The organism is Micromonospora inositola (genome assembly GCF_900090285.1).
In the GTDB taxonomy this organism is placed as follows: domain Bacteria; phylum Actinomycetota; class Actinomycetes; order Mycobacteriales; family Micromonosporaceae; genus Micromonospora; species Micromonospora inositola.
The window spans coordinates 5,611,414-6,065,895 of sequence record NZ_LT607754.1 but is presented as its reverse complement, the minus strand read 5'-3'; the positions used below and the strand labels follow the sequence as shown (position 1 = coordinate 6,065,895).

The following is a 454,482-nucleotide window of genomic DNA, read 5'->3' as shown; positions in this document are numbered from 1 at the left end:
AAAGGTTCAACGGTCGGCGGAACTCGGACCCCGGGACCGTGACGCGGGACGCCGGTGGCGTCGCCGACGGTGCCGAACGGGCGACCGATAGCATCGCAGGAGCCGGTCACCGGCGCATCGGATCAGCATCGACGACAGGAGTCACCGTGTCCGCACCCCGTACCCCCGTCGTGGCCGACCCCGCCGTCGTCGCCGCCGGGACGACGGCGGCCGACGCGGTGGCCGCGGCCGGGCTGCCCACCACGGGCCCGAAGGCGATCGTCGTGGTCCGCGACCCGGAGGGCGTGCTGCGCGACCTGGACTGGAAGCCCGCCGAGGAGACCACCGTCGAGCCGGTGGGCATCGACTCGCCGGACGGGCTCAACGTGCTGCGCCACTCCACCGCGCACGTGCTCGCCCAGGCGGTGCAGGACGTCTTCCCGGAGGCGAAGCTCGGCATCGGCCCGCCGATCGAGAACGGCTTCTACTACGACTTCCAGGTCGACAAGCCGTTCCAGCCGGACGACCTGGCGAAGCTCGAGAAGCGGATGCAGGAGATCATCAAGTCCGGCCAGCGGTTCCGCCGGCGCCGCTTCAAGAACCTCGACGAGGCGAAGACCGAGCTGGCCGCCGAGCCGTTCAAGCTGGAACTGATCGACGTCAAGGGGGAGGGGCTGGACTCCTCCGAGGTGATGGAGGTGGGCGGCGGCGAGCTGACCATCTACGACAACCTCGCCGCGAACGAGGACAAGGTCTGCTGGTCGGACCTGTGCCGGGGCCCGCACCTGCCGAACACCCGGCTGATCGGCGCGTTCAAGCTGATGCGCTCGGCCGCCGCGTACTGGCGGGGGTCGGAGAAGAACCCGCAGCTCCAGCGGGTCTACGGCACCGCGTGGCCGACCCGGGACGAGCTGAAGGCGTACCTGAAGCTGCTGGAGGAGGCCGCGCGGCGCGACCACCGCAAGCTCGGCGCGGACCTCGACCTGTTCAGCTTCCCCGACGAGATCGGCTCCGGTCTGGTGGTCTTCCACCCCAAGGGCGGCATCATCCGGCGGGAGATGGAGAACTACTCCCGCCGCCGGCACGAGGCCGCCGGGTACGAGTTCGTCAACACCCCGCACATCACCAAGGCGCAGCTCTTCGAGACCTCGGGCCACCTGCCCTACTACGCCGACACGATGTTCCCGCCCATGCAGCTGGAGGGCGCGGACTACTACCTCAAGGCGATGAACTGCCCGATGCACAACCTGATCTTCAGGGCGCGCGGGCGGTCCTACCGGGAGCTGCCGCTGCGGCTGTTCGAGTTCGGCACGGTCTACCGGTACGAGAAGTCCGGGGTGGTGCACGGCCTGACCCGGGTCCGCGGCCTGACCCAGGACGACTCGCACATCTACTGCACCCGCGAGCAGATGCCGGGCGAGCTGTCCACGCTGCTCACCTTCGTGCTGGACCTGCTGCGCGACTACGGCCTGGACGACTTCTACCTGGAGCTCTCCACCCGGGACGACTCGCCGAAGTTCATCGGGTCCGACGAGGACTGGGCGGAGGCCACCCAGGCGCTGCGGACCGCGGCCGAGGCCTCCGGCCTGGACCTGGTGCCGGACCCGGGCGGCGCGGCCTTCTACGGCCCGAAGATCTCGGTGCAGGTGAAGGACGCCATCGGCCGGACCTGGCAGATGTCCACCATCCAGGTCGACTTCAACCAGCCCGAGCGGTTCGGCCTGGAGTACCAGGCGGCGGACGGCACCCGGCAGCGGCCGGTGATGATCCACCGGGCGCTGTTCGGCTCGATCGAGCGCTTCTTCGGCGTGCTCACCGAGCACTACGCGGGCGCGTTCCCGGCCTGGCTGGCCCCGGTGCAGGTGGTCGGCATCCCGATCCGCGAGGACCACACCGACTACCTGCACGGCTTCGTCGCGGCGCTGCGCGCCGAGGGGATCCGGGCCCAGGTGGACGCCGGTGACGACCGGATGCAGAAGAAGATCCGCACCGCCCAGCAGCAGAAGATCCCGTTCATGGTGATCGCCGGCGACGACGACGTGGCCGCCGGCACGGTCTCCTTCCGGTACCGGGACGGCTCGCAGCGCAACGGCGTGCCGATGGCCGAGGCGGTCACCCACGTCCTCGACGTGGTCAGCTCCCGGACCAACTCGGGGCCGTCCGCCGAGAGCTGACGCCCCCGCGCCCGCCGGCCGGTGCGGACGGGTGGGACCCGGTGCGGTGACCGTAGGATCGGCGATGTGACTGGGGCGGCGCGGCACTTCGACAACGGCACCGACGACGGTCTGGCGGACGGGCTGGAACGGCTCTGGACGCCGCACCGGATGACCTACATCTCCGGCGAGGACCGGCCCGAAGGCGGCTACGAGAAGCCCACCGGCTGCCCGTTCTGCCTGGCCCCGGGGCTGCCGCCGGACGAGAGCCTGATCGTCGCCCGGGGCGAGCACGTCTTCGCGGTGCTCAACCTGTACCCGTACAACCCGGGGCACCTGCTGGTCTGTCCGTACCGGCACGTGGCCGACTACACCGGGTTGGACGCGCCGGAGACCGCCGAGCTGGCGGTCTTCACCAAGGACGCCATGCGGGTGGTCCGTCGGGTCTCCAACGCGCACGGCTTCAACCTCGGGATGAACCAGGGCGGGGTGGCCGGGGCCGGCATCGCCGCGCACCTGCACCAGCATGTGGTGCCGCGCTGGGGCGGGGACGCCAACTTCATGCCGGTGATCGGCCGGACCAAGGTCCTGCCGCAGCTGCTCGCCGACACCCGCGACCTGCTCGCCAAGGCCTGGCCGGCCTGAACCCGCGCAGCGATCCCCGGCCGCGGCGGGGGACTAGCGCAGCGGGGTACGGAGACGGGCCATGCGGCGGCGGGCGGTGGTGGCGGTCCGTTCGGCGGCGGCGGCGCGGTCGCCGGCCAGCCGGGCGCGGACGGCGAGTTGCCGCAGCCGGCGCTCCACCATCCGGTCGCCGTGCCGGGCGATCCAGCCGCAGACCGCGGCGAGCGGCAGCTCGACCCGGCCGTATCTCGGTCGCCCGCTCGATCTGCCCCACCGCGCTGCTCATCCCGTCCTCCGGCAGCGCTATTGCCTCCCCGCCAAGGTCACCAAACCACTGTCGGCCCGCCTCGGTACGATGCGCCGCATGGCTCTGCTGCACCGGGCGGAACTGCGCCCCACCAAGCTCGAACTCCTGGCGGCGTGGCTGCCCGGCCGGCCCTGGTTCCACGGACCGGCGGGCGCGGACGTCGTACGGGTGGCGGGATTCCGCTTCGACGACCCGGCCGGCGAGGTCGGGATCGAGACGATGCTCGTCCGCGCCGGTGACGGGCCGGTCCACCAGGTGCCGCTGACCTACCGCGGGGCCCCGCTGGACGGCGCCGACGGTTGGTTGGTCGGCACCACCCACCACTCGGTGCTCGGCCCGCGCTGGGTCTACGACGCGTGCGGCGATCCGGTCTACGCCGCGGCGCTGGCCGCCGCCATCCTCGCCGGCACCGGCCAGGCGGAGGAATTCTTCGAGGTCGACGGCGAACGGCGGTACCGCGAGCCGAGCATGACCATCACCAGCAGCGCTGCCGGGGACGTCGAGCTCCCCGCCGCGGGCGCGCCTCGCCGGGTGGTGCACGGCGACCCGACGCTCATCGCGACCGACACCGTCGAGCTGGCCGTCGTCCGCCGGCCCGGTCCCGACGACGGGCGCGCCGGCGCCACGCTCGCCGGCACCTGGCCGGGCCAGCCCACCCCGCTGCCGCTGGCGTACGCCACGCCCCGCTGAACCCCGCGCCACCGGCGTGAGGTGACAGGATGCGTCGATGGCATTGACCACGCGGACGTTGGGCCGCAGCGGCATCGAGGTCAGCGCGCTCGGCATGGGGTGCTGGGCGATCGGCGGCCCGTGGGCCGAGGGCCTTCGCCCGCTCGGCTGGGGCGCGGTGGACGACGAGGAGTCGGTCCGGGCGGTCCGCCGCGCGCTGGACCTCGGGGTGACCCTCTTCGACACCGCCGACACGTACGGGGCGGGGCACGGCGAGCGGATCCTCGGCCGGGCCCTCGCCGGCCGCCGCGACGAGGCGGTGATCGCCACCAAGTGGGGCTACACCTTCGACGAGCCGGCCCGGCAGGCCACCGGGGAGGACGCCTCACCGGCGTACCTGCGGCGCGCGGTGACCGACTCGCTGCGTCGGCTGGACACCGACCGGATCGACCTCTATCAGCTGCACCTCGGCGACCTGCCGGTGCCCCGCGCCGAGGCGCTGATCGGCACGCTGGAGGACCTGGTCGCCGCCGGACTGGTCCGGGCGTACGGCTGGAGCACCGACCGGCCCGACCGGGCGGCGGCCTTCGTCCAGGTCGCCCGGGGCGCCACCGCCGTGCAGCACGGCCTGTCGGTGCTGCGGGACGCGCCGGCCATGCTGGCGGTCTGCGACAAGCACGACCTGGCCAGCGTGGCCCGCGGGCCGCTCGGCATGGGGCTGCTGACCGGCAAGTACACCACCGCCTCGACGCTGCCCCGCGACGACGTGCGGGGCACCGCCCCGAACTGGCTGGAGTGGTTCCGCAGCGGCCGGCCGGCGCCGGAGTGGCTGCGCCGGGTGGCCGCCGTCCGGGGCGCCCTGACCGCCGACGGCCGGACCCTCGCGCAGGGGGCGCTGGGCTGGATCTGGGCGCGCAGCGGCCGTACCGTGCCGATCCCCGGCGCGCGGACCGTCGCCCAGGTGGAGGAGAACGCCGCCGCCCTGCGCCGGGGCCCCCTCGACCCCGACCACTTCGCCGAGGTCGAACGCCAGCTCGCCGCGCTCCGTACGGCCGCGCTCCGTGACGCCGACCGCCCCCACTGGCCGATGCCCCCGGTCCCCGCCGCCCGTCCCTGACGCGGCGGTCATGGGGTTGGGCGTCCCGCGAAAGGGGTGCGGCGGACGAGGCGACCACCACATCTCGACGATCGGCGCGGGTGCGGGGCGGCTATCCGGCGAGTGCCTGGGTGCCGAGCACGGTGAGCAGGGCGAGCCGTTCGGCGTCCTCGGTGCCGGGCTCGGCCGTGTAGATCATCATGCGCAGGTCGCTGCCCGCCACGGTGAGCACGTCGCAGTCCAGCGTCAGCGGGCCGACCTGCGGATGGTCGATGGTCTTGCGCGCGGCCTCGTGACGGCCGACGGCGCCGGAATCCCACAGTTCGGCGAACCGCGCACTGTGCGCGCGCAGCTCCTCCACCAACCGCCGTAGCCGCTGGTCGGCCGGATAGCGGCCGGCGGCCGTGCGCAGGTCGGCGACCAGGGCAGCCTCGAACCCGCGCAGGGACTCCGGCGTGTGCCGGACCCGGGCCCCCAGGCCGTGGAAATGTCGCCACACGCCGTTGCGCTGGTCGCCACGCCATCCGGACGGATCCCCCATCAGTGCCGCGTACGGCGGGTTCGCCACCAGCAGCGTCCAGGACGCGTCGTAGACCGCGACGGGTGTCCCGGTCAGTCTGTCCAGCAGTCGTTGGACGCTCGGCGTGAGGTGCGCGGGTACCGTCTCCGGTCCCGGCGGCGCCAGCCCGGCCAGCCGGAACAGGTGTGCGCGCTCGGTTCCCGACAGCCGCAGGGCCCTGGCCAGGGCCTCGACGACCTGCGCCGACGGGTGGGCGGCGCGGCCCTGTTCGAGGCGGGTGACGTAGTCGACGGAGATCCCGGCCAGCAGGGCCAGCTCCTCACGGCGCAGTCCCGCCGCCCGCCGCCGCCCGCCGGCGGGCAGCCCGGCCGCCTCCGGCGATACCCGGTCCCGCCAGCGGTGCACCGCCCGTCCGAACTCCGCGCTCGCCATGCCTACCAGTCTGCGACGCCGGCCGCGGGCCTGACTGGTACCGGCAGTCCCAGGACGACGGGAACACCGGGTAACCACACCGCCCGGCCGTAGCGTCGAGGCATGACCACAGCACTGATCACCGGAGCGAACAAGGGACTCGGGTTCGAGACCGCCCGCCGGCTCATCGCCGCAGGTCACACCGTCTACGTCGGCAGCCGGGACGCTGAACGGGGGCGCCGGGCCGCCGAGCAGCTGGGCGCCCGGCTGGTTGTCATCGACGTCACCGACGACGCGTCCGTCGCGGCCGCGGCGAGGACCGTCGAGGCCGACGGTGGGCTGGACGTGCTGATCAACAACGCCGGCATCGAAGAGCGCGCGCCGGATGGCGCGGTGATCGGCCCGGCCGAGGTGACCGCCGACATGATGCGGCAGGTGTTCGAGACGAACGTCTTCGGCGTGGTACGCGTCACCAACGCGTTCCTGCCGCTGCTGCAGCGGTCCGCCGCCCCGGTCGTGGTGAACCTCAGCAGCGGCCTGGCCTCGATGGCCCGGGTCACCGCGGGCACGCCGACGCACGCGTACCCGGGCGTCGCCTATCCGGCGTCGAAGATCGCGGTCAACATGATCACCGTGCAGTACGCGAAGGCCTTCCCGAACATGCGGATCAACGCGGTGGAGCCCGGTTTCACCGCGACGGACCTGAACCGGCGCACGGGCACCCAGACCGTCGAGGAGGGCGCCGAGATCATCGTCCGGATGGCGCAGGTGGGCCCCGACGGCCCGACCGGCGGCTACTTCGACGCCGAAGGCACCCTCCCCTGGTAGCAGCGGAAGGCCCCTCCTCCCACGGCGGATTCCAGGGGAGGGGCCTTCGGCCGGACCGGACCCGGCCGGCAGGGGTGCGTCAGGGGTGGGTGCCGTGCTCCTTGCGGGCCTGGTCGGCCAGGTGTGCCGGCAACGGGTCGTAGCGGGCGAACTCGCGGCGGAAGGTGCCGATGCCGGCGGTCATCGAGCGCAGCTCGACGGCGTAGCGCAGCAGCTCCGCCGCGGGCACCTCGGCCCGGACCAGCGTGCGCCCCTCGGCGTCCGCGTCGGGCTCCGTGCCGAGCACCCGGCCGCGCCGGCCCGAGAGGTCACCCAGCACCGCGCCGACCGAGGAGTCGGGAACGCGGATGGTCACCTCGTCGACCGGCTCCAGCAACGCCGGCTGCCCCTTCTCGGCCGCGTCGCGCAGCGCGAGCGCGCCGGCGGTCTGGAACGCCGCGTCGGAGGAGTCGACGCTGTGCGCCTTGCCGTCGAAGAGGATCACCCGCAGGTCCACCACCGGGAAGCCGGCGACCAGGCCACGCTCCATCTGCGCCCGGACGCCCTTCTCCACCGACGGGATGTAGTTGTGCGGGACTGCCCCGCCGACCACCTTGTCGACGAACTCGAAGCCGGCGCCCCGGGGCAGCGGCTCCACCTCGATGTCGCAGACCGCGTACTGGCCGTGCCCGCCGGACTGCTTCACGTGCCGGCCGTGCCCCTTCGCGGCCACGCTCAGCGTCTCGCGCAGCGCCACCCGTACCGGCTCGGTCTCCAGCTCGACGCCGCCGGAGCGCAGCCGGTCCAGCACCACGTCGGCGTGCGCCTCGCCCATGCACCAGAGCACCAGCTGGTGGGTCTCGGCGTTGCGCTCCAGCCGCAGCGTCGGGTCGCCGGCGACCAGCCGGGACAGGTTGCGCGCCAGGGCGTCCTCGTCGGCCCGGCTCTTCGCCACGATCGCCACCGGCAGCAGGGGCTCCGGCATCTCCCACGGCGCGACGAGCAGCGGCTCGTCCTTGGCGGAGATGGTGTCGCCGGTCTCCGCGCTGCCCGACTTGGTCAGCGCGCACAGGTCGCCGGCCACGCAGGCGGTCACCTCGCGCAGCTGGGCGCCGAGCGGGCTGTAGATGTGCCCGACCCGCTCGTCGGCGTCGTGGTCGGGGTGCCCCCGCTCGGTCATCCCGTGCCCGGAGACGTGCACCACCTGGTCGGGGCGGAGCGTGCCGGAGAAGACCCGGACCAGGGAGACCCGCCCGACGTGCCGGTCGACGGTGGTCTTGACCACCTCGGCGACCAGCGGGCCGGCCGGGTCGCAGGCCAGCGGCGGCCGGGGCGAGCCGTCCACCCCGGTGACCGCCGGCAGGTCGTGCTCCAGCGGGGACGGAAACGCCGACACCAGCCCGTCGAGCAACGCGTCGAGGCCCACCCCGGTCTCCGCGCAGACCGGCACGACCGGGTAGAAGTGGCCCCGGGCGATCGCCTTCTCCAGGTCGGTGATGAGCACCTCGGTGTCGATCTCCTCGCCGCCGAGGTAGCGCTCCAGCAGGGTCTCGTCCTCGCTTTCGGCGATGATCCCCTCGATCAGCTCGTTGCGGGACTCCACGATCGCCGGCAGGTGCTCCGGGTCCGGCTCGCGCACCGCCGCCGGCAGCCCGGCCGAGTAGTCGAAGACCCGGCGGGTGATCAGCCCCATCAGGCCGACCACCGACTCCCCGTCGTCCCCGAGCATCGGCAGGTAGAGCGGGAGCACGTTGTCGCCGAAGACCCGCTGGCAGAGCGCCACCGCCTCGTCGAAGTCGGCGCGCGGGTGGTCCAGCCGGGTCACCGCGACGGCCCGCGGCATGTCCACCGCGGCGCACTCCTCCCACAGGGCGGCGGTGGCCGCGTCCATCCCGTCGACCGCGGAGACCACGAACAGCGCCGCGTCGGCGGCCCGCAGCCCGGCCCGCAGCTCGCCGACGAAGTCCCCGTAACCGGGGGTGTCCAGGAGGTTGACCTTGACGTCGTGGTGCAGCAGCGGGGCGCAGGCCAGGCTCACCGAGCGCTGCTGGCGTACCGCCGCGGGGTCGTGGTCGCACACGGTGGTGCCGTCGGTGACGGTGCCGGCCCGGCCGATCGTGCCGCTGGCCGCGAGCAGCGCCTCGACCAGGGTGGTCTTGCCGGCGCCGGAGTGCCCGACGAGCACCACGTTGCGAACCCTGCCGGGCTCGGTCACCACCGGCGCGCCGCCGGTGACCCCCTTCTCCTGATTTTTCTGCGCCATCGCGGCGCACCTCCCTCAGCCGGTGGTGGTGGCGACCGCCGCGCGCGACGGGGAAGCGGGCCCGGGCGGGTGCCGCGGCGATATCCTCCGGTGGTCTCCTGGACGACGGGTACTCGACAAGCGGGTCGGTGAGCTGGCTCACCTCCCGGTTCCGATCTCACACCCGTTGCCCACCCCGCACAAGCCTCCCTCCCGCGGGTCGGCCCGACCGGCCGTATCGCGGACCGCTGCCGGCCGTTATCGTGGGGACCGCCATGGCGAAGATCTTCCAAGTGACGGCCCGCGCGGGCATGACCCGCGTCGTGGAGCCGGTCGCGCGCGGCCTGCTCCGCGCCGGCGTGTCCCCCAACGCGGTCACCGTGACCGGCACCCTCGGCGTGCTCGTCGGCGCGCTCGGCCTCGGCGCCCGCGGGCACCTGGTCGCCGGGGCGCTGATCGTCACGGTCTTCGCGCTCACCGACCTGCTCGACGGGACGATGGCCCGGATGAGCGGCGGCTCCACCCGGTTCGGCGCGTTCCTCGATTCGAGCATGGACCGGATCGCCGACAGCGCCGTCTTCGGCGCGGTCGCGTACTGGCTGGCCACCCAGGGCGACCACGCCGGGACGGCCGCCGCGCTGATCTGCCTGGCCGCCGGCGGGCTGGTCTCCTACGTCAAGGCCCGCGCCGAGGGCCTCGGTATGACCGCCAACGTCGGCGTCGCCGAGCGCACCGAGCGGCTGCTGATCGTCGGGGTGGGCGGCCTGCTCACCGGCCTCGGCGTGCCGCTGGCCCTGGAGATCGCGCTCTGGCTGCTGGCCGCCGTCTCCATCTTCACGGTGGGGCAGCGGATGGCCCACGTGTACCGGCAGGCCCAGCTGGTCGGCCGGGAGTGAACCTCACCGAGCTCGGCTACGTCGCCGGCTGGCGCCTGGTCCGCGCGCTACCCCGGCCCGTGGTGGCCGCGGCCTTCCGGGCGGGCGCGGACCGCGCCCACCGTCGCAGCGGCGGCGGTACGGCCCGACTCCGCGCCAACCTGCGCCGGGTGGTCGGCCCCGACCTGCCCGAGGCGGAGCTGGACGCGCTGGTCCGGCGCGGTCTGCGGTCGTACGCCCGGTACTGGATGGAGGCCTTCCGGCTGCCCGCGCTGAGCCGCCGGCAGATCCTCGCCGGGTTCCGCCTCGACGGGCAGGAGAAGCTCGCCGCCGACGTGGCGGCCGGCCGCGGGGCGGTGGTGGCGCTGCCGCACGCCGGCAACTGGGACGCCGCCGGCGCCTGGGTCGCGGCCACCGGCTGGCCGATCACCACCGTCGCCGAGCGGCTCAGGCCGGAGGGCGTCTACGAGCGGTTCCTCGCCTTCCGGCAGGGCCTGGGCATGGAGATCCTGCCCACCCAGGGCGGCGACCGGCCGGCGTTCGACGTGCTGGTGGACCGGCTGCGGGCGGGGGCGGTGGTGCCGCTGCTGGCCGACCGGGACCTCTCCGCCCGGGGCATCGAGGTCGACTTCTTCGGCGGCCGGACCCGGATGCCGGCCGGACCGGCCCTGCTCGCGCTGCGCACCGGGGCGCCGCTCTACGTGGCTTCCCTGTGGTACGAGCCGGGCGCCGCGTGCGCCTCCCTCGAGGGGCCGCTGGAAGTGCCCGATCCGAACAGCGGGCCGCTGGACCAGCGGGTCCGGACGCTGACCCAACGGATTGCCGACGGTCTGGCGGCGGGCATCGCCCGGCATCCGGAAGACTGGCACATGTTGCAGCGGATGTGGCTGGACCAGGGCACGGCGACCGACGGCGGGACCGCGGCGCAGCCGTCGGCCGCCACCCGGACGAGCTGAGGGAGCGGGCGCAATGCGCATCGGCATCGTGTGCCCGTACTCCTTCGACGTCCCCGGCGGGGTGCAGAACCACGTCATGGACCTGGCCGAGGCGTTGATCGGGCTGGGGCACGAGGTGAGCGTCTTCGCCCCGGCCGACGAGGACTCGCCGCTGCCGCCGTACGTGGTGTCGGCGGGGCGGGCGGTGCCGCTGCCGTACAACGGGTCGGTGGCCCGGATCGCGTTCGGGCCGGTCTCCACCGCCCGGGTGCGGCGCTGGATCACCCGGGGCGACTTCGACGTGCTGCATGTGCACGAGCCGCTGACGCCCAGCCTGTCCATGCTCGCCGTGCTCTGCGCCCGCGGTCCGGTGGTGGCCACCTTCCACACCGCGATGACCCGGTCCCGGGTGCTCTCCGCCGCGCAGGGCGTGCTGCAGATCCTGCTGGAGCGGATCACCGCCCGGATCGCGGTCAGCGCCCTCGCCCGCAAGGTGCAGGTCGAGCACATGGACGGCGGCGCGGTGGAGATCCCGAACGGGGTGACGGTGGCCAAGTTCGCCGGGGTCGCGCCGCTGCCCGGCTGGCCGGGGGGGTGCGGGCCGGGCACCGGCGGCACGCTCGGCTTCCTGGGCCGGTTCACCGAGCCCCGCAAGGGCTTCCCGATCCTCCGGGACGCGTTCGTCGCGCTCGCGCCGCACCGGCCCGGGCTGCGGCTGCTGGTCGCCGGCCCCGGCGACCCGGACGACCTGTACGACCAGTTCCCCGCCGAACTGCGCGACCGGGTCACCTTCCTCGGCCTGGTCTCCGAGGCGGACAAGGCACGCATGCTGCGCAGCGTGCACCTGTACGTCGCACCGAACACCGGCGGGGAATCCTTCGGGATGATCCTCACCGAGGCACTCGCCGCCGGCACCACGGTGGTCGCCAGCGACCTGGACGCGTTCCGCCGGGTGCTCGATGGCGGGCGGGCCGGCCGGCTGTTTCCGACCGGTGACCCGGCCGCGCTGCGTGTCGGGCTCGCCGCGCTGCTCGACGACGCCGACCAGCGGGCGGCGCTGACCGCCTGCGGCGACCAGGTGGTGGCGAATTTCGACTGGCCGGTGGTTGCCCGCCGCGTTCTGGAGGTATACGCAGCGGCGATCGAAGCCACCGACGGTCGGGTCATCGACCAGGAATGGGTGGGGATGGGCTGAGCGGCGGGGCCGCTGGGGCCGATGTGACGAGCGCGTCGGCGGCAGCCGCGCCGAAACCGGGCGGGAACGGAGCAGCACTACGATGCCGGGCATGTGGTGGGTGGTGGGCGCGGTCCTGGCCGTCGGGCTCGTCGTGGCGTACCTGATCTGGACGGCCGGCCGGGTCGAGCGGCTGCAGGCACGCGCGGAGTCGGCGGCCCGGGCGCTCGACGCGCACCTGCTGCGCCGCGCGGCGGCCGCGGCGGTCCTGGCCGAGCGGCGGTACGGCGTGGAGCTGTACGCGGCGGCCCGGATCGCCCTGGACGCCCCGCCGGACGAGCGGGAGGCGGCCGAGAACGACCTCACCCGGCAGTTGCGCACGGTCGAGCTGGACCCCGCCGACCCGGCCTGCGAGGCGGTGATCGCGGCCAGTCGCCGGCTGGCGTTGGCCCGGCAGGTGCACACCGACCTGGTCCGGGACGCCCGGTCGGCCCGCGGCCGTCCGCTGGTTCGCCTGTTCCGGATGGGACGCCGGCACCAGTTGCCGCGCTACTTCGACGTCGACGACCCCACCCTCGCCGTCCCGGCGGACGTCACCACCGGCTGACCGGCTGACCGGCGGGCCGCCGGCCACGCTCAGCGGCGCTGGTCAGGGGTGATGGGGGCCACAGAGCAGGCCACCGTGGGTCTGATTGGCTGTCGGACCGGCGTTGGCCCCGTCGTAGCATTTTTTACAGCCACCCCCCGAGCACGCCCAAGGAGCGATGACCCGTGCCCGACTCCACCTCCCCGAACGCCAACGCCACGCCCGTCGTCGGCACCGCCCGCGTCAAGCGAGGCATGGCCGAGATGCTCAAGGGCGGCGTGATCATGGACGTGGTCACCGCCGAGCAGGCCAAGATCGCCGAGGACGCCGGCGCGGTCGCCGTCATGGCGCTGGAGCGCGTGCCCGCGGACATCCGCGCGCAGGGCGGCGTCTCCCGGATGAGCGACCCAGACATGATCGACGGCATCATCGAGGCCGTCTCGATCCCGGTGATGGCCAAGGTCCGCATCGGCCACTTCGTCGAGGCGCAGATCCTCCAGTCGCTCGGCGTCGACTACATCGACGAGTCCGAGGTGCTGACCCCGGCCGACTACGCCAACCACATCGACAAGTGGGCCTACACCGTCCCCTTCGTCTGCGGCGCGACCAACCTCGGCGAGGCGCTGCGCCGGATCACCGAGGGCGCGGCGATGATCCGCTCCAAGGGCGAGGCGGGCACCGGTGACGTCTCCAACGCCACCACCCACATGCGCAAGATCCGTCAGGAGATCCGCCGGCTGCAGTCGCTGCCCGCCGACGAGCTGTTCGTCGCCGCCAAGGAGCTGCAGGCGCCGTACGAGCTGGTCAAGGAGGTCGCCCAGACCGGCAAGCTGCCGGTGGTGCTGTTCACCGCGGGCGGCATCGCCACCCCGGCCGACGCCGCCATGATGATGCAGCTCGGCGCCGAGGGCGTCTTCGTCGGGTCCGGCATCTTCAAGTCGGGCAACCCGGCCCAGCGCGCCGCCGCGATCGTCAAGGCGACCACCTTCCACGACGACCCGGACGTGCTGGCCAAGGTCTCCCGCGGCCTGGGTGAGGCGATGGTCGGCATCAACGTCGACGAGATCCCGCAGCCGCACCGCCTGGCCGAGCGCGGTTGGTGAGCGCGAGGAGTGAGCCGGTCCTGCTAGCCCCGCAGTCGCGAACGAAAGAAGGGTTGGTGACGCCCATGGGTGACCAGCCGAAGATCGGTGTCCTCGCGCTGCAGGGGGACGTGCGCGAGCACGTCGCGGCCCTGGCCGGGTCCGGCGCCGACGCCCGCCCGGTGCGCCGTCCGGCGGAGCTGGACGCGGTCGACGGGCTGGTCATCCCCGGGGGCGAGTCCACCACCATCAGCAAGCTCGCGGACATCTTCGAGATGCGCGAGCCGATCGACAAGCGGATCTTCGGCGGCATGCCGGTCTACGGGTCCTGCGCCGGCATGATCATGCTGGCCGGCGAGGTCCTGGACGGCCGGCCCGACCAGCGCGGCTTCGCCGGGATCGAAATGACGGTACGGCGCAACGCGTTCGGCCGGCAGGTCGACTCGTTCGAAGCGCCGGTGGCGATCACCGGGGTCGAGGGCGAGCCGTTCCACGCCGTCTTCATCCGGGCCCCGTGGGTGGAACGGGTCGGCGAGGGCGTGGAGGTGCTGGGCCGGGTCACCGACGGGCCGGCCGCCGACCGGATCGTCGCGGTCCGGCAGGGCAACCTGGTGGCCACCTCGTTCCACCCGGAACTCACCGGTGACCTGCGGCTGCACCGCTGGTTCGTGGAGCTGGTCCGCGCCGCCTGAGCGATGCGCGGGGGGCCCTTCCGGATCGGAAGGGCCCCCCGCGCATGCCGCGCCGCCCCGGACGGGTGCCGGGTGTGACACGCCGGGGCAGCATCTCGGTAGGATTGCCGCGGTTCGGCAGGGCCCTCGCCCGCCGCAGCCGTCCACGCGGAGCCGACCGGCCGTCCTGTCGCCGGTTGCGGCGTGGAGTCGGCGCGGGCAGTCGACGCAGGCGTGGAATGACAGACGGAGGTACGAGATGTCCGGCCACTCAAAGTGGGCGACCACCAAGCACAAGAAGGCCGTCATCGACGCCAAGCGCGGCAAGGTGTTCGCCAAGCTGATCAAGAACGTCGAGGTCGCGGCCCGGACCGGCGGCGGCGATCCCGCCGGCAACCCGACGCTGTACGACGCCATCCAGAAGGCGAAGAAGAACTCGGTACCGAACGACAACATCGACCGCGCGGTCAAGCGCGGCTCCGGCCTGGAGGCCGGCGGCGCCGACTGGCAGACCATCATGTACGAGGGCTACGGCCCGAACGGCGTGGCGATGCTGATCGAGTGCCTCACCGACAACCGCAACCGCGCGGCCACCGAGGTGCGCACCGCGCTGACCCGCAACGGCGGCTCGCTCGCCGACGCCGGCTCGGTGTCGTACATGTTCTCCCGCAAGGGCGTGGTGATCGTGCCCAAGACCGGCACGACGGAGGACGACGTGATGATGGCGGTTCTCGACGCCGGCGCCGAGGAGGTCAACGACCTCGGTGAGGCGTACGAGGTGGTCTCCGAGCCGACCGACCTGATCGCGGTCCGCACCGCGCTGCAGGACGCCGGCATCGAGTACGAGTCGGCCGAGTCCTCCCTGATTCCCAGCGTCAACGTGCCGCTGGACGAGGACGGCGCGCGCAAGGTCTTCAAGCTGATCGACGTGCTGGAGGATTGCGACGACGTGCAGAACGTGTACGCGAACTTCGACGTCTCCGACGACGTGATGGCGGCCGTCGACGCCTGACCATCGGTGCCGGCGCGCCCCTGGTCGCGGTGGCGGGCCGGCTCCGGACATCCCGCTGCGACACTACGAAGCTGATGTCGTGAACGATTCACCGGTGCGGCGCTGACCCGTGTCGTCCGCACGGCCGGCCGCGACGCCCGGCCCGGCGTTCGGCCCGGCGTCCGGTGATTCATCCACGACATCAGCTTCGTAGCGTCCGGGACAGGTGGTCGCCGCGATCGGTCGACCTGCCCGAGGAATCGGCGCCCCTGCGCGGGGACGTCAAGGCCTCGGCGAAGCGGCGGGCCACCGCGTCGAAGGCCGCCCTGCGCCGCCGGCTGCCGTCGGGCCGAAACTGAACTGACCGGCCGTGACGCCCCGCCGTACGCTGCCGGGATGCTCCTGCCCGATCTCCCGCTCCGCACTGACCGCCTCGACCTGCGGCTCTTCACCGCCGACGACTTCGCCGCCCTGCACGGGTACCAGTCCCGCGCCGACGTGACCCGCTACCTCTACTTCGGTCCGAACGACGAGGCCGCCAGCCGGGAGGCGCTGGCCCGCAAGCGCGCCCGCGTGGCGCTGCGCGAGCCGGGCGACGTGCTGAACCTGGCCATCGTGGTCCGGGCGACCGGCGAGCTGGTCGGCGACGTGCTACTGATCTGGACCAGTGCCGAGCACCGGCAGGGCGAGATCGGATATTGCTGCACCCCGACCACAGCGGCCACGGGTACGCCACGGAGGCGGCCGGGGCGCTGCTGCGGCTCGGCTTCGACGGGCTCGGCCTGCACCGGATCGTCGGCCGGCTGGACGCCCGCAACGCCGCCTCGGCCCGGGTGCTGACCCGGCTCGGCATGCGCCACGAGGCCCACCTGGTGCAGAACGAGTTCGTCAAGGGGGAGTGGGTCGACGAGGCGGTGTACGCGCTGCTGGCCCAGGAGTGGCGGGCCGGCCGGACCGCCGGCTGACCGGCCGGCCCGGCCCGGCGCCCCGTGCGCGCCGGGTCGGACCGCGGCCCCGTCAGGCGTGGTGGCGCCGGGCCTTCACGATGCTGTCGGCGACGTCCCAGACCGTGATCGCGGCGACCACCACGACCGTGACCCGGGCGACGGTGTCGAGGTGTCCGTCCGTGCGCAGCCACTCGAACCGCCGCACCAGCTCCGGGTTGAGCAGCCGGTCGGTGAGCAGCAGGACGATGACCGGCACCGCGAACGCCAGGTCGAGGGCGGCGTTCACCGCTACGAGCGGCCAGGTCCACCGCCCGGCGCGGTACTTGGCGACCTCCAGCACCAGGCTGGCCACGAGCACGGCCGCGAGGAACGGCAGCCACGAGCTCCAGAGCGCCGGGTCGAGGAGCGGGATGCGGTCGCCGTCGGTGTCGGAAACCCAGGGCTGGAAGTGCTGCCAGGGCAGGAAGGCGAGGGTGAGCAGCAGCATCGCCACCGACGCGCAGGTGTCGGTGAGCCGGACGTCTCGCTCCGCCGGACCCTCCGGGAGTTGGTCGACGCTCCACTCGGGCAGGTTCAGCGAGGTGTCGGTCCGTTCCAGGACCGCGAAGCCCAAGGTGACCCAGAAGGCGATCTGCACCGCCGTCTGGAACGCACTGCTGATGCCCACGCCGACCGCCCTGCCGGGGTCGTCGCCGACGGTCGCCTCGAGCACGCCCACCACGACTCCGACGGTGCCGGGCACGGTAGCCAGCATCAGCCGCAGCAACCGCTGCCAGACCAGGTAGTAGGTGGGGCCGATGAGCTGGAGCCGACGGTCGGCGTACCGGGCGGCAAGCCGCTCCGGCTGGCCCAGCTCGGTGAGCACCTCGCGTTCGGCGGCCTCGGCGCCCTGCCCGGCGCCGGTCCGGTCGTCGATCATGTCCTCGATGGCGGCGCGCAGCTCGGAGGCGATCTCGGCGCGGCGGGGCGCCGGCACCGCCCGCAGGGTGGCGGCTAGGTAGCGGTCGGTCAGGGAACTCATCGGTCGTCTCCTTCGATCAGCCCGGCGACGGAGGTCTGCACGGCGGCGAGGTCGTCGAGGAGGCGGGCCAGCACCGTCTCACCCTCGTCACTGATGCGGTAGAACTTGCGCGGCCGGCTCTCCTCGGTGTTCCACTCGCTGGTCAGCAGCCCCTGCTCCTCCAGCCGCCGGAGCAGGGGATAGAGCGTGTTGGCGTCGACCGGGAAGCCGTGCGCCGCGAGGCGTTGCAGCAGCGCGTAGCCGTAGTCGGGGCGGCGCAGGGCGACCAGGCTCGCCACCACCGCCGTGCCGCGGCGCAACTCCTGGAGATGGGTCCGCAGGATCTCCTCGCTCACCATGACTCACACGATACTGTATGACACACACTAATGTCTAGCGCGACATCGTTGTGCCACTAGGCGACACTGTGGACGGTCGCGCGCGCGGCAGGCCCGCCGGGCGGCCCCCGCCGTCTACCGTCGAAGCGGGGACGGGGGTGAGGCGATGGACACTCCGGCGTGGATCGGCCCGTACCGCATCGAGCGGCTGCTCGGGGCGGGGTCCTTCGCGACCGTCTGGCTGGGCCACGACCCGGTCCTCGACTCCCGCGTGGCGATCAAGGTGCTGGCCGAGAACTGGAGTCACGACCTGCGGGTGCGGGAACGGTTCCTGGACGAGGCCCGGCTGCTGCGGCGACTCGACCACCACCGGCTGGTCCGCGTGCACGGTCTGGGGGAGCTGCCCGACGGCCGGCCGTACGCGGTGCTGGCCTGGGCGGACGGCGGAAGCCTGCGGGACCGGCTGGCGCGGGGCGCGATGCCGCTGGCACCGGCCCTGGACCTGCTGGTGGAGATCGCCGCCGGGGTCGCGGTCCTGCACCGCCACGGTGTCGTGCATCGCGACCTCACACCGGCCAACATCCTCTTCCGCTCGGGCCCGAACGGTGAGTGGGTACTGATCGCCGATCTGGGGCTGGCCAAGGCCGTCGCCGCCGCGTCCGGCCTCACCGCCAGGGCGGGCACCCCCGGCTACATGGCGCCGGAGCAGGACGATCCGTTCGCGGTGGTGGACACCCGTGCCGACGTGTTCGGGCTGGGTCGGCTCGGCCTCCGGCTCCTCGGCACCGAGGTGCCGGTTCCGAGCGCGGCGAGCCGGCTGCGGGAGGGGGTTCCGCCGCAGGTGGCGGCGGTGCTCCGGCGGGCCACCGCGCCGCGCCCGGCAGACCGCTACCCCGATGCGGCGGCCTTCGGATCGGCACTGCGGCGGGCGGTGACGCCCACGGGCGCGTCCGCCGGCGCGGGCCGGGCGTCCGGGTGGCAGCCCGGCCGCCGGCACCGGTTCGGCGTCGTTGCCGCGGCGGTCCTGGTGTTCGTCGGACTGGGCGGCACGGCCGGCGACGCCGCGGTCGTGCCGCGGTCGCGCGCCAGCTGGACGAGCGGGCCGCTCACCGTCGCACTGCCGGCAGGGTGGCGGGCGGCGGGCACCGGCTGGGCGGGTCAGTACGGCGACGACGGCCGGCTCGAACCGGCGCTGGTGATGTCGCCCGACCCGCAGCGGTGGGCGGCCGACACCACCCTGCCGGGCGCCTTCGTCGGTCTCTCCGCCAGCATCGCCGCGCGGACCAGCCCCGAGGGTTTTCTCACCGAACGCCCACACGGGAACTGTGCCGCCGCGCCGGTGCGCACGACCAGCCAGGCGGGAGTCGACTGGGTGGTGGCCCAGTTCAGCTGCGGGCGCGGCAGGCCGGTGGTCGTCGAGGCGGCCGGACTCGGACCGGGCCGCAGCGGCCTGATCTACGTGCAGATCGCACCACCGGCGGGCAGCGGAGCGGACTTCGTCGACACGCTGCTCGCCGGGGTACGGGTGCGGTAGGTCGTAGCGCACTAGCGCACCACCACCGTCACCGTGTACGTCCGCCCGCCGTGTGGGATCGTGACCGCGACCGTGCCGCGACGCAGGAAGCGGACGTTCACGACTCCGGCCTCGTAGCTGGTGGAAGCCAGGTCCTTCCGGTCCACGGTGACCTGACCGGGCCCGATCCCCTCGAGGCGCAGGACGCCGCCGGTGGCCAGGCAGAGCGACTTGAGCAGCGCCAGTTCCTGCTCGTCCAACTTGAGGTCGTAGCGGATCGCGCCGAGGCAGGCGGACGCCGGGGTCGGGGACGGCGTCGCGCGGGGGAGGCCCGTCGCGGTCGAGGAGGCGACCGGAGCGGGCCGCGAGGTCGTCGGCGTGCCGGCCGGTCCGGACGGAGTGACGGTGGTGGCCGCCGTGCTCGGCTGGACGGGCAGCGGCGAGACCGGTTCCTCGCCGCAGGCCCCGATCGCACCGATCAGGGCCACGGCGGCGGCCACGGCCGAGAGCCGGCGTCCAGGGATGCTGCTGCTCATCGCGATTCTCCTCGGGCGAGTTGCGTTCACCCTGTTTGTCGCCGCCGCGGCCAGTTCGGTTCGGGGTATCCCTGGCTCAGGTTCGGTCGGCTGTCAGCCGTTGGCGGAGCTGCTGGCGGGCCTGGTGGATGCGGGACTTCACGGTCCCCTCCGGCAGGTCGAGCAGGGTGGCGATCTCGCGGTAGCTCAGGCCGAGGATGTCGCGCAGGGTCACCGCCTCGGCGAGTTCGGGGCGGACCGAGTCGAGCGCGTCGAGCAGGTCGAGCCGGGTGCCGGCGACCACGCTGGTCCGCCGGGGGTCGGGCGGGTCGGGCAGCGGCACGCCACCGGCCTCGACCAACCAGCGCCGGCGCAGCACCCGGTAGGTCGAGCGGGCCCGGTTCGCGGTGAGCTGGTACAGCCAGGTGTGGAACGACGACCGTCCCTCGAACCGGGTGATCCCCCTGGCCAGCGCGAACAGCGCGTCCTGGCACGCCTCCTCGGCGTCCTCCCGGTTGGGCAGCAGGCGGGCGCAGAGCCGCAGCACCTCCGGGCGGACGGCCGCCAGCAGCACATCCAGGGCTCCGGGGTCGCCGCGCGCGGCCGACCTGGCCAGGTCGTCGATACCCTCCGCGAGGGGCATGACTGCCTCCCATGCTCGCCCGAGGTGCCGTGCCCTCCAGGCTACGGCCGGTCCGCGGCCTCGGCCCGGCCGAGTCCGGCAGCCGACTCACCGGCCGCGCAGGTCGGTGCGGGAGATCCACACCACCCTGACGGTGATCTGCCCGCGCGGCTGCTGGAGGTGCCTCTCGGGGCGGGGATAGGGTGGGCCGACCGACTTCTCACCACCCACGAAGCCGACCCGGGGGGCGCCACGCATGGGCGATTCGTTCGCGCATCTGCACGTGCACACTGAGTACTCGATGCTCGACGGGGCGGCCCGACTCAAGGACCTCTTCGCCGAGGCGAACCGGCTCGGCATGCCGGCGGTGGCGATCACCGACCACGGCAACATGCACGGCGCGAACGACTTCTACAAGCAGGCGATGGCCGCCGGGATCACCCCGATCCTGGGCGTCGAGGCGTACGTGGCGCCGGAGTCGCGCTATCACAAGGCGCGGGTCAAGTGGGGCCGGCCGGAGCAGAAGAGCGACGACATCTCCGGTAACGGCGCGATCACCCACAAGACGATGTGGGCGCGGAACGCCACGGGCCTGAAGAACCTGTTCACGCTGAACTCGCGCGCCTCCATGGAGGGCCACTACGTCAAGTGGCCCCGGATGGACATGGAGCTGATCGCCGAGCACGCCGAGGGCATCATGGCCACCACCGGCTGCCCCTCCGGCGCGGTGCAGACCCGGCTGCGGCTGGGCCAGTTCGACGAGGCGCTCAAGGTCGCCGCGAGCTACCAGGACATCTTCGGCAAGGAGAACTACTTCCTGGAGATCATGGACCACGGCCTCGACATCGAGCGCCGGGTCCGCGACGGGCTCACCGAGATCGCCCGCAAGCTCGACATCCCGCCGGTGGTCACCAACGACTCGCACTACACCCACGAGGCGCAGGCGACCGCGCACGACGTGCTGCTCTGCGTGCAGACGGGTAGCAACATCGACGACCCCAACCGGTTCCGCTTCGAGGGCGGCGGCTACTTCATCAAGTCCGCCGAGCAGATGCGCGCGGTCGACTCCTCGGAGCTGTGGCAGCAGGGCTGCCGCAACACCCTGCTGGTCGCGGAGAAGGTCGACCCGGCCGGGATGTTCGAGTTCCACAACCTGATGCCGCGCTTCCCGGTGCCGGAGGGGGAGACCGAGGAGTCCTGGTTCCGCAAGGAGACCCACCGGGGGCTGGCCCGCCGGTTCCCGAACGGGATCCCGGAGGGTCACGTCGTCCAGGCCGAGTACGAGCTGGGAATCATCATCCAGATGGGCTTCCCGTCGTACTTCCTCGTGGTCGCCGACTTCATCCAGTGGGCGAAGAGCCAGGGCATCGCCGTCGGTCCGGGTCGTGGCTCGGCCGCCGGCTCGCTCGTCGCGTACGCCCTCGGCATCACCGACCTGGACCCGATCCCGCACGGCCTGATCTTCGAGCGGTTCCTCAACCCCGAGCGTGTCTCGATGCCGGATGTCGACATCGACTTCGACGAGCGTCGGCGCGGTGAGGTGATCAAGTACGTCACCGACAAGTGGGGTGAGGACAAAGTCGCGCAGATCGCCACCTTCGGCACGATCAAGGCGAAGGCCGCGATCAAGGACTCGGCCCGGGTGCTCGGCTATCCCTACGCGGTGGGCGACCGGATCACGAAGGCGATGCCCCCGGCGGTGATGGGCAAGGACATCCCGCTCACCGGCATCTTCGACCCCAAGCACGCCCGGTACGCCGAGGCCGGTGAGATCCGCGGCCTCTACGAGTCCGACCCGGACGTCAAGAAGGTCATCGACACCGCGCGCGGCATCGAGGGGCTGATCCGGCAGACCGGCGTGCACGCCGCCGGCGTCATCATGTCCGCCGAGCCGATCATCGAGCACATCCCGCTGATGCGCCGGGACGCCGACGGGGCGATCATCACCCAGTTCGACTACCCGACCTGCGAGTCGCTCGGGTTGTTGAAGATGGACTTCCTCGGCCTGCGCAACCTGACGATCATCGACGACGCGCTGAAGAACATCGAGCTCAACCACGGGCGCAAGGTCGACCTGCTGACCCTGCCGCTGGACGACAAGCCGACGTACGAGCTGCTGGCCCGGGGCGACACCCTCGGCGTCTTCCAGCTCGACGGCGGCCCGATGCGCTCCCTGCTGCGGCTGATGAAGCCGGACAACTTCGAGGACATCTCCGCCGTCCTGGCGCTCTACCGGCCCGGCCCGATGGGCGCGAATTCGCACACCAACTACGCGCTGCGCAAGAACGGCCAGCAGGACATCACGCCGATCCACCCGGAGCTGGCCGAGCCCCTGGAGGAGATCCTCGGTCCCACCTACGGCCTGATCGTCTACCAGGAGCAGGTGCAGCGCGCCGCGCAGAAGCTCGCCGGCTACAGCCTGGGCCAGGCCGACCTGCTGCGCCGGGCGATGGGCAAGAAGAAGAAGGAGGTCCTCGACAAGGAGTTCATCCCGTTCCGCGACGGCATGCGGAACAACGGGTACTCCGACGAGGCCATCCAGACGCTCTGGGACATCCTGGTCCCGTTCGCCGACTACGCCTTCAACAAGGCGCACACCGCCGGCTACGGCCTGGTGTCGTACTGGACCGGCTACCTCAAGGCGAACTACCCGGCCGAGTACATGGCTGGACTGCTCACCTCGGTCGGCGACGACAAGGACAAGATGGCGCTCTACCTGTCGGAGTGCCGGCGGATGGGCATCCAGGTCCTGCCGCCTGACGTGAACACCTCGGCCGGCCCGTTCACCCCGGTCGGCAGGGACATCCGCTTCGGCCTGGCCGCGATCCGCAACGTCGGCGCGAACGTGGTCGCCTCGATCATGCGGTGCCGCGAGGAGAAGGGCGAGTACGCCGACTTCTACGACTTCCTGTCCAAGGTGGACGCGGTGGTCTGCAACAAGAAGACCATCGAATCGCTGATCAAGGCCGGCGCGTTCGACTCGATGGGGCACCCGCGCAAGGGCCTGCTCGCCGTGCACGCCGACGCCATCGACGCGTACGCCGACGTCAAGCGCAAGGAGGCGGTCGGCCAGTACGACCTCTTCGGCGCCGGCTTCGGCGAGGCGGACACCGGCGGCAGCACCACGGTCATGCCGACCATCGGCGAGGGTGAGTGGGACAAGCGGGACAAGCTGGCCTTCGAGCGGGAGATGCTCGGCCTGTACGTCTCCGACCACCCGCTCTTCGGCCTGGAGCACGTCCTCGGCGCGGCGGCGGACACCACGATCGCCGCGCTCGCCGAGGAGGGCGGGGTGCCGGACGGGGCGGTGGTCACGCTCGCCGGCATCCTCTCCGGCGTGCAGCGCCGGGTCACCAAGCAGGGCCGGGCCTGGGCCTCGGCCACCCTGGAGGACCTGGCCGGCGGGGTGGAGACGCTCTTCTTCCCGAACACCTACGAGGTGATCGGGCAGTACATCGCCGAGGACGCGATCGTGGTGGTCAAGGGGCGGGTCGATCGCCGCGACGACACGCCGCGGATCATGGCGATGGACATGTCCATGCCGGACATCAGCAGCAACCCGGCGAGCAAGCCGGTCACCCTCACCATCCCGGTGCACCGGTGCACGCCGCCGCTGGTGGAACGGCTCAAGGAGACCCTGGTGCTGCATCCCGGGGACACCGAGGTGCACGTCAAGCTGCTCAACGGGGGCAAGGTGACCACGCTGCGGCTGGGGCCGTTCCGGGTCGCGGCCACCACCGCGCTGATGGGTGACCTGAAGAGCGTCCTCGGCCCCACCAACGTGAGCTGACGCAACCGCCGCACACCCTGGGCCCGTAAACCGGGGCCCGGCCGACCGCACTGTCCCGGCCACGCTCGGTCCCGGGCCGGGCCCCGTTGACCAGGAAACATCACTCTCAGTAAACCTGCTCGTCATCTCGGATCCCTACGCTTCCCCGGCGGCGCGCCGCCAGTGCGCGCCGGAACAGGAAGACCGAGGAGAGAAACATGAGTCATGTTCTCGTCGCCGTCGCGATCAACGTCGTCAGCGCTGCGTTGATCGCGATCATCACCGCCGCCGTCCGCCGGTTTCTGGCGCCGGCCCTCTAGGCGTACGCCGCCCCGCGCTGTCGGGTGCAGCGACGGCGCCGCCAAGTTCCGGGTCGCGGCCACCACCGCGCTGATGGGTGACCTGAAGAGCGTCCTCGGCCCCACCAACGTCAGCTGACCCGGTGCGGACATGGTGAGTTGACGCTGTTCGCCCGTTATAGATTATTTGTCCGTTATTGTAAGTCGATGTCCCGTAGGCAGCTGCTGGCCGCCGTTCCGATCCTGCTCCTGTTGGCCGGGCCCGCGGCATGCACCAGCCGGGAGCCCGCCAAGGGAGCGCTGACCAGCCCGTCCACGGCCGCCCCGTCCGGTACGGCCTTCGGGCCGCTGGTCGCGGGCATGCCGACGTATCCGACGTATCCGACCGCCGGGAACGTCTACGCGGCAGCCGTCCCCGGCCGGCTCGCCGGGCCGGTACGCGGCGACCGGCCGATGGTCTACGTGCCGAACACCAAGAGCAACGACGTCTGGCTGATCGACCCCGCCACCTTCAAGGTTGTGGGGCAGTTCGCCGGCGGGCCGGAGCCGCAACACGTGGTGCCCTCCTACGACCTGCGCACGCTCTACGTGGCGTCCAGCCAGGTCCCCCAGGGCGGGCTGGTCCCGATCGACGCCCGGACCGGCAGGCCGGGCAGGTTCATCAAGCTGGGAGACGTCTACAACCTCTACTTCACCCCGGACGGCAAGCAGGCGATCGTGGTCGCCGAGGCCTACCAGCGCCTGGACTTCTACGACCCGACCACCTGGCGGCTGGTGAGATCGGCCCGGTTCCCCGAGTGCGGCGGCATCAACCACATGGACTACTCCGCGGACGGCAGGACGATGTTCTTCAGTTGCGAGTTCGCCAACCGGATGCTCGTACTGGACACCGCCAGCCTCCGCAAGCTGCGCGACTTCCAGCTCACCGAGGCGGCCGACGGCATGCCTCAGGACACCCGGCTGACTCCGGACGGCCAGCATTTCCTGGTCGCGGACATGCACGCCAACGGGGTGTACGTCTTCGACGGCCAGGCCAGCCGGCAGACCGGATTCATCCGGACCGGGCGGGGCGCACACGGCATCTACTTCAGCCGTGACGCCAGACTGGCCTACGTCACCAACCGCGACGAGGGCAGTGTGACCGTCCTCGACCTGGCCCGCCTGAAGCCCACCACCACCTGGCGGATCCCCGGCGGCAGCCCGGACATGGGCGGCCTCTCAGCCGACGGCAAGCAGCTCTGGCTCTCCGGGCGCTACAACGACGAGGTGTACGTGTTGAGCACGGAGACCGGCAAGCTGCTCGCCCGCATCCCCGTCGGCCGAGGCCCCCACGGCCTGGCCGTCTGGCCGCAACCCGGTCGCTATTCTCTCGGGCACACCGGGAACATCCGGTAGGGCAGGTCCCGTCCCGGCCGGTCCGTCCGTGGCGGCCGCGCCCCGCGACAGCGCGCCGTCACACCGGCCGATACTCGACCTCGGGCCGGCCAGGCGTGCCGTAGCGGGGGGTGCGTACCGCGCGTTCGACGGTCACCAGGTATTCCAGATAGCGGCGGGCGGTCACCCGCGAGATGCCGGTCTGCTGGCTCACCTCGGTCGCGGACCGGCCCGCCCCTGGGGAGAGGACGGCAAGCACCCGGTGCAGCGTCTGCTCGTCCAGTCCCTTGGGCAGGGTGTGCCGCGCGGCGCCGCGCAGGGTGGCGAACATCCGGTCCACCTCGTGCTGGGCGGCGACCTCGCCCTCGGCGAGCGCCTGGCGCCGGTAGTCGGCGTACCGCTCCAGCTTGTCGCGGAAGGCGGCGAAGGTGAACGGCTTGAGCAGGTAGTGCGTCACTCCGAGGGAGACGGCGGTGCGGACCACCGCCAGGTCCCGGGCCGAGGTCACCGCGAGCACGTCGACGCTGCTGCCCGCCGCCCGCAGGGCCCGGCAGACGTCCAGGCCGTGCAGGTCGGGCAGCCGGAAGTCGAGCAGTACCAGGTCCACGTCCTCGCCCGCCCGGTGCCGCAGCGCCGCCATCGCCTCCTGGGCGGTGTGTGCCACCCCGACCACCACGAAGCCCGGCACCCGCTCGGTGTACGCCTTGTGCGCCTCCGCCAGCAGCGGCTCGTCCTCCACCACCAGCACCCGGATGTCGGTCACGACCGGCCCTCCGGGATCGGCAGCCGGACCGTGAACACCGTCCCGCCGCCGTCGGCGGCGGCCACGTCGCAGCGGCCACCGTGCCGCCGGATCACCTGCCCGACCAGCGCCAGGCCCAGGCCGCGGCCGGCGCTCTTGGTCGACCAGCCGCGCCGGAACGCGTCTGCGACCCGGTCGGGGTCCAGGCCCGGTCCGTTGTCGCCGACCCGGACGACGATGTCGTCGCCGACGGCGCCGACGTAGACGCGTACCCGGCGCGGCGGGTCGGTGCCGGCCACCGCCTCCAGCGCGTTGTCGACCAGGTTGCCGACGACGGTGAGCAGGTCGGCGGCGGGCAGCGGGCTGTCGTCGAGCCGGCAGTCCGGTTCGATCACCAGGTCCACGCCGCGCTCGCCGGCTCGCGCTGACTTGCCGAGCAGCAGGGCGGCCAGCGCCGGCTCGGTCACCGCGCCGACCACCCGGTCCGTGAGCTGCTGGGCCAGCGCGAGGTCCCGGGTGGCGAGCTGCACGGCCTCGTCGGCGCGGCCCAGCTCCACCAGGGTCAGCACGGTGTGCAGCCGGTTGGCCGACTCGTGGGTCTGGGCCTGCAGGGCCTCGGTCAGCGCGCGTACCGAGTCCAGCTCGCTGGCCAGGTTGCGCAACTCGGTCTGGTCGCGCAGGGTCAGCACGGTACCGAGCGCGGCCCCCTCGAACCGGGTGGTCCGCTGGTTGGCCACCAGCACCCGGTCGCCGGCCAGCACCGGCTCGTCGTGCGCGTCCCGCCCGGAGGCCAGCAGCTCGGCCACGGCGGGTGGGAGGTCGATCCCGGCCACCGGCCGGTCGGTCACCGCCGTGTCCTCGTCGAGCCCGAGCAGCCGGCGGCCCTCGTCGTTGACCAGCGCCACCCGGCGGTCGGTGGTCAGCACCACCAGCCCCTCCCGTACCGAGTGCAGGACCGCGTCGTAGTACTCGTACATCCGGGTCATCTGGGCCGGGCCGAGGCCGTGCGTCTGCCGGCGGAGCCGGCGGCTGAGCAGCCAGGAGCCGGTGGCGGCGAGGGCGAGCGCGGGCACGGCGGCGCCGAGCAGCACCGGCAGCTGGGCAAGCAGCTTGCGGTTGATCGCCTGCGTGGTGATCCCGACCGAGACAAGGCCGATGATCCGACGATCGTCGTACACCGGGACCACCGCGCGCACCGATTCGCCGAGCGTGCCGACGTTGGTGATGGTGAACGCCTCACCGGCCAGGGCGGGGCCGATGTCGCCGATGAACGGCCGCCCGATCAGCGTCGCGTTGGGGTGCGAGTAACGGGTCCGGTCCGGGGCCATCACCACCACGAAGTCCGTTCCCGTCGCCACCCGGATCGACTCCGCGTACGGCTGGAGGGTGGCCGCCGGGTCGGGAGAGGCCAGGGCGGTGCGAACCTCGGGGGAGCGGGCGACGGTCTTCGCCACGGCCAGCACCTCGTCCTTCGCCGCCTGCTGGGAGTCGCTGCGGGCCAGCCAGACGGCGCCCGAGGCGCCGGCGAGCACTAGCAGCGTCACCACCACGGCCTGGAGGGCGAACAGCTGCCCCGCGATGCTCCACTGGCGTCGGGCCACGTCCACCTCCTCGTACCGCTCGGCTTCCGCCCGCAAGTGTGGCGCACCGGCTCGGACCCGATTTCCGCCGCGAGTCACTCGGATGAACAGAATGAACGCAAGGATGCCCTGTGTTGAGATGCGCTTCACATTGTGGGCATGGACACCACCACACCCACCCCCGTGGCCGCCCGGCCCGCCCGCCGGGACCGGACCCGGTACCTCTATCTGGCGGTCATCGTGGCCGTCGTCGCCGGCATCGTGGTCGGCCTCGCCGCCCCCGAGGTCGGCAAGGAGCTGAAGCCGCTCGGCACCGGCTTCGTCAACCTGATCAAGATGATGATCGGGCCGGTGATCTTCTGCACGATCGTCCTCGGCGTCGGATCCGTCCGCCAGGCGGCCAGGGTCGGCAAGGTCGGCGGCCTCGCCCTCGGCTACTTCCTGGTCATGTCCACCGTCGCGCTCGCCATCGGCCTGGTGGTCGGCAACCTCATCCACCCCGGCGCGGGCCTGAACCTCGGCGCGGACCTGGCTGGCGCCGGCAAGGCCGCCGCCGGTGACGAGAGCGGCGGGACCGTCGACTTCCTGCTCGGCATCATCCCGACCACGCTCTTCTCCGCGCTCACCGAGGGCGAGGTGCTCCAGGCGTTGGTGGTCGCCTTGCTGGTCGGCTTCGCCGTGCAGTCCATGGGTCGGCGCGGCGAGCCCGTGCTGCGGGCCGTGGAGGTGCTCCAGCGGCTCGTCTTCAAGGTGCTGGCGATGATCATGTGGGTCGCCCCGATCGGCGCGTTCGGGGCGATCGCCGCGCTGGTCGGCGCGACCGGCGTGGACGCGTTGAAGAGCCTGGCCCAGGTCATGTTCGGCTTCTACGCCACCTGCGTGGTCTTCGTCTTCGTCGTGCTCGGTGCGCTGCTCTGGCTGGTGGCCCGCATCTCGATCTTCAAGCTGCTGGCGTACCTGGGTCGGGAGTTCCTGCTGATCCTATCGACCTCGTCGTCGGAGTCGGCGCTGCCCCGGCTGATCGCCAAGATGCAGCACTTCGGGGTGAGCAAGCCGGTCGTCGGCATCACCGTCCCGACCGGGTACTCGTTCAACCTCGACGGCACCGCCATCTACCTGACCATGGCGTCGCTGTTCATCGCCGACGCGCTGGGCAAGCCGATGGCGATCGGCGAGCAGATCGGCCTGCTGGCGTTCATGGTGATCGCCTCGAAGGGCGCGGCCGGGGTCACCGGCGCCGGCCTGGCCACGCTGGCCGGCGGGCTGCAGTCGCACCGGCCGGACCTGGTGGACGGCGTGGGGCTGATCGTCGGCATCGACCGGTTCATGTCCGAGGCCCGGGCGCTGACCAACTTCGCCGGCAACGCCGTCGCCACCGTGCTGGTCGGCACCTGGACCGGCGAGTTCGACCGCGAGCAGGCGGAGGCGGTGCTCAGCGGCCGGCGCCCGTTCGACGAGGCGACCATGCTCGACGAGGAGGTGCCGGCCGAGGAGCGGCCCGCCGACGGGTCGGGGGCGCGGTCGTCCACGCTGGCCGGCGCGCCCGCCTGACCCGGCTGCTTCGGGAACGCCCCACCCTGGGTCGCGTCGGACGCTGCTCCGGCGCGCCCCGGGTGTGCGGGCGTCCGTATCCGGGCCGTGCCCCGCCGGGTACGGACGGCTCCGCCGGGCCGGTGAGCCGTCACAGCCGGTGCCCGCCCAGCACGTCCGCCGCGGCCTCCGCGGTCTCCAGCACCACCGTGTGGTAGCTCTCGATCCGGGAGAGGATCGCCTCCCGCGGCCCGGTCCGCCACGCCTCTCCGCCGTAGAACGCCTCCTCCCGCTCGTCGCGCTCGGCGAGCGAGGAGAAGGCCCTGATCAGGTACGCCTCCTCGTGGCCGTCCTCGCGGACCAGGGACGGCCCGGCGGCCACCACCCGGATGCCGGCGCTCGCCAGCAGCGGGGCCGCTTCCTCGCGCATCACCCGGACGAACTCGTCGATGGTGCCGGGCCTGAGACGGTAGGTGCGGATCTCGAGAATCATCGCCAACCTCCGGAGTGGATGTGCGGCCGACGCTAACCGGCATCCGCCACCACGCGGAGGATCACCCGCCGATGGTGTCCAGGTCCGTGCCCTCCGCCGAGCCCACCCGCAGGTTGACCACGTACAGGACGTCCAGGTCGAGGTGCCCGCACCGGCCGCCGGAGCGGCGGGCGCGGGCCGCGGGGTGTCGATTGGCCGTTCCGGCCGGCGACCGGCCTGGCTTAGCGTCGGCCCCATGGAGCTGGAAGAGGCGCAGAAGCTGTGGCAGCCGGAGCCCGGCTGGCTGAACACCGCCAGCTACGGGCTGCCGCCCGAGCCGGCCTGGACGGCACTGCAGGAGGCGTTGGCCGACTGGCGGGTGGGGCGGATCTCCTGGGAGGTGTGGGGCGAGTCGGTCGACCGGTCCCGGGCCGCCTTCGCCGCCCTGGTCAAGGTGGCGGCGGCGGATGTCACGATCGGCAGCACGGCGTCGCAGCTGCTCGCGCCGGTGGCGGCCGCCCTGCCGCCGGGGGCCACGGTGGTGGTCCCGGAGGTCGAGTTCACCTCGAACCTCTTCCCCTGGCTGGTGCAGGAGCGGCGGGGCGTCACAGTACGCACGGTCCCGCTGGCCGGCCTCGTCGACGCGGTCGACGCCGATACCGACCTGGTCGCGTTCAGCCTGGTGCAGTCGGCCGACGGTGCGGTCGCCCCGTACGACGAGATCGTCGCCGCGGCCCGGGCGCACGGCGCCCTCGTCGCGGTGGACGCCACCCAGGCCTGCGGCTGGCTGCCGTTCGACGCCGGCCGGGCCGACGTGGTGGCGGTCGCGGCGTACAAGTGGCTGATGGCGCCGCGCGGCGCCGCCTTCGCCTACCTGGCCCCGGCGCTGCGCGACCGGCTGCGTCCCGACGCCGCCGGCTGGTACGCGGGCGCCGACCCGCACGCCTCCTACTACGGCCCGCCGCTGCGGCTGGCCGACGACGCCCGGCGCTTCGACATCTCCCCGGCCTGGTTCTCCTATGTGGGCGCGGCGCCCGCGCTGGAGTTGCTCACCGAGATCGGATTGCCCGCGGTCCGTGACCACGACGTCGCGCTGGCCAACCGGTTCCTCGCCGGCCTGGGCCGACCGCCGGGCGAGACCGCGATCGTGACCGTCGAGGTGCCCGGGGCGGAGGAGAGGCTGGCGCGGGCGGGGGTGCGCGCGGCGGTCCGCGCCGGCCGGGTCCGGGCCGCGTTCCACCTCTACTCCACCCAGGAGGACGTCGACCTGGCGATCGACGCGCTGACGAGCTGAGTGGGTGCTCCCGCCCCGGGACCGGGCGGGAGCCGCCGCTCAGGCCAGGTGGCCGCCGATCTTCGTGTACCCGCGCAGCAGGTCGCGGGAGATGATCAGCCGCTGCATCTCGTCGGTGCCCTCGAAGATCCGGTAGAGCCGCACCTGCCGGTACCAGCGCTCGATCGGCAGCTCCCGGGTGTAGCCCATGCCGCCGTGGATCTGCAGCACCCGGTCCACCACCCGGTTGACCATGCCGGCGCCGTAGAGCTTGCCCATCGAGGAGGCGTGCCGCGGATCCATGCCCTGGTCCACCGTCCAGGCGGAGCGCAGCACCAGCCAGCGGGCCGCCTCCAGCTCGGTCTCCGAGTCGGCGATCATCCACTGGATGGCCTGGTTGGTGCCGATCTTCGCGCCGAAGGTCTCCCGGGTGTTGGCCTGGTCGATCGCCATCTGCAGGGCCCGCTCGGCGATGCCGATGGCGTGCGAGGGGATGGTGTAGCGCCCCTTGCCGATCCATTGCATGCCGAGCGTGAAGCCCTGCCCGACCTCGCCGAGGATGTTGCGGTGCGGCACCCGGACCCCGTCGAAGATCAGCGAGGCCGGCCCGCCCTCGCCCATGGTCTGGATGAACTCCGAGCGCCAGCCCATCGCCCGGTCCACCAGGAACGCGGTGGCGCCGCCGTTGCGGGCGCCCTTCTCCCGGTCGGTCACCGCCACCACGATGGCGAAGTCCGCGTCGTTGCCGTTGGTGATGAAGGTCTTCTCGCCGTCGAGGATCCAGTCGTCGCCGTCGCGGCGGGCCGACAACCGGATGTTGGCCGCGTCGGAGCCGGCGCCCGGCTCGGTGATCGCGAAGCAGGAGATCCGTTCCCCCTCGACGGTGGGGATGAGGAACTCCCGCTTCTGCTCCTCGGTGGCGTGGAACAGGATGTTGTCCGCCTCGCCGCCGAAGCGGAACGGCACGAAGGTCCGGCCCAGCTCGGTCCAGATCAGCGACTGCATGACCGCGGGCAGGTCCATCCCGCCGTACTCCTCCGGGGTGGCCAGCCCCCAGAAGCCGAACTTCTTCGCCTTGAGCTGAAGTTCCCGCAGCTCCGAGCGGTCGAGGCCGGGCTGGTGGGCGCGCTCGCGGCGGAGCACCTCCTGCTCCAGCGGCATCACCTCGCGGCTGATGAACGACCGGACGGTGTCCCGGACCGCCCGTTCCTCGTCGGTGAGTGAGAAGTCCACGGTGGTCCCCCTGCGTCGGTGCGGCGATGTCTCGCCCTTAAACTAGCGGTGTAAGTTTTCATCCGTCCAGACCCCACGTCCCACCCGGCGGGGGACGGCCCGCCCGGGGTGGCGCGGCTAGGGTGCACGGGGACCGCCGGCGAACCGGCGACGCCCACGAGGGAGAGACACGGTGCCCCGACCCCGACAGGCTCTGCTCACCCGGGACCGGATCGTGGCCACGGCGCTCGCGTTGATCGACGCCGACGGGCTCGCCGCCCTCTCCACCCGGCGGCTGGCCGCCGCGCTCGGCGTCCAGGGGCCGTCGCTCTACAACCATTTCGCGACCAAGGACGCCATCCTCGACGCGGTGGCCGACAGCGTCACCGCCACCGTGGACACCGGCTACTTCGCCCGGCTCGACTGGCGGGAGGCGCTGCGCCGGTGGGCCTGGTCGTACCGGGAGGCCCTGGCCGCGCATCCGAACGTCGTGCCGTACCTGGCCCAGGGGCCTGGCCGGCGACCCGCCGCGCTGGCCATGGCCGACGCGGTCTACGGCGGCCTGGTCCGGGCCGGCTGGCCGCCCGCCCGCGCCACCCACATCGGGGCGGCGCTGCGCTACTTCGTCGCCGGCTCGGCACTCGGCTCGTTCGCCCGCGGCTTCGTCGAGGATCCCGAGCTGTACGCCGCGCACTACCCGCACCTGACGCAGGCGCACCGGCTCGCCGGGCGCCAGCGCAGCGTCGACGAGGGCGCCTTCGCCCTCGGCCTCGACGCACTGCTGCACGGGCTGGCCGCCGAGTACGAGCGGACCGTGGGGCCGCGCGCCCCGCTGGAGCCGACCGGCCGTTCGGAGTAGCGTCCAAACTCCCAGCGCTAGTTTCCAGCCAGCCCCACGAAGGACGACATGGATCTCGCCGCCGCGCCGCCCGCCCTCCTGGTCCGTCGCCACCTGCACGTCGCCGGCGAGTGGGTCGACCCCACCGAGGGCGACGCCATCCCCGTCGAGAACCCGGCCACCGGCGACATCGTCGGGCAGGTCCCCGCCGGCACCCCGGACGACGTCGACCGGGCCGTGGCCGCCGCCCGGGCCGCCTTCCCCGGCTGGGCGGCCACCGCCCCCGCCGAGCGGGCCGCCCACCTGGACCGGCTGCACACCGCGCTCGCCGCCCGCGCCGACGAGATCGCCCGGACCGTCGCCTGGGAGCTCGGCACCCCGCTCAAGCTCGCCGCCCGGGTGCAGACCGGCCTGCCGCTGACCGTGCTGCGCAGCATGGTCGACCTCGCCGCCCGGCCGGCCGCCGAGGAGACCGTCGGGAACTCCCTGGTGGTCCGCGAACCGATCGGCGTGGTCGGCGCGATCACCCCGTGGAACTACCCGCTGCACCAGGTCGTCGCCAAGATCGCCCCCGCCCTGGCGGCCGGCTGCACGGTGGTGCTCAAACCCAGCGAGCTGACCCCGCTGACGGCGTACCTGCTCTTCGACGCGGTCACCGACGCCGGACTGCCGCCCGGGGTGGTCAACCTCGTCCCGGGCACCGGCCCGGTGGTGGGCGAGGCCCTCGCCGGCCACCCGGACGTGGACCTGGTCTCGTTCACCGGCTCCACGGCCACCGGCCGCCGGATCGCCCACCTCGCCGCCGACCGGATCGCCCGGGTCGCCCTGGAGCTCGGCGGCAAGTCGGCCAACCTGATCCTCGCCGACGCCGACCTGGCCACCGCCGTCAAGGTCGGGGTCGGCAACGCCTTCCTCAACTCCGGGCAGACCTGCACCGCGTGGACCCGGATGCTGGTCCACCGCGACCGCTACGACGAGGCGCTCGGCCTGCTCGCGGCGGCCGCCGGGGCGTACCGGCTGGGGGACCCGTTCGACCCGGCGACCCGGTTGGGCCCACTGGTCTCCGCCGCCCAGGCCGAGCGGGTCCGCGGGCACGTCGACCGGGCGCTGGCCGACGGGGCGCGGCTCGTCGCCGGCGGCCCGGACGCCCCGCTCCCGCCACGCGGCCACTTCGTCGCGCCGACCGTCCTCGCCGACGTGCACCCGGACAGCGCGCTCGCCCAGGAGGAGGTCTTCGGCCCGGTCCTCGCCGTCATCCCGTTCGCCGACACCGACGAGGCGGTGGCCATCGCCAACAACTCCCGGTACGGGCTGGCCGGCGCGGTCTGGTCGGCCGACGAGGAGGCCGCCCTCGCGGTCGCCCGGCGGCTGCGCACCGGTCAGGTCGACGTCAACGGCGCCTCGTTCAACCCGCTCGCGCCCTTCGGCGGCTACCGGCAGTCCGGCCTCGGCCGGGAGCTGGGCGCGTACGGCATCGACGAGTTCCGCGAGATCAAGGCGATCCAGCGATGAGGGCGCTGGTTGCCCGCGGCCCCGGCGCGCCGCTGCGCGTCGAGGAGGTACGCCTCCCCGCGCCCGGCCCCGGCGAGCTGCGCGTCCGGATCCGGGCCGCCGGCATCTGCCACTCCGACCTGTCCATGGTGAACGGCACCCTCGCGCCCGCGTACCCCTTGGTGCTCGGGCACGAGGCTGCCGGCGTGGTCGCCGAGGCCGGCCCCGGCACCCGGCTGCCGGTCGGCACCCCGGTGGTGCTCAACTGGGCGCCCGCCTGCCGGGACTGCTGGTTCTGCCGCCACGGGGAGCCATGGCTCTGCGCCGCCAACACCGCGCCCGCGGTGGCCCGCGGCGAGACCGCCGACGGCGACCCGCTGCACGTCACCCTCGGGCTCGGCGCCCTCGCCGAGGAGGTGGTGGTGCCCGAGCACGCCGCCGTCGCGGTCCCCGCCGGGCTCCCGCCCGAGCAGGCCGCGCTGCTCGGCTGCGCGGTGCTCACCGGCACCGGCGCGGTCCGCAACACCGCCCGGGTGGCCGCCGGCGAGTCGGTCGCGGTGATCGGCCTCGGCGGGGTCGGGCTCGCCGTGCTCACCGCCGCCCGGGCCGCCGGCGCGACGCCGATCCTCGCGGTCGACGTCGCCGAGGCCAAGCGCGAGCTGGCCCTGGCGGCCGGCGCCACCGACTTCCTCCACTCCGACGACCAACTGTCGAAGCAGGTGCGCGCACGCACCGACGGACGGGGCGTCGACCACGCCTTCGAGTGCGTCGGCCGGTCCGCCACCATCCGGGCGGCCTGGCGGATCACCCGGCGCGGGGGAGCGGTCACCGTGGTCGGCATGGGCGCCAAGGACGACCTGGTCAGCCTCGCCGCGCTGGACATCTTCCACTCCGCGCGGACGCTGCGCTCCTCGGTGTACGGCTCCTCCGACCCCGACCGCGAGGTGCCCGAGCTGGCCCGGTCGCTCGGCGACGGCACGCTGGACCTGCGCCCGCTGGTCAGCGGCACCGTCGGACTGGACGACGCGCCGGCCGCGTTCGACCGGCTGGCCCGGGGCGAGGGCGCCCGCTGGGTGGTCACCTTCCCGGACTGACAGCCGGCTCCGCGCCGGGCGGCCGAGGCTCGATGAGCGCGGCGTAACCGTCGAGGAGCCGGCGCAGGCCGAACTCGAAGACGCTGTCCAGGTCGAGCTCCACGTCGCCCTCGGCGGTCAGCGCGGCCATGGTGGAGTAGCCGCCACTGACGATGATCTGCTGGAACGTGGCCACCTGGCGGTCCACCCACTGTTCGTCGGTGAGCCCGGTGTCCTGCTCCGCCTGCGCCCGCATCTCCAGGTTCGTCGCGATCCCCCGCACGTACGCGATCAGGGTGATCGCGGCGTGCCAGCGCAGCTGCCGGTCCAGGCCCAGGCCGGCGGTGGCCCGCAACGCCCACTCGGTGTGCGCCATGCCCTGCGGCAACATCTGCGGGCGGGCGATCGAGATGACGTGCGGCAGCCAGCGGTGCCGCCGGTAGGTCGACCACTGCGCCCGGGCGAGCAGTTCCAGGCGGGCCCGCCACCCGGCCGGCTGCACCGCCGGCAGCGGCGCGTCGGCCAGCGCCACGTCGGCCATCGTGAGGATCAGCTCGTCCCGGCCGCGTACGTGCCGGTAGAGGGACATGGTGGCCACGTCCAGCTCGGCGGCGATCTGCCGCATGGAGACCGCCGGCAGGCCGCCCGCGTCGGCGAGGGCGATCGCGGTCCGGACCACCCGCTCCCGGCTCAGCTCCGGCTCCGGCCGCTCAGCGCCGCGCCGGGCCCGGGGCGGCGCCGCGGGGTCGGGGGCGACGACGGTGCCCGCGCCGGGTCGGGTCAGGACCAGCCCCTCCGCGCGGAGCAGGGCGAGGACCTTGGTGGCGGTGGCGATGGCGACCCCGTGCTCGCGGGTGATCCGCCGGGCCGAGGGCACCGCATCCCCGGGCCGCAGCTCCCCGAGGTCGATCCGGCGGCGGATCTCCGCGGCGATCCGCCGGTACGGCGGTTCCGACCCGGGCAGGGGCATCGCGACACCTCCGGCGGAGCGTACTAGTACGGGGGGCGGCGGACCCCTCCTGCCGGGCAGCGTACTAGTTCGCAGTGGGCGCGGACGGCACGGCGGAACCTACCGTTCAGCGCGCGGAGGAACCCCTCCGCCCGGGTCCGGCACCGCCGGACTGACGGTGTACGCACGACCGTTGGGAGCGCCGCGGTGAACGACAGGACCGTACTCATCTCCGGCGCCGGCATCGCCGGCCCCGCCCTCGCCTTCTGGCTGCGCCGGTACGGCTTCCACCCGACGGTGGTGGAGCGGGCCTCCGGTCCGCGCTCCGGCGGGCAGGCGGTCGACGTCCGGGGGACCGCCCGCGAGGTGGTCGACCGGATGGGGCTGACCGCGCGGATCCGCGCCGAGTGCGTCGCGGAGCGCGGGATGGCCTACGTGGACGCCCGCGGCGAGGTGACCTGCCGGATGCCGGTGCACGCCTTCGCCGGCGAGGGCATCGTCGCGGACATCGAGATCGAGCGGGGCGACCTGGCCCGGCTGCTGTACTCCGAGACCCGCGACGAGGTGGAGTACCTCTTCGACGACTCGATCGAGTCGCTGACCGAGACCGGTGACGGGGTGCGGGTCACCTTCGAACGCTCCGCCCCGCGCACCGTCGACCTGGTGGTGGGGGCCGACGGGGTGCACTCCCGGACCCGGGCGCTGGCGTTCGGGCCGGAGTCGGCGTACGTCCGGCCGCTCGGGGCGTACCTGGCGTATTTCGGCACGCCGTACCCGAACGCCGACGGCTGGTTCCTGATGCACAACGCCCCCGGCGGCCGGGTGGTGGGTACCCGCCCGACCCGGCACGGCCGGACCAGCGCCCTGTTCAGCTTCGTCTCCCCGCCGCTGGAGCTGGACCGGCGGGACGTCGCCGCCCAGCAGCGCCTCCTCGCCGAGCGCTTCGCCGACGTCGGCTGGCGTACCCGGGAGCTGCTGGCCGTCATGGCCGACGCGCCGGACTTCTACTTCGACCTGTACGGGCAGGTGCGGACGGACCGGTGGAGCCGGGGCCGGGTGGCCCTGCTCGGCGACGCGGCCTGGTGCCCGTCCCCGCTCACCGGGCAGGGCACCAGCCTCTCCCTGGTCGGCGCGTACGTGCTGGCCGGTGAGCTGGCCGCCGCCGACGGCGACCACACGGTCGCCTACGGCCGGTACGAGGAGACGCTGCGCTCGCACGTCGCCCGGGGTCAGGAGCTGCCCGGTGGTGGGATCTCCGGCTTCCTGCCGGCCAGCCGCGCGGCGATCCGGTTGCGGGACGCGTCGATGCGGGCGATGACCTCCCGCCCGCTGCGCCGGCTCACCACCCGGCTGTTCTTCTCCCAGGCCGACGGCCTGGCCCTGCCGGAGTACGCCGTGACCCGGTGATCCCCCGGGGCCGGCCGAGGAGGCCGGCCGACTCCGGTTCCGGTCCGGGTCAGGTGGCCGGGCCACATGGGAGCGGTCACGCGCGCCACCCGCTCAGCGCCGTCGATCCCGTCGTGCCGGCCGGCAGACGACGAACATGTCCGCCGGCCCCGCGTTCACCGGCCGGAAAGTGTGGGTGATCGACATGGCTCGACTCTGCCGGCGCACCGTAGGTTTCCTCCACGCGACGGCCCTGTGACCGCGGTCACCGACCCGGTCGTCGCCGGACACCTCGGAGGATGTGGCGATGGCCGGGCAAGCGCTCCTGTCGGCCCGCGGGCTGACCCGCGACTTCCGGGGCTTCCGGGCGGTCGACGGCGTCGACCTCGACGTGGCACCGGAGACCGTGCACGCCCTGGTGGGCCCGAACGGCGCCGGCAAGACCACGCTGTTCAACCTGCTCACCGGGTTCCTGCCGCCGACCGCCGGGCGGATCGAGCTGGCCGGCCGGGACGTCACCGGCCTGCCCCCGGAACGGGTCGCCCGGCTCGGCGTGGCCCGCTCGTTCCAGATCACCAGCCTCTTCCCGCAGCTCGGCGCCCGCGAGCACGTCGAGCTGGCGTTGCAGTCATCGAGCGGGCTGGGCTGGCGGTTCTGGCGCTCGGCGAAGCTGATGAACCGCTACCGGGAACGCGCCGACGAGCTGCTGGCCATGGTCGGCCTCGCCGAACTGGCCGAGGCCCCCGCCGAGGCCCTCGCCTACGGGCGCAAGCGGGCCCTGGAGCTGGCCATCGCCCTCGCCCTCGACCCGAAGGTGCTGCTGCTCGACGAGCCCACCGCCGGGATGGGGCTGGAGGACGTCGACCGCACCGTCGACCTGATCGCGAAGGTCCGGAAGGGCCGGACCGTGGTGATGGTCGAGCACAACATGAGCGTCGTCGGGCGGCTCGCCGACACCGTCACCGTGCTCCAGGCCGGCAAGGTCCTGGTCGAAGGGCCGTACGAGCAGGTCCGCGCCGACGAGCGGGTCATCACCGCCTACCTGGGAGCCGCTGATGCTGCGCATTGAGAACCTCTCCGCGTTCTACGGCGAGGCGCAGGTGCTGCGGGAGGTGAGCCTGGAGGTCGCCGCCGGCGAGGTGGTCACCCTGGTCGGCCGCAACGGCGCCGGCAAGTCCACCCTGCTGCGCTGCGTGATGGGCCTGCACCCCGGGCAGCGCGGCACCGTCAGCCTGGACGGCCGAGACCTGACGAAGCTGCCGGCGTACAAGCGGGCGCGGCTCGGGCTCGGCTGGGTCCCCGACGACCGCGGCGCGTACGCCACCCTCAGCGTCACCGAGAACCTGACGCTGCCGCCCCGGGTCGGCCCCGACCCGTGGCCCCTCGAACGGGTCTACGAGGCGTTCCCCGCCCTGTACGCCCGGCGCGACTCGGCGGCCACCATGCTCTCCGGCGGCGAGCAGCAGATGCTCGCCCTGGCCCGGGTGCTGCGGATGGGCGCCCGACTGCTGCTCTGCGACGAGCCCACCGAGGGGCTCTCCCCGCTGCTCGTGCAGCAGGTCGGCGACCTGCTGCGGGAGGCCAAGCAGCACGGGGTGACCGTGCTGCTGGTCGAGCAGAACCTGCACTTCGCCACCGGCGTCGCCGACCGGCACTACCTGCTGGCCGAGGGACGCATCGCGGAGGCGATGGACAACTCCGAGGTGCGCTCGCGGGAGCGCGAGCTGCTGGCGTACCTCGGGATCTGAATTTTCGACGGCTGACCCGCGCGGACCGCGCGGTACGAAAGGGATGGACATGCGTAGGAGCGTGGGTGTGGCCGCCGCCTCGGCGGCGGCGGTGGTGCTGGTCGCCGGCTGCGGCGGCGGTGGCCCGGCGTCGGGCGGCGATCAGAAGCTGACCGGCGACAAGATCGTGCTGGGGGTCCTCAACGACCAGTCCGGGGCCTACTCGGAGCTGTCCGGCAAGAACTCGGTCAAGGCCGTGGAGATGGCCATCGCCGACTTCAAGGCCAAGTACGGCGACAAGGCGGTCACCAAGGACATCACCGTGGAGACCGCCGACCACCAGAACAAGCCGGACGTGGCCAACAGCAAGGCCGCCGAGATGTACGACCGCAAGGGCGTCGACATCATCCTCGACGTGCCGACCTCCTCGGCTGCGCTCAAGGTCGCCGACGTGGCGAAGGAGAAGAAGAAGCTCTACTTCAACATCGGCGCGGCGACCACCGACCTGACCGGCAAGAGCTGCAACAAGTACACGTTCCACTACGCGTACGACACCTACATGCTGGCCCACGGCACCGGCACGACCACCACCGAGCAGGTGGGCAAGAACTGGTACATCCTCTACCCGAACTACGCCTTCGGTCAGGACATGGAGAAGAACTTCTCCGCCGCGATCGAGAAGGCCGGCGGCAAGGTGGTCGGCAAGGACGGCGCGCCGTTCCCGAACACCAGCGGCGACTACTCGACGTTCCTGCTCAAGGCGCCGACGCTGAACCCGAAGCCGCAGGTGCTCGGCACCATGCAGGCCGGCGCGGAACTGGTCAACGTGGTCAAGCAGTACAACGAGTTCAAGCTCCGCGACAAGGGCATCGGGCTGGCCGTGGGCCTGATGTTCATCACCGACATCCACTCGCTCACCCCGGCCGCGCTGGCCGGCACCACCTACACCGACGCCTGGTACTGGAACTTCGACCAGCAGAACCGGGAGTTCGCCGACCGGTTCAACAAGGAGACCGGCACCCGGCCGTCCTTCGCGCACGCGGCCAACTACTCCGCGGCCATGCAGTACCTGGAGGCCGTGCAGGCCGCCGGCACCGACGACGCGGACACCGTGGTCAAGGGCCTGGAGGGCAAGGAGGTCAACGACGTCTTCCTGCGCAACGGCAAGATCCGCGCCGAGGACCACCGGGTCATCCACGACGCGTACCTGGCCCAGGTGAAGCCGCAGGCCGAGGTGACCGAGCCCTGGGACTACGTCAAGGTCCTCAAGACCATCCCCGCCGCCGAGGCGTTCCGCGCCCCCTCGGCCGACTGCAAGATGTGACGAGCCGATGTCCGGCTTCGCACAGAACACGTTCAACGGGTTGGTGAGCGGGGCGTTCTACGCCCTGCTCGCCCTCGGGCTCGCGGTCATCTTCGGCATGCTCCGGGTGGTCAACTTCGCCCACGGCGCCTTCTACATGCTCGGCGCCTTCGGGGCGTACGTGCTGCTCACCGAGGCGGGGGTGCCCTTCTGGGCGGCCCTGGTGATCATGCCGCTGGCCCTCGGCCTGCTCGGCATGGTGCTCGAACGGGCGGTGATCCACCGGCTGACCCGGCTCGACCCGCTCTACAACTTCCTGCTCACCTTCGGTCTCACCCTGATCCTGCAGGACCTGGTGAAGACCCGGTACGGCGTGCAGTCCAGCCCCTACGCCACCCCGGCCGCGCTCAGCGGCTCGGTCGACTTCGGGCTCTTCGACTTCCCGACGTACCGGGTCTTCATCCTCGGCTTCACCGTGCTGCTCTGCGTCGCGGTGTGGTGGGTGCTGGGGCGGACCCGGATCGGCATGGTGGTCCGGGCGGCCACCGAGCGGCCGGAACTGACCCGCGCCTTCGGCATCGACGTGGGGCGGTGGGTCACCCCGGTCTTCGGCTTCGGCATCGGCCTGGCCGGCCTGGCCGGCGTGCTCGCCGCCCCGATGCGGGCGGTGAACCCGCTGATGGGCGCAGACCTGATCATCGTGGTCTTCGCGGTGGTGGTCATCGGCGGCCTCGGCTCGATCTTCGGCTCGGTCGCCGCCGGCTTCGGCATCGGCCTGGTCCAGGCCTGGGGCGAGGCGTACCTGTCGGACTTCCCGATCGTCTCCCAGACGGTCGTCTTCATCGTGATGGCCGTGGTGCTGCTCTGGCGCCCGGCGGGCCTGTTCGGCCGTGAGGAGGCACCGGCATGACCAGCGCCGTCGACACCCCCGCCGACGCGGCCCGCCCGGTGCCACCGTCCGGGCTGGTCACCGTCGCCCGGGCGCCCGGCTGGGTCCGGTACGCCCTGCTCGCCCTCGGCCTGCTGGTGGCGTTGTGGCTGCCCAACGGGCTCTACCCGGCTGTGGCGGTGGACATCCTCTGCTGGGCGCTCTTCGCCGTCTCGGTGGACCTGCTGCTCGGCTTCACCGGGCTGATGTCCTTCGGGCACGCCGCATTCTGGGGCACCTCCGCGTACGTCACGGGTCTGGTGGCGATCCACGCCGGCCTGCCCTTCCCGGCGGCCGTGCTGGCCGGCGCGCTCGCGGCGGCGCTGCTCGCGGTGCCGATCGGCTACCTGGCGGTCAAGCGCACCGGGATCTACTTCGCGATGGTCACCCTGGCCTTCGCGCAGCTGGTCTACTACGTGGCCAACGAGTGGCGCTCGGTCACCCGGGGCGAGAACGGCCTACAGGGCGTGCCCCGGGAGTTCTTCGGGACGGACCTGAGCGACGACTACTACTTCTACTACGCGATCCTGCCGATCGTGCTGCTCGGGCTGGCCGCCGCCTGGCGGATCGTGCACTCGCCGTTCGGTCGGGTGCTGGTCGGCATCCGGGACAACCCGGCCCGCGCCCGCGCGCTGGGCTACCCGGTGCACCGGTACAAGCTGACCGCGTTCGTCCTGTCCGGCTTCATCGCCGGGCTGGGCGGCGGGCTGTTCGCCGTCGGCCACCGCTTCGTCTCCCTCGACGTGCTGCACTGGACCACCTCCGGCAAGGCGGTGATCGTGGTGGTGCTCGGCGGGATCGGCACCCTCTGGGGCGGAGTGCTCGGCGCGGCGATCGTGGTCCGGCTGGAGGACTGGCTGTCCTTCTCCGGATTCGAGGCGATCGGCCTGGTCACCGGCGGCATCTTCGTCCTGGTCGTGCTGTTGTTCCGGCGGGGCATCTGGGGCACGGTGGCCGCCCTGGCCAGACGCTGGGGAGCCGCCCGCCGCGAATAGCTCGTCCGCCGGCGCATCCGGACACCGCCGCCCCGACGAACCCCCTGGTAGCGCACGTCTACCCGGGGGTACGTCTGGTGTTGACAGATCCTATGCGGCGGGGGTGGCACCGGCGGGCGGTCGAGGGTCGCCGCCGATCAGCGCGGCAGCAGGCCGCGGAGCAGCGCGGCGATCGCCGCTTCCGGGTCGAAGTCGTCCTCCGGGTAGGCGAGCTGGTTGCTGAACAGCCCGTCGATGAGGCTGAGCAGCATCCGGAAGTGGGCCGGCGGATCGGCGGAGCCGAGCCCGGCGACCAGCGGCACGCCCCACTCGGCCAGCCGCTCCCGCCCGGCGCCGATCTCCCGGCGCAGCTCGGGGTGGACGGCCGCCTCGATGAAGAGCGCGTGCCGGGCCAGCACGACCGCCCGCCCCTCGGTGGTGGGCTGCCGGATCAGCCCGCCGAGCACCGCGACGAACGCGTCCACGTCGCCCGGCGGGAGCTGCCCGGCGAGCCGGTCCCAGGCCGCCGTCTCGACCTCCACGAGGCGGCCGAAGACGCCCGCGACCAGCGCGCCACGGGTGCGGAACTGGTTGGACGTGGAGCCCTCCGGCAGCCCGGCCTCGGCGTCCACCGCCCGGTGGGTGAGCTGGCGCAGTCCCCGGGTGCCGAGCACCCGGATCGCCGCGTCGAGGAGCTGCTGTCGCCGTTCGGTCACCCTGCAAGACTACAGGCGTAGTCACGCGGACTACAGCTGTAGTAGGGTGCGGGCATGAGGATGCGCGCGGCGGTGGTGGGTGGCGGGATCGGCGGGCTGGCGACGGCGATCGGCCTGCACTCGGCCGGCTGGGAGGTGACCGTCCTCGAGCGGGCCGCCGGCCTGCCGGAGACCGGCACCGGGCTGGGCATCTGGCCGGCGGCGCTGCGGGCCCTCGACGCTCTCGGCGTGGGGGAGCAGGTGCGGCGGCGGGGGCGCCGGCAGAGCGACGGGGTGATCCGCCGCCCGGACGGCTCCCGGATCGCCACCATCGACGTCGGGCGGCTGGAACGCCGGCACGGCGAGCCCGTGCACCTGGTGACCCGCCCGGTGCTGCTCGCCGTCCTCGCCGGGGCGCTGCCGCCGGGGATCGTCCGGTTCGGCGCGCCGGTCTACGACCCGGCCGCCCTCGTCGAGGCGTACGACCTGGTGGTAGGGGCCGACGGGATCGGCAGCGTGGTCCGGGCCGGGCTGTACGGCGACCGGCACCCGCTGCGGTACGCCGGGACGGTGGCCTGGCGCGGGGTGGCCGACGTCGAGGTGGCGACCGGCGGCGAGACCTGGGGGCGTGGGCGCAAGTTCGGCCTCACCCCGGAGGGGCCGGGCCGGACCAACTGGTACGCGGCTGTCGCCCTCCCCGAGGGGCACCCGCCGCCCGCCGACGACCGGGCCGAGTTGCGCCGGCTCTTCGGCGACTGGCACGAGCCGATCCCGCGGCTGCTGGCCGCGCTCACCGCGGACGGCGTCCTCCGGCACGAGGTACGCGACCTGACGCCGCTGCCCTCGTACGTGGCCGGGCGGGTGGCGCTGCTCGGCGACGCCGCCCACGCGATGACCCCCGACCTGGGTCAGGGCGCCTGCCAGGCGCTGATCGACGCGGTGGCGCTGGCCGAGTGCCTGCGCACCACGGACGACGTGCCGGCCGCGCTCCGGGCGTACGACCGCCGGCGCCGCGGGCCCACCCGGCGGATCGCGGCGACGGCCCGGTGGGCGGGGCGGTTGTCGCAGACCCGGCGCCTGCTGCCGGCGCGGGACGCACTGCTGCGGCTGGCGCTGGCGGCCGGCCCGCCGGGGTGAGCTGGGACACAAACGATACGATCCGGTTCCGTATCGAAACTCCCTCACCTACGCTCGGCAGCGTTACGAGTCTGCCCCGTATCGTATTTCGACGCGGGGGAAGCCGGGGGGAGAACCGGACATGGAACCGCACGAGAACACCGGACATCCGAGGAGGTGGGCGATCCTGGGGGTGCTGGTGATCAGCCTCCTCGTGGTCGTCCTCGACAACACCATCCTCAACGTCGCGCTGCGCACCCTCGCCGACCCGGTGCACGGCCTCGGGGCCAGCCAGGGCGAGCTCGAATGGTCGATCAACTCCTACACCCTGGTCTTCGCCGGCCTGCTCTTCACCTTCGGGGTGCTCGGCGACCGCGCCGGCCGCAGGCGCTTCCTCGTGATCGGCCTGGTCATCTTCGGCCTCGCCTCACTGCTGTCGGCGTACGCGCAGAGCCCGGCGCAGCTGATCGGCGCCCGCGCCCTGATGGGGGTCGGCGGCGCGGCCATCATGCCGGTCACCCTCTCGATCATCTCCAACGTCTTCGACCCGCGCGAGCGTGGCCGGGCGATCGGCATCTGGGCCGGCGCGGTCGGCCTCGCCGTGGCGATCGGCCCGATCCTCGGCGGCGCCCTGCTCGAGCACTACTGGTGGGGCTCGGTCTTCCTGATCAACGTGCCGGTGGTGGCGATCGGCGTGGTGCTGGTCGCCGTCCTGGTGCCCGAGTCCCGTGACCCCAACCCGGGCCGCGTCGACCTGCTCGGCGTGCTGCTCTCGGTGGTCGGCCTGGTCGCGCTCACCTACGGCATCATCGACGGCGGCGAGCACGGCTTCGACCGGCCGCTGGTCTGGGCGTCGATCGTCGGCGGCCTGGCCGTGCTGGGCTGGTTCATCTCCCACGAGCTGCGCAGCGACCACCCGTCCCTGGACGTCCGGCTGTTCCGGGTGCCCCGCTTCGCCGCCCCGGTGGCGCTGGTCGGGCTGGTCTTCTTCGCCGCCATGGGCGTGATGTTCTTCAACGCGTTCTACCTGCAGCTGGTGCGGGGCTACAGCCCCCTGGAGACCGGTCTGCTCTTCCTGCCCTTCGCCGCCGCGCAGCTGTTCTTCGCGCCGCGCAGCGCGGCGATGGTCCGCCGCTTCGGCGGTCGGGCGGTCGCGGTGGTCGGCCTCGTGCTGACCGCGGTGGCGCTCGGCGCGTTCGTCTTCGTCGACGAGGTCACGCCGATCTGGGTGGTCCTGGTCCTGACCTTCGTCCAGGGCACCGGCATGGCGAACATCATGCCGCCGGCGACCGAATCGATCATGTCGGCGCTGCCTCGGGAGAAGGCCGGCGTCGGCTCGGCGGTCAGCAACACCGTCCGGCAGGTCGCCGGCGCGCTGGGGGTCGCGGTGCTCGGCTCGGTGCTCTCCGCGGTCTACCGGGAGGACATCGCCTCGGCGCTCGCCGGCCTGCCCGCCCCGGCCCGGGATGCCGCCGACGAGTCCATCTCCGGCGCGTACGCGGCGGCAGCCCAGCTCGGGCCGGCGGCGCCCAAGCTGATCGCGGCGGCCAACGACTCGTTCGTCGCGGCGATGCACTGGGCGGCCGGGCTCTCCGCGGTGGTGGCCGCGCTCGGCATCCTGATCGCGCTGCGCTGGATGCCGGGTCGCCCGGCGGCCGGCCCGACCGAGGCTCGACCGGCCGTCGAGCCGGAGTTGGCCGGGACCGCCTAGGTTGGGCGACAATGTCTGACATGACTTCCACCGCCGATGCTCCGCGGTCGCCCGGGCGACCGCGGAGCCTCCGCGCGGACGAAGCCATCATCGAGGCGACCCTCGACCTGCTCGCCGAGGGCAGCAGCATCGAGACGCTCTCCATCGAGGCGATCGCCGCCCGCGCCGGCGTCGGCAAGGCCACCATCTACCGCCGCTGGTCCGGCAAGGACGCCCTGCTGGTCGACGCGCTGCGCCGGCTCAAGGGCATCCTGCCGCAGCCCGCCGGCCACTCCGTCCGGGACGACCTGGTGCTGCTGGTCGGCGCGGTCGGGCACAACATCGACCCCCGGGCCGCCAAGATCATGCCCTGCCTGGTGCCCGAGGTGAACCGCAGCCCGGACCAGTTCCAGCTCTACCAGAACATCATCGAGCCCCGGCGGAAGCTGATGCGCGAGGTCCTGCGTCGGGGCGTCGCCAGCGGCGAATTGCAGGCCGACCTCGACATCGAGCTCACGATGGCGCTGCTCACCGGGCCGATGCTGATCCAGCGGGTGCTGCGCTGGCACCCCGAGCTCGACGACCGCATTCTGCCCGATCGGATCGTCGATGCCGTCCTCGACGGCATCCGCGCCCGCTGAACCCCGCCACTCCGCCGGCCGGCCGGCCGGTCGCGGCTCAGGCTCCGCTCCAGGTCGCCGATGTGGGGGTGTCGGAAGGATCCGGACGCCGCCAGGTCGGCGACCTGGCGGCCGGTCCGGCCTGCGACGCGGTTCGGGTCCCGGTCGCCGCGGGCCGGGGTCAACCGGTGGGCGTACGCAGGCGGTGCAGGCGCAGCGCCAGCTGCACCTCCAGCGCCCGCTCCGGCTTCTGCCAGTCCGCGCCGAGCAGCTGCCCCACCCGCTCCAACCGCTGGGTCACCGTGTTGACGTGCACGTGCAGCAGTTCCGCCGCGCGGGCCAGGCTGCCGCCCACCCCGAAGTACGCCTCGAGGGTCTTCACCAGCGCGGTGCCCCGCCGGGCGTCGTAGTCGACCACCGGCCCCACCGTGGTGGTGAGGAACCGGGCCACGTCCCGGTCGCCGGAGTCGCCGACCGCGCCGAGCAGCAGCCCGACGAAGCCCAGCTCGGCCGTGCTCGCGCCCTGCCCGGAGCGGCCCAGCGCGCCCAGCGCGGTGAGGCAGCGCTCCGCCTCGGCGAAGGTGGTGGCCAGCGACGCCGGACCGGCCGACGGGCCGCTGGCGCCGGCGGTCACCGGGCGGCCGGTCACCCGGGACAGGTCCCGGGCCACCGCCCGGGCGCTGCCGCCGGCGTCCCGCCCGGGCAGCATCAGCACCACCCGACCGTCGCGCGCCGCCGCCAGCCCACTGCGGGTCGAGGCGTACGTGGTGGCCCAGGAGAGCACCCGCTGCCGGGCCGAGCCGGTCGCGGCGATCGCGTCGTCGCCGACCGCCACCAGCACGTGCGGGGCGTCCAGGTCCACCCCGAGGCGGCGGGCCCGGCTGCGCAGCGCGTCGGCGTCGCGCAGCGGCCGGGCGATCAGGTCGTCGAGCAGCTCGCCCCGGACCCGCCCCTCCGCCTCGGCGACGGTCCGGCGGAACAGCAGCAACAGCGCGGTGACCAGCGCGGCGCGCTCCAGGATCCGCTGGTCCGCGTCGACCAGCTCGCCGTCCGGGCGCAGCACCAGCGCGCCCAGGTTCTCCGCGCCCGCCACCACCGCGGCGTACCAGAGCGGCCCCCGGCGCACGCTGCGTCCCTCGGTACGCGACGCGGCCACCGCCTCCACCATGTCCGCCCGGTCCGGCTCGTCGATCTCCCCGACCCGGGCGAGCTGGCGTCCCTCGGCGTCCAGCGCCAGCAGGGCCCCGCCCAGCACGTCCGTCACCGCGGCCGCCACGTCCTCCACCCCGCCGCCGCGCAGCACCAGCGCGGTCATCCGGTCGTGGGCCGCGGCCGCCCGCTCCACCGAGCTGCTGTGCGCCCGGATGGTGCCGTTCGCCCCGGACAGCTCCGCCAGCGCCGAGCGGGTCTCCGCGAGCAGCCGGGCGGTGTCGATCGCCACCGCCGCGTGCGCCGCGAGCGACACCAGCAGCGACACCTCCTCCCGGGCGAACGGCCGGGCCGACCGGTTGGCCGCGTACAGCACGCCGATCACGCTGGAGCCGAGCCGCAGCGGCACGCCGAGGATGGCGACCAGGCCCTCCTCGCCGACCCCGCCGTCGATCTCCCCGGTGTGCTTGAACCGCTCGTCCTCCTGGTAGTTGGAGGTGACGTACGGGGTGCCGGTCTGCGCCACCAGGCCGCCCAGGCCGTCGCCCATCTCCAGCCGCAGCCGCTGGAAGCGCGCCGAGATCGAGCCGTCGGTGACCCGCATGTACGTGTCGCCGCGCTCGTCGTCGTTGAGCGTCATGTAGGCCACGTCGGTGCCGAGCAGGATCCGCGCCCGGTGCACGATCGCGCGCAGCACGTCGTCCAGGTCGCGCAGCCCGGCCAGGTCGCTCGCCGTGTCGTACAGGCCGGAGAGCTCGATCTCCCGGCGGCGCCGGCGTTCCAGCAGCGCGCGGACGCGCAGCGCCACCACCTTCGCCTGCTCCAGCTCGGCGAGCCGCTCGGCCGGCAGGCCGGCGGCCCGGGCGGCCACCAGCGGCCCCTCGAACTCGACCGCGGCGGCCTCCCGGGCCAGCAGCTCCAGGAACTCGACCGGTGACGACATGAGCGACATTGTGCGCGAGGCCACTAGTTGGCCGTCCAGCCCCCGTCGAGGGCGATCGAGGCGCCGGTGATGAAGGCGGCCGGCGGGGAGCACAGGTACGCCACCAGTTCCGCCACCTCCTCGGGCTCGATCAGCCGCTTGATCGCCGCCCGGGCCAGCATGATCTTCTCGACCACCTCGTCCTCGCCGATGCCGTGGCTGGCGGCCTGGTCGGCGATCTGGCTCTCCACCAGCGCCGTCCGGACGTACGCCGGGTTGATGCAGTTGGCCGTCACCCCGTGCGCCGCGCCCTCCAGCGCGACCACCTTCGACAGCCCCTCCAGGGCGTGCTTGGCCGACACGTACGCCGCCTTGTACGGCGAGGCGCGCAGCCCGTGCACCGAGGAGATGTTGACGATCCGACCCCAGCCGTTGGCGTACATGTGCGGCAGCACCCGCCGGATGAGCAGGAACGGCGCCTCCACCATCACCCGGTGCAGGTACTCGAAGCGCTCCCTGGAGAAGTCCTGGACCGGCGCCACGTGCTGGAGGCCGGCGTTGTTCACCACGATGTCGATGGCGGTCTCGAGCCGATCCACGGCGACCGGGTCGGCCAGGTCGATCCCCTCGGCCCGGCCACCCGCCTCGGCGGCCACCGCCTTGGCCGCCTCCACGTTCCGGTCGACCACCAGCACGCTCGCGCCGGCCGCCGCCAGGCGCAGCGCGCAGGCCCGGCCGATGCCGCTGCCACCACCGGTCACCAGGGCGCTACGACCGGAGAGGTCGACGCGTACGACGTGGGGGACCGCCACGGGTTCTGCCGTCATGGCGCAAGAAGTTACGAGCTGTGTGGCCGGCGGCACATGGGGCGGCGACACATACTCCACCGTCGTTCTGTGTGGGAGCGGTGGGAGCAGTGCGGGGACGGACGGCCGGGGTGGGCGGCGACCGCGTCCGTGCCGGCGGTGGCGTCGCCCGACCGGTCGCCGGGCCGGGGTCGGCGTGTCCCGCCGGGTGCCGGCGCGGGCCGACCAGTATGGTGTCGAACACACGTACTGCTGACGGCTGGGGGAGGAGGCGGCGTGCGCGTGCTCGGCGTCGACCCGGGGCTGACCCGGTGCGGGGTCGGCGTGGTCGAGGGCGTGCCGGGGCGGCCCTGCACGCTGGTCGCCTACTACGTCGTCTACACCGACCCGGCCGACGATCTGCCGCTGCGCCTGCTGCACCTGGACCGCTCGCTGACCGACCTGGTGGCCGAGCATCGGCCGGACGCGGTCGCCGTCGAGCGGGTGTTCAGCCAGCACAACGTCCGCACCGTGATGGGCACCGCCCAGGCCAGTGGGATCGCCGTGCTCGCCGGGGCGCGCGCCGGGCTGCCCGTGCAGACGTACACCCCGAGCGAGGTCAAGGCGGCGGTGACCGGCTCCGGTCAGGCCGACAAGGCGCAGATGACGGCGATGGTGACCCGACTGCTGCGGCTGGCCGAGCCGCCGAAGCCGGCCGACGCCGCCGACGCCCTGGCCCTGGCCATCTGCCACGTGTGGCGGGGCGGGACCCGATCGAAGCTGGCCGCCGCGGCCGAGCGGGCACGACGAGGAGGAGCGTGATGATCGCCAGCGTGCGCGGCACGGTGACCGCGACCGGTCCCGACCATGCGGTGGTGGAGGTCGGCGGGATCGGCCTGGCGGTGCAGTGCGCCCCCGGCACCCTCGCCGAGCTGCGGGTCGGCCAGCCGGCCTGGCTGGCCACCAGCCTGGTCGTCCGGGAGGACTCGCTCACCCTGTACGGCTTCGCCGACGACGACGCCAAGCAGCTCTTCGAGCTGCTCCAGACCGCCAGCGGGGTCGGCCCGCGGCTGGCCCAGGCGGTGCTCGCCGTGCACACCCCGGACGCGGTCCGCAAGGCCATCGCCAACGCCGACACCGCCGCGCTGACCCGGGTGCCGGGCATCGGCAAGAAGGGCGCCGAGCGGCTGGTCCTCGAGCTGCGCGACCGGATCGGTCCGGTGCCGATCGGCGTCGACGGCGCGGCCGGGGTGACCGGCGGCGCCTGGCCCGAGCAGGTCCGCCAGGCGCTGGTCGGGCTCGGCTGGACCAGCGCCCAGGCCGAGCAGGCGGTGGCCGCGGTCGGGGAGACCGTCGACGGGGAGACCCCGCCGGTGCCGGTCCTGCTCAAGCAGGCCATCCGCCTCCTGGGCCGCACGCGATGACGGGGGAGAACCTGGTCTCGGCGTACGTCAGCGACGCCGAACTCGACGCTGAGGCCAGCGTCCGGCCGAAGCGCCTCTCCGAGTTCATCGCGCAGGACAGGGTCCGGGACCAGCTCGACCTGCTGCTGCAGGGCGCGATGCGGCGCGGCTCCCCGCCGGATCACATCCTGCTGTCCGGACCTCCTGGCCTCGGCAAGACCAGTCTGGCCAACATCGTCGCCGCGGAGCTGGGCGCCGGCATCCGGGTGACCAGCGGCCCGGCGATCGAGCGCTCCGGCGACCTGGCGGCCATCGTGACCAGCCTCGCCGAGGGCGACGTGCTCTTCATCGACGAGATCCACCGGATCGCCAAGCCGGCGGAGGAGCTGCTCTACAGCGCGATGGAGGACTTCCGGGTCGACGTGGTGGTCGGCAAGGGTCCGGGCGCCACCGCCATCCCGCTCGACGTCGAGCCGTTCACGCTGGTCGGCGCGACCACCCGGTCCGGTCTGCTCACCGGGCCGATGCGGGACCGCTTCGGCTTCGTGGCCCACCTCGACTTCTACGCCCCGGCCGACCTGGAGACGCTGCTGCGCCGCTCGGCGCGGATCCTCGGCGTGCCGATCACCGAGGAGGGCGCGGCCGAGATCGCCGGCCGGTCCCGGGGCACCCCGCGGATCGCCAACCGACTGCTGCGCCGGGTGCGGGACTTCGCCGAGGTCCGGGCCGACGGCGTGGTCACCCTGGAGACCGCCCGGGCCGCGCTGACCGTGTACGACGTCGACGCGCTGGGCCTGGACCGGCTGGACCGGGCGGTGCTGACCGCGCTGGTCGACTCGTTCCGGGGCGGCCCGGTCGGGCTCTCCACCCTCGCGGTGGCGGTGGGGGAGCAGCCGGACACCGTCGAGGAGGTCTGCGAGCCGTTCCTGGTCCGGGCGGGGCTGCTGGCGCGCACGCCGCGGGGCCGGGTCGCGACCGAGGCCGCCTGGCGCCATCTGGGGCGTACGCCGCCGAATGGTACATTTGGCACCGATGCCCCGTCCGTGCCCGATCTCTTCTCCGCACAGCCCGATCAGCCGTGATCCGAACGTGATCTGTGCCGCATTCGGTGTTCTCAGGTGCAGGGATTAGACTTCGCCGCGGTCTGTACAGGACGTGAGATTCCGCCTCCGCTCCGGCACCCCTCGTGCTGGTTGGAGGCCAATGGGAAGGTCGACAACCGTGCTTTACCTTGCAGCGGGTGGTGGAGGAGCCGGCGGCCTCACGCCGATCCTCATGATCGCCCTGCTCTTCGGCGTCATGTACTTCATGATGATCCGCCCCCAGCAGAAGCGCCGCCGTGAGGCCGAGCAGATGCAGTCCGAGCTCGGCCAGGGCGACGAGGTGGTGACCATCGGCGGCCTCTACGGCACGGTCACCGAGGTGGACGACGACACCGTTCTGCTCGAGGTCGCCCCCGGCGTCCAGACCCGGTACGCCCGGCCGGCCATCGCGCGGGTGACCACCCGGGCCGAGCGCCCGGAGGCGACCGAGCCGGTGGCCGAGGAAGCCGACGCCGTCAAGGAGTGACCGACCGCCCCGAAGGGGCAGCGGACTCTTCCCCACAAGTGGATAGTTGGGTCGGCGCCCGACGCCGACACGCGGAACTCCCCCCGACGCCGCCGCGTCGTGACCCGGAGGCGTGTCGGCCGGCGGCGTCGACCCGCCAGATCAGTCGGCCGGACACCCCCGGCCCGACTTTCGTCGCCGCTGCCTCAGCGGCGCGACCGTACAGGGAGACAGGACAGCCGTGGCACCACCTCAGGGACAGATGCGCCCCGGACGGCAGCTCGCCGTTCTCGGGTTCATCTTCGTCGTCCTCTATCTTTTGGTGTTCTTCTCGGGCGGCGCCAGCGGTGGCTGGAAGGACCGGCTGGAGCCGCGGCTCGGCCAGGACCTGATCGGCGGCACCCGGGTGGCGCTCGAGGCCACCAACAGCGTGGACGGCAAGCCTCCGACGGCCGCCAACCTCGAGGAGGCGCGCCAGATCATCGAGAACCGGGTCAACGGCTACGGCGTGGCCGAGGCCGAGGTGGTCACCGAGGGCAACCGGAACATCGTCATCTCCCTGCCCGGTGTGAACCGGGACCTGACCGACGTCGGCAGCGCCGCCGAGCTGCGGTTCCGCAAGGTGCTCAAGGCGACCGACGGCAGTGGCGCGGCCGCCGCCCCGGCGCCGACCGCCAGCGCGACCCCGGCCCCGTCCGGCAGCGCGACGCCGAACCCGTCGGGCAGCGCCTCCCCGAAGCCGTCGGCCAGCGCCCCGAAGGCCACCGCGTCGCCGAGCGCTGGCGGGCAGGGCGGGATGGCCCCGACGCCGAGTGCCAGCGCCGCCGCACCGACGCCGAGTGCCAGCGCCGCCGCACCGACGCCGAGTGCCAGCGCCGCCGCACCGACGCCGTCGGCGAGCGCCGCCGCGCCGTCGCCGAGCGCCAGCCCGGAGCCGGTGCCGCAGAGCGTCGAGCAGCAGCGCAAGGCCGTCGAGCAGAAGGTCGGCCCGGCCGCGTGGGCCGCCGGCACCGCCCTGAAGGCCCCGGCCGACGTCTCCGCCGACCCGTCGCTGGTCGAGAAGCTGAAGCCCTTCGGCGCGCTCTCCCCGCAGGAGATCGCGGTGCTGCCGGTGGACATGCAGTTCAACGTCCCGACCATCACCTGCGCTCAGCTCGACAAGCGGCCGCCGGCCTCGATCAAGGACGAGAAGCAGCGGGCCGTCGCCTGCGAGAGCGGCGCGAAGTACCTGCTGGACGTGGCGAAGGTGGTCGGCACCGACGTCAAGGACGCCTCCGCCCAGCTCGACCAGACCAGCTCCTGGGTGGTCAGCCTGAACTTCACCGGCAAGGGGCAGGAGCACTGGACCAACCTGACCCGCGAGGCGTTCAACAACGAGGGCCAGGCCTGCGACCAGACCGCCCTCGGGCAGGACGGCAAGTGCCGCGTCGCGGTGGTCCTGGACAACCAGATCGTCTCCTCGCCGGAGATCCAGGGCGTGCTGACCGGCGACTCGCAGATCACCGGCAACTTCGACAACAAGGCCGCCAACGCGCTGGCCAGCCAGCTGCGCTACGGCGCGCTGCCGGTGACCTTCGTGCAGCAGGAGAAGCAGAACGTGACGGCCACACTGGGCGAGAGCCAGCTGCGGGCCGGTCTGCTCGCCGCCGGCATCGGCATGCTGCTGGTCATCATCTACTCGTTCTTCTACTACCGGCTGCTCGGCTCGGTGATCTTCCTGAGCCTGGTGCTCTCCGCGCTGCTGGTCTTCGGCGCGCTGGTGGTGCTCGGCCGGTCGATCGGCTTCACCCTCACCCTCGCCGGCATCGCCGGCATGATCGTCTCGCTCGGTGTGGCGGCGGACTCGTTCGTCATCTACTTCGAGCGCCTCAAGGACGAGATCCGCGAGGGTCGCAGCCCGCGCAGCGCCGTGCCCCGTGCCTGGGTCCGGGCCCGCCGGACGATCATCTCGGCGAACTCCATCACCCTGATGTCCGCCGTGGTGCTGTACATCGTCTCGGTCGGCACGGTGAAGGGCTTCGCCTTCGCCCTCGGCCTGGCGACCGTGCTCGACCTGGTGGTCGTCTTCCTCTTCCGTCACCCGATCATGACGATGTTCGCCCGGAGCCGGGCGTTCCTGTCCCCGCGGGTCAGCGGCCTCGGTCGGGCCCTGCCGGCCCGGTCGGCCGAGCAGGCCACCGTCCGTAACCCGCGCGTCAAGGAGGCCTGAGATGGCTAAGAGTGGTCTGGCGTCCCGGCTCTACCGGGGCGAGGCCGATCTCAACATCGTCGGTCGGCGCAAGCTGTGGTTCGGTGTCGCCGCCGCGCTGGTGCTGATCGCCGTGCTGAGCTTCGCCGTGCGCGGCTTCAGCCTGGGCATCGAGTTCGCCGGCGGCACCTCGCTCCAGGTGCCGGCCAGCGTCGGCACCCTGGACGAGACCGAGCAGCAGGTGAACGACGTGCTGCGGACCAAGGGTGGCGGCGCCGAGGTGGCCACCGCGCAGAAGGTCGGCGGCACCAACGGCGACTCGTACGAGATGCGCACCTCGGAGCTGACGCCCCAGCAGTCGAACGAGGTGAAGACCGAGATCGCCCAGAAGTTCGGGCTCAAGTTCGAGCAGGTCGGCGCGAACCAGGTCAGTGCGTCGTTCGGTGGCCAGGTGACCGAACGTGCGCTGCTCGGCCTGGTCATCTTCCTCGTGGTGGTGGCGATCTACCTGATCCTGCGCTTCGAGTGGCGGATGGCCGTCGCCGCGATCAGCTCGCTGTTCATGAACCTGATCCTCACCGCCGGCATCTACTCGATGGTCGGCTTCGAGGTCACCCCGTCGACGATCATCGGCTTCCTCACCATCCTGGGCTTCGCGCTGTACGACGTGGTGGTGGTCTTCGACAAGGTTCAGGAGAACACCCGGGGCATCACCGCGAACAACAACCTGACCTACGGCGAGGCGTCCAACCTGGCTCTGAACCAGAGCCTGATGCGGTCCCTGAACACCTCGGTGGTCGCCCTGCTCCCGGTCGGCGGCCTGCTCTTCATCGGCGCCGGCCTGTTGGGCGCGGGCACGCTGAAGGACCTCGGTCTGGTGCTCTTCGTGGGTATGGCGGTGGCGTTCCTGACCTCCATCCTGCTGGCCACCCCGCTGCTGGTGCTGCTGAAGAACCAGGACCCGCGGATCAGCGCGCACAACAAGCGGGTGCTGGCCCGCCGCGGCGCGGTCGCCCGGGGCGAGGTGGCCCCGAAGGGCGCGCCGCGGGCCGCCGAGGCCGGCGAGGCGGCCATCGACCCGGAGGCGGCGGCGCTGGCCGGCTCGGCGCCGAAGGTGGGCGTCCGACCGGCCGGCAAGCGCCCGACCGGCGCCCGGGGCGGTCGTCCCGGCGGCGGGGGCAACCGGCCGGGCGGCGCCAAGCGCCGCTGACCGGTCCGCCGGACCCGGTAGCGATCGACCTGACGGCGTCCGCCATGCTGTGCGAGCAGCATGGCGGACGCCGTCGTCGTCGGAAGGGAAGCGGGACAACCGTGACGGAGACCCACAGCACCGGGGTACGGGGAGACAGCGGCCCGGAGGTCGCCCGGCTGGTGGCCAGCCGGGTGCTGGACGTGCCGGACTTCCCGAAGCCCGGCGTCAAGTTCAAGGACCTGATGCCGCTCTTCGCCGACGGTGACGTGTTCCGCGAGGTGATCGACGGGATCGTCACGTACCACGGGCGTGACTCGTTCGACGCGGTGGTCGGCATCGAGGCGCGCGGCTTCGTGATCGCCGCCGCCATCGCGTACGCCACCGGGGTCGGCGTGGTGCCGGTGCGCAAGGCCGGCAAGCTGCCCCGCCCCGCGTACTCGGTCTCCTACGACCTGGAGTACGGCGAGGCGACCCTGGAGGTGCACCAGGACGCCTTCACCGCCGGACACCGGGTGCTGGTCGTCGACGACGTGCTCGCCACCGGCGGCACCGCCGAGGCCACCCTCGACCTGGTGGAGCGGGCCGGCGGCACGGTCGCCGGTTTCACCGTGCTGCTGGAGCTGGCCTTCCTGAAGGGGCGGGAGCGGCTCGCCCCGCGTCCGGTCCATGCCTTGCTGACCGTTTGATGCAGCGCCCCTCGGGCGGAGCCCGCGCAGACCGTCCGGCGGAGCGGCGGGGCACCCTGCGTGCGGGTAGCATTGCCCTTTGCTGACCGGGCGGGCGACCGTCCGGCGGTGGGAAGACCGCCGGCCGCGGGTCGGCGCGGAACAACACCGGCCCCACAGCCGGTTGAACCGAACGTCGGCCGTACGGTCGGCGCACCCCGGCGAGCGGTGAGGAGGCCGGTGTCCCACGATGTCGTCCCTCCGGTGGAGGGCACGGTGCACCCGACAGGCGAGGCGGACGGCTCGGTGACCGAGCGGAGCGGCAACCCGCCGGCCCGGGTGACGGGCTCTGGCAGCGGCGTCGCCCCCGACGCCGGCCCGGACGGTGGCACGTCGCCCGGCGGGGCGGTCGTGGTGCCGTTCCCGACCGACGGCTCGGCCGATCCCTCGCCGAGCGGTGGTTTCGCGCTGTCCAACGCGCCGACCGGCCGGCGGGTTCGCGCCCGACTGGCCCGGTTCAACGCGCCCTGGCAGACCTCGCAGGTCAGCGAGGTGCTCGAACCGCTGATCGCCACCCACCGGGAGAACCACCCCAAGGCCGACGCCCGGCTGCTGCAGCGGGCGTTCGACACCGCGGCGCGCTGGCATTCCGGTCAGTACCGCAAGTCCGGTGACCCGTACATCACCCACCCGCTCGCGGTGGCGACGATCCTGGGCAACCTGGGCATGGACACCACCACCCTGGTCGCCGCGCTGCTGCACGACACCATCGAGGACACCGAGTACACCCTCGACCAGATGCGGGCGGACTTCGGCCCGGAGGTGACCCTCCTGGTCGACGGCGTGACGAAGCTCGACAAGGTCAAGCTGGGTGACGCGGCCAAGGCGGAGACGATCCGCAAGATGGTCGTGGCGATGGCCAAGGACCCGCGGGTGCTGGTGATCAAGCTGGCCGACCGGCTGCACAACATGCGTACCCTCACCTTCCTGCCCCGCCCGAAGCAGGAGCAGAAGGCGAAGGAAACGCTGGAGATCCTGGCGCCCCTCGCGCACCGGCTCGGTATGAACACCATCAAGTGGGAGCTGGAGGATCTCGCCTTCGGCACGCTCTTCCCGAAGCGGTACGAGGAGATCAACCGCCTGATCGGGGAGCACCAGCCGCAGCGGGAGGCGCTGCTGCGTCAGGTCACCCAGAAGGTGTCGACCGACCTGAAGGCCGCCAAGATCAAGGCGGAGACCACCGGCCGGCCGAAGCACCTCTACTCGATCTACCAGAAGATGATCGTGCGGGGCCGCGACTTCAACGACATCTACGACCTGGTCGGGGTGCGGATCCTGGTCGACACGGTGCGGGACTGCTATGCGGCGCTGGGCGTCATCCACGCCAACTGGCAGCCGGTGCCGGGCCGGTTCAAGGACTACATCGCGATGCCCAAGTTCAACATGTACCAGTCGTTGCACACGACGGTCATCGGGCCCACCGGCAAGCCGGTGGAGATGCAGATCCGCACGTACGCGATGCACCGCACCGCCGAGTTCGGTATCGCCGCACACTGGAAGTACAAGGAGCACAAGGGCACCCAGATCGTCGGCCCGCCGGCGCACATCGACGAGATGACCTGGCTGCGCCAGCTGCTGGACTGGCAGCGGGAGGCGGCCGACCCGAGCGAATTCCTCGACGCGCTCCGCTTCGACCTGTCCAGCCAGGAGGTGTACGTCTTCACCCCGAAGGGTGACGTCATCCCGCTGCCGACCGGGTCGACGCCGGTGGACTTCGCGTACGCGGTGCACACCGAGGTCGGGCACAAGTGCATCGGCGCCCGGGTCAACGGCAAGCTGGTGCCGCTGGAGTCGACGCTGTCCAACGGCGACGTGATCGAGATCTTCACCTCGAAGTCGGACACGGCGGGCCCGACGCAGGACTGGCTCGGCTTCGTCAAGAGCCCGCGCGCCCGCACCAAGATCCGCCAGTACTTCAACAAGGAGCGGCGCGAGGAGGCGATCGAGGCCGGCAAGGACTCGATCGTCAAGGCGATGCGCAAGCAGGGCATGCCGTTGCAGCGGATGCTCACCTCGGACGCGCTGATGGCGATCGCCCGGGACCTGCACCTGGCCGACGTCGCCTCGCTGTACGCGGCGGTCGGCGACAGCCAGGTCTCCGCCCAGTCGGTCGTGCAGAAGCTGATGGCCACCTACGGCGGCGAGGAGGGCGCGGCGGAGGACATCGCCGAGACCGCCGTCGCCACCCGGCCGCCGCACAGCCGGCAGAGCAGCAGCGACCCCGGTGTGGTGGTCCGCGGCGTCAGCGACGTCTGGATCAAGCTGGCCCGCTGCTGCACCCCGGTGCCGCCGGACGCGGTCTTCGGCTTCGTCACCCGCTCCGGCGGGGTGAGCGTGCACCGGGACGACTGCGCCAACGCCGAGGACCTGCGGGCGCAGAGCGAGCGGGTGGTCGAGGTGAGCTGGAAGCTCACCTCCGCCTCCACCTTCCTCGTCGCCATCCAGGTCGAGGCGCTGGACCGGCACAAGCTGCTGGCCGACGTGACCCGGGTGCTGTCGGAGGAGCGGGTGAACATCCTCTCCGCCACCGTCACCACCACGCGGGACCGGGTGGCGGTGAGCCGGTTCAGCTTCGAGATGGCCGACCCGAAGCACCTGGGCCACCTGCTGGCCGCGGTGCGGAAGGTCGACGGCGTCTTCGACGCGTACCGGGTCACCTCGGGCGCCTGAGGCAGGGACACGAAAGCGCCCGCCGGCTTCAGCCGGCGGGCGCTTTGTCGTCGTACGGGCGGGCTCAGCCCTGGATGTCGCTCATCGCCAGCTTGTTGATGACGATCTCCTTCTTGGGGTGGCCGCCGCCGGCCTGCTGCGCGAAGGCCTTGTCGTCACCGGCCGCCGCGACCTGCTTCACCATGTCCATGCCGCCGGTGATGGTGCCCAGCACCGTGTAGTTCGGGTCGAGCTGCGAGTCGCCGTACACGATGAAGAACTGACTGCCGGTGCTGCCCGGCTGGCCGGAGTTGGCCATCGCGATGACGCCCTCCGGGTACGGCGGGCGCTTGTCGGTCGGCAGGTTCTCCTCGGCCAGGTTGTAGCTCGGGCCTCCCGTGCCGTCGGTCTCCCGCCAGCCCGTGCCGGTCGCGCTCGGGTCACCGCACTGCAGCACCTTGATGCCCTCGGTGACCAGGCGGTGGCACTTGGTGTTGTCGAAGAAGCCTTTGCTGGCCAGGTGGGTGAAGCTGCCCGCGGTGCAGGGCACGGCCGCCCGGTCGATCTTCGCGGTGATCGGCCCCAGGTTGGTGTCGATCGTCATGGTCTGGGTGCCGGTGTTCTTCTGCTGGTTCGCCGGCAGCCCGACGTCCTTGATCTGCTTGGTGCGCCCCTCCTTGGGGACCTCGGTGTAGGCGCACTGGGCGGCACCCGCCGAGGTGGCGGTCTGCTGCTGCTTGTCGCCGTCGCCACCGAGCGTGGTGGCCAGCCAGACGGTGCCGGCGACCACGAGCAGCAGGACCGCACCGGCCCCGACGATCGCCTGCGTCTGCCGGCGCTTGCGGGCGCGGGCTGCGCGCTCGGCCATCTCCCGCTCGAGTCGGGCCCGCGCCGCCGCGCGCTGCCGCTCTCTCGTGGACGTCACGGTCACTCCTTACGAAACTTCTCGGGCGCGGACGTTGCCGCTGCGTTGGGTGGGCGGCCGGGTCAGCCGGCGCTGGGGCTGGCCGTGGGCGCGCTGGTGGCGGCCGGTGCGGTGGTCGCCTCGCCGACCGTCAGGCTCTGGATCACCACGTCGGTCTTCGGCTTGACCTTGGCCCCGCTCCCATTGTCCACGGTCGGCAGGGCGCCGATCTTCTCCACCACGTCGAGGCCGCCGGTGACCTTGCCGATGACCGGGTAGGCCGGCTTGGCCGGGTTGAAGTCCTTGAAGAAGACGAGGAACTGGCTGCCGTTGCTGCCCGGCGGGTTCGCGATCATGGCGACCGTGCCCTTCGGGTACGCGGGGGGCTGCCCGGCGGCGGGCTTGCCGGACGCGCTCGGCGCCGGGGTGGGGATGTTCTCGTCGTAGAACGAGTAGGCCGGGCCGCCGATGCCGGTGCCGCTCGGGTCGCCGCAGCGCAGCGCGCCCTCGGTGGTGATCTCGTGGCACTTGGTGTTGTCGTAGAACGACTTGCCGGCCAGGTGGGCGATGCTCGCCCCGGCGCACGGCGCGGCGGCCAGATCGAGCTGGGCGGTGATCGGGGCGCCCTGGTTCGTGGTGATCGTCATCGCCCGGGTGCCGGAGGTCGGCAGGCCGGTGGTGTCCGGGGTGCCGACGTCCTTGAGGCTGGTGTTGGCGCTGGCGTCCTGCGGCGTCCACACGCAGACGTCCTCGGCGGCCTTCTGCTCGGGCTTGGAGTCGAACGCGCCCAGCGCCCAGGCCGACGCGACCACGATCAGCGCGAGCACCACGGCGGCGCCGACGCCGGCCTGGATCTGCCGGCGGCGCTTCACGGCCGCGGCCCGCCGGGCGAGCTGCCGGTCGAGCTTGGCCCGCGCCAGTTTGCGCTGCCGGTCCCTGCTGGAAGCCACCCGTGCTCCCCTTCCTCTGCCTGGTCGTCGCTGGCGCTCGGGCGTCATCCGCCCGTGGGCGGCAGGTGCGCCACGCCACACGCCCGCCAGAGTGTACGGGTAGCCGCTGTGAATGTGGTGTACGAGGTCGGGCCTGGGTTTATCGGGGTATGTCACTGTTGCCTGGCGGGACAGCCGGGACCGCTGGGCCGGAAAAACGCGCTCGCTCGTCCGACTAGGCTGCTGGGTGGAGACGACGATTCGACGGAAGGGGAGCGGACGTGCTCGTGGCCGGCTTTCCCGCGGACGCCTTCGGCACCAACTGCTACGTGGTGGCGACCGGGCCGGGGGAGCAGTGCGTGGTGGTCGACCCCGGCATCGGGGTGCTCGACCGGCTCGACGCCCTGCTCGCCGAGCATCGCCTGCACCCGGCCGCCGTGCTGCTCACCCACGGCCACCTCGACCACACCTTCTCCGTGGCGCCGGTCTGCGGCGCGCGCGGCATCCCCGCGTACGTCCACCCGGACGACCGGGAGCTGCTGGCCGACCCTTCGAAGGCGCTGTCGATGGACCTCACCCAGCTCTTCGGCGGCCGACTGCCGTATGCCGAGCCGGACGACGTGGCCGAGCTGACCGACGGCGCGACCCTGGCCCTCGCCGGGTTGGAGATCACCGTCGACCACGCCCCGGGCCATACCGGCGGGTCGGTGCTGTTCCGGATGCCCGGCGCCGGCTCACCCTGGGAGGCCGAGCAGATCTGCCTCTCCGGTGACGTGCTGTTCGCCGGCTCGATCGGCCGCACCGACCTGCCGGGCGGCAGCATGCCCCGGATGCTGTCCAGCCTGCGGGAGAAGGTCCTCCCGCTGGCCGACGACACCGTCGTCCTGCCCGGCCACGGCCCCGCGACCACCATCGGCCGCGAGCGCGCGAGCAACCCCTACCTCCTCGAGGTGGCGGGTTCCGGCGGCGCGCGCCCGGCTGCGCCCACCCGCGGCCTGTAGCCGCACCCACGACCTCCCCGCGCGGTCAGCGCGGGACGCAAGGAGTACGCCATGAGCAAGCCGACGCCCATCTCGGGCTTCCCGGAGTGGACGCCCGCGCAGCGGATGATCGAGCAGTTCGTCCTCGACCGGATCCGCGCCACCTTCGAGCTGTACGGGTTCGCCCCCCTCGAAACCCGCTCGGTGGAGCCCCTCGACCAGCTGCTGCGCAAGGGGGAGACCTCGAAGGAGGTCTACGTGCTGCGCCGGCTCCAGGCCGACGCCGAGGGCCCGGCCGGGGACGACTCGCTGGGCCTGCACTTCGACCTGACCGTGCCGTTCGCCCGCTACGTCCTGGAGAACGCCGGGAAGCTGCAGTTCCCATTCCGCCGCTACCAGATCCAGAAGGTGTGGCGGGGTGAGCGCCCGCAGGAGGGGCGCTACCGGGAGTTCCTCCAGGCCGACATCGACATCGTCGACCGGGACACCCTGCCCGCGCACCACGAGGCGGAGATGCCGCTGGTGATCGGCGACGCGCTCCGGTCGCTGCCCATCCCGGCCGTGAAGATCCAGGTCAACAACCGCAAGATCTGCGAGGGCTTCTACCGGGGGGTCGGAATCGACGACCCGGAGGCGGCGCTGCGGGCGGTGGACAGGCTCGACAGAATCGGCCCGGCGAAGGTGGCCGAGCTGCTGGTCGAGACCGCCGGGGCGACGGAGGCCCAGGCCAAGGCGGCGCTGGCGTTGGCGGAGATCTCCGCGCCGGACGCCTCCTTCGCCGACGCGGTGCGCGCCCTCGGGGTGAGCGACCCGCTGCTCGACGAGGGCATCGGGGAGCTGTCCGCCGTGGTGGAGACCGCCGCCGCGCACTCGCCCGGACTCTGCGTCGCCGACCTGCGGATCGCCCGCGGCCTGGACTACTACACCGGCACCGTCTACGAGACGCAGATGGTGGGCTACGAGCGGTTCGGCTCGATCTGCTCCGGCGGCCGGTACGACAACCTGGCCAGCTCGGGCAACGTCCGCTTCCCGGGCGTGGGCATCTCCATCGGGGTGACCCGGCTGCTCGGCCTGCTCTTCGGCGCCGACGCGCTCTCGGTCTCCCGCAGCGTGCCGACCTGCGTGCTGGTCGCGGTCACCGCCGAGGACGACCGGCCGGCCAGCAACTCCATCGCCGAGGCGCTGCGCTCCCGGGGCATCCCCACCGAGGTGTCGCCGAGCGCGGCCAAGTTCGGCAAGCAGATCCGGTACGCCGAGCGGCGGGGCATCCCGTACGTCTGGTTCCCCGGCGCCGAGGGCGACGAGGTGAAGGACATCCGCTCAGGTGAGCAGATCGCCGCGGCGGCGGGGGAGTGGACGCCGCCCCGGGAGGACCTCAAGCCGCTGGTGAGCTGAGTTCCCGACTGGCGCGTACGGACGATCGGACCTACGGTAGCGTAAGTTACGCCACCGTAGGGAGATCGTCGTGACCGCACTCAGCCAGACCGCCCTGCTCCTCGAGCTCGAATCCGTGGTGGAGAAGAACCTCGACCGCCACCTGTCGATGGCGAAGGAGTGGTTCCCGCACGAGTACGTGCCGTGGAGCGAGGGGCGTACCTTCGACGGGCCGCTCGGCGGCGAGCCGTGGGCGGAGACGGACTCCACCGTTCCCGACGTCGCGCGTACCGCGCTGATCGTCAACCTGTTGACCGAGGACAACCTGCCCTCGTACCACCACGAGATCGCCACGCTCTTCGGTCGGGACGGGGCGTGGGGGACCTGGGTGCACCGGTGGACCGCCGAGGAGGGGCGGCACGGCACCGCCATCCGCGACTACCTGACGGTGACCCGGGCGGTCGACCCGGTGGCGCTGGAGCGGGCTCGGATGGTGCACATGTCCACCGGGTACGTCAACGTGCACAACGACGAGGTGCTGCACTCGCTGGCGTACGTGTCGTTCCAGGAGCTGGCGACCCGGATCTCGCACCGCAATACGGGCAAGGTGACCGGCGACCCGGCGTGCGACGCGCTGCTGACCCGGGTGGCCGCCGACGAGAACCTGCACATGGTCTTCTACCGGAACCTGCTCGCCGCCGCCTTCGAGCTGGCCCCGAGCCAGGCCATGCGGGCCGTGGCCGACGTGCTGGCCGACTTCCAGATGCCCGGCGTGGGCATCGACGGCTTCGCCCGCAAGTCCGTGGCGATCGCCCTGGCCGGCATCTACGACCTGCGCCAGCACCGCGACGAGGTGGTCGTCCCCGTGCTGCGCCAGTGGGACGTGTTCAACGTGACCGGCCTGGACGCCGACGGCGACGCCGCCCGCGACCAGATCGCCGCCCACCTCGACACCCTGGAGCAGCAGGCGGCCCGCTTCGAGGAGAAGCGCGCCGCCCGCGCCGCCCGCCTCGCCGCGGCGCGCTGATCCCGCCCCCGCCCCACCGCCGGCCCGTTGATGGCCGCTCCTGCTCGGAAGGAGTGGCCATTGCGCGTTCCATGACCACCCCCTCCGAGCGGGTGCGCGCTGGGGGTGGGGTGGCGGCGCAGCCGTCAGGCGGGTTGGTCGAGGGGGAAGAGGAGGCAGGACGAGGTGGCGTGGGCGATGAGGCGGCCCTGGGCGTCGGTGAGGCGGGCCTCGGCCAGGGCGGTGCGGCGGCCGCGTTGGAGGACGGTGCCCTCGCAGCGGAGGGTGCCGCTGGCGACCGTCACCGGGCGGAGGAACTTCACGTTCAGGTCCAGCGAGGTGTAGCCGACGCCGGCGGGCAGGGTGGTGTGCACCGAGCAGCCGGCGGCGGTGTCCAGCAGGGTGGAGATGACCCCGCCGTGGACGGTGCCGAGCGGGTTGTAGTGGAACTCCTGGGGCACCAGCTCCACCGCGACCCGGCCCTCGTCGGCCTCCAGCCGGGCCATGTCGATCAGGTGCATGATCGGCGGCGCGGCCAGCTCGCCGGCGATCATCGCGCGGAGCAGCTCCAGGCCGCTGCGCCGGCCGATGTGCGCCGCGCCGGCGACCGGGTCGGACCAGGAGAAGGTACGGCTGCGCGCCGATTCCTGCGTCTGTGTCATGGACTCAGCCTGGCAGCGCGTTGCTGAGTCTGTCAATCAGACCTAGCCTGGTCGGCATGAGACCCGCGGCACTGGACTGGTCGGTGGAGAACTGCACCCTCGCCCGGGCGATGGCGATCCTCGGCGAGCGGTGGACCCTGGTCGTGCTCCGCGAGGTCTTCAACGGCATCCGCCGCTTCGACGACCTGCGGGTGCGGACCGGCATCCCCCGACAGGTGCTCACCAACCGGCTCGCCACCCTGGTCGAGCAGGGGGTGCTGCGCCGGGAGCCGTACCGGGAGCCGGGCAGCCGGTTGCGCCACGAGTACCGGCTGACGGCCAAGGGCCTCGACCTCTGGCCGGTGCTGGTGGCCGTGCTCGGCTGGGGCGACCGCCACCTCGCCGACCCCGAGGGCTCGCCGCTGCGGGTGACCCACCGGGACTGCGGCGCCGAGGTGCACGTCGAGCTGCGCTGCGCCGAGGGGCACGAGGTGACCGACCCGCGCGAGGTGGTGCCCCGGCCGGGCCCCGGAGCGCGCCGCCGGGTCGACTGACCGGCGGCGTCATCTCGGGTACGCGGGCCGGCACGCGGACGGCGGGCCGCCCGCGCGCCGCGGGAGCGCCTACCAGCCGAAGCCGTTGGCGTACGAGATGCTCGCGAGCACCGCCTGGCCGCTCGTGTTGGGGTGGAAGTAGTCCCAGCCGGAGACCTGGCTGAGCACGAACGGGTAGTTGAACACCGCGTTGTCGTCGAAGTCGCAGTTCGGGCCGTACCCGGCACAGGCCTGGGCGAGCTGGGTGTTGTAGTCGATCACCCGCTGCCGGACCCGGGCCCGGCGGTCGACGTCGGCCTGGGCGGTGGAGGTGGGGTTGGCCAGCATCGACTGGCAGATGCCGAACGCCGACCAGGCGCTGCGGGCGCTGCCGCTGCCCTTGCCGATGGACCAGAGCCGCTGGATGTCCGGCACGCTGATCACCGCGACCCGGGCGTTGGGCAGACCGGCCCTGATCCGGTTGAGCGCGCTGTCGATGTTGGCCCGGAACGTGGTCACCGGGGTCATGGTGGCCTCCGAGCCGGTGCAGGCGTCGTTGGCGCCGATCAGCATCGTGACGTACTCGACGCCCTGGCTGACCGCGGTGCCGGCCTGGCCGTACATGTCGGCGGATCTGGCGCCGCTGCGCGCGTCGTTGTGGTTGCGGCCCTGGATGGCCGGGTTGACCGTGCGGATGCGCAGGTAGTGACTGTTCACGGTGGAGTAGTCGCCGGTGCTGAACGACCGCGAGGTGCAGTCGACGTACCAGCCGCAGGCGTTGAAGCCGCGGGTGATGGAGTCGCCGAGGCTGGCCATCGAGGCCGGCGGTGGGCTGGCGGCGGCGGTGGCCGGGCTGGCGGCGAGCAGGACGAGGGCGGTGAGGCTGGCCAGGGTGGCCAGCGCGCGTCGGGGGATGGTCATCGTGGCCTCCGGATCACGGGTGCCGGGAATGCGATGGTGACCGGATGGTATAGATGACAGTCAGTGTCCACAATGTTGCAAGGCAGTTACAGGTGGCCGACGGGTGAATTCGGGCAAACCAGGTCTTGCCTATGATCTTAAACATGTGAATACTTCACTCAGCCCGGCCAGTTCCCCCAGCTAGGCCGGGTTGGTCCAGGGCCCGCTCATGCGCCGGGCCCCCCATCCCCCATCCGGGAGGCTGTACATGCGACCCACGAGGTCATCGCTCCGTCGCGCCGTCACCGTCGCCGTCGCCGGAACCCTGGTAGCCGGCTCGCTGCTCGGCGCGCCCGCCCAGGCGGCACCCGCCTCGCCCGCTTCCCCCGACGCCGCGGCCAACCTGGCCACGCGGCTCGGCGATCGCGCCGCCGGCACCTACGCCGACGCCAGCGGCAAGATGGTCGTCGCGGTCACCGATGACGCCGCCGCCCGCCAGGTCCGCGCCGCCGGCGCCACCCCGAAGCTCGTAACCCGGGGCGCCGCCGTGCTGAACCGGGCCACCGCCGAGCTGGAGCGCTCCGCGAAGATCCCGGGCACCGCCTGGTGGATCGACCCGGCCACCAACCAGGTCGTGGTCTCCGTCGACAGCACCGTCACCGGCGCCAAGCTGGACAAGGTCAAGGCCGCGGCAGCCCGCACCGGAGGCGCCGTCCGGATCGAGGCCGAGGCCGGCGTGCTGAGCACCCGGATCAACGGCGGGCAGGCGATCTACGCCGGGGGCGGTGGCCGCTGCTCGCTCGGCTTCAACGTGCGCAACAGCGCCGGCACCTACTACTTCCTGACCGCCGGGCACTGCACCAACATCTCGGCGAGCTGGTACACCAACTCCAGCCAGACGACCTACATCGGCCCGCGCGCCGGCACCAGCTTCCCGGGCAACGACTACGGCATCGTCCGGTACAGCAACACCAGCCTGTCGCACCCCGGCACCGTCTACCTCTACAACGGCACCTCGCGTGACATCACCGGCGCCGGCAACGCCTTCGTCGGCCAGTCGGTGTCGCGCTCCGGCAGCACCACCGGCGTCCACGGCGGCTCCGTCACCGCGCTCAACGCCACCGTCAACTACGCCGAGGGCAGCGTCTCCGGCCTGATCCGCACCACCGTCTGCGCCGAGCCGGGTGACAGCGGCGGCTCGCTCTTCGCCGGCAACACCGCGCTCGGTCTGACCTCCGGTGGCAGCGGCAACTGCTCCTCCGGCGGCACCACCTACTTCCAGCCGGTGACCGAGGCGCTGAGCGTCTACGGCGTCAGCGTCTACTGATCGATCGGCCCCGGGCGGGTCGCCGGGTGACCGGCGGCCCGCTCCGTCGCGTCCGGAATGGTGCCGATCCGGTGCCGGGCCGCGGGAGCGGCCGGGGCCGTGCGCCCGTCCCGGGTACGCCGGGCGCCGGCGTCAACCGGGACCCGGCGGTCTACTGGCCGGAGCCGCACCTGACCTTGGAACCGCACCCGCGCACCGGACCGGTGCTGGTCACCGTCTCCCACACCGTGCCCCCGGAGCGGCAGGCCGCGTTCGTCGGGGCGATGCGCGCGGTCGGCCGGTCGCGGCGGCGGACCGGGGCGATGCGGTGGGGGCTGTTTCGGGCCGGGGAGCGGGCGCACGTATTCGTCGAGGTCGACCAGGTGCGGTCCTGGGGGGAGCACCTGCGCCAGCACGGCGGCCGGCTCACCGGGGCCGACCGGGCGGTCGAGGAGCAGGCCCGCGAGCTGGTCGACGGCGAGCCGGTGGTGCCGCACCTGCTGCCCGCCGACCCGGACTGACCGCCGCGGCGCCGCCGGCGAGCCAGCTCAGGTGTGCCCGCCGGGCGGAGAGCATCGCGAGCAGCGGCCACAGGGCGACCCCCAGCGCCGTCGCCCGCTCGGCCAGTCCGGTGCGGGAACCCGTGGTCACCTCGAACGCGAACCAACCGAACAGGCCGAGCAGCAGCGCGGTGACGGTCAGGGCCACCGGCCGCCGGAACGCCCACGGCTGCTCCGGCCGGGCCGGGTGCCCGGCGTCCGGGCCGCGGGGCAGCCGCAGCGCCGACCCCGCCGGCCAGAGCGCCAGGGCGAGGACGGCCACCGTCGCCACGGTTCCGTGGCCGACGGAACCGCCGACCCTCGGGCGCGGGAAGGCGACCAGCGCGATGGTGGCGACGCCGCCGACGGCGAGGAGGAACCGGCTGGGCAGCCCGGCCGCGTGCAGCACCGCGGCGGTCGCCAGGTAGCAGCAGCCGAGCAGCACGAGACAGCCCACCATGATCCAGGTGTCGTTGGCGCCCTGCCCCGCCAGTTCGCTGATCGTGTCCCGCACCGGGTCGTAGCTGACGGGCTGCCGGGCGCCGGCGACGGTCCAGCCGACCACCAGCACGACGGGCGCCGCCGCCGCGGTGGCCACGGCCCAGGTCGATACGGCACGCATCCGGCCACGGTAACCGGCCGACCGGTCCGCGGTCCGTCGATCGCCCACCCGCCCGGAACCGAATCGGCCGGCCTCCCGGGTGCCCCGGAGCCAGGCCGGTGGCCCCTGACAGAATGCCGGTGAGGACTGTTCCACGATGAGGAGTTGCCTGCCGTGATCCGTACCCACAATGCCGGAAGCCTGCGCGCCGCGGACGCTGGCTCGACGGTGACGCTCGCCGGGTGGGTGGCCCGCCGGCGCGACCACGGCGGCGTCATCTTCGTCGACCTGCGCGACGGCTCCGGCGTGGTCCAGGTGGTCTTCCGCGAGGAGGACGCGCACGCGCTCCGCAACGAGTTCTGCGTGCAGGTCACCGGCGAGGTGACCCGCCGTCCCGCGGGCAACGAGAACCCGGAGCTGCCCACCGGCGAGGTCGAGGTGACCGTCGCCGAGCTGGAGGTGCTCTCCGAGGCGGCCCCGCTGCCGCTGCCGGTCGACGACCAGGTCGAGGCCGGCGACGACATCCGGCTCAAGTACCGCTACCTGGACCTGCGCCGCAGCGGCCCGGCGAACGCGATGCGGCTGCGCTCGCGGGCCAACCAGCTGGCCCGGGGCGTGCTGCACGAGCGCGACTTCCTGGAGATCGAGACCCCGACGCTGACTCGCTCCACCCCCGAGGGCGCCCGCGACTTCCTGGTCCCGGTGCGCCTCCAGCCGGGCAGCTGGTACGCCCTGCCGCAGTCCCCGCAGCTGTTCAAGCAGCTGCTCATGGTCGGCGGCATGGAGCGGTACTACCAGATCGCCCGCTGCTACCGGGACGAGGACTTCCGGGCCGACCGGCAGCCCGAGTTCACCCAGCTCGACATCGAGATGTCCTTCGTCACCGAGGACGACGTGATCGATCTCGGCGAGGCGATCGTCTCGGCGCTCTGGAAGGACCTGGCCGGTCACGAGATCTCCCGGCCGATCCCGCGGATCACCTGGCACGACGCGATGGCCCGGTACGGCTCCGACAAGCCGGATCTGCGCTACGGCGTCGAGCTGACCGAGCTGACCGACTACCTGCGCGGCACCGAGTTCCGGGTCTTCGCCGGCGCGATCGACGCGGGTGGGTACGTCGGCGCGGTGGTCATGCCGGGCGGCGCCGGCCAGAGCCGCAAGGAGCTGGACGGCTGGCAGGACTGGGCCAAGGCGCGCGGCGCACGTGGCCTGGCGTACGTGGTGCTCGACGCGGAGACCGGCGAGGCGCGTGGCCCGGTGGCGAAGAACCTCTCCGCCGAGCACCTGGGCGGGCTCGCCGACGCGGTCGGCGCGAAGCCGGGCGACGCGGTCTTCTTCGCCGCCAGCACCAACACCCGGGAGGCGCAGGAGCTGCTCGGCGCGGCCCGGATCGAGATCGCCAAGCGGGCCGGCCTGATCGACGAGAGCGCCTGGGCGTTCTGCTGGGTGGTCGACGCGCCCATGTTCGAGAAGACCGACGAGGGCGGCTGGACGGCCGTGCACCACCCGTTCACCTCGCCGAACGCCGAGTGGGTCGACAAGTTCGAGGAGGCGCCCGACCGGGCCCTGGCGTACGCGTACGACATCGTCTGCAACGGCAACGAGATCGGCGGCGGCTCCATCCGTATCCACCGGGGCGACGTGCAGAAGCGGGTCTTCGACCTGCTCGGCATCACCCCGGCGGAGGCGCAGGACAAGTTCGGCTTCCTGCTGGAGGCGTTCAAGTACGGCGCCCCGCCGCACGGCGGCATCGCGTTCGGCTGGGACCGGGTCTGCATGCTGCTCGCCGGCGCCGACTCGATCCGCGAGGTCATCGCCTTCCCGAAGACCCGGGGCGGGTTCGACCCGCTGACCGGCGCGCCGACGCCGATCACCGCGCAGCAGCGCGCCGAGGCCGGCATCGACGCCAAGCCCAAGGCGGCGACCGGCCCGCACGCCGGCACCGCCGGCCCGGCCGCCCCGGTGGCCGACCCGGTCTGAGCCGCCCCCACCTGATCGAGCGGTCCGCGTCATGATGACGCGGACCGCTCGACCTTTTCGGGAATGGGGAACGCGATGACACTGCTCGTGGTGGGGGCCAGCGGCTTCCTCGGCGCCGAGATCTGCCGGCAGGCGGTGGCCGCGGGGCAGCGGGTGGTGGGGACGTACCACTCGGCCGCCGTCGCGGTGCCGGGTGTCGAGGCGCGCCGGCTCGACGTCACCGACCGGTCCGCCGTGCGCGCGCTGGTCACCGCGGTACGCCCCGAGGCCGTGATCGGCACCCCCTACCGGTACGACGACTGGGCGGTCACCGCCGACGGGGCGGCCCACGTCGCGTACGCGGCCGCCGAGGTGGGCGCCCGCCTCGTCCACCTGTCCAGCGACGCATTGCACGCCGGCCGGCCGACGCCCTATCCCGACGACGAGCCGCCCACCCCGATCTTCCCGTACGGGGCGGCGAAGGCGGCGGCGGAGACCGCGGTCCGGGCGGTCGACCCGGGGGCGGCGCTGGTGCGGACGTCGCTGATCGTGGGGGAGGGGAGCAAGCAGATCCAACTCTGCCGCGACGCCCTCGCCGGCCGGGCCGCCCTCTTCACCGACGAGCTCCGCTGCCCGGTCGATGTGGTCGACCTGGCCGCCGCCGTCCTCGAACTGGTGCCCGCCGACCACGCCGGCCCGCTCAACGTGGCCGGCCCGGACGCCGTCAGCCGCGCCGAGCTGGGTCTGCTGGTGGCCCGCCGGGAGGGGATCGACCCGGCCGGGATGAAGACCACCACCGGCGCCGCCTCCGGCCTGCTCCGCCCCACCGAGGTACGCCTCGACTCCACCCGCGCCGCCGGCCTGCTGCGCACCCGGCTGCGCGGCGTAACCGAGCTCCTCACCTCCTGACGCTCCCCGCCGGCACTGCCGAGCCGTGCACACTTTCTATGCACAACTCTTGTGCATAGAAAGTGTGCACAGATATTGTGCATCCATGGAGAACGACGAAGCGGCGCAGCCACCGGCGCCGCGCGCGGTCAGGTTGGACCATCGGCAGGTCCGGGTGCTGGCGCATCCGCTTCGGATGCGGCTGCTCGGCGCCCTGCGGGTGAAGGGTCCGGCCACCGCCACCACGCTCGCCGAGCTGCTCGGCACCAACACCGGGGCCACCAGCTACCACCTGCGCCAGCTCGCGGAGGTGGGACTGGTGGTCGAGGATCCGGACCTGGCCAGCGGCCGGCAACGCTGGTGGCGGTCCGCGCACGACGTCACCAACTGGGAGCCCACCGACTTCGACGACGACCCGGACGCCCGGGCGGCGATCGAGTGGATTCAGGGGGACCAGGTCCGCCTCCTGGTGGAGCACGCCGAGCAGTGGTTCGCCGTCCAGCACGAGTGGTCCTCCGCCTGGCGGGACGCCTTCGGCATGGGCGACATCTTCATGTCCATCCCGCCGAGCCGCCTGGAGGCGCTCAAGGCGGACCTGTGGCAGCTCCTCGAGCGCTACCGCAACGAATCAGATCCCGCCGAGCCGGACGCCGCGCCGGTGCAGGTCTTCCTCGCCGCCTACCCGCTGCTCCAGGAGATGCGATGAGCGCGCTGTCCGTACGCCAGGTCCGGTTCCGCTACCTCACCCTCTACGGCCTGCGCTGGCTGCCCAGCGGCCTGATGATCCCGGTGATGATCCTGCTGATGCAGGAACGCGGCCTGTCGCTCTCCCAGATCGGCCTGGTCGCCACCGCGCAGGGCCTGGTCGTCCTCGCGCTGGAGCTGCCGACCGGCGGGCTCGCTGACGCGCTCGGCCGCAAGCCGGTGCTGGCCACCGCCTGGGCGCTCAACCTGGTCTCGCTCGGACTCTTCGCGGTGGCCGACTCGTTCGCGCTCTTCTTCCTGGTCTGGGCGCTGCAGGGCGTGTACCGGGCCCTGGACAGCGGCCCGCTGGAGTCCTGGTACGTCGACGCCACCCTCGCCGCCGACCCGAAGGCGGAGTACGAGCCCGGCCTCGGCTTCGCCGGCACGGTCGCCGGCGTGGCGATCGCCGCCGGGGCCCTGCTCGGCGGCGGCCTGATCGCGCTCGGCCCGGTCGGACCGGTCAGCGCGCTCACCGTGCCGGTGCTGGTCGCCATCGCCCTGCAGGTGGTGGCCCTGGTCGCCCTGTTGGCGCTGCTGGTGGAGACCGGCCCGGGCAAGGGCTCCGGCGCGCTGCGCGCGTCGGTCGCCGACGCGCCGCGCATGGTCGGCCAGGCCTTCGGGCTGCTGCGCCGCTCCCGGGTGCTGCTCGCCCTGGTCGCCGTCGAGCTGTTCTGGGGCTTCGGCATGGTCACCTTCGAGTCGCTGCTGCCGGTCCGCCTCGCCGAGGTGGTCGGCAACGCCGACCAGGCGGCGGCGCTGCTCGGGCCGGCCAGTTCGGCGGCCTGGCTCGCCTCGGCGGCCGGCGCCGCGGCGACGCCGCTGCTGCTGCGCCGGCTGGGCGCCGCGCCGAGCGCTGCGCTGCTGCGGATCCTGCAGGGCGTGACGGTGGTCGGGATGGGCTTCTTCGCCGGCCCGGTCGGGGTGCTCATTGCCTACCTGGCCTGCTATACCGTGCACGGCGCGTCGAACCCGCTGCACATGGGCCTGCTGCACCGCCAGGTGGACGGGCCGTACCGGACCAGCGTGATCTCGCTGAACTCGATGATGGGGCAGCCGGGCTTCGCGCTCGGCGCGGTGCTGCTCACCGCGATCGCCGACGCCAGCAGCGTGACCACGGCGATGCTGGTGGGTGCGGTGGTGCTCGCCGTGGCCGCGCCGCTCTACCTGCCGGCCTGGCGCGCCGGCCGACGGGCCACCGTCGACGGGAGCGAAGCCCCGCCCGTCGGGCCGGCCGCGCCGTTCGCCGATCCGGACCGCGCCGGGTCGGCGGCCGACGCCGACCCCGCGTCAGCCACCGGCTCCACCGCGCCGGCCGTCGACGCGGCGGCGATCCGGTCGCGCTGACCGCGCCGGGCCGCGACCCGGCCCGCCGGCGCTAGCCCGGCGGAACCGGGTCACCGGCGGTCCGGGTGAGCGGTGCCGGCCCGCGCGGAGCCGTCAGCCGAGGTGGACGGAGCTGCGGGCCACGCCGCCGGTGAAGCCGAGCCGGCGGTAGAGCCGGATCGCCCCGACGTTGTCGGTGTAGACGCCGAGCGCGACGTGGTCGTACCGGGCGGCCAGGGCGCGGGTCATCCCGGCGGTCAGCGCCGCGCCGAGGCCCCGGCCCCGCCGGTCGGTCGCCACGGTCAGGCCGGCCAGGAAGCCGATGTCGCCCCGGCTGCGGTCCGCGCCGCAGGCGACCAGGCGGTCGCCGTCGCGGATGCCGTACCAGTCGACGATGCGGGGGTCGCCGGGTCGGGAGGTGGTGGTGGGGAAGGACTCCTCGATCAGCGCCGCCAGGGCCGGATGGTCGGCCTCGGTGAGGCGTACCACCCGCTCCTCCTCCGGCTGCGGCGGCGGGGGCGTGGTGGTCCAGAGGAAGTCCCACTCGTCGAGCCGGGCGACAGCCAGCCGCCCCGCCAACTCCTCGGGCGTGGTGCGGGGCAGGTGCAGCCATTGGCCCGGGCGCAGCACCCCGTCCGTCAGGAGACCGGCGAAGACGTCGACAGCCGGAGCGGCCGGCCCCAGCGCCCCGCCCGCCGGGCCCTGCTCCGGCGGGACGAGCCAGCCCACCGCCCCGTCCCGGCGCCAGCCGCGTGGCTGGTGGTCGCGCCAGAGCGCGTGCCGGACGTACGGGTGGTGTCCGGTGGCGGCGAGGAAGGCGTCCCGACCCACCAGGACCTGGTCGGCAGTGATCATGGTGCCAGCCTAGAACGCCGACCGGACGTGCCGGCGGGGTCCCGGGGCTACCCGCTCCACCGTGGAGATTGACGAACAGACCGATTGGGTACATCAGGCACCAACCTACTGGGACCCCCCCACCGGAGGAACGACATGCTCGCCATTCTCGCGGCCATCGTGTTCGGTTTCGCGCTGCTGCTCGACTTCCTGAACACGAACCTCGGCGCCCCCGACCTGTTCAACAACTGGACCCTGGCCCTGATCGGCTTCCTGCTGCTCTCGCTCTACCTGGCCGGAGTCGGCTCCGGCTCGCGCGGCGGTGGCGGCGGCCGCTGGTACCGGGGCCGGCGTCCGGGCCGTGGCTGACCGGAAAAGACCATCCCAGGCCCGGTCCGCGGCGCGATTCCAGCGTCGCCGACCGGGCCCGGTACTGTCGTCGTGATGGAATCCGACGCCCTCTTCACCCTCGGCGAACCCGCCGGAGCGCCCAGCGCCCCCGCGGGTTCCGGTGGCGTGGACGGGTTCACCGCTGCCGGTGAGGATTCGCCCCTGCCGGTGCGGATGCGGCCGGCCAGCATCGACGAACTGGTCGGGCAGGACCACCTGCTCGCCCCGGGGGCGCCCCTGCGGCAGCTGGTCGGCGGCGCGGCGCCCATGTCGGTGATCCTCTGGGGGCCGCCGGGCAGCGGCAAGACCACCATCGCCCACCTCGTCGCCCGGGCCACCGACCGCCGCTTCGTCGCCATGTCGGCCCTCTCCGCGGGGGTGAAGGACGTCCGGGCGGTGATCGAGACCGCCCATCGGCAGCGTCGGGCGGGTGGCCCGCAGACCGTGCTCTTCATCGACGAGGTGCACCGGTTCAGCAAGACCCAGCAGGACTCGCTGCTCGCCGCAGTGGAGGACCGGACGGTCACCCTGCTGGCGGCGACCACCGAGAACCCGTACTTCTCGGTCATCTCACCGCTGCTGTCGCGGTGCGTGCTGCTCACCCTCCAGCCGCTGGACGACGACGCCGTACGCGGCCTGCTGCGCCGCGCGGTCGCCGACGAGCGGGGCCTGCGCGGCACGCTCAGCCTGGAGACCGACGCCGAGGACCACCTCGTACGCCTCGCCGGCGGGGACGTCCGCAAGGCGCTGACCGCCCTGGAGGCGGCGGCCGCCACCGCGACGGCGCTCGGCTCCGGCCGGATCGACCTGGCCACCGCCGAGCAGGCGGTCGACGTCGCCGCCGTCCGCTACGACCGGGACGGCGACGCCCACTACGACGTGACCAGCGCGTTCATCAAGAGCATGCGCGGCTCGGACGTGGACGCGGCGCTGCACTGGCTGGCCCGGATGCTGGTCGCCGGCGAGGACGCCCGGTTCGTCGCCCGCCGTCTGGTGATCTTCGCCAGCGAGGACGTCGGGATGGCCGACCCGACCGCGCTGAGCGTCGCCACCGCCGCCGCGCACGCCGTGGAGTACGTGGGCCTGCCCGAGGCGCAGCTCAACCTCGCCCAGGCCGTGATCCACCTGGCCACCGCGCCGAAGTCGAACTCGGCCACCACCGCCATCGGCGCCGCCGTCGCCGACGTGCGGGCCGGTCGTGGCGGCGCGGTCCCGCGGGGGCTGCGCGACGCGCACTACTCCGGCGCGCGGGGCCTCGGGCACGGCGCCGGCTACCGCTACCCGCACGACGACCACCGTGGTGTGGTCACCCAGCAGTACGCTCCGGACGACCTCGTCGGGACCGACTACTACCAGCCCAGCGGGCACGGCGCCGAGCGGTCGGTGGCCACTCGGCTGCCGCTGCTGCGCCGGATCGTCCGCGGGCTGCCCGCACCGCCGGCGCGGGCGGAGCATCCCGCACCGGCCGCCGTGAACGGTCGCCAACCGGCGGGTCCGGAGCAGGTCAGCGGGGCGGATGAGGGCGGCAGCGACGCCGTCGGGGAGGGTCAGCAGTGATGGCGCGTGGTCCGGAGCGGCCGGAGGACGGCCCCGACGAGCGGCGGGACCCTCGTGCCAAGGGCCGCCGGTGGGGGCGGGGCAGGGCCGAGGCCGAGCCGGAGGAGGCGGTCGCCGGCGAGGAGTTCGGCTGGATCGACGACCTGCGTACGGCCAAGCAACAGCGTACGGAACTCGGACCGGAAGGTGGCGGCCCGGCGTCCCCGCCCGGTGCGGTGCCGCCGCGCGGCCCGGTGCCGCGCCCCGCGCCCCCGTCGCCCGAGCCGGGCCGGGCCACCCGGCCGGGGGCCGTGCCCCCGCCCGGCGCGGGTCGCCCCGGTCCCGACGGGCCGCCCGTGCGGCGCAACCCGGCCGAGGCCGGGCCGGCGGCACCCCCGGTCCGCCGCGGGCCCGATCCGGCCGCCGTCCGATCCCGCCCGGTCGCCGGGTCGCCCGAGCCGGCCGCGCCCGTCCGCCGCCCGACCGAGCCGTCCCGACCTCCGCGCCGCGACACGGACGGGTCCACCGCCGCGCACGGCGCGGCCCCGCCGGCCACCGGCGGCCCGCACGGTCCGGTCGGCACGCCGACCGGTCGGCTCAACCCCGGCCCGGCCGGCGGTCCCGCCCGGGGCGGGCAGCCACCCGCAACCGGCTGGCCGGGCCCGGGCGTGCCGGCGTCCGCCCCGCCCACCTCCGGGGCGGGCCGGCGCGCGGTGCCCGAGGGCTCCGAACCCGGTGTGCGTCCGGTCTCGGGCGCGGGTCGTCGCTCCGCCCCGGCGGCCGCCGAGCCCGGCCGCCATGGCGCACCGGTCGGCGGTCCGTCCCGCGAGTCGGCGACCCAGCCCGGCGTGCCCCACCCGACCGTCGACCCGGCCACGGGCGCGCCGCGCCCCGGCCCGGGCGCGCCCGAGGGGCGGCGCCGTCGCGGGCCGGCCCAGCCGGGGCCCGCGGACCGGGCGGCCGCCGGCGTGCCGCCCGTGGTGGACGGCCCGACCGGGCCCGGTGTGCCGCGCGCGGGCGGTCGTCGCCGCGCCGGTGAGCCCGACCAGCCGGTCGTGCCGAGGAGCGGCAACGCACCGCCCGTGCCGGGGGACGTCACCTCGCCCGGGACCGCCCGCTCCGCCCCCGGCACCGACCCCGGACGGGCGGCTGACCGTCGGCGCCCCCGACCGGAGGCGGCCGGCCCGGCCGCGCCCGGTCGTCGCGCCGCGCCCGACGCCCCGCCCACCGGTGGCCGCCCGGCCGCGCCCGGTCGTCGCGGCGCGCCCGACGCCCCGCCCACCGGTGGCCGCCCGGCCGCGCCGGAGGTCACCGGGCCGCGAAGCGAGCGCCCCGAGCGGCCGGCGGACTGGCTGCGCCAGGCCGGCCGCGGACACCACAGCGACCCGGCCATGCCGGTGGTCGACCGGACGGCGTCCGCCGGGCCCGCGGTCGAGGCGCCGCCCGCCGGACGCCGGGCCACCCCCGGCCGGGCCACCCCCGGCCGGGCCGCGACCGGCCGGGCCGGTGGCGCGGCCGTGCCGCCGGGCCCGGCGGCACCCTCCGATCAGCCCACCGACGCCCGTGGGGCGGCGCGCCCGAGCGGCGCCCCCGCCCCGACCGGCCGGCCGGGAGCGCCACCCGTCGGCGTCGACGGTGGCCGCCCCGGTCCGACCCCCGCCGGTCGTTCCGCTCCGTCCCCGGCCACCGGCGACACCCGCCCGGCCGGGCCGGCGCGCGGTGCGGCGCGGCCGGGCGTCGCGCCCGACGGTCCCGTCCCACCGCGGTCGCCCGCAGCCGACCGGCTCGGCACCCAGCCCGGCGGGATCGAGCCCGGCCCCCGCACGGCGGCCGGGCAGCCGGCGGTGGCCCGGGCGGCCGCCCCCGTGGCCCGGCCCGCCGGACCGGACCAACCGCCGGCCGGCCGGTCGACCCCACCGCAGCGGGAGCCGGGCCGCCCGGAACCGCGCGGCGCGGCGGCCGTACCTCCGCCCGGGCGTCCCGGGGACGTGCCCGCGGTGGCGCGGGCCGCCGCGGTCGTACCGCAGGCGGAGCCGGTCGGTCCGCGACCGCAACCGGCGGACCAGGCCGGACCCGCGCTGCGGCGGGCCGGGTCGGAGCTGGCGGAGGACGACCGGACGCCCGCCGGTGGCCTGCGCGGCGCCCGGTCCGAGCTGCGCCGGCAGATGCGCGAGCGGCGCCGCCTGCGGATGGGCATCCTCGCGCTGGTCAGCCTGTTGCTGCTCGGCGCGGTGCCGCTCTACTTCGGCCTCCGCACGCTCAGCCGCGACCCGGTCTTCGACTCCCTCGACGCGCTCGACGTGCCGAGCTGGGCGACGGTGAAGACCGTCGACAATGTCAGCGGCAGCCGTTGGTGCCTGCAGGACTGCCGGCTCCGGGAGCGCACGGTGGAGTCGCAGCGGGCGCCGAAGGAGACCGCCCAGGCGTACGAGCAGGCGCTGACCCGGGACGGCTGGCGGCGGTGGAAGGTCACCCGCTGCCCGGAGCAGCGGGCCCAGGGCAGCTACACCTGCTGGCGCCGGGACGAACTCACCCTCGACCTCTGGGTACGCGAGCCCACCTGTGCCCCGCCGCCGGTCAACGGGCAACCGGCGCCGCCTCCGGCGCCCACGCCCGCAGCGGGGAAGTGCGCCGGCTCGTTGGTGTCGGTGAAGGTGCGCAACGCGATCGACGACGAGCGGACCCGACCACAACCGAGCACTGACCCGTCACTCACCGGTGAGGATCCGTACCCCACCCTCACCGACGATCCACTGGGCGAACAGACACGCTCACCGTCCTGAGCCGGTTTCCATCACGGACGGTAGGGTCTGGGGCTGGCGGGCCCGACCGCGCCCGTCGACCGGTGCTGGGTCGCGGGGCGGGTGGGCAGGACGGTCGCGCGTTCCGGGACGTCGGTTTCCGGAACGCCAGCTTGAGGAGGACATGCGCGTGGATGGTGGACAGATCGCTGCGCTGATCGCGGCCGGCGCGTTCCTGATGCTGGTGCTCGTGCTGGCGGTGCCGATCCTGCGGCTGCGGCACACCGTGGACGCGACGACCCGCATGATCAACGACCTGAACGAGCGCACCACGCCGCTGCTCGGCGACGTCAACACCACCGTGAAGAACGTCAACGTCGCCCTGGAGCAGGTGCAGACCTCCCTCGACGGGGTCAACCTCCAGCTCGCCAAGGTGGACACCATGACCACCCACGCGCAGAACGTCACCGCCAACGTGGCGAACCTGGCCACCGTCGTCTCCGCCGCCGCCGCGAACCCCCTGGTTAAGGTGGCCGCGTTCGGCTACGGCGTGCGCCGGGCCGCCGCGGCCCGCCGGCACGCGGAGACCGAGCGCGAGGTACGCGACTCCATCAAGCAGCAGCGCCGGGCCGCCAAGCGCGGCAACCGCTGACCCGGCCGGCGGTGACCAGGAGGATGAGAGCATGAGGCGGTTGTTCTGGCTGGGCATCGGGCTGGCCGTGGGCGTGGTGGTGGTGCGCAAGGCGACCCGCGCCGCGCAGGCGTACACGCCGGCCGGCATCGCCAGCGGCCTGTCGGAATCCGCTGGCGGCCTCGTCGAGTCGCTGCGTAGCTTCGTGGAGGACGTCCGGGTCGGGATGGCCGAGCGCGAGCAGGAGATCCACGAGGCGTTCGCCCGCGGCGAGACGTTCGACGACCAGTTCGCCGAGCTGCGCGAGGACCCGCGCGTCGGCGACCGAGAGATTTTCCCGGAGGAGCACCAGCGATGAAGACGGCGGAGATCAAGCGGCGGTACCTCGCCCACTTTGAGGCGAACGGCCATGCCGTGGTGCCGTCCGCTCCGCTGCCCGCCATCAGCGACCCGAACCTGCTGTTCGTCAACGCCGGCATGGTGCAGTTCGTCCCCTACTTCCTGGGCCAGCAGGCCCCGCCGTACCGCCGCGCGGTCAGCGTCCAGAAGTGCATCCGGACGCCGGACATCGACGAGGTCGGCAAGACCAGCCGGCACGGCACGTTCTTCCAGATGAACGGCAACTTCTCCTTCGGCGACTACTTCAAGGACGGGGCGATCCCGCTCGCCTGGGACCTGGTCACCAAGCCGCAGGACCAGGGCGGCTTCGGGCTGGACCCGGAGCGGGTCTGGCCGACGGTCTACCTGGACGACGACGAGGCGTTCCAGATCTGGCGCTCGGTGGGCGTGCCCGCCGAGCGGATCGTCCGCCGGGGCAAGGCGGACAACTTCTGGTCGATGGGCATCCCCGGCCCCTGCGGCCCGTGCTCCGAGCTGTTCTACGACCGTGGCCCGGAGTACGGCCGCGAGGGCGGCCCGGCGGTCGACGAGGACCGCTACATGGAGTTCTGGAATCTCGTCTTCATGCAGTTCGAGCGGGGTCCGGGCACGGGCAAGGAGGACTACCCGATCCTGGGCGAGCTGCCGGCGAAGAACATCGACACCGGCATGGGCCTGGAGCGGATGGCCTCCATCCTCCAGGGCGTCGACAACCTCTACGAGATCGACGAGGTCCGGCCGATCCTGGACAGGGCCGCCGAGCTGACCGGCAAGCGGTACGGCGCGCACTCCGGCCACGTGGCCAGCGAGTCGCACCCGGACGACGTCCGGTTGCGGGTGATCGCCGACCACGTGCGCACCGCGCTGATGCTGATCGGCGACGGCGTGACCCCGTCGAACGAGGGCCGTGGCTACGTGCTGCGCCGGATCATGCGCCGGGCGATCCGCGCGGTCCGGCTGCTCGGCTACCAGGATCGGGCGCTGCCCGAGCTGCTGCCGGTGGCCCGGGACTGCATGTCGCCGTCGTACCCGGAGCTGTCCGCCGAGTTCGGCCGGATCTCGCAGTACGCGTACGCCGAGGAGGACGCGTTCCTCGCCACGCTGCGCGCGGGCACCACCATCCTGGACACCGCGATCGCGGAGACCAGGTCGGCGGGGCAGCCGGCGATCTCCGGGCAGAAGGCGTTCCAGCTGCACGACACGTACGGCTTCCCGATCGACCTGACCCTGGAGATCGCGGCCGAGCAGGGGCTCCAGGTCGACGCGGAGGGCTTCCGCCGGCTGATGGCCGACCAGCGGAGCCGGGCGAAGGCGGACGCGCAGGCGCGCAAGACCGGGCACACCGACGTGTCGGCGTACCGGTCGGTGCTCGACGGCGGCGGCCCGGTGGAGTTCACCGGCTACACCGAGCTGAACCGGGAGTCGCGGGTGCGGGCGCTGCTCGCCGGCGGCGCCGAGGTGGGCGCCGCGGTCGAGGGCGACACGGTCGAGCTGGTGCTCGACACCACCCCGTTCTACGCCGAGGGCGGCGGCCAGCAGCCCGACCAGGGTCTGATCACGGTCGGCGGCGGCCAGCTCGAGGTCTTCGACGTGCAGCAGCCGGTGCCGGGGCTGATCGTGCACCGGGCCCGGGTGGTCCGGGGTGAGGTGCGCGCCGGCGAGACCGGTTACGCCGAGATCGACGTGTCGCGGCGGCGGGCGATCTCGCGTTCGCACACCGCGACCCACCTGGTGCACCAGACCATGCGCAATTTCCTCGGCGAGTCGGCCACCCAGGCGGGTTCGCTGAACGCGCCGGGCCGGCTGCGGTTCGACTTCAACACCCCGACCGGGGTGGCGCCGAGCGTGCTGCACGACGTGGAGCAGCAGGTCAACGAGGTGCTCCTCGCCGACATGGAGGTGCACGCCTTCATCACCACGCAGGAGGAGGCGCGCCGGATCGGCGCGATGGCGCTGTTCGGCGAGAAGTACGGCGAGCGGGTCCGGGTGGTCGAGGTCGGCGACTACGCCCGGGAGCTGTGCGGTGGCACGCACGTGGCCCGGTCGGCGCAGCTCGGCCTCGTGAAGATCCTCTCCGAGGCCTCGGTCGGCTCCGGCGTGCGCCGGATCGAGGCCCTGGTCGGCATGGACGCGTTCGGCTTCCTGGCCCGCGAGCACCTGCTGGTCTCCCGGCTGGCCGAGCTGTTCCGGGTTCCCGGCGACCAGGTCGGCGACCGGGTGGAGCAGACCGTCACCCAGCTCCGCGACGCGGAGAAGGAGCTGGAGAAGCTCCGCGCCCAGCTGGTCCTCGGCGGCGCGGCGGCGCTCGCCGCGCAGGCGAAGGACGTGCGCGGGGTGGCGTACGTCGGCACGGAGGCGCCCGAGGGGGCGGCCGGCAACGACGTGCGGACCCTGGCCCAGGAGATCCGCGGCCGGATCGACCCGGCCCGGCCGGCGGTGGTCGCCGTGGCGGCCCGGGCGAACGGCAAGGCGTCCCTGGTGGTGGCGGTCAACCAGGCGGCCCGTGGTCGCGGCGTGACCGCGAAGGAGCTGGTCAAGGCGGCCTTCTCCGGTCGCGGTGGCGGCAGCGACGACCTGGCCCAGGGCGGTGGCCTGCCCGCGGCCGAGGCGCCGAACCTGCTGGCCACCGTGGAGAAGGCGATCGCCGACGCGTGATGGCGCACCGACTGCGGCCAGGGCGGACCATGCCGGTCCGTCCTGGGGCGTGGCGGGGGGTGTCCGATGATGGCTGAGCTGTCCCGTGGTGTCCGGCTCGGAGTGGACGTCGGACAGGTCCGGGTTGGTGTCTCCCGCTCTGACCCGCACGGCATCCTGGCCACCCCGCTGGTCACCCTCGCCCGGGACCTGACCGCCGCGGACGACGCGGTGCCCGCCGACATGGCGGCGCTGGTCGACCTCATCGCGGAACACGAGGCCGTCGAGGTGGTCGTGGGCCTTCCGGTCAATCTTGCCGGTAAACACGGTCCCGCGGCGGCGCACGTGTCGGCGTACGCTGCCCGTTTGGCCGATGTAATAGCGCCGGTTCCGGTGGCGCTGACGGACGAGAGGATGTCGACCGTGGTGGCGAGTCGTAGGCTGGCCGAACGTGGCGTCCGGGGAAAGCGCCAACGGGCGGTGGTCGACCAGGCCGCCGCGGTGGAGATTCTGCAGAGCTGGCTGGACGCGCAGCGGAGGCGGACGCAATGATCGACGATCTGGATCTGGGGTTCGACGAGGCGGAGAGGGGGGAGAAGGGCCGGCACCGACGCGGCGCCGTGGCAAAGCGCAACGGCAAGTCGGGCGGTCGGGGAAAGACGATCTTCGCCCTGCTGATGGCCCTCGTGCTGCTCGGTGGCATTGGCGGCGGCGCCTACGTCGGCTTCGACCGGATCCGCAACCACTTCGTCACCCCGGACTATGACGGCCCCGGCTCCGGTGAGGCCATGGTCCAGGTGAAGAACGGGGACACCCTCACCGACATCGGCAACTCCCTCTACGACGCCGGTGTCGTGAAGAGCACCAAGGCGTTCATCGAGGCCGCGGAGGCCAACTCCCGCAGCAAGAACATCCAGGTCGGCCGGTACAAGGTCAGGAAGCAGATGAAGGCCGCCGACGCGGTGACCCTGCTGCTCGACCCGAAGAGCCGGGTGGTGAACGGGGTGACCATCCCCGAGGGCACCATAAGCCTGGCGATCTACGACATTCTCTCCAAGCAGACCAAGATCCCGGTCGCCGACTTCAAGGCCGCCGCGAAGGATCCGGTCAAGCTGGGCGTGCCGGCTTACTGGTTCACACGTGGCGACGGCAAGAAGGGCCCGAAGAGCATCGAGGGCTTCCTCTTCCCGGCGACCTACGAGATCCCGCCGAAGGCCACCGCCGAGCAGATCCTGTCGATGATGGTGGACCAGTTCCTGACCGTCACGCAGGAGTTGAACTTCGTCGACAAGGCTCAGCAGGAGCGGAAGATCTCCCCGTACGAGGTGCTGATCACCGCCTCCATCGCGCAGGCCGAGTCGGTCAACCACGTGGACTTCCCGAAGGTGTCCCGGGTCATCTACAACCGGGTCTACGCCGGCAAGATCGGCTGCAGGTGCCTCGGGATCGACAGCGCCATCAACTACTGGCTCCGGCTGCAGGGCAAGGACCCGAAGGACTCGGACGTCCTGAAGAACAGCGAGATCCACGACCTGAAGAACCCGTACAACACGCACGACGTGGCCGGGCTGCCGGTCACGCCGATCAGCAACCCCGGCGAGGACGCGCTCAAGGGCGCGGTGAACCCGCCGGTGGGGGACTGGATCTACTTCATGACGGTGGACAAGAAGGGCACGATGGGCTACGGCTCAACCGATGCCGACTTCCGGAAGCTGCAGAAGCAGATGTGCGACAACGGCGTGCTGAGCGGGTCGAACTGCACGTGAGGGCCGCCGTCGTCGGCCGGCCGGTCGCCCACTCGCTCTCCCCGGTCATCCATGAGGCGGGGTACGCGGCGGCCGGGCTGACCGGGTGGTCGTACACCAGGATCGAGTGCGGGGCCGAGGAGCTGCCCGGGCTGGTCGCCACGCTGGGCCCGGAGTGGGCCGGGCTGTCGGTGACCATGCCGGGCAAGGAGGAGGCGCTCGCGCTGGCCGACGAGGCCTCGCCGGTCGCGGCCGCCGTCGGCGCCGCCAACACGCTGGTACGCCGACCCGACAGCACCTGGTACGCCGACAACACCGACGTCGCCGGCATGGTCGACGTGCTCACCGCCGCCGGGGTGGTGGCGGGGGCGACGGTCACCGTGCTCGGCGCCGGTGGCACCGCCCGGGCCGCCCTCGCCGCGGCGGCCCGGCTCGACGCGGCCGAGGTGACCGTGGTGGCCCGACGCGCGGAGGCGGTCCACGAGCTGCGCCCGGTGGCCCGCGCGGTCGGCGTGCCGCTCACCGGCGCGGCCTGGGACGGGGCACCCACCCACGCCCGCGCCGACGTGGTGATCTCCACGGTGCCGAAGGGCGTGGCCGACCCGCTCGCGGAGAACTTCGACTGGCGCCCCGGGACGGTCTTCTTCGACGCCCTTTACGATCCCTGGCCCACCCCCCTCGCCGCCGCCGCGCTCGCCGCGGGCTGCCGGGTGGTCTCCGGCCTGGACCTGCTGCTGGCCCAGGCGGTCGGCCAGTTCGAGCGATTCACCGGCGTCCCCGCGCCGATCGATGCGATGGCCGCCGCGCTGACGGCGGCCCGTCACTCCGGCTGACTCCGGGCCGGCCCGCCGCCCGGGTCGGGCGTCCCGGTCGCGCCCGGCACGGCGGCCGGGTCGCCACCCGGCGACGGGCACCCGGCCGGCGTCCGGACGGGCGCGTCCGCAGGACGGGACGCGGTGGGCACGCCGTCGCGGCGGCCACCGGGCGTGACAGACTGACCGCTGTGTTGCGCTGGCTGACTGCAGGTGAATCGCACGGACCCGCCCTCGTCGCGATGCTGGAGGGGGTGCCCGCCGGGATCGAGGTGACCACCGGGGAGATCGCCGGCGAGCTGGCCCGGCGTCGGCTCGGCTACGGCCGGGGCGCCCGGATGTCGTTCGAGCAGGACGAGGTCGAGATCATCGGCGGGCTGCGGCACGGCGTCACGATCGGCAGCCCGGTGGCGATCCGGGTGGGCAACTCGGAGTGGCCCAAGTGGCGGGCCGTGATGGCCGCGGACCCGGTCGATCCGGAGGAACTGGCCGGGCAGGCCCGCAACGCGCCGCTCACCCGGCCCCGGCCGGGTCACGCCGACCTGGCCGGCATGCAGAAGTACGGCCACACCGACGCACGGCCGATCCTGGAGCGGGCCAGCGCCCGGGAGACCGCCGCCCGGGTCGCCGTGGGCGCCGTCGCCAAGGCCCTGGTCAAGCAGGCGCTCGGCGTCGAGATCGTCTCGCACGTGGTGGAGCTGGGCCCGGTCGCCGCCAAGCCCGGGCTGCGCCCCACCCCTGAAGACGCCGCGCGGATCGACGCCGACCCGCTGCGCTGCCTCGACCCGGAGGCGAGCGCCCGGATGGTCGCCGAGGTCGACGCCGCGAAGAAGGCCGCCGACACCCTCGGTGGCGTGGTCGAGGTGCTGGCGTACGGGGTGCCGCCGGGCCTGGGCAGCCACGTGCAGTGGGACCGCAAGCTCGACGCCCGGCTGGCCACCGCGCTGATGTCGATCCAGGCGATCAAGGGCGTGGAGATCGGCGACGGCTGGCAGCAGGCCCGCTCCCGCGGCTCCGAGGCGCACGACGAGATCCTGCCGACCGCCACCGGGGTGCGCCGGGTCACCGACCGGGCCGGCGGCCTGGAGGGTGGCATCACCACCGGCGAGCCGCTGCGGGTGAAGGCGGCGATGAAGCCGATCTCGTCGCTGAACCGGCCGCTGGCCACCGTCGACGTCGCCACCGGTGAGCCGGCCACCGCCATCAACCAGCGTTCGGACGTCTGCGCGGTGCCTGCCGCGGCGGTGGTCGCCGAGGCGATGGTCGCCCTGGTGCTGGCCGAGGCGGCGGTGGAGAAGTTCGGCGGCGACTCGGTCGCCGAGATGCGCCGCAACCTCGCCGGTTACCTCGACGCCCTGGTGATCCGGTGAGCACCCGGCCGGTGTGCGTGCTGGTCGGGGCGCCCGGCTCCGGCAAGACCACCGTCGGTTCGGCGCTCGCCGCCGCGCTGGGCGTCGAGTTCCGCGACACCGACCTCGACATCGAGCAGCTCGCCGCCAAGCCGATCCCGGAGATCTTCGTCGACGAGGGGGAGGACCACTTCCGTACCCTCGAACGGGCGGCGGTGGCGGCGGCCCTGGCCTCGCACGGCGGGGTGCTCGCCCTCGGCGGCGGCGCGATCCTCGCCGAGGAGAATCGCGCCGCGCTGATCGGGCACACCGTGGTGCACCTGTCGGTGCAGCTGCCCGACGCGGTGAAGCGGGTCGGCCTCGGCGCCGGGCGACCGCTGCTGGCGATCAACCCGCGGGCCACCCTCAAGCACCTGATGGAGCAGCGCCGCCCGCTCTACGCCGAGGTCGCCACCGCGACCGTGGTGACCGACGGACGGACCCCGGAGGAGCTCGCCGCGGAGATCGCCGCCCTGCTCAAGCCCTGACGGACGTCGGTCGGGCGGCGGCGTCGAGCCGCCCGGCGCGGCCCGCCGGCCACGGAATGGACAGTCGGCACCCCGACGTCACCGGCTCGACTAGGCTGCCGGCGATGGACGAGGTGACCCGGATCCCGGTCGGCGGCGAGCGGCCGTACGACGTGCTGGTGGGACGCGACCTGCTCGACCCGCCGCCCAGACTGCTGCCCGGGGCGACCCGGGTCGCGGTGCTGCACGCACCCCCGCTCAAGGAGCTCGCCGAGACGCTAGGTGAGCGGGTCCGCGCGGTCGGGGTCGACCCGCTGCTGATCGAGGTGCCCGACGCCGAGGAGGGCAAGCGGATCGACGTCGCCGCCGCCTGCTGGGACCGGCTCGGTGAGGCCGGGTTCACCCGCACCGACGCCGTGGTGGGGGTGGGCGGCGGGGCGGTCACCGATCTGGCCGGCTTCGTGGCGGCCTGCTGGCTCCGCGGGGTGCGCTGGGTGCCGGTGGCGACCTCGCTGCTCGGCATGGTCGACGCGGCGGTGGGCGGCAAGACGGGCGTCAACACCGCCGCCGGCAAGAACCTGGTCGGCGCCTTCCACCCGCCGGCCGGGGTGATCTGCGACCTTGCCACCCTGGACAGCCTGCCCCCGGCCGACCTGGCCGCCGGGATGGCCGAGGTGGTCAAGTGCGGCTTCATCGCCGATCCGGTGATCCTCGACCTGGTCGAGCGGGACCCCGCCGCCGCGCTCGACCCGACCGGGCCGGTGACCCGCGAGTTGATCGAGCGGGCGATCCTCGTGAAGGCCGACGTGGTCTCCGGTGACCTGCGCGAGTCCGGGGTACGGGAGGTGCTGAACTACGGGCACACCCTGGCCCACGCGATCGAGAAGGTGGAGGGCTACCGGTGGCGGCACGGGCACGCCGTCTCCGTGGGCCTGGTCTACGCCGCCACGCTGGCCCGGCTCGCCGGTCGACTGGACGCGGCGACCGCAGCGCGGCACCGCACCGTGGTGGCCGCGCTCGGCCTGCCGACCAGCTATCCCGCCGACGCGTGGCCGCGGCTGCTCGCCGCGATGCGGGTCGACAAGAAGGCCCGGGGCAGCAAGCTGCGCTTCGTGGTGCTCGACGGTCTGGCCCGGCCGGCGATCCTGGAGGGCCCCGACGACGAGCTGCTGCACGCCGCGTACCGGGAGATCAGCCGGTGAGCGCGAGGAGTGGGCCGGGTTTTCGGGCCCCGCAGTCGCGAACGAAGGTGGCACGGTGAGGGTGTACGTGCTCAACGGCCCGAACCTGGGTCGGCTCGGCACGCGGCAGGTCGAGGTCTACGGGGTGACCAGCTACGCCGACCTGGTCACCATGTGTGTGGACGTCGGCCGGGAGCTGGGCCTGGACGTGGTGGTCCGGCAGACCGACGCCGAGCACGAGCTGCTCGGGTGGCTGCACGCGGCGGCCGACGAGGGCGCGCCCGTGGTGCTCAATCCCGCCGCCTGGTCGCACTACTCGATCGCCGTGCGGGACGCCTGCGCGATGCTGCGGGGTCCGCTGGTGGAGGTGCACATCTCCAACATCCACGCCCGCGAGGAGTTCCGGCACCACTCGGTGGTCTCCGCGGTGGCCACCGGGGTGATCTGCGGGCTGGGCGTGGACGGCTACCACCTCGCCCTGCGGCACGTCGCCGCCCGGCTGGCGGCCACCGACTGAACCCGGTCGCGGTGACCTTCCGTGGCGTCCCGGCTGGGCGCGCCGTGGGACCGGCGGGTGATCGACGCCGGCACCCGGGGTGACCCTCGGGTCGGGCGGGACAGCGGCGGCGCTGTCGGTTCGACACAGCTAGTAGACTTTCCAGGTCTGTCCGCCAATTGATGATCAAGGCAGGAAATGGCCACCACCAACGAGCTCAAGAACGGCCTCGTACTCAACCTCGACGGGGAACTCTGGGCCGTCGTCGAGTTCCAGCACGTCAAGCCCGGTAAGGGTGGTGCCTTCGTGCGCACCACGCTGAAGAACGTGCTGTCCGGCAAGGTCGTCGACAAGACCTTCAACGCGGGCACCAAGGTCGAGACCGCCACCGTCGACAAGCGCACCATGCAGTACCTGTACGCCGACGGCGAGGACTACGTCTTCATGGATCTGGAGACGTTCGACCAGATCACCGTCCCCGGCGGCACCGTCGGCGAGGCGGCCAACTACCTCCTGCCGGAGGCCGAGGCGACCGTCGCCACGCACGAGAGCGTCCCGCTCTACATCGAGCTGCCGACCTCCGTCGTGCTCGAGGTCACCTACACCGAGCCGGGTCTGCAGGGCGACCGGTCGACCGGCGGCAACAAGCCGGCCACCGTCGAGACCGGCGCGACCGTGCCGGTGCCGCTCTTCATCACCACCGGCGAGAAGATCAAGGTCGACACCCGCGACGGCCGTTACCTCGGCCGCGCCTGATGGCCGAGGGTCCCAAGCAGCAGATGCCGGCGCGCCGCAAGGCGCGCAAGCGGGCGCTGGACGTGCTCTTCGAGGCCGACCTGCGGGACCGGCCCCCGGTCGAGGTGCTCGCCGGCTACATCGAGCGGATCGAGAAGCCCCGCCCGGAGCACCTGGGCTACGCGGTCAGCCTGGTCGAGGGCGTCGCCGCGCACCTCGACCGGATCGACGAGCTGATCGCCAGCTACGCCGAGGGCTGGACGCTCGACCGGATGCCCGTGGTCGACCGCAACCTCGCCCGGATCGCCGTCTACGAGCTGCTCTACGTCGACGACATCGACGACGCGGTGGCGATCAGTGAGGCCGTCGAGCTGGCCCGGCAGATGTCGACCGACGACTCGCCGCGCTTCCTCAACGGGATGCTCGGCCGGATCGCCGAGTACGCCACCCGCTGAGCGGCGGCCGCCGCACCCGTACGACGAAAGGGCCCGTGCCGGGTGGCACGGGCCCTTTCTCCTACGAGAGCAGGTCAGGACGCGAAGAACGCCCGCGGGTCGGCGACCAGCACACCGTGCTCGGTGAGCCGCTCGATCAGGCCCGACGGCGAGGCGTCGTAGACGATGGCGAGAGCGCGCAGGTCGTCGGCGCGGATGGAGAGCACCCGGCCGTTGTAGTCACCGCGCTGCTGCTGGATGGCACGGGCGTACCGGGCGACGTAGGCGAGGTCCTCGGAGGCCTCGTCGTAGAGCCGCTCCAGGTCCAGGACGATCTTGCTGGTCGGCTCGTGGCGCACCCCGCTGCCGTCGGGCAGCAGCTCCGAGACGGGAACGCGGTAGAAGTCGGCCAGCTCCGCCAGGCGGGACACGGTGACGGCCCGGTCGCCGCGCTCGTACGAGCCGACCACCACGGCCTTCCACCGCCCGTTCGACTTCTCCTCCACACCCTGCAGGGACAGGCCCTGCTGCTGGCGGATGGAGCGCAGGCGGGCGCCCAGCGACTTGGCGTATTCAGAGGGCATTCGGACACTCCCAGTGCTGCTCGGGGTTCTCCCAGCTATCGCTACGGAGCGTGACGGTACGGGGCTTGCGACACCTGGTCAAGTGGTCGTGACATTACCGTTGGGGACCACGGGGGGAGTTATCCCCATTTCGCCACCCTGATCCTGCGGTCAGTACCGGCGGCGATCGGCCCGGTGACCGCTGGTAACGTGGCGTGAAGCCCCGGTCCGGGCCGTTCGCGGCCGGACCGGCAACCCAGACGTCCTTTAACGACCCGTCCCGTGAGGCGGGGAAGGAGGTCCGCCGTGGCCTACCCATCGGCTGCCCAGTCGTCGCCGCCGCGACAACCCTCGGTGAAGGTGATCCTCGCCGCCGCCGACGTGTCGCGGGTGGTCGACCGCATCGCCCACCAGATCCTCGAAAAGACCCAGGGCGCCGCCGACACCGTGCTGCTCGGCATCCCCACCCGGGGCGTGCCCCTCGCGAAGCGGCTCGCCGCCCGGATCAGCACCTTCGAGGACGTGGCCGTACCGGTCGGCGTGCTCGACATCACCCTCTACCGCGACGACCTGCGCCGGCACGCCACCCGCGCGGTCGGCCCGACCGAGCTGCCGACGGGCGGGATCGACGGCAAGCGGGTCATCCTCGTCGACGACGTGCTCTTCTCCGGCCGCACCGTGCGGGCCGCCCTGGACGCGCTCAGCGACGTCGGCCGCCCCGCCTCGGTGCAGCTCGCCGTCCTGGTCGACCGCGGGCACCGCGAGCTGCCGATCCGCGCCGACTACGTCGGCAAGAACATCCCGACCGCGCTCGCCGAGAGCGTGAAGGTCACCCTCGCCGAGACCGACGGCGCCGACGAGGTCAAGCTCTTCGGGGGTGCGCAGTGAGCGCGAGGAGTGCAGCGGAGCGGAGCCCCGCAGTCGCGAACGAAAGGCTGGCTCCTGTGAGCGCGAGGAGTGCAGCGGAGCGGAGCCCCGCAGTCGCGAACGAAAGGCGGCTCCGCTCATGATCCGCCACCTGCTGTCCGGGGCCGACCTGGACGCGGCCACCGCCACCCGGATCCTGGACACCGCCGCCGAGATGGCCACCGTCGCCGGCCGCGAGGTGAAGAAGCTTCCCGCGCTGCGCGGCCGGACCGTGGTGAACCTCTTCTACGAGGACTCCACCCGGACCCGGATCTCCTTCGAGGCGGCCGCCAAGCGGCTCAGCGCCGACGTGATCAACTTCTCGGCCAAGGGCTCCAGCGTCGCCAAGGGCGAGAGTCTCAAGGACACCGCGCTCACCCTCCAGGCGATGGGCGCCGACGCGGTGGTCGTCCGGCACCCCGCCTCCGGGGCCCCGCACCGGCTGGCCAACTGGGTGGACGGGTCGGTGGTCAACGCCGGCGACGGCACCCACGAGCACCCGACGCAGGCGTTGCTCGACGCGTACACGATGCGCTCCCGGCTGGGGCGGCTCGCCGGCCTGCACGTCGCGATCGTCGGCGACGTGCTGCACTCCCGGGTGGCCCGCTCCAACGTGCTGCTGCTCTCCACCCTCGGCGCCAAGGTCACCCTGGTCGGCCCGCCGACCCTGATCCCCGTCGACATCTCGGGGGCGCTCGCTCCCGGCACCGACGTCTCCTACGACCTCGACGCCGTGCTACCCGGGGCGGACGTGGTGATGATGCTGCGGGTGCAGCGCGAGCGGATGAACGACTCCTACTTCCCCTCCGCCCGCGAGTACGCCCGCCGCTACGGCCTGGACGGCCCGCGGATGCGCCGGCTGCCCGAGCACGCGATCGTCATGCACCCCGGCCCGATGAACCGGGGCATGGAGATCACGCCCGAGGTCGCCGACTCGCCCCGCTCCACCATCGTCGAACAGGTCGCCAACGGGGTCTCCGTGCGGATGGCCGTCCTCTACCTGCTGCTCGGAGGGAACAACCGGTGACCGCGTACCTGATCAAGAGCGTGAGCGTGGTCGGCGCCGCGCCGACCGACCTGCTGATCCGCGACGGCGTGGTGGCCGAGACCGGCGCGGGCCTGACCGCGCCGGACGCCACGGTGATCGACGGCACCGGGCTGGTCGCCCTGCCCGGCCTGGTCGACCTGCACACCCACCTGCGCGAGCCGGGCCGGGAGGACGCCGAGACCGTCGAGTCCGGCTCCCGCGCCGCGGCGCTCGGCGGCTACACCGCGGTCTGCGCGATGGCCAACACCTCCCCGGTCGCCGACACCGCCGGCGTGGTCGAGCAGGTCTGGCGGCTCGGCCGGGAGGCCGGGCTGGTCGACGTGCAGCCCATCGGCGCGGTCACCGTCGGCCTGGCCGGCGGGCAGCTCGCCGAGCTGGGCGCGATGGCCGACTCGGCGGCCCGGGTGCGGATCTTCTCCGACGACGGGCACTGCGTGGCCGACCCGAAGCTGATGCGCCGGGCCCTCGAATACGTCAAGGCGTTCGACGGGGTGATCGCCCAGCACGCCGAGGAGCCCCGGCTCACCGAGGGCGCGCAGATGCACGAGGGCGAGGTCTCCACCCGGCTCGGGCTGACCGGCTGGCCGGCGGTCGCCGAGGAGGCCATCATCGCCCGGGACGTGCTGCTGGCCGAGCACGTCGGCAGCCGCCTGCACATCTGCCACGTCTCCACCGCCGGCAGCGTCGAGGTGCTCCGGCACGCCAAGACGCGCGGGGTGAAGGTCACCGCCGAGGTGACCCCGCACCACCTGCTGCTCACCGACTCCAAGGCCGAGACGTACGACCCGGTCTACAAGGTGAACCCCCCGCTGCGCACCGCCACCGACGTCGCCGCGCTCCGTGCCGCCCTCGCCGAGGGCGTGATCGACATCGTCGCCACCGACCACGCCCCGCACGCCGTGGAGGACAAGGAGTGCGAGTGGGCGTACGCCCGGCCGGGCATGCTCGGCCTGGAGACGGCGCTCTCCATCGCCCTCGACGTGCTCGGCCCGCAGTGGGACCTGATCGCCGAGCGGATGTCCCGGGCCCCGGCCCGGATCGCCGGCCTGGACGGGCACGGCCTCGACCCCGCCCCCGGCGTGCCGGCCAACCTGACCCTGGTCGACCCGGCCACCCGCCGCACCATCGAACCGGCGGAGCTGGCCAGTCGCAGTCGCAACACCCCGTACGCCCGCATGACGCTGCCGGGTCGCATCGTGGCGACCTTCCTGCGCGGCGAGCCGACGGTCCTGGACGGAAAGGCAGTTCGGTGAGCGCGAGGAATGCAGCGAAGCGGAGTCCCGCAGTCGCGAACGAAAGGCCGGCACAGTGACCCGCAGACGATCGGCGATCCTCGTCCTCGAGGACGGGCGCACGTTCCACGGCGAGGCGTACGGCAGCGTCGGGGAGACCTTCGGCGAGGCGGTCTTCAACACCGGCATGACCGGCTACCAGGAGACCCTGACCGACCCGTCCTACCACCGCCAGGTGGTGGTGCAGACCGCCCCGCACATCGGCAACACGGGCGTCAACGGTGAGGACGACGAGTCCGGCCGGATCTGGGTCGCCGGGTACGTGGTCCGCGACCCGGCCCGGATCGGCTCCAACTGGCGGGCCACCGGCGGGCTGGAGGACCGGCTCGCCGCCGAGGGCGTGGTCGGCATCAGCGGCGTGGACACCCGGGCGCTGACCCGGCACCTGCGCGAGCGGGGCGCCATGCGGGTCGGCATCTCCAGCGTCGACGACGACCCGCGCGCCCTGCTGGCCCGGGTCCGCCAGTCGCCGCAGATGGTCGGCGCGGACCTCTCCGCCGAGGTGACCACCGAAAAGCCGTACGTGGTCCAGGCGCAGGGCGCGCACCGGTTCACGGTCGCCGCGCTGGACCTGGGCATCAAGCGCAACGTGCCGCGCCGGCTCGCCGCCCGTGGGGTCACCACCCACGTGCTGCCCGCCGGTTCGAGCATCGACGACCTGCTCGCCACCGGCGCGGACGCGGTCTTCTTCTCGCCCGGCCCGGGCGACCCGGCCACCGCCCACGGTCCGGTGGCCCTCGCCAGAGAGGTGCTGCGCCGGCAGGTGCCGCTCTTCGGCATCTGCTTCGGCAGTCAGATCCTCGGCCGGGCGCTCGGCTTCGGCACCTACAAGCTCGGCTACGGCCACCGCGGCATCAACCAGCCGGTGCTCGACCGGGCCACCGGCAAGGTCGAGGTGACCAGCCACAACCACGGCTTCGCCGTCCAGGTGCCGGGCGCCGGGCACGGCGCGGTCGTCCCCGACCAGGTGATCGAGACCGAGTTCGGGGGCGTCCAGGTGAGCCATGTCTGCCTCAATGACAACGTGGTCGAGGGGCTGCGGGCGAAGGACGTGCCCGCCTTCACCGTCCAGTACCACCCGGAGGCGGCGGCCGGCCCGCACGACGCGGACTACCTCTTCGACCGCTTCGCCGAGCTGATCGAGGGCCGCGGCCTCGACCAGCAGCACAGCGAAGGCCGGACCCACAGCGAGGGGCGCACGAATGCCTAAGCGGACCGATCTCAAGCACATCCTGGTGATCGGCTCGGGGCCGATCGTCATCGGACAGGCCTGCGAGTTCGACTACTCCGGCACCCAGGCCTGCCGGGTGCTGTGCAGCGAGGGAATCCGGGTCAGCCTGGTCAACTCCAACCCGGCCACGATCATGACCGACCCGGAGTTCGCCGACGCCACGTACGTCGAGCCGATCACCCCGGAGTTCGTCGAGCTGGTCATCGCCAAGGAGCGCCCCGACGCGCTGCTGCCCACCCTGGGCGGGCAGACCGCGCTGAACACCGCGGTCGCCCTGCACGAGGCGGGCGTGCTGGAGAAGTACGGCGTGGAGCTGATCGGCGCCAACATCGAGGCGATCAACCGCGGCGAGGACCGGCAGCTGTTCAAGGACATCGTCGCCAAGGCCGGCGTACGCCTCGGTCTGGACGACCCGACCGGCCTGGTGCCCCGGTCGCGGGTCTGCCACTCGATGGCCGAGGTGGAGGCCACCGTCGTCGAGCTGGGCCTGCCGGTGGTCATCCGGCCGTCGTTCACCATGGGCGGCCTGGGCTCCGGCATGGCGCACACGGCCGAGGACCTGGCCCGGATCGGCGGCGCCGGCCTGGCCGCCAGCCCGGTGCACGAGGTGCTCATCGAGGAGAGCGTGCTCGGCTGGAAGGAGTACGAGCTCGAACTGATGCGTGACCGCCACGACAACGTGGTGGTGGTCTGCTCGATCGAGAACGTCGACCCGATGGGCGTGCACACCGGCGACAGCGTCACCGTGGCCCCGGCGATGACGCTGACCGACCGGGAGTACCAGCGGCTGCGCGACCTCGGCATCGCGGTGCTGCGCGAGGTCGGGGTGGACACCGGCGGCTGCAACATCCAGTTCGCGGTCAACCCGGCCGACGGCCGGATCGTCGTGATCGAGATGAACCCGCGGGTGTCCCGCTCCTCGGCCCTCGCCTCGAAGGCGACCGGCTTCCCGATCGCCAAGATCGCCGCGAAGCTGGCCATCGGCTACACCCTGGACGAGATCCCCAACGACATCACCCTGAAGACCCCGGCGGCGTTCGAGCCGACCCTCGACTACGTGGTGGTGAAGATCCCCCGGTTCGCGTTCGAGAAGTTCCCCGGCGCGGACCCGGAGCTGACCACCACGATGAAGTCCGTCGGCGAGGCGATGAGCCTGGGCCGCAACTTCACCGAGGCGCTGAACAAGGCGATGCGCTCGATGGAGACGAAGGGCGGCGGGTTCTGGACGGTGCCGGACCCGGCCGGCGCCACGAAGGAGAACACCCTCGCCGCGCTGCGGATCCCGCACGACGGCCGGCTCTACACCGTGGAGCGGGCGCTGCGGCTCGGCGCGACCATCGCCGAGGTCGCCGCCGCCTCCGGCGGGATGGACCCCTGGTTCCTGGACCAGATCGCCGCGCTGGTCGAGCTGCGCGCGGAGATCGTGGATGCCCCGGTGCTCGACGCGGACCTGCTGCGGCGGGCCAAGCGGGCCGGCCTGTCCGACCGGCAGCTCGCCGCGCTCCGCCCCGAGCTGGCCGCCGAGGACGGCGTCCGCACCCTGCGGCACCGGCTCGACGTCCGCCCGGTCTACAAGACGGTGGACACCTGCGCCGCCGAGTTCGAGGCGACCACGCCGTACCACTACTCCACCTATGACCAGGAGACCGAGGTCGCGCCCTCGGACCGGCCCAAGGTGCTCATCCTGGGCTCCGGTCCGAACCGGATCGGGCAGGGCATCGAGTTCGACTACTCCTGCGTGCACGCCGTGATGGCCCTCCGGGAGGTGGGTTACGAGACGGTGATGGTCAACTGCAACCCGGAGACGGTCTCCACCGACTACGACACCGCCGACCGGCTCTACTTCGAGCCGCTGACCTTCGAGGACGTCCTGGAGGTCTGGCACGCGGAGGACTCCTCCGGCCGGGCGGCCGGCGGGCCGGGCGTGGTCGGGGTGATCGTGCAGCTCGGCGGGCAGACCCCGTTGGCTTTGGCCCAGCGGCTCAAGGACGCCGGGCTTCCCGTGGTCGGCACCTCCCCGGAGTCGATCCACCTGGCCGAGGAGCGGGGCGCGTTCGGCGCCGTGCTCGCCCGGGCCGGGCTGCGCGCCCCCGCGCACGGCATGGCCACCTCGTACGACGAGGCGAAGGCGATCGCCGACGAGATCGGGTACCCAGTGCTGGTCCGGCCGTCGTACGTGCTCGGTGGGCGGGGCATGGAGATCGTCTACGACGACGCCACGCTGCGCGACTACATCGGCCGGGCCACCGACATCTCCCCGGACCACCCGGTGCTGGTGGACCGTTTCCTCGACGACGCCATCGAGATCGACGTGGACGCGTTGGTCGACGCCGACGGCGAGGTCTACCTCGGCGGGGTGATGGAGCACATCGAGGAGGCCGGCATCCACTCCGGCGACTCGTCCTGCGCGCTGCCGCCGATCACCCTGGCCGGCTCCCACCTGGCCCAGGTGCGCCGGTACACCGAGGCGATCGCCCGCGGCGTGGGCGTGCGCGGCCTGCTCAACGTGCAGTACGCCCTCAAGGACGACATGCTCTACGTGCTGGAGGCGAACCCGCGCGCCTCGCGTACCGTGCCGTTCGTCTCGAAGGCCACGGCGGTGCCGCTGGCCAAGGCGGCGGCCCGGATCGCGCTCGGCGCCACCATCGCCGAGCTGCGCGCCGAGGGCCTGCTCCCGCCCAGCGGGGACGGCGGCGCGATGCCGGCGGACGCCCCGATCGCGGTGAAGGAGGCGGTGCTGCCGTTCAAGCGGTTCCGCACCCCGGCCGGCAAGGGGATCGACTCGCTGCTGGGCCCGGAGATGAAGTCCACCGGCGAGGTGATGGGCATCGACACCAATTTCGGGCACGCCTTCGCCAAGTCGCAGTCCGCCGCGTACGGCTCCCTGCCGACGGCCGGGAAGATCTTCGTCTCGGTGGCCAACCGGGACAAGCGCGGCATGATCTTCCCGATCAAGCGCCTGGCCGACCTGGGCTTCGAGATCGTCGCCACCACCGGCACCGCCGAGGTGCTGCGCCGGCACGGCATCGCCTGCGAGCAGATCCGCAAGCACTACGAGGCCGGTGCGGGCGAGGACGCGGTCTCGCTGATCCTCGGCGGCGACGTGGCCCTGGTGGTCAACACGCCGCAGGGCTCCGGCGCCAGCGCCCGCTCCGACGGCTACGAGATCCGCAGCGCCGCCGTGACCGCGGACATCCCCTGCATCACCACCGTCCCCGGCGCGGCGGCGGCGGTCATGGGCATCGAGGCCCGCATCCGCGGCGACATGCGCGTCCGCCCGCTCCAGGAGCTCCACGCCGCCCTGCGGGCCGCCCAGTGACCCCCCGGATCGCCGCGTCGATCATGAGGTTGTTGCCTCGACACGCCGAGGCGCGGGGCAACAACTTCATCATCGATCACTCCCGGGGAGGTCGGGCGTGATCTTTGAGAAGGTCATGCGGCCGGGGCTGTTCCGGCTGGGGGGTGGGGACGCCGAGGCGGCGCACGAGTGGACGCTGCGGCGGCTGGCCGCGGTGTCCCGGCGGCCGGCGGCGCTCGCCGCGCTGCGGGCCCGCTACTTCCGGCGGGCGCCGCGGACGGTGTTCGGGGTGGAGTTCCCGAACCCGGTCGGGTTGGCGGCGGGGATGGACAAGAACGGGCTGGCGCTGCCGGCCTGGCCGGCGCTCGGCTTCGGCTTCGTCGAGGTCGGCACGGTCACCGCGCACGCCCAGCCGGGCAACCCCCGGCCCCGGCTGTTCCGACTGCGGGACAGCGAGGCCGTGGTGAACCGGATGGGGTTCAACAACGGCGGCGCCGCGGCCCTGGCCGACCGGCTGGCGGCGTTGCCCCGCCCGATCGGGGTGCCGCTGGGCATCTCCCTCGGCAAGTCCAAGGTGACCCCGCTGGACGAGGCCGTCGAGGACTACCTGGCCTCCTACCGGGCGCTGACTGGGCACGGCGACTACTTCGCCGTCAACGTCTCCTCGCCGAACACCCCCGGGCTGCGGTCCCTTCAGGACAAGTCCCACCTGGACGCGCTGCTCGCGGCGCTGGTGGGGGAGAAGCCGGTGCTGGTGAAGATCGCCCCGGACCTCACCGAGCCGGCCATCGCCGAGCTGCTGGAGGTCTGCCTGAACCGGGGCGCGGCCGGGGTGATCGCCACCAACACGACGCTGGCCCGCGACGGGCTCGCCCCGGCCGATCGGGAGCGCGGCGCGGAGACCGGCGGCCTCTCCGGCCGTCCGCTCGCCGGACGCGCCCGCGAGGTGGTCGCCTTCGTGGACCGGGAGACCGGCGGCCGGCTGCCGGTGATCGGGGTCGGCGGCCTCCTGGACCCGGACGACGCGACCCGGATGTTCGACGCCGGAGCGAGCCTCGTCCAGCTCTACACCGGATTCATCTACCGTGGCCCCGCTCTGGTCCGCGCGGCCGCCCGCGCGGCGGCCGGGACAGCGGCGGTACCGGCCGGCCAGCGGTGAACCAGGGCCGGACGACGTCCCCGCGGCACCCCCCTTTGCTCTGCTGCCCCCGGCGCAACGGCCGCCGTCCGGTATCCGGACACCCGGTGTTGCCGTCGCTGCAGCAGAGCAAAGGGACCGCGGGAGCACCGTCCGGCCCCACCGGCGTGCGGCCCGGTCCGCCCGTGCCTGCCATCGGGGTGCGCAGCAGTCCCCGCGAGGACACGAAGGAGGGCCCGTGACGCCCGAGGAGATCCTGGCCGCCGACCGCCGGCACGTCTGGCACCCGTACGCGGCGCTGCCGCCGGCCAGCCCGCCCCACGTGGTGGCGAGCGCGCAGGGCGTACGGCTGCGGCTGGCCGACGGCCGGGAGCTCGTCGACGGGATGTCGTCGTGGTGGGCGGCGATCCACGGCTACCGCCACCCCGTGCTCGACGCGGCGGTCACCGACCAGCTCGGCCGGATGAGCCATGTGATGTTCGGCGGGCTCACCCACGAGCCCGCGGTGCGGCTGGCGCGCACCCTGGTCGAGCTGGCCCCCGACGGCCTGGAGCACGTCTTCCTCGCCGACTCCGGCTCGGTCAGCGTCGAGGTGGCGGTGAAGATGTGCCTGCAGTACCAGCGGGCCACCGGCCGGCCGGAACGCCGCCGGCTGGGCACCTGGCGGGGCGGTTACCACGGGGACACCTTCCACCCGATGAGCGTGTGCGACCCGGAGGGCGGTATGCACCACCTCTGGGGGGACGTGCTGCCCCGGCAGGTCTTCGCGCCGGTGCCGCCGGGCGGCTTCGACACCCCGCCGGACCCGGCGTACGAGCAGGCCCTGGTCGACGCGGTGGAACGGCACGCCGACGAGCTGGCGGCGGTGATCGTGGAGCCGGTGGTCCAGGGCGCCGGCGGGATGCGCTTCCACCACCCGCACTACCTGCGGGTGCTGCGCGAGGTGACCCGGGCGCACGGCATCCTGCTCATCTTCGACGAGATCGCCACGGGCTTCGGCCGTACCGGCACGATGTTCGCCGCCGAGCACGCCGGCGTCACCCCGGACGTGCTCTGCGTCGGCAAGGCCCTCACCGGCGGCTACCTGACCCTGGCCGCCGCGCTCTGCACGCCCGAGATCGCCCGCGGCATCTCGGCGGGCGGGGTGCTGGCGCACGGCCCCACGTTCATGGGCAACCCGCTCGCCTGCGCGGTCGCCAACGCCTCGCTGGACCTGCTGCGGGCCGGGGACTGGGCCGGGCAGGTGGCGAGGATCCAGGACGGGCTGCGGGCCGGGCTGGAGCCGCTGCGCGAGGCGCCCGGGGTGGCGGACGTGCGGGTGCTGGGCGCGATCGGCGTGGTCCAGCTCGACCACGAGGTGGACCTGACCCGGGCGACCGCGGCCGCGGTGGCGCAGGGCGTCTGGCTGCGCCCGTTCCGCGACCTGGTCTACACCATGCCGCCGTACGTCACCGACGACGCGGACGTGGCGCGGATCGTCAGCGGCGTCGAGGCGGCGGTCAAGTCCGGCTGAGGCGGCCCGGCGAGCGGGCCGACGTCCGATCCGCCGCCCGGCCGCGGGCCGCGGCCGGCAGGCGAGGAGCGGCGGCGTCCGCCGCCGTACGACCACCGCGGCGGGACGCCGCGCGAAGGAGAGGGAGAGTCGCGATGGAGAGCTTCGGCGCCCGCCTGCACCGGGCCGTGGCCGAACGGGGACCGCTCTGCGTGGGGATCGATCCCCATCCGGGTCTGCTGGCGCGCTGGGGCCTGTCCGACGACGTCGACGGGCTCGATCGGTTCGCCCGTACCGTGGTCGAGGCGCTCGGTGACCGGATTGCGGTGGTCAAGCCCCAGTCGGCCTTCTTCGAGCGGTTCGGCACCCGGGGTGTCGAAATTCTTGAGTCAACTATCCGACAGTTGCGGGATGCCGGCTCGCTCGTTCTGCTCGACGTCAAGCGCGGCGACATCGGCTCGACGGTCAGCGCGTACGCCTCGGCCTACCTCGATCCATCCAGCCCGCTGTATGTCGACGCGGTCACGGCCAGTCCCTATCTCGGGGTCGGATCCCTCGCGCCGATGTTCGAGCTGGCCGCCGCGCACGGGGGCGGCGTCTTCGTCCTGGCGCTCACCTCCAACCCGGAGGGCGCGGCGGTGCAGCGCGCCGTCACGGCCGACGGGCGGACCGTCGCGCAGACCGTCATCGACGAGATTTCCCAGCTCAACAGGGGTGCCGAGCCGCTCGGCAGCTTCGGTCTGGTGGTCGGCGCGACGGTCGGCGACACCGGCCACGACCTCTCCACGGTGAACGGTCCGCTGCTCGCGCCGGGGCTCGGCGCCCAGGGCGGCACGGCCGCGGATCTGCGCACCGTCTTCGGCTCCAGCCTGCCGTCGGTGCTGCCCTCGTACTCCCGTGAGGTCCTGCACGCGGGGCCGGACGTGGCCGCCCTGCGGGCCGCGGCGGACCGGGCCCTGGCCGACTGCCGGGCGGCGCTGGGTACGTCCTGACTGACTGACGGCTCCGTCACTATCCGTTCATCATCGCGCGCCCACGTTGCCGAAAACTCCGTTGACCGCTAGTTTTCCCCGCGCTGGGAACCAAGGACCCCTTTGGTTGCCAGCGACACCACGTTTCACAGATGCGGCGGTGCGCCCCGCCCGCCGCGATAGGGACCTGAGGAGAACTGGTGCCGCTCCCGTCACTGACCCCCGAGCAGCGCGCTGCCGCGCTGGAGAAGGCCGCGGAGATCCGCAAGGCCCGTGCGAAGCTGAAGGAGGACCTCAAGCAGGGCAAGACCAGCCTCGCCAACGTGCTTGAGCAGGCCGAGTCCGACGACGTCGTCGGCAAGCTCAAGGTCTCGGCCGTGCTGCAGGCGATGCCGGGCATCGGCAAGATCCGGGCCACCCAGATCATGGAGAAGCTCAAGATCGCTGACAGCCGCCGACTGCGTGGCCTGGGCGAGCAGCAGCGCAAGGCTCTGCTTGGAGAGTTCGCCGCCAACTGAATGCCGCAACGTGTAGAAACAAGCGGTGAGCACGGATGACGAGGCGCGCCCGGCGGCTCGGCTCACTGTCCTGGCCGGACCCTCCGGGGCCGGCACGGAGAGTGTCGTCGAGCTGGTCCGGGCGCGTCTCCCGTCCGCCTGGGTCCCCGTGGCGGCCACCACCCGGCCGCCCGGCGCGGGCGAGGTGGACGGGGTGGACCGCCTCTTCCTCGCCCCGGCCGAGTTCGAGCGGATGATCGCCGGGGACGAGCTGCTGGAGTGGAGCCGGATCGGGCCGTACCGGCGCGGCGTCCCGCGCGCGGGGATCCGCTCCCGGCTGGCCGCCGGCCGGCCGGTGCTGCTCCCGCTGGACCTGCCCGGCGCCCTCGCCGTCCGGGCCGTCGCGCCCGACGCCCAGCTGGTGCTCCTCGTCCCGCCCGGGTACCGGCCGGACCCGGCCGTGGCGGCGGCCTTCCCCCACGCCGTGACGCACGACCGTGCCGAGCGCGCGGCCGACGAGCTGGTAGGCTTGCTCGGTTCTTCTTTCCTGGCTCCGGCCCAACCGCGCCCGAGCGGTTGAGAGACCACCGCTTCCGGGCGGTGCTTAAGACGCAGAGGTTAATTCGTGGGATCCATCGCCAACCCCGAAGGCATCACCAACCCGCCGATCGACGAGCTCCTCGAGAAGACGACCTCGAAGTACGCGCTGGTGATCTTCGCCGCAAAGCGCGCGCGTCAGGTCAACGCCTACTACAGCCAGCTCGGTGAGGGCCTGCTGGAGTACGTCGGCCCGCTCGTGGAGACCACCCCGCAGGAGAAGCCGCTCTCGATCGCCATGCGCGAGATCAACGCGGGCCTGCTCACCGCCGAGCCGACCGACCAGCCGTAAGCCCGCCCGCGTCGATGTCCGCCGAGATCGTCCTCGGGGTCGGCGGTGGCATCGCCGCCTACAAGGCGTGTGAGCTGCTCCGGCTCTTCACCGAGTCGGGTCATCGCGTCCGGGTCGTGCCGACCGCGTCGGCGCTCCGCTTCATCGGGGCGCCGACCTGGGCCGCGCTCTCCGGCCGGCCGGTCGCCGACGACGTCTGGTCCGACGTGCACGAGGTGCCGCACGTCCGGCTCGGCCAGCACGCCGACCTGGTGGTGGTCGCGCCGGCCACGGCCGACCTGCTCGCCAAGGCCGCCCACGGGCTCGCCGACGACCTGCTCACCAACACCCTGCTGACCGCCCGCTGCCCGGTGGTGCTCGCCCCGGCGATGCACACCGAGATGTGGGAGCACCCCGCCACCGTCGCCAACGTCGCGACCCTGCGGTCCCGGGGCGTCCGGGTGATCGAGCCCGCCGTCGGCCGGCTCACCGGCGCCGACACCGGCAAGGGCCGGCTGCCCGACCCGGCGGAGATCTTCGCCGTCGCCCGCCGCGCCCTCGCCCGGGGGGTCACCGCCCCGGCCGACCTGGCCGGCCGGCACGTGGTGGTCACCGCCGGCGGCACCCGCGAGCCGCTCGACCCGGTCCGGTTCCTCGGTAACCGCTCCTCCGGCAAGCAGGGGTACGCCTTCGCCCGCGCGGCGGTGGCCCGCGGAGCCCGGGTCACCCTGGTGTCGGCCAACGTCTCGCTCGCCGACCCGGCCGGTGTCGACCTGGTCCGGGTGGGCACCACCGAGGAGCTGCGCAAGGCGACCCTGGAGGCCGCGGCCGGCGCGCACGCCGTGGTGATGGCCGCCGCTCCCGCCGATTTCCGCCCCGCGACCTACGCGCCTGGCAAAATCAAGAAGACGGACGACGGCAGCGCGCCGACGATCGAGCTGGTCACAAACCCGGACATCGCCGCCGAGCTGGGCCGACGCCGTCGACCGGAACAGGTGCTGGTGGTGTTCGCCGCCGAGACCGGCGACGCCGAGGCCAACGGCCGGGCCAAGCTGGCCCGCAAGCGGGCGGACCTCATCGTCATCAACGAGGTCGGCCCGGACAAGGTCTTCGGCGCCGAGACCAACGCGGCGACCGTCATCGGTGCGGACGGCTCGGTCGCCCGGCTGCCCGAGCGGTCCAAGGAGGACCTGGCCGACGACGTCTGGGATCTGGTGGTGTCCCGGCTGGCCGACAAGTCCTGAACACTGGTCACAACCGCATTGCCTGAGTCACCCTCGAGGCACGGTGACTAAACTGCCGCGGAGCGACCGTTCAAGAGTTTTCACATGCTTAGGAGTGCCGTGACACGTCTCTTCACGTCCGAATCGGTCACGGAAGGCCACCCGGACAAGATCGCCGACCAGATCAGTGACGGCATTCTGGACGCCCTGCTCACCCAGGACCCGCACAGCCGGGTCGCGGTCGAGACCATGATCACCACGGGCCAGGTGCACGTGGCGGGCGAGGTCACCACGAAGGCGTACGCCGACATCCCCACCATCGTTCGGGACACCATCCTGGAGATCGGCTACGACTCGTCGAAGAAGGGCTTCGACGGTGCCTCCTGCGGCGTCAGCGTCTCCATCGGCGCCCAGTCCGCGGACATCGCGCAGGGCGTCGACAACGCCTTCGAGCTGCGTACCGGCTCGTCGGAGAGCGCGCTGGACGCGCAGGGCGCCGGCGACCAGGGCATGATGTTCGGGTTCGCCTGCTCGGAGACGCCCGAGCTGATGCCGCTGCCGATCGCGCTCGCGCACCGGCTGGCCCGCCGGCTCGCCGCGGTCCGCAAGGACAGCACCATCCCGTACCTGCGGCCGGACGGCAAGACCCAGGTGACCATCGAGTACGACGGGCTGCGCCCCGTCCGGCTGGACACGGTGGTGGTCTCCAGCCAGCACGCCGCCGACATCTCGCTGGAGTCGCTGCTCACCCCCGACGTGCGCGAGCACGTCATCGCTCCGGAGCTGGAGAGCCTCGGGCTGGACACCGAGGGCTACCGGCTGCTGGTGAACCCGACCGGGCGGTTCGAGATCGGCGGCCCGATGGGCGACGCCGGCCTCACCGGCCGGAAGATCATCGTCGACACCTACGGCGGGTACGCCCGGCACGGTGGCGGCGCCTTCTCCGGCAAGGACCCGTCCAAGGTGGACCGCTCCGCCGCGTACGCGATGCGCTGGGTGGCCAAGAACGTGGTCGCCGCCGGCCTGGCCGAGCGCTGCGAGGCGCAGGTCGCGTACGCGATCGGCAAGGCCCACCCGGTCAGCCTCTTCATCGAGACCTTCGGCACCGAGACCGTGCCGGTCGCCTCGATCGAGAAGGCCGTCGCCGAGGTCTTCGACCTGCGCCCGGCCGCGATCATCCGGGACCTCAACCTGCTCCGCCCGATCTACCAGCAGACCGCCGCGTACGGCCACTTCGGCCGCGAGCTGCCGGACCTGACCTGGGAGAGCACCGACCGGGCCGCCGACCTCAAGTCGGCCGCGGGAGCCTGACCGGCACCAGGCGCAGCGACCGGCGACCCGCACCGGGGTCGCCGGTCGCTCGTGTCTGCGTGGACGTGCCCCTGGCCCACCTGGATCGCCCCTTCGACTACCTGGTCCCGGCCGAACTGGACGCCGAGGCGCTCCCCGGCGTCCGGGTCAAGGTGCGCTTCGCCGGCCAGCTGGTCGACGGCTGGCTGCTGGAGCGGGTCGAGCGGTCCGACCACCCCCGGCTGGCGTACCTGGAGAAGGTCGTCTCGCCGGTGCCGGTGCTCGCGCCGGAGATCGCCCAGCTGGCCCGGGCGGTCGCCGACCGGTACGCCGGCAGCCTCGCCGACGTGCTACGGCTCGCCGTGCCGCCCCGGCACGCCCGCGTCGAGAAGGAACTCGGCGGCACCGCGCCGCCCGCCGACACCGCCCCGACCGGAGCCGACGCGGTCCCGGTCGACCCGCGCGGGTGGCGGGACTACCCGGCCGGGCCCGCGTTCCTGCGCGCGCTCACCGGCGGGCGGGCGCCCCGCGCGGTCTGGTCGGCCCTGCCCGGGGAGGACTGGGCCGCCCGGTACGCCGACGCCGTCGCCGCGACGGTGGCCGGCGGTCGGGGCGCGCTGGTCGTGGTGGCCGACGCCCGGGACCTGGACCGGCTCGATGTCGCGCTGACCGGCACGCTCGGGCCCGACCGGCACGTCTGTCTCTCCGCCGCGCTCGGACCGGCCCGGCGCTACCGCGCCTTCCTCGCCGCCCGAAGGGGTGAGGCGCCCGTGGTGATCGGCACCCGAGCGGCGATGTTCGCCCCGGTGGGCCGGCTGGGCCTGGTGGCGATCTGGGACGACGGCGACGACCTGCACGCCGAGCCCCGGGCGCCGTACCCGCACGCCCGGGAGGTGCTGCTCACCAGGGCCCAGCTCGGCGGCGCGGCGGCCCTGGTCGGCGGGTACGCCCGGACCGCCGAGGCGCAGCTGCTGGTGGAGACCAGCTGGGCCCGGGAGGTGGTCGCCGACCGGGCGACCGTGCGGGCGCGTACCCCGGCGATCGTGCCGACCGGCGACGACCCGCAACTGGCCCGCGACCCCGGCGCGGCGACCGCCCGGCTGCCCAGCCTGGCCTGGACCACCGCCCGGGACACCCTGCGCGCCGACGCCCCGGTGCTGGTGCAGGTGCCCCGCCGCGGCTACCTGCCCTCGGTCGCCTGCGCCGACTGCCGGACCCCGGCCCGCTGCCCGCACTGCGCCGGCCCGCTCGCGCTGCCCTCCGCCGCCGGAACGCCCGCCTGTCGCTGGTGCGGCCGGGTCGCCGCCGCGTACGCCTGCCCGGAGTGCGGCGGGCGGCGGCTGCGCGCCTCCGTGACCGGCGCCCGGCGCACCGCCGAGGAGCTGGGCCGGGCCTTCCCCGGCGTGCCGGTCCGCACCTCGGGCCGGGAGGAGGTGCTGACCACCGTGCCCGCCGGGGCCGGCCTGGTGATCGCCACCCCCGGGGCTGAGCCGGTCGCCGAGGCTGGCTACGGGGCGGTGCTGCTGCTCGACTCGTGGGCGCTGCTCACCCGGGCCGACCTGCGGGCCGGCGAGGAGGCGCTGCGGCGCTGGCTGACCGCCGCGGCCCTGGCCCGCCCGGCCTCGGCCGGGGGCCGGGTGGTGGTGGTCGCCGACGGCGCGCTCGCGCCGGTGCAGGCGCTGTTGCGCTGGGACGCGGCCTGGTTCGCCGCCCGGGAGCTGGCCGAGCGGCGGGAGCTGGGCTTTCCGCCGGCGGTGAAGATGGCCAGCGTCACCGGCCCGGCCGAGGCGGTGGCCGACCTGCTCGCCGGGGCCCGGCTGCCCGACGACGCCGAGGTGCTCGGTCCGGTTCCCGCCGACGAGGGCCGTGAGCGGATGCTGGTGCGGGTGCCCCGGGCCCGGGCGGCCGCCCTGGCGGAGGCGCTGCACACGGCCGCCGGGCAGCGCACCGCCCGCAAGGCCGCCGACCCGGTCCGGCTCCAGGTCGACCCGCTGAGCCTCTTCTGATCCCTCGGCCCGCCGCGATCCCCGCCGCTCCCGGGATGGCGCGACCACCGTGTTCGCGCGTGATCCCGGGCACGACCTGGGCCATCCGGCGCGCTCCGGCGCCCCGCCGTCGCACACCGCGTACGGTGGGGCGCTGGGGGGCAAGTGATAGCATCGCCCGTCATGCCCGGGCGCACGGATGGCGCGACGAAGGCGGGAGCGCGTCGATCCGACGCCAAATCGATGATGTCAATCAGCCGGTGAGCAGGGGTGGACCAGTCGTGACCGTTCGTCAATCGATCGTCTTCAACGGTGACCTCGGCAGCGGCAAGAGCACCGTCTCCGTCGAGGTCGCCAAGCGGCTGGGGCTGCGCCGGGTCAGCGTCGGCGACCTCTATCGGCAGATGGCGCAGGATCGGCAGATGACCGCGCTCCAGCTCAATCTGCACGCGGAGCTGGACCAGGCGGTTGACGGCTACGTCGACCAGCTCCAGCGGGACATAGCCGCCTCCGGCGAGTCGCTGGTGATGGACTCCCGGCTGGCCTGGCACTTCTTCACCGACGCGCTCAAGGTGCACATGATCACCGAGCCGACCGAGGCGGCCCGCCGGGTGCTGGCCCGCCCGTCCGGCCCGGCCGAGAGCTACACCTGCCTGGAGGAGGCGAGGGCCAAGCTCCGGGAGCGCAGCGAGAGCGAGCGCAACCGCTTCATCGTCCGGTACGGCGTCGACAAGGCCCGGCTGCGCAACTACGACCTGATCTGCGACACCACCCGGGCCAACCCGGAGCAGGTGATCGCGCACATCATCGACGCGTACGAGGGCCGGCTCGGCGCGGACGTGCTGGCCGAAGCGCCCCCGCTGCTGCTGCTCGACCCGGCCCGGGTCTACCCGACCGAGGACATCGCCACCCTGCGCGGGCTCTGGGACTCCGAGTTCCTCGGCGAGGTGGCCGGGGCCGGCGACGAGGCCCTCGAACCGCTGCGGATCGGCTACACCGGCGAGTACTTCTTCGTCGTCGACGGGCATCGTCGGCTCAGCGCCGCCATCCAGAGCGGCTTCCCCCTCGTCCCGGCCCGGCTGGTCGCCGAGGTGGAAGAGCCGGTGGTCGGCGGGATGAGCGCGGTCGACTACTTCACCGCCCAGGTCCGCCCCAGCATGATCCACGACTGGGAGGCCGCCCACGGCATCCAGCTCCCGCTGCCGGAGCACGCCCTGCTCGGTGGCGACGCGGTGCTGGCCGGGGAGCCGGGCTCCGGCGCCTGACCGGCCGGATCAGGCGGACACCGGGCGTCGGGCCGTCGGCGAGCCCCGGCTGATGCATCGAGGTTGAGCTGCTCCGGCCGTCCCTGGTCGCCGGGGGATCGCCGGAATCGGGGGAACGGGCGCATGATGAAGGTCGCCGATCCCCCGGGAGGCTGACCGTGGATCCTGCCGACGCCCTGGCGCTGCTGATGTCCCCGCAGGGGCGGGTGAACCCCTATCCCACCTATGAGCGGTTGCGGGCGCACGGTCCGGTCGTCCAGGCCGGGCCGGTCTTCTACGCGGTCACCGGCTACGCCGAGGTCGACGAGATCCTCCGCGACCCGCGGTTCGGGGTGATGGACGACGAGCTGCGCGACCAGTTCCTGCCCGGCTGGCGGGAGAGCCCGGCCGTGGCGTCGATCTCCCGCTCGATGCTGCGCACCAACCCGCCGGACCACAGCCGGATGCGGCGGCTCGCCGCGGGAGCCTTCACCCCGCGCCGGATCGCCGCGATGCGGGACGTGGTGGTCGCCCAGGCCGCCGAACTGGTCGACGCCATGCTGGAGCGGGGCCGGGACGGGGAGCCGGTCGACTTCATGGCCGACTTCGCGTACCCGCTGCCGGTCGGGGTGATCTGCGCGCTGCTCGGCGTGCCGGCGGCGGACCGGCCGCAGTTCCGGCGCTGGGCGGCGGACCTGACCGGGGTGCTGGAGCCGGAGATCACCCCGGCGGAGCTGGCGGACGCCGACCGGGGCGCCGCCGAGCTGCGCGGCTACTTCACCGAGCTGGTGGCGGCCCGTCGCCGGGCGCCCGCCGACGACCTGACCACCGCGCTGGTGCAGGTGCACGACTCCGACGGCGAGCGACTGTCCGGGGACGAGCTGCTGTCCAACCTCGTGATCCTGCTGGTGGCCGGCTTCGAGACGACCACCAACCTGCTCGGCAACGGCCTCGTGGTGCTGCTCGGGCACCCCCGTGCCGCGGCGACGCTGGGCGGGCACCCGGAGTTCGCCCCCGGGTACGTCGACGAGCTGCTGCGGTACGACTCGCCGGTCCAGCTCACCACCCGGATGAGCACCGCCCCGGCGAGCTACGGGGGCCTCGACCTGCCCGCCGGCAGCTGGCTGATGCTGATGCTCGGTGCCGCGAACCGGGACCCCCGGCGGTACCCGGAGCCGGCGCGGTTCGACCCGTGGCGCCCGCAGATCCACCCGCTCTCCTTCGGCGCCGGGCCGCACTACTGCCTCGGCGCGGGACTGGCTCGGCTGGAGGCGCAGGTCGCCTTCCCGCTGCTGCTGCGCCGGCTGTCCGGCCTCGCCCTGGCCGGCGAGCCCGAGCGGCGGGTCCGGCTGACCCTGCGCGGCTACGCCACCCTGCCGGTGACCGTGGGTGACGCCGCCACCGGGCCGCGCACCGATCGCGGTACGCCGGCCGGGGCGGCTCCGGCCACTCCGTAGACTGGTACGGCAGAGTTCGTCCCGCCGTCGAAGGAGCCACCCCGCGTGACCGTTCAGCCCATCCGTCTGTTCGGGGATCCGGTGCTGCGCACGCCGGCCGATCCGGTGGTCGACTTCGACGCCGAGCTGCGCAAGCTCGTCGCCGACCTGACCGACACAATGCGCGAGCAGAGCGGCGCCGGACTGGCCGCGCCGCAGCTCGGGGTGGGCCTGCGGGTGTTCACCTTCGACGTCGACGACGTGCTCGGCCATCTGGTCAACCCGGTGCTGGAGTTCCCCGACGAGGAGGAACAGGACGGCCCGGAGGGCTGCCTGTCCATCCCCGGGCTCTACTTCGACACCAAGCGCCGGCAGAACGTGATCGCCAAGGGGTTCAGCGCCTTCGGTGACCCGATGCAGATCGTGGGCAGCGGCCTGATGGCCCGCTGCGTGCAGCACGAGACCGACCACCTCGACGGGGTGCTCTTCGTCGACCGGCTGGATCCCGACGGGCGCAAGGAGGCCATGAAGGCGATCCGCCAGGCCGAGTGGTACGACCAGGCCGCCCCGCCGGTGGTCAAGCTCAGCCCGCACCTGAGCAATCCGTTCGGTCTGGGCAGGTGAGCCGGTGCGTCTGATCTTCGCCGGCACCCCGGCCGTCGCCGTCCCCGCCCTGGCCGCCATCGCCGCGTCCGGCCACGAGCTGCTGGCCGTGGTCACCCGTCCCGACGCGCCGGCCGGTCGCGGGCGGGGGCTGGTCCGCTCGCCCGTCGGCGCCTGGGCCGACGCGCACGGCGTCGAGGTGCTCACCCCGGCCCGGCCCCGCGAGCCCGAGTTCCTGGACCGGCTCCGCGAGCTGGCCCCGGACTGCGTGCCGGTGGTCGCGTACGGTGCGCTGGTGCCGCCGGTCGCGTTGGAGATCCCCCGGCACGGCTGGATCAACCTGCACTTCTCGCTGCTGCCCGCCTGGCGGGGCGCGGCGCCGGTGCAGCACGCCGTGCTGCACGGCGACGAGCTGACCGGGGCCAGCGTCTTCCAGCTCGAGCAGGGGTTGGACACCGGCCCGGTGTACGGCACGCTCACCGACGAGATCCGCCCCGCCGACACCTCCGGCGACCTGCTGGAACGACTCGCCCACTCCGGCGCCGGCCTGCTGGTGGCGGTCCTCGACGCGATCGAGGCCGGCACCGCGCGGGCCGAGCCGCAGCCGGCCGACGGGGTGTCCCTCGCCCCGAAACTGACCGTCGAGGACGCCCGGGTGCGCTGGAACGATCCGGCCTTCGCCGTCGACCGGCGGATCCGCGCCTGCACCCCGGCCCCCGGCCCGTGGACGACCTTCCGCGGGGAGCGGATCAAGCTCGGCCCGGTCGCCCCGGTGGCGAACGGCCCCGAGCTGAAGCCCGGTGAGCTGCTGGTGGAGAAGGCCCGGGTGCTGGCCGGCTCGGCCACCGTCCCGGTCCAGCTCGGCGAGGTGCGGGCGGCCGGCAAGAAGGCCATGTCGGCGAGCGACTGGGCGCGCGGCGTCCGGGTAGCCGCCGGGGAGGTGTTCGCGTGACCGGGCCGTCCGAGTCCCGGGGTGAGCGCTTCTCCGAGGAGGGCCGCCGCGGCCCGTCGACGGGACGACCGTCGGGCGGCGAGCGTGGCGGGTCCGGCCGTGCCGAAGGCCCGCGCTCCGACGAGGGCGGCCGCGCGGACCGCTCCGGCGACCGGGGCCGGTCCTTCGGGGCCGAGCGCGGCGACCGGTACCCGCGCGGTGCGCGACCGGGCCAGGGCGGGGACCGTCCGCGCGGCGGCCAGTTCGGCGCGGACCGGCGGGGCGCCGGCGGGCGGCCGGTCCGGCCCGCCGTCGACCTGCCGCGCCAGGTCGCGTACCAGGCGATCGCGGCGGTGCACCGGGACGACGCGTACGCCAACCTGGTGCTGCCGGCGATGCTGCGGGAGGAGGGGCTGGTCGGTCGGGACGCCGCGTTCGCCACCGAACTGACCTACGGCACGCTGCGCCAGACCGGCACCCTCGACGCGATCATCACCGACGCCGCCGGGCGGGACGTGCAGCGGATCGACCCGCCGGTACGCGACGCGCTGCGGCTCGGGGCGTACCAGCTGCTGCACACCCGGGTGCCGGCGCACGCGGCGGTCTCCTCGACCGTCGACCTGGTGCGGTCGGTTGGTCCGGGCGCCACCGGCTTCGCCAACGCGGTGCTCCGCGAGATCGCCGGTCGGGACGTCGACGCCTGGGTGGCGAAGCTCGCCCCGGCGACGGAGACCGACCCGGTCGGGCACCTCGCGCTGGCCTACAGCCACCCGCAGTGGATCGTCCGAGCCTTCGCCGAGGCGCTCGGCGGCGACCTCGGCGAGACGGAACGGCTGCTGATCGAGGACAACGAACGACCACCGGTGCACCTGTGCGCCCGCCCGGGCCTGGCCGACCCGGTGGAGCTGGCCGACGAGGTGGGCGGCGCCCCGGGCGCCTTCTCGCCGTACGCCGTCTACCTGTCCGGCGGCGCCCCGGGCGAGCTGCGGGCGGTGGCCGAGGGCCGGGCGCACGTCCAGGACGAGGGCTCCCAGTTGGTGGCGAACGCCCTGGCGGTCGCGCCGCTCGACGGCCCGGACGGCCGCTGGCTCGACCTCTGCGCCGGTCCGGGCGGCAAGGCCGGCCTGCTCGGCGCCCTCGCCGCGCAGCGGGGCGCCCAGGTCACCGCGGTGGAGGTGGCCGAGCACCGGGCCCGGCTGGTCGAGCAGGCGACCCGGGGTCTGCCGGTTAGCGTGCTCGCCACCGACGGGCGGACGGTCGGCGCGGACCCGAAGCTGCCCGAGGGGCACTTCGACCGGGTGCTGGTCGACGCCCCCTGCACCGGTCTGGGCTCGTTGCGTCGGCGACCGGAGTCCCGCTGGCGCCGCCAGCCCTCGGACCTGCCGCCGCTGACCCGGTTGCAGCGGGAACTGCTCACCGCGGCGCTGCGCGCGGTGCGCCCGGGCGGTCTGGTCGCCTACGTCACCTGCTCACCGCACACGGTGGAGACGCACGTGACGGTGACCGAGGCCGCCCGCCGGTGCGGCCTGCCGGTCGACTTCGTCGACGCCCGGCCGCTGCTGCCGGCCGGCATGCCGGGGCTGGGCGACGGGCCGACGGTGCAACTCTGGCCGCACCGGCACGGCACCGACGCGATGTTCCTGGCGGTGCTGCGCCGGGGCTGAACTCCACCCGCGACGCCGATCCGGCGTGACACCACCCGACCCGGGGCGCGACTCGCGCCCCGGGTCGGCGCGTTCCGGTGTGACTCCGCGTTGACTATTCAATCGATACATGTAACTGTTCCGATCACATCACCCCGACTCGCTCCCCGCCGAGCCCCTACGAGGAGTCTCGATGAGACGTCGTACCCCGATCGCGGGCCTCGCGCTCGCCCTCTGCGCCGGCATGGCGGCGACGTCGGCCGCCACGACGGCCAGCGCGGCGCCCGCCGCCGCGCCCGTGACCGCGGCCGCCCCCGCCCTGGCCGCCGCCGCGCCGGACATCTCGGTGACCAACGTCCAGGCCCACCTCACCCAGCTCAACACGATCGCCACCAACAACGGCGGCACCCGCCGGGCCGGCTCCGCCGGCTACACCGCCTCGGTCAGCTACGTGAAGGGCAAGCTCCAGGCCGCCGGCTACACCGTCACCGAGCAGACCTGCACCACCTGCACCTACCCGGGCGACAACCTGATCGCCGAGTGGCCGCAGGGCCCGGCCGACCAGGTGGTCATGTTCGGCGCCCACCTGGACAGCGTCTCCGCCGGCCCGGGCATCAACGACAACGGCTCCGGCTCGGCCACCCTGCTGGAGAACGCGCTGGTGCTGGCCCAGCAGAACCAGACCATGACCAAGCGGGTCCGGTTCGCCTGGTGGAACGGCGAGGAGCAGGGCCTGCAGGGCTCGAGGTTCTACGTCAACTCGCTCAGCGCCACCCAGAAGGGCTACCTCAAGGGCTACTACAACTTCGACATGGTCGGCTCACCCAACGGCGGCTACTTCATCAACCGGGTCATCTCCACCACGGCGGCCCCGCTGAAGGCCTACTGGGACTCGTTCGGCCTCCAGCCGGAGGAGAACGTCGAGGGGCAGGGCCGCTCCGACGACTACTCGTTCTCCAACGCCGGCATCCCCACCTCCGGCTACGCCGCCGGGGCCAGCGCCACCAAGACCTCCGCCCAGGCCAGCAAGTGGGGCGGCACCGCGGGCGCGGCGTACGACGGCTGCTACCACCGCTCCTGCGACACCACCAGCAACATCAACGCGACCGTCCTCAACCGCAGCGCCGACGGCGTCGCGTTCGCGATCTGGCAGCTCGCGGTCGGCAGCGGCACCCCGACCAACGACTTCTCCGTCGTGGTGAGTCCCACCTCGGGCAGCGTGGCCCGGGGCGCCGTCACCACCGCGACCGTCAGCACCGCCACGACCAGCGGCAGCGCGCAGACGGTCAGCCTGTCGGCCGCCGGCGCGCCGAGCGGGGCCACGGTGTCGTTCAGCCCGTCGTCGGTGACCTCCGGCGGCTCCGCCACGATGACGGTCAGCGCCTCGTCGACCGCCACCACCGGCACCTTCACCATCACGGTCACCGGCACCGGCTCGGTCAGCCACAGCGCGACGTACAGCCTCACCGTGACCGGCACCGGCGGCTGCGCCGGCGGTCAGCTGATCGGCAACAGCAGCTTCGAGTCGGGCACCACGCCGTGGACCGCCAGCTCGGGCGTGATCACCAGCTCGACCAGCCAGGCGGCCCGGACCGGCTCCTACAAGGCCTGGCTGGACGGGTACGGCAGCACCCACACCGACACGCTGTCCCAGTCGGTGACCCTGCCGGCCGGCTGCGCCGGCTACACCCTGGCCTTCTGGCTGCACATCGACACCGCCGAGACCACCGCCTCGACGGCGTACGACAGGCTGACCGTCCAGGTCGGCACCACCACGCTGGCGATGTACTCGAACCTGAACGCCGCCACCGGCTACGTGCAGCGCACGTTCAACCTGGCCGGGTACGCCGGCCAGACCGTGACGCTGAAGTTCACCGGCGTCGAGGACTCGTCGTTGCAGACCAGCTTCGTCGTCGACGATGTGACGCTGCGGGCCGGCTAGGCGGGACCAGGGAGCGGGGCGGGCCGGCGCCCGCCGCGCTCACTGGATCGGCAGGCCCTTGGTCCCGGCGCCCTTCAGCGACCGGGTCAACGTGCGGTCGTCGACCCAGAGGAAGCACTGCACGCCGTGGTTGCCGTCCTGCCACTCCTGCTCGAAGGGGTGGTAGATGACCGTGCCGGCGCGGTACTGCATGTCGCTGTTGTTCGGCACCTTGACGTACCTGGCGATCAGCCCCCGGCACGCCTTGTGCGCCCGCAGCGAGGTGCGCCGGAACTCGGCGTAGCTGAGGTCCGGCGCCTGCCAGACGCCGACGAACTCGGCGTGGTGCTTGGCGGTGCAGGCGACCGGCCGCATCTGGTCGATGTCGTCCTTGACGAGCTTCGGGTTGAAGCAGCCGTAGGCGAGCGGGGAGCCCGGGGCCAGCGCGTTGCGCAACGAGGCGCCGCGCGGGGTGATGCTGCTGTCGTCGAGGCCGGCCACCTCGGCGACGTCGCAGCGGAACCAGCGGGCGCCGCCCGTCCAGGCCAGCGCCGACGGGAAGATGACGGAGACCAGCAGCCGCCCGGACCGCCAGTCGGCGCCGACCGCCTTGCTGACCTGCCTGTCGCACTCGGCGCGGGCCGTCCGCACGCCGGTCGAGCCGGCCTTCGGTGGAGCGCCCCGCTCGGCGTCCGGCCCGGTCAGCGTGCCGACGTGCAGGGTCTCCGCCCGGTGCGTGGCGGTGCACTCGACCGGGTTGTAGCCGCTGAGGTAGCCGACGTCCTGGACCGTGGGGTGGCAGGCCCCGTTCTCCGGCAGGAAGGCCTTCGCCGGCGCGAGGGCCTGCCAGTCGTCGGTCAGGTTCCGGTCCACCCCGGCGGGCGCGCCGCAACCGGCGAGCGCCAGCGCCGCCGCCCCGGTCACGACGACCGCCGTCCACCACCGCCGCATCCGCCGACCTCCCCGTCGTCCGATCGTCGCGCCGACCGGCTGGCACCGCCGGTACGCCACGGCGCAGCAGCATACGGCACCCGGGCTAGTGCCGTGTCCACAAACGTTGGCCGGGATGGTTCGGTTGGGTGAAAGTGTCGTAGGGGTGGTGTTGGCTTCGGTTCGTGCCTCGTCGTCGGGATCCCGCCGCACAGCGGGTCGTGCATCGCACCGCACGCGTCGGGTTGCGGCTCACGCCAGGCCAGCGGCGGCGGTGTTTCGGGCTGCTGCGCTCCGCCGGTGATGTGTGGGCGTGCGTGTTGGAGGTGAACGCGTGGCGGCGCCGCCGCCGGGACGTACCCCTGTCCGGTTATCAGGAGTTGTGTCGGGAGTTGGCGGCGTCGGGGCCGGGCACGTTCGCCGAACTGGACACCACGGGTGCCCGGTCGGTGTTGCGCCGGTTCTCCGATGCGTGGTTCGCGGCGGCGAAACGCCGCAGCGCCGGTGACCTGTCGGCCCGGTTCCCGCGTCGCCGGCGTGCGCTGCTGCCGGTGCGCTGGTATCACGGCACGTTCACCCTCGACGGGCACCGGGTCCGGATCCCCACCGCCAGAGGCACGTCGCCGTTGTGGATCCGTTTGGCGCGGGAGGTGCCGTACCCGGCCGAGCAGGTCCGGTCGGTCACCCTGCGGTGTGAGGGCGACCGGCTGTTCCTCGACGTGACCGCTGAGGTGCCGGTGGCGGTCTACCCGCCCGGCGAGGAACCGGACCCCGGCAGGCTGGCGGGGGTGGACCTGGGGATCATCCACCCCTACGCCGTGGCCGGCCCCGGCGGGGAGGGGCTGTTGGTGTCGGGGCGGGCGATCCGCGCCGAGCACCGCATGCACCTGGCCGACACCAAATCCCGCCGTCGTGCTGTGGCGCGTCGGGCGCCGAAGCCGGGCCAGAAGGGATCCCGGCGGTGGCGGCAGTACCGCCGTCGGGCCCGCCTGGTGGAAGGCCGGCACCGGCGGCGGGTGCGTCAGGCCCAGCATGAGGCCGCCCGCGCGGTCGTCTCGTGGGCGGTGCGGCAGCGGGTCGGTGTGCTGCACGTCGGCGACCCCCGCGGGGTGTTGGACCTGCCGGCGGGGCGGCGGCACAACCTGCGGTTGCGGCAGTGGCAGATCGGCCGGCTTCTGCAGGTCCTCACCGACAAGGCCACCCTGGCCGGCATCAGTGTTCGGCTGGTCGATGAGCGGGGCACGTCCTCCACCTGTCCCGCCTGCCACCGGCGGGTGCCGAAACCTCGTGGGCGGACGTTGTCCTGCCCGCACTGCGCGTTCTCCGGGCACCGCGACCTCGTTGCGGCTGCCAGCATCGCCACCCGTGTTCCGGGCGGCGGATCCACCACCCCGGCAGCGGTTGTGCTGCCGGAGGTGGTCACGCACCGTCGAGCCGGCCGGCACCTGCCCGGTGCCGGCCGGTCCCGACGTGACCCCCGCCGCCCACCCCGGGCGGCGCGAGGATCAGTTGGCCCGCGGAGGCCCGCCCCACCACCCAGTGGGGAGTCGCTCGCCCCCAAAGCGAGGATCCATGACACCCACCGAAAACCCGGTAAACGTTAGTGGACACCGCACTAGATGACGGGCAGTCCCTGCGGGCCGACGCCGCGCATCGAGCGGGTCAGCTTCCGGTCGTCGCTCCACAGGAAACAGCGCACCCCCCGGTCGCCCTCCTCCCACTCCCGCTGCGACGGCGGGTAGAAGATCGAGCCGGCCCGGTACGGCAGGTCGCTGTTGTTCGGCACGTTGGCGAACACCGCGATGAGCGCCATGCAGCGCCGGTGCACCTGCTGGCTCGACCGGGTGAACTCCGCCCAGCTCATGTCGCGTTCCAGGTGGACGCCGACGAACTCGGCCCGGTGCGGCTCGGTGCAGAGCACCGGCGCCATGTAGTTGAGGTTGTTGCCGATCAGCTTGGGGTCGAAGCAGCGGTGGACCAGCTGGTTGTCGCCGACCATCGCGCCGCGCAGGCTGCCCACCCGGTTGACCGGCCGGGTGTTGTCGATGCTGTCGGTCTCGGCCAGGTCGCACCGGTACCAGCGGGCGCCGGCGACCCAGGCGGTCACCGAGGGCAGCGCGATGTTCATGGTGAGCCGGGCGGAGTGCCAGTCCCCGCCGATCACCTCCCGGGCCCGCTGGTCGCATTCGGCCCGGGCGGTACGCAGCGCGGGGGAGCCCGGTTCGGGACGGGCGCCGGCCGCGGCCGGCCCGGTGAAGGTGCCGACGTGCACGGCCTCGGCCAGGTGGCTGCGCCCGCAGGCCACCGTCTCGTAGGTGCCGGCCTGCACCACTGCGGTGATCCGGGGCAGGCAGGCGTCCGTGGCGGGCATGAACAACCGGGGCGCCGGCAGGGCGGGCCAGTCGTCGATCAGGTCGCCGTCGGCCCGGTGCGGCTGGACGCAGCCGCCCAGGACCGCCGTCGCCGTGCCGGCCAGCGCCAGCGCCACGACCCACCGTCGCATCGTCCGCCCCTTCCGGGAGATGGCAGCCGGTCGCCGCGGCCCGTGCGGCGTTCCCGCCACCGGGCGTGCAGCATATGTGACCGTCCCCGGTGGAGTGTTGCGGTGTTTCCGTCGATCGGCCAGTGGCGGCTGGCTTTTCGTCCGGGATTTCTGGTCCGGGAGGGCCGATTCTGCACCACCGGTCACGGCTGGGTCACGGCGGGTCCGGGTGGGTGCCGTGCTGTGAGCGGCGGGTGACCGCCTTCGTACACTGGCCCGGTGACCGTACCGCCGCTGATCGTCGCGCCGAGCATCCTGGCCGCCGATTTCGCCCGCCTCGCCGACGAGGTCCGCGCCGTGGAGCATGCCGCCGACTGGTTGCACGTGGACGTCATGGACAACCACTTCGTGCCGAACCTGACCATCGGGCTGCCGGTGGTGCAGAGCCTGCGCGCCGCGACCGAGCTCCCCTTCGACGTGCACCTCATGATCACCGACCCGCGCCGCTGGGCGCCCGGGTACGCCGACGCCGGGGCGTACAACGTCACCTTCCACGCCGAGGCGTGTGACGACCCGGTGGCCCTGGCGAAGGACCTGCGTTCGGCCGGAGCGAAGGCGGGGCTGGCGATCGACCGGGACACCCCGATCGAGCCGTACCTCGACCTGCTGCCAAGCTTCGACACCCTGCTGATCATGACGATCAAGGCCGGGTTCGGCGGCCAGCGGTTCATCCCGCAGCTCCTCGACAAGGTGCGGGCCGCCCGCCGGCACGTCGACAGCGGCCATCTCGAGCTGCGCATCGAGGTCGACGGCGGGATCGGCGCCGACACCATCGAGCAGGCGGCGGCCGCCGGCGCGGACGCCTTCGTCGCCGGCACCGCCGTCTACGGCGCCGACGATCCGGCCGAGGCGGTACGCCGGCTGCGGGCCCTGGCGGAACGCGCGGCCGGCGGGGCCTGAGGTGGACCCGGCCGGCGAGCGACCCGACGTCATCCTGGTCGTCGACGACGACGAGGACATCGCACGCTTCGTCGAGTTCAACCTGCGGCTGCACGGCTTCGAGGTGGTCCACGCCGGCGACGGCCAGGAGGCGCTCGAGGTGATCGAGCGGCAACGGCCGGACCTGGCCGTGGTCGACCTGATGATGCCGCGCATCGACGGTCTGGAGCTGACCCGCCGGCTGCGCGCCGACCCGATGACCGCCGCCCTGCCGGTGATCATGCTGACCGCCAAGGGGATGACCGTGGACAAGGTGCACGGCCTCAGCGCCGGCGCCGACGACTACCTGGTCAAGCCCTTTGACACCGCCGAGCTGGTGGCCCGGGTCAGCTCCACCCTGCGCCGCAACAAGGAGTTCCGGGAGGTCTCGCCGCTGACCGGGCTGCCCGGCAACAGCCGGATCCGGCGGGAGATCAGCGACCGGGTCCGCAACGGCGTCGACTACGCCGTCGGGTACATCGACATCGACCGGTTCAAGAGCGTCAACGACCGGTACGGCTTCGTCCGCGGCGACGAGTTCATCTCCGCCCTGGCCCGCAGCCTGCACCGGGCGGTGGTCTCGATCGGGCTGCCACCGGCCTTCCTCGGCCACGTCGGCGGCGACGACTTCGTCATCGTCTGCACGCCGGGTCAGGTCCGGCCGCTGACCAGCCGGGCGGTGGTCGACTTCGAGAAGGCCGCGGACGCCCTCTACGACCCCACCGACCGGGAGCGCGGCTTCGTCGAGCTGAAGGACCGGCGGGGCAACATCCGGCGGGCCGCGCTGGTCACCCTCTCCATCGGCGTCTCCCTCTCCGACTCCGGCAAACGCTTCACCGACCCGCTGGAGGCGATCGCGGTGGCCTCGGAGATGAAGACGGTGGCGAAGAGCCAGCCCGGGTCGTACGTGGCGGTCGACCGGCGGCGCGGGGTCACCTGACCGTAACCGGACATCTGTGAGCTACCTCGCCTCGGTGGCGACGGGGGTGGTCCGGCGTGTAAGACTTCCGGTATACCCACCACGCGCTGGCGGGGCTCGGTGAAATTCCGAACCGGCGGTGATCCACGGTCCGACCGTGGTAAGCCCGCGACCCGGACGGCTTCGGCCGGACGGTGGACCTGGTGAGAATCCGGGGCCGACGGTGGGGAGCGGTCCGTCCGCCCCCCGACAGTCCGGATGGGAGACAGCGCGCGGGACGGGGAGGCCCCCTGCCGGCCGCTGGCACCCTCAGCGCCGCGTGGGCTCCCCGGGGTCGGCCGTGCCGTCCCCGGATCTCCGCCGCCGCCTGCCTGCGGCACGCCGTGCCGACACCTCCCGCCCTCGCCCGCGCGCGACCGGCGAGTGAGAGGGCAGGGACAGGCGATGGCGAGCGTCTCCATCGACGAGGCGATGCGTCGCGCGATCGCGCTGGCCGCCCGTGGGCTCGGCACCACCAGCCCCAACCCGGTCGTCGGCTGCGTGCTCCTCGACCCGGACGGCGAGGTCGTCGGCGAGGGCTTCCACGCGTACGCCGGAGGTCCGCACGCCGAGATCGTCGCGCTCGCCCAGGCCGGCCGACGGGCCCGCGGCGGCACCGCCGTGGTCACCCTGGAACCCTGCGACCACACCGGCCGCACCGGCCCCTGCAGTCACGCGCTGATCCGGGCCGGCGTGGCCCGGGTGGTGGTGGCCGTCGGAGACCCCAACCCGGTCGCCTCCGGCGGCGCCGCCACCCTGCGCGCCGCCGGAGTCCAGGTCGATTCCGGGGTACGCGCGCAGGAGGCCGAGGCCGGAAATGTCGCCTGGCTGACCTCGATGCGCCGCGGCTGGCCGTACGTCATCTGGAAGTACGCCGCCACGCTCGACGGGCGCTCCGCCGCAGCCGTCGGCACCAGCATGTGGATCACCTCCGAGGCGGCCCGGATGGACGTGCACGCGCTGCGCGGCACCGTGGACGCGGTGATCGCCGGGGTCGGCACCGTGCTCGCCGACGACCCCCGGCTCACCGCCCGCAACCTGCGCGACGGCACCCTCGCGATCCGGCAGCCGCTGCGCGTGGTGGTGGACAGTTCGGGGCGTACGCCCGGAGCGGCCCGCGTGCGCGACGGCGCCGCGCGGACCTGGATCGCCACCGCCGCGGAGGTCGGGGCGGGCCTGGACGGCCGGGTCGACCTGCCGGCGCTCCTGGCCGAGCTGCACCACCGCGGCGTGCGGGCGGCCCTGCTGGAGGGCGGCCCCCGGCTGGCCGGCGCGTTCCTGGCCGCCAGGCTGGTCGACAAGGTGGTCGGGTACGTCGCGCCGAAGCTGCTGGGCGCCGGCCCCACCGCGCTGCTCGACGCGGGTGTGGGCAGCATCGCCGACGCCATCGATCTGGAACTCACCGACGTTACGCAGGTCGGTCCCGACCTGCGGATCACCGCGCTGCCCCGGAAGAGGGAGGCCTGACATGTTCACCGGCATCGTCGAGGAGCTGGGCGAGGTCGTCCGGACCACGGAGACCGGGGGTGACTCCGCGCTGGTCGCCATCCGCGGCCCGCTGGTCACCTCGGACGCCCGCCACGGCGACTCCATCGCGGTCAACGGGGTCTGTCTGACCGTGGTCGACGTCGACGCCGGCGTCTTCACCGCCGACGTGATGGGAGAGACCCTGCGCCGCTCCGCGCTCGGCGCGCTCCGTGCGGGCGACCCGGTCAACCTGGAGCGGGCGGCCGCGCTCGGCAGCCGGCTCGGCGGTCACCTGGTCCAGGGCCACGTCGACGGGGTCGGCGAGCTGATCTCCCGCGAGCCGGCCGCGCAGTGGGAGACGGTCCGCTTCCGGCTCCCCGCCGCGCTGTCCCGGTACGTGGTGGAGAAGGGCTCGATCACCATCGACGGCGTCTCGCTGACCGTCGCCGAGGTCGGCGACGACTGGTTCGCCGTCGGGCTGATCCCGACCACCCTCAAGCTGACCACGCTCGGCGCCAAGGGCGTCGGCGACCCGGTCAACCTCGAGGTGGACGTGCTGGCGAAGTACGTCGAGCGGCTGCTCGGCGACCGGCTGCCGGGGGGTGGGCGCTGATGGGCCCGCTGGGTTGGCTGCTCGACGCCCAGGTGCACGTCGCCGGCTCGGGGGTGCTGGTCCGGGAGATCGTCGGCAACGTCTTCGGGCTGGCCTCGGCGCTGCTCGGGCTGCGCCGGCTGGTCTGGGCCTGGCCGGTCGGCATGATCGGCAACGCGCTGCTCTTCACCGTCTTCCTCGGCGGTGTCTTCGCCACCCCGCAGGCGCACGATCTCTACGGCCAGGCCGGCCGGCAGGTCTTCTTCTTCGCGGTCAGCGTCTACGGCTGGTGGCGCTGGACGCGCAACCGCCACTCCGGCACGGGGGAGCAGCCCGCGGTGACGCCCCGCTGGGCCACCGGCCGGGAACGCCTCGGCCTGCTCGCCGCGGCGGCGGTCGGCACCGCGGGCGGGTACCCGGTGCTGGCCGCGCTCGGCTCGTGGGGTCCGCTGCCGGACGCCTGGATCCTGGTCGGCAGCCTGCTCGCCACGTACGGCATGGCGCGCGGCTGGGTCGAGTTCTGGCTGATCTGGATCGCCGTCGACGCGGTCGGCGTGCCGCTGCTGCTGCGCGGAGGCTTCTACCCGTCCGCCGCCATGTACCTGGTCTACGGCGCGTTCTGCGTCTGGGGCATGGCCGCCTGGTGGCGCGCCTCGCGGGACACCCCGCCGGCGCCCACCTCGATCCCGCCCACCTATTCGGAGGCAGTGGCATGAGCGAGCGCAGCGAGCGAATCATCAGGTCCAGTCCCTTGGTGCCTCATGACGGCACGGAGCGAAGCGGAGTGCCGGCATGAGCGCCTTTGGCAGCATCGAGCAGGCGGTGGCGGACATCGCCGCCGGCCGGCCCGTCGTCGTGGTCGACGACGAGGACCGGGAGAACGAGGGCGACCTGATCTTCGCGGCCGAGCTGGCCACGCCCGAACTGGTCGCGTTCATGGTCCGCTACACCTCGGGCTACATCTGCGTGCCGCTGACCGAGAGCGAGTGCGACCGGCTGGACCTGCCGCCGATGCACCACACCAACCAGGACCGGCGGGGGACCGCGTACACGGTGACCGTGGACGCCCGGGAGGGGGTCAGCACCGGCATCTCCGCGGCCGACCGGTCGCACACCATCCGGCTGCTCGCCGACGCCGCCACCGACCCCACCGACCTGGCCCGCCCCGGGCACGTGGTGCCGCTGCGCGCCCGCGAGGGCGGCGTGCTGCGTCGGCCGGGGCACACCGAGGCGGCCGTCGACCTGACCCGGCTGGCCGGACTGCGCCCCGCCGGCGTGCTCTGCGAGCTGGTCAACGACGACGGCACCATGATGCGCCTGCCGGACCTGGAGAAGTTCTGCGCCGAGCACGGGCTGACCCTGATCACCATCGCCGACCTGATCGCGTACCGGCGGCGGACCGAGAAGCAGGTCGAGCAGGTCGCGGACGCGCGGATGCCCACCCCGTACGGGGTGTTCCGGGCGCTCGGCTACCGCAGCGACTACGACTCCGCCGAGCACGTCGCGCTGGTGATGGGCGACCTCGGCGACGGGCAGGATGTGCTGGTCCGGGTGCACTCCGAGTGCCTCACCGGGGACGTCTTCGGCTCGCTGCGCTGCGACTGCGGCCCTCAGCTGCAGGCCGCGCTGGCCCGGGTGGCGCAGGAGGGGCGCGGGGTGGTCCTCTACGTACGCGGGCACGAGGGGCGCGGGATCGGCCTGCTGCACAAGCTCCAGGCGTACCAGCTCCAGGACCAGGGCCGGGACACCGTGGACGCGAACCTCGACCTGGGGTTGCCCGCCGACGCCCGGGACTACGGCACCGGCGCGCAGATCCTCTACGACCTCGGCGTCCGCTCGATGCGGCTGCTCACCAACAACCCGGCCAAGCGGGCCGGCCTGGAGGGCTACGGCCTCACGGTGAGCGGCCGCGAGGGCCTGCCGATCCGGTCGAACCCGGAGAACGTGCGGTACCTGCGGACCAAGCGGGACCGGATGGGGCACCTGCTGGACGAGCTGGACGAGGTTACCGAGGCGCCGATGGGCCGCCCGGTCGACGGCGACGAGATCGGAGCGTAGACATGGCGGGTTTCGGCGAACCGGGCGTGACGACGGTGGACGCCGCCGGGCTGACCGTCGGCGTGGTCGCCGCGCGCTGGCACGGCGACCTGACCGACCACATGGTCGACCGGGCGGTCGCCGCCGCGCAGGCGTGCGGCGCCCGGGCGGTGGTGGCCCGGGTCGCCGGCTCGGTGGAACTGCCCGTGGTGGCCCAGGCGATGGCCCGCCGGTACGACGTGGTGGTCGCCCTCGGCGTGGTGGTCCGTGGCGCGACGGCGCACTTCGACTACGTCTGCCGTTCGGTCACCGACGGGCTGACCCGGGTGGCCCTGGACGAGGGCAAGCCGGTCGCGCACGGGGTGCTCACGGTGGAGACGATCGAGCAGGCCCGGGACCGGGCCGGGCTGCCCGGCTCGGCGGAGGACAAGGGCTGGGCGGCCACCGTGGCCGCGCTGGACGCCGCCCTGGCCATCCGCAACCTGGCCACCAACGGCCACCGCGTCGGCTTCGCCGGCTGACCCGCCCCGCCCCCTGCCCCGCGCCCGAGGCGGTGACCATGAAGTTGTTGCCGGTGTCAGCGGCGTGTCGAGGCAACAACTTCATGATCGCCGTCTGCCGCGGGGTGCCGATGGGCCGTGGGGAAGGTGGCGCGCCCGGACCCGGAGCGCGTCGCCGGTCCGGGTGACTGGAAGAATCGCATCCCGTGAAGACGTTCGAGGAGTTGTTCGCCGAGCTGCATGCCAAGGCCGCTGCCGGCACCCCGGGCTCCGGCACGGTCGCCGCGCTGGAGCAGGGGGTGCACTTCATCGGCAAGAAGGTCGTCGAGGAGGCGGCCGAGTCGTGGATGGCCGCCGAGCACGAGGGCCCGGAGCGGGCCGCCGAGGAGATCTCGCAGCTGCTCTACCAGGCCCAGGTGCTGATGCTCGCCACCGGTCTCGAGCTCAAGGACGTGTACCGACATCTGTGAGTGCCCCCACCCGTTGATCAATCCCGATCGAAGGAGCACTCCGTCATGCTGCGTGTCGCCGTTCCCAACAAGGGCACCCTGGCCGAGCCGGCCGCCGGGATGCTGCGCGAGGCCGGTTACCGGCAGCGCCGCGACCCCAAGGACCTGGTCTGCCGGGACGAGGCCAACGACGTCGAATTCCTCTACCTGCGTCCCCGGGACATCGCCACCTACGTCGGCTCCGGCGACCTGGACCTCGGCATCACCGGTCGGGACCTGCTGGTCGACTCCGGCGCCCCGGCCGAGGAGGTCGTCGACCTCGCCTTCGGCGGCGCGACCTTCCGCTTCGCCGCCGGCCCGGACACCATCGACTCGCCGAAGGAGCTGGGCGGGCACCGGATCGCCACGGCGTACCCGGGGGTGGTCCGCCGCTACCTCGACGACAACGGGCTGACCGCGGACGTCATCCGGCTCGACGGCGCGGTGGAGAACGCCGTCCGCCTCGGCGTGGCCGACGTGGTGGCCGACGTGGTCTCCACCGGCGCCACCCTGCGCCAGGCCGGGCTGCAGATCATCGGCGAGCCGCTGCTCGTCTCCTCGGCGGTGCTGGTCCGGCGTGTCGGCGCGCCCGGCTGCGCCCAGGCCGAGCAGCTGCTCCGCCGGCTGCACGGCGTGCTGGTCGCCCGGCGCTACGTGATGCTCGCCTACGACGTGCCGGCCGGTCTGCTCGACCGGGCCAGCTCGCTGACCCCCGGGATCGAGTCGCCGACCGTCTCCCCGCTGCACCGGGAGGGCTGGGTCGCCGTGCAGGCGATGGTGCAGCGCGACGACGTGCACCGGATCATGGACGAGCTCTACGAACTGGGCGCCCGGGCGATCCTGGTCACCAACATCCACGCGTGTCGGCTGTGAGGCCGCTCCCTTCGTCGGCCGCCCTCGCCCTGGTGGTGCTGGGCGGGGCGGCCTCGGCGGCCCAGGGCGTGGTCAACGCCGAGCTGGGCGAGCGCGCCGGCAACCCGGTGCTCGGCGCGGTGGTCAACAACCTCGGCGGCAGCCTGCTCGTCGCGGTGGGGCTGCTCGCCGTCCCGTCGATGCGCGCCGGGCTGGCCGCGTTGCGCCGGTCCGGGCTGCCCTGGTGGTCGTACCTGGGCGGGTTCGGGGGCGCGGCGATCGTGGTGATCGGCACGTACGTCGTCCCGGTGCTCGGGGTGGCGGTCTTCACCATCGCCCAGGTCGCCGGCGGCAGCGTCGGCGGGCTGGCCGTGGACCGGTCCGGCCTGGCTCCGGCGGGGCGCCTGCCGTTCACCGTGCCCCGGGTGGCCGGGGCGCTGCTCGGCGTCGGCGCGGTGACCCTGGCCCAGCTCGGCCGGCCGGTCGGCGACCTGGCGGTCGGGCTGGTGCTGCTCGCGGTGGCGGGCGGCCTGGCGGTCGCCCTCCAGTCGGCGCTGAACGGCCGGGTCTCCGCCGCCAGCACCACGGCCGCCGGGATCGCGGTCAACTTCGCCGTCGGCACCCCGGTGATCCTGGCGGTCGCGGCGCTGGTCGGCGCGTTCGCCGCCCGCCCCAGCTGGCCGGGGCAGTGGTGGTTGTACGGGGGCGGCCTGCTCGGCGTCGGCATCGTGCTCTCCCTGCTGGTCGGGGTACGCGCGGTCGGCGTGCTGCGGACCGGCCTGGCGCTGGTCGCCGGGCAGCTCGGCGGCGCGCTGCTGCTGGACGTCCTGCTGCCCGGGGGCGCCGGCGCGCGGCTGCCGGTGCTGGCCGGCGCGGCGCTCACCGTGGTCGCGGTCGTGGTGGCCGGTGGCCGGCGACGCGCCCCGGTCCGCGTGGCACCGGACCGGAGCCCGGAGCCGGATGGCAGACTGGTGGGGTGAGCGATTCCCTGGTGACCCTGCGGCCGCGGCGGATCCGGCTGGTCTGCTGGGCCTCGGCGGCGACCCTTCTGGTGGTCTTCAGCCTGGTGGCGACCTCGCTGACCGGCCGGACCGGTGACGGCTACGGCACCTTCCAGCGCGGCGACCAACTGGCCATGATCGGGCTGGGCGTCTTCGGCGCGCTCGGCATCCTGCTCTTCACCCGGCCCCGGGTGGTGGCCGACGCCAGGGGCGTCCGGGTCCGCAACGTGATCGGCTCGTACGAGCTGCCCTGGGAGGTCGTCCGCGGGGTCCGCTTCGACCGGGGCGCCCCGTGGGCCAGCCTGGAGCTGCACGACGACGACCTGCTGCCGATGGTCGCCCTGCAGGCGGCCGACAAGGAGCTGGCGGTCGAGGGCGTGCGCGCCCTGCGCCGTCTCCACCAGGCGCACCTGACCGCCCTCGCCGGCGACCCCGCCGCCCGCTGAGCCGGAAATCCGCAGGCCGGGGCGCAAGCGGACGGGCGGGGCGAGTTGGGGATGGCTGGGGCGAGGGTGTAGTCTTGCCAAGTCGACCAGACTGCCCCCGTTCCGACGTGCGGGCGGTCGTGAAGCGGAGCGCCTGCTCCCACCCGAGTTGCCCCTGACGGTGGCCGGGTCCGGTCACCGGTTCCGGGGACATCCCGGTCCCGGATGCGCGATCCTGTGATCGTGCCGACCGGTCGAGCGGGCCCTGGCATGCGCCGGGGCCTTCTGCTTTCCGGGTCGGCTCCCGTCCGGGAGCCCGCGGAGTCGGCACCGCAGGAGACTCGACTCGAGGAGGCCCCATCAGCGTCGAACCACGCGTGAACGAACAGATCCGGGCACGTGAGGTCCGACTGGTCGGCCCTGAGGGTGAGCAGGTGGGCATCGTCCCGCTGGAGCGCGCCCTGCAGCTGGCCGCGGACGTCGACCTGGACCTGGTCGAGGTTGCGCCGATGGCGCGCCCGCCGGTGTGCAAGCTCATGGACTTCGGCAAGTTCAAGTACGAGAGCGCACTGAAGGCGCGCGAAGCGCGGCGTAACCAGCAGCAGACCGTCATCAAGGAGATGAAGCTCCGGCCGAAGATCGACCCGCACGACTACGAGACCAAGAAGGGTCACGTGGTGCGGTTCCTCAAGGCCGGCGACAAGGTCAAGGTGACGATCATGTTCCGCGGTCGCGAGCAGAGCCGCCCGGAGCTGGGTTACCGGCTCCTGCGCCGGCTCGAGTCGGAGATCACGGACCTGGGATACGTCGAGGCCGCTCCGAAGCAGGACGGTCGAAACATGATCATGGTTCTCGCCCCGCACCGGGCCGTGAAGGCCTCCGCGGTCGCCGCCACGGCGTCCCGCGGTGGACCTCGGGAACGGGCCGCGGAGGAGGCCGGTGCTCCAGAGGCCGGCGAGACCCCGGAGGCCGGCGAGACCGCAGCAGCCGGCGAGACCGGCCCGACCGCTGACACCAGCGGCCAGTAACAGGGAGAAGACGTTCCACATGCCGAAGATGAAGAGCCACACGGGTACGGGCAAGCGGGTCAAGGTGACCGGCAGGGGCAAGATCGTTGCCCAGCAGGCCGGCCTCCGCCACAAGCTGGAGAAGAAGTCCTCCACCCACACCCGGCGGCTGACCGGCACGGTCGAGCTGGCCAAGGCCGACGTCAAGCGCATCAAGAAGCTGCTCGGCCGCTGACGCGCGCCACCTGAGCCGAAGAAGGAGTTGAGATGGCACGCGTCAAGCGGGCTGTGAACGCCCAGAAGAAGCGTCGTACCCTGCTGGAGACCGCGAGCGGTTACCGCGGTCAGCGCTCCCGCCTGTACCGCAAGGCCAAGGAGCAGGTGCTGCACTCGATGCAGTACGCCTACCGGGACCGTCGTGACCGCAAGGGCGACTTCCGGCAGCTCTGGATCCAGCGGATCAACGCTGGCGCCCGGGCCAACGGCATGACCTACAACCGGCTGATCCAGGGCCTGCGCCTGGCCGGCATCGAGGTCGACCGCAAGATCCTGGCCGACCTGGCCGTCAACGACGCCGCGGCGTTCGCCGCGATCGTCGAGCTGGCCCGCGCCGCCGTGGCGGCCGAGGGCACCGGTGGCGCCGCGGCCCAGGCCGCCTGATCCACCCGCAGCAGATCGAGGCGTCTCCCATGCAGTCACCATCGCGCGGGAGGCGCCTCGACGCTGTCTCCGGCCCGTTCACCCCGCGTACCCCCAGGGTGGTCGCCGCCCGCCGGCTCCAGCGCCGCCGGGACCGCGAGGCCACCGGCCGGTTCCTGGCCGAGGGCCCGCAGGCGGTCCGCGAGGCCCTGGCCCGCGCCGGGACGGTCACCGAGCTGTTCGGTACGCCGGCTGCCCTCGACCGGTACGCCGACCTGGCGGCCCAGGCCGCCCGCGCCGACGTGCCGGTCTCCGAGGTGACCGAGGAGGGGCTGGCCGCGCTCGCCGAGACCGTCGCCCCGCAGGGCCTGGTCGCCGTCTGCCGGCACCTCGATGTCCCCCTGGACACCGCCCTGTCCCGGAGCCCGCGCCTGGTCGCGGTGCTTGCCGAGATCCGCGACCCGGGCAACGCTGGCACCGTGCTCCGCACCGCCGACGCGGCCGGCGCCGGGGCGGTGGTCTTCGCCGGCGACGCCGTCGACCCGTACAACGGCAAGTGTGTGCGGTCCTCGGCCGGCAGCCTCTTCCACGTCGACGTGGTCCGCGCCCCCGACCCGCTCGCGGCGGTCGAAGCGCTACGCACCGCCGGGCTCTCGATTTTCGCCACCACCGGGTACGGCGACAGCGACCTGGACGACCTCATCGACTACGGGCGGCTCGCCGCCCCCACCGCCTGGCTGTTCGGCTCCGAGGCGCACGGGCTGCCCGAGGAGCTGACCGCCGCCGCCGACGCCCGGGTCCGGGTGCCGCTGCACGGGCGCGCCGAGAGCCTGAACCTGGCTGCGGCCGCCGCCGTCTGCCTGTACGCTTCAGCCAGAGCGCTGCGCTGACCGTCACCCGGTCGCGCGGCAACACAGCAGGGGAGTCGTCCGCATGGTGAACGCGCCACGGCGTTCGTTTAGCCAGCCCGCCGGTGTCGGCGGGCGGCGGGCCTGACCCTTCCTCCTGCGTAACTCCCACCGGCGGGCTGCGGCACAGCCGCGCGTCCGTAGACTCGCCTAGCCGCCCGTGAGGGTCGGCGCCGCCGTGAGGGAGTGCCCGTACGCCATGAGCTACCGCAACGATCCGTACGACCCGAAGCAGGTCGCCCTGCTCGACCCGGACGCCCTGGCCGCCGCCGTGGCCGACGCCGAGAAGGCGTTCGCCGCCGCCGCCGACCCGGACGCGTTGACCGCGCTGCGCCCCGCGCACCTCGGTGACCGGTCCCCGGTCTCCCTGGCGCGGCGGGAGATCGGCGCGCTGCCGCCGGCCGCCAAGTCGGACGCCGGCAAGCGGGTCAACGAGGCCCGCCGCGCCATCGAGGCCGCGTACGCCGCCCGGCAGGAGACCCTGGAGCGCGAGCAGGCCGAGCGGGTGCTGGTCGAGGAGCGGGTCGACGTCACGCTGCCGTACGACCGGCGTCCGCCCGGCGCCCGCCACCCGATCAGTCTGCTGATGGAGCAGATCAGCGACTTCTTCGTCGGGATGGGCTACGAGGTGGCCGAGGGGCCCGAGGTCGAGCTGGAGTGGACCAACTTCGACGCGCTCAACATCCCCGCCGACCATCCGGCCCGAGGCTTGATGGACACGTTCCACATCGCACCGCCGGAAGGGGCGGAGAGCTCCGGACTGGTGCTGCGCACCCACACCTCGCCGGTGCAGGCGCGCACGATGCTGACCCGCAAGCCGCCGATCTACGTGATCGTGCCCGGCCGGGCCTACCGCACCGACGAACTGGACGCCACCCACGCCCCCGTCTTCCACCAGGTGGAGGGGCTCGTGGTGGACAAGGGCATCACCATGGCGCACCTGCGTGGCACCCTGGACCACTTCGCCCGGGCGATGTTCGGGCCGGAGGCGAAGACCCGGTGGCGGCCGCACTACTTCCCGTTCACCGAGCCGTCGGCCGAGTTCGACGTCTGGTTCCCGGAGCACCGCAGGGGGCCGCAGTGGGTCGAGTGGGGCGGCTGCGGCATGGTCAACCCGCGGGTGCTGCGCGCCTGCGGCATCGACCCGGAGGTCTACTCCGGATTCGCCTTCGGCATGGGCATCGACCGGACGGTGATGGTCCGGCACGGGGTCGGCGACATGCGGGACATGGTCGAGGGGGACGTGCGGTTCACCCGCGCCTTCGGGGCCGGGGCGTAGGCGATGCGGGTACGGACAACGGAGACGGTGGTCTGAGTCATGCGAGTTTCTGTCAGTTGGCTGCGGGAGTACGTCGACCTCCCCGCCGACCTGCCCACCGGCGACCTGGAGCAGGCGCTGGTCGACCTCGGCATCGAGGTCGAGTCCATCGTCGACCTGCGGGAGACGGTCACCGGGCCGCTGGTGGTCGGTGAGGTACGCGAGATCGAGGAGCTGACCGGCTTCAAGAAGCCGATCCGGTTCTGCCTGGTCGACGTCGGTGACGCCAACGGCACCGGCGAGCCGCAGGAGATCGTCTGCGGGGCGACGAACTTCGCCCCGGGCGACAAGGTGGTGGTGATCCTCCCCGGCGGCGTGCTGCCCGGGAACTTCGTCATCGGCGCGCGCAAGACGTACGGGCGCAACTCCAACGGCATGATCTGCTCGGCCAAGGAGTTGGGCCTGGGCGACGACCACTCGGGCATCATCGTGCTGCCCGAGGACACCCCGGCCAAGCCCGGCGACGACGCCCGCCCGGTGGTCGGCCTCGACGACACCGTGGTCGAGATGGAGATCACCCCGGACCGCGGGTACGCGCTGAGCGTGCGCGGCATCGCCCGGGAGCTATCGCACGCTCTCGGCGTGCCGTTCCGCGACCCGGCCCTCGCCCCCGCGCCCGGTGCCAGCGAGCGTCCGGCGTACCCGGTCGAGGTGCGGGACCCGGTTGGCTGCGACCGGTTCGCCGCCCGGATGGTCCGCGGGATCGACCCGACCGCGGACACGCCGGGCTGGATGTCCCAGCGGCTCACCGTCGCCGGCATCCGCAGCATCTCGCTGCCGGTCGACATCACCAACTACCTGATGGTCGAACTCGGCCAGCCGATGCACGCGTTCGACGCCGACCGGATCACCGGTCCGCTGGTGGTCCGCCGCGCCGAGCCGGGGGAGAAGCTGACCACGCTCGACGGCGTCAGCCGCACCCTCGCCCCCGAGGACATGGTGATCTGCGACGCTGGGCTGCCCAGCCCCCTCGCGGGCGAGGGCGCCGGCGTCCCGATCTCGCTCGCCGCGGTGATGGGCGGCGAGACCAGCGAGGTGATCGCCTCCACGACCAATGTGCTCTTCGAGGCCGCGCACTGGGACCCGGCGATGGTCGGCCGGACCGCCCGCCGGCACAAGCTGTTCAGCGAGGCGGCGAAGCGCTGGGAGCGGGGCGTCGACCCGGCCATGGCGCTGGTCGCCCTGGAGCGGGCGGTACGGCTGCTCACTGAGCACGGCGGCGGCATGGTCGGCGAGGAGATCCTCGACATCAACCACGTCCGGCCGATGCGTCCGGTGACCATCCCGGCGGACCTGCCGTCCCGGCGGGTCGGGGTGGCGTACTCCCCGGAGCGGGTGGTTGCCCTGCTGGAGCAGGTCGGCTGCACGGTCGTCCGGGCCACCGACCGGCTGGCCGAGGACCCGGGCGAAGTCGGGGTGGCCGCGGGGAACGGCGACGTGCTCACTGTGACCCCGCCGACCTGGCGGCCCGACCTCACCGACCCGGCCGACCTGGTCGAGGAGGTGGTCCGTCTCGACGGGTACGACCGGGTGCCGTCGGTGCTGCCGACCGCGCCCGCCGGCCGCGGGCTGAGTTGGCAGCAGCGGCGGCGCCGGGCGGTGGCCCGGTCGCTCGCCGAGCGCGGGTACGTCGAGGTGCTGGCCCACCCGTTCGTCTCCGCCGAGCTGCCCGACCTGCTCGGCCTGCCCGCCGACGATCCCCGTCGGCAGGCGGTCCGGGTGGCGAACCCGCTGTCGGAGGAGGAGCCGCTGCTGCGCACCACGCTGCTCGGTCCGCTGCTCGGCATCCTCAAGCGGAACGTGGGTCGCGGCATGCGGGACGTCGCACTCTACGAGATCGGCGCGGTGTTCCACCCGCGTCCGGGCGCCGGCACCCCGCCCGCCATGGGCGTGGACCGTCGGCCGACCGACGCCGAGTTCGCCGCCGCCGACGCGGTGGTGCCGGACCAGCCGCGGCACGTCGCCGTGGTGCTCGCCGGCGACCTCGAGCCGGCCGGCTGGTGGGGCGCCGGTCGCGCGGCCGGCTGGGCGGACGCGGTGGAGGCCGGCCGCGCCGTGCTCGCCGCCGCCGACATCCCGGCCGACCGGATCACCGTCCGGGCCGCCGAGTACGCCCCCTGGCACCCCGGCCGCTGTGCCGAGCTGCTGGTCGACGGCACGGTGGTCGGGCACGCGGGCGAGCTGCACCCGGCGGTGGTGGCCGCGCTGGAGCTGCCGCGCCGGACCAGTGCCATGGAGCTGGACCTGGACGCGCTGCCCGCCGCGCCGTTGGTCACCGGGCCGGCGATCTCCACCTTCCCGCCCGCGCTGATCGACGTGGCGCTGGTGGTGGACGAGTCGGTCCCGGCCGCCGAGGTGCAGCGCGCGCTCACCGAGGGGGCCGGCGAGCTCCTGGAGGACGTCCGGCTCTTCGACGTGTACGCCTCCGAACAGCTCGGCGCCGGCCGCAAGTCGCTGGCGTACAAGCTGACGTTCCGGGCCCCGGACCGGACGCTCACCGTCGAGGAGGCGGTGGCCGCCCGCGACGCGGCGGTTGCCGAGGCAGCCTCCCGGTTCGGCGCGGTCCTCCGCGGCGCCTGACCGGTCGGGGAGGGTCTGCGCACTACCTGCGCAGGCCCTCCCATCAGGTTCCGGTGCCGCGCACACCGTCGCGGTCGACGCCGACGTCTGCGGACAGTTCGCGCTGTCTGGTCTCGCGAGACAGCAGGACCGCGATGATCGTGATGACCGCCGAGCCGGCAAGGTAGATCGAGATCGGCGTCGACGAGCCGTAACGGGCGAGGAGCGCGACGGCGATGATCGGGGCCAGGCTGCCCGCGAAGACGGACGCGAGCTGGTAACCGATCGAGGCACCGCTGTAGCGCACGGTGGTCCCGAACAGCTCGGCGAAGTAGGCGGCCTGGGGCCCGTACATCATGGCGTGCAGGACAAGGCCGGCGGTGACGGCGAGGGCGATCGCGACGAACGACCTGGTGTCGATCAGCGCGAAGAACGCGAACCCCCAGAGGCCGACGCCGATCGCGCCGGCCAGATAGAGCGGCCGCCGGCCGATACGGTCGGACAGCGCGCCCAGCAGCGGGATCGCGACGAGTTGGACGGCCGACGCGATGAGGACGGCGTTCAGCGCGGTGTCTCGTGTCAATCCCACCTCTCTGGTCACGTACGTCAGCACGAAGACGGTGAAGAGGTAGTACGAGACGTTCTCCGCGAGGACGAGCACGGCGCTCAGCAGGAACGGCACGCGCCAACCCCAGGCCTCGAACGCCGCGTCGTCCAGGGTGGCGGCGAAGAGGAAGAGCACGCCCACCGCCAGCAGGTTGCCGGCGGGCACTCCCGCCTGCGGCCAGCTCGACCAGAAGCCACGCCGCTTGGCACCGCCGTGTTCGGCGACGATGAGGATCGCGCCGCCCCACTCTCCGCCGACGGCGAACCCTTGCAACAGGCGGAAGATCACGAGCAGTATCGGCGCCGTGATGCCCACCGCCGAGTAGGTGGGCAGGAGGCCGATCGCAAAGGTCCCGGTTCCCATGATCAGGAGGCTGAGCACGAGCATCTTCTTGCGTCCGACCTTGTCGCCGAAGTGGCCGAACACCAGCCCGCCGAGCGGGCGTGCCGCGAATCCGACGGCGTAGGTGGCGAAGGCGAGCAGGGTGCCGACCAGCGGGTCGAAACCGGGGAAGAACAGCTTGTTGAACAGCAGCGCGGCGGCCGAGCCGTAGAGGAAGAAGTCGTACCACTCGATCGTGGTGCCGATCAGACTCGACGCCACCACCTTGATCAAGGATCCCGGGTCGGATGCGCTCCGGTTCGCGGTGGGCGGAGACGACATAGCGCTCCCAGGCTCGACAACGTGGGTCAGGGGTGCCTCGGACCGCCCGCAGGATGCCCAGGTGGCGCCCTTCCTGAACCTTTTGTCAGTTTAGGTCGCTCCACGTGCTTCTGCGGGCGTTCCGCGAGCCGCCGGCGCTGGCCGACTGCGAGCGTCGGCGGTCTCTCTATTTTCATGCAGCGGACGGCATGAACTTGCACCGGGATCTCGGCCCTGCTAGCCTACGTTGCATAGTCATGCGGAGGTGAGTATGGGTATCCGGGTTGCGGTCGCCGGGGCCAGCGGGTACGCCGGCGGCGAAGTGCTGCGCCTGGTCGCCGGGCACCCGGAGTTCGACCTGGTCGCGGCCACCGCGCACAGCCAGGCCGGCCAGCCCGCCACCGCCGTACACCCGCACCTCGCGGGCCTCGACCTGGTGCTCGGGGCGACCGACCCGACCGCCCTGGCCGACGCGGACCTGGTCTTCCTGGCCCTGCCGCACGGCGAGTCGGCCGCCCTGGCCGCCGCCCTGCCCGAGACGGTCAAGGTGGTCGACCTCGGCGCCGACCACCGGCTGCGCGACGCCGCCGGCTGGACCCGCTACTACGGCGGCGCCCACGCCGGCGCCTGGACCTACGGCCTGCCCGAGCTGCCCGACCAGCGGTCCGCGATCGCCGCCGCGACCCGGGTGGCCAACACCGGCTGCTACGCGGTGGCCACCACGCTCGCCCTGGCCCCGCTGATCGCGGCTGGCGCGGTGTCGCCCGCCGACGTGGTCGTGGTCGCCGCCTCCGGCACCTCCGGCGCCGGCCGGGCCGCCAAGGCCCACCTGCTCGGCAGTGAGGTGATGGGCGACCTGTCGCCCTACAAGGTCGGCGCCCACCAGCACGTCCCGGAGATCAAGCAGGCCACCGGCGCGACCAGCCTCACCTTCACCCCGGTGCTCGCCCCCATGCCGCGCGGCATCCTCGCCACCGTCACCGCCGTGCCCACCGGCGACACCGACCCGCGCGCGGTGCTCACCGCGGCGTACGCGGACACCCCCTTCGTGCACGTGCTGCCCGAGAGCGCCTGGCCGCGCACCGCGGCCACGGCCGGCTCCAACTCCTGCCACCTGCAGGCCACCGTCGACGTGGACTCCGGCCGGGTGATCGTGGTCAGCGCCATCGACAACCTGGGCAAGGGCGCCGCCGGCCAGGCCCTGCAGAACGCCAACCTCATGTTCGGCCTCCCCGAGACCGCCGGCCTCTCAGTCTTCGGAGTAGCGCCATGACAGTGACCACCCCCCGGGGCTTCCGGGCCGCCGGGGTCGCCGCCGGGCTCAAGAGCAGCGGCGGCGCCGACATCGCCCTCGTCGTCAACGACGGCCCCGACGCCGGGGTCGCCGGCGTCTTCACCGCCAACCGGGTCAAGGCCGCGCCGGTGCTGTGGAGCCAGCAGGTGGTCCGGGGCGGCGTGGTCCGCGCCGTGGTGCTGAACTCCGGCGGCGCGAACGCCTGCACCGGCCCGGCCGGCTTCCAGGACACCCACGCCACCGCCGAGCACACCGCCGCCGCGCTCACCGCCAGCAGCCCCCGGCTGATGCTCGGCGCCGGCGAGGTGGCGGTCTGCTCCACCGGCCTGATCGGCGAGCGGCTGCCGATGCAGAAGCTCCTCCCCGGGGTGCGCACCGCCATCCGCGGGCTCGCCCGTGACGGCGGCGCGGCGGCGGCCGAGGCGATCATGACCACCGACACCCGGCCGAAGACCACCGTCGCCAAGGGCAGCGGCTGGACCGTCGGCGGCATGGCCAAGGGCGCGGGGATGCTCGCCCCGGCCATGGCCACCATGCTCTGCGTCCTCACCACCGACGCGGTGGCCGGGCCGGAGACCCTGGACGCCGCGCTGCGCGCCGCCACCCGGGTCACCTTCGACCGGATCGACTCCGACGGCTGCATGTCCACCAACGACACGGTCCTGCTGCTGGCCAGCGGCGCGTCGGGCATCGAGCCGACCGAGGCAGAGCTGACCGCCGCGGTCACCGCCGCCTGCCACGACCTGGCCCAGCAGCTCATCGCCGATGCCGAGGGCGCCACCAAGCAGATCGCCATCGACGTGGTCGGCGCGGCGAGCGAGGACGACGCGGTCGAGGTCGGCCGCTCGGTGGCCCGGAACAACCTGGTCAAGACCGCGCTCTTCGGCAACGACCCGAACTGGGGCCGGATCCTCGCGGCCGTCGGCACCACCTCGGCCGCGTTCGAGCCGGACGGCGTGGACGTCGCGGTCAACGGCGTCTGGGTGTGCCGCTCGGGCGCCGCCGCCGAGGACCGGTCCAAGGTGGACCTGACCGGGCGGGACGTCACGATCCGGATCGACCTGCACGCCGGCGACGCGGCGGCGACGATCTGGACCAACGACCTGTCGCACGCGTACGTGCACGAGAACTCGGCGTACTCCACATGAGCCTCTCCGCGGACCTCACCCGGGCCCAGGCCAAAGCCGAGACGCTGATCGAGGCCCTGCCCTGGCTGGCGAACTTCTCCGGCGCGACCGTCGTGGTCAAGTACGGCGGCAACGCCATGGTCGACCCCGAGCTGCAGCGCGCCTTCGCCGCCGACATGGTCTTCCTCCGGTACGCGGGCCTCAAGCCGGTCGTCGTCCACGGCGGCGGGCCGCAGATCTCCGCCATGTTGCACCGGCTCGGCATCGCCAGCGAGTTCAGGGGCGGCCTGCGGGTCACCACCCCCGAGGCGATGGACGTCGTCCGGATGGTGCTGGTCGGTCAGGTCGGCCGGGAACTGGTCGGCCTGATCAACGCGCACGGCCCGTACGCCGTCGGCCTCTCCGGCGAGGACGCCGGGCTCTTCACCGCCGTCCGCCGCCCGGCGTACGTCGACGGGGAGCCGGTAGACGTCGGGCAGGTCGGCGACGTGGAGTCGGTGGACATCTCGGCGGTGACCGACCTGATCGCGGCCGGCCGGATCCCGGTGATCTCCACCGTCGCGCCGGACGCCGACGGGGTGTTGCACAACCTCAACGCCGACACCGCCGCCGCCGCCCTCGCGGTCGCCCTCGACGCCCGCAAGCTGGTCGTCCTCACCGACGTCCCCGGCCTGTACGCGGACTGGCCGGACACCGGCAGCCTGGTCAGCGAGATCGGCACCGACGACCTGGCGAAGCTGCTGCCGTCCCTGGAGTCGGGGATGGTCCCGAAGATGGAGGCCTGCCTGCGGGCGGTGCGCGGGGGAGTGCCCGCCGCGCACGTCGTCGACGGCCGGGTCGCCCACTCCACGCTGCTCGAGGTCTTCACCTCGGAAGGGTTCGGAACGATGGTGATCGCGTCATGAGCACGCTGGTGCAACGGTGGGGCCAGTCCCTGATGGACAACTACGGCACCCCGCCGCTGGCGCTGGTCTCCGGTTCCGGCGCGGTGGTGGCCGACGAGGCCGGTCGGGAGTACGTCGACCTGCTCGGCGGCATCGCGGTCAACGCCCTCGGTCACGCCCACCCGGCCGTGGTGGCCGCCGTCACCAAGCAGGTCGCCACCCTCGGCCACGTCTCCAACCTCTTCGTCGCCGAGCCGCCGGTGGCCCTGGCCGAACTGCTGCTGGCCCTGGCCGGCCGCCCCGGCAAGGTTTTCTTCGCCAACTCCGGCGCCGAGGCCAACGAGGCCGCGTTCAAGCTCTCCCGGCTCACCGGCCGCACCCACGTGGTCGCCGCGCGGGGCGGCTTCCACGGCCGCACCATGGGGGCGCTCGCGCTCACCGGCCAGCCGGCCAAGGCCGACCCGTTCCACCCGCTCCCCGGCGACGTCACCCACGTGGCGTACGGCGACGTGGCGGCGCTGGAGGCGGCCGTGACCGACGCGACCGCGATGGTGATCCTGGAGCCGATCCAGGGCGAGAACGGCATCGTGGTCCCGCCCGCCGGCTACCTCGCGGCGGCCCGGCGGATCACCGCCCGGCACGGCGCGCTGCTGGTGCTCGACGAGGTGCAGACCGGCGTCGGCCGGACCGGACACTGGTTCGCCCACCAGGCCGAGGGCGTCGAACCGGACCTCGTCACCCTGGCCAAGGGCCTCGGCGGCGGCCTGCCGATCGGCGCCTGCCTGGCCTTCGGCCGGGCCGCCGAGCTGCTCGGTCCCGGCTCGCACGGCACCACCTTCGGGGGCAACCCGGTCAGCTGCGCCGCCGCCCTCGCCGTGATCGCCACCATCGCCAACGAGGGGCTGCTCGACCACGTCAAGCGGGTCGGCGAGCGGCTGCGCCGGGGGATCGAGGCGCTCGGTCATTCGCTGGTCGCCGAGGTACGCGGGGCCGGACTGCTGCTCGGCGTCGTGCTGACCGAGCCGGTCTCCGGCGCGGCGGCGACCGCGCTGCGCGAGGCGGGCTTCCTGGTCAACCCGGTGCAGCCCGGCGTGGTCCGGCTCGCCCCGCCGCTGATCCTCACCGCCGAGCAGGCCGACGCCTTCCTCACCGCCCTCCCGGCGGCGCTCGACGCGGCGACCCCCGCCGCGCCGGTCCCGGCCGACCTCGCGGCGGCCGCCGCCGGCTCGACCACGACGGAGGTCAGCGCATGATCCGGCACTTCCTGCGGGACGACGACCTGACCCCGGCCGAGCAGGCGGCGGTGCTCGACCTGGCCGCCCGGATGAAGGCTGACCGGTTCGCCCACAAGCCGCTCGCCGGGCCGCGGTCGGTGGCGGTGCTCTTCGACAAGCAGAGCCTGCGCACCCGGATCTCCTTCGACGCCGGCATCGCCGAGCTGGGCGGCCACCCGCTCGTGGTGGACACCCAGGTCACCCACTTCGGCCGGGGTGAGACCCTGGCCGACGCCGGCCGGGTGCTCTCCCGGTACGTCGCCGCGATCGTGCTGCGCACCCACGGCGACGACCGGATCGCCGAGGTCGCCTCGCACGCCACCGTGCCGGTGGTCAACGCGCTCACCGACGACTACCACCCCTGCCAGCTGATCGCCGACCTGCTCACCGTCCGCGAACGGTTCGGCGCCGTCGCCGGGCGCATCCTGACGTACGTGGGGGACGCGGCGAACAACATGGCGCACTCGTACCTGCTGGCCGGGGCGACCGCCGGGATGCACATCCGGATCGCCGGCCCGGTCGGCTTCCAGCCCGCCCCTGAGATCCTGGCCCGGGCCGAGAAGATCGCCGCCGGCACCGGCGGCTCGGTGCGGGTGCTGACCGACCCGGTCGAGGCGGCACGCGGCGCCGACGTGCTGGCCACCGACACCTGGACCTCGATGGGCCAGGAGGACGACGGGCTGGACCGGATCACCCCGTTCCTGCCGTACCAGGTCAACGCCGCGTTGCTCGGCCACGCCGCGCCGGAAGCGATCGTGCTGCACTGCCTGCCCGCGCACCGGGGCGAGGAGATCACCGACGAGGTGCTCGACGGGCCGCGGAGCGCGGTCTTCGACCAGGCGGAGAATCGCCTGCACGCCCAGAAGGCGCTGCTGACGTTTCTCCTGGAGGCATCCACCTCATGACCGCCCCGCTGACCCGTACCGCCCGGCACGCCCGCATCGTCGAGCTGATCCGCGACCAGGCGATCCACTCGCAGACCGAGCTGGCCGACCTGCTCGCCGGCGACGGCATCCAGGTCACCCAGGCCACCCTCTCCCGGGACCTCAAGGAGCTGGGGGCGGTCACCGCGCGCGGCGGCGACGGCCGGGGCGTCTACCTGATCCCCGAGGACGGCCACCGGCCGCTGCGCGACGCCGAGGCCGCCCCGGCCCGGCTCGTCCGGCTGCTGCACGAGCTGCTCAACGGGGTCGACTCCAGCGGCAACATCGCCGTGCTGCGCACCCCGCCGGGCGCAGCCCACTACCTGGCCAGCGCGTTGGACCGAGCGGGCCTGCCCGAGGTCGTCGGCACCATCGCCGGCGACGACACCATCCTCGTCGTGGCCCGCGAGGCCCTCGGCGGGGCCGCGCTCGGCGACAGGCTCGCCGGCTGGGCCCGCCGGGAAGACAACGTTGAAGGGAGCAGCACCCCATGACCGAGCGGGTCGTCCTGGCGTACTCCGGGGGTCTCGACACCTCCGTCGCCATTCCCTACCTGGCCGAGCAGACCGGCGCCGAGGTGATCGCGGTCGCGGTCGACGTCGGGCAGGGCGGCGAGGACCTGAACGCCATCCGGCAGCGCGCCCTGGACTGCGGCGCCGTCGAGTCCGAGGTGGTCGACGCGCGCGACGAGTTCGCCGCCGACTACTGCCTGCCGGCGATCCGGGCCAACGCCCTCTACATGGACCGCTATCCGCTGGTCTCCGCGCTGTCCCGGCCGCTGATCGTCAAGCACCTGGTCGCCGCGGCCCGCAAGCACGGCGGCACCATCGTGTCGCACGGCTGCACCGGCAAGGGCAACGACCAGGTCCGCTTCGAGGTCGGCCTGGCGGCGCTCGCCCCCGACCTGAAGATCGTGGCCCCGGCCCGGGACTTCGCCTGGACCCGGGACAAGGCGATCGCCTTCGCCGAGGAGAAGGGGCTGCCGATCGACGTGTCGGCCAAGTCCCCGTACTCCATCGACCAGAACCTGTGGGGCCGCGCGGTGGAGACCGGCTTCCTGGAGGACATCTGGAACGGCCCCATCGAGGACCTGTACTCGTACACGTCCGACCCGGCCGAGCCGCGGGACGCCGACGAGGTCGTGATCACCTTCGACGCCGGCAACCCGGTGGCGATCGACGGCGAGACCGTCACCCCGTACCAGGCGATCCTGGAGCTGAACCGGCGCGCCGGCGCCCAGGGCATCGGCCGGCTCGACATGGTCGAGGACCGCCTCGTCGGCATCAAGAGCCGCGAGGTGTACGAGGCCCCCGGCGCGATCGCGCTGATCACCGCCCACCAGGAGCTGGAGGCGGTCACCGTCGAGCGGGACCTGGCCCGGTTCAAGCGTGGCGTCGACCAGCGCTGGGGCGAGCTGGTCTACGACGGCCTCTGGTTCTCGCCGCTGAAGAACTCCCTCGACGCGTTCATCGCCGACGCCCAGCAGCACGTCTCCGGCGAGGTGCGGCTCACCCTGCACGGCGGCCGGGCCACCGTCACCGGCCGGCGCTCCGAGGCCAGCCTGTACGACTTCGGCATGGCCACCTACGACACCGGCGACACCTTCGACCAGTCCCTGGCGAAGGGCTTCGTGCAGCTCTGGGGCCTGCCGAGCAAGATGGCCGCCGCGCGGGACGCCCGGTTGGGTGGCTCCTGACCGTGGGCACCACAATGGGCGGGGTGGACGACAAGAGCCTGACCGAGAACAGCGCCGCCACCAACCGGACGAGCCTGTGGGGCGGCCGCTTCGCCGGCGGCCCCGCCGAGGCCCTCGCGCGGCTGTCGGTGAGCGTCCAGTTCGACTGGCGCCTCGCCCCGTACGACATCGCCGGCTCGCGGGCGCACGCCCGGGTCCTCGCCGGCGCCGGCCTGCTCGACCCCGACGAGCTGGGCCGGATCCTGGCCGCGCTGGACGACCTGGAGGCGGCCTGCGCCTCCGGGCAGTTCCGCCCGACCGTCGACGACGAGGACGTGCACACCGCCCTGGAACGTGGCCTGCTGGAGCGGCTCGGCAGCCTCGGCGGCAAGCTGCGTGCCGGGCGGTCACGCAACGACCAGGTCGCCACCGACCTGCGGCTCTACCTGCGTGACCACGCCCGCGGCGTGGCTGCCCGCCTGGTGGAGCTGGCCGAGGCCCTCGTGGAGCAGGCCGGGCGGCACGTGGACACCGCCGCGCCCGGCATGACGCACCTGCAGCACGCCCAGCCGGTCACCTTCGGGCACTGGCTGCTCGCCCACGTGCAGCCGCTGCTGCGCGACCTGGAGCGGCTGCGCGACTGGGACCACCGGGCGGCGATCAGTCCGCTCGGCGCGGGCGCCCTCGCCGGCTCCGGCCTGCCGCTGGACCCGGTGGCCGTCTCCAAGGAGCTGGGCTTCCGCACGTCCTTCGCCAACTCCATGGACGCGGTCGCCGACCGGGACTTCGTCGCCGAGTTCCTCTTCGTCACCGCGATGATCGGCGTGCACCTGTCCCGCCTCGGCGAGGAGGTGGTGCTCTGGACGTCGCACGAGTTCGGCTGGGTCGAGCTGGACGACGCCTTCGCCACCGGCTCGTCGATCATGCCGCAGAAGAAGAACGCGGACATCGCCGAGCTGGCCCGGGGCAAGTCCGGCCGCCTGGTCGGCGGGTTGATGAGCGTGCTGACCATGCTCAAGGGCCTGCCGATGACGTACGACCGCGACATGCAGGAGGACAAGGAGCCGGCCTTCGACGCGGTCGACACGCTGGAGCTGCTGCTCCCGGCCCTCGCCGGGATGATCTCCACGATGACGGTCCGGGTCGACCGCCTCGTGGCCGCCGCGCCGGTCGGCTTCTCCCTGGCCACGGAGGTGGCCGACTGGCTGGTTCGCAAGGGCGTGCCGTTCCGCGACGCGCACGAGATCACCGGCAAGCTGGTGGCGCTCTGCGTGGCCCGGGACTGCGCCCTGGACGAGGTCTCCGACGCCGACCTGGCGACGGTGAGCGAGCACCTCGACCCGTCGGTGCGCGACGTGCTGTCGGTCCGCTCCGCCCTCGCCGCGCGCATCACGCCCGGTTCGACCGGCCCCGGCCCGGTCGCTGACCAGCTCGCCGCCGCCGCCGACAAGCTGGTCGGCTGGCGGGAGTGGGCCGCCGAGCGGGTCGTCCCCCGCTGAGGTCGTCGGATCGGCGCGGGTGGCCCCACCCGCGCCGATCCTCAGCCCGTCGGGCGCTCCCGCTTCGGCAGCTTCGCCACCACCACGTCGTACGACCCGTCGACGGCGTCGGTCAGCTCCTCGTCGCCGATCCCGCCGTCCAGGCGCAGCGTGTTCCAGCCGGACCGCCCGATGTACGGCGACGCCTTCGCGTCGTCTGGGAAGCGGTGCAGCCACTCGTCGGCGACGTCCCGGTTGGGGCCGCACTTCACCCCCACCCGCGCCTCGCCGTCCGGGGAGCCGAGGAACGCGAAGATCCGGCTCCCCACCTTCACCACCTCGTCGCCCTCCCACGGCTGGTCCAGCCAGGCGCCCGGCTTGGCCAGGCAGTACGCCAGCATCTTCTCGCGCGTCATCGCGTCCTCCCGTCGCCCGGTTGCGGGCTCAGTCTCGCGCATGCCTGCGACGCCGCCGCTCAGTCGCCGGTGCCGGTCCGGACGGTCAGCCGCTCGTAGCGCTGGCGGGCCGCCTGGGCGCTGCCCAGCCCGAGCCCGAAGGCGATCGCCTGCCAGGTCAGGCCGCGGCCGCGGGCCACCTGCAACAGCCCCGCCTCCAGGGCGTCGACCTCGGCGCGGACGTGCGGGATCAGGGTCAGCGCGGCCGTCAGGTCGGCCTGGTCGACCGGCTCCTCGCCGGGCTCCAGCTCGGCCCCGCCGGCGAGGGCCATCACCAACGTCGCCGCCTCGTAGGCGTCCGGCACGTCCGGGTGGGCGTACCGACGGCGGCGGGCGTCCGTGCCGGCGTGCCGCTCGGCGATCCGCAGCAGCGCCGCGTAGTTGCGGTGCGCGCGGGCCTGGGCAGCATCCGGAGCGGTGAACGGGTCGTTGTCCAGCGTGACCATGTGTTCCATCAGAACCGCTTGAATGCCTCTTTGTCAACAGGTTGTTGAAAGCAAGTCGTGCTCATCTCCGTGACGCCGGTTAGGGTCGACGCCATGACCACCGCTGACCCCGTCACCGCCGCCGGGCTGGCCGACCTGCTCGCCGGCCCGGTGGTGCCGGCCGCGCGCGGACTGCTCGGCTGCCGGCTCGCCGCGGGCGGGGTCACCGTCCGGATCACCGAGGTCGAGGCGTACGCCGGCACGGCCGGGGACGCGGCCTCGCACGCCTACCGGGGGCGCACCCCGCGCAACGCGGTGATGTTCGGGCCGGCCGGCCATGCCTACGTCTACTTCACCTACGGCATGCACTGGTGCGTGAACGTGGTGACCGGTCCGGACGGGGAGGCCTCGGCGGTGCTGCTGCGGGCCGGCGAGGTGGTCGACGGCCTCGACGCCGCCCGGGCCCGGCGCCCCGCCGTGCGCCGGGACGTGGACCTCGCCCGCGGGCCCGCCCGGCTCTGCGCGGCGCTCGGCATCGACCGCTCCGCCTACGGCCTGGACCTGCTCGGCGACGGCCCGTTGCGGCTGCGACCGCCCGTCGGGCCGGTGGCCGAGGCGGCGATCGAGGCCGGCCCGCGGGTCGGCGTCACCGGGGCGCACGACGTGCCGTGGCGGTTCTGGACCTCCGGCGATCCGACGGTGAGCGCCTACCGGCGGCACGTGCCCCGGGTACGACGCTGAGCCCCCGGCGTGGCCGGGCGGAATTCTGGGAGCCGCTGACCGTCGGGCTGCCCGAGAGGCCGTTCCACCCGTCCGTGCTGCGCGACGCGATGTGCGGGGACGACGCCGACCCGGCCGGCGTCTACTTCGGCACCCGCTCCGGCGAGGTCTACGCCAGCCGGGACGAGGGGAACTCCTGGTCCCTGGTCGCCGCCCACCTGCCCGACGTGCTCTGCGTCCGCGCCGCGGAGGTCTGAGTGGTGACCGTGCTGCTGCCCGGCCCGCTGCGCGGCGAGGCCGGCGGCGCGAGCCGGCTCACCGTGGCGGCCACCGGCACCCTGCGGGGGTCCTCGACGAGCTGGCTGGGGCGTGGCCCCGGCTCGCCCGCCGGATCCGCGACGAGCGGGGCGAGCTGCGCCGGTACGTCAACGTCTACGTCGACGGCGAGGACTGCCGGCACGTCGGCGGCCTGGACACCCCGGTCGGCGACGGCGCCGAGGTGCAGGTGCTCCCCTCGGTGGCCGGCGGCTGACGCCGTCGCCCACCCGGGCCCGTCGCCCACCTGGGGCCCGCCGCCCGGCCGGGGCGGCGCGGCCTCAGGGCAGCTCGTACTCCAGCACGTAGCGGTGGCCGCCGTCCGCGCCGGCGATGATCTGCCCGCCGCCGCGTAGCTCCCGCAGCTCGTCGGTGCCCGAGTCGGGCACGACGGTCCAGGACAGCGCCGATCCCGCGTCGGCGTGCGCGGACGCGCTGTGGTGCAGCACGAAACTACCCTTCCGGCCGGCCAGGGTGCCGGTGAACCGCTCGAACCCCGCGTACGCCGCGGAGGTCTCCACCTGCGCCCGGCACATCAGGATCCGGGTGGTGCTGGCGCCGGTGAGGTCGCCGGTGAAGGTCTTGGTGATCCGGGCCTCGGCCAGCACCGCCCCGTCGGCCTCGTCGTACGCTTCCTGGTCCCAGCTGTCGGGGGTGAAGGTGCCCTCCGCGCGTCCGTTCATGCACTTATCCTCCGCGCCGAGGCTGACATCCCCCGTCAGGTACGGCCGGCGTTTCCGGCCCGTTCCGGGCGTGAGGTGGGCCACCCGCGGGCAGGCCCGCCACGGAATAGTTGCTACGTCAAATATGTTGTGCGGGGTGATCCGGGCCACGGTGGTCCGGCGGCACGCGAGGAGCTGGTCATGCAGTTCGGAGTCTTCACCGTCGGCGACGTCACGGTCGACCCGACCACGGGACGGCTGCCGTCCGAGCATGAGCGGATCAAGGCCATGGTGGCCATCGCCCTCAAGGCCGAGGAGGTCGGGCTCGACGTCTTCGCCACCGGCGAGCACCACAACCCGCCGTTCGTGCCCTCGTCGCCGACCACCATGCTCGGCCACATCGCCGCCCGCACCGAGCGGCTGCTGCTCTCCACCTCGACCACGCTGATCACCACCAACGACCCGGTGAAGATCGCCGAGGACTACGCGATGCTCCAGCACCTGGCCGACGGCCGGGTCGACCTCATGATGGGGCGCGGCAACACCGGACCGGTCTACCCGTGGTTCGGCCAGGACATCCGCACCGGCATCCCCCTCGCCATCGAGAACTACGACCTGCTGCGCCGGCTCTGGCGCGAGGACGTGGTCGACTGGCAGGGCAAGTTCCGCACCCCGCTGCAGTCGTTCACCTCGACGCCCCGCCCGCTCGACGGCGTGCCGCCGTTCGTCTGGCACGGCTCCATCCGCAGCCCGGAGATCGCCGAGCAGGCCGCCTACTACGGTGACGGCTTCTTCGCCAACCACATCTTCTGGCCCAGGGAGCACACCCAGCGGATGGTCGGCCTCTACCGCCAGCGGTTCGCCCACTACGGCCACGGCACCCCGGAGCAGGCCATCGTCGGGCTCGGCGGGCAGGTGTTCATGCGGCGCAACTCCCAGGACGCGGTCCGTGAGTTCCGGCCGTACTTCGACAACGCCCCGGTCTACGGGCACGGGCCGTCGCTGGAGGAGTTCACCGCCCAGACCCCGCTCACCGTCGGCAGCCCGCAGCAGGTCATCGACCGTACGCTCGGCTTCCGCGAGTACGTCGGCGACTACCAGCGCCAGCTCTTCCTGATGGACCACGCCGGGCTGCCGCTGAAGACCGTGCTCGAACAGCTCGACCTGCTCGGCGAGGAGGTCGTTCCGGTGCTCCGCAAGGAGTTCGACGCGCTGCGTCCCGCCCACGTACCCGAGGCGCCCACCCACGCCTCGCTGGTCGCGGCCCGCGACGCGGTGGCGGACCTGACCGGCGCGGAGAACGGCCGATGACCCGGCGCACCCTGGCCGTGGTCTCGGCCGGCCTCGGCCGGCCCTCCTCGACCCGGCTGCTCGCCGACCAGCTCGCCGCGGCCACCCGCGACGAGCTGGACCGGCGCGGCGCCAACGTTGAGCTCCACCCGATCGAGCTGCGCGAACACGCCCACGACGTGGTGAACCACCTGCTCACCGGCTTTCCCTCGCCGGCACTGCGGCACGTGCTGGACGCGATGGCCGGCGCGGACGGGCTGATCGCCGTCACGCCGATCTTCAACGCCTCCTACAACGGGCTGTTCAAGTCCTTCTTCGACGTGGTGGACAAGGAGGCGCTGGCCGACCGGCCGGTGCTGATCGGCGCCACCGGCGGCACCGCCCGGCACTCGCTCGCCCTGGAACACGCGGTCCGGCCGATGTTCGCCTACCTGCGCGCGCAGGTCGTGCCGACGGCGGTCTTCGCCGCCCCCGAGGACTGGGCCGGCGAGGGAGCCGACGGGGCGCTGCGCGCCCGGATCCGGCGCGCCGCCGGCGAACTCGCCGACCAGGTCGACCGCCGTCCGGCCGCGGTCGGTCCCGCCGACCCGTTCGCCCTCACCACCAGCTTCGAGGACCTGCTCGCCGGCCGCGACCCGGCTTGAGCCGGTGCCCGCGCTCGCCCCAACAGGGCGGGCGCGGGCTCAGTCGACGGGCTCGTACGGGTGGGCGACCAGCACCGGGCAGTGGGCGTGCTGCACCAGCGCCTGGCTCACCGAGCCGAGCAGCAGCCCGGCGAAGCCGCCCCGACCCCGGGAGCCGACCACCACCAACTCGGCCTCCCCGCTCGCCTCGATCAGCGCCAGTTCCGGCTTGGCGGCCCGGACCGGGCGCTCGGTCACCGTCAGCCCGGGATGGTCGGCCCGCACCCGGCCGGCCACGCCGGCCAGCAGCTCGGCCGATCCGGCCTGCTCGGCCGCCCCCGACTCCGCCACCTCCTCGGGCAGACCCCCGGGCCGGCCGTCGGTTCGTACGTGCATCAGCACCAAGGCCCTGTCCCGGCGTGCCGCCTCGTCGGCGGCCTGCCGGACGGCGAGCGCCGCCGACTCGGAGCCGTCCACCCCGACGACAACCCGCCCGCCCACCGGGATCGGCTCGTCGGCCGGCCGGACCACCAGCACCGGGCAGTGCCCGTGCTGGGCGACCTGGCCGCTGACCGAGCCCAGCAGCAGGCCGGCGAACCCGCCGTGGCCGCGGCTGCCGACCACCACCAGCTCGGCCCGGCGCGACTCCTCCACCAGCGCGGCGCCCGGCCCGCCGGCCACCTGGCGCACCTCCACGCCCAGGCCCGGATGGCGCTCGGTGAGTTCCGCGGCCACCTCTTCCAGCATCTTCTGGGCCGCCTCGGTCGGCGCCGGCACCCCGAGGTCGTACGGGTTGAGCGGCACGCCGTAACCGAGCGGGTGCAGGTAGCCGTGCACCAGGTGCAGCGGCCGGGACCGCTGGACCGCGTTCCGCGCCGCGTGCTCCGCGGCGACCAAGCTGGACGATGATCCGTCGATGCCCACCACGACAGGTCGGTTCATCAGCTCCCCCAGAGGTCGATCAGGTCATTGTCGACGTACCCACCGCCGCCCGTCCGCATTTGCCCCGGCGCCGCCCCGGCCACGCCCCGACCGGACGGTCGTCCGCGCCGGCCGGGGGCGGCCGACGCGGACGGTGTGCGCGGGCGGGTCAGGCGGGGTCGCCGCCCGGGTGGTGCCGGACGATGGCCAGTGGGCTGCGCGCGTGGTGCAGCACCGCGTGGCTGACCGAGCCGAGCAGCAGCCCGAGGAAGGCGCCCCGGCCGTGCGCGCCGACCACGGTCAGCTGCGCGTCCGTCGACTCCTCCACCAGCGCCCGGGCCGGTGCGGCGGCGACCAGCCGCTGCCGTACCGGTACCTGCGGGTAGCGCTCGGACCAGCCGGCGAGGGACTCGGCGAGCACCCGCCCCTCCTCGGCGGCGAAGGCCTCCGGGTCGTACACCAGCGGCACGATGTCGCCGGGGCCGACCGGCGTAGGGTACAGCCAGGCGTGCACGGCCACCAGGGACGTGCCGCGCTGCGCGGCCTCGGCGAAGGCGAAACCGATCGCCTCGGTCGACAGCGGGGAACCGTCCACCCCGACCACGACCGGGCCGTCAGCGCGCGGCTCGCCGCGGACCACCAGCACCGGGCAGTCGGCCCGAGCGGACAGCTGCACGGCGGTCGACCCGACCAGCAGCTCGGCGAAGCCGCCGAGGCCGCGGTGGCCGAGCGCCAGCAGGGCCGCGTCCCGGCTCTCCCGCAGCAGCACCGGGGTCGCCGCGCCCTCCACCACCTCGCCGGTCACCTGCAGCTCGGCCGAGACCTTGCGGGCCTCGTCGACCGCCTCGGCGACCAGCTTCTCCGCCTCCTGCCGCAGGCCGCCGTCGAGCGGGGCTGCGGGAACCGGGCCGAGCGGGACGCCGTACAGCGGCCAAACGAAGGCGTGCACCACCCGCAGCGGCCGGTGCCGGGCCGCCGCTTCCCGGGCGGCCACCCGGACCGCGTCCAGGGCCGACGGGGAACCGTCCACGCCCACCACGACAGGGGCACCGGATCTGTTGGTCATCACGTCCTCCTTCGTCCTGCCTTCAGCCTGCTACCACGGAACCGCCGCCGTCAGGGGCACAGGACCCGGCCGCCGGGCCGTTGGTCCCGGGCCGTGGGGTGCAGGTGGCGCTCGACTTCCTGGTGCCGGGGCGCGGTGATGTGGGGATCGAGACGATCGGCGCGGGCGGGGTGCTCGGCGGGTCGTGGCTCTTCCCGCCGTACCGCTGGCAGTTCGGGGCGGTGGCCACCCAGCGCAGCACGGCCGTCGAGTTCACCGCCGACGGAGTACGTCGCCTGATGGACACCGACGACGCGCTCGGCCGCCAGCTCACCTCCCACCGTTCATGCGTGTGGTGGTGGATCGGCCGCAGGCGTCCCGGGTACGCCTGCTCGACCTCTACGGCTACCCGGCGGCGCTGCCGCCGACCGGCTGACCTGCCGAGTGCCGGTGGACGATCAGCTCGTCCACCTCCAGCCGGCCGATCCGCAGCTCGCGGATCACCGCTCGGCGCACGGCCAGCCGTCCGATCGCCAGCGTGCCCACCGCCACCGCCCCGAGCGCGGCAGCGGCGAGCGCCAGCGGGCCGGCCGCCGTGGGGCCCAGCGCCCGCGGGCCGGCCACCTTCGGGCCCGTGACCGAGGCACCGCGGACCCGCACCGGGATCGCCGGGCGGGGCCGGCGGTGACGCATCCTGTTCATGCGACGATCCTCCGCCGCTACCCGGGCGCGTCGCGCCGGTTCCCGGGCGCGGTCCACCAGCCAGGTGACCGCCGCCCGGCTGGTGCGCGGTCCGGCAGGGCGGGCCGCCGCCGGTCAGCGGGCCGGTGGTCCCGAGTGCGTCGGTGGGCCTGCGTATCCTCCGGCGGGTGACCTCAGACGTGCGCCTCCGCCCGGTACGCGACGCCGACCTGCCCGAGTTCTTCGCCCACCAGCAGGATCCGCAGGCCAACTGGATGGCCGCCTTCGGCCCCGCCGACCCGGCCGACCGGGCGGCGTTCGACGCGCACTGGGCGCGCATCCGCGCCGACCCGCGCATCGTCACCCGCACCGTGGTGGTCGACGGGGAGGTGGTCGGGCACGTGGCGGCCTTCCCGGTCGACGAGCGCACCGAGGTCAGCTACTGGATCGACCCGCGCCGGTGGGGCCGGGGCCACGCCACCGCCGCGGTGGCCGCGCTGCTGCGCGACCTGCCGCGACGCCCGGTGCACGCCCGCGTCGCCAAGGACAACCGCGCCTCCCTCGCCGTGCTGCGCAAGTGCGGCTTCGTCGTCGTCGGCGAGGACTCCGGGTACGCCAACGGCCGCGGCGCCGAGGTCGAGGAATGGGTGCTGGAGCTGCCCGCCGACGGCGCTGACCTGGGCGACCACTAGTCTCCCCGGGGTGAACTGGCTGGAACTCGTCGGCTGGGCCGGCTCCGCGCTGCTGGTCTGGTCCCTGCTGCAGACGCGCATCCTGCGGCTGCGCGCGCTGAACCTGCTCGGCTGCCTCATCCTGATCGGCTACAACGCGGCGGTGCACGTCTGGCCGATGGTCGGCCTCAACGTGGTGCTGGCCGTGATCAACGTCTGGTACCTGCGGAAGATGCTCGCCACCCGGCACGACGAGCAGACGTACCAGGTGGTCGAGGTGGGCACCGGCGACGCGTTCCTGGCCCACACGCTGCGGGTGCACGCCGCCGACATCGCCCGGTTCAACCCGGACTTCCAGTGGGACCCCGAGGACCGGCGACGCTCCGCCTTCCTGGTGGTCCGCGCCGACGAGGTGGTCGGCGTGGTGGTGTCGCACGCCGAGGCCGGCGGGGTCGCCCAGATCGACCTGGACTACGTCACCCCACCGTTCCGCGACTTCACCCCGGGCGAGTTCGTCTACCGGCGCAGCAGCCTCTTCACCGATCGCGGGTTCCGCCGGGTGGTCAGCCCGCCCGGCATGGTCGCCCCCTACTACCACCGGCTCGGCTTCCGTCCCGAGGGGGACGCGTACGTCCTCGACCTGCCCGGACCGGCCTGACCGCCCGCCGCCACCGGGAGGATTCAGCCACCCCGCCGCTGGGCACAGTGGGGCCTACGCCGACCGGGTCCCCGGCCGGCGGCGTCGGCCGGGGAGGCCGGCGCTGGTCGCGGTGAGGGAGAGAACCGGGCGTGCAGAGCTACTGGAGCCAACTGGCCCTGGTCGGAGTCCTGGTCATCGTCAACGCGGCCTTCGCAGGCAGCGAGATGGCGCTGGTCTCGCTGCGGGACAGCCAGCTCCAGCGGCTCGAGCGGACCAGCCGCGCCGGCCGGACCCTGGCCCGGCTGGCCAAGGATCCGAACCGGTTCCTGGCCACCATTCAGATCGGCATCACCCTCGCCGGTTTCCTCGCCTCGGCCGCCGCGGCGGTCTCCCTGGCCAAGCCGCTCGTACCGCTGCTCGGGGTGTTCGGCGACGCGGCCGAGACGGTCGCCATCGTGGCCGTCACCCTGGCCCTGACCTTCGTCACCCTGGTCTTCGGCGAGCTGGCCCCGAAGCGGATCGCCATGCAGTCCGCCGAGCGGTGGGCGCTGGTCGTGGCGAGGCCGCTCGACCTGCTGGCCACCTTCACCCGGCCGGCCGTCTGGGCCCTCGGCGCCACCAGCGACCTGGTGGTACGCCTCTTCGGGCTGAACCCCCGGCACCAGCCCGAGGAGATCGGCCCGGACGAGCTGCGCGACATCGTCGCCGGCAACCACGGCTTCACCAAGGAACAGCGGACGATCATCGCCGGCGCGGTGGAGATCGCCGACCGGCAGCTGCGGGCGGTGCTCGTACCCCGGCTCCAGGTCTTCACGCTCGACAGCGGGACCACCGCGGAGGCCGCCCGGCTGGTGCTGGCCGCGACCGGCCACTCCCGGGCCCCGGTGGTCCGGCACGGCGGCCTGGACGACGCGGTCGGCGTGATCCACCTGCGCGACCTGGTCGGCGTGCCGGACGACCGGCCGGTCGACGAGTGCGCCCGACCGCCGATGCTGCTGCCCGACTCGCTGCCGGTGGTCGACGCGCTGCGCCAGTTCAAGGCCGAACGGCAGCACATCGCCCTGGTGGTGGACGAGCGCGGCGCGGTCGACGGGATCGTCACCCTGGAGGACATCCTCGAGGAGATCGTCGGCGAGATCTACGACGAGACCGACCGCGACCTCAGCTCCGTCCGCACTGAGGACGACGGCACACTGGTGCTGCCCGGCACCTTCCCGGTGCACGACCTGGCCGACCTGGGCGTGGCGCTGCCCGGCCGGCCGCCCGGCGACTACACCACCATCGCCGGGCTGGTGCTGACCTGCCTCGGGCACATCCCCACCGTCTCGGGGGAGAGCGTCACCGTCGACGGCTGGGAGCTGGTGGTGGCCGACATCGACCACCGGGCCATCACCGAGGTCCGGGTCCGCCGCCACGCCGACGCGGCGACCGACGCCGACGCCCCGCTGCTGGACGAGGCCCGGAGCTGACCGTCGCGCCGGCCCGCACCGCCGGCCCGGGCCGACCGGTCAGTCCGTGCCGTCGGGCGGGCCGAACGGAAAGCCGGACACCGGCGGGGAGAGCCGCACCTGGTCGGCGGGGAACTGGTGGGTGCTCCGACCGAGCACCCGGGCGACCACCCGGAGCAGCCACGGCCCCGACGGGTGCAGCTCTGGGCCGATCAGGCGGCTGGTGACCCGCGTCCACCAGTGACCGGCGACGATCACGTCGGTCAGCCGTAGCCGGTCGGGTGGGAGGCCACCCCGGACCACCACGTCCACCACCCGCCCGAGCCGCCGCCCGTGCAGGTCGTACACGGTCCTCCCGAGCAGCTCACCCGCTCGCACGGTTCGCTCCCGGGATCCGGTCGATGACGTGCCGGCGCAACCAGCCCTCGACCGGTGGCGGTGGCAGGTCGGCCGCCCGGACGCGCAGCCGTACGGCGCTGTCCACCCGGTCGATCAGGGCGACCGGGATCCGTACCGGCCGCACCGGCGGATCGTCGACGAACCGGTCGGCGAACCCGACCAGGATCCGCCCGACCCGGCCGCCCATCCGCTGCCCGAGCGCCCCCTGCCCGGTGAGCAGGCAGTCCACGTACGTGAACCCCTCGTCGTCCACGGCGAACGCGATGTCGTCGACCCGGCCGAACAGCCGGCCGTCCCGGTCGACGATCTGCCGGTCGAGCAGTTGCTTGGCGAGCTGGACCCTCACTGTCCCATCCTCGTGATGATCGCCAACGGGATCGCCGCCACCGACGCGACGACGATGAGCAGCAGGAACAGCGCGCCGAGCAGATTGTTCCAGCGGCCGTTCACCCGGTCGCCCAGGTAGTTCCGGTCGTTCGCCACCACCAGGATCGGCAGGTACGTCAGCGGCAGCACCACCGCGCTGAGCACCAGCATGTACTCGGTGAGCCGGACCGGGTCGATCGTGGTCAGCAGCAGCAGCACCCCGAGCAGCACGCTGACCAGCAGCACGCTGTGGAACCGGGCCGCCTCGCGCGGGCTGACCCGCTTGCCCCACTGCCAGCCGAAGTACTGCGACGCCGCGTACGCGGCCGACAGGCCGGTCTCCAGCGCGGCGCCGAAGGTCACCGCGAAGAACGCCAGCACGGCCACCGCCAGCCCGATCCCGCCGAACGCCAGCACCACCGGGTGCGCCACCTGGTCGAGGGTGTCCAGCGACGCCCCGCCGGGGTGGTAGACCACCGCCGCGGTGGCGATCAGCGACAGGGCGAGGAACCCGCCGACCGGGAAGCCGATGAGCACGTTCGAGCGGGCGTGGGCCAGGTCGGCGGCGCTCCACCGCTCCTCCACCCCGCCCGAGGAGAAGAAGAAGACCTCGTACGGGCTGACGGTGGAGGCGAAGAGCGCCACCGCGATGAACCAGTAGGCGCTCGAGCCCTGCCCGGCGGCGCTGAGGTGCACCGCCTGGTGGCCGAGCCGCCCCCAGTCGGTGGGCAGGGCGAACAACGCCACCGCGAAGACCAGCAGGGCCATCCCGGCGAGCCCGAAGACCCGTTCCATCAGCTCGAAGCGCATCCGCCACAGCACCAGCCAGACGGCGAACGCGGCCACCGGCACCCACAGCAGGTAGCTGACCCCGGTGGCCAGCTGCACCGCCAGCGCCACCCCGCCGAGCTCCGCCGCCAGGGTGACCACCGTGACGAGGTAGGACGCGACCAGGTTGAGCAACGCCACCCGCGGCCCCAGCCGCTCCCGGACCAGGTCGAACACCGCCCGGCCGCTCACCGCCGCGATCCGTCCGGTCATTTCGGCGTACGCGCAGATGCCGAGCACTCCGACGAGCAGCACCCAGGCGTGCGCCATGCCGAAGCGGGCGCCGGCCTGGCTCGCCGCCACCAGGTCGCCGATGTCGACGAAGCCGCCGATGGCGGAGAGCACGCCGAGGGTGGCGGCGAGGAGCTTCCTCACTTCGGCGGGGTAGCGGGTGGTGTCATCGACGCGACGATATCCGCGCCAGCCGCTCATTTCAGGTCGAATCGGGCAGCGCGTCGGCCGGGCGGGAGCCGCCCCTGGTGGAGCGGACCGGCGGCGGTCAGCGGGCGGTGAGGTTCTGCAGGCGCACCTGGCCGCGGGACACCAGTCGCCCGTCGTCGTCGGTGATCTCCACCTGCCAGAGCTGCTGGCTGCGGCCTCGGTGCACCGGCGTGCCCACCGCCGTCAGCTCACCCTCGCGGACCGCCCGCAGGAAGTCGGTCTGGTTGGACACCCCGACCACCTGGCCCTTGTCGCCCAGCCAGAGCGAGCCGCCGATGCTGGCCGCCGTCTCGACCACCGAGCAGTAGACCCCGCCGTGCTGGATCCCGAACGGCTGGTGCAGCTCCGGGCGCACCTCCCAGCGGATGACCACCTTCTCGCCGCTGACCTCGTCGAACTTCAACCCCAGCAGGGCCACGAAGCCCCCGGTCAGGTCCGGCATCTCCACCGCAGCTCCTCCTCGCCTCGTAACCGAGCCGCCAGCCTAGTCGTCCCGCCGAGAGGCAAACCCGGTACGGCCCGAGGGATGTGATGGGGGAGAATCGGTGACCGTGACCGACAGCAACCTCCCGCACGGGCGGGACTCCCTGACCGAGGACCTGCGGTGGCGGGGCCTGATCCAGGATTCGACCGGCCTCGACGAGCTGCGCGAGCTGCTCGACGGCGGGAGCGCCACCTTCTATGTGGGCTTCGACCCGACGGCCCCGAGCCTGCATGTCGGCCACCTCATGCAGGTCATCACGGCCCGCCGGTTGCAGCTCGCCGGGCACCGGCCGCTGCTGCTGGTCGGCGGCGCCACCGGGCAGATCGGCGACCCGAAGGAGAGCGCCGAGCGGACCCTCAACCCGCCCGAGGTGGTCGAGGGCTGGGTGCGGCGGATCCACGACCAGCTCGCGCCGTTCGTCTCGTACACCGGGGAGAACGCCGCCCGGCTGGTCAACAACCTGGACTGGACCGGCGAGATGTCGGTGGTCGAGTTCCTGCGCGACGTGGGCAAGCACTTCCCGGTGAACAAGATGCTGGCCCGCGAGGTGGTCAAGGCGCGGCTGGAGACCGGCATCAGCTTCACCGAGTTCAGCTACCAGCTCCTGCAGGCCCACGACTTCTTCGAGCTGCATCGCCGGTACGGCTGCCAGCTCCAGTACGGCGGCTCCGACCAGTGGGGCAACATCACCGCCGGCGTCGACTACATCCGCCGCCGCGGCGCGGGACCGGTGCAGGCGTTCACCACGCCGCTGGTCACCAAGTCGGACGGCACCAAGTTCGGCAAGACCGAGGGCGGCGCCGTCTGGCTCGACCCGGAGATGACCAGCCCGTACGCCTTCTACCAGTTCTGGCTCAACGCCGACGACCGCGACGTCGTCCGCTACCTGCGCTACTTCAGCTTCCGCTCCAGGGAGGAGCTGGAGGAACTGGAGAAGGCGACGGCCGAGCGTCCCCAGGCCCGGCTTGCCCAGCGGGCCCTCGCCGAGGAGCTGACCACCCTGGTGCACGGCGAACGGGAGATGGCCCAGGCGGTCGCCGCCAGCCAGGCGCTCTTCGGACGGGGGGCGCTGGACCAGCTCTCCCCCGAGACGCTGCGGGCCGCGCTGACCGAGGCCGGCCTGGTGCACGTCACCGAGCTGCCGGACGTGGCCGGTCTACTCAAGGAGTCCGGGCTGGTGCCCAGCATGAAGGAGGCCCGGCGGGTGATCGCCGAGGGCGGCGCCTACGTCAACAACACCCGGATCTCCGAGGTGGACGCCACCGTCGCCTTGGCGGACCTGCTGCACGGTCGGTACCTGGTGCTGCGCCGCGGCAAGCGTTCCTTCGCCGGGGTTGAGCTGCGCAGATAGTCGTACGTCGAGAGTGTGACGCGGGACGCGCCCGGCGGATTTGACGATCAATCCGCTGGGCGCGTAGCTTTCTCTCTGCCAGCGCGGAACGGACGAAACAGGCGAAAGACCTGGAGGCCGGAGCGCGGGAATGACCCCCAGGGTCAGATGGTTGTCATCGGACCCTGGGCCGGGCGGTGCCCCGGATTCGCCGCGAGGCGGATTTGGTGAGGCGGAACCGACCGGGTAAGGTTATCGGCCGGCAGGGAAACGGGCGAGCTTGCGGGAGACCGCAGCGGCCGTCCTGTCGAAACCCACGAAGCGCCCGGCGCGAGCCGGTCGAATAGTGGTGCCCGGCAAAGGGGTTGGCGTTATGACAAACCGCGAAACACCGGTTTGACACGGCGAAAACCACCGGGTAACGTAGTAAAAGTGCCCGGCGCGGGAGCGGCGGGTGCGACGAACGAAATGCCCCGGGTTGGGGGCTCCACTGGGTGGGGTTTCCGGGCGGTGTGTGGTTGTTCTTTGAGAACTCAACAGGGTGCTTGATAAGCCAGTGCCAAATTGATTTATACCCCGGACTGGCAATCCTTCTTCGGGAGGGTTTGCTGGTTGGGATTCCTTTGGCAACACTTTTTGTTGTCGGGACAGTTTTTCAACAAGTTTTTGTTGGAGAGTTTGATCCTGGCTCAGGACGAACGCTGGCGGCGTGCTTAACACATGCAAGTCGAGCGGAAAGGCCCTTCGGGGTACTCGAGCGGCGAACGGGTGAGTAACACGTGAGCAACCTGCCCTAGGCTTTGGGATAACCCCGGGAAACCGGGGCTAATACCGAATAGAACCTGGCCTCGCATGAGGCTGGGTGGAAAGTTTTTCGGCCTGGGATGGGCTCGCGGCCTATCAGCTTGTTGGTGGGGTGATGGCCTACCAAGGCGACGACGGGTAGCCGGCCTGAGAGGGCGACCGGCCACACTGGGACTGAGACACGGCCCAGACTCCTACGGGAGGCAGCAGTGGGGAATATTGCACAATGGGCGGAAGCCTGATGCAGCGACGCCGCGTGAGGGATGACGGCCTTCGGGTTGTAAACCTCTTTCAGCAGGGACGAAGCGTAAGTGACGGTACCTGCAGAAGAAGCGCCGGCCAACTACGTGCCAGCAGCCGCGGTAAGACGTAGGGCGCGAGCGTTGTCCGGATTTATTGGGCGTAAAGAGCTCGTAGGCGGCTTGTCGCGTCGACTGTGAAAACCCGCAGCTCAACTGCGGGCCTGCAGTCGATACGGGCAGGCTAGAGTTCGGTAGGGGAGACTGGAATTCCTGGTGTAGCGGTGAAATGCGCAGATATCAGGAGGAACACCGGTGGCGAAGGCGGGTCTCTGGGCCGATACTGACGCTGAGGAGCGAAAGCGTGGGGAGCGAACAGGATTAGATACCCTGGTAGTCCACGCTGTAAACGTTGGGCGCTAGGTGTGGGGGGCCTCTCCGGTTCCCTGTGCCGCAGCTAACGCATTAAGCGCCCCGCCTGGGGAGTACGGCCGCAAGGCTAAAACTCAAAGGAATTGACGGGGGCCCGCACAAGCGGCGGAGCATGCGGATTAATTCGATGCAACGCGAAGAACCTTACCTGGGTTTGACATGGCCGCAAAACCGGCAGAGATGTCGGGTCCTTCGGGGGCGGTCACAGGTGGTGCATGGCTGTCGTCAGCTCGTGTCGTGAGATGTTGGGTTAAGTCCCGCAACGAGCGCAACCCTCGTTCGATGTTGCCAGCGCGTTATGGCGGGGACTCATCGAAGACTGCCGGGGTCAACTCGGAGGAAGGTGGGGATGACGTCAAGTCATCATGCCCCTTATGTCCAGGGCTTCACGCATGCTACAATGGCCGGTACAATGGGCTGCGATACCGTGAGGTGGAGCGAATCCCAAAAAGCCGGTCTCAGTTCGGATCGGGGTCTGCAACTCGACCCCGTGAAGTCGGAGTCGCTAGTAATCGCAGATCAGCAACGCTGCGGTGAATACGTTCCCGGGCCTTGTACACACCGCCCGTCACGTCACGAAAGTCGGCAACACCCGAAGCCGGTGGCCCAACCCCTTGTGGGAGGGAGCCGTCGAAGGTGGGGCTGGCGATTGGGACGAAGTCGTAACAAGGTAGCCGTACCGGAAGGTGCGGCTGGATCACCTCCTTTCTAAGGAGCACCTTCACCCGAAAGGGTGCAAGGAGCCCGCGCCATCCGAATGTGGTGGCGGGGTGCTCAATGGCGGAGACACTGGTTAGTCAGATGCCGGCAACGGTCTCGGATGTCTAGTACACGCCCTTCGGGGTGCAGGAACGGCGGAAGTGATGCGGCTGGGGTTTGGCGTAAAGCACCCTGTTGGGTCCTGAAAGAACAACCGGTGGTTGTTTCTTTCGGAGCCTTGAGCGGAGCGTGAGCTTCGCGGGCTGCCAGGCATGGCCTGGCCTCGCATACCGCCGGCGGATCGTCGGGTTTGGTGTGGGGCGGATCGGGTTGTGGGTTGGTCGTTTGTTGAGAATTGCACAGTGGACGCGAGCATCTTTGTGGTCAAGTTGTCAAGGGCGAACGGTGGATGCCTTGGCACCAGGAGCCGATGAAGGACGTGGGAGGCCGCGATAGGCCTGGGGGAGCTGTCAACCAAGCTGTGATCCCAGGGTGTCCGAATGGGGAAACCCGGCACCAGTCATGTGGTGTCACCTGCACCTGAACACATAGGGTGTATGGAGGGAACGCGGGGAAGTGAAACATCTCAGTACCCGCAGGAAGAGAAAACAAATAGTGATTCCGTGAGTAGTGGCGAGCGAAAGCGGATTGAGGCTAAACCGGCTGCGTGTGATACCTGTCAGGGGTTGCGTGGTCGGGGTTGTGGGACCCTGCTCAACAGGCTGACAACTGTTGGAGAAGTTACCAAGTCAGTGGCTAGTCGAACAGTCTGGAATGGCTGACCGTAGACGGTGAAAGTCCGGTAGGTGAAAGTTGCTGACCTTCTGTGGGTGTTCCCGAGTAGCGGCGGACCCCTGAAATCTGCCGTGAATCTGCCAGGACCACCTGGTAAGCCTAAATACTTCCTGGTGACCGATAGCGGACAAGTACCGTGAGGGAATGGTGAAAAGTACCCCGGGAGGGGAGTGAAATAGTACCTGAAACCGTTCGCCTACAATCCGTCGGAGCCTTGCGGGGTGACGGCGTGCCTTTTGAAGAATGAGCCTGCGAGTTAGTGGCACGTGGCGAGGTTAACCCGTGTGGGGGAGCCGTAGCGAAAGCGAGTCTGAATAGGGCGATTCAGTCGCGTGTCCTAGACCCGAAGCGGAGTGATCTAGCCATGGGCAGGCTGAAGCGCGGGTAAGACCGCGTGGAGGGCCGAACCCACCAACGTTGAAAAGTTGGGGGATGACCTGTGGTTAGGGGTGAAAGGCCAATCAAACTCCGTGATAGCTGGTTCTCCCCGAAATGCATTTAGGTGCAGCGTCGCGTGTTTCTTGCCGGAGGTAGAGCACTGGATGGTCTAGGGGGCCCACAAGCTTACCGAAATCAGCCAAACTCCGAATGCCGGTAAGTGAGAGCGCGGCAGTGAGACTGCGGGGGATAAGCTTCGTAGTCGAGAGGGAAACAGCCCAGATCACCAGCTAAGGCCCCTAAGCGTGTGCTAAGTGGAAAAGGATGTGGAGTCGCATAGACAACCAGGAGGTTGGCTTAGAAGCAGCCACCCTTTAAAGAGTGCGTAATAGCTCACTGGTCAAGTGGTTCCGCGCCGACAATGTAGCGGGGCTCAAGCACACCGCCGAAGCTGTGGCATTCACATTTCAACCTCGCTTGGACTTGATTCCTTGTGCAGGTGTGTGGATGGGTAGGGGAGCGTCGTGCCGGGGGTGAAGCAACGGGGTGACCCAGTTGTGGACGCGGCACGAGTGAGAATGCAGGCATGAGTAGCGAAAGAAGGGTGAGAAACCCTTCCGCCGGATGACCAAGGGTTCCAGGGCCAGGCTAATCCGCCCTGGGTGAGTCGGGACCTAAGGCGAGGCCGAGAGGCGTAGTCGATGGACAACGGGTTGATATTCCCGTACCCGCGAAAGAGCGACCCTGACGAACCTCGTTGTGCTAACCACCCGAGCTGTGGGCGGTCTTCGGACCAAACGCGGTGAGCGTGGGAACCTGACGGGTAGTAGTCAAGCGATGGGGTGACGCAGGAAGGTAGCTGAGCCCGGCCGGTGGTTGTGCCGGGGTAAGCGTGTAGGCCGCACCATAGGCAAATCCGTGGTGCACATAGGCTGAGACGTGATGCCGAGCCGATTCAGGTGAAGTCAGTGATCCTATGCTGCCGAGAAAAGCCTCTAGCGAGTTCTTAGCGGCCCGTACCCCAAACCGACACAGGTGGTCAGGTAGAGAATACCGAGGCGATCGGGCGAACTGTGGTTAAGGAACTCGGCAAATTGCCCCCGTAACTTAGGGAGAAGGGGGGCCGGACGCGTGAAGGGACTTGCTCCTGGAGCGTGGTATGGCCGCAGAGAGCAGGGGGAAGCGACTGTTTACTAAAAACACAGGTCCATGCGAAGAAGTAATTCGATGTATATGGACTGACGCCTGCCCGGTGCTGGAACGTTAAGGGGACCTGTTAGCTCTTCGGGGCGAAGCGGAGAACTTAAGCGCCAGTAAACGGCGGTGGTAACTATAACCATCCTAAGGTAGCGAAATTCCTTGTCGGGTAAGTTCCGACCTGCACGAATGGCGTAACGACTTCCCCACTGTCTCAACCACAGGCCCGGCGAAATTGCATTACGAGTAAAGATGCTCGTTACGCGCGGCAGGACGGAAAGACCCCGGGACCTTTACTATAGCTTGACATTGGTATCTGAATTAGCTTGTGTAGGATAGGTGGGAGCCGGTGAAGCTCATACGCCAGTATGGGTGGAGGCAATCTTGAAATACCACTCTGGTTGATTTGGGTATCTAACTTCGGACCGTTATCCGGTTCAGGGACAGTGTCTGGTGGGTAGTTTAACTGGGGCGGTTGCCTCCTAAAGGGTAACGGAGGCGCCCAAAGGTTCCCTCAGCCTGGTTGGCAATCAGGTGTTGAGTGCAAGTGCACAAGGGAGCTTGACTGTGAGACTGACAGGTCGAGCAGGGACGAAAGTCGGGACTAGTGATCCGGCACTGGCATGTGGAAGCGGTGTCGCTCAACGGATAAAAGGTACCCCGGGGATAACAGGCTGATCTTCCCCAAGAGTCCATATCGACGGGATGGTTTGGCACCTCGATGTCGGCTCGTCGCATCCTGGGGCTGTAGCAGGTCCCAAGGGTTGGGCTGTTCGCCCATTAAAGCGGTACGCGAGCTGGGTTTAGAACGTCGTGAGACAGTTCGGTCCCTATCCGCCGTGCGCGTAGGATACTTGAGAAGGGCTGTCCCTAGTACGAGAGGACCGGGACGGACGAACCTCTGGTGTGCCAGTTGTCCCGCCAGGGGCACGGCTGGTTAGCTACGTTCGGAAGGGATAACCGCTGAAAGCATCTAAGCGGGAAGCTCGCTTCAAGATGAGGTATCCCACCCACTTTGTGGGGTAAGGCCCCCAGCTAGACGACTGGGTTGATAGGCCGGAAATGTAAGCCCGGTAACGGGTTCAGTTGACCGGTACTAATAGGCCGAGGACTTGACTACCAAGCTGCTACGCGTCCACTGTGCAACTCCCGACAAACGAACAACACCCCAGCATCGCTGGTTGGTTGGTTGTTTGACATGTCGATAGAGTTACGGCGGTCATGGCGGAGGGGAAACGCCCGGTAACATTCCGAACCCGGAAGCTAAGCCCTCCAGCGCCGATGGTACTGCACTCGGGAGGGTGTGGGAGAGTAGGACACCGCCGGACAATCTTCCAGTCGAGGGCCGCCCCATCCGGGTCGGCCCTCGACTGCGTTAGCGTCCCTGGGGGACGCAATCAGGAAGGATGTACCTGTGAGTTCAGGACCGCAGGGCGGCGATCGCCCCCGTCGTTACGAGGACCGCGCCGACCGCGAGCAGGGGCGCGGTGACGCTCGCCGCGACGACCGTCCCCCGTACCGGGGTAACCGCGACGACCGCTCGGGCGGACCGCGCAGCGGTTCCGGTGGCGAGCGACGCGAGGGCGGATTCCGCGGTGGCGACAACCGCGAGGGTGGCTACCGTGGCGGCGCCCGCCGCGAGGGTGGCTTCAGTTCGGGGCCGCGCGAGGGCGGCTTCCGGCGGGACGGTGACGCGCCCCGCGAGGGCGGTTTCCGGGGCGGCGAGCGCCGCGAGGGCTTCCGGCGCGACGACCGCGAGGGCGGATTCCGTGGTGGCGACCGTCGGGGCGGTGGCTTCCGTTCCGGTTCCCGCGAGGGTGGCTTCGCCGGCGGCGACCGCCGCGAGGGCGGATTCCGCGGTGGCGACAACCGCGAGGGTGGCTACCGTGGCGGCGACCGCCGTGACGGTGGTTTCCGCGGCGGGGAGCGCCGCGAGGGCGGCTTCCGCCGGGACGGCGAGGCGCCGCGCGAGGGAGGCTTCCGCGGCGGCGACCGTCGTGAGGGCGGCGCGCCGCGCGAAGGCGGTTTCCGTGGCGGCGAGCGCCGTGAAGGCGGTTTCCGCGGCGGTGACCGTCGTGAAGGTGGCTTTGGCGGCGGCGAGCGCCGCGAGGGTGGCTTCCACGGTGGTGACCGTCGTGAAGGCGGTGCGCCCCGTGAGGGCGGCTTCCGTGGCGGCGAGCGCCGTGAAGGCGGTTTCCGCGGTGGCGAGCGCCGTGAGGGCGGCGCGCCGCGCGAAGGCGGCTTCCGCGGCGGCGAGCGCCGTGAGGGCGGTGCGCCGCGTGAGGGCGGCTTCCGTGGCGGCGAGCGCCGTGAGGGCGGCTTCCGTGGCGGTGACCGTCGTGAGGGCGGTTTCCGTGGCGGCGAGCGCCGTGAGGGCGGTGCGCCGCGTGAGGGCGGCTTCCGTGGCGGCGACCGTCGTGAAGGTGGCTTTGCCGGCGGCGAGCGTCGTGAGGGCGGTTTCCGCGGTGGCGAGCGCCGTGAGGGCGGTGCGCCGCGTGAGGGCGGCTTCCGTGGCGGCGACCGTCGTGAAGGTGGCTTTGCCGGCGGCGAGCGTCGCGAGGGCGGTTTCCGCGGTGGCGACCGTCGTGAAGGCGGTGCGCCGCGTGAGGGTTTCCGTGGCGGCGACCGTCGCGAGGGTGGTTTCCGTCGTGAGGGAGGTGCGCCGCGTGAGGGCGGCTTCCGTGGCGGCGAGCGCCGCGAGGGCGGCTTCCGCCGGGACGACCGCGAGGGCGGTTTCCGTGGTGGCGACCGTCGCGAGGGCGGGTTCGCCGGTGGAGAGCGCCGTGAGGGTGGTTTCCGTGGCGGTGACCGTCGTGAGGGCGGGGCGCCGCGCGAGGGCGGCTTCCGGGGCGGCGAGCGTCGCGAGGGCGGCTTCCGCCGGGACGACCGCGAGGGCGGTTACCGCGGCGGCCCGCGTACCGAGCGGGACGGCGAGCGGCGGGGCTACGGTGACCGGCCGGGCCGGGACGACCGGGCGCGGCAGGGCGGCTACGGCGCCGGCCCGCAGGACCGGCGGGACGACCGTCGGGACCGGGCCGAGGGCGGCGAGCGGGTCACCGGGCCGGCGCTGCCGGACGAGATCGTCGCGACCGACCTCGACTCGACCGTCCGGGCCGAGCTGCTGTCGCTGGCCAAGCCGGTGGCGGAGACCGTCGCACGGCACCTGGTCGCCACCGGCCAGCTGATCGACGAGGACTCTGCGGAGGCGCTGGCGCACGCCCTCGCCGCCCGTCGGCTCGCCTCGCGGATCTCCGCGGTGCGGGAGGCGGTCGGGCTGGCCGCGTACCACGCGGGGGAGTGGCAGACGGCCATCGCCGAGCTGCGCACGTACCACCGGATGACCGGTCTGCAGAGCCACCTGGCGGTGCTGGCCGACTGCGAGCGGGCCCTGGGGCGTCCGGAGCGGGCGATCGACCTGTTCCGGGGCGCCGACCGGGAGAAGCTCGACCAGGCCGTCGCGATCGAGCTGTTGATCGTCGCCGCCGGGGCGCGGGGCGACCTCGGCCAGAAGGACGCGGCCGTGGCGATGCTCCAGGTCCCCGAGCTGACCGCCGACTCGTCCGAGCCCTGGGCCGCGCGACTGCGCTACGCGTACGCCGACGCGCTGCTCGCGGTGGGCCGGCGCGAGGAGGCGCGGGAGTGGTTCTCCCGGGCCGCCGACCTGGACTCCGAGGGGGAGACCGACGCGGCGGAGCGGCTGCTCGAGCTCGACGGCGTGGTGATCGAGGGCGACGAGGAGGACGAGGAGTCCCCGGTCGAGGAGTTCGCCGCCGGCCCGGGCGCCCCGGGTGCCGTGCCGGCCCGTCCGAACGCCGACCTCACCGGCGGTGACAGCGAGCCGGACGAGGACACGGACGACGAGGACGACGACGAGGACGACGACGAGGACGACGACCTCGACGGCGACGCCCGCTACGACGACGAGGACGACGAGGACGACGACCTCGACGACGAGGGCGACGACCGGGACCGTGGCGGCGATGCCCGGTACGGCGAGGGCGACGACCTGGCCGAGGACGAGCTGACCGACGGCGAGGCGCGCGTGGTCGCCGACCAGGTCCGGTCCGGTGAGAGCGACCCGGCAGCCGGCGCGACCGGCGGCGAGCCGGCCCGCGGGTCGGAGCCGGACCAGCGATGACCGCGGACGCCGGGGAACGGCTGGTCGACGGGTACACCCTGGTCGTCTTCGACCTTGACGGGGTGATCTACCTGATCGACCGGCCGATCCCCGGTGCCGTCGAGGCGGTCGGCCGGCTGCACGCGGACGGCCGAGCGGTGGCGTACGCCACCAACAACGCCTCGCGCCGCTCGAGTGAGGTGGCCGACCTGCTCACCGGCATGGGCGTCCCGGCCCGGCCGGAGGAGGTGCTCACCTCGGCCGCCGCCACCGCCGAGCTGCTGCGCGACCGGCTTCCCGCCGGCGCGCCGGTGCTGGTGGTGGGCGCCGAGGCGCTGCGCGCCGAGATCCGTGCCGTCGGCCTGCGCCCGGTGTCCCTGGCGGAGGAAAAGCCGGCCGCCGTGGCCCAGGGTTACGGCCCGCAGGTCGGCTGGGTGGACCTGGCCGAGGCATCGCTGGCGGTCCGCGCCGGCGCCCCCTGGTACGCCACCAACACCGACCGCACGCTGCCCAGCGACCGGGGCCCGCTGCCCGGCAACGGGTCGCTGGTGGCCGTGCTGCGGACCGCCCTGGAGCGGGATCCGGACGTGGTGGTCGGCAAGCCGGAGCCGGCGCTGTTCGCCACCGCCGCCCGTCGGGCGGGCACCGGGCGGACCCTGGTCGTCGGCGACCGGCTGGACACCGACATCGAGGGCGCCCGTCGCGCCGGTCTGGACAGCCTGCTGGTGCTCACCGGCGTCAGCGGCGTACCCGAGCTGCTGGCCGCCCCCGAGGCGCGCCGGCCGACGTACGTCGCCATGGACCTGGCCGGGCTCTTCGACCCGGCGGCGGTGGTCCGGCTGCCCGGCGCGCCCGACGGCCGGGGCTGGTCGGTGACGGTGACCGATGGCGGCCTGGCGCTCGACGGCGCCGGCCGCCCGCTGGACGCCCTGGCCGCGCTCTGCGCGGTCGCGTGGGCGGCCCCGGCGGGCCCGGCGGTGCGGGCGCTGTCGCCGGAGGCGGCCGCGGCGCTGGCGGCGCTCGGCCCGTCGGCCTGACGCACCGGCCGGAGTCGGCCGAAGCCGACCGGGCTCAGAGCAGTTTGCGGAGCTTCATCAGGTCGAGCGGGTTGGCCTTGATGGACACCCGACGGGCGGCCAGCGCCTTGGTGATGTCGAGCTGCCCGTGCACGAGGGCGATCAGGTCGTCACTGCCGGCGCTCAGCGCGATCTTGGCCTTCGGGTCGTCGCCGTCGGAGAGGTCGACCAGTCGGCCGCCGGAGAGCCGGCCGTGGAACGCGGTGCCCAGGTCGGTGACCCGGCAGGCCAGCGTCCGGTCCAGGTCGATCTTGTCCTGCACGTCCGCGTGGCGGTCCAGGCGGTCGGCCAGCTCCTGCAACGCCTGCCGGCACTCGTCCACGCTGGCCACATCGCCTCCTCACACATGCCACGCCGTTCCCCGGCACCGTACCGCAACAGGCGGCCGCAGGGGCCCGGTAGCGTGACACCTGCACACCCCCGCCCCGCGGAAGGACTCAGGTATGCAGGACGCGTGGCGCGCCTACCTCGAGCTGGCCATGGGCCTGACGGAGGCGCCCCGGAAGAGGGCCCAGGACGCCGTTCGGCGCGTGGTCGGCCAGGGCGGCGTCACCGCCGGCCAGTTACAGGCGCTGGCCGAGGAACTCGTCTCAACCGGCCTGGCGAACCGGGAGGCGCTGACCAAGCTCGTGCGCTTCGAGGTGGACCGGGCGCTCGGCGCGGTCGGGCTGGCCACCGCCGACGAGGTGGCGGAGCTGACCCGCCGGGTGCGCGAGCTGGAACGGCAGCTGCGCGAGGCCAAGGCGGTCCCGGCGGACGCCTCCGCCGCCGCGCCGGTCTCCGCGCCGCCGGGCCGCCCCGCGCCCACCCCCACCAGCGCGGTCGCGAAAAAGGCGGTGGCGAAGAAGGCCGTGGCGAAGAAGGCGATCGCGAAGAAGCCGCCGGCCACCGTGTCGCGCAGGCCCGCCGACGAGTCGCCCGCCGCGCCCGTCCGGCCGGCGAAGAAGGCGCCGGACCCCGAGCAGGCGCCGGGTGGCGCGGCGTGAGCGCCCCCACCGGCCGCCGGTCCGCGCCGTGACCGGCCCGTACCGTCCGGGCCCGCCGCCCGGTCCGCGCCCCGGCCCGCCGGCTGGCGCGCGCCCCGGTCCGCCCCCCGGGATCCGCCCCGGCCCGGAGCCGTCGGTCGAGGACGTCGAGGACGCCCGGCACCCGGCGGTGGACGCCGCCGTGCAGGCCATGATCAACGCCGCGGTGCTCTCCCCGGCGGACCAGATCGCCCAGTACGAGGCGGCGTACGAGACGCTGCGCGAGACCCTGGCCAGCATCGACCAGGCCTGACCTCACCGGAGACGAACCCCCATGGCACGTCGCAACCGGCTGGATGCCGAACTCGTCCGCCGCGGCCTGGCCCGCTCCCGCGAGCAGGCCGCCGCGCTGGTGGAGGCCGGCCGGGTCCAGTTGCACGGGGTGCCCGCCCGCAAGCCGGCGGCGATGGTCGACCCCGCCGACCCGCTGCTGGTCACCGGCGAGGATCCCACCGCCGAGTACGTCTCGCGCGGCGGCCACAAGCTGGCCGGCGCCCTCGCGGCGTTCGCCCCGGGCGGGCTGACCGTGGCCGGGCGGCGGTGCCTGGACGCCGGGGCCTCCACCGGCGGCTTCACCGACGTGCTGCTGCGCGCCGGCGCGGCGGAGGTGGTGGCGGTCGACGTCGGGTACGGCCAGCTGGCCTGGCCGCTGCGCAACGACGAGCGGGTGCGGGTGTTCGAGCGCACCAACGTCCGTACGTTGACCCCGGAGGCCATCGACGGCGAGGTCGACCTGACCGTCGCCGACCTGTCGTTCATCTCGCTGCGGCTGGTGCTGCCCGCGCTGGCCGGCTGCACCCGGGCGGACGGCGACCTGGCGCTGATGGTCAAGCCGCAGTTCGAGGTCGGCAAGGAGCGGGTCGGCGCGGGCGGCGTGGTGCGCGACCCGGAGCTGCGGGCCGAGGCGGTGCTCGACGTGACCGCGGCGGCGGCGCAGCTCGGTCTGGGCCTCGCGGACGTGGCCGCCAGTCCGCTGCCGGGGCCGAGCGGCAACGTCGAGTTCTTCGTATGGTTACGCCGGGGCGCGCCCGCCGCGGACCCGGAGCGGGTCCGCGCGGTCGTGGCCGCCGGTCCCGAGGGCGTCCCGCCACCCGCGGATCCCACGATCGAGGAGGTCGCCCGGTGAGCCGGACCGCTCTGCTGGTGACGCACACCGGCCGCCGACGCAGCACCGAGCACGCCCGCGCGGTGGCGGCGGACCTGATCGCCGCCGGTTTCGAGGTACGGGTGGTGGCCGAGGAGGCCGACGACCTGGACCTGCCGGGCGTCGTCCCGGTCACCGGTCCGGAGGCCGCCGAGGGCGCGGAGATCGTCTTCGCGCTCGGCGGCGACGGCACCTTCCTGCGCGCCGCCGAGCTGGCCCGGCCGGCGAAGGCCCCGCTGCTCGGCATCAACCTCGGCAAGGTGGGCTTCCTCGCCGAGGCCGAGATCGACGACCTGGACTCCGCGGTTCGGGACGTGGTCGGGCGCAACTACACCGTCGACGAGCGGCTCACCCTCGACGTGACCGCCGAGTTCGAGGGCGGCCCGACCATCGAGTCGTGGGCGCTCAACGAGATCAGCGTCGAGAAGGGCGAGCGGGCCCAGATGCTGGAGCTGCTCGTCGACGTCGACGGCCGGCCGCTGTCCCGGTACGGGTGTGACGGGGTGGTCTGCGCGACCCCCACCGGCTCCACCGCGTACGCCTTCTCCGGCGGCGGGCCGGTGGTCTGGCCGGAGGTGGAGGCGTTGCTGCTGGTGCCGATCAGCGCGCACGCGCTGTTCAGCCGGCCGCTGGTGACCGCGCCGACGTCGACCTTCGTGATCACCGTCGACCCGTTCACCACCTTGGCGGTGCTGTGCTGCGACGGGCGACGGGTCTACGACCTGCCCCCGGGGGCTCGGGTGACGGTGCGCCGGGGCGCGCTGCCGGTGCGGATCGTCCGGCTCCGGGCCCGACCCTTCACCGACCGGCTGGTCGCCAAGTTCGACCTGCCGGTGCAGGGCTGGCGGGGCAGCCGCCGCTGACCCGGGCGTCCCGTCGCCGGTCGCCACCCGCGGCAACCCACCGGACCTCCCGCGGTCCGGCCCCGGTCGTCCGTTGTCCACCTGGCGACATGTCGCCCATGCGGCGGCCCGCGGCTAGTGACCATCGGCGATCTCCGTCGCAGACTCCGAGCGGTCGATCTCCTGGGACCGACCACTGGAGCAGAGGAGCACATCGCATGCAATGGCCCCCACGCTGGCTCACCGCCGGCGCGGTCGGCGCGCTGGTGGTCGGGCTCGCCGGACCGGCGTCCGCCGACCTGCCCGCCCGGCCCGCCGGCCCGATTCCGGCCGCGCCCGCCCCGGGCGCCGCGCCCGTCCGCCTCACCCTGATCACCGGCGACCAGGTCGACCTGGTCCAGGCCGCGCCCGGCCGGGTCGCCGCCACGGTCCACCCCGGCGCCGGTCGGGAGCGGGTCACCTTCCACACCGTGCAGGCCGACGGCGGGCTGCGGGTGCTGCCCAGCGACGTCGTGCCGTACGTCTCCGCCGGGGTGCTCGACCCCAATCTGTTCGACGTGCAGGAACTGGCCGCCGAGGGCTACGGCGACGCCGCGCAGGACGCGCTGCCGTTGATCGTGCGTTACCAGGCACCGGCCGCCGGCCGGGTCCGGCCGCTCGCCGGCGCCACGGCGGCCCGGCCGCTGGAGAGCATCAACGGCGCGGCACTGCGGGTCGGCAAGGGCAACCTCGACGAGCTGTGGACCATGCTGCGCGGCACGCCCGCCGCGCGTACCACCGCTGCCGGGCCGGTGCGGCTCGGCGCCGGCATCGCCCGCGTCTGGCTGGACGGGCGGGTCCACCCGGCGCTGGAGCACAGCGTGCCGCAGATCGGCGCCCCGGCGGCCTGGGCGGCCGGCCGGGACGGCAGCGGCGTCCGGGTGGCGGTGCTCGACACCGGCGTCGACGCCACCCACCCCGACCTCGCCGGCCGGATCGCCGAGGCACAGGACTTCTCCGGCAGCGGCAGCGCCCGGGACGGGCACGGCCACGGCACCCACGTGGCGGCCACCATCGCCGGCAGCGGCGCCGCGTCCGACGGACTGCGCAAGGGCGTCGCGCCCGGCGCGCAGCTGCTGATTGGCAAGGTGCTGGACGACGGCGGCAGCGGCTACGACTCGGGGATCATCGCGGGCATGGAGTGGGCCGTCCACTCCGGCGCGAAGGTGGTCAGCATGAGCCTCGGCGGCCCCCCGACCGACGGCACCGATCCGATGAGCCAGGCGGTCAACGACCTGACCGCCGAGACCGGCGCCCTCTTCGTGATCGCCGCCGGCAACTCGGGCGAGGCGGGTACCGTCGGGACGCCCGGCGCGGCCAGCGCGGCGCTCACGGTCGGCGCGGTGGACCGCGACGACAACCTGGCCGACTTCTCCAGCCGCGGCCCGCGCCTGGGCGACAACGGCCTGAAGCCCGAGATCACCGCGCCCGGTGTCGGCATCGTCGCCGCCCGCGCGGCCGGCACCACCATGGGTACGCCGGTCGACGACGCGTACACGAAGGCGTCCGGCACGTCGATGGCCACCCCGCACGTCGCCGGCGCGGCGGCGATCCTCGCCCAGGAACACCCGGACTGGACCGCCGGCAAGCTCAAGGACGCGCTGGTCAGCACCGCGAAGAACAACTCGGCGCTGACCGTCTTCGAGCAGGGCGCCGGCCGGGTCGACGTGGCCCGCGCGCTGAGCCAGCGGGTGTACGGCTCGGCGACCGCCGACTTCGGCCGGCTGAGCACCGGTGGTGCGGTGGCGGAGAAGACCGTGACCTACACCAACGGCACCGGCGCGGCGCAGACCCTGCGCCTGGCGCTGGAGCTGCGCAACCTGGACACCGGCGCGGCGGAGACCGACGGGGTGTCGGCCGGCGTCACCGAGGTGACCGTGCCGGCCGGCGGCAGCGTGGCCGTCCCGCTGCGCGCCGACCCGGCGAAGCTGGACCGCGGACCGCACGGCGGGTGGCTGGTGGCCACCGGCGCGGACGGCGTCGCGGTACGCACCGCCGTCGGGCTCACCCTCAGCGGCCCGATCCACACCGTCAGCCTGCGTGCCCTGGACATGGCCGGGCAGCCCGGCCTGGCGCCGGTGGCCACGCTCTTCGGCGAGCACTCCGAGTCGGACCACCTTCTCTGGCTTCCCCCCGGCGGGGCGGAGGTGCAGGTCGAGGAGGGCCCGTACCTGCTCGAGGGGCTGATCGAGCACGGCGCCCCGCTGGACGAGCAGATCACCCTGGTCACCGACCCCGAGCTGATGGTCGACCGGGACCTGACCGTGGTGCTCGACCCGCGCAAGGGCACCCCGGTGCGGATCGAGACGCCGAAGCCGACCGAGCAGCGGGCGGCGATCAGCTTCTACGAGCACCGGGTCTTCGGCAACGGGCGGCAGATCGACCACGGCGTGATGACGTTCAGCACGATCCAGCAGGTGAACGTCACGCCGACCCGGCCGGTGAGCCAGGGCGAGTTCGAGTTCGCCTCCCGCTGGCAGTTGGTCGCGCCCATGGTGGACGCCCGGATCAGCGGAGTGTCCGGTCCGCTGGACATCAACCTGCTGGGCCAGTCGCCGGCGCCCACCGGCCGGCGGAAGCTGCCGCTGGTCTGGGGCGGCACCGGCACCGCCGCCGAGCTGGCCGGAGCCCGGGGCGCCGCCGTGCTGGTCACCGGCAGCCTGGACCGCTCCGAGGACGAGCAGATCGCGGCGGCCACGGCCGCCGGCGCCGCGACGGTGCTCATCGTCCGGCCGGCGGACTGGAGCGCGTGGACGGTCTGGCGCCCGGACGGGGACCGGTTGCCGATTCCGTCGCTGGTGGTCGCGTACGACGACGGCCAGCGGCTGATCGCGGCGGCGCGGGCCGGCGGCGCGATGCTGGACCTGACGCTGACCGTGGACAGCCCCTACCTGTACGACGTGTGGCAGGTGTCGAAGGGCCGGGTGCCGGAGCGGATCGTGCACACGGTCACCGCGGATAACACCGCCGAGGTGACCGCCCGGTACGCCGACACCGGTGGGTTCGACTGGGCCAGCGAGCAGCGCTTCGGCTGGCGCCCCTGGCAGGAGTACTCCTGGAACGACGACCAGCGGATGGTGCGTACCGGCACCACCCGGCAGGAGTTCGTCAGCGCCGGGGACTCCTGGTGGCAGCAGCGGGTGCTGCACCAGCTCACCTGGTCCTGGGGGCAGCTGACCGGCGGGCTCACCCAGCAGCCCCGCCGGTACGACGCCGATGACCGGGTCACCGAGACCTGGCACTCACCGGTGGTTCGGCCGGCCGTGCCGGCCGGTTCCGGGGCGCCGGTGCCCACGCGTACCGGCGACAACCTGAACCTGTGGCTGGCCGAGTACGTCGACGCCGACGGCCATTACGCCCCGGCCGGCGGCAGCGAGGAGCAGGACACGGTGCAGGCCCGGCTCAGCCGGGACGGGCAGCAGATCGCCGACCTCTCCGGCGGCTGGGTACCCGTGCCGACCACCCCGGACCCGGCCCGCTACCGGCTGGACCTCACCACGCAGCGGTCCTCGGACGAGTGGCGGTGGGCCACGCGTACCGAGACGGCGTGGCAGTTCACCTCGGCCCGGCCGGCCGGGGACGCCGCCCGGCCGCTGCCGCTGCTGCAGGTGGACTACCAGGTCCCGGCCGACCTGCGGGGCGAGGTGCCCGGCGGCCGGCCGCACCAGCTCGGGCTGACCGTGCGCCAGCCGGCCGGACTGCCGGCGCCGACCGGCGTCGGGGTGCGGGTCGAGGTGTCGTTCGACGGCGGGCACAGCTGGACGACGGTGCCGGTGCACGGCTCCGGCATCGGGTTCAACGCCACGGTGCCGGCCGGACGCGGCACGGTGTCGCTGCGGGTGCACGCCGGTGACCGGGTCGGAAACACCGTCGACCAGACCGTGATCGACGCGTACGGCCTGCGCTGAGCGTCCCGTCGGGCCGCCGGGGTTCCCACCAGGGGGTGTTGGGAACCCCGGCGGCGCCGCGGCCGGCGGTCCGCCACGGAATCCGTCTCTCAGGTTGACGGGACCGTGGCGGTTCGCCCGGCCGGTGGTCGTGGGGTGTCGGACGGGTCAGAGCCAGCCCCGGCGGGCGGCCTGGTACGCCAGACCCGGTCGGGTATCGACCCCGGCCAGGGTCATCAGGTCGGCGAGCCGCCGCTGGATGGTGCGGCGGCTCAACCCGAGCTGAGAGGCGATGGACTTGTCCGGCACCCCCGCCACGAAGAGCGACAGCAGCAGCCGCTCGTCGGCGTCCGGGCCGCCGTCCGCGCGGGGGTCGACCCCCGACAGCAGCGGGGTGGCCGCGGTCCAGTGGCTGTCGAAGAGGGCCAGCAGCGCGTCGAGCAGCTGGCTGCGGCCGATCACCGCGGCGCTCGGCTCGCCGCTGGCCCGGTCGGGCACCAGCGGGCAGATCGCGGTGGTCCGGTCGGCGATGGCCAGTCGTACCGGGAGCAGGTCGGTGACCCGGGCCTGCTCACCGCTGCGGACCGCCTTCTCCACGTCGGCGAGGGCGCCCGGCTCGGCCAGCAGGTCGCGTTCGTAGATCGCCCGGTAGCTGACCCCGCGGGCCAGCGCGGCGAACTCCTCCACGTTCTCCGGGCCCGACATGGCCAGCGGGTTGGCCCGGCAGAACCAGAGCACCTCCACGCGGGCGTCGTCCTGTAGCCGGTGCAACCGGGCGCGCAGCGCGTCGCTGCCGGTGACGATCTCGACCAGGTGGTCCGCGTCGTGCCGCCGCACGCCGGCCCGGTACTCCTCGGTGAGCTGGGCGACCCGGCGGCGGGCGGAGTCGAGGGACTGCTGGTGGCGCAGCAGCTCGTCGCCGAGGGCCACGTCCGGTGGCAGCGGCCGCAGCGGCGGGTCGGGCTCGGCGCCGGCCGGCGCGACCAGCCCGCGCTCCCGCAGCCCGGCCAGCGCCCGAGCGACCCGGTCGGCCGGCAGCGGCACCTGCCGCGCCAGTTCCGCCCGCCCGGCGGCGGAGACCCGCAGCAGCGCGCGGTAGACCTGTTCCTGGTCCTCGTCCAGGCCGAGTATCCGCAGCACCTGCCGCCCACCGCTCGTGGAGTCCACGAGCGGTGATGCTACGGCCGGCCGCCGCGCCGCCCGCGCCGGCTGGTCAACTGTCGGTGGCCGCGTCTACTGTCGGGTGCTGTGCTGGAAGAGCTGCGCATCACCGGACTGGGCGTCATCGAGGACACCACGCTGCCGTTGACCGGCGGGATGAACGTCATCACCGGCGAGACCGGTGCGGGCAAGACCATGGTGGTGACCGGCCTCGGTCTGCTCTTCGGCGGCCGGGCCGACGCCGGGCGGGTGCGGGCGCAACCGGGCCGGGCGATGGTGGAGGGGCGGCTGCGCCTCGACGGCCGGGTGGCCGACACCGTGCACGCCCGGGTCACCGACGCCGGCGGCGAGCCCGACGAGGACGGCTCCCTGCTGCTGAGCCGCACGGTCACCGTGGAGGGCCGGTCCCGGGCGCACCTGGGCGGCCGGAGCATGCCGGTGTCGATGCTCGGCGAGGTCGGCGAGCAGGTGGTGGCCGTGCACGGCCAGTCCGACCAGCTGCGGCTGCTGCGCCCGGCCGAGCAGCGGGCGGCGCTGGACCGGTTCGCCGGCCCGGCGCACGAGAAGCTGCTCGACGCGTTGCGCGAGGCGTACACCGGGTGGCGGGTGGTGGTCGACGACCTGGCCGACCGACGGCGGAACGCACGCGAGCGCAACCAGGAGGCGGATCTGCTCCGGCTCGGCCTGGACGAGATCACCCGGGTCGATCCGCAGCCCGGCGAGGACGACGAGCTGAAGGCGGAGGCGCAGCGGCTCGAACACGCCGAAGGGCTGCGTACCGCCGCGCAGCTGGCCCAGCAGTGCGTCGCCGGCGGCGTGGAGGCGACCGACGAGACCCCGGACGCGACCGCGCTGCTCGGCACCGCCCGGCGCACCCTGGAGGCGCAGGCCGGCACCGACCCGGCGCTCGGCGAGCTGGCGGTCCGCCTAGAGGAGGCGGCCACCCTGGTGACCGACGTCTCCGCGGAGCTGTCGGCGTACCTGGCGGCGCTGGACGCGGACCCGGCCCGGTTGCAGGTCCTCCACGAGCGGCGGGCGGCGTTGCGCGCGCTGACCCGCAAGTACGCCGACGACGTCGACGGCGTGATCGCCTGGGCCGAGCGGGCCCGCACCAGACTGTCCGACCTGGACACCTCCGACGAACTCCTGGCCGAGCTGGACCGGGAGGCGTCCCGACTGGCCGGCGAGGTGGCCGAGCTGGCCGCGCGGGTCTCCACCTCCCGGCAGGAGGCGGCGGTCCGCTTCGCCGAGCAGGTCACGGTAGAGCTGGCCGGGCTGGCCATGCCGCACGCCCGGATCGAGGTGGCGGTGCTGCCCCGCCCGGCCGGTCGGGCCGAGCCGAGCCTGCCGGTCAACGGGGTCGAGGCCGGCGTCGGCCCGGACGGCGCGGACGAGGTGGAGCTGCGCCTGCTGGCCCACCCGGGCGCGCCGTCGCTGCCACTGCAGCGGGGTGCCTCCGGCGGTGAGTTGTCCCGGGTGATGCTCGCCATCGAGGTGGTCTTCGCCGGTTCCGGCGGCCCGCCCACCCTGGTCTTCGACGAGGTGGACGCGGGCGTCGGCGGGCAGGCGGCGGTGGAGATCGGCCGCCGGCTGGCCCGGCTGGCCCGCAGCCACCAGGTGCTGGTGGTCACCCACCTGCCGCAGGTGGCCGCGTTCGCCGACCGGCACCTGGTGGTGGCGAAGGACACCGGGGGAGCGGTGACCACCAGCGGGGTCCGTGTGGTGGAGGACACGGAGCGTGCCCGGGAGCTGGCCCGGATGCTCGCCGGTTTGCCGGATTCCGATCTGGGTATCGCGCATGCCGAGGAACTCCTGGCCGTGGCGGCCAAGGAAAGGCGACCGTGACGCCGGGTTTGTGAGCGCAAGCACACCGGCGTGCGCTCCGGTGTGCTTTTCTGGGTAGGCGGCCCTGCTCAGCATGTCGCGACAGCAGAACCTGCCTCACATGCCAGGATGGTCACGATGCGTCTACCCACGTTGCGCCGGACCCGAAACGCGGACCCGGGCTCAGTCCTCGGCACCGCGCGCCTCGACCGCCGTACGAAACGGCTGGTGGGCCGGCTCCGACCCGGCGACATCGCGGTCATCGACCACGTCGACCTGGACCGGGTGGCGGCGGATTCGCTGGTGGCCGTCGGCGTCGCCGCGGTGCTCAATGCCAAGCCCTCGGTCTCCGGGCGCTACCCCAACCTGGGGCCGGAGGTGCTGGTCGCCGCCGGCATCCCGCTCCTGGACGACCTGGGCGAGAGCGTCTTCGAGCAGATCCGCGAGGGCGACACCGTCCGGATCGAGGGCAACACGGTCTTCGTCGGCGACGAGCCGGTCGCGCTCGGCGCCCTGCAGGATGCCGAGACGGTGGCCAAGGCGATGGCCGACGCCCGGGAGGGGCTGTCGGTCCAGTTGGAGGCGTTCGCCGCCAACACCATGGACTACCTCAGGCAGGAACGCGACCTGCTGCTCGACGGGGTCGGCGTACCGGAGATCCAGACCCAGATCCAGGGCCGGCACTGCCTGATCGTGGTCCGCGGCTACGACTACAAGGCCGACCTGGACGTGCTGCGCCCGTACATCCGGGAGTTCAAGCCGGTGCTCATCGGCGTGGACGGCGGCGCGGACGCCCTGGTCGAGGCGGGCTACACCCCCGACATGATCATCGGTGACATGGACTCGGTCACCGACGACGTGCTGCGCTGCGGCGCCGAGGTGATCGTGCACGCCTACCCGGACGGCCGGGCGCCCGGCCTGGCCCGGGTCGAGGGCCTCGGCGTGCCGGCGATCACCTTCCCGGCCGCCGCCACCAGCGAGGACCTCGCCATGCTGCTGGCCGACGAGAAGGGCGCCTCGCTGCTGGTCGCCGTCGGCACCCACGCCACCCTGGTGGAGTTCCTCGACAAGGGCCGCGGCGGCATGGCCTCGACCTTCCTGACCCGGCTGAAGGTCGGCGGCAAGCTGGTCGACGCCAAGGGCGTGAGCCGGCTCTACCGGCAGAGCATCTCCGGCTCCTCGCTGCTGCTGCTGGTCCTCTCGGCGCTCGCCGCGATGGCCTCCGCGGTGGCGGTCTCCACCGTCGGGAAGGCGTATTTGGGCGTGGTCTCCGAATGGTGGGACAATTTTGTGTTCCAGCTCGGCCAGCTCTTCTAGCTCCCCGACGATCAAGAGGCTGCAAGCGTGATCAACTTCCGCTACCACGTGGTGTCCCTCACCGCGGTTTTCCTCGCGTTGGCGATCGGCCTGGTGGTCGGCACGGCCGCCCTCAACGGACCGGTCGCCGACTCGCTCAAGGAGAACGTCAACGCGCTGCGCAAGGACAACCAGCAGATGCGCCAGTCGGTCAACAGCCTCCAGAAGGAACTGGACATGGAGGAGGACTTCGCCGCCGAGATGGCGCAGACCGTCCTCCCCGGCAAGCTGACCGGCCGCCGGGTGCTGGTGCTCGACCTGCCCAGTGGCCGGGAGCACACCGACGGCGTGCGGAAGATGCTCGAACTCGCCGGCGCGAACGTCACCGGCCGGATCGACCTGCAGGACAAGTTCATCAACCCGGACAGCAACAACAACCTGCTGGAGCTGGCCGTCACCGCGGCCCGCCCGAACAGCGCCCCCACGTCGGGGCTGCCGGGCAACGGGCACGGCGTGGAGACCTCCAGCGCCCTGCTGGCCAGCGTCCTGCTCGACCGCGCCCAGGGCAACCCGCCGGTCTCCGACGCGGACCGCCGGGCCGTGCTGTCGGCGTACTCTAACGCCGGCTACCTCAGCACAGAGAACAAGGTCACCGGGGCGGCCGAGGCGGTGGTCCTGGTCACCGGCCAGCCGTACGTGGACAAGGACTCGGCGAAGAAGGACGAGTCGGTGGTGAAGGTCGGCGAGCAGTTCGACCGGACCGGCGCGATCGTGGTCGGCGGCAACGGCTCCGCCGGGGGCAACGTGGTCGCCGTCGTGCGCGGCGACCCGGTGCTCTCCCAGACCATCTCCACCGTCGACAACGCCAACACCGTCCAGGGTCAGCTGGTCACGGCGCTCGCCCTGGTGCAGCAGCTCACCGAGAAGAAGGCCGGCCAGTACGGTGTCGGCGACAACGCCGCGGCGCTGCTGCCTAAGCTGCCCCAGTGAGCGGCCGACCGCTGTCCGGTCTGCACCGCATCGCGCTGGGTATCTGGATCGGAGGGGTCGCGTGACACTGGGTCGGCTGCTGGCCGCGGGCGCGGGGGCGATCGTCGCCCGGTACGTGCTGCGGGAGGTGCGTACCGCCCCGGTGGGGCCGGCGCTGGAACGGACCAACTTCCGTGGCCGGACCGTCACCCTGGCGGCCGGCCCGGCGCTCGCGGTCGGCGCCGCCACGGCCGGCGCGCTCGGCGCGGGCAGCGCCCCCGCCGGTGGGGCCGCGCTGGTCGCGGGGCTCGGCGCGGGGGCGGTCGGACTCTACGACGACGTGGTCGGCGCGCGCCCCGAGCAGAAGACGGCCAAGGGCTTCGCCGGGCACCTCGCCGCACTCCGCGAGGGGCGGGTCACCGCCGGCCTGGTCAAGATCGTCGGGGTGGGCGCCGCCGGTCTCGGCGCGGCCGCGCTGCTCGCCGCCGACCCCCGGGTCGCCGCCCACCCCCGCCGGCAGCGCCACGGCACCCTCGGTCGCGGCGTCGACGTGTTGCTCGGCGCGGGCGTGGTCGCCGGCACCGCCAACCTGCTCAACCTGCTCGACCTGCGTCCCGGCCGGGCGCTGAAGTCCGGCATGCTGCTCGGCGCGCCGCTGGCCGGCGGGGCGCACGGCGGCATCGCCGTCGGCGCGGTCGGCGCCGCCGCCGGGCTGATCCGCGACGATCTGGACGAGCGGGTGATGCTCGGCGACAGCGGCGCCAACGCCCTCGGCGCGCTGCTCGGCGTCAGCCTGGCCGCCCGGACCGGACCGCTCGGCCGGGCCGGCGCGCTCGCCGTGCTCGCCGCGCTCACCGCCGCCAGCGAGAAGGTCAGCTTCACCCAGGTGATCCAGCGGACTCCGGGGCTGCGGGAGCTCGACGCGCTGGGCCGGCTCGACGACTGACGTGAAGAGCCCGGCACCCCTCGCCGGCGCCGGCCGCGTGGCCGGAGCGGCCGCCCTCATCGCCGTACTCACGGTGGTCAGCCGGCTGGCCGGCTTCGGTCGTACCGCCGTGTTCACCTGGACCCTCGCCCCGACCGACCTCGGCGGCGCGTACGTCGTGGCGAACAACCTGCCGAACTTCATCTTCGAGATCGTGGCCGGCGGCGCGCTGGCCAGCCTGGTCGTACCGCTGCTCGCGGGCGCGGTGCAGGCCGGCGACCGGCGGGGCGTGGCCGCCACCACCGGCGCCCTGCTGACCTGGACGGTCACCCTGCTGATCCCGCTCGCGGTGCTGGTGGCGCTGCTCGCCGACCCGCTGATCGGGCTGCTCGGCCCCGGCCTCAGCCCGGAGCAGCGGCAGGCCGGCGCGCGGATGCTGCTGGTCTTCGCGCCGCAGTTGCCGCTCTACGGCGTCGGCATCGTGCTCACCGGGGTGCTCCAGGCGCACCGACGGTTCGCCTGGCCGGTCATCGCGCCGTTGCTGTCCAGCGTCACCGTCATCGCCGTGTACCTCGCCTTCACCGCCGCCGAGGGACGGCTGGCGACCGTCGGTGGGGTGGGCCGCGGCGGCGAGCTGCTGCTCTCCGGCGGCACCACGCTCGGCGTCGTGGTGCTCTCGCTGTCCCTGCTGATCCCGCTGCGCCGGCTGGGGCTGCGGCTGCGCCCGGGCTACGGCTTCCCCGCCGACGCCCGCGCCCGGGTCGGCGCCCTCGCAGTCGCCGGGGTGGTGACCGTCACCGCCCAGCAGATCGCCCTGATGGTCAGCCTCAGCCGGGTCACCTACGGCGGGGCGGCCAACCCGGGCGTCTACAACATCGCGCAGAGCATCTACTTCCTGCCCTGGGCGGTGCTGGCCGTGCCGCTGGCCGTCGCCGCGTACCCCACCCTCGCGGCCGCCCGCGCGGCCGGTGACGAGCGGACCTACCGGGAGACCCTCGCCCCGGCGGTCCGTGGGGTGGTCCTGTTCAGCCTGCTGGGCGCCGCCGCGCTGGTCGGCACGGCGGTGCCGGTGGGGCAGTTCTTCTTCGACCGGCCGGTGGCCGGTACAGCGGCGGCGGCCATCGCCGGGTTCGCGCCCGGCCTGCTCGGCTACGGCCTGTTCGCCGTGCTCACCCGGGCCCTCTACGCCCGCGGCGAGACCCGGGCGGCGACCATCGCCACGGCGGCGGGCTGGCTGACCGTGCCGGCCCTGGCGGTGCTCCTCGGGCGCCTGCTGCCGCTGACCGACCGGGTCCTGGCGGTCACCCTGGCCACCTCGGGCGGCATGCTGGTCCTCGGTGGCCTGCTGATCGCCGCGGTGCTCCGCTCGGCCGGCCGCGACGCGCTGGCCGGGGTGGGCCGGGCCGGGGCCGCCGGTCTGCTCGCCGGCGTGGTCGCCGGGCTCGGCGGGGTCGCCACCTCCCGCTGGCTCGCCGGGCTGGGCGACGGGACCCCGACGACAGCGGAGGCGCTCGTTCAGGGCATGCTGTCCGGGGTCGTGGTCGGCGCCCTGTTCCTCGCCGTCGCCTGGCTGACGGACGAACGGGACGTGCGGCCGCTGCTCACCGCCGTGCTGCGCCGGCTGGGCCGGGGACGCCCGCCCGCCGCGGCCGGCGCGCAGGAGGACCAGATCCCCCCGGACCGGGGTGACGGGAAGGAGACGGTGTCCCGGTGAGCGCGAGGAGTGAGCCGGGTCTGCGAGCCCCGCAGTCGCGAACGGAAGGCAGGCTATGACCGACGCCACGTCGGCGCAGCGGTGGCCCGGCTCGGTGGCCCTGGTGCTCGCCTCCAGCACGGGTGGGGTGGGACAGCACGTCCGCTCGATCGCCCGCGGCCTGACCGCGGCCGGCGCCACCGTGCTCGTCTGCGGCCCGGCCGCCACCCAGGACCAGTTCGACTTCACCGGGGTCGGCGCCCGCTTCACGCCGGTGGAGATCCCGGCCAGCCCCACGCCGGCCGACGGGCGGGCCGTCGCGGCCCTGCGCCGGGCGCTGGCCGACACCCCCGTCCAGGTCGTGCACGCGCACGGGCTGCGGGCCGGCCTGGTCGCCGCCCTCGCCCGCCCGGCCGCCCCGCTGGTGGTCACCTGGCACAACGCGGTGCTGGCCGGCGGGCTGCGCGGTCGGCTCTCCCGGCTGGCCGAGCGGATTGTCGCGCGCTCCGCCCGGGTCGCGCTGGGCGCCTCCGCCGACCTGGTGGAGCGGGCCGCCGCGCAGGGCGCGACCGACGCCCGGCTGGCCCCGGTCGCCGCGCCCGCGCTGCCCGCGCCGCGCCGCCGCCGCGCCGCCGTCCGCGCCGAGTTCGGCGTCGCCGCCGACCGTCCGCTGATCCTGTCGGTGGGCCGGCTGCACCCACAGAAGCGGTACGACGTGCTGGTCGACGCCGCCGCCCGGTGGCGTACCCGGATCCCGGCGCCGGTGGTGGTCATCGCCGGCAGCGGCCCCGCGTACCTCCAGCTCGCCGCCCGGATCTCGACCGCCCGGGCGCCGGTGACCCTGCTCGGGCACCGCACCGACGTGGCCGACCTGCTCGCCGGCGCCGACCTGGCCGTGGTGACCAGCGACTGGGAGGCCCGCCAGCTGTTCGCCCAGGAGGCGCTGCGGGCCGGCGTGCCCCTGGTGGCGACCGCCGTGGGTGGCCTGCCGGAGCTGGTCGGCGACGCCGCGGTGCTGGTCCCGCCCGGCGACGTCGACGCGGTCGACGCGGCGGTGCGGGAGCTGCTGGATGACGGCGCCCGCCGGGCGGAACTGGCGCGCCGGGGCGCCGCCCGGGCTGCGACCTGGCCGACCGAGGCGGACACCGTGGCCAGCCTGGCCGACCTCTACGCCGAGCTCGCGCCGGCCGCGGCCGATCCGTCGACGGGACGCCGCTGATGCTGCGCAGACTGACCCCGGTCCTGCTGACCCTGGTCGTGGTGGCGCTCGGCATCACCGCGCTGGCCGATCGGCCGGACACCGGCCCGCCGGGGCGCGGCGCCGACTTCGTGGTGCTGGCCGGGGTGGCCGGGCTGCGCTGGGACGACGTGGACCCGCAGACCACCCCGACGCTGTGGCGGATGGCCGAACAGGGGTCGATCGGCTCCCTGTCGGTACGCTCCGCGCACCGGCCCACCTGCCCGGTGGACGGCTGGCTCACCCTCGGCGCGGGCAACTTCGCCGCCTGGAACGGCAGCCGTCCGCAGGGTGGCTGCCCGCCCGCCGGGGTGACCGTGGAGCAGCCGGACGGCATCGGCGCCAACCTCCCCGACCAGGAGGGTGTGGTCCGGTACAACCAGGACCGGCTGTCCTGGGGTACGACGCCGGGTGCGCTGCCGGAGTCCGTCCGCTGCTCGGTGGCGGTCGGGCCGGGGGCGGCGGTGGCCGCCGCCCGCCCGTTCGGCCGGGTCGACCGCTACGCGCCGGTACTCCCCGCCGACCCGGCCAAACTGCTGGGCTCCTGCGTGTTGAGCATCGTCGACCTCGGCAGCGTCGACGGCGAGGACCGGGCGTCCCGGGCGGCGCAGGCCCGGCAGGCGGACGCCCAGCTGGCCCGGGTGCTCGCCGCCCGCCCGCCCCGCTCGCTGGTGATCGTCGCCGGCGTCTCCGACACCGACCAGCCGTCCCGGCTGCACGTCGCCGTGGCCGACGGCCCGGGCTGGGAGCGGGGCTGGCTCACCTCCGCGAGCACCGCCCGGGAGGGCTACCTCCAGCTCGTGGACCTGGCGCCGACCGCCCTGGCGACGCTCGGCCGGCCCATGCCGGAACGGCTCTTCTTCGGCCGCCCCGCAGTCTCGGTCGGCGGCCGACCGGCGGACCTGCGGGCCGCCATCGACCAGCCGGCCGACGCCGACCGCGAGGCCGCCGCCCAGCGCCGGGTCGCCGGGTGGTTCTTCACCCTGCTCGCCGCCGCCCAGGTGGCGCTCGCGCTCGCGGTGCTGCCGCTGCTGCGCCGGGCCCGCCGGCACGCCGGCCCGCACGGACCCGAACCCGTCTCCCGACGGGTGGTGGCCGCGGTGGAGCTGCTGCTGGTCGCCGCCGCTCTGGCGGTGCCGGCGGCCCTGCTCGCCGACGCGGCCCCCTGGTGGCGGGGCCACCACGCCGGCTGGTGGTTCGCCGTGGTGACCGCACTGCTGATCGTGGGCGGCACGGCCGCGGTCCGGTTCACCCCCGGGCACGACCGCACCCTCGGCCCGCTCGGCGCGGTCGCCGGCCTGGCCACCCTGGTGGTCGGGGTGGACGTGGTCACCGGGTCGCGGTTGCAGCTCAACGGCGTGGTCGGCTACTCCGCGCTCGAAGGCGGCCGGTACGCCGGGCTCGGCACCGTCGGCCTGGGCGTCTTCATCGCCGGTTCGTTGCTCAGCGCGGGCTGGCTGGCCCAGCGGGTCCGCCGCGCCTGGCGACCGATGGTGATGGTGGCCGTGGGCGGCGCCGCCGTGGTCGTCGTCGGCAGCCCCTACCTCGGGGCGGACTCGATCGGCGCGATCGCGCTGACTGCCGGGGTGAGCGTCGCCGCGGCGATCAGCACCGGCGGCTGGCTGACCGTGAGCCGACTCGCCTGGGCCACCATGGCGGGGCTGGCGGTCACCATCGGCTTCGCCGTGGTGGACGTGCGCCGCCCGGCGACGGAGCGGGGCACCCTGGGCCGGTTCCTGGCCGCGCTCGGCGACGGCACCGGCGGCCTCACCGTGCACCGCGCCAGCACCGCCAACCTGGAGACCCTGGTCAACAGCCCGCTCACCGTCCTGGCGCTGGCCGGCGCGGCGCTGGTCTGGTTGGCGCTGCTGCAACCCTGGGGCGGCCTGATGCGGCTGTTCGGCATCTACCCGGCGGTCCGGGCCGCGATGGCGGGCACCGCCGTGGCCGCCGGCATCGGCGGGGTGCTCGGCGGTTCGGCGCTGGACGTGGCCGGGGCGGCGGCGGCGCTGGTGGTGCCGATGGCGGCGCTGGCCGCGCTGCGGGTGCTGGACCACTCCACCGACCGCACCCAACCCGGGGCGGGGCGACCCGGCGACGAGGGACCCGGTGGCACAGCGGGTGGCCCCATCGACGGCGGCGACCATCCCGCGGGCGGTCGTGCGTCGGGGGACGGGCGGGCCGTCGAACCCGTCGCCGGGCGGTCGGCCGCGCCGACGGATCGGCCCGACGAGCCCGCCGGGCCCGGTCGCCCCACCGGCCGCGGCGGGCCGGACGGGACGGCCGCCGGCGGCTCCGGGCCGGTGGGAGCCGCCGCCGACGCGCCGGAGTCCACGGGCGTACCGGCGCCGCCCGGGCCCGACGGGCGGCCGGTGACCGTGCCCGCCCAGCCCGGTCCGGCATCGACCGAGGTCGCCACCGGCTGACCCGGACGGGGCCCGACGTGCGCCGACGGCGGGTGCGACGCCTGCTGGGGCCGGGAAAGGTGTTACCGTGGAATCCCGTGGATCGCGTGATCACTTGGTTGATCGGCACGGCGGTTCGCACGACCGCTACGGACGACACGGGAGCAGGCCTTGGCCCCTTCAGCACGGACGACCAGGCACATTTTCGTCACCGGGGGCGTCGCCTCCTCGCTGGGTAAGGGCCTCACCGCCTCCAGCCTCGGCAACCTGCTGACCGCGCGCGGGCTGCGCGTGGTGATGCAGAAGCTCGACCCGTACCTCAACGTCGACCCGGGGACGATGAACCCGTTCCAGCACGGTGAGGTCTTCGTCACCGAGGACGGCGCCGAGACCGACCTCGACGTCGGCCACTACGAGCGGTTCCTCGACCGGGCGCTCTCCGGCAAGGCGAACGTCACCACCGGGCAGATCTACTCGGACGTGATCGCCAAGGAGCGGCGCGGCGAGTACCTGGGCGACACCGTCCAGGTCATCCCGCACATCACCAACGAGATCAAGTCGCGGATCCTCGGCATGGCCGAGCCGGACGCCGAGGGCCAGATCCCGGACGTTGTGATCACCGAGGTCGGCGGGACCGTCGGCGACATCGAGTCGCTTCCGTTCCTGGAGGCGATCCGCCAGGTCCGCCACGACCTGGGCCGGGACAACTGCTTCTACCTGCACGTCTCGCTGGTGCCGTACCTGGCGCCGTCGGGCGAGCTGAAGACCAAGCCGACCCAGCACTCGGTGGCGCAGCTGCGCAGCATCGGCATCCAGCCCGACGCCATCGTGCTGCGCTGCGACCGGGAGATCCCGGAGAAGCTCAAGGAGAAGCTCTCGCTCTACTGCGACGTGGACCGGGAGGCGGTCGTCGCCGCCCCGGACGCGCCGAGCATCTACGACATTCCCAAGGTGCTGCACCGGGAGGGCTTGGACGCGTACGTGGTGCGCCGGCTCGGCCTCTCCTTCCGGGACGTGGACTGGACCAGCTGGGACGACCTGCTGGACCGGGTGCACCAGCCGCGCCACACGGTCACCGTCGCCTTGGTCGGCAAGTACGTCGACCTGCCCGACGCGTACCTGTCGGTCAGCGAGGCGATCCGGGCCGCCGGGTTCGGCCACCGGGCCCGCGTGCAGCTGCGCTGGGTGCCCAGCGACGACTGCGTCACCCCGGCCGGCGCGGCGGCCGCCCTGGCCGGCGTGGACGGCATCGTGATCCCCGGCGGCTTCGGGGTGCGCGGCATCGAGGGCAAGATCGGCACCGCCCGGTACGCCCGGGAGAACGGTGTCCCGCTGCTCGGCCTCTGCCTCGGCCTGCAGTGCATGACCATCGAGGTGGCCCGCCACCTGGCCGGCCTGGACGGGGCGAACTCGCTGGAGTTCGACGAGGACGCCAAGCACCCGGTCATCGCCACCATGGCCGACCAGGAGGACATCGTGGCCGGCCGGGGCGACCTGGGCGGCACCATGCGGCTCGGGGCGTACCCGGCGACGCTGGCCGAGGGCTCGCTGGTCGCCGAGGCGTACGGCAGCACCGAGGTCAGCGAGCGGCACCGGCACCGGTACGAGGTGAACAACGCCTACCGGGACCAGCTCACCAGGGCCGGGCTGCACATCTCCGGCACCTCGCCGGACGGCCGGCTGGTCGAGTTCATCGAGCTGGACCGCGGGCTGCACCCGTTCTTCGTGGCCACCCAGGCGCACCCGGAGCTGAAGAGCCGGCCGACCCGGCCGCACCCGCTCTTCGCCGGCTTCGTCAAGGCCGCCATCGCGTACTCCGAGGCCGACCAGCTCCCGGTCGACCTCGACGCGGCCCCGGCGGCGAAGCGGGCCAGCCGCAATGGCACCGCCGCCGCGGCGAAGGCGGCGTCGGCGTCGTGAGCGCCGTCGAGCACCGCTACGAGGTGACCGACCACCGGGAGATCTGGTCCGGCCGGGTCTTCTCGGTGGTCAGCGACGAGGTCACCATGCCCGGCGGCGGCACCGCGGCGCGCGACTACGTGCGGCACGTCGGCGCGGTGGCCGTGGTGGCGCTGGACGAGGCCGGCCAGGTGGTGCTGATCCGCCAGTACCGGCACCCGGTCGGCCGGCACCTGTGGGAGCTGCCGGCCGGGCTGATGGACGTCAGCGGCGAGGACCTGGCCGCGGCGGCGGCGCGGGAACTGGCCGAGGAGGCCGACCTGACCGCCGGCAGCATCGACGTCCTGGTCGACCTGCACAGCTCGCCGGGCTTCTCCGACGAGGTGGTCCGGATCTTCCTGGGCCGCGACCTCGCCGACGTGCCGGCGGAGCAGCGGCACGACCGCCGCGACGAGGAGGCCGACCTCCAGGTCGTCCGGGTCGACCTCGACGAGGCGGTCGGGATGGTCCTCGCGGGGGAGATCACCAACGCCTCCTGTGTGGCCGGGCTGCTCGCCGCCGCCCGGGCCCGGGACGCCGGCTGGTCGATGCTGCGCCGGCCGGACGCGCCGCTGCCCCGCTGAGCCGGGTACGAAGAAGGGGCCGCGCGGTGACACCGCGCGGCCCCTGGCGTTTTCCCGGAATCAGTCCCGCAGCGGGCGGCCCTGCCCGTCGACGCCGCCGTTGAAGGCGACACCTTGGTGATCCATTGCCATCCTGTCCGCGCCGCCGCGCCAGCGGTGGGACGATGGGCGCGAACACTGTCCTGACGGCTGAGGTGGTCTCCACCGCCGGCCCGGTCGACGCCTGACACTTCGTCAGGACGACCCGGCACCGGATGTCACTGTGCTGGCTCCCGGAAAGAGCCCGCGGGCCTAGACTGCCGCCGGCGGGACCGGTGGACCCGCGCCGGCAATGGGGCCGTCGCGGCGCCGAGCAGTCGGGGGTGGGCAGCCCCGAAGGAAGGTGTCTGCATCGTGAAGGTCGGAATCCCACGCGAGGTCAAGAACCACGAGTACCGCGTGGCGATCACGCCCGCGGGCGTCAACGAGTTCACCCGCCACGGTCACGAGGTCTTCGTCGAGTCCGGCGCGGGCGTCGGTTCCAGCATCAGCGACGACGAGTTCGCCGCCGCCGGCGCCAAGATCCTGGGCACCGCCGACGAGGTGTGGGACGCCGCGGAGCTGGTGCTCAAGGTCAAGGAGCCGATCGCCGAGGAGTACCACCGGATGCGCGAAGGGCAGGTGCTCTTCACCTACCTGCACCTGGCCGCCTCGAAGGAGTGCACCGACGCGCTGATCGACCGCAAGGTCACCGGCATCGCGTACGAGACGGTCGAGCTGCCCGACCGCTCGCTGCCGCTGCTCGCCCCGATGTCCGAGGTGGCCGGCCGGCTCGCCCCGCAGGTGGGCGCCTTCTACATGATGCGCACCGGCGGCGGCCGGGGCGTGCTCCCGGGCGGCGTCTCCGGCGTGTACGCGGCGAAGACGGTGGTCATCGGCGCCGGCGTCTCCGGCATGAACGCCGCCGCGATCGCGCTGGGCCTGCAGTCCGAGGTGCTGCTGCTGGACAAGAACGTGGCCCGGCTGCGCCAGGCCGACGCGATCTACCGGGGCCACCTGCAGACGGTCGCCTCCAACGCGTACGAGATCGAGCGGGCCGTGCTCGACGCGGACCTGGTCATCGGCGCGGTGCTGGTGCCGGGCGCCAAGGCCCCGAAGCTCATCTCCAACGAGCTGGTCTCCCGGATGAAGCCGGGCAGCGTCCTCGTCGACATCGCCATCGACCAGGGCGGCTGCTTCGAGGACTCGCGCCCCACCACGCACGCCGACCCGGTCTACAAGGTGCACGAGTCGATCTTCTACTGCGTCGCGAACATGCCCGGCGCGGTGCCGAACACCAGCACCCACGCGCTGACCAACGTCACCCTGCCGTACGCCCTGGAGCTGGCCAACCACGGCTGGAGCGAGGCGCTGCGCCGCGACCCGGCCCTCGCCCTGGGCCTGAACACCCACGCCGGCCAGGTCGTCTACGGCCCGGTCGCCGAGGCGCACGGCATGGCCACCCTGCCGCTGGCGGACGTGCTGGCCTGAGGGGCGACGGGCTGACCGGAACACCGGCCGGGGCCGGCACGGGCGAGGAGCCCGCGCCGGCCCTGCGCCGTGCCGTGCGCGGCTACCTCGACCACCTCACCGTCGAGCGCGGGCTGTCGGCCAACACGCTCTCGTCGTACCGCCGGGACCTGGACCGCTACCTCGGCACCCTCGCCGCGGTCGGGGTGACCGACCTGGCCGCCGTCGGCGCGGCCCAGGTCGAGGCCCACCTGGCCCGGCTGCGCGCCGGCGACGACGACCACCCGCCCCTGGCGGTGTCGTCGGCGGCGCGGGCGGCCAGCGCGGTGCGCGGCCTGCACCGCTTCGCGCTGCGCGAGGGGATGGCCGGCGCCGACCCCAGCCGCGACGTCCGCCCGCCGACGCCGCCGCGCCGGCTGCCCCGGGCGCTGCCGGTCGACGACGTGGTCCGGCTGCTGGAGACCGCCGGCGCGGTCACCGCCACCGGCGACCAGGCGCCCCTCGCGCTGCGCGACCGGGCGCTGCTGGAGTTCCTGTACGGCACCGGCGCGCGCATCTCCGAGGCGATCGGCCTCGCGGTGGACGACCTGGACACCGACGACGGCGCGGTGGTGCTGCGCGGCAAGGGCGGCCGCACCCGCCTGGTCCCGATCGGCGGGTACGCGGTCGAGGCGCTGCGCGCCTGGCTGGTCCGGGGCCGCCCGCCGCTGGTCGCCGCCGGCCGGGGCACCCCGGCGGTCTTCGTCAACGCCCGCGGCGGCGCGCTGTCCCGACAGGGCGCCTGGACCATCCTGCGCCGCGCCGCCGAGCGGGCCGGCCTGCCGGTGGACGGTGCCGCGGCGGTCTCCCCGCACACCCTGCGCCACTCGTACGCCACCCACCTGCTCGACGGCGGCGCCGACGTGCGGGTCGTGCAGGAACTGCTCGGCCACGCGTCGGTGACCACCACCCAGGTGTACACGTTGGTCACTGTGGAGCGGCTGCGCGAGGTGTACGCCACCGCGCACCCGCGCGCCCGCGGCTGAGCCGGCCCCGACCGTCCTCACCGGCCGGTACCCGGCCGACACGCCGACCGGGTACCGAACGCGCTGCTGGTGCGTGGCGTACAGTCGGCATCGGCGCGGACCTCCTGGGGCGACGAACCGGGGTGCGCAGCGGCGCCGCGAAGGACGTCGGACGGCTCCGACGCCGGGTGGTCGTCGGGAGGGGGCAACGAGGACATGGCTGGCAACGGTGACCGTGCCGACGCCTGGACGTCGGAGCTCCGCGAGCAGCAGGCGTCGCTCGGCGCGGACCTGGGTCCGGCGGACCCGGCCGCGTACACGATGCGCAAGCCGATCCCGGAGCCCATGCCGACCGACCGGCACGGCCCGGCGCGGATCATCGCGATGGCCAACCAGAAGGGCGGCGTCGGAAAGACCACCACGACCATCAACCTGGGCGCCGCGCTCGCCGAGTACGGCCGCAAGGTGCTGCTGGTCGACTTCGACCCGCAGGGCGCCCTCTCGGTCGGCCTGGGGGTCAACCCGCACAACCTCGACCTGTCGGTCTACAACCTGCTCATGCAGGACGACGTCACCGCCGAGGACGTCCTGATCAAGACCGACGTGGCCGGCCTACACCTGCTGCCCGCCAACATCGACCTCTCCGCCGCCGAGATCCAGCTGGTCAACGAGGTCGCCCGCGAGATGGCGCTGGCCCGCGTGCTGCGCACCGTCCGCAAGGAGTACGACTTCATCCTGATCGACTGCCAGCCCTCGCTCGGCCTGCTGGCGATCAACGCGCTGACCGTCGCGCACGGCGTGCTCATCCCGCTCGAATGCGAGTTCTTCAGCCTGCGCGGGGTGGCGCTGCTGCTGGACACCATCGACAAGGTCCGCGAGCGGCTCAACTTCGACCTGGAGCTCGAGGGCATCCTCGCCACCATGTACGACAGCCGCACCACGCACTGCCGCCAGGTCCTCCAGCGGGTGGTGGAGGCCTTCGGCGACAAGGTCTACCAGACGGTGATCACCAAGACCGTCAAGTTCCCCGAGTCGACCGTCGCCGGCGCCCCAATCACCACGCTCGACCCGGCCTCCTCCGGCGCGCGCAACTACCGGCAGCTGGCCCGTGAGGTGATCGCCGCACAGGCGGACCGGTAGAACGGGGTGCACCAGGTCACCGGACCGTCCGGCCCGTCCACTACGGTCGTTGGGTGACCGCACCGCCCCTCGACCCACCCGCCGCGCCGCCCGGCGCCGCCGACCCGGCGGTCGCCGCCGAGCTGGCCGCGGAGGTCGACGGCGTCGTACCGGCCGATCCGACCGGCTCGGCCGCCGAGGAGACCAGCGGCTTCACCGTCCGGCTGGCGAACTTCACCGGCCCGTTCGACCTGCTGCTGCAGCTCATCAGCAAGCACAAGCTCGACGTCACCGAGGTGGCCCTGCACAAGGTCACCGACGAGTTCATCGCGTACATCCGGGCGATGGGCGACCAGTGGGACCTGGACGAGACGAGCGAGTTCCTGCTCATCGCGGCCACCCTGCTCGACCTCAAGGCGGCCCGGCTGCTGCCCGCGGCCGAGGTGGAGGACGAGGAGGACCTCGCCCTGCTGGAGGCGCGGGACCTGCTCTTCGCCCGGCTGTTGCAGTACAAGGCGTACAAGGAGGCCGCGGCGCACATCGCCGAGCTGGAGGCGGTCGGCGGCCGGCGCTACCCGCGGGCGGTCACCCTGGAGCCCCGGTACGCCGAGGCGCTGCCCGACCTGGTGCTCGGCATCGGTCCCGAGCGGCTGCTCAAGCTCGCCCTCAAGGCGATGACCCCGAAGCCGGTGCCCGAGGTCTCCATCGCCCACGTGCACATGGTCCGGGTCAGCGTCCGGGAGCACGCGGCCATCCTCACCGAGCGGCTGCGCCGGGCCGGCACCGCCACCTTCTCGCTGCTCTGCGCCGACTGCGGGATCACCCTGGAGGTGGTGGCCCGCTTCCTCGCCCTGCTGGAGCTGTACCGGGAGGGCCTGGTCGCCTTCGTCCAGGAGCAGGCCCTGGAGGAGCTGACCGTCCGCTGGACCGGCCCCGCCGACGGCGACACCGACCTGCGCATCGACGAGTACGCCGGCTCCCCGGAGCCGACGGAGGCACCGCCGGCGGCGGTGGGCCAGGGTGACGACACCGAAACGACGGAGGAGGGACCGCGATGAGCGACGAGGAGCGCCGGGACTCCCTGGCCGATCAGGCCGCCGCCTGGGTCCCCCCGTGGGAGCGTCCGGCATCCCCGGTTCCGAGGCCCGCCGTCGCGCCCGAGGAGCCGACGCCCGAGATCACCGCCGTGCGGCCGGAGCCGGCCGCGGAACTTCCCGCGGCGGAAGAGCCCGGTAGCGACGCTCCCGGGGAGCCGGCGGACGAGCCCACGGCCGGGTGGCAGGAGCCGACCGTTGCAGCCGAGGAGGAGCCGACCGCCGACGCCGACGTGACCGATGAGCGGTCCCGCCCTGAGGCCGGCGACAACGCCTCGCCGTCCCCGTCCGCCGGGCCGGCGGGGGAGAGCGCCGCCGCGGGCGTACCGGAGAAGCGGCCGGCGGGGCGACGGCGGGCGACGCCGCCGGAGCCGGCGCCCGAGCTGGACGACGCGGAGCTGCGCGGCGCGCTGGAGGCGATCCTGCTGGTGGTGGACGAGCCGGTCAGCGAGCTGACCCTCGCCGAGGTGCTCGAACAGCCGGCCGAGCGGGTCGGCCCGATGCTGGACGAGATCGCCGCCGGCTACACCGCGGCCGGGCACGGCTTCGAGCTGCGCCGGGCGGCGGGTGGCTGGCGTCTCTACACCCGCCCGGAATATGCGACCTACGTCGAGCGGTTCGTGCTGGACGGGCAGTCGGTACGACTGACCCAGGCCGCGCTGGAGACCCTGGCCGTGGTCGCCTACAAGCAGCCGGTCACCCGCTCGCGGATCGCCGCCATCCGGGGTGTGAACTGCGACGGGGTGATCCGTACGCTGGTCTCCCGAGGCCTGGTCGAGGAGTGCGGCACCGAACCGGACAGCGGGGCGTTCCTCTACCGGACGACCACCATGTTCCTGGAGAAGCTGGGGCTGAACTCGGTGGCCGACCTGCCTCCGCTTGCCCCGTTCCTTCCCGACGACGTAGAAGAGCTTGCCGATGCGACGCGATGACCGTGCCCCGAAACCCGACGCCCCTGTGTACGAGGGGACCGAGCGCCTGCAGAAGGTGCTCGCCGCCGCCGGCGTGGGCTCCCGACGCGCCTGCGAGGACCTGATCTTCCGGCGGCGGGTGACCGTGAACGGCCGGGTTGCCAAGCTCGGCGACAAGGTCGACCCCGCCACCGTCGTGATCCACGTCGACGGCGAGCGGCTTCAGGCTGACAACCGCCTGGTCTACCTGGCGATGAACAAGCCGCGCGGGGTGGTTACCACCATGGCGGACGAGAAGGGACGCACCGAGCTCGCCGACTTCATCGGCATCCGGGTGGAGCAGCGGGTCTACCACGTCGGGCGGCTCGACGCGGACAGCGAAGGCCTGCTGCTGCTCACCAACGACGGCACCCTCGCCCACCGGCTCATGCACCCGTCGTACGAGGTGCTGAAGACCTACCTCGCCGAGGTGGCCGGGCCGATCCCGCGCAACCTGGGCAGGCGGCTGATGGCCGGCGTGGAGCTGGAGGACGGGCCGGTCAAGGTCGACTCGTTCAAGGTGGTGGACACCCTGGGCAAGACCGCCCAGGTGGAGCTGAGCCTGCACGAGGGACGCAAGCACATCGTCCGGCGCCTGATGGCCGAGGTCGGGCACCCGGTGGCTCGGCTGGTGCGTACCTCGATCGGGCCGATCCGGCTGGGTGACCTGCGCACCGGGCGGCTCCGGCGGTTGACCAACGCCGAGGTCGCCGCCCTGTTCAAGGCCGTCGGCGACTGACCGGAGTCGTTCCGGGTACCGCTGCGGGTAGGCTTCCTCGCGGCCGAGGCGGACCGCGCGTGTCGCGGGTCGCGCCCGGCGACGTCGCGCGCGTGCCCGGAGGGGAACGCGGGCATCATTGACGATGAACATCCGCTCAACGGCGCCGGAGGAACCGGCGACCTGCGAGGTACGGGCTGAGGAGGAACACGGTGGGGGAGAACGAACGGACCGGGCGGTGCGTGGTCGCGGTGGACGGGCCATCCGGTTCGGGTAAGTCCACCGTCTCGCGGCGGCTCGCCGTCGGCCTGGGCGCCCGCTACCTCGACACCGGCGCGATGTACCGGGCGATCACCTGGGCGGTGCTGCGCTCCGGGGTCGACCTGACCGACGCCGAGTCGGTGGCCAAGGTCGCCGGCGAGGTGGACCTGCGCATCGGCACCGACCCCCAGGGGTACGGCGTGACCGCCGACGGCGTGAACGTCGACAGGGAGATCCGCGGCCCGGAGGTGACCGGCGCGGTCTCCGCGGTGGCCGCGGTGCCGGCGGTCCGGGAGATGCTCGTCGCCCGGCAGCGGGAGATCATCGCCAACGCCGGCCGGATCGTGATCGAGGGCCGCGACATCGGCGCGGTGGTGGCGCCCGACGCCGACCTGAAGGTCTACCTGACCGCCTCCGAGGCGGCCCGGGCCCAGCGGCGCAGCGCCGAGGACGCCGCCGACGTGGCGGCCACCGCGGCCGACCTGGCCCGCCGCGACAAGCTGGACTCGACCCGCAAGGTGAACCCGTTGCAGCAGGCCCCGGACGCGGTCGAGCTGGACACCACCGAGCTGGGCATCGACGAGGTCGTCGCCCGGCTGCACGAACTGCTCACCGAGCGGGGCGTGGCATGATCGAGGACAACACTGGTTGGGTGGAGCTGCGCGAACCGGACCTCGACACCGAGGAGCCGTCCGGCCCGCAGCCCGTGGTGGCCGTGGTCGGCCGCCCCAACGTGGGCAAGTCGACGTTGGTCAACCGGCTCATCGGCCGCCGGCAGGCGGTCGTCGAGGACGTCCCCGGCGTGACCCGGGACCGGGTGCCCTACGACGCGCAGTGGAACGGCCGCGCGTTCACTGTCGTGGACACCGGCGGTTGGGAGCCCGACGCCAAGGACCGGGCCGCGGCGATCGCCGCGCAGGCCGAGACGGCCGTCGCCACCGCCGACGTGGTGCTCTTCGTGGTCGACGCGATGGTCGGTTCGACCGATGTGGACGAGGCCGCGGTGAAGATGCTGCGGCGCAGCGCCAAGCCGGTGATCCTGGTGGCGAACAAGACCGACAACACCGCCATCGAGATGGAGGCGACCTCACTCTGGTCGCTCGGCCTCGGCGAGCCCTTCCCGGTCTCCGCCCTGCACGGCCGGGGCTCGGGCGACCTGCTCGACGCCATCCTGGAGGCGCTGCCCGAGGCGCCGAAGATCGTCGAGAACCGGCCGCGCGGTCCGCGCCGGGTGGCCCTCGTCGGCCGGCCCAACGTCGGCAAGTCCAGCCTGCTCAACCGCTTCTCCGGCGAGCTGCGCGCGGTCGTCGACTCGGTCGCCGGCACCACCGTCGACCCCGTCGACAGCCTGGCGGAGATCGGCGGCGAGACCTGGCAGCTGGTGGACACCGCCGGGCTGCGCAAGCGGGTCGGCAAGGCCAGTGGCACCGAGTACTACGCCAGCCTGCGGACCGCCGGGGCGATCGAGGCGGCCGAGGTCGCGGTGGTGCTGCTCGACGCCAGCGAGCCGATCAGCGAGCAGGACCAGCGGATCCTCTCCATGGTCACCGAAGCCGGCCGGGCCCTGGTCATCGCCTTCAACAAGTGGGACCTGGTCGACGCCGACCGCCGGTACTACCTGGACAAGGAGATCGAGCGGGAGCTGCGCCGGATCCCCTGGGCGATCCGGCTGAACCTCTCCGCCATGACCGGCCGGGCCGTGGACAAGCTCGCCCCGGCGCTGCGCAAGGCCCTGGCCAGCTGGGAGACCCGGGTGCCGACCGCGCAGCTCAACCAGTGGTTGACCGCGCTGGTCCAGGCCACCCCGCACCCGGTGCGCGGTGGTCGGGCCCCGAAGATCCTCTTCGCCACCCAGGCGGGGGTCGCGCCGCCGCGGTTCGTGCTCTTCACCACCGCGCCGCTGGACGCCGGCTACCAGCGCTTCGTCGAGCGCAAGCTCCGCGAGGAGTTCGGCTTCGAGGGCAGTCCGGTGGAGATCTCCGTACGCCCGCGCAAGAAGCTCGGCCCCGGCGGCCGCGGCAAGGCCCACGGCTGACCGTACGTCCGAACGCCGGGCGGCCCCCGCGCCGCCCGGCGTTTCCGCTACCCGCACCACCCTCCTAGGACGTTTAGGGGATGTGAGGGGTGGTCGGCGGCGCGGGAGGGGGCGTGCGTGCTTCCGGAAGATCCTGCGCTAAGCTGTACCGGCTGTCGCGGGGGAAACCGCGCGGGGGCATCGGGACGTGGCGCAGCTTGGTAGCGCACTTGACTGGGGGTCAAGGGGTCGTCGGTTCGAATCCGGCCGTCCCGACAGCGAGAGGGTTTCCGCAGGTCAGCGACTTGCGGGAGCCCTCTTTTCATTGCTTGGCATGGATGCCTGGTCTAGCACGCCGCTGTTGGACTCCTTGACTCGGGCAGGTTGCCATGCCACTACTGGATCTTCAAAAGCTCACCGCCGGACTGTCCCGGACCTGGGCCGGGTTCCTGCGGGACTGGGACCGGTCGCTGCGCGCCGGGAACTACCCGGAGACCACCCGCTACAACTACCTCCTCGCTGCCGCGCAGTTGGGCCGGTATCTGGGGGAGCACTCGCCGGATCCGGACGCCGATGACGCCGCCGACGATCCGTGCGCGGTGACGCGGGCGCACGTGGAGGCGTTCCAGGCCTGGATGATCGACACCAGGTCCGCGTCGACCGCCCTGAACAAGCACAAGGGGCTGCAGCAGTTCTTCAAGTGGCTGCTCGTCGACGAGCAGGCCATCGACCGCTCGCCGATGGAACGGGTTCGGCAGCCGAAGACACCCCGGAAGCTGATCCCGGTTCTGCGCGACGACGACACCAGCAAGCTCCTCGACGCGTGCAAGGGCAAGGGCTTCGCCAACCTGCGCGACGAGGCGCTCATTCGGTTGTACTGCAACACCGGTGCCCGGCTGTCCGAGGTTGGCAACCTCCGCGTGGCTGATGTCGACCTGAACACCGAGTCGGTGCACTTCCGCGGCAAGGGCGCGAAGGACCGACGGGTCCGGTTCGGGCCCAAGACCGCGCGGGCGCTGAGCCGCTATCTGAGGGCCCGGGACAAGCACAAGGGGGCCGCATTGCCTGAGCTGTGGCTGGCCGAGCGCGGCGCGGCCCCCTTGACCCCGAACGGCATCAAGACCCGGCTCAAGCGGCTCGGTCAGGCAGCCGGCGTGCCGGACCTGCACGCACACCGGTGGCGCCACACCTTCGCCCCGGCCATGGGCGTCGTCCCGCGTCACCGCTCGTCGATCATGACCTCGATGCTGTAGTCCTGAGCTCGGTAGCAGTGGTCGCCGTACTCCACCGGGTTGCCTGCCGAGTCGAACGCGCTGCGCGTCATGGTGAGCACGGGCTCGGACGGCTTCAGACCCAGGTGCCGCCGTTCGGCCGCGGTCGGCGTGCGTGCCCCGATCGTCTGGTGCGCGACGACCGGCCGCACGCCACGATCGCGTAGCAGGGCGTACAGGCCCTGCGCCTCGAGCTGCTCCCGGGTGATGTCGGCGCACGACGGTGGCAGCCAGTTGCGCAGGATGGCCAGCGGGCGGTTGTCGGAGAACCGCACGCGGACGATCGAGACCAGTTCGGCGTCGGCGGGCAGATCGAGCGCCACCGCCACGCGCTGGTCCCGCACAAGTTCATGCTGCAGAACAGTGGTCGTGGGTCGGCCCGCGTCGCGCTTGAGGTCGTCGTAGAGGCTGGTGAGTTCGGCGCGCCGGTGCACCTTGCGGTTGGCGACCGTGGTGCCGAGTCCGCGCCGGCGCAGCAGCAGGCCCTGGCTGACCAGTTCCTGGATGGCCCGTCGCACCGTCGGCCGTGACAGGTTGAGTCGCTCGGCAAGGGCGATCTCGTTTTCGAATGGATCGCCTGGCTGCAGCTGGCCACTCCGGATCGCGGTGCAGAGCTGCTCCGCGAGCTGGTGGTACAGGGGCACGGGGGAGGACCGGTCGATCGTCACGCCCACGCGGATGGCCATGGCCGGCACCCTACTCCCAAAAGCCAGATTGACGTTACGTGAAGATGTCAGAACAAACTCTTGACGAGACATTGATGTTACGGGCACGCTACACCCCACGGTCAGCGGCCGGAACCAGCCGCGGGAACCGCAGCCACCGACGCCGTGGATTGGATGATTCATATGCGCATCGGTCTCGCGGGTGTGGGAAGGATCGGCGCCTTCCATGCCCGGACCCTGGTAGGCCTCGACTTTGTCGACGAGCTCGTCGTGACCGACACCAACGTGGAGGCTGCCCGGGCCCTCGCCGAGGAGTTCGGTATGGAGGTCGCCGCGGATTCCGAGGCGCTGCTCGCCTCGGGCGTCGACGGTTTCGTGATCGCGACGGCCACCCCCGGGCATGCCCCGCTGCTGTGGCAGGGGATCGCCGCCGGGGTGCCGACCTTTTGCGAGAAGCCCGTCGCGGCCACCCTCGAAGAGACCATCGCGCTGACCGGCCTCGTCGCGGCCACCGGGGTGCCGGTGCACGTCGGCTTCCAGCGACGCTTCGACGCCGGCTACCAGCGCGCGCGGCGCGCGGTGGAGTCCGGCGAGCTGGGTTTCATCCACACCATCCGGGCCAACACCCACGACCAGTCCCCGCCGCACGCGTCCTACATCCCGACCTCGGGCGGGATCTTCCGCGACTGCAACGTGCACGACTTCGACATCCTCCGGTTCGTCACGGGGCAGGAGGTGGTTTCGGTCTACGCGACGGGTGCGAACAAGGGGGCAGCCTTCTTCTCCGAGGCCGGGGACGTGGACACCGGCGCTGCACTGCTGACCCTGGACGACGGCACCATCGTCGTCGTCTCTTCGACCCGGTACAACGGCGGCGGCCACGACGTGCGCATGGAGGTGTTCGGCGAGAAGGGCACGATCGCGGTCGGGCTGGACCACTCGCTGGCGATGGGGTCCGCCGAGGAGGGGGTCGACTTTCCCCGCGGCCCCCGGAAGTGGTCCTTCATGGAGCGCTTCCTTCCGGCGTACCAGGCCGAGCTCACCGCCTTCGCGGACGTCGCCCGCGGCGAGCGGCCCTCGCCCTGCACCGTCCGCGACGCACTCGAGGCCTTCCGCGTCGCCGAGGCCTGCGAGCTGTCCCGGACGGAGCGCCGGCCCGTCGTACTCTCCGAGATCAAGGGAGTCTGAGGCCATGACCGCTGTCAGCGCCGAACCCACCCCGCCAGCAGCCGGCCGCAGCCCGGTGTCCGACCGCATCGCCGGGGCGCCCATCTCGTGGGGCGTCTGCGAGGTCCCCGGGTGGGGCTACCAGCTGGAGCCGGGCGTCGTGCTGCGGCAGATGCGCGAACTCGGTCTGGCCGCCACCGAGTTCGGGCCGGAGGGCTTCCTTCCTGACGACCCCGCGGCCAAGGCCGCGACGCTGGCCGGGTACGGCCTGAAGGCGGTGGGGCAGTTCGTCCCCGTCGTCCTGCACGACCCGGGCCACGACCCGCTACCGGAGGTCGAACGCGCGATGGCCGGTCTGGTCGCGGCCGGCGCATCCACGGTGGTCATCGCCGCTGCGACGGGTCAGGAGGGCTACGACGAGCGTCCGGTCCTCGACGATCCCGGCTGGTCGACCCTCCTGGGCAACCTTGACCGCATCACCGAGGCCGCATCCGCCCGCGGACTCGTCACCACCCTGCACCCGCACGTCGGCACGATGGTCGAGAGCGGCGAGGAGACCGCTCGGGTGCTCGCCGGCAGCCGCATCGGCCTGTGCCTCGACACCGGGCACCTGCTCATCGGCGGCGGCGACCCGGTCGCGGTGGCGCAGCAGAACCCGAGGCGGATCGCGCACATCCATCTCAAGGACGTCCGGATCGGCTGGGCCCGGCGCGTGCAGTCCGGCGAGGTGACCTACACCGAAGCCGTGGCCGGTGGCATGTACGTCCCGCTCGGTCAGGGTGACGTCGATGTCAAGGCGATCGTGACGGCCCTTGAGGACAGCGCGTACGCGGGATGGTACGTCCTCGAGCAGGACTGCATCCTGGCCGGCGCGCCGGCCACCGGGTCCGCGGGACCGGACCCGGTGGCCGACGTACGGGCGAGCATCGAGCACCTGCTCGCCGTGGCCGGCGAACCGGCCGTGGCGGGACCGAGCGCGGCAGGGGCCTGACGATGGTGGCGGCGGCAGGCGACACGGCGGGGTACGACCTGGTGGCGATGGGTCGGTGCGGGGTGGACATCTACCCGCTCGACCACGGTGTGGGCCTCGAGGACGTCAAGCGCTTCGAGAAGTTTCTGGGCGGGAGTGCGACCAACGTAGCCGTGGCCGCGGCGCGGCACGGACGGCGGGCGGCGCTCATCACGCGTACCGGCCGCGATCCGTTCGGTCGCTACATCCACCGGTCGCTGCGTGAACTCGGCGTCGACGACGTGTTCGTCGCCGAGGTCGACGGCCCCCCGACGCCGGTCACCTTCTGTGAGATCTTCCCCCCGGACGACTTCCCGCTGTACTTCTACCGCTATCCGATGGCTCCTGACCTGATGATTCAGGCGGAGGAACTCCCGCTCGACGCGATCCGCGCGGCCCGGGTCTTCTGGGCCACCGTCACCGGCCTGTCCCAGGAGCCGTCGCGCTCAGCGCACTTCGCCGCGTGGCAGGCCCGCGGCCGGCGGTCGCACACCGTCCTCGACCTCGACTACCGGCCCATGTTCTGGCCGCACCAAGCCGAGGCGGGCGAACAGGTCGCCAAGGCCCTGGAGCACGTCACCGTCGCGGTCGGCAACCGCGAGGAGTGCGAGGTCGCCGTCGGCGAGACCGAACCTCAGCGCGCGGCGGACGCCCTGCTCGAGCGCGGGGTGGAGCTCGCCATCGTCAAGCAGGGCCCCAAGGGGGTGCTGGCCGTGACCGCCGACGAGCGCGTCGAAGTGCGGCCGTTCCCCGTGACGGTCGTCAACGGCCTCGGGGCGGGTGACGCCTTCGGCGGTGCGCTGGTCCACGGCCTGCTCAACGGGTGGGACCTGCGCCGCATCCTGCGGTTCGCCAACGTGGCCGGGGCCATCGTCGCTTCCAGGCTCGAGTGCTCCAGTGCCATGCCGACCACGGCCGAGGTCGAGGCCGTCCTCGCCGCCAAGCGACAGGAGGGGTGACGGTGACGACGACGACCCGTTCGACCATCGCCGATCTGACTGAGATCCGGGTCCGTGAGCCGCGGCGGATCACCGACGGCTGGGCCGCCCGCCGGCGCCGGCAGCTGGTCGGTGTGGACGGCAGGCTGCTCATCGTGGCCGCGGACCACCCGGCCCGCGGCGCGCTGGGCGTGCGTGACGACCGTCAGGCCATGGCCTCGCGCAGCGAGCTGCTGGAGCGTCTGGCCACAGCGCTGTCCCGCCCCGGCGTCGACGGCGTTCTCGGCACGCCCGACATCCTCGACGACCTGCTCCTGATGGGCGCGTTGGAGGACAAGGTCGCCGTCGGGTCGATGAACCGTGGGGGTCTGCAGGGCGCGGTTTTCGAGCTCGACGACCGGTTCACGGCGTACACGGCCGACGAGATCGCGGCCCGGGGTCTGGAGGGCGGCAAGATGCTGACCCGCATTTGCCTCGGCGATCCGGGTACGGCAGCGACGCTCCAGGCGAGCGCCCACGCGATCACGGAGCTCGCCGCCCACGGCGTCATGGCGATGGTGGAGCCGTTCTTCTCGGTTCGCGAGAACGGCCGGGTGCGTAACCTGCTCGACCCCGACTCGACCATCACGTCGATCCACATCGCTGCGGGTCTGGGGGCCACCAGCCAGCACACCTGGCTCAAACTGCCCGTGGTCGACGACCTGGAGCGCGTCATGGACGCCACCACCCTGCCGACGCTTCTGCTCGGCGGTGACCCGACACGCCACTCGGATGACACGTACGCCGCGTGGGGCAGGGCGCTCGACCTGCCCGCCGTGCGCGGCCTGGTGGTCGGGCGGGCGCTGCTCTTCCCGCCGGACGGTGACGTGGCCAGCGCCGTCGACATCGCTTCGGGACTCGTGCACCGGGGCCGGCGATGAGCGACAACGGACGCTGGGTGTATCCCTTCGGCAGCTCCGGCGACGGCGACTTCCAGGTGTCCATCACCGACGACCTCTGCGGGTGGCAGCACACCAGCCTACGGGTGGCCACGCTGGCACCGGCCGTTCAGGTGAGCCTCGACCTCGGCGACAGCGAGGTCATCGTCGTGCCCCTTCAGGGCAGCTTCGACGTCACGGCGGTCGACCACGTGGGAGAGCGCCACGAGGCCAGGCTCGCCGGACGGACGAGCGTCTTCGCCGGTGCGACCGACGTGGCGTACGTCCCGCGCGGCGCCAGCCTCACGGTGCGCAACGCCGGCGTTGGCCCGGCCAAGGTGGCGCTCTGCGGCGCGAAGGCGACGAAGCAGAGCATGCCGCTGCCGTTCCGTTACGTGGCTGCCGCCGATGTCCCCGTCGAGCTGCGTGGCGCCGGCATGGCCTCGCGCGAGGTGCGCAACTTCGGCGTCCCGCAGGTCCTGGATGCCGACTCGATCATCGCGTGTGAGGTCATCACGCCGGCCGGCAACTGGAGCTCCTATCCGCCGCACAAGCACGACGAGGAGCGCGACGGGGTGGAGACCGAGCTGGAGGAGGTCTACTACTTCGAGGTCCGGGCGGAGTCCCCGGCGGACGGGGCCGACCCCCTCGGCTACCAGCGCGTGTACGGCACCCGAGAGCGGCCGCTGGACGTCTTCGCCGAGGTCCGCTCGGGCGATGTCGTCCTGGTACCGCACGGCTGGCACGGCCCCGCGATGGCCCCGCCCGGCTACGACCTCTACTACCTGAACGTCATGGCCGGCCCCGGCGCGACCAGGGCCTGGCTCATCTGCGACGACCCAGCCCACACCTGGGTGCGGGACTCGTGGGCCAAGCAGGATGTCGACCCGAGACTGCCGATCGGAGGACCCCGATGACCGCCGGCGCCGACAACGTACGCCTGACCGTGGGGCAGACCGTCGTGCGCTTCCTGGCCAGCCAGTGGAGCGAGCGCGACGGCCAGCGCCAGAAGCTGTTCGCCGGGTGCTTCGGCATCTTCGGTCACGGCAATGTCGCGGGCGTCGGCCAGGCCCTGCTCCAGAACGAGCTGACCGAGAAGGAGGAGCGCCTGCCCTACGTGCTGGCCCGCAACGAGCAGGCCATGGTTCACACCGCGGTGGCCTACGCACGCCAGAAGGACCGCCTCCAGACGTGGGCGTGCACCGCGTCCGTCGGCCCCGGCTCGACGAACATGCTCACGGGAGCCGCCCTGGCCACCGTGAACCGTCTGCCGGTGCTGCTGCTGCCCTCCGGCACGTTCGCCACCCGGGTGTCCGGGCCGGTGCTGCAGGAGCTCGAGGCGCCGAACGCCGCGGACGTCACCGTCAACGACGCCTTCCGCCCGCTGTCGCGCTTCTTCGACCGGGTCAACCGGCCGGAGCAGCTGCCCTCGGCCCTGCTCGGCGCCATGCGGGTCCTCACCGACCCGGTGGAGACGGGGGCGGCGACCATCGCGCTACCGCAGGACGTGCAGGCGGAGGCGTTCGAGTGGCCGGTCGACCTTTTCGCGCCGCGGATCTGGCGGATCGCCCGGCCGGTTCCGGAGGCCGTCGACGTCGCGGACGCGGCCACGCTGATCTGCTCGGCGCGGCGGCCGCTCATCGTCGCCGGTGGCGGGGTGCACTACTCCGGCGCGGAGCAGGCGCTGCGCGTGTTCTGCGAGGCCACCGGCATCCCGGTCGGGGAGACTCAGGCCGGCAAGGGCGCGCTGCCGCACGGTCATCCGCAGGCAATGGGCGCGATCGGCTCGACGGGCACGACGGCCGCCAATGCGCTGGCCCGGGAGGCCGACGTCGTCATCGGCATCGGCACCCGCTACAGCGACTTCACCACCGCTTCGCGCACCGCCTTCCAGGATCCGGGCATCCGCTTTGTCAACATCAACATCTCCCGGTTCGACGCCGGCAAGCACGCGGGCCTGCCGGTCGTGGCGGACGCCCGCGAGGCCCTCACCGCCCTCACCGCGGCCCTCCAGGGGTATGCCGTGGACCCGGCGTACCGGGACCGGCAGGTGAGGCTGTTCCGCGACTGGGACGCGCGGGTGGAGGCCGCCTACCACCCGCCCGCCGAGGTTACCGACGCGCTCGCCGCCGGCGTCCTCACCCAGGGCACGGTGCTCGGCTGCGTCAACGAGCTGTCCGACCCGAGGGACGTCGTCGTCTGCGCCGCCGGCTCCATGCCCGGCGATCTGCACAAGCTGTGGCGGGTCCGGGACCGCAAGGCCTACCACGTCGAGTACGGCTACTCCTGCATGGGCTACGAGATCCCCGGCGGTATCGGGGTGCGGCTCGCCGACCCCGACCGGGACGTCTTCGTCATGGTGGGCGACGGCTCCTATCTGATGATGCCGACGGAGCTGGTCACGGCGGTACAGGAACGGGTCAAGGTGATCGTCGTCCTGGTCCAGAACCACGGTTTCCACTCCATCGGCTCACTGTCGGAGTCCCTCGGCTCACAGCGGTTCGGCACCAGGTACCGCTTCCGCAACGACGCCACGGGCCGGCTGGACGGCGGGAAGCTGCCGATCGACCTCGCCGCCAATGCCCGCAGCCTCGGCGCGACGGTCATGGAGGTGCGCAGTCGCGGGGAACTCGAGCAGGCGATCAAGGATGCCAAGGCCGCCCCGGCGAACGGCGGCCCCGTCGTCATCCATGTGGAGACCGAGCCCACCGTCCACGCCCCCGACAGCGGGTCGTGGTGGGATGTCCCGGTCAGCCAGGTCAGCGACCTCGACACCACCCAGCGCGCCCACGCCACGTACGCCGGGCACAAGGCCACGCAGCGCGCACTGCTGGCGCCGACCGAGAGGACGAACCTATGAGCGGCCCAGCCATGATCGGCAGCGCCCCCGACAGCTGGGGCGTGTGGTTCCCCGACGACCCCCGACAGACTCCCTGGGAGCGTTTTCTGGACGAGGTCGCCGCGGCCGGCTACAGCCGCATCGAGCTGGGGCCGTACGGCTACCTGCCTACCGACCCGTCCCGCCTGCGTGACGAGCTCGACAAGCGGGGGCTGACCGTGACGGCCGGCACCATCTTCGAGCACCTGCATCGCGCCGACTCGTGGGACACCACGTGGAAGGACGTCTCCGCGGCGGCCGCGCTGACCGCGGCCATGGGCGCCCGGCACCTTGTGGTCATCCCGGAGTTCTGGCGCGACCCGCAGACGGGGAAGGTTCTCGAGGACGCGCTACTGACCGACGAGCAGTGGGTGGCGTACGCCGCGCAGATGAACCGGCTCGCGCGGCGCATCCGCGAGGAGTTCGGCCTGCAGATCCAGTTCCACCCCCACGCGGACACCCACGTGGACACGCACGAGAACGTGGAGCGGTTCCTCCACGAGACGGACCCCGACCTGGTGAGCCTGTGCCTGGACACGGGGCACATCTCCTTCTGCGGCGGGGACAATCTCAAGCTCATCGGCGACCATCCCGAGCGGATCGGGTACGTGCACCTCAAGCAGGTCGATCCGGCTGTCATCGCCGCCGTGCATGAGCAGGGCATCGGCTTCGGCGAGGCCGTGCGGATGGGCGCCATGTGCGAGCCACCGACGGGCATCCCCGACATGCCTCCCATCCTCGACGCCCTGGCGAACCTCGACGCGGACATCTTCGCCATCGTCGAGCAGGACATGTACCCGTGCCCCGCCGACAGACCCCTGCCCATCGCGAGGCGGACCCTGACGTACCTGCAGTCCTGCGGCCCGCTGCGCTGACCGGCTCCCGCCCGGGAGCAGCTGATGACCCGACCGCCCTGTCAAGCCACCGATGATCCCCCAACAGGCGGTACCGCCGCCTGACCCGTCCCCCGACATCCGTCCCGACGACGTGGCGGATGAAGAAAGGCAGAAACGACATGATGCGTAGATCCCGCATATCCCTGATCGCGGCCGGCGCCGTGACCGCTCTCGCCCTGGCGGCGTGCAGCTCCAGCGGAGGCAAGCAGACCACCGAGGGTGACGCCGGCAAGGCCGGCACCGCCAGCACCCCGCGGATGACCGTCGCCTTCATCACCCACGCGGCCCCGGGCGATACCTTCTGGGACCTGGTCCGCAAGGGCGCCGAGGACGCGGCGAAGAAGGACAACGTCGACCTGCAGTACCAGTCCGACCCGGACGGCGCGAACCAGGCCAACCTCGTGCAGTCCGCGATCGACAAGAAGGTCGACGGCATCGCGGTGACCCTGGCAAAGCCGGATGCCATGAAGGCCAACGTGCAGAAGGCCGCTCAGGCCGGGGTCCCGGTCGTCGCCCTCAACGGCGGCATCGACGCGTGGAAGAGCATGGGCGTGCTGGGCTACTTCGGCCAGGACGAGAGGATCGCCGGTCAGGCGGCCGGCCAGCGGCTCACGAAGGACGGCGCCAAGAAGGCGCTCTGCGTCATCCAGGAGCAGGGCCACGTCGGCCTCGAGGCCCGGTGTGACGGGGCGAAGGCCGACTTCCCGAACACCGAGAAGATCTACGTCACCGGCACCGACATGCCGAGCGTCCAGGCGGCGATCACCTCGAAGCTCCAGCAGGACAAGAGCATCGACCGCGTGCTGACCCTCGGCGCGCCGTTCGCGCTGACCGCCGTCAAGTCGGTCAAGGACGCCAACAGCTCGGCCAAGGTCGTCACTTTCGACACCAACAAGGACCTCGTGGCCGCGATCAAGGGCGGCCAGGTCGAGTGGGCGGTCGACCAGCAGCCCTACCTGCAGGGCTACCTCGCGGTAGACAGCCTGTGGCTCTACAAGACCAACGGCAACACCATCGGCGGTGGCCAGGCGACCCTGACCGGTCCCGCGTTCATCGACAACACCAACGTCGCCGCTGTCGAGAAGTTCGCAAGCAACGGCACGAGGTGAGTTGACATGACTGCTACGGCCACGGAGCCGAGCAGGGGGTTGGCGACCCGGGACGACCGGGTCGCCACCCGCCCCCTGGCGGCACGGCTGCTGAGCCGCCCTGAGGTCGGGTCGCTCATCGCCGCGATCGTGATCTTCCTGCTGTTCATGGCGGTCGCGGAGCCCTTCCGCAACGTCGCCAACGTCGGAACGATCCTCTACGGTGCCTCGACCATCGGCATCATGGCCGTCCCCGTGGCGCTGCTCATGATCGGCGGGGAGTTCGACCTCTCCGCCGGCGTCGCGGTGACCACCTCCGGGCTCTCCGCGTCGCTGCTCGCCTGGAACTTCGGGCTCAACGTCTGGGTCGGCATCCTGCTGGCGCTGGTCGTCTCCGTGGCGGTCGGCGCGTTCAACGGGTGGCTGCTGCTCAAGACCGGACTGCCGAGCTTCCTGGTCACGCTGGGCACGTTCTTCATCCTGCAGGGCGTCAACCTCGGCGTCACGCGGCTACTCACCGGCAACGTCGCCAGCGCCGACATCAGCGACATGGACGGCTTTGGCAGCGCGCAGAAGATCTTCGGATCCGAGGTGACCCTCGGGCCGGTCAACCTGAAGATCACGGTCCTGTACTGGGTCGTGCTGACCGTCATCGCCGCCTACGTCCTGCTGCGCACGCAGGTGGGCAACTGGGTGTTCGCGGTGGGCGGTGACGCCGCCGCGGCGCGCGCCGTCGGCGTACCCGTCCGGGCGACGAAGATCGGCCTCTTCATGGCCGTCGGGTTCTGCGCCTGGCTCTCGGGCATGCACCTGCTGTTCCAGTTCAACACGGTGCAGTCCGGCGAGGGCGTCGGCAAGGAGTTCATCTTCATCATCGCCGCCGTCATCGGTGGCTGCCTGCTCACCGGCGGCTACGGCTCGGTGGTCGGCGCCTCGCTCGGGGCGCTTATCTTCGGCATGACCCAGCTCGGCATCAACTACGCCGGCTGGAACCCCGACTGGTTCAGGACCTTCCTCGGCGTGATGCTGCTGCTGGCGACGCTGGTGAACATGTACGTCAAGAAGAGGGCGGATCTGCGTTGACATCCTCCACCGCCCTAATGCGCGGGGATTCCCGCAGTCGCCTGCGAGAGTTCCTGCTTCACCGGGCCGTGCCGTCGCCGTTTACGCGGTTCGGGTCTTACCGGCTCTCCACAGGCGTTGCTGTCCGCCAGCCCGGCGGCCAGAATATTCAGGGCGGCGTTGATGTCTCTGTCGTGGCTCGTCCCGCAGGGACACGACCACTCCCGCACGTCCAGTGGCATCGACCCGGCCAGCCGCCCGCAGACCGAGCACAACTTCGACGACGGCAGCCAGCGGTCGACCACCACGAGGTTCCGGCCGTACCAGCGGGTCTTGTACTCCAGCATGGTGCGCAGCTGGGCCCAGGCCGCATCCGAAATGACGCGAGCCAGGCGGTGGTTGCGCATCATGGTATGTACGCTGAGGTCTTCGATCACGACCGTTTGGTTGTCACGGACGAGTCGGGTAGTCAGCTTGTGCAGCTGGTCGCGGCGCCTGTCGGCGATTCGGGCATGGATGCGGGCAATTTTCAGCCGCGCCTTGGCGCGGTTGGCCGAGCCCTTCTCCTTGCGACAGAGAGCCCGCTGGGCCTTGGCGAGCTTGCGCCGGTCGGTCCGCTCATGCCGTGGGTTGATGACCCTCTCCCCGGTGGACAGGGTGACCAGCGCGGCCAAGCCGACGTCCACGCCGACCACGGCGTGGGTGGGCGGCAGGGTTTCGATGGTCGTTTCGACCATGATGCTGATGTGCCAGCGTCCGGCAGCATCACGCGAAACCGTAACGGTGGAGGGTTCGGCGCCGTTGGGCAGCGGCCGGGACCACGCGATGGCCAGCGGTTCGGCCATCTTGGCCAGGGTGAGCTGCCCGTCGCGCCAGCGAAACGCCGAACGGGTGTACTCCGCCGACGCCCGCGATCGCTTCTTGGACTTGAACTTCGGATACTTGGCTCGTTTGTCGAAGAACGCGGTGAACGCAGCCTGCAGGTGACGCAGTGCCTGCTGCAACGGAACCGACGACACTTCGTTGAGAAATGCCAGGTCGGAGTCGCGCTTCCACTCGGTCAGCATCGCCGACGTCTGCCCGTAGGAGATACGCCGCTGCTGGGTGGCCCAGGCGCGGGTCCGCGCGTCGAGGGCTTTGTTGTACACCAGCCGCACACAGCCGAACGTGCACAACAGCTGCGCTGCCTGCGTGTCGGTCGGGTAGAAGCGATACCGGTACGCCCGTTTCACTACCCCGGTCATGCCCCGCATCCTGCCACCGGAGTACGTCAATTTTGTGAAGGGAGGGAGCGGCGTTCCCCACCCGCCTGTAAGGCGGGGGTATCCACGCCGCGATTCCGATGAGCACCGCGACGAGCGAGCGGCACGACGCCGCCGGCCACTCGACCACCCCCATCCTCGAACTCGAGAACGTCGGCAAGAGCTACGGCAACGTCCACGCCCTGCGCGGCGTCAGCCTCAACGTCCGCCAGGGCGAGGTCACCTGCGTTCTCGGCGACAACGGCGCCGGCAAGTCGACGCTGATCAAGATCATGTCCGGCCTGCACGACCACACCGACGGCACGATGAAGCTCGACGGCGTGCCGCGCCGGTTCGGCTCGCCGCGGGCCGCCCAGGCGAGCGGGATCGCGACCGTCTACCAGGACCTCGCGCTCGCGCCGCTCATGTCGGTGTGGCGGAACTTCTTCCTCGGCAACGAACTCCGCAAGGGGCCGTTGCGCACCTTGGACATCGCCCGGATGAAGCGCATCTGTGAGGATGAACTGGGCAAGATGGGGGTCGTCGTCCCCGATCTCGACCGGCCGGTCGCGGGCCTCTCGGGCGGCCAGCGCCAGTGCATCGCGATCGCCAGGGCCATCTACTTCGGGGCGAGGGTGATCATCCTCGACGAGCCGACGGCCGCGCTCGGTGTCAAGCAGTCCGGTGTCGCCCTGCGGTACATCGTCAAGGCTCGCGACGCCGGCCTGGGCGTCATCTTCATCACCCACAATCCGCACCACGCCTACCTCGTCGGCAACCATTTCATCATCCTCAAGCTCGGTCGGGTCGTGCTGGACGCGCACCGCGACGACCTGACCCTCGAACAGCTCACCACGGAGATGGCGGGCGGCCAGGAGCTCGCGGAGCTCAGCCACGAGCTTCGCGGGATCGACCCGGGCAAGGTCATCGAGCCCGGGGAGGTCGAGCACGGTCACGTCGAAGCCCCCGCTCTCAGCCGCGAGGAACTCAAGGCCGTGGAGCGCGAAGACGAGGAAGAGCCGAGGGCATGAGTGCATCGCCCCTGCGGGTCGGAATCATCGGTGTCGGCATGATGGGCGCCGACCACGCCGACCGGCTCGTCCACCGCATCGCCGGAGCGGAACTGGTCGCGGTCTCCGACCCGGACGCCGCCCGGGTCGCCGACCTGGCCGCGCGCTTCGCCGGCGTACGCACCGTCGGTGACCCGCTCGAACTCATCGCCGACAAGGGCGTCGACGCCGTGCTCATCGCCTCGCCCGGCTTCGTGCACGAGGAGCAGGTTCTCGCCTGCGTCGAGCACGGCAAGTACACCCTGTGCGAGAAGCCGTTGACGATGGACAGCGAGTCCTCGCTTCGCGTGGTCGAGGCCGAGCGGAACAAGGCCGGTCGGCCGCTGATCCAGGTCGGCTTCATGCGGCGTTTCGATCCCGAGTACGCCCGGATGAAGCGACTGCTCGACTCCGGTGACCTCGGGCGCATCCTGCTCGTGCACAACACACACCGCAACAAGACGGTCCCGGAAACGTTCCGCTCGGAGATGATCGTCAGCGACTCGCTGGTGCACGAGGTCGACGTGTGCCGCTGGCTCTTCGACGACGAGATCGCCACGATCACCGTCGTCGCGCCGAAGCCGACCGGCAGGGCCGCCGACGGGCTACTCGACCCCCAGGTGGCCATCTTCCAGATGGCCGGCGGCGGCATGGCCACGACCGAGGTCTTCGTCAACTGCCAGGTCGGCTACGAGGTCCGCTGCGAGGCGGTGGCCGAACTCGGCAACGTGACCGTCGGCCTGGGGCAGGACGTCTTCGTCCGCAGCGACAACCACTACGGTGGCCACATTCCCGACGACTTCCGCGATCGCTTCGCCCGCGCCTACGACCTGGAGGTCCAGGCCTGGGTCGACGCGTCACGCCGAGGCGAGGTCGTTGGGCCCACCACCTGGGACGGCTACGCCGCCACGGCGGTGTGCACGGCTGGCCTGCAGTCCCTCGCCACCGGCAGGCCGGTCCCGGTCGACCTGGCCGACCGCGCCGAGGTCCTCCGGGGCGCGGCGACGTGAAGCTCGCCCTTGACCCGTACATGTTCCGGCGGGTTCCCCTGTTGGAGCTGCCGGCTCTGGTGGCGGAGCTGGGCTACGAGTGGATCGAGCTGTCGCCGAAGGAGGACTTCACCTCCTGCGCTACATCGTCAACCCACCCGGCTCCCAGCTGACCGTCCACCAGCACCTCGACATCGGGCAGGGCGAGGTCGACTTTGACGGGTTCTTCTCGGGCCTGGAGTCGATCGGCTTCGACGGCATCGTCAACACCTGTGTCTTCGCCTGTGAGGAGCGGGCCCGGGAGTCCAGCGCCTTCATGCGCGACGCCGTCCGCGACCATCTCCGCTGGTCGGTCACACCGTCCACCTTCGAATCTCCCTAGACCATCCGGCACACGCCGCCCAGCCCGCACACGGAAGGACCGTGAGCACCGTGAGCACCGAACCCGCCCGCATCACCCATCTCATCGGGGGTCGCCTCTGGGACGGCACCTCAGAGCGCACCAGCGAGGTCTTCAACCCGGCGTCTGGAGACGTCACGGGCCGCCTCGACCTGGCATCCGCGGACCTCGTCGGCGAGGTCGTCGGCACGGCCCGAACCGCGTGGGATGCCTGGGCCAACACGTCGCTGGCCAAGCGCACACAGGTACTTTTCGCCTTCCGCGAGCTCCTCAACGTCCGAAAGCAGGAGATCGCCGCGCTGATCACCGCCGAGCACGGCAAGGTGCTCGACGACGCGCTCGGGGAGGTGACGCGGGGCTTGGAGGTCGCCGAGTTCGCCTGCGGGATCCCGCAGCTGCTGAAGGGTGGGTTCACCGAGAACGCCTCCACCAACGTGGACGTGTACTCGCTCCGGCAGCCGCTCGGCGTCGTCGCCGTGATCTCCCCGTTCAACTTTCCCGCCATGGTACCGCTGTGGTTCATCCCCATCGCCATCGCCTGCGGCAACGCGGTGGTCCTCAAACCCAGCGAGAAGGACCCGTCGGCGGCCGTGGCCGTGGCCCGCCTCTGGACCGAGGCCGGCCTTCCCGACGGCGTCATGAACGTGGTGCACGGCGACAAGGAAGCCGTCGATGCGCTGTTGACCCACCCTGACGTCAAGGCCGTCTCGTTCGTCGGCTCCACTCCCATTGCCCGGTACGTCTACGAGACCGCGACGGCGCACGGCAAGCGGGTCCAGGCCCTCGGCGGCGCCAAGAACCACATGCTGGTCCTGCCCGACGCGGACCTCGACCTGGCTGCGGACGCCGCGATCAACGCGGGCTTCGGTTCCGCCGGCGAGCGCTGCATGGCGATCTCGGCGCTCGTCGCGGTGGACAGCATCGCCGATGAGCTCGTAGAGAAGATCACGGACCGGATGCGCAAGCTGCGCACCGGCGACGGCACCCGCGGATGCGACATGGGGCCACTCGTCACGGTCGCGCACCGCGACAAGGTGGCCGGCTATGTGGAAGCGGGAGTCGGCGCGGGCGCGACCCTGGTCGTCGACGGGCGCAAGGACGAGTTCGACGGCGGCGACCAGGGGTTCTGGCTCGGCCCGACCCTCTTCGACAACGTCGCGCCGCAGATGTCCATCTACCAGGACGAGATCTTCGGCCCGGTGCTGTCCGTCGTTCGCGTGAAGTCCTACGAGGAGGGGCTGAACCTTATCAACGCCAACCCGTACGGCAACGGCACCGCCATCTTCACCAACGACGGCGGCGCGGCGCGGCGCTTCCAGAACCAGGTGGAGGTCGGCATGGTCGGCATCAACGTGCCGATCCCGGTGCCGGTGTCCTACTACTCGTTCGGTGGGTGGAAGGACAGCCTCTTCGGCGACACCCACGCCCACGGCATGGATGGCGTCCACTTCTACACCCGCGGCAAGGTCGTGACCTCGCGCTGGCTCGACCCGAGTCACGGTGGGCTCAACCTGGGCTTTCCGCGGAACGACTGAAGGCTGAACGCACGCCGTCGTCCCGTCTTCGTTTCCGGCCTTGTCGAGGGCTGGAAACGAAGACGGGGCAGCGGCGTGCGTTCAGCGAGGAGTCAGCGGAAGAGCGCATCCACGTCGGGGATGCGCTGCCGGTAGCCGTCGAGGAGCACGTGAGCGGTGGACACCGAGTCCACGAGGGGATGCAATGCGAACGCCTCGAGAGCCAGGCGCGCCGACCGCGTCCGCGCCGCCTGGATCGTGAGTTGCTCGACCGCCTTGACCTGCTGCGCGAGCCCGAGCTGGTGACCCACGAGCGGGCGCGTCGCCAACGGGTGGGGGCCGTCGGCGTCCACCATGCACGGCACTTCGACGACCGCTTCCGGAGGCAGCCCGGGCGCGGTGCAACCGTTGCGAACGTTGAGGATCATGGCGCTGCGCTCGTTGCGGGCGATGGCTGCCATGATGGCCAGCGCCACCCCCTCGTAGCCACCACCCTCGACGTCGGCCGCATCGCGCCGCTCGTCGTCGGAGTGCCGGCTCTCCCTCATGTACGTCGCGTCGCGCTCCCGGCGCACGCGCTGCCATTCCTGGTACGCGGACTGCGGGCTGCCGACGACGGCGTCGTAGAAGCGGCGCTGCTGGTTGAGCAGGAACTCCCCGCGCGTGGCCGCGCTGCCCTTGATCGATCTCACCGCGTCGCGGGTGAAGTAGTAGTAGTACAGGTACTCATTTGGGATCGCGCCGAGGGACTGGATCCACTCGGCGCCGAAGAGCCGCCCTTCCTCGATGGTCCCCAGCAGGGCGTCGTCGGCGATCAGTTGGGGCAGAACGTCGGCACCCTCGTGGCTCAGACCGCGGAGCCAGCCAAGGTGGTTCAGGCCGAGGTAGTCTGGCGACGTCCGCTGCGGGTCGTGTCCCAGAGCGCGAGCAGCCCTGCGGCCCAGCCCGATGGGGGAGTCGCAGATGCCCACGACCCGGTCGCCCAGCACCTGCTGCATGGCCTCGGTGATCATGCCGGCCGGGTTGGTGAAGTTGATGACCCATGCTCCCGGGCTCACCGCTGCCACACGTTCGGCGACGTGTACCGCGACCGGTACGGTGCGCATTCCGTAGGCCACGCCGCCCGGGCCGGTCGTCTCCTGCCCGAGCAGCCCCAGGTCGAGCGCTACCCGCTCGTCCGAGGTGCGCCCGGCGAGGCCGCCGACGCGGATGGCGGAGAACACGAAATCTGCGCCGTTCAGCGCCTCGTCCAGGTCCGTGGTGGTCGTGACTCGGGGAGCACCCGGGTGGCCTGCTGCCATCTGGCTCAGCACGAGCCCGATCGCCGAGAGCCTGTCCTGCGCGACGTCATGCAGCCACACGGACTCAATGCGCCGGTCACTCGTGTCGCGCAAGAGGGCACTGTAGACCAGCGGCACCCGGAACCCGCCGCCGCCGAGAATCGCCAGCTTCATGCGACCACCACCTCCACCCCGGACCGGGTACACAGCTCGAACATGTCGGTGTCGGCGCCCGCATTGGTGACGATGGCGTCCAGGTCGCCGACCCCGCACACCCGAAGGGTTCCCGTGCCCGGATACTTGTGCCGGTCCGTCAGGAGGACGGTGCGGCTGGAGGCGGCGATCAGACCGCGCTTCACAGGAACCTCCACCAGGGTCGTGTCGAGGACCGAGCCGTCGGACCGGACCCCACTGGCCCCGATGAAGGCGATGTCGGCGTGGAGCTGCCGGAGCGTGTCCTCGGTGATGACACCGACCAGGGAGTGATATGCGCGGCGCACCAGACCTCCGAGGAGGACGAGCTCGACCGCGTTGTCATCACGCAGGACGTCCAGAACCGCGAGGCTGGCGGTGACGATCGTGACCCGCCGGCCCCGCAGCTCCTGGGCCAGGAGCTGCGTTGTCGTTCCAATGTCGAGCAGGACCATGTCCCCGTCCCGCACCATGGCGGCCGCTGCCCGGGCAACCGCCCGCTTGTCCGCCGCGTCGACGGTGGCGACCAGGGCGAACGGCCGGTCGACGTCGGCGTCCTCGGTAACGAAGGACGGAAGGTGCGCGCCCCCGTGGACCCGGGTGAGCTTGCCCTCGGACTGCAGCCGTTGCAGGTCGCGGCGAACGGTCGCCGCGCTGACGCCCAGCGACGCGGCGAGCTCCTCGACCGAGATGGCGCCGTTGACCCGTAGCCGCCGCACAATCTCAAGCTGGCGTTGATGACGCACGGCGAGAACATTACCAGTCATCGAGGAGCAATATCGCGCATAGTCTGCGCGAGATTGCTCGTTATTGCTTGTGATTGGCCCAGGCGACTGGCAGGATGTGGCGCGTTGGTGAATTCTTTCCCGAAGGGCGCCCGCCGTGACGGATGTCGTCTACGACCCGCTCGCCGCTCAGCGGACCGCGGATGGCCCGGATTTTGACGTACTCCTGAGCGGCACGGTCTTCCTCGACATCATCTTCACCGGCCTGAAGACCATGCCGTCGGCTGGGACTGAGGTGTGGGCGGGCGGCATGGGCTCCTGCCCGGGCGGGATCGCCAACCTCGCCGTCGCGTCAAGTCGGCTGGGTCTGCGTACCTCCCTGGCAGCGGCCTTCGGCGACGACGACTACGCCGACTTCTGCTGGCGCACCCTCGCTGAGCAGGAAGGCGTCGATCTCAGTCGTTCGCGTCGTTTTGATGCCTGGCACTCCCCGGTCACCGTCTCCATGGCCGTCGATCGCGACCGCAGCATGGTCACTCATGGCCACCCGGCGCCCATATCCGGCAACGAGATGATCGGGGTGCCGCCGCGAGCGCGTGCGGTCATGGTCGACCTCGGCCACGACGTGGCCTGCGGGACGGACGAGCCCACGTGGGTCGAGGTCGCCCGCACTCAGGGCGCGCTCGTGTTCGGTGACGTCGGCTGGGACCCCACCGGCGAGTGGTCGCCCAGGCTCCTGGACCAGCTTGCCGGATGCGACGCGTTCCTCCCCAACGCCCCCGAAGCGATGGCCTACACCCGGACCGAGACCCCCAACGACGCGCTGTACGCCTTGGCGGACGTGGTTCCCCTGGCGGTGGTGACCAATGGCGCGCAGGGTGCGCTGGCGATCGACGGGACGACGGGCGAGGAGGCGCAGATGCCTGCGTTGCGGGTGCCGGCGCTCGACCCGACCGGAGCGGGCGACGTCTTCGCTGCCGGACTGGTCGTCGGCACGCTCGCCGGGTGGTCACTTCGCAACCGGTTGGCCTTCGCCATCATGTGTTCGGGCCTGGCGGTGCAGCAGTTCGGTGGCTCCCTTGCCGCGCCGGGCTGGGGCGACATCGCCGACTGGTGGCATGCGCTGCGCGACAGCCTCGGCGGCGGCTCGTACATGGCGTCGTTGCGCCGGCGCTACGAGTTCCTTGAGCAGATTGTGCCCACGGTGCCGCTCGGTGGGGTCCACCGCGCCGCAGCCACCATCGCGCGTCACGCGGACGTGGAGGGGCGCCAGCTCATGCCCCGGCCACGCCCAGATGCTGTGCAGGGCGTCCATCCACCCTCACCAAGGAGCAGGAGATGAAGTCGTTCAGGTCAAGGACCCTGATCGCGGTCAGTGCGATCGGTGTCCTCGCGGTCACCGCATGCGCCCCCGGGTCCTCGAGCCCTTCGCCGTCGGCGAAGCCCAACGCCGCGGTGACCACCGACGCGGCCAAGTTGGGCAACGTCACCCTGATCGTCTGGGACCAGGAGGTCCGCGGTGGACAGGCCGCGCAGATGGAGCAACTCAACAAGGACTTCCAGGCCAAGTACCCCAACATCAAGATCCAGCGCGTGTCCCGTTCCTTCGATGACCTGAAGACCACCCTCCGGCTGGCGCTCAGCGGCAACGAGGCCCCTGACGTCGTAGAGGCCAACAACGGGCGCTCTGACATGGGCGAGTTCGTCAAGGCCGGGCAGTTGCTTCCGCTCAACGCGTACGCCGCCGCCTACGGCTGGGACCGCAGATACCCCGAGTCGGTGCGCCAGTACTCGTCGTACAGCCCGGACGGCAGGACCTTCGGGGAGGGCAACCTCTACGGGCTACCCCAGGTGGGCGAGGTGGTCGGCATCTTCTACAACGCAAAGAAGCTCGCCGAGTTCGGCCTCCAGCCACCCAAGAGCTGGTCCGACCTCGAGAGCGCGATGGCTACCGCCAAGGCCAGAGGCCAGGTTCCGATGATGCTCGGCAACCTCGACAAGTGGCCGGCAATCCACGTGTTCGGCACGATCCAGGGCCGCTCCACCTCGCCCGACGACATCAAGACGCTGGCCTTCGGCCGCAAGGGCGCGTCGTGGAAGACTCCCGACAATCTCAAAGCGGCCCAGGAACTGGTCGACTGGGTCGACAAGGGCTACTTCGAGCCAGGCTTCAACGGAACGGGCTACGACCCCGCCTGGCAGGCGTTCAGCAAGGGCAAGGGCGTCTTCCTCATCGGAGGGACGTGGCTGCAGGCCGACCTCGCCAAGGCCATGGGTTCCGACGTGGCGTTCATGCTGCCGCCGGCGGTGAACGCCGGTGACAAGCCGGTGGCCACCGGTGGCACCGGGCTGCCGTTCGCCATCACCGCCAAGAGCAAGCACCCCGACGCGGCCGCCGCCTACATCAACTTCATCACCAGCGAGCAGGCCATGAAGGTGCTCACCAACACCGGCAATCTGCCAGTTGCCGACACATCGAGCCAGGCCGTTGGCGGCGGACTGCAGAAGGATGTCTTCACCGCCTTCGGAGACATCGTCAAGGCGGACGGGCTCGTGCCGTACCTGGACTACGCGACGCCGACGATGTATGACAGCGTCACCGCCTCGCTGCAGGATCTGCTGGCCAAGAAGAAGACGCCGGAGCAGTTCCTGGACTCGTTGCAGAAGGACTACGGCGACTTCTCCACATCCAACGGCTGACGGCCGGATGACCGCGACGACAACGGGGGCGGTCCGCGAGCGCAGCCTCGTCGGACCGCCCCGCCGGCCCCGCGGGACCGGATACCTGTACGTCCTGCCTGCCTTCCTCGTGTACGCGGCGTTCCTGCTGTACCCGCTGGCCCGATCGGTCCAGATCTCGTTCTACGACTGGGACGGGCTGACCCTCGGCCGGTGGATTGGCCTCGACAACTACGCCGACGTGCTCAGGAACGACGATCTACGGGACGCCTTCGGGCACGCATTGGTGCTCATGGTGTTCTACGCGCTCGTGCCGTTGTGCGTCGGCCTCGTCCTGGCCTCGATCCTCAACCGCGCAAAAGTCCGTGGACTGTCGTTCTTCCGCACCGTGGTGTTCCTGCCCCAGGTCATCGCGATGGTGGTCGTCGCCGTGGCCTGGCGGCGCATCTACGCTCCTGATGGACCGCTGAACTCGCTGCTGCACGCGGTCGGTCTCGGCTCGCTCACCCGTGCCTGGCTGGGCGACTACGGTGCGGCCCTTCCGGCCGTCGGCTTCATCGGCACATGGTTCGAAACCGGTCTGGTGACCGTGCTGCTGCTCGCCGGCATGAGCCGCATCTCCCCAGAGCTGTACGATGCGGTGCGCATCGACGGAGGCGGTCCGGTCCGGGAGTTCCTCACCGTCACCCTACCGTCGGTTCGTGGCGAGATCGCTGTGGCGCTGACCCTCACGGTGATTGCCGCACTGCGGACGTTCGACCTGGTGTACGTGACAACCCGCGGCGGCCCGGGCACGTCGACGTCGGTGCCGTCGTACGAGGTGTATCACCGTGCGTTCGAGCTGGGGAAGGTTGGCTCGGCAGCCGCCATCGGGGTCTGCCTGACCATCATCATCTTCGTGATCTCCTTCGTGATCACCCGCGTCGGCGACAGGGACTCCACGTCATGATCTCCCGTGCGGAGCGCTCCGCGAACTACGTCATCCTGGTCTTGTTCGCCGCCTTCGCGCTCGCCCCGATCGGGACCGTCCTGGCCGCTGCGTTGGCCCCGGACGACGCCCCCGGCAGCGGGTCCGGCAGTGCCGCCAGCATCGCCGGGTTGCACGTCGGCAACTTCGCAACGGCCTGGCAGGTCGGGCACTTCGGCACGTACCTGCGGATGAGTCTGCTGGTGTCGGTGTTCGTCGTCACGGTCAGCGTGATCCTGTCCATCCTCAGTGGATACGCGTTGGGAACGATGCGTTTCCGCGGCTCGACGATGCTGTTCTACGCCTTCCTTCTCGGCATCATGATGCCCAGCGAGGCCATCGTCGTGCCGTTGTACTTCGACCTGAGGACGCTGGGTCTCACCGACACGTTCTGGGCAGTGGCCCTGCCCCAGGTAGCCCAGTCGGTCGCGTTCGGCACGTTCTGGATGCGGGCGTACTTCCGTACCAGCAGTCGGGCACTGGTCGAGGCTGCGCGCATGGACGGAGCCTCGACTCGCACCATCCTGTGGCGGGTGCTCGTCCCAATCGCCTGGCCCGCCGTCATCACCCTGATCGTCCTGACGTTCATGTGGACCTGGAACGAGTTCCTCGTCCCCCTGGTCATGGTGACCGCCGAGTCGCTGCGCACCGCACCGCTCGGGCTGGCGTTCTTCCAGGGCCAGTACACCCAGGGGTTCACGCTGCTGGCAGCCGGCGCCGTGATCGTCGCGACGCCGGTCGCCCTGCTCTACCTCTTCCTGCAGCGCAAATTCATCGCGGGCATGCTCGAGGGCGCAGTCAGGGAGTAACGAGGCCCGCACCCAACCACAAGGAGGCAGCTCATGAAGATGTCGCGCAGAGTCTCTGCGCTGGTGACGGCCGCTCTTCTCACTGCGCTCAGCGTGGTCGCGGCAGGCCAGTCCGCGCATGCCGCCGAGACTCCACCTCAGGCATACCACGCGGACAGTTCGGTCAAGATCAACGTGATGGGTGAGTGGGCCCACCCCGACGACGACACGAGCATCATCGGGCCGTGTGGGGTATGGCACCAGCGCTACGGCATCAAGTGCGGGATCATCATGGTCACGCGCGGCGAGGGCGGCGGAAACGCCGTCGGCCAGGAACTCGGCCCCGACCTCGGGTTGCGACGTGAGAACGAGGACCGGGTGGCGCACTACCGCTCCGGCACGGTCGACATCTTCAACCTCGACCGGGTGGACTTCTTCTACAACCAGAGCGCCCCGCTCACTCAGAGCTTCTGGGGCCACGAGGAGACGCTGCGCCGGATCACCCGGATCATCCGGATGACCCAGCCCGACGTGTACATAGGCTTCACCCCGACCCTCGGCGCCGGTCACGGCAACCACCAGCAGGCGGGACGCTTCATCTGGGAAGGCGTCCTCGCGGCGGCGGACCCGCACATGTTCCCCGAGCAGCTCACCGGGCCGAACGCGTTGAGCACCTGGCAGGTCAAGAAGGTCTTCTCCGGCGGCAGCACAGCGGGGACCGGCGGAACGACGACCGCCGCCAACTGCACCACCGGCTTCGTCCCGACCCCCGGCACCAACCTCGACACCGTCGCCGGCGTGTGGACCGGCTTCGACTCGCCGTACCTGTGGCCGGCGGGCAACCTCCAGGGCAAGCCCGCGGGCACCCCGAAGATCTGGCAACAGGTCGCCGACGAAGGACGACTGGCCTACCCGACCCAGAGCAGGGTGATGTACCAAGGCAGCTCGAACCCCGCGTGCCCACGCTTCGGCATGACCGAGTCGTTCGTGCCGTTCCAGCCGAACCTGCGTCCTGACGGGTCGCCCAACCCCCCGGCCGGCAGCGACGACGCCCTCCTCAGCGGCGCGACCAGGCCCGACCCTGGCGGTCTGCCGCTGGGCACACTGGAGTATCTGACCTTCTCGCGCTTCTACAATGTGGCCTCGACGCCGTTCCAGGCGACCCTGCACCTGCAGTCGCCGCAGGGGAAGATGCCCGGCGGCCAGGTGGCGCTGACCGTGCCGAGCGGCTGGACAGTCGACGGTCCCAAGACCGTCGGGACCATCTCGGACAAGGCCGAGACCACCGTGACCTTCACCGTCACACCCGCGGCCGACGCCGGGGTCAACCAGAACCACAGGATCTCCGCGCTGTTCTCCAGCGGCACCAGGACGGGGTACACGGACAAGGTCGTGCGCATCGTCACCCCGGTCGAGGGCCGGTTCCAGCGGTGGGGCAACTGGGCGGAGTACGATCGGTGGCTCAGCGAGACGGCCCCGCAGGCCGCACGCCTTGGCCGGTCCGCCGCGATCCAACGTATCGGCGTCGGCGGCACCCAAGAGGTGCCGGTGGTCGTGCACAACTGGTCCGCCACGCCGCAGAGCGGGCAGGTCTCCCTGACGCTGCCCGCCAACCTGACCGCCGACGCGGCGTCCAAGGATTACGGTCCCCTCGGCCCCGGCGCGGAGACGACCGTGACGTTCACGCTCACCAACACCGACACGTCGCTGCCGGCGAACCAGCAGGTGTCCGTCCCCATCACGACCACGTACAGCTCGCCGGCCGGCGCAGGAAGCGAGGCCCTCGCCCTGAGCATCGCTCCCACCACCGCCATCCCGTCGGTCGCGACGGGACCTGTCGTGGACGGCGTCGCCTCCGGCGAGGAGTACCCGGGGCCGCGGCTGGACATCGGCCGGATCTGGCAGGGCGCCTCAGGCTGCACCGGAACTGCCGACTGCGGTGTCTCCGGCACCTCGGACCCCGACAGCAGCTATGCCACGGTGAGCCGCTCGGACGACGCGCTGTACTTCTTCATCCACGTCCGCGACGACTACCAGTCGTACGCGGTGACGCCCGCTGAGTGCGTCGGTCACTGGCAGGCGGACTCCGTCGAGATCCTCCTCGACCCGCGAGGGACCGCCTCCCAGGACCTGAAGGACACCGCCAACACGTTCAAACTGGGCGTGTTCCCGTTCACCAACGACCCGCAGAACACCAACGGCAACGGCGCCAACGCCCCCTGTTGGGAGCGCGATGCCGACAACCATCAGGGCTATTCGACCGGCCCCCTGGCCAACACGGTCAGCGACGCCCCCAACGCGCCCGGCGTCCAGGTGGCCTCCACCGCCCGTTGGGTCGGCTCGAACAGCACCACCGTCGACCACGCCTACACCGGCGGTGGGTACGACCTAGAGGTGAAGATTCCCATGGCGGACCTTCCCGCCGCAGTCGACCCGGCTCACCTGGGCCTCAACATCACCCCGTACGACAACGACAACACCGCCGCGGCCGGCACGACCACGCTTCGCCACATCGATATGAGCACCCGGCTCGGCTGGTCGGCGTTCGGCAGCGTCCAGTCCGACCCGTACCGCTGGGGGCAGGCGATCGTGCCGGGGTACACCCCACCCGCCGGACGACCGGTGACGGCGCCCCCGCCGAACGTCTCCAACCCCAACCTCAACGGCGCCACCTCACCGCAGACCATCTGGCAGTCAGCCCGCAACGGCGTCCCGATCTCCGGGCGGGTGCCGGCCCCCGCCGATCACCGGATCAGGATCAGCAGCCCTGCACTGACCTCGACCTCAGCGACCTTCGACATCACCGCGAGCGGGCCGGGGACAGCCCGGGTGTTCCTCTGGACCGCGGACGTCGGAGCGATCCCGGTGTACCAGACCAGCTGTCCGCTCGCGGCCGACCCCCCGCCGGACTACGGCCTGACCCCCTGCGCCGTGTCGGACGGTGGCATCCCGCCGTGGTCGCCGGACATGAGCGGTCACGTGGTCAAGCAGGTCAGCGTCGACGTCCACGCCGGACTCAAGCGGGTCAGCATCCCGCTGGACGCCGGGGCGCCCTTCCCCGAGCGGGCGCTCGTCTCTTTCGAGACGCCACGGGACGAGGTCCAGGCCTTTGACGTACCGCTGGGCCGGTGACCCCCGCCGGCCGGACAAGCTGACCGATACGCGACGGGGCGGCCCTGTGAGCACAGGATCGCCCCGTCGTCCGGGTCAGGAGCTCGGCCGGGGTCAGTGGTTCAGCTTGGTCACGGCATGCGCCGCGAGGCGCTCGACCAACTGCTGCGGCGACGTACCGGCGGCGAGCGCGTCCGCGACGAGCGTGGCCTGGCTCGGTGGCGCCATGCCCCCGATCGGCTGGTCGCGGTCGAGGCTGGTGGGGAAGGCGTAGCCCTCGGCGCTGGTGGCGAGGACGTTGGCCAGGGCCTGTCGCTCCCAGCCGGCGGCCTTGCGGGAGAGCAGGGCAGGGTAGACCGCGGTCACGGTCCTGTGGGGCTCGTAGATCAGGTACGGCTACGCTGCCTGCGAATACCCATTGATCAATCCACCCAGGATCGGGCGTCGTTTGATCCGAGCAGCGACCAAGTCCACGATGTGCGGTGGCGGATTGGGTGGCCGCTGTCCCAGCGAACGGTGCGGGCGGTGATCGTTGTAGTGCGACGTGTATCCGGCAAGTACGGTCGCCAGGTGGCGCTCGCCGACGGTGAGTATCCGGTCGGTGCATTCGCGGCGTACAGTGCCCACCCAGCGCTCGGCGAATGAGTTGGCTCTCGGTGCCTGGGGCGAAGTCTTGATCACGTCGATACCTTCCGCGGCGAACACCGCATCGAAGGCCGCGGTGAATTTCGTGTCGCGGTCGCGTAGCAGGAACCGCAAGCTGGTCACCCGCTGGTCGAAGTCCATCAGCAGGTTCCGCGCCTGCTGCGCGACCCAGGCGCCGGTCGGATGCGCCGTCACCCCCAACGGCGTGCACCTGCCGGGTGGCGATCTCCACAAAGAACAGCACGTAGATCCGCTTGAGGAACACCGTATCGACGGTGAAGAAATCGCAGGACAGCATCGTGTGCGCCTGGGCGGCCAGAAACTGCTTCCAGGTCGGCCCGGACCGCCGCGGCGCCGGGTCGACGCCGGCGTTGTGGAGGATCTTCCATACGGTGCTGGCCGCCACCCGGTAGCCCAAGCCGACCAGCTCACCGTGGATCCGGCGATGCCCCCACGAAGGGTCTTCGGCGGCCAGGCGCAGTATCAGGTCACGGATTGCTGTGTCGACCGGTGGCCGGCCGGCCGGGCCGCGCGTGCGGGTATGTCCAGTGCCGGGCGATCAGTTGCCGGTGCCACCGGAGCAGGGTCGCCGGGGTGACGAAGAACGCGGCCCACTTGCGGACGGGGGAGCAGCCGCGACAACGCCGCCAACGCCACCCGGTCGCCCGGTCGCCCGGTCGCCCGGTTCGAGATTGGGGCGCTTCACCCGGCGGCGGAGTACCGCCACCTGGTGCCGTAGTACCAGGATCTCGACATCCTTGGTTCCGCCGTCCCGGGCGAGTTGGGTTAACATCTGCAGCACCTGGCGCAGTAGCAGATACACCAACGAAGCGCTCATGGCCCGGATCGTCGCAGCTTCCGCAAGGCTGACCTCGCACAGAACACCACGTCAACGGGGCTGAACGTGATTTGCGAGCCCCACAGGTCCAAGGCATGCGCGGCGAGCGGTCCAAGGATGTCGAGATTGTCGTGCTACGTCATCAGGTCGCGGTCCTCCGCCGCCAGGTCGCACGTCCGGATCTGGAGCCCGTCGACCGGGTGGTGCTCTCAGCCTGTCGCGGCTGCTTGTGGGGCTCGTAAAGCCGATTCGGCTACGCTGCCTGCGAATACTCGTTGATCAATCCGCCTAGAATCGGCCGCCGTTGGATCCGGGCAGCGTTCAGGTCCACGACGTGCGGCGTAGGTTTCGGTGGCTGCTGGCCGAGCGATCGATGTGGGCGGTGGCCGTCGTAGTGGGTCGTGTACTCGGCGAGGACGGCCGCGAGGTGGCGCTCGCCGACGATGAGCGTCCTGTCGGTGCACTTCCGGCGTACGGTGCCAACCCATCGTTCGGCGAATGAGTTCGCCCGGGGTGCCTCCGGCGGAGTCCTGATCACCTCGATGCCCTCGGCGGCGAACACCGCGTCGAAGACGGCGGTGAACTTCGTATCCCCGTCGCGCAGCAGGAACGCAGCCCCGCCGCGCGCCGGTCGAGGTTCATCAGCAGGTTGCGTGCCTGCTGGGTCACCCAGGCGCCGGTCGGATGGGCGGTCACCCCGACGACGTGGACCTGGCGGGTGGCGATCTCCACGAAGAACAGCACGTAGATCCGCTTGAGGAACACGGTGTCGACCGTGAAGAAGTCACAGGCCAGGATCGTGTCTGCCTGGGCGGTCAGGAACTGCCGCCAGGTCGGCCCGGACCGCCGCGGCGCCGGGTCGACGCTGGCCTGGTTAAGGATCTTCCACACCGTGCTGGCCGCGACCGGGTAGCCCAGGCCGACCAGCTCACCCTGAATCCGGCGGTGCCCCCACGAAGGGTTCTCCGCCGCGAGTCGCAGCACCAGGTCACGGACCTGCCTGTCGACCGGTGGCCGGCCCGGTCGGGCATGCGGGTACGTGCAGCGTCGGGCGACCAGTTCAGGGTGCCACCGAAGCAGAGTGGCCGGGGTGACGAAGAACGCCGACCACCGCGGGCGGGGAAGCAGCCGCGACAGCACCGCCAGCACGACCCGGTCGGCCGGCTCGAGATTGGGGCGGTGCACCTGGCGGCGCAGCACCGCCAGCTGATGGCGGAGCACCAGGATCTCCACATCCTTGGCACCGCCGTCTCGGGCGAGCTGGGACAACATCTGCAGGACCTGGCGAAGCAGCAGGTACATCAACGACGCGCTCATGGCCACGAGCATGCCGGTCGCCCCGGGCTCAAGCTCGCACAGAACCGCACTTCAGACAGCCGAACCGGGTATTCGAGCCCCACAGGTTCGCAGTGAATTCACCGCCTCGAAGTGCGTCGGGCAGCGGCGCGTAGCAGGCGGCGGGCGAGGTCTGCGGGCTCGCTGGTTGCCAGCGGACCGGGCTGTGTCGGGATCAGGTACCCGCTGAGTGGGTGGGATTCGTCGGCATCCTCGAACAGCTCCGCGAGCAGCTCGTCCAGCGCACCCGGGTCATATGGTCCAGGAAGCGGCAGGGGTGCCGTGACCACATCGGAGGCCCTTGGTAGCGGCACGGCTCGTTGCCGGGTGGGGCGTTCCACCGCCACCGTGCCGTCGGGGTGTTCCCCGACGGGTGCGTAGCCGGCGTTGCGGAGAGCGGTCAGGGTTTCCGCGATGGGGGCGGTGCTGGCCACCACGGTCGGCGCGAGCAGCGCCAGGCCCAGTGTGCTCAGTGAGCGGGCGTGCAGGATCTCCTTCAGGAGCACCGGGTCGTCGCTGCGCAGGCAGCAGGCGACCGGCCGGACCAGGATCGCGCCGTGCCGCCGGGCCGTATCGCTGATGAGGTATTCGAGTGGCTGCGGTACCCGGGCACCGGCGGCTCGGTCCCGTAGGGCGGTGAGCAGCTCGGTCTCGCTGCTGCCCGCGTCCAGCGCTCGGCGTATCGAGGACGGGGTGAAGCGCCACGTCGACGCGCCACCGCGGGTCTCCCGGTCCGCCGCCGCGTCTAGCAGCACGGTGAGCGTCCGCGACGGGGTTCCCACGACCACCGCGGTCAGGTCGGCCTGCAGCAGGACGGTCTCTTCCGCCGGCGGTAGCAGCCGATCCAGCACGGTCGCCAACTGCTCAGGCTGGTCTGTGGCGAGCGCCCGGCCGAGATCAGTGACTGCTCCGTGGGCAACCGCTCCCACCAGCTGGGCCTCCCGCCACACGCCCTCGACCAGGCCGTTGGCATCGTCGAGATGGTCCAGGAGCATCGGGTTGCGCCACCGGGCGAGCGTGGTGACGGCCTGCGCGTCGGCGGCGGCAGCGCCGGGCGGCAGTCCCGCGGTCACCCTGAGCACCGCGGCTCGCAGCAGGGGCATCGCCGCGCCGTCCGCCGTGTGGACCAGGGCGGGCACCGGCTGCCCCGTACCGGCCGGCTGGTGCAGGGGAGCGCCCTCGCTGGACAGCCAGCCCGCCAGCAGCTCGGTCAGCTGCTCTGCGGGCTGCTGATCGCACCAGGTGTCGTACTCCTCGGTCGGTAGCAGGCCGGCCTCGGTCGGTGCCAGCAGTCCGGTGGCCATCGCGAGCTCCAGCCACAGCCGGATGTGGTCCGCGCTGTCGCCGATGGTCTTGGCGAGCCGGCGCAGCTCGCGTACGCCGACTCCGCCGGTCTTGAGAGGTGCGACGGGTGTCCGGCCGCACTCTTCCAGCAGGTTCACCATACCGGCGAGCGCAGTTGCCGCCGCCGAGGCGGATTCCCGCTCGACGGACTCCCCGTCGACCGGCCTGGTCGGTGCGGACGGCGGCGCGGGGTCGAATGGGAGCCGGTAGTCGGGTCCGCGCAGCGCCAGCGCGACCTCGCAGGGCATCTGTAGGGGTGCGCCCCAGTGGGCGGCGACGTGGATCAGTCCGTGCTCCACCGCCCACTGGGCCGGCCCTGTCCGGCGACCGTAGCGGTAGGTCGGCTCGTCGAGGTAGGGGCCCTCCCAGGCGAGTTGGTGGAGTAGCTCCTGAGTGTCCGCGGGGGCTGTGGTGCTGACCTTCCGGACGTTCGCACCGTCGGCCAGCCAGGCGGACAGGTTCCGTACCGTGACGGCTTTCTGCGTGCCCGCGGGTACCCCGAGCCTCCGGGCGATCCGGCGCAGGTCATCGGCGCGCTGCTCGGTGAGCAGCGCGGACAGCGGCGCCCCGAGACCCAGCGGGCACGGCCAGACGTGCCCCAGCGGTACGGTGCGCAGGCGGTCACCGTCCGGCCAGGCCACGGCGACCTCACCCAGCCGGACGAGCGCCGCGTCCAGGTCGGCGTCGTCGCTGGCCACGCCGAGGGCCGCCGCCAGCTCTGCGCGGTCGCATCCATCGCCCAGTGCCGCCAGCGCCTCGGCGATCTGCAGCTCCGGTCGGCTCAGTCCGAGCAGCGCGACGTCGATCAGCGGCGCAGCGTTTAGCCGCTCGGCCAACTCGGCCATCGTCGCGGGCTCCGGCGGTAGCAGCGCCTCCGGTCGTGCGGCGATCAGGTCACTGAGCTGCTCAGGCGTCAGAGCTGCCAGGTGGGTGATGAGACTCCGCACGCTCCAGGCTCCGTCTTCCGTCGGCTTGATAAAGCGACGCTACGGCATACCCTCAGTGACCCGGTGGCGGTCCCCCTCCCGCCGGCCGGAGAACGATCCGACTCCTGCTGCACGGGTGTGCGCAGTGTTGTTGACATCCGGAGCAGGCGCGGTTCACATCGTCTTCGCCCATGACGCCGTGGGGGTGTCGCGCCCACGGCCGCCGCGCCGCCGTATCCACCGAAGCGTGCTCGAACTGCGGCTTTGTGGCCTGCCCAAGACCGCCGGCGGATGGCCGCGCCGGTGACGCTGGGATGCGACGGTGCCGGCTGGCCTGTCACCAGGTATTCCTGAACGCCGATTGAGGACGCCGGCCGTTCGATCCAGGTCATCCAGGCAGGTATATGTGCGTATGGTTCAACTCGCTCCTCCGACATGAACTCCCACGACAGCCGGCGGGAAGTCACGCGCTGCTCGTCTGGCTGACGGCAGGGAAGTCGATGGTGGCGGGGGAGTGGTGCGACGATTCCTTTACTCGGCCGGTCTATGCTTCAGACGACCTGGGCAAACGTGCGTGAGCATGCCGCTGGGCCACCGGACTACTGGGGGGTCAAGGGGTCGTCGGTTCGAATCCGGCCGTCCCGACAGTACATAGAGAGGCCGCTAATCGGGGCGTATGCCCTGGTCAGCGGCCTCTGTTGGTTTCTGAAGTAGTCGGGAATCGGCAGCTAGACGGCGCGTAGCTGGGGACCAGCTGGGGACCGGCGAACCCTCAAGTGAGCGCTCAACGCCGTTCCCGCGTCCGTGATCGACTGGCGATCGGGGTGCAGATACCGCTGGGTCGTGGTGAGCGATCCGTGCCCGGCGATCTTTCGCAGGACGTGCACCGGTACGCCGGCATCTGCCATCCACGTCAGCCCGGTGTGGCGCAGATCGTGACGTCGCAGATGCTCGTAGCCCAAGGCAGTCACGACCTCGTCCCAGTGGGTCGCGTCCCGCAGTACTGCTGTGCTGATCCGACCGCCGCGCCATTGGCCGTGGGTGGTTCTGTCGCTCGTAGCCGTGCTGTGTACCGGGATCGTGGCGGTGCCGGTGCCGTGGGCTGTTCTGCGGCAGGTCGAGGCAGAGCGTGGTGAGGCGACACCGGATGCGGCGGTGAGCGTGTACGTGCTCCAGATGAGCAGTGGCGAGGAGATCGGTCTGTCGCGGGTACTGGCCGGCAGGCGTCATGACGAGCTGCTGCGGCAGTGGCGGCAGTACCGCGGCGAGATGGAACGCGGCAACGTGCCGTCGAAGCTTGAGACGGTCGGACCGATTGACGTCGAGGACCAGGGCGACGACCGCGCGACGGTGACCGCCCAGGTCCACGCGATCTGGTGGAACGAACAGGCCAACCTCAGCGGCGCAGCCCACCCGTGGCGGTTCGAGACGCGGCGAGACGCGGGCGGTTGGCGGGTGTGGGCAGCCGACCTGCCGCCGTGGTGCGGTGTGCACGTCCGGGCAGAAGCTTGCCGCTGAGCGCTACGGCCAGCGGCCAGCCGACTAAGGACGCGTCTCATTTGGTGAGGCGGCGGTAGCAGATCAGGGTGCTGGCGATCGTGGCAAAGGCTTCGAAGTGATCGCCCTTGCGGTCATAGCGGCGAACGAGGCGCCGGTAGCGCATCAGCCAGGACATGCAGGCTTCAACGACCCAGCGGTGCCGGCCCAGACGCGTGGAGGACTCGATGCCCTTACGGGCGATGCGTACCTTGATCCCCCGTCGCCGGACCTCGCGGCGCAGCTCGCGGGCGTCGTACGCCTTGTCGGCGTGCAACTTGTCTGGCCGCCACCGGCGGCGCCCGTTGGGTGTGCGGATCGCCGGGACGCTGTCGAGCATGGGCAGCAGCAGTTGGCTGTCGTGGACGTTCGCGGCGGTGACCAGCACGGCCAGGGGCAGCCCCTTCCGGTCGCAGATGACGTGGAGTTTGCTGCCTGGTTTGCCGCGGTCGACCGGGTTTGGGCCAGTCAGATCGCCCCTTTTTCCGCCCGCACACTGATCGAGTCGACCACCGCCCTCGACCAGTCGATCCGCCGGTCGGCGCCGAGCCGGTCCAGGGTCGCCTCGTGCAGCCGGAGCCAGAACCCGGCCGCGGTCCACTCGGTGAACCTGCGGTGCGCGGTGGCCCTGGTGACACCGAACGACGCCTCAGGCAGCTTCCACCAGGAACAACCCGCCTGGGTCACGTACACGATCGCGGCCAGCACCGCCCGGTCATCCACCCGCCGGCGACCACCACCCTGCCGACGAACCGGCGCGGGCGGGATCAACGGCGCCGCTATCTCCCAGAGATCATCCGGCGCCCAGGTGCGGATCATGGCCTCGTCCACGGGAGCAAATCATGCCCCCAGGCCAACGACCATCCAAATGAGACGCGCCCTAAGAGCGGGTGTCGATTGACCGTCTTGACACCGGCTGCCAACCTGATCGTGATGGGCAGATTGCCCCGCTGACCAACGAGGGAGCGTGCACCATGGCCACACCGCGCACCAGGCCGTCGGTGGGGTTCGAACCGCGGCGGATTCTCCCGATCACGGGGGCCGTCCTGGCCGGGGCGATCGTGCTGATCGTGGCCCTCACCGCTGTCATCGGCGGCTTTGACAAGACGGCCGGCGGCGAGGTCGGGGTGGTCCGCAACGGCGGCTGGTTCGACAACAACCGGGTGCGTCAGGTGATCCCGCCGGCCTCCGGTCTCACCTGGACAGGCACGTACTCCACCACCCACCGCTACCCCGCACAGCAGCGCTTCTACACGATCACGTCCGACACCAAGCGTGGCGACCGGACCGGCGTCGACGTGGTGAACACACCGTCGAGCGACGGCGTGGAAATGGGCATCGAGGGCACCATCTATTTCACCCTCAACCTCGACCCCGACACCCTGAAGGCGTTCGACACGAGGTTCGGCACCCGGCAGTTCCGCGGCGTCGACAGCCAGCTGCGCTACGCCTACGACGGAGACGAGGGCTGGAGCAGCTTCCTCGACGTGATCGTCCGCCCCGTGATCGACAACGACCTGCGCATCCAGATCAACAGCTTCCGTTGCGCGGAGCTGGTCTCCAGTTGCGCACTGGTCCAGAACGGCGCGCAGCGCACCGGAACACCGGCACCCGCCAATCCGGACACCGGAGGTCAGACCAACAACACGAACATCGCCAAGGTGCAGGAAGCCGTGAACAGCAGCCTCCCCAAGGACCTGACCGAGATGCTGGGCGGGAACTTCTTCGAGGGCATCAAGTTCAACCTGGCCCGAGTCACCCTGCCAGAGACGGTGCAGGACGCGGTGAACCAGGCCCAGGCGGCGTACGCGCAGGTCAGCGAGGCCCAGGCGCGGGTGGCGCAGGCCAAGGCGGAGGCGGAGGCCAACAAAACCCGGCAGCAGGGGTACGACGCCTGCTCCGCGTGCGCCCAGATCGACATCATCAAGGCTCTACCCCCAGGAGTGACGACGTACGCTCCCGGAGCCGGCGCCACCGTACCCCTCAAGTAAGGCGGAGGTCGCCGTGCGGGCCCTCACCCTGCTGCTCGCCATCGGCGTCACGTTGGTCGTCGCCGTCAGCTGCTACCTCCTGCTGGCGGCCCTCGCCGGGCGGCGCAGCCGACGGGCGACCCGCGCGGCGCGCTGGCAGGTCCTGCACTACGGGCGCGATGGGCAGACGGTGGTCGCGGTCGGGCTCGTACCGCCGGATGGACGAGTCCTCGACGAACACGTGGTCGATCGCATCGCCGATGGTGACCCCGAGTGGAACGACCGATTTCTGCGGGCACGCGAGAGCGCGGAGGAGCGGGCGTACCACCTCAACGGCGGTGGCACCCACCTCCCCGGCTAGCGAGCATGCCGGCGGTTGGACTCCTGCCGGACCGCCTCCGTGAGGTCCCGCGAACGAGCATCATCCGGTCGACCATCGATCGGGCGGATGCTTCGTCCGGGAAGTCGTAGGTGACCTGCTGGCCTCCATTGCCTCCGAGGCGGCCACGCACCCGCCAGAGCCGACCGTCCGAGAGCAGCCAGATGTCCCGCCGGGCCATGCGGCCCCACGATCCGTTCCACCACCGACCACGTACCTCCACACCGGCACCCTAGTCGAACAGACGTTCGGTGCAGCCGGCTGTCGGCGATGCCTGGTCTCGCATGATGGTTGACGGGACGACGTCGCAGGAGTGGCCGCCTACACCACCAGCGGAGTCATCGGACGTCCATCGCTTGGTACGCGTGAAAGGGCAAGGCTGCGCTCGAGAGCTTCACCCAGTCCTTCGCAGAACACGTACGGGTACACGGCGTCTAGTGCGGTGTCCACTAACGTTCACCGGGTTTGCGGTGGGTGTTGTGGATCCTCGCCGTAGGGGCGAGCGACTCCCCACCGGGTGGTGGGGCGGGCCTTCGCGGGCCAACTGATCCTCGCGCCGCCCGGGGTGGGCGGCGGGGGTCACGTCGGGACCGTCCGGTACCGGGCAGGTGCCGGCCGGCTCGACGGTGCGTGACCACCTCCGGCAGCGCAACTGCTGTCGGGGTGGTGGGTCCGCCGCCCGGGGTGCGGGTGGCGATGCTGGCCGCCGCGACGAGGTCGCGGTGGCCGGAGAATCGGCAGTGCGGGCAGGACAGGGTTCGCCCGCGGGGTTTCGGCACCCGCCTTCTGCAGGTGGGGCAGGTGGAGGAGGTGCCGCGTTCGTCGACCAGCCGGACGACGATGCCGGCCAGGACAGCTTTGTCGGTGAGGACTTGGAGGAGCCGGCCGATCTGCCACTGCCGCAACCGCAGGTTGTGCCGCCGCCCCGCCGGCAGGTCCAACACCCCGCGAGGATCACCCACGTGCAGCACACCCACCCGCTGCTCCACCGCCCAGGACACGACGCTACGGGCGGCCTCGTGCTGGGCCTGACGAACCCTGCGCCGGTGCCGGCCCTCCACCAGGCGGGCCCGGCGACGGTACTGCCGCCACGGCCGCGACCCCTTCTCACCAGGTTTCGGCGCCCGCCGGGCCACGGCGCGGCGGCGGGCTTTCGTGTCGGCGAGGTGCATGCGGTGCTCGGCGCGGATCGCCCGCCCCGACACCAGCAACCCCTTCCCGTCCGGGCCGGCCACCGCGTACGGGTGGATGATCCCGAGATCCACCCCGGCCACCCTCGCCGGATCCGGTTGTTCACCCGGCGGGTAGACCGCCACCGGCACCTCAGCGGTCACGTCGAGGAACAGCCGACCGCCCTCACACAGCAGGGTGACCGACCGGACCTGCTCGACCGGATACGGCACCTCCCGCGCCAAGCGGACCCACAACGGCGCACTGCCTTTGGCCGTGGGTATCCGCAGCCGGCGCCCGTCGAGGGTGAACGTGCCGTGATACCAGCGCACCGGCACCAACCCCCGCCGACGACGAGGAAACCGCGCCAACATGTCACCGGCGCTGCGGCGCTTCGCCGCCGCGAACCACGCATCAGAAAACCGGCGCAACACCGACCGCGCACCCGTGGAGTCCAGTTCGGCGAACGTGCCCGGCCCCGACGCCGCCAACTCCCGACACAACTCCTGATAGCCGGACAGGGGTACGTCCCGCCGGCGGCGCCGCCACGCGTTGACCTCCAACACACACGCCCACACGTCACCGGCCGAGCGCAGCAGCCCGAAACACCGCCGCCGCTGCCCGAGCGTCACCCGCACCGCAACCCGGGCAGTGCGATGCACAACCCGCGGCAAGGCGGGATCCCGACGGCGAGGCACGAACCGAAGCCAACACCAGCCCTACGACATTTCCCCAACCCCCGACCAACCCGGCCAACGTTTGTGGTCAAAGCACTAGCTGCGCCACCTGTTCGCGCACGGCAGCGTCGAACTGCTCGTCCGCGTGGTACTGCGAGTGCCCCTCGATCGGGGGAGGGACGGTGTCGGATGGCTCCAGGGTCACGTCACGCGGGTCTCGCAGACGCCGGTCCACGCCGCCGGGTGGACCGTTGACCGCGGGTCGCTCGCCAAGACGATGGGGGGAGAAGATCCAGCCGCCGATGGGATCGGTGTCCCGCCACAGGTTCAGCCAACGCCAGCCCACCCGATCTCCCACCTCGCGCAGCGTGTCATCGCTGACATAGGCCGGGAAGAGCCGGGCGTAGACGGGGTGCAGCGGAGACCCGTAGGTCAGCAGGGCCACCCGGCGTAGCGTCTCCGGCGGCAGTTGCAGGATGGTGGCGGCCAGTAGCGCCGAGCCGTGACTGTGCCCGGACAGCAGGACCCCGCCCTGCTCGGCGAGGTAGCGGGTCCTGCGCACCAGGTCCGGAACCACACGTTCGGCGTAGCAGGGCGGCGCGAACGGGTGGGCCGCACGGGGCCAGAAGGTGGCCAGGTCCCACAGCACGCCGACGAGCCGCATGGCCGGGGACCGGTAGGCAAGCAGCCCGGCGACTGCGAGGCCGACGACGAACAACCCGACGAGGTACGCGCCGAGATCGGTGGCGAAGTCCACCACCGCCCTCGCCCGCTCGCCGCCGAGCCGGGCGGCGAGTTCGCCCGGTGCGATGCCGGCCAGCGCGAAGCCGGCCGAGCCGAGGCTAAACACTGCGACCAACGGGTAGGCGGCGCGCATCGGCCTCAGCCGCTCGGTGACTCGTGCCTTCGCGACCGCGTCGCGGACGTCCCGTAGGCGGGGCGTGGCCTGCGCGGGGGGATCCGGAAAGTCGCGCGCGACGACCTCTGCCGCCGCCCGGCGCCGGCGGGACAGCGTCAGCCGACTCCAGCACAGTTCCACGAGGATGGCCAGCAGCACCGCGGCGCCGAAGCCCAGCACCAACCACCGGTACGAGACCGGCGGCTGGAGCTGCGGGGCGTAGGCCGGCAACGGCCGGAGCGGGCTCGGGAGGGAGCCGCGGTCCAGGAAGTCGGCAACGCGGTAGACCAGTCCGGCGGTGAACTCCAGCGCCAGGCCGATCGCGACGGCGATCACCGCCGGGGCGCCCAGGTCGCCGAGCAACGTCGGGGCCGTGGGTCGACCCCGGCGCTGCCACAGCACGACCGCCCCGAGCGCGATCAGCAGGGCGGCCTGCCCGAGGAAGATCCACGCGACCATGGAGTCGTACCCGGGCAGGGACCCGGTTACCGGACGTTCGGCGGGCCGGGTCGCCGCGTACACGAGGCACAGCGCGGTCAGCACACCGGCTGCGGCGTGGATCGCGCGGGCGGTCGTCTCCACCCGTGCGCCTCGGCTGCCCTGATTGGTGGTTACCGGCACGCAGAGCAGCACCAGGCACGCCACCAGTAGCATCACCGCAGCCGCAACGAGGGCGTGGCCCGTCACCGCGCCGTCGATGGGCGCGAGGGCCGCGAGCAGGCTCGTGTCCACCGTTGCCAACGCGACCGCGATGTGGATCGACCGTAGCCGGCGGAGGAGCGGCATACCGGCCCAGTAGCCGGGCGCGTCGAGCCTGTTGCCCTCAGCGCGTACCGTCGCCTGAGTGAACGGTTCGGACGAGCGCCAGGAGCGCGAGCCGAGCTTCGCGGCGAGGCCGACCACGGCGATCGGCGCAAGGGCGAGGAGCGCGAGACGCTGTCCCGGAGGTATGCCGCCGAGCCAGGACAGGTATCGGCGGCCTTCGAGGCACCGGGGATACGACGCGCACTCCCAGGCGACGAGATCGAGCGAGACGCCGACGAACGAGAGCACATACATCGCGGTGATGGTGGCCGCGAGTAGGCGGCACAGGGCCTTCGCGGTTACGTCGGTTCGTGACTGGGGCGCGTTCGGCAGCATCCAGATCGCGAGGTTGCTGAGCATGAACGGCAGCAGCAGCAGCAACGACAGGGTCCGCACTGCTGTGCCGGCCGTCAGATTGCTCCAGTGGTACGCCTCCAGCGTCACGCCACCCGGCCCGGTGGTGGCCCCGTACCCCGGTCGGGGTCGGTAAAAGCCGGCGTTCCGATCGCCGGCGACGCGGAAGACGAGGGGCCGGTCGAGCATTGCATCGGCGTCGTCGCCGGACACGCCGTGCACCCGCAACTCCGTCACCCTGACCGACATCCGCCGCCCCGCCGGTGCCTAGCGACGGCACGCCCGATAGCGCCATTACCCGCACCCGGCGACCAGCGGAGAGCCCGTCCAGGTCGAACCACAGCCGCGGTCCGTCTCCCAGAATCCCCAGCCACCGGCTTCGGACGCCGAGCGGAACGATCGCTCCCGTGCACGTGACCCTTCCTCCCCCTACTATCTGCGGCGCAAACGGACGTGACGGCCCGCACCCGGAGATCCGCCACCGTACCCGGTTGCGCGACCACCCCGTCCGACCTGAAGCCGGCGCGGTATACCCCGCTACAGCAGGTGCTATGCCAGTTGGCGCGCTGTCGGCACTGACACCCGCCAGGCCGTGGTACGACTGCTTCAACGCTTGGCCGAGCCGACAGAACAGGCGAGTCGATGACCAGGAACAGGTCGACCGGGCTGCTGCGAAGCCCCGGGGATCCGCAGCAGCCGGCCTTCCTGGAGCTCTTCTTCGACCTGGCGTTCGTCTTCGCCCTCACGCAGCTTTCGCACGGGCTGATCGAGGACCTTAGCTGGAACGGCGCCTTCCAGACCCTGGTGTTGCTGCTGGCCGTGTGGTGGGTCTGGTCGCTGACCGCGACGATCATCGACCGGCTGAACCCGCAGCGGTCGGCGGTACAGCTCCTGGTCATCGCCACCATGGTCGGCAGCCTGGTGATGGCGGTCGCGGTGCCAGACGCGTTCGGCGACACCGGCCTGATCTTCGCGGGCGCCTACGTCGCCATCCAGGTCGGCCGCGGCGTCACCCTCCTGGTCATCCTGCGGGACGATGAGCTGCGCCGCGCCGCCGTGCGGATCCTGGTCTGGTCCCTCGTGTCCGCGGCGCCGTGGATCATCGGGGCGGTTGCCGAGGACGCCATGCGCGGAGCGCTCTGGGCGCTCGCGGTGGCCGTGGACTACACGGCGGGCCTACTGCGCTATCCCAGGCCAGGACTCGGCCCCTCACCCGAGTGGCAGGGGACGGTCGCAGGTGAGCACCTCGCCGAGCGCTACCGGCAGGTATTCATCATCGCGCTCGGCGAGGACATCCTGGTGACAGGGCTGGCGCTCAGCAGCCGCGGCTTCGCCGCCGACCGCACCATGGCGTTCCTGGTGTCGATCGCCACAACCGTGCTGGTGTGGCGGATCTACCTCCACCGAGCCGGAGCGTCCCTGGCCGAGGCCATCGCAGCAGCTCCCGCCCCGAGACGCCTCGCCCGGTCGGCGCTCATGGCTCACCTGCTGATGGTGGCCGGCATCATGGTCACCGCCGTTGGTGACGAACTCCTCGTCGCCCATCCCTTCGGACACACGCAACCATCCTCCATCGCCGTCATCCTCGGCGGGCCAGCGCTATTCGTGCTCGGACGTGCCACCTTCGAGTACGCGGTCTTCGGCCGCGTGTCCCGGGACCGGCCGATCGGGCTGCTCGTGCTGGCTGCCCTGGCGCCGGCGACGCTGCTCGGGCCGCCGTTGCTGGCCGCCCTCGCCAGCACCGCAGTCCTGGCCGGGATCGCGGTCACCGACGCGGTCCGCGACTGGGAGCGTCAACCAGCGCCGCCGCGGCGGTAAGCCTGAACGACGATGCTGACCCCGCCAACGCCTAGACCGTTGGTGGGCTAGTCAGTGCGGCGGCGGTTGGACTCCTGCCGGACCGCCTCCGTGAGGTCGCGCCAGGTACCGCCCCGTGAGGTGCGGGACCTCCCGTCCCAATGCTCGCAGCGCACCCGGCTGTCACGAGAGCGCGGGAGCTGCTCGACCGGGACAACACGCGCAAGTGGACTCTCGACGAACTGGCTCGCGACGTGGGCCTCGCCCGGGGTATCCCGCCCGCCACGCTCTTCGCACGGGAGATCGGCATGACCCCACACCGACATCTCAACGAGCGACGGCTGCACCAAGCCCGGCACCTGCTCACCACGACCGACCTGTCGGTCACCGCCATCGGGCTGGCCTGCGGCTACGGCTCGGGCCAGCATTTCGCCCGCGTGTTCCGGCAGCTCACCGGAACGACGCCACGTGAACACCGGCGGGCGGCGAGCCCGCCGCCCGCCGGTGACGCCGCTCAGGACCAGGCGGCTGAGTCCCGGAACGGGAAATGGCGTGCCGGGTCGAAGACCGGCACGGGCTGGTAGGAGTTGACACCGAGATCTCCGCGCAGCCACAGTGCACTCGGATACGGCTGCTCCTCGCCGAGGATTCGGGTAGAGGTGGGGATGTAGCGGAGAGTCAGCCCGCATCGGCGGTGCGGGCTGACGTTGGCGTTGCTTCCGTGGATGATGTTGGGGTGGTGCACCTCGACGTCGCCGGGGCGCAGCACGATGTCCACGGCGTCGGCCTCGTCCACGTCGCAGGCGATCTCGTGTCCGAGAACGTTGTCCACCTCGGTGTTCGGCCGCATCGCCGCGATCTCTCGGGTGTGGCTGCCGGGGACGACCCGGACGCAGCCGTTCTCGGGCGTCGAATGGTCGACCGCCAGCCACAGCGTCACGACCTCCATCGGCTCCAGCGGCCAGAAGGCGCTGTCCTGATGCCAGAGCACGGTCTGCCCGGTGAAGGGAGGCTTGCTGATGTAGTGCGAGGCGAACAGGGCGATGTTCGGGCCGATGAACATCTCGGCGATGTCGAGGAGCCGGTCATCGCTGATCAAGCGGATCCAGAACGGATCATCTCGAAGATAGATGTGGCCCAGCTGCTCGGTGCGCACGTCGGGATGACGCTTTGCGAGCCAGTCGACGTGTGCGCTCGCCTCGGCGATGAGATCGGCGTCGATGACATTCCGGAAGATGGAGTAGCCGTCGCGCTCGTACTGATCGAGCACTGACGCTCTGCCTACGCTGACGGTGGACATGGCGTTCCCTTCGGGCAAGGAGTTGTCCTGTGCGCACACCGTGCCACTCGCGGCCCCAGCCGGAATACGCTCTGTGCTCTCCAGAAGTTGTACTGTGTTGATGTGTCCTCAACGCAGCCGGAACGCGCGGAGCGGTTCGAAGACCACGCACTCGGGCGGCCATATCACGCCGCGCTCGTCGAGCTGAGGAGCCGCTCGCACCCGCACAGCCATCGTGATTATTACGAAATAATGGCCATCGTCGCCGGCGACGGCGAGCAACTCGTGTCACATGGTGGCGGCCCTCCGCGCCGGCAGCCGCTTCGTGGGGGCGACCTGCTGCTCGTCCGTCCGCGCGACCACCACACCATCATCGGTGGGCTGCACTTCTACAACATCGCATTCCCTGCGGCCGGCTGGAGGGCCTTCACCGGGCTCGCCGGAGCCGACCCCGCGGGCGGGTTCCTCCCGCCCCTGGTACACACCGGAGACGACCGCGGTGCCCAAACATGCGCCGCCGCTCTCGAACGGTTCCATGACGCGCCCCGGCAAACCGACCTCATCCGCTTCTGGTGCGAGGTCCTCGACCTGCTCACACACGGCGCCGATACGCCCGGACAGCCACTCGAGATCCCAGCGTGGCTCCTGACCGCAACTGCCGCCATGAGCCACGAAGAGCACCTGCGCGAGGGAGTCCCGCGATTGCGGGAACTGGCACACGTGAGCGACGGGCACCTGGCCCGCAGCATGCGCCGCTACTACGGGACCACACCGACCGAGTTCGTTGCCGACGCGCGCTTACGGCGCGCGGCCACGTTATTGGCCACGACGACACGCACGATTGCCGACATCGCCTACACCTGCGGCTTCACCAGCGCCAGCTACTTCACCCGGCGATTCCGTGATGCGCACGGCGCTTCGCCACGCCAGTTCCGCGTCGCGGCGCGAAACGCGTTCGTGCCCGCCTAGCCGGGCCTCACGAGGCCCGGCTAGGCCTTGCACTTGCCGAAACCTCGTCCGCGCAGGTCACGCAGCATGCTCGGACTCGTGGAGAACACCGCCGAGGCGATCGCGTCTTCGTATGTCGAGGCGGGTGATCTTGTCTGGGTCGGCGACCGGCGCGGGCAACGGGTGTAACGGTCGTGCGTTCCCGATGCCCTGGTGCGGGCGGTGCCCGTTGTAGAACTGCTCGTACTCGCGCAGGGCGTGGAGGAGATGCTGTTGGTTCCAGATCAGGCTGCGGTCAACAGTTCGCGTCGGCAGGTCTGTACCCAGCGCTCCATGATCGGGTTCATGCGCGACATCCGGACGCCGCTGAGCACGACGTCGATGCCCGCGTCTGCCAGGAAGGCGTCGAACAGGGCCCGGAACTTCCCGTCACGGTCCGGATCAGGAACCGGGACACCTGGTCTCACCATAGGCAGCACGCCGCCACCGCTGGCGTCACGCCCAGGTAAGCCGTTCGCAGCAGCACGGCGGACCATCATGCCGTGCCGATCACCGGTGTGCGAGAGCCCCAGCCCGCAATCGGGATCAGCACCCCGTCCACTCCGCGCACCGGCTCCAACCAGGGCGGATGGAGTTTTCGGCAGGGCAACCGTGGAGCGGCTCATGCGCAACGCAGGACTGCGCGGGGTCGTGCGCGGCAAGAAGATCCGCACCACGGTCGCCGGTCCCGGCCACGAACGCGCCGGCGCCTGGTCGCCCGGGATTTCACCGCGACCGTGCCCGACCGCGCCGTTTCCCGGCCGACCACAACCCCGCCCGGCGCCCATGCCGGCGCTGCCCGCACCTCGTCCGCCAGAACACGCCTTGCCGGGGAGCCCTTGCTCGGTATGGCTTGTGCGGACCGCTCTGGCTGGGTGACCGAACGCGGCTTAGGACGCGTCTCATTTGGTGAGGCGGCGGTAGCAGATCAGGGTGCTGGCGATCGTGGCAAAGGCTTCGAAGTGATCGCCCTTGCGGTCATAGCGGCGAACGAGGCGCCGGTAGCGCATCAGCCAGGACATGCAGGCTTCAACGACCCAGCGGTGCCGGCCCAGACGCGTGGAGGACTCGATGCCCTTACGGGCGATGCGTACCTTGATCCCCCGTCGCCGGACCTCGCGGCGCAGCTCGCGGGCGTCGTACGCCTTGTCGGCGTGCAACTTGTCTGGCCGCCACCGGCGGCGCCCGTTGGGTGTGCGGATCGCCGGGACGCTGTCGAGCATGGGCAGCAGCAGTTGGCTGTCGTGGACGTTCGCGGCGGTGACCAGCACAGCCAGGGGCAGCCCCTTCCGGTCGCAGATGACGTGGAGTTTGCTGCCTGGTTTGCCGCGGTCGACCGGGTTTGGGCCAGTCAGATCGCCCCTTTTTCCGCCCGCACACTGATCGAGTCGACCACCGCCCTCGACCAATCGATCCGCCGGTCGGCGCCGAGCCGGTCCAGGGTCGCCTCGTGCAGCCGGAGCCAGAACCCGGCCGCGGTCCACTCGGTGAACCTGCGGTGCGCGGTGGCCCTGGTGACACCGAACGACGCCTCAGGCAGCTTCCACCAGGAACAACCCGCCTGGGTCACGTACACGATCGCGGCCAACACCGCCCGGTCATCCACCCGCCGGCGACCACCACCCTGCCGACGAACCGGCGCGGGCGGGATCAACGGCGCCGCTATCTCCCACAGATCATCCGGCGCCCAGGTACGGATCATGGCCTCGTCCACGGAAGCAAATCATGCCCCCAGGCCAACGACCATCCAAATGAGACGCGCCCTTACTACGTGCGCTACGCTCGCCCCGGGCCACCCCATCGACATCCACCCGCATGACGGGATCCTGGTCATCGGTCCGCAAGGTGATAGGCCCACGTCGAGTCGATCAGCGGGCTGGGGTGCTACTACGCCTTGAGCGCACCGGAGAGCATGCCCCGGATGAACGCTCGCATCGTGATTGCCAGTACGACGACCAGCGGCAGGGCGGAGATCACGTAGCCGGCCATCAGCTGGGGGTAGTCCACGTTGTACCGATCGCCGGTGAGGAACGCGAGCGCCACAGGCACGGGACGCTGCTCCTCGGAGCTGATCGTCACCAGCGGCCACAGGAACTGGTTCCACGTCCACAGCACGTTGAGCGTGACGAGGGTGGCCAGTGTCGGAAGACTCAGCGGCAGCACAACGTGCCAGAGCACGCGCAGGTCGCCGGAGCCGTCGAGCTTCGCCGCCTCGACCAGCTCCTGGGGAACAGCGCGAAAGAACGCGCGCAGCAGAAAGACCGACAGACCAATGGTTCCCGCGGTGTACGGCAGCACCAGGGCCCACTGCGTGTCGATGAGCCCGAGATCGCGGACGAGCACGAACATCGGCACGAAGGTGAGCACGGCCGGCACCATCATCGTGCAGATGGCGACGGTGTAGATGAGCTGTTGGCCGCGGAAGCGACGCCAGGCAAACGCGTACGCCGCCGGCACGCCACAGGCCAGAACGAGCGCGACGGTGGCCGTGCTGACCAGCACCGAGTTCCAGACCGAGGGCAGCACCTCACCCGCCGCAGCACGGTAGTTGTCGAGGTGCACGTGACGATCGGGCAGGAAGTAGTTGGTGGCGAACGCCGACTTCGTCTTCAGAGAAGAAGTTACGACGAAGACGATCGGGTAGAGCGATGCCCCGAACAACACGACGAGGATGAGTGCCCGCACGGCGCTGCCGGCGCTCGACCGCCACCGCTTCGGACCCATGGCTCAGTGCTCCTTTCGCCAGGGCCGAGCCGGCCCGAGCACCGTGAGGACGAAGATGACCACGAAGAGCACGACACCGATCGCGGCGGCGTAGCCGTACTGCCCGTAACGGAAGGCGTTGTTGTAGAGCAGCAGGCCCGGTACCACGCTGGCGTCGGCCGGGCCGCCCTGAGTGAGCAGGAAAACGTTGTCGTAGTTCTGCAGGCCGAGGATGACCGAGAGGATGACGAGTAGCCGAGTCTGCCCGCGTAGCAGCGGCAGCTCAACGGACCAAAAGGTCCGCCAGCGGCCGGCGCCGTCCATGCGAGCCGCCTCGTAGAGGTCGTGCGGGATGGTCAGCAGGCCCGCCAGGTAGATCAGGGTGTTCGCGCCGTTGAGCCAGGGGAAGCCCACCAGGATCAGCGCGAATAGGACGACCTCTGTGTCGCCTAGCCAATTGTGGCCGAGCGAGTCGAGCCCGACCACGCCGAGAAGCCGGTTGACCAACCCGTCCGGCTGCAGGAACTGGCTCCACACCAGGAAACCGACGACCGTGGGTACGACCGCCGGGACGAGCAGCAGGATGCGCAGCCAGTACTGGACCCGGTCGCTGCGCAGGTGGTGGATCAGCCAGGCCGTGCCCAGCGGCACCAGCACCGACTGCGCGACGAACGTTACGGTGAGCAGCCCGCCGTTGCGGATGGATCGCCAGAACAGCGGGTCTTCGGTGAACATCGTCCGGTAGTTGGCCAGGCCGACGAACTCGTCGATGTTCGCGCCGTTCCACTCCGTGAACGAGCGGTAGATGGCCTGGCCGAACGGGTAGAGGACGAAGACGCCAAGCACGGCCACGAGAGGCAGGACCAGAACGTACGGCAGGAGCGCGTGCGTCAGGCGTGTCGTTGCCGACTCGCGGCGCGCGGCACGCGGCGGCGACGCCGTCGCCGCGGGCGCCCGCCCTTCAAGAACCTGAGTCATCCCGTCGCCCTTCCCCGCCTGACGGAAGCCGGGTCCCGGCGGAGACGATTGCCTCCGCCGGGACCCGATTCTTGCTATCCGAGTTCGCGCTTGATGAAGCCCTGGTCTACCTGGGCAGCGGACACCTTGAGGTTCCGCTCGAGGGCATCCAGGTTGGACTTGGACCGCTGCGACAAGAATTGGTCGATGCTCGCCTTGCCGCTCCACAGACTCTGCCACTGGGCAATGAACTCGTCGAAGTCCTTTGTGTCGAAGGTGGGTGGCATCCCGAATCCGTACAGCGGGATCTCCGCGAACTTCGCCGTCGTGTCGACCTTCGTGAACGAGTCGGGGTACTGCACGCCGACGATCTCGGCCGGGTCACCGGCGGTCGTCCCGCTGTCGCCCTTGGTCGCCCACATCCTGCTCGCCTGGTCCGGGCTCGTGATGAACTGCAGGAAGTCCACAGCGAGTGCGCTCTGCTTGGTGGCCGCCGGGATCATCCAACCGTTGCGCGTGCCGGCCAGCGGGTTGGTGCCACCTGCGGTGAGGCCGGGGAAGTCGGTCGGAGTGATCGAGGGGAAGTTGGTCGCCCCGATCTCGAACTGCTTGTCCGTCGCCAGCCCACCGATCTTCGTCAGGATGCCCGGAATCGCGAAGGTGCCGGTGAGGTCCTGCACGCTGGCGCCGGAGACGAACTTGTCCTCGACCTCCGCGCCCTTGGCGGCGAGCGCATTGGGGTTGAGGTGCGGCTTGAGCTGCAGCATCAGCTCCACCGCGCGGCGGTACTCCGCCGACTTGGCCGGGTCGATGACACCCTTGCGGAAGGCGACGTACAGCTCGTCCGGGGTGTACGACTCGCCCGCCACCGAGGCGGCTTTCGCATGGTCGTACTTCCACCCGTCGGCGTGCCGCAGGTTGATCTGCTCGCTCTTGGGCCGGTAGAGCGCCTGCAGCATGGTGGTCAGCAGCCACCACGTCTGGGCGTCGTCGTTCTTGATGGCGGTGTAGAGGGGCGCCTGGCCGCTCGCTTTGAGTTTGTCGTTCGCCGCGATCCAGTCCTGCCAGGTGGCCGGCGGCGTGGTGATGCCGGCCTTCTCGTATGCCTTCTTGTTGTAAGCGAGGCCGACCCAAACCGCGGACCACGGCACCATGACGGCCTTGCCACTATCCATCGTCGACTCCACCGAACCCGGGCGGAAGCCGTCACGCCAGGTGCCGGTGCCGCCGTACGAATTCGCCTTGCCGAGCGCACCGGTCAGGTCGGTCGCTAATCCGCGCCCGCCGAGCCCCTGCACCATCGGTGGCTCGACCAGGACGAGGTCGGCTGCGGTGCGGGAGACGAGCCGGGTCTCGAGGGCGTCCTTGTAACCGTCGTACGGCGCCATCTCGATCTTGATGTCGACGCCAGCGTGCTTGGCCTCGTAGTCCTTGGCCGCAGCCTCGAGCTGCGCCTTCCAGTTGGACGTGCCATCGAAGGCGAGCACCCGCAGGTCGCCGGAGAGATTGCCGGCCGCCTTGTCACCGTCGTCGCTGCCGCAGGCAGTCGTCAGCATGAAGAGGCTGGCAGCCATGCCTGCGGCCGCCAGTCGTCGGGTGTATCCGCGCAACCGTTCCTCCTCGAATGAAGGTCCGCCGAGCGGGCTTGCCCGGCACTCCTGTCGCTCGGCGGGCGCTGGGGCCTTGCTTGGTGAGGCCTCGCCGGTATGGGTGCGGCAAAGGCTAGGGCGGCGAAGATAACGTTGTCAATGGTGCGCCGAAACCTCGTCGTTACGGCGCCGAGACCCGGAGCCGGAAAGCTAGCGCCGGTGGTGGTTGCGAGCGGCCCCGCCGCTAGCCACCGGCACCGGAGCCCGAGCGGGCTCTCGTGCTGGCCCTTGTGGCGCGTGTGCGCGAGCCGGCGCCCGCGGCGGGTGCGCGCCGGCCGGCCGTCTCTGACCCGTAGCGCACGAGCGTCGTGGGGATGACGACCTGCTGCGGAGTGCGCCGGCCATCGAGGCGTTCGAGCAGCAGTTGGGCCGCCCGCCGGCCCGCCTCGGCGGCGTCGTACGAGACCAGCGCGAGCGGTTGCGCGAACAGGCCCGCCGTCTCGATGTCATCGAACCCCGAGACATCCGCCGCGCCGCCGCGACGCTGCAGCTCGGCGAGCACACCCACGGTCATTCGGTTGTTGCAGGCGAAGAATGCGGTCGGCGGGTCGCCACCGTCCAACAGCTGAGCTGTCGCGGCGGCGGCGTCCGCCGGAGTGAGCGGGCCGAGGCAGACCAGGTCCTCGGGGTACGGGACGCCCGCGCGTGCCAGCGCCGAACGGAAGCCGGCGAGGCGCTCGCGCATCGTCCAGACTTTCGCCTCGTGGCCTAGCACGGCGATCCTTTGGTGGCCGCGATCGAGCAGGTAGTCCGTGGCGGCGATGGCGCCGCCGCGGTTGTCCACCAACACGGTGTCCGCGATGAGGCCGGTCGCCGGTCGGTCGAGGAAGACGACTTGCAAGCCCATCTCGATCTCGGCCTGGAGGAAGCTGTGGTCAAGGGCCGTCGGCACGATGATCATGCCTTCGACTCGTCGTTGACACAGCTCGAGCACGAGCGCGCGCTCCCGCTCAGGATCCTCCTCGCTGCTGGCCGTCATGAGCACGAGATCCCGGTCGTGTGTCAGCTGCTCGACGCCGCGGGCGACCGAGCTGTAGAACGGGTTGCCAAGATCCTCGATGACAAGCCCCACGCTCGCAGTGGATCGACCCGCGCGCAGGTCACGAGCCATCGCGTTACGGCGGAAGCCCAGCTTGGCGACGGCGAGGAGGACTCGGTCGACCATCTCGGGACTTACACCCGATTCGCCGTTGACCACCCGCGAGACGGTCTTGAGACCGACGTCCGCCTCCCTGGCGACGTCCACCATCGTCGGCCGTCGACTCCTCATGCGCCGCCTCCATCGCATTCGTACGTTGTCACGCTAGCGCCCGCCCATGATCGCACGCAGCTGCGGACCGTCGCTGCTGTCGAACGTTCCGTTGTCGACACCGCAGCGGCCCGCGCAGGCTGTGTTCTCCGCGCCAGCACCGCGACCTTGGGCGGAGCGTCGACTAGACAACGTTGTCACTTTCCGCTCACTCTAGCTGACAGATCGCGATCTATATCACGACCCCGAAGATGCCGCGCCAGGACGAACGCTCCATTCGCTGCGTACGACTGGGGCGCCACGTGTGCGTGGTCCGTCCCCAATCGTGAAGGAGGAACGACATTGACGTCGCGGCTTCATCGATCGCCGCGCAGGTTGTGCGCGGTGATCGCCGCCGTGGTCCTCGCCACGGTCGGATACGCCGGCCAGGCAAGCGCTAGCGACAGCCCGTACCCTGCGACCATCTCCGCACTGTACGACCGGAATGAGGCGTTCCTGAAGGTCGACAAGCAGTGGGTAATGGGCGAACCGTTCAACATGCACTTCATCTCCACGGTCACTATCGGCGGACAGATCTGGGCGTACTACATCAAGAACAAGCCCGACGGCACGTTCGCAACCGCCCTCGCGACGTCCACCGACGGTGTCAACTGGACCGACCACGGCATCGTGCTCAACACCGGGCCGTCCGGCTCCTGGGACGACCGGATCGCGAGCTTCCCTGGCGTGGCGTACGTGAATGGCACGTTCTACCTCGTGTACGAGGGAGCTGGCTTCAACTCCGCCAACCCGGGTGACATCGGCCTGGCAACGTCGAGCGACGGGGTCACCTTCACGAAGGTCGGACGGATCCTCACGCACAACCCGTCTGGGTGGGAGTCGGCGAACATCGGTACGCCGAACCTGTGGTACGAGAACGGTACCTGGCACCTCTACTACCACGGGTACGACGGCACGGACGTGCGCGTCGGCTTCGCCAGCGGAACGAGCCTCACCTCGCTCTCGAAGAGTGGCAGCAACCCGGTGCTGAGCACTGGCCCGGGCGGTTCGTGGGACGCCGGCACGATCGGCAAACGGGACATAGTCAAGGAGGGCGCGTACTACTACATGGTCTACGAGGGCAGCACTGACGCCCCCTTTGAGACCGCGCAGTGGTCGAGCGGGCTCGCCCGGGCACCGAGCCCGTCCGGCCCTTGGGCGAAGTACCGGCAGAACCCGGTGCTCGCTCCAGAGAGCGGGTTCGGTAACGACGGGCCCGCATTCCTCAGCCTCGGCGGGGAGCGGTGGGTGTACTACCGCAGTATCGGCCAGTTCGGCAGCGTAACCCGTCGCGCCAAGGTCTCCAACGAGACCAACGGCGGGTGGGGGCTGATGTTCGAAACCGAGTCGATGCCGTACCACCAGGTGGGTCGCCCCGACGGGGACGGCTGGTCGGCGAACACGTCCGACGGGCTGGGGTTTCTCGCGTACGGGCCGTACAACAACAACGTGGTGCCCGACTGGAACACCGGCGTGGTCAAGCTCGCGATCGACAACGTCACGGCCGGCAACGACCTCGTGGCGACGATCGACGTATACGACGCGACGGCGGGCCAGATCATCGCCACGCGGCAGATCTTCCGGCACGACTTTCAACAGGCCAACCACTATGAGTTCATGATCGTGCCGTTCGCGTGGGAGGGCCGCGCGGGCCATACGTTCGAGATCCGGACGTTCACGCACGGCACCGCGTACCTGCGGCAGGACCGCCAAGGCACCGACTAGTTCCTCCGTGATCAGAGCGTCCGTCATGCCGTCCTGACGACACGGGGGACGCTCTGATCACGAGGCGGATCGGGTCTAGACAACGTTGTCGGAGCGGGTTACGGTGACCGCCCAAGAGCCAGCAGCGGACGGCAGGAGGCGCGGCGGTGAGACAGCTCGACGTCGTGGAACGGCGCGGGTGGGAGATCGTCCGGCTCGGCTCCGATCTGCTGTCCGCCGAGGTCCTGCCCGGCAAGGGGGGCGATGTCCTGTCACTGCAGTCGCTTGGCACGGCAACCGAGTTGCTGTGGCAGTCGCCATGGGGGCTGCGCGCTCGCGGCGCCGTCACCACGAGCGAGCACGACGTGGCCCGACTGATCGAGGCGTACCCGGGCGGCTGGCAAACCGTCTTCCCCAACGGCGGCGACGCGGTCACCGAACACGGCGTCGCCTGGGGCATGCACGGCGAGGCTTGGCTGACACCGTTCGACTGGACGCCCGTGGACGGCGCCGATGGCGGCTGCGGCGTCGAGCTGCGCGCCCGGCTCGTACGCAGTCCATTCGACATCGTCAAGCGGGTCGTCCTGGACGGCGCCCGGCTCAGCGTCACCGAAACCATCACGAACGTCGGCGGCGAACCCATTGAGGCGATGTGGAGCCAGCACCCTGCCTTCGGGGCGCCGCTGATCGGGCCGGACACGCTCATCGAGACGACCGCCGGCACGTTCGTTGTCGATGACCGGCGCGACACGCCGAGCGGCGACCTCGCGCTCGGCGTCCGCGCCACATGGCCGCACGTCCCCGGCCGGGGCGGCGGGAACGTTGACCTGACCCGCATCCCGGCACCCGACGCAGGCGTCGACCGGATGGGCTACCTCACCGACTTCACCTGCGGTCACGCGGCGATCCGCAACCCGGGCCTGGGCCTGGCCGTCGAGCTGGACTGGGACGCGGCGACCCTGCCGCACGCGTGGTACTGGCTGGAGGCGGGTGGCGGCGCGGGATTCCCGTGGTATCGCAGCGCCTACGTGTTGGCGATCGAGCCGGCAACGAGCTTCCCCGGCCAGGGCATCGCAGCCGTACGGGCCAACACGGGCACCCAGGTCGTCTTCGCTCCCGGTGAGACGCGGACCGCGTCCGTCACCGTCACCGTGCGGGAGCTGGCGTGAGTATTCGACTGTGGCAGATCGGCGACCCGGCTGCCGGCCCGCGTCAGTTCGCCGACCACTGGTACGCCGGCACCGACGCGCGGCCGTCGCCGTACTCGCCGGTGGACAGACCGGACCCGGTCGAGCGAGGTCCCATTTTCGAGATCGGCCGCAGCGACGCCTCGACGCACTGGCCGGCGGTCCAGCCGGGCCCACTTGACGCCGGGCACGGCTGGCGGCCCGCGGACGCGACGATCCGGTTCGACGCTCCGGCCGGCTCGGAGGAGCTCTGGCATGACCTGCACCTGCATGCGCTGGCCAGCCACGGCCCCTGTCCGGATCTCATCGTCACGGTCAACGGCCGGCGCGGTCTGGTGCTGCTCGACCCGGTACGCGACGACCGGGCCCACGCGCCGATGCCGCCGTCGCCGATTTCGGGGCCGATCGACCGGGTCGTCCCGCTGCGGCCTGGGCTCATCCGGGCCGGCCGGAACGAGATCATCCTGACCACGCACTGCCTGGAGGAGGTCGAGCCCGACCTCACGAAGACGCGGCCGCACCTGCCGCATCTGGGCGTGTGGTTCGGCAGCGCACTGTCCTGGCGGGGACTCTCGCTCGCCGCCGGCACCACACCTGCTGAACCGACGTTGCGGCTTTGCCCCACCTCGCTGTACGTCGAACGCGACGGCGACCTCTTCGAGCTGGTCGACCTGGACCTGACATCCCCGCACGGGTTCGCCGCGGGCACCGCCGCCCTGCGGGTCGGCTCCCACGAGCGGTCATCCCCTGTGGAGGGCGTCGACTTCGGCGACACCCGGATCAGGTTCGCGGTGCCCGCCCGCTCGGACACCGACACCCACACCGAGACCGAGATCGATGCCCACGCTACGCTCGACCTTGACGGCCGCCGGGTCGAGCTGCCCCGGGCGCCGTTCCGCCCCGCACGGCGCTGGACGCTGCATCTGATCCCTCACGTGCACCTGGACGTCGGCTACACCGACAACCAGGCGAAGGTCATCGAGCTGCACAACCGCAACATCGATCGGGTGACCGGCATCCTGCGCCGCACACCCGACTATGCGTTCACGGTCGACGGCAGCATGATCCTGGAGACCTTCCTGCGGTCCCGTACCGAGGCGCCCACAACCGCGGCACTCGAGGCGATCCGCGCAGGTCAGGTCGGCGTCAACGCGTTCTACGCCCTGTTCCTCGCCGGCGTGGCGAGCCTCGAGGAGTGTTACCGGGCGGCCTACCTCGCCGCCCAGCTCGGCCGTGACCTGGGCCTTCCGATACGCACGGCCAACCTCACCGACGTACCGTCGTACCCGCAGGCGATCCCGTCGATCGTCGCCGCACTGGGGCTGACCGGCTTTTTCGGCATCGCCAACCACACCCGCGGCGGGAACCCGGATAGCGACACCCTGCACCTGCTCTCGCCGGTTCGCTGGCGCGGCCCGGACGGCGCCGAGGTGGTCGCGTACTTCTCCGACTCGTACTCGCAACTGCGCTTCATGTGCGCGGACCCGCCGTCGCTCGCGGGCATGTCCGCGTCGCTCCCGCGCTACGCGGCCCGCTACGACCGACCCGACTATGCCCCGCACGACCTGCCGATCGTCGGCACGCACGCTGACAACGAGGACGTGGCCGACGGTTACGCCGATCTGGTCGGGCGATGGAATGCCCGGTACGCCTATCCCCGACTGCGCTTCAGCACCATCGCCGACTACCTCGATGCCATTCGCCCGCTCGCAGACCGGCTGCCGGTGCTCGAGGGCGACGGCGGCAGCTACTGGGAGGACGGCATCGGCACGCAGGCCGCTGCGATCGCCCGCTATCGCCGCGCGCAAGCCCTCATGCCTGCGGCCGAGGCAATGTCCGCGCTGGTCGCGGCGGCAGATCCGACGGTACGCCCAGACGTGTCCACCCTCGACGAGGGCTGGCGCCGGTTGCTGCTCGGCTGCGAGCACACCTGGACCGCGGCCCATGCGACCATCCGCCCGCACTCGCCCGACGTGATCGACCAGCGCGACTGGAAGATCGGCCAGATTGACGAAGGGCTGCGCATCGCGACCGACGAGGCCCGGCGAGCAATGTCCCAACTGGCCGAGCTCGTGCCGACGGAGGGCCCGGCGCTGGTGGTCGCGAACCCGGCCAGCTTCGCGCGGAACGTTGAGATCGAGGTGGAGTTGGCCGCCGACGAGCGCGTCGAGACGCTCGATGGCACCGCGCTACCCGCGATCCGGCTCGGCTCTGCGCCCGGGGTCGTCCGGGTGCGCACCGGCCCGCTGCCCGGCTTCGGTTATGCGACGTACGCCGTGCGTCGTCACACTGCGCCATCCCGTGAGGTTACGGCCCGCCCCGTGCCGTCCTCTCTGGATACACCGCGCTACCGGGTCGCATTCGACCCGGACACCGGCCGGCCGACCAGTCTGTGGCATCACCGACTAGACCGGGAGCTGCTCGACCCGACCCATGGCTGGGCGCTCGGCGACGTGCTACACGTGACCGGTGGCGGCACCGCCAGCGGGCGTGGGCTGGGCGACGAAGCTACCTCCCTCAACGACATCGACCCGGCACTGCCCCCACCACAGCTGACGGTCAACGCGGCGGCGATGCGGGCCGAGGGCGCCCGCCGTCTGCCCTGGGGCTGGGAGATCAGCGCGGTCGGCGCTGCACCGAGCCTGCCCGTGGTGCGTACGACGCTGCGACTGCACGACGACACCGACCGCATTGACCTCACCGTCACCCTGGTCAAGGAGGCCGAGCTGGCGAAGGAGTCGGTGTACGTCGCGTTCCCGTTCGCCGTGCCCGACCCGATCGTGCGGTACGACCGGCAGCAGGGCTGGGTCGACCCCGTCCGCGATCACCAGCCCGGCGCGTGCAATGAATGGTTCACGGCCCAGGACGCCGTCACCGTCGCCGGCCCAGACCTCTGCGTGGCCTGGGCAAGCGCCGACGCGCCGCTGTTCACCCTCGGCGACATCGTGCGCGGTCGCTGGCCACGCATTGCCACCCCGAGCGGCATGGTTCTGTCCTGGGTCATGAACAACTACTGGTGGACAAATACCCCGGCCAGCCAGGACGGCACAGTCATCCTGCGATACGCGTTCACCCCGCTGTCCACGTACGACCCGGTTGCCGCCTGGCGACTGGGCCGCGACCTGCGCGCGCCGGTGTTGACCAACCTGGTCACGTGGCTGGACAAGGGCGCTAGCACACCACGACGGCCCGCCGCCGGCACCCTTCTCGACGCCGCCCTGCCATCCAACGTGGACGCCTCGGTCTTCGCCGGCCGCCGGGCGAACGGCGTCGTGGTCCGGCTCCGCGAACTCGCCGGTACCGCCGCCACCGCGTCGGTCCGGCACCCGCACACCGGCCCGGGAGCCGTCGCGATGCGATGCACCGCGACCGAAGAACCGGTCGAGTCGCTGCCCGTCCGTGCGGACGGCACCGTAGTCGTCACCCTGCGCCCGTACGAAGTCGTCACCGTCGCGCTGAAGGAGCCGGCGTGAACTACCGCCTCAACCGCCTATTCAACCCCGCCTCTGGCCGCTGCCTGGACATTGCCGTTGACCACGGCTTCTTCGGCGGGCCATCGTTCCTCACCGGCATCGCGGACATGCCGGCCTGGTGGCCGCGCACGCGAAGACCGGCACACAGATACGGGTCGAGCCGGGTGAGTGTCGAAGCAGCGCACTCGCCCGCACGGTGACCGCCGACGGTAACGGACGTCACGACTGATTGAAATTGCCATGTCCGCCCACCGACTGGTCCGGTGACGACGTTCCAGGGCGGTCGGGCGTGGACGGGGATAACCGCCGAATGACGAGGAGGACGGTATGGGTGAACGGATGGAGGATGGCGACATGGTGCACGCCGGCGACCTTGCCGGCAAGGTAGCGGTCGTGGTGGGCGGGTCTACCGGCATCGGCGCCGCGACCGCGCTTCGGTTGGCGAGCGCCGGCGCGGCCGTGGTCATCGGCGGCCACGAGGCCGATGATGTGAAGGCTGTCGTGGACCGGCTGGGCGCCAAGGGGGCCGTGGTGGACGGCGACGTGGGCGACGTGCGCAGCGATGACGACATGGCCCGTTTGTGCGCTACCGCAGCGGACCGGTTCGGCGGGCTGGACGTGTTGGTGTACTGCGCGGGCATCCAGCGGTACGGCACCGTCGTAGACACCACCGCCTCCGGGTTCGACGAGGTCATCGCCGTGAACCTACGCGGCCTGTACCTCGCCGCGCACCACGCCGTACCCAGGATGCGGGAGCGGGGGGGCGGCGCCATCGTCGCCGTCGCCTCCGTGCAGGCCCACGCGACGCAGAAGGGGGTAGCGGCGTACTCCGCCAGCAAGGGCGGCATCGTCGCACTAGCCCGGGCGATGGCCATCGACCACGCGGCCGACTGCATCCGGGTGAATGTGGTGTCACCGGGTTCCGTCGACACGCCGATGCTTCGTCGTTCGGCCCGGCAGTTCGGCAACGGCCGCGCCGAAGATGACGTCCTGCGGGATTGGGGGGCCAGCCACCCGCTGGGCCGGGTCGCCCGCGCCGACGAGGTGGCCGAGGTCATCGCGTTCCTGGCCGGTCCGCGGGCCAGCTTCGTCACCGGCGCGGAGATCCGGGTCGACGGAGGACTGCTCGCCAACCTGGCCGTGGCGCTGCCCGAATGACGATGGGGCTGGAAGTGACAGTAGACGAGCCGGTGGCTGGGTCGAGCCGGACCTTCAACACCTTCGGACGGGAGTCATGACCACTGACGTACGGATCCATTTCGACGGTCTGTTCACCGAACCGCGGTTGGACCACGCGGAGGGTGTGGCAGTAGCCCCGGACGGGACGGTGTGGTGCGGCGGCGAGCAAGGCCAGATCTATCGCCTGGCAGACGGCCGGTTTGAGCAGGTCGCGTCGACAGGCGGGTTCTGTCTCGGCCTGGCGTTGGACGCCGCGGGACACGTCTTCGTGTGCGACGCGGCCCACGCGGCGGTGATGCGGTTGGACACGGTCACTGGCCAGGTCGACACGTTCGCTGACGGCGTGCCGGGCCACCGCTTCGTCAACCCCAACTATCCGGTGTTCGACACGGCCGGGCGACTGTACGTGTCCGACAGCGGCACGCCGCACGTACCCGGCCCCGGCATCGCCCGCCTCGAGCCGGACGGCGGTGACGTGCTGTGGCATCGCGGGCCGTTCGACTTCGCCAACGGGCTGGCCCTGTCCGCGGACGGCCGCACCCTGTACGTGGCCGAGACCTGGGGTCACCGCGTCACGGCGATCGACATCACCGCCGACGGTGCGCCCGGTGCGCGACGCGTCCTCGCGCGGCTGGGCGAGGCGCTGCCCGACGGGCTTGCGCTGGACACCGACGGCAACCTCTACGTCGCGTGCTACGAGCCCAGCCAGATCCTGGTCGTCGCCCCCGGCGGCGCCGTGTCGGTCCTGGCGCGGGACCCGGGCGCCCACGAGTTGTGCCACCCCACCAACGTGGCATTCCTCGGCAGCACCCTGATCGCGGCCAACCTCGGCCGCTGGCATCTGTCCGCCATTGAGACCGGGGCAACCGGGCTCCCACTGGGCCCGTTCCGCGACAAAGGGACACGGCCATGAGCATGCGCATCGCCCTCGGCCACATCGACACCTACGACGACCGCACCGCCGCGTTCGCCCGGCAGCTCGGCTTGACCAGCGTGCAGCTGCACGCCCCCAGCAACCTCCCAAGTGACGCCGGCTACTGGACCTACCCAGACCTGCGGGCGCTACAGGACCGCTGCGCACGCGACGGCCTGACCATCGAAGGGCTGGAGAACGTCCCGGCAGCCCACTTCGACAAGATCCAGCGCGGAGCCGCAGGGCGGGACGAGCAGATCGAAAACTACCAGCGCACGATCCGTAACATGGCCCGGGCTGGGATCTTCCTGCTCGGCTACCACTTCATCACGACCTACGTGTGGCGTACCGACATGCGGGCCGTCGGCCGGGGCGGCGCCCGCGTCACCGCGTTCGACCTCGCCGACGTTGGTGCCGGGAACGCCCTGGCAAGCTACAAGCTGACACCCAGCGAGCCGATCGAACCGCCGATCACCGCCGAGCAGATGTGGGCGAACTACCAGTACTTTCTCGATGCCGTGCTACCAGTCGCCGAAGAGGCCGGCGTGCGGCTCGCCCTGCACCCCGACGACCCGCCGGTCGACGCCCCGCTCGGTGGCGCCGCGCGCATCTTCACCACCCCGGCCGCCCTCAGGGAGGGCCACCGGCGGGCCAACGGCAGCCCGGCGTGGGGCCTCAACCTCTGCCTCGGCACGGTATCCGAGATGGACGGACACCGCAGCGTCGACGAGGTGATTGACTTCTTCGGTCGTGCGAACGCGATCAGCTACGTCCACTTTCGCGACGTGAACGGCACCGTGCCCGCATTCACGGAGTGTTTCCTCGGCGAGGGGAACCTCGACCCGGCCGCCGTGATGGCCCGACTCGCGTCGGTCGGCTTCGACGGCTTCATCATCGACGACCATACCCCGGCGATGACCGACGATCTCGACACGTGGGGCGATACCTCCTCCGCCGCCTATTGCAGCCGCGGGCGGGCTCACGCGATCGGCTACCTTCAGGGCATCCTCACCGCCTGCGGACGGATGCGCGCCGGACGGGAGAGCTGATGAAGCTGATGCGGGTGGGCCCGGCCGGCCACGAACGCCCGGTGCTCGTCGGTGAGGGCGGCCGGCACCATGACCTGACGCCGATTACGGCGGACCTGGACAGCAGGTTCTTCGCCACGGGCGGTGTGGCGCGGGTTCGCGCCGCCTACCAGTCGGGCCGGCTGCCGGAGGTGGACGTCTCCGGCCTGCGTGTCGGAGCCCCGGTGGCGCGGCCGGGCGTCGTGCTGTGCATCGGGATGAACTACGCCGCGCACGCGGCCGAGTCCGGCGCCGCCCCTCCAGCCGAACCGGTCATCTTCTACAAGGCACCCAACACCGTTGTGGGGCCGTACGACGACGTGGTGATCCCGCGCGGTTCGACGCGAACCGACTGGGAGGTGGAGCTGGCCGTTGTGATCGGCGCTCGCGCCCGCTACCTCGACACACCCGATGATGCGCTGACCTGCGTGGCCGGCTATGCCACATCGAACGACGTGTCCGAGCGGGAATTCCAGCTTGACCGCTCCGGCGGGCAATGGTCCAAGGGCAAGAGCTGCGAGACGTTCAACCCGCTCGGACCGTGGCTGGTCACCCCCGACGAGGTCGGCGACCCGCAGGACCTTCCGCTGCGCAGCTGGGCCAACGGCGAGCCGCGCCAGGATTCCTCCACCAAGGACATGGTGTTCGGGGTGGCGCACCTGGTGTGGCACCTGTCCCAGTTCACCGTGCTGGAGCCAGGCGATGTGATCAACACCGGGACGCCGCAGGGGGTGGCGCTGTCGGGCCGCTTCGGCTACTTACGCCCGGGTGATGTCGTCGAGGTCGAGGTGGCCGGCCTGGGCCGGCAACGCAACACCTGCCGGCAGGCGTGACCACGATGAGCTCGCCACGATCCACCTCGTCGCCTGCGTTTCCTGGCCCCCGCAGAGGTCGGCGGGTCGGACGCGAGGAACCCCGCCCCGGATGCTCACCCGCCGGGCGCCCGCCCGACCGGGGTTGGCCACTGGCGACCACATGGCCAGCCAGGTGATGGTCAAACCGCTACCGCACGCCGAGGTCAGCGACGTCGTGCAGATCGACGCCCGCCGGGTCGGCGGTGTAAACGAAGTCGCGGCAGCCTGCTGCTCGCCGCTGCCCGCAACGTATCGGTCCGCACACCTGCGGCGGGCGTCGGGCTGCGCAGGCGCATCGCGCGCCTGCGCGACCTTTCGTCGACGCGGTGGTGATGGCGACGGCCACTACGTCGCGCCGACCGCGCCCGAATGCTCCGCCGGGATCATCTCCGAGGCGCTCGACCGCTTCCGAGATCCATATGACGCCGCGTGGCGATGACCGACACCTCACCGAACCAACGATAGGAGGCCATTAGGTGGGCACAATGGATGGTCTGGTGGCGGTTGTCACCGGCGGCGCATCGGGCATCGGGGCCGCGTGCGTGCGCCGGTGCGTGGATGCCGGCGCGCGGGTAGCCGCGCTGGACCTGACCGCGGGCGACCGGACCGACGACCGAGTGCTGCCCGTGCACGCCGACGTGGCCGACGCCGCGTCTGTCGAGGCGGCGCTCGCCCAAGTCGACGCGGCGTTCGGCGGCGTGGACATCGTGGTCAACAACGCGGGCGTCAGCGCCGTCGGCGGTGTCGACGCCAACGACGACGCCGAATGGCATCGGGTGCTCGACATCAACGTCGTCGGGGTCGCCCGGGTGAGCCGGGCGGCCCTGCCGTACCTGCGCCGCAGCGCCCATGCGGCCATCGTGAACATTTCCTCGGTCGTCGCGCGGGCGGGCCTGCCCAACCGGGTCCTGTACTCGGCGACCAAGGGCGCCGTACACGCGATGACGCTGGCCATGGCCGCCGACCTGATCGTCGACGGCATCCGCGTCAACTGCGTGTGCCCCGGCACTGTCGACACCCCGTGGGTCGCCCGGCTGCTCGCCACGTCCGCGGACCCGGACGGGGAGCGGCGCCGGCTGGAGGCGCGGCAGCCGACGGGCCGGCTTGTCACGGCCGAGGAGGTGGCCGACGCGGTGCACTACCTGGCGTCGCCGGCGGCCGCTGCCACGACCGGCTCCGCGTTGGCCGTCGACGGCGGCATGCACGGGCTACGCCTCCCGAGGTGATGGACGAGGGCAGGGGTGTCTGCTCGCGAGCGGCGTTTAGCAAAGCGTGGGTTGGCGGTCTCGGCGGGCCGCGGTGATCCCGCGCTCGGCCGATCTGGCCTCGGTCGGGCCGGTGCGGGTCGTGCTGGAGGCGGTCCCGCTCGGCGAGGCGGCGGACCCGGCCAGGCCTACACCACTCATCCCTCGCGGCCGAGTAGGAACTCACTGGTCAGGACGAGCGGGCGTGGAGTTTCGGTTCGTGTCCCCCCTCCGACACGACGGCAGCCGGTGGGAGGTCACGTCCTGCTCGTCTGGCCAGGGAAGTCCATGGAGGCAGGGGAGTCGTGCGAAGACTCCTTTACTCGGCCGATCTATGCTCAGGCGACCTGGGCAAACGCGCGTGAGCATGCCGCTGGGCCACCGGACTACTGGGGGTCAAGGGGTCGTCGGTTCGAATCCGGCCGTCCCGACGCAGGTCAGAGGCCATTCGGTCTTCCGGATGGCCTCTTCTGGTCCTGTACAGCAGCGAAGTACAGCAACGGCTCATTGATCGAGGCTCTGGCCGAGCTTCCGGAGGGCTTCCCGGGTGGCCTTGGATGAGACCTGGCTGTAGATCTCCATCGTGATCGAGAAGTCCGCGTGTCGCAGGATCGCCATGGCGACCCGGGGATGCACGTCCAGGTCGACCAGCAGGGAACCGCAGGTGCGCCGGGCGTCGTGGACCGTGATCTTCGGGACGCCAGCGCGGACGATGCGACTGTCGTAGGACCGGTTGAAGTTCCGCGGCTCGACCGGCAGCCCGTAGCGGGTCGTGAAGATCATGCCGGTGTCGTGCCACGCCGCGCCCGCCTTGTCCCTGGCCGCCTCCTGCTGCCGGTAGCGGTGCCGCAGCGCGGTGACGCAGATGGCCGGCAGCGGGCGGGGAGCGTCGGACTCTTCGGTCTTGGTGGCCCGGTGCAGCAGCCGTCCGCGTACCCGTTGGAGTTGCTTGTCGATGACCAGGCTGATGTCGTGGTCGTCGCGGCAGTGCTCGCAGAAGTCCTCCCCGTGCGGGGTGCACGGCTTTTCCCAGCCGTCCCACTCGATGCGGTCCCAGGTGAGGCCGAGGACTTCGCCCTTGCGCAGGCCGAGCACGAGGACCAGGACGTATGCGGCGTAGAGGTAGTCGTCGCCGTCGCGCGACGATTCCAGGAAGGCGCGGGCTTCCTCGCTGCTCCACGCTTTTCCTTTGCGGGCGCGGATCGGCGGGAGCTTCACGAGAGCGGCGACGTTCTTGGCCACCAGCTCCTCCACGACGGCCTGGGAGAGCGCCGAGCGGAGAACCGCGCGGATTCCCTTGACCGTGCGTGCGGAGGGAAGGTCGCCATGATCCATGCGGCGCGAGAGGGATTCAGGGTTCGAGTCCCTGGCGGCCCACTCCATGACGTGATCTCGCTGCTGACTTGCGCTTCTGCGGTTCGCGTGACCGGAGGGCGCGTCCAGTAGGTGGCGGTGCGCGAACCACAGGGACGGCCGCATGCTGCGGTACGCCGCCGCTCGGTGGATACGGACCCGGCGAGGTTCCTCGCAATGTCTGCGCGTTACTTGCGGCTATCCGGCGCGGGCCGACGCGGCGGTATTTGCTGGCTGCGACGACGCGTTCGGGCGTGCCGGCTCAGGCTGATGGCGGGTCGGCAATGATGCGCGCGAGAGTGCGTCGGCCCATCCGACTCATGGTGGCGTTGGTCTGGTGGTAGTACCAAACCACCCCCATTGCCTGCTGGAAGGCCCACGCTTTGCCGCGCTCCCATTCGAGATCGTCGCAGCCGAGTTGCTGCCGAAATGCCTGACGTGGCTCGCGTTCCAGCAGGTGCCAGGCACTTACGAGGTCAAGGGCAGGGTCGGCAGGCCCCAGTCCGCCCACGTCGAGAACCCCGGCCAGCCGCCCGTCGGAGACGAGGACGTTTCCCGGAATGAGATCACCATGGTTCATCCTGTCCGGGGCCTCGCCCCGCGGCAGTTTCCTCATGACCTCCCAGATCCGGCGGAGCAGCGGGACGTCCAGCAGCGTCTCGCTGTGCCCGAAGCAGGTCTCCATCCACCCGTCGTGCGCTGGTAGCTCGCCACCGCGACCCTGGCCTGTGAACGTGCGTCCCCCTGCGTCGATGGCTCGCACGCCACTGACGAACTCGGCCAGATCGTGCGCGAACGCGAACGAGTCACCTGGGTCCTGGTCGGTGGCTACGACACCGGGTACCCACGTCTGTACCGACCATGGAAGCGGGTAGCCGACGCCGGGTTCACCGATGGCGACCGGCTCGGGGGTGGGAAATCGCGTACGACCCATCAGTTCTCGGGCCGCTTCCGCTTCACGTTCCAGCCAGCCCTGCGCCGCGTCGACCTCACGAGGCTGAAGGGGGAACCGGGCCGTGAACCGTTCCCCGATACGGAAGATGGCATTGACCGTTCCCTGCGAAGCGACGCGCCCGACAGGCAGGCTCCGCCACTCGGGGAACTGCGCGTGCACCAGCTCACGCACCGCGTTGAGTGAGACTGTGAGCTGGCCATCGTGCATCGGCACATCCGGAGACAGGGGTGCGCGGTGGGTAGAGGCTGGCACGACAATCATCCTTAGTCAGGTGTTCTGGGCGGCGACTGTGGCTCGAGGGTGGCCGGTGGCAGGGCTTGACGCCAGGTGGCGGGCAAGAGCGATCGCGGCGAGGAGCGCCAGGACCGCGCATACGCCCAGCCACCCGAAGTGGGCGTAGGCGCGGGCTCCGAGCCAGGAGCCGAGGCTGCCGCCGAGGTAGGCGCAGGTCATGTAGGCGGTGTTGAGTCTGCTCCGGGCTTCGGGCCGCAGGGCGTAGATGCGTACCTGGTTTGCGACCATGCCGGACTGCATTCCGACGTCGAGCAGCAACGTGCCGAGCGTCAGTGCCGCGAGGCCCCCCGCCCCGCCGAGACTGGCGAACGCGAGGACGGCGGCCGAGGCGATGATCCCGAGCAGGCAGGCCAGGTTCACCGCGTCGCTGCCCCGACGGTCCACCTGCCGTCCGGCGACCGGGGTGCACAGCATTGTCGCCGCGTTGACCAGTGCGAGCGTTCCGACCGCCGGTGCGCCCAAGTCGTATGTGGGGCCGGTGAGCAGCAGCGCGACGGCGGTCCAGACCGCGGAGAAACCGGCGAAGACCGTCGCCTGGTAGAAGCAGGAGCGGCGCAGGTCGGCCTCGGTGCGCAGCAGGCGCAGCGACTCGGCCAGCAGCGCCGGGTATCGGTGCCCGGACGGCGGTCGTGTTGTCGGCAGTACGCGGGCCATGACCACGGCGATGAACAGCACGGATGCCGCCGCCGTCAGGTAGGGGGCCCGCCATCCGAACCAGTCGCCGATGGTGCCCGCGACGGTGCGGGACAGCAGCATGCCAGCGATGGAGCCGCTCAGCAGGGTGCCGCTGACCACGCCGCGCTGGTCGTCGGCAACGAGGCCGGCTGCCATGGGGCCGATGATCGGCGCGACCACGGTCGTGACCCCGACGAGGGCGCTCGCGCCGACGAGCGGCGGCAGCGCGGGTGCGGCGCTCGTGGCGAGCAGCCCCAGCCCGGTGAGGCCGAGCAGGGTGACGATCAGCGGGCGGTGCGGGAGCCGGTCGCCGAGCGGCACCAACAGGAAGATCCCGGCGGCATAGCCGAACTGCACCGCGGTCACCACCAGGGCGGCCGAGTCAGCGCTGACGTGCAGGCTGGCGGCGACCAGCGAGCTGATCGTCTGGGGGAAGTAGATGTTTCCGACGGCGACCCCGCAGGTGAGGGCGAGGAGCACCAGCAGCCTGCGACTCATTTGCGAACCGCCTGTCCGAAAGCGTCGATCACGTCAGTCCACCGGCCCGCCGGCGACGTAGATGACCTGGCCGGAGACGAACCCGGCTTCGGGGCTGACCAGGTACGACGCGGTGTGCGCGATGTCCTCGGGCTGGCCGACCCGGCGCACCGGGATGGTCTGCGCCACGATCCGCTGGTGCTCGTCGAAGCTGCGGCCCCGCCGCTGGGCCGCGACCCTGGTCATGTCACTGACCACGAAGCCCGGCCCGATGGCGTTCGCCGTCACGCCGTGCTGCCCGAGCCGCAGCGCGAGCGACTTGGTGAAGCCGATCAGACCGGCCTTCGCGGCGGCGTAGTCGACGCGGCCGGAATCGCCGAGCGCGGAGATGCTCGACATGTTGACGATCCGTCCCCAGCCGGCCGCCATCATGTAGGGGGTCACGGCCCTAGTGAGGAAGAACGCCCCCCGCAGACTGACCCCGACGACCGCGTCCCACTGCTGGGTGCTGGTCTCCTCGACGCCGGCGTTGGGGCCGCCGATGCCGGCGTTGTTGATCAGCACCGTCGGTGGTCCCAACTCGGCGGCGATCCGAGCGACAGCGGCGGTCACGGCCGACTCGTCGTTGACGTCGGCGGCGAACGCCGCCGCTGTTCCGCCGTCGCGGGTGATGGCATCCACGGTGCCGGCGCAGTCTTCCTCGACCAGGTCGACCACGGCGACCGCGAGGCCATCGCGCGCCAAACGCCTGGCCACTCCGGCGCCGATGCCGCGTGCCGCGCCCGTGACGATCGCTGTGCGCCGAATGGCCTGGTCTGTCATGTTGATCTGTGTCATGCCGGAAAGTCCACGGCACCCTGGCGGCGATCGCCAAGCGATGTAGCATGCAGCTTAATGATCAGCTTCATGCTCGGCGTCGAAGACCTCGCGGACACCCGCTTCGCGATCTCGCCGATCCACGAGGCCGTGCTCAGCCTGCGAGTGTTACGCGAGCCTGGCCTGTACGCGCTGCATGTGCCCTGGCGCAGGTCGGTTCTCGGCAGACTCGACGCGCCCGGTGCCGACCTGCTGATGTCCCTGGTCGGGCCAGACCGCTGCGTTCCGGACTTCCTCACGCCCCGGCCGGCGAGCTTCGCCGCGACCTTCGAGGACGAACTGGCCGCCGTACGCCGAACACCTCCGGACGTCGTACGCCGCGACGTGCTGGCCGTGTACCCACGTGGCGGGCTACCGGCCGTCTTTCAGGAAATCACCGCGAACGAGGATGAGCCGGTGCTCGCACTCCGCGACGCCATCTGCGACCGCCTGCACCGCTATTGGCAAGCAGCGATCAAGCCGACTTGGCCGCAGATGCGACTCGTCCTGGAAGCGGACACGACCTACCGCGCCCGACAACTGGCCGTAGGAGGCGCACGCCTGCTCTTCGCCGACATGCACCCGAATCTGCGCTGGCAGGACGGCGTCCTGCACATCGACAAGATGATCGGCAGGCACCACGTCGCGGCAGCCGGCCGAGGACTGCTGCTGGTGCCATCCATCTTCTCCCACAGGCCCGCCCCGCCAGTCAGCCCGGACGAGCCACCACTGCTGGCATACCCCTGCCGTGGAGTAGCAACGCTCTGGGCGCCGACACCGACCGCCGACGCGACCGCCGTCACATCGCTCCTCGGCGCGCCCAGAGCGCGACTGCTCCACCTCCTTGCCGAACCGCTACCGACCGTGGAGATCGCCCGCCGGCTCACAGTCACACCCAGCGCCGTGTCACAGCACCTACAGGTCCTCCACGCGACAGGCCTGATCACTCGCGCCCGCGACGGACGGCACGTGCTGTACCGGCGCAGCCCTCTTGGCGATCAGGTGGTCGGCCAGTCGGCGGAGCAGTGATCCCAGTGGACCAAGGCGCTGCCCTTCGGTGATCCTGTCCACCAGTCACGTCAGACCACTCGCCTACGCACCACGGAAACCGTTACAACAGGCCCCTGAGCTGCGGGAACCCGGTTCGGGTTCTGCCACATTGAGTCCACTTCTACGCAGGTCAGCGACCCTGTCGAGGGCCGTTAGAGCTGCTGGCCGCCCCACCACACGGCCAGCAGCCCCACGAGCCCTACGACGAGGACGCAGCCGAGCCCGGCGCAAAGCTGAACCGGCTGCTTTACGAGGAAGGCCGGTTGGAGGATCTGCGGCAGCGAGCGCGTTCCGGAGATGGTGGAGCGGGGCACCTCCCCGACGGCCTGGCCCGAGATCGGGATGGTTCGGGTGCCGAGCAGGTGGGTGACTAGCTGGGTGACGACCGGGGCGGCCGACGCCGGACGTCCACGGACGGCGGTGGACCGTTCCGGCAGCTCAGCCCAGCTACTCGCCCAGCTCATCGACGGCTGATCATTCTTTCGGGACGAAGAGGTCGTGGGTTCAAATCCCACGCCAGTGAATCAAATCAGAAGGCCCGGAGGAACGCCTGCGGGCCTTCTGCATGCTGCTTCGGGAAGCGCCGGCACGGAGCATGGCTCAGCGAGGCGCGTACGCCACTCGCTCGAAGGGCCACTCGCGGGCCAGCCAGTCGCTGACGACGCGGTAGAGCTCGGTGTCGAGGGAAGCGTGGTCCGCGCGGACCCAGGAGCGGACGTCAGTGACACCGGACTCGTGACGTGAGCTGTATATGTAGACACAGCCGATGACGTCGTCTTCTGGGACTGAGAGGACGGTGTAGGTGAAGCCGACGCGCCGGTCGAAGTCCTCCGCGTGCTGGCGTAGGTCGTCGAGGTTGGCCTCCAGGGTCATGCCTCCTGGCGGCGGCCAGGAGCGGCCGGCGAAGTCGGGGTTGGCCCGAATGTGGGCGATGCTGGAGGTCCAAGCGGCGTGGTCGGCGGCATTGTGTTGAGGGCCGAGGGGCTCGAGGCGGAATCGGTCGGTGGCGGGCGGGTGCGGTACGGCGAAACAGGGGGCCACGAGGGGCTGGTCAGGTGAGGTCACCGCGGGAGGTTATCCCGGGCCCCTACCGATCTCTCGCAGATATTGGCAGACAGCACCGACAGCCGTCGTGAGGCCCGTGCCAGAACCGCCTGCACCGACAAGCCGCTGGGCTCCTTGACTCCACTAGATCGCGGACGAGAAGGAGAACGACAAGATCTTCGGGCACAAGCCGGGCACAACTGAGGCCGACAAGGGCTGTCAACCGTTGTAAGGCAACGAGAGACCTCGCCCAGGTCCGGACGCCGATCCGTCCGATCTGAGGTGATCCACAGCCGGCCGGAGGGGTTCAGGGTTCAAGCCTGGTACTCAATCCAATCGCCTACCGCGATGCCTCGGCTTGTCAACGAAGGTCGTGGGGATCCCGAGCAGCCAGTGCCTCAGCCTCCGACAGCCCAAGGCGGCTGGCGACCCGGCGCCGCATCCGAACTTGGGCGCTCGTTCGTGGCCGGAACTTCGGCTCCCGCGAACACCCGCAGGTCTCGAAACCCTCGTAGCGCAGCCCCGCCCCGAGAACTGCCGCAACCGCGGCCCAACCGGAGTCGTTCCGCCGGCGGGGCGCCGCAAAGTCGTGCCCAGCAAAGACCATCGGTTGTCGACACGACGTACATGGGTGCTTCGCGTCGTCCCAGGCGTACTTGTGACTACGACGGCACGGCACACACACGTAGTGGACCCTGTAGGTGGTCTCTGAGTACCGACACACGTCCGCATGTTAGCAATACCTCTCAGCGGCCAGCTGTGATAATGCCGATCTACGGCAGGCGGGCGACTAACGGACCTGACGTACAGCAGCGATGTACAGCAACCGACGGCACCAAGCGGAACCACGGTGGCCGCCATCGGACCGCCGACCAGCGGTGCGAGCCGAATGGGACCGCATTGCCGATCTCTGGGGGTCAAGGGGTCGTCGGTTCGAATCCGGCCGTCCCGACAAGGTGAAACAGCAGGTCAGGAGGCTGGCCCGAGATATCGCGTCAGCCTTTCCGGCTTTCTGGGGACCACGATCGGTCAAATTGACGGTCGTTGACGCTCCTTGACCGGTGGTCAGGCATGTGGCGGGCCCTGTTCCCTGCCGAGTTGTGCTCCTCGCTTCGTCAAGCGGCCCGCAAAGCGGGCCGCGCCGGCGCGGCCCCGGCCCGCTGGTGACCTCCTAGGCTTGACATAGCCCAGCCAGGGAGCTGGGCTATGAAGGAGCGGCACCACTCCCCGGCCATTTGCTCATGCTGTGCCGCCACTTGCATGCCCATGCAGGGTTAGCGACTCGTCGGCTGAGCGTCGGCGCTGCCAACGCACCAGGGCCAGGACGGCGAGCAGCAGCGGTACCGCGAGCGTGGCGTACAACCACGGTGGTGCGGCGAATGGGACGGACGCGGTTCCGGACCGCCGAATGCGGCCCGGTCCAGCAGGTCGCCGGGAACCTCAAGGTCGCTGACGCCGCCCGGGGCGGTCAGCAGCACCTGCTCCCCGCCGCGGACGGAGACCGCCGCGAGAGCGGCGTGCCGCTTCTCCTGATCCGCCTCCGGCGACTGCCGCTTCACTACCGGATCACCTTTTCGCCAGGCGACCAGCTCTACTGCCGAGCCGGGGACCGGGATGGCGTCGCCGACTGGGCGGCCGGTGGCCGCGTCAAGGAACTCGATCCGCCAGGAGCGCCGGAGCATCTCGGCGGTGTCGGCGCACCGAAGGGTGGCGCAGCCGTCGTATGCCAGCAGAGCGATCCGTTGCCCGTCGGGGCTCCAGGCCCTGGCCCGCTCCACGGAGTGTGGGTCGGCGGCCAGACGGGATGGCAGCAGCCAAGGCAGGGCGTTAGCTGTTGCTCTCTCGTCCATTGCGCAACCGGAAGCACTCAGATTCACCTGTATTGGAGACAGTCAATCAGCGACCTGACGGGGCAACCGCGACCACGTCACGGCGGAACTCCGGCGGGAATGCTTTCGGCATGGCCGACATCCTTCCAGCGACGAGCACATCCTCACAGGTCATGAGTCAATCAAACCGGGGGCAGTCCCACAACCCGGAACAACGCCTGGGTGGGCATAACCCGAGCCTACTCAACCTTCGTAACGAATCAACGACTCAGGACACTAGCGCCTATTCCCGTTCAGTACGGTGCGGCGACCATCTGGCTCAATTGGTTGGCCGCGCTCCGGACGGGCCTGCGCAGGCGTTCGGCGACGAAGGTGCTGGTGCGACCGCAGACGCCGATGGCGCCGACAAGCTTGCCCTGCCGGTCGTGTACGCCTGCCGCGATGCAGCTGTAACCGAGCGTCGTCTGTTCTTGCTCGATCGCAACCCCGCTGTCACGGACGAGTCCGACGGCATTGGCGACCTGGCCCCAGTTCGTGACCGTGTACGGGGTGAGTCTGGGTAGCGGCTGTGATCGCACGTCGTCGACCAGCTCCGGACGATGCGCCAGTACGAGGCGCCCGGCGGCGGTCGCCAGGAAATAGGCGCTGCGGATGACCGCCGGCCAGGGCCTGCGCATATCGTCGATGTGTTGGCTTCCGAATGCGCTCTCCACAAGCGTGTTGCTCGTGTCGGTGAACGCGGTCATCCAGGCGATTTCTCCGGTACGCGCGAAGAGGTCCTGGACGAAGGGCGCCGCGTCGCGGCGAACACCCTGCTGTCTTGCCGCTTCCGCCCCGAGGTGGAACAGGTGCGCACCGAGCCGGTAGCCGTCAACGTCGCGCTCGAGCATGCCCCGAATCACCAGGTCCGCGGCGATTCGCCGGACCGTGGGCTTTGGGATGCCGGTGATGCGCGTGAGCGCGGCCAGGGTCGCCCGACCGGAAAGATGCGCCACTGCATCGAGAACTGCCATGACTCTGCCGGTGACGGTGTGATCGTCCATGGCGAAATTATCGGCCCAGCGGTTCCGGACCACTTGTCGGATCTACGACCCGGGTCACTGAGTGACACGGCCTACTGGTGCGACATGTCGCGTCACGCAGACGATGAGGATCGTCGGCTCGCCGATAAACGGCGGCGGTCTGAAGTGGGGGCCATCATGGTCATCGCAATGCGACGTGGGATCGTCTTCGCGGCCCTCGGGGCGTTAGCCCTGCTGACCGGGGCCCCATCGGCGATTGCCGCGCAGTCGGCGACCGACGACCTCAATCCGCCCCCGCCGACTTTCCTCACCTGCACGATTGTCGGCGAGGGCACGATCTGCTCGGGGACCCGCGAGCGCGTCGAGGAACCCGTCGACACGGGGATCGTCTGCGGCGACGGCGCCGAGGCGTTCCACATCTTCGACCAGGGCGTGGAACACCAGCGCCTGACGATTTGGTACGACGGCGAAGGCAACATCGAGCGAGTCCTCAACCACGAGCGCTGGACGAGCGCCTCATGGAGCAACCCGCTCACCCGAGCCGCGGTGCCGTACACGCAATCGAACATCATCACGACAGATTTCGCCGTGGCGGGCGACTTCAACTCGGCCACCGAGACGACAGTGGGCGAGCTCATCTTTACCGACCCGCAGACGGGCCGGAAGGTGCTCCGTACCGTTGGGCGGTCCGTGCTCGACCCCGAAGACGGCAGGGTTCTCTTCCTCGCCGGCAAGCAGCCGTTCTTCAGTGGAGAGCCGTCCCTGTTCGAAGGGCTGTGCGCGGCGGTGGCCTCACAGCAAAACGATAAGCAGCGCAGACGCCAGCCACGCCGTCTGATGCAGTGACGCTGGTTGCGTTGTCGGTTAACCAAGATCCTTCATCCACAAGTATTGACAATTGCGCCATCGGAGGTGGACCCCATGTCAGAGCGTGAGTCCGAGCTGCTTGATGAGCTGGCCGAATTGAAGGAGCAGCGGGGCACCGACAGCGACGTACAACCCGAAGACGGGGACCAGAGTGCGGCAGCGGTTGACGTGCCCCCAGACAAGGAGGACGACGAGTCATGAGCTCAGCGGACAAGATCATTGCGATCGCGGATGGAGAGCGTGGCTATCACGAGGGCCCGAACAACCTCACCAAGTATGGCAAGTGGTACGCGTCCGGCTTCGAGAACGTGCGCTGGTGCGACATGTTCGTGTCGTGGTGCGCGGACCAGGCGGGCCTGTCCAAGATTGTGGGGCGCTTTGCCTTCACGCCCAGTCACGCCAACTGGTTCAAGGGAAAGAACCAGTGGGGGTCGCGGCCACGGCGCGGCGCAATCGCTTTCTTCCAGTTGCCGGGCGGACCTGATCGGATCAACCATGTCGGCATCGTGATCCGGACGTTGCCAGACGGCGGTATCGTCACGATCGAGGGCAACGTCAGCGACCGTGTGGACCGGGTGGTACGACGCTCACACATCGTCGGATATGGCTATCCCGCGTACCCGGGGGTGGGAAGAACTCCGTCGGAGGTGCCGCCGTTCCCCCTGCCGAAAGGCTGGTATTACGGACCTGCGACGGCCGGCCCGCACGCGGTGACTGGGCAGCAAGGGCCCAAGGCCTACCGCGACGGACTGCGGGCCTGGCAGCAGCGCATGCATGTGCGCGGCTGGCACATCGGCACCGATGGTCTTTACAACGACCGCACGGCCAAGGTGTGCAAGCAGTTCCAGGAGCAAAAGGGCCTGCTGGTTGACGGCAAGGCCGACGGCAAGATTGGCCAGGTAACCTGGAGCGCTGCGTGGACTACACCCGTTACCTCGGAGTGAGTGGCCACCGTTCGGGCCAACGACACGTGCCGGGGTTTGGGGCGGTCTGGAAGAGCATCGAGTTCCTCCACCGCTGCAGAATTCCGGCGCCTGGGGCTGATGCAGGCGCAGAAGGTCAATGGTCGAAGCTGCTCGGTCGCTGGTCATCAGCGGAGGGCACAGTGGCTGGTAACGGCAAAACCGTCCAACGGGGTGACAATGTGTAACCGGAGTTCCGGCGAAGGCCTGCAGGTGCTTGCTGCAGGCCGCCGCGGAGAGACCACGGCGTACGTCACCTTCCGGACGTCCATTGGCGGGCGGGCAGTCCACACCTAGTCTGCAAGAGGCCGACGGGCGGCCCGCAGCATCACCCCAGCGAGCCCGGGTACCGAGGGTCGGTTGGGTTGGCTCGTAGCCAACCGGTTGCGTAGCGCCCGGAGACCAGGTGGGGACCACACGGCGTGCGCGATGGGTGGCCGCATGCCGTCGACTACACGTCCTGATCTTGGGAATAGCGTGCGTGACGTGCGTGGACGTGTGGCGGATAGTTCTGGGGGTCAAGGGGTCGTCGGTTCGAATCCGGCCGTCCCGGCAGACAAAAGGCCCTGACCAGCATACACGCTGGTCAGGGCTTTGACTTTCTTCTATGTTTGCCGATCCGATGTCCCGTCTGGCCAACCGCCCGTCGCTGACGGAGGAACTGCAGAAGAAGTTCCTGGAGCACACCACCGAGCAGTGGATGGACATCCTCCTGCCACACGGCATTCCCGCCGGACCCGTGTACGACATCGGTCAGGTCTACTCCGACCCCCGGGTCCGGGCCAGGCGGATGCTCGTCGAGGTCGAACACCCCACGGCAGGGCCGGTCAAGCACATCGGAGTGCCCGTCAAGTTCTCCCACACTCCGGCAGCCATTCACCGTCCTGCCCCGCTGCTGGGCGAGCACACCACCAACGTACTGACCGAGGCGGGCTTCAGCCCGTCCGAGATCGAGGCCCTGCTGGCCGCCGGCGTGGCCAAGGAGGAGAAGTGAGCGCAGTCCAGCTGCGGCACCACACCCCGCACGTCGTGGTGATCACACTGAGCAACCCGCCCGTCAACACCCTCTCCTGGGAGAGCCGGGCGCACCTGAAGACGGCCATCGACCGGCTGGAGGACCAAGAGGTTCGTGCGGTCGTCCTCACCGGGGCCGCAGGTGTGTTCACCGCCGGCGCGGACCTGGTCCAGGACCAGCGGATGAGCCGGACCGAACTGCCGGACTTCGTGGCGGACTTCGAGCGGATCGTCGACGGCCTGGAGAGGTTCCGTGCTCCGGTGATCGCCGCGGTCAACGGGCCGGCCGTCGGCGGCGGGTTCGAGCTGGCCCTGGCCTGCGACATCCGCGTCGCGTCGAGCGAGGCGTCCTTCGTCGCGGCCGGGGTCAACGTGCGCCTCATGGCGAACTTCTGGCGCCTGGCCAGGATCGTGGGACTCGGGCCGGCCAAGGAGATCCTCCTCGCCGGCGAACGCTACGGAGCCGAGCGGGCCGCGGCGTGGGGACTGGTAACCGAGGTGTGCGCACCCGAGGCGCTCATGCACGTCGCGCTGGCGGAGGCGGAGCGGATCGCGACTTGCGCCCCCCTGTCGGTGGAGGCCACCAAGCGCTGCGTGAACGACGCCCTGGAGATGAGCCGGGACGAGGCGCACCGGCGGCAGGTCGACGAACTGTCCGAGTTGTTCCTGAAGGACGACCACAAGGAGGCACTGCGTGCCTTCTTCGCCAAGTCGGTCGGCGAATACCACCAGCACTGATCCCCAGGAGAAGATGTTGCACAGCTCTGTCTTGACCACTTGGTGTTGCCGTTCGCCCTGGCGGTCATCATGCTCGGCCTGGGACTGGCCCTCACCTTCGCGGACTTCGCCCGCGTGATGAGGGTGCCGCGTGCAGTGGGCACCGCACTGGCCTGCCAACTGGTGTTGATGCCCGCGCTCTGCCTGGCGCTGCTCGCGCTGACCGGCGCGGACACCGACACCGCGGTCGGGATGCTGCTCCTGGCCGCATCGCCCGGCGGAACGCTCGCGGCCGTCTACAGCCATTTCGCCCGCGGTGACATCGGGTTGAACATCACCCTCACCGCGGTCAACTCGCTGGTCGCCGTGGTCACGCTGCCGCTCGTCATGTGGGGCGTGACCCGCCACTACGTCGGTCACGCCCACAACATCGGACTGCAACCGCACGGTGTCGTCACGCTGATCGTCACCGTCGTGCTGCCGGTCGCCCTAGGCATCACGCTGCGGCGCCTTCGCCCGGGCCTTGCGCAGACTCTCAGGCGCGCCGTACGGATCGTCGCGCTTATCGTGTTGGCGGTGGTGACCGTCGGTGCGATCCTGCACAACGCCGACCAGCTGGGCCGCTCCTTCGGCTCCATCCTTCCGCTCACGGCGGCGTTCAGCGTCCTGAACCTGGTCATCGGCTACTGGGTGCCCCGCCTCGCCCGCGTCGAGCGACCCCAGGCCGTCGCCTCGTCGATGGAGATCGGCATCCACAACGGTGCTCTCGCCGTCGCTATCGCCCTCAGCCCGCGTTGCTGAATATGCCGGCCGCCGCAGTGGCACCCGCCATCTACATCCCGGTCTCCCTCCTCACCGCGGCGATGGCAGTCCTCCTGCTCGCCCGGCAGACCCGCCCACTGCCCGTGATGGAATCGGTGAGCAGCGCCTGACGGTCGCATGAGGGCCGTGGAGGTGTGGTCATGCCACCCCCACGGCCCGCTGCCACATCAAAGCGAGCCTTTCTACCAGTTCGATCTCCGCTGCACGGCCGCGCACGCGGAAGAGTTCGTAAGCTCGTGCTCGACCATCCAGAAGAGCGCCGAGGCTAGGCGGCGTGAGGTCGGCGGGCCGGCGGGGAGGTGTCCCACCGGACGCTGCCGTTCGATGAATTCCGCCGCGACGGTAATGTTCTCTTGCATCAGGGACCGCCACTTGTCTCCGAACTCAGTTGAGACCAGGGCGGTTTCGAGGAAGGCGCGTATCGCTGGGCCGCGCTCGCGCCAGGCGTTACTCCATCCGGGCGCGACCGTGGCGGGCGCGCGCCGCACGGGACCGGGGGCGCCCGAGCACCGCGGTGGCGGCGAACAGCACGAGGATGCTGGCGACGGCCCAGATGCCGAGCTTGGCAGCCGGCCACTTGGCCGCATCGGGCGGGAAGTAGATCACCGACTTGATCAGATCAGAGCCCAGTCCTGGGATGTCCCACAGGTGGATGTCCCGGAAGAAGTTCGGCAGGAACTCGGGCGGGTATATGCCCCCGGATCCGGGGTTGCCCAGCACCACCAGCAACAGGATGATCAGCCCGGTGCCGAGTCGCGCGAGCCAGCCCTGCACGGCGGCCGCGAACATTGCGGCGGCGAAGGCCAACAGCGCCCCGGCGCCGAAGAGGCTGACGAAGCGACCGTCCCAGATCCCCAGGCCGGGTCCGGTGATGAGGGCGCCGGCGAGCCCGAGCAGGGCGGCGTGCAGCGCGTGGGCGCCGATCCGGATGGCCTCCCGGGACACGTTGCGTGGCACCGTGCCCACCGCCGCGCCGAGCGCGATGGCGCCGAAGTAGCCGCCGATCACCAGGCCGACGGTCAGGTAGAACGGCGCCACGCCACGTGGGTCGTCGGCGTCGACGGGCACGGCGTCGGTCACGGTGAGCGGGACCTGCGCGCGTTGGGCCGCCACGGTCAGAGTGTGTGCGATCACCCCGGTGGCGGCGGGTGCGGCGGCGCTCGCGGTGGTCAGGGTCAGTCCGGGCGCGCCGGTCCCGCTGGCGAGCACCGCGTAGATGTCGCGCCGGTACAGTGCCGCGTCGGCGGCGGCGCGGTCGGCGTACCCGACGGGTTTGAGCTGCCGGCCCTGCGCCCGCACGGCGGTGAGGAGGGTCTGCGCGGGCTGATCGGCCCGGACCACGCCGACCGGTACGTCCTTCGGCTGCGGATCGTGCAGGGCGCCGATGTAGGCGGCAATGAACCCGGCCCCGATGATCAGGGCGACGAGGAGCGACACCGCGCCGCCGATGATCGCACGGCGCAACACCACCTGGCGCGGCTCGCGGCGCGGGCGGACAGCAGCCTCGATCAGTTCCCACTCGGCGCCGTGCCGCTCCGGCTCCGGTCCAGATCTGCCCACTTCGCTAGCGTATGAGAAAAATGACTCGATCGTCCGACCATTGGCTCACGCGCTTTCGCGGTGATTGGGACAAGGCCGCGCGGGCCTAGTTCTTGGTCACACTCTCGAAGTGCCCGCGCGGCCGTCCCTATGTCACGGCCAGCCCACGATCAGCTGTCGCCGACTGAGTCGTCATCCACGGTCGCGGTCTGGGGCCAGGAACGTGGTCAGTGCCGCCAGCATCTCCTCGGGCGCCTCCTCGGCGACCCAGTGGCCGCAGTCGGGGATGACCAGGCTCTGCACGTTGTGCGCGACAGTGTTCATCGTTTCCCCAACCCCCTCGCCGACGCTAGCCGCTCCGCCGATCGCCAGGATCGGCATGGTCAGCAGGCCGGCCTTCTGGCGTTCCACGTTCTGCGCGAGCGTGGTGTCGAGCGCGCGGTAGAAGTTGAAGCTGCCGCGCAGGGCGTCGCGGTGGGCGGCGAGGGTGCGGATGTAGTACCTGACGGCGTAGTCGGGCAGTTTCTTTAGGGCGTTGATGTCGAACTCGAAGCCGAAATAGATGTCTTCCCGCCCTCTGACGAGCTGCTCGTTCACCTCGGCGAGCCGGTTGAAGCCGATGTGCCACACCCTGTCGTTGAGCCACTCGGGGCCGAGCACGGGCGGCGAGGTGCTGATGCCCGGGAGGGGGCTTCGGCGACGACCAGGCGGTTGACCCGCTCCGGGTGGTCGGCGGCCAGGGCGTAGGCGATCGGCATTCCGGTGTCGTGGCCGACCACGGCGAATCGCTGGTGGCCGAGTGCGTCCATCAGGGCGACCAGGTCGTTGGCGAGGGTGGCGGTGTCGTACCCGTCCTGGGGCTTGTCGGTCAGACCGATGCCGCGCTGGTCGACTGCGATGACGGTGAAGTCCTTGGCCAGTGTGGGCATCAGCAGGCGCCAGGCGTACCAGGTCTCGGGCCAGCCGTGCACCAGCAGCAGGGCCGGCCCGTCGCCGCCGATGACCACGTGCTGGCGCAGGCCATTGGCGTGGACGAACCGGCTGGTGAACGTCTTGGTGAACCCCGGCGGCAGGTGCGGCGCCTGCGCAACGGAACCTTCGACACTCCCGCCCGCTGACCAACCGCGGGGAGTGACTGCTTCCGCAGCTATAGCCGACTGGGCAGGGAACAGACCGAGCGATCCAGCGGTCGCTGCGCCATCGCGGCGGCAGAGGTGGAAAGAAACCTCCGCCGTGAGTGGGGCGGGAACATTTCAGACATGGAACCTTCCTTGGGTCTTGTTTGCGGCTAGGTGACGGAAATGCCTACTTCTGCCCCGGTCGGGGCCGAGCTTCCCCATGCACGGCAGGCTAGCTGGGTGCTCTTTTGAAAGCTAGTACGCGCCGCGCTGTCCAGAACACCAGGCACGGCTGGCGATCCAGCCGGACGCCATCCCGCAGGCCCGGCCGGCGGACTCGGGGTCCGCGCGTACGGCTTCGCTGAGCGTCCGACCCAACCCTGGCTTGCGTTCTAAAAGCCAGCTGCTAACATTGGCGTCGCGAAGGTCGGACGACCTCCAGTACTGAACGGGAGAAGAAGCAATGCAGATCCACGGCAAGGCCGCGTTGGTGACGGGCGCCAACCGGGGCATCGGTCGGGCGTTCGCCCGTGAGCTTGTCGCGCACGGCGCCACGGTCTACGCCGCGGCACGCCGCCCCGAACTGATCACCGACCCCGAGGTCGTGCCAATCCAGCTGGACGTCACGGACCCGGCCACCATCGCCACGGCGGTCGAGACGATCGGCGAACTCTCGATCCTGGTCAACAACGCGGGAACCGCCTTCGCGGGGTCGGTGCTCACCGCGTCACTGGACGACGCCCGGCGCGAGATGGAGGTCAACTACTTCGGCACCTGGGCTGTCACCCAGGCGTTCGCGCCGACACTGGCGCGCAACGGTGGCGGAGCCGTCATCAACATGCTGTCGGCCGCATCCTGGCTTGCTTTGGAGCCCGCAGCTGGTTATGCGGCGAGCAAGGCAGCGCAGTGGTCGCTGTCCAACGCGATGCGGCTGGCTCTGCGCGGACAGGGAACCCACGTTCTGGGCGTACATGTCGGGTACGTCGACACCGACCTGTCCGCCGGCGTCGACCAGCCCAAGATTAGCCCTGAGGAGGTCGCCCGGGCCGCGATCAAGGGACTCCTCTCCGGCGAGGAGGAAGTGCTCGTCGACGAATTCAGCCGCCAGATCAAGTCCGCACTGCCAAACGACATCGCCGCGTTGTACGCGGCCCGATGAAGGGCACCAAGACTCATGAGCGACACCCGCTACACGCACTTCGCGATCGAGGTCCGGACACCCGGCTACTGGCGTGTGACGTTCCAGCATCCTCCGATCAACACCATCACCGCGACCACGGTCGAGGAACTCGCCGACCTGGTCGACAAGATCGAGAGCGATCCGGATCTGAAGGTCGTGGTGTTCGATAGTGCGAACCCCGACTTCTACCTGGCCCACTACGACACCGAGGGTGACCCCGCAAAGACTGTGTCCATGGGGCCGGGGCCGACCGGCATGCACCCCTGGCTCGACCTCACCGCCCGGCTCAGCCGGGCCCCCGTGGTCAGCATCGCCGCGATCCGCGGGCGAGCCCGGGGCGCGGGCAGCGAGTTCGTCCTCGCCTGCGACCTGCGGTTCGCTTCACGGGAAAACACCGTTCTCGGACAACCCGAAGTCGGTATGGGATTGATTCCCGGGGGCGGGCCGATGGCCCGACTGTCCAGGCTGATGGGCCGCGGCCGGGCCCTGGAGGTCGTCCTCCTCGGCGACGACTTCGACGGCCCACGGGCCGAACAGTACGGCTATGTCAACCGCCTGTTCTCCGACGCCCAGCTCGACGGCGAGGTCGACGCGATCGCACGGCGGCTGGCCAGCTTCGAGCGCTACGCCATCGCCGGCATCAAACGCTACGTCGACGACGCGACACTCCCGGCCGACAGCGATCTCCCGCCCGGCCTCGCGGACTTCTTCCAGACCGCCGGCCGCCCCGAAACCATCGCCCGGTTGACCAAGCTCGTGAGCCTCGGCCTCAGCACAGACGGTGACCTGGAACGCCGGCTCGGCCAGCGCGTGACCGAGTCGGCGCCAGACCAGGCGTAACCGATCCAGCCAGGCCACCAGCCGGCGAAGCACGATCCAGCCTCGGTGTGGCCGCCATGACGGTTGCCACACCGAGGCTGGGTTGCATAACGAAACGCAAGCTAGACTGTCGGTGATCCCGTGGGCCAGCGACGTGAAGGAGGGACCATGCCCAAAGCCGTGCATGACGAGCCGACCTGCTCAATCGAACGCAGCCTACAGGTGCTGGGAGAGCGCTGGACGCTGCTGATCATCCGCGAGATCTACACCGGAAAGCACCGCTTCGCCGAAATCCAGTCATCGCTGGGCATCGCGTCAAACCTGCTCAGCACCCGGCTGAAGACACTGGTCGAGGCGGGAGTCCTCCGCAAGCGGACGTACCAGGCGCCGGGAAGCCGGCACCGGGACAGCTACCACATGACCCCTGCCGGCCAGGATCTACAGGTGATCCTCGCCGCGCTCCAGCAATGGGGTGACTGCTACTGCCCACGCCCCTCGGGCCCCTCTGCGCTGCGACGCCAACGGTCCACCGGACAGCCGGTCCACGTCGGCTTCATCGCCGACGACGACACTCACGAAATCGCCGCCTCGGACGTCAGCTTGCTCTAGGGAGCCGGCCGGCGTCCGGGCTACGAGCGGGCGCGCCAGATGGGTCGACTGACCCCCTCTCGTCCTCGAGGCAAGAGCAGAAGGCAACCCGGCATGCCGCCGACCGCTTAGCTGACGCTCAAGCTGCACCAGAAGCCGAAACAGCCGGTTGATCTGCACAACCCGCCTTTAGGGTGATTAAGCCCCCGGAGTCTGGATGAGCTGAGTCATCCAGATCTTCTTAAGGAGAGACCATGACTGAGACCTACGACCCCGGCCGCACGGCAGTTCTGCTCGTTGACCCCTACAACGACTTCATCTCTGAGGGCGGCCAGACCTGGCCGAAAGTGGAGCCCATCGCGAAGGAGGTGGGTCTGCTGGACAACCTGCGCGCCGTGATCGCCGCCGCCCGCGAGGCCGGCATACGGGTGGTGTTCGTCCCGCACCACCGCTGGCAGCCAGGCGACTACGAGACCTGGGACCACCTCGCCTCCGGCCAGCGCTACCAGAAACAGCACCACAACTTCGCCCGGGACTCCTGGGGTGGGGATTTCCACCCCGACTTCCAGCCGCAAACGGGTGACGTCGTCGCTCAGGAACACTGGGGGCAGAGCGGATTCGCCAACACCGACCTGGACTTCCTGCTCAAGCAGCACGGCATCACCCACGTAGCGGTCGTTGGCCTGCTGGCCGACACGTGCATCGAATCCACTGGCCGCTACGCCATGGAGCTCGGCTACCACGTGACGCTAGTCCGGGACGCCACCGCCGCCCTTAACCCCGAAAGGATGCACGCCGCACACGAACTGAACGGCCCCACCTACGCTCACGCCATCGTCACCACCAAACATCTCGTCACCGCGTTCAAAAACGCACAACCCTGATCCCGACCTGGCAACTGCCGAGCAGCCAGATGGCCGGGTCGTAAACCCGGTTGAACTTCGCGCAGCAAGGCTCAGTGCACGCCTCGCCAAGCACCCGCATGTTCGCCCACCTTTGGATGAGGCGTCCCGGGCGTACTCGAAAATCGACATGTGTGAGGCAGGCGGTAGGTGGTGGGCTTCCCCCTGAGATGTGGACACCCTGAGACTGGACGTTGGTCCAGAGGAAGGGGTGTCCCCGTTGGGACGTCCATCGAAGTACACGGAAGAGTTCCGGCGTGACGCGGTCGATCTGGTCCGCTCGTCGGGGCGGCCGATCAACCAGGTAGCCCGTGAGCTTGGGATGAGTCACGAGACGCTGCGGAACTGGGTCCGCGCCGCCGAACGCCAAACCCGGACGGGTCCGGGGCCTCGGGTGGGGGCGGGCTGTCGGTGGCGGACAAGGACGCCGAGATCGCCCGCCTGCGCCGCGAAGTCGCGGAGTTGCGGCAGGAGAAGGAGATCCTGCGTAAGGCAGCCGCCTATTTCGCGAAGGAGATGGATCGGTGACCAGCCGCTTCCGGTTCATCTCCACCCACCGCGCCGCCTTCGGCGTCAAGCGGCTGTGCCGGGTCCTGGCGGTGTCCCGCTCCGGGTTCTACCGGTGGAGCGCCAGCGAGGCGGCCCGGCAGGCTCGCGCCGCCGACGAGGACGCCCTCGCCGAGCAGATCGCCAGGGTGCACGCCGACTCTGGTGGCGCCTATGGGTCGCCTCGCGTGACCGTGGAGCTGCGCTGCCAGGGTGTGCGGGTCAACCGCAAGCGGGTCGAGCGGATCATGCGGCAGCGGGATGTCGTGGGCCGGCACCTGCGCCGCCGCAAGCGCACCACGATCCCGGACCCGGCCGCCCCGCCGGCGCCGGACCTGATCAGGCGGGACTTCACTGCCACCGCACCGGACCAGCGGTGGTGCGGCGACATCACCTACCTGCGCGTCGGGGCCGGTTGGTTGTATCTGGCCACGGTCATCGACATCGCGACCCGCCGCCTGATCGGCTGGTCGATCAACACCCACATGCGCACCAGCCTGGTCATCGACGCTCTCGACGCGGCGGTCGCCGCCCGCGGCGGCCGGGTCGACGACGTGATCTTCCACTCGGACAGGGGCGCCCAATACAGCAGCGGTGACTTCGCCGACGCCTGCCGCCGCCACGGTGTCCGCCGCTCCATGGGGCGGATCGGCTCGTCGTATGACAACGCTCTGGCCGAGGCGTTCTTCGCCACCTGCAAGCGTGAACTCGACGTTGACCGGCGCCGGTGGGCCACCGAGGCCGACGCCCGCCGCGACGTGTTCCGGTGGATCGCCTTCTACAACCACCGGCGCCGCCACTCCGCACTGGGCTACCTGAGCCCCGCGGACTACGAACAGACCCTCACACCGACTACGCTGCACCAGATCGCGGCATAACCCGGTGTCCACATCCCGGGGGGAACCTCAGTGGTGTAGCAACGACGCGGCTTGTAATGTCACGAACGGGCCTCGCGACCCGGCATGCGGGTGGTGACCTCCTGCAGCGTCCAGCCGTTTCCGTCCGGGTCCTGGAATGAGGCGTACGAGTTGTAGCTCTTACGTTCGGGGTCGGGGCCGGGTTGGCGCGCCTCGGGCCAGAAAGGGCTGCCGGGGCCGTGGTAGACCTCGGTGATGTCGACGCCCCGCTGGGCCAACTCCTCCCGTGTGGCCACGATGTCGGAGGTCACCAGCTCCAGGTGCCGCATCGACCCCGGTGCAGCGGCTATCGGCAGGCCTTTGCCGAACGCGATGGAGGTATGGCCGTCACCAGTCGGGGTCAGTTGCACGGCGCGGACGTCGTCGCCGACCTTGATGTCTGCGTCCAGTCGCCAGCCCAGGCGATCCCGGTAGAACTCCAGCGCCCTGTCGACGTCCGACACCGGGATCGTGACCACCTCAAGATTGACGTGCATCGTACCCACTCCTTTTCCGTTCTGGCTGCGACATCAGTTAGGATGCGCGGATAAAAAAGTCTTTACGGCGGTTTGGCCTCGACGTCGGGCTCCGGCCGCCTCGAAAATCCAAAGGATCTTATCGCAAGTTACAACAAGTCGTTGGCAATACCTTTCCTGCGAACCGGGACCCCGGAGCAAAGATCGGGTTTCGGCGTGAAGTTGAGCAGGCAGTGGAGATCCTTCGCCAGGGCGGTGGCGCACGAGTCCTGCTGGATGGCGCAGTCCTGAATCCGGCCACCGGAGAACGAGAATTCTGCGCCGTGCTGGTCCTTCATCAGGAGTTTCACAGTTCGTTTTACAGTCCCGGCGCTAGGACAGCCGGATAACGCCGGAGAGCCATGGCCTCCGTTGGGTTTCGGTTCGTGTTTCCCCTCGGGCACAAACTGTAGCGGTGCCCTGGATCTGGTCGGCGGTCAGAGGCACGGGTTGCGCACCATCCACTCATCATCGCTGCCAGCCGCCGCCGGCCGGCCGGGGCGAACGCTGGATTCGATCAGTACGACGTAATCCTCGGGTCGCATCTGGGCGGGCAACCGGCCGAACCGCTGCCTACGCTGAGCCGCGAATTCCTCGTCCGATAACCGCATCCCGGACTCACGCTCCTTAAGCATAATGCCCTCCTTTCCCGGGCCCCTTGCTGCCGCTCTCCTATTGTGCGCGCTCTTGCTATCGTGGCCACCATCTCGGCGGTCGGCACCGCGCGACCGCCGTATCATGCGCCGCTCCGCATCACACGGCGGCAGACCGCCGGCTCGCAGGTGGCAGCTGCGGCTCGACAGCGCGCGCTGCGGTGTTCTTCCTCCCGAGCGGATCGCAGACCCGCTCGCGCAAAGGCATTCCTCGAAAGATGCCGGTGAAGGCTGGATGGGACAGGGCCGCGCGAGCCCACTTCTTAATCACAATTGAAGAACCCGCGCGGCCGTCGCCCTGTCTCGGCCAGCTCACGATCAGCTCTCGCCGACCGAGTCGTTATCCACGGTCGCGGTACGGGGCGAGGAATGTGGTCAACGCGGCCAGCATTTCCTCGGGGGCCTCTTCGGCGACCCAGTGGCCGCAGTTGGGGATGACCACGGCCTGCACGTCGTGTGCGGCAGCCTTCATGGTGACCCCGGCCCCTTCACCGATGCTTGCCGCTCCGCCGATCGCCAGGACGGGCACGGCCAGTAGGCCGGCCTTCTGGCGTTCCACGTTCTGCGCAGTCGTGGTGTCGAATGCGCGGTAGAAGTTGAAGCTGCCGCGCAGGGCATCGCGATCGCGGGCAAGTCCGCGGATGTAGTACTTGACGGCGTCGTCGGGCAGTTTCTTCACGGCGTTGATGTCGAACTCGTACCCGAAGTAGATGTCTTCCCGCCCTCTGACGAGCTGCTCGTTCACCTCGGCGAGCCGGTTGAAGCCGATGTGCCACACCCTGTCGTTGAGCCACTCGGGGCCGAACACCGGCGGCGAGGTGCTGATGCCCGGGAGGGGAGCCTCGGCGACGACCAAGCGTTCGACCTTTTCCGGGTGATCGGCGGCCAGGGCGTAGGCGATCGGCATTCCGGTGTCGTGGCCGACCAGGGCGAACCGCTGATGGCCGAGTGCGTCCATCAGGGCGACCAGGTCGTTGGCGAGGGTGGCGGTGTCGTACCCGTCCTGGGGCTTGTCGGTCAGGCCAACGCCGCGCTGGTCAACGGCGATGACGGTGAAGTCCTTGGCCAGGGTGGGCATCAGCAGGCGCCAGGCATACCAGGTCTCGGGCCAGCCGTGCACCAACAGCAGCGGCGGCCCTTCGCCGCCGATGACCACGTGCTGACGCAGTCCATTGGCCTGGACGAACCGGCTGCTAAATGTCTTGGTGAACCCCGGCGGGAGATTCGGCGCCTCCGAGACGGAACCGGGGCCTTCCACACTCCCGACCGCTGACCCTCCGCGGTGGGATCCTGCTTCCGCTGCTGCAGCGGAGTGAGCAGCGAGCAGACCGAGGGATCCAACGGTCGCTACGGCTATCGCGGCGGACAAGGTGGAAAGAAATCGCCGCCGGGAGCGCGGCGAGGACATTCCAGACATGTAACCCTCCTTGAGTTTTCTTGCGTCCACGTGGCGGAAACGCGTGCTTCCGCCCGGGGGTTGGGATCCAGCCCCCGCATGCCAGGAGCATATCTGAGTTGACTTCCGAAAGCCAGCCACTGCCGCATCGTCTACGGAGCGAGGCCTTCCGTGACCTCGTTCAACTCACTGACGGGCCGTCGCCTCGCCCCACCGTGTCCTGGCGAGCAAGGCATGCATGGACGCTGTGCCGTCGGTCGGTACGACGCCCGCAACACCTGCAACTACACCTTCCGTCCCAACCGCCATCTCCCGATCCTGGCCGTGCAGGCCACCTTGCCCTGCGGCCTCGGACTACGCCTGCTGTCCTGAAACTGCCGGCCGAGATGCGCCTTGTCGGCATGGGCAAGGTCGACTTTGGCCAGTCGATCGTGTTGACGCGCGTGCCGAGGACCTCACTCGCGGGAGAGCGGTGGTCCGCCATGCTTCGCACCCGCCGCCCATGCCAAGACGGGTCTACCCGCCGATTGGGCGGAAGCTCAGCCTTGCACAATTAAAGCCAGAGCCGCTTGCTTGCCCGGGCCCCACCAGGGTGACCACCCGCCTTAATGGCGGTCACGTCTTCTGAGGCAGAGGAGAAAACTCCCGCCAACCTCGGGGCCCGGGGCCGCCGCGGTGGAGGGCGCCGCACTCGCGGCGCGGGCCCGCGACGTGGACGATCTTCGTACCTTGGCGACGTTGGCCAAGGTCGCTACGGTGGACGATGCCGTACGTCGCTGCGGCGACTTCTATCCTGACAAGGTGATCTCGCCGCGGGCCATGGGGTCATCCGCGAGCTCTTCGATTGAGTCGGTGACAGCGGCCCCAGCGATCCCCTCTGCGGACGCTGTTATCTGGGCGTGAGTTGCTGAACCGCCCCGGGGCTGGTAGAGACCTCTTTGCTTGAGAGGATCTGGCCATGCCGAGGCAGTACCCGAGAGACCTGCGGGAGCGGGCGGTGCGTCTGGTGCTGGAGCACCGCGGTGACTACGGCACCGAGTGGGAGGCGATCGGATCGATCGCGGCGAAGCTGGGAATCGGGTCGGCCGAGACGCTGCGTAAGTGGGTCCGTCAGGCGGAGGTCGACGCCGGGCAGCGCGCTGGGGTCACCAGCGACGAGTCCGCCGAGTTGCGCCGACTGAAGCGGGAGAACGCCGAACTGCGGCGGGCGAATGAGATCTTGAAGGCCGCGTCGGCTTTCTTTGCGGCCGAGCTCGACCGGCCACAGCATCTCTCGTAGCGTTCATCGACGCGCACAGGGTGCAGTTCGGCGGGGTCGAGCAGATCTGCCGTGTCCTGACTGGTCACGGCATGAAGATCGCCGCCAGCACCTACTACAAGGCCAAAGCCATGCCACCGTCGGCGCGGGCGGTGCGTGACAGCGAGATCCTCGCCGAGATCCGGCGGGTGCATCAGGCCAACTACGGCGTCTACGGGGCCCGCAAGATCTGGCGGGCGCTGCGGCGCGACGGCCACCAGGTGGCCCGTTGCACGGTTGAGCGGCTCATGCGGCAGGCCGGCCTGGCCGGCGTGGTGCGGGGCAAGAAGATCCGCACCACCATCGCCGACCCTGCCGGCGAACGGGCGCAGGACCTGGTGCAGCGAGACTTCACCGCACAGGCACCGAATCGGTGCTGGGTCGCAGACTTCACTCACGTGGCCACGTTCGCCGGGGTGGTCTACGTGGCGTTCGTCGTCGACGTCTACTCCAGGGTGATCGTGGGCTGGTCGGCGGCCACCACGAAGCACACCACCCTGGTCCTGGATGCCCTCGACATGAGCCTGTGGCGCCGTGACCGCGACGGCCGGCCCGTCGAGGCGGGACTGATCCACCACTCGGATGCCGGATCGCAGGGCGGATTCAACCGGTCGTCGCAACACCTCGTCGGAGAGGTGGAGCGATGGCTTATGGGCCGGGGCAGAAGCGGGTTCGGGAGTATCGGGGTCAGATTCCTTCGCCGGGGCGGCCGACGGTGGCGTGGCGTGAGGACAGGGTCAAGTTTTGGGCTGCGATCCGATCCGGTGTGATGACCGAGGACGCGGCCGCGGTGGCGGGTGTGTCGTCGCCGGTTGGGTTCCGGTGGTTCCGGCACGCTGGCGGCGTGAATCCTGCGTTGCCGCCGACGGTGTCAGGCCGCTATCTGTCGTTCAGCGAACGAGAGGACATCGCTCTGTCGCGAGCGCAAGGCATGGGCGTTCGTGAGATCGCACGCCAGCTTGGCCGAGACCCGTCGACGATCTCGCGGGAGTTGCGGCGCAACGCCTCGACCAGGACGTACCGGTTGGACTACAAGGCTTCGACCGCGCAGTGGCATGCGGAACGTCGAGCCCGCCGGCCGAAGACCGCGAAGCTGCTGGCCAATGAGCGGCTCCGAGAGTACGTCCAGCAAAGGCTTGCGGGTGCGATCCGGACAGCGGATGGCCGACTGGTCACCGGCCCGCAGGGCCCGCAGTGGAAGGGCCGGAACAAGCCCCACCGGGCCGATCGGGCATGGACAACCGGGTGGAGCCCGGAGCAGATCTCCCGCAGGCTCAGGGCCGAGTTCTCGGAGGATGAGTCCATGCGCATCAGCCATGAGGCGATCTACCAGGCGCTCTATGTCCAGAGCCGTGGTGCCCTCAAGCGCGAACTCGTCACCTGCTTGCGGACCGGTCGCGCGCTTCGGGTTCCCCGAGCCCGCGCGAAGCAACGCGCATGGGCGCACGTCACAAGCGACACGCTGATCAGTGAACGGCCCGCTGAAGTCGCGGACCGTGCCGTCCCCGGGCACTGGGAAGGGGATCTGATCATCGGGTTGCAGCGCTCCGCGATCGGGACACTGGTCGAGCGGACGACGAGGTTCACGATGCTAGTCCACCTGCCTCGTGAGGCCGGCTGGGGTGTGATCCCGCGGACGAAGAACGGTCCTGCTCTCGCCGGCTATGGGGCGATCACGATGAGCAAAGCCCTCGCCGAGACGATCACCCAACTGCCCGAGCAGCTGCGCCGGTCGCTGACGTGGGACCGCGGCAAGGAGTTGTCTGCGCACGCACGCTTCACGGTCGAAACCGGCGTCCCGGTGTTCTTCGCCGACCCCCACAGCCCCTGGCAACGCGGCACCAACGAGAACACCAACGGGCTGCTGCGGCAGTACTTCCCGAAAGGCACCGACCTATCCAGATGGAGCGCCGACGAGATCAACGCCGTCGCCCACGCCCTCAACAGCCGACCCCGGAAAACCCTCGACTGGAAGACTCCAGCCGAAGCCCTCGACGAACACCTACGATCGCTCCAACAACCCGGTGTTGCGACCACCGGTTGAATCCGCCCAGTACACGTCGTTCCGGTTCACCACTCACCTCGTCGACGCCGACATCGACGCGTCCATCGGCACCGTCGGCGATGCACTGGACAACGCGTTGATGGAATCCACGATCGGTCTCTACAAGACCGAACTGATCAAGCCCGGGCGGCCGTGGCGCAGCCTCGCCCAGGTCGAACTGGCCACCGCCGAATGGGTCGACTGGTACAACCACCACCGACTGCACTCCGCCCTGGACTACCTGCCGCCGAACGAGTACGAATCGATGTTCTACGCTCACCATCAACCCGACCAGCAAGCCCTGGTCACAGTCTGAGGACTCCACCAGACTCGGGGCGGTTCACGTCACCGCGTTCAAAGACACACAACAGTGATCCGCCAAGACCGCCGACCAGATCCTCGAACGCGGCCAACTTCCAAGAACTCATTCACAGTCCACTCGCCAAAGAGGAATGAACAGTGCTTGATCACATTTACATCTCGGTAAGCGACGTGCCGCGCTCCCTGGCTTTCTATGCGGCGGTCCTAGAGCCCTTGGGGTGGAGAGAACTCGGGACCTACGACTCCTCCACCGGACCCGCGGGAGTTCCTGATCTCTACGGATTGGCCGACAAGGCCTACGGGTCTGGCGTCGCAGTCGGCTCCAGTATCTGGCTACGCCAGCGCCAGTCCGGTGAAACCGGACTGTATGTAGGGTTTGTTGCTGACGATGAGGCCGAGGTCAACGCCGCGTACGCTGCAGCGATTGAGGCGGGCGGAACGAGCGAGGGCGAGCCAGCGACACGCGCGTACTTCGGCCCGAACTACTACGCAGCCAACATCGCTGACTTCGACGGCAACCACCTGGAAATAGTTCACAAGAGCTTCAACCCGCCAAGCCATCAGCATCTCGTGTAGACGGCGTCGAAGGCATCGCGGTGCTCACCGGAACACGGCCAGCGTCCAAGAACCTCATTCACTAGATGGGTGGCCAGCACGGGAGGTGCAACGCTACCGGCAGAGCAATAGCCGTAGTGTTCGGCGACCCACACCCGACCGAATCCGAACTCTGCGGCTCGTTGCGCGGTCGAGACCACTGCCTGAAGACCCTCACGCGCACACGCGCCCTCCAGCATCAGAGCCGGCTCCAGCACCGACAGCGGCGGCAGCGGCACGCGCGGGCAGCTCGTCCAGCAGTGAAATGTCGCCGTGGTGCGTGTTCATATCCGAATTGCTATCACGGTGCAGCTGGAGGAGGTTACGTCTGATCGAGGTTCCGCTGCCGCCACGGCCAGGGTGCAGGTCTGGCATTGAATGAGACAGCCGGCGGCAAGACGGTTGCCGTCCGCGCGCTGGCTGGGTCGCTGCGCCGGCCCGTCGTGCCGGAACGTGCTGCACCGCAGCCGGGTGGTGCTCGGGATGGCGTAAGCGCCGGTACCGCAAGGCTCACCCGCGCCTTGAGGTCATTGCCACGGTGTCCACCAGTGCGTACCGCCGACGCCACCGACCGTGCCGGCCCCGTCGTCGCGCACCTCCAGCCGAACAGCAGCCGGCTGCCAATAGTCGAGGATCAGTGCGGCGCGGGCCGCCCGGGCGTGCTTGCGGACGTTGGCGAGCCCTTCCTGGGCCGCCCCGAACAGCGGCTCCTCCGCCTCCGCGAGCAGCGGCCGGACCCAGCCAACGACATCCACCTCGATCGGTACGCCGGCGGCCGACGTCTCCTCGGCCACCCCGCGCAACGCCTCCGGAAGCGGCACCGCCGGCTGTGGCTCGCGCAGGCGCTCACTGGCCGACCCAGCTGTCAAGATCGTCGGCGTGTGGCGCTATGTGCATGGAAAATCGACATGTGTGCGGCATTCGGTAGGTGGTGGAGCAAGGACGCGGCTTGTGATGTCACGAACGGGCCTCGCGGCGGGTGGTGACCTCCTGCAGCGTCCAGCCGTTTCCGTCCGGGTCCTGGAATGAGGCGTACGAGTTGTAGCTCTTACGTTCGGGGTCGGGGCCGGGTTGGCGCGCCTCGGGCCAGAAAGGGCTGCCGGGGCCGTGGTAGACCTCGGTGATGTCGACGCCCCGCTGGGCCAGTTCCTCCCGTGTGGCCACGATGTCGGAGGTCACCAGCTCTAGGTGCCGCATCGACCCCGGTGCAGCGGCTATCGGCAGGCCTTTGCCGAACGCGATGGAGGTATGGCCGTCACCAGTCGGGGTCAGTTGCACGGCGCGGACGTCGTCGCCGACCTTGATGTCTGCGTCCAGTCGCCAGCCCAGGCGATCCCGGTAGAACTCCAGCGCCCTGTCGACATCCGACACCGGGATCGTGACCACCTCAAGATTGACGTCCATCGTACCCACTCCTTGTCCGTCCTGTCTGCGGTGTTCTGTCCCGACGGCGGGAACCCTTTGGTCCTGGCCCCGGGCCACCCGGGCTCCCGCCGGCCATCAGTCACCAAGGCCGGATCAACGCCCCTGTGATCGAGGACCGGGAGCTGCTACTGCCGCCGCTGTTCCTACCGCCGGACGGTACCCCCGATTGGGCCATGTCACGGGAGGATCCGGAGGTTGTGCTGGTCGGATGTCCGTCGCGAGGGTCCGTGGCCCGCTGCCGGTGACGGGTGGTTCGGGTATCTTCCGGCAGGCGGCGTTGCTTCGTTACGGTCCACGCCACAAGCACCTGGCTGAGTGACATACATCAATGTGCTGCTCGTGGTCGAGGTTGCCGATGAAACCACGATCCAAGATCTCAATGTCAAGGCGAAGTGTGAGCTGCCCCGGGTTTCGTAGCGGCCGGTTTGCGTGTTTCAGGCGGCGGTCGGACGGTCAGTGAGCGGTATCAACGAGGTTGCTCGCGAGATGGGCGCCAGCGCCGCTGCGGTGGCCCTGGCCTGGGGTGCAGGGCCATGCCGGGAACGCCTCCACCCCGAGGGGTGCGCGCCGGAGGGACCAGTTCGAGGCCAACCTGCGCGCGCCGGACGTGAAACCCATGGCCGACCCACCGCGCCGGCTTGGTGATCAACGGTGGCGATTTGCCACGGCGTGACCGGAGATCTCCGCGACGTCGCCGCCGCGTTCGATGACCAGTGGCTCATCCCGCACGATGAGCTCAACCCGCACGCTGTGCCCGGACTGTCGATGACCTGCCGAAGGTGAGGCGTCGGCTTTTGCCAGTTTCGAGCCTTTATGCCTGCTCCGTCCCGTTAGGGTAAGTCCCGGGTGAGATGTGGTGGGAGGGCCGGGTGAACTCGTACCCTGCGGTGGAGGCCCACGGCTTGATCGGTGATCTGCAGACCGCGGCGCTGGTGGCGATGGATGGGACGCTGGACTGGTTCTGCGCCCCTCGGTTCGACTCGCCGAGCCTGTTCGGGGGCCTGCTCGATCGGCGCAAGGGTGGGCACTTCCAGGTGTTGCCGGAGGGCGTCGAGTACGTGAGCAAGCAGTTGTACCTGCCGGGCACGGCGATCCTGATCACCCGGTTTCTCAGCGCGGACGGCGTGGGTGAGCTCGTGGATTTCATGCCCGTCGCGGGGGATGAGGCGACCGACCGCCACCGCCTGGTGCGGATGCTGCGGATGGTCCGAGGCACGATGCGGTTCCGGATCGACTGCCAACCCCGCTTCAACTACGGGCGGGATCCGCACGAGCTCGATAGCTACCCCGAGGGGCACGTCTTCCGCAGCCCTTCACTCTCCCTCGCCGTGAGCACCGTTCGATACCCCGAACGCCCGCCCGACGAGCAGGAAATGCGGCCTACCGGGGAGGGCGGCTTGCGGGCGATCGCCACGCTGCGGGAGGGCGAGGCCGGGGCTGTGGTTATGGAAACAGGAGTGTCACCTGACCGGCCGCGTTTTTACACACCGGGCGAGGTGCAGGAGTTGCTAGAGCAGACCCGTGGCTTCTGGCGGCGTTGGCTGGCCCGCTCCCGCTACATCGGCCGGTGGCGGGAGATGGTTGAGCGGTCGGCGATCACGCTCAAGCTCCTGACGTACGCGCCGACCGGCGCGTTGATCGCCGCCCCCACCGTCGGGCTGCCGGAGCAGATCGGCGGGGAGCGCAACTGGGACTACCGCTACACCTGGATCCGCGACGCGTCGATCACCGTGCACGCCCTGCTCTGCCTGGGCTTCACCGACGAAGCGTGGCGGTACATGGACTGGCTCAACGATCGAGTCCAGGAAGTCGAGGACCGGCAGGCGTCGCTGCAGATCATGTACCGCGTCGACGGCTCACCCGATCTCAGCGAGGAGACGCTCGACCACCTCGAGGGTTACCGTGGGTCAGCGCCCGTGCGGGTGGGCAACGGCGCGGCGAACCAGCTGCAACTGGACATCTACGGCGAGGCACTCAACGCCCTTCACGAGGCTGACAGCCATGGTCTGCAGATCTATCGCCACGGGTGGCTGAGCACCGTACGCATGATGGACTGGCTCTGCGAGCACTGGGACCGGCCCGAAGACGGGATCTGGGAAACCCGTGGCGGCCGCCAGGACTTCACCTACGGGCGCCTGATGTCCTGGGTGGCCCTCGACCGGGCTGTCCGCCTCGCTCATCGACGCGGACTACCGGCCGACACCGACCGGTGGGTGCGTACCCGGAACCAGATCTACGAACAGATCATGACGCGCGGGTTCCACCCCGGCCGGCGTGCCTTCGTGCAGCATTACGCGACCGACATCCTGGACGCGGCACTGCTCACCATGCCTGCCGTCGGAATCATCGCGCCCACGGACCCCATGTGGCAGTCAACGCTGCGAGCCATGGACGCAGAACTCGTCCGCGACAGCCTGGTCTACCGGTACGACCCGAACGCCTCACCCGACGGCCTCCCCGGCCAGGAGAGCACCTTCACCATGTGCACCTTCTGGTACGTCAATGCCCTGGCACAGTCCGGACGTCTCGACGACGCCACGCTGGCCTTCGAAAAGATGCTCACCTACAGCAGCCCTCTCGGCCTCTACTCGGAGGAAATCGCCCCCACCGGCGAGCAGACCGGCAACTTCCCGCAGGCGTTCAGCCACCTCTCCCTGATCGGCACGGCCGTGGAGCTCGACCGGCTGCTCGACGCCCGGGCTTGAGCCGGGTCTGTCTCGCTAAGGGTGTTTCCGGCGTCGTCGGTTAGTAGGGACAGATCAATCTCGGGAGCAAGGTGACACTCAGCCGCCTGTAGCGCCCGCCCGCCCCCTTGGCCAGGTCGACGAGCTGAGCCGGACAGGCGGCGACGGATAGGAGGAACTGATCGGCCGCTACCGTCGTCCGCGTGAAACCCGGCCGCCCGATTCCAGCCCACCCACCTCCGTAATCACCAGCCCTGCCTCATGGTAGGAATGCCTCAAGCGTCGGACAAAGCCGGCAGAACGGGCGGGATGATGACGACGAGCGGGGCCCGGTTCCTGCGGATGCCCGAGGAGTCGAGGCGGGCGAACTTCCTGGAGCTGTTCTTCGACCTGGTGTTCGTCGTCGCGCTCGCCCAGCTCTCCCAAGGGCTGCTCGAGGATCTCAGGTGGAGCGGCGCCTTCGAGACGCTGGTGCTGCTGTTGGCCATGTGGTGGGTGTGGAGCATCACGGCGTGGGTCACCGACCTGTACGACCCGCAACAGCCGGAAATTCAGCTGCTGGTCACCGCGACCATGCTCGGCAGCCTGGTGATGGTGGTCGCGCTGCCCGACGCGTTCGGCGGGCGAGGTCTGGTCTTCGCTGGCATGTACGTCGCTATCCATGTCGGCCGCCAGCTCTTCCTGGTCCTCGCCCTGCGTGGCCACGAGTTGCAGGGCAGAAGCATCCGGGCGCTGTCCTGGTTCGGTGTCTCGGCGGTGCCGTGGATCGCGGGTGCACTCGTGCCCGATACGCGGCGCGCGGTCCTGTGGACGCTGGCGGTTGCGGTGGACTACACGGGCGCCGCCCTCCGCTACTCGACCCCGGGGCTGCGTCGCTCGCCCATATCGCGGTTTCCGATTGTGGCTGAGCACCTGGCCGAGCGGTACCAGCAAGTTTTCATCATTGCGCTCGGCGAGCTGATCCTGGTCACCACGATGACCCTCGCTGGCACCGGCTTCGCTGCCGATCGGACGGCGGCGTTCGTGGTGTCGTTCGTCGGCACGGCCCTGTTCTGGCGGATCTACATCCGTCGGGCCGGGGAACTGTTGCCCGCCGCCATCGAAGCGGCCCGCAATCCGGACCGCGTTGCCCTAACGGCGGCGGCCGCTCACCTGATCATGCTGGCCGGCATCGTCACCACCGCCGTCGGCGACAAACTCGTCATCGCCCATCCACTCGAACACACCCCACCAGCCTGGGTCGCCGTCATCCTCGGCGGACCCGCGCTGTTCCTGGTCGGTCGAGCCGGCTTCGAATACGCCACCTTCGCCCGTGTGTCCCGGCCTCGGTGGATCGGCGTCCTCGCGCTGGCCGCCCTGGCACCGCCGATGCTCCTCGTGCCGCCGCTGGTGACCGCCATCGCCGCTATCGCAGTCCTCGCCGGGATCGCCGTTGCTGACGCGACACGCGCCCGCGGCCGCCCACCCGAGCCGGCGTCACCACCCGGCTAGTGCCGTGTCCACAAACGTTGGCCGGGATGGTTCGGTTGGGTGAAAGTGTCGGAGGGGTGGTGTTGGCTTCGGTTCGTGCCTCGTCGTCGGGATCCCGCCGCGCCGCGGGTCGTGCATCGCACCGCGCGCGTCGGGTTGCGGCTCACGCCAGGCCAGCGGCGGCGGTGTTTCGGGCTGCTGCGCTCCGCCGGTGATGTGTGGGCGTGCGTGTTGGAGGTGAACGCGTGGCGGCGCCGACGCCACGACGCGCCGCTGGTCGGCTATCAGCAGTTGTGTGGGGAGTTGGCGGCGTCGGGGCCGGGCACGTTCGCCGACCTGGACTCCGTGGGTGCCCGGTCGGTGTTGCGCCGGTTCTCGGATGCGTGGTTCGCGGCGGCGAAACGCCGCAGCGCCGGTGACCTGTCGGCCCGGTTCCCGCGTCGCCGGCGTGCGCTGCTGCCGGTGCGCTGGTATCACGGCACGTTCACCCTCGACGGGCACCGGGTCCGGATCCCCACCGCCAGAGGCACGTCGCCGTTGTGGATCCGTTTGGCGCGGGAGGTGTCGTACCCGGTCGAGCAGGTCCGGTCGGTCACCCTGCGGTGTGAGGGTGGTCGGCTGTTCCTCGACGTGACCGCTGAGGTGCCGGTGGCGGTCTACCCGCCCGGCGAGGAACCGGACCCCGGCAGGGTGGCGGGGGTGGACCTGGGGATCATCCACCCCTACGCCGTGGCCGGCCCCGGCGGGGAGGGGCTGTTGGTGTCGGGGCGGGCGATCCGCGCCGAACACCGCATGCACCTGGCCGACACCAAATCCCGCCACCGCGCCGTCTCACGCCGGGCACCGAAGCCGGGTCAGAAGGGATCCCGGCGGTGGCGGCAGTACCGCCGTCGGGCCCGCCTGGTGCAGGGTAGGCACCGGCGGCGGGTGCGTCAGGCCCAGCATGAGGCCGCCCGCACGGTCGTCTCGTGGGCGGTGCGGCAGCGGGTCGGTGTGTTACACGTCGGCGACCCCCGCGGGGTGTTGGACCTGCCGGCGGGGCGGCGGCACAACCTGCGGTTGCGGCAGTGGCAGATCGGCCGGCTCATCCAGGTCCTCACCGACAAGGCCACCCTCGCCGGCATCACCGTCCGGCTGGTCGACGAACGTGGCACCTCCTCCACCTGTCCCGCCTGCCACCGGCGGGTGCCGAAACCCCGTGGACGGACCCTGTCCTGCCCGCACTGCGCGTTCTCCGGGCACCGCGACCTCGTTGCGGCGGCCAGCATCGCTACCCGTGTTCCGGGCGGCGGATCCACCACCCCGGCAGCGGTTGTGCTGCCGGAGGTGGTCACGCACCGTCGAGCCGGCCGGCATCTCCCCGGTGCCGGCCGGTCCCGACGTGACCCCCGCCGCCCACCCCGGGCGGCGCGAGGATCAGTTGGCCCGCGGAGGCCCGCCCCACCACCCGGTGGGGAGTCGCTCGCCCACACGGCGAGGATCCATGACACCCACCGGAAACCCGGTGAACGTTAGTGGACACCGCACTAGCTGGAAGTGCCACTCACGTCTTGAGACCGTTCTGTCACCGAGGTCCTGAGACTCGACAGGCGGCTGCCGGCGATGTCGTGCTCCGCTTGATGCGCTACACGGTGACCCCAATTGACGGGTTATACGGGCCTTGAGCATGCCGGACGCGGACCGTGAGGCCGACCGTCCACGATGCTGGTGTGCCAGTCAGCCGCTTCAAGCCGATGACCGGATACCGACGTGCAGCGTCGAGAACCGCGACGAACGCAGGGTCGTCCGCGATGTTGCCGCCGCCAACGGGCTGACCGCGATCATGGTTGTTCGGCGCCTTGCATGGAGGACAAAGGACGGCGCAGAATCTGAACGTGTTCAAAAATGAGTGGGCTGGCACCTGGTTGCTGATCGGGCTGGTCGGATCGGTGCTGCTTCGTGGAACCCTGTGGGTGCTCACGGTCTTGAACATCGGGCCACTCCTTGGGCCGGTCGACTTGCTGCTTGTCCCGGCAGTCGGCGGCACCGTCGGCACGGCGATCTGGCTCGGCGACATCGTCGCGTCGTTCCTGTTCGCCGTTGCGACGGGCGTCGCCTGCCAGGGACTGCGCGGCGACCGCGCGTGGGCGTACCGGCTGGGGCAGGGGCTGGCCCGCTTCTACGTCGCTTTGAACGCGTCGACCGCCACCGTCTGTGGCGTGCTGATGTGGGACTGGGGCTTGCTGGCCTTTCCGTTCGTGTTGTACATCGTCTCGATCGTCGTCGCGATCATGGCCGCTCGCCAACTGAAGGCGCATCGCAGGTCGGCGATGGTCGAGGATCGCATACTCCAGCGATAGGCGACAGCCGGTTACGCACTGTGACAGCGGGTGGACATCGAGCCTGGAGGGCCGCCGTGCGGGGTGCCGTGGCCGGGTCCGGGGGCTACGCCGCGAACAAGCGCACCCGGACGCCCGGAACGGGAATGTCCCGGCCGTCTTGCAGCTCCGCCTGCACGCCGTTGTACCAGAGCCAGTGCCGGCTCCATGGGCGGTCGGCGGGACCGAACTCGTCCGGGTACCGGTCGCCGACCACCAGCTCGCCGATATCGAGGAACGACATCAGGCCGCGCCTACCGGCCTGGCGTAGCGGTTCCGGTACGTCCAGCAGCCGGAATCCCACATCGGCGTTGTCCTCGCTGAGCGGTTCCTCGAAGTAGCGCCACTCGTCGTCGAGGAACCCGGACAGAGCCATTTCGCCGCGCGGGTTCGCCTCGGCGAGCACCGAGGCGTGCCGTCGAACAGGTCGAAGGTGAACGCGTCACACCCGGCCGCGACCGCCAGGTCGACAAGCCGGGGGCGGTCGGCTCCGGGGCGGCGGGTACCGAGCAACGCGTGCGGGAGGGTCATCACCATGGTCCACTCGCCGGCGCCAGGTATCAGCGCCATCGTCCATAGCGGTTGGACGTACGACGGTCCGGGCCGCCATGTGTCGCGCCCTGCCGGCGTGCCCGGCGGAAGCGGCGCGTACCCCTCGCCGGCGCATAGCGCGGTGACCGCGCGCTCGGCGTGGTCGAGGTCGGCGGTGCGCAGATAGGTGATCGTGCTCCACTCACCCATGTGAGAACTCCAATCAGGACCGGAGCTGGCGCCCGCCGAAGGTCGCCACCTTGGCGGGCCGGACCGCAGGTAGTCATCAGACTCGGGACCCGTCAAGTGAAGCCACCGCCGGCAAAGCCTGGCGGGGGTCCGGCTTGAGATGGCTGGTGGTAACACACACGCCGGCTCCGGAACAGGGACAGGCTCTACGAGTGCCTGAACAGGGTCGCGGTGCGCGCTTGGGATCCGGCGAAGCGCCACGGCCGGGCGAAGCCAGTCCGTACGATCGACAGCGACCATCGGGCGCCGATCTGTCCGGTGACCCCGGGCCCCGGGCGCTGGTCGCCCCGCGGATCCCACCGCCGCTGCCCGCGGCCCCGGTCGCGCGACGGAGAGGAGCAGGCGGGTGAACGCCTCGTTCGAGACCCTGCGTACGGAGCTGACCGACGGCGTCCTGACGGCGACGCTGGACGCGCCGCCGATCAACATGATCGGCCCGGAGTTGGTACGGGACCTGGTCACCCTGCTCGGCCGACTGAGCAGGACCACGGAGGTGCGGGTAGTCGTCTTCGACAGCGCCGACCCGGACTTTTTCATCTCTCACGTCGATCTGACCAAGGTAGCCGAGTACTCGGCCGAGGCGGCCAAGGCGGGCGGGGGTCCGCAGGACGCCTTTCTCGGCATGGTGCTACGCAAGCTGAGCGAGGTGCCGGTCGTCACGATCGCGAAGCTGCGCGGACGGGCTCGGGGAGCGGGCAGCGAGTTCGTGCTCGCCTGCGACATGTGCTTCGCGGCGCGGGAGAACGCGCTGCTCGGCCAGCCCGAGTGCGGTTTCGGCGTGGCACCCGGGGCTGGTGGCGTACAGCACTTGGCGCGTCTGCTCGGCCGAGGACGGGCCATGGAGATGATCCTCGGCGCGCAGGACGCGGACGCTGACCTCGCGGAGCGGTATGGGTGGATCAACCGGGCGCTGCCGGACGCCGAGCTCGATGAGTTCGTGGCCACGCTGGCCCGACGGATCGCGTCCTTTCCTCCGGCGGCGATTCACTCCACGAAGCGGGCGATCAACGAGCTGACAATGCCGCCTGCCGACGCCGTACGCGCCGACGGCCGCCGGTTCCAGGAGTTGGTCGCCGCCCCGGAGGTGCAGGACCGGTCGAAGGAGTTGTTCGGCCGGGGCTTTCAGACCCGGGGCCCGCTGGAGCTGGACCTCGGCGCACGGATCGCCGAGTTGCCGGCCGCCGGGTGACCGCCGCCTTTGAATGGCGCGCAGCGGTTGGGCGCTACCGTCCAGCGACCGGAGGCCAAGGGATGTCGTATTCGCGCGACCATGGTGCCGTTCCTGTGCGACCCGGACGTTGGCCCGCACGGCGCGCTCCTGGGGTACAGCAACCCATGAGACCGTCAGAGCCCTCGACGGCCGAGTCAAGACCGGACAAGATCTGGCGGGCATGCAGGGCCGGTTAAGGGCGATTGCCGCCCCCTACCGGCAACTTCCGCCGTGACGTTTCGCAAACACGTGAGGTCTACGCAGATTGTCGCCGTTCCGCCTCGGCGGTGTATCTCGACACCGTTCATCCTCCTGCTCGGGCGCACGAGCAATCAGCTGTCAATGTGTGCCCCCCACGTCTGGGGGTAGTCGCCGCAGTCCGTCGTGACCGGCCGCCCCCGCGGCTTCCTAGCTGACCTGGGCGGACCGGGCGCGCCAGTCCTCCAGTCGGGTGTCGGCGAGGCGGGCGCCGTCGGCCGGCACCAGCGAGCGTTCCGCCAGCACCGCGCCGAAGTACGGCGCCGCCGGGTCGCTCACCACCTCGCGGGTGTCGTGGCGTGCCGCCAGGGTGGCCCGGCCCAGCTCGTCGAGGCGGAACTGCTCCGGGCCGCCGACCTCGACGACGGAGTTCGTCGGCGTGCCCACCGCGACCTCGGCCACCGCCGCCGCCACGTCGTCCGCGGCGATCGGCTGGATCAGGACCGGGGCGAGGTGCGCGGTGTCGTCCACCGTCGCGCTGTCGACGATGCCCTGCACGAACTCGTGAAACTGCGTCGCCCGCACGACCGACCAGGCGATCGCGGAGGCGGCGATCAGCTTCTCCTGGGCGACCTTCGCCCGCATGTACCCGCTGTCCGGGATCCGGTCGGCGCCGACGATCGAGAGCGCCACGTGGTGGCGTACGCCGGCCGCGGCCTCCGCGGAGAGGAGGTTCCGGGTGGACGTCTCGAAGAACTCCAGCACGTCGGCGTCGGCGAACGAAGGGGAGTTCGACACGTCGACGACGACATCGGCGCCGTCGAGCGCCTCGGCCAGGCCCGCCCCGGTCAGCGTGTTCACGCCGGACTTGGGGGAGGCCGCCACCGTATCGTGACCCTGCTCGCCGAGGATGGCCACGACCTTCGAGCCGATGAGTCCGCTGCCGCCGATGACGACGATCTTCATGATCGGATCACTTCCTGTCTGCCTGCGGCGCGCCGGGCGCCGTGCTGTCATCCACCTCGACCGGGCAGGGAGCCGATCCGTGACAACGAAGGTAGGGCGGTCCGGGCCCCGGGGCGGGCGGGCCTGACGGTGGTCCCGCGTTCGGGTGAACCGGCCGTGACGCCCGGTGCCGGCACATAGCATCGGGAAGAGCCGACCTGGACCTATCGGTAATCGGGTGACCGCGCCGGCCGGAAGGTGTTCACGGGTAGGACGCCGGCGTGAGGACGTCCGCCACAGCCGCCTGCCCGCGTTCGTCTCGACGATCAGGAGGGCAACGGCATGGGCTACATCACCACGAAGGACGGCACCGACATCTACTACAAGGACTGGGGCGAGGGCCCGGTCGTCACGTTCTCGCACGGCTGGCCGCTGAACGCGGACGCTTGGGACGGGCAGCTGCTCTTCCTCGTGCAGAACGGCTTCCGCGTGGTCGCGCACGACCGCCGGGGCCACGGCCGGTCCAGCCAGGCCAGCGGCCGCAACGACATGGACGGGTACGCCGACGACCTGGCGGCGGTCATCGAGGCGCTCGATCTGCGGGACGCCACCCTGGTCGGTCACTCGACGGGCGGCGGCGAGGTGGCCCGCTACATCGGCCGGCACGGGACGGGGCAGGTCGCCAAGGCCGTCCTCATCTCGGCCGTGCCGCCGATCATGGTGCAGTCCCCGGACAACCCGGAGGGGCTGCCGATCAGCGTCTTCGACGAGCTGCGTGCCAACCTGTTCAAGGACCGGTCGCAGTTCTACCAGGACCTGGCGCAGATGTTCTACGGCGCCAACCGGCAGGGCGCGAAGGTGTCGAAGGGCATCCTCGACCAGTTCTGGCTGTGGAGCATGCAGGCCGGCCTGTGGAACGCGTACACGAGCATCAAGGCCTTCTCCGAGACGGATTTCCGGGCCGACCTCGCGAAGTTCGACATCCCGACGCTGGTGCTGCACGGCGAGGACGACCAGATCGTCCCCGTGAAGGACTCGGCGAGGAAGACCGCCCAGCTCATCGCGAACGCGCAGGACATCTACTACCCGGGCGCCCCGCACGGCATCACGTCCACCATGCAGGACCAGGTCAACAAGGATCTGCTCGCGTTCCTGCGAGGCTGATCAGCCACGATGCGACCGGCGCCGGCGGGCCGCGATCGTCGGGCGACGCCGTACGAGATCTTCTTCGACCTCGTCTTCGTCTTCGCGCTCACCCGGATCATGGCGTTGATCGGGCAGCCGCCGACCCCGGTTGGCATGGCGCAGGGGTTGCTCCTGCTGGTGTTGCTCTGGCTCGCCTGGGGGTCGTACACCTGGTTGGGCGACCGGACGCCGGCGGACGTCGGTGTGGTCCGGGCGGGGGTGCTGGTCGCCATGGCGGCGCTGTTCGTCGCCGCGCTGGTCATGCCCCGGGCCCTGGTCGCCCGGGCCGGGCCTGGACGGGCCGCAGGCGACCACCTCGGCCGGTAAGGCGGGAGACGTCATGGCCCGACCGTCGCACCGCCGCCGGACCCCGACCAGGGACGGCTGGTTCGGGACCCGGCGGTCCCTGGTCGGGGCGGCAGGGCAGCCGACGTCCCCGGGCGGCTCAGTCGAAGGCGGCCGGGTCGAACTCGCGGTGTTCCACCAGGACCAGCCAGTTGCCGGAGTTGTCCCGGGCGACCGCCTCCACCCCGTACGGCCGATCGGACGGCTCCTGGATGAACTCCACGCCCTTGGCGCGCAGCTCCTCGTGGGTCTTGCGGCAGTCGTCCACGGCAAGCCCGAGACCGAACATCCCGCCCTCGGCCTGGGCGCGGCGCAACGTCTCCGCCATCTCCGGCGAGTACGGCGGACCGGGCAGGGTCAGGTGGACCTCCAGCTCCGGCTGGCTCGGGTGCATGACGGTGCACCAGCGGTAGGAGCCGTCCCCGACGGTGATGTCGGTGTGCTCGGCGAACCCGAGCACGTCGAGGTAGAACGCCTTGGCCGCGTCAATGTCCTGCACGAACACGCTGGTGATCGAGATGTTGGTAATCATGTGACCAGGCTAGGAACCGCCGTGCCTGTCCGGCTTCTCCTGGCTTGCGGACCCGCGCCGTTCGGCCAGGCCCCACATGAGCACGAAGCACCCCGGTACGCGGGGCGCGCCGGTCGCGCCCCAGCGGCGCTGGAACTCGCTCGGCGTCTCGCCGACCAGTTCCCGGAACCGGCTGCTGAAGGAGCCGAGGCTGGCGAAGCCGACGGCGTGGCAGACCTCGGTGACGGTGAGGTTGGTGGCGCGCAGCAGGTCCTGCGCGCGTTCGACGCGGCGGTGCGACAGGTGCGCGGCGGGGGAGAGGCCGTAGGTGGCGGTGAAGAGCCGCTGGAAGTGGTACTTGCTGACGCCGGCCACCGCGGCGACCGCCGCGAGGTCCAACGGCTCGGCGTAGTGACGGTCCATGTGGTCGCGGGCCCGGCGCAGGTGGACCAGCAGGTCACCCGGGGCCCGACGGGGCGGCGCGCTCATCACCTGGCAGCTTATGACCCGGGTGGGCCGGGCAGGGGTCGGCGGTCCAGGGCCAGGTGTCGGTGCCGACGTCGACCACGAAGACGGACCCGCACCAGCACCTGCCCTACTCCGGCCACCGGCTGCGCCACCTCGTGCAGGTCAGCGGACCGTCGAACTCTTCAGCACCACCGCGCGCACGGCTTCGCCTCGTCTGGTCCCGCTGTTCTCGGCGAAAAGGAATTCACGGACAATCGTAACGTCTGGTCGTGACCGACGCGGCCGGTGACCGCCGGTCACGACCAGACGAATCGGGCTACCGCTACGCGGCGGCGGTGGCCGGCACCCAGAGGTCGTCGATGTCGCGCTCGGCCGCCTCGAGGCTCTCCCCGGCCAGCGGGATCAGCCCGGCCATGGCGGGGTTCACCGGGGCGAGGGTGAGCTCGGCCGTGATGAAGCGGGGCTGGAGACCGGTCATCGCCAGGCCGTGCGGGAGCCAGGGCTCGGCGTGGTCCCAGCCCGCGCGCGGAGTGCCCGCGCCGTAACCGCCGCCCCGGGTGGCCAGCACGATGAACTCACGTCCGTCGAGCAGGCCGGCCTGGGTCTCCGGGTGGTACGACAGGCCGGGTGCGATGAGGTGGTCGACCCACGCCTTGACGCTGCTGGGCGCGGCGAAGTTGTAGAGCGGGAGCCCGAGCAGGACCGTGTCGGCCTGCTTCACCTCGTCGACGAGCTGCTCGGTCAACGCCCAGGATGCCCGCTGCGCCGGGCTGTGGTGCTGCGCCGGCACCATCCGGGCCAGGCCACCGGCCTCGTCGAGGTGTGGCAGCGGCTCGCGGCCCAGATCCCGGTAGCTGACCGTGCCGCCGGGGTGGGCGGCCCGCCAGGCGGCGGCCGCTCGGGCGGTGAGCCGGCGGCTGACCGAGCGCTCCCCCTGGATGCTCGAGTCGATGTGCAAAAGGTGCGGCATGGGATTTCCCCTTCATAAATGATTGGTGCTGCGCGAACCATTTGTAGCACGCAGGCTCCTGACCCGGGCGGTAGGCTTGGTCACATGCCCGCCACTCCCGTCGACCAGCCAGAGCACCGCTTGGCGCCGCTGCTCGACCACCTCGCGCGGCGGATGCGGCTGAGGGTCGAGACGGTGCTGGCGCCGCTGGGCCTGCGGCCGCGTCACCTGGTCGCCCTGACCGTGCTGCGCGCGCAGGGGGGCAGCAGCCAGCAGGCGCTCGCCGGCACCCTGGCGATGGACGGCACGAACATCGTGGGGCTGCTCAACGAGCTGGAAGGGGAGCGGCTGATCGAGCGGCGACGCTCACCGGAGGACCGTCGGCGCCACGTCGTCGAGCTCACCGACGCCGGTGCCCGACGGCTCAACGAGGCGGAATGCGCCCTCGCCGCGGTGGAGGGGGAGGTGCTCGGCGCCCTCGACCCGGGCCAGCGCGAGACGCTCTACGAGCTGCTCCAGCGGGCCGCCACCGGCACCGCCGTCACCTGCATCGAAGCGCTGGAGGATCCGTCGGGAGACGCCCAGGCCTGCTGAGGCCGGGTCCGTCGCTCCCCGGACGGCGCGGGCGAGGGCGACGGGATCCTGGGCCCGGTGAGCGGTGTCCGTCGCGGCCTCAGCTCCGGTCCGCGTCGCGGAGCCGACCGACGAGTTCGCGGACCGCCGCGGCGAACCGCTCGTCGGACTCGCACGGCCAGTGACCCCTGATGGGTGGCGGGACGCTGTCGCTCGGGGGCACCACCACGTCCTCCGGGTCCCGGAGCCGGCGGTCCACTCCCGCGCTCGGGCCGGCTCGCGGCGGCGGGTCGCCGGGCCGGTGGGCGGCGAACAGCCAGCCGCCGATCGGATCGGTCTCCCGCCACAGGTTCACCCATCGCCAGCCGATCCGGGCGCCGACCTCGTGCAGCACGTCCCGGCCTAGGTATGCCGGGAAGAGCCGGGTGTACAGGCGGTCCAGCGGGGACCCGTAGGTGAGCAGCGCGACCCGGCGGCGCACCGGGGCCGGCAGTTGCAGCACGGCCGCGGCGAGCAGGACCGAGCCGTGGCTGTGGCCGGTGAGCAGGACGCCGTCGTGCTGGCTGGCCAGGTAGCTGATCCGCTTCGCCAGCTCTGGCACGGCCCGCTCGGCGTAGCAGGGCGGCGCGAACGGGTGGGCCGCCCGGGGCCAGAAGGTGCCGAGGTCCCACAGCACGCCCACGTACCGGCGGAACTCGGCCGTCCGGTAGGCGAACAGGCCGCCCACCACCAGCCCGAGGATGATCCCGGCGATGAGGTAGCTGCCGAAGGCGAGCCCGAAGTTCACGAATTCAGCCGGCACGCCGAGGAACCGCTCCGCCAACGGGCTGGGCTGGAACTCGAACAGGGCCAGCACGCTCGCGGCCAGCCCGACCGCGGCCAGGCCGGCGGTCACGATGGCCAGCGGCCCGAGCCGCTCGGTGAACCGGGCCCGGGCGATGGTCCTCGCCACCCGGTCCAGGCGGTCGGCCGCCTCCGGCGGGGCGTTCGGGAAGTCCCGGGCGACGATCGCCGCGGCGGCTCGTCGCCGGCCCGGGCGGGTTAGCAGGGTGCCCGTGCCGCCCGCCGCCACCGCGGCGGTCGACGCCAGGAAGAACGTGAAGATCGCCCACTTGTACGCCAGTGGCGGGGGCACCAGGTCGTCGGTGCGTCCGTTGATCGCCCGCCGGTTGAGGAAGTACGCCGTCCGGTAGACCAGCTCGGCGGAGAGCGCACTGGCCAGGCCCACCGCGACGGTCGCGATGACCGGCGCGCCGAGGCCGCGCAGCAGCGCCGAGCGGGGGTCTCGGCCGCGACGTCGCCACAGCGCCAGCACGGCCAGCGCGAAGAGCAACGTCATCTGCGCGACGAACGCCCAGGCGACGATCCGGCTGTACCCGGGCAGTCCGGTGGAGTGCGGCCAGGGGGCTCCGTCCAGCGCGACGACCCCGAGGGTGGGCACGGTCAGTACGCACGCGACGACGCGCACGGTGACGGCCAGCCGGTCCATCGGACCGGTGGAGGTCCGTTCCAGCGGCGCGCCGGCGCAGAGCAGCGCCAGGCACGTCGCGAGCACCGCGCCGGCGACCGTGGCCAGCGCGATCACCACGGGCGACGGCCCGCCGGCGCCCCGCGCGGCGAGGAGGGTGAGGTTCAGCACCGCGAACGCGGCGGCGACGTGGATCGCCCGCAACCGGCCCACCATCGGCATGGCGTCCCACTGGCCGACGGCGCTGAGCCGGTCGCCCTCGGGGTCGCCACCGGGCGCGCGGAGGGCGTCGTACGAGCGGCCGGGCCGGACGCTGAGCAACCAGAGCAGCCCGAGGGCGGCGACCGGTAGCACGGCGAGCACCACCAGGCGCAGTCCGACCGGGCGGCCGCCCAGGAAGGACAGCCAGGTGCGTTCGTCCATGCAGCGGGACGAGCCCATGCACTTCCAGGCGATGAGGTCGAGGGCGACGCCGGCCGCGGAGAGCACGTACACCAGGGAGAGGTTGAGCGCGATGAGCCGGCAGAGCACCTTGACCCCCGAGCCGGAGCCCCGGCCCGCCGGGCGCATCCAGATCGCCACGTTGCTGAGCATGAACGGCAGCAGGAAGACCAGGGACAGCGTCCGTGCGGCCGTGCCCGACGGCAGGTCGCTCCACCGGTACGTCTCGAGCACCACCCCGCCCGGGCCGGTGGAGTCGGGGTAGTCCGGCCGGGGCCGGTAGAAGCCGCCGCTGCGGTCCCCGGCCACCTGTTGGACGTGCGGCCGGTCCAGCACCTGCTCGGCCCCGGCGCCGGAGACGCCGTGGACCCGCAGCTCCACGACCTCGCCCGGGACGCCCTGGTCCCCCGACGGTGGTGACTCCTGCGACATCCCCCCGCGACCCCCGCTGCGCGGCCAGCAGCCCTTGGCGGGTCGCGGATACGACGACGAGCTGCGCCGCCACCCGGCTGGCCGGGCTGACTACCCGCCCGGCGGCCCGCCAACCGTGTTCCCGACCGCGCCGTCCGCGGGCCGCCAGCAGCGGGCGGACGCTGCTAAGGTTGGCCACGAGTGATCGGGACAGGGAGACCAGACATGGCGGGCGACGACGACATCTCCGGGTGACACCGGACGGGCCCTCGGCAGGCGCGCGTCAGCGCAGCCGCCGTGGCGCCATGCCGTCGTTCCACGAGCCCTGTTCCCCGCCGGGCCGCCCTGACACGCGCGCCCGCACCATCACGAGGACGTCCCATGTCCGACGCGTTCATCACCTGCTCGAACCTCTCCTTCACCTGGCCCGACGACACCCCGGTCCTCACCGACCTCTCCTTCACCGTCGGCGCGGGCCGCACCGGCCTCGTCGCGCCCAACGGCGCCGGCAAGAGCACCCTGCTCAGGCTGATCGCGGGCCAGTACCGACCGACCGGCGGCAGCGTCTCCGTCCAGGGCGTCCTCGGCTACCTGCCGCAGGACCTGCCGCTGGACGGGGCCCGGACCGTCGCCGAGGTGCTGGGGATCGCCGACAGGCTCAAGGCCCTGCACGCCATCGAGTCCGGGGACGCCAGCGAGGAGCACTTCGCCACCCTCGGCGACGACTGGGACGTCGAGGAGCGCAGCCGCGCCGAACTGGACCGGCTCGGCCTCGGCGACGTGCCGCTCGACCGGCGGCTGCACACCCTCAGCGGCGGCCAGGTCGTCTCCCTCGGGCTGGCCGCGCAACTGCTGAAGCGGCCCGACGTCCTGCTGCTCGACGAGCCGACCAACAACCTCGACCTCGACGCCCGCCGCAAGCTGTACGCGGTGCTCGAGGAGTGGACCGGCTGCCTGCTGGTGGTCAGCCACGACCGGGCGCTGCTCGACCGGATGGACCGCATCCTCGAACTCGACCGGGGCGGGGTCCGCTCCTACGGCGGGAACTTCACCGCGTACGAGGAGGCCGTGCGCGCGGCGCAGGACATCGCGGAGCGCCACGTCCGCAACGCCGCGCAGGAGGTCAAACGGGAGAAGCGGGAGATGCAGCAGGCGCGGGAGCGGGCCGAGCGCCGGGCCAGCAACGCCGCACGCAACCTCAAGAACGCCGGCCTGCCGAAGATCTTCGCCGGGACGATGAAGCGGGGCGCCCAGGAATCGGCGGGGAAGTCGAGCGAGACGCACGCCGCGCGGGTCAGCGAGGCGCGGGCCCGACTCGACGAGGCGGGCCGCGCTCTGCGCGACGAGCAGAAGATCACGCTGGAGCTGCCGGGCACGAACGTCCCGGCGGGACGAACGGTCTTCCTCGGCGAACGGATGCAGGTGCACCACGGCGACCGGGCCCTGTTCGCCGACGACGGCGTCGACCTGGTGATCCGGGGACCGGAGCGGATCGCGCTGGCCGGGCCCAACGGCGTCGGCAAGTCGACCCTGCTGCGGCTGCTCCACGGCGACCTGACGCCGGACGGCGGCCGGGTCCAGCGGGCCGACGGCCGGGTCGCGTACCTGTCCCAACGGCTGGACCTGCTGGACCTCGACCGTACGGTGGCGGAGAACCTGGCCGCGTTCGCGCCCGGGATGCCCGACGCGCAGCGGATGAACCTGCTCGCCCGGTTCCTGTTCCGGGGCTCCCGCGCCCAGCTCCCGGTCGGGGCGCTGTCCGGAGGTGAGCGGCTGCGCGCCACCCTGGCCTGCGTGCTGTCCGCGGAGCCGGCGCCGCAGCTGCTGCTGCTCGACGAGCCGACCAACAACCTGGACCTGGTCAGCGTCGGCCAGTTGGAGAGCGCGCTCGGCGCGTACCAGGGCGCGTTCGTGGTGGTCAGCCACGACGCGCGGTTCCTGACGGAGATCAAGGTGGACCGCTGGTTGCGGCTCGACGAGGGCGGGCTGCGCGAGACGGGCGCACCCGACGTCGACTAGTCCGACGGGGTCCGGGATGGACCGTTCGCCCCTGGTGTCGCCCACCACCACGGAGGCGCGCAGACCGGGATTGAGTGTGTGTCGCAAATGCGAGCGGCGGTGAGGGTGATGAGTGCCCGCAGCCTGGCAGAACCGGCGGGCGAGTGCGACGTACGTCCGCTCGGCGAGGACGCCCGGGGCCACCGGTCCGGCCGCCCCTGCTCACTCCGGCTCGGGGGCGGACGGGGGCATCGCCAGCGCGAGGGTCAGGTCGAGGACGGTGGCCGGGTCGTGGAGGCGATCGCCGTACAGCTCGCGCAGCTGGCCCATCCGGTAGCGCACCGTCTGCGGGTGCACGAACAGGTCAGCCGCCACGTCGTCGCGCCGGCCCTGGTGCAGCAGCCACGACCGCAGCGTCTCGGTGAGCCGGTGCGCGGTGGCCGGCGGCAGCGACTCCAACGGCTTCAGCGCCTGGGCCCGCAGGTCGGCCAGCCCCTCCGGGTCCATGCTGAGCACCAGCTCGGCGAGGTGCTCCTCGGTGTCCAGCGGCCCGCTGTCGGGCCGACCGAGGCCGAGCGCCCGCGTGGCCCGCTGGTAGGAGGCGGCCACCCGGCTCCACGGGCGCGCCGGCCCGAGTACCGCCCGGTGCCCGTGGAGCACGCGGGCGAGCTGCCGGCGGCCGGTGCCGTGCGCGTCCGGCACCAGCAGCACGGCCAGCTCCTCGGCGAGGTCCACCCCGGGCAGGTCCTCCCCGCTCTCCAGGGTGTGCGGGCTGAGCAGCGCCAGCACCGGGCGCAGGTTGCGGCGCGGCAGCAGCACGACGGTGAGCGTCTGCGGCGGCGGCCAGTCCGCCCGCTCGGCGCTGCGGCGCAGGGTCTCCTCCGGCTCGCCGGCGAGCAGCTGCTGGGTCAGCCGCTCCAGGTAGCGGCGCTGGACCCGGCCGGCGCTGGCCAGCTCGTCGGCGTGCCCGGCCACGCTGGCCGCGGAGAGCTCGTCGATATAGGCGAACATCAGCTCGGCGAACTCGGCGACCGTCTCGGCGGCCGACCCGCTGCGGACGGTGGTGGTGGAGACCTCCCGCCACGCCACCCGCGCCCCCACCCGGTACGCGGCCAGCAGCGCGTCCATGCTGCGGCCGGAGCGTGCCTCTCCGCTGCCGAGCGCGTACGCGGCCTCCAGGGCCGGGGTCAGCGGGGTGCTCGGGTCGGAGGACTGGGCCTTCTCGACGAGCTGGAGGAACGTGCCGAGCGCGATGCGTACGGCGTTCTCGATCTTCTCCCGCATGGTGCCGGTGAGGGCGCCGGAGTAGCCCGGCACCTCGCCGGTGATCGCGCTGACCGTCCGCTCCGCCACCACGGGGAGGCGGTCACGGAGCCGGGCGGCCACCCGCTCGTCCAGCTCGAGGCGGGCGGCGCGTCGGGTCGTCCCGGACTGGTCCGACATGTTGTTCTCCCCGAACAAAAACCTGCGGCTGATTCACCTTTGCCGGTCAAGATGTTATGCGATTGCGCGGCCACCCTGGTCATATGACCAGAACTGTCCCGCGGCCCACCGCGAAGGTCTCCTTCCGCGACAGGCTGCTGCGGCTGGCCGAGACGGTCACCACCCCGCTGCTGCCGGAGGACTACCTCGACCTGGTCGCGCCGCTGCGCGCCGGCGCCGCCCTGCGCGGCCGGATCGTCGCCGTGCGACCGGAGACCCGGGACGCGGCGACCGTGGTCATCCAGCCCGGGCGGGGCTGGCGCGGCCACGTCCCCGGACAGTACGTGCGCCTCGGCGTGGACGTCGACGGGGTCCGCCAGTGGCGTGCCTACTCGGTCACCTCGGTGCCCGGCAGCCGGGACAGCCGCCTCGCGATCACCGTCAAGGCGATCCCGGACGGCAAGGTCAGCAACCACCTGGTCCGCCGCACGCGGCCCGGGGCGATCGTCCAGCTCGACCAGGCGCAGGGCGACTTCGTGCTGCCCGAGGCGACCCCCGAGCGGGTTCTCCTGCTCACCGCGGGCAGTGGCATCACCCCGGTCATGGCGATGCTCCGCGCCGGCCTGCACACCCGGGCCGACGTGGTGCTGGTGCACTCCGCGCCCACCCCGGACGACGTGATCTTCGGCGCGGAGCTGCGGGCGCTCGCCGCGCGGGGCGCGCTGCGGCTGGTCGAGCGGCACACCGACGCCGACGGGCTGCTCGGCGTGCACGAACTCGAGGACCTGGTCCCCGACCACGTCGAACGGGAGACCTGGGCCTGCGGTCCGGTCGGCATGCTCGACGCGGTCGAGGGGTACTGGACCTCCCGGGGCGTTGCCGAGCGGCTGCACACCGAGCGGTTCCGACCCACCGTGATCTCGCCCGGGGAGGGCGGCACGGTCACCTTCACCGGCTCGGGGACGACCGTCGAGACCGACGGCGCCACCCCGATCCTCGAGGCCGGCGAGGACGCGGGCGTGTTGATGCCCTCCGGCTGCCGGATGGGGATCTGCTTCGGCTGCGTGCTCCCACTGCGCCAGGGCGCCGTGCGCGACCTGCGCAACGGCGACCTCACCACCGCCGTCCCCGGTGACGGCGTGCTCATCCAGACCTGCGTGTCGGCGGCCGCCGGTACCTGCGACATCGAACTCTGACGGGAGGCCCGCACGTGACCGTGATCCAGAAGAAGGCCGTCAACCCGATCGCCCACCTGAGCGCCGAGGACATCGAGATCATCGGCAAGGAGCTGGACGCGATCCGGGACCGGGTGATCGCCGACCGGGGGGAGCGGGACGCCCGCTACATCCGCAAGGTGATCAAGACCCATCGGACGCTGGAGCTGAGCAGCCGCGCGGTGCTGCTCTTCTCGTTCTTCCCGCCGGCCTGGATCGTGGGCACCGCCGGCCTCGCGGTGGCGAAGATTCTGGACAACATGGAGATCGGTCACAACGTCCTGCACGGGCAGTGGGACTGGATGCGCGACCCGAAGATCCACTCCACCACCTGGGACTGGGACCACGTCTCCCCGCCCGACCAGTGGCAGCACTCGCACAACCAGCTGCACCACCGGTACACCAACGTGGTCGGCAAGGACAACGACCTCGGGTACGGCATCATGCGGGTCGACGAGGACCAGCCGTGGCACCCGGTCCACCTCGGCCAGCCGCTGTGGAACTTGATCAACGCATGCTTCTTCCAGTACGGCATCGCCGCGTACGACCTGGAGCTGGGCCACAACCTGCGCGACGGCCGACACAAGGCCCCGGAGTTCCGGGCCCGGGCCCGCGCGGTGGGCCGTAAGATCCGCCGCCAGGTCCTCAAGGACTACCTCGTCCACCCGCTGCTGTCCGGCCCGTCCTTCCTCAGCACCCTGGCCGCCACCTTCACCGCGAACCTGATCCGCAACGTATGGAGCCACTCCGTGATCATGTGCGGGCACTTCCCGAACGGGGTCGAGACCTTCGAGAAGCAGTCCATCGAGGGCGAGACCCGGGGCGAGTGGTACCTGCGGCAGATGCTCGGCTCGGCCAACATCAGCGGCAGCAAGCTGATGCACATCATGACCGGCAACCTGTCCTTCCAGATCGAGCACCACCTCTTCCCGGACCTGCCGAGCAACCGCTACCAGGAGATCGCCCCGCAGGTGCGGGCGCTGTTCGACCGGTACGGGCTGAAGTACACCACCGGCCCGCTGCCCAAGCAGGTCGCCTCCGCCTGGTGGAAGGTGATCCGGCTCTCCCTGCCCAACCGCCGCTCGGGCCGCCGGGCGTCGGCCGCGCTGCCGCACGCCCTGCCCGGCTGACCGGGCCCGGCTCAGGACGAGAGGCTGCGCGCGGCGAGGGAGTCGTACAGCTCCTCCAGCCGGCGGGTCTGCTGGTGTAGGTCGAAGTGCTCCGCGACGTGCTGGCGCGCCCGGGCGCCGAGCCGGGCCCGCAGCGCGTCGTCACCGAGCAGCTGCCGGATGTTGTCGGCCAGCGCGGCCCGGTCCCGTTCCGCACCGAGCAGGCCGGTCTCCCCGGGCAGGACGGCCTCCGGAATGCCGCTGTGGTAGGTGGCGATCGTCGGCACGCCGACGCTCGCCGCCTCCAGGATCGTCGTCGGCAGCCCCTCGCAGTCGCCGTCCGAGGCGATCCGCGACGGCGCCACCAGGACCTTCGACTCGGCCAGGTGCCGGCTGACCGCGCCCGGGTCCTGCATCCCGAGGAAGGTGGCGTCCAGGCCGAGTTGGCCGGCACGTTCGCGGGTCGCCGCCTCGAGCGGCCCGGTGCCGATGAACAGCATCCGCGGCCGGAGCGCGGCGGGGAGCATGCCGACGGCCTCCACGAGGTCGTCGATGCCCTTCTTCTCCACGAACCGGCCGACGAAGACCACGTCCCATTTCTTGTCGGGTGCCGGCACGGACGGCGGAATCGGGACGCCGGTGTGGTGCACCCGGACCTTCCGGGGGTCGGCGCCCAGGGCGACAGCCCGGCCGCGAATGAACTCCGACACGGCGATGATCAGCGCGGCCCGGTCGAACGCCTGGCGCAGGAGCCGTCGTTGCCGCACTCCACTCAGCCCGGGGAGGTTCGGTCGCCAGGTCACGTCCTGGCCGTGCAGGGTGATGACCAGCGGTACGCCGAGTCGCCCGGCGGCCCGGCTGACGAGCCAGCCGTCGCCGCCGAAGTGGGCGTGGACCACCTCGGGTCGCAGCCGGGCCAACGGCGCCTCGAGCCGGCGCGACCGACCGGTGAGCTTCAGCCCCAGCAGTTCGGCGCGGCCGCGCGCGTCGTCCGGGAAGGCGATCACGTCGGTGTCCCGGGCGATCGACGACTCCACCTTCACCGCGCCGAGATAGCGGGGTCGCCACCTCGACAGCGCGTCACCCTGGTTGCGGATGAACGTCTCCGACCCGGGCAGCAGGTGGCTGCGCCAGATCACCACCGTGGCTTCGGGCACGTCACCCGCCCTGGAGCTCACGGCCGGACGTGGCCCGCGCCGGCGACCGGGTCGGGCGCCCGGTAGGCGGGCGGAACCGGTTCGGCGTGCGGGGTACGGACGTCGGCGGTCGCCTCCGTGCCGGTGGCCTCGACCAGCGCGCCCGGACGGTCACCGCGCCGGCGGTTGAGCAGCCGGTCGCGCAGGCTGTGCCGCAGGTGCGGGGGAAGCAGCCAGATCTGCAGGTAGGTGACGTAGTCGAGGAGGCTCGGCCGGCCGTGCCGACGGGCGTCGGCGAGCAGCGTCCAGAACACCCGGAAGCTGCGGGTGGTGGCGGCCATCGAGCCGATCACGCTCATCGCCAACGCGGCGTACGCCCGCGGGGTGAGCAGCGGCCGGCTCGACCGCAGCCACTCGAACTGGGCCTCCCACGGCGACTGCAGGCTGATCCGCGGCCGGTCCTCGTCCTGGTGCCAGATCACCAGCGGCTCGGGGGCCATCACCAGCTCGACGTCGTCGTGGCTGACGGCCCGCAGCGTCCAGTCGAGCTCCTGCTGGCGGCGCAGTCCGACGGTGAACGGAACCCGACGCAGCAGCTCCGTGGGGGCCAGGATGGTCGAGGTCTGGATGAAGCCGTCACCGTGGAAGAGCCCCCGGCGTACGGTCAGGTACTCACAGATCGGTTCCCCGGGGTCCGGCAGCCGCCGGGGCAGGACGAACTCGGCCCGCGGAGTGCGGTTGAACAGCTGGCTGGCGATGATCGGCAGCGGCGCCCGCGCGGCCCGCGCGAGGTCGAGCTGGACGGCGAGCTTCTCGGGCAGCCACTCGTCGTCGTCGTCGAGAAAGGCGGTCCAGGCCGCGGTCGCCTCCCGGACGCCGACGTTGCGGGCGTTCGGCGCGCCGCCGCGCTCGGGCAGCGGGATCAGCCGGAGCCGATCGTCCGCGATGGCGGCCAGCGCCGCCCGGGTCGCCTCGTCGCCGCCGTCGATCACCACGATGACCTCGATGGTGTCGACGGTCTGGGCCAGCGCGCTACGCACGGCGCGGGTCACAAGCTCCGGCCGGTCACAGGTGGGAATGACCACGCTGACGTCAGGTGTACGGGTCATGAAAACCTGCTTACTCATTCGTGAAGGCGAGATGCATTCGCTGCCGTCGAGCCCGGGAACGGTCCTGCGAACCATAGTTGGTCGAATGGAACGAGAGGGTTAATGACAGGCGCCAGGCATCTTTAGAAAAGGGAATCAACAGCCTTCCACGCAGGTGAGAGCGGTGGCGTGCCGACGTGGACGGACCATTCGCCGCCGTTGTTCGACACCATTTCCTCCGATTCCGAGGCAGGTCGGCGGCCGCGGCCACCTCGGAAAGTCGGCGCTGGATACTGCCGTACACTCGCCGGGCGAAAGGCTGGTTGGAGAAGGGGAGAACCCGTCATGCGACTCGACGCCGACCCGGCGGGGCAGGCCCCCCGCGCTCGGGTGGTCATGCTCGTCGACAACGGAGTCGAGGGGGACTCCCGGGTGCAGAAGGCCGCACGGTCGGCCGCCGACGCCGGCTGGGACGTCACGCTGCTGGGCTGCGCCCGCATCGACGAGGAGCGGAGCTGGCAGCTGGGCCGGGCCCGGGTCCGGGTGCTGCCCATGGGCGGGGCGCCGGCGGGGACGCCGTCGGGGATCCGGGGCCTGCGGCACCGGTTGGTCATCCGGGGCGGCCTGCCGCTGTCGATGGCCCGGCTGGCGCGTCGCCCCATCGAGCACGCCCAGGTCCGGTTCTGGCGGGTCGTGCAGGGCGACCGCGCCTGGCGGCGGCTCGAACCCGGGCTGTGGGGATATGAGCGGCTTCTCGGCCCGGCCATCGACGAGCTTCGGCCGGATCTCATCCACGCCCACGACTTCCGGATGCTCGGCGTCGGCGTCCGGGCGGCGCAGCGGGCGCGTGCCGACGGTCGTCGGGTGAGCCTGGTCTGGGACGCGCACGAGTGGCTGCCCGGCGCCCGGCCCCGGCGGGACAACGCGCGCTGGCTGCCCGCCCACCTCGCCTACGTCCGCGAGTACGTCCCGCACGCCGACGCGGTGGTCACCGTGTCGGAGACCCTTGCCGACCTGCTGGTCCGTGACCACGCTCTGACCGAGCGCCCGACCGTGCTGCTCAACGCGCCGGTGACCGCCGACGAGCGCCCCGCCGATGGCGGACCGGGCCCCGACCTGCGGCAGCTCTGCGGCGTCGACCGGCGGACCCCGCTGCTGGTCTACAGCGGCGCCCTGGCCGCCCAGCGCGGGGTCGACACGGTCATCGCCGCGCTGCCCCGGCTGCCCGGGGTGCACCTGGCGCTGGTGGTCGGTGACCCGGCGGCCGCGTACGTCCGGGAGCTGGTGGCCGGGGCCGGCCGGCTCGGCGTGGCCGACCGGGTGCACCTGGTGCCGTACGTGCCGCACGGGCAGCTGGTGGAGTTCCTGAGCGCGGCCGACGTCGGCCTCATCCCGATCCACCACTGGCCGAACCACGAGATCGCCCTGATCACCAAGTTCTTCGAGTACTCGCACGCCCGGCTGCCCATCGTGGTCAGCGACGTGAAGACGATGGCGGAGACCGTCCGCGCCACCGGGCAGGGTGAGGTGTTCCGCGCCCGGGACACGGCGGACCTGGTCCGGGCCGTACGGGCCGTGCTGGCCGACCCGCGGCGCTACCAGGCCGCGTACGAGGGACCCGACTCGCCCCTGCCCGGCTGGACCTGGGAGGCCCAGGCGGACCGGCTCGACGCGCTCTACCGGCGGCTGCTGCCGGCGCTGGCCGGGCACGCCGACGACGACCAGGAGACTGCGGAGGTCAACGCCCGGTGAACCCGCCCGACGTGAGCGTGGTGGTGCCCGTCTACAACACCATGCCGTACCTGACCCGCTGCCTGACGTCCCTGGTGGAGCAGACGATCGGCCTGGACCGGATGCAGATCGTCGCGGTGGACGACGGGTCGACCGACCGCAGCGGCGCGGAGCTGGACCGGTTCGCGCGCCGTTACCCGGGTGTCTTCACGGTCATCCACCAGGCCAACTCGGGTGGCCCGGCCGGCCCGTGCAACCGTGGCCTCGACGCCGCGACCGGCCGGTACGTGTTCTTCGTCGGGGCCGACGACCACCTGGGACGGGACGCGCTGCGCCGGCTGGTCGAGGCGGCCGACGGGTGGGGCTCCGACGTGGTGCTGGGCAAGGTGGTGGGGGTCAACAGCCGCCACATCTACCAGGACATCTTCGCCCGCACCCAGCCCGAAGTCGACCTGTTCGACTCGCCCCTGCCGCGGTCGCTGGCCAACACCAAGCTGTTCCGGCGAGAGCTGCTGGAGCAGCACGGCGTCCGCTACCTGGAGGACCTGCCGATCGGCAGCGACCTGCCGTTCACCCTGGAAGCCTGCTACCGCGCCCGGCGTATCTCGGTGCTCGCCGACTACGACTTCTACTACGCGGTGCGGCGGTTCAGCGCCACCAACATCACCTACCTGAGCCGGCACCCCGAGCGGCTGCGGACCGTGGCGGCCACGACGGCGTTCGTGGCCGACCTGATCCCGCCCGGCAAGCAGCGCGACGCCATCCTCGCCCGCCGGTTCGACCACGAGATCGCGAAGTTGCTCGAGGACGACCTGCTGCGGCTGGACCGGGACACCCAGCAGCTCGTCCACGACGGCATCGGCCGGCTGGTGGAGGCGTACCTCACCGAGGACATCGCCGCGCAGCTCAACGCCGAGACGCGGATCCGGTTGGCGCTGACCCGGGACGGCGCTCTGGACGACCTGCTCGCGGTGATCCGGCAGGACGCCCGGACCGGGGTGCCCGTCACGGTGCTGGACGGCGGCCGGCGTTACGCGGCCTACCCCGGGTTCCGCGACTCGGCCCGTGGCCTGCCGGACTCCTGCTTCGACGTGACGGCGGTGCCGGACTGGCTGGCCAAGCTCGATGCCACCACGCTGGAGTGGACGACCGACGAGCGCGGCGACAAGGTGCTCACCATCACCGCCGTCAGCCCCGTGCCGGACCTGGCGGCCGTCGTGGCGACCCCGCTGTCGGTCAGCGCGGAGGAGGTTCCCGCGCGGGTCGAGACGGTCGACGGGGGCGCCGGGACGGCCATACGGATCAGGTTCGACGCCGACGACCTCCTCGCGGGCTGCGGCGCCACCGGTCGGCGCCGCGCGGTGTCCGCCCAGGTGGGACCGTTCGACCCGAGCCGGGCGCTGGGGGCGGCGATGGCCACCGGCGCGGCCGGCTCGGTCGCGGTGCGCGCCCCGCGGGTGCGGGCGACGGTCCCGTTGCTCCGCCGGCGGGGGTCGCGCCTCTTCGTGATCACCCCGGTGCTCGACGACTCGGGGCGGCTGATGATCTCCGTCGTTCCGGTCACCGCCTCCCGGGTCGCCGCCCAGCTGCGCCGGACACTGCGCTGGCGAGGGCGGTGACGCGACGTCGACCCGCTCGCCCGCCGGCCCGGCCGACCCGACGCCGATCTCTCGGTGTCCGGGCCGGTCGGGCCGGTGTCGTTCCTGTTGGTGTGCGTGGACGGCTATTGCCGGGCGGCGGGCGTCACGGGTTGACGAAGTTGCGCACCTGGCCGTAGATGGTGGCGTCGTTCTGCAGGCTGGTGTGGAAGACGCAGGCCGTCTGGGTGTTGGACGCGCCGGACAGGATCGTGCTGTCCACCGGGTTGATGACCCCGTCGCAGGGGGAGCGCCAGGTGCCGTAGAAGAAGGCGCCGGGCGTCTCGTCGCCGGAGTTCAGGGTGGCGAGGAAGGTCGAGCCGACCCGCATCTCCGCGCAGGCGGTGCTGACGCAGGTGTTCGCCGAGCTGGTGCCGTGGTTCGGGCCGCCGAGGGAGACCCATCGGTCGACCTTGCCGCTGCTGGCGAGGTTCTTCAGGTAGTAGCGGGAGGACAGCCCGCCCATCGAGTGGGTGATGATGTCCACCTTGGTCGCCCCGGTGGCGGCCAGCAGGTTGTCGACCTCCTGACTGACCGTCTGCGCCGTGGTGGCGTTGGACTGGCTGGTGTTGTAGGAGAACGCCCGCAGGTGGCTCGACGGCCACCCGTCGGCCTGGAAGCGGCTGATCATCGTGTTCCAGGTCGAGGCGCTGCTGTTCCAGCCGTACACGAACAGGATCGGGTTGCTCGACGGCGTGTACGAGGCGGCCTGCGCGGGGGAGGGGAGGCCGACCAGGGTCGTGGTGGCGACCGTGAGGGCGAGCAGCCATCTCGTCAGGAGCGATGTCACGGGGGTGGGTCCTTCCGGGGGAGACGGGCGAGGCGCCGCCGGCCGGCGGGCCGCCCACGAGCCGTCCACGTGCCTGTTCGGCACCTCGGAGGGGGTACGACACGGGTTCGGGGGGACCCACGTCGTCCGAGGTGGGCGAATGTTACCGACGAGTTGCCCTTAGATGTCAATACGTCGATGAAAGGTGCTCCCGGTGGCCCGGGCGGCTCCGGCGCGCGGTGGCGACTGTCGGGGGTGGCTGGCAGACTTTCGAGAGGTCACCGTCGGCGGAGGGACGTGGGATCCATGACGGGAAACGGGCATGACCTGCGGCCGGACGCCGACACCTTCACGCTGTTCGGGGCCCGGGTGACCCTCGTCGACGCCGCGGGGCTGCTCGCCGCGGCCGACGCCGGCCCGGCCGAGCTGCTCGCCGACGCCCCCTTCCCCGCCCCGGTGCGCGCCGTCCGGCTCACCGTGCGGGCGGCCGACGGCACGCATCATTTCGACGCGGAGGTCCGCACCTCCGCCGGCCGCGCGGTCGGGCTGCTGACCCTGGGCGTCGCCGGCCCGGCCGGGGTGCTGCTCGCCCGCCGGCTGGCCGGCACCGATCCGACCGCCGGTGGGCTGCTCGCCGAGGCGTCGCGCCGGCTCGGGCTCAGGCCCGCCGGCGTCGGCACCGGGGAGGACCTGGCCGGGGCGGCGGCGCTGCGCGAGGCCGCCGCGCACGGCCTGCACCCCGAGCTGGCGTACGACGAGAGCGCCGACGGCGGGCGGACGGTGACCCTGCGCGCGGCCGTGTCCAGCGCCGAGGCCGGCCCTGCCCACCTGCGGGCGATGGTCGGCCTGGTGCTGCACGTGGTGCGCGAGCTGGCCGGCGAGGGGGCGCTGCGCGACCGCACCTACACCGTGGGTCGGCGACCCACGCCGGCGGTGGTCCCGGCCGTGCCGCGAACCGAGGCCGTCACCCTGGACCAGGTCGGCGGCCTGGCCGAGGTGGTCGCCCGGTTCCGGGAGATCGCGGTGTCGTTCCGCCACCCGCGGGTGATGGCCCGCTGGGGTGCCCGCCGCCCGCAGGGCATCCTCATGTACGGCCCGCCCGGCACCGGCAAGACCATGCTGGCCCGGGCCCTGGCCAACGAGATCGGCGCCGACTTCAAGGAGATCCGTACCCCGGAGATCCTGGACAAGTACCTGGGCGGCTCCGAACGCAACATCAAGCAGATCTTCCGTGAGGCCCGCCGCTACCGGCAGCCGACGGTGATGTTGTTCGACGAGTTCGACAGCATCATCAGCTACGCCGGGGCGGGCGGGGACGCCGCCAGTCAGGCGGTGAACGCGGTCGCCGGCATCTTCAAGCAGGAGATGAACACCCTGTTCGAGGAGAACCCGGACGTCATCGTGGTGGCCACCACCAACTTCCCGCAGCGGGTGGACGCCTCGCTGATCCGCTCCGGCCGCTTCGACATCAAGCTCGCCATCCCCACGCCGGACGAGTCCGGCCGCGCCGAGATCATCACCAAAATGATCCGGGAGCTGATCCAGCGGCACGAGGGACCCGGCTTCCGGATGTTCGCCGCCGACGTCGACCCGGCCGAGCTGGCCGCGCTCACCCCCGGCCTGACCGGCGCCGACATCCGCGAGGTGTTGCGCCGGGTGCAGCTGGCCAAGGCGATGCGGGAGGCGACGGAGGGTGCACCGGCCGGCCCGATCAGCCAGGATGACCTGCGAGAGGCCGTCGCGGGGCTGCGCCGCGGCTGAGCCGGCCCGACGGAAGGAGACCCGTGTCGTCCACCCTGCTGTCCCGTCGGGACCTGGCGTTCCTGCTGCATGACTGGCTGGACGTGACCCGGCTGACCGAGCGGCCCCGGTACGCCGAGCACTCCCGGGAGACCTTCGACGACGTGCTGGACCTGGCCGCCCGGGTGGCCGCCGAGCATTTCGCCCCCCACAACCGGGCCGCCGACAGCGCCGAGCCCACCTTCGACGGCCGCCGGGTGCACACCATCCCGCAGGTCAAGGCCGCCCTGGACGTCTTCGCCCAGACCGGGCTGCTGGCCGCCAGCCTGGACGAGTCCATCGGCGGGATGCAGCTGCCGCACGTCGTCTCCGCCGCCTGCTTCGCGTGGTTCCAGGCGGCCAACGTCGGCACCGCCGCGTACCCGTTCCTCACCCTGGGCAACGCCAACCTGCTGCTCAACCACGGCAGCGCCGAGCAGATCGACACCTGGGTACGCCCCATGGTGGAGGGGCGCTTCTTCGGCACGATGTGCCTGTCCGAGCCGCAGGCCGGCAGCTCCCTCGCCGACATCGCCACCCGGGCCGAGCCGCAGGACGACGGGACGTACCGGCTGGCCGGCACCAAGATGTGGATCTCCGGGGGCGACCACGAGCTGGCCGAGAACATCGTCCACCTGGTGCTGGCCCGGATCCCCGGCGGACCGCCCGGGGTCAAGGGCATCTCGCTGTTCATCGTGCCCAAGGTGCTCCTCGACGCCGACGGCGCCCTCGGGCCGCGCAACGACGTGGTGCTGGTCGGCCTCAACCACAAGATGGGCTACCGGGGCACCACCAACACCCTGCTCAACTTCGGGGAGGGGGTGCACCGGCCGTACGGGCGGGCCGGCGCGGTCGGCTACCTGGTCGGGCAGCCGCACCAGGGGCTGGCGCAGATGTTCCACATGATGAACGAGGCGCGGATCGGCGTCGGCGCCGGCGCGACCGCGCTCGGCTACACCGGCTACCTCAAGGCCGTCGGGTACGCCCGCCAACGCCCGCAGGGCCGGCCGGTCGCCGACAAGGACCCCACCACCCCGCAGGTGCCGATCGTCGCCCACCCCGACGTCCGGCGGATGCTGCTGGCCCAGAAGAGCTACGTGGAGGGCGCGCTCGCTCTGATCCTCTACTGTGGCCGGCTGCTCGACGAGGAGAAGACCGCCCCCGCCGAGGCCGACCGCGCCCGCGCCCACCTGCTGCTGGACATGCTCACCCCGATCGCCAAGAGCTGGCCGTCGCAGTGGTGCCTGGCCGCCAACGACCTGGCCATCCAGGTGCACGGCGGGTACGGCTACACCCGCGACTACGACGTCGAGCAGCACTGGCGGGACAACCGGCTCAACCCGATCCACGAGGGCACCCACGGCATCCAGGCGCTGGACCTGCTCGGCCGCAAGGCCACCATGCAGGGCGGCGCCGGGCTGGCGCTGCTGCTGGAGACGATCGGCGCGACGGTCGGCCGGGCCTGGAAGGCGGAGGGGGAGGCGGCCGAGCTGGCCGCCCAGCTCGGCGCGGCGGTGGACCGGATCGGCGTGGTGACCCGCCGGCTCTGGGCCACCGGCGACCCGGAGCTGGCGTTGGCCAACGCCAGCGTCTACCTGGAGGCGGTCGGGCACGTCGTGATCGCCTGGATGTGGTTGGAGCAGCTGCTCGTCGTCGAGGCGGCCGGCGCCCCGGACGGGCCGGACGTCGACTTCCTCGCCGGCAAGCGGCAGGCCGCCCGGTACTTCTTCCGCCACGAGCTGCCCCGTACCGGCCCGCAGTTCGACCTGCTGGAGAGCCTGGACCGGACCACCCTGGACACCCGGGAGACCTGGTTCTGACCATCTGCGCTGGGCGTTTCTCGGTCGCGTTCCTGCGCGTGCACGGGAAGGAGCGACGCCCCAGGTAACTCATAATTTAGGAATTAATATTGACACACGCATGTGACCCGCTGCAGGATCCTGGAAACATCCACAGGCGCGCGGGCATGACCGGTCCGGCTACCGGCGCACCCTCCAACAAGGAGTGGTGGGCCACGTCCACGATCAATTCGGGCCGGCACGCCTGATCGCTCGGGCAGCAAAGGATCCGATGTGAAACGACATCTCACCGCCCTGATCGCCCTCGCGGCCGGTCTGCTGGTCGTGCCCGCAACCGCCCACGCCGCCGGCACGCCGCCGGCGGCGCAGCAGGTACTCAGTCCCACGCCCTACCAGGGTTGGAACACCTACTTCGGCCTCGGTGGCAACTTCTCGGAACAGTCCGTGCGGGAGGTCGCTGACGCCCTGGTCGCCCGCGGCCTGGCCAAGGCCGGCTACGACATCGTCTGGCTGGACGGCGGCTGGCAGGACCCGGAGCCACGTACGGCCGCCGGCGACCTGCAGGCCGACCGGTCCCGCTTCCCGGACGGGCTGAGGCCGCTGGTCGACTTCATCCACTCCAGGGGGCTGAAGGCCGGCATCTACACCGACGCCGGGCCGTACCTCCCAGGGAAGTGCGGACTCGGCAGCTACGGCAACTACCAGCGCGACGCCGACCAGATCGCCGCCTGGGGGTTCGACGCGGTCAAGGTGGACTTCCTCTGCGGGATCGCCGCGAACCTCGACCCGAAGACCGTCTACACGGAGTTCGCGCAGGCGCTGCGGAACAACGCCAGCGGGCGCCCCATCATCTTCAACCTCTGCAACCCGGTAACCTCCCCGGACTGGGGCAACTACCCGGCCGAGCAGCAGTCGACGTACTCCTGGAGCTACTCGCCGGCGATCGCGCAGTCTTGGCGAACCTACACGGATGTGGGTTTCGTCGGCGATATCAAGTTCAAGGACGTGCTGCGAAACTATGACGCGAACGCGCGGCACCCCGAGGTCGCCGGGCCGGGGCACTTCAACGACCCGGACTACCTCGGCCCCGAGCTGGGGATGAGCGACGAGGAATTCCGTACCCAGATGACGCTCTGGGCGGTGGCCGCCGCGCCGCTGGTGATCGGCAGCGATGTCCGCAAGCTCAGCCAGACCTCAGTGGACATCCTCACCGACTCCGACGTGCTGGCGATCAACCAGGATCGCGCGGGTGTCCAGGCCGTCCGGGTCGGGCCCGCCGGTACGACGGAGACGTGGGTGAAGCGGCTGGCCGACGGCTCGCGGGCAGTGGTGCTGCTCAACCGCGGCGACTCCCCGAAGATCCTGACTACGGAGGCCTCGTCGCTCGGCCTGTCCGGTTCGCGGTTCACCTTGAAGAACGCGTGGACCAACGAGGTCACCGAAAGCGCCGGCACCATCAGCGCCGCGGTCGCGGCACACGGCGCGGCGCTGTTCCGGGTCGAGTCGAACCACGGCCTGCCCGGTGTTCCGCACGTGACCGCCGGCTTGCCGCAGGTGACGCAGGTCGGTGGCGAGGCGACGCCGGAGGGAACCGCGCCGGTGCTCGCCAGTGGCGACGTGGCGCGGGTCGAGGTCGCGGTACGCAACGACGGTGTGCTTCCGGTGCTGGCGCCGCAGGTCACGCTGGCGGCGCCTGCCGGGTGGTCGGTCCGCTCGCTCGACCGGGCGCCGGTCCTGCTGGCCCCGGGCAAGGCCGCCACCTTTGCCTTCGCGGTGACCGTTGCGGCCTCCGCCGCTCCCGGTGCCGCCACGCTGACCGCCACCACGTCGTACGACGTGATCGGGAAGGGACGGCTGCGGCAGGAGACGAGCACGGGCGTGGTTGTCGCGCCCGCGCCACCGGACGGTGATGTCGTCTTGTCGCACCACTCGTGGATCAGTGCCACCAGCGGGTGGATGAGCCCGACGGTCGACCTGAGCGTCGGTGGCTGGTCGCCGATCAGCATGCTCGGCCAGGTCTACCCGACCGGGCTCGGCGTGGCGTCGCCGTCGACGGTCCGCTACTACCTTGGCGGCGACTGCAGCCGGCTGACCGCGACCGTCGGCATCGACGACGCGGTGCGCAACGTCGGACCCGAGGGTGGCACGTCGACCTTCCAGGTGATCGGCGACGGCCGGGTCCTCTTCGACAGCGGCGTGCTGACCCGCGACGACATCCGCCAGTTCGATGTCGACCTGACCGGCGTCCGGGTGCTCGACCTCCTGGTCGGGGACGCCGGCGACGGCGGCTACAACGACCGCGCCAACTGGGCCGGCCTCAACGCCACCTGCTGACCGCGCTCGGCCGCACCCAGGTGATGCTCCACCTGGGTGCGGCCGACGTCCGCAGGCAGCGGCGGCGGCAGCCGGGGCAGAAGGCGTCAGGCCCGCCGGAGCACGACGAGTTCAGCGTCGTGCTCGGCGGTCCACCGCACCGGCAGGCCGACCGCCGTGAGGTGGCTGCCGGAGTAGCGCTGCTCGCCGTGCCGGTAGACGCCGGCCGGGTCGATGCCGGCAAGTGGTAGCCGGACCGGGCGGGACGGCAGCAGGCCGGTGCCGTCGAGTCGGCCGGTGTGCCAGGCGAGGACCACCACGGTATCGGCGTCGGGGGAGGTGTATTGCACAGCGCAACGGGGGTGTCCCGGGTCTCCGATCAGATGCACCGTGCCGTGTGTGATGACGTTCCGGATCTCCTTGTACCGGGCGATCCAGCTCGCCGCCTCCGTGCGTTGGTCCGGGGCCCAGTGCCGGATGTCGGCGCCGATGCCGAGCACCCCGGCCATCGCGAGGACGAACCGGAAGGCCAACGACCGGGGACGCGGGTCGAACAGTCCAGGTGAGTCGGTGACCCACGAGCTGAGCAGGTGCGGGGCGTTGGCGTGCAGGAAGCCGTACTGGATGGCCAGCCGGTCCAGCGGGCCGGTGTTGTCGCTCGGCCAGAAGACGTCAGCGCGGGCCGCCATGGCGAGGTCGGTACGGGCGCCGCCGCCGGCGCAGGCCTCGATCAGCACGTGCGGGTGGTCGCGACGCAGTTGCTCGTAGATCCGGTGCAGGTTGGCGACGTGCGCGCCGTCGAGGTCGACACGGCCACCCGCGCCGGTCCCCGCCGCCCAGCCTCGGCCCGGCTCGGTACGCGGCCGGTTGAAGTCCCACTTGAGGTAGCCGATGTCGTGCCGGCGCAGCAGCCTGTCCACAGTGGAATGCACAAACTCGGCCACCTCGGGCCGGCCCAGGTCGAGCAGGTACTGATTGCGGATCGGGGTGAGCGGCCGTCCCTGGATCGCGTAGACCCAGTCCGGGTGCTCGGCGTAGAGCTTCGAGCGCGGGTTGACGCACTCGGGCTCGACCCAGAGCCCGAAGTTGAGCCCCAGGGCCCGGACCTCCTTGATGAAGGTGTCGAACCCGGCCGGGAACTTCGCCGGGTCCGGCGTCCAGTCCCCGAGGCCGCCGGTGTCATCGTTGCGGCCGACGAACCAGCCGTCGTCGACCACGAAGGTCTCCACGCCGATCTCCGCGGCGATCCGGGCGAGGGCGAGCTGGTTCTCCGCGTCGACCGCGAAGTACGTTGCCTCCCACGAGTTGTAGAGCACCGGCCGCGGCGTGAGTCGGCCGCCGGCGAGCTGGCGCTGGTACCGGTGCCAGACCCGCGCCAGGCCGTCCAGCCCGTCCGGACTGTAGGCGCCGGTGACCGCCGGCAGCGTGAGCCGGCCACCGGGCGGCAGGTCCAGCGACCCGTCGACAAGGCGCCGGCCGGCCCGCACCCGGGTCAGGCCGCCGGTGTCCCGCTCCGCGGTGATCTCCCAGGAACCGGTCCAGTCCAACGCCACACCCCAGGTCGAGCCCGCCGGCTCGGCCTGGTCCCGGACCGCGAGCCAGGGGACGTACGCGTGCCCCGGCACGCCCTGCGCGCTGCCGACGGTGAACCCGCCGTGCTCGAGGTCGACGTGGTCGAGCTGGAACTCCTGGGCCCACTGTCCCCACTGGTAGCTGAGCCGGGCGCCATGCGCGGTCGGTACGCAGAATCCGGCGGAGCCGGCTCGGACGAGTCGCAGCGGCTCCGACCCGGCGTTGGTCAGCTCGACCCACCGCCGTACCACGTCGGTACCGGCCGGCACCTGGTAGTGCAGGACCGCACGCAGGCCGGTGACCGGGTCCGCGAAGGTCACGGCCAGCCGCCCGCCGTCGCCTTCGGCGTCGACGTAGCTGAAGGAGACCCGGCGGTCGCCGACGGCGGTTTCCACCACCAGGTCGGCGCCGGTGAACGGGCGGGCCGCATCGGTGGCGTACTCGATCGGGGCGGCGTCCCCGGCCGTCAGGAACGGTACGGGTCCGCGGTACTCCACCGGCGACGGGCCCTCGCTGACTCCCTGCGGGCCCCAGGCCACCAGTTCGAGCCAGCGTCCGTGCTCCGGTACGGCCACCGTGTACTCACTGTGCGCGCCGCGCAGCGTCCACTGCGCACCGTTGCCCGCGTCGCTCACTTGACGGCGCCGATCGCGAGGCCGGACACGAAGTGTCGCTGGAAGCGGAGGAACACCAGCACGGTCGGCACCGCCGCGATCACCGTGCCGGCTGCGATGACGTTCCACGAGGAGACGAACTGCCCTTGGAGGCCGAGCAGCGCGGGGGTTACCGGCATCCGGTCGTCGGTGCGCAGCACCGTGATCGCCCAGAGCAGGTCGTTGAAGATCCAGGTGAAGGAGAGCGAGCCGAGGGCGGCGAGTGCTGGCCGGGTCAGCGGTAGGATGACCCGCGCGAAGATCTGCGCCGGCCCGGCGCCGTCGATGACGGCGGCCTCCTGGATCTCGTTCGGCAGGTCACGCATGAAGCCGTGCAGCACGAACGTGTAGAAGCCGAGCCCGAAGCCGACCTGTACGCCGATCAGCGCCCACAGGGTGTCGTAGAGGCCGGTCAGCTCGGTGAACTTGCTCACCGGGATGAGCAGGATCTGCGGCGGCAGCAGGTTGCCGGCGAGCATGAGCAGCAGGATGGTGCGCCAACCGGGAATCCGGTAGCGGCCGAGGGCGAAGGCCGCGACCGCGGCCAGGGCCAGGCTCAGCAGCACCGACGGTACGGTGACCAGCATGCTGTTGATGAGCGCCTGCAGTTCCCCGCCGTCGGTCCACGCCTGCCGGTAGGTGTCCAGCGTGAACGAGTGCGGCAGGCTGCCGACGCCGTGGGCGGCGACGTCGTCGAAGCTACGCGTCGACATGACCACGACCCAGAGGATCGGGGCCAGCCAGAGCAGCGCCACCAGGCTCATTCCGACGTGGAAGGCACCGGTCCGGAATGCGCGGTTCATGCGTTGTCCTCTCGGAACGCACGGACGAGGTAGCCGAGGATGACGGCGAGCGCCAGGATGAAGATCACCACGGCGATGGCGGAGCCGTAGCCCAGCCGCAGACTCTGGAACGCGGTCGAGTACATGTACGTGCTGAGCAGCTCGGACGAGTGGTAGGGCCCGCCCTTGGTCAGCGCCCAGACGATGTCGAACGACCGCAACGAGTCGATCACGATGATCGAGAGCACGACCGCGTTGACGCCGCGCAGTTGGGGGACGGTGACGTACCAGAGTCGCTGCCAGTTGTTGGCGCCGTCGGTCCGGGCGGCCTCGTGCAGCGTCGGGTCGATCGCCTTGAGTCCGGCCAGGTAGAGCACCATGATGTACCCGATCTGCCGCCACAGCGCGGGCAGGATGACCGCGTAGAGCGCGGTCTGCGGGTCGGCCAGCCAGGGGCGGACCAGCTGTTCCAGGCCGACCGCGCGCAGGATTTGGTCGGCGATGCCGTCGGGCTGATAGAAGACCCGCCACACCAGCGCGGTGACCACCAGCGAGAAGACCACCGGCGTGAAGAGCGCGGCCCGGTAGAAGCCGATCCCCCGGCGCTCCCGCTGCAGCAGTAGCGCCATGCCGAACCCGCCGAGGACCGAGAGCCCGCCGAAGAGCACCAGCCAGATGACGGTGTTGCGCAGGGCTCCGCGGAAGACTTGGTCGCCGACCATTTCCCTGAAGTTGGCGAGGCCGATGAACTGCGGCGGCGTCATGCCGTCCCACCGGGTCACGGAGAAGTAGAAGCCCTGCAGAGCGGGCCAGAAGACCCAGATGGTCTCGACCACGAACGGGACAAGTACGAACGCCACCAGCAGCGGCGACAGGCGCGTGGCCGGCCGCCGCCGCGGGCGGGTGTCCGCCGGGCGCCGCTGTTCGCGGGCACCGGTTGGAGCGAGTGCGGTCATCAGCCTTTGAAGACCTTCTCGGCGCTGGCCTGCCACTCGCTCAGGATCGCGTCGATCTGGTCCGGCTTGTCGATGAACTTGGTGAGCGCGGTGTCCGCGGTCGGCTGCAGCGAGTCGCTGGAGTCGCGGTTGAAGAACTGCGTCAGCTCCTGGGCGCTCTCCAGCATCGCCTTGCCCTTGGCGACCAGCGGCCGGTCGGCCGCCTTGGCCTTCGGATGCGTCGGGAGCACGATTCCCGCGCTGTTGGCGATGTACGCCTCCTGCGCCTCGACCGAGGCCGCGTAGGTCAGGAAGGCCTTGACGCTGGTCGGGTTCGCCGTCTTGGCGCTGGCGAAGAAGCCGTCGGTGGGCGCCTCCTCGGCCACCGGCACGGCCGAATCGATGATCGGGAACCGGAAGAAGTCGATGTCGTCGATGGCCTCCGTGGACGCGGCGTCGGCGAAGAACGTGCCGATCAGGAACATGCCCGTCTTGCCCGCCAGCAGCGCGGTGGTCGCCTCCTGGAACGGGTACGCCTTGCCCTTGGGGTCGAAGTACGGCAGCACCTCGCGCCAGCGGGTGAAGACCGCCTTCACCTTCGGGTCGTCGAAGCGCTGCTTACCGGCGAGCAGTTCGCGGTGGAACGGGGCGCCGTTGATCCGGATGTTGAGGTAGTCGAACCAGGCCGACGCCACCCACGGGGTGTCGCCGAGGCCGATGCCGATCGGGGGGATGCCCTTGCCCTTCAGCGTCTGGCAGAGCGTGAGGAACTCGGCCCAGGTCTTCGGCTCCTGCACTCCCCACTTGGCGAAGTGGGACTTGCGGTAGAAGAAGCCCCACCAGTAGTTGGTCATCGGTACGAAGACCTGCTTGCCGGTGGCGTCGGTGGAGAGGGAGCGCAGTGACCCGGGATACTCGGTCAGCCCGTTCCAGACGTCGGAGACGTCGAGCAGCAGCCCCTTGCGGGCGTAGTCGTTGGCGACCGAGCCGGCGTACCAGGTGTACAGGTCCGGCGGATTCGCGGAGGTCAGGTAGGTCGGCAGTTGGGTGCGGTAGGTCTCGGCCGCTATGGTGTTGAGCGTCGCCTTGCCCTTGTTCAGCTTGTTGAAGCTTTCGACGACCTTCTCCATCGCCGTCTTGGCCTGGGGCGAGGAGAGGTTGGACTGCAGGGTGATCGCGCCGGCGCCGTTACCGCCGTTGGAGGTGCTGGCGGAACTGGCGCAACCGACCAGGCTCGTGGCGCCGAGCGCGCCGAGGCTGGCGAGGCCGATGTGCCCAAGGAACCGGCGACGACTGAGGTCGTAGTCGCTCACGGGGGTGTCCCTTCCTCATCGATACGATGCGTGACGGTCGCGGTGTGTCGGTCCTGTAAACGGTGTGAGCAGTAGGTTGCATCGACGGGCGACAACTGTCAAGATTTCTTCGTAATTAATGTTTTGATCTGCGAGTTTCGGCGGGCGGTGAGTCAGCACGTGCGACGGCTGGAAGGCAAGGTTGCCCTGGTCACAGGCGCTTGTGGGGGTATCGGTGCGGCCACTGCGCGGCGTCTGGCCGCCGAAGGCGCGGCCGTCGGCCTGGCCGACATCCGCGCCCCCGGCCCGGTAGCCGAAGAAATCACCGCCAGCGGTGGACGGGCACACCCGGTCATTGCGGACGTCGCCGACGAGGCCGCCTGGTCCAGCGCCGTGACCGCGTTCCGGGAGCACCTCGGCCCGGTGGACATCCTGGTCAGCAACGCCTACTTCAGCGAGGTGGCGCCCGCTCACCAGACCAGCCGCGAATCGTGGGACCGCCAGCTCGCGGTGAGCCTCACCGGCAGCTTTCTCGGCGTCCGGGCGTGCCTGGACGACCTACGCGCCGGCCGGGGTGCGGTCGTGCTCGTCTCGTCCGTGCACGCGCTGGTCGGACTTCCCGGACACCCGGCGTACGCGGCGGCCAAGGGCGGCCTGGTCGCGCTCGGTCGCCAGCTCGCCGTCGAGTACGGCCCCGAGGTCCGGGTCAACACCGTTCTGCCGGGCCCGATCTTCACCCCAGCGTGGGACCGAGTGTCCGAAGCAGACCGAGAGCGTAGCGTCGCGCAGACCGTGGCCGGCCGGTTTGGCACGCCGAATGAGGTGGCCGCCGCGGTGGCCTTCCTCGCCTCACCGGACGCCGCCTACGTGACCGGCGCCAGCCTGGTGGTGGATGGTGGCTGGACCGCGGTCAAAGCCTCGGCCTGACAAATCGAACCAACGGACGAGAAGGCACACAGAGCATTGGCACATTACGCACGCCGCGGTGTCCACGGTCAGACCGTCGAGGTCATCGCCCGGCGCATCCTCGCCGGCGAGATCGCCGAGGGCGCCACCCTGAACCTCGCCGCCCTGCAGGAGGAGCTCGACGTCAGCCTCACCGCGTTGCGGGAAGCGCTCAAGGTCCTCACCGCCAAGGGCATCGTCGACGCCCGGCAGAAGCGCGGCACGTTCGTGCGACCCCGGACGGACTGGAACCTGCTCGACGGCGATGTGATCCGGTGGCAGTTCGCCGAGGGGGCCGGTCAGCACTTGCTCGACCAGCTGCACGAAGTACGCAGCATCGTCGAACCGGCGGCGGCGCGGCTCGCCGCGCTGCGGGCCACCGAGGCCGACCTCGCCGTCCTCGACACCGCGCTGGACGAGATGTCGGCCGCGGCCGACCCGACCGCCAAGGTCCACGCCGACCTGAGCTTCCATCGTGCGCTGCTCGCGGCCACCCACAACGAACTGCTGGAACGCATGGAGGTGGTGATCGAGACCGGGCTGGCCGAGCGGGACCGGCTGGTACACGGAGTGGCCCAGCACGACGACCCCGTACCCAGCCACCGGGCGGTGGTGGAGGCGATCCGGGCGAACGATGCCGATGGCGCCGAGCAGGCCATGCGCGGCCTGCTGGACAAGGCGGTCCGGGACGTCCAAAAGGTACGCGAACGCAAACGAGGCGACAGCGAATGAGCATGTAGGGCCGTCGGCGACCCGAGGAGCGCAGCGACCTGGCAGCCGAGCGACATGGCAGAGAGGCACCTGGTGAAGATCGACCGAATTGAGACCTTCCTCATCCCGCCCCGGTGGCTGTTCTGCCGGGTGGAGACCGACGAAGGGCTGATCGGATGGGGCGAGCCCGTGGTGGAGGGCCGGGCCGAGGTGGTCCGCAGCGCCGTCGACGTGCTCGCCGAGTACCTGATCGGCGAGGACCCGCTCCGGATCGAGCAGCATTGGCAGGTGCTCACCAAGGGCGGCTTCTATCGGGGCGGGCCGGTGCTCTCCAGCGCCGTGGCCGGCCTCGACCAGGCGCTGTGGGACATCGCCGGGCAGGCGTACGGTGCGCCGGTGCACGCGCTGCTCGGCGGACCGGTCCGCGACCGGGTCCGCATCTACTCGTGGATCGGCGGCGACGAGCCGGGCGAGGTGGCCGACGCGGCCGCCGCACAGGTCGCTGCCGGAATGACCGCGATCAAGATGAACGCCTCCGGCCGCCTCACCGCCATCCCCACGTCCGCCGAGGTCGCAGACGTGGTACGCCGGGTCGCCACCGCCCGTGAGGTGCTTGGCGAGGACCGGGACATCGCCGTCGACTTCCACGGCCGGGCCAGCGCGGCGGCGGCCCGCCGCATCCTGCCGGAACTCGCCCCGCTGCGGCCGCTCTTCGTCGAGGAGCCGGTCGTGCCGGAGCAGAGCCACCGGCTGCCCGACATCGTCACCGCCTCGCCAGTACCGATCGCCACCGGCGAGCGCCTTTTCGGTCGGCACGAGTTCCTTGCTCCACTGCAGGCCGGCGTGGCGGTAGTCCAGCCCGACCTGTCCCACGCGGGGGGCATCTCCGAGGTCCGCCGGATCGCGACGATGGCGGAAACCTTCGGTGCCGTGCTGGCGCCGCACTGCCCGCTCGGGCCCATTTCGCTCGCCGCCAGCCTGCAGGTCGCGTTCGCCACGCCCAACTTCCTGATCCAGGAGCAGAGCATCGGCATCCACTACCACGAGGGTTCGGACCTGCTCGACTACCTGGTGGACCCGGAGCCGTTCCGGTTTGTCGACGGGCACCTGCGCCGACCGGAGGCGCCTGGTCTCGGCATCAGCATCGACGAGGCGGCGGTGCGTGCCGCCGCCCGCGCGGGTCATACCTGGCGCAATCCGGTCTGGCGGCACGACGACGGCTCGTTCGCCGAATGGTGAGCCCGGTCGATGTTCCGTTGCGGGTCGTGACTGACGACCGGTATGGCGGACGGTGGACCAGCCTGGCAGGCGCCGGCCGCGAGTGGCTCTGGACCGGTACCGCCACCGGTCGCGACCGGGTCAGCCCGGGCGACCCGTTCATCGACGCGGGCGGCCTGGAGGAGTGTGTGCCAACGGTACGCGGCACGCCCGACCACGGGGCCGCTTGGTCCCGCCGATGGCGGTCGGTCGGCTCGGGCAGAGCCATGGTCGAGTGCCCCGACTTCACGCTCACCCGGCAGCTCACCGAGCAGGCCGGGGCGGTGGTGGCGCGCTACCGGCTACTGGCCGCCCCGGGATACCGGTTCGTCTGGGCCGCGCACGCCCTGCTCGACCTGTCACCGGCGGCCCGGCTGCTCGCCCCGGCAGGTACCCCCACCCGGCTCTACGCGGAGGCGGACGGCGAGGTCGCTGACGGAACATGGCCGGCCGGCAGTCGCTGGCACACCGCGCCCTGGCCGGCGTCGCCCGGACTGCCGCTGGACCGGCTCGGCCCGGACGACGGCACCGCGCTCGGCACCATCCTGGTCGGCTGCCCCGACGTGCAGGTGGTGGACGGCGTCCACACGCTGCGGTTGCGTCTCGACTGTGCCGGCCAGCCCCGATCCACGGCGCTCTGGCGTAACCTGCGCGGCTGGCCGGCGTCGGGGCCGTACCGCAGCATCGGGGTCGAACCGATGCTCGGCGCGGTCTTCGACCTCGGCGAGGCCGACGCCGCCGGCGGTGACGCAGCGGTGGTCCCGGCCGGCGGCGAGGTCGATTGGCAGCTCACCATCACCGCCCATCGATCGTCCGGAGGCGACCACCGTTGAACCTGCTCGACACCCTGCGCACCCACCGGCTGCTGGCGATCGTGCGGTCCGACGATCCAGACGCCGCCTTGGCCGCGGTGCTGACCCTGGCCGACAGCGGCGTCAAGCTGATCGAAGTGTCGTTCACCAGCACCGACGCGCTAGGCGTGCTGCGCCGGGCGCGCGCCGCGCTCGGCGCCGACCACGGTCTGGGCGCCGGTACGGTGCTCAGCGTCGACGAGGCCCGGCAGGCCGCCGCGGCCGGTGCCAGTTATCTGGTAACCCCGGCGCTGGCGCCGAGCCTCGCCGAGGCGGGTCGACTCGGGCTGCCGGTGCTGGGCGGCGCGCTGACCCCGACCGAGGTGGTCCAGGCCACCACCGGGGGCGCGACGGCGGTCAAGCTCTTCCCCGCCTCGCTCGGTGGCCCGGATTATCTGCGCGCCCTGCGCGACCCGTTCCCGCGTACCCCGTTCGTTCCCGTCGGCGGCGTGGACGCCGAGTCCGCCCGCGGCTACCTCGACCGGGGCGCCATCGCGGTCGGGGTCGGCTCACCGCTGCTCGGCGACGCCGCCTGCGGCGGCGACCTGAGTGCGTTGCGCAGGCGGGCCGCCGACTTCCTCGCGGCGGTCGCGGCATGACCGGCTTCGCCCTCACCCCAAACCCCCCGTTGGACCGCGGCTCCGGCGTCGACGTGGTGACGCTAGGGGAGACGATGGCGGCGTTCCGGGCCGCCACGCCGCTTCGGCTGGGCGGTACCGTCGGGCTCTCCGTCGCCGGCGCCGAGTCGAACGTGGCGATCGGCCTGGCCCGGCTCGGCCACTCGGTACGGTGGATCGGCGTCACCGGCGCAGACGAGCTGGGCGAGTTGGTCCGCCGTACGCTGCGCGCGGAAGGAGTCGACCTGAGCCTGGCCCGGATCGACCCGGGCGCCCCGACCGGGCTGATCCTGTTCGAGGCCCGGATCGGCGACATCAGCCGGGTCAGCTACTACCGGACCGGCTCGGCCGGCTCGCGGCTCGGCCCGAAGGATGTGGCGCCGGCGTTCGCGGAACCCGCGCGAGTGCCCCGGATCCTGCACGTCACCGGCATCACCGCCGGACTCGGCGAGCGGCCCTGTGCCGCCGTGGGGGCGGCGGTCGACGCGGCCCGGGCCGCCGGCGCACTGGTCTGCCTGGACGTGAACTACCGGCACCGGCTCTGGCCGGTCGATCGGGCCGCCCTCGCGCTCCGCCCGTTGCTGCCTTCGGTCGATCTGCTCGTTGCCTCCGACGACGAGCTGTCCGTGTTGAGCGACGACCCGGATCCGGTCACCGCCCTGCGGGCAGCCGGCGTGTCCGAGGTGGTGGTCAAGCACGGTGGGCAGGGCGCCACCATGCACACCGCGCAGGGCAGCCTGCATCGACCGGCCCGTACCGTCCCGGTGGTGGATGCCGTCGGAGCAGGCGACGCGTTCGTGGCCGGCCTGCTCTCCGCCACGCTGGACCAGCTCGACGTTTCCGGCCGGCTCGACCGGGCCGTCACCACCGGGGCGTTCGCCGTCGCCAGTTCTGGGGACTGGGAAGGGCTGCCCAACCGGGCCGAACTGTCGCTGCTCGACCACGCGCCCGGTACGGCCGTGCGCTGACGCCTTGGGAGAAATGATGCGGCTCACCGAACCGACCCCGTGGAGCGCCGACCGGTTCGAGCTGGGCGAGGGCGCCCGCTGGGTGGACGAGCGTCTGATCCTCGTGGATCTGCTCGCCGGCCGCCTGTTGGAGACCACCGGCGACGAGCCCGGGCCGCTGCGCGAGCTGCGCCGGCTGGACGCCCCGCTCGGCGCGGTGGCGCCGGTTGCCGGGGCGGCCGGTGACTGGCTCGCCGCCGTCGGCACCGGCGTCGCGCTGCTCACCGGTGCCGACGGCTACCGACCGGTGGCCGACCTGGAGAGCGGCAACGCGGCGCCGGCCCGGATGAACGACGCGGTCGCCGACCCGCACGGGCGCTTCTGGGCCGGAAGCATGGCGCAGGACACCACGCCCGGCGCGGGCACCCTCTACCGAATCGCCCGCGACGGCGTGCCCGTGCCCGCGGTGACCGGCTTGACCATCACCAACGGACCCGCGTTCGACGCCGAAGGGTGCACGATGTACCTGGCCGACACCGCCCGGGGCGAGGTGGATCGGTTCACCGTGGACCCGCCCACCGGCGGGCTTTCCGGCCGCGAGCCATTCCTGCGGCTGGCCGCCGAAGAGGGCGCCCCGGACGGGATGACGGTCGACGCGGCCGGTCACCTCTGGGTGGCACTGTGGGGTGGGTACGCGGTGCGCCGGTACCGCCCGGACGGCAGCCTGGAGCGCGAGCTGCGGCTGCCGGTGGCCCAGCCCACCAGCGTGTGCCTCGGCGGCCCACAACTGCGGCGGCTCTTCATCACCAGCGCCCACTACGGGCTGGCGACACGCGGGCCGCTGGACGGCGCTCTGCTCGCGATCGACGTCGACGTTGCCGGGACCCCCGCCCGTGCAGTTGACCCCTTCGAGAGGCCTTCTTGATCATCGGCGGCCCGTACACCGTCTGAGCCCCGGTCACAGGTACGCGGGCTGCTCGGCATCTTCCCGGCTCGGTTCTCCGCGTGGCGGGGCGACCTTGTCCCAGACCACGGCGACCCGGGCGCCGTGTCGGTGAGCTGGTGCTCCAATTCCTGCGCGGTGTAGAGCGGGTTGTGCTCGACCACCACCGCGCCGAGCCGCAGCACCGCGTAGAAGGCGACCACGTGCTGGGGGCAGTTCGGCAGGACCAGCGCCACCCGGTCGCCGCGCCCGACGCCGAGCCGGCGCAGCGCCTCGGCGGCCCGGTCGACCTGGTCGGCCAGCTCGGCGTACGTGGTGGCGGCGCCGAAGAAGTCCAGCGCCACCCGGGAGCCGAACCGTCGGGCGGCGTCGGTCAGCAGGCCCACCAGCGATTCCGCCGAGGCCGCGATGGTGGCCGGTATTCCCGGGGCGTAGCTGCGCGTCCAGGGCCGGTCCGCGGTCGCGCCCATCGCCGTCTCTCCTCGCTGGGGTGGTGCCGCCGCCATCAACCCAACCTACGCCCGAGTAACCTGCGGTCGCGTAGGTCAGTGCCGGGCGACGTAGACGGTGTTGGCGGACTCCCGCCCCTGCAACGGGTTGGGGAACCGGACGACGTGCGCCACCGAGGTCGGGAACACCTCGGTCAGCACCCGCTGGAACGCCTGGTCGGGCGGGTCGTTCGACCAGAGCGCGAAGACCCCGTCGCGGTGCAGGAGGTCGGCGAGCCGGCGGAGCCCCGCCACGGTGTAGAAGTCGGCGTGGCTGGGGTGCAGCACCTGGCGCGGCGAGTGGTCGACGTCGAGCAGCACGGCGTGGAACCTTCGCCCCGGCGCCTCGGGGTCGAACCCGGCGCCGGTGGCGACGGCGGCGAAGAAGTCGGCCCGGACGAATCGGGTACGCGGATCGGTGGCCAGCCCGGCGGTGAAGGGGAGCAGGTCCCGGCGGTGCCAGTCGATCACGTCCTCGATCGCCTCCACCACCACCATTGAGCGGACCCGCGGGTCCTCCAACGCCGTCCGCGCGGTGTAGCCGAGGCCGAGGCCGCCGACCACCACGTCCAGGGCGTCACCAGTCAGGGGTGCCAGCCCGAGCCGGGCGAGTTCGATCTCCGCGACCGGGAAGAGGCTGGACATCAGAAACTCGTCGTCGAGCTTCACCTCGTACACATCGACGTCGAGCGACGGGTCGCGACGCCGGCGCAGGCTGATCTCGCCGATCGGGGTCTCCCGCCAGGCCAGTTCTTCGAATCGCGCGCCCACGGGGGGTCCTCTCCGCCGGTTCCGTCACCGGATGTTACCGGCCCGTCGGCCCGTCGCCGGACGATCCGGGCCGCGCCGGGCTTTTCCGGCGCCGTCGGCATTCCGCGCCCCGGCCCGGGTATGCCACCCGGTCGAGGGCGTCGGCGGAAGGGGAGCGCGGTGGCGGAGATGTTGGCCGGACGGTTGCACGTGGCCGGGCGGGGGTTGCGGATGGAGTCGGTGTCGGTGCCCGAGCCAGGTCGCGGGCAGGTCCGGATCCGGGTGGCCGCCGCCGGGGTGTGCCTGTCGGACGTGCACCTGATCGACGGCACGCTCACCCCGCTGTACCTGCCCGGTGACGTGGTGACCCTCGGTCACGAGGTGGCCGGGACGGTCGACGCGCTGGGCGACGGGGTCGAGTGGTGGCAGCCGGGCCAGCGGGTGCTGCTGCAGGCGGGGGAGCGGGACCGGCGCGGCACCGTGCTCACCCGGGGCGTCGACTACGACGGCGGCTGGGCCGAGTACGCGCTGGCCCGCGAGGACACCCTGGTGCAGATTCCGGACGCGCTGCCGTTCGAGCAGGCCTGCATCATCCCCGACGCGGTCTCCACCCCGTGGGCGGCGGTGACCGACACCGCGCGGACCCGGCCGGGGGAGGCAGTCGGGGTGTGGGGCGTCGGCGGCCTCGGTGCGCACGCGGTGCAGCTGCTCCTGCTGGTCGGCGCGGCCCCGGTCATCGCCGTGGATCCGCTGCCGGCGGCCCGGGACCGGGCGCTGACCCTCGGCGCCGACGTGGCCCTGGACCCGAAGGACGACGGCTTCAAGGACGCCGTGCTGGCGCTGACCGACGCCCGCGGCCTCGACGTCGCGTTCGACTTCGCCGGCGTCACCCCGGTACGCGAACAGGCGATGACGGTGCTCGGTCGGCGCGGCCGGCTGGTGCTCGCCGGCATCGCCAACCAGCCGGTCACCATCCTCTCGGACAGCCGGTTCAACTACCTGTGCCAGGCGGTGCTGGGCCACTACGGCTCGGAGGCCGAGCACGTCGATCAGCTGGTGGCGCTCGCCGGTCAGGGCCGGCTCGACCTGACCGCCTCGGTCAGCGACGTGCTGCCGCTGGCCGAGGCGGCCGAGGCGGTGCGCCGGGTCCACGACAAGGAGGGCAACCCGATCCGGCTCATCCTGCGCCCCTGACCGGTCCGGGCGGGCTCCCGTCCCGGCCAGCCGTGCACCCGCACCGCCCGACCGCACCGCGGCGGGTCCGGAATCAGCCGACGGGGCGGGCCGCGACGACCACCGTGTCGAGGGCGTCGACCGTCCCGCCGTCGCCCGTGTCGACCGGCCGGCGGGCCGTCTCGGCCCGCTGGATCCGTAGCCCGGCGAGCCCGTCGACGACCGCTTCCGGGGTCAGCAGGATCGCCGGGTCCTGCGGCCCGCCCGTCCCGCCGCCGAGGTTCGTCCGGTCGTGACCGACCACGACGACCCTGCCGCCGGGGCGGAGCGCGTTGCGGGCGGCGCCCAGCACCCGGGCCAGGTCCTCGGCGGGCAGGTGCAGGTAGCTGATCACGACCAGGTCGTAGCTGCCCGGCACCGGCCGGTACCCGGTCACGTCCGCGACCCGCCACTCGACCGGTACGCCCCGGCGGGCGGCCAGCTCGCGGCCCCGCTCGACGGCCACCGGGGAGAAGTCCACGGCGGTGACCCGCCAGCCCTGGCCGGCCAGCCAGACCGCGTTGCGTCCCTCGCCGGCGGCCAGGTCGAGCGCGCTGCCGGGGGTCAGCCCGGCGACCGACTCGACGACGAACCGGTTGGGTTCAGCGCTCCACACCAGACCCGGCGCGTTGGCGTACCGGGTGTCCCAGTCGCTGCTGTCCACGGTGTCTCTCCTTCTGGCGGCGTCGCACCACCGCCACCGAGACCGTACCGGCCGACGCGAGCGCCGCCGCCACGGCCAACCCTCGTCCCAGTTCGGCGGGAAGCTGCTGGGCGAGGACGAAAACGCCCATGACCACGACGAACCAGCCGAACGACTTGCGCAGGATGTCGACAGGGATCCGTCCGGCGAGTCGCCCGCCGGCGAAGCTGCCGATGATGGCGGCGACGGTCACCGCGGCGGCCAGCCCCCAGTGGATGCTCACACTGGAGAGGTAGCCGGCCAGGCCGGCGAAGGACTTCATCGCGATGACGACCAGGGAGGTGCCGACTGCGACCGGCATCGGCAGGCCGCCGAGCAGGGCGAGGGCGGGCACTACCAGGAAGCCGCCGCCGGCGCCGACGAGTCCGGTGACCAGGCCGACGACGATGCCGTCGACGATGACCCCGAGCACGGGCAGTTCATGTGGCACCGGCCTGCCCTCCGCGGCGCGCCGGCCGCGGATCATCGCGACCGCGGTGGCCAGCATCATCACCGCGAAGCCGGTGAGCAGCAACCCGGCCGGGATCAACGCGGCCAGCCGGCCGCCTGCGTAGGCGCCGGTCATGCCGGCGAAGCCGAAGATCAGGCCGGTGCGCCAGCGCACCCGGTTGGCCCGGACGTGCGGCAGGACACCCACCGCGCTGGTGACGCCGACGACGAGCAGCGACGTGGCGATCGCCTCCTTGGCCGGCAGGTCGGCGACGTAGACCAGCAGCGGCACGGCGAGGATGGATCCGCCGCCGCCGAGCAGGCCGAGGCTGATCCCGATCAGCACGGCCAGCCCGACGGTCAGCAGGATGCTCGCGGTCATGCCCGCCGCCCGGTGGCCGTGCCGTCGCGCAGCTGTCCGACGATGGTGTCCAGGTCGCAGCTGGCGCCCCGGTTGTAGGGCAGCTTGCCGAGCAGCATGCCCATTGCGCAGGTGTTGGTCACCGCGGCGAAGGTGAGGCCGGCGCCGATGAGCCCGGCGACCCACCTGAGGCCGGGCACGAGGACCGACGCCAGGATGCTGACCAGGACGATCGAGCCGGCGACGAGACGGACCTGCCGTTCCAGGTCCCAGCGGGGTGCGCCCTGCTTGATTGGCGCGTCGGCGGCCTGCCAGGCGAGCATGCCGCCGTCGAGGACCTTGAGGTTCGGCAGCCCGACCCCGGCGAGGGCCTGTTCGGCCTGGGTGGCGCGGGTGCCGGAGCGGCAGATCAGCACCACGTCCTCGGCCAGGTGGGTGCGCAGCTCGTCGCGATGCTCCTTGAGCAGGTCCAGCGGGACGTTGTAGGCGCCCGGGATGTGGGACGTCTCGAACTCGGCGGGGGTGCGCACGTCGAGCAGTCGGGGCCCCTGGCCCGAGTCGATCAGCTCGCGCAGGGCGCCGGCGTCGAGCGTGGCGGGGCGGGCGGTCTCGGAAGTGCTCATGTCTCCTCGTTCGTGGCTCAACGCCGTTGTCGGCGGGCAGGGCCGGCCGGCCGGCGCGGAGCCGCGCCGGCCGGTGTCGCAGTTGGGTCAGGGCTTGTCGGCCATGGCGACGCCCGCCGCCTCCGCGTTGCCGAACTTGTCGTCGATGACGACGACCTCGCGGCCGGCGTTGGCGAGCAGGGACGCCGCTGCGGTGGCCCGGTAGCCGGAGCCGCAGTGCACCCAGACCATGCCCGGTGGGACGTCTGCCAGCCGGCGCGGAAGGTCGGGCAGCGGGACGTGCACGGCCCCGTCGACGTGGCCTGCCCGCCATTCGTAGGTCATCCGCACGTCCAGGACCACGTCGGGGGCGGGCAGGCCGGCGGGCGGGTTGCCCGCGCCTGCCGCGGCCAGCGCCGGGAAGTCGGCCATCCGCAGCTCGCGGAGTTGGGCAGGGTCGGTGGCCCACTGCTCGAGCTGGCCGGTGGCCTGCGCGGCGGGCCGGTCGATGCCGATCCGGACCAGCTCGCGCTGGGCGCTGGCGACCTGCTCCGGCGTCTCCGCCAGCAGGGTGATCGGTAGGCCCCAGTCGATCAGCCAACCGAGCCAGGTCGACATCGGGCCGTCCAGCCCGAGGCTGACCGTGCCGGCCAGGTGCGAGGCCGCGTACGCCGTGCGGTGGCGCAGGTCGACCACCCACTGCCCGGCCGCCATCCGGTCGCGCAGCTGGGCGGCGTCGGCGCGCGTCACCGGGGTCAGGTCCACCGGTGCCGGGCCGGCGACGTTGCCCACCCCCATGTGCGCGTAGTACGCGGGGTAGGCGTCGAGCCCGGCCAGCGTCTCGGTGGCGAACTGGTCGGCGGCCAGCCGCAGCACCGGGTTCGCCTGCTTCTCCCGGCCGATGGTCGACTCCGGGGCGTCGGCCTGACTGGCCGAGCAGAAGCTGCCGAAGCCGTGGGTCGGCCAGACCTGGGCTCCGTCGGGCAGCAGGTCGGCCAGCCGCCTCGCTGAGGCGTGCTGATGGTGGGCGAGCTCGTGGGCGTGTTCCTTGCCGAGCAGGTCGGTGCGCCCGGTGGTGCCGAAGAGCAGCGAGCCGCCGGTGAAGACGCCGCCCGGCCGCCAGTCGCCGTCGGTCGCCTCGTCGAGCACGTACGACAGGTGGTGGAAGGTGTGGCCGGGCGTGGCGACCGCTCGGATCCGCAGGGTGTCCGAGATCGGGACCTGGTCGCCGTCCGAGACCGGCATCCGGTCGAAACCAACCTCGTCGGCCGCGGCCACCAGGTAGTGCGCGCCGGTCAGCCGGGCCAGTTCCAGTCCGCCGGAGACGTAGTCGTTGTGGATGTGCGTCTCCACCACATGGGTGATCCGCACGCCCTTCTCGCCCGCCAGGTACATGACCCGGTCGATGTCGCGTTGCGGATCGACCACGATGCCCACCGTGCCGTCCGAAGCCAGGTAGCTCCGGTCGCCGAGGGAGGACGTGGCGATGACCGACACCTCAACTGACATTCCGATCTCCCTTCAACGTTCATATACCCGGGGGGGTATCCGGGTGGCAGACTTCGGCCCTGGTTCGAGGTGCGTTTACCCGCCCACGTCGCCGGTAGGCGACGCGGGCGTGACGTCGTTTAAATGATCGATCAGGCCAGGGCCAGGAAGAGCTTCTCGAGCTCCTCCTCGGTCATCTCCGGGGTCTCGCCACGCTCCCGCGCGGCATTGCAGTGTCGCATCCCCGATGCGATGATCTTGAAGCCGGCCCGGTCGATCGCCTTCGACACGGCCGCGAGCTGGGTCAGCGCCTCCCGGCAGTCCTGCCCGCTCTCCATCATCTCGATCACCGCGTTGAGTTGCCCCCGGGCTCGCTTGAGCCGGGTCAACGCCTCGCCGGTCATCTCCGGTCGCAGCTTCACCGCGCCACCTCCTGTGCTCCAACATACCCCCGGGGGTAGCCGCTCGGCCACATACCCCGGAGGGTATGCCCGACGGGGTGTGGAGAAACCGCTCATCGGCGACACAGGGTCCTCAACGCATCGACGGAGCGCTTATCCTGTGCCCCGGCCGACCCAGCGGAAGGGACCCCATGCCGTCGCGGCAGGACCAGCTCCACTCGTACCAGTTCACCGTGCAGCGGGCCGTGGCCGCGCTGGTGATGCGGGAGACCGATCCGGCCCAGTCGCCGTTCCGGCGGCTGGCCGGCGCGGGCCTGGCCAGCGTGCTGGTCGCGGTGATCGGCCTCGGCGGCTTCGCCCTCTACGGCCTGTTCGCCGGCGGCGGCAGCTCCTGGCGGGACTCCGGCGCGGTGATCGTGGAGAAGGAGTCCGGCGCCCGGTTCGTCTACCGGGAGCAGAAGCTGCATCCGGTGCTCAACTACGCCTCCGCCCTGCTCATCATCGGCGCCGACCGGCCGAAGACCGTGCTGGTCTCCCGGCGCTCGATCCAGGGCGTTCCGCGCGGGCTGCCGCTGGGCATCGCCGACGCGCCCGACTCGTTGCCCGCGCCGGGCCGGCTCTCCACCGCGCCGTGGACGATCTGCTCGGTCACCTCCGCCGAGGCCGGGCCGACCGATCCGCGCTCCGCGCTGCTGATCGGCCGGCACGCCACCGGCGGCCGGTCGCTCGGCGAGCAGGGGGTGCTGCTGCGGCACCCGGACGGCAGCCTGCACCTGCTCTGGCACCACCGGCGGCACCTGCTCCGCGACACCGACCGGGTGCTGGCGGCACTGGCCGCGACCCGGGAACGGGCCGTGCCGGTGGCGCCGGCGCTGCTCAACGCCGTGCCGGCCGGCGCTGACCTGGCCCCGCCCACGGTGCGCGGGCTCGGCGAGCGTTCCGCCCGGGTCGCCGGCGCCACCGTCGGCGATGTCTACCTGGTGCGCAACTCCGGCGGCGGCCGGCAGTACGCGGTGGCCGAGCGGGACGGCCTGGCCGGCATCACCGAACTGCAGGCCGGCCTGCTGCTCGCCCGCACCGGCCAGGGTGAGCCGAAGCCGATCACCCTGGGCCGGTTCGCCGCCCTGCCCAAGCTGCCCGACCGGGTCCCCACCGGGCCGACCGCGCCGCCCCCCGCCCCGCCCCGGCTGGCCACCGTGGACGGCGGAGCGGTCTGCGCCCGGGTCGGCGACGACACCGGCGTACGCGACGTACGGGTGGGCGCCGCCCCGCCGGACCTCGCCGCCGGAGCGCGGACGCCGGCCGGCCCGGGCGGCGTCCGCGCCGACCAGGTGATGGTCGAGCCCGGACGCGGCGCGGTGGTCGAGTCGGCGGCGGCGCCCGGCGCGTCCGGCGGCGCGGTCTCCGTGGTCACCGACCTGGGCCGGCGGTACGTCCTCGCCGACGGCGCGGTGCTCGGCATGCTCGGCTACTCCGACGTCCGCCCGGTCCGGCTGCCGGCGAGCCTGGTCAGCCTGGTCCCTGCGGGCAGCCCACTCGACCCCGCCGCCGCCCGCGCGGTCGCCGCCCCGGCCTGACCTCGGAGCCCTCGCCCGCTCGGCGCCGGCGGCCCGGGCCTGGCGCCGGTCGGCCCCCGGGTGCCGGCCGGGCGGTCAGTCGGCAGGGCGGCGCAACACGCTGACCGCGAAGTCGGCCTCATCCCGCCACGGGCGCAGGTCCCAGGTGGCGAAGCGATGCTCCAGCCGCAGCCCGGCGGCGACCGCGTCGGCGTCGAAGTCGGTCAGCGGGTAGCCCCGGTCGGTGCCGAAGCCGACCACCACGACGCCGTCCGGGCGGACGTGGGCCGCGACCCGGGCCAGCACCGCCCGCTCGGTGCCGGGGGCGACGAACGCCATCACGTTGCCGGCGATCACGGCCGCGTCGAAGGGCTCCGCCTCGTCCTGAGCGGCGAGGTCCAGCGCGGCCAGGTCGCCGACCAGCCAGCGGGGCCTGGGGTGGTCCGCGCGGGCGGCCTCCACCAGGGCCGGGTCGGCGTCGACCCCGACCACCCGGTGCCCCCGGGCGGCCAGCGCGGCGCCCACCCGCCCGGTGCCGCTGCCGGCGTCCAGGATGCGGGCCCCCGGCGGGACCAGCGCGTCCAGCAGCCGCGCCTCACCGGCCAGGTCCGCCCCCTCGGCGGCGAGGCGGCGGAACCGGTCGATGTACCACTGCGAGTGCCCGGGCTTCGTCTCGGTCACCCACCGCGTCGGCTTGCTCATGGGGTCACCGTAACCGGATCACCGTCGCTGGGAGCCGGATGGGGTGTCCGGGCGCCTCTGCCGTGCGTGACCAGGCGGGCTGCGCGGTGCCGACCCGGCGGTGTCACCCCCGCTCAAGGTCAAGTTCAGCCCCACCAGGAAGAGCACCGCCGAGCGGTACTCGTTTCCGGCGTCAACCGGCGGAGAGGACGAGCTCCGCGGTCCGCTCCGGTTGGTCGACCTGCACGAAGTGCCCCGCATTCCGGAGCAGGTGCAGGTCGGCGCGCGGAAAGAGCTCCGCGAAGCGGCGCGCGACCCGCGGGTTGAGGGAGCGGTCCTCCGCGCCGAAGATCACCCGCACCGGTCGGTCGAACCGGCGCAGGTCGGGTAGCCGGCGCCGGCGCGTCAAGACGGTGCCGAGCAGGTCGTCGTTGAGCCGCCAGAACGCCGGCTGGGCCGCGACGAAGTCATCGCACAGGCGCTTCACCAGAGGGGCCCGGCGTTGGTCGTCGCGGATGAACCTGCCCACCTGCCAGGCGTAGAGGCGCAGCGCGAGGTCCGACCCACGCCCCGCCAGCTTCCGCGCCGCGACGCGCACCAGCGGAGTCGAGTACAGCGCGATGGCGGGTGGTCGGCGCAGCGCCGCCGTCTGGTGGTAGTAGGTGTTGAGCAGCACCAGCGCGGCGACCCGGTGCGGATGCATCAGCGCCCAGTCGATCGCCGGTGGCCCGGACGCGTCATGGGCCACGAGCACCACCCGCTCGAGCCCGAGATGGTCGATCACCGCCGCGACGTCGCCGGCCTGGTTGTCCGCGGTGTACGGGTAGCCGTCGGGCTTGTCCGAGCGGCCCCAGCCGAGGAAGTCGAAGCGGACGACCCGCCGATCGCCGTGACCTGGGCCGACTCTAGCCCGTGGGTGAGGCCGGCAGGGCCGGAAAGGCGGGACGGCCAGGCGCCGCCGAACGGCCGCGGTGCCTGGCCGTCGGGACGGTCAGCCCTTCTCCGCGCCGCTGGTCAGCCCCTCGGTGAGCAGCCGTTCGCTGGCGAAGAAGAGGATCACGATGGGCAGGGTCAGGATCACCGATCCGGCCATCAGCACGGTCTTCGGCACCTCGACGCCGTCGGAGAGCAGCGACAGCCCGAGCGAGACCGTCCACCGGTTGGGCTTGTCCACCAGGAAGAGCAGGGCGAAGAGGAACTCGTTCCAGGCGATCATGAAGTCGTAGAGGGCGACCGCCATGATCGACGGTGCCGCGAGGGGCAGGCTGACCCGGCGGATGATGCCGAGCCGGCCGGCGCCGTCGATGGCCGCCGACTCCTCCAGGCTGATCGGGATCGTCTCGAAGTAGTTCTTCAACATGTAGACCGAGACCGGCAGGGTCTGCGAGATGTAGACAAGCACCAGCCCGAACAGCGAGCCGCGCAGCCCGACCCGGGTGAAGACCACGAACAGCGGGATGGCGATGACGATCGACGGGAAGAGGTAGACGGCGAGGAAGAGGGCGTTGACCTGCCGCCGGCCGAAGAACCGCAGCCGGGACACCGCGTACGCGCCGGGGATGGCGACCACCAGGGTCAGCAGCGTGGCGGCCAGTGCGACCAGGCCGCTGTTGCGGATGAAGGTGAGGAATCCCTGGCCGCCGTCCTCGGCGGCCTTGAGCACCTCGGCGTACGTGGCGACGGTGAACTCGCCGACCGGCACCCAGAGCGAGCCGGGGTCGAGCAGCAGGCGCTCGATGGGGCGCACCGAGAGCACCAGCATGTACCAGAAGGGCAGCACGGTGACGAGCAGGAAGGCGGCGATCACCAGCCGGCGCAGCCAGCGCAGGCTGACCGTCTCGATCCGGTCCCGGTCCATCACGCCTCCCTGCGGGCGGTGAAGAAGCGCAGGTAGATCGCGACGAACGCGATCAGTACCACGGCCAGCACGACCGCCTGTGCCGCCGCCGCGCCGACGTCGGTACGCGCCGTGAGGAACTGGTAGACCCGGACGCTGACCACCTCGGTGCCGGCCGAACCGCCGGTGAGCAGGTAGACGTCGTCGAACTTGTTGAACGTCATGATGAACCGCAGCACGCCCAGCAGGGCGATCACCGGCAGCAGCTGCGGCAGCAGGATGTGCCGGAAGCGCTGGGTGGGGGTGGCACCGTCCACCCGGGCCGCCTCCTCCAGCTCACCGGGGACGGCCTGGAGCCGGGCGAGCAGGAACAGGAAGGCGAACGGGAAGTACCGCCACGCCTCGAACGCGATCACCGTCCACAGCGCGGTCGAGTCCTGGGACAGGAACGGGATCGGCGCGTCCCAGCCGAGGAACCGCTGCCCCCAGTCGTTGACGATGCCGAGCTGCGGGTCGAGCATTACCTGCCAGACGAAGGCCACCGCGACCACCGGCGCCACGTACGGCAGCAGCATCGACGCCCGGACCAGCGTGCGCCCCCGGAACGGCCGGCGGACGACCAGCGCGGCGACCAGGCCGATCACGATCGACCCGAAGGTCCCGCCGAGGCTGTAGAGCAGGGTGGTCCAGAGCGTGTCGGCGAACCCGGGGGTGTGCAGCACCCGGTCGAAGTTGCTCATGGTGAACTCGCCGAAGAGCCCGGTCCGGCGCAGGGTCGCCAGGCGTACCCGTTGGAAGGCCAGCACGACGGTCCAGACGATCGGGATGCCGATCACCGCGAACACCACGAGCAGGGTCGGGGTGACCAGCGCGAGCCCGGCGCGGGACTCGCGGCGGCGCAGGGTCAGTGGCCGGCGCCGGGGGCCGGGCCGCTCCCGGGCGGGGGAGCGGCCGGCCTCCGGCGCGGTGGTGGTCAATTGACGCCCTTCTTGATCGCCTCGACGTCCTTCTGCGCCCGGGCGGCGGCCGCGGCGGCGTCGGACTTGCCGCCGATCACGTCGGCGAGCGCCTTCGGTACCGGCAGTTCACCGAGGATCGCGCCGACCAGCTTGCCCTGGCCCTGCGGCAGGCCCCAGCGCTGGAAGGTGTCCGGGCTCTTGCGCAGGGTGGCCAGCACGTCGTCGCCGTAGACGGCGGAGAGTGGCTTCTTGGCGTCCACGCCAGCCTGGCTGGTGTTCCAGGCGGTCAGGAACTTCTCCTTGTCGTCCGCGGTGCCCTTGCGGACCGGGAACCGGCCCTCCGGGGACATCCCGAACCAGCGCGGGTAGCCGTCGCCGAGCATGTACTCCACGAACGACTTCGCCGGATCGGCGGCGGCGCCGTCGAGCACCGCCCAGGAGCTGATCTCGCCGTACTGGGCCGGTTCGGCGTAGTTGGGCCCCTTGATCGCGGTGACGAAGGCGCTGTTCTTCGCCAGCCAGGTCGGATCCTTCGCGCACTGCGGGCAGGTCGGCTTGGCGTCGTTGCGCAGCCCGGCCAGCTCGTCGAGGATGAACGGCGACCAGATCAGCATCGCCGCCTTGCCGGCGAAGTAGGTGGCCCGGGTGGTGTCCACGTCCTGCGCACCCTTGACCGAGTGGTTGCGCATCAGGTCCCCGTAGAAGCGGAACGCCTCGACGCACTCCGGGGAGTCGAGCTTGACCGCGCCGGAGTCGTCGGTGAGCTGACAGTTGTTGGCCAGGGCGAGATGCTCGAAGGTCTGCTGGGTGAAAACGTCGCCGGGGGCGGTGGCCGCGGTGATGCCGGCGACGCCACCGGTGTTGAGCTTCGCCGCGGCGGCGGCGATCTTCTCGTACGTGTCGGGGGCGGGCAGGCCGGCGGCGTCGAAGAGGTCCTTGCGGTAGACGAGCAGCTGCCCCCACCCGTCACTGGGGACGGAGAGCTGCTTGTCGCCGTCGGAGGTCAGCTCCAGCGCGCGTGGCGAGAAGGTGTCCCGCCCGAGCTTGTCGACGACCTCCTTGTTGGCGTCCGGGTGCAGCAGATCGTTGCCGGCGAGAGTCTGGATGCCGGCGAGCGAGACCGAGCCGACCACGTCGGGCAGCTCGCCGGCGGCGGCGCTGGAGGCGATGAGGGCGGGGAACTGGTCCTCGTTGACGGTGACCAGGTTGACCTTGACGCCGGTCTTGGCGGTGAAGTCGGCGATGATCGCCTTGGTGGCGGTGACCCGGTCGGCCACGTCCTCCAGGCTCCACACCGTGATCTGTGAACTGTCGCTTTTCTGCTCGTCGCCGCTGCAGGCAACCATTCCCACCCCGGCTAATGCCATGATCAGGGTGGAGGCCAGCATTCGCGTCGGAGGTAATGACATCGACGGCACTCCTCTCGAAGGGTACAACCTGGATTCAATACCCTTCGATTCATTAAAGGAACCAGATATGCCGATTTTTTGGTAGAATCGAGGCCGGCACTTTCCTCGGAGCGACGCCATGGTCAACTGGGTTGTCTCTCTGGCCGGGCCCCGGCGGGTCAGCCTGGAGCCCTGCCCCGCGGATCCGCTCGGCCCGGGCCAAATCCGCGTCCGCACCTGCTACTCCGGCATCTCGGCCGGCACCGAGTTGACCCTCTACCGGGGCAGCAATCCGCGGCTCAGCAAGGACTGGGACGACGCCACCCGGATGTTCGTGCCCCGCCAGGCGCCCGCCGCCTACCCGGTGGTCGGCTTCGGCTATGAGGAGGTCGGCGAGATCGTCGAGGTCGCCGCCGACGTCGCCGACCGGCATCCCGGGCAGGTCGTCTGGGGCATCTGGGGGCACCAGGCCGAGGCCGTCGTGCCGGCCGGCGCGGTCCAGCCGCTGCCCCCCGGGCTCGACCCGCTCACGGCCGTCTTCGCCCGTCCCGGCGCGATCGCCCTCACCGCGGTGCTCGCCGGTGACCTGCACCTCGGCGACTGGGTGGGAGTCTTCGGCCAGGGGGTGATCGGCCTGCTGGCCACCCGGCTGGCCGCCCTCTCCGGCGCCCGGGTGGTCGCGGTGGACCGGGTGCCCGCCCGGCTGGACTTTGCCACCCGCTTCGGCGCCCGGCGGGTCGTCGACGCCGCCGTGGACTCCGCCGCCGCCGTGCTCCGCGCGGCCACCGACGGTCGCGGCGCGGATGTCTGCCTGGAGCTGTCCGGGTCGTACCCGGCGCTGCACGAGGCGATCCGCGCCACCACCCACGCCGGCCGCGTCGTGGCCGCCGGCTTCTACCAGGGGTACGCCCTCGGGCTGGGACTCGGCGAGGAGTTCCACCACAACCGGATCCAGCTGGTGGCGGCCCAGGTCTCCGGGCCCACCCCGGCACCCGGCACGGCCGGCCGGTGGACCGGGCCCCGGATCGCCCACACCTTCATGGACCTGGTGGCGGAGGGCAGTGTCGACCCGCTGCCGCTGGTGAGCCACGTCGTCGACGCGGGCGCGGTGGCCGACGCGCTCGCGTTGCTCGACCGCGGTGACGGTGACGTCCTCCAAGTCGTGCTGAGGTTCTGATGGCCATTCCACTCGCCTGCCAGGAGCAGCTTCTCCCGGGCGCCAGCCTGTCCGACAAGTTCGCCCTCGCCACCATGCTTGGCTACCAGGCCATCGAGCTGCGCGGCCGCGGTGACCTCGCGTTCGCCCGGCGGTTGCCGGAGCTGCGTCGGGCCCGCGCCGACGGCGTGCTCATGCCCACCGTCTGCGTGGAGATGGACCACTTCATCGGCGACTTCGACCCGGACCGTTCCCGGGACGCGGTACGCAACCTCCGCTCCCAGCTCTCGGTGATCGCCGAGCTCGGCGGGATCGGCGCGATGACCCCCGCCGCCTGGGGGATGTTCTCCCGGCGGCTGCCGCCCTTCGAGCCGCCCCGCTCGCCCGACGGCGACCGGCAGGTCCTCGTCGACACCCTCGGCGAGCTGGGCGAGCACGCCCGCGCCGAGGGCGTCGCCCTCTTCCTGGAACCCCTCAACCGGTACGAGGACCACATGGTCAACCGGCTCGACGAGGCGGTCGCCCTCTGCGCGGCCGTCGGCCTGCCCTCGGTCCGGGTGGTCGCCGACACCTTCCACATGAACATCGAGGAGGACGACGTGCACGGCGCGCTGCGCGCCGCCGCGCCGTACCTGGGCCACGTGCAGGTCAGCGACTCCAACCGGTACCAGCCCGGGGCCGGGCACCTGGACTGGCCGGCGCTGCTGCGTACCCTGCACGACATCGACTACCGAGGGTGGCTGGCGCTGGAGTGCCGGCTGCGTGGCGAACCCCTCGCGGCCCTCCGGCAGGCCGCGACGGTGCTCACGCCCGCCCAGCCCTGGCAGGCGGCGGCATGAGCACCGGGCCGGCCGGCGGTCCCGGCGCCGCCGCCGGGTTGGACGCCGCGACGGGTGGCGCCGACGGCGACCCGCGATCCCGGCGGGCCGGCGCCGAGCGGGCGGCGGAGCTGCGCCGGTTGGCGGTCGCCACCCTCGACGGCAACTGGGAGCACGACCACACAGTGCCGTCACGCACCCTCTACCCGCACCAGTGGAGTTGGGACTCGGCGTTCATCGCCGTCGGGCTGGCCCACGTCCGACCCGACCGGGCGTGGCGGGAGCTGCGGACGCTCTTCGCCGCCCAGTGGGCAGACGGGCGGGTGCCGCACATCGTGTTCAACCCGGCGTTGCCGGTCGGGTCGTACTTCCCGGGGCCGGAGTTCTGGGGCTCCGCCCGCGCCGACGGCGCGCCGCCCGCCGCCACCTCCGGGATCGTCCAGCCGCCGGTGCACGCCCCGGCGGCGTGGCTGACCCACCGCCGGGCCCCGTCCGAGGCCTCGGTGCGGGCGCTGCGTTGGCTGTACCCGCGACTGGTCGCCCAGCAGCGATACCTGACCGGCCGGCGGGACGTGGGCGGGGCCGGGCTGGCCTGCCTCGTGCACCCGTGGGAGTCGGGGCTGGACAACAGCCCGGCCTGGGACGCCCCGCTGGCCTCGGTGCCCGCCGACGCCGCCGTCATGCGGGCGTACCGGCGGCACGACACGGCGCACGCCGACGCCGCGCACCGCCCCACGGACCTGGACTACGCGCGCTACGTCGCGATCGTCTCCTCCTATCGGGAGGGCCGATACGGCGACGACGGGCTGGCCGGCCAGCACCCCTTCCTGGTGGAGTGTCCGCTGCTCAACGCGGCACTCGGGGTGGCCGAGCACGCGCTGGCCCGGATCGCGGCGGTGGTCGGGGCCGACCCGGGGCCGCACCGCGACCGGGCGGCCCGGATCACCGCGACCCTGGTGGACCGGCTGTACGACCCGGCCACCGGCACCTTCCACCCGCGCGACCTGCGCACCGACCGGCTGATCCCGGCCCGGACGGTGCTCGGGCTGATGCCGCTGATCCTGCCGGACCTGCCCGCCCGGCACGTAAGGGCGGTGCTGGCCGAGGCGTGCTCGCCCCGGTTCGGCCTGGCGCCCCGGATGGACCGCCCGCTGCCCACCCACGACCGAACCGCGCCGGACTTCGAGCCGCTGCGCTACTGGCGCGGCCCGAGCTGGCTGAACACGAGCTGGCTGCTCTGGCGCGGGCTGCTCACCCACCGCCGTCCCGACCTGGCCGCCGGGCTGCGGGAGTCGATGCTCCGGCTGGTCGCGGGCAGCGGCTGCCACGAGTACTTCCACCCGGACACCGGCGCCGGGCTCGGCTCCCCGGCCTTCAGCTGGACGGCATCCTTGGCGCTCGACGCCCTCGCCGAGGGGTGAGCCGCCGGCATCGCCCCCGGAGGCGACGCCGGCGGCCGGCGCGTCAGGCGATGCCGGCCGGGCTGGTGGCGCGGTTCCCACCGTCGACGCCAGGGGCGGGCGGTGGTGCGGAGCAGGGGCGCAGCGACCGGCCGTCCGGGCCGGAAGTCCCGGACACCGCTCCGGTCGGCCGCGTCGATCCCCTCATCGGCGTCCGCGAGCGGGTCGGCCGGCACCAGGGCCGGTGGCGCGACGTCGTCCTCCTCGAACGCCGCAGCCCGGTCGTCGGCTGACCGCCGGTCCCGGCGTCCACCGGCGTGCGCTGACGCCCGGGTCGGTCAGGCGCCGGAGACCGCCTCCTCGACGCGCGGCAGGTCGGCCGTCAGCAGCTCCGCCGGCACCGGCTCGACCTCGATCCGGGTGTCGTGGAACGTCGGGCCGCCGCCCAGGTCGGTGTCGCGTACCGCGGTGACCGCGTTGACCGTGGTCCCGCCGGGGCTCAGCCGCGCCCAGTACGCCTTGTAGGTGAACGCCAGCCCCGGCCGGGTCGCCTCGTCCACGGCGACCGCCGCCAGGAACTCCCCGCGGTCGTTGTGCACCCGCACGGCGTCGCCGTCGGTCAGGCCCCGGGCCGCCGCGTCGGCGGGGTGTAGGTGCACCCGGGGCGGCCCCATCCGGCCGGCGTGCCAGGGCAGCGAGGCGAACGTCGAGTTCATGAGGAACCGGCCGGCCGGGGAGATCAGCACCAGCGGAAAGCGCCGGGCCAGCTCCGGGTCGGCGGCCTCCGCCGGCGGGGTGTAGCCGACCAGCGGGTCCACCCCCTGCCCGGCGAGCCGCGGGTCGAGCAGCCGGGCCCGGCCGTCCGGGGTGGGGAAGCCGCCCTCGGCGTACGGGGCCGACCCGACGGCCACCCCGGTGGCCCGGGCGTACGTCCGCTCGCGCAGCTCCTCGAAGCTGACCGGCCCGTCGCGGAGCAGCTGCCGGGCCAGGTCCTCGTCGCTGTCCGACAGGCGGGGATGGTCGAGGCCCAGCGCGTCCGCGATCCGCCGGAAGATCTCGGTGTTCGGCAGCGCCTCGCCGGGCGCCCGCGTCGCCGGCAGGTTGAGCGTCGTGTAGTGGTGGCCGTAGGAGGTGTGCAGGTCGAGGTGCTCGGGCTGCATGGTGGCCGGCAGTACGACGTCGGCGAAGTCGCAGGTGTCCGTCCAGCGCTGCTCCAGCACCACGGTGAACAGGTCGGCGCGGCGCAGGCCCGCGCGCAGCCGGCGCTGGTCGGGCGCGGTGGCCGCCGGGTTGGAGTTGAAGACCACCAGCGACGTCACCGGCGGATCGGCCTCGCCGGTGAGCACGGCCGCGAGCCGGCTCATGTTGATCGACCGGGCCGGCGGGGCCGGCATGCCGCGCGGGCGGACCACCGGGTCGAGGGGCACCCGGTGGTGCCCGCTGGTCGTGCAGAGCGCACCTCCGCCCGGGTACCGGAAGTCGCCGGTGACCAGCGACAGCGCGCAGATCGCCCGGATCGCCTGGCCGGCGCCGCGGTGGCGCTGCGCCCCAAGCCCGACCCGGATCGCGGTGGGCCGGGTGGTGGCGATCCGCTCGCCGAGCCGCCGGACGACGTCGACGTCGAGCCCGCACTCGGCGGCGGCCCGCTCGGCCGGCCACTCGTCGAGCCGCGCCGACAGCTCCGGCCAGCCGACCGTGTGCGCGGCCAGCCAGTCCCGGTCGGCGGCGCCCGCGTCGCGGACGATCCGCATCAGCCCCAGGGCCAGGGCGGCATCCGTGCCGGGCAGCGGCGCGACGTGCTCGTCGCTGCGGGCCGCGGTGTCCGTGCGCAGCGGGTCGATGGTGACGACGTACGCGCCCCGCTGTCGCGCCTCCTGGACGAAGGGCCACTGGTGCAGGTTGGTGGAGAGCAGGTTGGCGCCCCAGAGCACGATCAGCTTGGCGTCCACGATGGACTCCGGCTCGAAGCCGACCGAGCCGCCGAACAGCGAGCCCAGCGCGGCCCGCGCCGCGGCGGTGCAGATCGTGGTGTCCAGCCGGGACGCGCCGAGGTGCGCGAAGAGGCGTGGACCCATCGTCCAGCCCTGGACCAGCCCCATCGTGCCGGCGAAGTAATACGGCAGGATCGCTTCCGGGCCGTCCCGGTCGATGCTGGCCCGCAGCCCGGCGGCCACCCGGCCGACCGCCTCGTCCCAGCTGGCCGGCCGGTAGGAGACCGGTCCCACGCCCTTCGGCCCGGTCCGCACCAGCGGGTGGGTCAGCCGGTCGGGTCCGTTGACCGCGTCCAGGTAGCGGTTGACCTTGCCGCAGAGCGCGCCCCGGGTGAACGGGTGGTCACGGTCGCCGCGCAGCCCGACCGCCCGACCGTCGGAGACGGTGAGCTGCCAGGTGCAGGTGTCCGGGCAGTCCAGCGGGCAGGCACCGGAATGGGTGGCGCGGGACATGGCAGGGATGCTACCGATCCGACCGGCGTCGTGTCCTTCTACAGTTGGCCGCTGTCCCTCAGCAGATGAGGAGTGCCGTGCGCGAGATCGACAAGGTGGCCTGGATCCGGATCGAGGACGGCCGCATCCTCAGCACCCGCTCCCGCGGCAAGGACGTCTGGTACCTGCCCGGCGGCAAGCGGGAGGCCGGCGAGACCGACCTGGACACCCTGGTCCGGGAGATCGCGGAGGAGCTGGGCGTCGCGGTGGTGCGCGAGTCGGCCGTCCACGTCGGCACCTTCTCCGCGCGGGCGCACGGGCACGCGGCCGGCACCGTGGTCCGGATGACCTGCTACGCGGCCGACTACCGGGGCGAGCTGCGCCCGGAGAGCGAGATCGATGAGTTGGCCTGGCTCGGTCACGCCGACCGGCACCGGGTCTCCCCGGTGGACCAGCTCATCTTCGACCGGCTCCGGGCCGAGGGCGCGCTCCGCTGACCGTCAGCCCGGCAGCAGCCGGGCCAGGGTGCGCAGCGCCGCGCGTACCGTCGCGGCGTCGGCGCTGAGGCTGACCCGCAGGCCCGGCGCGGCCCCGCGCCGGGCGGCGAACTCGTCGGTGCCGGCGACCGCGACGCCCCGGCGGCGGGCGAGCGCGGTCACCGCGTCGGCGTCGTGGCCCAGGCGCAGCCAGGCGAAGGGCGCCGGCCCGGTGGCGGCCACCCGGTCGCCGAGCAGCTCGCGGGCCAGCGCGGCGCGCCCGGCCAGCTCTGCGGCACGGGCGGCGGCGAGCTGGTGCGCCGCCCCGCTCAGCACGAGCTGGGTGGCCACCTCGGCGACCAGCGGCGCGGGCGTCCAGGCGAGTGCCCGGGCGGCGGCGCGCAGCGGCTCGGCGAGCGCCGGCGGGGCGTACCGGTAGCCGATCCGCAGGCCCGGAGCGAGGGTCTTGGTGATCCCGGTGAGGTGGACCGTGCGGGGGTGCCACGCGGCGATCGGCGGCGGCCGGTCGGGCAGCAGCGCGCCGAACGGGTCCTCCTCGATCACGGCCAGGTCGTGGCCGGCGGCGACGGCGGCGATCTCCCGGCGGCGCTCGGCCGGCATGGTGAGTCCGGTCGGGTTGTGCAGGGTGGGGTGCAGGTGCAGCGCGGCCACCCGGCGTCGGGCGCAGAGCCGGTCGATGGCGTCCGCGCGGGCCCCGGCCGCGTCGCTCGGCACGGTCGCCAGCTCGATCCGGAGCAGCCGCGCGGCGGCGAGCAGGCCCGGGTTGGTCAGCTCGGTGGTCACCACCACGTGTCGGGGCTGGGCGAGCGCGGCCAGGGCGGCGGCGAGGGCGTGCTGTCCGCCGGCGGTCACCTCGACCTCGTCGGGGGCGGGGCGCCAGCCGCCGTGGGCCATCCACCGGGCGCCGGCGACGCGGTGCCGGACCGCGTCGGCGTCCTCCGCGCCGACGGCGAGGGGGTCGGCGGCGATCCGGTGCAGGATCGGCGCGACCGCCCGGTGGACCGGCCCGTGCCCGGGCGGGTGCACGGCGGCGACGTCGAGCAGCGGCGCGGTGGCGGGCGAAGTGGCGGCGGGGGTCGGGGCGACGAAGGTGCCCCGGCCGACCTCGCCGGTGAGCAGCCCGCGCCGGGCGGCGACCTGGTAGGCGCGGCCGACGGTGGCGATCGTGACGCCGAGCCGCCGAGCCAGCTCCCGCTGCGCCGGCAGGCGGTCGCCGGCGGTGAGCCGGCCGGCGGCGATGTCGGCGCCGATCGCGTCGGCGAGCGCCAGGTAGCGGGGTCCGGCCCCGGACGGCCCGGCGGGCTCCCAGATTGTCACCGTGACAATCTAGTCGCCGCGCGGCCCGGCCGCCGTCGGATTGTCACCGTGACAATCGGGGCCGCCGGCAATTCCGGGTACGTCGTCGACGCTGCCCCCATGACCGTCACCACCGCCGCCCTGTGGCGGCACGCCACCTTCCGCCGGCTCTGGCTCTCCGACGGGGTGAGCACCCTCGGCACCCACGTCACCACGGTGGCGCTGCCCCTGGCCGCGCTGACCGCGCTCGGCGCCGGGCCGACCGGGGTCGCCGCGCTGACCGCCGCCACCACCCTGCCGTACCTGCTGCTCGGCATCCCGGCCGGCGCGATCGTCGACCGACTGCCGCGCCGCGCCGTGCTGGTCGGCGCCGACCTGACCCGCGCCCTGCTGCTGGCCAGCGTGCCGCTGGCGTGGGCGGCCGGACTGCTCACCCTCGCCCACCTGATGGCGGTGGCGCTGCTGGCCGGCTGCGCCACGGTGCTCTTCGACGTGGCCTACTTCGCGGCGGTGCCGGAGGTGGCGCCGCCCGGCCGGCTGGCCGACGCCAACGCCCGCCTCGAGGCGACCCGGGCGGTCGGGCAGACCGCCGGCCCCGGCCTCGCCGGCCTCCTCGTCGGCGCGCTCGGCGCGCCGGTCGCCCTCCTCCTCGACGTGGCCAGCTTCGTCGCCTCGGCGCTGTTCCTCGCCGGTACGCCCCGGCTGGCCCCGCGGCGGGTCCCCGGTGCCGGCGGCGTGTGGCGCGACGCCACCGGCGGGGTGCGCTTCGTGCTCCGGGACCCGGTGGTCCGGGCGCTGACCCTCTGCTCCGGCCTGACCAACCTCTGGCACGCCGGCTTCCTCGCCATGCTGCTGGTGTACGCGGTCCGCGAGCTGCGCCTCCCGGCCGCCACGGTGGGCCTGCTGATCGCCGGCGCCAACGTCGGATACCTGCTCGGCGCGGCGGTCGCCAGCCGGGCCCGGGCGCGCCTCGGTGTCGGGCGGGCCATCGCCGCGGCGGCGGTGCTCCAGGCCGGCGCGGCGCTGGTGCTGCTGCCGCACCCGCTCTGGATCGGCGCGGGGCTGGCGGTGAGCGCCTTCGCCAGCGGGCTCTACAACGTCAACGCGGTCAGCCTGCGGCAGGCGGTCACACCCGGCGAGATGCTGTCCCGGATGACCGCCACCAGCCGATTCTTCATCTGGGGGACGATGCCCCTCGGCGCGGCCCTCGGCGGGGCGCTGACCGGTCTGCTGGGCGCGCCGACGTACCTCGCGTCGGCCGCCGTGGGCATGGCCGCGGCGGCGCTGCTCGTTCGCTGCTCACCGGTCTGGCGGACCGTCGAGATCCCCGCCCCGGACCGGCCGCCGGTCCCGGCCGGGGCCGTCTCCGCCGGGCGGTGAGCGGACTGTTTGTCGTCGCCGGCCGGGGGTAACCGCGTGACCGGCTGCGGCGCCGCGCGGCCGGCGACGACAGGAGGGTGGCGTGCGGTTTCCCCGATTCGTCGAGGCGGTGTCCCGCCGGTCCGAGCTGCCCACCGAGCAGGCCGCCACGATCGCCCGGGCCACCCTGCAGACCCTGGCTGAGCGGGTGACCGGGGACGAGGCGGACGACCTCGCGGCGCAACTGCCGGACGAGCTGAGCGGCTACCTCGCCGCCCCGGCCGGCGACGGTGGCCCGACCGGAGGCGCGGTCGAGTTCGTGTACCGGGTGGCCGACCGGGCCGGGGTGGACCCGGCGGTCGCCGAGGTGGGGGCGCGGGCGGTGCTGGCCACCCTGCGCGAGGCGGTCACCGTCGGAGAGTTCTCCGACCTCGTGGCCCAGCTGCCGAAGGGTTTCGACGCGATGGTCGACCCGATCCCGCGACCGCCGTACGGCGGCTGACGCGGCGGGCCGACCGTCAGGACGGGTCGACGAGGTCGGCGGCCGACGGCTCCTCCGGCTCGGCCACCCAGGCCGAGAAGACCGGCACCCCGTGCCACGGGCCCACCCCGTCCCGCCGCTCGTCTGTGGTCACCGCCACCACCGCGTACGGGTGGCCGAAGCGCAGCTCGGCGGTCCGGGCCACCCCCTCGGGCGGCAGGCTTACCAGGGCGAAGGCGCCGGTCACCGCGGCCGCCTCGAAGCCGTACCGGCCGAACCGGGCCATCGCCGCCTGCCGGGCCTCCGCCTGCGCGTCGGCCGCCACCGCTCTGATCGCCGTGGGGAAGCCCAGCCGGGACCCGGTGAGGTCGTGCTCGCTCCGCGCCGACCAGCAGGGCAGCACCGCCGAGTGGCGCTCCTCCCGGCCGTCCCGGGCCCGGGTGCGCACCCGCTCCTCCCGCACGCTCCACAGTGCCGTCTCGCCCAGCTGCAGGTCGAACAGCGACCGCCGGCCCGGCTCGCCCCCGGCCACCGCCGCCGCGCCGAGCCGGTACGCGGCGGCCAGCACGTCACCCGGCGCCACCCCGGGCGCGGCCGCCACCGAGACCACGGCGAGCCCCGCCTCGCCACCCTCAACCGGTCCCGGCTGGGCCGTCGCAACGTGCACGATCACCTCGCCGGCCCGGTCGGTGGCGGCGATCCAGGACCGGTGACCGCGCTCGGGGGAGCGCAGCACCCGGGTGAGCGAACCGGCCCAGGCGCTGGCCGGCCCGAGGGCCGCGGCGGGGGCCAGGTCGAACGGCTCCCTCCAGGAGATGCGGGTGGCCAGCGCGCTCGCCAGGGCCAGCACCACCTGCGACGTGACCCGCAGCGGGAACCGGTCGATCAGCCCGAGGGTGTGCTCGCGCGCCCAGGCGTCCAGCCCGTCCTGCCCCGGCAGCGGCCCGGTCGCGGTCCGCGGCGGCAGGCCGGCGTACCAGTGGGCGATCCCGGCGGGGTCGTACCCGGCGCGGTGCCAGACCGCGGTCGCGGCGGGCACCAGCGGGTGCGGCTCGGCCAGCAGGGCGGCCGCCGTCGCGGCGGCGGCCGACGGGTCCATGCCGAGCACGTCCGCCAGCTCGTCCCGCTCGGTGCCGGTCGCCGCCGGTCCGCAGAGCGCCAGCAACAGCCAGGCGCCGAGCGGGGACGCCACGTGGTGGCCGGGGTCGACGGCGGCGTGCAGGCGGTCGGCGTACCGGGCGAGGGGCTCCTGGAGGCTCGTCATGGCTCCACTCTGCCCACCGCCGGCCGGTTCGGCACGCCCGCCGGGCCCGTCAGGACCAGAGTTCGAACGGCTCGTCGATCTCCTCTCCGGCCAGGAACGGGGTGAGCAGCGCCGGCAGCCGCCCCGGGTAGAAGCGCTCCCGGCTGGCCACGATCTCGGCGACCGGCCACCAGCGGAAGCCGAAGTAGTCCTCCAGCTCGTAGTCGAGCCGGTCCGACTCGTCGACCGCCGGGCCCCGCCCGGGCAGCCGGACCGGCACCACCACCTCGTCCTGCAGGTGCCGCAACTGCCGGTGGACGAAGCTGGCCCGACGGCGCCAGCCGGGTGCGCCGACCTGCTCCGGGCCCACCCGGATCCCGGTCTCCTCGCGCAGCTCCCGCACCGCCGCGTCGAGGTACGTCTCGCCGGGGTCGAGACCACCGCCCGGCAGCTCCCACCAGGTGCCGAGCCGGGGGTGGTCCGGGTCGCGGGTGTGGAACAGCAGCACCCGCTCCTCGGCGTCCAGCACCACCACCCGCACCGCGCGACGTTCCAGGAGCGGCAGGTCCCGGGGCAGCTCGTCGGTCATGCTTCCTCCCCAAGGGTCACGCGTTCGTCGTCCACCCTGTCACGATGACGGTCATGACCCAGCTTTTCGGTGAGGTCGCCGGCAGCTACGACGAGGCGCGCCCCGGCTACCCGCCGGAGATCGTCGAGGCGATCCGCGCCTACAACGGCGGGGTGCCCGCCCGGTTGGTCGAGGTGGGCGCCGGAACGGGCCGGGCCACCGAGGTCCTGGTCGGGTTGGGCGCGCCGATGACCTGCGTGGAGCCGGATCCGCGGATGGCCGAGCTGCTGGCGGCCCGGTTCCCCCTGGTCGAGGTGGTGGTGGCGGCCTTCGAGGAGTGGACGCCCCCGCCGGGCGGCGTGCCGGCGCTGGCCTGCGCGCTGGCCTGGCACTGGTGGAGCCGGAGACCCGCAACCGCCGGGCGAAAGACGCGCTGACCCTGGGCGGCAGCCTGGCCGTCTTCGCGCACCGCTACGCGTACGTCGACCCGGCGCAGGCCGTCGCGATCGAGGCGGCGTTCGAGTCGGTGGACCCGGCCCCCTTCCGGGACCGTCCCGATGACTGGTTCCACGCCGACATCGCCGGCAGCGGGCTCTTCGCCGACGTCCGCCCGGTGTCCTTCCGCCGTGCGGTCCCGCTGACCACGGCCGCGTACCAGGCGCTGGTCAGCACGTTCTCCCCGCAGCTGAGGCGGCCGCCCGAGCTGCGGGAGCGGGTGCTGGCGGCGGTCGGCGCGGCGGTCGACGGGTTCGGCGGAACGGTCGTTCTGGACCTGCGCACCACGCTGGTCCTGGGCCGCCGCCCGGCCTGACCGGGCTCAGCGGCCCGACGTGCCCGACGTCCTCCAAGCGAGCGGTCTACGCTGGGCTGGTGCGGATCCGCATCGAGGGCCACGACCTTCCCGGGCGCGATTGCGGCAGCAGCGGCGACTTCCCCGGCTACCGCAACATCCATGTCGGCGTGCAGCGGCGCGACCAGCCGACCCAGTGGCTCGACCTGCAGCCGGGCGACGCCGCGGCCGTGACCTGGAACCTGGACTGCAGTGCCGCGACCGTCACCGATGGAAGTCTCGATGTGCGCGGGCCGTACATTCAGGGCGGGCCTGGTCGCCGTTTCATCTACCTGTCCTGGGGCGAGATCGATGACACCGGCACGTTCACCATGTTCCGGCGGGCCAAACTGTGGCTTGACGGTGTTGAGGCCGCCACCGCGCATGCAGCGGTCGGTGCCGGCAGCCTGACGGCAAGGCTGGGGCTCACCGACGCCAAAGGTCACCCGCTGTGCGCCGCCGTCCGACCGCCGAAGGTCACCTGGTCCGCCACCTAGTGCGTGACCGAGAACGTTCACCGGGTCGAGGGGGTTACGCGGCTGTCGGGCTGCGGCACACCGCCGTACCTCTACCGCAGTTCGCCGGGCGGCGGCGCGCGGGTCCCCGGCCCGGAGGATAGGCTGCCGGCCGTGGCAGGTCTGTTGAGGAATGTGGCGTCGCGGCTCGTCCGGAGGTCCGGGGGCACGGCGACGCCGACCCGGACGCCGGGTCCGATCCCGGCCCAGGTCGCGCGGCGCCGCCAGGTGGCCGCGCTGCAGCGCCGCCAGCTCGCGTACGCCCCGGAGCTGGACGGGCAGGCCGATCCGGGGGAGATCGTCTGGACCTGGGTCCCGTACGAGGACGACCCCCGGCAGGGCAAGGACCGCCCGGTGCTGGTGGTGGGCCGGCAGAGCCGGACGCTGTTCGGGTTGATGCTCTCCAGCCAGAGCGAGCGGGACGGCCAGCGGCACTGGCTGGCGCTCGGGCCGGGCGCCTGGGACCACGACAACCGCCCCAGCTGGGTACGCCTCGACCGGGTCCTCACCATGCGGGAGGACAGCATCCGGCGCGAGGGTGCGGTGCTGGACCGGCCCCGCTTCGACCGGGTGGGCCAGGCCCTGCGCGCCGGCTACGGCTGGCGCTGACCCGGGCGACCGCTCGCCGCCGGGCCCGGGGGAGTGGCAGGGTGACGCGATGACCGCGGTGGACGACCGGCTGGCCGGGTGGCTGCGGGCCGACTTCGGTCTCGTCCTGGTCGCTGCCGAGCCGGTGCCGTACGGCGCGGACGACGCGGCGCTGCTGTGGCGGGCCACCACCGCCGACGGCGCCCAGTGGGCGGTCAAGCTGAGCGGCGGCGGCACCCCGGCGGGGCTGCTCGTCACGGCCCACCTGGCCGGGCGGGGCGTGCCGGGCATCGCCGCGCCGCTGGCCACCCTGGACGGTGGGCTCTGCGGGGTCCACGAGGGACGGCGGCTCTCCTTGGTGCCGTGGCTCTCCGCCGACCGGGCGCTCGCCGGCGGGATGAGCGCCCCCCACTGGCGCGCGTACGGCGAGGTGCTGGCCGCGACCCATGGCGCCGCGCCCACCGACGAGCTGGCGGCACTGCTGCCCCGGGAGGATCACACCCACGCGGCGGTCGCCTCGGCCACCCGGGCCACGGACCGCCGGCTGCGGGCCGTGGACGGCGCGGCCGACCGGTGGACCAGGGAGGTGGCGGCCCGCTGGCGGGCGGCCGCCGACGACGTGTCGACGCTGCTCGACCGGGTCGATCGGCTCGGCGCGGAGCTGCGCGACCGGCCGGCGGAGCTGGTGGTCTGTCACGGTGATCCGCACCTGGGCAACCTGCTGCTCGACCCGGACGGGCGGGTCTGGCTGATCGACTGGGACGACGCGGTGCTCGCGCCCCGGGAACGCGACCTGATGTTCGTGGTCGGGGGCGGACCCGCCTTCGCGCCACCGACCGGGGTGGACGAGGCCGCCTTCCTCGCCGGGTACGGCCCGGTGGACCTCGACCCGGTCCGGCTCGCCTACCACCTGGGCGTGCGGGCCCTCGACGACATCTGGAGCTGGGCCCGGGATGTGGCCGACGCGGACCGGCCGGAGGCCGAGCGGGTCCGCGCGCTGAAGATCGTGGACGGGCTGTTGTCCCCGGTGGGGCTGGTCAGCCTGGCCCGCCAGGCGCTGCGCGACCTGGGCCGCTGGACCTGATCAGCCGGTCAGTGTTCGGCGAGGTGCGCGCTGTCCACCAGTTGCGGGGCCGGTCGGGCCGCGGCCACGCTCTTCGCCTGGTACATCGCGGCGTCCGCCCGGCAGAGCGCCTCGGCGAGCTGGGTCGGCCCGTGCACCGGAGCGAGCCCGACCGACGCGGTCACCTGCACGGTGCGGCTGCCGAGCGGGATCGGCGCGGCAAGCGCCTCGCAGAGCCGCCGGGTGGCGTGCTCGATCCACCGCCGGTCCACCGTCGGGCCGGTCAGCAGCCCGGCGAACTCGTCGCCACCGAGCCGGGCGACCAGGTTGTCCCCGGCGAAGGCGGCGAGCCGCTGGGCCACGCAGATCAGCACCTGGTCGCCGGCGGCGTGGCCGTACCGGTCGTTGACCTGCTTGAAGTCGTCCAGGTCGAGCACCACGGCGATCAGCGGGTTGCCGGCGGTGCCGGTGAGCAGGGTCGCGGCGAGCCGGTGGAAGGCACGTCGGTTGGGCAGCCCGGTCAGTGGGTCGTGGCTGGCGGCGTGCCGTTCGGCCGCCAACTCGGCCTGCAGGAGCTCGATCTCCGCCTCCGCGCGCAGCGCCCGGCGGCGTAGCTGCCAGGTGGAGACCAGGGCGCCGGCGGCGGAGATTCCGGACGCGACGGTCATCGGATCCGGCACGAACCCTCCCTCGCCACAGCCGTCGGTCTCCCCGTGGCGGTGCCTCGACCGCCCGTCCCGGACCCGTGTTTCCGCTGGTCCCGACGGGGAGCGTGGTAACCCAAAGTGAACGCTCGGGTACACCGCACGTGCGTTATCATGCTCGCTGTCCAATGCAGATGCAATAGCAGATGCACGTGCATCACGGTCCTCTGTGGACATCCTGCCCCGTCGCCACCACCGCTCCTCCCGCGGCATCGGCTGGCTCTTGCACAGAAAGACGCCCCCATGCAGCAACCCCAGAACGGCGTACCCACCAGTCAGCTGCCGCCGCTGCGGTGGCAGAAGAGCCGCCGCAGCAACCCCAGCGGAAACTGCGTCGAGCTGGCCGCACTTCCGGACGGCGCCGGCATCGCCATGCGCAACTCCCGGCACCCGGAGGGCCCGGCGCTGATCTACACCGTGGACGAGATCGCGGCCTTCGTGCTCGGCGCCCGGGACGGGGACTTCGACAACCTGGTCGCCGGGCCCGCGTCCCGGCGCCGGGACTGATCGGCCGTCCGGAGGAGTTCACCTCACTGAGGGTCCATGACATGCTTACACGTCGGCCGGACTGGGGCGTCCGGTCGGTGACAGTCGGCAGGCGAAGGACGGCCACGTGACGATGGTTCCCGGCCAGGACGGCCCGGCCACTGGCCCGACCGTGCTCCGCATGCTGCTCGGGGCGCAGCTGCGGCGGCTCCGCGAGGGCGCCGGGGTCACCCGCGAGGGCGCCGGCTGGGAGATCCGGTCCTCCGAGTCGAAGATCAGCCGGATGGAGCTCGGCCGGGTCGGCTTCAAGGAGCGGGACGTCGCCGACCTGCTCACCCTCTACGGCGTCTCGGCGACCGACGAGCGCGCGGCGCTGCTCAAGCTGGCCAGGGACGCGAACAGCCCCGGTTGGTGGCACCGGTACGGCGACGTGCTGCCCACCTGGTTCCAGTCCTACCTGGGGCTGGAGGCCGCCGCCGCGCTGATCCGGACGTACGAGATCCAGTTCGTCCCCGGCCTGCTGCAGACCCCCGAGTACGCCCGCGCGGTCATCCTGCTCGGCCATCGCGGCGCCGCGCCGGAGGAGGTCGAGCGGCGGGTGAGCCTGCGGATGGCGCGCCAGGAGCTGCTGGGCCGGACCCAGCCTCCCCAGCTCTGGGCGGTCGTCGACGAGGCCGCCCTGCGCCGGCCGATCGGCGGGCCGGAGGTGATGCGCGGCCAGTTGGACGCGCTGCTCGAGGCGACGGCCTCCCCGCACGTCCGGCTCCAGATCGTGCCCTTCGACGCCGGCGGGCACGCCGCCGCCGGGGGCGCCTTCTCCATCCTGCGCTTCGGCGACCAGGACCTCCCGGACATCGTCTACATCGAGCAGTTGACCAGCGCGATCTATCTGGACAAGCGCGAGGACCTCGACTACTACGCGCTGGCCATGGAGCGGCTCTGCGTGGAGGCCGCGACGCCGGAGCGGACGCCCGAGCTGCTCGGCAGGATCGCCGACGAGCTGTACCCGCGCTGACCGTTCCCGCGCCACCGAGCGCGCGGGTCGACGTTCTTTCCGGCCCGGCATTGACCGTCCCCGAGGTGTGCGGGTAATCTCTGGATCGATCCAGACTGAATCGATCCAGAAGGGGGCGCGGTGAAGCCGACCCTGCAGGACGTGGCGAACGCCGTGGGTGTCTCCCGCAGCACCGTCTCAAACGCCTACAGCCGCCCCGACCAGCTCTCCGCCGCCCTCCGGCGCCGGATCCTCGACGCCGCGCGGCAGCTCGGCTACCCCGGACCCAACCCGACCGCCCGGTCGCTGCGCCGCGGCTTCGTCGGCGCGATCGGCGTGCTCTTCACCTCCCAACTGTCGTACGCCTTCACCGACCCCTTCGCGGTGCGCTTCCTGGCCGGGCTCAGCGGGACGGCCGAGCGGCACGGCGCCGCCCTGCTGCTGGTCCCGCTGCCCGCCGAGCCGGCGCTCGCGCAGGCCGCCGTGGAGAACGCCGCCGTCGACGGCTTCTGCGTCTACTGCGCCGGCGACGAGGAGTGGGCGCTCGACGCCATCCGGGGCCGGGCCCTGCCCTACGTCACCACCGCCGTCCCCGAGGGGGCTGACCCCGCGCACCGCTACGTCGCCATCGACGAACGCGCCGCCGCCCGCTCCGCCGCCGAGCACGTCGCGGCCCTCGGCCACCGTCGGGTGGCCCTCCTCGCCGACGCCGTGCTCCCCGACGCCGCGCCCGGACCGGTCCGGCTGGCCGGTCCGGCGGACGTCCCGCACCCCACCACCCGCGGCCGGCTGGCCGGCTTCGCCGACGCGTTCGCCGCCGTCGGCGTCGACTGGCCAGGCCTCACCGTGCTCAACGCCACCGCCAACAGCCGCGCCGCCGGCGCCACCGCGGTGGCCGCCACGCTCGCCGGCGACGCCCCGCCCACCGCCGTGCTGGCCTGCTCCGACGTGCTCGCCCTCGGGGTGCTCGACGCGCTCGCCGAGGCCGGCCGACGACTTCCGCACCCCGTCTCCGTCACCGGCTTCGACGACATCGCCGAGGCCGCCGCGGCCGGGCTCACCACCGTCCGGCAGCCGGCCGAGGAGAAGGGGCGGATCGCCGCCGAACTCCTCCTGGAGCCGCCGGCCGACCCGGCCGCCGGCCACGTCCTGCTCCCTACCGACCTCGTCGTCCGTACCTCCACCGGTCCCGCCTGAAGGAGCCGACCATGGAACAGCCCACCGGTTTCGTCCTCGCCGTCGACGCCGTGACCCGACACGTCAGCTCGGCCCGGCCCGACGCGCCGGTCCGCCCCGACCGCCCCCGCCCGGCCCGGCTGACGCCCACCCGGCTGGCCGCCGCCGGTGTGCTGCGCCGGCTCGCCGACCTGATGGAGCCCCGGCCGGCGCCCGTACCGCCCACCTGCACCTGAGTCCCGTCACCGCCGGTTCGCCCGGGTGGTCTGGCCCACCCGGGCGCCCGCCGGATCACCCCACCGGGGGCCACCTGGTGCCGAACCGGGCACCGGGTTGGGGGCGGCGGCGATCGGCAGGCAGACTGGGGCACCATGTCGCCGTTCACGCCCACGCTGCGGCTGCACGATCGGTACGTCCTGCGCGAGCGCATCGGCCTCGGCGGGATGTCCGAGGTGTGGCGCGCCGATGACGAGGTCCTGCACCGCCCCGTCGCGGTCAAGGCCCTCTCGACCGAGCTCGCCGCCGACCCGCAGCTGCGCGCCACCATCCAGCGCGAGGCCCGGGCCGCGGCCCGGCTCACCCACCCGAACGTCACCCAGGTGTACGACTACGGCGAGGCGACCCTGCCCGGCGGGTCGGTGGTGCCGTACCTGGTGATGGAGCTGGTGGAGGGGCACAACCTGGCCGACCGGCTGACCACCGGTCCGCTCGCCTGGCCGGAGGCCGTCCGGGTGGCCGGTCAGGTCGCCGCCGCCCTCGCGGCCGCGCACCGGATCGGCGTGGTGCACCGGGACGTCAAGCCCGGCAACGTGATGCTCACCGAGACCGGCGCCAAGGTGCTCGACTTCGGCATCGCCACCCTCGCCGGGCCGCGCCACCCGCTCGCCGGCCAGACCGGCGAGCTGATGATGGGCACCCCCGCCTACTTTGCCCCCGAGCGGATGACGCCCGGCCCGGCCAACCCGGCCAGCGACGTCTACGCCCTCGGCGCGCTGCTCTACCGCACCCTCAGCGGGCGGGCCCCGCTGCCCGTGCAGACCTGGGAGGACGTGCTCGACGTGCAGGCCCGGCGCCCCCCGGTCCCGCCGCTGCGCGTCCCCGGGCTGCCCGCCGACATCGCCGAACTCACCCTGGCCTGCCTGTCGCCGGATCCGGCCGGCCGGCCCACCGCCGCCCAGCTCGCCACCCGGCTCGGCGCCGGCCAGCCGGCCGACCCGCCGACCGCGATCCTGCCCACCGTGACCCGGCCCGAGCACCCGCCGACCCTGATCGAGCGGGCGCCGGCCGCCGTCCGCCCGGTGCCGCCGGCACCGCCGCAGCGGTCGCCGGCCCGGTCCAACCGGCTGCTCGGTGTACTGGTCGCCGCCGGTGTCGCGCTGCTGCTCGGGCTGGTTGGCATGCTCGCGTTCAATGACCCGTCGGGGACCCCGCCGGCCGCCGACCGGACCACCGCGGCCCCGGTCGACGAGTCCACCGCCGAGTCGTCCGGCCCGCCCGAGCCGGCCACCTCCGCGCCCTCCACCGCCACCACCCCGGCGCCGGTCACCCTGCGCCAGCTCGCGGCCGCGTTCTCCGACGTGCTCGCCGAGGCGGAGGCCCGGGGCGAGATCGACCCGAAGACCGCCGAGGACCTGCGGGAGAAGGCCGCCGAGCTGGACCGGGGCAAGCCCAAGGACCGCGCCAGGCGGGTCGCCGAGCTGCGCGAACGCGTCGCCGAGGCGGCGGACGACGAGCGGATCGGCACCGACACCGCCGCCCGCCTGCAGGACCTGCTGACCGCGTACGCGCAGCTCCGGGGTGGTCGCGGCAACGAGGGCTGAGCCGGCTCAGCCGGGCCGTCCGGGGACCTGGTGCCGGTCCCCCCCCCGCATGCTCCGGCGACGTGCGTCCGCGCGCCGGGCGCCGGGACGCCTGAGGCGGGTGTTGACGTCGCGGGGTGCTGGGTGGGCGAGATCGACTCCGTGTCCCCGATGTGGCGGTGTCCGATCGGGCGTGGATACCGCCACATCGGGGATCTGGTGCCGGTTGTCCGTTCCGGCCCTGCCCGGGCCGGCCGGTCTGGTGTCGGATGTCCGTTTCTGGGTGTGACCGGTGGCATCCTGGCGGCGGAATCGTCGGGGCCTCGGGGTCGTTACATCTCCCGTACGACCGAGTACCTGGCTCGCTCGACCGGGCCGTGGGACGGGCCCCCGGAATGATGGTGGGCCGGCGGTCGTTTCACATGGTCCCGGCGCCGCGAAGAGGCCCCCGCCCCGCGGCTGGCACCGGGCAGAGACTTTCCCCCTCAGCTTTTTGAGCGCCTGACGGTGCTTGCGCACGTGCCGGCCCCCACCGGTGTGTGCGTCGACCCCCGAATGGAGCTTCACCATGAACACGATCATGCGTAAGAGCGTTCTGGGCATTGCTGGTCTGGCTTTCACCGGTGGCGTGTTCGCCGGTCCGGTCGCCGCGCACGCCGACGCCACCCCGGTGGCCGGCAAGCCGGTCGCCGTGCAGGCCGACAAGCCGGGCGTGGACAAGGGCAAGCTGATTCCGCATGGCGTGCAGGGCGCCCAGTCGAAGATCACCCTGAACGGTGAGCAGACCGGCAACGCCAAGGCGATCATCGCCGCGACGAAGAAGGCGGGTCTGCCGAAGCGGGCCGCGGTCATCTCGATCGCCACCAGCCTGCAGGAGTCGAAGCTGGAGAACCTGGGTCACCTCGGTGACGCCAACGACCACGACTCGCTGGGCCTGTTCCAGCAGCGCCCCTCCTCGGGTTGGGGCACGCCGAAGCAGATCACCGACCCCGAGTACGCGACCCTGGCCTTCGAGAAGGGTCTCAAGCAGGTCGACGGGTGGCAGGACATGCCGCTGACCGAGGCCGCGCAGACGGTGCAGGTGTCGGCCTACCCGGACGCCTACGCCCAGTGGGAGCAGCAGGCCGCCGACATCGTCGCCGCCAACTGGAACAGCTGACCCACAGCAAGCAACAAGCCGCTGGCCGGCACCCCGAGACACGGGGTGCCGGCCAGCGGCATATCCACGTACCGCAGAAGAACCTTGACCGCCGCACGGGCGGTGACCAAGGCCCCCACCGCAACCAAAACCCAAAGCGCAACCCAGCGGGCGGAGTCAGCAGGGCCCATACAGGCGCCGGGTGCCCGCCCCGGCCGCGTACGCGGCCCGATCGCTGAACCGGCAGCCGAAGTCCTGCGCCGCCACCTCCCGGGGATCGGTCACCGCGTCCCCCGCCGGCCGGTTGCCCGTGTGTACCCAGTTCGTGAGGTCGTCCCAGGCGGCGCCGGCCTCGGCCGGGCTGAACTCGCAGTGCTGGGCGGCCCGGATCGCCCGCTGCACCACCAGCCGGCTGCGTCCGTGCCACGCCACGTCCCGGGCGTATGCCTGCTCCATGGCGAAGGGCACGAAGAGGTCGCCGAGGTCGTGCAGGCTGAGCACCGGCGCGCTCGGCTGTCCGCTGATCCGGGGCACCTCGGTCAGCGTGGGGGAGAGGCGTTGCCACGGGTTCTCCGGGGCGACCCGCTGCACGGTGGCGTTGACGTCCACCGGGCTGTTCGGGGTGTACCGGGTGAGCAGGTTGGTGGCGAGCTGGCCGGGCCGCTGGGCTGGGGTGTCGCCGCCGTCCGTGGTGGCGATGCTGAAGAGGAAGTCCTTCCACACCGCGAAGGCCGCCTCCGCGCCGGGCCGTTCGCCGCCGGAGCGGTTGACGGTGATGGCCCGCAGTTGCTTGCCGAGGTCGTTGGTGGTGTCCGGCCCGCCCGGCTTGAGCCCGGCCAGCCCGAGCGCCACCTGGATCTTCGGCACCGCGTTGGTGAGGTAGTCCGTCGGCGTCGGGTACGCGCGCACGCCGGCGAGTGCCTGCGCGACGAGGTTGTAGTCGAGGTAGAAGTCGAGCAGCTGGTGGTCGCCGAGCACCCCGCACATCGGCAGCGCCCCGTCGTAGAAGCCGGGGTACTGCTCCAGCGACCGGCCGATGATGTAGCCGCCCATCGACACCCCGGCCATCAGTACCCGGTGGGGTCGCTTCACGGCGTTGCGGAAGAGGTCGGCGAGGTCCCGGGTGCTCAGCACGCCGGCGCGGATGTCGAAGCCGTTGCTGTAGTACGACGAAGATGCCCAGGCGTACCCCTGCTCCAGCATCCGCTGGCGCAGGCCGAACGCCGGCGTTTCCGGGGAGAGCACGGTGGTCTGGCCCCGGTAGCCGTGCGTCCACATCACCAGGTCGCCGTTCCAGTCGGTGGGTACCTCGATGATGTAGCCGGCGTGTTCGTGCACCCCCTGCCGGACGGTGGTGGGTTCGCCCCGCACGACCAGCGGGTCCAGCGGCGGGTTGCTGATGGTGTAGCCGGGCAGCGGCTGGCTGCCGTCGTCGTCGAGGTCGGCGGCGGCGGCCGGCGCCGCGCCGGCGAGCCCGACCGCGAGGGTCAGCGCCGCGCCGGCGGCGAGCAGCCGGCGGACCAGGCGGGTGGTTGAGGTCAGCATCGTTGCTCCCCCGGGGGACGGTGCCGCCCCACCGGGGCGACCAGGCGGGACGGATGCCTACCGGCCGGTAGCGCCCTGAAACTAGGCCCGCCGTCGATCGCTGTCAATCATCTCCTGACCGAACGGTCAGTCAGTTCCGCCCGGTCCGCCCACAGTGGCCGCTCACACCAGACCGTGTGCCAGCATCGCCTCCGCCACCCGGCGGAACCCGTTGATGTTCGCCCCGGCCACGTAGTCGCCGGGCAGCCCGTACTCCTCGGCGGTGGCCCGGCAGCGGGCGTGGATGTCCCGCATCGTCTCCCGCAGCCGCTGCTCCGACTGGGCGAACGTCCACGAGTCGCGGCTGGCGTTCTGCTGCATCTCCAGCGCGCTAACCGCGACCCCGCCGGCGTTGGCCGCCTTGCCCGGGGCGAACCGCACCCCCGCCCGCCCGAGGATGCGCACCGCCTCCGGGGTGGTCGGCATGTTGGCGCCCTCCACCACCGCGACGCAGCCGCCGGCCACCAGCGCCGCGGCCTCCGCGCCGCCGATCTCGTTCTGCGTCGCGCACGGCAGCGCCAGATCGCAGGGCACCTCCCAGACGGTACGACCGGACACCGCCACCGCGTGCGGCACGTGCCGGACGTAGTCGTCGAGCCGGGCCCGCCGCTCCTCCTTCAACTCCCGCAGCAGCGCCAGGTCGATGCCCTTCTCGTCCAGCACGTAGCCGTCGGAGTCCGAACAGGCCACCACCGTCCCGCCGAGCTGGTGCACCTTCTCGATCGCGTAGATCGCCACGTTGCCGGAGCCGGAGACCACCACCCGCTTGCCGTCCAGGCTGTCCCCGGTCTGCCTCAGCATCTCCTCGGCGAAGAAGACCGCCCCGTACCCGGTGGCCTCCCGGCGCACCTGCGCGCCGCCGTACGACAGGCCCTTGCCGGTCAACACCCCCGACTCGTACCGGTTGGTGATCCGCTTGTACTGGCCGAACAGGTAGCCGATCTCCCGGCCACCGACGCCGATGTCCCCGGCCGGCACGTCGGTCTGCGCGCCGATGTGCCGGTACAGCTCGGTCATGAAGCTCTGGCAGAAGCGCATCACCTCCCGGTCCGAGCGGCCCTTCGGGTCGAAGTCCGCGCCGCCCTTGCCGCCGCCGATCGGCAGCCCGGTCAGCGCCTTCTTGAAGATCTGCTCGAAGCCGAGGAACTTGACGATCCCCAGGTACACCGACGGGTGGAAGCGCAGGCCGCCCTTGAACGGGCCGAGCGCGCTGTTGAACTCGACCCGGAAGCCACGGTTCACCCGGACCCGGCCGTGGTCGTCCTCCCACGGCACCCGGAAGATGACCTGCCGCTCCGGCTCGCAGAGCCGCTCGATGATCCGTGCGTGCGCGTACTCGGGGTGACGAGCCAGGGCCGGGCCGATGCTCTCCAGCACCTCCCGTACCGCCTGGTGGAACTCCGGCTCGCCCGGGTTCCGGTTGACCACACTGGCGAACACCGTCTCGACCGCCTCCGGCATCACCGACACGTCCCTTCAGTCCCGGCGGCGGCCTCGTCGCCACCCCGGATCGGCATCCCGCCGACCGCCCCCGGATGCGGATCGTCACCACTGTCCGGTTCACTGGCCGGATGGACGAGTTGATCTGGGACGCGGTCCGGGCCTCGCGCGGCTGGCTGGACGCCGCCAACGGCACCGGCGACGCCGAGCTGACCTGTCGGATCCTGAAACTCACCGAGGAGGCCGGGGAGGCGGCGGGGGCCTGGATCGGGGTGCTCGGGCAGAACCCGCGCAAGGGCGTGACGCACCGCCGCGAGGACGTGGCGGCCGAGCTGGCGGACGTTGCCTTCACGGCGCTCGTCGCCATCGAGAGCCTGGGGTTGGACGCGCGGGCGGTGGTGTCGTCGTGCGCGGCGAAGGTTCGTGATCGCGCCTCGTCCTGAGGCGGCCTCGGGCCGTTGCGGTCCGTCTGTGGTTGCGGTGGGGGGTGTGGCCCGCCGTGCCCGGCTCCGGGCGGTCAGGCTTGATCCCTGCGCCGGTCACGGCGGGCCACACCCCCGTCGTGGACGGGGCCCGCCCGGCCGGTGCCGGGTTGGTCGTCGGCCGTTTCCCCCGTACGCGAGGCCGGGGATCAGGTGCCGGTTGTCGGTTCTGGGCGGCCGGGCGGCGGGGTCTGGTGTCGGATGTCCGTTTCGGGGTGTGATCGGCGGCATCCCAGGGCCGGAATCGTGGCCACCCCCGGGTCGTTATATCTCCCGTACGACCGAGTACCTGGCTCGCTCGACCGGGCCGATGGGACGGGCCCCCGGAATGATGGCGGGCCGGCGGTCGTTACACATGGTCCCGGCGCCGCGAAGAGGCCCCGCCCCGCGGCCGGACCGGGCAGAGACTTTCCCCCTTGCAGTTTGAGCGCCTGACGGTGCTTGCGCACGTGCCGGCCCCCACCGGTGTGTGCGCCGACCCCCGAATGGAGCTTCACCATGAACACGATCATGCGTAAGAGCGTTCTGGGTATTGCTGGTCTGGCTTTCACCGGTGGCGTGTTCGCCGGTCCCGTGGCTGCCCACGCCGCCACCCCGGTGGACTCGAAGCCGGTCGCTGTCGCCGTGCAGGCCGACAAGCCGGGCGTCGACAAGGGCAAGCTGATCCCGCATGGCGTGCAGGGCGCCCAGTCGAAGATTGACCTGAACGCTGAGCAGACCGGCAACGCCAAGGCGATCATCGCGGCGACGAAGAAGGCGGGTCTGCCGAAGCGGGCCGCGGTCATCTCGATCGCCACCAGCCTGCAGGAGTCGAAGCTGGAGAACCTGGGTCACCTCGGTGACGCCAACGACCACGACTCGCTGGGCCTGTTCCAGCAGCGCCCCTCCTCGGGTTGGGGCACGCCGAAGCAGATCACCGACCCCGAGTACGCGACCCTGGCCTTCGAGAAGGGTCTCAAGCAGGTCGACGGCTGGCAGGACATGCCGCTGACCGAGGCCGCCCAGACGGTGCAGGTGTCGGCCTACCCGGACGCCTACGCCCAGTGGGAGCAGCAGGCCGCCGACATCGTCGCCGCCAACTGGAACAGCTGACCCAAGCGAACAAGGGCAACAAGCCGCTGGCCGGCACCCCGAGACACGGGGTGCCGGCCAGCGGCATTTCCACGTACCGCAGAAGAACCGTGACCGCCGCACGGTCGCCCCCAGCCCCAAAGCGCAACCACCCACGGCCGCATCCGAAAGACGGAGCAAGTGATCCGGACGGCCAATCGGCACGTACTCCCGGCGGGGACCGGGAGAGGGGATCAGCATGGCGGTATCGGGGACGGGCGAGCCGACGGTCGAGGTGTCCGGTGACCCGGTGTCGTCCGGAAGCGAGTCCTGGCCAGGTCCGATCCGCCTGCTCAGCGCCGCCGCCGTGCTGGTGGTGGCCCTCGGCGTCGTCGCCGTGGTGGCGACGCTTTCCCACCCCGCCCGGCTGGGCTTCGCCTTCTCCGGCGGGGAACCGCCGGCCGTGACGACCGCCGAGCCGGGTGGGGTCGGCGCGGCGGAGGCCGCCGCCGAGCAGGCCGCGACGGCGCCGGTCGCGGGCCGGCGTCGGGCCGGCTTCGAGCTGGTGGACGGGCTGACCGCGTTCGGCCTGCGGATGGCCGACCTGGGTGACGAGCTGTACCGGATCGAGGTGCCGGCCGACGGGGGCGTGACGCCGCGCCCGGAGGTGCGGGGCGACCGGGTGCGGCTGCGCGTCGAGGAGAACGGCCGGCGAGCTGGTCAGCTCGCCCGGCTGGGACCGGGCGGTCGACCGGCTCTACGTCGACCTGGTGGCTGGGGCGAACACGGTGATCGTCGAGGAGGGCTGAGCGTAGAGTCGGGCGGTGGACCGTACCGAATCGTTGCCGGCGCAGACCCTGCCACCCGGCGTGGCCTCCACCGACCCGGGCAGCGTGCTGCTGCCCGGCCACGACGTGCCGCTGGGGCGCTACACCACAGTGCGGCGGCTGCTGCCGCAGCGGCAGCGGCGGATGGTCGGGGCCTGGTGCTTCGTCGACCATTTCGGACCGGACGACGTCGCCGAGCGGCCCGGCATGGAGGTGCCGCCGCACCCGCACAGCGGCCTGCAGACGGTGACCTGGCTGCTCGACGGCGAGATCCTGCACCGGGACAGCCTGGGCAACGTGCAGCCGATCCGGCCCGGCCAGTTGAACGTGATGACCTCCGGCCGAGGCATCGCCCACTCCGAGCGGTCACCGGCCGAACATCCGCCGGTCATGCACGGCGTGCAGCTGTGGGTGGCGCTGCCCGACCCGGCGCGGGCCGGCGCCGCCGGTTTCGCCCACCACGCGGAGCTGCCCCGCTGGCGGGACGGTGACCTGGACGTCACCCTGCTGGTGGGTGAGACCGGCGGCGAGCGCTCCCCGGCCGTGGTGCACACCCCGCTGGTCGGCGCGCAGCTCGAGGTGCGCGGTCCGGCGCCGGCCACGCTGCCGCTGCGCCGCGACTTCGAGTACGGGCTGCTGGCGATGTCGGGCTCCGCGGTGGTGGACGGGGTGTCGCTCGCCCCGGGTGCGCTGCTGTACCTGGGCGCCGGCCGGGATGCGTTGACCGTGCGCGCGGCCCCGGGCAGCCGGCTGCTGCTGCTCGGTGGCGCGCCCTTCGACGAGCCCCTGGTGATGTGGTGGAACTTCGTGGGCCGGTCGCACGAGGAGGTCGCCGCCGCCCGGGAGGACTGGATGGCCGGCCGGCGGTTCGGGAGGGTGGCCGACGACCCGGCGTCGCCGCTGCCGGCCCCGGCGCTGCCCACCACCCGCCTGAAGGCCCGCGATCGTCGCGGCGGCCTCGTCGGCTGATTGGGCGGCCCCGTCCCGGGTAGACGCCGGGCATGCCGACCAGTGCGATCTCCAGCATCGAGGACAAGAAGCGACTGGTACGCCGGCTCGCCGGTGACGGTCGCGGTTTCGCCGAACAGTACGGCTTCCGGGTCATGAATAACCCGTCCAACCTGTTCCAGGTGCTCTGTCTGTCCGTCCTGCTGTCCCGGAAGGGGGATTTCCGCCGGGCGGTGGAGGCGGCGGCCGCGCTGCGCGACGAGGGTTGGGACAGCGCGGCCCGGCTGGCTCGTTCGTTGCACGCCGACCGGGTGCGGGTGCTGCGCGCGCACGGCCAGCGGGGTGACGTCGACGGGCTCGCCGAGGTGCTGGGCGACCTCGCCCGCACCGTCGTGGACCGCTACCGGGGTGACCTGCGGCGGTTGCGGACGGAGGCGCACCAGGATCCGGCCCGGGAGCGGAAGCTGCTCACCGACCTGCCCGGGGTGGACGACGAGGTGATCGAGCTGTTCCTGCGGGAGACGCAGGCGGTGTGGCGGGAGGTGGCGCCGGTGGCCGACCGTCGCGCCCTGGTGGCCGCGCGCCGCCTGGGCCTGGGCCGTTCCGCCGACGACCTGGCCGACCTGGCCGGCAGCGGCGAGTCGGAGCGGTTGGCCTGGCTGGTCGGGGCGCTGGCGCGGGTGGACCTGGAGAAGCGGTACGCGGAGCTGACCGGCTGATCAGGACGTGCCGCGGGACACAGTTCCGCGATACTCACCCGAAAGGCTGATCCCGCATCGTATGATGATCGTGGCAGCGATGCCCGCCCGGTTCGGGCGAACATCCACCGCCTGGCGATCGCGATCCGGTTCGGGCGCGGACCGCCGGGAGCAGGTGCTGCGTGGCGCCCCAGGTCGCGGTTCGTGACCCGGGGCGCCCGCCTGTCACCGGCCTACCTCGCCAGACTGACCACCAGGTTCACGGTGGCGGCGATGATGACCGCCCCGAACAGGTACGACAGCAGCAGGTGCCGCAGCACCGCCCGGCGCATCTCGGCGCTGCACAGGTCGGTGTCGGAGACCTGGAACGTGGCCCCCACCGTGAACGCCACGTACGCGAAGTCCGCGTAGCAGGGCCGCCCCTCCTGGTGGAAGTTGATGCCACCCGGCTCGCCGCCGTAGTACAGCCGGGCGTACCGGGCGGTGAAGAGGGTGTGCACCACGAACCAGGAGAGCACCACGCTGAGCACGCCGAGCGCACCGTAGGCGTCCAGCGACGGCCCGGGTGTGACGGCGTGCGCGGTGGTCAGCACCACCCCGACCGCGAGCAGGCTGGCGAGGCAGGCTCCCAGCAGCAGCCCGTCCCGGATCGCCCGGTTCGGGTCCTCGTGCACCGCGAGCCGCGCGGTCGCGTCGGCGTCCAGGCGCCACAGCCGCCGCCAGAGCAGGACCAGCCAGCTCAGCGCGGCGGCGTCCCAGCCCACCAGCGGGGCGACCGTCGGCGAGACCAGGGCCGCGAACACTCCACCGCAGACCCCCGCGACCAGCCCCATCACGGTGAGCTGGAGCGCCGCCGGGGTGTGCCCGTGCGGGTGGCCGTCTGCGCGCCGCACGGGCGGGGACGGTCAGATGCCGCGCAGGTGCTGCGAGACCCGCTGGTGCCGCTTGTCGCGAGCCTGCGCCGCCCGCTGCGAGGCGCCGATCTCCGGGGCGGCGTCGATGCCGGCCGATCGGGCGACCTCGTTGCCGTTGGCGTAGTCGACCGGCGGCAGGGCCCGCAGGGCTCGCAACACCTCCGGCGGCGCGCCCTCCCGTTCGGCCTCGCGGACGACGTCGTCCTTGCCGGCCGGGTAGTCCAGCGCGGACAGGTAGTCAAGGACGTCGGTGTAACTCGCCATGGGTGGGGCTCCTCGCGCGTCGGTTGCGGTCACGACCGGCGGCGGTTACCCGCCCGGCGGCCGGTCACGCGTGGCCGTACCCGGAAATTCGCGGCCGTTTCCGCCCGGGCCCGGCGGGTAGGCGGCGACGGCGGAAGAGCCGAAGGGGGTACCACCGATGAACTACGACACCTTCGTCGACCAGGTCGCACAGCGGACCCGGGCGTCCTCGGAGCGGGCGGTCGAGTTGACCCGGGCCACGTTGGAGACGCTGGCCGAGCGGTTGACCGGGGGCGAGCTGCTCGACCTGGCGGCCCAGCTGCCGAAGCCGTTGCAGCTGGTGCTGAAGCCGCGCCCGGGCACCGAGGCGGCCGACCGCTTCGGCGCGGCCGAGTTCGTCGCCCGGGTCGGGCAGCGGGCCGGCATCGACGAGAACGCGGCCCGGGACACGGTGCGGGCCGTCTTCACCACGCTGCGCGAGGCGGTCAGCGGTGGCGAGTTCGACGACATCGTGGTGCAGTTGCCACGCGACTACCGGGAGATGGTGGAGCCGGCCCTGGCCCCCGGGGCGACCCTGCGCCGCGGCTGACCGGGCACCGTCTCGAAGCCCGCGCGGGCGGTCAGCCGATCGCGCCGTCGGCGCGCAGGGCGGCGATCCGGTCGGCGTCGAAGCCGGCCTCGGCCAGCAGTTCGTCGGTGTGCTCGCCGGGCTGCGGAGGCGGTCGGCGTACCGCGGTCGGGGTGCCGGAGAAGCGCGGCGCCGGGGCCGGCTGGGTCACCCCGTCGTGTTCGACGAAGACGCGCCGGTCGGCCAGGTGGGGATGCTCCGGCGCCTCCCGCCAGTCGAGCACCGGCGCGACGCAGGCGTCCGACCCGGCCAGCAGCTCCGCCCACTCGTCCCGGGTCCGGGTGCGGAAGAGGCGGCCCCACGCCGCGCGCAGCGCGGGCCAGTTCGCCGGGTCGGTGCGGTCGAGGGCCTCGTCGCCGGGGAGCGGGAAACCGGTGAGCCGGACCAGTTCCTCGTAGAACCGCGGCTCCAGCGCGCCCACGGCGAGGTGCCGCCCGTCGGCGCACTCGTACGTGTCGTAGAACGGGGCACCGCCGTCGAGCAGGTTCACCCCGCGCTCGTCCTGCCACATGCCCAACCCGCGCAGCGCGTGGATCTGGGTGGCGAGCACCGACACGCCGTCCACGATGGCCGCGTCGACCACCTGGCCGGGCGCGCCGGCGCGGACGGCGTAGAGCGCGGCCACCACGCCGAGGGCCAGCATCATCCCCCCGCCGCCGAAGTCGCCGAGCAGGTTCATCGGCGGCACCGGCCGCTCGCCGGCCCGCCCGATGCCGTGCAGCGCGCCGGTCAGCGCCAGGTAGTCGATGTCGTGCCCGGCGGACGCCGCGAGGGGCCCGTGCTGCCCCCAGCCGGTCATCCGGCCGTAGACCAGCCGGGGGTTGACCGCGAGGCAGTCGTCGGGACCGAGCCCGAGACGCTCGGTGACCCCCGGGCGGAAGCCCTCCAGCAGCGCGTCCGCCCGTCCGACCAGGGCCAGCACCACCTCCCGGCCGGCGGCCGACTTGAGGTCCACCGCGAGGGAGCGGCGGTTGCGGTTGAGCAGGTCCCCGGGCGGGCTGCCGAACGCGGCGGGCGCCGTCCGGTCGACCCGCACCACGTCGGCGCCGAGGTCGGCCAGCATCATCGCGGCGAACGGGCCGGGCCCGATGCCGGCCAGCTCGATCACCCGGACGCCGGCGAGGGGGCCGACCGGGGCGGGCGCTGCGTCGTCGGTCATCGGGCCACGATAGGCGTCGGCCGTCCACCCCGTCGCCCCCTGGGCCGTCGGCGTACCAGCCACACAGCGGTTGACCAGGGCAACCAGCTGACCTGGGGTGACGGCTCGGACTTGGCGGACGAGGTGAGCCGGCCCTAACCTTGACGCCACGAGGGGAGTACTTCCCACGAATCATTCCGGTCAGTACGGCGCGCCCCGGGCGCGCCTCGGGTGGTTGCCCACGAGATCCGTGGGTGAAGGAGACCTCGAACATGTCACGGTGTTCGAGGAGGCCCCATGACCGAATTGTCATATCTGTCCGCCGTCGAGTTGTCGTCGGTCGGCACCCCCACGCTGTGGGGGGTGACCATCGCCGGGGTGCTCGCCCTGCTGGTGCTGGACTTCCTGGTCACCCGTCGCCCGCACGAGGTGTCGATCAAGGAGGCCCTCGGCTGGTCGGCGTTCTACGTCGCCCTGCCGCTGGCGTTCGGCGCCTGGGTCTGGTCCCGCTACGGCTCCGAGCTGGGCGTCCAGTACCTGACCGGTTACCTGGTCGAGAAGTCGCTCTCGGTCGACAACCTCTTCGTCTTCATGCTGCTGCTGGCCGCGTTCGCGGTGCCGGCCGTGCTCGCCCAGCGGGTGCTGCTCTACGGCATCGCCGGCGCGCTGGTGCTCCGCGCGATCTTCATCGCCCTCGGCGCCGCCGCCCTGCAGACCCTCGACTTCGCCTTCCTGCTGTTCGGCCTCATCCTGATCGCCACTGCGGTCAAGCTGCTGCGCGACGCCCTCTCCGGGCACGAGCAGGAGGTCGACATCAACAAGATGCGGTCGGTCCGGCTGCTGCGCAAGGTCATGCCGGTCGTCGAGGACTACCACGGCACCAGGATGACCGTCCGCCAGCACGGCCGGCGCGCGCTCACCCCGCTCGCCCTGGTCGTGGTCGCGGTGCTCGCCACGGACATCGTCTTCGCCGTCGACTCGGTTCCCGCCGTCTACGGCATCACCGAGGACCCGTACCTGGTCTTCGCCACCAACGCGTTCGCGCTGCTCGGCCTGCGGGCGCTCTACTTCGTGCTGCACGCCGCGCTCAGCCGGCTGGTCCACCTCGGCTACGGGCTGGCCATCATCCTCGCCTTCATCGGGGTCAAGCTGGGTCTGCACTGGGCGCACGGCATCTGGCCGGGCGTGCCGCAGATCCCGACCCTCGCCTCGCTCGGCGTGATCATCGGCGTGCTGGTGGTCGTGACCCTGACCAGCCTGCGCGCCACCCGCGACTGCGAGCCCGGCGACACCCGCGTCGTGACCGAACGGCACTGACCCCTAGCTCCGGCCGCCGCGGTGGGTCACCCACCGCGGCAGGTCCGGCCGATCGCGGGTCCGAACCCACCCCCGGGTGGTACGACTGTCGGGTGGGAATTGTGTCGCCGGGCTTCCAGGGTCGGCCCCGCTCGGCCGAACCGGCCCTGCCGCCGGGCCAGTACCTGACCGAGGACTTTCCGGTGCTCTCCGCCGGTCCGACGCCGCGGGTGCCGCTGGACAGCTGGGAGTTCGTCGTCACCGCGGAAGGGGGCGCCGAGTTCCGGTGGTCCTGGGACGAGCTGATGGGCCTGCCGCAGGACACGCCCACGGTGGACATCCACTGCGTCACCCGGTGGTCCAAACTCGGCACCAGTTGGCAGGGGGTGTCGCTGGACACCCTGCTGGAGGGGATCGACACCGGCGGCCGGTACGCGCTGGTCCACTCGTACGGCGGATACACCACCAACCTGCCCCTGGACGACCTGCGCGGCGGCCGGGCCTGGGTGGCGCACACCTACGACGGCGGCCCGCTGCCGGCCGAGCACGGCGGCCCGGCCCGGCTGCTCGTTCCGCACCTCTACTTCTGGAAGTCGGCCAAGTGGGTGCGCGGCATCCGGTTGCTGGTCGACGACAAGCCGGGTTTCTGGGAGACCGCCGGCTACCACGACTACGGCGACCCGTGGCGCGAGCAGCGCTACCAGGGCGACTGAGGTGGCCGCGACCACCACCGGCGACCGGGTGGCCGCCCCGCTGACCTGGCGGGTGGCCCGGCTGGTGGAGCGCCGCGTCGAGACGCCGACCGCGCAGACCCTGGTCCTGGAGGTGCCCGGCTGGCCGGGTCACGTGGCCGGCCAGCACGTCGACGTCCGGCTCACCGCCCCGGACGGGTACCAGGCCGCCCGCTCGTACTCCCTGGCCGCGCCCGCCGAGGGCGACCGGATCGCGCTGACGGTCCAGAAGGTGCCCGACGGGGAGGTCTCCCCGTACCTGATCGACGTGTACGCCGAGGGCGACCCGGTGGAGGTGCGCGGCCCAGTCGGCGGCTGGTTCGTCTGGCGTACCGAGGAGACCGCGCCGGTGCTGCTGGTGGCCGGCGGGTCGGGTGTGGCGCCGCTGATGGCCATGGTCCGGGCCCGCCGCGAGGCGGGCAGCCGGGCGCCGTTCCGGCTGATCTACTCGGTGCGCACCCCGGCGGACGTGTTCTACGCCGACGAGCTGCGCCGGCGGACCCGCGACGACCAGGGCCTGGACGTGGCGTACGTGTACACCCGCCAGGCGCCGGAGGGGTGGCGGGGCGAACCGCACCGGGTCGGGCTGGCCGACGTGAACACCCACGGCTGGCCGGCGGAGCTGGAGCCGCTCTGCTACGTCTGCGGCCCGACCGGGTTCGTGGAGACGGTAGCGGACCTGCTGGTCGGGCTGGGGCACCAGACCCGGCGGGTGAAGACCGAACGGTTCGGCCCGACCGGTTGAACGGCGAGGAGACCTGATGACGGACATGTCCTACCTGGACGGCAACATGCTCGACGGGCCGCTGCGCGAGCTGTTCGCCGTGGACCTCAGTGCCGCCATGGGCCGGTGCGAGTCGTGTGGGACGGTCGGCCCGATGGCCGGGCTGCACGTCTTCTCCCACGCACCCGGGCTGGTGGGCCGCTGCCCGGTCTGCACCGAGGTGATGCTGCGGCTGGTCCGCTCGCCCGACCGGGCCTGGTTGGACCTGCGCGGGTCCACCTACCTCGAGGTGCCGATGCCGCTGGACCAGCCCCACCCGCGCCCTCTCTGACCAGCCGGCCGCGCCGGCCACCGGCGGCAGGCCAGGGGCGGGAGACGGCCCGCTACGGTCGCCGGGTGCGACTGAGCCCCGTCTCCCTCGACGCCGCGCTCCCGGCCGGCTTCCGCGTACGCGGCTGCGCCGAGCCCGGTTGGCCGCCCAGCGAGTACGGCGGCGGCCCACCGGCCCGCCGCTGGTGTCCCGAGGCCGCCGACGTCGCCTACACCGGCACCCCGGCCGCGATCATCTGGCACTTCACCCGCGAGGACTGACCCGCATCGTGGACAGTTGCCGGTCGACAGGATCGGTGACTGTCCACGATTCGGTAGGTCCTACCTCGCAGGGTCCGGGCCGTCCGGGTGGCTCAGGCAGCCGCCTTCGCCTTGCTCGCCTTCGTGGCATGCCGCTCCAGCCCGGCCAGCGCCGTAGCCGCCCGCTCCCGGCTTCGCCTGGCCGCCTCCACAGCGTTACCGACGATCATGGATCCGGCGGAGAACAGGCGGCCGGAGTTGGCCTGCTCCACGGTCTGCCGCACCCGATCGATCTCTGCCAGGTTCTCCACCTCAGCCTCCAGTTCCGCCACCACGAGGTCCAGGCGCGCCAGCCCGGCGGTGGCCTGGCCGTGGAGGTAGGTCAGCCACTCCTCCCGGCGCTCCGCGATCCCGGCAGCCACCTCGCGGCGCACCTGGTCCACCGCGTCCCGGGTGCCGTCCGCCACGGCCTGCGCGGCTTTCGCCGCTTCCTGCAGCTCGCGGACCCTCTTGGCCACTTCTGCCGCGTCCAGCGGCTTGCCGGACATGGCAGCCTCCGTCGCGAGCCGCCGGACCTCCATGGGTCCCTGTGCCGCTGCGGCCTGCGCCTTGCGCGCCTCGCTGCCGAGCCGGTTGGCCTCCGTCGCGAGCGTGCCGAGCCTGGCCAGGTCCGCCCGGGTGGCCGGGTGGACGTGCCGGTCCGGGATCACACCGACCCCGGACACGGACAGCGGCTCACCCTGCCACGCGGCCGGAGCCTTGCTACCCGGCGCGGCCGGCTGGAGGGTGCCCGGCGCGGCCGGGAACGGCGCTGTCAGGTCCCACAGCTCATCCCACTGACCGGCGCGCGCCAGCGCTTTGGCGCGCCGCTCTCCGTCCCCGCTCGCGTGCGGGCACTGGTGCGCGTTGCCCTGCTCCGGTGCCACGCCGTTCCCCGGCACGGTGCCGTGTCCGTACACGGCGATCCCACCCTGCTGGCCGAGCCGGTGGACTCGCGCCGGGCTGGCGGTCACCCCGGTCGTGGGGGAGATGCTGAAGGACTCCGGCGCGCAGGTGCACCCGTCCGGCATGTCCCCGGACTCGGTGGCGTAGACCGTCATCGCGGCCAAGAGTTGATCCGCACCCACCGTCTGGCTCTCCTGCGTGTCCACGATCCAGACGGCCAGGGAGGGGGCGTACCGCACGCGCTTGTCGGTCGGGTAGATGGTCATCGGGAAGCCTCCATGAGTCGGGTCCAGGCGGCTTCCGCCGCGTCGGTCGCGCAGTCCGGGCAGTAGCCCTGGCGCTGTGTCTTTCGCTTGCCATCGGCCGGCTCCGGGGCCGGCTCGCCGATCTGCTCCAGGCGCTCGCGAGCCTGTTCCGCCGCCTTGTCCAACGCCGCGCGCTCCGCGTCGGTCACCCGCGAGGGCGGGTGCCCCGGTGGGGAGGCCGGACCGGCCTCCCCACCGGCGGCGCCGGTCAGCCGTCCGTGGCGGCCAGCCGTCGCCAGACCAGCGCGGTGAGCACCGCCATCGCGGCGCCCGCCGCCCAGAACGGCGCGACGATGCTCCCGGTCGCCTGGGCGATCAGGCCGCCGGTCGCCGTGCCGACCGCTGCCCCGCCCAGGTCGGCCAGGGAGTACACGCTGTTCACCCGGCCGCGCAGCCGGTCCGGCACGAGCCGCTGTCGCAGCGACACGACCAGCACGCCCCAGACCATGGAGTGCACGCCCCAGACGGCCAGGGCCGCTCCGGCCACCCAGGGCTGCCGGGTGGTGGCCAGCACGGCCTGGAGCCCGACCTCGACGAGCAGCCCGACCCGCAGCAGCACCGGGGTGCCGAACCGGGCCCGCAGCCGGGGCGCCAGTGCGGTGCCGGCCAGCCCGCCGAGCGCGGACGCGGTCAGCAGCACGCCGTAGCCGACCTCGGCGAGGCCGAGCCGCTGCCGGGCGTAGAGCACGAACGCCGCGAACGCCGCGCAGAACGCCACGTTCATCACCGCGATGCAGCCCGCGAGGGTCCGGAGCACCGGCACGCCCCACAGCGCGCGTACCCCGGCGGCGATGTCGGCCCGCAGCGACCGGCGGGGCTCGCCGGGCGGCGGCTCCGGCGCCGCCGGGGGCACCGGACGCCAACGCAGCAGGGCCAGCAGCAGCGCGGCCAGCCCGAAGGTGGCCGCGTCGAAGGCGAACGGCGCCGCCGCGGCGAGCACGAAGAGGTACGCCCCGAGCGGCTTCGCCGCGAACTGGTTGCCGGCCACGAAGGTGGCGAAGAGTCGGCTGTTGGCCTGCTCCAGTCGCTCCGGTGGAACGACCGAGGGCAGCAGCGCCCCGGCGGCGGTGTCGGCCAGGGTCTCACCGACCCCGGTGAGGAAGAACGCCAGGCAGATCAGCGGCACGGTGGCCAGCCCGGTGAGCACCGCCGCGGCGAGCGCGGCCAGCATCAGGGCCCGGCCGACGTTCACGCCGATGATCAGCCGACGCCGGTCGAGCCGGTCGGCGAGGGCCCCGCTGACCAGGGCGAAGAGCAGCCAGGGCAGCTGCTGGGCGAGCACCGCCGCGGCGAGCGCGGCCGGGTCCCGGGTGAGCGAGGCGACCAGCAGCGGTCCGGCGACCATGGTGACGCCGTCGCCGAGGTTGGAGACGGCGTTGGCGGTCCAGAGGCGGCGGAAGTCGGGGCCGAGCCGGCCGGTGGGGACGGTGGCGGTCATGCCGACCACCGCGCGGGGGTGTGGCGTCCGGGCGCGACGGGGCGCCCGGCCGGGTTGTCCGGAAACACGAGGAACTCCCTCGGAAGCGATCTGGGTTGGCGTGGTCACGCCATGACGGAGGACCCGCGCGGGGGCGGGTCACCTGATCGCTTCGCGGCGAGGGGCGGTGTCGAGCGGACGATGCCCGCTTCCGGCGGCGGAGCCCGGCGGTCGGCGGGATCGGTGGGCCGGGCGGCGCCGGGCGGCTCGGGTCAGGACACCGTGGTCCCCAGCGGCGAAGCGGAAACCAGCACCGTGCCGAGAAGAGCCATACCCATGATCGACCTCCTGCCGTCCGGGCCCACGCTAGTTCGGTGACCACAAACGTTGGCCGGGTTGGTCGGGGTTGCGACAATGTCGTAGGGATGGTGTTGGCTTCGGTTTGTGCCTCGCCGTCGGGATCCCGCCGCGCCGCGGGTCGTACATCGCACGGCCCGGGTTGCTGTGCGGGTGACGTCTGGGCAGCGGAGGCGGTGTTTCGGGCTGCTGCGCTCGGCCGGTGACGTGTGGGCGTGTGTGCTGGAGGTCAACGCGTGGCGGCGCCGCCGCCACGACGCGCCCCTGGTCGGCTATCAGGAATTGTGCCGCGAGCTGGCCGCGTCGGGGCCGGGCACGTTCGCCGACCTGGACTCCGTGGGTGCCCGGTCGGTGTTGCGCCGGTTCTCGGATGCGTGGTTCGCGGCGGCGAAACGCCGCACAGCCGGTGACCTGTCGGCGCGGTTCCCGCGTCGTCGGCGGGCGTTGGTGCCGGTGCGCTGGTATCACGGCACGTTCACCCTCGACGGACTTCGGGTCCGGATCCCGACCGCCAAAGGCGGTGCGCCGTTGTGGGTGCGCCTGGCCAGGGAGGTGCCGTATCCGGCCGAGCAGGTCCGCTCGATCACCCTGCTGCGTGAAGGCGGCCGGCTGTTCCTCGACGTGACCGCCGAGGTGCCGGTGGCGGTCTACCCGCCCGGTGAACAACCGGATCCGGGCCGGGTCGCCGGGGTGGACCTGGGGATCATCCACCCCTACGCCGTGGCCGGCCCCGACGGCGAAGGGCTGCTGGTGTCGGGGCGGGCGATCCGCGCCGAACACCGCATGCACCTGGCCGACACCAAGGGCCGCCGCCGTGCCGTGGCCCGGCGGGCGCCGAAGCCGGGTCAGAAGGGGTCACGCCGGTGGCGGCAGTACCGCCGTCGGGCCCGCCTGGTGCAGGGTAGGCACCGGCGGCGGGTGCGTCAGGCCCAGCACGAAGCCGCCCGCACGGTCGTCTCGTGGGCGGTGCGGCAGCGGGTCGGTGTCCTGCACGTCGGCGACCCCCGCGGGGTGCTCGACATTCCTGCTGGGCGGCGGCACAACCTGCGGTTGCGGCAGTGGCAGATCGGCCGGCTCCTGCAGGTCCTCACCGACAAGGCCACCCTCGCCGGCATCACCGTCCGGCTGGTCGACGAACGTGGCACGTCCTCCACCTGTCCCGCCTGCCACCGGCGGGTGCCGAAACCTCGTGGGCGGACGTTGTCCTGCCCGCACTGCGCGTTCTCCGGTCACCGCGACCTCGTTGCGGCGGCCAGCATCGCCACCCGTGTTCCGGGCGGCGGATCCACCACCCCGGCAGCGGTTGTGCTGCCGGAGGTGGTCACGCACCGTCGAGCCGGCCGGCACCTGCCCGGTGCCGGCCGGTCCCGACGTGACCCCCGCCGCCCACCCGGGGCGGCGCGAGGATCAGTTGGCCCGCGGAGGCCCGCCCCACCACCCGGTGGGGAGTCGCTCGCCCACACGGCGAGGATCCATGACACCCACCGGAAACCCGGTGAACGTTAGTGGACACCGCACTAGACATCAGCGGCCCGAAGCGCGACCCCGGTTGGAGGGCGAGCCGGCCGATGGGCGAGAGTGTGGCCACGTGAGATACCTGCGCACCGACGGGCGGGTCGGTATCCGCCGCCCCCGCCCCGCCGACGAGGCCGAGTTCATCGCCGCCGCCCGGCGCAGCCGGGACCTGCACCACCCGTGGCTCGCCGCGCCGGACGACCCGGAGAAGTACGCCGCCTACCTGGGCAAGGTGCGGCGGCGGGACGGCGCCGGCTACCTGTTCTGCGACCTGGCCACCGGGCAGATCTCCGGGTACGCCAACATCAGCGGCATCGTGATGGGCGCGCTGCGCGGCGGCTACCTCGGCTACGCCGCCTTCCTGCCGTACGCCGGGACCGGGCACGCGTCCGCCGGCATCGGGCTGGTGCTCGACCACGCCTTCACCGCGCTCGGGCTGCACCGGCTGGAGGCGAACATCCAGCCCGGCAACGAGCCGTCGAAGGGCCTGGCCCGCCGGCTGGGCTTCCGGCTGGAGGGCTTCTCCCCGGACTACCTCTTCATCGACGGGGCGTGGCGGGACCACGAGCGCTGGGCGATCACGGCGCCGGAACCCGGCTGACGGCGCGGTGGCGGTCGCCGTACGGCGACCGCCACCGATGTCGGCTCAGCGTCCGGGCCCCCGGGCCTGGGGACGCTGCCCGGTCAAGCGCTCCAGCCGCGCCTGTTTGTGCTCGACGCGCCGCCGCTGCCGGGGCGTCAGGTCTGGGCGGCCGCTCTGCCGCAGGTACGTCGGTACCCGTCGGTCGTTCGGGATCGGCAGCTTCATGACGCGGTCCTCCGTTCGGGCTGGACGGCGAGGGGGATGTCCCGCAGCGTCGGTACCTCCTGCCGCTGCGGCTCCCGCGTCAGCGTCGCGGTGAACCGCTCCGGCCGCACCTCCAGGTACGGCGGGGCGTCGCCCTCGGCGTACTCTGCGACGGCGATCGCGACGGGGGCTCGGCCCTGCCGCTCCGGCCGCACCCGGATGGTCTGCCCGGGGCGAACCAGGTATGACGACCGGTTGGCCTTCCCGCCGTCGACCGTGAACGTGTTGTGGGCGACCAGGTTCCGGGCCTCGTCGATGGAGCGCGCGAAGCCCGCCCGGTGCACCAGCGCGTCCATCCGCTGCTCGAGCTGCCCGACCAGATTCTCCGCCGTGTCGCCGGGCTGTCGGCCGGCCGCCGTCAGGGCCCGGGCCAGCTGCCGCTCCCGCAGCTCGTAGCCGGCCCGTACGTGCTGCCGCTCGGAGTCGTTCAACCGGTATCCCCGCGGCGCGCGCCGCGGCCCGCCGCGCACTCCCACCGGATGCCGTTGTCGCCGCAGCCGGTAGCCGTGCGCCGGGTGCAGCGGGACGATGTCTTCCGGCGAGGGACGTACCGTGGTCCGGACCGCCATGTCTTTCCTCCCTCTCTCGCGGTCCCACCACTCTCCGCCGGCGTCGGGTGAGGCGACCCCACCCGGTCCGGATGAGCCGGCGGTCAGCTGCCCGGCTTCGGGAAGGCCACCGGGCTGCGGTGCCCGTCCCGGTCCACCGCCCGGATGCCGAAGAAGACGTTGTCCTTGGACAGGTCCACGGTCACCTCCGTGACGTCGCCGACTGCGATCACCTTCTGCCACTCGGCGGCCGTGGTCTCCCGCCACACCACCTCGTAGCCGGCCAGGTCCGGCTCGTCGCCGCGCTGCCAGCGCAGGGTTGTGTCGTTGGTGAGGTTGGTGGTGACGATGGTGGCCCCCTTCGGGGTGCCCGGCGCCTGGGCCAGCGACCAGAGGGTCGCCCCGTTCACCCGGGCGACCCGGGTGATGTAGTCGAAGTCGCAGAACTCGGGCAGGTCGCCGTACTGGACGCCGTCGACCACCCGGACGTCCTGGTGCTGGTGGGCGAAGTCCTCGTTCGGCTCGGTGAAGCGGCCGGCGGGCCAGCCCTCCCGCAGGAACGAGATGTGGTCGCTGCCGCGCAGGTAGCGGTCCCGGCGGTAGATCACCCGCACTCCCATCCCGGTCGCTCCGTTCTCCGCCACGTCGCTGACGAAGCGGGCGAGCTGCCGCGAGGGGGAGTCGTTCTCGCCGCCCACCGACTGCCGGGTGCTGGCCTCGGCCGGCGTCTCGGCGGTCGGCACACCCTCGGCGAAGAGTCGGACCGCACGCGGGTCACGGGTGCCGTCGTCGGCGGTGCTGCTGCCGATGATGTCGTTGCTGAACATGCCCTGCACGTCGACGCCGGCCGCCTTCAACTGCTTCGCCAGGTAGCCCGAGCCGTACAGGCCCTGCTCCTCGCCGGCGACGGCGGCGAGGACGATGGTCGCCTCGGTGTGCCGGGTGGCCAGCAGCCGGGCCAGCTCCATCAGCACCGCCACGCCGGAGGCGTCGTCGTCGGCGCCTGGTGCGTCGCTGACCGCGTCCATGACGTCGGTGGCGCGGGAGTCGTAGTGGCCGGTGATGACGTACGTGCGCCCGGGGGAGGAGTCGCCGCGCAGGGTGGCCACCACGTTGGTGATCCGGGTCGCGGTGGGGATCCGGGAGGCGGGCTCCTGGACGTACGACTGCAGTTCCACCGTCATCCGACCCCCGGAGGCGGCGGCGTACCCGGACAGCTGCGCGAAGATCCAGTCGCGGGCCGCGCCGATGCCCCGGATCGGGTCGTCCTGGTTGGAGAGGGTGTGCCGGGTGCCGAACGCGGCCAGCCGGCGGACGGTGGCCTCGATCCGGTCGCGGTCCACCTCCCGCAGCAGCACGGACAGCTCCCGGTCCGGCTGCTGCGGCCGGGCCGGGCGGCCCGGCCCGGGCGGCGGGCCGGCCTCGAGCGCCGCGGCGGGCGCGGCGGCGAGCGGTGCGGCGACGGTGGCGGCGGCGGCCGCGGCGGATGCGGTCAGGAAGGTGCGCCGGGTCGACCTCGTGGGCCGGTCGGCGCTGTGCTGGCTGCTCATCTCCGCATCCTCGCCCTTGAATGCACTGTTGTCTATGTTCTGGCCGGCGGGAGGTTCATCCGGATCGGGTGAGGGCGGATGGGTGGGGTCGCCCTAGCCTGAGTGACGGGTTGCACGAGCGGATCGAAGTCGCCTCCTTCGCCACCGAGCGGATCCGGTTGGATTTGCGTCTCGAGGTGGGCAACGACTTCGCCGACATCCTTGAGGTCAAGACCAGCGTCCGGGACCGGTCGGAGCGGATCCAGCGGCGGCACGCGCCAGACGGCTCGCTGCTGCTGTTCGGCTACGGGCAGGACGGCTTCACCGCGGAGACCCGGGTCGAGTCGACCCGGCCCCCGCAGCGACCTGAGGGCGACCACCTGGTCTGGGAGATCGATATCGGACCGCGCGAGGAGTGGCAGGTCGACCTCGAGGTGCCGGTGCCGCCCGGCATGGGGGTGACCGAGCCGGTCCGGGGCGACGTCGCCGACATCTTCCACCACCGGGTGGAGGATCCGGCGGCCCGGTGGCTCGCCCGCGCGGCCGAACTGACCAGCGACCACCTGGGGCTGGAGCGCGCGACCGCGCAGACCCGCTCGGACATGTCCGCGCTGCGGCTGGAGACGCAGGTGGGGGAGGAGCGGATCAGCCTGCCGGCCGCCGGCATGCCCTTTTGAGCGCACCGACCCGCACGTTTGTCGCGCGTTTCGGCGGGAACGGCAGCGGGCATGACGAAACCTCGTGTGGTGATCGTGGGGGCCGGGTTCGCCGGATACCACGCGGCGAAGACGTTGAGCCGGCTCGCCGGCAAGCGGGCCGAGATCGTCCTGCTGAACTCGACCGACTACTTCCTCTACCTGCCGCTGCTGCCCGAGGTCGCCGCCGGGGTGGTGGAGCCGACCCGGATCTCGGTGCCGCTGTCGGGCACCCTGGACGGCGTGCGGGTGGTGATCGGTGAGGCGGACCGGGTCGACCTGCAGAACCGCTGGGTCGGTTACCGGCAGCAGGAGGGTGACCGTGGCCAGCTGGCGTACGACCGGCTCGTCCTCGCCGTCGGCAGCGTCAACAAGCTGCTGCCGATCCCGGGGGTGACCGAGTACGCGCACGGCTTCCGCGGCCTGCCGGAGGCGCTCTTCCTGCACGACCACGTGGTCCGGCAGATCGAGCTGGCCGAGCTGACCGAGGACCCGGCCGAGCAGCGGGCGCGGACCACGTTCGTGGTGGTGGGGGCCGGCTACACCGGCACCGAGGTCGCCGCGCACGGGCAGCTCTTCACCGACCGGCTGGTCGCCCAGCGTCCGCACCTGACGGTGCGCCCGCGCTGGATGCTGCTCGACATCGCGCCCCGGGTGCTGCCGGAGCTGGGCGAGCGGATGTCGCGGACCGCCGACCGGGTGCTCCGGCGGCGCGGCGTCGACGTGCGGATGGGCACCTCGGTGTCGGAGGCCACCCCGGACGGGGTGATGCTGACCGACGGCGAGTACGTGTCGACCTGCAGCCTGGTCTGGTGCGTGGGCGTGCGCCCCGACCCGTTCGTCGCCGAGCTGGGGCTGCGCACCGAGAAGGGCCGCCTGGTGGTCGACGAGTTCCTCAACGTCCCCGGTTACCCCGAGGTGTACGCCTGCGGCGACGCGGCCGCCGTGCCCGACGTGACCCGCCCCGGCCAGATCTGCACGATGACCGCCCAGCACGCGCAGCGGCAGGGCAAGCTGGCCGCGCAGAACATCGCCGCGTCGTACGGGCAGGGCAGTCGTAAGCCGTACAAGCACTACGACCTGGGCTGGGTGGTCGACCTGGGCGGCAAGGACGCCGCGGCGAACCCGTTGAAGGTGTCGCTGTCGGGCCTGCCGGCCAAGGCGGTGACCCGCGGCTACCACCTGCTGGCCATGCCCGGGAACCGGGCCCGGGTGGGCGCCGACTGGGTGCTCGACGCGACGATGTCCCGACCCGCAGTGCAGCTCGGCCTCGTCCCGGCCAACGCGGTGCCGCTGGAGAGCGAGTCGCCTGAGATGGTGCGCCGCGGTTGAGCGACGGTCAGCCGCCGGCCGGCGGCGGGTTCCCGCCGGGGGCCCGCCCGCCGGCCGGTCGGTTTCCCGGCCCGCCGCGCGGTTGCTCCGGGGGCGGCTGGTCGGCGCTGGCGCCGTCCGGTGGGTCGGCGGCCCCGGTGGCGGGTGACGGCACGGTGCGCAGCCCCTTCGGGGCGAACTCGCGGAGCAGGATCTGCGCGATCCCGGCGGCCGGGATGGCCAGCAGGGCACCGACCAGACCGGCCAGCTCCGCCGCGAGCAGCACGCTGACCAGCACGGTCAGCGGGTTCAACCGGACCGCGCGGGACATGATCACCGGCTGCAGCAGGTGGTTCTCCGCCTGCTGGTAGACGACGAAGAAGACCAGCACGACGACGCCCGCGGTGGGCGAGTGCAGGAACCCGGCGCCGGCCGCGATGATCGCGCCCAGCGTCGCGCCGACCAGCGGGATCAGGTCCGCGATGGCGACCAGCAGGGCGATCACCGCGGCGAACGGCACGCCGGTGAGAAGGAGCACCAGAAAGGTCAGCCCGCCACAGATCACGCTGATCAGCAGGTTGCCGGTGAGATAGCCGGTGATGGTGCGGGCGGAGTCCCGCCCGACGCGGCGCAGCCGTTCCGTCCCGCCGTCGCCCGCCAGGGCCAGCACCCCCGCGATGATCTTCGGGGCCTCCAGCACCATCAGGAACGCCAGGACGATCACGGTGACCAGCCCGACGATGGTCTGCAGCACGCCCCGGACCAGCCCCACGGCGGGCTGGCCCAGCCGCGAGCCGTACTGCTGGAGCTGGTCGGCGTGGCGGTTGGCGTACTCCCGCAGCCGGAACCGGGTCAGCAGCTCGCCCACCGGCCCCCGACCAGCCCGGGCTTCCCGCAACAGCTCCGGCGCCCGGTCGGCGAACCGGCCGACCTCGTCGACCAGCGGTAGGACGATCAACGCGGCGAGGGCGCCGAGCAGGACGAACGTGGCGAGGAAGACCAGCAGGATGGCCAGCGCCCGGTGCCGCACCCAGCGGCGTTGCAGCCGGTCGACCAGCGGTTTCAGGGCCACCGCGAAGAACGCCGCCACCAGGGTCCAGATCAGCACCCGCCGGGTGGCCCAGACCAGGGTCAGCCCGAGCAGGGTGGCCAGCACCAGGCCGATGACGATCAGCGCGCGGCGCGCGGTGGTCCGGTCCTGGGCGTCGCTCATCCGGCGCGGCTACCCGGCCGGGATCCGGCAAAACCCGCGGCCCGGCCGCGCGGGAGCACCGCCGCCGCGGAGTGCCCGGTCCGGTCCCGGTCCGGGAGGCCTGCCCGGCCCGTGGAACGCCGGGCGGGTCCCGGTCAGTCCGCGGCGAGGGTGGCGTCGGTGGCGGGGCGGGCGCCGGAGACGAAGGCGTCCAGCGTCGGGCCGTGCAGCACCCCGCCGGGGAGGGGGTCGCCGGCCACCCGGGCGGCCAGCCGGCGTACCGGCAGGCGGTCGGGGCGGTGCGCGGCGGCGAGCACCAGGTTGCCGTACCGGCGCCCCCGCAGCATCCGCCGGTCGGCGACCAGGCAGACGTCGGCGAAGACCGCGCGCAGGGTGGCCACCTGGGCCCGGCAGAAGACCAGCGGTGGAAGGTCGGTCACATTGACCAGGTAGACGCCGTCGGGGCGCAACGTCCGGGCCACCTCGGCGGCGAACTCGACGCTGGCCACGTGCCCGGGCATCCGGGCCGCCCGGTAGACGTCGGCCAGGACCAGGTCGTACCGGCCGGGCGGGGCGGCGCTCACCGCGTCCCGGGCGTCGGCGACCTCGACGGCCACCTCCGGCGGCAGCGGCGGCAGCTCCCGGCGGACCAGCTCGACCACCGCCGGCTCCCGCTCGATGACCAGCTGCGCCGATCCGGGGCGGGTGGCGGCCAGCCAGCGCGGCAGGGTGAGCGCTCCGCCGCCCAGGTGCAGCGCGGTCAGCGGCCGGCCCGGCGGGGCGGCCAGGTCGATCACCGCGGCCACTCGCCGGACGTACTCGAAGTGCAGGTGGCGCGGGTCGACGACGTCCACGTAGGACTGGGCGACGCCGGCGGCGAGCAGCGTACGCCCGGTCCGTCGGGCCGGGTCGACGACCAGCGTCAGGTCGTCGGCGGCCCGCTCCACGGCCGGCAACGTTATCCCACGCGGTGGGCGACCGGCCGGGTCGGGCCGACGGGTGTCGCGCCCGCCGGCCCGGGCGGCTCAGCCGGCATTCATCCCGGCGCCGACCTCCTCGATGGCGTCGTCGACCCGGTGGGCCAGGTCGACGTCGAGGACGGTCACCCCGTCGACCCGTTGGGTCCGCACGGTCAGTACGGCGCTGTCCGGGTCCGGCCGGCCGATCTGCGGGGCGCGGCCGACCTCGGTCCGGAGTTGGTCGAGCCGGTCGAGCACCCGGTCCAGGTTGTCCGGCGGCAGCTCGATCGTGCGGACCAGCGATTGCCGGTCGCTCGACCAGTACCGCAGGCGGCTGAGCGCGTCCCTCAGTTCCTGCTCGTCCAGTGGGGCGGTGGCCGACGTCGGACCCACCAGGCCACCGCCGGGCTCCGGCGGCGTGAGCAGGTCTCGCAACCCGTCGGGTACGCGCAGCGACTCGACCAGATCGCTGTCGGCGTCGGCCAGCGCCGCGAGGGTCGCCTCGGCCTGGTAGCGCGCCTCCTCCGGGGTGCGCCCGCTGATCCGGGCCACTTCGGCGAGGAAGCCCGCCAGGTCGTGGTGCCGTTCGATGCCGTCTACCGGCACCACGTCGTGCAGCTTCATCGGCACCGCTTCGAGCAGCCGTTCCCGCGCCGCCTCGTCCAACGCCCATGCCAGCGCCAACACGGTCGCCTCGGCGCCCACCTTGGCCTTGGAGAAGTCGACCCCGGACCGGCGGCCGACGTCGTCGACCAGGGCGCGGTACCCGAGAGTGGTCACCCCGGGTGCGCCCTTGCCGGGCTCAGTGAGCGGCCGACCGGGCTGCGGCACGCCCGCCGGCGGCGGGGCGGGACCGCCCCGGGTGGTGTCCGGCTTGTGCCGCCCGGCGGGCGCCGGGCCGGTCCGCTTCCCCCGGTCCAGGGAGGTGACCTGCTTGGACGCGCTCAGGCTGGCGCCGGTCTGGCTGGGCTGTCGGCCGCGTTCGCGGGCCTCCCGGGCCAGGGCCCGGCGGCGCTGGTTGTCGCCCTCCATCTGCTTGCGCATCGTCGCACCTCGTTCCTCGTCGGGTTCCGCCGTTTCCGCGCGTCGCCTTCCCGCCGTAACGGGGAAGGAAACGGCCACGGGGGGCGACCCGCGGAAGCGGGACGGCAGCTTCATTCGCTGGGGGTGAGGGGCGCTCACCCGAGGGCGGCCCATGATCGGGGTGGACCGGGAAACTTCCGACGCACGCGGAAGGGAAGGTCGTCATGAAGAGGATCATCGAGATCGTCCCCGCCCGACCCGGCTGGTACGCCCGGTGGCGGCTGGACCCCGAGGCCACCCGGTGCTACCCGGTGACCCTGTGGGCGCTGCTGGAGGAGACCGACGGGACGGGCCGTGAGGTGGTCGGCGTCGACTCTGTCGGACAGTGGCCGGGCGCGGACGACAACGAGGTGGGTGGGGAGTTCGTCCGCTATCTCTTCCAGACGCCGGATTCCGGTCAACCAGAGGACGCGGAGCCGCCCGCGACGGCGGAGCTGCGGTCGACGGGACCGCGGTTGCAGCCGGCCGCCGCCTGAGCCACCCTCCCCGGCCCCCGACCCCTGGTCCCAGGGTCGGGGGCCACCCCACGTCCACGCCTGACCGGCCGCGGGGTGCCGGCGTGGGGACCTCTCCCCCGTATACTTGCCGCACCGCAAGCATCCGCCTGCGGTAGGAGCGGGAGGGACCACGTTGACGTTCACCGTCACGGACGCCCAACGGGCCGGCGGTAGGGCCTGCCTGCGGCTCGCCGGTGAGCTCGACATGAGCACCGCCCCCCAACTCAACGCCGCGATCGACCGGCTCGTCGCCGACGGCGAGCGGTACCTGCTGATCGATCTCACCGAGCTCACCTTCTGCGACTCGACCGGCATCGCGGCGTTCGTCCGCGGCGACAACCGCGCCTCGGCCGACGGCGGTTGGCTGCGGGTCACCGGGGCCGGCGGGCGGGTGGCGCGGGTGCTGCAGGTGACCGGGCTCGCCGAGGTGCTCCGATACGACGCGGACACGCCCGAGCCGGCCTCGCCGTTCCGCCCCTGATCGGCTAGATTTCCCCGCCAGCAGGTGACCGAGAGGTCCCGTTCCGCCACCGACACGAAGCAGGTAAACCCCCATGGGTCCAGGCAGCCCGAGCCCCGTTCGTATCCTGGTGGTGGACGACGACCCGGGCGACGTCCTGATGATCGAGGAGGCCCTCGAGGACTCCGACGTCGAGAAGGTCATCGACGTGGTCAACGACGGCCAGGAGGCGATGGAGTTCCTCCGGCGCGAGGGTCGGCACACCGAGGCCCGCCGCCCCGACGTGATCCTGCTCGACCTGAACATGCCCCGGATGGACGGCCGGCAGGTGCTCGGCGAGGTGAAGCGGGACGAGGACCTGCGCACCATTCCGATCGTCGTGCTCACCACGTCGAACGCGGACACCGACATCGTCGGCAGCTACACGCTGCAGGCCAACGCGTACGTGACGAAGCCGATCGACCTGGACGACTTCAACGACGTGGTGCGGCGCATCGACGAGTTCTTCGGCCGGGTGGTCGTGCTGCCCAAGCGTTCCTGAGCCTCGTTCGTCCGGATCGCCGCCCGGCTCCCCGGGGATTGTCCACGCGCGGTCGCCGGTCGTCGACCGCCCTCGGATGCTGAACATTTTCCTCGAACCGCCTCGGCGGTCGCCGGCAGCCCTCAGGATCGGCAGGTGGGGAAGAAACATCAGCTGCCTGGGGGGCGACAGTATGAGGTTCTCCGTCGTTGAGACCGGTTACGACCAGCGGCAGGTGGACTCCTGCCTGGACGAGCTGGGGATCCGGTTGACCCGACTCGCGGCCCGGGCGGAGAGCGCCGCCGGGGCCGGTCGCGAGTGGGACCAGATCCGGCAGGAGGCGACCCACCTCTGCGATCTGCTCGACCGGCGGGGCGCGCCGGACGCGGGCGACGTGGCGGCCGTGCGGACCGGCGCGACGGCGGTGGAGCGGGAGGCGGACGGGCTGCTGGCGCTGGCCCGTGGCGAACTCGACGCCGCCCGCGCCGAGGCCCGGCTGGTCCGGGAGCGGGCGTACGCCGAGGCGGTGCAGGCGCGCCGCGACTTCGAGGCGGCGCTGCTGGCCCGCCGGCGGCGGGAGGCCCGGGTCGACGATCTCCTCGCCGGCCTGACCGTGCATCCGGTGCCGGCCGACACTCCGACCGCCGCCGCGGCGGTGCCCGGCAACGGGGTGCCGGCGACCCGGGTGGCGACCGCCGCCACTGACGCCCCGGTCGAGCCGCCGTCCGAGCGGAGTGCGGCCTGACCGCGGCTCAGATCAGCGCGTCGACCACGGTGGTGGCCCGCTGCTCGTGCTGGGCGTACGCGTCCGGGAAGGCGGAGACCTGCACGGCCTGGGCGGCCTGGGTGATGCTGAGGTCCGCCCAGCCGGGCACCTCGGCCAGCGCCGCGTAGAACGCCCGGGCCGCGTACGCCGGGCGCATCAGCTCGGCGACGGTGCCCCAGCCGCTGCTCGGCCGCTGCTGGAACAGCCCGACCGAGTCGTGGTCGGCGCCGCTGCCCTGGTGCGGATAGTCGTACGACTCCGGCAGCACGTCGCTGGCCAGGTTGTAGAGGTTGCTCTCCTGCATCGCGGTGGCGATGGCCACGATCAGTGCCCGGCGTGGCAGCTTCATGTCCCGACCGACGTCGACGATCACCTTGGCGTTGTCCATCTGGCGCTGGTCCAGGCCGGCGACCGGTCGGGGGTGCTTCGGCGGGACCGGCTTCTTCGGGGCCTTCTTCGTCGGCCGCGGGATCGGGGTGGCGGCCGGGATCGGGGTGACCGGCACGGCGACCGGCGGGGCGGTCCGCTGGAAGTCCCGGGAGGCGCGCTGCTCCGCCTCGGCGGCGGCCGCCGCCCGGTCCGCCATCACCTCGCGTACGGGCTCGTGGCGCTGGCCGATGTCCCGGGCGCCGACGACGGCGACCAGGCCGAGACAGCAGGTCACGCCGGTGGCGACGGCGACCCGGGCCGGGGTCGAGGCGAGGCGGCGCGGCGCTTCCGGGGCCCGGTGCCGCCCGATCGTCCTTTCGGCTGATGCGACATCGGTGGGACGGCCAGGGGGCGTCGCCTCGGTCTGCTTCTGCGCGGGGGAGTCGTCGGGATGCACCCGCCGAGGCTAGAAAGCTTCCCGCCGCTTGCCATCGGGCCGGTTGGTGGCATGCGCCACAATTTGCCATGATCCGCGCGGAAATTACTCTCGGTCAACCATGAAACCGGCCCTCTTCGTTTTTCGGGTTTGTCGCTTATAACCGAACTAGCAGGGTGAATCAGGCGGAAGATCATCTTTGGTGCGGGATGCACCGACCTCCTCCGTTCGGCCCATGCGGGACCCCACGACCTGTCGGTCGCCGGTCCGCCGGAGGTACCGGTCCGTCCCCGCCGCCCCGGTGCCGCCATCGGGCCGCCCCCGCCGCCCCCGCTCGATACGATTGTGGACGGTGACGGAGCGCGTGATCGGCGAGCGGGCGAGCGGTGAACCCAGCGGCCGCCGGGACCGGCGGGGGATGATCGTCTGCCTGCTCGCCGTCCTGCTCGCCGCGCTGCTCGCCGGCCACCGCGCGGTTCCCAACGTGCACGGCTTCGGCAGCCTGCTCGACAGCGCCACCCCGCTGCTCGGCCTCGGCGTACCGCTGCTCGGGCTCGCCGCGCTGCTGCGCCGGTCCCGGCGGGCGCTCGCCGCGGTGCTGCTCCCGACGGTCGTCTGGGCGGCGCTCTACGGCGGGGCGTGGCTCCCGCCGGCGGGCGGGGCCGGCCCGGCCGCGATCCGCGTCGCCAGCCAGAACCTGCGGTCCGGCAATCCCGACCCCGCCGCCACCGTCGACCCGCTCGCCGGCTCCGGCGCCGACCTGATCGCGCTGCAGGAGGTCGACGACGACGACCGGGTCGACGCCGCGCTGCGCCAGCGGTACCCGCACCGGGCCGCCGTGTCGACCGTCGCCCTGTGGAGCCGGTGGCCGATCCGGGACTCCACCGGCGTGGACACCGCACTGGGCTGGACCCGGGCGCTGCGCGCCGTGGTCGCCGCCCCGGGCGGCGACCTGGTGGTCTACGTGGTCCACCTGGGCTCCGCCCGGGCGGGCCACACCGCCACCCGGGACGAGACCCTCGCCGCGCTGGCCTCCACCGTCCGCCACGACCACGCCCCGCGGCTGGTCGTGCTCGGCGACCTGAACACCGCCCCCACCGACCGGGTCTTCGTGCCGCTCACCCGGCTGCTGCGCGACGCGCAGGCGGACGCCGGGCAGGGCTTCGGCTTCACCTGGCCGGCGGAGCTGCCGGTGACCCGCCCCGACCACGTGCTCTACCGCGGACTCACCCCCACCGCGGCCGGCGTCCTACGCACCCCGGACAGCGACCACCGGGCGGTGACCGCCAGCTTCCGCTGACGACCCCGGCGGCTCAGTGCCGGCCGTTCTCCGCCGGCGTCACGGTGAGCCGGTGCCGGCTGTTGTCGCCGCTGGAGAACGGCCAGAGCCGGTCGGCGTAGGCGACCAGGTCGGCCAGCTGCTCCCGGGTCAGCCCGGCCGAGGAGATCTCGGCATGCACGTCGGCCCGGTACCGGCCGTCGTTGTCGCGGCCCAGTTTGGCCTCCGCGGTCACCTGGACCGTGTGCGCCTCGTCGGTGATCTTGCCGGCCGCCTCCACCGCCGCGTGGTGCAGGCAGGACGCGAACGCTGCGGCGAGCAGTTGCTCGGGCCTCAATCCGGTGCAGTGCGCCGCCAGCGGCGACGCCAGGGCGGTGGAGAGGCCGCCGTCGTCGGTGCGTACGTGACCGCCCGCGGCGGTCGCGGTGGCCTCGTGCAGCCAGGAACTCGGATCCGGCATCGCGTTCCTCCCGTCACTCACCCGCCCGGCTACCCGGCCCCCGCCGAGTGAAACCGGGCCGGGGCCCGGGGGAGGACTCAGCTGGCCCACTCCGTGGGCTGCCGGTCGACGGCCATCGCCTCGGTGGCCTCGGCGGCCGCCCGGTCGGTCCACGGGGACAGCGGCGCGGTCCGCTGCCGGGGCGTCGCTGTCAGCATCGGCACGTAGACCCGGGCGTCCACCACCTCGGCGAGCAGCAGCGCGGCCATCAGGCTGCTGGGGCGCTGGGCCGGGTCGTCGGCCAGGCAGCGCCGGCACAGGTCGGCGACCTCCGCCGGCAGCCCCTTGATGTCGGGCAGCGGCTCCGGCGCCTGCCGCTTCCGCGCGCCTAGCAGTTGGGTGGTGCTGCTGGCGGCGTACGGCAGGCGGCCGGTCAGGCAGTAGTAGAGCAGCACGCCGAGGGCGTACATGTCCGCGGCGGGGGTGGCCGGCTGCCGGTCCAGCTGCTCCGGGGCCAGGTAGGCGGGGGTGCCCACCACGATGTTCTCCGGGGTGTGGTCCGTCGCGCCGGCCGAGGTGGCGATGCCGAAGTCGAGGACCTTCACGCCCGACGGCGTGAGGATCACGTTGGCCGGCTTCACGTCGCGGTGCACGATGTCGTGCGCGTGCGCCGCGGCCAGCGCGGCGCTCACCTCGGCGCAGACCCGGACGGCGATCCGCCAGTCCAACGGGCCCTCCCGCAGATGGGCGGCGAGCGTCTCCCCCTCGGCCAGTTCCATCACGATGTAGGGCGCCTCCCGGCCGGGCATGATCGTGGCGGTGCCGAAGTCGTGCACGCTGGCCACGTTCGGGTGCACCAGCCGGGCGGCCGACCGGGCCTCGAGCCGGATCCGCTCCACCGACGTCGCCTCGTCGTCCAGGCTGGGCGAGATCAGCTTCACCGCGACCGTCCGGTCCAGCACGAGGTCGTGGGCCCGCCAGACCTCCGACATCCCGCCGATGCCGACGCGCTGTTCGAGCTCGTACCGCCCGCCCAGCGTCCTCATCGACCACTCCTCGTCCTCGTCCCGCCCGGCCCGATCCCGGTGCTTCAGGACGCGGTACCCCGGGCCCGAGCTGGGCAAACCGCCGCGGGTTTGCCGGCCGGGGCCGGCCGCGGCGGGGTAGCTTCCCCTCCAGGGGCGCGGTGCCGACTGGTGCCGGCCCGGGGACGGAGGGTGTGCGGGTGGCTGAGGTGCGCGTACGGTTCGTCGGCGGACCCGCCCACGACCTGGTCCGGGACTTGCCGGCCGACCCCGACGGCGCGCCGCCGCAGCGGTGGATCATGCGCCACCCCGACCACGCCGCGGCGTCGGCCGGCGGCGGGCCGGACCACCTCTACGAGCGGGACCACCGGGACGGGTACGGCACCTGGACGATGCGTTTCGTCCGGACCGACCCGTTCGGCGCGACCGAGTGACGGCGCCGCGGGTCAGGCCGGGGCGGCGCGGGTGGTGCCGAGGATGACCGGGGTGACCGTCGTCGATGGACATGCCCGGCAAGTCACCACCGGGTAGCGGGCTGCGGAAGGGCCGCCGGGCGCGCCACCGGCCAGGCCGGAACACCCTGCCCGGCCAGCCACTCCGGGCCGTCGGGACCGCGGACCAGCGCGGCCACCGCGAGCATCGCGGCCCGCGCCGCGTCCGGCGCGGCGACCGTCACCGCCGCCCACGGCGAGGCCGGCGCCCCTCCGGTACGTGGATCGCGCACCCCGCCGCCGTCCGCCCGCAGCGGATCGGCGGTGACCAGGGCGCCACCGGCCAGCGCGACCGGTCCGCCGTCGACCACGACCGGCCAGCCGCCGTCCGGCGCCGGTCCGGCGGCGGCGATCCGGGAACCGACGGCGGTCGGGTCCACCGCGCCGCCGTTGGCCGCGGCCGCGCCCAGCGCCACCGCCACCAGGTCCCGCAGCAGCGGGCCGACCGGCACCGCGCGACCGGCGGCGCGGTGGGCCCCGGCCAGCTCCGCCTCGGCGGTGCGCAGCGCAGCCAGCTTGCCCGCCACCGCGCGCCGGGCCGCCGGCAGCGCCGTCCGCTCGGTCACCGCCACCCGCACCGGCCGGTCCCGCCACCACCAGCGGACCTCGAATGTCCCGTTCAGGCTCATGTCGGCAGCCTGCGCGCCCCGGCTGGAGGGCACGTGGGTCGGACCTGTGGCCGCGCTGTGCGTCGGGCGTGCCGGGCCGCGCCGGCGCCACCCGATACGGGCCGGACATGATCGGCACCGAGGCGGCTCTCCGCGAGCGCGTCGACACCGCCAGCTCCCCGGCCCGGAGTCGATGCCCGGCCGGGTCGGGCCTCGCGCGCGAGGGCGCCCCGGCGGGGCCGCACAGCTGGTACACAGGATCGGGACAGGCCCGGCACAGCGGAGCGACCCACGATGGGGGACATGGTCATGGACGGGCAGGCCGCGCAGGGCCGGATCGAGCTGCGCCGACCCGACGGCGAACCGGTGCGGGTGCTGGTGGTCGACGACGAGCCGACATTGACCGACCTGCTCTCGATGGCCCTGCGCTACGAGGGCTGGCAGGTCCGCAGCGCCGGCAACGGGATGGCGGCGCTGAGCACCGCCCGGCAGTTCCAGCCCGACGCGGTGGTGCTCGACGTGATGCTGCCCGACCTGGACGGCTTCCAGGTGCTGCGCCGGCTGCGCGAGCAGACCCCGACCGTGCCGGTGCTCTTCCTCACCGCGCGGGACGCGGTGGAGGAGCGGATCGCCGGGCTCACCGTCGGCGGCGACGACTACGTCACCAAGCCGTTCAGCCTGGAGGAGGTGATCGCCCGGCTGCGCGCGCTGCTGCGCCGGTCCGGCTTCGCGGTCGCCACCCGGGAGGACGCCGTGCTCACCGTCGGCGACCTCAGCCTGGACGAGGACAGCCACGAGGTACGCCGGGGCGGCGATCTGATCACCCTCACCGCGACCGAGTTCGAGCTGCTCCGCTACCTGATGCGCAACCCGCGCCGGGTGCTGAGCAAGGCGCAGATCCTCGACCGGGTCTGGAACTACGACTTCGGCGGGCAGGCCAACGTCGTCGAGCTCTACATCTCGTACCTGCGGAAGAAGATCGACGCGGGCCGCGGGCCGATGATCCACACGCTGCGCGGCGCGGGGTATGTCCTCAAGCCCGCGGAGTGACCGGCCCGGGCGGTTGCGGCGTCGGCTGGCCGGCTGGTCGCTGCGCCGCCGGCTGGTGCTCTCCGTGGTGGCGCTGCTCGCCCTGGTCAGCATCGGCATCGGCGGCCTCACCACGGTCGCCCTGCGACACTTCCTGATCGCCCAGGTCGACAACCAGCTCACCATGGGCGACCGACGCACCGGTGACCTGCCGCCCTGGTTCCGCCAGTCCGGCGATCCGCGGCGGCCGGGCCCCGGCACCGGGCCGGCAGCCCTGGAGCCGCCACGCGGCTTCCCGCCGGGCTCGATCGCGATGCGGATGGCCGCCGACGGGGCGACGACGGCGACGAGCCGAGCCGAGGCCGGAGGAGTGGACCAGGTTCCCGCCGCCGACGTCACCACACTTGCCGCGCTGCCCCCCGACGGGCAGCCGCGCACGGTCGAGCTCGACGACCGGGGTGACTACCGCGCGGTGGCCCATCGGGAGGCCAACGGCGACGTGCTCGGCGTCGCCATCCCCCTCTCCGGGGTGGAGGAGACCGTCATGTGGATGATCGTCGCCCAGGCCGGTGTGGTCACCGCCGGGCTGCTGATCGCCGGCAGTCTCGGCGCGCTCATCGTCCGGGCGACCCTGCGCCCGCTGAACCGGGTCGCCGCGACCGCCAGCCGGGTCACCGAGCTGCCGCTGGACCGGGGCGAGGTGGCGCTGTCGGTCCGGGTGCCGGAGGCCGACACCGACCCGCGGACCGAGGTGGGCCAGGTGGGCGGCGCGCTCAACCGGATGCTCGGCCACGTCGCCGCCGCGCTGGCTGCCCGGCAGGCCAGCGAGATGCGGGTACGCCAGTTCGTCGCCGACGCCAGCCACGAGCTGCGTACCCCCCTCGCGGCCATCCGCGGGTACGCCGAGGTGGCCCGGCGCGGCCGGGACCGGGTGCCGCCGGACGTGGCCCACGCGCTGCGCCGGGTGGAGTCGGAGAGCACCCGGATGACCAGCCTCGTCGACGACCTGCTGCTGCTGGCCCGGCTCGACTCCGGCCGGCCCCTGGCAGCCGAACCCGTCGACCTGACCGCGCTGGTCGTCGACGCGGTCAGCGACGCCCACGCGGCCGGCCCGGAGCACCGCTGGCAGCTCGACCTGCCCGACGAGCCGATGGCCGTGACCGGGGACGCGGCCCGGCTGCACCAGGTGGTGGCGAACCTGCTCGCCAACGCCCGGGTGCATACGCCACCCGGCACCACCGTGACCACCCGGCTGGCCCCGGTCGCCGGCGGGGTCGAGCTCAGTGTCGCCGACGACGGGCCGGGCATCCCGCCCGAGCTGCAGGAAGAGGTCTTCGAGCGGTTCGCCCGCGGGGACAGCTCCCGCTCCCGGGCGCACGGCAGCACCGGCCTCGGCCTGGCCATCGTGGCCGCCGTGGTGGAGGCCCACCACGGCCGGGTCGACGTGGTCAGCCGCCCCGGCCACACGGTCTTCATGGTGTGGCTGCCGGCTTCCACAGCCGACGCATAGGTCGTTCACGGGGCCGGGCCAGCGGCCTGGCCGAGGCTGGCCGGCATGGACAGAACAGAGAGTCTGCTGACCGCGCCCGCGACCGGGTCACCCGCACCGGCGCCCGCCGCGGCGCCCACGCCGGACGCCGCCCCGTCGCCGAAGCCCACCGCGGCCGTGCCCGAACCCGCCCGCGCCGACGGCGACCGTACGCCGCCCGAGCCCGCCCGGGACCACCCCCGGTGGGCGCGGCCGGCCCTGCTGGCCCTCCTGTTCGCCACCGGACTGCTCTACCTGTGGAGCCTCGGCGCCTCGGGCTGGGCAAACTCGTTCTACTCGGCCGCCGGGCAGGCCGGCTCGGAGAGCTGGACGGCGTTCTTCTACGGTTCGTCCGACGCGGCCAACTCGATCACCGTCGACAAGACCCCGGCCTCGCTCTGGCTGATGGCCCTCTCGGTACGGATCTTCGGGCTGAGCAGCTGGTCGATCCTGGTGCCGCAGGCGCGGCCCGTTGGTGCAGGGCGCCTTCGGTCCCGGCCGGGGCGGGTTCCCCGGCGGCCGGCTGCCGGGCGGCATGGAGTTCCCCGGCGGCGGCCAACTCGCTGGCTTCCCGGGCGGTGGGCAGAACGGCCAGGTCCCTGGCCTCCCCGGTGGCGGCCAGAACGGCGGGACCGGGCAGAACGGGCAGTTCCCGGGCCTCCCCGGCGGCGCGCAGGGGCAGTTCCCCGGCGGCGACGGCCGCTCGCAGCGCGGCGGCGGCATGGGCGGGCTGCTCGACGCCCCTGAGCCGAGCGCCGAGCTGAAGTCCCTGCTGGCGGCCGACGCCGACGCCTACACCTGGGTGGCGGCGACGATCGGTTCGAACAACGCCTCCGGCTACCAGCTCGCCACCCGGCGGCCGGTGATGGCGATCGGCGGCTTCAACGGCAGCGACCCGTCGCCGACGCTCGCCCAGTTCCAGCGGTACGTCACCGACGGGGAGATCCACTACTTCGTCGGCGGCGGTGGGTTCCGGGCCAACGGGGGCAGCTCCGCCTCCCAGGAGATCGCCTCCTGGGTCGCCGAGAACTTCACCGCGAAGACCGTCGACGGGGTCACCGTCTACGACCTGACCAGCGGAAAGCGGGCTGAGCGATGACCCTCCCGAGTGCTCCCCGGGCGGCGGTGCGGGCCCGGCGGACGACGCCTGCGGCGGTGCTGGACGTGGTGGTGCCGGTCTACAACGAGGAGGCCGACCTCGGTCCCTGCGTCCGGCGGCTGCACGCCCACCTGACCGAGCACTTCCCGTACCCGTTCCGGATCACCGTGGCGGACAACGCCAGCGTCGACGGCACCCTCGCGGTGGCCGAGGCGCTCGCCGCGGAGCTGCCCGAGGTGGGAGTGCGGCACCTGGACGCAAAGGGGCGGGGCCGGGCGCTGCGGGCCGCCTGGTCGGCGTCCCCGGCGCCGGTGCTGGCGTACCTGGACGTGGACCTCTCCACCGACCTGGCGGCGCTGCTGCCGCTGGTCGCGCCGCTCATCTCCGGCCACTCCGACCTGGCCATCGGCACCCGGCTGGCGCGGACCCAGCCAGGTGGTCCGGGGCGCCCGACGGGAGGTGATCTCCCGCGGCTACAACCTCCTCCTGCGCGGCACCCTGGCGGTGCGCTTCTCCGACGCCCAGTGCGGGTTCAAGGCGATCCGCGCGAACGTGGCGGCCGGGCTGCTGCCGCTGGTGCAGGACACCGGTTGGTTCTTCGACACCGAGCTGCTGGTCCTCGCCCAACGGGCCGGCCTGCGGATCCACGAGGTGCCGGTGGACTGGGTGGACGACCCGGACAGCCGGGTGGACATCGTCGCCACCGCCCTGGCCGACCTGCGGGGCATCGGCCGGCTGGCCCGCGCCCTGGTCAGCGGGGCGCTGCCCCTGGCGGAACTGCGCGAGCAGCTCGGTCGGGCGCCGCTGACCACGGCGCCGGCGCAGGTGCCGGCCGGACTGCCCCGGCAGCTCGCCCGGTTCGCCGCGGTCGGGGTGGCCAGCGCGCTGGCGTACCTGGCGCTCTTCCTGGCGACCCGGGGCGCGCTGGGGGCGCAGGCGGCGAACCTGCTGGCCCTGCTGGTGACCGCGGTGGCCAACACCGCCGCCAACCGCCGGCTCACCTTCGGCATCTCCGGCCGCCGGCACGCCACCCGCCACCACCTGCAGGGTCTGCTCGCCTTCGCTCTCGGCCTGGCGCTGACCAGCGGCTCGCTGGCGGTCCTGCGCGCCGCGACCGCCGCCCCGCCCCGCCCGCTGGAGCTGGCGGTGCTGGTCGCCGCCAACCTGGCGGCCACCGCCCTCCGCTTCGCCCTCCTCCGCCTCGCCATGCACCACCGCCGCTCCTGACGGCCGCCCCGACCACGGGGGTGTCGTCCGCACCGGGACGGCGACCTGGTGGTCGACCGGTGGCCTGGCCGGGTGGCAGGCTGTGGGGATGTACCGGGAGCGGGCCGCGATCGGGATCCCCGGGGCGGTGGTGTGGCACAGCGTCGCCGAGGGCGGGGCGTCGACCCGGGTGCTGCCGGACGGCTGCGTCGACCTGCTCTGGTCCAGCCGGGCCGGGCTGCTGGTCGCCGGGCCGGATCGGGTCGCCCACCTCTCCGCCAGCTCGCCGCGGGAGCGGTGGGTCGGACTGCGGCTGCCACCCGGCACCGGCCCGGCCGTCCTCGGGGTGCCCGCCGACGAGGTGCGTGACCAGCGCGTCCCGCTGGCCGACCTGTGGGGGCCGGCCACGGGCGCGCTGGCCGACCGGATCGACGCGGCACGGTCGTCGGCAGAGCGGCCCGCCCGCCGCTCCGGTTCGTTGCGCGGCGTCCATCCGATCGGCGCGGACGCCGCCGACGTCGAGCTGATCGCCGTCGCCCTGACGGCGGTCGCGGTCGCGCGGCTGCGCGCCGTCGGCGGCCCGGACCCGCTCGGCGCGCGGGTCGCCGCCCGACTGGCGGACGGCGTCACGGTGGGCGCCGCGGCCGCCGAGGTCGGCCTGGGCGAGCGCGCGCTGCGCCGCCGCTGCCAGCCCCTCTTCGGGTACGGCCCGAAGACCCTCGCCCGCATCCTCCGGATGCGCCGCGCCCTCGCGCTGGCCCGGGCCGGTACGCCGCTGGCCGAGGTGGCCGCCCGCGCCGGCTACGCCGACCAGGCCCACCTCACCCGGGAGGTCCGCGACCTGGCCGGCGTGCCCCCGACCCGGCTGCTGAGGGGCTGACCGGTCGCCGCTCAGTCGGCGGCCAGCGGCGCGAACAGGTCCACCCCGTTGCCGTCGGGGTCGTGCAGGACGGCGTACCGCTGCCCCCACTGGGCGTCCCACGGCGGCAGGTGGCCGTGGAACCCGGCTCCGGTCAGCTCCTTGTACCACCGGTCGACCTCGGCCGGGTCGGCGCAACGGAACGCCAGGTTCACCCGGGGGCTGCCGGTGGGCGGCGCGAAGTCCGGGTCGAAGGTGCGGATCATGTCGACGGCGTCCCAGGCCAGCCGGACGCCGCCGGCCAGGGTCACCTCCACGTGCGGTTCGCGCTCGGCGCCGGCCGGGACCGGCACCCCCAGCCGCCGGTAGAAGTCGAGCGTCCGCGCCATCTCGGTGACCGCCATGCCGATGAGGTCGAAGTGAGGTGTCATGGCGGTCACGGTAGAGGTGGGTGGGGCCGGTCGTCTTGAACGGAACGGACGTGGTCGCGGTGACCGGTGTGGCCTTCACGACCGGCTCGCGCGGCGTACGGTGTCAAGGAGACAAGTCCGGCTTAAAGGGCTAAATGCCTCATGGTGGCCGGCCTCCATCACGGCGAGGGAAGGGAGCGGCCGGTGATGCACCTGGCCTACCTGGACGCGGGGTCCGGCAGCCTGATCGTGCAGGCGGTGGTCGGTGGGGTGGCCGGAGCGGCGGTGGCGGCCAAGCTCTACTGGCGCCGGCTGGTCGCCCGGTTCCGGCGCCAGCCCACCGACCACCGCTGAACGGGCCGGCACCGGCGATGGCCCGCCCCGACACCGGCCTCCGGGCCGACCCCGGATCCTTCCGGGACCCGACCAACCGGGTCTTCCACCGCGACGGCGAGGTGCTGCGCGGTCTCGACCACCGGGCGACCGCGGACTGGCGGGCCCTGGCGGCCACCGGCTTCTTCCGCGACCTGCTGGCCGAGGGAAAGGTGTGCGGCACCGAGGAGGTCACCGCCACGCCGCCCTGGTCCGCCGTGCTGCGGCACCAGCGGATCCCCTTCGTCTCGCACCCCTACGAGTGGTCGTTCGGGATGCTGCGGGACGCCGCGCTGCTGCACCTGGAGATCCTGCGCGCCGCGCTCGACCACGGATTCACCACCAAGGACGGCTCGGCGTACAACCTCCAGTGGCGGGGCGCCGCGCCGGTCTTCATCGACGTCGGCTCCTTCGAGCCGCTCCGCGAGGGCGAGCCGTGGGCCGGGTACCGGCAGTTCTGCCAGACCCTGCTCTACCCGCTGCTGCTCCAGGCCCACCTCGGCGTGGACTTCCAGCCCTGGCTGCGCGCCCGGGTCGACGGCCTCGAACCGGACCAGATGCGCCGGTTCTTCGGGGGCGCCCGCCGGCTGCTGCCCGGCGTGCTCACTCACGTGCACCTGCACGGCGCGATGCAGCAGCGGCACGCCCGCTCCACCACCACCGACGTGCGGGCCCAACTGCGCGACGCCGGGTACTCGCGGGAGCTGGCGGCGGCGACCGTACGCGGTATCGAGAAGCTGGTCCGCCGGCTGGATCGCCCGCCGGGCGGGAGCCACTGGTCGGACTACCAGCGCACCTGCGGCTACTCGGCCCAGGACCGGCTGGCCAAGGAGCGGTTCGTGGAGGAGGCGGTGGCCGACGCGGGCAGCCCGCCGCTGGTGCTCGACCTGGGCGCCAACGACGGCCGGTACGCCCGGATCGCCGCCCGGCACGCCCGGTACGTGGTCGCGATCGAGCAGGACCCGGCGGTGGTCGACGCGCTCTACCGGGCGCTGCGGGCCGAGGGGGAGCGGCGGATCCTGCCGCTGGTGATGGACCTGGCCGACCCCTCGCCCGGCGGTGGCTGGCGTGGCGTCGAGCGGGCCGGCTTCGCCGACCGGACCCGAGCCGAGGTGGTGCTCGCCCTGGCCGTGGTGCACCACCTGGCGATCGGGCGGAACGTGCCACTGGTGGAGGTGGTCGACCAGCTCGCCGGGCTGGGCGAGCCCGGTGCGGCGCTGGTGGTGGAGTTCGTCCACCCCGAGGACCCGATGGCCCGCCGGCTGCTGGCCAACAAGCCGGACGGGCTCTTCCCCGACTACCGCCGGGACGTCTTCGAGCGGCTGCTCGCGGCGCGCTGCCGGATCATCCGGCGCGCGGCGCTGCCCTCCGGCACCCGGACGCTCTACCAGGCGGTGGTGGGTGGCTGAGGGCACGCTCGCGCCGCCCGACGTCCGACCCGTGCCGTCCGCCCCGGCGGGGCCGGGTCGGCCCTGGCGGGCGGAGCTGGGCCGGCTGCTCGAAGTGGTCGGCCTGGTCGGGCTGGTGGTCACCCAGCCGCTGCTGGACGTGCTCGGCCGCAGCCCCGACTTCTTCGTGTTCCACCGCGCCGGGCGGGGCGACATCCTGCTCCTGGTGGCCCTGATCGCGATCGTGCCGACCCTGGCGTTCGCGCTGCTCGGCGCGGTCAGCCTGGTCGTCGGGCGGGCCACCCGGGCGGCGGTGCACAGCCTGCTCGTCGGGCTGCTGCTGGCCGCCCTCGCCGTCCAGGTCGGGCGGCACGGCACGCCGCTGCGGGGCGTACCGCTGCTGCTGGTCGCCGCCCTGGCCGGCGCGCTCGGGACGGCCGCGAACCGGCGCTGGCGGGTGCCCGGCCGGGTGCTGCGGGTGGCGGCGCTCGGGCCGCCGGTCTTCGTCGGCCTGTTCCTCTTCGCCTCGCCGGCCTCAGCGGTGGTGCTGCCTCGGGCGCACGCCGGCGCCGCCGGGGTGGCCGGCCCGGGCGCCCACCCGCCGGTGGTCATGATCGTCCTGGACGAACTGCCGGTGGTCTCGCTGCTCGGCCCGGACGGGAAGATCGACGCGGCCCGCTACCCGCACTTCGCCGAGCTGGCCCAGGGTTCCACCTGGTACCGCAACGCCACCGGGGTCAGCGGCTGGACCCCATACGCGCTGCCGGCCATGCTCACCGGCCGCTACCCGGCCGAGCCGCTCGCCCCGCACTACTCGCAGTACCCGAACAACCTCTTCACCGCCCTCGGCGGCCTGTACGACGTCAGGGCGGAGGAGAGCATCACCCGGCTCTGCCCGCCCAGCCGCTGCGAGCAGCCGGTCATGCCGGAGCGGGGACTCGGCGTGCTGGTCCAGGAGAGTGGCCGGCTGCTGCGCCAGGTGACCGCCCCGGTGGACAGCCGGGTCGACCCGGAGGACTCCTACCGCGAGCTGACCCGCGCCCAGGCCGGCCTGGACGCCGCCGAGCCGGTGCCGGCCGACCCGAAGTTCCGCTGGGACACCCTCAACGACAACCAGCCGGCCCGGTTCACCAGCTTCCTGGCCGGGCTGCGCCCGTCGTCCCGCCCCACCCTGCACTTCCTGCACCTGCTGATGCCGCACCCGCCGTGGGCGTACCTGCCGTCGGGAGAGCACTACGCGGCGCCGGACGACCTGCCCAACGACGGCGCCGGCTGGGTGGACCTGGCCCGGCAGCGGCACCTCGCCCAGCTCGCCTACACCGACCGGCTGATCGGCGAGACGCTGCGCACGCTGCGCGCCACCGGGCTCTACGACCAGGCCCTCGTCCTGGTCACCGCCGACCACGGGGTGAGCTTCACGAGGGACTGGCAGGGCCGCGGGATGGACGCGATCAACCACGCCGCCGACCAGGTCGCCTGGGTGCCGATGTTCGTCAAGGAACCCGGCCAGCGCGCCGGCCGGGTGGACGACCGCAACTGGGAGCACGTCGACCTGCTGCCCACCATCGCCGACGAGACCCACGTGAAGGTCCCCTGGCGGATGGACGGCCGGTCCGCCCGGCAGGCCCCGCGCGAGCGCCCCGACAAGCGCTTCTACGACCGCCCGGGCCAGCCGGTGACGATCACCGGCGGGGTGCCGTCGCCGCCGGCCAGGCCGGCCCCGAGCCCGCTGATCGGCACCCGGGTGGGGGAGCGGCCGGCCGGCGGTACGGCGAAGGTGGCGAACCTCGCCGCGTTCCGTGCCGTCGACCCGGCCCACGGCGAGCTGCCGGCCCTGGTCTGGGGGACCGTGCCCGCCGCCGTGCCGGACGGGACGATGCTGGCGGTGGCGGTCAACGGCACGATCGGCGCGGTCGTCCCGGTCGTGCCGCCCGACCCGGGCGGCCGGCGGTTCGCGGCGCTGCTGCCCGACGACCGGCTCTTCACCGTTGGCGCCAACCGCCTCGACGTCTACCAGGTGGGCGCCGGCGGCGCGCTGCGTCGGCTCGCCCTCGCCTGAAGCCGGATCCCCGCCCGGCCGGCCCTTCTCGCCGCCGGCCGACCCCGCGTCCTCGGCGCGCCGCCCGCTCGGCCGCCCCCGTCCACGCCCGCTGCCGGGCGGTGGGCGAACGGCCATGCACAGGGTTTCCGAGCCGGCAAGTCGGGAATCGGGTGACGCATACCTCACCGCGGAACCACGACGAGCGGTGTCCCCGATACCGCGATTACGGTAAAAGCGAAGGCAATTCAACGAAGATCTTGCCGGCGAAGCGAGGAACACATGACGGAAGTCAAGCTCGACCACCCCGGTGGGCAGCTGTCGATGCCGGTCCAGTCCGCGGTCGAGGGCCCCGCCGGCATCGGGGTGAGCCACCTGCTCAAGGAAACCGGCATGACCACCTACGACCCCGGTTTCGTCAACACCGCGTCCTGCTCGTCCGCGATCACCTATATCGACGGTGACGCGGGCATCCTGCGGTACCGCGGGTACCCGATCGAGCAGCTGGCCGCGAAGTCCTCCTTCCTGGAGGTCTCCTACCTGCTGATCTACGGCGAGTTGCCGACCCAGCAGGAGCTGACCGAGTTCAGCGAGCGGATCCGCCGGCACTCGCTGCTGCACGAGGAGATGCGCCGCTTCTTCGACGGCTTCCCGCGCGACGCCCACCCGATGGCCGTGCTGTCGTCGGCGGTCAGCGCCATCTCCACCTTCTACCAGGACAGCCTGGACCCGTTCGACTCCCAGCACGTGGAGATGTCCACGGTCCGGCTGATGGCGAAGGTCCCCACCATCGCCTCGTACGCCTACAAGAAGTCGATCGGGCAGCCGCTGCTGTACCCGGACAACTCGCTGGGCTACGTGGAGAATTTCCTCCGGATGACCTTCGGCGTCCCGGCGGAGCCGTACGAGGTCGACCCGGTGATGGCCCGCGTGCTGGACATGCTGTTCATCCTGCACGCCGACCACGAGCAGAACTGCTCCACCTCGACCGTGCGGCTGGTCGGTTCCAGCAACGCCAACCTCTTCGCCTCGGTCTCGGCCGGCGTGAACGCCCTCTTCGGCCCGCTGCACGGCGGCGCCAACCAGGCCGTGCTGGAGATGCTGCAGAAGATCCACGCCGACGGCGACGACGTCCGCTCCTTCGTGCAGAAGGTGAAGGACAAGCAGACCGGCGTGAAGCTGATGGGCTTCGGCCACCGGGTCTACAAGAACTACGACCCGCGCGCCGCCATCGTCAAGAAGGCCGCGCAGGACGTGCTGGGCCGGATGGCCAAGCCGGACCCCCTGCTGGACCTCGCGATGGAGCTGGAGGAGATCGCCCTCGCCGACGACTTCTTCGTCTCCCGGCGGCTCTACCCGAACGTGGACTTCTACACCGGCCTGATCTACAAGGCCATGGGCTTCCCCACGAAGATGTTCACGGTGCTCTTCGCCCTGGGCCGGCTGCCCGGCTGGATCGCCCAGTGGCGCGAGATGATCAACGACCCGGAGACCAAGATCGGCCGCCCGCGGCAGATCTACACCGGCTACCCGGAGCGCGACTACCCTCCGGCCGCGGAGCGCTGACCCTCCGGTCCCACGACGAAGGCCGCCGACCCGCACGGGTCGGCGGCCTTCCGCGTTTCGGCGGGTCGTCGTACCGAGGGCCGCGGGTCTGGCGATTGAAGGTCGAGGCCCGGCGGCGACAGCGCCTCTTTCGCTGTCCTCCTGGTGGGTTGGCAGCGCGTACGCGTACGGCTCAGCGCAGGCCGGCTGCGGCGAGCAGGTTGCCCTCCGGCAGCGGGGGCAGGACGGGGCCCAGGGTCATCCGCTGCTCGGCGCGGTCGGCGGTGAACTGGGGGTCCTTCGCGATCGCGGCGGCGTAGGTGGTGGCGGTGCGGGCGGCGATGGCCGACCAGCCGTACTGCTCGTGGACCATGGTGCGGGCGCGGCGGGCCAGCGCGCGCGCCCGCTCCCGGTCCGACAGCAGCGCGTGCACCGCCTCGCTCAGCCCGTCCGGGTCCTGGGGGGCGAAGGTCATCCCGGTCACCCCGGGCTCGACGATCTCGGCGAGCCCGCCGGTGCGCGCCACCGCCAGGGGCGCACCGGCCGCGGCGCCCTCCAGGGCCACCATGCCGAACGGCTCGTAGATGCTCGGCACCGCGAAGCAGTCCGAGGCGGCCATCACCGCGGGCAGGTCGGTCCCGCCGAGGAAGCCGGGCATGCTCACCGCGCCGGCCAGGCCGAGCCGGTGCACCTCGGCCTCGAGGGCCGGCTTGTACGGCCCGTCGCCGACGATCACCGCGCGCAGTCCGGGGTGCCGCTCGCGTAGCCGGGGCAGGCCGGCGAGCAGGTGCTGCACGCCCTTCTCGTAGACCAGCCGGCCGGCGAAGGTGACCAGCGGGCCGTCACCGGCGAACCGGGCCCGGGCGGCGGCGACCGCGGCCGCCGGCGCCCGCCAGCGCTGCGGCTCGACGCCGTTGGGCACCACGTCGACCCGCGCGGGCGGCACGCCGAAGAGGGCGGTCACCTCGTCGCGCATGTACCCGGAGCAGACGATCACCCGGCCGGACTCGGCGGCCAGCCACTGCTCGACGCCGTGGATGGTGCGGTTCATCTCCTCCGGCAGCCAGCCCTGGTGCCGGCCGGCCTCGGTGGCGTGGATGGTGCTGACCAGCGGCACGTCCAGGTGCTCGCGCAGGGTCATGGCGGTGTGCGCGACCAGCCAGTCATGGGCGTGGATGACGTCGTACGAGCCGGACTCGGCGGCCCGCAGGGCGGCCCGGGTCAGCGTGTGGTTGAACGCCATCGTCCAGGCCAGCAGGGAGCCGGTGGCGAGCGGGAAGGTGACCGGGTCCTCGGCGGCGCGGACGATCCGGACGCCGTCGGCGTACTCCTCCAGGGGGGCGCTGTCGGCGTGCCGGGTGACGACGGTGACCTCGTGGCCGACGGCGGCCAGGGCGACCGACAGGGCGTGCACGTGTCGGCCGAGCCCGCCGACCAGCACCGGCGGGTACTCCCAGGAGAGCATCAGGATGCGGCGGGTCCGCGGGGGCACGCCGGGACCGGGGCTCTGCTGCGGGAGCTGGGGCCGGGAGGTCAGGGTGGGCCGGTGGGTCCGGTCCGTGGCGGTGGCGGGCTGCTCGCCGACCCGCAGGGTGGTCACATCAATCTCCGTCCATGCACGAAGGGTCGCGCCGGCAACGGTGGCGGCGGAAAGAGGGGGTGGGGGTGGCCGAGGGGCCGAGGCGGACCCGCCCGTGCGGACGCGTCCGCATCAAGCAAAGGGCATCGCGCGGTCCCGCGCATCTCGAAAAGGCCTATCGTGACGGAGGACACCCAAAGGTTCACTGACAGCGCAGGTTGGTGGATATCGGTTGCCCTCCGATCGGGTGGATTGGCCGCTCCGGCGACGGGGCATTAGCGGCGTGCGCACCGGCGGCCCGCCCGTCCGGTGCGCTCATGATCATGTGCCGAAGGAGCGACATGCAGGTCTGGCCGGGCGAGAGCTATCCCCTGGGCGCCACCTACGACGGGATGGGGACCAACTTCGCGATCTTCTCCGAGGTCGCCGAGCGGATCGAGCTCTGCCTGTTTGACGAGTGGGACACCGGCGCCGAGCGCCGGGTCGAGCTGCGCGAGGTCGACGCGTACGTCTGGCACGCGTACCTCCCCGGGATCGAGCCGGGCCAGCGGTACGGCTACCGGGTCCACGGCCGGTACGACCCGGCCGACGGGGTGCGCTGCAACCCGCACAAGCTGCTGCTCGACCCGTACGCGAAGGCGGTCGACGGGGAGGTCTCCTGGGATCCGGCGGTCTACGACTACGTGCTGGGCGAGCCGGACCGGATGTCCGAGGTCGACTCGGCGCCGTTCATGCCGAAGTCGGTGGTGGTCAACCCGTACTTCGACTGGGGCAACGACAAGCCGCCGCGCACCCCGTACCACCACTCGGTGATCTACGAGGCGCACGTGCGCGGGCTGACCATGCGGCACCCGGACATCCCGGAGGAGCTGCGCGGCACGTACGCGGCGATCGCCTCACCTGTCATGATCGACTACTTCAAGCGGCTCGGGGTGACGGCGGTCGAGCTGATGCCGGTGCACGAGTTCGTGCACGACCACCGCCTGGCCGACCTGGGGCTGCGCAACTACTGGGGCTACAACACCATCGGCTTCTTCGCCCCGCACCACGGCTACTCCGCGCTGGGCCGGCTCGGCCAGCAGGTCCAGGAGTTCCGCGGCATGGTCAAGGCGCTGCACGCGGCCGGCATCGAGGTGATCCTCGACGTGGTCTACAACCACACCGCGGAGGGCAACCACCTGGGCCCGACGCTCAGCTTCAAGGGCGTGGACACCGCCAGCTACTACCGGCTCTCGGAAGAAGACCGGCGGTACTTCGTCGACTACACCGGCACCGGCAACAGCCTCAACGTGCGCAGCCCGCACTCGCTTCAGCTGATCATGGATTCGCTGCGCTACTGGGTGACCGAGATGCACGTCGACGGCTTCCGCTTCGACCTCGCCGCCACCCTGGCCCGCGAGTTCTACGAGGTCGACCGCCTCTCCACCTTCTTCGAGGTGGTGCAGCAGGACCCGGTGGTCAGCCAGGTCAAGCTGATCGCCGAGCCGTGGGACGTCGGCCCCGGCGGCTACCAGGTCGGCAACTTCCCGCCGCAGTGGACCGAGTGGAACGGCAAGTACCGGGACACCGTGCGGGACTTCTGGCGCGGCGAGCCGGCCATCCTCGCCGAGTTCGCCTCCCGCATCTCCGGCTCCGCCGACCTCTACCAGGACGACGGCCGCCGCCCGTTCCACAGCATCAACTTCGTCACCTGCCACGACGGCTTCACGCTGAACGACCTCGTGTCGTACAACGACAAGCACAACGAGGCCAACGGCGAGGAGAACCGGGACGGCGAGAGCCACAACCGGTCCTGGAACTGCGGGGTCGAGGGGGAGACCGACGACCCGGCAGTCCTGGCCCTGCGGGCCCGGCAGCGGCGCAACGTCCTGGCCACCCTGATGCTCTCCCAGGGTGTGCCGATGATCGGCCACGGCGACGAGCTGGGCCGCACCCAGCACGGCAACAACAACGCGTACTGCCAGGACAGCGAGCTCGCCTGGGTCGACTGGGCACCGGCCGACGAGGAGCTGCTCGGCTTCGTCCAGCGGCTCACCGACTTCCGCACCCGCCACCAGGTGTTCCACCGGCGCCGGTTCTTCACCGGGCTGCCGGTGGGCGGCCGGGCCGCCGGATCGGGCCTGCCCGACCTGGCCTGGTACACCCCCGACGGCCGGGAGATGACCGGCGAGGACTGGGGCAACGACTTCGGCCGCTCGGTGGCCCTCTTCGTCAACGGCGACGGCATCCCGGAGCGCGGCCAGTACGGCCAGCGCCACCGGGACGACTCGTTCCTGCTGCTGTTCAACGCGCACGACGCGCCACTGGACTTCACCCTGCCCGGGGAGGAGTTCGGGCAGCGGTGGGAGCTGGTGATCAGCACGGCGGAACCGGATCCGGAGAAGACCACCCTGGTGGAGGCGGGCGACACGGTCTGCGTACCCGACCGGTCCCTGCTGGTCCTGGAGAGGACGGCCTGACATGTCCGACACCCCCCGACCCGACGTGCCGACGGCAGCGACGACGCGGGTCGGGTCGACCTACCGCGTCCAGATCCGCCCCGGCTTCGGCCTCGACGCCACCGCCGGAGTCGCCGATTACCTCGCCGCCCTCGGCGTCACCCACCTCTACAGCGCACCACTGCTCACCGCCACGCCCGGCTCCGCGCACGGCTACGACGTGGTCGACCACCGGGCGGTCAACCCGGAGCTCGGCGGCGAGGCCGGCCGGCAGCGCCTCGTCCGGGCGCTGCGCGCCGCCGGCCTCGGCCTGGTCGTGGACATCGTGCCCAACCACGCCGGGGTGGCCCGGCCGGAGGCCAACCCGGCCTGGTGGGACGTGCTGCGCCGGGGCCGGGAATCGGCCTACGCCGACTGGTTCGACATCGACTGGGACCTGGGTCCGCTGCTGCTGCCGGTGCTCGCCGACACCCCCGACGCCCTCGACGACCTCAAGGTCGTCGAGGGGGAGCTGCGCTACCACGAGCACCGCTTCCCCATCGCCGACGGGACCGGTGCGGGCAACCCGCGCGAGGTGCACGACCGGCAGCACTACGAGCTGATCTCCTGGCGGCGCGGGGACGCCGAGCTGACGTACCGCCGGTTCTTCGCCGTGTCCGACCTGGCCGGCCTGCGGGTGGAGGACCCGGCGGTGTTCGCCGCGACCCACGCGGAGATCCTGCGCTGGGCCGACGCGGGCGAGCTGGACGGCATCCGGGTCGACCACCCGGACGGGCTGCGCGACCCCGCCGGCTACCTGGCCCGGCTCCGCGCGGCCGCGCCGGCCGCCTGGCTGGTGGTGGAGAAGATCCTGGAGTACGGGGAGGAGCTGCCGGCCTGGCCGGTCGACGGCACCACCGGCTACGACGCCCTCGCCGCGGTCTGCGGGCTCTTCGTCGACCCGGATGCCGAGGGTGACTTCACCGCGCTCGACGCCCGGCTGACCGGCCACCACACCTCCTGGCAGGACCTCACCCACGACACCAAGCTGGCCGCCGCCACCCGGCTGCTCGCCGCCGAGCTGACCCGGCTCGCCGCGCTCGTTCCCGAGCTGCCCCGCGAGGAGGTCCGGGCGACCCTGGCCGAGCTGGCCGCCTGCTTTTCGGTCTACCGCGGCTACCCGCCGGAGGGCGCCCGGCACCTGGCCGCCGCCCGGTCGGAGGCGGGCCGGCGCCGACCCGACCTGACCGCCATCCTGGACGCGGTCACCGCCCGGCTGCGCGACCCCGGGCACGAGCTGGCCGCCCGCTTCCCGCAGCTCACCGGCGCGGTGATGGCCAAGGGCGTGGAGGACACCGCCTACTACCGGTGGAGCCGGTTCGTGGCGCTCAACGAGGTGGGCGGCAGCCCCGCCCACTTCGGTGTGCCGCCGGCGGAGTTCCACCGGTTCGCCGCCGCCCGGCAGGTGCGCTGGCCGGCCAGCATGACCACCCTCTCCACCCACGACACCAAGCGCGGCGAGGACGTCCGGGCCCGGCTCGCCGTGCTGTCCGAGCTGCCCGGGCGCTGGGCCGAGCGGGTGGCGGACTGGATGTCCCGCGTGCCGCTGGCCGATCCGGCCTTCGCGCACCTGCTCTGGCAGACCGCCGTCGGGGCCTGGCCGATCGAGCGGGACCGGCTGCACGCGTACGTGGAGAAGGCCGCCCGGGAGGCCTCGCTCTCCACCAGCTGGGCCGACCCCGACCTGGCCTTCGAACGCCAGCTGCACGCCCTGGTCGACCGGATGTACGACGACCCGGACCTGCACGCCGAGATCACCGCGTTCGCCGCCGGGGTCACCCCGGCCGGCTGGTCCAACTCGCTCGCCCAGAAGCTGGTCCAGCTCGCCATGCCGGGTGTGCCGGACACCTACCAGGGCACCGAACTCTGGGAGAACTCGCTGGTCGACCCGGACAACCGCCGGCCGGTCGACTTCGCCGTACGACGGGACCTGCTGGCCCGGCTCGACGGCGGCTGGCGGCCCGAGGTGGCCGCCGACGGCGCGGCGAAGCTGCTGGTGGTCTCCCGGACGCTGCGGCTGCGCCGGGACCGCCCCGAGCTGTTCGCCGGCTACCGCCCGGTGCCGGCGCGCGGCCCGGCCGCGCGGCACGCGGTCGCCTTCGACCGGGGTGGCGCGATCGCGGTGGCCACCCGGCTGCCGCTGCGGCTGGACCGGGCCGGCGGCTGGCGGGACACAACCCTGTCACTTCCCGTTCATTCGGTCACTGACATGTTCACCGGGCGGGTCTACAGTGGCTCTGAGCTGCTCATGCATGATCTGTTGAGCACCTATCCCGTCGCCCTGCTGGCTCCCACCGACTCCGTGGAGGCTGCCGCATGACCGAGTTCACGGTGTGGGCGCCCGAGGCCGCCCGGGTCCGGCTGCGCCTGCCCGGTGCCGCCGACCACGAGATGCGCGCCGGCCCGGACGGTTGGTGGCGGGTCGAGGTGCCGGGCGCCGGGCCGGGCACCGACTACGCGTTCCTGCTCGACGACGACGACCGGGCCCTGCCCGACCCGCGGTCGGCCTGGCAGCCCGCGGGGGTGCACGGGCCGAGCCGGCTCTACGACCACGCCGCCTACCACTGGACCGATCGGGGCTGGACCGGCCGGCAACTGCCCGGCAGCGTCCTCTACGAGCTGCACGTCGGCACCTTCACCCCGGAGGGCACGTTCGACGCCGTCATCGGCCGCCTCAACCACCTCGTCGACCTCGGCGTGGACATGATCGAGCTGCTGCCGGTCAACGCCTTCAACGGCGAGCACAACTGGGGCTACGACGGGGTCTGCTGGTACGCCCCGCACCAGCCGTACGGCGGGCCGGACGGGCTGAAACGCCTGGTCGACGCCGCGCACGCCAAGGGGTTGGGGGTGATCCTCGACGTCGTCTACAACCATTTCGGGCCCTCCGGGGCCTACGCGCCGATGTTCGCGCCGTACCTCACCGAGCAGAGCAACACCTGGGGCCGCACGGTCAACCTGGACGGCCCGCACTCCGACGGGGTACGCCGCTACATCATCGACAGCGTGCTGATGTGGCTACGCGACTACCACGTCGACGGGCTGCGGCTGGACGCCGTGCACGCCATGCCGGACTCCCGGGCCACCCACTTCCTCGAGGAGGTGGCGGTCGAGGTGGAGGCCCTCTCCACCCATCTGGGTCGGCCGCTGTCGCTGATCGCCGAGTCCGACCTCAACGACCCGAAGGTGATCACCCCGCGCGAGGCCGGCGGCTACGGCCTGCACGCCCAGTGGAACGACGACGCCCACCACGCCCTGCACAGCCTGCTCACCGGTGAACGGCAGGGCTACTACGGCGACTTCGGCTCGCTGGAGTGCCTCGCCGACGTGCTGACCGGCGCGTTCTTCCACGCCGGCACCCGGTCCAGCTTCCGCAACCGCGGCCACGGCCGGCCCGTCGACCGGCAGCGCACCCCGGGGCACCGCTTCGTGGCGTACCTGCAGAACCACGACCAGATCGGCAACCGGGCCACCGGCGACCGGATCTCCACGACGCTCTCCCCGGCGCTGCTGCGGGTCGGCGCCGCCCTGCTGATGACCGCGCCGTTCACCCCGATGCTGTTCATGGGGGAGGAGTGGGCGGCCAGCACCCCGTGGCAGTTCTTCACCAGCCATCCGGAGCCGGAACTGGCCACCGCGGTGGTGACCGGGCGGAAGCGGGAGTTCGCCGCGCACGGCTGGCCGCCCGGCGACGTGCCCGACCCGCAGGACTCGCAGACCTTCGTCCGCTCCCGGCTGGACTGGGCCGAGCTGGACAAGCCGGAACACCGCGAGATGTACGACTTCTACCGGCGGCTGATCGCGCTGCGCAAGAGCCGCCCCGACCTGTCCGACCCGTGGCTGCACGACGTCGACGTCCGGCACGGCGACCAGTTCCTGATGATGCGCCGGGGCGACTGCCTGGTGGTGGCGAACCTCGCCGGCAAGTCACAGCGGATCAACCTGCCCGGGATGGTGCGCAACGTGCTGCTGGCCACCGGCACCGGCGTCACCGTGATGCGCGACGGGATCGAGCTGCCACCGGAGTCGGCCGCCATCGTCGCGCTCTGAGCCGCCGACCACGCCGGTCCGGGAGGGACGCTCAGCCCGGCGGGCGGTGCCAGAGGTCCGCGGGCAGCGGCTCGACGCCGCGCGCCGCCGCGTCGTACTCGGCGGCGACGGGGAGTAGCGCGGCGCCGCCGTGATCGTCCCCGCCGGCCAGCCGGCGGCTAACCTCGGCGTTCGTCTCGGCCAGCCGCCCACCTGGGGTGCGCGGCGGACTACCGTCTGCGGGATGGAGAGCGGTGAGGGGTCGGCGTCCGTCGTCGGTCACGTCCACGCGGCCGACGGAATCGTCGTCCGGCTCCGTCCGGTCGCCGAGCCGGACCTGGCGATGTTCCGCCGGTTCGCCGTCGAGCCGGGCCTGATCGGACTGGACTGGGCCGGCTTCCGGGACCCGGGCGCGCCCGCCCGCCGGTACGCCGAGGACGGCTACCTCGGCCCGGAGGACGGCCGGCTGATCGTCCAGGCGGAGCCGGAGCGAGCCGCGGCGGGATTCGTCAGCTACCGCTCCGGCACGTACGACGGCAAGGCGCGGCACTGGGAGATCGGCATCGCGCTGCTGCCCGAGTGGCGCGGCCGGGGGATCGGCTGGCGGGCCCAGGCGTTGCTCTGCGACTACCTCTTCGCGCACAGCCCGGTGCAGCGGGTCCAGGCCGGCACGCACCCGGAGAACGTCGGCGAGCAGCGGTCGCTGGAGAAGGCCGGCTTCCGGCTGGAGGGCGTGATCCGGGCCGCCGAGTTCCGGGCCGGCGCCTGGCGCGACGGCTGGCTCTACAGCCGGCTGCGCGACGATCCATCGCCACTCTGACCCGCACCGGTCAGGGCAGCGGCCACTCGTGCACCGGGCGGTTGCTGTGCATCAGCTCCACGTAGTGCCGGACCACCTCGCGCAGCGCCTCGGGCCGGTCCAGGTGGTCGGCGGACTCGAACCGGTGCAGCGTCTCCACCTGCCAGGTCGCGCCGTTGCGCCCGGTCAGGCAGCGCTGCTCGACGATGCCGAGCAGCCGGTCCCGCTCGGTCGGCTCGAGCCCCCACCGGTCCAACCCGTCGTACGCCAGCGGCAGCAGCCGGCGCAGCACCAGCTCGGTCACCGGCAGGTAGCCCAGCCCCGGCCAGAACACCTGGGCGTCGATGCCGTGCCGGGCACAGTTGGTGAAGTTCTCCTCGGCCGCGCTGAACGACATCTGCGACCACAGTGGCCGGTCCGACTCGGCCAGGGCGCGGACCAGCCCGAAGTAGAAGGCGCTGTTGGCGATGGTGTCCACCACGGTCGGGCCGGCGGGCAGCACCCGGTTCTCCACCCGCAGGTGCGGGCGTCCCTTCAACACGTCGTAGACCGGACGGTTCCAGCGGTAGATGGTGCCGTTGTGCAGCCGCATCTCGGCGAGTTTCGGCACGTCCCCGGCCGCCAGGGTCTCCGCCGGGTCCTCCGCGTCGCAGACCGGCAGCAGCGCCGGGAAGTAGCGCACGTTCTCCTCGAACAGGTCGAAGACGTTGGTGATCCAGCGCTCGCCGAACCAGACCCGGGGGCGTACCCCCTGGGCCTTGATCTCCTCCGGGCGGGTGTCGGTGGCCTGCTGGAAGAGCGGCACCCGGGTCTCCCGCCACAGCTCCCGGCCGAAGAGCAGCGGCGAGTTCGCGCCGAGGGCGACCTGGATGCCGGCGATCGCCTGGGCGGCGTTCCAGTAGTCGGCGAACTGGGCGGGGCTGACCTGGAGGTGGACCTGGGTGCTGGTGCAGGCCGCCTCCGGGGTGATGGTGTCCGCGGTGGTGGCCAGCCGCTCGACGCCGCTGATCGAGATCCGCAGGTCCTCGCCGCGAGCCGCGAAGATCTGCTCGTTGAGCAGCCTGTAGCGGGGATTCGCCGACAAAGTCTCGGCGGTCAGGTGTTCGGGGCGCAGGGTGGGCAGGATCCCGATCATCACCATGTGCGCGTCGACCGTACGGGCCTTCTCCTCGGCCGCGTTCAGGCTGGCCCGGACGTGCTCCTCGAACTGCGCGGTGCCGGTGCCGACCAGCCGGCGCGGGGCCACGTTGATCTCGACGTTGAACTGGCCCAGCTCGGTCTGGAAGCTCGGGTCGGCGATGGCGGCCAGCACGTCGGCGTTGCGCATGGCCGGCTGCGAGTCCTCGTCGACCAGGTTCAGCTCGATCTCCAGGCCGGTCATCGGCCGCTCCACGTCGAACCGCGACTCGCGCAGCATCTCGGCGAAGACGTCGAGGCAGCGGCGTACCTTCTCCCGGTAGCGGGCCCGGTCCTCACGGCTGAAGGTCCGCGCACCGACGTCCTCGCCCATGGTCACCACCTTGTCACCGCTGGTTCCCCTAACCTCGCACGTCGCGGCGGGGCGGGGAAGACCCGAAGGTCCTCTACCTACCCAGCCACGGCCCTCGTGATCCCCGTCGCGTCCGGCGTCCGCGCGCCCGGCCCGGCCCCGCGCCCCGGCTAGCATGGCGGCGACCGGTGGGGAGATGCGATGCGTGAGAAGATGACCAGGCTGTTCGTGGCGGCCGCGATCGCCGAGGCCTGCTCCTGGCTGGCGCTGCTGGCCGGCATGGCGGTCAAGTACGGCCCGCCGGCCAACGAGATCGGCGTGCACGTCTTCGGGCCGATCCACGGCGCGCTCTTCGTGGTCTACGGCATCCTGGTCCTCGTGGTGGCCCGGCTGCGCCGGTGGCGCCTGCTGACCACCGTGCTGGCGCTGGCCTGCGCGGTGCCGCCGTTCGCCACCCTCGTCTTCGAGCGCTGGGCCCGCCGGCGCGGCCTGCTGCACGACGCCTCGACCCCGGCGCGTAACCTCACCCCGGTCGGCTGACCGGCCGGCCGACCCACGCCGGCCTACGCCGTCACCTTGCCGGACCGCGTCGCTCAGCCGGCCAGGCCGCGCCGCTCAGCCGGCCAGGAAGTCGGCCAGCACCGCGGCGAGCCGCTCCGGCGCCTCCTCGGCCATGTGGTGCCCGGAGTCCACCGACGCGGCGCGGACATCGTCCGCCCAGTCCCGCCAGATCGCCGCCGGGTCGCCGTAGAGGTCGACCATGTCGTCCCGCTCGGACCAGACGAACAGCACCGGGCAACCGATCCGCCGGCCGGCCGCCCGGTCCGCGTTGTCCGCCGCCCGGTCCGGTCCCAGGCCGGCCCGGTAGTCCTCGCACATCGCGTGCACGGTGGCCGGGTCATGGATGGCCCGACGGTAGTCGGCGTACGCCTCCTCGCCCATCGCCGCGGGCGAGCCGCCGTACCAGGCGTCCGGATCGGCGTTGATCACCCGCTCCGCGGGCTTGTCGAGCTGGCCCAGGAAGAACCAGTGCCACCAGCGGGCCGCGAACCGGGCGTCGCAGCGGGCCAGCGCCTCGCCGATCGGCACCCCGTCGAGCACCCCGAGCCGCGACACCCGGGCCGGGTGGTCCAGCGCCGTCCGCATCGCCACGTACGCGCCCCGGTCGTGGCCCACCACGGCCGCCCGGTCGTGGCCGAGCGCGTCGAGCAGCCCCACCGCGTCCGCGGCCATCGCCCGCTTGGCGTACGTGGTGTGCGCCGGGTCGCTCGGCGGCTTGGACGAGCCGCCGTAACCGCGCAGGTCCGGGCAGATCACGGTGTGCCGGTCGGCCAGCAGCGGGGCGACCCGGTGCCAGGTCGCGTGGGTACGCGGATGCCCGTGCAGCAGCACCACCGGCGGCCCCGAACCGCCGTGCCGGACCCGCAGCCGTACCGGGCCGACGTCGATCTCCTCGAGGGTGAATCCGGCGAACATGGCCGAACCGGTGCCCGCGACCGGCCGGGCGGAAACCTCAGCCGAGCGCCGACCAGGCGGCGACCCCGAGCAGCAGCAGCGCGCCGAGCGTCGCCTGGAGCAGCAGCGGGCGGACCGAGGTGGGACCAGACCGTCGCGGTACGCGGGGTGAGCAGCTGGCCGGTGGTCAGGTTGACGATCCGCTCGATCCGCGGCGGCAGTTCGGGGTCGCGCTGGGGGCGCAGGGTGAGCTGCACGTGGTCGGTGGGGTGCAGCGCACTCTGCGGCAGGTGCCCGTGCAGCTCCACCTCCAGCAGCCGGTCCGCGCCGTCGCGCAGCCGCAGCGGGGTCACCAGGAACTCCGGCCCCTTCTTCAACTCCTTGAAGCTGCGCCGCGCGGCACCGCTGCCGCTGCTCAGCAGCGACCGCACCAGCAGCATCAGCAACCCCATCACGCCGGCCGCGGTGAGCACCGCGACCAGCACGGGCTGACCCACCCGCACCTCGCGGGGGTAGCCCTCCAGCAACCGGACCACCCGCCCGGTGACGATCCGCTCCGTCGGATGAACCGCGCGTCGGATGTGGAGGTCAGTATCCACGATCACCACCGAGAGTCCCGTTCTGTTCACTGATGGTATCGGCTCCTCGGGTTGGACGACGTGAATGAACACCGGTCACGCGATGGCCGCCAGGTGACATCCGGGACGGCGCGGGTATGCGTGCGGCCGAGCTGGAAAGGGGTCGAGCATGCAGCTGTCCTTCCTGCGTCCGCTCTACAACCGTCCCGGGCCGTGGTGCTCGGTCTATCTGGACGCCTCCCGGGACACCCACGACTCCCGTCCCGCGCTGGACCTGCGCTGGCGGGCCCTCAAGGGCCAACTGCTGGAGCAGGGCGCCGACCCGGCGAACATCGACGCGGTCGAGCGGGTGGTGCGTGGGCACGACCCGATGGCGGGGGATTACGGTCTGGCCGTCTTCGCCACCGGCGGACGGGTGGTGCTCTCCGAGTACCTCTCCGCGCCGCCGCTGCGGGACCTGGCCAGCTGGTCCACCCTGCCGCACACCATGCCGCTGGTCGCCCAACGCGGTGAGCAGGTGGCCTGGGTGCGGGTGCTCGCCGACCGCACCGGCGCCGACGCCATCGCGGTCAGCGCCGGCGGGGTGCCGCGGAAGGCGCACGTCAAGGGTCGGGAGAGCTACCAACTGCGCCAGGTCAATCCCGGCGGCTGGTCGCAGTCCCGCTACCAGCGGGCGGCGATGGAGGCCTGGCACCACAATGCCGGGGACGCCGCCGCGGCCACCGCCGAGCTGGCCGAGAAGGTGGGTGCCGACGTGGTGGTGGTCGCCGGCGACATCCGCGCCACCGGCATGATCGCCGCGCAGCTCCCGGAACGCTGGCAGGACGTGCTGGTCCGCACCGACGCCGGCTCGCGGACCGGCGGCGCCGACCCGATGGCGATGGACGACCTCACCGTGCAGACCATCGCCGAGGTCGCCGATCAGCGGATCACCACCGCGCTGGACCGGTTCGGCGTCCAGGAGGACGTCGGCGCGGGGCTGGATGCGGTCGTCTCCGCGCTGCAACGCAACCAGGTCGACACGATGCTGATCGTCGACGACGCCTCCGCCAACGGCAAGCTCTGGATCGGCCCGGAGCCGACGGAGATCGCCACCGACCCCGGGCAGCTGATGAACATGTCGGTGGCCGACCCGCAGCGGGTCCGCGCCGACGCCGCCCTGCTCCGGGCGCTGGTCGGCACCGACGCCGAGCTGACCGTGCTGGCGCCGGAGGAGGCGCCCGAGCTCACCGACGGCGTCGGCGCGGTGCTGCGCTACGTCGACGCCAGCACCCCCGGGCGGGGCAATGGCTGACCGGACGGTCGCCGACCTGGTGGTGGAGCGGCTGCGCGCCTGGCGGGTGCCCCGGGCCTTCGGCTACCCCGGGGAGGCCATCGCCCCCCTGGTGGGCGCGCTGGACCGCGCCGGCGGGGACCCGCAGTTCATTCCGGCCCGGCACGAGGAGACCGCCGCCTTCATGGCGACCGGCCACGCCAAGTTCACCGGCGAGATCGGGGTCTGCCTCGCCACCCAGGGGCCGAGCGCCGTGCACCTGCTCAACGGCCTCTACGACGCCAAGCTGGACAGCAAGCCGGTGGTGGCGATCGTGGGCGAGGACGTCACCGGTCCACTCGGCGGCGCGCACGAGGAGATCGGGCTGAGCCGGCTGTTCGGCGACGTCTGCAACCAGTTCGTCCGGTACGGGCGGATGCCCGAGCAGGTGCCCGCACTGCTCGACCAGGCGTTCCGCACCGCCGCCGCCACCCGCAGCCCGACCTGCGTGGTGCTGCCCCGCGCGTTGCAGGAAGCCGCGGTGCCGGACCTGCTGCCGCAGACCGCGGGGGTGCTGACCGCGACCCCGGGCGAGCCGCTGGCCCGGGTGCTGCCGCACGACGCCGACCTGGACGCCGCCGCGTCGCTGCTCGCCGGCGGCCAGCGGGTGGCGATCCTGGTCGGCCAGGGCGGGCACGCCGCCGCCGACCAGATCGTGGCGCTGGCAAACCGGCTCGGCGCCGGGGTGGCCACCTCGCTGCTCGGCAAACCGGTGCTGGACGAGCGGCTGCCGTTCCACACCGGGGTTCTCGGCGAGGTCGGCACCACCGCCGCCGCGCAGCTGATGGGGGGCTGCGACACCCTGCTGCTGGTCGGCACGAACGACCCGTGGACGGACTACTTCCCGATGCCGGGACAGGTGCGGACGATCCAGATCGACATCGACGGACGGCGGATCGGCACCCGGTACCCGGTGGACGTCCCGCTGGTCGGCGACGCCGCGGACACCCTGGCCGCGCTGCTGGGCCGGGTCGCCGACCGGCCCAACCAGCAGTGGCGGGGCGTCGTCGAGAGCTCGGTGGACCGCTGGCGGCAGGCCGCGGCCGACCGGGCCGCCGCCTCGGCCGAGCCGGTCAACCCGCAGCTCGTGCTCCACGAGCTCTCCGCCCGGGTGCCCCGGGACGGCTCGGTCGCGGTCGACGTCGGCTCGGTCCTCTACTGGTACGCCCGGCACCTGGAGCTGCCCCCGGGCGTCCGCGCGCAGCTCTGCGGGACGCTCGGCTCGATGGGCTGCGCCCTGCCGTACGCGGTCGCCGCCAAGCTGGCCCGTCCGGACGAGCCGGTGCTCGCCCTGCTCGGCGACGGCGCGATGCAGCTCAACGGACTGGCCGAGCTGATCACCGTGGCGCACCACTGGCGGGAGTGGCGGGACCCGCGGCTGGTGATCCTGGTGCTGAACAACCGGGACCACTCGGGGATGGGCGGCGGGCGGCGGCCGACCGGCGAGCTGGGTGACCGGCGACCGGACGTGCCGTACGCCGGTTGGGCCCGGCTGCTCGGCCTGCACGGTGTCCGGGTCGACCGGCCGGAGCTGGTCGGCCCGGCCTGGGACGAGGTGCTCGCGGCGGACCGGCCCAGCGTGCTGGAGGCGGTGGTCGATCCCGCCGTGCCGCTGAACCCGCCGGAGCCCGCGCTGGCCGACCTGCGCGGGGTGTTCGCCGACGGGGAGGCCGCCCGGCGGGTCCGCGAGAAGATGTTCGAGGCCCAGGTGAGCGTGGAGGCCGAGGACCTCGTTTAGGGGTGCTGGCCAGGGCAACTTCCGGGAGATCACCATCGCCTGGGAAGCCCCAGTCCTCCGCACCGGACCGCCGTCACGGTCCCGCCCCGCTGCCGACGTCGCGGGTCAGGGTTCGCGGTGGGTGGGTGCGCGGAAGTTGATCGCCTTGTGGGTGCCGTCGCAGAAGGGCTTGAGTGCCGATTTGCCGCATCGGCAGAGGGCAACCGTGCCACGGCGCGACTCGATGGTCCTGACGAGGGCGAAGTCGCCCCGGACCAGCAGCGGGCCGTCCTGGTAGGGGGTGATGGTCGCCGCCGCGGTGCTCGCCTCGTCCTCGCGCATGGCCGGTGAAGTGCCCGCCCGGGTGTCGCCGAAACCCCGTCCAGCAGGGGTTTCCGCCCCCTGAGGCGGAACCCGGCGACAGGGCGCGGGTGGGTCCGGTGCGTCCGGATCGCCCGGCCGCCGCGCACCCGAGGATTGATCCTTCCCGTGGGGGGATGCCCCGTTTAGACCGCATAGGGACGGGAAGCCGGGCCGCGTGGTGAGCGAACGAGGCAAGGTGGGGCCGGTGCCGAAGGTGCAGGTGGGGCTCACGGCGGAGGGCGCCGGGCTGGCCGGCGACCGGGTCGTGGCGGCGGGCAGCACCGCCCGGGTCCTGGTCGCGGCGACCGCTCGGGCGCTGCGCGGCGACGACTGCGGCGACCTCGGGCACCCGACCCCGCTGTCCCGCTTCACCGGCGCCCCGGAGCCGGTCCGCCGGGCCGCGGCGGCCCGGGCCGTCGGACGGGTCGCCCTCACCCCCGCCCAGACCGCCGAGGTGGACGCCGAGCGGGTGGCCCGCTGGATCGTCGACCAGTACCCCCGGCGGCGCTACCCCGGGCTGGTGCTCGGCTCGGCGCACGGCTCCGCCGCGCACCTGGCGGTGGCGCTGGGCGTGCCCTGGTTGCCGGCCTCCTTCGAGCTGACCGCGCACTGGACCCGGGGCGCGGTCGACCGGCCGCGCGCCGCCCTCGACCACGGCGCCGCGCTGGCCGCCCGCCTGCTGGCCGGCAACTCCGACGTGCACGTCCGGCAGGTCCACTGCCCCGCCAGCCGGGGCGCCCTCGCCGGCGCCACCGTGACCCTCGCGGTGCACTGGCGGCGGCTGCCGGCGGCGTACGGGCGGTTCCTGGCCGACCGGCTCGAACCCGGCGCGGCGGTGCTGCTGCTGCGCGACGCCCGCACCTGGCCGGTGCTCGACGAGGGTCGGGGCCACAGCTTCCAGGTCGGCTCCCCGGCCAGTGGCCTCGAACCGGTGGACTTCCACCCGGACGCGCACGCGCTGCGCCAGGTGCTCCGCTCCGCGGGCGGCGACGGGGCGCACTGGGAGCCGCCGGAGGTCTCCACGCCGCAGGGGCACGCCGAGCACGGCGTGGAGTCCGGTTTCGAACTCAGCGCCCGGGACTGGACCGGCCGGCATGGCCATCCGCTGCACCAGGTGCTCTTCCCGCAGCCCGACGCGCTCAGCGCCGCCACGGCCGACCTGTACCGGCGCTGGCTGCGGTGGGCCGGCAAGACCGGCGACCGGCTGGTGGTGGAGTGCGGGCGGCTGCTCGACCCGTGGCAGGTGGTCCGGGCCGGGATGGTGCCGTACTGGTGCGAGAACGCGACCCGACGCCGGGTGGAGGGGGTGGAGTGGTGGCTCGCCGGCAGCGAGCCGTTCAGCTCGGTGGACGTGCTGCCCGAGCCGCCGGGCGTCCGGTCCCCGGCGCTGGCCGGCCTGCCGCAGTGGCTGGCGGTGGCCGCGTTCGGGCGTCGGCGGCGGTCGCTGGACCGGGGGTCCGCGCGGGGCTACCCGGTCACGTCGGTGCCGACCCGGCGTGCCACCGAGGTATTGCGCAACCAGCCGTACGACCTGCCGGTCCCGCCGCCGCTGCGCGTCGCCGAGGCCGTGGACGTGCTCCGGGACACCGGCGCCCACCAGGGGTTGCTGGTCTCCTGACCGGATTCCGCCACGTCCGGCGGACGGGTCCACGCCGGCCGGCACCAACCCTGCCGAAACATCCTCGCGAAACCGCGGTCCGTGATTGAGTACCTACGGAGCGGGAACACCGCTCGCTGCGACGGCCAGATGACGCTGTCCAGCGGGCTGTCGTCGCTCCTGGCGTGCCAGTCACGTAACCCACTTCCGGCCCGGTGCGTGGCCCGACCACGCGCATGACCGGTTTCCCAATCCGGGCGGGGGACCTTCCTGAGGGAGGCGCGGATGTTCGGACAGACCACCACAACCACACCACCACCCACCGATCGGGGCCTGGAGGACCTCGACGCGGCGGCGCTGGCGTACGCGGCACGGATCGAAGGCCTGCCGCCGGAGCGGCGGCAGGAGGCACGGGACGACCTGGTCCGCTTCGCGCTGCCCTTCGCCGGGCGGTTGGCCCGCCGCTACCGGGGTCGGGGGGAACCGCTGGAGGATCTGGAGCAGGTGGCCCGCCTCGGCCTGGTCAACGCCGTCGACCGGTACGACCCGGAACGGGGGTCCTTCACCGCGTACGCGGCGATCACCATCGTCGGTGAGATCAAACGGCACTTCCGGGACCGCACCTGGGGCGTGCACGTGCCCCGCCGGCTGCGCGACCTGATCCTGGAGGTGGGGCAGGCGACGGCGGCGCTGACCAGCGAGTTGTCCCGGGCGCCCACGGTGGCCGAGCTGGCCCAACGGCTGGAGACCCCGGAGGAGGAGATCCTCGCCGCGCTGGAGTCGGCCGCGGGTTACAGCCCGGCCTCGCTCAACGCGCCGGTCGGCGGGGAGAGTTCCGCCGAGTTCGGCGACCTGGTCGGCGAGTCGGACAACGCGCTGGAATCGGTGGACGACCGGGTGACCGTCAGCGGGCTGCTACACCGGCTGCCCTGGCGGGAGCGGCGGATCCTCGCGATGCGCTTCTACGGCAACCAGACGCAGGCGGAGATCGCCGCCCGGTTCGGCATCTCCCAGATGCACGTGTCCCGGCTGCTGTCCCGGGCGCTGACCTGGCTGCGCCAGGCGATGCTCGCCGACGCCCCGCCGCCATGGCAGAACGGGGCCGCCGAGTCGGAGCCGGTGAAGACGAGGATCTCGGTGCGGCAGAACGGCGACCGGGTGGTCGTCGAGGTCGGCAGCGACGTCGACCGGGACGGCGCGGACCAGTTGCGCCGGGCGATGCTGGAGGCGGTGACCGGGCAGCCCAGCGAGGTGGTGGTGGACCTGGTCGGCGCGGGCGGCGTCGACGCGGGCGGGATCGCCGCGCTGATGGCCGGCCGGGACGCCGCGGCCCGCACGGGAGTGCCGCTGCGGCTGACCAGGGTCCAGCCCGCCGTGCGCCGCTCGCTCAGCGCGGCCGGTCTAGCGGCCAACGCCGAGTAGTCCGTCCCGGACGCCGGGCACCAAGGCCGGCACCAACTCGGCCGACGACATGCAGGGCCGGCGCCGTCAGGCGCCGGCCCTGCGTCGCGTACCGGTCAGTGCTCCTCGGTGTCATCGCGGCGGTGCGGGTGGCGCCAGCGCTCGTTCTCCGGAGCCCGCTCGGCGTGCTCTTCTTCCTCCGCCGGGGCGTCGGTCTGCTCGAAGCTGGGCCGGCGAATCTGTTCCGGCTCCGGGACCTCCACCGGGCGGGCGCCGGACTGCGGCGTGGGGTGGTACTCGACGGCCCTGCGCGCGCCGTGCGCCCCCTCGGCGGCCGGCGACTCGGGGACGCGCGGCTCGAGATGCAGCTCCTCGGCGAAGCGCTGTGGCGGCTTGGTGGTGCGCTGCGGCAGGTCCCGGCCGAGGTCGGCGACGAGCCGCCCGTACTTGGCGTCGAAGGCGGGACGCTCGGAGCGGATCCGGGGCATCCGGTCGAAGTTGCGCAGCGGCGGCGGGCAGGTGGTGGCCCACTCCAGGGAGTTGCCGAAGCCCCACGGGTCGTCGACGGAGACCATCGTGCCGTACCGCCAGGACTTCCAGACGTTGTAGATGAAGAACAGCGTGGACGCGCCCAGGATGAACGACCCGATGCTGGAGATCGCGTTGAGCGTGGTGAACCCGTCGGTGGGCAGATAGTCGGCGTACCGCCGGGGCATGCCCTCGTTGCCCAGCCAGTGCTGGACCAGGAAGGTCATGTGGAAGCCGACGAACATGGTCCAGAAGTGCGCCTTGCCCAGGCGTTCGTCGAGCAGCCGCCCGGTCATCTTCGGGAACCAGAAGTAGGCCCCGCCGAAGGCGGCGAAGACGATTGTGCCGAAGAGCACGTAGTGGAAGTGCGCCACCACGAAGTAGGTGTCGGTGGTGTGGAAGTCCGCCGGCGGGCTGGCCAGCAGCACCCCGGTCAGGCCGCCGAGCAGGAAGGTGGTCAGGAAGCCGATGGCGAAGAGCATCGGCGTCTCGAAGGTGAGCTGCCCCTTCCACATGGTGCCGATCCAGTTGAAGAACTTCACCCCGGTCGGCACCGCGATGAGGTAGCTCAGGATGCTGAAGAACGGCAGCAGCACCTGGCCGGTGCCGAACATGTGGTGCGCCCACACGGTCATCGACAGCACGGTGATCGCGATGGTGGCGAGCACGATACCGGTGTAGCCGAAGATCGGCTTGCGGGCGAACACCGGGATGATCTCGGAGATGATGCCGAAGAACGGCAGCGCCACGACGTAGACCTCGGGATGGCCGAAGAACCAGAACAGATGCTGCCAGAGCATCGGCCCGCCGGTGGTCGGGTCGTAGACGTGCGAGTGCAGGATCCGGTCCGACGCCAGCGCGAAGAGCGCCGCCGCCAGCAGCGGGAAGATGAAGATCACCAGCACGCTGGTGAGCAGCAGGTTCCAGGTGAAGATCGGCATCCGGAACATGGTCATCCCGGGGGCGCGCAGGGTGATGATCGTGGTGATCATGTTGACCGCGCCCAGGATCGTGCCGAGGCCGGAGAGGGCCAGCCCGACGATCCACATGTTTCCGCCGACGCCCGGGCTGTGCTGGGACAGGCTCAACGGCGTGTACGCGAACCAGCCGAAGTCCGCCGCGCCACCCGGGGTGAAGAAGCTGGCCATGAGTATCGACCCGCCGAACAGATACATCCAGTACGCCAAGGCGTTCAGCCGGGGGAACGAGACGTCCGGGGCGCCGATCTGGAGCGGGACGATGTAGTTGCCGAAGGCGAACACCAGCGGGGTGGCGAAGAACAGCAGCATGATCGTGCCGTGCATGGTGAACGCCTGGTTGTACTGCTCGGGGGAGAGGAACTGCATGCCCGGTTGGGCCAGCTCGGCCCGCAGCAGCAGCGCCAGCACCCCGCCGATCAGGAAGAAGACGAATGACGTCACCAGATAGAGCAGACCGATCAGCTTGGCGTCTGTCGTACCCAGCAGCTTGAGCAGCGAACTGCCTCTGATGGCGGTCCGGACCGGGCCGGGATAGCCGCCGAACCGGGCGGGCGCGAGGATCGCGGGCCCCCGGTCTCGTGCCGGCTCCGTGACTACCCGCTTCGGCATATCTCTCACCCCGTCGTGACGACAGAAAGGACGGGCACGCCTACCCGGCCCCTTGCCCATAAAACCAGGCGAGAGCGGAAAATTCGGTCAGTTCGCCGGTAGCATCGCCCAGACGACCTTGCCGTCACCCGTCGGCGCGCTGCCCCAGCGCTGGGTCAGCTCGCGGACCAGCAGCAGTCCTCGGCCCCCCTCTGCCCGCAGGTCCTGCCCGGTCGCGGCCCGCGCCGCGACCCGACTGCCGTCCATCACGGCCACCTGGAGGTACGGCCGCCGCAGGGTCACCGTCACCTGCATCGGCGTGCCGGCGTGCCGGACCACGTTGCTCACCAGCTCGGTCAGCACCAGCGAGGCCGGGCCGGTCAGCTCGGGGATGTTCCATCGCCCGCAGGCCTCGGTGACCAGCTCCCGCGCCCGCCGGCAGGCGCCGGCGACCGGCTCCAGCCGGGCCCGCAGCCGCGGCGCCGCCGACGCGCCGGCCAGCGCGGTGGCCTCGGCGCAGTCCGGCCGCACCGGCACCACCCGGCACGCGGTCGTCTCGGCGAGCCAGGCCGCGGCAGCCGGCGGCGGGGCGCAGAGCACGATCGGCACCGCGGGCCAGTCGGCGGCCCGCCGCGCGGCGGCGGCGAAGACGGAGAGCGCCAGCCGGTCGGTGACGTCGACCTCGGCCAGGTCGACCACCAGGGCGTCCGGCTGGGCGGTGAGGCAGCGGTCGAGCACGGTGTGCACCGTGCGCATGGTCGCCAGGTCGAGCGCACCCGCCAGCCGTACGAGGGTGACCGGCGACTCGTCGCGGACCTCGCAGCTGATCCGGGTCGGCATGAGCCCCTCGATTCCGTCTCGTCGCGGACCTGCCAACTACCCGCCGCGCAGCCCGGTCAAACCGGACCAGCCGCCCACCCAGGCCTGGTCAGCGGCGACCCAGGCCACGCGTGGTGACCAGGCCGAGGGCGATCATGCCGATCCCGAGGAAGAGGTGGAGCCAGTCGTCGGCGCCGTTGACCGGGATGAAGTTCGCGCCGCTGGAGTGGTCGACCACCACGCCGTAGAGCCAGAGCACCAGATAGATGGCGCCGCCGCCGATCAGGTACGTCCGGGCGCCGGAGACCGTGCGGGACAGCGCCAGGCCGGCGATGCCGTAGAGCAGGTGCACGATGTTGTGCAGCACCGAGACCTGGAACAGGCCGAGCAGCTTCGCGTCCGATTCGTGGCCGGCGAAGTACAGGTCGTCGAAGTTGCTGGTGATCCCGGGTATGAAGCCGAGCACCCCGACGATCAGGAGGACCACGCCGGCCGCGGCCGCCGCCCGACGTACCGGGGCGCGGCCGTCGGCCGGGTTGCGTCGGCCCCGGGAGTGGGCCATCGAGTTCGTCACGACGTCTCCTCACCCTGGAACGGACGGCGTGGTTTCCCGTTCCGGCGGGCGGCAAACGCCGGCCCGGCCACCCCTCACGGTGCGGCCAGGCCGGCAACGGCGCTCAGGCCGGCAGCAGGGGGCGGGCGGCGAGCTGCCGGACCCGCTCGTACAGCCCGACGTACCGCTCCGCCATCATCGCCGGGGTGAACCGGGCGGCCGCCTCCCGGCGGCACTCGTCCGGCTCCAGCAGACCGGCGGCCAGCACCAGCTCGCCCAGCTCCTCCTCGTCGGTGGTGAGCAGTCCGGTGCGCCCGTGTTCGATCAGTTCGGGCAGGCAGCCGCGCGCGGTGGAGACCACCGGCGTACCCAGGGCGAGGGACTCGACCACGGCGGTGCCGCCGGGCTCCTCCCAGCGCAGCGGGAAGAGCGAGGCGCGGGCGCCGGCCAGCAGGTCGTCGCGCTCCTGGCCGGCGACCGTGCCGACCCAGCGGACCAGGTCGCCGTCGACGTGCGGGGCCACCTGGTCGTAGAAGAACCGCACGTCCGGGTTCTGCCGGGCCTCGTCGCCGGCCGCGGCCAGGTCCTCCGGCCGGTGGTACGGCCCGACCGGGCCGGCCAGCACCAGCGGGAAGCCCACCTGCTGGGCGAGCCGGGCGCCCAGGTCCTGCCCCTTGCCCGGGTTGATCCGGCCCAGAATGATCACGTGGTCGCCCTTGTCGACGGGGGCCCGGCGGTCCGCGTCGACCGCGAGCGGGGTGGACAGGTGCACGTGCCCCACCGAGTGGTCCCGCAGTGCCTGCGGGGCGCGGGCCAGCTGCGAGGCGGAGACGCCGTTGACCCGAACCCGGTCGCCGCCGTCCAGGTTGCCGTAGAGCTCCGGGTGCTTCGCCAGGTCCCAGTGCAGGGTGTGCAGCGCCGGCGGGGCGTCCGGGCCCATCGCGGCCATGGTGGCCAGCCCGACCGCCTCCACGTGGTCGTGCACCAGATCGATGTCGTCACGGGTGTGCAGCGCGCGCACCACCCCGTTCAGGTGCGCCTGGGAGACCCCGCAGACCTGGTTGTACGGCCGCTGCAGGGCGTGGAACTGGCCGTCCGGGAAGACCGAGATCTTCTCGTCGACCGGCAGGGTGCTGCTCTCCACCGAGGCCAGCACCACCCGGACGCCGAGCCGGCGCAGCTCGGGCACCAGGGTCGCCACCACGTTCTCGATCCCGCCGTAGCCGGGGGGCGGCACGGACAACCAGGGGCCGGCGTTCATCAGGACGGTGAGGCTCATCGTGTCGGGTTCCTTCCCTCGGCGGCGCCCCCGTCGGCCCTCCGCGTGCCAGCGACCGGCCCCGCGGGCCGGTCGTCACCGCTGCGTGCCGGTCGCCCGGACCGGCCGTCGCCACCGTCGGCCGGCGGCCTCACGCCGCCACCCTGCGCCGCGGCACCCGGTGCCGCAGCTGCGCCAGCGGCGGGCGCTCCTCGATCGAGACGTCGCTGACCACGATCTCGCGGTCCAGGTTGGGCAGCGCCTCGGAGCCGCCGCGCCGGAACTGGGTGAGCAGGGCGGCCGGCGTGGTACCCGGGCTGGCCCAGCCCCGGCGCTGCAGGCGGGACCAGGCGGTCAACATGATCTGGGCGGACATCCGGCCCAGCGCCGCGGTGTCCTGGTGGCGGTGCTTGCGCTCACCGAGGTCCACCTGGGCCAGCGCGTCCAGGCCGACCAGCTCCAGCAGGTCGATCAGCATCGCCGTCTCCACCCCGTAACCGGAGACGAACGGCACCTGCTCCAGCACGTCCCGGCGGCCGGCGTACTCGCCCGCGAGGGGCTGCACGAAGCCGGCCAGCTCCGGCCAGAAGAGGTTGAGCAGCGGCCGGGCCATCAGCTCGGTCACCCGGCCACCGCCGTCGGCCTCCACGCTGGTCGCGCCGACCAACGGCCGGTGGTAGAAGCCCTTGACGAAGTCGACCGACGGGTCGGTCAGCAGCGGGCCGATCAGTCCGGTGACGAAGTGCGGCCGGAACTCGCGCAGGTCGGCGTCGACGAAGGCGACCACGTCACCCTCGGCGGCGGCCAGTCCGGCCCAGAGCGCGTCGCCCTTGCCGGTCAACTGCGGCAGGCCCCGGGTCATCGCGTCCTGGCTGACCACCTCGGCCCCGGCGGCCCGCGCCACCTGGGCGGTCCGGTCGGTCGACCGGGAGTCGACCACGATCAGCTCGTCGACCAGGGGGAGCCGGTCCATCAGGTGCTCGCGGATCGTCGACACGATCGCGCCGACGGTGGCCTCCTCGTTGCGGGCCGGCAGCACCACGCTGACCCGGCTGTCGCCCTTGGCCCGCAGCAGCCGGCGGGCCGGCCAGTCGTTGGCCGACGTGGTGCGGTAGGTGGCCCAGGCCTCCACCACTGGTGAGACGATCGATTCTGTATCCCGCACGGGCACACCCCCAGGTCGTGGCGGAAACGCGGGAACTGGCTTTCCCAGTACCTGCCCCGCGCTAACCGGATCATGCCTAACAGCCTGATCACGTCCCGGGCACCGGCGGGTTCCCGACGGGTGAACGTCTGATTGCGCACCCGCCGGGTTTGGTGGAGTGCCGGCAGGGGGAGAGCTGTCCGGGTAGGCGGAAAACCGCGGCGAGAGGGTCTGTGGAATGCGCGTGTGCCGGGTGGGACTGGTAGGAGCCGGCGGGGTGGCGCAACGCCACGCCCGGGTGTTGACCGGCTTCGAGGACGTGGAACTGCTCGGGGTGACCGACGTGACCCGGGACGCGGCGGAGGCGCTGGCCGGGACGCACGGCGCCCGTGCCTTCGTCGACGTGGACGAGCTGCTCGCCGCCGGTCCGGACGCCGTGTACGTCTGCGTGCCGCCGTTCGCGCACGGGCCGGTCGAGGAGGCGGTGATCGCCGCCGGCGTGCCGATGTTCGTGGAGAAGCCGGTCGCGGTGGACCTGGAGACCGCGGAGCGGATCGCCGAGCTGGTGGAGCGACGGCAGCTGCTCACCGCGGTCGGCCACCACTGGCGCTACCTGCACGTGGTCGAGCAGGCCCGGGAACTGCTCGCCGATCGTCCGGTGCGGATGGTCAACGGCGCCTGGCTGGACAAGGTGCCGCCGGTGGCCTGGTGGGCCCGGCGGGACCGCTCCGGCGGCCCGGTGGTCGAGCAGGCCGCGCACGTGCTCGACCTGATCCGCGCGCTGGTCGGCGAGGCCACCGAGGTGACCGCGTACGGCGACGGAGCCCCGCCGCCGGTCGACGGCGCCGACATCGACTCGGTCACCGCGGCGACGCTGCGTTTCGAGGGCGGCGCTGTCGGCACGCTCGCCGCGGCGTGCGTGCTGGGCTGGAAGCACCGGGCCGGCGTGGAGATCCTCGCCGACGGGCTGGCGCTGTCGCTGGCCGAGGACGGCCTGACCATCTGCGACGCGGACGGCGAGCGGCACCTGCCCGGCGACCCGGACGGCGCTCGGGCGGCCGTCGACCGGGCCTTCGTCGACGCGGTGCGGGGGGTCGGCGACGACGTCCGTGTCCCGTACGCGGAGGCCCTGCGCACCCAGCGGCTGGCCCTCGCCGTGGCCGAGTCCGCCCGGACCGGCCGCAGCGTGTCGCTGCCCACCGGGCCGGCCGCGCGGCCCCGGACGGCTGTGGCGGACGCCCCGCCGGCGGGGGTGACCGTCGATGCGTGACAAGGTCGTGGTGGTCAGCGGCCCCGGGCGGGTGGAGCTGGTCGAGCGGGACGCCGCCGAGCTGCGGGACGGCACGTTCCGGGTGGAGACCCTTTACAGCGGCGTCTCCGCCGGCACCGAACTGAGCTACGTCAAGGGCACCAACCCCTACCTCAACGTCACCTGGAACGCCGACCTGGGCCTGTTCCAGCCCGGGAAGGCGAGCACGCCCTACCCGGTGGACCGGCTCGGCTACATGCAGGTGGGCCGGGTGGCGGAGAGCCGGACCCCGGCGATCGGGGTGGGGACCGTGGGCGCCATGACCTACGGCCACCGCACCGGGTACGTCGCCGACCCGGTCGCCGAACGCTTCGTGCCGCTGCCCGAGGACCTGGACCCGCTGCTCGGCATCTACGTCGCGCACATGGGTCCGATCTGCGCCAACGGCCTGCTGCACGCCGCCGCCGACCTGTGTGGCACCGACGTGCGCTCGCTCGGCGACGGCGTGCGCGGCCGCCGGGTCGCGGTCGTCGGCAGCGGCGTCGTCGCCCTGCTCACCGCGCTGCTCGCGAGGCGGCACGGGGCCGCCTCGGTGGTGGTGCTGGACCCGACCCCGCAGCGGCGGGAGGTGGCCGAGGCGCTCGGCCTGGAGACCCTCGACCCGGAGGCCGACGACCCGGCGCTGGTGCTCAAGACCCGGTGGAACCACTCCGCCGGCGACCGCGGCGCCGACGTGGTGTTCCAGTGCCGGGGTCAGGCCTGGGCGCTGCACCTCGCGCTGCGTCTGCTCCGCCCCCAGGGCACGGTCATCGACCTGGCCTTCTACCAGGCGGGTGCCGACGAGGTCCGGCTCGGCGAGGAGTTCCACCACAACGGCCTGTCGCTGCGCTGCGCCCAGATCGGGCGGGTGCCGCGCGGGCTCACCCCGACCTGGGACCGGGAGCGGCTCTCCGCGGAGACCATCGAGCTGCTCCGGCAGTACGGCGACCTGATCCGCAAGCATCTGGTCTCGGCGGTGGTGCCGTTCGAGGAGGCGCCGGCGCTACTGACCGATCTGGCCGAGCGGCGCCGGTCCGAGTTGCAGGTCGTGCTCACGGGCTGACGGCTGGGCGGCGCCGGATACGGTGCTGGCATGACCATCGACACCGGCCGGCCACCGGGGCTCGCCGCGCTGCTGCCGTACCTGCGCGCCCACCGCGGCACCCTCGCCGTGGTGGGCGCGCTGTCGCTGGCCGGGGCCGGGGCGGCCCTCGGGCAGCCGCTGCTGACCCGGCTGGTGCTGGACCGGGTCACCGCCGCCCGGCCGGTCGCCGGGCTGGTCGCCGCGCTGGTGGCCCTCGTGGTGGCCGGCGCCGCGGTCGGCGGGCTCCGCGACTACCTGCTGCAGCGGACCGCGGAGGGGCTGGTGCTGGGCACCCGCCGCCGGCTCGCCGGGCACCTGCTCCGGCTGCCGATCGCGGAGTACGACCGCCGCCGCACCGGCGACCTGCTCTCCCGGGTCGGCTCGGACACCACCCTGCTGCGGGCGGTGGTCACCTCCGGGCTCTTCGAGACCGTCACCGGGGCCGTGATGGTGCTGGGCGCCGGGACCGCGATGCTGTTGCTCGACCCGCCGCTGTTCGGGGTGACGCTGGCCGCCGTCGGCGTCGGCATCGGGTTCGCCCTCACCGTCGCCCGCCGGGTACGCGGACTGGCCCGCCGGGCCCAGGAACGGGTCGGCGAGATGACCTCCGCCGTCGAGCGGGCCATCTCGGCCGCCCGCACCATCCGGGCCAGTCGGGCCGAGGCGCGGGAGGCGGACACGGTCGCCGGCAGCGCCGCCGAGGCGTACGCGGCGGGGCTGCGGGTGGCCCGGGTGCAGGCGCTGGTCGGCCCGGCCAGCACGGTCACCCTCCAGGGCGCCTTCCTGCTCGTCCTGGCCGTCGGCGGGGCCCGGGTGGCCGCCGGGGCGATCAGCGTCGGCGACCTGGTCGCCTTCGTGATGTTCCTGTTCTTCCTGGTGCTGCCGCTGGGGCAGGCGGTGCACGCGTACACCCAGCTGCAGAGCGGGCTGGGGGCCCTCGCGCGGATCGAGGAGATCCTCGCCGTACCGGCGGAGGGAGCCGGCGACCGGCGGCCCAGGCGGGCGGCGGCCCCGGCGGTCGGCGGGCCGGCGGCGATCGAGTTCGACCGGGTCGGGTTCGGCTACCCGGGCGGGCCGCCGGTGCTGCACGGGGTGAGCTTCACCGTGCCGGCCGGCACCCGGACCGCCCTGGTCGGCCCCTCCGGCGCCGGCAAGTCGACCCTGCTCGCCCTGGTCGAACGCTTCTACGAGGTCACCGAGGGCACCCTGCGCCTGGACGGGGTGGACGTGCGCGACCTGCCCCGCGCCGCGCTGCGGGCCCGCCTCGGGTACGTCGAGCAGGAGGCTCCGGTGCTGGCCGGCACGCTGCGGGACAACCTGCTGATCACCGCGCCGGACGCCCCGGACGACCGGCTCCGGGCCGTCCTCGACGAGGTCAACCTGGGGCACCTGGCCGAGCGGGCGCCCGAGGGCCTGGGCGTGCAGGTCGGTGAGGGCGGCGTGCTGCTCTCCGGGGGCGAGCGGCAGCGGCTGGCCATCGCCCGGACGCTGCTGGCCGGCCCGCCGGTGCTGCTGCTCGACGAGCCGACCAGCAACCTCGACGCCCGCAACGAGGCGGCGCTGCGGCGGGCCATCGACGCGGTGGCGGTCCGGCGCACCCTGTTGATCGTGGCGCACCGCCTCTCCACCGTCGTGGACGCGGACCAGATCGTGGTCCTCGACGGCGGCCGGGTGGTCGCCGTCGGCAGCCACGACGAGCTGACCGGGACCAGCCCCCTCTACCGCGAACTCGCCACCCACCAGCTCCTCGTCAGCTGACCGCGAAAAGCCCCTGAGCTGGGCGGATGAGACCGAATCCGGACACCCCGGCGGCCCCGGACCGGTCGGGCCGCACAATCGGGTTCGGTTCGCGTACCGTTGCCGTTCATGGGAGTGTCGCAACGGTTGAAGAGCAGGTTCCGGCAGTTCCTCCAGCGGCCGGGAACGACGGTCGAGCTGGCCCCGCTGGAGAAGCTGCTGCCGGCCATCGAGGCGCGCGAGGAGGAGCTGAAGGGGCTCGACGACGCCGAGCTGACCGAGGCCGCCGGCGCCGCCACCGGGTACGAGGAGATCTGCGCGATCGGCCGGGAGGCCGCCCGCCGCGGCCTCGACCAGCGGCCGTACGACGTGCAGCTGCTCGGCGCGATGGCGCTGCTCTCCGGCAAGGTCGCCGAGATGGCCACCGGTGAGGGCAAGACGCTCACCGCCACCATCGCCGCGTACGGGCACGTGCGGATGGGCAACGGCCCGGTCCACGTGCTCACCGTCAACGACTACCTGGCCCGCCGCGACGCCGAGTGGATGAGCCCGGTCTACACCCTGCTCGGGCTCACTGTCGGCTGGGTCAACGAGGCGTCCACCCCCGAGGAGCGGCGCGCCGCGTACGCCTGCGACGTCACCTACGTCTCGGTCAGCGAGGCCGGCTTCGACTACCTGCGCGACCAGCTCGTCACCGACATCGCCGACCGGGTCCAGCAGCCGCTGCGGACCGCCATCGTCGACGAGGCCGACTCGATCCTGATCGACGAGGCCCGGGTGCCGATGGTCCTCGCCGGCGCGGTCCCCGGCGAGCAGGACCCGGTGCACGCCGCCGCCGCGCTGGTGCGCGGGCTGCGCAAGGGCAAGCACTACACCGTCGCCGAGGACGGCCGCAGCGTCGCCTTCACCGCGGCTGGCCTGGCCACCATGGAGGCGAAGCTCGGCGGCATCGACCTGTACGACGAGGAGCACGTCGGGCAGCTCTCCGCGGTGAACGTGGCGTTGCACGCGCACGCCCTGCTGCACCATGACGTCGACTACATCGTCCGGGACGGCTCGGTCGAGCTGATCGACGAGATGCGCGGCCGGGTCGCCCAGCGCCGCCGCTGGCCGGACGGGTTGCAGGCCGCGGTCGAGGCTAAGGAGGGGCTGGACGCGACCGCCGAGGGCGAGGTGCTCGGCACCATCGCCGTGCAGGCGTACATCGCGCTGTACCCGACGGTCTGCGGGATGACCGCGACCGCGGTGCTCGTCGGCGACCAGCTGCGGGAGTTCTTCGGCCTCGAGGTGGCCGTGATCCCGCCGAACACGCCGTGCGTCCGCGAGGACGAGCCGGACCGGATCTACGCCACCCGGGCCGAGAAGGAGGAGGCGCTGATCGACGAGATCAAGCGCTGCCACGAGCAGGGCCGGCCGGTGCTGGTCGGCACCCTGGACGTGAAGGAGTCCGAGGGGCTGGCCGCCGGGCTGCAGGCCGCGGGGGTGCCCTGCGTGGTGCTCAACGCAAAGAACGACGACGAGGAGGCGGCGATCATCGCCGAGGCCGGCGCGTACGGCGCGGTGACCGTCTCCACCCAGATGGCCGGCCGGGGCGTCGACATCCGGCTCGGCGGCAGCGACCAGACCGACCGGGAGCGGGTGGCCGAGCTGGGTGGCCTGTACGTGATGGGCAGCGGCCGCCACGACAGCCGCCGGGTCGACGACCAGCTGCGCGGCCGGGCCGGCCGGCAGGGCGACCCGGGTGGCTCGGCCTTCTTCGTCAGCCTGGAGGACGACCTGGTGGTCCGGCACGCCGGCGACGCCATCCCGGCCTCGCCGCGGATGAACGCCGACGGCCTGGTCACCGACCCGCAGGTGGACTACGCGGTGGAGCACGCCCAGCGGGTCGCGGAGGGCGTCAACCACGAGATCCACCGCAACACCTGGCGCTACAGCGTGGTGATCGAGCAGCAGCGCAAGGCCCTCGCCGAGCGGCGCGAGCGGCTGCTCACCAGCGACATCGCCGCGCTGATGCTGCTGGAGCGGGTGCCGGAGAAGGCCGGCGAGATGGACGAGGACCTGCTCGCCGACGCGGCCCGGTCGATCGCCCTCTACCACCTGGACCGGCTCTGGGCCGACCACCTGGCCGAGCTCTCCGAGGTCCGGGAGGGCGTGCACCTGCGCGCGCTGGGCCGGCTCGACCCGCTGGACGAGTTCCACCGCAGCGCGGTGCCCGCGTTCAACGCGCTGGTCCCCGAGATCGAGACGCGGACCATCGCGACCTTCGAGGAGACCGAGTTCGAGGAGGGCTGGGAGCCGGACGCCTCGAAGCTGGTCCGGCCGAGCGCCACCTGGACGTACCTGGTGCACGACAACCCGTTCGGCTCGGAGCTGGACCGGTTGATCGCCTCCGTCGGGCGGCGGCTCATCTCCGGTTCCCGCTGAGCGTCGCAGGGGTCCCTTCCGGCGCGCCGGCCGCGCCGGAAGGGACCCCTTTGCGCGGTTTCGATCCTGGTTTGCGAGGGTAGTAGCCCGAGGCTTTGAAGTCAGGGAGAGGCAACGGGGATGACACAGGCAATGACGCCGGACGGGGACACCGCGTGGTCGTACGCGCCGGGGGCGGGGACCGCGAGCCGGTGAACCTGGACACGCGGGAGTCGACCATCGACGCGCTGGGCGTGCTGGAGACCGCGGCACTGCTGAGGGAGCTGACCGCCGGCCTGATCGCGGTCACCGACTTCGACGAGGCGCTGGACCAGCTGGTCCGGATCGCCCGGGACGCCGTACCGGGGGTGGCCTGCTGCGGGTTCACCGCGCTGCGGGCCGGCGAGCCGGCCGGCGTGGCCGCCTCCGAGCCCCGGCTGGCCGAGCTGGACGACCTGCGGCACGGCCCCGACTCGCCGGCGATGAGCGCCATCCGCCGCCGCGAGATGGTCATCGCCGAGGACCTGGCGCAGGAGTCGCGCTGGCCGGCCTGGACCACCCGGGCCCGCCGGCTGGGCGTACGCGGGGTGATCTCCGCGCCGGTCGACGTCGACGAGCAGGTGATCGGTGCGATCAACCTGTACGCCGAGTCGGCGCCGGGGCTGACCACCCGGCACCAGCTCACCGCGATGCTCCTCGCCGAGCACGCCGGGCTGCTGCTGGCTGCGGTCCGGGACCGGGCCCGACAGGCGGCGCAGGCCGGTCGGCTGGACTCCAGCCTGCTGGAGGAGGGGGTCGTCGGGCAGGCCATCGGGGTGATCATGACCCAGCGCGGCTGCCCGGCCCCGGAGGCGCTGAACGTGCTCCGCAGCGCCGCCGCCTCGTTGGGCATACCGCTGCGCGAGGTGGCCGAGCGGTTGGTGATCACCGTCTCCCGTCCCCGGGAGAGCTGAACGGCGTTCGTTTCGTCCCATTGGCGGTCGGGTAGCACTTTGGACTGGCGAGCTGCACCGATACTGGGGAGGAACCGATGGAGAGCCGACTGCGGGTGCAGGGGCACCCCATCCAACCGATGCTGGTGACGTTCCCGTTCGGGCTGTTCGTCAGTGCCGCGGTGTTCGACCTGGCCGACGTCGCCGGCGGCCCCGCCTTCCTCGGCGAGGTGGGCTACTGGAGCGCGGTCGCCGCGCTGGTCGCGGCCGCCCTCGCCGCCATGGCCGGGATGGTCGACCTGTGGGACGTCCGGGCCGGCCGGACCCGCCGTACCGCGGTCACCTTCAACCTGGTCAACGCCGCGATGGCGGGGCTGTTCCTGCTCGCCTGCCTGATCCGGGCCCACGCGCCGCAGCGCGGCGCCACCGCCGTGCTGCTCGCCACCGAGCTGGTCGCCCTGGCCGTCGGCGCGGTCGGGGTCTGGCTGGGCGCCAGGCTGATGCGCCAGTTCGACCGGGGCCGTGCGGTCGAGCCGAGCGGCTTCGAGGCGCTGGTTGACATCCCCGGCTCCACCGTGGAGATCGTCCGTCCGCGGGCTGTCGTGACACCACCTTCATGATCACCGGTGCGGGACGGGCGGGTGGCATGGGCGGAGGTCAGTGGGCGGTGGCGTGGTGGGCGGCGAGGACGTCGGCGCCGAAGTCGCTGGCCGGGCGGCGCAGGACGGTGTGCGCGTGGTTGCCGTCGTCGGTGGTGTTGTCGTACTCGATCAGCAGGTCGTCGGCCTGGACGCGGTAGTAGTGCCGCTGCCCCGGCCGGGTCGCGCCGGCCCAGGCGAAGTGCAGCTCCCCGCCGTCGAGCCGGTCGGCCTCCCGGGCGGCCAGCTCCGGCGGGAGCCGGTCGAGGTAGAGGGCGACGAGCCGGTCGAGCAGCGCCCGGCCGGTCGGCGTGAGCCGGCTCCGCGGCACCCCGAGCGGGTCGAGCCGGCCGGGCGCGGTCGGCCGGGTGGCGCTGATGATGTCGGCGGGCGCCTCGTCGGCGATGACCGCCGCGGCCCGTCCCGCCGTACCGAGCGCGTCCAGCAGTTCCCGGGCCAGGTCCTCCTCGACGCCGAGCGGCCGGGAGACCGGCCGGCCGGCGTGCCGGACCGTGGCCGGGTTGGCGCCGAAGAAGAGCGGGGCGGGGGAGACCTGGTCGTCGACCACGGTCATGCTCACCGAGAGGTGGTGCCCCTCGATCCGCCAGCCCCACCGGTCGTCGGCGGCCGGGTCGCCGAAGAGGGCGACCCAGTAGTCGCCGCTGTGCCGGCCGCGGCGCCAGCCCTCCGCCCGGTCGAGCACCTCCTCCAAGGCGATGATCGCCATCGCCTGCGCGTACGCCGGCGGGCTCAGCGCGGTGGCGAGGAGCCGGTGTGCCGCCTTGCGGGCCGCCACGTCCAGGTCGGCGAGGGGCACGCCGGGCCGGGGGCGGGGCCGGTACTCCAGCCACCGCCGGGCCGGCTCGTCGTCGAAGGCGTGGCCGGCGCGTCGCCGGCCCGACTCGTCGAGTGCCGCCAGCAGGGCGCCGGCCGCCGTGCGCATCTGCTCCGGTACGGGATCCTCCACCGACCCTGTATACCGCCCCGACGGCCGGCGCACCGGCCGGTGCGTCAGCTCCGTCCGAGCGCCGCCAGCATCTCCGGCAGGTCGAAGAAGCGTGCCGTCTCCACCGCCGAGGGGCTGCCGTGGTCCGGGTCCGCGCCGGCCTCGACCAGCGCGCGTACCGCCTCGGTGTTCTTGCGGAAGACCGCCGCGGCGAGCGCCGTCTGGCCCCGGTCGTTGATCCGGGCGTGGTCGGCACCGCGGGCCAGCAGCGCGGCCACGGTCGGCGGATGGGCGTGGTACGCGGCGAGGATCAGCAGGGTGTCGCCCTTGTCGTTGGTCATGTTGACCGGCAGGCCGGCGTCGACGTACCCGGCCAGTTCCTCGGTCGCCCCGCCGCGCGCCAGGTCGAACATCCGGTGCGCGAAGGCGAGCGTCTCCGCGTCGAGATCGTCGGTCATCCGTCCAGGTTAGTGGGACCCGGACCGGCCGTGCCTGGTAGCTTGCCAGCCCGGCGCGGGGAGGGACGGATGGACGATTCGGTGTACGTCGGCAACGCGGGTGTGGACGGGGCGGCCGACGCCGGCTGGCTGCTCGGCCACTTCAAGCCGCCGGGGGACGTCCGGCACAGCACCGAGGTCGAGGTGAAGTGGGGCGTGCACCGGGCGGGGGAGGCCCGGTCCCGATGGGCCACCGGCGAGCGCCGCACCGCGCTGCTGGTGCTGATCAGCGGTCGGTTCCGGGTGGAGCTGCCGGACCGCGCGGTGGTGCTCGGCACGCCCGGCGACTACGTGGTGTGGGGCCGGGGCGTCGACCATTCCTGGTACGCGGAGCGGGAGTCGGTGGTGCTGACCGTGCGCTGGCCGTCGGTGCCCGGCTACCGGGTGGACCCGCCAATGCTGCGCTGACCGGCCGATGCGGCTCGCGGAGCCGCCGTCCCAGCATCCGGTATTACCTACTAAACCTATAGGGCTTACCTCCTATAGTGACGGGGCACGCGCCGCTCCGCACCGGGAGGACCAACCGCCCATGACCAGCACCCAGCCGTCCGACCTGCTCACCGTCGCCGCCCGGTACGCGGACCCGGTCGGTTGGTCGGTCCCGCTGCGCTTCGACCGGACCCAGCGGTGGTACGCGCGGCTCGCGGCCGGGCCCGACCACGAGGTCTGGGCGCTGAGCTGGCTGCCCGGACAGGGCACCGACCTGCACGACCACGGCGGCTCCTCCGGCGCCTTCCTGGTCGTCGCCGGCAGCCTCACCGAGGAGATGGTCAGCGGTGGCCGGCTGCGTCCGCACCGGCTCGCCGCGGGCGCCGGCCGGCGCTTCGGCGCCCGACACGTGCACGTGGTGACCAACCGGGGTGACCAGCCGGCGGTCAGCGTGCACGTCTACCGGCCCGCGCTGCGCCGGATGAGCCGCTACCGGCTCGTCGACGGGCGGCTCCTGATCGCGGACGTGGCCGAGGCCGGGGTGGCGTGGTGAACCCGTCCGGCGCGCGACCGCTCCCACCCGCGGACCCGACATCCACCCGGAAGGACGCGACGATGCCGCACACCCAGACCCGTACCGACAGCTGTCCGGTCGCGCCGGCCGGCTCCCGGGGCATCGACGAGATCCTGGCCGCCGCCCGGGCCCGGCTGCGCCGGCTCGACCCCGAGCAGGCCCACCTCGCGTACCGGTCGGGAGCGTTGCTGGTCGACATCCGGCCGGCGGGCCAGCGCGCCGCGCACGGCACCGTCCCCGGCGCCCTCGCCGTGGAACGCAACGTGCTCGAGTGGCGGTTCGACCCGCGCTGTCCGGCCCGGCTGCCCCAGGCCGTCGACTACGACGTGCCGGTGGTGATCCTCTGCCAGGAGGGCTACACCTCCTCGCTGGCCGCCGCCGCCCTCCGGGAGCTCGGCCTGCACCGGGCCACCGACGTCGTGGGCGGGTTCGCCGCCTGGCGCATCGCCGGGCTGCCCACCCTCGGCCCCACCCCGCCGCACCGCCCCTCGTCCGCCGCGCCCCCGGCCACCGCCGGCCGGGCGCCCCGCTGACCGCCGCGCCGCACCCGGCGTTCTCCCTGCGTGAGCAGCGGCGCCGCGGCGCCACCGGCCAATGTGAACCGGCCGGGGACCCCCCCGTAACGGGCCATCCCGACGGCTCTGCTGTAATCATCTGGCCTCGCACGGAGAGCGAGCGGGCGGCTCCGATGTGTTCGTCAATTGTCACATTCATGCAACGTAGCCGCCCCTTGACCCTCGCACAGGCGCCGGGAAGCATCGATGAAGCGGCGTCCCGGGCCGTGGGGAGATACCCGGACCAGCCAAGGAGGACCATGTCGGTCAGCCCCGCCTCGTCGCGCGCCGGATGGCATACGTCCCAACCCGCGGTTCCCGGTCGTCCCCCCGGCGGCCAGCGTCGCCCCGCGAACACAGCCGCACCCGTGCTCACGGTGACCCTGTCCATCCCGCTCGCCTGCGAGGAGTCCCTGACCCCACCCGCGCGCCGGCTGCTGGAGGCCGCCCGGGAGATGCTGGAACGGGGTGACGCGGTCATCTCCAGCGGCGCCGGCGCGGTGGAGCGCCGCCCAGACCCGGTGCCGGCCGGCCGGTCCCCGTCCCGCCCCCTCGCGCCGACCATCCCGACCCTGCATATTCTGGCCGCCTCCCGCTCGGTGCTGCGCGACGGCGAGCCGCTGCCGCTGACCCGACTGGAGTTCGACCTGCTGCTGCACCTGGTCGCCCATCCGCGCCGGGTCTTCACCCGGCTGCAACTGCTCAACGCGGTCTGGGGCTACGAGCACGCCGGCGTCCGCACGGTGGACGTGCATGTCCGGCGGCTACGCGGCAAGGTCGGCGTGGACGTCCCCCTGGTCACCACCGTCTACGGCGTCGGCTACCGGCTCGCCGACGACGCCCGCGTCACCATCGACCGCACCAGCTGACCCGGCCGGGTCCTTGGCCGCCCACCGGGCCGGCCCGGCACCATGGTCGGATGCGCGTCCGTCCGATCACGTCCGAACGACTCGTCGCCGAGCTGGCCGATCGGCTCGCCGGCACCGCAGTGTCGGGCCGGCTGCGGGTGGCCGTCGACGGTCCACCGGCCGCCGGTCCCGACGCGCTGGCCGCGGCCCTGGTCGACCCGCTGCGCGCCGCCGGGCGTCCGGTGCTGCACGTGCTCGCCGCCGGCTTCCTCCGTCCCGCCTCGGTACGGCTGGAACAGGGCCGGACCAACCCCGACGCCTACTACGAGGGCTGGGTCGACGAGACCGGGCTGCGCCGGGAGGTGCTCGACCCGGCCGGCGCGGACGGGTCCGGCCGGCTGCTCCCGTCGCTCTGGGACGCCGCCACCGACCGGGCCAGCCGGGCCGGGTACGTCGAGCTGCCGCCCGGTGGCGTGGTGCTGGTCAGTGGGGCGCTGCTGCTCGGCGGCGGGCTGCCCTTCGACGTCACCGTGCACCTGGCGCTCTCCCCGGCCGCGCTGGCCCGGCGTACCGACCCGGAGCTGCGCTGGACGCTGCCCGCCTTCGCCCGGTACGCCGACGAGGTCGCCCCGGCCTCCTTCGCCGACGTGGTGGTCCGGGTCGACGACCCCCGCCACCCGGCCGTGGTCGAGCCCGGCTGAGTGAACCCGCGGGCCGGCGGCGGCGAACCGGACAGGCAGCACGTCGAGGGGCGAAAGATCGTCGGTTTGATCCTTTCCAGGTGTGGGTAATCGCCCGGCTCACAGAGCACGGGTGATCTCACCCGGGCCACCGACGGACAGGTCCGGGGCGTCCCACCGCCCCGGATCGATGTGAGGCCCCACGAAAGGCAGGCAGCGATGCTCGTCCACGACACGGTAGCCACGGGCCGGTCCCAGGCGGAGATCGACCAGATCCGGCAGTCCCTGCGGTCGCGCTACGACGAGCTGACCGCGGAGTACGACCAGGCCGTGCTGCAGAGCCAGGTGCTGCGCCTGGTGGAGGTCGGCGACACCGCCGGCGACGACCAGGCCGACAGCGGCACCAAGACCGCCGAGCGCGACACCGCGCAGTCCCTGCTGCGCACCATCCTGGACCGCCGCGCGCAGTTCGAGCACGCGCTGACCCGGCTCGACGAGGGCACCTACGGGTTCTGCGAGGGCTGTTCCGCGCCGATCCCGGTGGAGCGGCTGGAGATCTTCCCGTCCGCCACCTCCTGTGTGGCCTGCAAGCAGACCCGGGAGCGGCGGGCGGCCTGAGCGCCGCGTCGAGTTGCCGATCGGTCCGACGCGCGGTGGACTCCACCCATGGGTGAGACAAAGGTGGGCACCGCCTCGTGGACCGACCGGACCCTGCTCGACTCCGGCTGGTATCCGCAGACCGCGGACACCCCGGAGAAGCGGCTGGCCTACTACGCCCGACAGTTCCCGCTGGTCGAGGTGGACGCCACCTACTACGCACCGCCCGCCGAGCGGACGGCGCAGCTGTGGGTGGCCCGCACCCCGCCCGGGTTCACCTTCAACGTCAAGGCGTTCAGCCTGCTGACCGGGCATCCGACCCGGGTAGGCGCGCTCTACAAGGACCTGCGCCCGGAGACGGACAAGAAGAACGTCTACCCGGACGACCTGCCGCCGCAGGCGTACGAGGAGGTCTGGACCCGCTTCCTGTCCGCCCTGGACCCGCTGGTCGAGGCGGGCCGGCTCGGCGCGCTGCTGTTCCAGTTCCCGCCCTGGTTCACCATCAAGCGGGACAACAAGCAGTACCTGCTCGAGGTGGCGAAGCGGTGCGACCCACTGCGCCCGGTCTTCGAGTTCCGGCACGCGTCCTGGTTCGACGGGGCCAACCGGGACGAGACGCTGGGCTTCCTGCGCCAGCACCACCTGGCGTACGTCTGCGTCGACATGCCGCAGGGGCACCGGTCGTCCGTGCCCCCGGTGCTGGCGGCGACGGCGGACCTCGCGGTGGTCCGCTTCCACGGGCACAGCGACAGGTGGACCAGCAAGGACATCCACGAGAAGTTCGGTTACGAGTACTCCGAGCGGGAGCTGCGGGACTGGGCGCCGAAGCTGCGTGAGCTGGCCGGTGAGGCCGAGCAGACGCACGTGCTGATGAACAACTGCTACCGCGACTACGCCCAGCGCAACGGCCAGCAGTTGCAGGCGCTGCTCGGCGCGGACTGATTCACCCAGGTCGGGTGAGGCCCGCTCACCCCCTCGGCCCGCAGCATAGACGGTGTGTGCGGTCCGTCGACCGACGCGACCGCGAGGCCGACAGGAGGTGGGCCATGACGGTGCGGGTCGTATCGGATCGACGCCGCGGCGGGGTACTGCACGTGGTCGGCACATCCGACCCACCCGGGCGTGGTGAGCGGCCAGGTCGGTTCAGCCCGATCCGGCTGTGGCGGGGGCCCAGCGGGCCGCCGCGACGCACCGACGACCGACGGTGGGAAACCGACGTACGGGGGTGGGCAGATGGCTGAGCAGCTGATTTCCGCAGTCGAGTCCTCGATGGACAAGACGAACCTGATGCTCAAGGACATCGAGCAGGCGTACGGCTGGGGGAAGGACCACCGCAACCAGTCCTACGCGGCGCTGCGCACGGTGCTGCACCTGTTGCGGGACCGGCTGCCCGTGCAGGAGAGCGTCGAGTTCGCCCAGCAGCTGCCGATCCTGGTCCGGGGCATCTACTTCGACGGCTGGGACCCGCAGAACGTGCCGGTGAAGTTGAACCGGGACGACTTTCTCTACGAGGTCCGCCAGGGCTTCCCGTACGACGTGGAGGGCGGCACGGAACGGGTGGTGCAGGTGGTGCTGGACACCCTGCGCCAGCACGTGACCCAGGGCGAGTGGCAGGACGTCAAGTCCCAGATGCCGCAGGACCTGGGCCGGATGATTCCCTGACCGGCGTCGTGCCGGCCCGCTCCACCGCACCGGTGGGGCGGGCCGTCGGCGTCCGGGTGACCGGCAGCCCGGCCCCCCGGGTCAGGTCGGCGAAGGCGATCGCGTCGACGATCGCCGCGCCGCCGGGGTCGTTGTTGAAGTAGACGTACGCCGGCTCGCCGTCGCCGAACGTGTCGCCCAGCCGGCGTACCCAGGCGGCCAGCGCGGCGCGGCCGTAGCGCGGCCACGGGCGGGCGCGCCCCTCGTGCAGCCGCAGGTAGCCGAAGTCGGTGGTGCGCCACAGCGGAGTCACCGGCCGGCTCAGCCGGTCGGCCCAGACCAGCGCGGCCCGGCGCCGTTCGAGGACCCGCCGGGTGTCGTCGCTCCACCACGAGGGGTGCCGCGGCTCCACCGCCACCCGCACGTCGGCGGGGAAGAGTCGCAGGGTCGCGTCGAGCGCGTCGGGATCGGCGCGCAGGTTCGGCGGGAGCTGCACGAGCACGGGTCCGAGCCGGTCGCCCAGCCCGCCGGCCCGGTCCAGGAACCGGGACACCGGCTCGGCCGGCTCACGCAGCCGCTTGATGTGGGTCAGGTAGCGGCTCATCTTCACCGCGGCACAGAAGTCGTCGGGGGTGCGGGCCCGCCAGGCGACGAAGGTGTCCCGTTCGGGCAGCCGGTAGAAGGCGTTGTTCACCTCGACGGTGGCGAACCGTTCGGCGAAGTGCTCCAGCCAGAGGCGCTGCGGCAGCTTCGCCGGATAGAAGCGCTCCCGCCAGTCCCGGTACTGCCAGCCGGAGGTGCCGACCAGGATCATCGTGATCGCCCTTGGAGGTTCGTCGGGGGTGCCGCTGTCGGGAGGTTCAGGGCTTGTATTCGCTGCGGGTGCGGGGGAGCCACTGCGGGTGCTCATCCCGAAGGTAGCGGATGAGGCCCTCGCGGAGGTCGCAGCGGAGGTCCCAGGCGCTCGGGCCGTCGGCGGCGGAGGCCTGGATCTGGATGACCACGCTCTGTGCGGTTGCGTCGACCATCTGCAGTACCCACTGGTCCCGGTCCCAGAGTGGCGACGCCTCGACCAGCCGCCGGGCCTCGGTGCGCAGGTCGTCCAGGTCGGCCGTGTGGTCCACGTGAAGTTTGATCTGGCCGACCACCCGGCTTTCGTTCCGGGTCCAGTTCTGGAACGGGCGTTCGGTGAAGTAGGTCGTGGGCAGGATGAGCACCCGGTCGTCCCAGAGTCGGATGACGACGTTGGTCAGCTTCAACTCCTCGACGCGGCCCCACTCACCCTCGATCACCAGGACGTCGCCGACGTGCAGTGAGTCGGCGAAGGCCACCTGGATTCCCGCGAAGGCGTTGCCCAGGGCGGTCCGCGCGGAGAGCCCGATCACCGCGCCGACCACTCCGGCCGATCCCAGCACCGACAGACCGAACAGGCGTACCGGCCGGAAGGTGACCATGATCAGGCCGATCGCCAGGATGGTGACGACGGTCGCGGTGAGACGCCGTACCGGCCGGATCTGGGTGCGGGCGCGCCGGATGCGGCGGTTCGAGACCGTCGCCTCCGGCAGCCGGCTGAAGATGATGC

The 454,482-nt window shown here is 72.3% G+C and carries 425 protein-coding genes, 1 tRNA gene, 3 rRNA genes, 8 pseudogenes and 1 riboswitch (1 of these 438 only partly in view); of the genes and pseudogenes, 296 read left to right on the top strand and 141 right to left on the bottom strand.

Annotated elements, in window-relative coordinates; all coding sequences use genetic code 11:
- Window positions 1-146 precede the first annotated feature (146 nt).
- Together thrS and GA0070613_RS28920 are read left to right on the top strand one after the other, a co-directional pair.
- On the top strand, window positions 147-2,153 hold the full coding sequence (thrS, locus tag GA0070613_RS28925) for a threonine--tRNA ligase (RefSeq protein WP_089015167.1): 2,007 nt from the start codon (window positions 147-149) through the stop codon (window positions 2,151-2,153).
- Window positions 2,154-2,219: 66 nt separating this feature from the next.
- A complete protein-coding gene (locus GA0070613_RS28920; RefSeq protein ID WP_089015166.1) occupies window positions 2,220-2,777 on the top strand; it encodes an HIT family protein in 558 nt (185 codons plus the stop codon).
- Between the two features lie 33 nt (window positions 2,778-2,810).
- Here GA0070613_RS28920 and GA0070613_RS34080 read toward each other — a convergent pair whose 3' ends face one another.
- Window positions 2,811-2,939 (bottom strand): hypothetical protein, encoded by a 129-nt coding sequence (locus tag GA0070613_RS34080; protein WP_269459017.1) that lies wholly within the window; start codon window positions 2,937-2,939, stop codon window positions 2,811-2,813.
- 181 nt (window positions 2,940-3,120) lie between these two features.
- Here GA0070613_RS34080 and GA0070613_RS28915 point away from each other — a divergent pair, with 181 nt between their 5' ends.
- Complete coding sequence (locus tag GA0070613_RS28915; RefSeq protein WP_089016263.1) at window positions 3,121-3,753, top strand: CG0192-related protein; 633 nt, start codon at window positions 3,121-3,123, stop codon at window positions 3,751-3,753.
- Window positions 3,754-3,790: 37 nt separating this feature from the next.
- Window positions 3,791-4,849, top strand: a complete 1,059-nt coding sequence (locus GA0070613_RS28910) for an aldo/keto reductase (protein ID WP_089015165.1) — start codon at window positions 3,791-3,793, stop codon at window positions 4,847-4,849.
- Between the two features lie 91 nt (window positions 4,850-4,940).
- On the opposite strand, the gene GA0070613_RS28905 is transcribed toward GA0070613_RS28910, so the two are convergent.
- On the bottom strand, window positions 4,941-5,780 hold the full coding sequence (locus GA0070613_RS28905; RefSeq protein WP_089015164.1) for a helix-turn-helix transcriptional regulator: 840 nt from the start codon (window positions 5,778-5,780) through the stop codon (window positions 4,941-4,943).
- A gap of 102 nt (window positions 5,781-5,882) precedes the next feature.
- Here GA0070613_RS28905 and GA0070613_RS28900 point away from each other — a divergent pair, with 102 nt between their 5' ends.
- Window positions 5,883-6,587 carry an SDR family NAD(P)-dependent oxidoreductase gene (locus GA0070613_RS28900; protein ID WP_089015163.1) on the top strand — a complete coding sequence of 235 codons (705 nt, stop codon included), beginning with the start codon at window positions 5,883-5,885 and terminating at the stop codon, window positions 6,585-6,587.
- Window positions 6,588-6,666: 79 nt separating this feature from the next.
- On the opposite strand, the gene GA0070613_RS28895 is transcribed toward GA0070613_RS28900, so the two are convergent.
- Window positions 6,667-8,829 carry an elongation factor G-like protein EF-G2 gene (locus GA0070613_RS28895; protein ID WP_089015162.1) on the bottom strand — a complete coding sequence of 721 codons (2,163 nt, stop codon included), beginning with the start codon at window positions 8,827-8,829 and terminating at the stop codon, window positions 6,667-6,669.
- 254 nt (window positions 8,830-9,083) lie between these two features.
- On the opposite strand from GA0070613_RS28895, the gene pgsA reads away from it, so the two are divergent.
- The 9 genes and pseudogenes from pgsA (at window position 9,084) to GA0070613_RS34570 (ending at window position 16,087) form a co-directional block, all read left to right on the top strand.
- Window positions 9,084-9,704: a phosphatidylinositol phosphate synthase gene (gene pgsA / locus GA0070613_RS28890; RefSeq protein ID WP_089015161.1), complete on the top strand. Its 621-nt coding sequence runs from the start codon at window positions 9,084-9,086 to the stop codon at window positions 9,702-9,704.
- Window positions 9,701-10,639, top strand: a complete 939-nt coding sequence (locus GA0070613_RS28885) for a phosphatidylinositol mannoside acyltransferase (protein WP_089015160.1) — start codon at window positions 9,701-9,703, stop codon at window positions 10,637-10,639. The genes pgsA and GA0070613_RS28885 overlap by 4 nt, the downstream gene beginning before the upstream one ends.
- A 13-nt stretch (window positions 10,640-10,652) precedes the next feature.
- On the top strand, window positions 10,653-11,813 hold the full coding sequence (locus GA0070613_RS28880; RefSeq protein WP_089015159.1) for a glycosyltransferase family 4 protein: 1,161 nt from the start codon (window positions 10,653-10,655) through the stop codon (window positions 11,811-11,813).
- Window positions 11,814-11,895: 82 nt separating this feature from the next.
- Window positions 11,896-12,399, top strand: a complete 504-nt coding sequence (locus tag GA0070613_RS28875) for a hypothetical protein (protein ID WP_089015158.1) — start codon at window positions 11,896-11,898, stop codon at window positions 12,397-12,399.
- A 164-nt stretch (window positions 12,400-12,563) separates the two neighbouring features.
- Window positions 12,564-13,481, top strand: coding sequence for a pyridoxal 5'-phosphate synthase lyase subunit PdxS (gene pdxS, locus GA0070613_RS28870; protein WP_089015157.1), 918 nt, complete (start codon window positions 12,564-12,566; stop codon window positions 13,479-13,481).
- A gap of 65 nt (window positions 13,482-13,546) precedes the next feature.
- The gene (gene pdxT / locus GA0070613_RS28865) at window positions 13,547-14,152 is read left to right on the top strand and encodes a pyridoxal 5'-phosphate synthase glutaminase subunit PdxT (protein WP_089015156.1); all 606 of its coding nucleotides are present in this window, start codon (window positions 13,547-13,549) and stop codon (window positions 14,150-14,152) included.
- Between the two features lie 238 nt (window positions 14,153-14,390).
- Window positions 14,391-15,143 (top strand): YebC/PmpR family DNA-binding transcriptional regulator, encoded by a 753-nt coding sequence (locus GA0070613_RS28860; protein ID WP_089015155.1) that lies wholly within the window; start codon window positions 14,391-14,393, stop codon window positions 15,141-15,143.
- 375 nt (window positions 15,144-15,518) lie between these two features.
- A pseudogene (locus tag GA0070613_RS28855) lies at window positions 15,519-15,919 on the top strand (GNAT family N-acetyltransferase); the annotation flags it as partial.
- A gap of 36 nt (window positions 15,920-15,955) precedes the next feature.
- Window positions 15,956-16,087: a hypothetical protein gene (locus GA0070613_RS34570; protein WP_408631034.1), complete on the top strand. Its 132-nt coding sequence runs from the start codon at window positions 15,956-15,958 to the stop codon at window positions 16,085-16,087.
- 52 nt (window positions 16,088-16,139) lie between these two features.
- Here the strand turns inward: GA0070613_RS34570 and GA0070613_RS28850 are convergent, their stop codons facing one another.
- Entirely contained in the window at window positions 16,140-17,090 is a 951-nt protein-coding gene (locus GA0070613_RS28850) for a permease prefix domain 1-containing protein (protein WP_089015154.1), read from the bottom strand.
- Window positions 17,087-17,428: a PadR family transcriptional regulator gene (locus tag GA0070613_RS28845; RefSeq protein ID WP_089015153.1), complete on the bottom strand. Its 342-nt coding sequence runs from the start codon at window positions 17,426-17,428 to the stop codon at window positions 17,087-17,089. The genes GA0070613_RS28850 and GA0070613_RS28845 overlap by 4 nt, the downstream gene beginning before the upstream one ends.
- Before the next feature lie 145 nt (window positions 17,429-17,573).
- Between GA0070613_RS28845 and GA0070613_RS34075 the strand changes: the two genes are divergently transcribed.
- Window positions 17,574-18,941, top strand: coding sequence for a serine/threonine-protein kinase (locus GA0070613_RS34075; protein ID WP_089015152.1), 1,368 nt, complete (start codon window positions 17,574-17,576; stop codon window positions 18,939-18,941).
- A gap of 11 nt (window positions 18,942-18,952) precedes the next feature.
- Here the strand turns inward: GA0070613_RS34075 and GA0070613_RS28835 are convergent, their stop codons facing one another.
- The 3 genes from GA0070613_RS28835 to GA0070613_RS32445 all read right to left on the bottom strand — a co-directional run bounded on the left by GA0070613_RS28835 (window position 18,953) and on the right by GA0070613_RS32445 (window position 20,315).
- Window positions 18,953-19,456: a hypothetical protein gene (locus GA0070613_RS28835; RefSeq protein WP_089015151.1), complete on the bottom strand. Its 504-nt coding sequence runs from the start codon at window positions 19,454-19,456 to the stop codon at window positions 18,953-18,955.
- Window positions 19,457-19,532: 76 nt separating this feature from the next.
- Window positions 19,533-20,078 carry an RNA polymerase sigma factor gene (locus tag GA0070613_RS28830; protein ID WP_089015150.1) on the bottom strand — a complete coding sequence of 182 codons (546 nt, stop codon included), beginning with the start codon at window positions 20,076-20,078 and terminating at the stop codon, window positions 19,533-19,535.
- 87 nt (window positions 20,079-20,165) lie between these two features.
- Window positions 20,166-20,315, bottom strand: coding sequence for a hypothetical protein (locus GA0070613_RS32445; RefSeq protein WP_157746562.1), 150 nt, complete (start codon window positions 20,313-20,315; stop codon window positions 20,166-20,168).
- Between GA0070613_RS32445 and dnaE the strand changes: the two genes are divergently transcribed.
- Complete coding sequence (dnaE, locus tag GA0070613_RS28825) at window positions 20,314-23,847, top strand: DNA polymerase III subunit alpha (RefSeq protein ID WP_089015149.1); 3,534 nt, start codon at window positions 20,314-20,316, stop codon at window positions 23,845-23,847. The genes GA0070613_RS32445 and dnaE overlap by 2 nt on opposite strands.
- 437 nt (window positions 23,848-24,284) lie before the next feature.
- Entirely contained in the window at window positions 24,285-25,520 is a 1,236-nt protein-coding gene (locus GA0070613_RS28820) for a YncE family protein (protein WP_231929551.1), read from the top strand.
- A gap of 58 nt (window positions 25,521-25,578) precedes the next feature.
- Here the strand turns inward: GA0070613_RS28820 and GA0070613_RS28815 are convergent, their stop codons facing one another.
- Window positions 25,579-26,262, bottom strand: a complete 684-nt coding sequence (locus GA0070613_RS28815; protein WP_089015147.1) for a response regulator — start codon at window positions 26,260-26,262, stop codon at window positions 25,579-25,581.
- Window positions 26,259-27,878 (bottom strand): ATP-binding protein, encoded by a 1,620-nt coding sequence (locus GA0070613_RS28810; protein WP_231929549.1) that lies wholly within the window; start codon window positions 27,876-27,878, stop codon window positions 26,259-26,261. Before GA0070613_RS28810 ends, GA0070613_RS28815 begins: the two co-directional genes overlap by 4 nt.
- Before the next feature lie 102 nt (window positions 27,879-27,980).
- On the opposite strand from GA0070613_RS28810, the gene GA0070613_RS28805 reads away from it, so the two are divergent.
- A complete protein-coding gene (locus GA0070613_RS28805; protein WP_089015146.1) occupies window positions 27,981-29,372 on the top strand; it encodes a cation:dicarboxylate symporter family transporter in 1,392 nt (463 codons plus the stop codon).
- A gap of 130 nt (window positions 29,373-29,502) precedes the next feature.
- Here the strand turns inward: GA0070613_RS28805 and GA0070613_RS28800 are convergent, their stop codons facing one another.
- Window positions 29,503-29,844, bottom strand: a complete 342-nt coding sequence (locus tag GA0070613_RS28800) for an NIPSNAP family protein (protein WP_089015145.1) — start codon at window positions 29,842-29,844, stop codon at window positions 29,503-29,505.
- A gap of 235 nt (window positions 29,845-30,079) precedes the next feature.
- On the opposite strand from GA0070613_RS28800, the gene GA0070613_RS28795 reads away from it, so the two are divergent.
- On the top strand, window positions 30,080-31,117 hold the full coding sequence (locus tag GA0070613_RS28795) for an aminotransferase class V-fold PLP-dependent enzyme (RefSeq protein ID WP_089015144.1): 1,038 nt from the start codon (window positions 30,080-30,082) through the stop codon (window positions 31,115-31,117).
- Window positions 31,118-31,156: 39 nt separating this feature from the next.
- Here the strand turns inward: GA0070613_RS28795 and GA0070613_RS28790 are convergent, their stop codons facing one another.
- Complete coding sequence (locus tag GA0070613_RS28790) at window positions 31,157-32,329, bottom strand: acyl-CoA dehydrogenase family protein (protein WP_089015143.1); 1,173 nt, start codon at window positions 32,327-32,329, stop codon at window positions 31,157-31,159.
- A gap of 172 nt (window positions 32,330-32,501) precedes the next feature.
- On the opposite strand from GA0070613_RS28790, the gene GA0070613_RS28785 reads away from it, so the two are divergent.
- From GA0070613_RS28785 to GA0070613_RS28775, 3 genes are read left to right on the top strand one after another with little or no spacing between them, the layout of a single operon-like run.
- Complete coding sequence (locus GA0070613_RS28785; RefSeq protein ID WP_089015142.1) at window positions 32,502-33,167, top strand: TetR/AcrR family transcriptional regulator; 666 nt, start codon at window positions 32,502-32,504, stop codon at window positions 33,165-33,167.
- Between the two features lie 48 nt (window positions 33,168-33,215).
- Window positions 33,216-34,658, top strand: coding sequence for an aldehyde dehydrogenase family protein (locus tag GA0070613_RS28780; protein WP_089015141.1), 1,443 nt, complete (start codon window positions 33,216-33,218; stop codon window positions 34,656-34,658).
- Window positions 34,655-35,731 (top strand): zinc-binding dehydrogenase, encoded by a 1,077-nt coding sequence (locus tag GA0070613_RS28775; protein WP_089015140.1) that lies wholly within the window; start codon window positions 34,655-34,657, stop codon window positions 35,729-35,731. The genes GA0070613_RS28780 and GA0070613_RS28775 overlap by 4 nt, the downstream gene beginning before the upstream one ends.
- Here GA0070613_RS28775 and GA0070613_RS28770 read toward each other — a convergent pair.
- Window positions 35,715-36,680: a TetR/AcrR family transcriptional regulator C-terminal domain-containing protein gene (locus GA0070613_RS28770; protein ID WP_089015139.1), complete on the bottom strand. Its 966-nt coding sequence runs from the start codon at window positions 36,678-36,680 to the stop codon at window positions 35,715-35,717. The two genes, GA0070613_RS28775 and GA0070613_RS28770, sit on opposite strands and share 17 nt — an antisense overlap.
- 186 nt (window positions 36,681-36,866) lie before the next feature.
- Between GA0070613_RS28770 and GA0070613_RS28765 the strand changes: the two genes are divergently transcribed.
- The 6 genes from GA0070613_RS28765 to GA0070613_RS28740 all read left to right on the top strand — a co-directional run bounded on the left by GA0070613_RS28765 (window position 36,867) and on the right by GA0070613_RS28740 (window position 42,998).
- A complete protein-coding gene (locus tag GA0070613_RS28765) occupies window positions 36,867-38,066 on the top strand; it encodes an FAD-dependent monooxygenase (protein ID WP_089015138.1) in 1,200 nt (399 codons plus the stop codon).
- Window positions 38,067-38,352: 286 nt separating this feature from the next.
- Window positions 38,353-39,114 (top strand): ABC transporter ATP-binding protein, encoded by a 762-nt coding sequence (locus GA0070613_RS28760; protein WP_089015137.1) that lies wholly within the window; start codon window positions 38,353-38,355, stop codon window positions 39,112-39,114.
- Complete coding sequence (locus GA0070613_RS28755) at window positions 39,101-39,793, top strand: ABC transporter ATP-binding protein (protein WP_089015136.1); 693 nt, start codon at window positions 39,101-39,103, stop codon at window positions 39,791-39,793. Before GA0070613_RS28760 ends, GA0070613_RS28755 begins: the two co-directional genes overlap by 14 nt.
- 43 nt (window positions 39,794-39,836) lie before the next feature.
- Complete coding sequence (locus GA0070613_RS28750; protein WP_089015135.1) at window positions 39,837-41,096, top strand: ABC transporter substrate-binding protein; 1,260 nt, start codon at window positions 39,837-39,839, stop codon at window positions 41,094-41,096.
- 7 nt (window positions 41,097-41,103) lie between these two features.
- The gene (locus GA0070613_RS28745) at window positions 41,104-41,985 is read left to right on the top strand and encodes a branched-chain amino acid ABC transporter permease (RefSeq protein ID WP_089015134.1); all 882 of its coding nucleotides are present in this window, start codon (window positions 41,104-41,106) and stop codon (window positions 41,983-41,985) included.
- On the top strand, window positions 41,982-42,998 hold the full coding sequence (locus tag GA0070613_RS28740) for a branched-chain amino acid ABC transporter permease (RefSeq protein ID WP_089015133.1): 1,017 nt from the start codon (window positions 41,982-41,984) through the stop codon (window positions 42,996-42,998). The genes GA0070613_RS28745 and GA0070613_RS28740 overlap by 4 nt, the downstream gene beginning before the upstream one ends.
- Window positions 42,999-43,135: 137 nt before the next feature.
- Here GA0070613_RS28740 and GA0070613_RS28735 read toward each other — a convergent pair whose 3' ends face one another.
- Window positions 43,136-43,693, bottom strand: coding sequence for a TetR/AcrR family transcriptional regulator (locus GA0070613_RS28735; protein WP_089015132.1), 558 nt, complete (start codon window positions 43,691-43,693; stop codon window positions 43,136-43,138).
- 54 nt (window positions 43,694-43,747) lie between these two features.
- Between GA0070613_RS28735 and GA0070613_RS28730 the strand changes: the two genes are divergently transcribed.
- From GA0070613_RS28730 to GA0070613_RS28720, 3 genes are all read left to right on the top strand, one after another.
- The gene (locus GA0070613_RS28730) at window positions 43,748-44,809 is read left to right on the top strand and encodes an FAD-dependent monooxygenase (RefSeq protein WP_089015131.1); all 1,062 of its coding nucleotides are present in this window, start codon (window positions 43,748-43,750) and stop codon (window positions 44,807-44,809) included.
- A gap of 121 nt (window positions 44,810-44,930) precedes the next feature.
- Entirely contained in the window at window positions 44,931-46,499 is a 1,569-nt protein-coding gene (locus GA0070613_RS28725) for an MFS transporter (RefSeq protein ID WP_089015130.1), read from the top strand.
- An 11-nt stretch (window positions 46,500-46,510) separates the two neighbouring features.
- Complete coding sequence (locus tag GA0070613_RS28720) at window positions 46,511-47,119, top strand: TetR/AcrR family transcriptional regulator (RefSeq protein WP_089015129.1); 609 nt, start codon at window positions 46,511-46,513, stop codon at window positions 47,117-47,119.
- A gap of 160 nt (window positions 47,120-47,279) precedes the next feature.
- On the opposite strand, the gene GA0070613_RS28715 is transcribed toward GA0070613_RS28720, so the two are convergent.
- Window positions 47,280-49,199, bottom strand: coding sequence for a helix-turn-helix domain-containing protein (locus tag GA0070613_RS28715; protein ID WP_089015128.1), 1,920 nt, complete (start codon window positions 49,197-49,199; stop codon window positions 47,280-47,282).
- A gap of 14 nt (window positions 49,200-49,213) precedes the next feature.
- Window positions 49,214-49,996: a 3-hydroxybutyrate dehydrogenase gene (locus tag GA0070613_RS28710; protein WP_089015127.1), complete on the bottom strand. Its 783-nt coding sequence runs from the start codon at window positions 49,994-49,996 to the stop codon at window positions 49,214-49,216.
- Window positions 49,997-50,251: 255 nt separating this feature from the next.
- Here GA0070613_RS28710 and ruvC point away from each other — a divergent pair, with 255 nt between their 5' ends.
- The 8 genes from ruvC to GA0070613_RS28670 all read left to right on the top strand — a co-directional run bounded on the left by ruvC (window position 50,252) and on the right by GA0070613_RS28670 (window position 59,680).
- Entirely contained in the window at window positions 50,252-50,776 is a 525-nt protein-coding gene (gene ruvC, locus GA0070613_RS28705) for a crossover junction endodeoxyribonuclease RuvC (RefSeq protein WP_089015126.1), read from the top strand.
- Window positions 50,776-51,378 (top strand): Holliday junction branch migration protein RuvA, encoded by a 603-nt coding sequence (ruvA, locus tag GA0070613_RS28700; RefSeq protein ID WP_089015125.1) that lies wholly within the window; start codon window positions 50,776-50,778, stop codon window positions 51,376-51,378. Before ruvC ends, ruvA begins: the two co-directional genes overlap by 1 nt.
- Complete coding sequence (gene ruvB / locus GA0070613_RS28695; RefSeq protein WP_089015124.1) at window positions 51,375-52,439, top strand: Holliday junction branch migration DNA helicase RuvB; 1,065 nt, start codon at window positions 51,375-51,377, stop codon at window positions 52,437-52,439. Before ruvA ends, ruvB begins: the two co-directional genes overlap by 4 nt.
- 193 nt (window positions 52,440-52,632) lie before the next feature.
- Entirely contained in the window at window positions 52,633-52,926 is a 294-nt protein-coding gene (yajC, locus tag GA0070613_RS28690; RefSeq protein ID WP_089015123.1) for a preprotein translocase subunit YajC, read from the top strand.
- Window positions 52,927-53,146: 220 nt separating this feature from the next.
- The gene (gene secD / locus GA0070613_RS28685) at window positions 53,147-55,114 is read left to right on the top strand and encodes a protein translocase subunit SecD (protein ID WP_172875917.1); all 1,968 of its coding nucleotides are present in this window, start codon (window positions 53,147-53,149) and stop codon (window positions 55,112-55,114) included.
- 1 nt (window position 55,115) lies between these two features.
- Window positions 55,116-56,303, top strand: coding sequence for a protein translocase subunit SecF (secF, locus tag GA0070613_RS28680; RefSeq protein ID WP_089015121.1), 1,188 nt, complete (start codon window positions 55,116-55,118; stop codon window positions 56,301-56,303).
- A 101-nt stretch (window positions 56,304-56,404) separates the two neighbouring features.
- The gene (locus GA0070613_RS28675) at window positions 56,405-56,971 is read left to right on the top strand and encodes an adenine phosphoribosyltransferase (RefSeq protein WP_089015120.1); all 567 of its coding nucleotides are present in this window, start codon (window positions 56,405-56,407) and stop codon (window positions 56,969-56,971) included.
- A gap of 219 nt (window positions 56,972-57,190) precedes the next feature.
- On the top strand, window positions 57,191-59,680 hold the full coding sequence (locus GA0070613_RS28670; RefSeq protein ID WP_089015119.1) for a RelA/SpoT family protein: 2,490 nt from the start codon (window positions 57,191-57,193) through the stop codon (window positions 59,678-59,680).
- Window positions 59,681-59,744: 64 nt separating this feature from the next.
- Here the strand turns inward: GA0070613_RS28670 and GA0070613_RS28665 are convergent, their stop codons facing one another.
- Both GA0070613_RS28665 and GA0070613_RS28660 read right to left on the bottom strand, forming a co-directional pair.
- A complete protein-coding gene (locus GA0070613_RS28665; RefSeq protein WP_089016261.1) occupies window positions 59,745-60,584 on the bottom strand; it encodes a peptidylprolyl isomerase in 840 nt (279 codons plus the stop codon).
- Between the two features lie 62 nt (window positions 60,585-60,646).
- Window positions 60,647-61,513, bottom strand: a complete 867-nt coding sequence (locus tag GA0070613_RS28660) for a peptidylprolyl isomerase (protein ID WP_089015118.1) — start codon at window positions 61,511-61,513, stop codon at window positions 60,647-60,649.
- Window positions 61,514-61,773: 260 nt separating this feature from the next.
- Here GA0070613_RS28660 and GA0070613_RS28655 point away from each other — a divergent pair, with 260 nt between their 5' ends.
- The 3 genes from GA0070613_RS28655 (at window position 61,774) to GA0070613_RS28645 (ending at window position 64,873) form a co-directional block, all read left to right on the top strand.
- Complete coding sequence (locus GA0070613_RS28655) at window positions 61,774-62,493, top strand: MBL fold metallo-hydrolase (RefSeq protein WP_089015117.1); 720 nt, start codon at window positions 61,774-61,776, stop codon at window positions 62,491-62,493.
- Window positions 62,494-62,544: 51 nt separating this feature from the next.
- Window positions 62,545-63,867 (top strand): histidine--tRNA ligase, encoded by a 1,323-nt coding sequence (gene hisS, locus GA0070613_RS28650; RefSeq protein ID WP_089015116.1) that lies wholly within the window; start codon window positions 62,545-62,547, stop codon window positions 63,865-63,867.
- A 70-nt stretch (window positions 63,868-63,937) separates the two neighbouring features.
- A complete protein-coding gene (locus GA0070613_RS28645; protein ID WP_089015115.1) occupies window positions 63,938-64,873 on the top strand; it encodes an acyl-ACP desaturase in 936 nt (311 codons plus the stop codon).
- A 125-nt stretch (window positions 64,874-64,998) separates the two neighbouring features.
- Here GA0070613_RS28645 and GA0070613_RS28640 read toward each other — a convergent pair whose 3' ends face one another.
- The gene (locus GA0070613_RS28640; protein WP_089015114.1) at window positions 64,999-65,514 is read right to left on the bottom strand and encodes a PaaI family thioesterase; all 516 of its coding nucleotides are present in this window, start codon (window positions 65,512-65,514) and stop codon (window positions 64,999-65,001) included.
- Window positions 65,515-65,570: 56 nt separating this feature from the next.
- On the opposite strand from GA0070613_RS28640, the gene GA0070613_RS28635 reads away from it, so the two are divergent.
- Window positions 65,571-66,047 carry a winged helix-turn-helix transcriptional regulator gene (locus tag GA0070613_RS28635; protein WP_089015113.1) on the top strand — a complete coding sequence of 159 codons (477 nt, stop codon included), beginning with the start codon at window positions 65,571-65,573 and terminating at the stop codon, window positions 66,045-66,047.
- Between the two features lie 69 nt (window positions 66,048-66,116).
- On the opposite strand, the gene GA0070613_RS28630 is transcribed toward GA0070613_RS28635, so the two are convergent.
- Window positions 66,117-66,947: a GDSL-type esterase/lipase family protein gene (locus tag GA0070613_RS28630; RefSeq protein ID WP_089015112.1), complete on the bottom strand. Its 831-nt coding sequence runs from the start codon at window positions 66,945-66,947 to the stop codon at window positions 66,117-66,119.
- 247 nt (window positions 66,948-67,194) lie between these two features.
- On the opposite strand from GA0070613_RS28630, the gene GA0070613_RS28625 reads away from it, so the two are divergent.
- Entirely contained in the window at window positions 67,195-68,253 is a 1,059-nt protein-coding gene (locus GA0070613_RS28625; protein WP_089015111.1) for a S1 family peptidase, read from the top strand.
- Window positions 68,254-68,324: 71 nt separating this feature from the next.
- Window positions 68,325-68,753 carry an MFS transporter gene (locus tag GA0070613_RS28620; protein WP_231929545.1) on the top strand — a complete coding sequence of 143 codons (429 nt, stop codon included), beginning with the start codon at window positions 68,325-68,327 and terminating at the stop codon, window positions 68,751-68,753.
- On the opposite strand, the gene GA0070613_RS28615 is transcribed toward GA0070613_RS28620, so the two are convergent.
- Window positions 68,659-69,393 carry a DUF998 domain-containing protein gene (locus GA0070613_RS28615; protein WP_089016260.1) on the bottom strand — a complete coding sequence of 245 codons (735 nt, stop codon included), beginning with the start codon at window positions 69,391-69,393 and terminating at the stop codon, window positions 68,659-68,661. The genes GA0070613_RS28620 and GA0070613_RS28615 overlap by 95 nt on opposite strands.
- 153 nt (window positions 69,394-69,546) lie before the next feature.
- Here GA0070613_RS28615 and aspS point away from each other — a divergent pair, with 153 nt between their 5' ends.
- From aspS to GA0070613_RS28595, 4 genes are all read left to right on the top strand, one after another.
- Window positions 69,547-71,352 (top strand): aspartate--tRNA ligase, encoded by a 1,806-nt coding sequence (gene aspS / locus GA0070613_RS28610; protein ID WP_089015109.1) that lies wholly within the window; start codon window positions 69,547-69,549, stop codon window positions 71,350-71,352.
- A gap of 75 nt (window positions 71,353-71,427) precedes the next feature.
- Window positions 71,428-72,240, top strand: coding sequence for a sugar nucleotide-binding protein (locus GA0070613_RS28605; RefSeq protein WP_089016259.1), 813 nt, complete (start codon window positions 71,428-71,430; stop codon window positions 72,238-72,240).
- A gap of 85 nt (window positions 72,241-72,325) precedes the next feature.
- Entirely contained in the window at window positions 72,326-72,925 is a 600-nt protein-coding gene (locus GA0070613_RS28600) for an ArsR/SmtB family transcription factor (protein WP_089015108.1), read from the top strand.
- Window positions 72,922-74,307 (top strand): MFS transporter, encoded by a 1,386-nt coding sequence (locus tag GA0070613_RS28595; protein ID WP_089015107.1) that lies wholly within the window; start codon window positions 72,922-72,924, stop codon window positions 74,305-74,307. The genes GA0070613_RS28600 and GA0070613_RS28595 overlap by 4 nt, the downstream gene beginning before the upstream one ends.
- 93 nt (window positions 74,308-74,400) lie before the next feature.
- On the opposite strand, the gene GA0070613_RS28590 is transcribed toward GA0070613_RS28595, so the two are convergent.
- Window positions 74,401-75,141, bottom strand: coding sequence for a GNAT family N-acetyltransferase (locus GA0070613_RS28590; protein ID WP_089015106.1), 741 nt, complete (start codon window positions 75,139-75,141; stop codon window positions 74,401-74,403).
- Between the two features lie 135 nt (window positions 75,142-75,276).
- Between GA0070613_RS28590 and GA0070613_RS28585 the strand changes: the two genes are divergently transcribed.
- From GA0070613_RS28585 to nusB, 15 genes are all read left to right on the top strand, one after another.
- The gene (locus tag GA0070613_RS28585) at window positions 75,277-75,489 is read left to right on the top strand and encodes a hypothetical protein (protein WP_089015105.1); all 213 of its coding nucleotides are present in this window, start codon (window positions 75,277-75,279) and stop codon (window positions 75,487-75,489) included.
- 75 nt (window positions 75,490-75,564) lie between these two features.
- The gene (locus GA0070613_RS28580; RefSeq protein ID WP_089015104.1) at window positions 75,565-77,067 is read left to right on the top strand and encodes a replication-associated recombination protein A; all 1,503 of its coding nucleotides are present in this window, start codon (window positions 75,565-75,567) and stop codon (window positions 77,065-77,067) included.
- 2,144 nt (window positions 77,068-79,211) lie between these two features.
- Window positions 79,212-79,829 carry a hypothetical protein gene (locus GA0070613_RS34220; protein WP_089016258.1) on the top strand — a complete coding sequence of 206 codons (618 nt, stop codon included), beginning with the start codon at window positions 79,212-79,214 and terminating at the stop codon, window positions 79,827-79,829.
- 148 nt (window positions 79,830-79,977) lie between these two features.
- Window positions 79,978-80,439: a DUF948 domain-containing protein gene (locus GA0070613_RS28570; RefSeq protein ID WP_089016257.1), complete on the top strand. Its 462-nt coding sequence runs from the start codon at window positions 79,978-79,980 to the stop codon at window positions 80,437-80,439.
- Window positions 80,440-80,470: 31 nt separating this feature from the next.
- On the top strand, window positions 80,471-80,776 hold the full coding sequence (locus tag GA0070613_RS28565; RefSeq protein WP_089015103.1) for a hypothetical protein: 306 nt from the start codon (window positions 80,471-80,473) through the stop codon (window positions 80,774-80,776).
- A complete protein-coding gene (alaS, locus tag GA0070613_RS28560) occupies window positions 80,773-83,451 on the top strand; it encodes an alanine--tRNA ligase (RefSeq protein ID WP_089015102.1) in 2,679 nt (892 codons plus the stop codon). Before GA0070613_RS28565 ends, alaS begins: the two co-directional genes overlap by 4 nt.
- Before the next feature lie 69 nt (window positions 83,452-83,520).
- Window positions 83,521-83,982 carry a Holliday junction resolvase RuvX gene (gene ruvX / locus GA0070613_RS28555; protein ID WP_089016256.1) on the top strand — a complete coding sequence of 154 codons (462 nt, stop codon included), beginning with the start codon at window positions 83,521-83,523 and terminating at the stop codon, window positions 83,980-83,982.
- On the top strand, window positions 83,979-85,196 hold the full coding sequence (mltG, locus tag GA0070613_RS28550) for an endolytic transglycosylase MltG (RefSeq protein WP_089015101.1): 1,218 nt from the start codon (window positions 83,979-83,981) through the stop codon (window positions 85,194-85,196). Before ruvX ends, mltG begins: the two co-directional genes overlap by 4 nt.
- Window positions 85,193-86,008, top strand: a complete 816-nt coding sequence (locus tag GA0070613_RS28545) for a shikimate dehydrogenase (protein ID WP_089015100.1) — start codon at window positions 85,193-85,195, stop codon at window positions 86,006-86,008. The genes mltG and GA0070613_RS28545 overlap by 4 nt, the downstream gene beginning before the upstream one ends.
- Window positions 86,009-86,178: 170 nt before the next feature.
- The gene (aroC, locus tag GA0070613_RS28540) at window positions 86,179-87,357 is read left to right on the top strand and encodes a chorismate synthase (RefSeq protein WP_089015099.1); all 1,179 of its coding nucleotides are present in this window, start codon (window positions 86,179-86,181) and stop codon (window positions 87,355-87,357) included.
- Window positions 87,354-87,863, top strand: coding sequence for a shikimate kinase (locus GA0070613_RS28535; protein WP_089015098.1), 510 nt, complete (start codon window positions 87,354-87,356; stop codon window positions 87,861-87,863). Before aroC ends, GA0070613_RS28535 begins: the two co-directional genes overlap by 4 nt.
- Before the next feature lie 104 nt (window positions 87,864-87,967).
- Window positions 87,968-89,044, top strand: a complete 1,077-nt coding sequence (aroB, locus tag GA0070613_RS28530) for a 3-dehydroquinate synthase (protein ID WP_089015097.1) — start codon at window positions 87,968-87,970, stop codon at window positions 89,042-89,044.
- A gap of 55 nt (window positions 89,045-89,099) precedes the next feature.
- Window positions 89,100-89,540 (top strand): type II 3-dehydroquinate dehydratase, encoded by a 441-nt coding sequence (gene aroQ / locus GA0070613_RS28525; RefSeq protein WP_089015096.1) that lies wholly within the window; start codon window positions 89,100-89,102, stop codon window positions 89,538-89,540.
- 177 nt (window positions 89,541-89,717) lie between these two features.
- On the top strand, window positions 89,718-90,275 hold the full coding sequence (gene efp / locus GA0070613_RS28520; protein ID WP_089015095.1) for an elongation factor P: 558 nt from the start codon (window positions 89,718-89,720) through the stop codon (window positions 90,273-90,275).
- A gap of 23 nt (window positions 90,276-90,298) precedes the next feature.
- On the top strand, window positions 90,299-90,709 hold the full coding sequence (nusB, locus tag GA0070613_RS28515) for a transcription antitermination factor NusB (RefSeq protein ID WP_172876034.1): 411 nt from the start codon (window positions 90,299-90,301) through the stop codon (window positions 90,707-90,709).
- Window positions 90,710-90,783: 74 nt separating this feature from the next.
- Here the strand turns inward: nusB and bldD are convergent, their stop codons facing one another.
- A complete protein-coding gene (gene bldD / locus GA0070613_RS28510) occupies window positions 90,784-91,272 on the bottom strand; it encodes a transcriptional regulator BldD (protein ID WP_013285505.1) in 489 nt (162 codons plus the stop codon).
- A 285-nt stretch (window positions 91,273-91,557) separates the two neighbouring features.
- On the opposite strand from bldD, the gene pyrR reads away from it, so the two are divergent.
- The 20 genes from pyrR (at window position 91,558) to GA0070613_RS28410 (ending at window position 116,289) form a co-directional block, all read left to right on the top strand.
- Window positions 91,558-92,139: a bifunctional pyr operon transcriptional regulator/uracil phosphoribosyltransferase PyrR gene (pyrR, locus tag GA0070613_RS28505; protein ID WP_089015093.1), complete on the top strand. Its 582-nt coding sequence runs from the start codon at window positions 91,558-91,560 to the stop codon at window positions 92,137-92,139.
- A 118-nt stretch (window positions 92,140-92,257) separates the two neighbouring features.
- Entirely contained in the window at window positions 92,258-93,184 is a 927-nt protein-coding gene (locus tag GA0070613_RS28500; protein WP_089015092.1) for an aspartate carbamoyltransferase catalytic subunit, read from the top strand.
- Entirely contained in the window at window positions 93,181-94,458 is a 1,278-nt protein-coding gene (locus GA0070613_RS28495) for a dihydroorotase (RefSeq protein WP_089015091.1), read from the top strand. The genes GA0070613_RS28500 and GA0070613_RS28495 overlap by 4 nt, the downstream gene beginning before the upstream one ends.
- A gap of 55 nt (window positions 94,459-94,513) precedes the next feature.
- Window positions 94,514-95,707: a glutamine-hydrolyzing carbamoyl-phosphate synthase small subunit gene (carA, locus tag GA0070613_RS28490; protein ID WP_089015090.1), complete on the top strand. Its 1,194-nt coding sequence runs from the start codon at window positions 94,514-94,516 to the stop codon at window positions 95,705-95,707.
- On the top strand, window positions 95,700-99,047 hold the full coding sequence (carB, locus tag GA0070613_RS28485) for a carbamoyl-phosphate synthase large subunit (protein WP_089015089.1): 3,348 nt from the start codon (window positions 95,700-95,702) through the stop codon (window positions 99,045-99,047). Before carA ends, carB begins: the two co-directional genes overlap by 8 nt.
- A gap of 97 nt (window positions 99,048-99,144) precedes the next feature.
- On the top strand, window positions 99,145-100,185 hold the full coding sequence (locus tag GA0070613_RS28480; RefSeq protein WP_089015088.1) for a quinone-dependent dihydroorotate dehydrogenase: 1,041 nt from the start codon (window positions 99,145-99,147) through the stop codon (window positions 100,183-100,185).
- A gap of 217 nt (window positions 100,186-100,402) precedes the next feature.
- Complete coding sequence (locus tag GA0070613_RS28475) at window positions 100,403-101,677, top strand: adenosylmethionine--8-amino-7-oxononanoate transaminase (RefSeq protein WP_089015087.1); 1,275 nt, start codon at window positions 100,403-100,405, stop codon at window positions 101,675-101,677.
- Between the two features lie 134 nt (window positions 101,678-101,811).
- Window positions 101,812-102,648, top strand: coding sequence for an orotidine-5'-phosphate decarboxylase (gene pyrF / locus GA0070613_RS28470; RefSeq protein ID WP_089015086.1), 837 nt, complete (start codon window positions 101,812-101,814; stop codon window positions 102,646-102,648).
- 179 nt (window positions 102,649-102,827) lie between these two features.
- On the top strand, window positions 102,828-103,145 hold the full coding sequence (gene mihF / locus GA0070613_RS28465) for an integration host factor, actinobacterial type (RefSeq protein ID WP_089015085.1): 318 nt from the start codon (window positions 102,828-102,830) through the stop codon (window positions 103,143-103,145).
- A 25-nt stretch (window positions 103,146-103,170) separates the two neighbouring features.
- Entirely contained in the window at window positions 103,171-103,704 is a 534-nt protein-coding gene (locus tag GA0070613_RS28460) for a nucleoside/nucleotide kinase family protein (protein ID WP_089015084.1), read from the top strand.
- A gap of 45 nt (window positions 103,705-103,749) precedes the next feature.
- The gene (gene rpoZ / locus GA0070613_RS28455; RefSeq protein WP_007075826.1) at window positions 103,750-104,013 is read left to right on the top strand and encodes a DNA-directed RNA polymerase subunit omega; all 264 of its coding nucleotides are present in this window, start codon (window positions 103,750-103,752) and stop codon (window positions 104,011-104,013) included.
- A gap of 14 nt (window positions 104,014-104,027) precedes the next feature.
- Window positions 104,028-105,236 (top strand): bifunctional phosphopantothenoylcysteine decarboxylase/phosphopantothenate--cysteine ligase CoaBC, encoded by a 1,209-nt coding sequence (gene coaBC / locus GA0070613_RS28450; RefSeq protein ID WP_089015083.1) that lies wholly within the window; start codon window positions 104,028-104,030, stop codon window positions 105,234-105,236.
- A 99-nt stretch (window positions 105,237-105,335) separates the two neighbouring features.
- Window positions 105,336-106,526, top strand: a complete 1,191-nt coding sequence (metK, locus tag GA0070613_RS28445) for a methionine adenosyltransferase (RefSeq protein ID WP_231929540.1) — start codon at window positions 105,336-105,338, stop codon at window positions 106,524-106,526.
- Window positions 106,523-108,511 (top strand): primosomal protein N', encoded by a 1,989-nt coding sequence (locus GA0070613_RS28440; protein WP_157746650.1) that lies wholly within the window; start codon window positions 106,523-106,525, stop codon window positions 108,509-108,511. The genes metK and GA0070613_RS28440 overlap by 4 nt, the downstream gene beginning before the upstream one ends.
- A gap of 260 nt (window positions 108,512-108,771) precedes the next feature.
- Window positions 108,772-109,755, top strand: coding sequence for an AAA family ATPase (locus tag GA0070613_RS28435; protein ID WP_089015080.1), 984 nt, complete (start codon window positions 108,772-108,774; stop codon window positions 109,753-109,755).
- 188 nt (window positions 109,756-109,943) lie between these two features.
- The gene (locus GA0070613_RS28430) at window positions 109,944-111,191 is read left to right on the top strand and encodes a cytochrome P450 (protein ID WP_408631021.1); all 1,248 of its coding nucleotides are present in this window, start codon (window positions 109,944-109,946) and stop codon (window positions 111,189-111,191) included.
- A 45-nt stretch (window positions 111,192-111,236) separates the two neighbouring features.
- On the top strand, window positions 111,237-111,794 hold the full coding sequence (gene def, locus GA0070613_RS28425; RefSeq protein ID WP_089015078.1) for a peptide deformylase: 558 nt from the start codon (window positions 111,237-111,239) through the stop codon (window positions 111,792-111,794).
- 4 nt (window positions 111,795-111,798) lie between these two features.
- Window positions 111,799-112,725: a methionyl-tRNA formyltransferase gene (gene fmt, locus GA0070613_RS28420; protein ID WP_089015077.1), complete on the top strand. Its 927-nt coding sequence runs from the start codon at window positions 111,799-111,801 to the stop codon at window positions 112,723-112,725.
- A complete protein-coding gene (locus GA0070613_RS28415) occupies window positions 112,722-114,368 on the top strand; it encodes an RsmB/NOP family class I SAM-dependent RNA methyltransferase (RefSeq protein ID WP_231929538.1) in 1,647 nt (548 codons plus the stop codon). The genes fmt and GA0070613_RS28415 overlap by 4 nt, the downstream gene beginning before the upstream one ends.
- A 172-nt stretch (window positions 114,369-114,540) precedes the next feature.
- A complete protein-coding gene (locus tag GA0070613_RS28410) occupies window positions 114,541-116,289 on the top strand; it encodes a M28 family peptidase (protein WP_089015076.1) in 1,749 nt (582 codons plus the stop codon).
- A 39-nt stretch (window positions 116,290-116,328) separates the two neighbouring features.
- On the opposite strand, the gene GA0070613_RS28405 is transcribed toward GA0070613_RS28410, so the two are convergent.
- Window positions 116,329-117,219 (bottom strand): septum formation family protein, encoded by an 891-nt coding sequence (locus GA0070613_RS28405; RefSeq protein ID WP_089015075.1) that lies wholly within the window; start codon window positions 117,217-117,219, stop codon window positions 116,329-116,331.
- A gap of 164 nt (window positions 117,220-117,383) precedes the next feature.
- Here GA0070613_RS28405 and GA0070613_RS28400 point away from each other — a divergent pair, with 164 nt between their 5' ends.
- The gene (locus GA0070613_RS28400) at window positions 117,384-118,802 is read left to right on the top strand and encodes an RNA-guided endonuclease InsQ/TnpB family protein (RefSeq protein WP_089015074.1); all 1,419 of its coding nucleotides are present in this window, start codon (window positions 117,384-117,386) and stop codon (window positions 118,800-118,802) included.
- Window positions 118,803-118,813: 11 nt separating this feature from the next.
- Here the strand turns inward: GA0070613_RS28400 and GA0070613_RS28395 are convergent, their stop codons facing one another.
- Window positions 118,814-119,701: a septum formation family protein gene (locus GA0070613_RS28395; protein WP_089015073.1), complete on the bottom strand. Its 888-nt coding sequence runs from the start codon at window positions 119,699-119,701 to the stop codon at window positions 118,814-118,816.
- Between the two features lie 258 nt (window positions 119,702-119,959).
- Between GA0070613_RS28395 and rpe the strand changes: the two genes are divergently transcribed.
- The 17 genes from rpe (at window position 119,960) to pheT (ending at window position 135,430) form a co-directional block, all read left to right on the top strand.
- On the top strand, window positions 119,960-120,640 hold the full coding sequence (rpe, locus tag GA0070613_RS28390; protein WP_089015072.1) for a ribulose-phosphate 3-epimerase: 681 nt from the start codon (window positions 119,960-119,962) through the stop codon (window positions 120,638-120,640).
- 1 nt (window position 120,641) lies between these two features.
- Window positions 120,642-121,598 (top strand): GGDEF domain-containing response regulator, encoded by a 957-nt coding sequence (locus GA0070613_RS28385; protein WP_089015071.1) that lies wholly within the window; start codon window positions 120,642-120,644, stop codon window positions 121,596-121,598.
- A gap of 81 nt (window positions 121,599-121,679) precedes the next feature.
- Window positions 121,680-121,851: riboswitch (FMN riboswitch) on the top strand.
- A gap of 170 nt (window positions 121,852-122,021) precedes the next feature.
- The gene (gene ribD, locus GA0070613_RS28380) at window positions 122,022-123,083 is read left to right on the top strand and encodes a bifunctional diaminohydroxyphosphoribosylaminopyrimidine deaminase/5-amino-6-(5-phosphoribosylamino)uracil reductase RibD (RefSeq protein WP_089015070.1); all 1,062 of its coding nucleotides are present in this window, start codon (window positions 122,022-122,024) and stop codon (window positions 123,081-123,083) included.
- Between the two features lies 1 nt (window position 123,084).
- On the top strand, window positions 123,085-123,696 hold the full coding sequence (locus tag GA0070613_RS28375) for a riboflavin synthase (protein WP_089015069.1): 612 nt from the start codon (window positions 123,085-123,087) through the stop codon (window positions 123,694-123,696).
- Window positions 123,696-124,391 (top strand): nicotinamide riboside transporter PnuC, encoded by a 696-nt coding sequence (gene pnuC, locus GA0070613_RS28370; RefSeq protein WP_089015068.1) that lies wholly within the window; start codon window positions 123,696-123,698, stop codon window positions 124,389-124,391. The genes GA0070613_RS28375 and pnuC overlap by 1 nt, the downstream gene beginning before the upstream one ends.
- 76 nt (window positions 124,392-124,467) lie before the next feature.
- The gene (locus GA0070613_RS28365; RefSeq protein WP_089015067.1) at window positions 124,468-125,733 is read left to right on the top strand and encodes a bifunctional 3,4-dihydroxy-2-butanone-4-phosphate synthase/GTP cyclohydrolase II; all 1,266 of its coding nucleotides are present in this window, start codon (window positions 124,468-124,470) and stop codon (window positions 125,731-125,733) included.
- Between the two features lie 2 nt (window positions 125,734-125,735).
- The gene (ribH, locus tag GA0070613_RS28360; RefSeq protein WP_089015066.1) at window positions 125,736-126,233 is read left to right on the top strand and encodes a 6,7-dimethyl-8-ribityllumazine synthase; all 498 of its coding nucleotides are present in this window, start codon (window positions 125,736-125,738) and stop codon (window positions 126,231-126,233) included.
- A gap of 185 nt (window positions 126,234-126,418) precedes the next feature.
- A complete protein-coding gene (locus tag GA0070613_RS28355; RefSeq protein WP_089015065.1) occupies window positions 126,419-126,682 on the top strand; it encodes a phosphoribosyl-ATP diphosphatase in 264 nt (87 codons plus the stop codon).
- Window positions 126,683-126,727: 45 nt separating this feature from the next.
- Window positions 126,728-127,573 carry an ATP phosphoribosyltransferase gene (gene hisG, locus GA0070613_RS28350; RefSeq protein WP_089015064.1) on the top strand — a complete coding sequence of 282 codons (846 nt, stop codon included), beginning with the start codon at window positions 126,728-126,730 and terminating at the stop codon, window positions 127,571-127,573.
- Window positions 127,561-128,532, top strand: coding sequence for a DMT family transporter (locus tag GA0070613_RS28345; protein ID WP_231929536.1), 972 nt, complete (start codon window positions 127,561-127,563; stop codon window positions 128,530-128,532). Before hisG ends, GA0070613_RS28345 begins: the two co-directional genes overlap by 13 nt.
- Complete coding sequence (locus tag GA0070613_RS28340) at window positions 128,529-128,999, top strand: PH domain-containing protein (protein ID WP_172875915.1); 471 nt, start codon at window positions 128,529-128,531, stop codon at window positions 128,997-128,999. Before GA0070613_RS28345 ends, GA0070613_RS28340 begins: the two co-directional genes overlap by 4 nt.
- 356 nt (window positions 129,000-129,355) lie before the next feature.
- Window positions 129,356-130,006: a translation initiation factor IF-3 gene (gene infC, locus GA0070613_RS28335; RefSeq protein ID WP_089015062.1), complete on the top strand. Its 651-nt coding sequence runs from the start codon at window positions 129,356-129,358 to the stop codon at window positions 130,004-130,006.
- Between the two features lie 19 nt (window positions 130,007-130,025).
- Complete coding sequence (gene rpmI, locus GA0070613_RS28330) at window positions 130,026-130,220, top strand: 50S ribosomal protein L35 (RefSeq protein ID WP_089015061.1); 195 nt, start codon at window positions 130,026-130,028, stop codon at window positions 130,218-130,220.
- Window positions 130,221-130,252: 32 nt separating this feature from the next.
- Window positions 130,253-130,645 carry a 50S ribosomal protein L20 gene (rplT, locus tag GA0070613_RS28325; protein ID WP_030335718.1) on the top strand — a complete coding sequence of 131 codons (393 nt, stop codon included), beginning with the start codon at window positions 130,253-130,255 and terminating at the stop codon, window positions 130,643-130,645.
- Window positions 130,646-130,674: 29 nt separating this feature from the next.
- On the top strand, window positions 130,675-131,514 hold the full coding sequence (locus GA0070613_RS28320; RefSeq protein WP_089015060.1) for a TrmH family RNA methyltransferase: 840 nt from the start codon (window positions 130,675-130,677) through the stop codon (window positions 131,512-131,514).
- Window positions 131,515-131,731: 217 nt separating this feature from the next.
- Window positions 131,732-132,811, top strand: coding sequence for a phenylalanine--tRNA ligase subunit alpha (pheS, locus tag GA0070613_RS28315; protein WP_089015059.1), 1,080 nt, complete (start codon window positions 131,732-131,734; stop codon window positions 132,809-132,811).
- Between the two features lie 39 nt (window positions 132,812-132,850).
- Complete coding sequence (gene pheT, locus GA0070613_RS28310) at window positions 132,851-135,430, top strand: phenylalanine--tRNA ligase subunit beta (protein WP_089015058.1); 2,580 nt, start codon at window positions 132,851-132,853, stop codon at window positions 135,428-135,430.
- Window positions 135,431-135,473: 43 nt separating this feature from the next.
- Here the strand turns inward: pheT and GA0070613_RS28305 are convergent, their stop codons facing one another.
- The gene (locus tag GA0070613_RS28305) at window positions 135,474-136,619 is read right to left on the bottom strand and encodes an MFS transporter (RefSeq protein WP_269459015.1); all 1,146 of its coding nucleotides are present in this window, start codon (window positions 136,617-136,619) and stop codon (window positions 135,474-135,476) included.
- Between the two features lie 310 nt (window positions 136,620-136,929).
- On the opposite strand from GA0070613_RS28305, the gene argC reads away from it, so the two are divergent.
- From argC to argH, 8 genes are read left to right on the top strand one after another with little or no spacing between them, the layout of a single operon-like run.
- Entirely contained in the window at window positions 136,930-137,931 is a 1,002-nt protein-coding gene (argC, locus tag GA0070613_RS28300; RefSeq protein ID WP_089015056.1) for an N-acetyl-gamma-glutamyl-phosphate reductase, read from the top strand.
- Window positions 137,928-139,100 (top strand): bifunctional glutamate N-acetyltransferase/amino-acid acetyltransferase ArgJ, encoded by a 1,173-nt coding sequence (gene argJ / locus GA0070613_RS28295; RefSeq protein WP_089015055.1) that lies wholly within the window; start codon window positions 137,928-137,930, stop codon window positions 139,098-139,100. Before argC ends, argJ begins: the two co-directional genes overlap by 4 nt.
- A complete protein-coding gene (argB, locus tag GA0070613_RS28290) occupies window positions 139,097-139,984 on the top strand; it encodes an acetylglutamate kinase (RefSeq protein ID WP_089015054.1) in 888 nt (295 codons plus the stop codon). The genes argJ and argB overlap by 4 nt, the downstream gene beginning before the upstream one ends.
- A complete protein-coding gene (locus GA0070613_RS28285) occupies window positions 139,981-141,216 on the top strand; it encodes an acetylornithine transaminase (RefSeq protein ID WP_089015053.1) in 1,236 nt (411 codons plus the stop codon). The genes argB and GA0070613_RS28285 overlap by 4 nt, the downstream gene beginning before the upstream one ends.
- Window positions 141,213-142,142, top strand: a complete 930-nt coding sequence (gene argF / locus GA0070613_RS28280; RefSeq protein WP_089015052.1) for an ornithine carbamoyltransferase — start codon at window positions 141,213-141,215, stop codon at window positions 142,140-142,142. Before GA0070613_RS28285 ends, argF begins: the two co-directional genes overlap by 4 nt.
- Window positions 142,139-142,654 (top strand): arginine repressor, encoded by a 516-nt coding sequence (locus GA0070613_RS28275; RefSeq protein ID WP_089015051.1) that lies wholly within the window; start codon window positions 142,139-142,141, stop codon window positions 142,652-142,654. Before argF ends, GA0070613_RS28275 begins: the two co-directional genes overlap by 4 nt.
- A complete protein-coding gene (locus GA0070613_RS28270) occupies window positions 142,651-143,856 on the top strand; it encodes an argininosuccinate synthase (RefSeq protein WP_089015050.1) in 1,206 nt (401 codons plus the stop codon). Before GA0070613_RS28275 ends, GA0070613_RS28270 begins: the two co-directional genes overlap by 4 nt.
- Before the next feature lie 14 nt (window positions 143,857-143,870).
- Entirely contained in the window at window positions 143,871-145,334 is a 1,464-nt protein-coding gene (gene argH, locus GA0070613_RS28265; protein WP_089015049.1) for an argininosuccinate lyase, read from the top strand.
- Window positions 145,335-145,375: 41 nt separating this feature from the next.
- Here the strand turns inward: argH and GA0070613_RS28260 are convergent, their stop codons facing one another.
- Window positions 145,376-145,729 (bottom strand): MmcQ/YjbR family DNA-binding protein, encoded by a 354-nt coding sequence (locus tag GA0070613_RS28260; RefSeq protein ID WP_089015048.1) that lies wholly within the window; start codon window positions 145,727-145,729, stop codon window positions 145,376-145,378.
- Between the two features lie 59 nt (window positions 145,730-145,788).
- Complete coding sequence (locus GA0070613_RS28255) at window positions 145,789-146,223, bottom strand: DNA-binding protein (protein ID WP_231929534.1); 435 nt, start codon at window positions 146,221-146,223, stop codon at window positions 145,789-145,791.
- A gap of 84 nt (window positions 146,224-146,307) precedes the next feature.
- On the opposite strand from GA0070613_RS28255, the gene GA0070613_RS28250 reads away from it, so the two are divergent.
- The 3 genes from GA0070613_RS28250 to GA0070613_RS28240 all read left to right on the top strand — a co-directional run bounded on the left by GA0070613_RS28250 (window position 146,308) and on the right by GA0070613_RS28240 (window position 147,445).
- Window positions 146,308-146,934: a DNA-3-methyladenine glycosylase gene (locus GA0070613_RS28250; protein ID WP_089016252.1), complete on the top strand. Its 627-nt coding sequence runs from the start codon at window positions 146,308-146,310 to the stop codon at window positions 146,932-146,934.
- Between the two features lie 74 nt (window positions 146,935-147,008).
- A complete protein-coding gene (locus tag GA0070613_RS28245) occupies window positions 147,009-147,170 on the top strand; it encodes a hypothetical protein (protein WP_231929922.1) in 162 nt (53 codons plus the stop codon).
- On the top strand, window positions 147,110-147,445 hold the full coding sequence (locus tag GA0070613_RS28240) for a MoaD/ThiS family protein (protein WP_231929888.1): 336 nt from the start codon (window positions 147,110-147,112) through the stop codon (window positions 147,443-147,445). The genes GA0070613_RS28245 and GA0070613_RS28240 overlap by 61 nt, the downstream gene beginning before the upstream one ends.
- Window positions 147,446-147,509: 64 nt before the next feature.
- Here the strand turns inward: GA0070613_RS28240 and GA0070613_RS32440 are convergent, their stop codons facing one another.
- Window positions 147,510-147,911, bottom strand: coding sequence for a DUF3224 domain-containing protein (locus GA0070613_RS32440; protein WP_157746561.1), 402 nt, complete (start codon window positions 147,909-147,911; stop codon window positions 147,510-147,512).
- Between the two features lie 180 nt (window positions 147,912-148,091).
- On the opposite strand from GA0070613_RS32440, the gene GA0070613_RS28230 reads away from it, so the two are divergent.
- Both GA0070613_RS28230 and GA0070613_RS28225 read left to right on the top strand, forming a co-directional pair.
- On the top strand, window positions 148,092-149,201 hold the full coding sequence (locus GA0070613_RS28230; protein ID WP_089015046.1) for an LLM class flavin-dependent oxidoreductase: 1,110 nt from the start codon (window positions 148,092-148,094) through the stop codon (window positions 149,199-149,201).
- A complete protein-coding gene (locus GA0070613_RS28225; protein WP_089015045.1) occupies window positions 149,198-149,824 on the top strand; it encodes an FMN reductase in 627 nt (208 codons plus the stop codon). Before GA0070613_RS28230 ends, GA0070613_RS28225 begins: the two co-directional genes overlap by 4 nt.
- 39 nt (window positions 149,825-149,863) lie before the next feature.
- Here GA0070613_RS28225 and GA0070613_RS28220 read toward each other — a convergent pair whose 3' ends face one another.
- The 4 genes from GA0070613_RS28220 to GA0070613_RS28205 form a co-directional block, all read right to left on the bottom strand.
- Window positions 149,864-150,745 (bottom strand): universal stress protein, encoded by an 882-nt coding sequence (locus GA0070613_RS28220; RefSeq protein WP_089015044.1) that lies wholly within the window; start codon window positions 150,743-150,745, stop codon window positions 149,864-149,866.
- A gap of 148 nt (window positions 150,746-150,893) precedes the next feature.
- A complete protein-coding gene (locus tag GA0070613_RS28215; RefSeq protein WP_089015043.1) occupies window positions 150,894-151,790 on the bottom strand; it encodes a universal stress protein in 897 nt (298 codons plus the stop codon).
- Between the two features lie 22 nt (window positions 151,791-151,812).
- Window positions 151,813-152,046, bottom strand: coding sequence for a hypothetical protein (locus tag GA0070613_RS33830; RefSeq protein ID WP_231929533.1), 234 nt, complete (start codon window positions 152,044-152,046; stop codon window positions 151,813-151,815).
- A 128-nt stretch (window positions 152,047-152,174) separates the two neighbouring features.
- On the bottom strand, window positions 152,175-152,471 hold the full coding sequence (locus GA0070613_RS28205; RefSeq protein WP_197699009.1) for a hypothetical protein: 297 nt from the start codon (window positions 152,469-152,471) through the stop codon (window positions 152,175-152,177).
- A 167-nt stretch (window positions 152,472-152,638) separates the two neighbouring features.
- On the opposite strand from GA0070613_RS28205, the gene GA0070613_RS28200 reads away from it, so the two are divergent.
- The 3 genes from GA0070613_RS28200 (at window position 152,639) to GA0070613_RS28190 (ending at window position 155,230) form a co-directional block, all read left to right on the top strand.
- Window positions 152,639-153,142 (top strand): GNAT family N-acetyltransferase, encoded by a 504-nt coding sequence (locus tag GA0070613_RS28200; protein WP_089016250.1) that lies wholly within the window; start codon window positions 152,639-152,641, stop codon window positions 153,140-153,142.
- 10 nt (window positions 153,143-153,152) lie between these two features.
- Window positions 153,153-153,779, top strand: coding sequence for a hypothetical protein (locus GA0070613_RS28195; protein ID WP_089015042.1), 627 nt, complete (start codon window positions 153,153-153,155; stop codon window positions 153,777-153,779).
- A 131-nt stretch (window positions 153,780-153,910) separates the two neighbouring features.
- Window positions 153,911-155,230 (top strand): hemolysin family protein, encoded by a 1,320-nt coding sequence (locus GA0070613_RS28190; RefSeq protein WP_089015041.1) that lies wholly within the window; start codon window positions 153,911-153,913, stop codon window positions 155,228-155,230.
- A 39-nt stretch (window positions 155,231-155,269) separates the two neighbouring features.
- On the opposite strand, the gene GA0070613_RS28185 is transcribed toward GA0070613_RS28190, so the two are convergent.
- The 4 genes from GA0070613_RS28185 to GA0070613_RS28170 all read right to left on the bottom strand — a co-directional run bounded on the left by GA0070613_RS28185 (window position 155,270) and on the right by GA0070613_RS28170 (window position 157,685).
- A complete protein-coding gene (locus GA0070613_RS28185; RefSeq protein ID WP_089015040.1) occupies window positions 155,270-155,587 on the bottom strand; it encodes a hypothetical protein in 318 nt (105 codons plus the stop codon).
- The gene (locus GA0070613_RS28180; RefSeq protein WP_089015039.1) at window positions 155,574-155,954 is read right to left on the bottom strand and encodes a hypothetical protein; all 381 of its coding nucleotides are present in this window, start codon (window positions 155,952-155,954) and stop codon (window positions 155,574-155,576) included. Before GA0070613_RS28180 ends, GA0070613_RS28185 begins: the two co-directional genes overlap by 14 nt.
- Window positions 155,951-157,177 (bottom strand): NRAMP family divalent metal transporter, encoded by a 1,227-nt coding sequence (locus tag GA0070613_RS28175; RefSeq protein ID WP_089015038.1) that lies wholly within the window; start codon window positions 157,175-157,177, stop codon window positions 155,951-155,953. Before GA0070613_RS28175 ends, GA0070613_RS28180 begins: the two co-directional genes overlap by 4 nt.
- A 124-nt stretch (window positions 157,178-157,301) precedes the next feature.
- Window positions 157,302-157,685, bottom strand: a complete 384-nt coding sequence (locus tag GA0070613_RS28170; RefSeq protein ID WP_172876032.1) for a PaaI family thioesterase — start codon at window positions 157,683-157,685, stop codon at window positions 157,302-157,304.
- A 109-nt stretch (window positions 157,686-157,794) separates the two neighbouring features.
- On the opposite strand from GA0070613_RS28170, the gene tyrS reads away from it, so the two are divergent.
- The 4 genes from tyrS (at window position 157,795) to rrf (ending at window position 164,929) form a co-directional block, all read left to right on the top strand.
- Window positions 157,795-159,078 (top strand): tyrosine--tRNA ligase, encoded by a 1,284-nt coding sequence (gene tyrS, locus GA0070613_RS28165; protein ID WP_089016249.1) that lies wholly within the window; start codon window positions 157,795-157,797, stop codon window positions 159,076-159,078.
- A gap of 645 nt (window positions 159,079-159,723) precedes the next feature.
- A 16S ribosomal RNA gene (locus tag GA0070613_RS28160) occupies window positions 159,724-161,240 on the top strand.
- Window positions 161,241-161,613: 373 nt separating this feature from the next.
- Window positions 161,614-164,721 (top strand): 23S ribosomal RNA (locus GA0070613_RS28155).
- A gap of 91 nt (window positions 164,722-164,812) precedes the next feature.
- Window positions 164,813-164,929, top strand: a 5S ribosomal RNA gene (gene rrf / locus GA0070613_RS28150).
- Together the 16S, 23S and 5S rRNA genes form the textbook arrangement of a ribosomal RNA operon.
- A 92-nt stretch (window positions 164,930-165,021) precedes the next feature.
- On the opposite strand, the gene GA0070613_RS32850 is transcribed toward rrf, so the two are convergent.
- Window positions 165,022-166,764, bottom strand: a complete 1,743-nt coding sequence (locus GA0070613_RS32850) for a hypothetical protein (protein ID WP_172875726.1) — start codon at window positions 166,762-166,764, stop codon at window positions 165,022-165,024.
- Here GA0070613_RS32850 and GA0070613_RS28145 point away from each other — a divergent pair.
- Window positions 166,720-167,739: a tetratricopeptide repeat protein gene (locus GA0070613_RS28145; protein ID WP_231929887.1), complete on the top strand. Its 1,020-nt coding sequence runs from the start codon at window positions 166,720-166,722 to the stop codon at window positions 167,737-167,739. The genes GA0070613_RS32850 and GA0070613_RS28145 overlap by 45 nt on opposite strands.
- Window positions 167,736-168,755 (top strand): HAD-IIA family hydrolase, encoded by a 1,020-nt coding sequence (locus GA0070613_RS28140; protein WP_089015036.1) that lies wholly within the window; start codon window positions 167,736-167,738, stop codon window positions 168,753-168,755. Before GA0070613_RS28145 ends, GA0070613_RS28140 begins: the two co-directional genes overlap by 4 nt.
- A gap of 34 nt (window positions 168,756-168,789) precedes the next feature.
- Here GA0070613_RS28140 and GA0070613_RS28135 read toward each other — a convergent pair whose 3' ends face one another.
- Window positions 168,790-169,125 (bottom strand): SCP2 sterol-binding domain-containing protein, encoded by a 336-nt coding sequence (locus GA0070613_RS28135; protein ID WP_089015035.1) that lies wholly within the window; start codon window positions 169,123-169,125, stop codon window positions 168,790-168,792.
- Window positions 169,126-169,237: 112 nt separating this feature from the next.
- Between GA0070613_RS28135 and GA0070613_RS28130 the strand changes: the two genes are divergently transcribed.
- From GA0070613_RS28130 to GA0070613_RS28110, 5 genes are all read left to right on the top strand, one after another.
- A complete protein-coding gene (locus GA0070613_RS28130; protein ID WP_089015034.1) occupies window positions 169,238-169,780 on the top strand; it encodes a hypothetical protein in 543 nt (180 codons plus the stop codon).
- Window positions 169,767-170,072 (top strand): hypothetical protein, encoded by a 306-nt coding sequence (locus tag GA0070613_RS28125; RefSeq protein ID WP_231929532.1) that lies wholly within the window; start codon window positions 169,767-169,769, stop codon window positions 170,070-170,072. Before GA0070613_RS28130 ends, GA0070613_RS28125 begins: the two co-directional genes overlap by 14 nt.
- Window positions 170,073-170,093: 21 nt before the next feature.
- Window positions 170,094-170,945, top strand: coding sequence for a TlyA family RNA methyltransferase (locus GA0070613_RS28120; RefSeq protein ID WP_089015033.1), 852 nt, complete (start codon window positions 170,094-170,096; stop codon window positions 170,943-170,945).
- Entirely contained in the window at window positions 170,942-171,826 is an 885-nt protein-coding gene (locus tag GA0070613_RS28115; protein ID WP_089015032.1) for an NAD kinase, read from the top strand. The genes GA0070613_RS28120 and GA0070613_RS28115 overlap by 4 nt, the downstream gene beginning before the upstream one ends.
- A 197-nt stretch (window positions 171,827-172,023) precedes the next feature.
- The gene (locus GA0070613_RS28110) at window positions 172,024-175,752 is read left to right on the top strand and encodes a S8 family peptidase (RefSeq protein WP_089015031.1); all 3,729 of its coding nucleotides are present in this window, start codon (window positions 172,024-172,026) and stop codon (window positions 175,750-175,752) included.
- 147 nt (window positions 175,753-175,899) lie between these two features.
- Here the strand turns inward: GA0070613_RS28110 and GA0070613_RS28105 are convergent, their stop codons facing one another.
- Window positions 175,900-176,898 carry a helix-turn-helix domain-containing protein gene (locus GA0070613_RS28105; RefSeq protein WP_231929531.1) on the bottom strand — a complete coding sequence of 333 codons (999 nt, stop codon included), beginning with the start codon at window positions 176,896-176,898 and terminating at the stop codon, window positions 175,900-175,902.
- An 81-nt stretch (window positions 176,899-176,979) separates the two neighbouring features.
- On the opposite strand from GA0070613_RS28105, the gene recN reads away from it, so the two are divergent.
- From recN to GA0070613_RS28010, 19 genes are all read left to right on the top strand, one after another.
- Window positions 176,980-178,737, top strand: coding sequence for a DNA repair protein RecN (gene recN / locus GA0070613_RS28100; RefSeq protein ID WP_089015029.1), 1,758 nt, complete (start codon window positions 176,980-176,982; stop codon window positions 178,735-178,737).
- A gap of 117 nt (window positions 178,738-178,854) precedes the next feature.
- Window positions 178,855-180,033, top strand: a complete 1,179-nt coding sequence (gene steA, locus GA0070613_RS28095) for a putative cytokinetic ring protein SteA (RefSeq protein WP_089015028.1) — start codon at window positions 178,855-178,857, stop codon at window positions 180,031-180,033.
- Window positions 180,034-180,060: 27 nt separating this feature from the next.
- Window positions 180,061-181,002, top strand: a complete 942-nt coding sequence (locus tag GA0070613_RS28090; RefSeq protein WP_089015027.1) for a copper transporter — start codon at window positions 180,061-180,063, stop codon at window positions 181,000-181,002.
- Window positions 181,003-181,063: 61 nt separating this feature from the next.
- Window positions 181,064-181,927, top strand: a complete 864-nt coding sequence (locus tag GA0070613_RS28085) for a hypothetical protein (RefSeq protein ID WP_089015026.1) — start codon at window positions 181,064-181,066, stop codon at window positions 181,925-181,927.
- A gap of 1 nt (window position 181,928) precedes the next feature.
- Window positions 181,929-183,620 carry a murein biosynthesis integral membrane protein MurJ gene (gene murJ, locus GA0070613_RS28080; protein ID WP_089015025.1) on the top strand — a complete coding sequence of 564 codons (1,692 nt, stop codon included), beginning with the start codon at window positions 181,929-181,931 and terminating at the stop codon, window positions 183,618-183,620.
- 55 nt (window positions 183,621-183,675) lie between these two features.
- Window positions 183,676-184,818, top strand: coding sequence for a glycosyltransferase family 4 protein (locus tag GA0070613_RS28075; RefSeq protein ID WP_089015024.1), 1,143 nt, complete (start codon window positions 183,676-183,678; stop codon window positions 184,816-184,818).
- Window positions 184,818-187,262, top strand: coding sequence for a hypothetical protein (locus GA0070613_RS28070; RefSeq protein WP_089015023.1), 2,445 nt, complete (start codon window positions 184,818-184,820; stop codon window positions 187,260-187,262). The genes GA0070613_RS28075 and GA0070613_RS28070 overlap by 1 nt, the downstream gene beginning before the upstream one ends.
- Window positions 187,263-187,412: 150 nt before the next feature.
- Window positions 187,413-189,161 (top strand): CTP synthase, encoded by a 1,749-nt coding sequence (locus GA0070613_RS28065; RefSeq protein WP_089015022.1) that lies wholly within the window; start codon window positions 187,413-187,415, stop codon window positions 189,159-189,161.
- Window positions 189,158-189,763: an NUDIX domain-containing protein gene (locus GA0070613_RS28060; RefSeq protein ID WP_089015021.1), complete on the top strand. Its 606-nt coding sequence runs from the start codon at window positions 189,158-189,160 to the stop codon at window positions 189,761-189,763. Before GA0070613_RS28065 ends, GA0070613_RS28060 begins: the two co-directional genes overlap by 4 nt.
- Before the next feature lie 393 nt (window positions 189,764-190,156).
- Window positions 190,157-191,272: an alanine dehydrogenase gene (gene ald / locus GA0070613_RS28055; RefSeq protein WP_089015020.1), complete on the top strand. Its 1,116-nt coding sequence runs from the start codon at window positions 190,157-190,159 to the stop codon at window positions 191,270-191,272.
- On the top strand, window positions 191,269-192,276 hold the full coding sequence (locus tag GA0070613_RS28050) for a site-specific tyrosine recombinase XerD (protein WP_408631020.1): 1,008 nt from the start codon (window positions 191,269-191,271) through the stop codon (window positions 192,274-192,276). The genes ald and GA0070613_RS28050 overlap by 4 nt, the downstream gene beginning before the upstream one ends.
- Before the next feature lie 195 nt (window positions 192,277-192,471).
- Complete coding sequence (locus tag GA0070613_RS28045) at window positions 192,472-193,395, top strand: ParA family protein (RefSeq protein ID WP_089015019.1); 924 nt, start codon at window positions 192,472-192,474, stop codon at window positions 193,393-193,395.
- Window positions 193,396-193,448: 53 nt separating this feature from the next.
- Window positions 193,449-194,432: a segregation and condensation protein A gene (locus tag GA0070613_RS28040; protein WP_089015018.1), complete on the top strand. Its 984-nt coding sequence runs from the start codon at window positions 193,449-193,451 to the stop codon at window positions 194,430-194,432.
- Window positions 194,429-195,400: an SMC-Scp complex subunit ScpB gene (gene scpB, locus GA0070613_RS28035; RefSeq protein WP_089015017.1), complete on the top strand. Its 972-nt coding sequence runs from the start codon at window positions 194,429-194,431 to the stop codon at window positions 195,398-195,400. Before GA0070613_RS28040 ends, scpB begins: the two co-directional genes overlap by 4 nt.
- On the top strand, window positions 195,387-196,157 hold the full coding sequence (locus tag GA0070613_RS28030) for a pseudouridine synthase (RefSeq protein WP_089015016.1): 771 nt from the start codon (window positions 195,387-195,389) through the stop codon (window positions 196,155-196,157). Before scpB ends, GA0070613_RS28030 begins: the two co-directional genes overlap by 14 nt.
- 191 nt (window positions 196,158-196,348) lie before the next feature.
- Window positions 196,349-197,029 carry a (d)CMP kinase gene (gene cmk / locus GA0070613_RS28025; RefSeq protein WP_089015015.1) on the top strand — a complete coding sequence of 227 codons (681 nt, stop codon included), beginning with the start codon at window positions 196,349-196,351 and terminating at the stop codon, window positions 197,027-197,029.
- On the top strand, window positions 197,029-198,432 hold the full coding sequence (gene der, locus GA0070613_RS28020) for a ribosome biogenesis GTPase Der (protein ID WP_089016246.1): 1,404 nt from the start codon (window positions 197,029-197,031) through the stop codon (window positions 198,430-198,432). Before cmk ends, der begins: the two co-directional genes overlap by 1 nt.
- Before the next feature lie 181 nt (window positions 198,433-198,613).
- Window positions 198,614-198,687, top strand: a tRNA-Pro gene (locus GA0070613_RS28015).
- Window positions 198,688-198,800: 113 nt separating this feature from the next.
- Window positions 198,801-199,664, top strand: coding sequence for a tyrosine-type recombinase/integrase (locus GA0070613_RS28010; RefSeq protein WP_089015014.1), 864 nt, complete (start codon window positions 198,801-198,803; stop codon window positions 199,662-199,664).
- On the opposite strand, the gene GA0070613_RS28005 is transcribed toward GA0070613_RS28010, so the two are convergent.
- Window positions 199,631-200,368, bottom strand: coding sequence for a GntR family transcriptional regulator (locus tag GA0070613_RS28005; RefSeq protein ID WP_089015013.1), 738 nt, complete (start codon window positions 200,366-200,368; stop codon window positions 199,631-199,633). The genes GA0070613_RS28010 and GA0070613_RS28005 overlap by 34 nt on opposite strands.
- 153 nt (window positions 200,369-200,521) lie before the next feature.
- Here GA0070613_RS28005 and GA0070613_RS28000 point away from each other — a divergent pair, with 153 nt between their 5' ends.
- From GA0070613_RS28000 to GA0070613_RS27960, 9 genes are all read left to right on the top strand, one after another.
- Entirely contained in the window at window positions 200,522-201,535 is a 1,014-nt protein-coding gene (locus GA0070613_RS28000; RefSeq protein WP_331716706.1) for a Gfo/Idh/MocA family protein, read from the top strand.
- A gap of 4 nt (window positions 201,536-201,539) precedes the next feature.
- On the top strand, window positions 201,540-202,505 hold the full coding sequence (locus GA0070613_RS27995; protein ID WP_089015011.1) for a TIM barrel protein: 966 nt from the start codon (window positions 201,540-201,542) through the stop codon (window positions 202,503-202,505).
- A gap of 2 nt (window positions 202,506-202,507) precedes the next feature.
- On the top strand, window positions 202,508-203,482 hold the full coding sequence (gene iolC / locus GA0070613_RS27990) for a 5-dehydro-2-deoxygluconokinase (protein WP_089015010.1): 975 nt from the start codon (window positions 202,508-202,510) through the stop codon (window positions 203,480-203,482).
- 2 nt (window positions 203,483-203,484) lie between these two features.
- Window positions 203,485-204,381: a Cgl0159 family (beta/alpha)8-fold protein gene (locus tag GA0070613_RS27985; protein ID WP_172875914.1), complete on the top strand. Its 897-nt coding sequence runs from the start codon at window positions 203,485-203,487 to the stop codon at window positions 204,379-204,381.
- Window positions 204,378-205,295, top strand: a complete 918-nt coding sequence (gene iolB, locus GA0070613_RS27980; RefSeq protein WP_089015008.1) for a 5-deoxy-glucuronate isomerase — start codon at window positions 204,378-204,380, stop codon at window positions 205,293-205,295. The genes GA0070613_RS27985 and iolB overlap by 4 nt, the downstream gene beginning before the upstream one ends.
- Window positions 205,292-207,238 (top strand): 3D-(3,5/4)-trihydroxycyclohexane-1,2-dione acylhydrolase (decyclizing), encoded by a 1,947-nt coding sequence (gene iolD / locus GA0070613_RS27975; protein WP_089015007.1) that lies wholly within the window; start codon window positions 205,292-205,294, stop codon window positions 207,236-207,238. The genes iolB and iolD overlap by 4 nt, the downstream gene beginning before the upstream one ends.
- Window positions 207,235-208,131 (top strand): TIM barrel protein, encoded by an 897-nt coding sequence (locus GA0070613_RS27970; protein ID WP_089015006.1) that lies wholly within the window; start codon window positions 207,235-207,237, stop codon window positions 208,129-208,131. Before iolD ends, GA0070613_RS27970 begins: the two co-directional genes overlap by 4 nt.
- A 140-nt stretch (window positions 208,132-208,271) precedes the next feature.
- Window positions 208,272-209,261, top strand: coding sequence for a sugar ABC transporter substrate-binding protein (locus GA0070613_RS27965; protein ID WP_197699008.1), 990 nt, complete (start codon window positions 208,272-208,274; stop codon window positions 209,259-209,261).
- 6 nt (window positions 209,262-209,267) lie between these two features.
- Window positions 209,268-210,323: an ABC transporter permease gene (locus GA0070613_RS27960; RefSeq protein WP_089015005.1), complete on the top strand. Its 1,056-nt coding sequence runs from the start codon at window positions 209,268-209,270 to the stop codon at window positions 210,321-210,323.
- A 14-nt stretch (window positions 210,324-210,337) separates the two neighbouring features.
- Here GA0070613_RS27960 and GA0070613_RS27955 read toward each other — a convergent pair whose 3' ends face one another.
- Complete coding sequence (locus GA0070613_RS27955) at window positions 210,338-211,546, bottom strand: RNA-guided endonuclease InsQ/TnpB family protein (protein WP_089015004.1); 1,209 nt, start codon at window positions 211,544-211,546, stop codon at window positions 210,338-210,340.
- A gap of 98 nt (window positions 211,547-211,644) precedes the next feature.
- Here GA0070613_RS27955 and GA0070613_RS27950 point away from each other — a divergent pair, with 98 nt between their 5' ends.
- The 4 genes from GA0070613_RS27950 to GA0070613_RS27935 all read left to right on the top strand — a co-directional run bounded on the left by GA0070613_RS27950 (window position 211,645) and on the right by GA0070613_RS27935 (window position 215,516).
- A complete protein-coding gene (locus tag GA0070613_RS27950; protein WP_089015003.1) occupies window positions 211,645-212,574 on the top strand; it encodes an ATP-binding cassette domain-containing protein in 930 nt (309 codons plus the stop codon).
- A complete protein-coding gene (locus GA0070613_RS27945; protein WP_089015002.1) occupies window positions 212,571-213,602 on the top strand; it encodes a Gfo/Idh/MocA family protein in 1,032 nt (343 codons plus the stop codon). The genes GA0070613_RS27950 and GA0070613_RS27945 overlap by 4 nt, the downstream gene beginning before the upstream one ends.
- Before the next feature lie 79 nt (window positions 213,603-213,681).
- Complete coding sequence (locus GA0070613_RS27940; RefSeq protein WP_197699007.1) at window positions 213,682-213,963, top strand: TIM barrel protein; 282 nt, start codon at window positions 213,682-213,684, stop codon at window positions 213,961-213,963.
- Window positions 213,964-214,034: 71 nt separating this feature from the next.
- Window positions 214,035-215,516: a CoA-acylating methylmalonate-semialdehyde dehydrogenase gene (locus GA0070613_RS27935; RefSeq protein ID WP_408631019.1), complete on the top strand. Its 1,482-nt coding sequence runs from the start codon at window positions 214,035-214,037 to the stop codon at window positions 215,514-215,516.
- Between the two features lie 92 nt (window positions 215,517-215,608).
- Here GA0070613_RS27935 and GA0070613_RS27930 read toward each other — a convergent pair whose 3' ends face one another.
- Window positions 215,609-216,949 carry a 6-phospho-beta-glucosidase gene (locus GA0070613_RS27930; protein ID WP_089015001.1) on the bottom strand — a complete coding sequence of 447 codons (1,341 nt, stop codon included), beginning with the start codon at window positions 216,947-216,949 and terminating at the stop codon, window positions 215,609-215,611.
- Complete coding sequence (locus GA0070613_RS27925) at window positions 216,946-217,713, bottom strand: DeoR/GlpR family DNA-binding transcription regulator (protein WP_197699006.1); 768 nt, start codon at window positions 217,711-217,713, stop codon at window positions 216,946-216,948. The genes GA0070613_RS27930 and GA0070613_RS27925 overlap by 4 nt, the downstream gene beginning before the upstream one ends.
- A gap of 136 nt (window positions 217,714-217,849) precedes the next feature.
- Between GA0070613_RS27925 and GA0070613_RS27920 the strand changes: the two genes are divergently transcribed.
- From GA0070613_RS27920 to GA0070613_RS27900, 5 genes are all read left to right on the top strand, one after another.
- Entirely contained in the window at window positions 217,850-219,034 is a 1,185-nt protein-coding gene (locus tag GA0070613_RS27920; RefSeq protein ID WP_089014999.1) for a PfkB family carbohydrate kinase, read from the top strand.
- 113 nt (window positions 219,035-219,147) lie between these two features.
- Window positions 219,148-220,392 (top strand): extracellular solute-binding protein, encoded by a 1,245-nt coding sequence (locus GA0070613_RS27915; protein ID WP_197699005.1) that lies wholly within the window; start codon window positions 219,148-219,150, stop codon window positions 220,390-220,392.
- Window positions 220,393-220,399: 7 nt separating this feature from the next.
- The gene (locus tag GA0070613_RS27910) at window positions 220,400-221,320 is read left to right on the top strand and encodes a carbohydrate ABC transporter permease (protein WP_089014997.1); all 921 of its coding nucleotides are present in this window, start codon (window positions 220,400-220,402) and stop codon (window positions 221,318-221,320) included.
- Entirely contained in the window at window positions 221,317-222,147 is an 831-nt protein-coding gene (locus tag GA0070613_RS27905) for a carbohydrate ABC transporter permease (RefSeq protein WP_089014996.1), read from the top strand. The genes GA0070613_RS27910 and GA0070613_RS27905 overlap by 4 nt, the downstream gene beginning before the upstream one ends.
- Before the next feature lie 33 nt (window positions 222,148-222,180).
- Window positions 222,181-225,258: a PIG-L family deacetylase gene (locus GA0070613_RS27900; protein ID WP_089014995.1), complete on the top strand. Its 3,078-nt coding sequence runs from the start codon at window positions 222,181-222,183 to the stop codon at window positions 225,256-225,258.
- 93 nt (window positions 225,259-225,351) lie between these two features.
- Here GA0070613_RS27900 and GA0070613_RS27895 read toward each other — a convergent pair whose 3' ends face one another.
- Complete coding sequence (locus tag GA0070613_RS27895) at window positions 225,352-225,603, bottom strand: hypothetical protein (RefSeq protein WP_089014994.1); 252 nt, start codon at window positions 225,601-225,603, stop codon at window positions 225,352-225,354.
- Between the two features lie 30 nt (window positions 225,604-225,633).
- A complete protein-coding gene (locus tag GA0070613_RS33825; RefSeq protein WP_231929530.1) occupies window positions 225,634-226,077 on the bottom strand; it encodes an integrase core domain-containing protein in 444 nt (147 codons plus the stop codon).
- An 80-nt stretch (window positions 226,078-226,157) separates the two neighbouring features.
- Between GA0070613_RS33825 and GA0070613_RS33820 the strand changes: the two genes are divergently transcribed.
- Window positions 226,158-226,295, top strand: coding sequence for a hypothetical protein (locus GA0070613_RS33820; protein WP_231929529.1), 138 nt, complete (start codon window positions 226,158-226,160; stop codon window positions 226,293-226,295).
- Between the two features lie 678 nt (window positions 226,296-226,973).
- On the opposite strand, the gene GA0070613_RS33815 is transcribed toward GA0070613_RS33820, so the two are convergent.
- The 4 genes and pseudogenes from GA0070613_RS33815 to GA0070613_RS27870 form a co-directional block, all read right to left on the bottom strand.
- A complete protein-coding gene (locus tag GA0070613_RS33815) occupies window positions 226,974-227,258 on the bottom strand; it encodes a transposase (protein ID WP_231929886.1) in 285 nt (94 codons plus the stop codon).
- Window positions 227,255-228,037: a helix-turn-helix domain-containing protein gene (locus GA0070613_RS27880; protein WP_231929528.1), complete on the bottom strand. Its 783-nt coding sequence runs from the start codon at window positions 228,035-228,037 to the stop codon at window positions 227,255-227,257. The genes GA0070613_RS33815 and GA0070613_RS27880 overlap by 4 nt, the downstream gene beginning before the upstream one ends.
- A 98-nt stretch (window positions 228,038-228,135) precedes the next feature.
- On the bottom strand, window positions 228,136-230,346 hold the full coding sequence (locus GA0070613_RS27875) for a helicase-associated domain-containing protein (protein WP_089014993.1): 2,211 nt from the start codon (window positions 230,344-230,346) through the stop codon (window positions 228,136-228,138).
- Window positions 230,347-231,053: 707 nt separating this feature from the next.
- Window positions 231,054-231,353, bottom strand: a pseudogene (locus GA0070613_RS27870) (tyrosine-type recombinase/integrase); the annotation flags it as partial.
- Between GA0070613_RS27870 and GA0070613_RS27865 the strand changes: the two are divergent.
- Window positions 231,334-231,843, top strand: a complete 510-nt coding sequence (locus tag GA0070613_RS27865; RefSeq protein ID WP_157746560.1) for a hypothetical protein — start codon at window positions 231,334-231,336, stop codon at window positions 231,841-231,843. The pseudogene GA0070613_RS27870 and the gene GA0070613_RS27865 overlap by 20 nt on opposite strands.
- A 37-nt stretch (window positions 231,844-231,880) precedes the next feature.
- Here the strand turns inward: GA0070613_RS27865 and GA0070613_RS27860 are convergent.
- Window positions 231,881-232,680 (bottom strand): IS5 family transposase gene (locus GA0070613_RS27860; protein WP_172876011.1). Its coding sequence is split into 2 segments (ribosomal slippage): window positions 231,881-232,335 and window positions 232,335-232,680, totalling 801 coding nucleotides; the frame shifts between segments, so codons are not numbered across the junction.
- Between the two features lie 155 nt (window positions 232,681-232,835).
- Here GA0070613_RS27860 and GA0070613_RS27855 point away from each other — a divergent pair.
- Both GA0070613_RS27855 and GA0070613_RS27850 read left to right on the top strand, forming a co-directional pair.
- Entirely contained in the window at window positions 232,836-233,852 is a 1,017-nt protein-coding gene (locus GA0070613_RS27855) for an SPFH domain-containing protein (protein ID WP_089014991.1), read from the top strand.
- Window positions 233,853-233,865: 13 nt separating this feature from the next.
- Window positions 233,866-234,192 carry a hypothetical protein gene (locus GA0070613_RS27850; RefSeq protein WP_089014990.1) on the top strand — a complete coding sequence of 109 codons (327 nt, stop codon included), beginning with the start codon at window positions 233,866-233,868 and terminating at the stop codon, window positions 234,190-234,192.
- A 467-nt stretch (window positions 234,193-234,659) separates the two neighbouring features.
- Here GA0070613_RS27850 and GA0070613_RS27845 read toward each other — a convergent pair whose 3' ends face one another.
- Together GA0070613_RS27845 and GA0070613_RS27840 are read right to left on the bottom strand one after the other, a co-directional pair.
- Entirely contained in the window at window positions 234,660-236,012 is a 1,353-nt protein-coding gene (locus GA0070613_RS27845) for an RNA-guided endonuclease InsQ/TnpB family protein (RefSeq protein ID WP_089014989.1), read from the bottom strand.
- Window positions 236,013-236,145: 133 nt separating this feature from the next.
- Entirely contained in the window at window positions 236,146-238,362 is a 2,217-nt protein-coding gene (locus tag GA0070613_RS27840; RefSeq protein WP_089014988.1) for a hypothetical protein, read from the bottom strand.
- 393 nt (window positions 238,363-238,755) lie between these two features.
- On the opposite strand from GA0070613_RS27840, the gene GA0070613_RS27835 reads away from it, so the two are divergent.
- Together GA0070613_RS27835 and GA0070613_RS27830 are read left to right on the top strand one after the other, a co-directional pair.
- Window positions 238,756-239,931, top strand: a complete 1,176-nt coding sequence (locus tag GA0070613_RS27835) for a low temperature requirement protein A (RefSeq protein WP_089014987.1) — start codon at window positions 238,756-238,758, stop codon at window positions 239,929-239,931.
- A gap of 140 nt (window positions 239,932-240,071) precedes the next feature.
- A complete protein-coding gene (locus tag GA0070613_RS27830; RefSeq protein WP_089014986.1) occupies window positions 240,072-240,494 on the top strand; it encodes a helix-turn-helix domain-containing protein in 423 nt (140 codons plus the stop codon).
- Here the strand turns inward: GA0070613_RS27830 and GA0070613_RS27825 are convergent.
- Entirely contained in the window at window positions 240,425-241,210 is a 786-nt protein-coding gene (locus tag GA0070613_RS27825) for a phytanoyl-CoA dioxygenase family protein (protein WP_089014985.1), read from the bottom strand. The genes GA0070613_RS27830 and GA0070613_RS27825 overlap by 70 nt on opposite strands.
- A gap of 231 nt (window positions 241,211-241,441) precedes the next feature.
- On the opposite strand from GA0070613_RS27825, the gene GA0070613_RS27820 reads away from it, so the two are divergent.
- Window positions 241,442-242,158 carry a helix-turn-helix transcriptional regulator gene (locus GA0070613_RS27820; RefSeq protein WP_197699004.1) on the top strand — a complete coding sequence of 239 codons (717 nt, stop codon included), beginning with the start codon at window positions 241,442-241,444 and terminating at the stop codon, window positions 242,156-242,158.
- Between the two features lie 263 nt (window positions 242,159-242,421).
- Here GA0070613_RS27820 and GA0070613_RS33165 read toward each other — a convergent pair whose 3' ends face one another.
- From GA0070613_RS33165 to GA0070613_RS27790, 6 genes are all read right to left on the bottom strand, one after another.
- Window positions 242,422-242,853 (bottom strand): hypothetical protein, encoded by a 432-nt coding sequence (locus GA0070613_RS33165; RefSeq protein WP_197699003.1) that lies wholly within the window; start codon window positions 242,851-242,853, stop codon window positions 242,422-242,424.
- A gap of 225 nt (window positions 242,854-243,078) precedes the next feature.
- Window positions 243,079-243,878 (bottom strand): IS5 family transposase gene (locus tag GA0070613_RS27810; protein ID WP_172876011.1). Its coding sequence is split into 2 segments (ribosomal slippage): window positions 243,079-243,533 and window positions 243,533-243,878, totalling 801 coding nucleotides; the frame shifts between segments, so codons are not numbered across the junction.
- A 185-nt stretch (window positions 243,879-244,063) separates the two neighbouring features.
- Window positions 244,064-244,900 (bottom strand): carbohydrate ABC transporter permease, encoded by an 837-nt coding sequence (locus GA0070613_RS27805; RefSeq protein WP_089014983.1) that lies wholly within the window; start codon window positions 244,898-244,900, stop codon window positions 244,064-244,066.
- 3 nt (window positions 244,901-244,903) lie between these two features.
- On the bottom strand, window positions 244,904-245,731 hold the full coding sequence (locus GA0070613_RS27800) for a carbohydrate ABC transporter permease (RefSeq protein ID WP_157746559.1): 828 nt from the start codon (window positions 245,729-245,731) through the stop codon (window positions 244,904-244,906).
- 200 nt (window positions 245,732-245,931) lie between these two features.
- Window positions 245,932-247,446 (bottom strand): ABC transporter substrate-binding protein, encoded by a 1,515-nt coding sequence (locus GA0070613_RS27795; RefSeq protein WP_157746558.1) that lies wholly within the window; start codon window positions 247,444-247,446, stop codon window positions 245,932-245,934.
- 223 nt (window positions 247,447-247,669) lie between these two features.
- Window positions 247,670-248,734, bottom strand: coding sequence for a LacI family DNA-binding transcriptional regulator (locus tag GA0070613_RS27790; protein ID WP_089014980.1), 1,065 nt, complete (start codon window positions 248,732-248,734; stop codon window positions 247,670-247,672).
- Window positions 248,735-249,118: 384 nt separating this feature from the next.
- Here GA0070613_RS27790 and GA0070613_RS27785 point away from each other — a divergent pair, with 384 nt between their 5' ends.
- From GA0070613_RS27785 to GA0070613_RS27745, 10 genes are all read left to right on the top strand, one after another.
- Entirely contained in the window at window positions 249,119-250,498 is a 1,380-nt protein-coding gene (locus tag GA0070613_RS27785; protein WP_089014979.1) for a family 43 glycosylhydrolase, read from the top strand.
- Window positions 250,499-250,644: 146 nt separating this feature from the next.
- Window positions 250,645-251,646: an aldose 1-epimerase gene (locus GA0070613_RS27780; protein ID WP_089014978.1), complete on the top strand. Its 1,002-nt coding sequence runs from the start codon at window positions 250,645-250,647 to the stop codon at window positions 251,644-251,646.
- The gene (locus GA0070613_RS27775; protein ID WP_089014977.1) at window positions 251,643-255,137 is read left to right on the top strand and encodes a glycoside hydrolase family 38 N-terminal domain-containing protein; all 3,495 of its coding nucleotides are present in this window, start codon (window positions 251,643-251,645) and stop codon (window positions 255,135-255,137) included. The genes GA0070613_RS27780 and GA0070613_RS27775 overlap by 4 nt, the downstream gene beginning before the upstream one ends.
- Window positions 255,134-255,337 (top strand): hypothetical protein, encoded by a 204-nt coding sequence (locus GA0070613_RS33160; RefSeq protein ID WP_089014976.1) that lies wholly within the window; start codon window positions 255,134-255,136, stop codon window positions 255,335-255,337. Before GA0070613_RS27775 ends, GA0070613_RS33160 begins: the two co-directional genes overlap by 4 nt.
- Window positions 255,338-255,464: 127 nt before the next feature.
- Window positions 255,465-256,295, top strand: coding sequence for an SDR family NAD(P)-dependent oxidoreductase (locus GA0070613_RS27765; RefSeq protein ID WP_231929524.1), 831 nt, complete (start codon window positions 255,465-255,467; stop codon window positions 256,293-256,295).
- 127 nt (window positions 256,296-256,422) lie between these two features.
- Complete coding sequence (locus tag GA0070613_RS27760) at window positions 256,423-257,229, top strand: SMP-30/gluconolactonase/LRE family protein (RefSeq protein WP_157746557.1); 807 nt, start codon at window positions 256,423-256,425, stop codon at window positions 257,227-257,229.
- Window positions 257,226-258,278, top strand: coding sequence for a mannonate dehydratase (locus GA0070613_RS27755; protein ID WP_089014974.1), 1,053 nt, complete (start codon window positions 257,226-257,228; stop codon window positions 258,276-258,278). The genes GA0070613_RS27760 and GA0070613_RS27755 overlap by 4 nt, the downstream gene beginning before the upstream one ends.
- Window positions 258,278-259,129 (top strand): fumarylacetoacetate hydrolase family protein, encoded by an 852-nt coding sequence (locus GA0070613_RS27750; protein WP_089014973.1) that lies wholly within the window; start codon window positions 258,278-258,280, stop codon window positions 259,127-259,129. The genes GA0070613_RS27755 and GA0070613_RS27750 overlap by 1 nt, the downstream gene beginning before the upstream one ends.
- A gap of 142 nt (window positions 259,130-259,271) precedes the next feature.
- Window positions 259,272-259,589, top strand: coding sequence for a hypothetical protein (locus GA0070613_RS32430; protein ID WP_157746556.1), 318 nt, complete (start codon window positions 259,272-259,274; stop codon window positions 259,587-259,589).
- Between the two features lie 46 nt (window positions 259,590-259,635).
- The gene (locus GA0070613_RS27745) at window positions 259,636-260,376 is read left to right on the top strand and encodes an SDR family NAD(P)-dependent oxidoreductase (RefSeq protein WP_197699002.1); all 741 of its coding nucleotides are present in this window, start codon (window positions 259,636-259,638) and stop codon (window positions 260,374-260,376) included.
- Window positions 260,377-260,898: 522 nt separating this feature from the next.
- Here the strand turns inward: GA0070613_RS27745 and GA0070613_RS27740 are convergent.
- From GA0070613_RS27740 to GA0070613_RS27725, 4 genes and pseudogenes are all read right to left on the bottom strand, one after another.
- A pseudogene (locus GA0070613_RS27740) lies at window positions 260,899-261,717 on the bottom strand (tyrosine-type recombinase/integrase); the annotation flags it as partial.
- A gap of 292 nt (window positions 261,718-262,009) precedes the next feature.
- Window positions 262,010-262,873, bottom strand: a complete 864-nt coding sequence (locus GA0070613_RS27735; RefSeq protein WP_231929522.1) for an aminoglycoside phosphotransferase family protein — start codon at window positions 262,871-262,873, stop codon at window positions 262,010-262,012.
- Window positions 262,874-262,969: 96 nt separating this feature from the next.
- Complete coding sequence (locus GA0070613_RS27730) at window positions 262,970-264,169, bottom strand: MFS transporter (RefSeq protein WP_089014969.1); 1,200 nt, start codon at window positions 264,167-264,169, stop codon at window positions 262,970-262,972.
- Window positions 264,170-264,202: 33 nt separating this feature from the next.
- Window positions 264,203-264,985, bottom strand: coding sequence for an SDR family oxidoreductase (locus GA0070613_RS27725; RefSeq protein WP_089014968.1), 783 nt, complete (start codon window positions 264,983-264,985; stop codon window positions 264,203-264,205).
- 57 nt (window positions 264,986-265,042) lie between these two features.
- Between GA0070613_RS27725 and GA0070613_RS27720 the strand changes: the two genes are divergently transcribed.
- The gene (locus GA0070613_RS27720; RefSeq protein ID WP_089014967.1) at window positions 265,043-266,032 is read left to right on the top strand and encodes an ArsR/SmtB family transcription factor; all 990 of its coding nucleotides are present in this window, start codon (window positions 265,043-265,045) and stop codon (window positions 266,030-266,032) included.
- Between the two features lie 173 nt (window positions 266,033-266,205).
- On the opposite strand, the gene GA0070613_RS27715 is transcribed toward GA0070613_RS27720, so the two are convergent.
- The 4 genes from GA0070613_RS27715 to GA0070613_RS27695 form a co-directional block, all read right to left on the bottom strand.
- The gene (locus GA0070613_RS27715; RefSeq protein WP_089014966.1) at window positions 266,206-266,517 is read right to left on the bottom strand and encodes a hypothetical protein; all 312 of its coding nucleotides are present in this window, start codon (window positions 266,515-266,517) and stop codon (window positions 266,206-266,208) included.
- A 136-nt stretch (window positions 266,518-266,653) separates the two neighbouring features.
- Window positions 266,654-266,926 (bottom strand): hypothetical protein, encoded by a 273-nt coding sequence (locus GA0070613_RS33810; RefSeq protein ID WP_231929520.1) that lies wholly within the window; start codon window positions 266,924-266,926, stop codon window positions 266,654-266,656.
- Between the two features lie 1,445 nt (window positions 266,927-268,371).
- Entirely contained in the window at window positions 268,372-268,875 is a 504-nt protein-coding gene (locus GA0070613_RS27700; RefSeq protein WP_089014963.1) for a hypothetical protein, read from the bottom strand.
- A 344-nt stretch (window positions 268,876-269,219) separates the two neighbouring features.
- On the bottom strand, window positions 269,220-269,969 hold the full coding sequence (locus GA0070613_RS27695; protein WP_089014962.1) for an IclR family transcriptional regulator: 750 nt from the start codon (window positions 269,967-269,969) through the stop codon (window positions 269,220-269,222).
- An 84-nt stretch (window positions 269,970-270,053) separates the two neighbouring features.
- Between GA0070613_RS27695 and GA0070613_RS27690 the strand changes: the two genes are divergently transcribed.
- From GA0070613_RS27690 to GA0070613_RS27670, 6 genes are all read left to right on the top strand, one after another.
- On the top strand, window positions 270,054-270,794 hold the full coding sequence (locus GA0070613_RS27690) for a hypothetical protein (RefSeq protein ID WP_157746555.1): 741 nt from the start codon (window positions 270,054-270,056) through the stop codon (window positions 270,792-270,794).
- 75 nt (window positions 270,795-270,869) lie between these two features.
- Complete coding sequence (locus GA0070613_RS32425; RefSeq protein ID WP_157746554.1) at window positions 270,870-271,016, top strand: hypothetical protein; 147 nt, start codon at window positions 270,870-270,872, stop codon at window positions 271,014-271,016.
- Window positions 271,013-271,759, top strand: coding sequence for a CHAP domain-containing protein (locus GA0070613_RS27685; protein ID WP_089014960.1), 747 nt, complete (start codon window positions 271,013-271,015; stop codon window positions 271,757-271,759). The genes GA0070613_RS32425 and GA0070613_RS27685 overlap by 4 nt, the downstream gene beginning before the upstream one ends.
- Before the next feature lie 625 nt (window positions 271,760-272,384).
- Window positions 272,385-272,771, top strand: coding sequence for a CoA transferase (locus tag GA0070613_RS27680; protein ID WP_089014959.1), 387 nt, complete (start codon window positions 272,385-272,387; stop codon window positions 272,769-272,771).
- Window positions 272,768-273,529 (top strand): enoyl-CoA hydratase/isomerase family protein, encoded by a 762-nt coding sequence (locus GA0070613_RS27675; RefSeq protein WP_089014958.1) that lies wholly within the window; start codon window positions 272,768-272,770, stop codon window positions 273,527-273,529. Before GA0070613_RS27680 ends, GA0070613_RS27675 begins: the two co-directional genes overlap by 4 nt.
- 45 nt (window positions 273,530-273,574) lie before the next feature.
- On the top strand, window positions 273,575-274,309 hold the full coding sequence (locus GA0070613_RS27670; RefSeq protein ID WP_231929519.1) for a bile acid:sodium symporter family protein: 735 nt from the start codon (window positions 273,575-273,577) through the stop codon (window positions 274,307-274,309).
- A 203-nt stretch (window positions 274,310-274,512) separates the two neighbouring features.
- Here the strand turns inward: GA0070613_RS27670 and GA0070613_RS34565 are convergent, their stop codons facing one another.
- The 4 genes from GA0070613_RS34565 to GA0070613_RS33150 all read right to left on the bottom strand — a co-directional run bounded on the left by GA0070613_RS34565 (window position 274,513) and on the right by GA0070613_RS33150 (window position 276,876).
- A complete protein-coding gene (locus tag GA0070613_RS34565; RefSeq protein ID WP_408630966.1) occupies window positions 274,513-274,818 on the bottom strand; it encodes a hypothetical protein in 306 nt (101 codons plus the stop codon).
- Window positions 274,778-275,890 carry an ABC-2 transporter permease gene (locus GA0070613_RS27665; RefSeq protein ID WP_089014956.1) on the bottom strand — a complete coding sequence of 371 codons (1,113 nt, stop codon included), beginning with the start codon at window positions 275,888-275,890 and terminating at the stop codon, window positions 274,778-274,780. The genes GA0070613_RS34565 and GA0070613_RS27665 overlap by 41 nt, the downstream gene beginning before the upstream one ends.
- 171 nt (window positions 275,891-276,061) lie before the next feature.
- Complete coding sequence (locus GA0070613_RS33155) at window positions 276,062-276,529, bottom strand: alpha/beta fold hydrolase (protein ID WP_197699000.1); 468 nt, start codon at window positions 276,527-276,529, stop codon at window positions 276,062-276,064.
- Window positions 276,463-276,876 (bottom strand): alpha/beta fold hydrolase, encoded by a 414-nt coding sequence (locus GA0070613_RS33150; RefSeq protein ID WP_197698999.1) that lies wholly within the window; start codon window positions 276,874-276,876, stop codon window positions 276,463-276,465. The genes GA0070613_RS33155 and GA0070613_RS33150 overlap by 67 nt, the downstream gene beginning before the upstream one ends.
- 574 nt (window positions 276,877-277,450) lie before the next feature.
- Between GA0070613_RS33150 and GA0070613_RS27655 the strand changes: the two genes are divergently transcribed.
- From GA0070613_RS27655 to GA0070613_RS27635, 5 genes and pseudogenes are all read left to right on the top strand, one after another.
- Window positions 277,451-278,146: an SDR family oxidoreductase gene (locus GA0070613_RS27655; protein WP_089014955.1), complete on the top strand. Its 696-nt coding sequence runs from the start codon at window positions 277,451-277,453 to the stop codon at window positions 278,144-278,146.
- A gap of 15 nt (window positions 278,147-278,161) precedes the next feature.
- Window positions 278,162-279,007 (top strand): enoyl-CoA hydratase/isomerase family protein, encoded by an 846-nt coding sequence (locus GA0070613_RS27650; protein WP_089014954.1) that lies wholly within the window; start codon window positions 278,162-278,164, stop codon window positions 279,005-279,007.
- Window positions 279,008-279,154: 147 nt separating this feature from the next.
- Complete coding sequence (locus GA0070613_RS27645; RefSeq protein ID WP_089014953.1) at window positions 279,155-279,595, top strand: winged helix-turn-helix transcriptional regulator; 441 nt, start codon at window positions 279,155-279,157, stop codon at window positions 279,593-279,595.
- Between the two features lie 233 nt (window positions 279,596-279,828).
- On the top strand, window positions 279,829-280,458 hold the full coding sequence (locus GA0070613_RS27640) for a cysteine hydrolase (protein ID WP_089014952.1): 630 nt from the start codon (window positions 279,829-279,831) through the stop codon (window positions 280,456-280,458).
- Between the two features lie 238 nt (window positions 280,459-280,696).
- Window positions 280,697-281,900 (top strand): annotated as a pseudogene (locus tag GA0070613_RS27635) (IS3 family transposase).
- 59 nt (window positions 281,901-281,959) lie between these two features.
- Here GA0070613_RS27635 and GA0070613_RS27630 read toward each other — a convergent pair.
- The 4 genes from GA0070613_RS27630 to GA0070613_RS27615 form a co-directional block, all read right to left on the bottom strand.
- Entirely contained in the window at window positions 281,960-282,415 is a 456-nt protein-coding gene (locus GA0070613_RS27630) for a VOC family protein (protein WP_089014951.1), read from the bottom strand.
- Window positions 282,416-282,543: 128 nt separating this feature from the next.
- Entirely contained in the window at window positions 282,544-282,732 is a 189-nt protein-coding gene (locus GA0070613_RS27625; RefSeq protein ID WP_089014950.1) for a hypothetical protein, read from the bottom strand.
- 138 nt (window positions 282,733-282,870) lie between these two features.
- Window positions 282,871-283,068 carry a hypothetical protein gene (locus GA0070613_RS33805; RefSeq protein ID WP_089014949.1) on the bottom strand — a complete coding sequence of 66 codons (198 nt, stop codon included), beginning with the start codon at window positions 283,066-283,068 and terminating at the stop codon, window positions 282,871-282,873.
- Window positions 283,069-283,426: 358 nt separating this feature from the next.
- Window positions 283,427-284,242 carry an alpha/beta fold hydrolase gene (locus GA0070613_RS27615; protein WP_231929517.1) on the bottom strand — a complete coding sequence of 272 codons (816 nt, stop codon included), beginning with the start codon at window positions 284,240-284,242 and terminating at the stop codon, window positions 283,427-283,429.
- Between the two features lie 474 nt (window positions 284,243-284,716).
- Between GA0070613_RS27615 and GA0070613_RS32420 the strand changes: the two genes are divergently transcribed.
- From GA0070613_RS32420 to GA0070613_RS27590, 6 genes are all read left to right on the top strand, one after another.
- Window positions 284,717-284,854, top strand: a complete 138-nt coding sequence (locus tag GA0070613_RS32420; protein ID WP_157746552.1) for a hypothetical protein — start codon at window positions 284,717-284,719, stop codon at window positions 284,852-284,854.
- A gap of 586 nt (window positions 284,855-285,440) precedes the next feature.
- Window positions 285,441-285,761: a transposase gene (locus GA0070613_RS27610; protein ID WP_089014947.1), complete on the top strand. Its 321-nt coding sequence runs from the start codon at window positions 285,441-285,443 to the stop codon at window positions 285,759-285,761.
- A 20-nt stretch (window positions 285,762-285,781) separates the two neighbouring features.
- Window positions 285,782-286,549: an IS3 family transposase gene (locus GA0070613_RS33800; RefSeq protein ID WP_089014946.1), complete on the top strand. Its 768-nt coding sequence runs from the start codon at window positions 285,782-285,784 to the stop codon at window positions 286,547-286,549.
- Window positions 286,495-287,823 (top strand): IS30 family transposase, encoded by a 1,329-nt coding sequence (locus GA0070613_RS27600; RefSeq protein ID WP_456299193.1) that lies wholly within the window; start codon window positions 286,495-286,497, stop codon window positions 287,821-287,823. Before GA0070613_RS33800 ends, GA0070613_RS27600 begins: the two co-directional genes overlap by 55 nt.
- On the top strand, window positions 287,804-288,139 hold the full coding sequence (locus GA0070613_RS27595) for an integrase core domain-containing protein (protein WP_089014944.1): 336 nt from the start codon (window positions 287,804-287,806) through the stop codon (window positions 288,137-288,139). The genes GA0070613_RS27600 and GA0070613_RS27595 overlap by 20 nt, the downstream gene beginning before the upstream one ends.
- A 143-nt stretch (window positions 288,140-288,282) precedes the next feature.
- A complete protein-coding gene (locus GA0070613_RS27590; RefSeq protein WP_089014943.1) occupies window positions 288,283-288,720 on the top strand; it encodes a VOC family protein in 438 nt (145 codons plus the stop codon).
- 545 nt (window positions 288,721-289,265) lie between these two features.
- Here the strand turns inward: GA0070613_RS27590 and GA0070613_RS27585 are convergent.
- Window positions 289,266-289,607 (bottom strand): sensor histidine kinase, encoded by a 342-nt coding sequence (locus GA0070613_RS27585; RefSeq protein WP_157746551.1) that lies wholly within the window; start codon window positions 289,605-289,607, stop codon window positions 289,266-289,268.
- Between the two features lie 88 nt (window positions 289,608-289,695).
- Window positions 289,696-290,142 carry a VOC family protein gene (locus GA0070613_RS27580; RefSeq protein WP_089014941.1) on the bottom strand — a complete coding sequence of 149 codons (447 nt, stop codon included), beginning with the start codon at window positions 290,140-290,142 and terminating at the stop codon, window positions 289,696-289,698.
- Window positions 290,143-291,032: 890 nt separating this feature from the next.
- On the opposite strand from GA0070613_RS27580, the gene GA0070613_RS27575 reads away from it, so the two are divergent.
- The 4 genes from GA0070613_RS27575 to GA0070613_RS27560 all read left to right on the top strand — a co-directional run bounded on the left by GA0070613_RS27575 (window position 291,033) and on the right by GA0070613_RS27560 (window position 296,656).
- Window positions 291,033-292,868 carry a glycoside hydrolase family 15 protein gene (locus tag GA0070613_RS27575; RefSeq protein WP_089016242.1) on the top strand — a complete coding sequence of 612 codons (1,836 nt, stop codon included), beginning with the start codon at window positions 291,033-291,035 and terminating at the stop codon, window positions 292,866-292,868.
- Between the two features lie 291 nt (window positions 292,869-293,159).
- Window positions 293,160-294,338 carry a low temperature requirement protein A gene (locus tag GA0070613_RS27570; protein ID WP_231929513.1) on the top strand — a complete coding sequence of 393 codons (1,179 nt, stop codon included), beginning with the start codon at window positions 293,160-293,162 and terminating at the stop codon, window positions 294,336-294,338.
- 39 nt (window positions 294,339-294,377) lie between these two features.
- Window positions 294,378-295,832, top strand: a complete 1,455-nt coding sequence (locus tag GA0070613_RS27565; protein WP_089014939.1) for an RNA-guided endonuclease InsQ/TnpB family protein — start codon at window positions 294,378-294,380, stop codon at window positions 295,830-295,832.
- 359 nt (window positions 295,833-296,191) lie between these two features.
- Window positions 296,192-296,656, top strand: coding sequence for a hypothetical protein (locus GA0070613_RS27560; protein ID WP_089014938.1), 465 nt, complete (start codon window positions 296,192-296,194; stop codon window positions 296,654-296,656).
- Window positions 296,657-296,741: 85 nt separating this feature from the next.
- On the opposite strand, the gene GA0070613_RS27555 is transcribed toward GA0070613_RS27560, so the two are convergent.
- Complete coding sequence (locus tag GA0070613_RS27555) at window positions 296,742-297,050, bottom strand: hypothetical protein (protein WP_157746550.1); 309 nt, start codon at window positions 297,048-297,050, stop codon at window positions 296,742-296,744.
- Window positions 297,051-297,800: 750 nt separating this feature from the next.
- Here GA0070613_RS27555 and GA0070613_RS27550 point away from each other — a divergent pair.
- Window positions 297,801-298,643, top strand: a complete 843-nt coding sequence (locus GA0070613_RS27550; RefSeq protein WP_089014936.1) for an enoyl-CoA hydratase/isomerase family protein — start codon at window positions 297,801-297,803, stop codon at window positions 298,641-298,643.
- Between the two features lie 429 nt (window positions 298,644-299,072).
- Here GA0070613_RS27550 and GA0070613_RS27545 read toward each other — a convergent pair whose 3' ends face one another.
- The gene (locus tag GA0070613_RS27545; protein ID WP_089014935.1) at window positions 299,073-299,828 is read right to left on the bottom strand and encodes an SDR family oxidoreductase; all 756 of its coding nucleotides are present in this window, start codon (window positions 299,826-299,828) and stop codon (window positions 299,073-299,075) included.
- Between the two features lie 321 nt (window positions 299,829-300,149).
- Between GA0070613_RS27545 and GA0070613_RS27540 the strand changes: the two genes are divergently transcribed.
- A complete protein-coding gene (locus tag GA0070613_RS27540; protein WP_089014934.1) occupies window positions 300,150-300,971 on the top strand; it encodes an alpha/beta fold hydrolase in 822 nt (273 codons plus the stop codon).
- A gap of 9 nt (window positions 300,972-300,980) precedes the next feature.
- Window positions 300,981-301,319, top strand: coding sequence for a low temperature requirement protein A (locus tag GA0070613_RS27535; RefSeq protein WP_231929512.1), 339 nt, complete (start codon window positions 300,981-300,983; stop codon window positions 301,317-301,319).
- 118 nt (window positions 301,320-301,437) lie between these two features.
- On the opposite strand, the gene GA0070613_RS27530 is transcribed toward GA0070613_RS27535, so the two are convergent.
- From GA0070613_RS27530 to GA0070613_RS27520, 3 genes are all read right to left on the bottom strand, one after another.
- Entirely contained in the window at window positions 301,438-301,869 is a 432-nt protein-coding gene (locus GA0070613_RS27530) for a VOC family protein (RefSeq protein WP_089014933.1), read from the bottom strand.
- A gap of 9 nt (window positions 301,870-301,878) precedes the next feature.
- The gene (locus GA0070613_RS27525; protein ID WP_089014932.1) at window positions 301,879-302,337 is read right to left on the bottom strand and encodes a helix-turn-helix domain-containing protein; all 459 of its coding nucleotides are present in this window, start codon (window positions 302,335-302,337) and stop codon (window positions 301,879-301,881) included.
- Window positions 302,338-302,638: 301 nt separating this feature from the next.
- Window positions 302,639-303,286 (bottom strand): FMN-dependent NADH-azoreductase, encoded by a 648-nt coding sequence (locus GA0070613_RS27520; protein WP_089014931.1) that lies wholly within the window; start codon window positions 303,284-303,286, stop codon window positions 302,639-302,641.
- A gap of 84 nt (window positions 303,287-303,370) precedes the next feature.
- Here GA0070613_RS27520 and GA0070613_RS27515 point away from each other — a divergent pair, with 84 nt between their 5' ends.
- The gene (locus tag GA0070613_RS27515; RefSeq protein WP_089014930.1) at window positions 303,371-303,859 is read left to right on the top strand and encodes a MarR family winged helix-turn-helix transcriptional regulator; all 489 of its coding nucleotides are present in this window, start codon (window positions 303,371-303,373) and stop codon (window positions 303,857-303,859) included.
- A 79-nt stretch (window positions 303,860-303,938) separates the two neighbouring features.
- Here GA0070613_RS27515 and GA0070613_RS27510 read toward each other — a convergent pair whose 3' ends face one another.
- Window positions 303,939-306,179: a hypothetical protein gene (locus tag GA0070613_RS27510; RefSeq protein WP_089014929.1), complete on the bottom strand. Its 2,241-nt coding sequence runs from the start codon at window positions 306,177-306,179 to the stop codon at window positions 303,939-303,941.
- A gap of 360 nt (window positions 306,180-306,539) precedes the next feature.
- On the opposite strand from GA0070613_RS27510, the gene abc-f reads away from it, so the two are divergent.
- Window positions 306,540-308,177 (top strand): ribosomal protection-like ABC-F family protein, encoded by a 1,638-nt coding sequence (gene abc-f, locus GA0070613_RS27505; RefSeq protein WP_089014928.1) that lies wholly within the window; start codon window positions 306,540-306,542, stop codon window positions 308,175-308,177.
- A gap of 201 nt (window positions 308,178-308,378) precedes the next feature.
- On the opposite strand, the gene GA0070613_RS27500 is transcribed toward abc-f, so the two are convergent.
- Window positions 308,379-309,599, bottom strand: a complete 1,221-nt coding sequence (locus tag GA0070613_RS27500; RefSeq protein ID WP_089014927.1) for a PucR family transcriptional regulator — start codon at window positions 309,597-309,599, stop codon at window positions 308,379-308,381.
- Between the two features lie 83 nt (window positions 309,600-309,682).
- On the opposite strand from GA0070613_RS27500, the gene GA0070613_RS27495 reads away from it, so the two are divergent.
- Together GA0070613_RS27495 and GA0070613_RS27490 are read left to right on the top strand one after the other, a co-directional pair.
- Window positions 309,683-310,774, top strand: coding sequence for a ferredoxin reductase (locus tag GA0070613_RS27495; RefSeq protein WP_089014926.1), 1,092 nt, complete (start codon window positions 309,683-309,685; stop codon window positions 310,772-310,774).
- 14 nt (window positions 310,775-310,788) lie between these two features.
- Window positions 310,789-311,922: a fatty acid desaturase family protein gene (locus GA0070613_RS27490; protein ID WP_089014925.1), complete on the top strand. Its 1,134-nt coding sequence runs from the start codon at window positions 310,789-310,791 to the stop codon at window positions 311,920-311,922.
- Window positions 311,923-311,933: 11 nt separating this feature from the next.
- Here GA0070613_RS27490 and GA0070613_RS27485 read toward each other — a convergent pair whose 3' ends face one another.
- Together GA0070613_RS27485 and GA0070613_RS27480 are read right to left on the bottom strand one after the other, a co-directional pair.
- Window positions 311,934-313,058 (bottom strand): glycosyltransferase, encoded by a 1,125-nt coding sequence (locus tag GA0070613_RS27485; RefSeq protein ID WP_231929510.1) that lies wholly within the window; start codon window positions 313,056-313,058, stop codon window positions 311,934-311,936.
- A 17-nt stretch (window positions 313,059-313,075) separates the two neighbouring features.
- Window positions 313,076-314,146, bottom strand: a complete 1,071-nt coding sequence (locus GA0070613_RS27480) for a glycosyltransferase family 2 protein (protein ID WP_089014924.1) — start codon at window positions 314,144-314,146, stop codon at window positions 313,076-313,078.
- A gap of 324 nt (window positions 314,147-314,470) precedes the next feature.
- Here GA0070613_RS27480 and GA0070613_RS27475 point away from each other — a divergent pair, with 324 nt between their 5' ends.
- Both GA0070613_RS27475 and GA0070613_RS27470 read left to right on the top strand, forming a co-directional pair.
- A complete protein-coding gene (locus GA0070613_RS27475) occupies window positions 314,471-315,877 on the top strand; it encodes a glycosyltransferase (protein WP_231929508.1) in 1,407 nt (468 codons plus the stop codon).
- Complete coding sequence (locus GA0070613_RS27470) at window positions 315,874-317,475, top strand: glycosyltransferase family 2 protein (protein WP_089014923.1); 1,602 nt, start codon at window positions 315,874-315,876, stop codon at window positions 317,473-317,475. Before GA0070613_RS27475 ends, GA0070613_RS27470 begins: the two co-directional genes overlap by 4 nt.
- 124 nt (window positions 317,476-317,599) lie before the next feature.
- Here the strand turns inward: GA0070613_RS27470 and GA0070613_RS27465 are convergent, their stop codons facing one another.
- Window positions 317,600-318,283 carry an esterase/lipase family protein gene (locus tag GA0070613_RS27465; RefSeq protein WP_197698998.1) on the bottom strand — a complete coding sequence of 228 codons (684 nt, stop codon included), beginning with the start codon at window positions 318,281-318,283 and terminating at the stop codon, window positions 317,600-317,602.
- A gap of 285 nt (window positions 318,284-318,568) precedes the next feature.
- Here GA0070613_RS27465 and GA0070613_RS27460 point away from each other — a divergent pair, with 285 nt between their 5' ends.
- From GA0070613_RS27460 to GA0070613_RS27450, 3 genes are all read left to right on the top strand, one after another.
- Complete coding sequence (locus GA0070613_RS27460) at window positions 318,569-320,023, top strand: ATP-binding protein (protein WP_089014922.1); 1,455 nt, start codon at window positions 318,569-318,571, stop codon at window positions 320,021-320,023.
- A 23-nt stretch (window positions 320,024-320,046) separates the two neighbouring features.
- Entirely contained in the window at window positions 320,047-321,861 is a 1,815-nt protein-coding gene (locus GA0070613_RS27455; RefSeq protein ID WP_089014921.1) for an acyl-CoA dehydrogenase, read from the top strand.
- Window positions 321,862-322,113: 252 nt separating this feature from the next.
- A complete protein-coding gene (locus tag GA0070613_RS27450) occupies window positions 322,114-324,174 on the top strand; it encodes an NPCBM/NEW2 domain-containing protein (protein WP_089014920.1) in 2,061 nt (686 codons plus the stop codon).
- Between the two features lie 86 nt (window positions 324,175-324,260).
- Here GA0070613_RS27450 and GA0070613_RS27445 read toward each other — a convergent pair whose 3' ends face one another.
- From GA0070613_RS27445 to GA0070613_RS27430, 4 genes are read right to left on the bottom strand one after another with little or no spacing between them, the layout of a single operon-like run.
- Window positions 324,261-326,360 (bottom strand): alpha-galactosidase, encoded by a 2,100-nt coding sequence (locus GA0070613_RS27445; RefSeq protein ID WP_089014919.1) that lies wholly within the window; start codon window positions 326,358-326,360, stop codon window positions 324,261-324,263.
- Complete coding sequence (locus GA0070613_RS27440; RefSeq protein WP_089014918.1) at window positions 326,357-327,181, bottom strand: carbohydrate ABC transporter permease; 825 nt, start codon at window positions 327,179-327,181, stop codon at window positions 326,357-326,359. The genes GA0070613_RS27445 and GA0070613_RS27440 overlap by 4 nt, the downstream gene beginning before the upstream one ends.
- Window positions 327,178-328,116 carry a carbohydrate ABC transporter permease gene (locus GA0070613_RS27435; RefSeq protein WP_089014917.1) on the bottom strand — a complete coding sequence of 313 codons (939 nt, stop codon included), beginning with the start codon at window positions 328,114-328,116 and terminating at the stop codon, window positions 327,178-327,180. Before GA0070613_RS27435 ends, GA0070613_RS27440 begins: the two co-directional genes overlap by 4 nt.
- A complete protein-coding gene (locus tag GA0070613_RS27430; protein ID WP_089014916.1) occupies window positions 328,116-329,408 on the bottom strand; it encodes an ABC transporter substrate-binding protein in 1,293 nt (430 codons plus the stop codon). Before GA0070613_RS27430 ends, GA0070613_RS27435 begins: the two co-directional genes overlap by 1 nt.
- 159 nt (window positions 329,409-329,567) lie before the next feature.
- Here GA0070613_RS27430 and GA0070613_RS27425 point away from each other — a divergent pair, with 159 nt between their 5' ends.
- The 7 genes from GA0070613_RS27425 to GA0070613_RS27395 are packed head-to-tail and all read left to right on the top strand — an operon-like array spanning window position 329,568 to window position 335,640.
- Window positions 329,568-330,314, top strand: a complete 747-nt coding sequence (locus GA0070613_RS27425; RefSeq protein ID WP_089016238.1) for an SDR family NAD(P)-dependent oxidoreductase — start codon at window positions 329,568-329,570, stop codon at window positions 330,312-330,314.
- Between the two features lie 36 nt (window positions 330,315-330,350).
- Complete coding sequence (locus GA0070613_RS27420) at window positions 330,351-331,064, top strand: FadR/GntR family transcriptional regulator (protein ID WP_089014915.1); 714 nt, start codon at window positions 330,351-330,353, stop codon at window positions 331,062-331,064.
- Window positions 331,065-331,118: 54 nt separating this feature from the next.
- A complete protein-coding gene (gene dgoD / locus GA0070613_RS27415; protein WP_231929507.1) occupies window positions 331,119-332,282 on the top strand; it encodes a galactonate dehydratase in 1,164 nt (387 codons plus the stop codon).
- A 26-nt stretch (window positions 332,283-332,308) separates the two neighbouring features.
- A complete protein-coding gene (locus tag GA0070613_RS27410) occupies window positions 332,309-333,133 on the top strand; it encodes a hypothetical protein (protein WP_231929506.1) in 825 nt (274 codons plus the stop codon).
- Complete coding sequence (locus GA0070613_RS27405) at window positions 333,130-333,750, top strand: bifunctional 4-hydroxy-2-oxoglutarate aldolase/2-dehydro-3-deoxy-phosphogluconate aldolase (RefSeq protein WP_089014913.1); 621 nt, start codon at window positions 333,130-333,132, stop codon at window positions 333,748-333,750. The genes GA0070613_RS27410 and GA0070613_RS27405 overlap by 4 nt, the downstream gene beginning before the upstream one ends.
- Window positions 333,747-334,736 carry a sugar kinase gene (locus tag GA0070613_RS27400; RefSeq protein ID WP_089014912.1) on the top strand — a complete coding sequence of 330 codons (990 nt, stop codon included), beginning with the start codon at window positions 333,747-333,749 and terminating at the stop codon, window positions 334,734-334,736. Before GA0070613_RS27405 ends, GA0070613_RS27400 begins: the two co-directional genes overlap by 4 nt.
- Window positions 334,737-334,752: 16 nt before the next feature.
- Window positions 334,753-335,640 carry an SMP-30/gluconolactonase/LRE family protein gene (locus GA0070613_RS27395; protein ID WP_089016236.1) on the top strand — a complete coding sequence of 296 codons (888 nt, stop codon included), beginning with the start codon at window positions 334,753-334,755 and terminating at the stop codon, window positions 335,638-335,640.
- Window positions 335,641-335,724: 84 nt separating this feature from the next.
- Here the strand turns inward: GA0070613_RS27395 and GA0070613_RS27390 are convergent.
- Window positions 335,725-336,128, bottom strand: a pseudogene (locus GA0070613_RS27390) (AMP-binding protein); the annotation flags it as partial.
- Window positions 336,129-336,203: 75 nt separating this feature from the next.
- Entirely contained in the window at window positions 336,204-336,917 is a 714-nt protein-coding gene (locus tag GA0070613_RS27385) for a polyamine aminopropyltransferase (protein WP_089014911.1), read from the bottom strand.
- Window positions 336,918-337,085: 168 nt separating this feature from the next.
- Between GA0070613_RS27385 and GA0070613_RS27380 the strand changes: the two genes are divergently transcribed.
- Window positions 337,086-338,090: a zinc-binding dehydrogenase gene (locus GA0070613_RS27380; RefSeq protein WP_197699137.1), complete on the top strand. Its 1,005-nt coding sequence runs from the start codon at window positions 337,086-337,088 to the stop codon at window positions 338,088-338,090.
- Window positions 338,091-338,163: 73 nt separating this feature from the next.
- Here the strand turns inward: GA0070613_RS27380 and GA0070613_RS27375 are convergent, their stop codons facing one another.
- The 5 genes from GA0070613_RS27375 to GA0070613_RS27355 form a co-directional block, all read right to left on the bottom strand.
- Window positions 338,164-338,772 carry a class I SAM-dependent methyltransferase gene (locus tag GA0070613_RS27375; RefSeq protein WP_089014909.1) on the bottom strand — a complete coding sequence of 203 codons (609 nt, stop codon included), beginning with the start codon at window positions 338,770-338,772 and terminating at the stop codon, window positions 338,164-338,166.
- Entirely contained in the window at window positions 338,711-339,622 is a 912-nt protein-coding gene (locus GA0070613_RS27370) for a sulfite exporter TauE/SafE family protein (protein ID WP_089014908.1), read from the bottom strand. Before GA0070613_RS27370 ends, GA0070613_RS27375 begins: the two co-directional genes overlap by 62 nt.
- On the bottom strand, window positions 339,619-340,224 hold the full coding sequence (locus GA0070613_RS27365; RefSeq protein WP_089014907.1) for a rhodanese-like domain-containing protein: 606 nt from the start codon (window positions 340,222-340,224) through the stop codon (window positions 339,619-339,621). The genes GA0070613_RS27370 and GA0070613_RS27365 overlap by 4 nt, the downstream gene beginning before the upstream one ends.
- 87 nt (window positions 340,225-340,311) lie before the next feature.
- Window positions 340,312-341,712 (bottom strand): MBL fold metallo-hydrolase, encoded by a 1,401-nt coding sequence (locus GA0070613_RS27360; protein WP_089014906.1) that lies wholly within the window; start codon window positions 341,710-341,712, stop codon window positions 340,312-340,314.
- Between the two features lie 131 nt (window positions 341,713-341,843).
- Complete coding sequence (locus GA0070613_RS27355) at window positions 341,844-342,113, bottom strand: metal-sensitive transcriptional regulator (protein WP_089014905.1); 270 nt, start codon at window positions 342,111-342,113, stop codon at window positions 341,844-341,846.
- Between the two features lie 170 nt (window positions 342,114-342,283).
- Between GA0070613_RS27355 and eccB the strand changes: the two genes are divergently transcribed.
- Window positions 342,284-343,669, top strand: coding sequence for a type VII secretion protein EccB (eccB, locus tag GA0070613_RS27350; protein ID WP_089014904.1), 1,386 nt, complete (start codon window positions 342,284-342,286; stop codon window positions 343,667-343,669).
- Window positions 343,670-343,744: 75 nt separating this feature from the next.
- Here eccB and GA0070613_RS27345 read toward each other — a convergent pair whose 3' ends face one another.
- From GA0070613_RS27345 to GA0070613_RS27325, 5 genes are all read right to left on the bottom strand, one after another.
- Window positions 343,745-344,350, bottom strand: a complete 606-nt coding sequence (locus GA0070613_RS27345) for a class I SAM-dependent methyltransferase (RefSeq protein WP_089014903.1) — start codon at window positions 344,348-344,350, stop codon at window positions 343,745-343,747.
- A gap of 172 nt (window positions 344,351-344,522) precedes the next feature.
- Entirely contained in the window at window positions 344,523-345,281 is a 759-nt protein-coding gene (locus GA0070613_RS27340) for an alpha/beta fold hydrolase (protein ID WP_089014902.1), read from the bottom strand.
- Window positions 345,282-345,320: 39 nt separating this feature from the next.
- Window positions 345,321-346,187, bottom strand: a complete 867-nt coding sequence (locus GA0070613_RS27335; protein WP_089014901.1) for a carbohydrate ABC transporter permease — start codon at window positions 346,185-346,187, stop codon at window positions 345,321-345,323.
- The gene (locus GA0070613_RS27330; RefSeq protein ID WP_089014900.1) at window positions 346,187-347,143 is read right to left on the bottom strand and encodes a carbohydrate ABC transporter permease; all 957 of its coding nucleotides are present in this window, start codon (window positions 347,141-347,143) and stop codon (window positions 346,187-346,189) included. Before GA0070613_RS27330 ends, GA0070613_RS27335 begins: the two co-directional genes overlap by 1 nt.
- Window positions 347,140-348,534, bottom strand: coding sequence for an ABC transporter substrate-binding protein (locus tag GA0070613_RS27325; RefSeq protein ID WP_089014899.1), 1,395 nt, complete (start codon window positions 348,532-348,534; stop codon window positions 347,140-347,142). Before GA0070613_RS27325 ends, GA0070613_RS27330 begins: the two co-directional genes overlap by 4 nt.
- A gap of 118 nt (window positions 348,535-348,652) precedes the next feature.
- On the opposite strand from GA0070613_RS27325, the gene GA0070613_RS27320 reads away from it, so the two are divergent.
- Genes GA0070613_RS27320 through GA0070613_RS33795 form a run of 4 tightly spaced genes read left to right on the top strand, consistent with a single transcriptional unit; the run spans window position 348,653 to window position 352,180 of the window.
- Window positions 348,653-349,690, top strand: coding sequence for a zinc-binding dehydrogenase (locus tag GA0070613_RS27320; protein WP_089014898.1), 1,038 nt, complete (start codon window positions 348,653-348,655; stop codon window positions 349,688-349,690).
- Window positions 349,690-350,508 (top strand): sugar phosphate isomerase/epimerase family protein, encoded by an 819-nt coding sequence (locus GA0070613_RS27315; protein WP_089014897.1) that lies wholly within the window; start codon window positions 349,690-349,692, stop codon window positions 350,506-350,508. The genes GA0070613_RS27320 and GA0070613_RS27315 overlap by 1 nt, the downstream gene beginning before the upstream one ends.
- Window positions 350,505-351,908 carry an MGH1-like glycoside hydrolase domain-containing protein gene (locus tag GA0070613_RS27310; RefSeq protein ID WP_231929505.1) on the top strand — a complete coding sequence of 468 codons (1,404 nt, stop codon included), beginning with the start codon at window positions 350,505-350,507 and terminating at the stop codon, window positions 351,906-351,908. Before GA0070613_RS27315 ends, GA0070613_RS27310 begins: the two co-directional genes overlap by 4 nt.
- Before the next feature lie 50 nt (window positions 351,909-351,958).
- The gene (locus GA0070613_RS33795) at window positions 351,959-352,180 is read left to right on the top strand and encodes a hypothetical protein (RefSeq protein WP_089014896.1); all 222 of its coding nucleotides are present in this window, start codon (window positions 351,959-351,961) and stop codon (window positions 352,178-352,180) included.
- A gap of 45 nt (window positions 352,181-352,225) precedes the next feature.
- Here GA0070613_RS33795 and GA0070613_RS27300 read toward each other — a convergent pair whose 3' ends face one another.
- Entirely contained in the window at window positions 352,226-354,331 is a 2,106-nt protein-coding gene (locus GA0070613_RS27300; RefSeq protein ID WP_089014895.1) for a molybdopterin-containing oxidoreductase family protein, read from the bottom strand.
- A gap of 77 nt (window positions 354,332-354,408) precedes the next feature.
- On the opposite strand from GA0070613_RS27300, the gene GA0070613_RS27295 reads away from it, so the two are divergent.
- The gene (locus GA0070613_RS27295; protein WP_089014894.1) at window positions 354,409-354,807 is read left to right on the top strand and encodes an NUDIX hydrolase; all 399 of its coding nucleotides are present in this window, start codon (window positions 354,409-354,411) and stop codon (window positions 354,805-354,807) included.
- A gap of 3 nt (window positions 354,808-354,810) precedes the next feature.
- Here the strand turns inward: GA0070613_RS27295 and GA0070613_RS27290 are convergent, their stop codons facing one another.
- A complete protein-coding gene (locus GA0070613_RS27290; RefSeq protein ID WP_089014893.1) occupies window positions 354,811-356,124 on the bottom strand; it encodes an aminotransferase-like domain-containing protein in 1,314 nt (437 codons plus the stop codon).
- Between the two features lie 99 nt (window positions 356,125-356,223).
- Between GA0070613_RS27290 and GA0070613_RS27285 the strand changes: the two genes are divergently transcribed.
- Window positions 356,224-357,483 carry an MFS transporter gene (locus tag GA0070613_RS27285; protein WP_089014892.1) on the top strand — a complete coding sequence of 420 codons (1,260 nt, stop codon included), beginning with the start codon at window positions 356,224-356,226 and terminating at the stop codon, window positions 357,481-357,483.
- Between the two features lie 82 nt (window positions 357,484-357,565).
- Complete coding sequence (locus tag GA0070613_RS27280) at window positions 357,566-357,964, top strand: DUF2267 domain-containing protein (RefSeq protein ID WP_089014891.1); 399 nt, start codon at window positions 357,566-357,568, stop codon at window positions 357,962-357,964.
- Window positions 357,965-357,980: 16 nt separating this feature from the next.
- On the opposite strand, the gene GA0070613_RS27275 is transcribed toward GA0070613_RS27280, so the two are convergent.
- Together GA0070613_RS27275 and GA0070613_RS27270 are read right to left on the bottom strand one after the other, a co-directional pair.
- The gene (locus tag GA0070613_RS27275; RefSeq protein WP_089014890.1) at window positions 357,981-359,207 is read right to left on the bottom strand and encodes a serpin family protein; all 1,227 of its coding nucleotides are present in this window, start codon (window positions 359,205-359,207) and stop codon (window positions 357,981-357,983) included.
- 49 nt (window positions 359,208-359,256) lie between these two features.
- Window positions 359,257-359,775, bottom strand: a complete 519-nt coding sequence (locus GA0070613_RS27270) for an NUDIX hydrolase (protein ID WP_089014889.1) — start codon at window positions 359,773-359,775, stop codon at window positions 359,257-359,259.
- A gap of 53 nt (window positions 359,776-359,828) precedes the next feature.
- On the opposite strand from GA0070613_RS27270, the gene GA0070613_RS27265 reads away from it, so the two are divergent.
- The 5 genes from GA0070613_RS27265 to GA0070613_RS27245 all read left to right on the top strand — a co-directional run bounded on the left by GA0070613_RS27265 (window position 359,829) and on the right by GA0070613_RS27245 (window position 362,770).
- Window positions 359,829-360,191, top strand: coding sequence for a methyltransferase domain-containing protein (locus tag GA0070613_RS27265; RefSeq protein WP_089014888.1), 363 nt, complete (start codon window positions 359,829-359,831; stop codon window positions 360,189-360,191).
- The gene (locus GA0070613_RS27260) at window positions 360,149-360,565 is read left to right on the top strand and encodes a hypothetical protein (protein ID WP_089014887.1); all 417 of its coding nucleotides are present in this window, start codon (window positions 360,149-360,151) and stop codon (window positions 360,563-360,565) included. The genes GA0070613_RS27265 and GA0070613_RS27260 overlap by 43 nt, the downstream gene beginning before the upstream one ends.
- A gap of 59 nt (window positions 360,566-360,624) precedes the next feature.
- The gene (locus tag GA0070613_RS27255) at window positions 360,625-361,080 is read left to right on the top strand and encodes a DUF5990 family protein (protein WP_089014886.1); all 456 of its coding nucleotides are present in this window, start codon (window positions 360,625-360,627) and stop codon (window positions 361,078-361,080) included.
- Between the two features lie 132 nt (window positions 361,081-361,212).
- Window positions 361,213-361,707, top strand: coding sequence for a type II toxin-antitoxin system PemK/MazF family toxin (locus tag GA0070613_RS27250; RefSeq protein WP_089016234.1), 495 nt, complete (start codon window positions 361,213-361,215; stop codon window positions 361,705-361,707).
- Window positions 361,708-361,756: 49 nt separating this feature from the next.
- Window positions 361,757-362,770, top strand: a complete 1,014-nt coding sequence (locus tag GA0070613_RS27245; RefSeq protein WP_089014885.1) for a phosphotransferase enzyme family protein — start codon at window positions 361,757-361,759, stop codon at window positions 362,768-362,770.
- Window positions 362,771-362,778: 8 nt separating this feature from the next.
- On the opposite strand, the gene GA0070613_RS27240 is transcribed toward GA0070613_RS27245, so the two are convergent.
- Window positions 362,779-363,429: a GGDEF domain-containing protein gene (locus tag GA0070613_RS27240; protein ID WP_089014884.1), complete on the bottom strand. Its 651-nt coding sequence runs from the start codon at window positions 363,427-363,429 to the stop codon at window positions 362,779-362,781.
- Between the two features lie 267 nt (window positions 363,430-363,696).
- Between GA0070613_RS27240 and GA0070613_RS27235 the strand changes: the two genes are divergently transcribed.
- The 6 genes from GA0070613_RS27235 to GA0070613_RS27210 all read left to right on the top strand — a co-directional run bounded on the left by GA0070613_RS27235 (window position 363,697) and on the right by GA0070613_RS27210 (window position 369,067).
- Window positions 363,697-363,960, top strand: coding sequence for a DUF397 domain-containing protein (locus tag GA0070613_RS27235; protein WP_089014883.1), 264 nt, complete (start codon window positions 363,697-363,699; stop codon window positions 363,958-363,960).
- Window positions 363,961-364,120: 160 nt separating this feature from the next.
- Entirely contained in the window at window positions 364,121-364,954 is an 834-nt protein-coding gene (locus GA0070613_RS27230) for a helix-turn-helix domain-containing protein (RefSeq protein WP_408631017.1), read from the top strand.
- A 120-nt stretch (window positions 364,955-365,074) separates the two neighbouring features.
- Window positions 365,075-366,130, top strand: coding sequence for a LacI family DNA-binding transcriptional regulator (locus tag GA0070613_RS27225; protein ID WP_089014881.1), 1,056 nt, complete (start codon window positions 365,075-365,077; stop codon window positions 366,128-366,130).
- Window positions 366,131-366,141: 11 nt separating this feature from the next.
- The gene (locus GA0070613_RS27220) at window positions 366,142-366,345 is read left to right on the top strand and encodes a hypothetical protein (protein ID WP_089014880.1); all 204 of its coding nucleotides are present in this window, start codon (window positions 366,142-366,144) and stop codon (window positions 366,343-366,345) included.
- A gap of 135 nt (window positions 366,346-366,480) precedes the next feature.
- Window positions 366,481-367,929, top strand: a complete 1,449-nt coding sequence (locus tag GA0070613_RS27215; protein WP_089014879.1) for a serine/threonine-protein kinase — start codon at window positions 366,481-366,483, stop codon at window positions 367,927-367,929.
- 547 nt (window positions 367,930-368,476) lie between these two features.
- Window positions 368,477-369,067, top strand: a complete 591-nt coding sequence (locus GA0070613_RS27210; RefSeq protein ID WP_089014789.1) for a hypothetical protein — start codon at window positions 368,477-368,479, stop codon at window positions 369,065-369,067.
- 156 nt (window positions 369,068-369,223) lie between these two features.
- Here the strand turns inward: GA0070613_RS27210 and GA0070613_RS27205 are convergent, their stop codons facing one another.
- Together GA0070613_RS27205 and gdhA are read right to left on the bottom strand one after the other, a co-directional pair.
- On the bottom strand, window positions 369,224-370,591 hold the full coding sequence (locus GA0070613_RS27205) for an alpha/beta hydrolase family protein (protein ID WP_089014878.1): 1,368 nt from the start codon (window positions 370,589-370,591) through the stop codon (window positions 369,224-369,226).
- 162 nt (window positions 370,592-370,753) lie between these two features.
- A complete protein-coding gene (gene gdhA / locus GA0070613_RS27200) occupies window positions 370,754-372,091 on the bottom strand; it encodes an NADP-specific glutamate dehydrogenase (protein WP_089016233.1) in 1,338 nt (445 codons plus the stop codon).
- 110 nt (window positions 372,092-372,201) lie between these two features.
- On the opposite strand from gdhA, the gene GA0070613_RS27195 reads away from it, so the two are divergent.
- The 4 genes from GA0070613_RS27195 (at window position 372,202) to GA0070613_RS27180 (ending at window position 376,096) form a co-directional block, all read left to right on the top strand.
- Window positions 372,202-372,513, top strand: a complete 312-nt coding sequence (locus tag GA0070613_RS27195; protein WP_089016232.1) for a MazG-like family protein — start codon at window positions 372,202-372,204, stop codon at window positions 372,511-372,513.
- A 537-nt stretch (window positions 372,514-373,050) separates the two neighbouring features.
- Window positions 373,051-373,644 carry a hypothetical protein gene (locus GA0070613_RS27190; protein ID WP_089014877.1) on the top strand — a complete coding sequence of 198 codons (594 nt, stop codon included), beginning with the start codon at window positions 373,051-373,053 and terminating at the stop codon, window positions 373,642-373,644.
- Between the two features lie 782 nt (window positions 373,645-374,426).
- Window positions 374,427-375,398 (top strand): pirin family protein, encoded by a 972-nt coding sequence (locus tag GA0070613_RS27185; protein WP_089014876.1) that lies wholly within the window; start codon window positions 374,427-374,429, stop codon window positions 375,396-375,398.
- 32 nt (window positions 375,399-375,430) lie between these two features.
- On the top strand, window positions 375,431-376,096 hold the full coding sequence (locus GA0070613_RS27180; RefSeq protein ID WP_089014875.1) for a hypothetical protein: 666 nt from the start codon (window positions 375,431-375,433) through the stop codon (window positions 376,094-376,096).
- Window positions 376,097-376,308: 212 nt separating this feature from the next.
- Here the strand turns inward: GA0070613_RS27180 and GA0070613_RS27175 are convergent, their stop codons facing one another.
- The gene (locus GA0070613_RS27175; protein ID WP_089014874.1) at window positions 376,309-376,968 is read right to left on the bottom strand and encodes a DUF1345 domain-containing protein; all 660 of its coding nucleotides are present in this window, start codon (window positions 376,966-376,968) and stop codon (window positions 376,309-376,311) included.
- A gap of 12 nt (window positions 376,969-376,980) precedes the next feature.
- Window positions 376,981-377,253: a DUF2795 domain-containing protein gene (locus tag GA0070613_RS27170; protein ID WP_089014873.1), complete on the bottom strand. Its 273-nt coding sequence runs from the start codon at window positions 377,251-377,253 to the stop codon at window positions 376,981-376,983.
- Window positions 377,254-377,410: 157 nt separating this feature from the next.
- On the opposite strand from GA0070613_RS27170, the gene GA0070613_RS27165 reads away from it, so the two are divergent.
- Window positions 377,411-377,821, top strand: coding sequence for a DUF2267 domain-containing protein (locus GA0070613_RS27165; RefSeq protein ID WP_089014872.1), 411 nt, complete (start codon window positions 377,411-377,413; stop codon window positions 377,819-377,821).
- Between the two features lie 31 nt (window positions 377,822-377,852).
- On the opposite strand, the gene GA0070613_RS27160 is transcribed toward GA0070613_RS27165, so the two are convergent.
- Window positions 377,853-379,019, bottom strand: a complete 1,167-nt coding sequence (locus GA0070613_RS27160; protein WP_089014871.1) for a CaiB/BaiF CoA transferase family protein — start codon at window positions 379,017-379,019, stop codon at window positions 377,853-377,855.
- Window positions 379,020-379,295: 276 nt separating this feature from the next.
- Here GA0070613_RS27160 and GA0070613_RS27155 point away from each other — a divergent pair, with 276 nt between their 5' ends.
- The 5 genes from GA0070613_RS27155 to GA0070613_RS27135 all read left to right on the top strand — a co-directional run bounded on the left by GA0070613_RS27155 (window position 379,296) and on the right by GA0070613_RS27135 (window position 382,340).
- Window positions 379,296-380,315: a TerC/Alx family metal homeostasis membrane protein gene (locus GA0070613_RS27155; protein WP_089014870.1), complete on the top strand. Its 1,020-nt coding sequence runs from the start codon at window positions 379,296-379,298 to the stop codon at window positions 380,313-380,315.
- A gap of 101 nt (window positions 380,316-380,416) precedes the next feature.
- Window positions 380,417-381,007 carry a sulfite oxidase-like oxidoreductase gene (locus GA0070613_RS27150; RefSeq protein ID WP_197699136.1) on the top strand — a complete coding sequence of 197 codons (591 nt, stop codon included), beginning with the start codon at window positions 380,417-380,419 and terminating at the stop codon, window positions 381,005-381,007.
- Between the two features lies 1 nt (window position 381,008).
- Window positions 381,009-381,770, top strand: coding sequence for a ferredoxin reductase (locus GA0070613_RS27145; protein WP_089014868.1), 762 nt, complete (start codon window positions 381,009-381,011; stop codon window positions 381,768-381,770).
- 16 nt (window positions 381,771-381,786) lie between these two features.
- Complete coding sequence (locus tag GA0070613_RS27140) at window positions 381,787-382,080, top strand: DUF6510 family protein (RefSeq protein ID WP_089014867.1); 294 nt, start codon at window positions 381,787-381,789, stop codon at window positions 382,078-382,080.
- 65 nt (window positions 382,081-382,145) lie between these two features.
- Window positions 382,146-382,340, top strand: coding sequence for a hypothetical protein (locus tag GA0070613_RS27135; protein ID WP_089014866.1), 195 nt, complete (start codon window positions 382,146-382,148; stop codon window positions 382,338-382,340).
- A gap of 92 nt (window positions 382,341-382,432) precedes the next feature.
- Here the strand turns inward: GA0070613_RS27135 and GA0070613_RS27130 are convergent, their stop codons facing one another.
- From GA0070613_RS27130 to GA0070613_RS27120, 3 genes are read right to left on the bottom strand one after another with little or no spacing between them, the layout of a single operon-like run.
- The gene (locus GA0070613_RS27130; RefSeq protein WP_089014865.1) at window positions 382,433-383,530 is read right to left on the bottom strand and encodes a hypothetical protein; all 1,098 of its coding nucleotides are present in this window, start codon (window positions 383,528-383,530) and stop codon (window positions 382,433-382,435) included.
- Entirely contained in the window at window positions 383,527-383,718 is a 192-nt protein-coding gene (locus GA0070613_RS27125) for a hypothetical protein (RefSeq protein ID WP_089014864.1), read from the bottom strand. The genes GA0070613_RS27130 and GA0070613_RS27125 overlap by 4 nt, the downstream gene beginning before the upstream one ends.
- 59 nt (window positions 383,719-383,777) lie before the next feature.
- Entirely contained in the window at window positions 383,778-385,007 is a 1,230-nt protein-coding gene (locus GA0070613_RS27120; protein WP_089016231.1) for an MFS transporter, read from the bottom strand.
- A gap of 489 nt (window positions 385,008-385,496) precedes the next feature.
- Here GA0070613_RS27120 and GA0070613_RS27115 point away from each other — a divergent pair, with 489 nt between their 5' ends.
- Together GA0070613_RS27115 and GA0070613_RS27110 are read left to right on the top strand one after the other, a co-directional pair.
- Window positions 385,497-386,849 (top strand): RNA-guided endonuclease InsQ/TnpB family protein, encoded by a 1,353-nt coding sequence (locus GA0070613_RS27115; RefSeq protein ID WP_172875912.1) that lies wholly within the window; start codon window positions 385,497-385,499, stop codon window positions 386,847-386,849.
- Between the two features lie 82 nt (window positions 386,850-386,931).
- On the top strand, window positions 386,932-387,459 hold the full coding sequence (locus GA0070613_RS27110; RefSeq protein WP_231929504.1) for a GNAT family N-acetyltransferase: 528 nt from the start codon (window positions 386,932-386,934) through the stop codon (window positions 387,457-387,459).
- A 203-nt stretch (window positions 387,460-387,662) separates the two neighbouring features.
- On the opposite strand, the gene rpsD is transcribed toward GA0070613_RS27110, so the two are convergent.
- Both rpsD and GA0070613_RS27100 read right to left on the bottom strand, forming a co-directional pair.
- The gene (gene rpsD / locus GA0070613_RS27105) at window positions 387,663-388,274 is read right to left on the bottom strand and encodes a 30S ribosomal protein S4 (protein WP_089014861.1); all 612 of its coding nucleotides are present in this window, start codon (window positions 388,272-388,274) and stop codon (window positions 387,663-387,665) included.
- Window positions 388,275-388,357: 83 nt separating this feature from the next.
- Complete coding sequence (locus GA0070613_RS27100; RefSeq protein ID WP_089014860.1) at window positions 388,358-389,803, bottom strand: M20/M25/M40 family metallo-hydrolase; 1,446 nt, start codon at window positions 389,801-389,803, stop codon at window positions 388,358-388,360.
- A gap of 110 nt (window positions 389,804-389,913) precedes the next feature.
- Between GA0070613_RS27100 and GA0070613_RS27095 the strand changes: the two genes are divergently transcribed.
- Entirely contained in the window at window positions 389,914-390,459 is a 546-nt protein-coding gene (locus GA0070613_RS27095; protein WP_157746549.1) for a glycogen debranching N-terminal domain-containing protein, read from the top strand.
- Window positions 390,460-390,510: 51 nt separating this feature from the next.
- Window positions 390,511-391,809 carry an NAD(P)/FAD-dependent oxidoreductase gene (locus GA0070613_RS27090; protein ID WP_089014858.1) on the top strand — a complete coding sequence of 433 codons (1,299 nt, stop codon included), beginning with the start codon at window positions 390,511-390,513 and terminating at the stop codon, window positions 391,807-391,809.
- 7 nt (window positions 391,810-391,816) lie between these two features.
- Here the strand turns inward: GA0070613_RS27090 and GA0070613_RS27085 are convergent, their stop codons facing one another.
- The 3 genes from GA0070613_RS27085 to GA0070613_RS27075 all read right to left on the bottom strand — a co-directional run bounded on the left by GA0070613_RS27085 (window position 391,817) and on the right by GA0070613_RS27075 (window position 394,983).
- Entirely contained in the window at window positions 391,817-393,001 is a 1,185-nt protein-coding gene (locus GA0070613_RS27085; RefSeq protein WP_089014857.1) for an AI-2E family transporter, read from the bottom strand.
- A gap of 134 nt (window positions 393,002-393,135) precedes the next feature.
- Window positions 393,136-393,927, bottom strand: a complete 792-nt coding sequence (locus GA0070613_RS27080; RefSeq protein ID WP_172875911.1) for a spermidine synthase — start codon at window positions 393,925-393,927, stop codon at window positions 393,136-393,138.
- A gap of 78 nt (window positions 393,928-394,005) precedes the next feature.
- The gene (locus GA0070613_RS27075) at window positions 394,006-394,983 is read right to left on the bottom strand and encodes a DUF2267 domain-containing protein (RefSeq protein WP_089014855.1); all 978 of its coding nucleotides are present in this window, start codon (window positions 394,981-394,983) and stop codon (window positions 394,006-394,008) included.
- 203 nt (window positions 394,984-395,186) lie between these two features.
- Here GA0070613_RS27075 and GA0070613_RS27070 point away from each other — a divergent pair, with 203 nt between their 5' ends.
- The 4 genes from GA0070613_RS27070 (at window position 395,187) to GA0070613_RS27055 (ending at window position 397,244) form a co-directional block, all read left to right on the top strand.
- Entirely contained in the window at window positions 395,187-395,498 is a 312-nt protein-coding gene (locus tag GA0070613_RS27070; RefSeq protein ID WP_089014854.1) for a hypothetical protein, read from the top strand.
- Between the two features lie 154 nt (window positions 395,499-395,652).
- The gene (locus GA0070613_RS27065; RefSeq protein ID WP_089014853.1) at window positions 395,653-396,000 is read left to right on the top strand and encodes an STAS domain-containing protein; all 348 of its coding nucleotides are present in this window, start codon (window positions 395,653-395,655) and stop codon (window positions 395,998-396,000) included.
- Between the two features lie 73 nt (window positions 396,001-396,073).
- The gene (locus tag GA0070613_RS27060; RefSeq protein WP_089014852.1) at window positions 396,074-396,520 is read left to right on the top strand and encodes a response regulator; all 447 of its coding nucleotides are present in this window, start codon (window positions 396,074-396,076) and stop codon (window positions 396,518-396,520) included.
- Window positions 396,521-396,692: 172 nt separating this feature from the next.
- A complete protein-coding gene (locus GA0070613_RS27055) occupies window positions 396,693-397,244 on the top strand; it encodes an ATPase (RefSeq protein ID WP_089014851.1) in 552 nt (183 codons plus the stop codon).
- 7 nt (window positions 397,245-397,251) lie between these two features.
- On the opposite strand, the gene GA0070613_RS27050 is transcribed toward GA0070613_RS27055, so the two are convergent.
- Window positions 397,252-398,091 carry a hypothetical protein gene (locus GA0070613_RS27050; RefSeq protein ID WP_172875910.1) on the bottom strand — a complete coding sequence of 280 codons (840 nt, stop codon included), beginning with the start codon at window positions 398,089-398,091 and terminating at the stop codon, window positions 397,252-397,254.
- A 331-nt stretch (window positions 398,092-398,422) separates the two neighbouring features.
- Between GA0070613_RS27050 and GA0070613_RS27045 the strand changes: the two genes are divergently transcribed.
- Entirely contained in the window at window positions 398,423-399,370 is a 948-nt protein-coding gene (locus GA0070613_RS27045; RefSeq protein WP_231929503.1) for an endonuclease/exonuclease/phosphatase family protein, read from the top strand.
- A 13-nt stretch (window positions 399,371-399,383) separates the two neighbouring features.
- On the opposite strand, the gene GA0070613_RS27040 is transcribed toward GA0070613_RS27045, so the two are convergent.
- Both GA0070613_RS27040 and GA0070613_RS27035 read right to left on the bottom strand, forming a co-directional pair.
- Window positions 399,384-399,809 (bottom strand): OsmC family protein, encoded by a 426-nt coding sequence (locus tag GA0070613_RS27040; RefSeq protein WP_089014850.1) that lies wholly within the window; start codon window positions 399,807-399,809, stop codon window positions 399,384-399,386.
- Between the two features lie 77 nt (window positions 399,810-399,886).
- A complete protein-coding gene (locus GA0070613_RS27035) occupies window positions 399,887-400,834 on the bottom strand; it encodes a serine/threonine-protein kinase (protein WP_089014849.1) in 948 nt (315 codons plus the stop codon).
- 179 nt (window positions 400,835-401,013) lie between these two features.
- Between GA0070613_RS27035 and GA0070613_RS27030 the strand changes: the two genes are divergently transcribed.
- Window positions 401,014-401,247: a hypothetical protein gene (locus GA0070613_RS27030; RefSeq protein WP_089016228.1), complete on the top strand. Its 234-nt coding sequence runs from the start codon at window positions 401,014-401,016 to the stop codon at window positions 401,245-401,247.
- 83 nt (window positions 401,248-401,330) lie between these two features.
- Here GA0070613_RS27030 and GA0070613_RS27025 read toward each other — a convergent pair whose 3' ends face one another.
- Window positions 401,331-401,933: a hypothetical protein gene (locus GA0070613_RS27025; RefSeq protein ID WP_089014848.1), complete on the bottom strand. Its 603-nt coding sequence runs from the start codon at window positions 401,931-401,933 to the stop codon at window positions 401,331-401,333.
- A 288-nt stretch (window positions 401,934-402,221) separates the two neighbouring features.
- Between GA0070613_RS27025 and GA0070613_RS27020 the strand changes: the two genes are divergently transcribed.
- The 5 genes and pseudogenes from GA0070613_RS27020 (at window position 402,222) to GA0070613_RS27000 (ending at window position 407,654) form a co-directional block, all read left to right on the top strand.
- Complete coding sequence (locus GA0070613_RS27020) at window positions 402,222-402,962, top strand: response regulator transcription factor (protein WP_089016227.1); 741 nt, start codon at window positions 402,222-402,224, stop codon at window positions 402,960-402,962.
- A complete protein-coding gene (locus GA0070613_RS27015; protein ID WP_089014847.1) occupies window positions 402,940-404,451 on the top strand; it encodes a sensor histidine kinase in 1,512 nt (503 codons plus the stop codon). Before GA0070613_RS27020 ends, GA0070613_RS27015 begins: the two co-directional genes overlap by 23 nt.
- Window positions 404,452-404,959: 508 nt before the next feature.
- Window positions 404,960-405,568 (top strand): annotated as a pseudogene (locus GA0070613_RS34560) (mannosyltransferase YkcB-related protein); the annotation flags it as partial.
- Window positions 405,565-406,795: pseudogene (locus GA0070613_RS27005) on the top strand (dolichyl-phosphate beta-glucosyltransferase). The pseudogenes GA0070613_RS34560 and GA0070613_RS27005, both read left to right, overlap by 4 nt.
- Window positions 406,796-406,883: 88 nt before the next feature.
- Window positions 406,884-407,654 (top strand): helix-turn-helix domain-containing protein, encoded by a 771-nt coding sequence (locus GA0070613_RS27000; protein WP_089014846.1) that lies wholly within the window; start codon window positions 406,884-406,886, stop codon window positions 407,652-407,654.
- Between the two features lie 11 nt (window positions 407,655-407,665).
- Here the strand turns inward: GA0070613_RS27000 and GA0070613_RS26995 are convergent, their stop codons facing one another.
- Window positions 407,666-408,064: a VOC family protein gene (locus GA0070613_RS26995; RefSeq protein WP_089014845.1), complete on the bottom strand. Its 399-nt coding sequence runs from the start codon at window positions 408,062-408,064 to the stop codon at window positions 407,666-407,668.
- A gap of 183 nt (window positions 408,065-408,247) precedes the next feature.
- Here GA0070613_RS26995 and GA0070613_RS32845 point away from each other — a divergent pair, with 183 nt between their 5' ends.
- From GA0070613_RS32845 to GA0070613_RS26975, 4 genes are all read left to right on the top strand, one after another.
- A complete protein-coding gene (locus tag GA0070613_RS32845) occupies window positions 408,248-408,397 on the top strand; it encodes a hypothetical protein (RefSeq protein ID WP_172875909.1) in 150 nt (49 codons plus the stop codon).
- Window positions 408,398-408,414: 17 nt separating this feature from the next.
- Window positions 408,415-409,824, top strand: a complete 1,410-nt coding sequence (locus GA0070613_RS26985) for a methyltransferase domain-containing protein (RefSeq protein WP_089014843.1) — start codon at window positions 408,415-408,417, stop codon at window positions 409,822-409,824.
- Window positions 409,817-411,862, top strand: a complete 2,046-nt coding sequence (locus GA0070613_RS26980; RefSeq protein WP_089014842.1) for a sulfatase-like hydrolase/transferase — start codon at window positions 409,817-409,819, stop codon at window positions 411,860-411,862. The genes GA0070613_RS26985 and GA0070613_RS26980 overlap by 8 nt, the downstream gene beginning before the upstream one ends.
- 261 nt (window positions 411,863-412,123) lie before the next feature.
- Window positions 412,124-413,407: a citrate synthase gene (locus GA0070613_RS26975; protein ID WP_089014841.1), complete on the top strand. Its 1,284-nt coding sequence runs from the start codon at window positions 412,124-412,126 to the stop codon at window positions 413,405-413,407.
- A gap of 172 nt (window positions 413,408-413,579) precedes the next feature.
- Here GA0070613_RS26975 and GA0070613_RS26970 read toward each other — a convergent pair whose 3' ends face one another.
- Window positions 413,580-414,986: a glycosyltransferase family 4 protein gene (locus GA0070613_RS26970; RefSeq protein WP_089014840.1), complete on the bottom strand. Its 1,407-nt coding sequence runs from the start codon at window positions 414,984-414,986 to the stop codon at window positions 413,580-413,582.
- Window positions 414,987-415,306: 320 nt separating this feature from the next.
- On the opposite strand from GA0070613_RS26970, the gene glgX reads away from it, so the two are divergent.
- The 4 genes from glgX to GA0070613_RS26950 all read left to right on the top strand — a co-directional run bounded on the left by glgX (window position 415,307) and on the right by GA0070613_RS26950 (window position 422,291).
- Window positions 415,307-417,424, top strand: a complete 2,118-nt coding sequence (gene glgX / locus GA0070613_RS26965) for a glycogen debranching protein GlgX (RefSeq protein ID WP_089014839.1) — start codon at window positions 415,307-415,309, stop codon at window positions 417,422-417,424.
- A 1-nt stretch (window position 417,425) separates the two neighbouring features.
- Entirely contained in the window at window positions 417,426-419,762 is a 2,337-nt protein-coding gene (gene treY / locus GA0070613_RS26960) for a malto-oligosyltrehalose synthase (protein ID WP_089014838.1), read from the top strand.
- On the top strand, window positions 419,759-421,492 hold the full coding sequence (gene treZ / locus GA0070613_RS26955; protein ID WP_089014837.1) for a malto-oligosyltrehalose trehalohydrolase: 1,734 nt from the start codon (window positions 419,759-419,761) through the stop codon (window positions 421,490-421,492). Before treY ends, treZ begins: the two co-directional genes overlap by 4 nt.
- A 223-nt stretch (window positions 421,493-421,715) precedes the next feature.
- The gene (locus tag GA0070613_RS26950) at window positions 421,716-422,291 is read left to right on the top strand and encodes a GNAT family N-acetyltransferase (protein WP_089014836.1); all 576 of its coding nucleotides are present in this window, start codon (window positions 421,716-421,718) and stop codon (window positions 422,289-422,291) included.
- A gap of 10 nt (window positions 422,292-422,301) precedes the next feature.
- On the opposite strand, the gene GA0070613_RS26945 is transcribed toward GA0070613_RS26950, so the two are convergent.
- The gene (locus GA0070613_RS26945; protein ID WP_089016226.1) at window positions 422,302-423,780 is read right to left on the bottom strand and encodes a glutamate--cysteine ligase family protein; all 1,479 of its coding nucleotides are present in this window, start codon (window positions 423,778-423,780) and stop codon (window positions 422,302-422,304) included.
- Between the two features lie 180 nt (window positions 423,781-423,960).
- On the opposite strand from GA0070613_RS26945, the gene GA0070613_RS26940 reads away from it, so the two are divergent.
- Window positions 423,961-424,299, top strand: a complete 339-nt coding sequence (locus tag GA0070613_RS26940; RefSeq protein WP_089014835.1) for a DUF3817 domain-containing protein — start codon at window positions 423,961-423,963, stop codon at window positions 424,297-424,299.
- Window positions 424,300-424,374: 75 nt separating this feature from the next.
- On the opposite strand, the gene GA0070613_RS26935 is transcribed toward GA0070613_RS26940, so the two are convergent.
- On the bottom strand, window positions 424,375-425,235 hold the full coding sequence (locus tag GA0070613_RS26935) for an alpha/beta fold hydrolase (protein WP_089014834.1): 861 nt from the start codon (window positions 425,233-425,235) through the stop codon (window positions 424,375-424,377).
- A gap of 37 nt (window positions 425,236-425,272) precedes the next feature.
- Window positions 425,273-425,822 (bottom strand): annotated as a pseudogene (locus GA0070613_RS26930) (hypothetical protein).
- Window positions 425,823-425,961: 139 nt separating this feature from the next.
- On the opposite strand from GA0070613_RS26930, the gene GA0070613_RS26925 reads away from it, so the two are divergent.
- The gene (locus GA0070613_RS26925) at window positions 425,962-427,086 is read left to right on the top strand and encodes a baeRF2 domain-containing protein (RefSeq protein ID WP_089014833.1); all 1,125 of its coding nucleotides are present in this window, start codon (window positions 425,962-425,964) and stop codon (window positions 427,084-427,086) included.
- Window positions 427,079-428,842: a thiamine pyrophosphate-binding protein gene (locus tag GA0070613_RS26920; protein ID WP_089014832.1), complete on the top strand. Its 1,764-nt coding sequence runs from the start codon at window positions 427,079-427,081 to the stop codon at window positions 428,840-428,842. Before GA0070613_RS26925 ends, GA0070613_RS26920 begins: the two co-directional genes overlap by 8 nt.
- 105 nt (window positions 428,843-428,947) lie before the next feature.
- Here the strand turns inward: GA0070613_RS26920 and GA0070613_RS26915 are convergent, their stop codons facing one another.
- Window positions 428,948-429,163 carry a CDGSH iron-sulfur domain-containing protein gene (locus GA0070613_RS26915; RefSeq protein WP_089014831.1) on the bottom strand — a complete coding sequence of 72 codons (216 nt, stop codon included), beginning with the start codon at window positions 429,161-429,163 and terminating at the stop codon, window positions 428,948-428,950.
- A gap of 235 nt (window positions 429,164-429,398) precedes the next feature.
- On the opposite strand from GA0070613_RS26915, the gene GA0070613_RS26910 reads away from it, so the two are divergent.
- Window positions 429,399-430,802 carry a hypothetical protein gene (locus GA0070613_RS26910; protein ID WP_408631016.1) on the top strand — a complete coding sequence of 468 codons (1,404 nt, stop codon included), beginning with the start codon at window positions 429,399-429,401 and terminating at the stop codon, window positions 430,800-430,802.
- Between the two features lie 264 nt (window positions 430,803-431,066).
- A complete protein-coding gene (locus tag GA0070613_RS26905) occupies window positions 431,067-432,203 on the top strand; it encodes a SigB/SigF/SigG family RNA polymerase sigma factor (protein WP_089014830.1) in 1,137 nt (378 codons plus the stop codon).
- Window positions 432,204-432,298: 95 nt separating this feature from the next.
- Here the strand turns inward: GA0070613_RS26905 and ctaD are convergent, their stop codons facing one another.
- The 5 genes from ctaD to GA0070613_RS26880 all read right to left on the bottom strand — a co-directional run bounded on the left by ctaD (window position 432,299) and on the right by GA0070613_RS26880 (window position 438,040).
- Window positions 432,299-434,299, bottom strand: a complete 2,001-nt coding sequence (gene ctaD / locus GA0070613_RS26900) for an aa3-type cytochrome oxidase subunit I (RefSeq protein WP_089014829.1) — start codon at window positions 434,297-434,299, stop codon at window positions 432,299-432,301.
- Window positions 434,300-434,386: 87 nt separating this feature from the next.
- Window positions 434,387-435,118 carry an ATP-binding protein gene (locus GA0070613_RS26895; protein ID WP_089014828.1) on the bottom strand — a complete coding sequence of 244 codons (732 nt, stop codon included), beginning with the start codon at window positions 435,116-435,118 and terminating at the stop codon, window positions 434,387-434,389.
- Window positions 435,119-435,206: 88 nt separating this feature from the next.
- On the bottom strand, window positions 435,207-435,659 hold the full coding sequence (locus GA0070613_RS26890) for a DUF4383 domain-containing protein (RefSeq protein WP_089016224.1): 453 nt from the start codon (window positions 435,657-435,659) through the stop codon (window positions 435,207-435,209).
- Window positions 435,660-435,774: 115 nt separating this feature from the next.
- Window positions 435,775-436,929: a glycosyltransferase gene (locus GA0070613_RS26885; RefSeq protein ID WP_089014827.1), complete on the bottom strand. Its 1,155-nt coding sequence runs from the start codon at window positions 436,927-436,929 to the stop codon at window positions 435,775-435,777.
- A 130-nt stretch (window positions 436,930-437,059) separates the two neighbouring features.
- Complete coding sequence (locus GA0070613_RS26880) at window positions 437,060-438,040, bottom strand: glucosyl-3-phosphoglycerate synthase (protein WP_231929883.1); 981 nt, start codon at window positions 438,038-438,040, stop codon at window positions 437,060-437,062.
- A gap of 250 nt (window positions 438,041-438,290) precedes the next feature.
- On the opposite strand from GA0070613_RS26880, the gene GA0070613_RS26875 reads away from it, so the two are divergent.
- The 6 genes from GA0070613_RS26875 to GA0070613_RS26850 all read left to right on the top strand — a co-directional run bounded on the left by GA0070613_RS26875 (window position 438,291) and on the right by GA0070613_RS26850 (window position 446,116).
- Complete coding sequence (locus GA0070613_RS26875; protein ID WP_089014826.1) at window positions 438,291-439,322, top strand: Gfo/Idh/MocA family protein; 1,032 nt, start codon at window positions 438,291-438,293, stop codon at window positions 439,320-439,322.
- Entirely contained in the window at window positions 439,315-440,403 is a 1,089-nt protein-coding gene (locus tag GA0070613_RS26870; RefSeq protein ID WP_089014825.1) for a zinc-binding dehydrogenase, read from the top strand. Before GA0070613_RS26875 ends, GA0070613_RS26870 begins: the two co-directional genes overlap by 8 nt.
- Window positions 440,404-440,433: 30 nt before the next feature.
- A complete protein-coding gene (locus GA0070613_RS26865) occupies window positions 440,434-442,182 on the top strand; it encodes an ABC transporter ATP-binding protein (protein ID WP_089014824.1) in 1,749 nt (582 codons plus the stop codon).
- Between the two features lie 108 nt (window positions 442,183-442,290).
- Window positions 442,291-444,585 carry an accessory Sec system translocase SecA2 gene (secA2, locus tag GA0070613_RS26860; protein ID WP_089014823.1) on the top strand — a complete coding sequence of 765 codons (2,295 nt, stop codon included), beginning with the start codon at window positions 442,291-442,293 and terminating at the stop codon, window positions 444,583-444,585.
- A 191-nt stretch (window positions 444,586-444,776) separates the two neighbouring features.
- Window positions 444,777-445,517, top strand: a complete 741-nt coding sequence (locus GA0070613_RS26855; protein ID WP_089016222.1) for a GAF and ANTAR domain-containing protein — start codon at window positions 444,777-444,779, stop codon at window positions 445,515-445,517.
- 77 nt (window positions 445,518-445,594) lie between these two features.
- On the top strand, window positions 445,595-446,116 hold the full coding sequence (locus tag GA0070613_RS26850) for a DUF2231 domain-containing protein (RefSeq protein WP_089014822.1): 522 nt from the start codon (window positions 445,595-445,597) through the stop codon (window positions 446,114-446,116).
- A gap of 37 nt (window positions 446,117-446,153) precedes the next feature.
- Here the strand turns inward: GA0070613_RS26850 and GA0070613_RS26845 are convergent, their stop codons facing one another.
- Together GA0070613_RS26845 and GA0070613_RS26840 are read right to left on the bottom strand one after the other, a co-directional pair.
- Window positions 446,154-447,077, bottom strand: a complete 924-nt coding sequence (locus GA0070613_RS26845) for a DUF3500 domain-containing protein (RefSeq protein WP_089014821.1) — start codon at window positions 447,075-447,077, stop codon at window positions 446,154-446,156.
- 68 nt (window positions 447,078-447,145) lie between these two features.
- Window positions 447,146-447,538 carry an ankyrin repeat domain-containing protein gene (locus GA0070613_RS26840; RefSeq protein ID WP_089014820.1) on the bottom strand — a complete coding sequence of 131 codons (393 nt, stop codon included), beginning with the start codon at window positions 447,536-447,538 and terminating at the stop codon, window positions 447,146-447,148.
- A gap of 69 nt (window positions 447,539-447,607) precedes the next feature.
- Between GA0070613_RS26840 and GA0070613_RS26835 the strand changes: the two genes are divergently transcribed.
- The 8 genes from GA0070613_RS26835 (at window position 447,608) to GA0070613_RS26795 (ending at window position 452,921) form a co-directional block, all read left to right on the top strand.
- A complete protein-coding gene (locus tag GA0070613_RS26835; protein ID WP_089014819.1) occupies window positions 447,608-447,985 on the top strand; it encodes a cupin domain-containing protein in 378 nt (125 codons plus the stop codon).
- A gap of 121 nt (window positions 447,986-448,106) precedes the next feature.
- Window positions 448,107-448,559, top strand: coding sequence for a cysteine dioxygenase (locus tag GA0070613_RS26830; RefSeq protein WP_089014818.1), 453 nt, complete (start codon window positions 448,107-448,109; stop codon window positions 448,557-448,559).
- Between the two features lie 62 nt (window positions 448,560-448,621).
- Complete coding sequence (locus tag GA0070613_RS26825; RefSeq protein WP_089014817.1) at window positions 448,622-449,113, top strand: rhodanese-like domain-containing protein; 492 nt, start codon at window positions 448,622-448,624, stop codon at window positions 449,111-449,113.
- 281 nt (window positions 449,114-449,394) lie between these two features.
- A complete protein-coding gene (locus GA0070613_RS26820; protein WP_089014816.1) occupies window positions 449,395-450,003 on the top strand; it encodes a winged helix-turn-helix domain-containing protein in 609 nt (202 codons plus the stop codon).
- Window positions 450,004-450,053: 50 nt separating this feature from the next.
- Entirely contained in the window at window positions 450,054-450,683 is a 630-nt protein-coding gene (locus tag GA0070613_RS26815) for a nucleoside/nucleotide kinase family protein (RefSeq protein WP_089014815.1), read from the top strand.
- 198 nt (window positions 450,684-450,881) lie between these two features.
- Window positions 450,882-451,280, top strand: coding sequence for a TraR/DksA family transcriptional regulator (locus GA0070613_RS26810; protein WP_089014814.1), 399 nt, complete (start codon window positions 450,882-450,884; stop codon window positions 451,278-451,280).
- Between the two features lie 48 nt (window positions 451,281-451,328).
- Complete coding sequence (locus GA0070613_RS26805; protein WP_089014813.1) at window positions 451,329-452,201, top strand: DUF72 domain-containing protein; 873 nt, start codon at window positions 451,329-451,331, stop codon at window positions 452,199-452,201.
- A 291-nt stretch (window positions 452,202-452,492) separates the two neighbouring features.
- The gene (locus GA0070613_RS26795) at window positions 452,493-452,921 is read left to right on the top strand and encodes a DUF2267 domain-containing protein (protein ID WP_089014811.1); all 429 of its coding nucleotides are present in this window, start codon (window positions 452,493-452,495) and stop codon (window positions 452,919-452,921) included.
- On the opposite strand, the gene GA0070613_RS26790 is transcribed toward GA0070613_RS26795, so the two are convergent.
- Complete coding sequence (locus GA0070613_RS26790; protein ID WP_089014810.1) at window positions 452,878-453,714, bottom strand: DUF72 domain-containing protein; 837 nt, start codon at window positions 453,712-453,714, stop codon at window positions 452,878-452,880. The genes GA0070613_RS26795 and GA0070613_RS26790 overlap by 44 nt on opposite strands.
- A gap of 46 nt (window positions 453,715-453,760) precedes the next feature.
- On the bottom strand, window positions 453,761-454,482 hold the 3' portion of the coding sequence (locus GA0070613_RS26785; RefSeq protein ID WP_231929500.1) for a mechanosensitive ion channel family protein. 331 nt of this gene lie beyond the right edge of the window; the window shows 722 of its 1,053 coding nt (coding positions 332-1,053); the start codon falls outside the window, past its right edge; the stop codon is at window positions 453,761-453,763.

Excerpts from the sequence above, each read along its gene's own strand:
- dgoD (WP_231929507.1), top strand. The coding sequence starts at position 331,119 with ATGGCAGAGAGGCACCTGGTGAAGATCGACCGAATTGAGACCTTCCTC.
- GA0070613_RS27835 (WP_089014987.1), top strand. The coding sequence starts at position 238,756 with ATGACCAGGAACAGGTCGACCGGGCTGCTGCGAAGCCCCGGGGATCCG.
- GA0070613_RS26820 (WP_089014816.1), top strand. The coding sequence starts at position 449,395 with ATGTCGGTCAGCCCCGCCTCGTCGCGCGCCGGATGGCATACGTCCCAA.
- GA0070613_RS26915 (WP_089014831.1), bottom strand. The coding sequence starts at position 429,163 with ATGCGCGAGGACGAGGCGAGCACCGCGGCGGCGACCATCACCCCCTAC.
- ctaD (WP_089014829.1), bottom strand. The coding sequence starts at position 434,299 with ATGCCGAAGCGGGTAGTCACGGAGCCGGCACGAGACCGGGGGCCCGCG.
- gdhA (WP_089016233.1), bottom strand. The coding sequence starts at position 372,091 with ATGCCGGAGGCGGTCGAGACGGTGTTCGCCAGTGTGGTCAACCGGAAC.
- GA0070613_RS27910 (WP_089014997.1), top strand. The coding sequence starts at position 220,400 with ATGACCGCGACGACAACGGGGGCGGTCCGCGAGCGCAGCCTCGTCGGA.
- GA0070613_RS28070 (WP_089015023.1), top strand. The coding sequence starts at position 184,818 with ATGCTGCGCAGACTGACCCCGGTCCTGCTGACCCTGGTCGTGGTGGCG.
- GA0070613_RS27580 (WP_089014941.1), bottom strand. The coding sequence starts at position 290,142 with ATGGACGTCAATCTTGAGGTGGTCACGATCCCGGTGTCGGATGTCGAC.
- GA0070613_RS28750 (WP_089015135.1), top strand. The coding sequence starts at position 39,837 with ATGGACATGCGTAGGAGCGTGGGTGTGGCCGCCGCCTCGGCGGCGGCG.
- GA0070613_RS27220 (WP_089014880.1), top strand. The coding sequence starts at position 366,142 with ATGGAACAGCCCACCGGTTTCGTCCTCGCCGTCGACGCCGTGACCCGA.
- GA0070613_RS27995 (WP_089015011.1), top strand. The coding sequence starts at position 201,540 with ATGACCGCTGTCAGCGCCGAACCCACCCCGCCAGCAGCCGGCCGCAGC.
- GA0070613_RS28110 (WP_089015031.1), top strand. The coding sequence starts at position 172,024 with ATGCAATGGCCCCCACGCTGGCTCACCGCCGGCGCGGTCGGCGCGCTG.
- GA0070613_RS28915 (WP_089016263.1), top strand. The coding sequence starts at position 3,121 with ATGGCTCTGCTGCACCGGGCGGAACTGCGCCCCACCAAGCTCGAACTC.
- GA0070613_RS27630 (WP_089014951.1), bottom strand. The coding sequence starts at position 282,415 with ATGCACGTCAATCTTGAGGTGGTCACGATCCCGGTGTCGGACGTCGAC.
- GA0070613_RS27460 (WP_089014922.1), top strand. The coding sequence starts at position 318,569 with ATGACGGGAAACGGGCATGACCTGCGGCCGGACGCCGACACCTTCACG.
- GA0070613_RS28255 (WP_231929534.1), bottom strand. The coding sequence starts at position 146,223 with ATGGAACACATGGTCACGCTGGACAACGACCCGTTCACCGCTCCGGAT.
- GA0070613_RS26795 (WP_089014811.1), top strand. The coding sequence starts at position 452,493 with ATGGCTGAGCAGCTGATTTCCGCAGTCGAGTCCTCGATGGACAAGACG.
- GA0070613_RS28075 (WP_089015024.1), top strand. The coding sequence starts at position 183,676 with ATGACCGACGCCACGTCGGCGCAGCGGTGGCCCGGCTCGGTGGCCCTG.
- GA0070613_RS28140 (WP_089015036.1), top strand. The coding sequence starts at position 167,736 with ATGACCGCGGACGCCGGGGAACGGCTGGTCGACGGGTACACCCTGGTC.
- GA0070613_RS27680 (WP_089014959.1), top strand. The coding sequence starts at position 272,385 with ATGTTTGCCGATCCGATGTCCCGTCTGGCCAACCGCCCGTCGCTGACG.
- abc-f (WP_089014928.1), top strand. The coding sequence starts at position 306,540 with ATGTCCGACGCGTTCATCACCTGCTCGAACCTCTCCTTCACCTGGCCC.
- GA0070613_RS26840 (WP_089014820.1), bottom strand. The coding sequence starts at position 447,538 with ATGACCGACGATCTCGACGCGGAGACGCTCGCCTTCGCGCACCGGATG.
- GA0070613_RS26925 (WP_089014833.1), top strand. The coding sequence starts at position 425,962 with ATGCAGCTGTCCTTCCTGCGTCCGCTCTACAACCGTCCCGGGCCGTGG.
- GA0070613_RS27090 (WP_089014858.1), top strand. The coding sequence starts at position 390,511 with ATGACGAAACCTCGTGTGGTGATCGTGGGGGCCGGGTTCGCCGGATAC.
- GA0070613_RS27480 (WP_089014924.1), bottom strand. The coding sequence starts at position 314,146 with ATGACCCGTACACCTGACGTCAGCGTGGTCATTCCCACCTGTGACCGG.
- argF (WP_089015052.1), top strand. The coding sequence starts at position 141,213 with ATGATCCGGCACTTCCTGCGGGACGACGACCTGACCCCGGCCGAGCAG.
- GA0070613_RS34080 (WP_269459017.1), bottom strand. The coding sequence starts at position 2,939 with ATGGTGGAGCGCCGGCTGCGGCAACTCGCCGTCCGCGCCCGGCTGGCC.
- GA0070613_RS27695 (WP_089014962.1), bottom strand. The coding sequence starts at position 269,969 with ATGGACGATCACACCGTCACCGGCAGAGTCATGGCAGTTCTCGATGCA.
- coaBC (WP_089015083.1), top strand. The coding sequence starts at position 104,028 with ATGTCCGCCGAGATCGTCCTCGGGGTCGGCGGTGGCATCGCCGCCTAC.
- ribH (WP_089015066.1), top strand. The coding sequence starts at position 125,736 with ATGGCGGGTTTCGGCGAACCGGGCGTGACGACGGTGGACGCCGCCGGG.
- GA0070613_RS27060 (WP_089014852.1), top strand. The coding sequence starts at position 396,074 with ATGGGTCCAGGCAGCCCGAGCCCCGTTCGTATCCTGGTGGTGGACGAC.
- GA0070613_RS26835 (WP_089014819.1), top strand. The coding sequence starts at position 447,608 with ATGGACGATTCGGTGTACGTCGGCAACGCGGGTGTGGACGGGGCGGCC.
- GA0070613_RS28895 (WP_089015162.1), bottom strand. The coding sequence starts at position 8,829 with ATGGCGCAGAAAAATCAGGAGAAGGGGGTCACCGGCGGCGCGCCGGTG.
- GA0070613_RS27755 (WP_089014974.1), top strand. The coding sequence starts at position 257,226 with ATGAGCATGCGCATCGCCCTCGGCCACATCGACACCTACGACGACCGC.
- mltG (WP_089015101.1), top strand. The coding sequence starts at position 83,979 with ATGATCGACGATCTGGATCTGGGGTTCGACGAGGCGGAGAGGGGGGAG.
- GA0070613_RS28615 (WP_089016260.1), bottom strand. The coding sequence starts at position 69,393 with ATGCGTGCCGTATCGACCTGGGCCGTGGCCACCGCGGCGGCGGCGCCC.
- GA0070613_RS27805 (WP_089014983.1), bottom strand. The coding sequence starts at position 244,900 with ATGGGTCCGAAGCGGTGGCGGTCGAGCGCCGGCAGCGCCGTGCGGGCA.
- GA0070613_RS27315 (WP_089014897.1), top strand. The coding sequence starts at position 349,690 with ATGGCCATTCCACTCGCCTGCCAGGAGCAGCTTCTCCCGGGCGCCAGC.
- GA0070613_RS28725 (WP_089015130.1), top strand. The coding sequence starts at position 44,931 with ATGGAACCGCACGAGAACACCGGACATCCGAGGAGGTGGGCGATCCTG.
- GA0070613_RS27310 (WP_231929505.1), top strand. The coding sequence starts at position 350,505 with ATGAGCACCGGGCCGGCCGGCGGTCCCGGCGCCGCCGCCGGGTTGGAC.
- GA0070613_RS27750 (WP_089014973.1), top strand. The coding sequence starts at position 258,278 with ATGAAGCTGATGCGGGTGGGCCCGGCCGGCCACGAACGCCCGGTGCTC.
- GA0070613_RS28320 (WP_089015060.1), top strand. The coding sequence starts at position 130,675 with ATGCAGTCACCATCGCGCGGGAGGCGCCTCGACGCTGTCTCCGGCCCG.
- pdxT (WP_089015156.1), top strand. The coding sequence starts at position 13,547 with ATGGGTGACCAGCCGAAGATCGGTGTCCTCGCGCTGCAGGGGGACGTG.
- GA0070613_RS32440 (WP_157746561.1), bottom strand. The coding sequence starts at position 147,911 with ATGAACGGACGCGCGGAGGGCACCTTCACCCCCGACAGCTGGGACCAG.
- GA0070613_RS27730 (WP_089014969.1), bottom strand. The coding sequence starts at position 264,169 with ATGAGTCGCAGGCTGCTGGTGCTCCTCGCCCTCACCTGCGGGGTCGCC.
- ruvB (WP_089015124.1), top strand. The coding sequence starts at position 51,375 with ATGACGGGGGAGAACCTGGTCTCGGCGTACGTCAGCGACGCCGAACTC.
- GA0070613_RS28905 (WP_089015164.1), bottom strand. The coding sequence starts at position 5,780 with ATGGCGAGCGCGGAGTTCGGACGGGCGGTGCACCGCTGGCGGGACCGG.
- GA0070613_RS28410 (WP_089015076.1), top strand. The coding sequence starts at position 114,541 with ATGAGACGTCGTACCCCGATCGCGGGCCTCGCGCTCGCCCTCTGCGCC.
- GA0070613_RS27180 (WP_089014875.1), top strand. The coding sequence starts at position 375,431 with ATGCCGACCAGTGCGATCTCCAGCATCGAGGACAAGAAGCGACTGGTA.
- GA0070613_RS27320 (WP_089014898.1), top strand. The coding sequence starts at position 348,653 with ATGGTCAACTGGGTTGTCTCTCTGGCCGGGCCCCGGCGGGTCAGCCTG.
- GA0070613_RS26945 (WP_089016226.1), bottom strand. The coding sequence starts at position 423,780 with ATGGGCGAGGACGTCGGTGCGCGGACCTTCAGCCGTGAGGACCGGGCC.
- GA0070613_RS28275 (WP_089015051.1), top strand. The coding sequence starts at position 142,139 with ATGACCGCCCCGCTGACCCGTACCGCCCGGCACGCCCGCATCGTCGAG.
- GA0070613_RS28745 (WP_089015134.1), top strand. The coding sequence starts at position 41,104 with ATGTCCGGCTTCGCACAGAACACGTTCAACGGGTTGGTGAGCGGGGCG.
- GA0070613_RS27955 (WP_089015004.1), bottom strand. The coding sequence starts at position 211,546 with ATGACCGGGGTAGTGAAACGGGCGTACCGGTATCGCTTCTACCCGACC.
- GA0070613_RS27820 (WP_197699004.1), top strand. The coding sequence starts at position 241,442 with ATGGCCATCGTCGCCGGCGACGGCGAGCAACTCGTGTCACATGGTGGC.
- GA0070613_RS28500 (WP_089015092.1), top strand. The coding sequence starts at position 92,258 with ATGATCCGCCACCTGCTGTCCGGGGCCGACCTGGACGCGGCCACCGCC.
- GA0070613_RS28260 (WP_089015048.1), bottom strand. The coding sequence starts at position 145,729 with ATGACGCGCGAGAAGATGCTGGCGTACTGCCTGGCCAAGCCGGGCGCC.
- GA0070613_RS27205 (WP_089014878.1), bottom strand. The coding sequence starts at position 370,591 with ATGCTGACCTCAACCACCCGCCTGGTCCGCCGGCTGCTCGCCGCCGGC.
- hisG (WP_089015064.1), top strand. The coding sequence starts at position 126,728 with ATGCTGCGTGTCGCCGTTCCCAACAAGGGCACCCTGGCCGAGCCGGCC.
- GA0070613_RS27650 (WP_089014954.1), top strand. The coding sequence starts at position 278,162 with ATGAGCGACACCCGCTACACGCACTTCGCGATCGAGGTCCGGACACCC.
- GA0070613_RS26825 (WP_089014817.1), top strand. The coding sequence starts at position 448,622 with ATGCCGCACACCCAGACCCGTACCGACAGCTGTCCGGTCGCGCCGGCC.
- GA0070613_RS28720 (WP_089015129.1), top strand. The coding sequence starts at position 46,511 with ATGTCTGACATGACTTCCACCGCCGATGCTCCGCGGTCGCCCGGGCGA.
- GA0070613_RS28600 (WP_089015108.1), top strand. The coding sequence starts at position 72,326 with ATGGAGAACGACGAAGCGGCGCAGCCACCGGCGCCGCGCGCGGTCAGG.
- GA0070613_RS28225 (WP_089015045.1), top strand. The coding sequence starts at position 149,198 with ATGACCCGGCGCACCCTGGCCGTGGTCTCGGCCGGCCTCGGCCGGCCC.
- GA0070613_RS26890 (WP_089016224.1), bottom strand. The coding sequence starts at position 435,659 with ATGGCCCACTCCCGGGGCCGACGCAACCCGGCCGACGGCCGCGCCCCG.
- GA0070613_RS28005 (WP_089015013.1), bottom strand. The coding sequence starts at position 200,368 with ATGGCCATCCGCGTGGGCGTGACGATCGACCGGTCCTCCCCCGTGCCC.
- GA0070613_RS26935 (WP_089014834.1), bottom strand. The coding sequence starts at position 425,235 with ATGTTCGCCGGATTCACCCTCGAGGAGATCGACGTCGGCCCGGTACGG.
- GA0070613_RS26920 (WP_089014832.1), top strand. The coding sequence starts at position 427,079 with ATGGCTGACCGGACGGTCGCCGACCTGGTGGTGGAGCGGCTGCGCGCC.
- GA0070613_RS27300 (WP_089014895.1), bottom strand. The coding sequence starts at position 354,331 with ATGTCCCGCGCCACCCATTCCGGTGCCTGCCCGCTGGACTGCCCGGAC.
- GA0070613_RS27790 (WP_089014980.1), bottom strand. The coding sequence starts at position 248,734 with ATGGTGGACGTCGCCAGGGAGGCGGACGTCGGTCTCAAGACCGTCTCG.
- hisS (WP_089015116.1), top strand. The coding sequence starts at position 62,545 with ATGAGCAAGCCGACGCCCATCTCGGGCTTCCCGGAGTGGACGCCCGCG.
- iolD (WP_089015007.1), top strand. The coding sequence starts at position 205,292 with ATGACCGCCGGCGCCGACAACGTACGCCTGACCGTGGGGCAGACCGTC.
- ribD (WP_089015070.1), top strand. The coding sequence starts at position 122,022 with ATGGCGAGCGTCTCCATCGACGAGGCGATGCGTCGCGCGATCGCGCTG.
- GA0070613_RS28830 (WP_089015150.1), bottom strand. The coding sequence starts at position 20,078 with ATGCCCCTCGCGGAGGGTATCGACGACCTGGCCAGGTCGGCCGCGCGC.
- GA0070613_RS26950 (WP_089014836.1), top strand. The coding sequence starts at position 421,716 with ATGGAGAGCGGTGAGGGGTCGGCGTCCGTCGTCGGTCACGTCCACGCG.
- GA0070613_RS28130 (WP_089015034.1), top strand. The coding sequence starts at position 169,238 with ATGCAGGACGCGTGGCGCGCCTACCTCGAGCTGGCCATGGGCCTGACG.
- GA0070613_RS26805 (WP_089014813.1), top strand. The coding sequence starts at position 451,329 with ATGGGTGAGACAAAGGTGGGCACCGCCTCGTGGACCGACCGGACCCTG.
- GA0070613_RS26905 (WP_089014830.1), top strand. The coding sequence starts at position 431,067 with ATGTTCGGACAGACCACCACAACCACACCACCACCCACCGATCGGGGC.
- GA0070613_RS27055 (WP_089014851.1), top strand. The coding sequence starts at position 396,693 with ATGAGGTTCTCCGTCGTTGAGACCGGTTACGACCAGCGGCAGGTGGAC.
- GA0070613_RS27015 (WP_089014847.1), top strand. The coding sequence starts at position 402,940 with ATGTCCTCAAGCCCGCGGAGTGACCGGCCCGGGCGGTTGCGGCGTCGG.
- GA0070613_RS27085 (WP_089014857.1), bottom strand. The coding sequence starts at position 393,001 with ATGAGCGACGCCCAGGACCGGACCACCGCGCGCCGCGCGCTGATCGTC.
- GA0070613_RS27365 (WP_089014907.1), bottom strand. The coding sequence starts at position 340,224 with ATGAGCACTTCCGAGACCGCCCGCCCCGCCACGCTCGACGCCGGCGCC.
- GA0070613_RS27530 (WP_089014933.1), bottom strand. The coding sequence starts at position 301,869 with ATGATTACCAACATCTCGATCACCAGCGTGTTCGTGCAGGACATTGAC.
- GA0070613_RS28850 (WP_089015154.1), bottom strand. The coding sequence starts at position 17,090 with ATGAGTTCCCTGACCGACCGCTACCTAGCCGCCACCCTGCGGGCGGTG.
- GA0070613_RS28220 (WP_089015044.1), bottom strand. The coding sequence starts at position 150,745 with ATGAACCGACCTGTCGTGGTGGGCATCGACGGATCATCGTCCAGCTTG.
- GA0070613_RS27285 (WP_089014892.1), top strand. The coding sequence starts at position 356,224 with ATGACCGTCACCACCGCCGCCCTGTGGCGGCACGCCACCTTCCGCCGG.
- GA0070613_RS28710 (WP_089015127.1), bottom strand. The coding sequence starts at position 49,996 with ATGACGGCAGAACCCGTGGCGGTCCCCCACGTCGTACGCGTCGACCTC.
- GA0070613_RS28730 (WP_089015131.1), top strand. The coding sequence starts at position 43,748 with ATGAGGATGCGCGCGGCGGTGGTGGGTGGCGGGATCGGCGGGCTGGCG.
- GA0070613_RS27270 (WP_089014889.1), bottom strand. The coding sequence starts at position 359,775 with ATGACCGACGAGCTGCCCCGGGACCTGCCGCTCCTGGAACGTCGCGCG.
- GA0070613_RS28205 (WP_197699009.1), bottom strand. The coding sequence starts at position 152,471 with ATGAACAGGATGCGTCACCGCCGGCCCCGCCCGGCGATCCCGGTGCGG.
- GA0070613_RS28230 (WP_089015046.1), top strand. The coding sequence starts at position 148,092 with ATGCAGTTCGGAGTCTTCACCGTCGGCGACGTCACGGTCGACCCGACC.
- GA0070613_RS27020 (WP_089016227.1), top strand. The coding sequence starts at position 402,222 with ATGGACGGGCAGGCCGCGCAGGGCCGGATCGAGCTGCGCCGACCCGAC.
- argC (WP_089015056.1), top strand. The coding sequence starts at position 136,930 with ATGGGTATCCGGGTTGCGGTCGCCGGGGCCAGCGGGTACGCCGGCGGC.
- GA0070613_RS32425 (WP_157746554.1), top strand. The coding sequence starts at position 270,870 with ATGTCAGAGCGTGAGTCCGAGCTGCTTGATGAGCTGGCCGAATTGAAG.
- GA0070613_RS28760 (WP_089015137.1), top strand. The coding sequence starts at position 38,353 with ATGGCCGGGCAAGCGCTCCTGTCGGCCCGCGGGCTGACCCGCGACTTC.
- GA0070613_RS26895 (WP_089014828.1), bottom strand. The coding sequence starts at position 435,118 with ATGCCGACCCGGATCAGCTGCGAGGTCCGCGACGAGTCGCCGGTCACC.
- GA0070613_RS28395 (WP_089015073.1), bottom strand. The coding sequence starts at position 119,701 with ATGCGACGGTGGGTCGTGGCGCTGGCGCTGGCCGGCACGGCGACGGCG.
- GA0070613_RS28835 (WP_089015151.1), bottom strand. The coding sequence starts at position 19,456 with ATGAGCAGCAGCATCCCTGGACGCCGGCTCTCGGCCGTGGCCGCCGCC.
- GA0070613_RS27245 (WP_089014885.1), top strand. The coding sequence starts at position 361,757 with ATGACCGCGGTGGACGACCGGCTGGCCGGGTGGCTGCGGGCCGACTTC.
- GA0070613_RS27230 (WP_408631017.1), top strand. The coding sequence starts at position 364,121 with ATGCTGCTCGGGGCGCAGCTGCGGCGGCTCCGCGAGGGCGCCGGGGTC.
- GA0070613_RS27520 (WP_089014931.1), bottom strand. The coding sequence starts at position 303,286 with ATGCCGCACCTTTTGCACATCGACTCGAGCATCCAGGGGGAGCGCTCG.
- GA0070613_RS27370 (WP_089014908.1), bottom strand. The coding sequence starts at position 339,622 with ATGACCGCGAGCATCCTGCTGACCGTCGGGCTGGCCGTGCTGATCGGG.
- GA0070613_RS27325 (WP_089014899.1), bottom strand. The coding sequence starts at position 348,534 with ATGTCATTACCTCCGACGCGAATGCTGGCCTCCACCCTGATCATGGCA.
- GA0070613_RS27160 (WP_089014871.1), bottom strand. The coding sequence starts at position 379,019 with ATGACCGACGACGCAGCGCCCGCCCCGGTCGGCCCCCTCGCCGGCGTC.
- GA0070613_RS27825 (WP_089014985.1), bottom strand. The coding sequence starts at position 241,210 with ATGTCCACCGTCAGCGTAGGCAGAGCGTCAGTGCTCGATCAGTACGAG.
- GA0070613_RS27570 (WP_231929513.1), top strand. The coding sequence starts at position 293,160 with ATGACGACGAGCGGGGCCCGGTTCCTGCGGATGCCCGAGGAGTCGAGG.
- GA0070613_RS28585 (WP_089015105.1), top strand. The coding sequence starts at position 75,277 with ATGCTCGCCATTCTCGCGGCCATCGTGTTCGGTTTCGCGCTGCTGCTC.
- GA0070613_RS27905 (WP_089014996.1), top strand. The coding sequence starts at position 221,317 with ATGATCTCCCGTGCGGAGCGCTCCGCGAACTACGTCATCCTGGTCTTG.
- GA0070613_RS28285 (WP_089015053.1), top strand. The coding sequence starts at position 139,981 with ATGAGCACGCTGGTGCAACGGTGGGGCCAGTCCCTGATGGACAACTAC.
- GA0070613_RS26830 (WP_089014818.1), top strand. The coding sequence starts at position 448,107 with ATGACCAGCACCCAGCCGTCCGACCTGCTCACCGTCGCCGCCCGGTAC.
- treY (WP_089014838.1), top strand. The coding sequence starts at position 417,426 with ATGTCCGACACCCCCCGACCCGACGTGCCGACGGCAGCGACGACGCGG.
- GA0070613_RS27400 (WP_089014912.1), top strand. The coding sequence starts at position 333,747 with ATGACCGGCTTCGCCCTCACCCCAAACCCCCCGTTGGACCGCGGCTCC.
- GA0070613_RS27950 (WP_089015003.1), top strand. The coding sequence starts at position 211,645 with ATGAGCACCGCGACGAGCGAGCGGCACGACGCCGCCGGCCACTCGACC.
- GA0070613_RS34075 (WP_089015152.1), top strand. The coding sequence starts at position 17,574 with ATGGACACTCCGGCGTGGATCGGCCCGTACCGCATCGAGCGGCTGCTC.
- GA0070613_RS27535 (WP_231929512.1), top strand. The coding sequence starts at position 300,981 with ATGCGACCGGCGCCGGCGGGCCGCGATCGTCGGGCGACGCCGTACGAG.
- GA0070613_RS27335 (WP_089014901.1), bottom strand. The coding sequence starts at position 346,187 with ATGGACCGGGACCGGATCGAGACGGTCAGCCTGCGCTGGCTGCGCCGG.
- GA0070613_RS32445 (WP_157746562.1), bottom strand. The coding sequence starts at position 20,315 with ATGCGTGGCGCCCCCCGGGTCGGCTTCGTGGGTGGTGAGAAGTCGGTC.
- alaS (WP_089015102.1), top strand. The coding sequence starts at position 80,773 with ATGAAGACGGCGGAGATCAAGCGGCGGTACCTCGCCCACTTTGAGGCG.
- GA0070613_RS27345 (WP_089014903.1), bottom strand. The coding sequence starts at position 344,350 with ATGAGCAAGCCGACGCGGTGGGTGACCGAGACGAAGCCCGGGCACTCG.
- GA0070613_RS28795 (WP_089015144.1), top strand. The coding sequence starts at position 30,080 with ATGGAGCTGGAAGAGGCGCAGAAGCTGTGGCAGCCGGAGCCCGGCTGG.
- nusB (WP_172876034.1), top strand. The coding sequence starts at position 90,299 with ATGCCGGCGCGCCGCAAGGCGCGCAAGCGGGCGCTGGACGTGCTCTTC.
- GA0070613_RS27195 (WP_089016232.1), top strand. The coding sequence starts at position 372,202 with ATGGACGAGTTGATCTGGGACGCGGTCCGGGCCTCGCGCGGCTGGCTG.
- GA0070613_RS28910 (WP_089015165.1), top strand. The coding sequence starts at position 3,791 with ATGGCATTGACCACGCGGACGTTGGGCCGCAGCGGCATCGAGGTCAGC.
- GA0070613_RS28580 (WP_089015104.1), top strand. The coding sequence starts at position 75,565 with ATGGAATCCGACGCCCTCTTCACCCTCGGCGAACCCGCCGGAGCGCCC.
- treZ (WP_089014837.1), top strand. The coding sequence starts at position 419,759 with ATGACCGAGTTCACGGTGTGGGCGCCCGAGGCCGCCCGGGTCCGGCTG.
- GA0070613_RS28805 (WP_089015146.1), top strand. The coding sequence starts at position 27,981 with ATGGACACCACCACACCCACCCCCGTGGCCGCCCGGCCCGCCCGCCGG.
- GA0070613_RS28770 (WP_089015139.1), bottom strand. The coding sequence starts at position 36,680 with ATGCCCCTGCCCGGGTCGGAACCGCCGTACCGGCGGATCGCCGCGGAG.
- pgsA (WP_089015161.1), top strand. The coding sequence starts at position 9,084 with ATGGCGAAGATCTTCCAAGTGACGGCCCGCGCGGGCATGACCCGCGTC.
- GA0070613_RS28635 (WP_089015113.1), top strand. The coding sequence starts at position 65,571 with ATGAGACCCGCGGCACTGGACTGGTCGGTGGAGAACTGCACCCTCGCC.
- GA0070613_RS27165 (WP_089014872.1), top strand. The coding sequence starts at position 377,411 with ATGAACTACGACACCTTCGTCGACCAGGTCGCACAGCGGACCCGGGCG.
- GA0070613_RS28375 (WP_089015069.1), top strand. The coding sequence starts at position 123,085 with ATGTTCACCGGCATCGTCGAGGAGCTGGGCGAGGTCGTCCGGACCACG.
- GA0070613_RS26870 (WP_089014825.1), top strand. The coding sequence starts at position 439,315 with ATGCGTGACAAGGTCGTGGTGGTCAGCGGCCCCGGGCGGGTGGAGCTG.
- GA0070613_RS26995 (WP_089014845.1), bottom strand. The coding sequence starts at position 408,064 with ATGACACCTCACTTCGACCTCATCGGCATGGCGGTCACCGAGATGGCG.
- GA0070613_RS27155 (WP_089014870.1), top strand. The coding sequence starts at position 379,296 with ATGACCGAATTGTCATATCTGTCCGCCGTCGAGTTGTCGTCGGTCGGC.
- GA0070613_RS28900 (WP_089015163.1), top strand. The coding sequence starts at position 5,883 with ATGACCACAGCACTGATCACCGGAGCGAACAAGGGACTCGGGTTCGAG.
- GA0070613_RS27100 (WP_089014860.1), bottom strand. The coding sequence starts at position 389,803 with ATGAGCAGCCAGCACAGCGCCGACCGGCCCACGAGGTCGACCCGGCGC.
- GA0070613_RS28740 (WP_089015133.1), top strand. The coding sequence starts at position 41,982 with ATGACCAGCGCCGTCGACACCCCCGCCGACGCGGCCCGCCCGGTGCCA.
- scpB (WP_089015017.1), top strand. The coding sequence starts at position 194,429 with ATGAGCGACGAGGAGCGCCGGGACTCCCTGGCCGATCAGGCCGCCGCC.
- GA0070613_RS27120 (WP_089016231.1), bottom strand. The coding sequence starts at position 385,007 with ATGACCGCCACCGTCCCCACCGGCCGGCTCGGCCCCGACTTCCGCCGC.
- GA0070613_RS27035 (WP_089014849.1), bottom strand. The coding sequence starts at position 400,834 with ATGAGGACGCTGGGCGGGCGGTACGAGCTCGAACAGCGCGTCGGCATC.
- GA0070613_RS28365 (WP_089015067.1), top strand. The coding sequence starts at position 124,468 with ATGAGCGCCTTTGGCAGCATCGAGCAGGCGGTGGCGGACATCGCCGCC.
- GA0070613_RS26850 (WP_089014822.1), top strand. The coding sequence starts at position 445,595 with ATGGAGAGCCGACTGCGGGTGCAGGGGCACCCCATCCAACCGATGCTG.
- efp (WP_089015095.1), top strand. The coding sequence starts at position 89,718 with ATGGCCACCACCAACGAGCTCAAGAACGGCCTCGTACTCAACCTCGAC.
- GA0070613_RS27655 (WP_089014955.1), top strand. The coding sequence starts at position 277,451 with ATGCAGATCCACGGCAAGGCCGCGTTGGTGACGGGCGCCAACCGGGGC.
- GA0070613_RS27360 (WP_089014906.1), bottom strand. The coding sequence starts at position 341,712 with ATGTCAGTTGAGGTGTCGGTCATCGCCACGTCCTCCCTCGGCGACCGG.
- GA0070613_RS26815 (WP_089014815.1), top strand. The coding sequence starts at position 450,054 with ATGCGCGTCCGTCCGATCACGTCCGAACGACTCGTCGCCGAGCTGGCC.
- GA0070613_RS27075 (WP_089014855.1), bottom strand. The coding sequence starts at position 394,983 with ATGCGCAAGCAGATGGAGGGCGACAACCAGCGCCGCCGGGCCCTGGCC.
- GA0070613_RS27830 (WP_089014986.1), top strand. The coding sequence starts at position 240,072 with ATGCTCGCAGCGCACCCGGCTGTCACGAGAGCGCGGGAGCTGCTCGAC.
- argB (WP_089015054.1), top strand. The coding sequence starts at position 139,097 with ATGAGCCTCTCCGCGGACCTCACCCGGGCCCAGGCCAAAGCCGAGACG.
- GA0070613_RS26940 (WP_089014835.1), top strand. The coding sequence starts at position 423,961 with ATGCGTGAGAAGATGACCAGGCTGTTCGTGGCGGCCGCGATCGCCGAG.
- GA0070613_RS27720 (WP_089014967.1), top strand. The coding sequence starts at position 265,043 with ATGATCAGCTTCATGCTCGGCGTCGAAGACCTCGCGGACACCCGCTTC.
- eccB (WP_089014904.1), top strand. The coding sequence starts at position 342,284 with ATGCCGTCGCGGCAGGACCAGCTCCACTCGTACCAGTTCACCGTGCAG.
- GA0070613_RS28715 (WP_089015128.1), bottom strand. The coding sequence starts at position 49,199 with ATGTCGCTCATGTCGTCACCGGTCGAGTTCCTGGAGCTGCTGGCCCGG.
- secA2 (WP_089014823.1), top strand. The coding sequence starts at position 442,291 with ATGGGAGTGTCGCAACGGTTGAAGAGCAGGTTCCGGCAGTTCCTCCAG.
- GA0070613_RS27745 (WP_197699002.1), top strand. The coding sequence starts at position 259,636 with ATGGATGGTCTGGTGGCGGTTGTCACCGGCGGCGCATCGGGCATCGGG.
- GA0070613_RS27625 (WP_089014950.1), bottom strand. The coding sequence starts at position 282,732 with ATGAAGGACCAGCACGGCGCAGAATTCTCGTTCTCCGGTGGCCGGATT.
- GA0070613_RS27235 (WP_089014883.1), top strand. The coding sequence starts at position 363,697 with ATGCAGCAACCCCAGAACGGCGTACCCACCAGTCAGCTGCCGCCGCTG.
- GA0070613_RS34220 (WP_089016258.1), top strand. The coding sequence starts at position 79,212 with ATGCGCGAGCGGCGCCGCCTGCGGATGGGCATCCTCGCGCTGGTCAGC.
- GA0070613_RS27215 (WP_089014879.1), top strand. The coding sequence starts at position 366,481 with ATGTCGCCGTTCACGCCCACGCTGCGGCTGCACGATCGGTACGTCCTG.
- GA0070613_RS27265 (WP_089014888.1), top strand. The coding sequence starts at position 359,829 with ATGACCCAGCTTTTCGGTGAGGTCGCCGGCAGCTACGACGAGGCGCGC.
- GA0070613_RS27945 (WP_089015002.1), top strand. The coding sequence starts at position 212,571 with ATGAGTGCATCGCCCCTGCGGGTCGGAATCATCGGTGTCGGCATGATG.
- GA0070613_RS26865 (WP_089014824.1), top strand. The coding sequence starts at position 440,434 with ATGACCATCGACACCGGCCGGCCACCGGGGCTCGCCGCGCTGCTGCCG.
- GA0070613_RS28565 (WP_089015103.1), top strand. The coding sequence starts at position 80,471 with ATGAGGCGGTTGTTCTGGCTGGGCATCGGGCTGGCCGTGGGCGTGGTG.
- GA0070613_RS28215 (WP_089015043.1), bottom strand. The coding sequence starts at position 151,790 with ATGACCAACAGATCCGGTGCCCCTGTCGTGGTGGGCGTGGACGGTTCC.
- GA0070613_RS28800 (WP_089015145.1), bottom strand. The coding sequence starts at position 29,844 with ATGATTCTCGAGATCCGCACCTACCGTCTCAGGCCCGGCACCATCGAC.
- GA0070613_RS28845 (WP_089015153.1), bottom strand. The coding sequence starts at position 17,428 with ATGGTGAGCGAGGAGATCCTGCGGACCCATCTCCAGGAGTTGCGCCGC.
- GA0070613_RS28030 (WP_089015016.1), top strand. The coding sequence starts at position 195,387 with ATGCGACGCGATGACCGTGCCCCGAAACCCGACGCCCCTGTGTACGAG.
- GA0070613_RS27025 (WP_089014848.1), bottom strand. The coding sequence starts at position 401,933 with ATGAGCCTGAACGGGACATTCGAGGTCCGCTGGTGGTGGCGGGACCGG.
- GA0070613_RS28120 (WP_089015033.1), top strand. The coding sequence starts at position 170,094 with ATGGCACGTCGCAACCGGCTGGATGCCGAACTCGTCCGCCGCGGCCTG.
- GA0070613_RS28170 (WP_172876032.1), bottom strand. The coding sequence starts at position 157,685 with ATGCCGGACCTGACCGGGGGCTTCGTGGCCCTGCTGGGGTTGAAGTTC.
- secF (WP_089015121.1), top strand. The coding sequence starts at position 55,116 with ATGGCTAAGAGTGGTCTGGCGTCCCGGCTCTACCGGGGCGAGGCCGAT.
- GA0070613_RS26845 (WP_089014821.1), bottom strand. The coding sequence starts at position 447,077 with ATGCGCACGGCGGCCGGCGCCCTGCTGGCGGCACTCGACGAGTCGGGC.
- GA0070613_RS27440 (WP_089014918.1), bottom strand. The coding sequence starts at position 327,181 with ATGAACCGCGCATTCCGGACCGGTGCCTTCCACGTCGGAATGAGCCTG.
- iolB (WP_089015008.1), top strand. The coding sequence starts at position 204,378 with ATGAGCGACAACGGACGCTGGGTGTATCCCTTCGGCAGCTCCGGCGAC.
- GA0070613_RS28780 (WP_089015141.1), top strand. The coding sequence starts at position 33,216 with ATGGATCTCGCCGCCGCGCCGCCCGCCCTCCTGGTCCGTCGCCACCTG.
- aroB (WP_089015097.1), top strand. The coding sequence starts at position 87,968 with ATGGACGAGGTGACCCGGATCCCGGTCGGCGGCGAGCGGCCGTACGAC.
- GA0070613_RS28625 (WP_089015111.1), top strand. The coding sequence starts at position 67,195 with ATGCGACCCACGAGGTCATCGCTCCGTCGCGCCGTCACCGTCGCCGTC.
- GA0070613_RS27475 (WP_231929508.1), top strand. The coding sequence starts at position 314,471 with ATGCGACTCGACGCCGACCCGGCGGGGCAGGCCCCCCGCGCTCGGGTG.
- GA0070613_RS27855 (WP_089014991.1), top strand. The coding sequence starts at position 232,836 with ATGGCCACACCGCGCACCAGGCCGTCGGTGGGGTTCGAACCGCGGCGG.
- GA0070613_RS26810 (WP_089014814.1), top strand. The coding sequence starts at position 450,882 with ATGCTCGTCCACGACACGGTAGCCACGGGCCGGTCCCAGGCGGAGATC.
- GA0070613_RS27170 (WP_089014873.1), bottom strand. The coding sequence starts at position 377,253 with ATGGCGAGTTACACCGACGTCCTTGACTACCTGTCCGCGCTGGACTAC.
- yajC (WP_089015123.1), top strand. The coding sequence starts at position 52,633 with ATGATCGCCCTGCTCTTCGGCGTCATGTACTTCATGATGATCCGCCCC.
- pyrF (WP_089015086.1), top strand. The coding sequence starts at position 101,812 with ATGGAGAGCTTCGGCGCCCGCCTGCACCGGGCCGTGGCCGAACGGGGA.
- GA0070613_RS27715 (WP_089014966.1), bottom strand. The coding sequence starts at position 266,517 with ATGAGCTGGGCGAGTAGCTGGGCTGAGCTGCCGGAACGGTCCACCGCC.
- GA0070613_RS27965 (WP_197699008.1), top strand. The coding sequence starts at position 208,272 with ATGATGCGTAGATCCCGCATATCCCTGATCGCGGCCGGCGCCGTGACC.
- GA0070613_RS27645 (WP_089014953.1), top strand. The coding sequence starts at position 279,155 with ATGCCCAAAGCCGTGCATGACGAGCCGACCTGCTCAATCGAACGCAGC.
- GA0070613_RS27970 (WP_089015006.1), top strand. The coding sequence starts at position 207,235 with ATGAGCGGCCCAGCCATGATCGGCAGCGCCCCCGACAGCTGGGGCGTG.
- GA0070613_RS28405 (WP_089015075.1), bottom strand. The coding sequence starts at position 117,219 with ATGCGGCGGTGGTGGACGGCGGTCGTCGTGACCGGGGCGGCGGCGCTG.
- GA0070613_RS27500 (WP_089014927.1), bottom strand. The coding sequence starts at position 309,599 with ATGTCGGACCAGTCCGGGACGACCCGACGCGCCGCCCGCCTCGAGCTG.
- GA0070613_RS28755 (WP_089015136.1), top strand. The coding sequence starts at position 39,101 with ATGCTGCGCATTGAGAACCTCTCCGCGTTCTACGGCGAGGCGCAGGTG.
- carB (WP_089015089.1), top strand. The coding sequence starts at position 95,700 with ATGCCTAAGCGGACCGATCTCAAGCACATCCTGGTGATCGGCTCGGGG.
- GA0070613_RS27395 (WP_089016236.1), top strand. The coding sequence starts at position 334,753 with ATGCGGCTCACCGAACCGACCCCGTGGAGCGCCGACCGGTTCGAGCTG.
- GA0070613_RS28775 (WP_089015140.1), top strand. The coding sequence starts at position 34,655 with ATGAGGGCGCTGGTTGCCCGCGGCCCCGGCGCGCCGCTGCGCGTCGAG.
- ruvX (WP_089016256.1), top strand. The coding sequence starts at position 83,521 with ATGGCTGAGCTGTCCCGTGGTGTCCGGCTCGGAGTGGACGTCGGACAG.
- argH (WP_089015049.1), top strand. The coding sequence starts at position 143,871 with ATGGGCGGGGTGGACGACAAGAGCCTGACCGAGAACAGCGCCGCCACC.
- GA0070613_RS27495 (WP_089014926.1), top strand. The coding sequence starts at position 309,683 with ATGACCAGAACTGTCCCGCGGCCCACCGCGAAGGTCTCCTTCCGCGAC.
- GA0070613_RS28875 (WP_089015158.1), top strand. The coding sequence starts at position 11,896 with ATGCCGGGCATGTGGTGGGTGGTGGGCGCGGTCCTGGCCGTCGGGCTC.
- GA0070613_RS26985 (WP_089014843.1), top strand. The coding sequence starts at position 408,415 with ATGGCCCGCCCCGACACCGGCCTCCGGGCCGACCCCGGATCCTTCCGG.
- GA0070613_RS33805 (WP_089014949.1), bottom strand. The coding sequence starts at position 283,068 with ATGCTTAAGGAGCGTGAGTCCGGGATGCGGTTATCGGACGAGGAATTC.
- rpmI (WP_089015061.1), top strand. The coding sequence starts at position 130,026 with ATGCCGAAGATGAAGAGCCACACGGGTACGGGCAAGCGGGTCAAGGTG.
- pheT (WP_089015058.1), top strand. The coding sequence starts at position 132,851 with ATGCGAGTTTCTGTCAGTTGGCTGCGGGAGTACGTCGACCTCCCCGCC.
- GA0070613_RS28430 (WP_408631021.1), top strand. The coding sequence starts at position 109,944 with ATGTCCCCGCAGGGGCGGGTGAACCCCTATCCCACCTATGAGCGGTTG.
- GA0070613_RS27540 (WP_089014934.1), top strand. The coding sequence starts at position 300,150 with ATGGGCTACATCACCACGAAGGACGGCACCGACATCTACTACAAGGAC.
- GA0070613_RS27140 (WP_089014867.1), top strand. The coding sequence starts at position 381,787 with ATGACGGACATGTCCTACCTGGACGGCAACATGCTCGACGGGCCGCTG.
- GA0070613_RS27435 (WP_089014917.1), bottom strand. The coding sequence starts at position 328,116 with ATGACCGCACTCGCTCCAACCGGTGCCCGCGAACAGCGGCGCCCGGCG.
- GA0070613_RS27275 (WP_089014890.1), bottom strand. The coding sequence starts at position 359,207 with ATGACGAGCCTCCAGGAGCCCCTCGCCCGGTACGCCGACCGCCTGCAC.
- ruvA (WP_089015125.1), top strand. The coding sequence starts at position 50,776 with ATGATCGCCAGCGTGCGCGGCACGGTGACCGCGACCGGTCCCGACCAT.
- rpsD (WP_089014861.1), bottom strand. The coding sequence starts at position 388,274 with ATGGCGGTCCGGACCACGGTACGTCCCTCGCCGGAAGACATCGTCCCG.
- GA0070613_RS28595 (WP_089015107.1), top strand. The coding sequence starts at position 72,922 with ATGAGCGCGCTGTCCGTACGCCAGGTCCGGTTCCGCTACCTCACCCTC.
- GA0070613_RS28605 (WP_089016259.1), top strand. The coding sequence starts at position 71,428 with ATGACACTGCTCGTGGTGGGGGCCAGCGGCTTCCTCGGCGCCGAGATC.
- GA0070613_RS28640 (WP_089015114.1), bottom strand. The coding sequence starts at position 65,514 with ATGACACAGACGCAGGAATCGGCGCGCAGCCGTACCTTCTCCTGGTCC.
- GA0070613_RS27515 (WP_089014930.1), top strand. The coding sequence starts at position 303,371 with ATGCCCGCCACTCCCGTCGACCAGCCAGAGCACCGCTTGGCGCCGCTG.
- GA0070613_RS27960 (WP_089015005.1), top strand. The coding sequence starts at position 209,268 with ATGACTGCTACGGCCACGGAGCCGAGCAGGGGGTTGGCGACCCGGGAC.
- pheS (WP_089015059.1), top strand. The coding sequence starts at position 131,732 with ATGAGCTACCGCAACGATCCGTACGACCCGAAGCAGGTCGCCCTGCTC.
- GA0070613_RS27685 (WP_089014960.1), top strand. The coding sequence starts at position 271,013 with ATGAGCTCAGCGGACAAGATCATTGCGATCGCGGATGGAGAGCGTGGC.
- GA0070613_RS28270 (WP_089015050.1), top strand. The coding sequence starts at position 142,651 with ATGACCGAGCGGGTCGTCCTGGCGTACTCCGGGGGTCTCGACACCTCC.
- GA0070613_RS28250 (WP_089016252.1), top strand. The coding sequence starts at position 146,308 with ATGACCACCGCTGACCCCGTCACCGCCGCCGGGCTGGCCGACCTGCTC.
- GA0070613_RS26875 (WP_089014826.1), top strand. The coding sequence starts at position 438,291 with ATGCGCGTGTGCCGGGTGGGACTGGTAGGAGCCGGCGGGGTGGCGCAA.
- GA0070613_RS32430 (WP_157746556.1), top strand. The coding sequence starts at position 259,272 with ATGGCCAGCCAGGTGATGGTCAAACCGCTACCGCACGCCGAGGTCAGC.
- GA0070613_RS28045 (WP_089015019.1), top strand. The coding sequence starts at position 192,472 with ATGGCTGGCAACGGTGACCGTGCCGACGCCTGGACGTCGGAGCTCCGC.
- steA (WP_089015028.1), top strand. The coding sequence starts at position 178,855 with ATGCGTCTACCCACGTTGCGCCGGACCCGAAACGCGGACCCGGGCTCA.
- GA0070613_RS28860 (WP_089015155.1), top strand. The coding sequence starts at position 14,391 with ATGTCCGGCCACTCAAAGTGGGCGACCACCAAGCACAAGAAGGCCGTC.
- GA0070613_RS28010 (WP_089015014.1), top strand. The coding sequence starts at position 198,801 with ATGCCACTACTGGATCTTCAAAAGCTCACCGCCGGACTGTCCCGGACC.
- GA0070613_RS27880 (WP_231929528.1), bottom strand. The coding sequence starts at position 228,037 with ATGAGCGCGTCGTTGATGTACCTGCTGCTTCGCCAGGTCCTGCAGATG.
- GA0070613_RS28630 (WP_089015112.1), bottom strand. The coding sequence starts at position 66,947 with ATGACCATCCCCCGACGCGCGCTGGCCACCCTGGCCAGCCTCACCGCC.
- GA0070613_RS33795 (WP_089014896.1), top strand. The coding sequence starts at position 351,959 with ATGCCGGCCGGGCTGGTGGCGCGGTTCCCACCGTCGACGCCAGGGGCG.
- GA0070613_RS27725 (WP_089014968.1), bottom strand. The coding sequence starts at position 264,985 with ATGACACAGATCAACATGACAGACCAGGCCATTCGGCGCACAGCGATC.
- GA0070613_RS26975 (WP_089014841.1), top strand. The coding sequence starts at position 412,124 with ATGACGGAAGTCAAGCTCGACCACCCCGGTGGGCAGCTGTCGATGCCG.
- GA0070613_RS27040 (WP_089014850.1), bottom strand. The coding sequence starts at position 399,809 with ATGCCGGATCCGAGTTCCTGGCTGCACGAGGCCACCGCGACCGCCGCG.
- GA0070613_RS27190 (WP_089014877.1), top strand. The coding sequence starts at position 373,051 with ATGAACACGATCATGCGTAAGAGCGTTCTGGGTATTGCTGGTCTGGCT.
- GA0070613_RS27610 (WP_089014947.1), top strand. The coding sequence starts at position 285,441 with ATGCCGAGGCAGTACCCGAGAGACCTGCGGGAGCGGGCGGTGCGTCTG.
- dnaE (WP_089015149.1), top strand. The coding sequence starts at position 20,314 with ATGGGCGATTCGTTCGCGCATCTGCACGTGCACACTGAGTACTCGATG.
- GA0070613_RS27070 (WP_089014854.1), top strand. The coding sequence starts at position 395,187 with ATGAAGAGGATCATCGAGATCGTCCCCGCCCGACCCGGCTGGTACGCC.
- pnuC (WP_089015068.1), top strand. The coding sequence starts at position 123,696 with ATGGGCCCGCTGGGTTGGCTGCTCGACGCCCAGGTGCACGTCGCCGGC.
- GA0070613_RS26790 (WP_089014810.1), bottom strand. The coding sequence starts at position 453,714 with ATGATCCTGGTCGGCACCTCCGGCTGGCAGTACCGGGACTGGCGGGAG.
- GA0070613_RS28880 (WP_089015159.1), top strand. The coding sequence starts at position 10,653 with ATGCGCATCGGCATCGTGTGCCCGTACTCCTTCGACGTCCCCGGCGGG.
- GA0070613_RS27930 (WP_089015001.1), bottom strand. The coding sequence starts at position 216,949 with ATGAAGCTGGCGATTCTCGGCGGCGGCGGGTTCCGGGTGCCGCTGGTC.
- GA0070613_RS27130 (WP_089014865.1), bottom strand. The coding sequence starts at position 383,530 with ATGACCATCTACCCGACCGACAAGCGCGTGCGGTACGCCCCCTCCCTG.
- GA0070613_RS27210 (WP_089014789.1), top strand. The coding sequence starts at position 368,477 with ATGAACACGATCATGCGTAAGAGCGTTCTGGGCATTGCTGGTCTGGCT.
- GA0070613_RS27380 (WP_197699137.1), top strand. The coding sequence starts at position 337,086 with ATGTTGGCCGGACGGTTGCACGTGGCCGGGCGGGGGTTGCGGATGGAG.
- GA0070613_RS28590 (WP_089015106.1), bottom strand. The coding sequence starts at position 75,141 with ATGATCACTGCCGACCAGGTCCTGGTGGGTCGGGACGCCTTCCTCGCC.
- GA0070613_RS27765 (WP_231929524.1), top strand. The coding sequence starts at position 255,465 with ATGGGTGAACGGATGGAGGATGGCGACATGGTGCACGCCGGCGACCTT.
- GA0070613_RS27510 (WP_089014929.1), bottom strand. The coding sequence starts at position 306,179 with ATGTCGCAGGAGTCACCACCGTCGGGGGACCAGGGCGTCCCGGGCGAG.
- GA0070613_RS27900 (WP_089014995.1), top strand. The coding sequence starts at position 222,181 with ATGAAGATGTCGCGCAGAGTCTCTGCGCTGGTGACGGCCGCTCTTCTC.
- rplT (WP_030335718.1), top strand. The coding sequence starts at position 130,253 with ATGGCACGCGTCAAGCGGGCTGTGAACGCCCAGAAGAAGCGTCGTACC.
- GA0070613_RS32420 (WP_157746552.1), top strand. The coding sequence starts at position 284,717 with ATGCATGGACGCTGTGCCGTCGGTCGGTACGACGCCCGCAACACCTGC.
- GA0070613_RS27000 (WP_089014846.1), top strand. The coding sequence starts at position 406,884 with ATGTACCGGGAGCGGGCCGCGATCGGGATCCCCGGGGCGGTGGTGTGG.
- GA0070613_RS27545 (WP_089014935.1), bottom strand. The coding sequence starts at position 299,828 with ATGAAGATCGTCGTCATCGGCGGCAGCGGACTCATCGGCTCGAAGGTC.
- glgX (WP_089014839.1), top strand. The coding sequence starts at position 415,307 with ATGCAGGTCTGGCCGGGCGAGAGCTATCCCCTGGGCGCCACCTACGAC.
- GA0070613_RS27525 (WP_089014932.1), bottom strand. The coding sequence starts at position 302,337 with ATGAGCGCGCCGCCCCGTCGGGCCCCGGGTGACCTGCTGGTCCACCTG.
- GA0070613_RS33810 (WP_231929520.1), bottom strand. The coding sequence starts at position 266,926 with ATGACCCTGGAGGCCAACCTCGACGACCTACGCCAGCACGCGGAGGAC.
- GA0070613_RS26885 (WP_089014827.1), bottom strand. The coding sequence starts at position 436,929 with ATGAGCCTCACCGTCCTGATGAACGCCGGCCCCTGGTTGTCCGTGCCG.
- GA0070613_RS27840 (WP_089014988.1), bottom strand. The coding sequence starts at position 238,362 with ATGTCGGTCAGGGTGACGGAGTTGCGGGTGCACGGCGTGTCCGGCGAC.
- GA0070613_RS27555 (WP_157746550.1), bottom strand. The coding sequence starts at position 297,050 with ATGGCTCTGTCCGGGTTCCTCGACGACGAGTGGCGCTACTTCGAGGAA.
- argJ (WP_089015055.1), top strand. The coding sequence starts at position 137,928 with ATGACAGTGACCACCCCCCGGGGCTTCCGGGCCGCCGGGGTCGCCGCC.
- bldD (WP_013285505.1), bottom strand. The coding sequence starts at position 91,272 with ATGCCCTCTGAATACGCCAAGTCGCTGGGCGCCCGCCTGCGCTCCATC.
- GA0070613_RS27640 (WP_089014952.1), top strand. The coding sequence starts at position 279,829 with ATGACTGAGACCTACGACCCCGGCCGCACGGCAGTTCTGCTCGTTGAC.
- GA0070613_RS28000 (WP_331716706.1), top strand. The coding sequence starts at position 200,522 with ATGATTCATATGCGCATCGGTCTCGCGGGTGTGGGAAGGATCGGCGCC.
- GA0070613_RS27690 (WP_157746555.1), top strand. The coding sequence starts at position 270,054 with ATGTCGCGTCACGCAGACGATGAGGATCGTCGGCTCGCCGATAAACGG.
- iolC (WP_089015010.1), top strand. The coding sequence starts at position 202,508 with ATGGTGGCGGCGGCAGGCGACACGGCGGGGTACGACCTGGTGGCGATG.